This window comes from Streptomyces sp. NPDC007907 (assembly GCF_042959365.1).
Lineage (GTDB): Bacteria > Actinomycetota > Actinomycetes > Streptomycetales > Streptomycetaceae > Streptomyces > Streptomyces indiaensis.
In genome coordinates, this window is record NZ_JBIBKR010000001.1 from 574,357 (window position 1) to 1,027,557 (window position 453,201).

Genomic DNA, 453,201 nt, shown 5'->3' on the forward strand with positions numbered 1-453,201 from the left:
CGCCGCACGCGGAAGACCGCCGCCGCGGCCGAGACCGCCGTCGACACCGCCGAGGGCACGGAGGCCAAGCCGCGCCGCCGCACCCGCAAGGCCGCCGAGACCGCCCCGGCCGTAGCCGAGATCCCGGCCCAGACGGCCCAGGAGCCCGCCGAGGCCAAGCCGCGGCGGACGCGGAAGACCGCCGCTGCCGTCCCGGACACGGAGACGGAGACTGGGGCGGCCGAGGTCAAGCCGCGCCGCACGCGCAAGACGGCCGCCGCGGCCCCGGACGCGGAGGCCGCCGAGGCCAAGCCGCGCCGCACGCGGAAGACCGCCGCCGCGGCCGAGACCGCCGTCGACACCGCCGAGGGCACGGAGGCCAAGCCGCGCCGCCGCACCCGCAAGGCCGCGGAGCCGACGGAGATCCCCGCGCAGGCGGATCAGGAGCCGGTGGCCGCCAAGCCGCGCCGCACGCGCAAGGCCACGGCTGCGACGGCTGCCGCCGCCGAGGACACGGCGGAGGCGAAGCCCAGGGCGCGCCGCACCCGCAAGGCCACGGCCACCGCGGAGCCCACGGAGGCCTGACACACCCTCCACGACGGCCCGGCCCCCACGCGGGGAGCCGGGCCGTCGGCGTTTCGCCCGGACAGGAAGTCCGGCCGCCGGCATCTCACTCACGCTGAGGCCCATGCCGCCGACATCTCACCCGGACACCGAGCCCACACCCGCCAGGCCCCCGCCACCGCCACCGCCGGAAAGCACCAACCCCGCAAGGCTCGCCCCCACCTAGGAAGCCCGGCCGTCGGCGTTTCACCCGGACGCCGAGCCCGCCCCCACCCGTTACCCTCGCCCCGTGACCAGCCACCGCGCCTTCCCCCTGCCCCCGGGCGCCCGCGCCTACCCCCTGCGCACCGCTCGCGGTGAGTTCGCCGTCGTCGACTCGGTGCCGAAGCCCGGTGCCGAGGGCAAGGGGGTCGTCCTGATGCTGCCCGGGTTCACGGGGAGCAAGGAGGACTTCGGGCTGTTGCACGAGCCGCTCGCGGAGCGGGGGTACCGGGTCGTCGCCGTGGACGGGCGGGGACAGCACGAGTCGGCCGGGCCCCTGGACGACGAGACGGCCTACGCCCAGCGGGAACTGGCGCAAGACGTGCTCGCGCAGGCCGAAGCGCTGGGCGGGGCCGTGCACCTCGTGGGGCACTCGCTCGGCGGGCAGATCGCCCGTGCGGCCGTGCTGCTCGACCACTCCCCCTTCCTGTCGTTCACCCTGGTCTCGTCCGGCCCGGCGGAGATCTCCGTCTCCCAGCAGCAGCGCGTGAAGCTGCTGCGGGACGCGCTCACCATGCTGTCGATGACGGAGGTGTGGGAGGCCATCCAGGCGATGGGCCCACCGGAGGAAGTGGGTGGACCTGCCCGCGGCCTCGGTGACCAGGACCAGCTGCGCCGCCGCTGGCTGGGCCACAGCCCTGCCCAACTCCTCGCGACGGGGCGCCAGTTGTGCACGGAGCCGGACCGCGTGGACGAACTCGCCGCCGTGCCGCTGCCGTTCCACGTGTTGTCGGGCGAGCACGACGACACCTGGCCGGTGGCGATCCTCGACGACATGGCCCGGCGGCTGGACGCGCACCGCACGGTGGTCACGGGAGCCGAGCACTCCCCCAACGCCGACCAGCCTCTGCCGACGGCCCACGCCCTCGCGGACTTCTGGGACGGCCTCGGACGGAACCCGGGCCCAGCCGTTCCCGGGACGGCGTAGTACTTCGTGCGTCGGCACGGCCGGGTACTGCGCCCACCGGGACCGCCCAGTCCTGCGCCCGCACGACCGCCCAGCCCTCCGTCCGCCGGGACCGCCTAGTACTGCGTCCGCAAGTGCTCCCAGAAGCCGTCGCGCAGTGCCCGCCGCAGGTCCGCCTGGCCGCGCAGCGAGTACTGCAGGAGGCCCTCCGCCTCCACGAGCAGATCCTGGTCCACCGAGCCGGGCAGGTAGGGGTGTCCGGGCAGCAGCTCGACGAGCGAGTCCCGGCCGCGTGCCGCCAGCCACTTCGCCGCGATCTGCGCGCCCACGAACCGCACGTTCTCGCGGGTGGGCCGTTCCGTCGCCGTCTCGTGCGCGGAGGCCGTGCGGCGGGAGACGTACGGCTTGAAGAACTCGAGGTCGAGGGTCCGCTGGCTGTCGACCTCCCACAGCAGGGGCTCCGCCTGGTTGCGGCCGTCCGGCGCCTCGATGCCCCACAGATGGACCCGGGCGCCGTAACCCTGGGCCGCCTCGACGGCCGAGACCAGGTCCTCGTCGCCGCCGAGCAGGGCCGCGTCGCTGATCGCGCGGTGCCGGGCCAGGGACTCCAGGTCGGAGCGGATGAGTGAGTCGACGCCCTTCTGCTGGTTGTTGGCGTTGAGGTTGCCGAGCCGCACCTTGACGTCCGGCAGTTCCGCGATGGTCTGCTGTTCGGCCGTGTGGATGCGACGCCGGGCGCCGTCGTACCAGTAGACCCGCAACAGCCGGCTGTCCGCGAAGATCGTGCGGGCCCGGTCGATGAGCGCGTCGATCAGACCTTCGGCGTCCACGTCGAAGGCCCGGCGGTCCTCCGTGCCGGCGACGAGCCGACCGGCGGCCGCGTACAAGTACCCGGCATCGACGAAGATCGCGTGGGTCGAGGGAGTCTTCGCCACCTCGGCGAGCATGCGCTGGAGCAGCTCGTTCGTGTGGTCGATGCGGGCACTGAGGGCCGCGAGGTCGTCGTTCATCACCTCCATTGTCCTGGCGGTCACACTGCGAACACAACCAGTCCCGTTCGGTCCCGTAACCACACTCTTACGAGTCAGTAATTAGCCGTTCGAAAAATTTCTTTAGCGTAGGGAATGTTTCACCCACCCGTCCCCGTTGACTCATACGGAACACCGAGTAGTTCTCCTCAGGAGGATGACCAGACGAAGGGAGAAGCCCTTGCGCTTCGAAATCATGCGACTCGACGACATCAACGGCACGCCCGTGGACACGACCGTCGTGGACGCCGCCTCCGTCAACCGCATCGTCCAGCAGGCGGCCGCCATCGGTCAGCGCCTCTGGATTCGCCCGGCCGAGACCGCGGCCTCATAACGCGCGCAGCTCTCCCGTACACGGAGCCCCCGCCCGGCATCGGCCGTGCGGGGGCTCCGCTGTTGCGCACCTCCCAGGTCGGGGGCGTACTGGCTGAGGGGGCCAGCACGAGCCGGAACAGGACGGTGGAGCATGTCGGTGACGGACCGGTCGCACAAGGAACTGCATCACCAGGCCGCCGCCGAGGCCGCGCGGCGCTACGAGGACTCCGCCGCCGAGCGCGAGCGGGTCCAGGGCCGGATGGCGGCCGGTGTGCGGTTCCCGGACTCCCCGGACGCACTCGCCGTCCGCGCGGACCGCATCCTCGACCGGGGCGGTCTGTCGCCCTCGGCGGTGGTGGCGGACATCCACCGCGAGGCCATGGACCGGCCCGACGCCAACGAGCGGATCATCGACCTCTCCAACGAGCTCCAGGCCTGGAGCTTCCTGCCGCGCGGAGTCCGGGCGGGGGCCACGGTCGCCCGGATCACCCTGCGGCGCGGCGGCCGCGAACTGCCGCACGGCACCGGCTTCCTGGTCTCGCCGCGGCTGCTGATGACCAACCACCACGTCCTGCCCGACGAGAGCTTCGCCCGCAGCTGCTTCGCCGAGTTCAACGCCCAGGTCACGGCGGACAACGTGCCCGACACCGTCGTCCGGACGGAGCTCGACCCCGGGGCCTTCTTCGCGGCGGACCAGCGGCTCGACTTCGCCCTGGTGGCGCTCGCTGCCCCGCCTGACGGCCCCGCGCCGGGCGAGATCTTCGGCTGGAACCGGCTGAGCGTGCAGATCGGCAAGCTGGTGCTCGGCGAGAAGGTGAACATCATCGGCCATCCCTCGGGCCGCCTGAAGGAGATCGCGCTGCGCGACAACGCGGTGCTGGTCCGCCTCGACGACTTCGTGCACTACACGACCGACACCGAACCGGGGAACTCCGGCTCCCCCGTCTTCAACGACCAGTGGGAGGTCGTGGCGCTGCACCACAGCGGGGTGCCGAAGAAGGACGACCAGGGCCGCGTCCTGCGCAAGGACGGCCGGCCCTGGCAGCAGGGCGACGGCGACGACGCCATCGAGTGGGTCGCCAACGAGGGCGTCCGGATCAGCTCGATCCTCAAGCACCTGGCGGGCCTGGACCTCGACCAGGCACGGCGCGCCCTGCTGGCCGAGATGGGCCCGGACACCGGCCTGGACCAGGCCGTTCCCACCGCGCCGGCCCTCCCTTCCACGGCCCCCGGCGCACAGCAGCCTGCGGCGCCGGTGCCGGACCTCACGACCCGGTCGGTGCCCGCGACCGGGAGCGAGGCCACGGTCCGCAGACCCCAGGTGGGGCTCCGTGCCCGCAGTACGGCCTTCGGAGGCCGTCAGCACCTGGTCTTCCTGCACGGCAGGGACCAGCAGGAGAAGTACCCCGACGAACTCCGTCTGTCCTGGACGGCCGGCCTGAACCGCGGACTCACCCTCGCGTCCATGCCCACGCTCGACCCGGAGGACGTGTGGTTCCCGTTCTACGGCAGGAGACTGCACGACCTCGTCAGCGGCAGGGAGAGCGCGACCGAGTCCATCGGTCTGGACCGGCTGAGTGCCGCCGCTGCCGCCGAGGCGTTCGCCGTGGAGTCGCCCACCGGCTCCTACGAGCGGCTGCTCTACGAGGCGGCCGCCCGGGCCGGCATGCCCCAGAACGGGCCGGCGGCCACGGAGGGGTTCGGCGCGGGTGTGGTCGGGGCGCTGCACCGGCCGCTGAGCTGGCTGGCCGCCCGGTCCGACCTGGACGAGTGGACCATCGCCACGTTCCTGAGGGACGTCGACCTGTACCTCGGCGACAGCGCCGTGCGGCAGGCGGTGCTGGACGGCGTCATGGAGACGATGCCCACCAGCGGCGAGCTGGTGCTGGTCACGCACAGCCTGGGCACGGTCGTGGGCATGGACCTGCTGGAGCGGCTGCCCGAGGGTCTCGATCCCGTCCTGCTGGTCACCGCGGGCAGCCCGCTCGGCCTGGACGGCGTCAACGAGCGGCTCCTCACCCGGGGCCCGCACCAGCCGCCCAGGGTGCGTGACTGGGTGAACGTCTGGTGCCCCACTGACGCGGTGGCGATCGGCTGCCCCCTGGAGGACGAACGGTGGGGGAAGCTCACCCAGCCGCCCGTCCCCAACGGTCGCGACCGCGCGCACAAGATCGAGGAGTACCTCGGCCACCCCGAGGCGGCCCAGGAGATCGGCGGCGTCCTGAGGCCCTGACGGGGTTCGTCAGCTCCCCTGGATCACCTGCGTGACGCCGTTGATGATCTGCTGCACGGCGATCGCGGAGAGCATCATGCCGGCGAGGCGGGTCACCAGGACCACGCCGCCGTCCTTGATGATCCGGATGATCACCAGCGAGTAGCGCATGACCAGCCACAGCACGACGTGGATGGCGAGGATCGCCGCCCACACGGACACCTGCGCGGTGACGCTGTGGGCCTTCTGCACGGCGAGGATGACCGACACGATCGCCCCGGGCCCGGCCAGCAGCGGCATGCCCAGCGGTACGAGGGCGACGTTGACGTCCTTGGTCTGCTTGGGCTCGTCGGTCTTGCCGGTGAGCAGGTCCAGTGCGATCAGCAGGAGCAGCAGACCGCCCGCGATCATCAGCGCGGGCACGGACACGTGCAGATAGTTCAGGATCTGGTGGCCGAGGAGCCCGAACACGGTGATCACACCACCGGCGACGCAGACGGCCTGGAAGGCCATCCGCTTCTGCACCTTGCCGGGCCGGCCCGCGGTGAGGGCGAGGAAGATCGGTGTGATCCCGGGGGGATCCATGATGACGAAGAGGGTCAGGAACAGGGAGCCGAAGACGGCGAGGTCGAACATGAACGTGATGGCCTTGCGGTGTGGGTGGAGCGGCGGGGCACGGCGTATCGGCACCGCTGTGGGCAGGCGTTCCGCAGGCTCCCCGGGCGCTTGAGGCACGGGGGGCACGGAACGGGTGGGCACGGCGGACAGCGCCGAGTGCCTGAAGAAGACGTGGAGCGGAGAACCCTCAGACGGCCCCGCCGGCCCCGGGCACCGGGAACGCCCCGAAGGCCCGCCGCGTGATCTCGCCGTACACCTCGGGATCCGTCGTGTACTCGCCGAGCACGCAGGTCTTACGGCTGCCGTGGTAGTCCGAGGACCCGGTCACGAGCAGGCCGAGCTCCTTGGCCAGGCCCCGCAGCCGCGCGCGTGTGTCCGCGTCGTGGTCCATGTGGTCGACCTCGATGCCGTCCAGTCCGGCCGCGGCCATCTCGGCGATGGCGGCCTCCGGCACCGTGAGTCCCCGCTTGCTCGCCCCGGGGTGCGCGAACACCGCGACCCCGCCCGCGCCCTTGATCAGACGGATCGCCTCGAAGGGGTCGGTCTCGTGCTTCTCCACGAAGACCCGGCCGCCGTCGGCCAGCCAGTCCGGCGTGAAGGCGTCGTTCACGGTGGGCACGACACCCAGCTCGACCAGCGCGCTCGCCACGTGCGGGCGTCCGACGGACCCCTCACCGGCGATCCGCGCCACCTGCTCCCACGTGACGGGCACGCCCAGCTCCTGCAGCTTGGCGATCATGCCCCGGGCGCGCGGGACCCGGTCGTCCCGGACCAGCTCCCGCTCGGCGAGCAGGGCCGGCTCCTCGGCGTCGAAGAGGTAGGCCAGCATGTGCATGCTGATCCCGTCGATCCGGCAGGAGAGCTCGGCGCCGGTCACCAGCGTGAGGCCCTCGGGCAGCGCGGCGATCGCCTCGGCGTGCCCGCGGGTGGTGTCGTGATCGGTGAGCGCGATGACGTCGATCCCCGCGGCGGCGGCCGTCCGGACCAGTTGCGCGGGCGAGTCCGTGCCGTCGGAAGCGGTGGAGTGGGTGTGCAGGTCGATACGCACGACACGGACTCCAGACGCGACAGCAGGAACAGGACTGCACAAGGATAACCGGATTTTCAACGCCCGATGTCACACCTGAAACAGGCCGGCGCCCCCTACACCTGGGGCCCGAGGGGGCTCGGGGAACTGCGCGACCGGCCACGGCGAATCCGCAGCCGCCGCACCCGAACCGCCACCCCGGTAGGCATTACGGCTGAAGCAAGCGCGGCGACAACGCCCCGCACGGCACCAGCTCCACCTCGGCACCCGCCTCCCGCAGATCCGCCAGCACCAGTTCGTCGTACATCAGCAGCCCGGACTGCTCGGGCCAGACCACGGCCCACAGCCACATCCCGAGCGCCTCCCCCGCGAACACCGCACGGTCTCCCGGCGCACCCGCCACGTGCCACAGCGGTGTGGGGCGCCCGGCGGCCAGCACCTTGGCCTGCGGCGGCTTCTCGACGTTCATGTGCGGTCCCGGGTCGGGCCCGTCCATGCCCGCGTAGCGCGCCCCGAGCCCGACGCCGAGCTCCTCGGCCACCAGGATCAGCTCGCCCATCCCGCCGAGCGGCCCGGGTCCCGTGCAGGCCACGGCGGTCGCGCGGCCACCGGTTCGGTCGTCCCCCGCGCAGGCCACCCCGGTGAAGAGCCACCCCACCGGCAGCGGCCAGGGCATCCACAACGGCACCCGGGTGCGGTGCACCACGACGTTGAGGGCGTCGACGCTGGGCGGTATCACGGGCTGCACCGGATGAACGGTGCCGTGCACATCGCACTGCCACGAGTCGGAGAAGAGGCCGGGAGCCCTGACCCGGCCACCACACTTCGGGCAACTGGGTTCGCCCCTCATAGGGCCCCACGGTCCTACCCGCGCCCCGCCGCGTCAAGGACGATCACCCATCCGGACGGAACCCTTCACCGATGACATTAGATGTAGCTTGCATTAATTAGCATGGCTAACTTACTGTGTGCATATACCAACCATCTCGTCTCGGGAAAGGGAGCAAGCAATGGACTCCTTCGACGCCGGAGCGGGCGGCCTCCTGAAGCAGCCCAAGTCCGTGTGGGCGACCGCCGGGGCGTCGGTCGTCGCCTTCATGGGCATCGGGCTCGTCGACCCGATCCTGCCGTCCATCGCCCAGGGCCTCGACGCCACGGCCGGCCAGGTCTCCCTGCTCTTCACCTCGTACTTCCTCATCACCGCCGTCGCGATGCTGGTGACCGGCTTCGTCTCCAGCCGGATCGGCGGGAAGAAGACACTGCTGCTCGGCCTCGCGTTCGTCGTGGTGTTCGCCGGGCTCGCGGGCACCTCCGGATCCGTCGGCGAACTGGTGGGCTTCCGGGCCGGATGGGGCCTCGGCAACGCGCTGTTCGTCTCCACGGCCCTCGCGGTCGTCGTCGGCGCGGCGGCCGGCGGCAGCGCCGCGGCGATCCTGCTGTACGAGTCGGCCCTCGGCCTCGGCACGGCCTGCGGCCCGCTGCTGGGCGCCCTGCTCGGCGACGCCAGCTGGCGCTATCCCTTCTTCGGCACGGCGTTCCTGATGGCCGTCGGCTTCCTGTGCATCACGGTGTTCCTGAAGGAGCAGCCGAAGCCGGCCCGCAAGACCTCGCTGCTGGACCCGCTCAAGGCCCTCGGCCACGGTGGCCTCGCCTCCGCGGCGGTCTCGGCGTTCTTCTACAACTACACGTTCTTCACCGTGCTGGCCTTCACACCGTTCGTACTGAACATGAGCCCGTACCGGTCGGGTGCGGTGTTCTTCGCCTGGGGCGTGCTGCTCGCCGTCTTCTCGGTGATCGTCGCCCCCCGGCTCCAGAAGCGATTCGGTTCGCTGACGGTGCTCGGCGGTTCGCTGGTGCTGCTCGCGGCCGACGTGCTGGTGCTCGGCTACGGCTCGCACACCACCGCCGTCGTCTGCACGATCCTGTCCGGCGCCTTCATCGGCGTGAACAACACCGTCTACACCGAACTGGCCCTCGGCGTCTCCGACGCCCCCCGGCCGGTGGCCAGCGCGGGCTACAACTTCGTGCGCTGGTTCGCGGCGGCGGCCGCTCCGTACTTCGCGCCGAAGATCGAGGAGTGGACCGACCTCCATATCCCGTTCGTGGTCGCGGCGGTCACCGCGGTCCTGGGCGCGGCCGTGGTCGTCGTACGGCGCAGGGCCCTCACTCACCAGGCGGAGGAGCCGGAGCCGAAGCACGCGACCGAGGAGGGCGTCGCCGTGTTCGCCAACTGAGGCCGCGCGTCAGGAGTTTGGTGAGCTTCCTCACTCCAGCGGGACGGACTTCCGGGACGGGTCCCGGAGGTCCGTCCCCTGGTTCAGCCACCGCTCCTGCAACGCCTGCGCGCCGTGCACCCGCTTCCAGGCGGCCTCGTTCGGGGTCATCGGCAGCAGCGGCAGGAACCGTACGGGGTCGAGGGGCTCGTCCAGCTCCAGGTCCTCGACCAGACCGCCCGGCTCGGCGACCAGGACCGAGGTGAAGGGAGCGCCCGGCCACAGCGGCTCACCGACGTCGAGGGACGCGCCCGGCGCCACGACCAGGCCCTCCACCTGCGGAGACGCGGCGAGCACAGCGAGCGGCCGGAGTGCCTTGTCGGTGTCGGCGATCCCGGAACGGACCGAGAGGACCAGCTCGGCACGCGGGCCCTTGACCGGGTCGGCGACCACCGCCGTGGGGTCCGTCATGGGGTGCGCGGACATGCCGAGCGAGGCGTAGCGGACGATGTCGCCCTCCTGGAAGCGGAGCACCTCGATGCGGTCCGTGCCGAGGAAGGTGACCGCGGCGCGCGCGTCCGGTTCGCCCAGCGCCGTGCGCAACCGGGCTTCGACCAGAGGAAGAACATCTGCCATGCGGCGAGCATAGAACTCGCCAGGAGCGGGCAAAGCAGCACCTTGACAGTTGTGTCGGCTGCTACTCTTGCCCGGTGGTTCGGGGCAGCACGCAGAAGCGTCGCGATCAAGCCCCGACGCCGAAGGAACTCCCTTACGAGGGACCGGCCGGAGGAGGTGGGGCTGCAATGGATCGAAGTCGACCGTGCAGTAGCACCACGCTCTTCGCGCCGCCGATGTAGCTGCTTCTGTCTCTGGCTGCCACCTCTCGCACTCGCTTCACCGCGGAAGAGCGCTTCGTTTCGCTTTGCCTGATCTGCCTCAGTAGCTGAATCAGTGACGAAACCGGCCACCGCGACGATGCGGTGCTCCCCGCTTTGTGGACGTGCCAAACATCCGTGGTCACAACGTCCTCATTCCGGGTAGTTCCACCCGTCGCCGGCGCCGTTCGTCGCACGCCCGCGAAGGAGCCCGCCATGTCGATGATCCGCGACCTGCGCGCCGTTGTCCGTCCCTCCCGTGTGTCGCTGCGCAAGGAGAGCGGCACCTACGACGCCACCCGCAGCCCCGCGGCGGCCTCGGCCGTCGTCGACTGCGCCGTCTACCGGGACGGCCGCCGCATCGAGACCGAGACCGCCCTGACCCCGCACGAGGCGGTACGCCTGGTGCGCCGCGACGGGGGGTTCGTGTGGATCGGCCTGCACGAGCCGACGGAGGCCGAATTCTCCGGTATCGCCAGTGAGTTCGGGCTGCACCCGCTGGCCGTGGAGGACGCCGTCCAGGCCCACCAGCGCCCCAAGCTGGAGCGCTACGACGACTCCCTCTTCACGGTCTTCAAGACCATCCACTACGTCGAGCACGACCAGCTCGACGCCAACAGCGAGGTCGTCGAGTCCGGCGAGGTCATGTGCTTCACCGGACGGGACTTCTTCATCACCGTCCGGCACGGCGGGCAGGGCTCCCTGCGGGCTCTCAGGCACCGCCTCCAGGACGACCCCGAGCTGCTCGCCAAGGGCCCCTCGGCCGTGCTGCACGCCATCGCCGACCACGTCGTCGACGGGTACATCGCCGTCGCCGACGCGGTGCAGGACGACATCGACGAGGTCGAGACCGAGGTGTTCTCCCCCGGCCGCAAGGGCGCGCCGCGCGGTTCGGACGCCGGCCGGATCTACCAACTCAAGCGTGAGGTAATGGAGTTCAAGCGGGCCGTGTCGCCGCTGCTGCGGCCCATGCAGCTGCTGAGCGAGCGGCCGATGCGGCTGATCGACCCCGACATCCAGAAGTACTTCCGGGACGTCGCCGACCACCTGGCTCGCGTCCAGGAGCAGGTCCTCGGCTTCGACGAGCTCCTCAACTCCATCCTCCAGGCCAACCTCGCGCAGGCGTCCGTCGCCCAGAACGAGGACATGCGGAAGATCACCTCATGGGCGGCGATCATCGCCGTGCCGACGATGGTGTGCGGTGTGTACGGCATGAACTTCGACCACATGCCCGAACTGCACTGGCGCTACGGCTACCCGGTGATCCTCGGCTTCACGGTCGTCGTCTGCCTCGGCATCCACCGCGCCCTGAAGCGGAACGGATGGCTGTGAGCGGCCTGGTTAGGCTGGGCCCATGACAAGCGAGCTGCTCGACCAGGTCCTCGTCGAGGAAGCCACGAAGAAGTCCGGCCTCGTCTGGGTCCAGGGCCCCGACGGCCCGGCGCGTGCGCTGTGGCACGTGTGGCACGAGGGTGCCGCGTGCCTGGTCGGCGACGGGCCGGGCGAGCAGCCGCTGCCGGGGCTCACCGACGGCTCCGAGGCGACGGTGACGGTCCGCAGCAAGGACAAGGGCGGCCGGCTGGTCACCTGGACGGCGCGGGTCGCCGAGCTCGCGCCGGGCTCCGAGGCCTGGGACGCGGCGGTCGCCGAGCTCAAGGGCAAGCGGCTGAACGCGCCGGACGGCGAGGGCATCACCGACCGCTGGGCCCGCGAGTGCCGGGTGCTGCGCCTGGAACCGACCGGGACGACGGCGCCCCTGCCCGACGGCTCCCTCTCCGAGCCTCCCCTGCCGTCCCCGGCGCTCACCCGCCGGCCGGTCCCGGCGGGACTGCCCCGGCTGCTGCTGAAGAAGCGCAAACGGACCTGACGGACTACGAGGACGGCAGCTGCTTGCCGTAGTCCACGGTCTCGTTCCTCTCCGGCTCCCTGAGCGAGAAGTCCTCGCCCCAGCCGGAGAACGTGAGGGTGCCGGCCCCGCCGGCCCGCTCCAGGCGCAGCGGGTAGGGCTTGCCCTCCAGGGAGACTTCCAGGGTGCCGCCGGAGCCCTTGTCACCGGTGACGCGGATGGTGCGGACGCCCGCCTCCTCGTCGTGGCCGTCCGTCGCGAGCGTCCCGTGCAGGGTCAGCAGACCGTCGAGGAGGAGGCCCTTGTCCGTGAAACCGCTGAACTTCTTGTACGCGGGGTCGCCCTGCGGCACCTTCACGAACTTGCCGTCGAGCTTGGAGGCCGCCGCCGCGTCCGACTTGCCGCCCTCCTCCTGGCCGCTGCCGTGAGTCCAGAACTCGGCGTCCGCCTTGACGTAGAGCTGCTCACCGATGCGCAGCAGCTGGAAGGTCGCGCCCTTCGAGGTGACCGAACCGTCGCCGCCGTCGTCCTTGAGCCGCATGTCGAGTGCGTAGGTCCGCCCGCCGCTGACGACGTTGCCGTGCACCCGGACCGCCCCGGCGGACTCGGCGGCCGACCGGGTCTTGCCCTGGATCTTGGCGGCGGGGAGTCTGCCGACCCCGTTGGTGCCCTCGTTCGGATCCTCCGCGCAGCCGGTGAGCACCGTTCCCGTCACGAGCAGGGCGCACGCGGCGCTCGCGAGTGCGGCACTGCGGCCACGGCTCTGGCGAATCGGAGTCACAGGTGGGGCTGCCTCTCTGACGGGAGACCTGAACGGCGTACCGCAGGGTACCGGGGTCGTGCGGGCGGATCGGAGCCAGTCCGTCCAGACCGGCCGCCCACGCGTCACCGATCAGGACGGGCTAGCCTGAAGCCCACCCGAGCGGGCAATTCGGAAGACACAGGCACAAAGACAGTCACACGGACAGCCACGAACCACCCCGCACGAAAAGGAGCCGCGGCCATGGCAGCGGGCGCCCCCCGGATCTTCGTATCGCACCTCCAAGGTGTCGCCGTCTTCGACCCAGCCGGCGACCAGGTGGGGCGGGTGCGCGATCTGGTCGTCATGCTGCGGGTGGGGCAGCGACCGCCGAGGCTGCTCGGCCTCGTCGTCGAACTCGCCACCCGCCGCCGTATCTTCCTGCCGATGACCCGGGTCACGGCCATCCAGTCCGGCCAGATCATCACCACCGGTGTGCTCAACGTCCGGCGTTTCGAGCAGCGGCCCACCGAGCGGCTGGTCTTCGGGGAACTGCTGGACCGGCGCGTCACGCTCACCGAGACCGGCGAGGAGGTCACCGTCCTCGACCTGTCGGTGCATCAGCTGCCCGCCCGCCGGGAGTGGGAGATCGACCGGGTCTTCGTCCGCAAGGGCAGGAAGGGCGGTGCCTTCCGGCGGGCCAAGGGCGAGGCGCTGACCGTCGAGTGGACCGCCGTCACCGGGTTCTCCCTGGAGGAACAGGGTCAGGGCGCCGAGAACCTGCTCGCCACCTTCGAGCAGCTGCGCCCGGCCGACCTGGCGAACGTCCTGCACCACCTGTCCGCCAAGCGCCGCGCCGAGGTCGCCGCCGCCCTCGACGACGACCGGCTCGCCGATGTGCTGGAGGAGCTGCCGGAGGACGACCAGATCGAGATCCTCGGCAAGCTGAAGGAGGAGCGCGCCGCCGACGTCCTGGAGGCCATGGACCCCGACGACGCGGCCGACCTGCTGGGCGAGCTCCCGACGGACGAGCAGGAGCGGCTGCTGAGCCTGATGCAGCCCGGCGACGCGGCCGACATGCGCCGCCTGATGTCGTACGAGGACCGCACGGCGGGCGGTCTGATGACCACCGAGCCGATCGTGCTGCGCCCGGACGCCACCGTCGCCGACGCCCTGGCCCGGGTCCGCAACCGCGACCTCTCCCCCGCCCTCGCCGCGCAGGTCTACGTCTGCCGGCCCCCGGACGAGACGCCGACCGGCAAGTACCTGGGGACGGTCCACTTCCAGCGGCTGCTGCGCGAACCACCGCCGTCCCTGGTCAGCTCGATCGTGGACACCGACCTGCAGCCGCTCGACCCGGAGGCCGAGCTGCCGGCCATCGCCGGGTTCTTCGCCACGTACGACATGGTCGCGGCGCCCGTCGTCGACGAGGCCGGGTCGCTGCTGGGCGCGGTGACCGTGGACGACGTGCTCGACCACATGCTCCCGGAGGACTGGCGGGAGCAGGAGTTCCACCTGGACGAGGAGGTGGCGACCGATGGTTCCTGAGCGCGAGAGCCCGCGCGAGCGCACCCCGGCGGGCGCCACGGCCGCCTCCCGGCCCCGCACCACCCGCCTCGACCAGCCGCTGCCGCGCCGGCGCCGGTTCCTGCCCGAGTACGACCCGGAGGCCTTCGGGCGGCTGTCGGAGCGCATCGCGCGCTTCCTGGGCACGGGGCGGTTCATCGTCTGGATGACGGTCGTCATCATCCTGTGGGTGGTGTGGAACGTCTTCGCGCCGCACGACCTGCGCTTCGACCAGTACCCCTTCATCTTCCTGACCCTGATGCTGTCCCTCCAGGCCTCCTACGCCGCCCCCCTGATCCTGCTCGCGCAGAACCGGCAGGACGACCGGGACCGGGTCAACCTGGAGCAGGACCGCAAGCAGAACGAGCGGTCGATCGCCGACACCGAGTACCTGACGCGCGAGATCGCCGCTCTGCGCATCGGCCTGGGCGAGGTCGCCACCCGCGACTGGATCCGCTCGGAGCTGCAGGACATGGTCAAGGAGATGGAGGAACGGCAGAACGGCCACCGTCACGACCCCGTCGTATTCCCGGCGGAACGGTCAGCCGGACGTGACGCAGACGACCGCTGAGACGCTTTCCTACGCACCGGTACAGCGCCGTACCATCGTCCTTATGGCTACGGAAGACGCGGTGCGCGAGGCACTGGCGACGGTGAACGACCCCGAGATCCACAAGCCCATCACCGAACTCGGGATGGTCAAGTCGGTGGAGATCGGCGCGGACGGGGCGGTCGCGGTCACCGTGTACCTCACGGTCTCGGGCTGCCCGATGCGGGACACGATCACACAGCGCGTGACCGACGCGGTCTCCGCCGTCGAGGGCGTGACCCGTGTCGACGTCACGCTCGACGTGATGAGCGACGAGCAGCGCAAGGAGCTGGCGTCCGCACTGCGCGGCGGCCAGACCGAGCGCGAGGTCCCCTTCGCCAAGCCGGGCAGCCTGACCCGCGTCTACGCGGTCGCCTCCGGCAAGGGCGGCGTCGGCAAGTCCTCGGTGACGGTCAACCTGGCCGCGGCGATGGCGGCCGACGGCCTCAAGGTCGGTGTCGTCGACGCCGACATCTACGGCCACTCCGTGCCGCGCATGCTGGGCGCCGACGGCCGTCCCACCCAGGTCGAGAACATGATCATGCCGCCGTCGGCGAACGGCGTGAAGGTCATCTCCATCGGCATGTTCACGCCGGGCAACGCCCCGGTCGTCTGGCGCGGCCCCATGCTCCACCGCGCCCTGCAGCAGTTCCTGGCGGACGTGTACTGGGGTGACCTGGACGTCCTGCTCCTGGACCTGCCGCCCGGCACCGGCGACATCGCGATCTCCGTCGCCCAGCTGGTGCCGAACGCCGAGATCCTGGTCGTGACGACCCCGCAGCAGGCGGCGGCCGAGGTCGCCGAGCGGGCGGGCTCCATCGCCGTGCAGACCCACCAGAAGATCGTCGGCGTCGTCGAGAACATGTCCGGCCTGCCCTGCCCGCACTGCGACGAGATGGTCGACGTGTTCGGCACGGGCGGCGGCCAGCTGGTCGCCGACGGCCTGACCCGCACGACCGGCGCGAACGTCCCGGTCCTGGGCAGCATCCCGATCGACGTCCGCCTCCGCGAGGGCGGCGACGAGGGCAAGCCGGTCGTCCTCACGGACCCCGACTCCCCGGCGGGGTCGGCCCTGCGCGCGATCGCGGGCAAGCTGGGCGGCAGGCAGCGCGGCCTGTCGGGCCTGTCGCTGGGCATCACCCCGAAGAACAAGTTCTAGATCGAAACGCCCTTGGGGCAGCCCCCTCAGGGGCGCGGGGAACTGACGGGACAAGCCACGACGTACCCGCAGTCGCCCACGGGGCCGAGACACCACGGCGAAGGGGCGCCGAAACCGACCGGCGCCCCGGAGCTCACGCGTACGCGGCGATGTCCTTCACCACGGCGAAGCCGAGCCCATACGCGCTCATACCCCTGCCGTACGCCCCGACATGCACACCAGCCGACGTGGACCCGGCCAGCACCCACCCGAACTCGGACTCCCGGTAGTGGAACGCCGTCGGCACCCCGTCCACGGGAAGCGACAGCGTCGACCAGTCGGCCCCGTCGAGGTCGTCCGCCAGCACCCACGCCGTCTCGGTCTGCTGCTCCAGCCAGTCGTCCCGCAGCGCGTGGTCCATCTGCCCGGGCCAGGTGAAGGACAGCAGTCCGACGCCCGCGAGCCATGCCGCGGACGACACCGACGTGGCCTCCAGCAGCCCCGTACCGTCCGCCGTACGCCGTGAGGGGTTCGCGGCCACGGTCACGACGACCGCGAACTTCTCCTTGGATTCCAGATCGCCACCGGCGGCGTACTCGTTGCGCACCGAGGGCTCGTCCCCGTGTCCGATCGACCCGTGTTCGACGGCCCCGTCGGCCGTCGTGCCGACCTGCATCAGCCAGCGCGGCCCCGTGAAGGCCTCGTCGAGGCCGTACCAGGGGAAGGGCGCACGCAGGTAGCCGTCGACCGTACGCCGGGCGGAGGGGGTCTGTTGTCCACCCTCCGCGGCCGGCGTCTGCGCGACTGCCTGACTCGTCGTCTCCATGTGCCCGGACGCCTCCTCGCTCTAGTCGGACCGGAACGGCCCGCCCCCCTTCGGGCGTACTCGACACGGTCCGCACAACAACTGGGCAGCATAACCACACCGCTGCGAGCAGCAGGGAAACCGCCCGGCGCGTGGGCCGCACGGGCGCCCGGTTCAGGCCGTAGACAGCCCGACCGGAGTATGAAACGCGTCACGCGCCCAGGGGCGGCGCCCCTGAGCAGGTCGCTCAGGTGGCGTCCGCGTCGAAGGGCGGCCGGTCGTCCGGGGCGGACGGCTCGGGCTTCTTCGTCATGTCGATGCGGCCGCCGGAGGAACCGGCGGAGCCCGTGGACGAAGCCGAGGAGGGGTCGGCGTCACGGCTGTGGACGGCGTCGGTGACCTCGGCCATCTCCTTCTTCAGGTCGAAGCCGTTGCGGATCTCCTTGAGCCCCAGGTCCTCGTTGTCCAGCTGCTTGCGGATGAACGTCTTGGGGTTGAGGTCCTCGAACTCGAAGTCCTTGAACTCCGGGCCCAATTCCTGCCGGATGTCGTTCTTGGCGCTCTCCGAGAACTCACGGATCTTCCGGATGGTGCGCGTCACGTCCTGGATGACCTTGGGGAGCTTGTCCGGACCGAAGACGAGCACGGCAAGGACGATGAGCGTCACCAGCTCGAGTGGTCCTATGTCATTGAACACCTGAAGCTCCTTGCGATGTCCTCGGTCCTCGGTCCTCGGCCCTCGTGGTCGGTGCGGGTCTTGCCGTGGTCCGGGCCGGATCCACGGTACCCGGCGATCCAGTCCGACCGGTACTGTGCCGGGACCTCCGGGTGCGGGAGGTGGGAGCGCTTTCCCGATTGTTTGCCTTGTCGGTCCCTCGTGTACCTGTTGCGGCGAATCCGCGCGTCACGGACCTCATGTCTCAGCCACCGGAGGATCCGAGGACGAGCGAGACCTTCCGCTCCTTGCCACCCCGCTCGACGGTCAGCTCCAGCCGGTCGCCGGGGCGGTGCGCCCGGGTCTTGACGATCAGTTCCTCGCCGGAGTGCACCCGCAGGCCGTCGACCTCCGTGATGACGTCACCCGCCTTGATCCCGGCCTTGGCGCCCGGACCGCCGGCGGTGACCGGCGCGCCGCCCTCTCTGCCCTCGGCGGCGACGCGGGCACCGTCGCCCGTGTAGTCCATGTCGAGGGTGATGCCGATGACCGGGTGGGTCGCCTTCCCCGTGTTGATCAGCTCTTCGGCGACGCGTTTGCCCTGGTTGATCGGTATGGCGAAGCCGAGGCCTATCGAACCGGCCCGGCCGCTGTCCTGCCCGGAGCCGCCGCTCTCCGCCGAGCGGATGGCCGAGTTGATGCCGATGACCCGGGCCCGGGCGTCGAGCAGGGGCCCGCCGGAGTTGCCCGGGTTGATGGGCGCATCGGTCTGCAGCGCGTCGACGTACGACACATCGCTGCCGTCGCCCTTCTCACCGCCGGCCGTGATGGGCCGCTGCTTGGCGCTGATGATGCCGGAGGTGACGGTGCCGGCCAGGTCGAAGGGGGCGCCGATGGCCACGACCGGGTCGCCCACCTGCACGTTGTCCGAGTTGCCGAGGGGCAGCGGGGTGAGTCCGCTGACGCCCTTCACCTTCACGACGGCCAGGTCGTAGCCGCTGTCCCCGCCGATGACCTCGGCCTTGGCGGTCTGCCCTCCGTTGAAGGTCACGGTGATCTCGCCGCCCGAACCGGCGGGCTGCACGACGTGGTTGTTGGTGAGGATGTGTCCGCGGGTGTCGAGCACGAAGCCGGTCCCCGTGCCCTGCTCGTCGGCGCCGCTGACGTGCAGGGTGACCACGCTGGGCAGGGCCCGCCCGGCGATCCCGGCCACACTGTCCGCGTCCCGGGCGGTGGTCTCCTTCCCGGCCTGCGGCAGCTCGACGGTCCCGACGCCGCCGTTGCGCTCCAGGTACGTCCCGACGGCGCCGCCGATGCCCCCGGACACGACCGCGAGCAGTACGGCACCGAGCACGAGCGACTTCCTGCCCCGCCTGCGGCGCTGCTCCGTGCTGAGCACGGCGGCGCCGTTCTGCTGGAGGGGCCCTTGTCCCCCGGCGGCGGTGGGAGCCGCCCAGGGGTCGTAGCGCTGCCAGGGGTCGGCGGCCGGGGCGGGTGCCGGAACACCGGCGTAGGGCGGTGCGGCCGGGGCGGGGGCGGGGGTGCCGGTGGGTGTCTCGCCCGGCCCGTGAGCGGCCGTGGGGTGCGCGGCGGGGGCCGGGACCCCGGGCGCCGGGGTGGGCGGCGTGCCCTGGGCCGACGGCAGGGCCGGCTGCCCCGGCAGCGCCCCTGCCTGCGCCGGGGTCGCCGGGTGCTGGACGGGCGGCGCGGGCGCCCAGGGGCCGGGCTCGCCGTAGGGCGGGGTGCTGTACGGGTCGGGGTCGTGCAGCGGCTTGGGAGCTTCCTGCGATGCCGCGGCAGGTGAGGCGGCGGCGACAGGGACGTGCTGGTCCGGCTGCCGTGCGGCGGGGACCGGGGCAACGGCCTGGGCAGCGCCGTTGATCACGGCCTCATCCGCCTTCGCCGCACTGTGTGCCGGCGCGGTGGAGTCGCCCTCGGCCTCGGCCGGAACCGCCTCGGGACGCCTGAGCTCGTAGTCCCCGTCTTCGTCGGGCCGGGGCGCGGGGCGCGGCAGCTCGAAGTCCCCGTCGGCGCCGCCGCTACGGTCCGCCCGGGCCGACTCCGCCTTGCGCAGACCATCGACGCCCTGGCCCTCTTCGGCGGGGTTCTCCGTCGCGGCCAGGCTTTCTTTCACGCCCGAGCTTTCCGCCAGGTCCTGCCCTTCGGCCACAGCCTGGTCCTCTGTCCGGCCCCGGCTCCACGTCACGGCCTGGGCCTCCCTCACGCCCGAGCTCTCCGCCAAGCCCTGACCACCGGCCACGGCCCGGTCCTCTGCCACGCCCTGGTTCTCCGTCAGGCCCCGGCCCTCTCCCACGCGCGGGTCCGTTCCCTCCCGGTCCCCCGTCTGGTCCTGCGGTCGCGGACGGCTCCACCACTTCGCTTTCGTGGGCTTCCCCTCGTTCATGCTCTCCCCACAGCCGCGGCACGGCTCGTCGCGATGGCCGCAGTCCCTCGAACCGGCGCCCGGCCACACCTGGGCCGCGGGCGACAACCCCCGGATTCAATCAGGTTCGCGGGCCGGTGCGCAGAGGCCGGGTCAGTGAGCCGTACGCGGGGAGGCGGGCCAAGAGGGGGACGAGGTCGGGTCCGCGAGGGGCACGGCGAGCAGGGGAGCCGTGATCTCGGGGACCGCGGACCACGAGGTCAGAGCGGCCGGAGTGGCCGCCTCGAGCGGGCGTATCAACGGGGACATGACGGCGGCACCGGCGACCACCGGGGCGGTCAGCGCGTGCATCGCGTGGTGCCGGGCGGCGGACGGTACCCCGGGCAGCAGCGGGGCCGAGACCTCGGTCGGGGCGACCGGGGCGCGGCCGAGCAGGCTCTCGCCGTGCACCTGCCCGAGCAGCGGCGCCGTCCGGCGGCGCTGGGACTCGGGTGGCGTCACGGCGCCGGTGCCCTGGGTGCGCATGGGTGTCACGTTGCTCCCCGCGCCCTGGCCCCCGCGGGCCTCCGCATCGGTCGGGGTGCCGCCCGTGACGCCGCCCAGGGCGATCGCCGCCAGGGACACCGCACCGGCGGCCACGAACGCGAACCGCAGCCGCGAGGAGGACCGGTCGCCGTCGGGCCGGACGACGTCGTGGATGCGCAAGCCCCTCCCGGAGGCGAGGCCCCGGTGGCCGGACAGCGGGCCGCCGCCGGCCTCGGAGGGGAGGTTCCGGCTGACCGGGGGCGTGGGCAGGACGGGCAGGTGCGGCCGGGAGGGGGCGTACCCGAAGTCGAACCGCTCGCCGCGCTTCACTCCGAAGACCCCGGACGATCCGAACCGTCCCGACAGCCCTCCGGGCAGGCCTCCTCCGCCCGGCGGTGTGACATCACCGTCCGGGCCGCCGCCCGCGGGTAGTCCCTGCAGGCGGGCCAGGAAACTCTCGGAGGGGGGCGGCGGGGCCGCCTCCGCGAAGACGTTCTTCAGCCGGCGCTGGGCGTCCACCTCCGCCTTGCACTTCGGGCAGGTGGCCACGTGCGCCAGTACGCGCTCACGCGCGTCATGACCGAGCTCTCCGTCCACCAGGGCGGAGAGTCGGTCTCCCAGATGCTGCTCTGCGAGGTGACCCTCGGAGGCTTTCGGCCGAGATCCGCTCACGCGCTCGCGCCCCCTCCTCCCAGGGCGGGAACACGGGGCACGAAGGAGCGGCGCTCGGCTCGCGCCTGCGGGGAGCGATGCGCGAGGGCCTTGCGCAGCTGGGAGCGGCCGCGGTGGATCCGGGAGCGGACCGTGCCGAGCTTGACGCCGAGGGTCGCGGCGATCTCCTCGTAGGACAGTCCTTCGATGTCGCACAGGACGACCGCGGCGCGGAACTCGGGGGCGAGGGTGTCGAGGGCCTGCTGGACGTCCGCGTCGAAGTGCGCGTCGTTGAAGACCTGCTGCGGCGTGGGCTCCTTGCTCGGCAGACGCTCGGCCGCGTCCTCGCCGAGCGCGTCGAAGCGGATGCGCTGCTTGCGGCGGACCATGTCCAGGAAGAGGTTCGTGGTGATGCGGTGCAGCCAGCCCTCGAAGGTGCCCGGCGTGTAGGTCGACAGGGAGCGGAAGACGCGGACGAAGACCTCCTGAGTGAGGTCCTCCGCGTCGTGCTGGTTGCCGGTCAGACGGTAGGCGAGCCGGTAGACCCGGCCGCTGTGCGTGCTGACGATCTCCTCCCACGTGGGCGGAGTCCACGCCTGCCCGTCCGCGTCGGTGGTGAAGGTCGCGGTCTGGGCGAAGTCAGCGGCGTGACTGTGGTCAGCAGCGGTGTCGTTCACAGATGTCGGCCTGCCCGCCGGTCCGAAGAAGCGCCGGAGCACTCCTGCGCGATCCACAGGCGCAGCCGCACCTCCCCTGTCAGCTCTGGTGGTGTCCAGTGGAGCCCCTACCATAGCCACCTCGCCCGTTAGGACCGGATAAGCGGTTTTACGAGAATTTGATCTGTGCTGATACGCCTCGTACTGCTGCGTCGGCACTTGCTCGGCGTCCCGATCCACTGCCTGCCCCCCGTCACGACCCGCGCCACTTGCTCGTCCCTTTAAACGACCGGTCCCATCTGCGGGTTCCCGTGCCCAACGGATACAGTCACGCCCAGGCATTCACGGGGACAGGAGAGGGTCATTACCGGCAACCGGCAGACGAGCTGGGCGTTCGCCGACGCCTATGTCGCCGAGGACGAAACGCTGCAATGGGCCCGGGACCGGGCCCGCGAGGCAGGGTTGCGCTCGGTGACGCCCGGCACGGGCGCCGCGCTGCGGTTGCTGGCCGCGTCGGTCGACGCGAAGGCCGTCGCGGAGATCGGCACGGGCTGCGGGGTCTCCGGGATCCACCTCCTGCACGGTATGCGGCCGGACGGCGTCCTGACGACCGTGGACCCCGAGCCGGAGCACCAGCAGTTCGCCCGGCAGGCCTTCCGCGCCTCCGGCTTCGCCAGCAACCGGGCCCGCTTCATCCCGGGCCGGGCTCTGGATGTGCTGCCCCGCCTCGCGGACGCCGGTTACGACCTGGTCTTCTGTGACGGTGACCGCCTCGAGGTCATGGACTACCTCGCTGAATCGTTGCGTCTGCTGCGCACCGGCGGGCTGGTCGTCTTCGAGGGCGCCTTCGCCAACGGGCGGACGGTGGACTCCGGTCCCCAGCCCACGGAGGTGCTGCGGCTGCGGGAACTGCTGCGCGCGGTGCGCGAGAGCCAGGAGCTGGTGCCGTCCCTGCTGCCGGTGGGCGACGGGCTGCTGTGCGCGGTGAAGCGCTAGCCGGGTCGTCCGTCAGCGGAGCGACGGCCGGGCAGGCGCCGGTCAGCGGTGGGAAAACAGCCGCCCCGGCACCACAGGTGATGCCGGGGCAACTGAAAGGGTATGGTCGCTTGCGCGTCAGCCGACGACCTTCTTGAGGGCGTCGCCGAGCGCGTCGGCCTCGTCAGGGGTCAGCTCGACGACGAGCCGACCGCCGCCTTCGAGCGGAACGCGCATGACGATGCCCCGCCCCTCCTTGGTCACCTCGAGCGGGCCATCACCCGTTCGCGGCTTCATGGCCGCCATGCTCGTTCCCCTTCCTGAAACCCAGCTCATCGTCAAAGCCGACGGCCCCTGAGAAGGGCACACGTGCGGCCCTTGTGGCAGGACACGCGACACCGGCATCGAACACATTGCTTCCAGGCCATTATCCCGCATCCCAGGACCCGATGACCAACATCAGTCGGCATCGCTTGGGCAACGCACGCGAGCAAAACCACTCAATTCGGCGATGAGACTGCGATACTCCGCCACCGCACACACTTCCGCCGAAGCGATCCGGACGAGAATTGTTTGACGCAGGTCACACGTCCGGCCCGGTTCCTCGTCCGCGATCTCCGTCATGCTGTCCTGCAGACCCGGGGCGTACCGGCCGGTACGCCCCCGTTCCGCGACCCGGAGGGGAAACGCCATGGCCGACACCGTGCTCTACGAGGTGAGCGACGGACTCGCGACGATCACGCTGAACCGCCCGGAGGCGATGAACGCGCTGAACGTGGAGACCAAGGTCGCCCTGCGGGAGGCGGTCGAATCGGCGGCGGGCGACGACGCCGTGCGGGCGGTGCTGCTGACGGCCGCCGGGGACCGGGCGTTCTGCGTCGGGCAGGACCTGAAGGAGCACATCGGGCTGCTGGTCCAGGACCGGGAGACCGGCTCGGGGCAGACCATGAGCACCGTACGGGACCACTACAACCCGATCGTGCGGGCGCTGGCGGGGGCGGCGAAGCCGGTCGTCGCCGCGGTGAACGGCGTGGCGGCCGGGGCGGGCTTCGGCTTCGCGCTCGCCGCGGACTACCGGATCGTGGCGGACACGGCGGCGTTCAACACCTCGTTCGCCGGTGTGGCACTGACCGCCGACTCGGGGATCTCCTGGACGCTGCCGCGGGTGATCGGCCCGGGCCGCGCCACCGACCTGCTGCTCTTCCCGCGGAGCATCAGCGCGCAGGAGGCGTACGAGCTGGGCATCGCCAACCGGCTGGTGCCGGCCGGTGAGCTGCGCGCGGAGGCCGAGAAGGTGGCCCGGGCGCTGGCCGGCGGGCCGACGGTGGCGTACGCGGCGCTGAAGGAGTCCGTGGCGTACGGGCTCACGCACACGCTGGAGGAGGCCCTGGAGAAGGAGGACGAGCTCCAGACCCGGGCCGGCTCCTCCGAGGACCACGCCATCGCGGTGCAGGCTTTCGTCAACAAGGAGAAGCCGAAGTATCTGGGCCGCTGAGTCGGGGGCGCAAGCGCCGTCGGGGGCTGCGGGACCTGTGTGGTGGATCGCGCCCCGCGGCGGAGCCGCGGATCGACTCAGCTCCGCGCCGCTGAAGGGGCCCGCCTGGCCACGCAGGTTTCCAGGTGATCGTCGACCAGTCCGCACGCCTGCATCAGGGCGTACGCCGTGGTGGGGCCGACGAAGCGGAGGCCTCGCTTCTTCAGGGCCTTGGACAGGGCCGTCGACTCCGGGGTGACCGGTGGGACGTCGGACAGGGTCCTGGGGGCCGGGCGGCCGGCCGGGTCGGGGGCGTGGGACCAGATCAGTGCGTCCAGTTCGCCCGGGGACCATTCGGTCAGCGCACGCGCGTTGGCGAGGGTCGCGTCGATCTTGGCGCGGTTGCGGATGATGCCCGCGTCGGCCAGGAGGCGCTCGCGGTCCTCGTCGGTGAAGGCGGCCACCGCGGCGATCTTGAAGTCGGCGAAGGCGGCACGGAAGCCGGGGCGGCGACGCAGGATGGTGATCCACGACAGGCCGGACTGGAAGGCCTCCAGGCTGAGCCGCTCGAAGAGCGCGTCGTCGCCGTGGACGGGGCGGCCCCACTCCTCGTCGTGGTAGGCGACGTACTCGGGGGCGGACAGGGCCCAGGGGCAGCGCAGCGCGCCGTCCGGGCCGGCCAGGGCGGCGCCGTCGCTCACGGCCGGTCCTCCCGCCGCGGCTTGTCCATGGAGACGTGGTTCTCCCCGGTCGCCGCCGGGTGGACCGGCCCCTGGTCGGCGGCCGACCGGGCACCGGCCAGGGCGGACTCCAGGTCGGCGATGCGGGCGTCGCGCTCGGCGAGCTCGGCGCCCAGGCGGCTCAGGGCGTCGTCCACGTCGGCCATGCGGTAGCCGCGGGCGGCGAGCGGGAAGCGGAGTCCCTCGACGTCCGCGCGGTCGACCGGCCGGTCCGGGGGCAGCGGATCCCGCAGCCGCTCGGGGACCGCCTCGGGCAGCGGGGCGTTCTCGCCGCCGCCCACCACGGCGAGCGTCACCGCGGCGACCACGACGGCGAGCGCGACGACCAGGAACAGGAACATAACCATCGCGGGGCCCCCACGGCGGACGGATCGGACGCTGCGGACGTCCTCCGAGTCGGATGTTGTCAGGCTCCGATCGTGCCATGCGAGCGCGCCGGTTAGGGTCGCAGGCGGCGGAAGACGGGTCGTACCAGGAAAGGTCACAGGGGATGCTCAGGCTGGGCAAGCGGGAATTCGGAACACACGAGCCGGTGATCATGGCGATCGTGAACCGCACTCCGGACTCCTTCTACGACCAGGGCGCCACCTTCCGCGACGAGCCGGCCCTCGCGCGGGTGGAGCGGGCGGTGGCAGAAGGTGCCGCGATCATCGACATCGGCGGGGTCAAGGCCGGGCCGGGCGAGGAGGTCACGGCCGAGGAGGAGGCCCGGCGGACGGTCGGGTTCGTCGCGGAGGTACGGCGGCGGTTCCCGGACGTGATCATCAGCGTGGACACCTGGCGTGCCGAGGTCGGCGCGGCCGTGTGCGAGGCCGGCGCCGACCTGCTGAACGACGCGTGGGGCGGGGTCGATCCGGGGCTCGCGGAGGTCGCGGCCCGCTACCGGGTGGGGCTGGTGTGCACGCACGCGGGCGGCGCGGAGCCGCGGACGCGGCCGCACCGGATCGAGTACGACGACGTCATGGCGGACATCCTGGACGTGACGGTCGGGCTGGCCGAGCGGGCGCTCGCGCTGGGCGTGCCGCGGGAGTCGATCATGATTGACCCGGGGCACGACTTCGGGAAGAACACGCGGCACAGCCTGGAGGCGACGCGGCGGCTGGACGAGATGGCCGCCACCGGCTGGCCGGTGCTGGTGTCGCTGTCCAACAAGGACTTCGTCGGGGAGACGCTGGACCGGCCCGTGAAGGAGCGGGTCGTGGGGACGCTGGCCACGACGGCGGTGTCGGCGTGGCTGGGGGCGCAGGTGTACCGGGTGCACGAGGTGGCGGAGACGCGGCAGGTACTGGAGATGGTCTCGGCGATCGCGGGGCATGGGCGTCCTGCCGTCGCCCGGCGGGGGTTGGCTTAGCCCCGGGTACCAGGGGGCTCCGCCCCCTGGACCCCTGGACCCCCTGGTACCTGTGTCCATCCGCCGCCCGAATCGGTCGGACAGCAAGCCCGGCTCGCTCGCCTGACACGGTCGGACAGGAGGCCGGGCCGGAACAGACCCCTACCTGCCCGCCTCCTTCGACACCAGTGCCACCGCCTCGTCCACGTCGTCCGTCACGTGGAACAGCAGCAGGTCCTTCTCCGCCGCCTTGCCCTGGGCGATCACCGTGTCGCGGAGCCAGTCGACCAGGCCGCCCCAGTACTCGGTGCCGAAGAGGACGATCGGGAACCGGGTGACCTTCTGGGTCTGGACCAGCGTGAGGGCCTCGAAGAGTTCGTCGAGGGTGCCGAGGCCGCCGGGCAGGACCACGAAGCCCTGCGCGTACTTGACGAACATCATCTTCCGCACGAAGAAGTAGCGGAAGTTCAGGCCGATGTCGACGTACGGGTTCAGCCCCTGCTCGAACGGCAGTTCGATACCGAGGCCGACCGAGATGCCCTTCGCCTCCAGGGCGCCCTTGTTGGCCGCCTCCATCGCGCCCGGGCCGCCGCCGGTGATGACGGCGAACCCCGCGTCGACCAGGCCCTGTCCCAGCCGGACGCCCGCCTCGTACTCGGGCGAGTCCGCCGGGGTCCGGGCCGAGCCGAACACGCTGATCGCGGGCGGGAGTTCGGCGAGCGTGCCGAAGCCCTCGATGAATTCCGACTGGATGCGCAGCACCCGCCAGGGGTCGGTGTGGACCCAGTCGGAGGGGGCCCGCTCGTCCAGCAGCCGTTGGTCGGTGGTGCTGGCCTGCACCTGGTCCCGCCTCTGGAGGACCGGGCCCAGGCGCTTTTCCTCCGGCGGCTGCTTCTTCCCCTCGGGGTTGCCGGTCGCCATGTGCGCTCCCTCCGTCGTGCCTGTCTTTCCACCTCAGCGTAGATCTACGCGGGTTACGAACGAGGGACGTGAGCATGTCCGCGATGCAGCGGCGTAAACCCGTGGGGGGTCCGGCGGGCTCAGGCGGTCAGCCAGTTCCGCAGGCGCTCCTCGCCCGCGAGGATCTTGGTGACCTCCACGCGCTCGTCCCGCTTGTGCGCCAAGTGGGGGTTGCCGGGGCCGTAGTTGACGGCGGGGACGCCGAGCGCGGAGAAGCGGGAGACGTCCGTCCAGCCGTACTTCGGCATCGGGGTGCCGCCGACCGCCTCGATGAACGCCTTGGCCGCCGGGTGGGACAGTCCGGGCATCGCCGCGCCGCTGTGGTCGACGACCTCGAACTCCTCGACCCCGCAGTCCGCGAAGACCTCACGGACGTGTGCGACGGCCTCCTCGGGCGTGCGGTCGGGGGCGTAGCGGAAGTTGACGGTGACGACGCACTCGTCGGGGATCACGTTGCCGGCCACTCCCCCGCCGATCCCCACGGCGTTGAGGCCCTCGCGGTACTCCAGGCCGTCGATGACCGGCCGGCGGGGCTCGTAGGAGGCCAGGCGGGCGAGGATCGGGGCCGCGGCGTGGATCGCGTTGGAGCCCATCCAGCCGCGTGCCGAGTGGGCCCGTTCGCCCGTGGTCTTCAGCAGCACCCGCAGCGTGCCCTGGCAGCCGCCCTCGACCTGGCCGTCCGACGGCTCCAGCAGCACCGCGAAGTCGCCCTCCAGCCACTCGGGGTGCGCCTCGGAGACATGCTTGAGGCCGTTCAGCTCCGCGGCGACCTCCTCGTTGTCGTAGAAGACGAAGGTCAGGTCGCGGTTGGGCGCGGGGACCGTGGCCGCGATGCGCAGCTGCACGGCGACGCCGGACTTCATGTCGCAGGTGCCGCAGCCCCACAGGACGCCGTCCTCGTCGAGCCGGGAGGGGACGTTGTCCGCCACGGGGACGGTGTCGATGTGGCCGGCCAGGATCACCCGCTCCGAGCGGCCCAGGTTCGTGCGGGCCACGACGTTGTTGCCGTACCGGTCGACCGTCAGGTGGGGCAGCGCGCGCAGCGCGGTCTCGATCGCGTCCGCGAGGGGCTCCTCGGTGCCGCTCTCGGAGCGGAAGTCGACGAGCCGTGCGGTGAGCTGCGCGGCGTCCAGCGTGAGGTCAAGCGAGGTGTCGGCCATGCCGTCGACCCTAACGCGCCGGGCTGCGCCCTCACTCTTCCCACCCGGCTCATACCACTCCGTACTCTCCAGTACCTTGTACGGCGTGCCAGAGTCGTCCTCTCCCCAGCGTCGTGGCCGCCTCTTCCGATGCGGAGCCGCTCTCGTGGCCCTGCTCGCGGTCGCCGGTTACGTCGTCGTGCAGTACATCACCGGGGGCTCGGGCGGACCGGGCTGCAAGGTCGTCTCGGGCAAGGGCGACGGGGCGTCGTACGAGTTCACGCCCGAGCAGGCGGTGAACGCGGCGACGATCACCGCGGTCGGGACCGCGCGCGGGCTGCCCGAGCGGGCCGTGACCATCGCGCTGGCGACCGCGCTGCAGGAGTCGGCCCTGCGCAACATCAGGCACGGCGACCGGGACTCCCTCGGCCTGTTCCAGCAGAGGCCTTCGCAGGGCTGGGGAACGCCGAAGGAGATCATGGACCCGACGTACTCGGCCGGTGAGTTCTACGAGCACCTGGTCAAGGTGCCCGGCTACACCCGGCTGCCGCTCACCGTCGCCGCGCAGCGCGTGCAGCGCAGCGGCTTCCCGCAGGCCTACGCCAAGCACGAACCGGACGCCGCGCTGCTTGCCGCGGCCCTGACCGGGCAGTCGGCGGCCACGCTGACCTGTGAGGGCCGCCCGGCCGCGACCCGGGCCTCGGGCCCGGACGGGGTGCGTGCCGCGCTCGTGCGGGACTTCGGGCGCGATGTGCTGGAGCCGGCCGGGGCCGAGGTGAGCGGTGCGCCGACGGCCGCGCCCACGCCGTCCCCGAGCGCCGCGGGCGGGACCGGTGGGCGGACCGTGACACTGCCGGTGACCGCCGACACGGGGGCGACGGCCGGGCGGAGCGCCGACCGGCGGGGCTGGCAGCTGGCGCACTGGGCCGTGGCCAACGCCTCGGAGCTGCACATCGCGCGCGTCACCTACGCGGGACGCGAGTGGGTCGCAGGGAACACCGCCAGCCAGTGGCGGGACCCCGCCGCGAAGGGCACCGCGGGGTCGGAGCGGAACGCGGACGCCGTCCGCATCGTCACGATGGGCTAGGGCCTGTCGTTTGGATGATGGCGCAGGGCATCGGCAGCATCTGTGCCCCGCGTCTGCGTCATGATCCAAACGACAGGCCCTAGATCGCACAGGGGTGCGGGGACTCACCCGCGGGGATTACCCGCACGGCCCGGCCGCGACGGTGTGCGCAGGTTTTCACACCCTCACCCGGGAGGCCGGGAAATTCCTTGGCGGCACAGGGCGGGAAGGATTCGGCAGGCTTTCCGGCGAACGCCTCTTTGCCCGTTTTTATCCGCAGCCGATTATGCGACGCATTGCCAACTCTTTACGTTGCGGCGCCGCAACCTTCGCGGGCTTCGAGCGGTAGTCACTGCGTCCGAGCCGGGGAGCTCGACAGCCGGTCGATCAACTGCCAGCCCCGGTCGGACACTTCACAAAGCCCACTTTTCTCTCCCGTCGAAGGAGCACCATGTCCCTCCCCCTGACCCGCCGTATCGCCCGTGCCGCGCTGATCGTCGCTGCGGGAGCGGCTGCCGGGGTCGGTGCGGCCGGCTCCGCCAGCGCGGCCCCCGAGCTGCCCGCCAGCCCGAACCTCGGTGGCCTGACCGCCCTGGACGGGGCGAACGTCGGCAACACCGTCGACGGCGCGGCGCAGAAGGGCACCGAGTCCGCCGGCGAGACCGGCGGCAAGACCGTTGAGAAGGCGGTGCCGGACGCGGGCAAGACCAGCGGCAACACGGTCAAGAAGACCACGCCCGTCGCGCAGAAGGCGGCCGGTGACGCGGCCGGTTCCGCCGGTCGGCTCGTCGGCGACACGGCCCGTCCGGCCAAGGGCGGTCTGCCGACGAACTCCCTTCCCAAGGGCGGCGTGCCGTCCGCGGACTCGCTGCCGGTGAAGAGCCTGCCGGTCGGCTGACCCACCCGTGTCACAACGCCGAAGGGGTCCGGGGAGCTTCCCCGGACCCCTTCGGTGTGCTCGGCAGGGCTCAGGGAGCGCTCCTGGACCCCTTCGGCGTGCTCGGCGGCGCTCACAGACGCCGGACGGCCGCCGCCACCCTCTCGTCCGTCGCCGTCAGCGCCACGCGGACGAACTCCGCACCCGCCGGGCCGTAGAAGTCGCCGGGGGCCACGAGGATGCCGCGCTTGGCGAGGTGGTCGACCGTGTCCCAGCAGGACTCGCCCCTGGTGGCCCACAGGTAGAGGCTGGCCTCGCTGTGCTCGATGCGGAAGCCGTGGGTGACCAGGGCCTCGCGCAGCAGCTCACGGCGGGAGGTGTAGCGCTCGCGCTGGACGCGGACGTGGTCGTCGTCGCCGAGGGCCGCGATCACCGCCGCCTGCGTCGGGGCCGACGTCATCATGCCGCCGTGCTTGCGGATCTCCAGCAGCGGGCCGAGGACCGCCGGGTCACCGGCCAGGAAGGCCGCGCGGTAGCCCGCGAGGTTCGAGCGCTTGGAGAGGGAGTGCACGGAGACGATGCCGTCGTACGAGCCGCCGTTGACGTCCTGGTGCAGCACCGAGACCGGGTCGGCCTCCCAGCCCAGCTCCAGGTAGCACTCGTCGGAGACGAGCAGGACGCCGTGGGCGCGGGCCCAGGCGACGATCCGGGTCAGCTCCTCCTTGGAGAGGACCTTGCCGGTGGGGTTCGACGGGGAGTTCAGCCAGAGCAGCTTCAGACCCTCGGGGTCCAGCTCCGTCGGGTCGTCGTAGACCTCGTACGCGGCGCGGGCCAGCCGTGCGCCGACCTCGTACGTCGGGTAGGCCAGGCGCGGGTAGGCCACCCGGTCGCCGGGGCCGAGGCCCAGCTGGGTCGGGAGCCAGGCGACGAGTTCCTTGGAGCCGACGATCGGCAGCACGTGGTGGTGCGTGACGTCCCGGGCGCCGAGGCGGCGCTCCACCCAGCCGGTGATCGCGTCGCGCAGCTCGGGCGTGCCCCAGACGGTCGGGTAGCCCGGCGAGTCGGCGGCGGCCACCAGTGCCTTCTGGATCAGCTCGGGCACCGGGTCGACCGGGGTGCCGACGGACAGGTCGACGATGCCGTCCGGGTGGGCGGCTGCCGTGGCCTTGTACGGGGCCAGCTTGTCCCAGGGGAAGGTGGGCAAGCGGTCGGAGACTGCGGACACGGGTTCTGGCTCACTTTCTGGTACGTACGAGCCGGTGACGGCAAACGCCTCGGCCCCGTACGGCGATCAGCGGGTGATCGGGCCGTACGGGACCGAGGCGGCACGGAGTGCGGGCCGCTCTTACTGGTTCTGCGGCGGCAGCGCGGCGACGAAGGGGTGGTCGCGCTCGATCAGCCCCAGCTTGCTGGCGCCGCCCGGCGAGCCGAGCTCGTCGAAGAACTCGACGTTCGCCTTGTAGTAGTCCTTCCACTCCTCGGGAGTGTCGTCCTCGTAGAAGATCGCCTCAACCGGGCAGACCGGCTCACAGGCACCACAGTCGACGCATTCGTCCGGGTGGATGTACAAGGACCGCTGGCCCTCGTAGATGCAGTCGACCGGGCACTCCTCGATGCACGCCTTGTCCTTGACGTCGACACAAGGCTGCGCGATGACGTAGGTCACGCTGTCGTTCCTCCTCGATAGGGCGCTGGCGGGCCTCCTCAGGCTCCGCCGCCTGGCGCGCGGGAGCGCGGCGTCGTCGATGCCCGCCCCTAGTATCTCCGTTCCTGGGCATGATCCGAACAGGAGGGGTGAACTGACCTGTGGAAATCTCTGCCGCCGGGCGACTCGAGGTCCGTATCACCGCTGCTGACGTGGGCAAACGGGTCTCCGTGCGGAGCTTGATCGAACATGAGGCTCCGGGTGAGAAGTTCACCGACACGGTCGGTGTTCTCACATCATGGGACAACGGTGTGCTGCTCATCACACGCAAGAGCGGCGAGAGCGTCCGCATCGCGGAATCGGCGCTGGTCGCGGGCAAGACCGTGCCGCCCGCACCGGCGCGTCGCCGCGGTCCGGCCGCCTCCTACGAGGAGCTGGCCCGGGTCGCCGCGCGGGCCTGGCGGCCCGTGGAGAGCGAACGGCTCGGCGAGTGGGAGCTGCGGGCCGCGTCGGGATTCACCCGGCGGGCCAACTCGGTGCTGCCGCTGGGCGAGCCGGGCGTGCCGCTCGACGAGGCGCTCGCGGCCGTACGGCGCTGGTACGGCGAGCGCGGGCTGCCCGCCTACGTCCAGACCGCGACCGGGGCCGAGGGCACGCAGGAGCTGCTCTGCGCGGAGCTGGAGCGGCGGGGCTGGGTGCGGGAGGTGACGGCCGAGCTGTGGGTCGGGCCACTGGCGCCGGTCGCCGACCTGGGCGACCCGGACGAGGTCGTGCTGTCCCGGGAGGCCGGTGACGGGTGGCTGGCCCGGTACCAGCGCAAGGGCGTGAGCGAGGTGGCGCTGCGGGTGCTCGCGAGCGGGCCGTCGGTGTGGTTCGCGACCGTGCCCGGGGCGGCCGAGGGGGCGCCCCCGGCCGCCATCGGACGGTGCGTCGTGGACGGGCGGTGGGCCGGGTTCGCCGCCGTCGAGGTCGATCCGGCGCTGCGGCGGCGGGGTCTCGCGACGGCCGTGATGGCCGCGCTGGCCCGCCGGGCGCTCGACGAGGGCGCGTCGGCGGCGTGGCTCCAGGTCGAGGCCGACAACGCGGGAGCGCGGGCGCTGTACGCCGGGATGGGCTTCTCCGCGCACCACGCCTACCACCACTACCGGGCACCGGATGCCGACGGCACCGGAAACGGCCGGTAACCGATCGTCGTGAGAGGGCACGAGCCAGTCATGCGTCCCCCGTACCCCCCGTCCCCGGAACGCTCCGCCGAGCTGCGGCGGCGGTTCGCCGAGGAGGCCCGCTCCGAGCGGCCCGACCTGTCGACGCTGTGCCTGCTGGTGGGGGCGGAGGCGGACCGGGAGCTGGACGAGGCGGGCCTGGACGCCGCACAGGTCGAGCTGGACCGGCTGGCCGGGCTGCTGCCGTACCGGCCGGCCGGGCCGCGGGCGTGGGCGGTGGCCCTGCGGGAACTGCTCGGTGAGCGGATGGGGTTCCACGGCACCCCGGGCGACTACCAACGTCTGGAGTCGTCGCTGCTGCACGAGGTGCTGCGGCGGCGCAGGGGGCTGCCGATCCTGCTGTCCGTGGTGTGGATGGAGGTGGCCAGGCGGGCGGGGGCGCCGGTGTACGGGGTGGCCCTGCCGGGACACTTCGTGGTCGGGTTCGGGCCCGAGGAGGGGCAGGTGCTGGCGGATCCGTTCGACGGGGGGCGGGTGCTGAGCGGGGCCGATGCGGAGGTGCTGGTGGCCGGGGCCACGGGGGCGGGGATCGATCCGTCGATGCTGCGGCCGGCCGATCCGCTGGACGTGGTGCTGCGGATCCTGAACAACGTGCGGGCGTGGGCGGCGGCCCGGCCCGAGCGGTCGGACGTGGCGTTGTGGGCGGTGGAGCTGTCGCTGCTGCTGCCGTCCCATCCGGCGCGGTTGCGGTACGAGCGGGCGCGGTTGCTGGTGCAGCGGGGGGAGTTTCTCGGTGGGGCCTTGGAGTTGGAGGCCTATGCGGAGGTGGTCTCGGCGGTGGACGAAGGGGCCGCTGAGCGGGTGCGGGGGGAGGCTTTGGCGGCCAGGGCGAGGCTCAACTGACGCCTCCTCGCCGTAGGGGTTCCGTGGTCGTGCGTGTGCGGGTGCGTGGGGGCTGGTCGCGCAGTTCCCCGCGCCCTTTCGGGGCCGGTCTACAACCAGCCCTTCTCACGTGCCACGCGGACCGCCTCCGCGCGGTTTCGTACCGCCAGTTTCTGGATCGCCGTGGAGAGGTAGTTGCGGACCGTGCCCTGGGAGAGGTGCAGGGTCGCCGCCAGTTCCGCGTTCGTGGAGCCGTCGGAAGCCGCCCGGAGGACCTCGCGCTCGCGGTCCGTCAGCGGGTTGGCGCCCTCCGCGAGGGCCGCTGCCGCGAGGGTGGGGTCGATGACGCGTTCGCCGGTGAGGACCTTGCGGATCGCCTCCGCGAGCTGGGCCGCGGGGGCGTCCTTGACCAGGAAGGCGTCGGCGCCGGACTCCATCGCGCTGCGCAGGTAGCCGGGGCGGCCGAAGGTGGTGAGGATGACCAGCTTCACGACCGGGAGTTCGGCGTGCAGACGGGCCGCGGCCTCTATGCCCGTCGCGCCGGGCATCTCGATGTCCAGGAGGGCCACGTCCACGCCGTGGGCACGGGCCGCCTCCAGGACCTCGTCGCCGCGGGCCACCTGGGCGACGACCTCGATGTCCTCCTCCAGGCCGAGCAGGGCGGCCAGGGCCTCGCGGACCATCGACTGGTCCTCGGCGAGCAGGACCTTGATCGTGCGGCTCATGCGGGGGATCCTACGTCCGCCGGTCCGGCCGTGGGCACGCGGGCGACCAGGCGGAACCCGTACTTGAACGGGCCCGCCTCCAGGGTGCCGCCCGCCTTGGTGAGGCGTTCGGTCAGACCCGCGAGGCCGTTGCCGTCGCCGGTGCCCGTGCCGCCCGAGCCGTCGTCCTCGACGGTGAGTTCCAGCACCGGCCCGTCGAGGGTCTGACGGCGCACCAGCTCGACCGTGCAGCGGCGGGCGCCGCTGTGCCGTACGACGTTGGTGACGGCCTCGCGCAGCGCCCACGCCAGGGCGGACTCGCTCTCCTCGGGCACACCGTCGAAGCCCGGTTCGGCGGGCAGTTCGGCGGTGACGCCGGCCGCGGTCAGGGCGACCCGGGCACCGGCCAGTTCGGCGTTCAGGCGGGGGCGGCGGTAACCGGTGACGGCCTCCCGTACGTCGACCAGGGCCTGGCGGCTGACCTGCTCGATGTCGGCGACCTGCTGGGCCGCCTCGTCGGGACGGTCGGGCAGCATCCGCCCGGCCAGCTCGCTCTTCAGCGTGATCAGGGACAGGGAGTGGCCGAGCAGGTCGTGCAGGTCCCTGGCCAGGCGCAGGCGCTCCTCGTTGGCGGCGAGCTGGGCGACGGTGGCCCGGGCCTCGCGCAGGGCGATGGTGGTCCGGACGAGTTCGCGCACACCGGTCATCGCGAAACCGCCGAGCAGGGCGGGGATGAGCAGCCCCGCCAGGTAGGAGTGTCCGTCCGGTACGGCGAACGCCACGGCGGTCAGCACCGCGCAGGCGCCCGGGACCGTCCAGCGGGCCATGCGCAGCGGCAGGGCGGCGCCGGACGCGATCGACACGTACACGAACAGCACCATCCACTCGCGGCCCAGGGTGAGGGCGAGGAGCGTGGACTGGGCCGCCAGGACCCCGAGCGAGCCGAGCACCAGGCCGTTGCGCTCACCGCGGCCGGTGCGGAACACCAGCAGCATGTACCAGGTGACGAACGCGGCCAGGCCGAGCCAGCCGAGGATCCGCACACCGGTGCTGTGGCCGCCGTGCAGCAGGTCGCTGACGGGGGCGCTCAGGTAGACCAGCCAGATGCCGGTCCACAGCGACTTCACCACGCGCTGCCGGCGGTTGACCGGGCGCTGTCCGATACCGACGCCGACGTCGTTCACGCCTTCAGGGTGTCCTTCCGGTACAGCCAGGCCGCGCCACCCGCGAACAGGACGAACGACACCACCAGGACGGCGAGGTCCTGGACGTGCGGGGCCCGGCTCTGCTCGATGGCCTGCCCGAGGGCAGCGTACGCGTGCGTCGGCAGCCACTTCGCGACGGCCTGGAGCCAGTCCGGGAAGGTCGTCGTGGGCATCCACAGACCGCCGAGCATGGACAGGCCGAAGTAGGTGATCATCGTGATCGGCCGGACCGCGTCCCCGCTGGCGAGGTAGCCGAGGGCGACGCCGAGCGCGGCGAAGACGAGGCTGCCGGCCCAGATCGCGCCGGTGAGGGCCAGCCACTGCCAGGCGTCCAGGGTCACGCCCTTCACGGCGGCGGCGACGGCGAACACGATGACGATGGACGGCAGGCTGACGACGGCGGCGCTCGCGGTCTTGGCGAGGACGTAGCCGCGGCCGGGCAGCGTGGTCAGGCGCAGTTGACGTATCCAGCCGCCCTCGCGCTCCTTGGCGATGCGCTCGCTGTTGCCCATGAGGACGGCCGTGAGGGCGCCGAAGGACGCCATGGAGACCATCATGTAGGTCGGGAGGGTCAGGTCGCTGCCGGGGACCTTCGTGGTGCTGTCGGCGTTGCCCGCGATGATCAGGAACAGCACCGACGGGTAGATCACGGAGAAGAACAGGAACTTGCGGTTGCGCAGGGCGCGGGTGAGTTCCAGCTTGATCAGGCTGTTCACTTGGACTTCGCCTCCTCGGCGGTGGTGATGGCGACAAAGGCCTGCTCCAGGCCGAGTCCGGCGACTTCCAGGTTGCGGGGGAAGACACCGAGGCCGTACACGGCGTGGACGGTGGCGTCGGCGTCGGAGGACTGGATGCGCACGGTCCGGCCGGAGATGTCGATGCCGGTCAGGCAGGGCAGGGCGCGCAGGGCCGCCTCGTCGATGGTCCGCTCCAGGTCGAAGGAGATCCTGCGGGCGCCCGCCCTGCCCTTGATCTCGGCGGCCGTGCCTTCGGCGAGGAGCCGGCCGCGGTGCAGGACGAGGACCCGGTCGGCGACGGCGTCGGCCTCTTCCAGGTAGTGAGTGGCGAAGAGGACGGTCCGGCCCTGGTCGGCCTGCTCGCGCATGGTGGCCCAGAAGCCCTGACGGGTGGTGACGTCCATGCCGGTGGTGGGTTCGTCCAGGACGACGAGGTCACTGTCGCCTGCGGTGGCGAGGGCGAAGCGGACGCGCTGGGCCTGGCCGCCGGAGAGCTTGTCGACCTTGCGGCCGGCGATCTGTGTGATGCCCGCCCGGGACAGCACCTCGGAGGGCCGGTGGGCCTTCGGGTGCAGGTCGCAGGCGAGCCCTACCAGTTCGGCGACCGTGACCTCGCCCATGAGGCCGCCGCTTTGCAGCATGGCGCCCACCCGCCCGGCGACGATGGCCTCCCGGGGGCTGGTACCGAAGAGCCGGACCGTGCCGCTGTCAGGATTCTTCAGGCCGAGCAGGAGGTCGAGGGTGGTGGACTTGCCGGCGCCGTTGGGACCGAGCAGCGCCACCGTCTCCCCCGGCCTGAGGTCCAGGGTCAGTGCGTCCACCGCGCGGACGCTGCCGTATGCCTTGCTCACCTGGTCGAACGCGACCACCGAGGCTGTCGTTGTCATACGGACATCGTGGCTTCGGGAGTGCGGGCGGGGGCAGTGCCCGATGTCCGGACTGCCGCATGACAGGTGTCATGCCGACGGGATGACGACGAGAGCCCCCGTCCGCACCGGGCGGGGGCTCTCCTGCGACGGTCGGCCGGAGGTCAGTTCGGCTTGGTGTCGATGACTCCGACGCGCTCCGCGGGCGTCTTGCCCCGCAGGGCCTTGCGCAGGGCCGTCACGACGTCCTGTGGCGTGACGTCGCGCTTGCCGCTCGCGCCCTCGATCTGCACGCCGTCGAAGGTCGTGCCGTACGCCTCCTGAAGCGCCTTGAGGTTGTACGTGTCCACGAGCTTGCCGTCGACGGCCTTGAAGCTGAGGATCTTCGGCAGCGACAGCGCGCCGAACGGGATGCTGTGCGCCGGGTCGGTCTGCACGATGGCCTTGGCGGACATCGCGGGCTGTGCGAAGTCCTTCAGCACCCGGTCGACCTCGGCGTTCGAGACGGTCGGCTGCCGGGTCGTGGTCGGCAGGTTCACCACGCCGGAGGCGCCGGTCTCCACCTGGGTGCGGTACGCCTCCTCCACGACCGTCGTCGACTTGGCGAGGTCGACGCCCTTGCCGGTCTTGCCGTACACGGGGACGGCCTTGCCGCCCTTGAACTCGATCGTGCCGTCGGTCGACGCGCCGGAGGCGCCCGACGCCTCCTCCAGGGAGGCGTGCAGCTTCTCCTCGTCGACGGGCATGACCGGCGTGACGACGCGGTGGTTGCCGAACAGCGAGCCGATCACGGAGACCGGGTTGTAGTCGCTCTTCGCCGCCGCGTCGGCCGTGGCGTCCATGTCGAACTGCAGGCCCGCCTTGTCCGGGTCGAGGGCGACGGTCTTGCCGCCCACGGACAGCTTCAGCGGCGTGCCGACGCGGTCGTCGAAGGCCTCGTCGAGCTTCCTGACGGCGCCGTCACGGGTCGTGCCGCCGATGTCGACGCCGAGCACGGTGGTGCCCTTGGGCACGTCGGTGCGGTTCATCAGCAGACCGGCGCCGTAGACGGCGCCGGCGGCCACGACCGCGCCGACCGCGAGCAGCACGAGCTTGTTGCGGCCCTTCTTCTTCGGTGCCTTGGAGGAGCTCGCCGGGGGCGGGGAGACCGGCTCGGGCAGCTTCGGGGCGGCGTGCGGCACCGGGCCGTCGGCGGGTGCGCCCGGGCCGAACGGCGAGGCCGTGCCGGGCGTCACGACGGGCATGCCGCTGGTGACGGTGTGCCCGGAGACGTTGTCGTGCCGGGGTCCGTAGCCCTGGCCGTCCGGCGGTTCGGGGGCCGGCTTCTGCGGGGTGAGGACGGCGGTGTCGTCGCTCATGCCACCGGCGGGGCCGGCAGCCGCGGCGCCGGGAGCGGCCGGAGCGCCCGGGCCGCCGCCTATGGCTCCGGGACCGCCGGGGCCTCCCGCCCTGCCGGGGGTGTTGAAGGCGCCGGGGGCTCCGGGACCGCCCGGGGTGCCGGTGCGGCCGGGCTCGTCGAAGGCCTCGGGAGCGCCGGGCCTGCCCTGCTCGCCGAAGCCGCCGGGAGCACCGGGGGCACCGGGGGTGTTGAAGGCACCGGGTCCGCCCGGGCCGCCGGGCGTGCTGAAGGAGTCCCGCGCCCCGGGGCCGCCCTGCTCGGCGAAACCGCCCGGGCCGCCGGCCGGCGGCACCATCGGGCCCTCGCCGGTGACCGGTCCGCCGGTCGGGCCTGCCGGGCGCCGGGACCCGGGGCCACCGGACGTGCCGTTCGCGCCGAAGCCGTCGGACGGGCCCGGGCCGCCGGCCTGACCGCCGTAGCCGCTCTGGCTGTTCTGACCTGCCTGCCCGTTCTGCCCGTTCTGGCCGTCGCGGCCGTTGTCTGAGAAGTACGGCAGGTCGTCGCGGCGCGGTTCGGTGCCGCCCGGGGCGGGGCGTGAGGCGTTGCCCAGCGGGCCCGCCGCCAGGGCCTCGGTGACGTCGAAGGAGCCGGTGCCGCCGCCGTGCCCGGGCGCGACGGGGCCGCCGGTGGCGCCGCCCGGAAGCCCGGCACCGTTGGTGCCGCCGGACCGGGAACCGCCCGGCGCGCCCATGGAGCCGACCACGCCGCCGGGCCGGCCGGCGCCCGGCCGCGTCCCACCGGACGCACCGGCACCGGAGCCGGAACCCGGCGCCGCCGCACCGGGAGCACCCGCTCCGGGACGCGAACCGCCCGGCATTCCGGCACCGTTGGTGGAGCCGCTGCCCGGACCGCCCTTGCCGCCGCCCGACTTGCGGGGCGCGAACCAGTCGCTGGCCGGCTTGTCGTCGCCCTGCTGCGCGGGTTCGGCGGGAGGCTCGGCCGGTGCCGGGGACGGGGTGGTGCCCGGGGCCGTCGACGTCTCACCGCGCGTGTCGGTGTCGGCCGTGTTCTCCGTCTCCGCGACGGGCTTGCGCACCACCACGGGCGGAATGGGCCGCGACCCGGGGATGTTGATCCGGATCCGGGTCGTCAGCGTGGTCTCGGTCTTGCGTTCCTCCGGCCGTGTGGCGGAACGGCCCGCGTCCGCACCGGCGTCGGAGACCGCCGGGGTCCCGTACGGCGGCGTACCCGACGGGTAGGCGGCTCCGCCGCGCCCGTTGGGCCCGGAGGACGGAGTGTCAGTTTCACGACTCAAGGCAGGTTCTCCCGGTTGGCTCCGCCGCCCGTCACGACCTCACGATGGGGGTCCCCCCTGCACGAGCGAGTCGAGCGCTTGGGGGAGGCTCGGCGGCGCGCACCACCATACTGGCCACTTCTCGCCCGTATCCCGTGACCGCCTTGGAAACCCACACCGGACCCCCACGGCCACGTCCTGGCGAAGTGGTACGTCACTTGGCAAGTCGGGCGGGGGCTCCGTCCGGTTGCCGCCCCGGGGCGAGGGTGGCGCAGATCACAGCAACGGCGATGCCCCCGAGCAGGAAGAGATAGGAGCCGCTCCCCGCGGCGAAGAGGAAGTCGCCCTCGGGACGGCTGGCGGTCAGCAGGACGATGGCGAGCATCCAGCCGGCGGCGGCCGCGACGCCCCCGGCCCGGCCGCGGAGCACGAGTGAGCCGCCCAGGACGGCCCCGGCCTCTCCGGCCAGGGCGAGCAGCAGCCCGCCCGGGAACCACCCGGGCTGCACCAGGGCCCCGGCGACAGCGGCCACCGCGCCGAGCACGAAGAACCCGAGGCAGGCGCCGACCCGCCCGGCCGTGGGGGGCCGCATCGGCTGGGCCATCATCGGCGTCCGGTCGTTCATGAGGTTCCCCCGACGCCGGCGAACAGGTCCGTCTCCCGCTCGCCGGAGCCCGCCTCGCCGCGCACCAGCTCGTAGTACTCGGTGGTGAGGATCGGCTGGGCGAGTTCGTTGGAGAGCACGAAGTAGGGCCCGTCCACGGTGATCTGGGTGGCGTGCGCGCGCATCGCGGCGGCCTTCGCGGCGGCGTGCGCGGTGCCGTCGATCACGGTGGTGACGCGCTCCTCGGGCACGACACCCGGGACGTCGTCGATGTCGGCGACCTTGGTGAAGGACGTGTCGGACAAGTCCTCCCGGAGCCGGGCGAAGGACTCCTCCAGAACCGGTCGGGGGACCCGGTTCCAGTAGACCTTCGGGACCGGCACGCCGGCGTCGGCGGACAGCTGCACGGCGCGCATGACGACGCGGTGGGCCTGGATGTGGTCCGGGTGGCCGTAGCCGCCGTTCTCGTCGTAGGTGACGAGGACCTGGGGGCGCACCTCGCGGATCACCTCGACGAGGTGCGCGGCGGCCTCGTCGACGTCGGCCTGCCAGAAGCATCCGGGGTCGTCGTTGTCGGGCAGGCCCATCATCCCGGAGTCGCTGTAGCGTCCGGCGCCGCCGAGGAGGCGGAAGTCCCGGACGCCGAGCTCGGCCAGGGCGGCGGTGAGCTCACGGCGGCGGTGCTGGCCCAGGGCGGCGCCCGTCAGGTGCGCCAGCTCGGGCGGGATGACCTCGCCGCGCTCACCCAGCGTGCAGGTGACCAGCGTGACGTGGGCACCTTCGGCCGCGTACCTGGCCATGGTCGCGCCGTTGATGATCGACTCGTCGTCCGGGTGCGCGTGCACCAGCAGCAGACGCCGGTCGGGCAGTTCCGTCATGGGGCCAGCCTACGAGGTCCCGCCGGGGTCAGAACTTGATGCTGCCGATCATCCCCGCGATGTTCGTCGTCAGCTCGTTGATCGTGGGAGCGACGGTCGAGGAGGCGAGGTAGAAGCCGAGCAGCATGCAGACGATCGCATGCCCCGCCTTCAGTCCCGACTTCTTGACGAGCAGGAAGACGATGATCGCCAGCAGCACCACCGCCGAAATCGAGAGTGCCACGGCGGTTCACCTCCAAAGATCCACGAGGGCGCGGGGGGTCGGACTATGGGGGCATCAAATCCGTACAGCAGCCAGCAGGTTCATACCCACTATGCGTCATTGATCATAACTATCCCTCCGTGCGCATCGATCGGCGCACGGCCGCACAAGGGGGCGCATGGCCAATATGGTCAAGGCATGACGACCGAGCCTCACTCATTCCCCCGACGGCACGCCCGCACCCAGCGCTTCACGCTCGGCGCGCCGCGCTCGTTCACCGTGGCGCCCGACGGTTCCCGTGTCGTGTTCCTGCGCTCCGGCTCCGGTACGGACCGGGCGAATTCGCTCTGGGTCCTCGACACGGAGGAGGGCGCGGAGCGCGTGGCCGCCGACCCGCGCGCCCTGCTGGGGGGCGCTTCGGAGGACCTCTCACCCGAGGAACGGGCCCGGCGTGAGCGCAGCCGTGAGGGCGGGGCCGGCATCGTCGGGTACGCCACCGACACGGCCGTCGAGTTGGCCTCTTTCGCCTTGTCGGGACGGCTTTTCGCAGCGGAGCTGCGCGCGGGGACGGCACGTGAACTGCGCGTGCCGGGGCCTGTGCTCGACCCGCGCCCCTCGCCCGACGGGCGGCAGATCGCGTATGTCGCGCAGGGGGCCCTGCGGGTGGTGGGCGCGGAGGGTGAGGGCGACCGGGAGCTCGCCGAGCCGGAGTCGGAGAATGTCTCGTTCGGTCTGGCCGAGTTCATCGCGGCCGAGGAGATGGGGCGTTCGCGGGGCTTCTGGTGGGCTCCGGAGTCGGACCGGCTGCTCGTGGCGCGGGTGGACGACACGCCGGTGCGGCGCTGGTGGATCGCCGACCCCGCGCATCCGGAACGGGAGCCTCAGCGGGTGCCGTACCCGGCGGCGGGTACCGCCAACGCGGAGGTGCGGCTGTTCGTGATCGGCCTGGACGGGCTGCGTACGGAGGTCGCCTGGGACCGGGCGCGCTACCCTTATCTGGCACATGTGCACTGGTCAGCGGCGGGCGCGCCACTACTGCTCGTACAGGCGCGCGACCAGCGCAGCCAGCTGATCCTGGCGGTGGACCCCGACTCGGGCGCGACGCGGATGGTGCACGCCGACGAAGATCGAACTTGGCTGGATCTTTTCCCCGGGGTGCCGTGCTGGAGTCCCTCGGGTCAGCTGGTGCGGATCGCCGACGAGGGCGGGGCGCGGGTGCTGGCGGTCGGGGACCGGCCGCTGACGGGGGCGCAGCTGCACGTCCGGGCCCTGCTGGACGTCTCCGAGCACGACGTGCTGATCTCGGCGTCGGCGGGCGCGGAGGCCGCCGGTGAGGCCGAGACGGGCCAGGTGCACGTGTACCGGGTGAACGAGCTGGGCGTGGAGCGGGTGTCGCGGGAGCCGGGCGTGCACGCGGCGGTGCGGTCCGGGGAGGTGACGGTTCTGGTCTCGGCCGCACTGAACCGGCCAGGTTCGCTGGTGCAGGTCCTGCGCGACGGAAAACCGACCAGGACTGTCCCTTCGCACGCCGAAGATCCTGGTATGTCCCCCCGCGTGACGCTCACCGAGGGGGGCGCACGCCGCGTACCGTGCGCCGTGCTTATGCCTCGGGACTACGACGGCGACACTCCGCTGCCGGTCCTCATGGACCCGTACGGAGGTCCGCACGGCCAGCGGGTGGTCGCCGCGCACAACGCCCACCTCACGTCGCAGTGGTTCGCGGACCAGGGCTTCGCGGTCGTGGTCGCGGACGGCCGCGGCACCCCGGGACGCTCACCGGCCTGGGAGAAGGCGGTCCACCACGACTTCACGCTGTCGCTGGACGACCAGGTGGAGGCCCTGGAGGACCTCGCGAAGCGCTACCCCCTGGACCTGTCCAGGGTGGCGATCCGCGGCTGGTCCTACGGCGGCTGGCTGGCGGGCCTGGCGGTCCTGCGCCGCCCCGACGTCTTCCACGCGGGCATCGCGGGCGCGCCGGTGACGGACTGGAGCCTGTACGACACCCACTACACGGAGCGCTACCTGGGCACCCCGGCGGAGCACCCGGAGGCCTACGCGAAGAGCTCCCTGGTGACTCCCGACGGGCTGTCCTCCCCCGCCGAGCCGCACCGCCCGCTGATGATCGTGCACGGCCTCGCCGACGACAACGTCGTGGTCGCCCACGCCCTGCGCCTGTCCTCTGCCCTGCTGGCCGCCGGCCGCCCCCACGAGGTGCTGCCGCTGTCCGGCGTCACCCACATCACCCCGCAGGAACAGGTCGCCGAGAACCTGCTCCTCCTCCAGGTCGACTTCCTGAAGCGCTCCCTGGGCATCACGGCCGTCTGAACACGGCAACGGGCCGGGGCCACATGGCGCGCCCCGGCCCGTTTACGGCACCCGCACGGCCGTACGACGACCACCCTGACGCGTCCGTATATCGGAACCGGGTCGTCGAAGTTGCTTGCGTGTTAACGCAGTTGGCGGGGGTGCCGGCCGGCGCGGACAGCAGAATTTCCCGGCACCCCTCGGGGATGCCGGGAAATCAAGCGGTGGGGTCAGGCCGCGTGGACCACGTCCTTCTCCTCCGCGAAGTGGCAGGCGGACTCGTGGGCCGCCGGGGTGTCGACGCCCTGGAAGCGCTCAGGGATGGCCAGGAGGGGAACCTCCTGGGCGCACTTGTCCTGCGCCTTCCAGCAGCGGGTGCGGAAGCGGCAGCCCGAGGGCGGGTTGGCCGGGGACGGGACGTCGCCGGTGAGGATGATCCGCTCGCGGCCCTCGCGGGACTCCGGGTCGGGGACCGGGACGGCCGACAGCAGCGCCTGGGTGTAGGGGTGCGTCGGGTGGTCGTAGATCTCCGTGTCCGAGCCGATCTCGGCCATCTTGCCGAGGTACATCACACCCACGCGGTCCGAGATGTGCCGGACGATCGACAGGTCGTGCGCGATGAAGAGATACGAGAGGTTGAACTCGTTCTGCAGCTTCTCCATCAGGTTGATGACCTGCGCCTGGACGGACACGTCCAGCGCGGAGACCGGCTCGTCGCAGATGATGATCTCGGGGTTCAGGGCCAGGCCGCGGGCGATGCCGATGCGCTGGCGCTGACCGCCCGAGAACTGGTGCGGGTAGCGGTTGATGTACTCCGGGTTGAGGCCGACCACGTCCAGAAGGTCCTGGACCTTGCGCCGGCGGTCGCCCTTCGGCGCCACCTCGGGGTGGATCTCGAAGGTCTCCCCGATGATGTCGCCCACCGTCATACGGGGGTTGAGCGAGGTGTACGGGTCCTGGAACACCATCTGGATGTTCCGGCGGACCGCCTTCAGCGCGCGCCCGGACAGCTTGGTGATGTCCTGGCCCTTGTAGAAGATCTCGCCCGCGGTCGCCTTCTCCAGCATCATCAGCAGCTTGGCGACGGTGGACTTGCCGCAGCCGGACTCGCCCACGATGCCGAGCGTCTCGCCCTGGTAGAGGTCGAAGGAGACCCCGTCCACGGCCTTGACCGCCCCGATCTGACGCTTGAACAGGATGCCCTGGGTCAGCGGGAAGTGCTTGACCAGGTTGCGCACCTGAAGGATCGGCTCACCGCGCTCGACCGGCGCCTCGATGGCGGCCACGGCCTCCGCGTCGGTGGCGGCCTCCACCGTCTCGACCTCGGTGACGTTGGGGGTGGCGTCCATGGACTCGTCCGACTTGTCCAGCTCAGCCATGGATCGTCTCCTTCCAGAAGTGGCACGCGCTGCCGCGGCCGGGCAGCTCGCCGCCGTCCCACTCGGTGACCGGGTGCAGCGGCGGGACGTCCGTACGGCAGATGTCCTGCGCCTGCGGGCACCGCGGGTTGAAGGCGCAACCGGTCGGGATGCGCAGCAGGTTGGGCGGCAGACCCTTGATCGCGTAGAGGTCCTGGCCCTTCTGGTCCAGGCGCGGGATCGACTCCAGCAGGCCCTTGGTGTAGGGGTGCGCGGGCCGCTTGTACAGCTCGTGCACGGGCGCGGTCTCCACGATCCGGCCCGCGTACATCACCGCGATCTTGTCCGCGACGTCGGCGACCACGCCGAGGTCGTGGGTGATCAGGATCAGGCCCATGTTGTACTCGCGCTGCAGCTCCGCGAGCAGGTCCATCACCTGGGCCTGGACCGTCACGTCGAGGGCCGTGGTCGGCTCGTCGGCGATGATCAGGTCCGGTTCCAGGGCGAGCGCCATGGCGATCATGATGCGCTGGCGCATACCGCCGGAGAACTGGTGCGGATAGTCGCCGACGCGTTCCTTGGCGGCCGGGATCTTCACACGGTCCATCAGCTCGATGGCCTTGGCCCGGGCGTCCTTCTTGCTCAGGCCCTGGTGGACGCGGAACATCTCGCCGAGCTGGTAGCCGACGGACAGCACCGGGTTCAGCGCGGACAGCGCGTCCTGGAAGATCATGGCGATCTTCCGGCCGCGGATCTTGCGCCGGGCGTCGCCGGACATGGTGAGCATGTCCTCGCCGCGGTACAGGATCTGGCCCTGGGGGATGCGCCCGGGCGGCATGTCGAGAATGCCCATGATCGCCTGCGCGGTCACGGACTTGCCGGAGCCGGACTCACCGAGCACGGCGAGCGTCTCGCCGGAGTTCACGGTGTAGTTGACGCCGTTGACGGCCTTGGCCACACCGTCACGGGTGTGGAACTCGACGTGCAGGTCACGCACTTCGAGCAGGGGAACGTCGCCGTCGGCCGCGCCGCGCGGCTCGGGGACGTTCCGGGTCTTGTCGATGGTGGTCACGTACGCCCTCCTCAGCGCAGCTTCGGGTCGAGGGCGTCGCGCACCGCGTCGCCGAGCATGATGAACGCGAAGACGGTGAGGCTGAGCATGCCCGCCGGGAACAGCAGCGTGTGCGGGTTGTCCCGGATCACCTTGCTGCCTTCGGAGATGTCGATGCCCCACGAGATCGTCGGGTCGCTCAGGCCGAGGCCCAGGAACGACAGCGTCGCCTCCGCGGAGATGTAACCGCCGAGGGCGATGGTGGCCACGACGATGGTGGGCGCGACGGCGTTCGGCATCACGTGGCGGAACAGGATCCGCGGGGTGCCGGCGCCCAGCGCCCGGGCCGCCGTCACGTAGTCCGCCTGCTTCGCCGTGATGACGGAGCTGCGCATGACCCGCGCGATCGAGGTCCAGCCCAGGAAGGCCAGGGCCAGGATGACGACGTACACCTTGCGCTCGGTGAAGGCGTTCAGGACGACCATGGTGCCGAGCAGGAACGGCAGACCGAAGAAGATGTCGACGACCCGGGAGATCACCGAGTCGACCCAGCCGCCGAAGTAGCCCGCCAGCATGCCGAGCAGACCCCCGATCAGCGTGACGGCCGCGGTGACGCAGACGCCGACGAGGATCGAGGCACGGGTGCCGTGAATGACACGCGAGTAGATGGAGCGGCCCTGCTGGTCGTAGCCGAACCAGTCGGGCTGGAAGAAGTGACCCAGCTGCGGCTTGCCCAGGTAGTGGTGGACGAGGTCGCCGTCTCGCGGGTCGACGCTGGTGAACCAGCCGGGGAACGCGGCGATCACCAGCAGCAGGACCAGCAGCACCGAGGAGATCCAGAACATGGGCCGGTGCCGCAGGTCGTACCAGGCGTCGCCCCACAGGGAGCGGGGCTTCTCGCTCTGCTGCGCGCTCTGCTTGCCGGGGGCGTCGACGGCCGGAGGGGCCACGGCGTCCACGGTCGCGGCGTCGGTGGTCTGGGCCTTGGTCACGTCAGGCATACCGGATCCTCGGGTCCAGGACCGCGTACAGCAGGTCGATGAGCAGGTTGATCAGGAGGATGACGAGGACGAGGACCGTCACCACACCCGTGACCGTCGAGCCCTCGCTCGTCTGGATCGCCCTGTAGAGGAGGTTGCCGACACCCTGGATGTTGAAGATGCCCTCGGTGATGACAGCGCCGCCGATGAAGCCGCCGACGTCGGTGCCGACGAAGGTGACCACGGGGATCAGCGAGTTGCGCAGCAGGTGGACACCGATGATGCGGCGCCGGGGCAGGCCCTTGGCCAGCGCGGTGCGCATGTAGTCGGCCCGCAGGTTCTCGGCGAAGGTCGTCCGGGTCAGCCGCGCGACGTACGCCATGGAGAGCATGGCCAGGACGAACGCGGGCAGGAACAACTGCGAGTAGTCCGTGGAGTCCTGCACGTTGGGCGGCAGCCAGCCGAGTTCGTCGGCGAAGATGAACCGGGCGATGAAGCCCAGCACGAACACCGGGATGGAGATCACCGTCAGGGTGAAGACCAGTACGCCGGTGTCGGCGGCCTTACCGGCCCGCAGACCGGCCCACGCGCCCAGGCCGACACCGATGATGATCTCGATGGTGATGGCCAGCAGCGTCAGCCGCAGGGTCACCGGGAAGGCCTCGGCCATCAGCTCGGCGACCGGGCGTCCGGCGAGGTTGCTGCCGAAGTCTCCCTTGAGGAGATTCAGCATGTAGTGGAAGTACTGCTCGAGGACGGGCTTGTCGAAGCCGTACTCGCGCTTGATCTGCGCGATCTGTGCGGGATCGGGAGCCTTGTCCCCGTAGATGGCCCGGACCGGGTCGCCCGGAAGGATGTGGACCATCAGGAAGATCAACAGAGTTGTCCCGATGAAGATCGGGATCATCTGGAGCAGTCGCCTGGCGGCGTAGCGCCCCATCTTGCGCCTCCATGCCGTGAGGGGTCGGCGAGGCCTGCGCACTCATCAGCACCGCAGGTTGAGGGGTGAGGTGGAGGCCTGTGCCTACGGACCGGTGCCGCCGCTCCCCTTTCTCCGGGAGAGGCGGCACCGGTCTGCGGTCGTCTACTTACTTCTGCTTGACCTGGATCTGGTCGAAGATCGGGTCACCGTCCTGGCCGTACTTGATCTTGCCCAGGATCTTGGTGCTCTGACCGCTGTTGACCTTGTAGAACCAGAGCGGGATCGCCGGCATGTCCTTGGCGAGGAGCTGCTCCGCCTCCTGGTACTTGGCCACGGTCTCGTCGATCGAGCCGGCCTTGTCCGCCTCGGAGCTCAGCTTGTCGAACTCCTTGTTGGAGTAGCCGCTGGTGTTGCCGGCCGCCGTGGAGCCGTACAGGTCGCGCATGAAGTTCGAGTTGACCGGGTAGTCCAGCACCCAGCCACCGCGGTACATGGACTTGACCTGCTCCTTGTCACGGGCGTCGAGGTCGGCCTGGAAGGTCGGCTTCGGGTCGCCCGTGCACTCCACACCGGTGGACTTGCGGATCGAGTTGCAGACCGCGTCGACCCAGGGCTTGTGGTCCTGGTCGGCGTTGTACTGGATCTGAATCTTGTTGCCCGGGACGCCGCCACCCTCCTGGATGAGCTTCTTGGCCTTGGCCGGGTCGAACTTGACGATGTCGCCGAGCGCGCCCTGCTTGTAGCCGAGAACGCCCGGGGCCACGTAGGAGTCGGCCGGGGTACGCGTGCCCTGGAGGACGGTCTTGGTGATCGTCTGGCGGTCGATCGCCATGGACAGACCCTGGATGACCTTGGGGTCGATGTCCTTGAACTGCTTGGTGTAGAACGCCGGGACGATCGACTGGACGGCCGAGTACGGCTCGTCGATGGCACGGTCACCGAGGTCCGACTTGTAGTTCGTCAGCGCGGTGGTCGGGACCTGCTCGATCCAGTCCACGTTGTTCGAGCGCAGGTCCGAGTACGCGGCGTCGGCGGTCGTGTAGTTCTTGAAGTCGATACCGCCGTTCTTGGCGGCGTTCGGGCCCTTGTAGTCCGCGAACTTGCGGACCTTGATGAGCTTGTTGTGCTCCCAGGACACGAACTTGTACGGGCCGTTGCCGACCGGCTTCTGGCCGAAGCCCTTCGGGTCCTTGAAGAAGGCCTCGGGCAGCGGCGCCCACACGTCGTAGCCCAGCTTGTACGCGAAGTACGAGACCGGCTGCGTCAGCTTGATCGTGAAGGTGTTGTCGTCGACGACCTTCAGACCCGACATCTTGTCGCTCTTCGGGTCACCCTTCTCCGGGTGCACGTCCTCGAAGCCGACGATGTCGGCGAACCAGCTGGAGTTGGTCTGGTTGTTCTTGATGTTGGCGGACCAGTTCCAGGAGTCCACGTAGGACTTCGCGGTGACCGGCGTGCCGTCGTGGAACTTCCAGCCCTGCTTGAGCTTGACGGTCCACTCGGACGAGTCGTCGTTCGGCGTGACCGACTCGGCGTTGACGTACTCGAGCTTGCCGGTGCCGGGCTCGTAGTCGACCAGGCCGGCGAAGATCGTGCGCAGCACGCGGCTGCCCTGGCTCTCCTTGGCGTTGGCCGGCTGCAGCGGGTTCTGAGGCTCGCTCAGCTGCGCAGTGACGATGCCGTTCGGGTCGGCCTTCCCCTTGTTCATGTCGTCGCTGCCGCTGTCGTCGCCGCCGCCGCAGGCGGTGGCGGCCAGAGCGACGACTATCGCCCCCGCGACCCACTTGGCGCTCCTGGCACCGCGCATGGGTTCCTCCTATGAAGTCATTGGTTCACCGCGAAGGGAGCACACGACACATCACGGCCCCCGCCCGTCGCCGGTGCCGGAATTCGTCGAGTGCCCCCGCGCTCGTGAGTCGCGCCGCTGCCGGCTACTGACCCGTACATCCGAGCTCTACGCGCCTAACTATCTGCCAAACGCCAGGACCGAACCACACTCTCGAGGTCTCGGTTCGATCACAGCTCTCGCCTACATCTTCCAAAATCCGGACAAAGGGTTTGGTGAAAGATCCCTGCGAAACGGACTTGTTACACATCTATCGGTGTCGGCTGTCCGCATTCCGGACGCGAGAGTGAGATAAACCGCTTGCGGCATACCGTGGGATCCGTGCAGGGTTCCATCGGCGACTGTCGCGCGCTCAAGTGGCTTGTGCGGCAAGGCCGTTGTGCGATCCCCGAAGCCGGGGGCACCTGGCGCTTCCGGAGCAGGGTAGTGGGAGAAAACCGCCCCTGACGGCTGCCACGGGCAAGTCGAGGGTTTTCCCTACCCTTGCCTCCGCGTTCCCCGCCCTTCAGACGCTCACCCTCAAGACGACGACACCGGGCACCCCGCCTCGCGGGGTGCCCGGTGTCGTCGTCTTCAGCGGCAGGCGTCAGCCGTGCTTGGCGCGGCTCGCGGCGCGGGCGCGCTCGCGGGCGTCCAGGTTCACCTTGCGGATGCGCACGGCCTCCGGGGTGACCTCGACGCACTCGTCGTCCCGGCAGAACTCCAGGGACTGCTCCAGCGACAGCTTGCGCGGCGGGACGATCGACTCGGTCACGTCGGCCGTCGAGGACCGCATGTTGGTGAGCTTCTTCTCCTTGGTGATGTTGACGTCCATGTCGTCGGCGCGGGAGTTCTCGCCGACGATCATGCCCTCGTACACCTCGGTGCCCGGCTCGACGAACAGCACGCCGCGCTCCTGGAGGTTGGTCATCGCGAACGCGGTGACCGCACCGGCGCGGTCGGCGACCAGGGAGCCGTTGTTACGGGTCTGGAGGGTGCCGAACCAGGGCTCGAAGCCCTCGTGGATGGAGTGGCCGATGCCCGTACCACGGGTCTGGGTCAGGAACTCCGTACGGAAGCCGATGAGACCGCGGGAGGGCACGACGAACTCCATGCGGACCCAGCCGGAGCCGTGGTTGGACATGTTGTCCATGCGGCCCTTGCGGACGCCCATGAGCTGCGTGACGGCGCCCATGTGCTCCTCGGGCACGTCGATCGTCATGCGCTCGACGGGCTCGTAGGTCTTGCCGTCGACCTCCTTGGTGACGACCTGCGGCTTGCCGATGGTCAGCTCGAAGCCTTCCCGGCGCATCGTCTCGACCAGGATGGCCAGCGCCAGCTCACCGCGGCCCTGCACCTCCCAGGCGTCCGGCCGCTCGGTGTCGAGCACGCGGAGGCTGACGTTACCGATCAGCTCGCGGTCGAGGCGGTCCTTCACCTGGCGGGCGGTGACCTTGCGGTCCTTGACGGCCGCCTTGTTGTCGGCGCCCTTGCCGGTGGCGCCGCGGCCGACCAGCGGGGAGGTGTTGGTGCCGATGACCATGGAGATGGCGGGCTCGTCGACCGTGATCAGCGGCAGCGCGACCGGGTTCTCCGGGTCGGCCAGCGTCTCGCCGATCATGATGTCCGGGATACCGGCGACGGCGCAGATGTCACCGGGGCCGGCCTTCTCCGCGGGCTTGCGGGTGAGCGCCTCGGTCATCATCAGCTCGGAGATGCGGACGTTGCTGACGGAGCCGTCGCGCTTCATCCACGCGACCGTCTGGCCCTTGCGCAGCTCGCCCTGCTCGACGCGGAGCAGCGCGATACGGCCGAGGAAGTTGTCGGCGTCCAGGTTGGTGACGTGGGCCTGGAGCGGGGCGGCCTCGTCGTAGGTCGGGGCCGGGATGTGCTCCAGGATCGTGGAGAAGAACGGCTCCAGGCTGGTGGAGTCGGCCGGGACCGTGCCGTTGTCCGGCTTGGTCAGCGAGGCGATGCCGTCACGGCCGCAGGCGTAGACGATCGGGAACTCGATCTGCTCCTCGTCGGCGTCCAGGTCGAGGAAGAGGTCGTAGGTCTCGTTGACGACCTCGTCGATCCGGGCGTCCGGGCGGTCCGTCTTGTTGATGCAGAGGATGACGGGCAGCCGGGCCTGGAGCGCCTTGCGCAGCACGAAGCGGGTCTGCGGGAGCGGGCCCTCGGAGGCGTCCACGAGCAGGACGACGCCGTCGACCATCGACAGACCGCGCTCGACCTCACCGCCGAAGTCGGCGTGGCCGGGGGTGTCGATGATGTTGATGGTGATGACGTCCCCCCCGTCCTTCGGGTGGTACTTCACCGCCGTGTTCTTGGCCAGGATCGTGATGCCCTTCTCACGCTCCAGGTCGTTCGAGTCCATCATGCGGTCGTCGACCGAGTCGAGCTGGTGCGCGGCGAAGGCGCCGGCCTGCTTCAGCATGCCGTCGACGATGGTGGTCTTGCCGTGGTCGACGTGGGCGACGATGGCGACGTTGCGGATGTCGTGGCGCGTGGCCATAAAAGGCGTACTCCCGGAGTAGTGAATGCCCTGCGCGTACGTCGGTGGTGCGCGGGCCCTGCCGGGCTCAACATGCCACGGCCTCACCCCATGGTACGGGGCTACGGCGGCAGGGGTTAGCCGGGCTACGTCTGTGCAGGTCAGGCCGGTTCGCAGGAGCGCCGGGCCACCTCTCGGGCCAGAGGTGAGTCCGGCCGCACCCCGCAGTCGGTGAGGACGGCGAAGTCGACCGTCCAGTTGCGGGCGTGGCCGGAGACGGTCCGGCCGTCCGGGCAGCGGTAACGGAAGTCCGCCGCCACCTCCCGCACACCGGCGTACTGGACGTACTCGCCCGCCGCGCGGGGCGTGAGGCGGTCGGTACGGAGCTCCGGGGCCGGTTGCCGGACGTCGGTGAACGGCCAGGTCTCGCCGGCCTCCGCCAGGGTGCGCGCGTCGGAGTCGATCTCGCCGGCCTTCTTGCCGAGGGAGAAGAGGATCTCCGCGGGGGACGGGGCCGGCCCGTCGGCGCGTACCGAGGGGGCGGGGGTGTACACCCGCCGCATCGGGTTCTGCAGGGCGCCGCCGCCCTTGCCGAGCCGCTCGGGGTCGGAGACACCTGTCAGCCGGTCCCGCTCGGTGAGGTGGGACCAGGTGAAGGTGCCGTTCGCGCAGGCCGTCGCCACGGGCTCTTCGGTCTTCCGGCCCTGGTCGGCCCCGTTTCCGCCCGCGCTCCCCGTGCACGCCCCCAGCCCCGTCACCAGCACCCCGATGACCAGCCCGGCCGTGCCGGCCCGTCCCGCCGTGCCGCGCATGTGTCGGTCCCCGTCCCCCCGCGTACGGACGCCCGGCGTCCGCACCATGATCGTGTCGGGAATCATGGTGCGGACGCCGGGCGCGGAACGGCAAGGCGTTTGAGCGTTCCCAGAGCTACGGAGCGGTGGAGCCCTTCGCCGACGGGCCCGACGCCGGCTTCGCGCCCTTCTTCAGGAAGCCCATGTCCTCGTAGACCGGCGTGCCGAAGCCGAAGGCGCCGGTGTTGACGAGGTTCTTGCGGGCCGCCAGCAGCTGGGGGCGCTGGAAGAGGGGGATCGAGCCGGCCGCCGCCCAGATCCGGGAGTCGGCCTTGCGGATCAGGGAGCGGGACTCGCCCTCGTCGAGGGTGGCCACGGCCTCGTCGAAGAGCTGGTCGACCTGGTCGGTGCCGACGCGGGTGTAGTTCTGCTCGACGTTCAGCGAGCCGTCGGCGGCCGGGACGGGCTTGGCGTAGACGGGCCGGGCGTCGGTGGCGGGGAACGCCGTCGCGGGCCAGGAGTACAGGGCGAGGTCGTACTGGCCGGAGGCGATGTGGTCCTTGAAGTAGGACTCGTCGGAGACCTTGGAGATCTCGGTGGTGATGCCGACGCGCTCCAGCATGCGGGAGATGCGGTCGGCGACCGTGCGCAGCGTCTGGGAGCCGGGCCCGGAGGGGAGCACGAAGCGCAGCGTGAGGGCCTTGCCGTTCTTGGCGAGCGGAGCGGACTCCTGGTTCGCCGGGGCGGCGGTGCCCTTGGGGGCGTACGCCCCGGGGGCGCCGCCCTGGTGCCCGGGCACGTGCTGCCTGCCGTCCTGGGCGAGGTGCCCGGCCGGGTCGGGCCCGCGGCGCGCCTTGTCGTCCTGGCCGGTGTCGTCGGCCTTGCCACCCTCGGGGCCGGCCGCCTTCTCCTTGTCCTTCTCCTGCTCCTCGACCGGGCCGCCGCGCACCCACCCGGCGTCCGCGAGCAGCGCCTGGGCCTCCTCGGTGTCCTGGTCGCCGAGGGCGCCGCTGTTGTCGGCGTAGGCGGCCTGGCCGGACAGGGCGAGGTGGCTGCCGACGGGGACGGCGGGCAGGCCCAGGGGCTTGAGGACGACCCGGGCGATGTCCTTGCGGTCCAGGGCGCGGGCGACGGCCCGGCGGACGCGCTCGTCGGTGAGCGGGCCCTCGGCGCCGTTCAGGGCGAGCTGGGTGTAGGCGGGCTCCAGGGACTTGCGGACCTCGAACCCGCTGAGGGCCTGCTGCTGCCGGGCGTACGCGGCGGCCGCCCTGCCCGGCTTGGTGCGGGCGACGCTCTCCTCGTCGGCGGCCTCCTCGTCGGAGCCGTTGGCGCGGGCCGAGGACTCCAGGGAGTCCGCGGCGGACCGGTCGGCGCCGGGGCCCATCAGCGGGCTGCCGGAGCTCTGGGGGCGGGCGGCGACGGTGATGCGGCGGGCCGCGGTGGGGTCGATCTCGGCCAGGTCGAGGGTGCCCGCGGCGAGCTCGGCGGCCCGCTTGTCGCGCGGGACGGTGCGCAGCACGATCTCGGAGAGCTTGGCGGGTTCGCCCCACCAGCGCGGGTTGCGGGCGAGGGTGATCTCCTCGTCCTTGCGGTCGACCTTCTTCACCGTGAAGGGTCCGGCGGTGACCTTGAGCTTGTTGCGGGCCCCGTCGTTGAAGGAGTCCGGGGTGCCCATGACGTCCTTCGGGTACAGCGGGGAGAACAGCGAGCGCCAGTCGGCGTAGGGGCGGCTGAAGGTGACGCGGACCTCCAGGGCGTTGTCGCCGCGCTCGATCTTCTGGATGCGGTCGTAGCCGGCGTTGCGGGCGGTCCAGTAGGCGGTGTCCTTGCCGGACAGGGCGCGCCACTGGGCGGCGAAGTCGGCGGCGCCGATCTCCCGGCCGTCGCTCCACACGGCCTGCTGATTGAGCTTGTACAGGACGACCTGCTTGGGCTCGGTGTCGACGACCTTGGCGGACTCCAGGTAGTCGGGGTTGCGCTCCGGGCGGCCGGAGGCGTCCATGCGGAACATCGACGGCAGGACGGCCTGGGCGACGCGGGTGGTGGTGGCGTCGGCGTCCGACTGGAACGTGTTCAGCGTGTCGGGCACGGAGTCGGCGGCCCAGCGCAGGGTGCCCCCGTCGGTGATCCGGTCGCGCGGGGCGGGCTGGATGTCCTGCCCGGCGAGCGGCTTTCCGGACGGGTCGTCGGAGCCGCATCCGGCGAGCGCGGGCACCGCGAGCACGCCCGCGGTCAGGAAGGCGACCGAGCGCGTGACCGCGCGCGGGCCGACGCCGTGCTGGGACATCTGTGCTACCTCCGGGAAGCCGCGGGCGTTATGATCACTTTTGGCGGTATTTGGAGTTCATCTGATGTATGCGGCCACTGAAGAGGAAAGGGTTCGGCAACACAGGGCGACACGGCGGTCACGGGCGGGAAGCCACCCGTGCGGCGCAACGCACCGCACAGTGCACCCGCACGCCTCGGCCAATCGATGCACATCCCTTCACAGCACAAGGCGTGACGCGCAACACTCGCAGGCGCATGAACGTTGCCGCCTTGGGCCATGAAGGACCCGCGGAAGTGAGGGCAAGTCATGTCCGTTCACGACGAACTGATGTCAGTCCAGCGCAGTCTCGACGAGGTGTTCCGATCGCTGGGGCGGCTGGAGAAGCAGCTCGGCACCGGCGGTCTGGAGATGCGCCGCGTCCGTGCCGACGCCAATCACCTGCGCGAGAGCGTCGCCCTGCTGCGCGACGCCGCCGCGTCACCGGCCGCGCCGAAGCGCCCCGAGCTGGTCACCATCTCGGACACGCCGTACGACTCCGCCCTGTGGAGCGACTCGGACGACGAGGGGCTCGGCGCCCGGGACCGGCGCGCTCCCTGACCCGGGGAGGAGTCGAGCGCGACCGGCACCTCCCCCCGAACCCGACCGGAGTCGTCACGTGGCCACTGGTACGGAACCCCCTGCCACCGAACCCAGACGTGAGAGCGGCGGTGTGCGGGGCGCTGCGCGGGCCGCGATCGCCGCCCCGCACCTGCGCACCGACCGCTGGTGGCTGGCCCCGGCCGGCACCGCCGCGGGCCTGCTGGCCTTCATCGTCTACTCGACCTGGCGGGCCTTCGCCAACACCGACTACTACGCGGCGCCCTACGTCTCGCCCTTCTACTCGCCGTGCCTGGCGGAGAACTGCGAGCCGATGCGGTCCGGCCCGAACTGGGAGATCTTCGGGAGCTGGTGGGGCATCTCGCCCGCGATCATCATCCTGATCTTCCCGCTCGGCTTCCGCCTGACCTGCTACTACTACCGCAAGGCCTACTACCGGGGCTTCTGGGCGTCCCCGCCGGCCTGCGCGGTGGCCGAGCCGCACAGGAAGTACACCGGCGAGACCCGCTTCCCGCTGATCCTGCAGAACATCCACCGGTACTTCTTCTACGCCGCGCTCGTGGTCGCCGGGATCCTGACCTACGACACCGTGCTCGCCTTCCGCGACGAGACCTACGCCTGGGGCCACATGGGTCTGGGCACGCTGGTGTTCCTGGTCAACATCGTGCTGATCTGGGCGTACACGATCTCCTGTCACTCCTGCCGGCACATCGTCGGCGGCAAGCTCAAGCACTTCTCCAGGCACCCCGTGCGCTACCGGATGTGGCAGTGGGCGGGGAAGCTCAACGCCCGGCACATGCAGCTCGCCTGGGCGTCGCTGGTGAGCGTGGCGCTCGCCGACTTCTACGTCTACCTGGTCGCGTCGGGCGCCTTCGACGATCCGCGCTTCTTCTAGAGGGATGAGGCCTTCTGATGTCCGTGGTCGACCGGCAGGAGTGGGACGTCGTCGTGGTGGGCGCGGGCGGCGCGGGCCTGCGCGCCGCCATCGAGGCCCGGGAGCGCGGCGCCCGTACGGCCGTGATCTGCAAGTCGCTGTTCGGCAAGGCGCACACGGTGATGGCCGAGGGCGGCATCGCCGCGGCCATGGCCAACGTCAACAGCGGTGACAACTGGCAGGTGCACTTCCGCGACACCATGCGCGGCGGCAAGTTCCTCAACCAGTGGCGGATGGCCGAACTGCACGCTCAGGAGGCGCCGCAGCGGGTGTGGGAGCTGGAGACCTGGGGGGCGCTGTTCGACCGCACCAAGGACGGACGGATCGCGCAGCGCAACTTCGGCGGCCACGAGTACCCGCGGCTCGCCCACGTCGGCGACCGCACCGGCCTGGAGCTGATCCGCACCCTCCAGCAGAAGATCGTCTCCCTCCAGCAGGAGGACTTCCGTGAGACCGGCGACTACGAGTCCCGGCTGAAGGTCTTCCAGGAGTGCACGGTCACGCGCGTGCTGAAGGAGGAGGGCCGGGTCTGCGGGGTCTTCGCCTACGAGCGCGAGTCTGGCCGCTTCTTCGTGCTGGAGGCACCGGCCGTGGTCATCGCCACCGGCGGTATCGGCAAGTCCTTCAAGGTGACGTCGAACTCGTGGGAGTACACCGGCGACGGCCACGCCCTGGCCCTGCTCGCGGGCGCTCCCCTGCTGAACATGGAGTTCGTGCAGTTCCATCCGACCGGCATGGTCTGGCCGCCGTCGGTGAAGGGCATCCTCGTCACCGAGTCGGTGCGCGGCGACGGCGGGGTGCTGCGCAACTCCGACGGCAAGCGGTTCATGTTCGACTACATCCCCGACGTCTTCAAGGACAAGTACGCCGAGACGGAGGAGGAGGGCGACCGCTGGTACGACGACCCGGACCACAACCGGCGCCCGCCCGAGCTGCTCCCCCGTGACGAGGTCGCGCGGGCCATCAACGCCGAGGTGAAGGAGGGGCGCGGCTCCCCGCACGGGGGCGTGTTCCTCGACGTGTCGACGCGGATGCCCGCCGAGGTCATCAAGCGCCGGCTGCCGTCGATGTACCACCAGTTCAAGGAGCTGGCGGACGTCGACATCACGGCGGAGGCGATGGAGGTCGGGCCCACCTGCCACTACGTGATGGGCGGGGTCGCGGTCGAGTCGGACACGGCGGCCGCGCGCGGGGTGCCCGGGCTGTTCGCGGCCGGTGAGGTGGCCGGCGGCATGCACGGCTCCAACCGGCTCGGCGGCAACTCCCTGTCCGACCTGCTGGTCTTCGGCCGCCGGGCGGGCTGGCACGCGGCCGAGTACGCGGCGGGCCTGGCGGGGGCGCGGCCCGTCGTGGACGACGTCCAGATCGACTCGGCGGCCGCGGAGGCGCTGCGGCCCTTCTCGGCCGAGGCGGAGACCGAGGAGCCGGCGGGCGGCCCGCCGGAGAACCCCTACACCCTGCACCAGGAACTCCAGCAGACGATGAACGACCTGGTCGGCATCATCCGCCGCGCGCCGGAGATGGAGCAGGCCCTGGAGAAACTGGCGGAACTGCGGCTGCGGGCCCGCCGGGCCGGGGTCGAGGGGCACCGGCAGTTCAACCCCGGCTGGCACCTCGCCCTGGACCTCAGGAACATGCTGCTGGTGAGCGAGTGCGTGGCGCGGGCCGCGCTGGAGCGCACCGAGTCGCGTGGCGGGCACACGCGCGAGGACCACCCCGGGATGGACCGCGCGTGGCGGCGGATCAACCTGCTGTGCGCGCTCACCGACCCGACGGGCGGGCTGGCGGCGACGGACCCGGTCCGCGGCCAGATCGCCCTCACCCGCGAGACCACCGAACCCGTCCGTGCCGACCTGCTCGCCCTGTTCGACAAGGAGGAGCTGGTCAAGTACCTCTCCGAAGAGGAGCTCTACGAATGAGCGGCTATACGGCCCACTTCAAGGTGTGGCGCGGGGACGTGAACGGCGGCGGCCTGAAGGACTTCGAGGTCGAGGTCAACGACGGCGAGGTGGTGCTCGACATCATCCACCGCCTCCAGGCCACCCAGGCGCCCGACCTCGCCGTGCGCTGGAACTGCAAGGCCGGCAAGTGCGGTTCCTGCTCGGCGGAGATCAACGGGCGGCCGCGGCTGATGTGCATGACGCGCATGTCGGTGTTCGGCCGCGAGGAGACCATCACGGTGACGCCGCTGCGGGCGTTCCCGGTCGTCCGCGACCTGGTCACCGACGTCGGCTTCAACTACACAAAGGCGAGGGAGGTCCCGGCCTTCGTCCCCCCGGCCGGTGTCGCTCCCGGCGAGTACCGCATGATGCAGGAGGACGTGGACCGATCGCAGGAGTTCCGCAAGTGCATCGAGTGCTTCCTGTGCCAGGACACCTGCCATGTGGTGCGCGACCACGAGGAGAACAAGCAGGCGTTCGCCGGACCGCGGTTCCTCATGCGGGTGGCGGAGCTGGACATGCACCCGCTGGACGCGGCGGCGGAGGCGGGCCTGGACCGCAAGACCACCGCCCAGGACGAACACGGTCTGGGCTACTGCAACATCACCAAGTGCTGCACGGAGGTCTGCCCCGAGGGCATCAAGATCACGGACAATGCGCTGATCCCCCTGAAGGAACGGGCGGTGGACCGCAAGTACGACCCGCTGGTGTGGCTGGGCTCGAAGATCCGCAGACGCTCCTCAGCAGGCTGAGCACCCGCTGACCCAGTCCTCCTCGTACGCCCGCCAGTTCGCCTCGGTCGCCGTGTGGTCGATGTACAGCGCGACACCGAAGCGGGCCCGGTCCGCGTCCGTGCGCGACAGACCGAGGCGGACGCCCCGGACCGCCGCGGGCACCGTCTCGGCATGGCCCCAGTGGCTGACGTCGTTCTCCCAGTAGAAGGGCAGTCCCATCAGCAGGTCGGTGGAGCGCGGGGTGACCTCCAGGGCGAGGGAGGTCTGCTGGGCGACGTAGCCGCCGTAGGTGCCCTCCAGGGGCTGCGCGGTGTCGTACGACATGACTGCGATCTGGTCGACGCGGCGGGCGACCTGGCCGAAGAACTCCTGTGACCACCACTTGGGGTGGCCGGTGAGACCGCCACGCAGGGTGTGGAGACCGGGGAGCGGGTCGATCTGGTGGGCGGCGACGGAGAGCAGCGCGTCCCGGGAGCGGGTCTCGCGGTGCAGGACGTCGAGGAGGCGCAGGTAGTTCCGGTCGCCGGAGTGCAGGGGTTCCAGGTCGAGGTGGGCACCGTCGTAGCCGAGGTCCAGGATCCGGCGGGTGGAGCGCAGGACGGTGGCGCGCGTGGTCGGGTCCTCCAGGCGCATGCCCGCGTCGCTCTCGGTGGCCACGACGTCCCCGAGGAACGCCTGGACGCGGACGCCGGGGAGCTTGTCGTGCACGGCGCCGACGAACCAGCGCGCTCGGGGGTGCACCGACGCGGGGAGCGTGCCGTCGTGTTCCAGCGGGCCCGAGTGGACGTACAGGTCGCGGATGCCGGTGTCCCGCAGTCGGCGGGCCAGGGCGGTGACGTCGGCGTCCTTCTTGCGGCCGTCGACCCAGGCGTGGCCCAGCCAGAGGGCGTCACGGCCACGGCTGTGGGTGCCGTCGGCCGGATCGCCCGTGTAGTTGATCCTGAGGGCCGTCAGAACGCAGAGGAGCGGGAGCAGGAGGAGCAGCGGCAGTCCGACGGCCGTGCGTCGGATCCAGCGCCGGCGTCTCGCACGGCTGTCCCGGGCGGGCCCGGGCTCCCCTTGCGGCGGTGAGGAGTTCTCGCTGCCTTCGCCTGCCGTGCGGTCCATGCCGTCTCCCCCGGTGGTGCGGTGGATGTTGCCGGGGAGGACGATCAGCACCTCTGTTCGGTTGCGGGTCAGAACAGGCTCAGCAGCGCCTCCGCCGGATCCGTGAGGCTCGTGTCGCCGCCCGGCAGGGGCAGTTCGAACCAGACCGTCTTGCCCCGGGGGGTGCGGCGGGAGCCCCACGCCGCGCTGAGGAGGCCGACCAGCTGGAGGCCGCGGCCGCCCTCGTCGGTGTCGCGGGCCCGGCGGCGGCGGGGCTGGACCAGGCCCGAGTCCCAGACCTCGCAGACCAGGGTGCGGTCGAGCAGCAGACGCAGCCGGATCTCGCCCTCGCCGTAGCGCAGGGCGTTGGTGACCAGCTCGCTGACCAGGAGCTCCGTGGTGTCGACCAGGGGTTCCATGTCCCAGGCGAGCAGTTGGGCCCGCGCGTACTCGCGGGCCCGGCCCACGCTGCGCGGCTCGCGCGGCAGGGTCCAGTCGCCGACGGAGTCGTTGGGCAGCCCCTGTACACGTGCCATCAGCAGCGCGATGTCGTCCTCGCCGTGATGGGTGTCGAGGGTGTTGAGGACGTGGTCGCAGACGTCCTCCAGCGGCTGGGTGGGGTCGGAGAGGGCGCTGACGAAGGCCTGGAGGCCCTCGTCCAGGGGGTGGTCGCGGCTTTCGACCAGGCCGTCCGTGTAGAGCGCGAGCAGGGCGCCCTCGGGCAGTTCGACCTCGACCTCTTCGAAGGGCTCCCCGCCCACGCCGAGCGGCATGCCCGGCGGCACGTCCAGCATCAGCGCCGGTTCGCCCGGTTCGACCAGGACGGGCGGCAGGTGGCCGGCATTGGCGAAGGTGCAGCGCCGGGTGACGGAGTCGTAGACGGCGTAGACGCAGGTGGCGAGGTAGACCTCCGACAGGTCCGCCTCGCGGGGGCGGCGGGCCGCCCGGGTCGCCTGCTGGACTCCTCCGGGGGCGCCGAGGCCGCGGGCGATCTCGTCCAGCTGGGAGAGCACCTCGGCCGGTTCCAGGTCGAGCTGGGCCAGCGTACGGACCGCCGTGCGGAGTTCGCCCATGGCGACGGCGGCGCGCAGGCCGCGGCCCATCACGTCACCGACGACCAAGGCGGTGCGGTGCCCGGGCAGTTCGATGACGTCGAACCAGTCGCCGCCGACCTCGCTGGGCCGGCCGGTGTTGACGTTGCCGGGCAGATAGCGGCAGGCGATGTCGAGGCCGGAGGCCTCCGGGTCGCCGGGCGGGAGCAGGGATCGCTGGAGTATCAACGCCCGTTCGTGCTCACGGCGGTAGAGACGGGCGTTGTCGATGCAGACCGCGGCCCTGGCGGCCAGTTCCACGGCGAGGTCGCGGTCCCGGTCGCCGAACGGCTCGCTGCCCTTGGTCCGGGCGAACTGCACCAGCCCGACGACGGTGTCGTGGGCGACCATCGGCACGGCGAGCGTGGACTGCACGAGCCCGCCGTCCTCGCCGGGGACGGTCTGGGGCCGGGCGGTGCGCAGGGCGTCGGCACAGGGCGAGTTGAACGGGTAGTGGTGCACCGCGCCGACCGCGACGGGCACGCCGGTGCCGGCGAACGGCGCGTCGGAGACGGCACTGGCGAAAGCCACGCGGCGCAACTCGGCGCTGCCGTCGGCGAGCCCGGGCGGCGTCTCGTCACCGGCCAGCAGACCTTGGTAGAGGTCGACGGTGGCCAGGTCGCAGAAGCCGGGGACGACGACGTCGAGGAGCTGACGGGCCGTGGTCTCCAGGTCGAGGGAGTTGCCGATGCGGGCACCGGCTTCGTTCAGCAGGGCCAGATTGCGCCGGGCGGCGGCTGCCTCGCGTGCGGCGGCGCGACGGGCGGTGATGTCGATCCCGAGCCAGGCGATGCCGATGGGACGGCCCGAACCGCTGTGCACGCGGTAGAGGTTGACGGACCAGTGGCGACGCTCGTCGGATCCCGGCACGAAACCGGTGACGTGCATGTCGGTGATGGAACTGCCGGTCTCCAGCACCCGCCGCAGGGTGGCCGCGACGCGGTCGGCCTCGCCGCGCTGGAGGTAGTCGTGCACCCCCTTGCCGCGATGGTCGTCGACGTCACCTCCGAAGATCGACGCAAACCGCTGATTGACGCGGCGGACCCGCAGGTCGGGGTCGATCAGGAGGAATCCGAAGGGCGATTGACTGAAAATGGCCTGCGAGGCGGCGAGGTCGGTCTCGATGCTGCGCAGGGTACGCACGTCGACGACGATGCAGACGGCGGCCTTCTCGCCGTCCTCGGTGCGCGTCGGCATGACGTACACCTCGGCGAGCCCCTCGTGCCCGCGCTCCCCTTCGACGCCCTTCGGCATCCGGAAGGGCACCACGCCCGTCCACTCGCGGCCGTCGAGGATCTCGGCCATCTTGCGCATGCCACGCTCGCGATGGCGCGGGTCGATGAACGCCTCGATGGGGTCCATGCCCACGGCGCGGTCGGCGGGGATGCCGAAGAGGTGCTCGGCGCGCAGGCTCCACTGGTCCACCAGCCCGTCGGGGCCGATGGAGAAGGACGCGACCTTGATGTAGTCGTAGATGGAACCGGGGGGACTGCTCTGCCACATGGCGTCCCCGGATCGCACCCCGTCGGCGGCGAGCGCACCTCCCACCGCGGAGGCCAAGCCGTCGGCAGGCCTCGACCTCGCGCCCTCCGACGGGTCCTCGGACTCCGTGGCCTTCGCTGGTATCTCGCTCACGCGAACCGTCCCCTCCAGCTCACCGCGTCCGGCACCGGTCACCGGGGGCGGCTGCCCGCAGTATCCAGCACTACGGTGCCGCACAACACGGTGTTCACGATCACAGCACGGTCCCGATGGTTTTCGGTCCGGACCGTGACAACACTCCCAGTCTTCTAACCAGGGGGCACGGCGTCGAATCCCTCGCACCGGCAACCGCCACTGGCCTGAACCAACCGCTCTACAGCGGCGGGCTGTACGTACACCGGATTTTCACTCCGGCACCGCGAGTTCGAACCACACCGTCTTGCCCGTGACGCCGGGTCTGGTGCCCCAGCGGCGGGACGCGGACGCCACCAGGTACAGTCCGCGGCCGCTCTCGTCCTCCGGGCGTGCGGCGCGCTCGCGGGGCGGGTCCGGCAGCGGGTCGGACACCTCCACCAGGAGGACGCCGTCCAGTCCGGAGCGGCGTACCAGACGGACCCCGATGGGGCCCGTCGCATGCCGCAGGGCGTTGGTGACCAGCTCGCTGACCAGCAGGGCCGCGAGGTCCGCGAGGCTGTCGAGGCCCCAGTCCCGCAGTCGGCCGCGCACGGCCTGACGAGCGCTGCGCACGGCGCCCGGTTCGGCGGGAAAGGTCCAGTCGGCGCAGTCGTCCTCGGTGTCGATCACGCCGATCACTTCCCAGGCAGGAGCCTCACCCATGTCCGGTTTCATGGGGTTAATGGGCACATACCCGATATTCGGGTTGAAGTACCGTGCAGGGCTGCGCGCTGTGGCACGAAAGGCGTACGGGGCGTGCGCACGGCACTTTGATGAGCCGCACGCCCCCGGCGGGCTTCAGGCGCCGGGCTCGTCGGCCACACCGGGACGTGGGCCGCGGGAGGCCGGAGCACCGGCCGCTCCCAGATGGGCGAGGGCCTGCCGCACGGCCGGGACGTCCTGGTCGAGCCAGGGCACGTCCCAGATCTCGTCGGGGCCGAGCCAGCGCAGTTCGTCGTGGTCCTGGAGGGGCCGGGGAGCGGCCGATCCGGGTCGCAGCCGGGCGGTCCACACCTGCAGGACGTACGGCTTCCTCAGGGGCCACTCCCCCGGGACGCGGTCGCTCACCTCGGCGTCGACGCCGAGTTCCTCGCGCAGTTCCCGCGCGAGTGCCGCGTCGGCCGTCTCGCCGGGCTCGACCTTGCCACCGGGCAGCTCCCAGCGCCCGGCCAGCTCGACGGGCGCGCTGCGCCGGGCGGCAAGCAACCGCCCGTCCTCGACCAGTGCGGCCCCTACGACGATCCGCTCACTCATGCGGGGAGCCTACGGGAGGCCCGCCGGCCTCCGGGGCCCTGCCCAGGGCACCCCCGCAGGCGGTCAGTCGTGGGCCACGGCCGGCCCGCTCCGGCCGAGCCTCTCGACCCAGTACAGCTGCTTGTGACCGCGACCGTCGAGGCTCTCCGCGATCTTCTGGGCCTCGGCCCGGGTCGCGTACCGGCCCACGCGGTAGCGGTTGCCGTTGTCGTCCTCCCGTATCACGAGCCAGGGCAGAGCGACCGTGCTGTCGTTCATCGCGCCCCTCCACTTCCCGCCCGCGGCCTGTGCCGTACCCCACCCGCCAAGGAAACCGCAATACGCATATGCCCGAGCCTACGCCTAACCTTCACGGAGCGAATACGGGTTTTCACGAAGAGGTACGCAACCGGCCAGGACGCGGGGGCGCACGCCCGTGAACGCGCCATCCGGGCACACCGGGTCGGCCTGCCGGGGGCATACCGCATACACGAGCGGCGACCTGCGTGAACGACGGCCGGGCGGGGCCGCGCACCACCCCGGCCCGGGGCGCTCCGGACGGTGATCGTGTGAACGGGGCGCGCGGCGGGCGGATGGGAGCGACCGCTACTTGACCGGAAGGTGGTAGGCGACCCGGTACCGATCGGCCGGAATGACCACGTCGGCCGTCTCCACCGGCCGGCCGGAGGCGTAGAACGTGCGCTGGACGACCAGCACCACATGACCGGGGACGCCGCCCAGGACGAGCAGCTCCTCGGCGAGGCCGGGCCGGGCGCCGACCTCCTCCGTGACGTTGTCCACGATCACGTCGATGGCGCGCATCCGCTCGACGACGCCCATGCCGCCGACCGGCCCCTCCTCCGGCAGCATCACGGGCGTACGCCCCGTCACGGCGAGCGGCTCCCAGGACGTGGAGAGCATCATCGCCTCGCCGCCCTCGCGGTAGAGGTACTTCGTGCGCATGACCCGCTCGCCCGGCTCGATGCCCAGCCTGCCGGCGACCGCGACGCTCGCCTCGGACTGCTCGCTGCTGGACTCCCAGGTGCCGTGCCCCTCGCCGTCGGCCTGCTCCTGACGGAAGGGCGTGGCCCCGCCGGTCGGGCGGTAGCCGGAGCGGGAGATGCGCCGGGGCACGGGGCGCTCGCGCACATAGGTGCCCGAGCCGGAACGGCCCTCGACCAGGCCTTCCGCCATGAGCACCTTGCGGGCCTCCAGCGCGACCGTGTCCGAGACGCCGTACTCCTGGCGGATTCTGGCCTGGGAGGGGAGGCGGGTGTGCGGGGGCAGCCGACCGTCGACGATCTTCTTGCGGAGATCACCCGCGACACGCAGGTACGCCGGCTGCTCACCGAATGTCACTGGCCGCTCCCATCAGGTTGTACAGACAGCAACAGCGTGGCAACCGTAGGTTGTGCGGTGCAAGCAAAGGCCAGAGAATCACTCGATGTGATGACATGAGGGCCCTGGGGGCTTTACGCAGGCAGTTTCTCCCCGCTATGGCCGCCGTCACACCTGTGCCGCGGAGTCTTCCTTCCCGCCCTGCCCGGCAGCGGGCGGGGTCGTCGCCAGACCGAGGGCCTTGCGCGCCGTGACGGTCGCCGGCCCGTCCACCGCCCCGTAGCCCTTGTCGTAGTGCGCGTGGTACGTGTCCGCGTCGCCCGCGGTGCTCGCCTTCCGCCACTCCGTCCGGGCGTCCTCCAGGTCGGCCACCAGGTCGGCGACGGGGGTGCGGGCGCCGGCCCGCCAGGAGTGTCCGCGCAGCGCCTCGATCTGCTCGCCGAGCACGTCGTGGACCTGCGTGGCCCAGGCCCGGTGGGCGGCGAGGTCCTCCTCCGGGGTCCTCCCCGGCTCCTCGTAGAGGGCCGCGTCCAGGGCGTTGGCCGTCGACAGGAAGACGACCTGGTCGGTGTCGAACGTGGTCGGGTCGCCGCGCAGGGAGCCGGTCAGCCCGGCCCCTTCGTCGGTGTTGCCGAAGAGACAGGTGATCGCACGGTCGCCGTAGCGCCAGCTGTCCCGGGACGGCATCAGGTAGTACACGTCGACGTCCGCCGGCATCGCCCAGGTGTCCATCGCGTACTGGTCCTGGAGGGCGTAGCACTTCTCGTCGGCGAGGTCGGTGATCCTCGCATCGCCCGGGAAGGCGCCGCCGGGCAGCGCGACGACCGCGAAGACCTCGCCGTCGTGCCGGCCCCCGCAGGGCACCCGGTCGACGTCGTAGGTGTCACCTTCCAGTCCGCCGGGCGCGTCGAAGCAGTCGCCCTTGTCCAGCGACAGGCTCTCGTTGCCCCGGGCCCGGTCCTTGAGCCCCTCCCACGCCGTCGAGGCGGCTCCCGTGGACAGCACCGCCGCCCACAGCGCGATCCCGGCGGCCGACAGCACCGAACCGGCGATCGCCATGCCCCGCCCGCTCTGCCCGGACTGCCGGATCTGCCGCAGCGCGATCAGCCCCAGCACGAGTCCCGCGGCGGGCAGGAAGCAGAGCACGCCGAGAACCAGGGCGGCCACGGCGAGCGCGTTGACGGAGACCGGGGCGCCGTAGGGGCGGCCGGCGGGGCCGTACGGGCCGGGGCCGGGGGCTCCCTGGGCGTACGGGCCGGGGCCCGGGGCTCCCTGAGGCCAGGGGGCCGGGGGCGGGCCGTGGGGGTCCCGGGGCTGCTCGGTCCCAGGGGGCGGGGGTACGGACACGGCTACGGTGCTCCTGGCTGAGGCGGTGAGAGAGCGGCCGTCCGCGACCGACGTACGGCTGGGCGCATCGTAAGCGGCCCGGACCTCAGTCGTCGCGGGCGCCCGTGGCCCGTCGGCAGGCCTCGGCATACGCCCGCACCAGCGGCCGTCGCCCGTCCTGCCGTCTCCAGGCCAGGACGTACCGGCTGGGGGCGAGCCCGTGCACCGGGCGGGCCGTCACGCCGCCCAGGGTGAGCAGGGGGACGTTGCCCTCCGCCACGAGGCAGACGCCGAGGCCTGCGGCCAGCGCCTCGTACGTCTCCTCCGTACCGGCGATCTCGGCGCCGATGCGGGGCGGGCTGCCACCGCGTGCGTCGAGGGCGAGCCAGTAGTCCCGCAGCGGACCCGCGCTCTCCGGCAGGGCGAGGAACGGCTCGTCCAGGAGGTCGGCGATGTCGATCGCGGTGCGGGCGGCGAGCGGGTGCGTGTCCGGCAGGGCGACCATGAGCGGTTCCTCGGCGACGACCGTCCAGTCGTAGCGGTCCCGGCCCGGCAGGGGCAGCCAGACGAAGGCGAGGTCGGCGGTGCCGTCGGCGAGGCCCGCCGTGGGGTCCTCCCAGTTGATCTGCCGGAGCCGGACGGCGGCCTCCGGGTGCGCCGCCGTGAAGCGGGAACGGATCGCGGGCAGCAGGCCGCCGCGGACCGGGCTGGTGCTCATGCCGACGACCAGGGTGCTGCGGCGCGCCGCCCGGACGGCGTCCACCGCGGCGGCGCCCTCCTGCCACGTGTCCAGCACCCCGCGCGCGTGCGGCAGCAGCGCCGTACCGGCGTCGGTGAGCTCCACGCCGTGCCGGTCGCGCCGGAACAGCTCGGCCCCCAACTGCCGCTCCAGCGCCCGGATCTGCTTGCTCAGGGCGGGTTGGGAGACGTAGAGGCGCTCGGCGGCGCGGGTGAAGTGCAGTTCCTCGGCCACGGCCACGAAGTAGCGGAGGTCCCTCAGATGAACGTCCATGGTCATGCCCATCGGCTATCACCAAATGTCTTGGACGGGCCATCATCCCGGGCGAGAGGGTGACTGACGTAACGACACGAGACGGGGAGTGCGTCATGAACAAGGTGTGGCTGATCACGGGCGCGAGCAGCGGCTTCGGGCGGGCGATCGCCGAGGCGGCCCTCGCGGCGGGCGACGTGGTGGTGGGTGCGGCCCGGCGCCCCGAGGCGCTGGACGAACTGGTCGCCGCCCACCCCGACCGGGTGGAGGCGCTGCGCCTGGACGTCTCCGACACCGGCGCCGCCGAGCCCGCCGTACGGGACGTCGTCGCACGGCACGGGCGGATCGACGTGCTGGTCAACAACGCGGGCCGGACGCATGTCGGGGCGTTCGAGGAGACCACCGAGGAGGAGCTGCGGGCGCTGTTCGACGTGCACGTCTTCGGTCCGGCCGCCCTCACCCGGGCCGTGCTGCCCCACATGCGCGAGCGGCGGTCGGGCGCGATCGTGCAGATGAGCAGCATGGGCGGGCAGTTGTCGTTCGCCGGCTTCTCGGCGTACAGCGCCACGAAGTTCGCCCTGGAGGGCATGTCCGAGGGACTCGCGGACGAGGTCGCCGAGTTCGGCGTCAAGGTGCTCATCGTCGAGCCGGGCGCCTTCCGCACCGGCCTGTTCGAGACCGGGCGGGCCGGGACGAGTGCGGACAGCGGGGTGTACGGCAAGGTGAGCGAGACGCGTGGTGCCGTCGTCGGCGGTGACGGCACCCAGCCGGGCGATCCGGCCAAGGCCGCCGCCCTCATCCTGGCCGCCCTGGACGCCGAGCGCACGCCCCTGCGCCTGCCCCTGGGCGACGACGGGGTCGGCGCGGTGCTCGGCCATCTCGACCAGGTGCGGGACGAGGTCCTGACGTGGGAGAAGCGGGCCCGGGACACCGCGTTCGACGACTGACGGGCCGCCGGCACGCCGGAGCCGCCGGGGGTCAGCCCCGGGCGGGCCGGGACAGCCACTGGGCCACCGCTTCCGAGATCGGCTGCCCGGTCTCCAGCTCCACGAAGCCGAACTGGCCGCTCTGGTTGCACTCGAGAAACCACCAGAAGCCGTCCTCGTCCTCGGCGAAGTCGAAGGCCGCGTAGGCCAGTCCCGCCATGTCGACGTAGTCGTGCACGGACTTGCGGATGCGGTCGGGCACCTCGGCCGGCTCCCAGGTGTGCCCGGTGTCGCCGTAGCGGCCGTCCACCTGGTCGGGGTCGGCCTCCTTCCGCGCCGCGAACAGCCGGCCGCCGACGCAGGTCAGGCGGATGTCCGCGCGTTTGGGGATGTATCGCTGGAGCAGCGCGGGGCCGGCCGCGACGCCCGAGAAGTCCGAGTCGGGTCCGATCAGGGTGGTGGGCAGGGCCAGCGGGGGCTCGCCGGGCGGCGGTCCCGAGGCGGACTTGACCACCACTTCCCCGTACTCCTCGGCGAACTGCCGTGCCAGGCGCGGGACGGTGGTGACGACCGTCGGTGGCACGGCGAAGCCGGTGAGGTGGGCGGTTCTCAGCTGCCACGGTTTCAGCCGGGCCCGCTCGGCTTCGCGCGGGTGGTTCATCCAGCGCGCGGAGGCCGAGTAGAGCATGCCGAACAGGGCCTGGCGGGTCTCGGCGGTCAGCCAGGCGGAGGGCTCGTCCGCGTGCGCGGCGGGCTCGCCGGGCCTGCGCACCCACACGGACCGCAGGCCTCCCATGCTGACCACGTGCCCGTTTCGCCGACAGGAGCCCTTCGAAGTCACCGTGCGCGTAGCGGGCGGACAGCAAGGTGTTGACCGGCAGGTCCGCGGGGTCGAGGCGCATGACCGGCACCGCTGCGTCGTGCAGTCGGGTCACGACCATGTCGGCGGTGACGTCGTCCTTGGACGTGAGGATCAGTACGGTCATGCGCTCACGGGGTCAGTCGTCGAAGTGCGTCTTGGATCCGGCGGTGGACGCCGTCGTCCCGACCGCCAGGAGGAGTTCCGGGTCGCTGACCGCGGGGCGGCCGTCGGGAAGCACGTTCAGCTGGAGCGAGTCGTCGAAGCGGTAGGGCGGCACCGCCGTCGGATGGGACGCGGGCCGTATGTAGTTGAGGGTGAACGGTCGCACTCGAAGCCTCCGGGTTCGCGCGCCGCCCGTGTGCGGTGCCGCGCGCGTACCCCGCACAGGAGTCACTCATCACGCCTCATCCACATCACCGGCAACACTGCGTCCAATTTCTTCACTGCTTACACACCGAAAGTGGCGCCGGAATCGTCACTGGGGGCTTGCGGCCCCGGTGATTCGGCCCGGAGATCGGCACGGGGCGCCCGGGCGAGGGCACGTGACGGGGTCACCGGCCCGGACCGCCGCCCGGGCGGCCGCCCTTGGTGCTTCCCTTGCCCGCCCCGGTCCTGCTGCCGGCCGAGCCCGTCCCCGCGCCGGGGTCCGCGGCGACCTCACCGGCCCTGTCCGGCTCGCCGGGCCGGCCGGGCTCGGGCGTGGACCGGGCCGGCAGCCCGGCGCAGTACGCGTCGACCTCGTCCGCACCGCCCGCCGCCGCGACGAGCCGCTGCCAGGCGGTCGCGTCGAGCGCCGTTCCCCGGCCGTCGACCCGTTCGTAGGCGCGGCACTGGGCGTCGGTGTCCTGGGCGGAGGGCGGGCCGTCGTCCCGCCCGGGGCCGTCCGAGGGAGTGTGTGAGACCTGGCCGTCCGGCCGGGCGGGGGCGGGAGGCGAGGAGGGCGTCGTCCCGCCGGAGCCGTTCGCGGGCGAGCCGACGGAACCGATGGCGGCGACCGCGACGCCTCCCAGAGCGACGCTGGTGAAGACGGCGGCGATCGTGGTCTTCAAGGCCGGACAGTCGCAGGTCCTTGTTCACGACCAGGGTGTCGAGTCCCGCGCTCAGGGCGGGGTACGGAACGGATCGAGTGCCCCGCCCGGCGCCGCGGCCTTGCGGGCCCTGCGCTCAGCCGGAGTGCCGCCGCAGGAGGGCGAGTTCGGCGTTCATCTCGGCCAGGAAGCGGACGACCACCTCCAGTTCCTCGGGGCTGAAACGGCCCCGGGCGGCGTCGGTGCTCCGGGCCAGGGGCCGGAAGTAGTCGCGGGCCAGGCCGCGGGCCGCTTCGGCGTAGTGCAGGTGCACCACGCGGCGGTCGCCGGCGTCGCGGACCCGGCGGATGTGTCCGGCCCGCTCCAGCCGGTCGAGGCACGCGGTCACGGCGCCGGACGTGAGGTTGAGCTGCCCCCGCAGACGGCCCGGCGTCATGGGCTCGCCCGCCGCGTCCGGGTCGGAGTCGGCGTCGAGGATCGCGATCAGGGCCTGCATGTCGGTGAGATGCAGGCCCTGTTCCTGCGCGAACTCCTGGGCGATGCGGTTGAACTCGCTGTTCATCCGGCGCAGGAGAACGGCGAAGGACTGCAACCCGGTGGGGTCCTCCGCCGGAAGAGATGCCGTGGGTGCACCGGATCCGCTCATCCCCCCAGCCTAGTATCTCTCAATGATTGAGATACTTTATGAGTGAGTTACTTCCTGAGTGACTTCTTCCACGGTCACTTCCTCTACGGCTTGGGATGTGCATGAGTACCGCACCGCGTCGGGCCCGGCGGCTCGTACCGCTCGTTCTGCTGCTCGTTTGGCTGGGGGTGGGCGGGACGCTCGGTCCCTACGCCGGCAAGCTCGGCGAGGTGGCCACCGACGACCAGGCCGCCTTCCTGCCGCGGAGCGCCGAGTCCACCCGGGTCCTGGAGGCCCGGGCCGCCTTCGACCGGGCCGAGACCGTGCCGGCCGTCGTGGTCTGGACGGCGGACGGGCAGCGGTTCACCGCGCAGCGGCAGGCCGAGGCCGGACACGCCGTCGCCGCGCTCGCCGGGAAGCCCGGCGTCGTGGGCCGCCCCTCCCCCGCCCTGCTCTCCGACGACCGCGAGGCGATACAGGCCGTCGTCCCGCTGGAGCCCGACCTCGGCGACCGACTGCCCGCCGCCCTCGACACGGTGGGCGAGGCGGCCCGGGGCGTGCCCGGCACCACGGTGCGCATCGCCGGCCCCGCGGCCGTCCAGGCCGATCTGTCGGACGCGTTCGCGGGCATCGACGGACTGCTGCTGGGCGTGGCCCTCGGCGCCGTGCTGCTGATCCTGCTGCTGGTGTACCGGAGCGTCCTGCTGCCGTTCCTGATCATCCTGGGGTCGGTCTTCGCGCTGGGCCTCGCCTGTGCCGTGGTCTACGCGCTGGCCGACCGGGACGTGGTCCGGGTCGACGGCCAGGTGCAGGGCATCCTGTCGATCCTCGTGATCGGCGCCGCCACCGACTACGCCCTGCTGCTGGCCGCGCGCTTCCGGGAGGAACTCGCCCTGCGCGAGGACCGTTCGGCGGCTGCGGTGGCCGCCGTGCGCCGGTCGTCCGGGGCGATCACCGCCAGCGCCGCCACCGTGGCGCTCGGGCTGCTGGCCCTGCTCGCGAGCGACCTCACCAACAACCGTGCCCTCGGGCCGGTCGGCGCCGTCGGCATCGGCTGCGCCGTGCTCGTCACGCTCACCTTCCTGCCGGCCGCGCTGGCCCTGCTGGGCCGCACCGCCTACTGGCCGTCTCGGCCCAAGCACCCCGAGGAGTCCGCCGAGGGCAGCGGCCTGTGGCGGCGCGTCGCCCGGACGGTGGACGGCCGGCCCCGGCGGACCTGGGCTGTGACGGCGCTCGTCCTGGCCGTCTGCGCTGCTCTCTCGCCCTCCCTGTCCTCCCAGGGCGTGCCGCTCGACGAGATCTTCGTGAACGACACACCGTCGGTGACCGCGCAGGCCACGCTCGGCGCGCACTTCCCCGGCGGCTCCGGCAACCCCGCCGTCGTCATCGCCGACGCGGACCGCACCGCCGAGGTGACGGCCGCCGCGCGCGGCACCGAGGGCGTGGCCTCCGCCGGTGCCGTCTCCGCCTCCGGACGGCCCGGTGCGGGCGAGCCGCTCGTCGTCGACGGGCGGGTGCGCGTCGACGTCACCCTGAAGGCGGCGGCGGACAGCGACGCGGCCAAGGAGACCGTCGAGCGGCTGCGCGCGCGGGTGCACGCGGTGTCCGGGGCCGACGCGCTGGTCGGCGGGTACACGGCGCAGCAGTACGACACCCAGCGGACCGCCGCCCGGGACCGGACGGTCATCGTGCCGATCGTGCTGGCCGTCATCCTGCTGATCCTGATGCTGCTGCTGCGCTCACTGCTCGTGCCGGTGCTGCTGGTGGCGACCGTGGGGCTCAACTTCCTGGCGACGCTCGGGGTGTCGTCCCTGGTCTTCCAGCACCTGCTCGGCTTCAGCGGCACGGACGCCTCGGTACCGCTGTACGGCTTCGTGTTCCTGGTGGCGCTCGGCGTCGACTACAACATCTTCCTGATGTCCCGGGTCCGGGAGGAGGCACTGGCGCACGGCAACCGGCAGGGGGTGCTGCGCGGGCTGACCACCACCGGCGGCGTGATCACCTCGGCGGGTGTGGTGCTGGCCGCGACGTTCGCGGCGCTGACGGTGATCCCCCTGGCGTTCCTGGTGCAGATCGCGTTCATCGTCGCCTTCGGGGTGCTGCTCGACACGCTCGTGGTGCGCTCCCTGCTGGTGCCGGCGCTGGTGATCGACATCGGGCCGCGGGCGTGGTGGCCGAGCGTCCTGGCCCGCCGGGACGGCTGAACCGCCCGCCGGGCCCGTGACGGTGCATCCGCCGCGGCCGCCGGGCCGGAAGTGTTTCCTGTCAGGGCCGGTCGCGATCCGGCGGCACGGCGGCGGTACGGGACGCCGGGAGGCAGGGGTATGGCGACGGACGGGCGGCGGCTGCACTGTCTGGTCACCGGGGCGTCCGGGTACATCGGCGGGCGTCTGGTGCCGGAACTGCTGCAGGAGGGCCACCGCGTCCGGTGCCTGGCCCGCTCCCCCGGCAAGCTCCGCGACCACCCCTGGGCGGCGCACGCCGAGACGGTCCGGGGCGACGTCACGGACCCGGAGTCGGTCGCCGCCGCGATGCGCGGGGTCGACGTCGCCTACTACCTGGTGCACGCCCTCGGCTCCGGCTCCGGCTTCGAGGACACCGACCGCGCCGCCGCCCGGGTCTTCGCCGAGCAGGCCCGGGCCGCGGGCGTACGGCGGATCGTCTACCTCGGCGGGCTCACGCCGCGTGACGTCCCCGCGGAGTCGCTCTCCCCGCACCTGCGCTCCCGCGCCGAGGTCGGGGAGATCTTCCTCGACTGCCCCGTGCCCACGACGGTGCTGCGGGCCGCGGTCGTCATCGGCTCCGGCTCGGCGTCGTTCGAGATGTTGCGCTACCTCACCGAACGCCTGCCCGTGATGGTCACCCCGAGCTGGGTGCACACCCGCACCCAGCCCATCGGGGTGCGCGACGTGCTGCGCTACCTCGTCGGCTCGGCCACCATGCCGGACGACGTCGACCGGGCCTTCGACATCGGCGGTCCGGACGTCCTCACCTACCGGGACATGATGCTGCGCTACGCCGCCGTGGCCGGGCTGCCGCGGCGGTTCATCGTGCCGGTCCCGGTGCTCACCCCGCGGCTGTCCAGCCACTGGGTCGGCCTGGTCACCCCGGTGCCCGCCGGCCTCGCCCGGCCGCTGACCGAGTCGCTGCGGCACGAGGTCGTCTGCCGCGAGCACGACATCGCCCGGTACGTGCCGGACCTCCCCGGCCGGCCGCTGCCGTTCGACGAGGCGCTGACCCTGGCGCTGCGCAAGGTGCGCGAGGCGCAGGTCGCCACGCGCTGGTCCTCGGCCTCGGTGCCCGGAGCTCCCAGCGACCCGCTGCCCACCGACCCCGACTGGGCGGGCGGCAGCCTCTACCAGGACGAACGGCAGCGCCCGGTCGACGCCTCCCGGGCGGCTCTGTGGAAGGTCGTCGAGGGCATCGGCGGCGACAACGGCTGGTACTCCTCCCCGCTGGCCTGGGCGGTCCGGGGGTGGCTCGACCGGTTCGCGGGCGGGGTCGGGCTGCGCCGCGGACGGCGGGACACCGAGCGCCTGAGGGTCGGTGACTCGCTGGACTTCTGGCGGGTCGAGGAGCTGGAGCCGGGGCATCTGCTGCGGCTGCGCGCCGAGATGCGGCTGCCCGGCCTCGCCTGGCTGGAGATGTACGCCGAGACCGACGAGGCGGGCCGTACCCGTTACCGGCAGCGCGCCCTGTTCCATCCGCGCGGCCTGCTGGGCCACGCCTACTGGTGGAGCGTCGCCCCGTTCCACTCCGTCGTGTTCGGCGGCATGGCGCGCAACATCGCCCGGGCCGCGTCCGAGGGCACCGGCGGGCGCCGCAGGGCCTCGCGCATCCGGCGGGCCCGCGAGCGGCGAAGTGTCCGGCATCAACGAACGGCATCCGCACCACCGCACCAGGAGTGACACCATGACCGTCGCGGTCGTCCTGTTCACCTCGGACCTGCGTCTGCACGACCATCCGCCGCTGCACGCCGCGCTGCACGCGGCGGACGAGGTGGTCCCCCTGTTCGTGCGCGACCCGGCCGTGCACGCCGCCGGTTTCGACGTGCCGAACCGCGCCGCCTTCCTCGCGGACTGCCTGGCCGACCTCGACGCGTCGCTGCGCCGCCTCGGCGGACGGCTGGTCGTGCGCAGCGGGCCGGTCGCCCGCGAGGTCCGCGCGGTGGCCGCCGCGTGTGGCGCCACGGAGGTGCACATGGCCGCGGGGGTCACCGGCTTCGCCCACCGCCGGGAGGAGCGGCTGCGCAAGGAACTCGACGCCGACGGTGTCCGGCTGCGGGTGCACGAGGGCGTGGTCACCGCCCTTGCGCCCGGGGCCGTGACACCGGCCGGCTCGGACCACTTCGCCGTGTTCACCCCGTACATGCGCCGCTGGTCCAAGGAGCGGCTGCGCGACCCCCTGCCCGCGCCGCGTGCGGTGCGGGTCCCCGAAGCGGCCCGCGGCGAGGACCCGCCCGCACGGCCGGCGGGGCCGGACCTGTCCCCGGACCTCCCGCCCGGCGGGGAGTCCGCCGGGCGGGACCGGTTCGCGCGCTGGGCGGACGCGGACCTGTCCCGCTACGAGGACCGGCACGACGACCTGGCGGGTGACGCGACGTCACGCCTGTCGCCCTACCTGCACTTCGGGGCGCTCTCGCCGGTGGAGGTCGTCCGGCGGGCCCGCGAGAAGGGCGGGGCCGGGGCGCAGGCGTTCGTCCGCCAGGTGTGCTGGCGCGACTTCCACCACCAGGTCCTCGCGTCCCGGCCCGAGGTGTCCCTGCGGGACTACCGCTCGCGGGAGGACCGGTGGCGCGGCGAGGAGGAGGCCGCCGAGGACATCGCCGCGTGGCGGGAGGGCCGTACCGGCTACCCGGTGGTCGACGCGGGCATGCGCCAGCTGCGCCACGAGGGCTGGATGCACAACCGGGCCCGGCTGGTGGTGGCGAGTTTCCTGACCAAGACGCTGTACGTGGACTGGCGGATCGGCGCCCGGCACTTCCTGCGGTTCCTGGTGGACGGCGACCTCGTTAACAACCAGCTGAACTGGCAGTGGGTCGCCGGCACCGGCACCGACACCCGCCCGAACCGCGTCCTCAACCCCGTCCTGCAGGGCAAGCGCTACGACCCGGACGGCGGTTACGTCCGCCGCTGGGTGCCCGAGCTGGCGGACGTCCGCGGCTCCGCGGTGCACGAGCCGTGGCGGCTGCCGGAGCACCGGCGGGCCCGGCTGCGCTATCCGCAACCGCTCCTCGACCTCGGCGAGGGCCTGGCCCGTTTCCGGCAGGCCCGCGGCCGCGACTGACAGCCCGGAACCCGGCGCATCCGAAACACCGCTCCCAGCGGAAGCACTGATGTGCGGATGACCGGAAGCGAGAAGGGGTTGCGCATGCTTGGACCGCGGCCGACGGTGGCCGGACCGGCGGAGACGAACGACGCCCCGCTCACGGCTCCCGGAGCCACGCGTGCCATGGAGGCGGTCCTCGAGCGGGTGCTCGACGCGCGGCTGCGGCAGGCACGCGACACGGATGCGGTGTTCACCCATGAGATGGCCGAGCGCGTCGCCGCGTTCGTCCGGCGGGGCGGCAAGCGGCTGCGGACCGCGTTCGTGTGGTGCGGCTGGCGGGCCGCGGGCGGCTCCGGCGACACGGGCGCGGTCCTGCGCACCGGGGCCGCCCTCGAACTGCTCCAGGCCTGTGCGCTCATCCACGACGACGTGATGGACGGATCGCCGCTGCGCCGGGGCGGTCCCGCGATGCACGTGGACTTCGCCCGGGGGCACCGGGCCGGAGGGGCGGGCGGCTCCGCCGAGTCGTTCGGGACGTCGGCGGCCGTGCTCGCGGGCGATCTGGCGCTGGCATGGGCGGACGACCTGCTCACGGAGACGGCGCTCGCCTCGCCGTACGGCACCCGGCTGAACGACGAGTGGAGGGCCATGCGCACCGAGATGGTCGCCGGGCAGTACCGCGACCTGCGGGCGCAGGCGAGCGGCTCGTCGGGCGCGGAGGAGGCACTGACCATCGCCGTCCTGAAGAGCGCCCGCTACACGGTCGTGCGGCCCCTGACGCTGGGCGCGTCACTGGCCGGCGCCGACGCGCGGACCCTCGGCGCGCTGCGAGCGGCGGGCCGGTGCGCGGGGCTCGCCTTCCAGCTGCGCGACGACCTCCTCGGCGCGTTCGGGGACCCGGCGCTGACCGGCAAACCGGCCGACGAGGACCTGCGCTCCCGCAAGCTCACCCCTCTTCTCGCCGTCGCCGTCCGGCTCGCGCAGGCCGGTGGCGACGAGGACGCCGCCGCCGTGCTCGCCCCGGACGCGGACGCCCGGCCGGGGCACACCGTCGAGCGGATGCGGGCCGCGCTGGAGCGGACGGGCGCCCGGGCCGAGGTGGAGTCGAGGATCGCGGACCTGGCGGCCGCCGCCCTGCGGCACTTCGAGGCGGCCGGCGCCGCCCCCGCCGTCCGGCGGGAGTTCGCCGAGCTCGTCCGGCGCGCCGCCGGCGTCGCCGCGCAGCACGCGCAGGAGCTCGTATGAGGACCGTGACGGGTCCCACGGACCATGTCGTGGTGGTGGGCGCCGGCCTGTCCGGGCTGGCGTGCGCCCTGCACCTGCTGGGCGCCGGCCGCCGGGTGACGCTCGTCGAACGGGACGCCGGCCCGGGCGGGAGGGCCGGCCGGGTCGGGCTCGGCGACTACCTGGTGGACACCGGGCCGACCGTGCTGACCATGCCGCACCTGGCCGACGAGGCGTTCGCGGCCGTCGGCGAGAGCCTCTCCCGGCACGTCGAGCTGGTGGCCCTGCACCCCGCCTACCGGGCCGGTTTCGCCGACGGGTCCTCGCTCGACGTGCACACCGACGGCGACGCCATGGAAGCGGAGGTACGGCGCTTCGCCGGGCCCGCGGAGGCGGCGGGCTACCGCAGGCTGCGCGGCTGGCTGGAGCGGCTGTACCGGGCGCAGATGCGCCGGTTCATCGACACCAACTTCGACTCGCCGTTCCAGCTGGCACACCCGGACCTGGCCCGCCTCGCGGCGCTCGGCGGCTTCGGACGGCTGGACGCCCGGATCGGCCGTTTCCTCTCCGACGCCCGGCTGCGCCGCGTCTTCTCCTTCCAGGCCCTGTACGCCGGTGTGGCCCCGGCCCGGGCCCTCGCGGCGTACGCGGTGATCGCCTACATGGACACCGTGGCCGGGGTCTGGTTCCCCAAGGGCGGCATGCACGCGCTGCCCCGGGCGATGGCCGACGTGGCGGCCGCCGCCGGTGCCGAGGTGCGCTGGTCGGCGGAGGTGAGCACGCTGGAACGCTCGGCGGGCCGGGTGCGGGCCGTCCGTCTCGCCTCGGGCGAGCGCATCCCGTGCGACGCGGTGGTGCTGACCTGTGAACTGCCCGCCGCGCACCGTCTGCTGGGCCGGGCGCCCCGGCGTCCGGTACCGCTGCGGCACTCGCCGTCCGCGGTGATCCTGCACGCGGGCACCGACCGCACCTGGCCCCACCTCGCCCACCACACACTGTCCTTCGGCGCCGCGTGGGAGCGCACCTTCGACGAACTGACCCGGACGGGGACGCTGATGAGCGACCCGTCCCTGCTGATCACCCGCCCCACCGCGCACGACGCCTCGCTGGCGCCGCCCGGCCGCCACCTCCACTACGTCCTGGCGCCCTGCCCCAACACCGCCGTGGGCCCCTCCGCCGCCGCCTGGCGGGACCTGGGCCCCCGCTACCGCGACCGCCTGGTCACCGAGCTGGAGCGCCGCGGCCTGGACGGCTTCGCCGACAGCGTCGAGGAGGAACTGCTGGTGACCCCGCTGGACTGGACGGCCCAGGGCCACGCGGCGGGCAGTCCCTTCTCCGTCTCCCACACCTTCGCCCAGACCGGCCCCTTCCGGCCGCGCAACCTCGTGCGCGGCCTGGACAACGTGGTCCTGGCCGGCTGCGGGACCACACCCGGAGTCGGCGTACCGACCGTGCTCATCAGCGGGAAGCTCGCCGCCGCCCGCGTCACCGGAGGCTCCGCCACCGTGCCCCGGGCGGGCCGGTCTTCGTACCGCCGCCCGTCCACCCCGACCGGAGCAGGTGCCCATGACCCGTCGTGAACTGGACGCCGCCGGGATCACCGACCCCGGCCTGCGGGCCGACTACAGCCGGTGCCGGCAGCTCAACGCCCGCCACGGCCGCACCTACTTCCTGGCCACGCGCCTGCTGCCGCTGGAACGCCGTACGGCCGTGCACGCGCTGTACGGCTTCGCCCGCTGGGCCGACGACATCGTCGACGACCTGGACCGGCGGCTGACGCCCGACGAGCGGGACCTGCTGCTCAAGCGGCTGGAGGAGGACCTCGCCCTCGCGCTGCGCACCGGCGGCGGGGACGAACCGGTGGTCCGGGCCGTGGCCGACACCGCCGAGCGCTACGGCATCGACGTGGACCTGTTCGCCGACTTCCTCGCCTCGATGCGTGCCGACCTGACCGTCACGGACTACCCGACCTACGCCGACCTGCGGGCCTACATGCACGGCTCGGCCGCGGTGATCGGCCTGCAGATGCTGCCCGTGCTCGGCACGGTCGTCCCGCGCGAGGAGGCGGCACCGCACGCGGCGGCCCTCGGGGTGGCGTTCCAGCTGACCAACTTCCTGCGGGACGTGGGCGAGGACCTGGACCGGGGGCGCGTCTACCTGCCCGCGGATCTGCTCGCCGCCCACGGGGTGGACCGGCCGCTGCTGGAGTGGAGCCGGCGCAGCGGCCGGCGCGACCCGCGCATCCGGGCGGCACTGGTCGCGGCCGAGGCCCTGACCAGGGACGTGTACCGGGAGGCGGAACCGGGCATCGCGATGCTCGATCCGCGGGTGCGGCCCTGCATCAGGACCGCGTTCACGCTGTACGGCGGCATCCTCGACGCGATCGCGCGGCACGACTACACCGTGCTGCACCGCCGGGCCGTCGTACCCCGCCGGCGACGGGCCGCCACCGCCGCGGCCGGTGTCCTCAAGGTCGCCCGCGCACGGTGGCACGCGCCGCCCGCGGCGAACCGGGCCGCACCGCCACGCGAGGAACCCGAACGGCAGGAAACCGAAGGGTGGGGACCCGAACGGCAGGAACCCGGGCGGTGGGGACCCGGGCGGCGGGAACCCGGGCGGCGGGGTCCGGAGGGACGGGAACGGCGGGGACCCGAGCGGCAGAAACCCGGACCGCGGGGAACCGAGCCGCGGAAGCCGGAAGGACGGGAACGGAAGGGGCCGGACCATGGCTGACCGAGCGGACCGCGCGGGCTGGACCTCACCGCTGCGCCGGCGCCGCGGCCCCGCCTGGGCGGAGCAGACGCCGACCTGGCGCGACGCCCGTCCGGCGCTGATCGCCGACACCCTCAAGCGGGCCTGTGCCCGCCCGTCGGGCAACTGGTTCGTGGTGGGCGCCTCCCGGGACGTGCGCCCCGGCCGCCCCTGCGGCAGGACCGTCGGCGGCGTCGAAGTGGTGCTGTGGCGCTCGCCGGCCGGTGAACTCCGGGCGGGTCCCGGCGCCTGCCCGCACCTCGGTGCCCCGCTGCGCGACAGCCGGGTGGTGTGCGGCACGCTCGTGTGCCACTGGCACGGACTGGCCCTGGACGGCTCCGCGTTCGCCGGCTGGCGGCCGTACCCCGTCCACGACGACGGGGTGCTGGTGTGGGTGCGACTGGACACGGTCGGGGGTGAGGAGCCGTCGGAGCGGCCCGTGGTGCCGGCCCGGCCCGCACCGGGCAGCGGGGTGGACGCGGTGTTCACGGCCTTCGGGCGGTGCGAACCGCAGGACGTGGTCGCCAACCGGCTCGACCCGTGGCACGGATCCTGGTTCCACCCGTACTCCTTCGTCGATCTGACGGTGGTGCGGGAACCGCGGGGCGACCAGGCGGGCGACGAGGGCGACGCCTTCGTGGTCGACGTCTCCTTCCGGGTGGCGGGCCGTCTGGTGGTGCCCGTGCGGGCCGAGTTCACCGCGCCGGATCCGCGTACCGTCCTGATGCGCATCACCGACGGCGAGGGGGCCACGTCCGTGGTGGAGACCCATGCCACGCCCCTGACCGCCGCGGACGCGCGGCAGCCGCGGACCGCCGTGATCGAGGCAGTCGTCGCCGCTTCGGACCGGCGCGGTTTCGCCCTGGCCCGGGCCGCGGCGCCCGTGCTGCGCCCTCTGATGCGGCACACGGCCGGGCGGCTGTGGCGCGACGACCTCGCCTACGCCGAGAGGCGCTGGGAGTTGCGCAGCACCGGCCGCTTCCCGGGCTGACACGACCCCGCCGGACGGGCCTGCGCGGAGCGGCCCGGGCCCGTCCGGCGGCCCGACGTCAGCGGCCGGACGGGCACGGCGTCACGGCCGCCCGGGGTCACGAGGTCACGACGTCACCGGCGCACCGGGCGCTCCGCCAGCGCCCCGAGGGCCCGCAGCAGCCGGGAGCGGCCCGACCGTGGCACGGTCCACAGCACCTGGCCGCGCACGCCCCACTCGGCGAGCAGGGCGTTGGACGCCAGGAAGCCCGTGGTGGCGGCGCGTTCCATCAGGGCCACGGGCAGGTCGCAGCGCAGCCCGTCGCCGGCCAGCGTCAGCCACGGGAGCGGGGTGCGTACGGTGGGGCGCCGGTGGTGGGTGCCGACCGGGAAGAGCGGGCAGTCCGACCGCCACTCGTGCCGGGCGTCCACGACACGCGCCCGACCGGTCTCCGGGTACACCCGCCGCAACTGCCCGAGCAGCGCCTCCTGCACGCTCTCCCGGTCCGCGCCCGGGGTGACGGCGTAGGCGTGCAGTTCCACCACGGAACCGTCGTGCTTCGCGGCCCAGCGGGCGGCCTCGCCCTCGTAGCGTTCCAGGACGCTGATGTTGTCCAGGCCGTCGTAGCCGCTGGTGCCGAGGAAGCCCGGGCGGTCGGCGCGGACCGGCCGGTCCAGCCAGAGCCGTGAGACGAGGAACGGCGGGGCGGTGCGCAGGGCGGCGATGCCGTCGCGCCAGGCGGCGGTGCCGAGGCCGGGTGAGGCGGCGACGACCTGTCGCAGCCCGGCGGTGTCGAGCGCCAGCACCACGGCGTCGTGCCGGTCGCTGCCGGTGCCGGTGCCGGTGCGCACCTCTGCTCCCCCCTGGTCCACGGGCTCCACACCGTCTACGGGGGTGCCGGTGCGCAGGGTCACGCCGAGGCGCCGGAGGTAGTCGGCGAGCGGCTCCCACAGGGCCTGCGGGAAGGGCTCGTCGGGCACGTCGAAGAGCAGCCCCTCCGAGGAGCCGAGGAAGTAGATGTGGAACATCAGCATCAGCTCGGCGGCGGACAGTTCGTGCGGGTCGGCGAAGAAGCTGCGCGAGAACACCTCGAAGGCCAGGTGGTGCGCGGCCTCGGGGAAGCGGACGCGTTCCAGGAAGGCGGTCGCGCTGATCCCGTCGAAACGCGTGTACACCTCGGGCACGCGTACGTCCGTCAGCGGCAGCGCCGCCCGTGCGTCCAGGGCGGTGAGGTCGCGCCAGCCGAAGCTGGGGCTGAGGGCGACGAAGCCGAGGGCGCTCAGGGGCGGGGTGCGCGGGACGCGGGCGAAGCTGTCGGTGAGGCCGCCGCTGTGCCGCAGGGGGTAGTCGGGCAGCGGGGTGAGGCGGGCGAGGGCGGGGTCGGTGCGCCGCAGCAGCCCGCGCAGGTTGTAGTACTGGCGGAAGAAGGCGTGGAAGCCTCGGCTCATGGTCACCTCGGAGCCGTCGGCCAGCCGGGTGGGGTGCCCGGCCAGACGGCCGCCGAGTGCGTCCTCGCGTTCGTAGAGGGTGACCCGGGCGCCGCGTTCGGCCAGCCCGGTGGCCGCGGCCAGTCCTGCGATGCCGCCGCCGACCACGGCCACGGACGGCGCGTCCCCGGGCGTGAACCGGTCGCGGCCCGGCGCGGGCATGAGGACCTCGGCCTTGCGGTCCCGGCCGCGGCGGGCGGCGGGGCGGGGACTCGTCGGGTGGCTCATCGGCCGGCCTCCCCCGCCGCCGCGACGAACGTGTGCGTGATGCCGGTCTGCCAGCCGGCCAGGGGCAGGGCGCGCGCGCCGGTGAACCCGGCCCGGGTCAGCCGTCCGGTGAAGGCGGAGGCGGTGTCGAAGTCGAGGACGCTGTGCCACAGGTGCCGGTACAGGGCGCGGTCGCCGGTGAGGGTGCCCGCGGGGATGATCACGCCCTGGCATACGGCCGTCCACAGCGCCCGGTGCGCGGGCGAGCCGCCGAGGCTGTACTCGTGGACGGCGAGCCTCCCGCCCGGCCGCAGCAGTGCGCGCACCGTGCCGAGGACGGCGTCCGGGTCGGAGACGTTGCGGAACAGGTAGGCGGCGAAGACCGCGTCGAAGGGCCCTTCACCGGCCGCCGCGAGTTCCTCGGCGCTCAGGTGCAGGAAGCGCACGGTGTCGGGCCACGGCTTGGCCAGCGCCCGCCCCAGCATGCCCGAGGAGGCGTCCACCGCGGTGATCCGGGCCCGGGGCGCGGCCCGCAGCAGGGCCCGGGTGGAGGCGCCGGTGCCGCAGCCCAGGTCGAGCAGGTGCAGCCCCGCCCCGTCCCGCGGGAGCCGGAGCCGTCGGGCCGAGCGCAGCAGGTCGGCGCGGTAGCCCGGATTGAGGCCGGTGAGGCGGTCGTAGGTCTGGGACGCGTGGTCGAAGGCGTAGGCCAGCTCGCGGTCGCGCAGCAGGGTCATCGGGGGCTCTCTCAGGTTCCTGGGGCGGGGTGGGTACGGCGGGGCAGGAAGGGCACTTCGAGCGCGGTGCGCAGCATCGGGCCCACCGGGGTGCGCAGTCCGATGCCCCACTCCTCCCGGAGCGAGGTGGCGCCGTCGAGGAAGCGCAGCAGGCGGGGCGCGGGTGTGCGGCGGAAGAGGCCGGTGAAGAAGGCGGGGCCGTCGATCCGCCCGGTGTCCAGGGCCCGCAGCAGCACCGCGTCCATGGCGAGCGCCCGCCGGCCGTGGGGCGCGGGCACGGTGGCGCGCCCGTCCCGCAGGGCCGCGGCGACGGCCCGGCTGTGCCGCTGCACGGCCGCGAAGGTGTAGCCGGTGGCGGGGCGGGTGGCACCGCCCGCCGTGCCGATGCGGAAGACCGCCGGGCCGGTGCGCCGGGGGAAGCGGGCGTCGGTCATGGGGATGACGCCCTGCTCGGCCGACTCCACCGCGAACTCGCCCAGGCGCAGCACCTCGCGGGCGTAGTGGCCGAGCGCCGCCTCGTACGCCGCCGTCGTCAGCGGGCGCCGGGAGAACTCGGTGTACTCGACGAGTGCCCGGTCCGGGGCCAGCGGCAGGACGTAGCCGAAGGCGAGGCCGTGGCGCGGCTGGGGCACCCGGAAGTCCATGAGGTCGGCCACCACGGGGTCGAACCGGTCGGTGCCGGTGCGCACGAACCAGCCGCGGAAGTGCTGCAGCAGCTGGGTCCGGGCCGGTGGCAGGGCGCGCAGCGGCCGCGAGTCGAACACGTGGCGGGCGCGCAGGGTCAGGGTCCACCCGCCGGGTGCCGTGCAGCGGACCTCGGCGCCTGCCGGTACGTCGCGCACCGTGTCCGCCGTCGCGCGCAGCAGCCGCCCGCCGGGCGACCGCTCCAGTCGCGTGTGCACCAGCCGCTCGAACGCGGTGGAACGGACCATGCGGTAGCGGAAGGGCGCCGGATCGACGGTGAGGGGGCTGCCGTCGGGGCCGTGCACCCGCAGCAGGGGCCAGGTGGCGGTGACCGCTTCGCCGAACCCGGCATCGCCCTCGCTGTCGCCGTCGCCCTGGTCCCAGTAGCACCAGGTACGTTCCGCCGGGCGTACGGGGCCGTCGGGCGGCTCCACCACGGTGACGGTCGCGGCGTCGGCGTCGGTGTCGGTGTCGGTGTCGGTGTCGAGCAGCCGGTACGCGAGACTGAGGCCGGCAGCACCGCCCCCGAGGATCACCACGTCCGACGTGTCGACGGGCCCTGCGCTCACCGGGCCCACCACGCGCCGCTCATCTCCGCACCCCGCTCCGGCCGTCGTGCTGACTGGGACTGTTCGTTCAGTGTGGTCGTCTCGCCTGGTTAGGACCGTTCACCTGGTTCGGTCCGTTCGCGTGGTTCGGTCCGTCCGTTCACCGCTTCTCGCAGGAGGCGGGGTTCGGATGCAGCCGGCCGGGGCTAGCGCGACACGACCGACTCCAGCACCGCGACGGCCTCGGCCAGTCCCGTCGGGCGGGGCAGTCCGGGGACGGTCCGGCCGCTCCAGCCGGGCCCTATCGTCAGGACGACCGGCTTGCGGCGGGCGCCCCGCACCCCCCACTCCATCGCGGCCACGTGCTGGGCCAGCGGCCGGCTGGCGGTCGTACGGGACTGCGCCCACAGCCCCACCGCCGCGGGCCCCGTTCTGCGGACGGCCGTGACGAGGGACTCCACGGGCAGGGCACCGCCGAACATGCGCACCGGCAGGCCGCGTTCGGCCAAGGCCGCCGACAGCACCTCCAGGGGCAGCGTGTGGTTCTCCCCCGGCACACAGGCGAGCACGATGGTCGCGCCCGGGCGGTCGGCGGCCGTGGGCGGGGCACCTCGCCGCAGCGCGCCGGAGACGTGCCAGGACAGGAAGTGCTCGACCTCGACGTACTTCTCGCCGGAGCTCTCCCACTTGCGGCCGACCGCCTGGAGCGTCGGCATGATCACCTCCGTCCAGGCGGCGACCAGGCCGTGCTCGGCTATCGCGGTCTCCAGCAGGTCGTCCAGTGCGGAGGCGTCGAGGCGCAGAGCGGCACGGGCGATGCCTTTGCATTCCTGGCGCACGTCACCGAGGCGCAGCCCGCTGCCGGCCCGGCTGCGCGTGCGGGTACTGGCGGACGGCCGCGGTTGCGGTTGCGAGGCCTGTCCGGGGGCCGCAGACCTTGGCGCCACCGGGTCGCCGGTCGACCGGCCCGGGACCCCGTCAGGGGCCGCATCCGGGACCGCCCCCGGGACGGCATCCGACACCGCCCGCGAAGCCGCATCCGACACCGCCCCCGGGGCCCTTTCCGGGAGCGCCTCGCGGGGTGCTCGGTCGGCCCGGCCGCCCGGGCCCGTCGGCCGCGGCGCCAGGGCCGCGCCTCCAGCCGTGTCCGTCTGCCGCGCCGCCGGGGTCGCCCCTCCCGCCATGTGTGCCGTGTCCGCCGTGTCCGTCCGCCGCACTGCCCGCGTGGCCCCACCCGCGGGGTCCGCCCGCTGCGTCGTTTCGGCGAGCACCGCGCGTGCCGCCTCGGCGGGCGGTATCCCGGTCGCCGTCAGGGCGCACATCCGCTCCAGCCGCGCCACGTCCGACGGGGTCCACCGCCGATGCCGGCCGCCGGTGTGCGAGTCGGGTCCGAGGCCGTAGCGGCGATCCCACGTACGGACCGTGGTGGGCGCCACGCCCAGCCTCCTGGCCACCTCGCCGGTGGTCAGGCCGCCCCCCGGCGGCCCGCCCCCCGGCGGCCCGCCACCGGTCGGCACGTTCCCGAGCGGCGCGCCTTCGCGTCCGCCGCGTCGACTGTCCCGTTCGTGTGCACCCATACCTCCGACTGTACGACGCACAAACGACGCATGTTGAGGCGCGTCGTTTGTGCACCGAACACTGGCCTGGACCGCATGGTCGCGGCTCGCGGAGCGCGACCGGTGCGGTTCGGCAGACGGCCTTCCGTCCCCGCGCGACGCACTGCAGGAGGAACCAGGCCATGATCACGAACACGCGACTCACCGCCCCCGCCGTGCCCACGGAGGAAACGCGGTACGAGGAGGAGCTGGCCCGGGGCCTCGTCGCCGCCGACGAGGAGGCGTTCGCGGCGATCTACCGGCGCTGGGGCGCGCTCGTCCACACCATGGCCACCCGACTGCTCGGCGACACCTACGAGGCGGAGGACGTGACGCAGCAGGTGTTCCTCGGCGCCTGGAACGGCAGGGCCGGATTCCGCCCCGAGCGGGGCCCGCTCGGGGCCTGGCTGGTCGGCATCACGCGACGCAAGATCGTCGACGCGCTGGCGGCCCGCACCCGGCGCCTGACCCTCATCGACTCGGCCGCCCGCGACGCGGACACCACCGGGCCCGACGAGGCGGCACCGGACCGCGTCCTGGACCGGGTGCTGATGGTCGACGCCCTGGCACGGCTGCCGCGCCACCAACGGGAGGTGCTGTGCATGGCGTTCTACGAGGACCTGACCCAGGCTCAGATCGCGGAGCGGACCGGAATGCCCCTGGGGACCGTGAAGAGCCACGCCCGCCGCGGCCTGCACCGGCTCCGCATGGTGATCGAGCAGCCCCCGGGTCCCGGCACGGACCTGTAGCGACGCCGCCGCACGCGCATCCGCGGCGGCCCCGGCACCCGAAACAGGACCGAGACTCCGCACCGTACGGAGGCTTAGTTCGAAGGGATGATTCCCATGATCCACCGCACCCGCCTCGTCATCGCCGCCTCGGCCGGAGCCTGCGCCCTGGCCCTCGGCGTGTCCACGCCCGCCCTGGCCGAACAGCAGGACCAGGCCATGGTGTCCGTCTTCCACGGCATCCCCGGCATGACCGTGGACGTGTACGCCAACGGCGACGAACTGGTCGGCGACTTCAAGCCCGGCACGGTGACGGACCCGAAGTCCCTCGACGCAGGCACCTACGACATCCAGATCTTCGAAGCGGGCCAGAGCCCTGACGGAACTCCCGCCCTGCAGAAGAAGATCGAGGTGCCCGAGGGCGCGAACGCCACGGTCGCCGCCCATCTCTCCGCCGACGGCAAGCCGGAGTTGACGGCCTTCACCAACGACGTCTCCCAGGTGGAGGCCGGCAAGTCCCGCCTGACGGTCCGCCATGTCGCGGCAGCCCCGGCCGTGGACGTCCGGGCCGGCGGACAGCCCGTGTTCACCGATCTGACCAACCCGAAGGAGGACACCGCCGAGGTCGATGCGGGCACCCTGAACACCGACGTGGTGCTCGCCGGGACGGACACCGTGGCCATCGGCCCGGCCGATCTGAAGCTTGCCGAAGGCACGAGCAATGTCGTCTACGCCTGGGGCAGCGCCGACGACAAGAACCTGGCCCTGGCGACGCAGACCTTCAGCGGCATGGCGTCGTCGCCGCGCGGCGTTCCCGCGGGCGGCAGCGGAGCCGCGGTCGCGACGAACTCCGCCGACCTGGGCCCGGCCTGGGCCGCAGGGGCCGGAGCGGTCGCGGTGGCGAGCGTGCTGGTGGCCCGCCGGGTCGTCCGCCGACGTGGCTGACGGCACGCGACGGCTGACGGGACCGATGCTGGCGGCTGCCGCTCTGGCAGCCGTCCTCGGTTTTCCGGGCCGGCCGTCGCAGCCGGCCGAGCCTGCGCCCGACTTCACGACCGCGCCCTACGGGCGGACGGCCGGGGCGGCGGCGGAGGAGGCTCCGCCCCCGGCCCAGGCCCCGCCGCCCCGGCGCGTCCTGCTGCCCGACGTGGGCGTCGACGCCCGGGTGGCGCCGGTCGGCGTGACGGACCGGGGGGACCTGGCCGTCCCCGACGACCCGTCGGTGGCCGGCTGGTACCGCTACGGTCCGGCGCCGGGCAGCGTTGCGGGGTCGGCGGTGCTCGTGGGGCACGTGGACAGCGACACCGGGGCCATCGGCGAGTTCGCCGGGCTGTACCACGTACGGCGCGGGGACCACGTGGAGGTGCGGCGGGCCGGGGCGGACCCGGTGCGGTACCGCGTCCTCTCACGTGTCACCGTGCCCAAGGAAGAGTTGCCACCGTCGGCGTTCCGCCGCACCGGTGTCCCGGTCCTCACGCTCATCACGTGCGCGCCCCCGTTCGTCCCCGAACGCGGCGGCTACCTGTCCAACCTCGTCGTCACGGCGGAACCCGTCGAGTCCGGGAGGGCGCAGTGGCCCACGTAGAGCCCGCGCACCTGGTGGAACTGGCGCTGCGCAACGCCGTCCCGACCGAGGCCGACACCGAGGCCCTGCGTCACGTCGAACAGTGCGACCGCTGCCGCGACGAACTCCGCGTCCTGACCCGCCTGGTGACCGCGGCCCGCACCGCGAAGGCCCTGGACCTGCCCACCCCGCCCCCGGACCACGTCTGGCACGACATCACCCGCAAGGTCTCCCAGGAACCCACCCCACCCCAGGGGGACGACGAGGGACCCGACTCCCGCAGCGCTCCGGAAGGGTGAAGTCGGCACGCACCGTCCCTGGCCCTCTCGCGGTCGGATGCCGCCGGTTCCCGCAGGGATGTCATCGCCGGGTTCCGGCCGTGAGCTGCTGGTGTGGGCCGTGCACGTCGGGCATCGCACCACCGTCTACGACGCCTGACCACTCTGACGTCAGGCCAGAAACTCCGGCACCGATCCACACGGGATCGATGAAGGGGCCGGGCTCCCGCGAGCCCGGCCCCTTCTGACCTGCATTTTTGCCGCGTCATCGACGTGGTGTTATTTCATCCGCTCAGACGTTGAACCTGAACTCCACGACGTCCCCGTCCTGCATCACATAGTCCTTGCCCTCCATGCGCGCCTTGCCCTTCGCGCGGGCCTCCGCGACCGAGCCCGTCTCCACCAGGTCGTCGAAGGAGATGACCTCCGCCTTGATGAAGCCCTTCTGGAAGTCGGTGTGGATGACGCCGGCCGCCTCGGGGGCCGTGGCGCCCTTCTTGATCGTCCAGGCGCGGGATTCCTTGGGGCCTGCGGTCAGGTACGTCTGCAGCCCCAGAGTGCGGAAGCCGACGTGGGCCAGGGTCGCGAGGCCGGGCTCCTCCTGGCCGACGGACTGGAGGAGCTCCAGCGCCTCCTCCTCGTCGAGCTCGGCGAGGTCCGCCTCCAGCTTGGCGTTGAGGAAGATCGCCTCGGCCGGGGCGACCAGGGCCCGCTGCTCGTTCTTGAAGTCGTCGTCGGTCAGCTCGTCCTCGTCGACGTTGAAGACGTAGAGGAACGGCTTGGTGGTGAGCAGGTGCAGGTCGTGCAGGAGCTCCGCACGCTCGCTGCCCTGGACGAGACCGTGCGCGAAGAGCGTGTCGCCCTTCTCCAGGATCTCCTTCGCCTCCTCGACGGCCTTGACCTTCGGCGCGATGTCCTTCTTGATCCGCGACTCCTTCTGGAGGCGCGGCAGGACCTTCTCGATGGTCTGCAGGTCCGCGAGGATCAGCTCGGTGTTGATCGTCTCGATGTCGTCCTTGGGCGAGACCTTGCCGTCCACGTGCACGACGTTCTCGTCCTTGAAGGCACGGATGACCTGGCAGATCGCGTCGGACTCGCGGATGTTCGCGAGGAACTTGTTGCCGAGGCCCTCGCCCTCGGACGCGCCGCGCACGATGCCGGCGATGTCGACGAAGTCCACCGTGGCCGGGAGCACCCGCTGCGAGGAGAAGATCTCGGCCAGTTTGGTCAGGCGCGGGTCGGGGACGCCTACGACACCCACGTTCGGCTCGATGGTGGCGAACGGGTAGTTGGCCGCCAGCACGTCGTTCTTGGTCAGGGCGTTGAACAGGGTCGACTTGCCGACATTCGGCAGACCGACGATTCCGATCGTGAGCGACACGTTGCGACTTCCCGTGAGTGGAGGGCCAGGGGGCCGGGTTCCCGTGAGTGGAGGGCCAGGGGTCCGGCCGATCCACCAGTCTACGGCGTGTCCGGAACCGTCCCGGCGACGTATCGAACGCTTGGCCAAGCCTCGGCCAACGGCGTGTCTGTCGGCCTATTCGGCATATAGAACGACCTAAGTTGGTGCGGTGGAGCAATACAGGACGCGATCTCCCGAGTACGGACCGCGACGGGACCGGCCCAGGCCGCCCCGGCAACCCGTGCCGTCCCAGGCGGGGCGGGGGGCGGGGGGTGAGCCCGTGCGTGCGGCACGGCCACCCGGGCCGCGGCGCCGCCCGGCGCCGGTACGGCGGCCCGCGCCCGTGCCGTCGCCCGCCGCCGCGGGGCTGCCGAACCCCCGGCTGACCGGGCTGGGCAGCGGGCTGTTCTGCACGGCGGTGATGTTCCTGCTGGGCGCGCTGTGCGCCGCACTGTTCGGGGCGTCCCTGACGGCGTACGGCGTGCTGTTCCTGCCGGTGTGCGTGCTGACCGCCCTCTGGGTGCGCCCGGGGGACCTGATGACGGCACCCGTGGTGGTGCCCATCGCGTTCGCCGTGGGGCTGCTGCCGGTGGCCGACGACGAGGGCGGTACCGGCACCCTGATGGGCCTGGTGACGGCACTCGCCACGCAGGCCGGCTGGCTGTACGGCGGCACTCTCGTCACCGGGCTGATCGTGATCGCCCGGCGGATCCGGCTGGTGCACCGGCGGCGAGCCGCAGGGGCCCGGCCGCCGCACTGACACCTCGCGTGGGGCGGCCCTAGCGCGCGGCCGCCCGCATCGCCGCGCCCACGATGCCCGCGTTGTTCTGCAGCTGCGCCGGGACGATCTCCGCCTTGATGCCCTCGATGTAGGGCAGGAACTTGTGGGACTTGCGGCTGACACCGCCGCCGAGGATGAACAGCTCCGGCGAGAACAGCATCTCGACGTGGGCGAGGTACTTGCGCACGCGGTGCACCGCCCAGTGCTCCCACGTCATGTCGTGGTCCTCGCGCGCCTTGCTGGAGGCCCGCTTCTCCGCGTCGTGCCCGTCGAGCTCCAGGTGGCCCAGCTCGGTGTTGGGGACGAGGACGCCGTCGACGAAGACCGCGCTGCCGATGCCGGTGCCGAGGGTCAGCAGGATCACCGTGCCCCGGCGGTCGCGGCCGGCGCCGAAGTGCATCTCGGCGACGCCCGCCGCGTCCGCGTCGTTGACCACCGTCACCGGCAGCCCGCCCAGCCGCTCGCCGAGCAGCGCACGCGCGTCGGTGTCGATCCAGCTGTCGTCGACGTTGGCCGCCGTGCGGATCGTGGCTCCGTCGGTGACCACGCCCGGGAAGGTCACTCCGACCGGCCCCGTCCAGCCGAAGTGGTCGACGACCTGCTTGACGCCGTCGGCTACCGCCTCGGGCGTGGCCGGGTGGGGGGTGAGGACCTTGTGGCGCTCCTGCGCCAGGTCGCCCTTGTCCAGGTCCACCGGCGCACCCTTGATCCCGGATCCGCCGATGTCCACTCCGAAGATCTGCATGGCCCTACGTTACGACGAACGACTGACGGTCACAGGCCGGACGGCGGTGCTGCCCGGCCCGTCCCCGATCACTCCCCGGAATGTTCACCGGCCCCCGCACCGCCGCGCTGGGCGGCCAGGGCGGCGGCCTCCTCGCGCAGGTCGCGCCGCAGCTCCTTGGGCAGGGAGAACGTGATGGACTCCTCGGCCGCCTTGACGATCTCGACGTCCTCGAAGCCGCGCCGGGAGAGGAACTCCAGGACCTGCTCGACCAGGACCTCCGGGACGGAGGCGCCGGAGGTGACACCGACCGTGTTCACGCCCTCCAGCCAGGCCTCGTCGATCTCGTCGGCGAAGTCCACGAGGTAGGCCGCGCGGGCGCCCGCGATCTTGGCGACCTCGACGAGCCGCTTGGAGTTGGAGGAGTTGCGCGAGCCGACCACGATGACGAGGTCCGACTCGGCGCCCATCTGCTTCACGGCCAGCTGGCGGTTCTGCGTGGCGTAGCAGATGTCGTCGCTGGGCGGGGAGATGAGCTGCGGGAACTTGTCCTTCAGGGCGTCGACGGTCTCCATGGTCTCGTCGACGGACAGCGTGGTCTGGGAGAGCCAGACGACCTTGGAGGGGTCACGGACCTCGACCTTCGCCACATCGCCCGGTCCGTCGACGAGCTGGATGTGGTCGGGGGCCTCGCCGGAGGTGCCGATGACCTCCTCGTGGCCCTCGTGGCCGATCAGGAGGATGTCGTAGTCCTCGTTCGCGAAGCGGACGGCTTCCTTGTGGACCTTGGTGACGAGCGGGCAGGTGGCGTCGATGGTGGCGAGCTTGCCGCGCTCGGCCTCCTCGTGGACGACGGGGGCCACGCCGTGCGCGGAGAACATGACGATGTTCCCCGGGGGCACCTCCTCCGTCTGCTCGACGAAGATCGCGCCCTTCTTCTCCAGGGTCTGCACGACGTACTTGTTGTGGACGATCTCGTGCCGGACGTACACCGGAGCGCCGTACTGCTCCAGGGCTTTCTCGACGGCGATCACGGCGCGGTCCACACCCGCGCAGTAGCCACGGGGGGCGGCGAGCAGGACACGGCGGCCAGGCGAAGCAGACATGCGTCCCATCGTAAGGCCGCGTCCGGCGGGTCAAAGATCCCGTGGGTCCGCAGTCCCCGGGAAGGCTGACACGGCGTGAGGCGAGTGACCTACGGCGGGAGCGGCAGCACGCCGTCCGAGAACGGAACGGCGACCTCCGAGGCCGCGGGGCAGCGCGCGGCGGCGCAGTCTCGGCTTCCGTGCCCTGGTCGTATACGGGCTGCTGTTCGTCGCGCCGATGGCCCCGGTGGGCATGTTCGGCACGCTACCGCTGAACCTGGGGGGCGTGCGGGCCGCGGCCCCGGGTGGGCTTCCTGGTCCGGCGATGGAGGTCGTGGTCGTGGTCGTGCTCGTCGTGTCGGCGGTGCTCGGTGCCGGCCCGGGACGGCACCGAGCACTGAGCGGGGCCGGCTGTCGCCGCTGACGGGGGCGGCACGCAGGGGGCGTCGAGGCCGGTGTCGGCAGGGCTGCTGAGCGGCGTTGTCGGCGGTGCCCACTACCCTCGCGGGCATGGCTGTGAACACGACTCCGGAAGCCCCGCTGCCCGTCGGTGAGGTGTCGCGGCTGATCGGGGGCTGGATCGACCGGCTCGGCGCGGTCTGGGTCGAGGGGCAGATCACGCAGTTGTCGCGGCGGCCGGGCGCCGGTGTGGTGTTCCTGACCCTGCGGGACCCCTCGTACGACATCTCCGTCAGCGTCACCTGTTACCGGCAGGTGTTCGACGCCGTCGCCGACGTGGTGAGCGAGGGCGCCCGGGTCGTCGTCCTCGCGAAGCCCGAGTGGTACGCCCCGCGGGGCCAGCTGTCGCTGCGGGCCGCCGAGATACGGCCCGTCGGGGTCGGCGAACTGCTCGCGCGGCTGGAGCAGCTGAAGAAGGCCCTGGCGCGCGAGGGCCTGTTCGCGCCGGAGCGCAAGAAGCCGCTGCCGTTCCTGCCGCAGCTGATCGGACTGGTCTGCGGGCGGGCCTCGGCCGCCGAGCGGGACGTGCTGGAGAACGCCCGGCACCGCTGGCCCGCGGTGCGCTTCGAGGTGCGCAACGTCGCCGTGCAGGGCGTGCACGCCGTGCCGCAGGTCGTGCAGGCCGTCAAGGAGCTCGACGCGATCGACGACGTGGACGTGATCATCGTCGCGCGGGGTGGCGGCAGTGTGGAGGACCTGCTGCCGTTCTCCGACGAGCAGCTGATCCGCACGGTCGCGCAGTGCCGTACGCCGGTGGTGTCCGCCATCGGGCACGAACCGGACAACCCGCTGCTGGACCAGGTCGCCGACCTGCGCGCCTCCACGCCGACCGACGCCGCCAAGAAGGTCGTGCCGGACGTCGGCGAGGAGCTGGAGCGGGTGCGGCTGCTGCGGGACCGGGCGCGGCGGTGCGTGGCGGCGCTGGTGGAGCGTGAGGAGCGCGGGCTGGCGCACGCGCTGGCGCGGCCGTCGATAGAGGACCCGCACCGGATGATCGACGTGCGGGCCGGCCAGGTGGCGGATTTGCTCGACCGGGGCCGGCGGTGCCTGCGGCACCAGCTCGACCGGGCGGACTCGGAGCTGTCGCACACGCACGCGCGCGTCGTGGCCCTCTCCCCCGCCGCGACCCTGAAGCGCGGGTACGCCGTGCTGCAGAGGGCGGACGGGCACGCCGTCCGCGACCCGGGCGAGGTGACGCCCGGCGAGACCCTGCGGGCGCGGGTCTCCGAGGGTGAGTTCTCCGTACGAGTGGACACATAGGGTGGGTGGATGACCAGCGAGGTTGACGAGACACCGGGCACGAGCGAGGCGCTCGGGTACGAGCAGGCGCGGGACGAGCTGATCGAGGTCGTCCGGCGCCTGGAGGCGGGCGGGACGACGCTGGAGGAGTCCCTCGCGCTGTGGGAGCGCGGCGAGGAGCTGGCCAAGGTGTGCCGGCGCTGGCTGGACGGGGCCCGGGCGCGGCTGGACGCTGCGCTGGCGGAGGAGACCGCGGAGGGCGCGGCGGACGCGGACGGGCAGTAGCCGGGGCCGTTCGGTCCCGGCCGGGGTACGCGGCATGCGGCCGGGAGGGTGCACGACATCGGTCCGGCGTGATCCATCACACTGTCCTATTAGTTGAACGTTGAACTTCAGGCGAGTACGGTCGAAGACGTCAGCCGATCTTCCGGACCGACCGTCGCGAGAAAGTGCCTTCATGTCCCTCGTTCTTGACCCCGCCGCCCAGGACCTGCTGTTCCGCGAGGCCCGCTCCGCCAACACCTTCACCGACAAGCCGGTGACCGACGAGCAGGTGCAGGCGATCTACGACCTGGTCAAGTACGGCCCGACCGCCTTCAACCAGACCCCGCTGCGCATCACCCTGGTCCGCTCCCCCGAGGCCCGCGAGCGCCTGGTCGCCCACATGGCCGAGGGCAACCGGCCCAAGACCGCGACCGCCCCGCTGGTGGCGATCCTCTCCGCGGACAACGAGTTCCACGAGGAGCTGCCGCACCTGTTCCCGGCCGCGCCGCAGATCAAGGACGTCTTCTTCACCGAGCGCCCGATCCGCGAGAACGCCGCCGCGCTGAACGCCGCCCTCCAGGCCGCCTACTTCATCGTCGGCGTCCGCGCCGCCGGTCTCGCCGCCGGCCCGATGACCGGCTTCGACTTCGAGGGCGTCCGCAAGGAGTTCCTGGACGACGACCACACCCCGCTGATGATCGTCAACATCGGCCGCCCGGGCCCGGACGCCTTCCACCCGCGCTCCCCGCGCCTGGACTTCGACCAGGTCGTCACGACCGTCTGAGCCGCACCCGCGACGCACACGAGAAAGGCCCCCGGCGACAGAGCCGGGGACCTTCCTCATGCCCGTTCACTTCGTCTGCAGCGCCTCGGCCATCTTCGTCAGCTGCGCGAACGACGCGGTGCCCGTCACGACCGTCGTCGAGCCCTCGGTGTCCTCCAGGACCAGGGCGTCGTAACGGCCGCCCTCGTAGCGCGTCCAGGTCTTCCCGTCGATCTCCTGGGTCCTGTCCGTCTCGCGAGCGCCCTGTGTCGCCTCGTCCAGGAAGACGGGGCGCCGCTGAGTGGACTGCTCGACCGCCACGTACTCCCCCTCGGGATCGTGGAACCCGAGGTGCCAGGCGTCGAACTGGTCGCCCCGGAAACGGACGGAGGTGGCCTTCCACGCGTCGGACAGGCCCTCGGGCGCTGCCACGGGGTAGGAGGCGGCCCGGCGTGCCGTGAGCAGCTCGACCCGGTAGTCGACGGCCTTGACGTCGGGCGGGCTGTCGTCGTGCGGGATGAAGAGGTACACGAAGCCCGCCACCAGGATGATGACCCCCATGGAGAGGATCATGTCCCGCGCCGTCTTCTGCTTGCCGTTCTCGCGTGCCACGCCCCCTATCGTCGCAGGTCCCTGCCGCGCTCATCCGTGGGGGCCTCTGCTCATTTTGCGGACTCGGAGATATATTCGGGCGACACACCCTCATCCGGCCGTCGTCGTACAGAAAGGTGCGCTCCGATGACCGAGCATCATCATTTGCCCTCCGAACTCGATGTGCCCTCCGAGGCCCCCGACCGCAACCTCGCCCTGGAGCTCGTCCGGGTCACCGAGGCGGCGGCGATGGCCGCGGGCCGTTGGGTCGGGCGGGGTGACAAGAACGGCGCCGACGGTGCCGCGGTGCGTGCCATGCGGACCCTCGTCTCCACCGTCTCGATGAACGGCGTCGTCGTCATCGGCGAGGGCGAGAAGGACGAAGCCCCGATGCTGTTCAACGGGGAGCGCGTGGGCGACGGGACCGGGCCCGAGTGCGACATCGCGGTCGACCCGATCGACGGCACCACGCTGACCGCGAAGGGCATGACGAACGCGATCGCGGTGCTGGCCGCCGCCGAGCGCGGCTCCATGTTCGACCCGTCCGCCGTCTTCTACATGGACAAGCTCGTCACCGGACCGGAGGCGGCCGACTTCGTCGACATCAACGCCCCGGTCGCGGTGAACATCCGCCGGGTCGCCAAGGCGAAGCGGTCCGCGCCGGAGGACGTGACCGTGGTGATCCTGGACCGGCCGCGGCACGAGGGCATCATCAAGGAGATCCGGGACACCGGTGCGCGCATCAAGCTGATCTCCGACGGTGACGTGGCCGGCTCGATCCTGGCGCTGCGGGAGGGCACCGGGGTCGACCTGCTGCTCGGCATCGGTGGCACGCCCGAGGGCATCATCTCCGCCTGTGCGGTGAAGTGCCTGGGCGGCACGATCCAGGGCAAGCTGTGGCCCAAGGACGACGAGGAGCGGCAGCGGGCGCTCGACGCGGGGCACGACCTCGACCGCGTGCTGACGACGGAGGACCTCGTCACCGGCGAGAACGTGTTCTTCGTGGCGACCGGCATCACGGACGGCGAGCTGCTGCGGGGGGTTCGCTACCGGGCGGAGACCGCGACGACCGACTCGATCGTGATGCGGTCGCGCTCGGGCACGGTGCGCAGGATCGATTCGGAGCACCGGCTGAGCAAGCTGCGGGCGTACAGCGCGATCGACTTCGACAAGGGGAAGTAGCGCCGTGCGGAGACGGGGGCTGCGGATCGCCGGCCCGTGCAGGCCGGCTGTGGTTGATCGCGCAGTTCCCCTCGCCCCTTCGGGCGCGTCCTCCGCATCGACTGCGAGCAGCTGAGGAACCACTGAAAAGGGCGTCCCCGGTGCGGTGGGGACGCCCTTTCGTGCTGCTCGGCCGTCAGCCGGCCGCGGCTATCCGGTCCGCCGGGCGGGCCGCCTTCTTCAGCTCCATCTCGCGGCGGCGGCGCCGGGCCAGGACCACGCGGCGCTCCGCGGCGGTGAGTCCGCCCCAGACGCCGTAGGGTTCGGGCTGGAGCAGGGCGTGCTCGCGGCACTCGACCATCACCGGACACCGGGCGCAGACCCGCTTCGCCGCTTCCTCCCGGGACAGCCTCGCGGCGGTCGGTTCCTTGGAAGGGGCGAAGAACAGGCCGGCCTCGTCACGCCGGCACACCGCCTCGGTGTGCCACGGGGCGTCCTGATCCCTGTCTCGCGCTGGCACCCGCGGGGCCGGAACGGCAGCTACCTGCAGGGACGAATGCGGCGGTTGCAGCACGGTCTACTCCTGACGACGGCTTCGCGAGCGAGAGACGATGCAGCAAGGCCTACCCGCTGTGCGCGCGCCTATGCACTGAGTTCCGAACCGCCGACTTCGGGGGATTCGCGACTGTCAATGCCCGAGGTGTTTGCGCAAACTCCGGTCGACCTTGCGCTGCACCCGGTCCAGGATGTCCGCGACGACCTTGCCCCGCCTCGGCCGCGCCTCGACGCTGCCCAGCACGGCCCAGCCGTCCACGTAGACGATGGGGGCCTCCGGTTCCCCCGAGTCGAGCGTGGCCACCTCGAAGCTGCCGAGGACGCCGCCGCCCATGCCGCGCAGCGACACGTTCTCCGGGACGCGGATGTCGACGCTGCCGAAGACCGCGAACGACTTGACGACGACCTGCTGGTGGTCGAAGAGGGCCTCGCTGAGGTCTATCTCGACACTGCCGAAGATCGCGTAGGCGTGGATACGGCGGCCCGCGCGCCAGCGGCCCTTGCGGACGGCGCTGCTGAACACCGCGACCACGTTGTCGTCCGGGTCGATCGGGATGGCGCCGGCGGTGGGGCGCCGGGGGGCCGCGGGATGGACGGGGCCGGGGCCGCGGCGGTGGGCCGCGGGCAGGTCCCGTATGAAGACCTCCAGCTCGCCGACGGTCTTGGCGCGCAGCACGCCCTCGACGCGCTCGGCGTGCTCGTCCGCCGTGAGGCGGCCCTCCGCCAGGGCGTCGTGCAGGATGTCGGCGATGCGGTCGCGCTCGGCGTCGGAGGCGCGCAGCTCGGAGACGGCGGGCACGCCCTGCGGCCGGGCGTCCGGCTTCTGGAGGTCCTGCTTCTGAAGGTCCACGGCAGCAGCGTACCGAAACACGATAGATCGCGACACCCCCGCGTCACGGACGGGTGTCGCACCGACCGGTGTGACGAACTGAGCCTTACCTCACAAGCCCGCCGTCGGCGGCAGGTTCTACGCTGGTTGGCGCTCGCCAACGGAGGCGGGCCGCCGTCCGTCGAGTGAGGAATGGGCTGAGATGCCTGAGTTCGCGTACACCGATCTGCTCCCCCAGGGAGAGGACACCACGCCCTACCGGCTGGTGACCTCCGAGGGCGTCTCCACGGTCGAGGGGCCGGACGGGCGGACCTTCCTGAAGGTGGAGCCGGAGGCGCTGCGCAAGCTCGCCGAGGAGGCCGTCCACGACATCCAGCACTACCTGCGCCCGGCCCACCTCGCGCAGCTGCGCCGGATCATCGACGACCCGGAGGCCTCCGGCAACGACAAGTTCGTGGCGCTGGACCTGCTGAAGAACGCGAACATCGCGGCGGCGGGCGTGCTGCCGATGTGCCAGGACACCGGCACGGCGATCGTCATGGGCAAGCGCGGGCAGAACGTGCTCACGCAGGGCCGTGACGAGGAGGCCCTGAGCCGCGGCATCTACGACGCCTACCAGAACCTGAACCTGCGCTACTCGCAGATGGCTCCGCTCACCATGTGGGAGGAGAAGAACACCGGCTCCAACCTCCCCGCGCAGATCGAGCTGTACGCGGCCGACGGCGGCGCCTACAAGTTCCTGTTCATGGCCAAGGGCGGCGGCTCGGCCAACAAGTCGTTCCTGTACCAGGAGACGAAGGCCGTCCTGAACGAGTCCTCCATGATGAAGTTCCTGGAGGAGAAGATCCGCTCGCTGGGCACGGCGGCCTGCCCGCCGTACCACCTGGCGATCGTCGTCGGCGGCACGTCCGCCGAGTACGCGCTGAAGACGGCCAAGTACGCCTCCGCGCACTACCTGGACGAGATCCCCGCCGAGGGCTCCGAGCTGGGGCACGGCTTCCGGGACAAGGAGCTGGAGCAGAAGGTCTTCGAGCTGACGCAGAGGATCGGCATCGGCGCGCAGTTCGGCGGCAAGTACTTCTGCCACGACGTGCGCGTGGTGCGCCTGCCCCGGCACGGCGCGTCCTGCCCGGTGGCCATCGCGGTCTCCTGCTCCGCCGACCGCCAGGCCGTTGCGAAGATCACCGCCGAGGGCGTCTTCCTGGAGCAGCTGGAGACGGACCCGGCGCGCTTCCTGCCCGAGACGACCGACGAGCAGCTCGACGAGAGCGGCGACGTCGTGAAGATCGACCTCAACCAGCCGATGGAGACGATCCTCGCGGAGCTCACCAAGTACCCGGTGAAGACCCGCCTGTCGCTGACCGGCCCGCTGGTCGTGGCGCGCGACATCGCGCACGCCAAGATCAAGGAGCGGCTGGACGCGGGCGAGGAGATGCCGCAGTACCTGAAGGACCACCCGGTGTACTACGCCGGTCCCGCGAAGACCCCCGAGGGCTACGCGTCGGGCTCCTTCGGCCCGACCACGGCCGGCCGGATGGACTCCTACGTGGAGCAGTTCCAGGCGGCGGGCGGCTCCAAGGTGATGCTGGCCAAGGGCAACCGCAGCAAGCAGGTCACCGACGCGTGCGACGCCCACGGCGGCTTCTACCTCGGCTCCATCGGCGGCCCGGCCGCGCGCCTCGCCCAGGACTGCATCAAGAAGGTCGAGGTCGTCGAGTACGAGGAGCTCGGCATGGAGGCCGTCTGGAAGATCGAGGTCGAGGACTTCCCGGCGTTCATCGTCGTCGACGACAAGGGCAACGACTTCTTCCAGGACCCTGCCCCGGCGCCGACGTTCACTTCGATCCCGGTGCGCGGGCCTGGGCTGGCGTAGCGCCTGCGGCGCGGCGGGGACGGTTTCGCCCCCGCCGCCCCTGCCCGTCCCGTCCCCAGGGGCTCCGCCCCTTCGGCCCTGCCGCCGCCGGACGAACGAGTCGAACGACTCCCTCAAGGACCCGGCGCCCGTGCCGGCCTTCACCTCCATTCCGGTACAGGGGCCCGGACTCGCCTGACGGCGGCGGTGATGATCCGTCTCCACGGGGAACAGTGGTCGCGGCGCGGACGCTGTGACACGTGGAGGTGATCGTCGATGACCGACGAGCAGGACAGGACCGAGTACCGCACCGAGCACGACTCGATGGGCGAGGTGCGGGTGCCGGCGCACGCCAAGTGGCGGGCCCAGACCCAGCGGGCCGTGGAGAACTTCCCTGTCTCCGGGCAGCGCATCGAGCGCGCGCACATCGAGGCGCTGGCCCGGATCAAGGGCGCCGCGGCCAAGGTCAACGCCGAGCTGGGGGTCCTGGACAAGGACATCGCCCAGGCGATCCAGGAGGCGGCCGCGGAGGTCGCCGAGGGGACGTGGGACGAGCACTTCCCGGTCGACGTGTTCCAGACCGGGTCCGGCACCTCGTCCAACATGAACACCAACGAGGTCATCGCCACGCTGGCGAGCGAGCGGCTGGGCCGCGGCGTGCACCCCAACGACCACGTCAACGCCTCCCAGTCGTCCAACGACGTCTTCCCCTCCTCGATCCACATCGCCGCCACGGCCGCCGTGACGCGTGATCTGGTCCCCGCGCTGGAGCACCTCGCCGCCGCTCTGGAGCGCAAGGCCGAGGAGTTCGCCGACGTCGTGAAGTCCGGGCGGACCCACCTGATGGACGCCACGCCCGTGACGCTGGGCCAGGAGTTCGGCGGGTACGCGGCCCAGGTGCGGTACGGCATCGAGCGTCTGGAGGCCTCCCTCCCCCGGCTCGCCGAACTGCCTCTCGGCGGTACGGCGGTGGGGACCGGCATCAACACCCCGCCCGGCTTCTCCGCCGCCGTGATCGAGGAGGTCGCCCGGACGACGGGGCTGCCCCTCACCGAGGCCCGCAACCACTTCGAGGCACAGGGCGCCCGGGACGGCATCGTCGAGACCAGCGGGCAGCTGCGCACCATCGCGGTCGGGCTGACCAAGATCGCCAACGACCTGCGCTGGATGTCCTCCGGGCCGCGCACCGGCCTCGCCGAGATCGCCCTGCCCGACCTCCAGCCCGGTTCGTCGATCATGCCGGGCAAGGTGAATCCGGTCATCCCGGAGGCCGTGCTGATGGTCGCCGCACAGGTCGTGGGCAACGACGCCACCGTCGCCACCGCCGGCGCCGCCGGGAACTTCGAGCTCAACGTGATGCTGCCGGTCATCGCCAAGAACGTGCTGGAGTCGATCCGGCTCCTGGCGAACGCGACGAGGCTGCTCGCCGACCGGACCGTCGACGGCATCACCGCCGACCGCGAGCGCGCGCGGGAGTACGCCGAGTCCTCCCCTTCCGTCGTCACCCCGCTCAACAAGTACCTCGGCTACGAGGAGGCCGCGAAGGTCGCCAAGAAGGCCCTGGCCGAGCGGAAGACCATCCGTCAGGTCGTGCTGGAGGGCGGCTACGTGGAGCGCGGGGACCTGACCGCGGAGCAACTCGACGAGGCGCTCGATGTCCTGCGGATGACGCGCCCGTGACGCCGGGGCGCGTTAGTGTGCCCGGCGCGTGAACCATGACACGCGCCGCAGCGTCGTATGCCTACGGCACCTAATATCTGTTCATGGCAGACGGTGAAGCGATGAGACACGTGGAAACGGGTGGTGCGGCAGGCTTCTGGGCGCCCGGGAGCCGGATTCTGTGGCGGTACCGGGAGAACGGCGGCACGCAGGTGCACATCGCGCGTCCCGTCACCGTCGTCCGGGACGACGCGGACCTGCTCGCCGTGTGGCTGGCGCCCGGCACCGAGTGCGTGAAGCCCCTCCTCGCCGACGGCACGCCCGTGCACCTGGAACCGCTGGAGTCGCGCTACACCAAGCCGCGGACCGTCCAGCGGGACCGGTGGTTCGGCACGGGTGTGCTGAAGCTGGCCCGTCCCGGCGAGCCCTGGTCGGTGTGGCTGTTCTGGGAGCCGGGCTGGCAGTTCAAGAACTGGTACGTGAACCTGGAGGAGCCGCTGGTCCGGTGGGCCGGTGGCGTCGACTCCGTCGACCATTTCCTGGACATCTCCGTCCATCCCGACCGCAGTTGGCACTGGCGAGACGAGGACGAGTTCGCCCAGGCCCGGCGCGACGGGCTGATGGACGACCAACTGGCGGAAAAGGTACGGGCGGCGGGCCGGGACGCCGTGGAGGTGATCCGCGCCTGGGGGCCGCCGTTCTCGGAAGGCTGGCAGCACTGGCGCCCGGATCCGTCCTGGACGGTACCGTCACTGCCGGAGGACTGGGACCGCACTCCCGCGCATGTGTCCTCATGAGACCCTTGATGCGCCCCCGGGCAAGAAACGTAGGATCGTCCTCCGCAAGGGCGCGCGGCGGCAACTACCGAAGCACGCGCTGAGCTTGACCGATCGTCACCGAGGGGCGGCAGGACGTGAGCGAGGGGTACGAGGGCAACACCGGCAGGGCCTGCGCCGCAGGCTCCCGGGGCCGGCAGCAGGCCCCGGGGGGCCGCAGACGGTCCGCCGGTGGCACAGGAACAACCTCTGACCACGCGGAAATTCCGTTCCTGGGGCACGTATTCCGGGTATCGGAGTTTCGGCGGGACCAACTGCGCGCGCGGCGCGCAGCCCCGGACGGATGGATTCGACACGCGTGACGGAGCAGCCGACCTCCTTCGAACGCCCCCAGGCGGGCGTCGACCCCGCGGACCCCCGCGGGGCCTTCGTGCATACCCCGGCCCGCGCGCCCGGCGCCGGAGCCTTACCGGTACAGGGCCGCCCAGGCGGCGACGTCAGCGTTCCGGTCACGACGGCACACAGCACGCCGGGCACGTCGGAGCCGGGCACCTCCACGCCGTTCGGCAAGGGCAAGGACACCGTGAGCGACCCCGCCTCCGAGCACTCCCAGCCGGGTGCAGAGCAGACCGCCGAGCGCGAGACGCCCCGGCCGCGCCCCGCCCCCGAGAGCATCCCCGTGCAGCCGGCCGACGAACAGGACCGGCCGGGGGTGAACACCGACGGGCAGGAGCGGCGCAGCGGCCAGAACCTGCCGCCCGGCCGCCCCACGCCGATGCGGCGGGACGGCGACCGGCTCAGGTTCGTGGGCGCCGCCACCCGGCGGATCGCCCGCGGCATCGACCTCGACGAGATCGTCATGGGGCTGTGCCGGGCCACCGTGCCCACCTTCTCCGACGCGATCCTGGTCTATCTGCGCGACCCGCTGCCCGTCGGCGACGAGCGGCCCACCGGCCCGCTGGTGCTGCGCCTGCGCCGCACCGACCGGATACCGGCGGAGCGCGACACCGAGAACGGCTTCCTGCCGGCCGCGCAGCCCGAGCCCAACGAACTGGACGCGGTCGGCGCCGAGCTGTGCGAGGTACGGCCCGGCAGTGCCCTCGCCGAGGTGCTGCGCGGGGTGCGCCCGGTGTTCACCGACGCTCCCGCGGCCCGCGCCGCGCTGCCGGAACTGCTCGGCGAGGACGGCGAGTTCGCCGTGCCGGACGGGCAGCGCGCGATCCTCGCCCCGCTGCGCGGGCGGCGCCGGGTGATCGGTGCCGCCCTGTTCCTGCGCCGCCCCGAGCGCATCGCGTTCGACCCGGACGATCTGCTGGTGGCCGCCCAGCTCGCCACGCACAGCGCCCTCGGCATCGACAAGGCCGTGCTGTACGGCCGCGAGGCGTACATCGCGGACGAGCTGCAGCGCACCATGCTGCCCGAGACGCTGCCCCGCCCCACCGGCGTGCGGCTGGCCTCGCGCTACCTGCCGGCCGCGGAGACGGCCCGGGTGGGCGGCGACTGGTACGACGCGATCCCGCTGCCCGGCAGCAGGGTCGCGCTGGTCGTTGGTGACGTCATGGGCCACTCCATGACGTCGGCCGCCATCATGGGCCAGCTGCGCACCACCGCCCAGACCCTCGCCGGCCTCGACCTGCCGCCGCAGGAGGTCCTGCACCACCTCGACGAACAGGCCCAGCGCCTCGGCGTGGACCGCATGGCGACCTGCCTCTACGCCGTGTACGACCCGGTATCGCACCGCATCACCATCGCCAACGCCGGTCATCCGCCGCCCGTCCTGCTCCACCTGGGCGGCCGGGCCGAGGTGCTGCGCGTGCCCGCCGGTGCCCCCATCGGGGTCGGTGGCGTGGACTTCGAGGCGGTGGAGCTGGACGCGCCCGCCGGTGCGACCCTGCTCCTCTACACCGACGGCCTGGTCGAGTCCCGGCTGCGCGACGTGTGGACCGGCATCGAGCAGCTGCGGGAGAAGCTCGCCGCAGTCGCGCAGCTCACCGGGCCGGACCATCCGCCGCCCCTGGAAGCCCTGTGCGACGAGGTGCTCGACATGCTCGGCCCGGGCGACCGGGACGACGACATCGCGCTGCTCGCCGCCCGCTTCGACGGGATCGCGCCCAGCGACGTGGCGTACTGGTTCCTGGAGCCGGAGGACGCGGCGCCCGGCCGGGCCCGCCGGCTGGCCCGGCGCGCTCTGTCGCGCTGGGGCCTGGAGGAGCTCAGCGACTCCGTGGAGCTGCTCGTCAGCGAGGTCGTCACCAACGCCGTCCGGTACGCCTCGCGGCCGGTGACGCTGCGGCTGCTGCGCACGGACGTCCTGCGCTGTGAGGTGGGCGACGACGTGCCGCAGCTGCCGCGGCTGCGGCAGGCTCGCGCCACCGACGAGGGCGGGCGCGGGCTGTACCTGGTGAACCGGCTGGCCCGGCGCTGGGGTGCGACCCGGCTCAGCACGGGCAAGGTGGTCTGGTTCGAACTCAACCGCGGCTGAAGGGCCTCAGGGACGGACGAAGGGCGCCCGGTGTGCACCGGGCGCCCTTCGGCGTCTGCCGCCGGTCGTCCCTACTGGTCGTCGTCACCCGGTCGGAGCGGGTCGAACGGGTCGTCGCCATCGCCTGGCGGTGTCGTCTGCGGGGACGTGGGCGGGGAGGTGGACGGGGTCGTGGACGGGGAGGCCGGCGGGGACGACGACGGCTCCTCGGTCGTCGGCGGCGGGGACGACGACGGCTCCTCGGTCGTCGGCTCCTCGGTCGGCTCCTTCGTCGGCTCCTCGGTGGGGGTCGGCGTCCAGGTCGGCTGGACGGCCGCGCCCTGCTGGGTGTCGAGGTCGAACTCGGTGACGTCGCCCATCACGCCGAAGGTGTACGCCGCCCAGATCCGCGCCGGGAAGTCACCGCCGTTGAGCCGGGGCTTGCCGGCCGCCTTGTACATCGCGACCTGGGCGTGCGTCTTGGCGTCCTCGCCGAACAGGCCGACCGAGGTGACCAGCTTCGGGGTGTAGCCGGTGAACCAGGCCGACTTGTTGTTGTCGGAGGTGCCGGTCTTGCCCGCGACCTGCTGGCCGTCGCGCATCGGGTTGTTGCGCACGGACGCCTGGGCGGTGCCGTCGTCCACCACGCCGGTCAGCACCGAGGTGACCGAGTCGGCGGCCTGCCGGCTGATGACCTGGTCCCCGACCGGGTCGGGCATGGTGACGCTCTGGTTGAGGTGCTCCGCCGACTTCAGGACGGCCGGGGTGACCTTCTTGCCGTGGTTGTCGAGGGTCGCGTAGACACCGGCCATCTGCAGGGGGCTGGCGCCCATGCTGCCCAGGGTCTGCGCGGGCACGGCCGCCATGTTCTCGGTGTCCATGCCGAGCTTGCCGGCGACCTTCACCACCTCGGACATGCCGACGTCGACGCCCATCTGCGCGAAGACCGAGTTGACGGACTTGTTCATGGCCGTCTGGACGGAGATCGGGCCGTAGTTCCGGTCGTCCTCGTTCTCGGGGGCGAAGCCCACCTTGGTGCCGTCCTCCACGACCGGGCGCTTGCTGGTGCCGTCGTAGATCGTGTTGGCGGTGATCGGCTTGCCGTCCTGCGTCTTCGCCTGTTGCTCCAGGGCCGCGGCCAGGATGACCGGCTTGAAGGTGGAGGCGGGCTGGTAGTCGGCGCGGGTGGCGTTGTTGGTGTAGTGCTTGAAGTAGTCCTCGCCGCCGTACATCGCGACCACGGCGCCGGTCTTCGGGTTCACCGAGGCGGCACCGGCCTGGACGTCTCCGTCGACCTTGCGCTTGTCGGGGTCGAGCTTGCTGGTCAGCTGCTGCCGGACGGACTTCTCCAGCGCCGCCTGCTTCTTCTTGTCGATGTTGAGCGTGAGGGTCCAGCCGCCGGCGTTGACCAGCGCCTCGGCTTCCTTGGTGTCGTCGGCGGTGCCCTGGGCGACGAGCTGCCTCTCGAGCGCCGCGTTGGCGGCGTTGACCAGGTACCCCTTCTGGCCCTCCATGCCGGGGGCGGGCTTGGGCTCCTCCGGCACCGGGAACTTCATGCCGGCCCGCTCGGACGCGCTCAGCCAGCCCTCGTCGACCATGTTGTCGAGGACGTAGTTCCAGCGCGCCTTCACCAGCTTCTTGCCGTCCTTCGAGGCGACGGCCCAGTCGTACTGGCTGGGGGCCTGGAGGAGCGCGGCGAGGTAGGCGCCCTGCGCGACGTCGAGGTCCTCGGCGTCCTTGCGGTAGTAGGCCTGGGCGGCGGCCTGGATGCCGTAGGCGTTGCGGCCGTAGTAGCTGGTGTTGATGTAGCCGGCGAGGATGTAGTCCTTGGACTTCTCCCGGTCCAGCTTCAGCGAGATGACCATCTCCTTCAGCTTGCGCGAGACGGTCTGTTCCTGCGTCAGGTAGTAGTTCTTGACGTACTGCTGGGTGATCGTCGAACCGCCCTGCGCGCCGCGGCCGGACAGCGTGTTGACCAGGCCGCGGGCGGTGCCCTTGAAGTCGACGCCGGAGTCCTTGAAGAAGGTCTTGTTCTCGGCGGCGACGAAGCTCATCCGGACGCCCTTGGGGACCCGGGCCAGATCGACGTTCTCGCGGTTGACCTTGCCGTCGCGGGCCATGATCGAGCCGTCGCTGTACTTGTAGATGTTGCTCTGCCGCTTGGCGTCGGCGTTCCCCTCGGGGATGTCGATCACCATGTACAGCACGATGAAGGCGCCCATGCCCAGCAGGCACACGCCGAGGAAGGTGCCGAGGAGCTTCTTCCAGGTGAAGAGCCTGCGTATGCCGCTCTTCCCGGCCGCAGCCGACGAACGGTGGCTCTTGGGTGCCGCCCGGCGCCCACCGCGCTGTCGGGCGCGTCTTTCTTCCGCTCGTCCCATGAGTCCGATCTGCTCCGCTTCGTTCATGTGTGCTCACATGTCACACAGGTTCGCCGCTCAGGTCAGCTCAGAAAGCTAACACCGGGAGATAAGAGAGAGGGCAGCCGATCCGGACCTTTACGGACGTGACAATCAGCACCCATTCCCATCGGAACCGACGTTCGAGACACCCGCAGGGTTGCCAGGACGCGATAAAGTGATATCACTTAGCTAGACGGAAGCTAAGCAGGAGCGGCTTCCCAGGAGAAACGGGGGATCACCCATGTCCATGACGGAACCGCAGGTCACGGCCGACGTGCCCGAGATGCCGGCACCCCGGGTGCGGGAGTTCACGGCGCACAGCATCGGCGGCGGGCTCGCCCTGCTGCTGGGCCTGTTCGGACTGCTGGCCGGCGCCGGGCTGATCGCGGCCGCCACCTCGGTGCACGCGGCCGGCGCGCAGGCCGCGCTGATCATCGGCGGCATCCTGGTCGCGCTCGCGGCGTTCCTCGCCATGTGCGGGCTGAACATGGTGGCGCCGGGTGAGGCCCGGGTCGTCCAGCTCTTCGGCCGCTACCGCGGCACGATCCGGCAGGACGGCCTGCGCTGGGTGAACCCCTTCACCTCGCGCACGAAGATCTCCACCCGTGTCCGCAACCACGAGACCGCCGTCCTCAAGGTCAACGACGCCTACGGCAACCCGATCGAGCTCGCCGCGGTCGTGGTCTGGCGCGTCGAGGACACCGCCCAGGCCACCTTCGAGGTCGACGACTACATCGAGTTCGTCTCCACCCAGACCGAGGCGGCCGTGCGGCACATCGCCATCGAGTACCCCTACGACGCCCACGAGGAGGACGGCCTCTCGCTGCGCGGCAACGCCGAGGAGATCACCGAGAAGCTCGCGGTGGAGCTGCACGCGCGGGTGGAGGCGGCCGGGGTGCAGATCATCGAGTCCCGCTTCACGCACCTCGCCTACGCGCCCGAGATCGCCTCGGCGATGCTCCAGCGGCAGCAGGCCGGAGCGGTGGTCGCGGCGCGGCGGCAGATCGTGGACGGAGCGGTCGGCATGGTCGAGGCCGCCATCGCCCGGATCACCGAGCGGGACATCGTGGAGCTGGACTCCGAGCGGAAGGCGGCGATGGTCTCCAACCTCATGGTGGTGCTGTGCGGTGACCGGGCCGCGCAGCCCGTCCTCAACACCGGGTCCCTCTACCAGTGACGGTCCCTCCCGAGGGCCAGGGCCCGCAGCGCCGGCCGCAGCAGCAGCGCAAGCAGGTGCTGCTGCGGCTGGACCCGGCGGTGTACGAGGCGCTCGCGCGGTGGGCCGGGGACGAGCTCAGGTCGGCCAACGCGCAGATCGAGTTCCTGTTGCGCAAGGCGCTGGCGGAGGCCGGACGGCTGCCCCGCGAGACCGGACCACTGCCCCGGCGGGGCCGGCCACCCGGCAGCTCGGGCGGGGCGCCCGGCGGCTCAGGCGGAGCGCCCGGCGGCCCGGGTGGAGCGCCCGGCGGCCCGGGTGGGGCATCGAAGGCCTGAAGAACCCCGGGGGCCGTTGTCCGGCCGCGCCGGCGAGTGGCTGTTGCGGAACCGTGACAACGACCCCCCACCTGCGCTCCCGCACACCCCGCCATGGACTGCACACCCGGCGTATACATCGCGCGTATACACGCCGTGTACAGTCCCTCCCATGTCCATCGGTCACACTCTCCTGGGACTCCTGGAGTCCGGCCCGCGCCACGGTTACGACCTCAAGCGGGCCTTCGACGAGAAGTTCGGTCACGACCGGCCGCTCCACTACGGCCAGGTCTATTCGACGATGTCCCGCCTGCTGAAGAACGGGCTCGTCGAGGTCGACGGCATCGAGGCGGGCGGCGGTCCCGAGCGCAAGCGGTACGCCATCACCGAGGCCGGCATCACCGACGTGGCGCGCTGGCTCGCCACGCCCGAGAAGCCGGAGCCGTACCTCCAGTCGACCCTCTACACCAAGGTCGTCCTGGCCCTGCTCACCCACCGCGACGCCGGTGACATCCTCGACACCCAGCGCTCCGAGCACCTGCGCAGCATGCGGATCCTCACCGACCGCAAGCGCAGGGGCGATCTGGCCGACCAGCTCATCTGCGACCACGCGCTGTTCCACCTGGAGGCGGACCTGCGCTGGCTGGAGCTGACCGCGGCGCGTCTGGACAAGCTCCGTGAGGCGGTGACCCGATGACGATCCCCGCCGGTTCCCTCCTCGTCGCCCAGGACCTGCGCAAGGCCTACGGCCCGACGACCGCGCTCGACGGCGCCGAGTTCTCCATCCACCCCGGCGAGGTCGTCGCCGTGATGGGCCCGTCCGGGTCGGGCAAGTCGACGCTGCTGCACTGCCTTGCCGGGATCGTCACGCCCGACTCGGGCTCGATCACGTACGCCGGGCGCGAGGTGACCGCGATGAGCGACGCCGAGCGCAGTGCCCTGCGGCGCTCGGAGTTCGGGTTCGTGTTCCAGTTCGGGCAGCTCGTGCCGGAACTCACCTGCGTGGAGAACGTCGCCCTGCCGCTGCGGCTGAACGGCTCGTCCCGCAAGGAGGCCGAGCGGACCGCCCTGGCGTGGATGGAACGCCTGGAGGTCGACGACCTGCGCAAGAAGCGGCCCGGCGAGGTGTCCGGCGGTCAGGGGCAACGCGTCGCCGTGGCCCGCTCACTGGTGACGAACCCGCGGGTGGTCTTCGCCGACGAACCGACCGGCGCGCTCGACTCGTTCAACGGCGAGCGGGTGATGGAACTGCTCACGGACGCCGCCCGGTCCGCCAACGCGGCCGTGGTGCTCGTCACGCACGAGGCGCGGGTGGCCGCGTACTCCGACCGCGAGATCGTCGTACGGGACGGCAGGTCCCGTGACATGGAGCGCGTCGTATGAGCGTCAGGCAGTGGAGCCGGGACCTCGCCATGGGGGCCCGGTTCGCCCTCGCCGGCGGACGCGAGGGATGGACACGGTCGCTGCTCACGGCCGTCGGTGTCGGGCTCGGGGTGGCGCTGCTGCTGCTCACCACCGCCATCCCCAACGCGCTGGCGGAGCGCGACCGGCGCGAGGAGGCACGCAGCGATCACACGTTCGGCCAGCAGGAGATACCGAAGGCCGACGACACGCTGATCGTCGTGGACGCGGACACCACGTTCCGGGACACGGACGTACGCGGCCGGCTGCTGGAGGCGGAGGGTCCGCGGGCTCCGCTGCCGCCGGGGGTCGCCGAGTTCCCGGCGGCGGGCGAGATGGTCGTCTCCCCCGCGCTGAAAGAGCTGCTCGCCTCCGACGACGGCACGCTGCTGCGGGAGCGGCTGGACTACCGCGTCTCCGGCACCATCGGCGAGCAGGGACTGGTCGGCTCGCAGGAACTCGCCTACTTCGCGGGCGGCAAGGGGCTCGCGAAGGTGCTCGAAGGCCCCGCGAGCGGGGCCAGGATCGACCACTTCGGCAACGACGATCTGGGATCCTCCGACCCCTGGGACCCGGTGCTGCTCCTGCTGGTCCTGGTCGTCTTCGTGGTACTGCTGATGCCGGTCGCCGTGTTCATCGCAGCGGCCGTGCGGTTCGGCGGCGAGCGCCGTGACCGCAGGCTGGCGGCCCTGCGACTGGTCGGCTCCGACAGCCGGATGACCCGGCGGATCGCCGCCGGCGAGGCGCTCGCCGGCTCGGTGCTGGGGCTCGTCCTCGGCACCGGGTTCTTCCTCCTCGGACGCGAACTGGCGGCCTCCGCCCAGGTGTTCCACGTCAGCGTGTTCCCGAGCTATCTGAACCCCTCTCCGGTGCTGGCCGTCCTGGTCGCGCTGGCGGTGCCGGCGGCGGCGGTCCTGGTGACGATCCTCGCCCTGCGCGGGGTGGTCATCGAGCCCCTCGGCGTGGTGCGCACGGCCAAGCCCTCACGACGCCGGCTGTGGTGGCGCCTCCTGCTGCCGCTGGGCGGCATCGCTCTGCTCTACCCGATGATCGGGCAGGGCGACGACGGCGGGAACTTCAACCAGTACCTCGTCGTCGGCGGCGTGATGCTGCTGCTGGTCGGCGTCACGGCACTGCTCCCCTGGGTGGTGGAGACCGTCGTGGCCCGGCTCGGCTCGGGCGGGGTCGCCTGGCAACTGGCGGTTCGCAGACTCCAGTTGAGCAGTGGCGCGGCGGCCCGGATGGTCAACGGCATCGCGGTGGCGGTGGCCGGGGCGATCGCCCTGCAGATGCTGTTCGCCGGGGTGGACGGCACCTACACCAAGGCGTCGCAGTACGACGTCTCCCGGGCCCAGATGAGCGTGGACGTGCCGGACGGCGCCAACGCCTCGGCCATCATCGGGAAGTACCGCGACACCGAGGGCGTGCGCAAGATCACCGCCCTGTCCGACGCCTATCTGCACGACCGGCGCAGCGAGGACTCCTACGCCCAGATCACCGTGGCCGACTGCGCGTCGCTGCGCGAGGTGGCCACGCTCCCCTCCTGCCGTGACGGGGACGTCTTCGCGGCCAAGGGCTCGGAGTACGACAGCGAGGGCGACCACCTGGCCAGGCCCGGCACGGTCCTGTGGGCCGAACCGGAGGACGACGCCGCCCACTCGGGCGACCGGCCCGTCTCCTGGACCGTGCCGCAGGACATCCGCCCGGCCCAGTCCCGTGAGGACCCCACCGGGTACGAGCGCGGCGGCATCCTGGTCACGCCCGGCGCGCTGCCCGAGAAGCTGGCGGCGGTCACGTCCGCGCGGCTCTTCCTGAGCCTGGACCTCTCGGTGCCGGACGCCTACGACCACGTGCGCAACACGGCCGCGCGGCTCGACCCCGCGGTCCAGCCCATGACCTGGAGCAGCATCGAGAGCAACGACCGCTACGCCGCCATCCGCACGGGCCTGTCCGTCGGCTCCGCCTGCGTGCTGGCGCTGATCGGGGCGAGCCTGCTCGTCTCGCAGCTGGAGCAGCTGCGCGAACGCCGCAAGCTGCTGTCGGCCCTGGTCGCCTTCGGCACCAGGCGCCGCACCCTCGGCCTGTCGGTGCTGTGGCAGACGGCGATCCCCATCGGGCTGGGCCTGCTGCTCGCCGCGGCGGTGGGGGTGGCGCTGGGCGCGGTGCTGCTGCGGATGACCGACACCTCGGTCCGGGTGGACTGGCCGAGCGTGCTGTCGATGACGGGCATCGGCGCGGGCGTCGTCCTGGTGGTGACCCTGCTGAGCCTGCCACCGCTGCTGAAGCTGATGCGACCGGAGGGGCTGCGGACGGAGTAGGCCCGGTTCCCGCCGGGCCGCGGACCGAGCAGGACCGGTCCCGCACGGGCTGTCGGGCGCCCTGGCCGGGCCTCGTATCGACGGGGGCCCGGCCGGGCGCGAGCATCAGGCGCCGTGGCCGTCAGGCGTCCCGGTCCAGGACCCGTACCGGCAGCGGGCGCAGGGCCTCGCGCAGGGCCGCCGCGAGTTCCTCGTACTCCGCGCCGCGCGCGGCCCCCGCCCGCATCGCCAGTGCGATACGGCGGGTGGGGGCCGGGTCGGCGAAGTACCCGGTGAGGAGCTGGTTGCTGCGCGAGGTCTCGACCTTCACGGCGGTGCGCGGCAGCAGCGTCACACCGAGGCCGCCCGCGACCAGCTGCACCAGCGTGGACAGCCCGGCGGCGGTCGTGGTGACCGGCACGTCGTCGCGGCCGGCCTCCCGGCAGATGTCGAGGGCCTGGTCGCGCAGGCAGTGCCCCTCGTCCAGCAGCAGCAGGTTCAGCTCCCGCAGCGCGTCGCGCGGAATCCCCTCCCAGCCGCCGAGCCAGTGGTTGAGCGGCGTGACCAGCACGAAGTCCTCGTCGAACAAGGGCAGTTCGGTCACTCCCGGCACGCCCAGCGGTACCGCGAGCAGCAGCAGATCCAGGCGCCCGCTGGTGAGACCGTCGAGGAGGGTGGCGGTCTGCTCCTCGTGCACCTGGAGGTCGAGGTGCGGATACCGGTCGTGGACGAGCCGCAGCACCGTCGGCAGCAGATAGGGCGCGACCGTCGGAATGACCCCGAGGCGCAGCGCCCCGGTGAAGGGCGCCCGGACCGCCTCGGCCTCCTCCATGAGCGCGCCCATCTCCCCCAGAACCGCCTTGACCCGTACGGCGATCCGCTCACCCTCGGGCGAGAGCAGCACCTTGCGCGTCGTACGCTCGAGGAGCGTCACTCCGAGTGTCTCCTCCAAGGCCGACACGGCGCCCGAGAGGGCCGGCTGGCTCATGCCGATCGCCGCGGCCGCGTCCCGGAAATGAAGGTGCTCGGCCACCGCCGCGAAGGCACGGAGCTGGGCGAGACTGGGCTGCCGCCGCTTACTACCGACAGTCACTGATAACTACCTCCGATCAACCCGACCGAGTGTAGCTATTTCCGTAATCAATCGAGCCTGTGCCAACATCAACACAGTCCAACCCATGGGAAACGCCCGCGATCCGGGTGTTCCTTTCGCTGCAAGGAGAGCGTGTGCTCACTGTCGGTGACAAGTTCCCCGAGTTCGACCTGACCGCCTGTGTCTCGCTGGAGAAGGGCAAGGAATTCCAGCAGATCGACCACAAGACCTACGAGGGTCAGTGGAAGGTCATCTTCGCCTGGCCCAAGGACTTCACCTTCGTGTGCCCGACCGAGATCGCCGCTTTCGGCAAGCTGAACGAGGAGTTCGCGGACCGCGATGCGCAGGTCCTCGGCTTCTCCGGTGACTCCGAGTTCGTCCACCACGCCTGGCGCAAGGACCACGACGACCTGCGTGACCTGCCCTTCCCGATGATGGCCGACTCCAAGCACGAGCTGATGCGCGAGCTGGGCATCGAGGGCGAGGACGGCTTCGCCAAGCGCGCGGTGTTCATCGTGGACCAGAACAACGAGATCCAGTTCTCGATGGTGACCGCGGGTTCGGTCGGCCGTAACCCCAAGGAGGTCCTCCGGGTCCTGGACGCGCTCCAGACGGACGAGCTCTGCCCCTGCAACTGGTCCAAGGGCGACGAGACCCTCGACCCGGTCGCGCTGCTCGCCGGAGAGTGATCTGACATGTCCCTCGACGCACTGAAGTCCGCGATACCGGACTACGCCAAGGACCTGAAGCTGAACCTGGGCTCGGTCATCGGCAACTCCGACCTGCCGGCGCAGCAGCTGTGGGGCACGGTCCTGTCGACGGCGATCGCCTCGCGCTCCCCGATCGTGCTGCGCGAGCTGGAACCGGAGGCCAAGGCGAACCTGTCGCCGGAGGCCTACACGGCGGCCAAGGCCGCCGCCGCGGTGATGGCGATGAACAACGTCTTCTACCGCACGCGTCACCTGCTGTCGGACCACGAGTACGGCACCCTGCGCGCGGGTCTGCGGATGAACGTCATCGGCAACCCGGGCGTCGACAAGGTCGACTTCGAGCTGTGGTCCTTCGCGGTCTCCGCGATCAACGGCTGCGGCATGTGCCTCGACTCGCACGAGCAGGTGCTGCGCAAGGCGGGCCTGGAGCGCGACGTCATCCAGGAGGCGTTCAAGATCGCTTCCGTGATCCAGGCGGTCGGCGTCACGCTGGACGCCGAGGCGGTTCTGGCCGAGTAACCCCGGCCGTCCGCCCCGCATCACAGGGCCCCGCCCACCCGACCGGTGGCCGGGGCCCTGTGGTGTGTCCGGGGTTCCGCTACTGCGACGGCGTGTCAGGAGCGGGCTCCGCGCTGACCGCTGTGGCCCCGCGCGGCCGTACCGAGTGCCGCAGTGCCGACTTCTGCGAGTAGGACCGCAGGTAGCCGACGACCGTGTTCGTCACCGCCACCAGGGGCACGGCGACCACGGCGCCGCCGATCCCGGCCACCATCCCGCCCGCCGCGACCGACAGCACCACCGCCAGGGGATGCACCCGCACGGCCCGCCCGAGGATGAACGGCTGCAGGATGTGTCCCTCGATCTGCTGCACCGCCAGCACCACCACCAGCGTCATGACGGCCGTGAACACCCCCTGGGTGACCAGCGCGACGACCACCGCCAGCGCACCGGACACCACCGCGCCCACCAGCGGGATGAACGCGAACAGGAAGATGAACACCGCCAGCGGCACGGCCATCGGCACATCGAGGAAGTAGATCCCGAGCCCGATGAAGATGGCGTCGATCAGCGCGACGATGACCGTGCCCCGCACGTACGCCGTCAGCGTCCGCCATGCCGCGGGACCGGCCCCGGCCACTCCCGGCCGTGCCGCCGCCGGCACGAGCTTCAGCGTCCACTGCCAGATCCGCTTGCCGTCGTAGAGCAGGAACAGCGTGCAGAAGACGGACAGCAGGATCCCGGTCAGCGCCTCGACGACGACCGTGACGCCCTCCAGCCCGGCGGAGGTGATCTGGTCGGTGTTCGCCCCGACCGCCTCGCGCAGGTTGGTGGCGATCTCGTTGATCTGCTTGTCCGTGACGTGGAAGGGGCTGTTCAGCAGCCAGTTCCGCAACTCGTCGATGCCGTCCTGGATCTGGCCCGAGAGGTCGTCGATGTTCTCCATGACCTGCCAGGTCACGAACCAGCCGATGAGGCCCATGACGACGAAGCCGAGGACGGCCGTCAGCGCGGTGGCCGGCCCGAGCGGTACGCCGTGGCGCCGCAGTCGGGCCACCGTCGGCTGCAGCAGCGCCGTGATGAGCAGGGCGATGACGAACGAGAGCACCACGAGCTGGACGGCGCTGATGACCCGCATCAGCACCCACACGGTGCCCGCGAGGACGAGGAGCCGCCAGCCGGCCTCGGCCGCGACCCGCACCCCCCACGGAACGGCCAGCGCGGGATCGGGACGGGCGGCGACGTCGGGTGCGTAGTCCGGGGGCGGCGGGACCTGTTCGTCGGCGAACGTCCGTGACACGGGGTCGTCCTGCTCCCGTTCGGCCTCGGCGCGGCGTTCGTTGTACCGCTCGCTCATCTCGGTCAGCCCGGCACCGAGCCGGCCGAGCCACCCTGGCACTCGCGACATGATCCGTCCTCTTCCCCCGTCTTGCCACACCACTCCCCCGGGGAGCCGTCCGTCCGACCGTACATGCCGCGAGCCCCGCACCGGACGACGGTGCGGGGCTCGAGCGGAGGAACGGATCGGCCGGGGCCGGGCGGCTCAGTACCAGTGGTTGGCCTGCCAGAACGACCAGGCGTCACAGGGGCTGCCGTAGCGTTCGTTCATGTAGTTGAGGCCCCACTTGATCTGGGTGGCCGGATTGGTCCGCCAGTCGGCGCCGACGGACGACATCTTGGAGCCGGGCAGCGCCTGGAACATGCCGTACGCCCCGGAGGAGGGGTTGACGGCCTTGTAGTTCCAGTCGGACTCGTGGTCCACGATGTTGCTGAAGCACTGGAACTGGCCCGACGGCACCAGCTGCCGCGCCATCGCCTGGATCTGGGCGATGCTGTACGAGCTCGCGACGGGGAAGTCCGCGACGTCCTTGGAGCGGCTGGCGGCGGCCTTGGTCTCGGCGCGCTCCTTGGCCGCGGCCTCGGCGGCCTTCTTGGCGGCTTCCTGCTTTGCGATGGCCGTCTCGGCGGCGGCCTTGCGGGCGGCCTCCTCGGCGTCCTTCTTCGCGCTCGCGTCCGCCTGAATGGCCTGTGCGTCGGCCTGCTGCGTCAGTGACGCGGTCTGTACCTGGGCCTGCTGGCCCGCGGGGATGTCCGCGAGCAGCGTGGCGCCGGTTGCCGTCGCTTCCGCGTCGTTGTTCTGCGCGGTGCTGCCCGAGGCAACGCCGACGACGCTTCCGACAGCGGTGACCGCCGTGGCCGAAGCCACTGCGAATCCCCGGACCGAGATCCGGCTCACACGGTTTCCTTCCAGCATCGCCCGCTTCGGTGACCCTCGCGGACGCAATCGTGCCCCTGGCACTGGCCTCCCCAACTACGGGGTCACGGGAGGCGCGGGCCCGGTGGGCAACTCCCCCGGGGGGAGCGCCGCGTGTTGCTCGGGCGGCATACGACATCGCTATGCAGTTGGTGCTGTTGCTTTTGTGGTGCCGTACCGCTGGGGGTACAGCTGTGTCGTATGCGGGGCCTGACAGGAGTGAGACTCTGCCGTAACCCGACGGGGCAAGGCAATTCCGCGTTGCGTGTGAAAGCTCACATCCCGTTTGGCGCAGGAAATTCCACGGAACGGCCACACGCGAAGGCGCCGCCCGGCTAGGCTCTTGGCCTTTTCCGGACGGCGCCAACTATCGCATAACCGCTACTAATTACCGCGGTCGGTCAGATCTGCCCGTCTTCGAGCATTTCGGTCACAAGGGCGGCGATCTGGGACCTCTCGGACCGCGTCAGGGTCACGTGCGCGAAGAGCGGATGCCCCTTCAGCTTCTCGACGACGGCGACGACACCGTCGTACCGGCCGACCCTGAGATTGTCCCGCTGGGCCACGTCATGGGTGAGAACCACCCGTGAGTTGGCCCCGATCCGGGACAGAACGGTGAGAAGGACGTTCCTCTCCAGCGACTGGGCCTCGTCCACGATCACGAACGCGTCGTGCAGCGAGCGTCCGCGGATGTGGGTGAGCGGCAGGACCTCCAGCATCCCGCGCGCGGTGACCTCCTCGATGACCTCCCGGGACGTGACCGCCGACAGCGTGTCGAACACGGCCTGCGCCCAGGGGCTCATCTTCTCGGCCTCGGAACCCGGCAGATATCCCAGCTCCTGCCCGCCCACCGCGTACAGCGGTCGGAAGACCATCACCTTCTGGTGCTGACGGCGCTCCAGCACCGCCTCCAGACCGGCGCACAGCGCCAGCGCCGACTTGCCGGTGCCGGCCCGGCCGCCCATGGACACGATCCCGACGTCCGGGTCGAGCAGCAGGTCGAGCGCGATCCGCTGCTCGGCGCTGCGGCCCTTGATGCCGAACGCCTCCCGGTCTCCGCGCACGACGCGGACGGTGCCCTCGGGGGTGACCCGCCCGAGCGCCTTGCCGCGCTCCGACTGGATGGTCAGGCCCGTGTGCACCGGGAGTTCGGCGGCCTCGGGGACATGGACGTGCCCCTCCTCGAAGAGGATGTCCACCTGCTCGCCCGGCAGGGTCAGTTCGGACATTCCGGTCCAGCCGGAGGAGTCCGTGATGGCGAGTTCCGCGCGGTACTCCTCGGCGAGGAGTCCGACGGAGGACGCCTTGATCCTGAGCGGGAGGTCCTTCGACACGACGGTGACGTCGAGTCCCTCGGCCTGCAGGTTGCGGGCGACCGCGAGGATGCGGGAGTCGTTGTCCCCCAGGCGGTAGCCGCTGGGCAGCACGCTGGGGTCCGAGTGATTGAGCTCGACACGCACGGTCCCGCCCAGGTCCCCCGTGGGGATGGGGGCGTCGAGGCGACCGTGCCGCACCCGCAACTCGTCGAGCAGGCGGAGGGCCTGCCGGGCGAAGTAGCCGAGCTCGGGATGGTGCCGCTTGGCCTCCAGCTCCGTGACCACGACGATGGGGAGCACGACCTCGTGCTCGTCGAAGCGGTTCAGGGCGTTCGGGTCGGCCAGCAGGACGCTGGTGTCGAGAACATAGGTGCGCCGGTCGGGCTTGTGGCGCTTTGTGCTGGTCACCACGGAAGGACGTACCCCCTCGGATGAGGTCGGGGAGCGACGGTATGGAGCTGGACCGGTCGTCGGCCGCCCTGCGCGGGCCGAGAACCGGCCCTCCGCCTCTTCGTCCGTGCTGTGACCGCACGATCGGGCTGGTGCAAAGGGCCTCCCGGGCGGACGGCCCCGTGCCGTCCGCTGAGATCCGACACCCGTGGTTCGGGCGTCGACCTGACTGGGTTATGCCCTCGAACGAGCGTCGCCATGCCACGGCATATGACGGCGCGCCGGTGAACTCGGCATGACCGGGCCCCCTCGAACGGGTACCGGGAGGTGGTGTGACGTGGGACGTCCCGAATCCGGGCGCCCCGCGGCGGGTACGTCAGCCGCCGTAGCGCCGGTGGCGCGCCGCGTAGTCGCGCATGGCCCGCAGGAAGTCCACCTTGCGGAACGCCGGCCAGAACACGTCACAGAAGTAGTACTCCGAGTGGGCGGTCTGCCAGAGCATGAAACCGGACAGCCGCTGCTCGCCGCTGGTGCGGATGACGAGGTCGGGGTCGGGCTGGTCGCTGGTGTAGAGGTGACGTCCGATCATGTCGGTGTCGACGGCCTCCGCGAGGGCCTCCATCGAGGTGCCCTTGTCCTGGGCGTCGAGCAGCATCGACCGCACGGCGTCGGCGATCTCCTGGCGGCCGCCGTAGCCGATGGCGACGTTGACCACTATGCCGTCGACGTGCGCGGTGGTCTCCTCGGCTTCCTTGAGGATCGTCTGCAGGCCCGAGGGCAGCAGGTCGGGCGTGCCGACGTGGTGCACGCGCCAGCGGCCGTCGGCGGCCAGGGTGCGGACGACGTCCTCGATGATGCCGAGCAGGGGGACGAGTTCCTCGCGCGGGCGGTCGAAGTTGTCCGTGGACAGGAGCCAGAGGGTGACGACCTCGACGTCGGTCTCGGTGCACCAGCCGAGGAACTCCTCGATCTTCCCGGCACCGGCCCGGTGGCCGTCGACGGTGCTGGAACCGGCGGCCTTCGCCCAGCGCCGGTTGCCGTCCATGATGACGCCGATGTGCTTGGGCACCTGAGCGTGGTCCAGGTGACCTTCCACCCGGCGTGCGTACAGCCTGACCAGCAGGCCGCGCAGCTTGTCGCGCAGGTTCACGTGATTGTCAGCCCCTCCGTACGGATCGGACAGGCCGCGGCGTGCGGCCCGGTCGTGGCCGCGGGCGGTCCCTGCCCGTGTGGCAGTCCCCGGAGGCGAAGCCTACCCTCGCCGCGGCCCTGGGCGGCCAACGGGGGCGGAACAAACGGTTCCGGCCGGTGGTTCGAGCCGCCCGGCGGAGCATGAAAAACGGGCCGGTCCGTGGGGGGGAGACGGACCGGCCCGAGGGGGGGTTTCCACCATAACCCTTCGTGAGTGATGCTGCGCGCATCGGCGTGCCACAACTACTCTCCGGAGCCGTGCGGCGACGCGATGACGCGTGCGGAGCCCCTCGTCCAGAGCCCGCCTCTGGCCGAAACATGGCCCATACGCTGGGGAATCAGGCATCCGGGAGCCGGGAGCCGCAGAATTTGCCGCACCTTGGGGCCCGCTCGGGTGACTTGTCCCGACATCCCCCCGATGGGTGACGTGACTGTGAACGCCCGCTTGACCGGACTCGCCGCCGCGCGGGGGCCGCGACAGTCCGGCCCGTCGGCGCGCGGATGCTTTGCCGACCGATATCGCGGCCGCACGGCTCGATGCAGGACCCCCAGGCACCGCGCAGCCCCCTCCACTGCGCGGTACCGCCCGCGCAGCTTTGCTCACGCGAATTACCCTGCCCAGAATTTACGTGAGCGGCCGCTCAGAAGCGAGCCGGGAGCGATAACGATGTGAAAACCCCCGTCGGAAGATGCGGAAGTGCGGTGCGTGAAAGGAGCGACCAGCGAGCCTGGCGGGCGAGGCGGGCCTGCGGGGTCGTTTCCCCGGGGCCCTGGTGTCCCTGGGTCACCAGGGATCCGCCCTATAGGACCATTTCTGTCCTCATTGCGGCCTAGCCTCGCCTCATGACGACGACCCTGAAGATCACGTGGGACGCGGCGAGCGCACGCCGGGCGGAGCGGCAGTTCCTGGCCAGGCCGGCCGCGGTCGGCACGCCGGTCGCCGAGGTGGTCGGCGCGATGCTGGGCGCGCACGCGCAGGTGCTCTCCGCGGCGGAGCTGTCGGTCGGGATGCGGGCGGACGGGGTGACACGTGCGGACGTACGGGCCGCGCTCTGGGACGACGGGTCCCTGGTCAAGACGTACGGCCCACGCGGCACGGTCCACCTGCTCCCGGCCCGTGAACTGCCTCTCTTCTCGGCGGCGCTGACCGCGGTGCCCACCGGACCGAGCCCGTTCCCGCCCGGTGTACGGCTCACCGAGGAGCAGACCGACCAGGTCGTGGCGGCGATCGGTGAGGCGCTCGACGGCAGGTGCCTGACCGTCGACGAACTGTCCGAGGAGGTCGTCGCCCGCACGGGCCCCTGGGCCGGCGAGCGGGTGATGCCGGCGTTCCAGGACCTGTGGCCGCGCTGGCGCCAGGTGATGCACCGGGCCGGCTGGGCGGGCACGCTGTGCTTCGGCCCGAACCGCGGTCGCAGGGTGACGTATACGCGGCCGGTGCGGGGGGACGAGGGGGCGGCGGCTGGTGCGGGAACGGTCGCCGGGGCGGTTCCCGAGGTGGCGGCGGGGGGCCCGTCGGCTGCCTTCGTCCGACGGTATCTGTATGCGTACGGTCCGGCGACGGCGCAGCACTTCGCGCGTTGGCTGGCGGCGCCCACCGGCTGGGCGACGGCCCTGTTCGGCGAACTGGCCGCCGACGGCCTTGTCGAGGAGGTCGACTTCGAGGGGACACCGGCATGGGTGGCGGCGGGTGACACCGACTTCTCGTCCGACCCGGTGCGAGGTGTGCGGCTGCTCCCCTATTTCGACGCGTACGTCATCGCGGGGCAGCCCCGCGAGCGGCTGTTCCCCGGAAAGGCGTACCACCGCGCCCTCGGCGGCGGCCAGGCGGGCAACTACCCGGTGCTGCTCGTCGATGTGGTGGCCGGGGTGTGGCACCAACGGCGCCGGGGCCGTCGTACGACCGTCACGGTCGAGCCGCTCGTCCGGCTGACCGCGCGCCGGCACCGGGAACTGGGCGAGCAGGTGGAGCGGGTGGGCGAGGTGCTGGAGGCGACGCCCGAGCTGGTGGTGGGAGAGGTGACGGTGGGTCCCCACGCGTGATGCGTCGGCCGGGCTCGCACGGGTGCGTGTGTTGGCCGGGCTCGCACGGGTGCGTGTGTTGGCCGGGCTCGTAGGGGGTGCGTGCGTCGGGCGGGCTCGTCGAGGGTGCGTGCGTCGGGCGGGCTCGTCGAGGGTGCGGGTGTCAGCCGGGCTTGCGGGCGTCGAAGAGGTGGCGGGCGCTGTGGGCCACGAAGGGTCCCTCGGTCTGGATGCGCTCGTGCAGTTCCCGAAGCTGCGGCTCGTAGGCCTCGACGGTGAAGCCGGGGACCATCCAGACCACCTTGCGCAGGAAGTGGACGACGGCGCCGATGTCGTGGAACTCCATCCGCAGCCGCTCCGCCCGCAGCCCGACGACGTCCAGCCCCGCGGCCTCGGCGTCGGCGCGCTCCCGGTCGGGGTGACGGGCACCGCGCACCTCGTCGGGCTGGGGCCCGAGGAAGTACTCGACGAGTTCGAAGACGCTGCTCGGGCCGACGTGCTGGGCGAAGTACGTGCCGCCGGGCTGGAGAACGCGGGCGATCTCGTCCCACTGGGGGCGGACGGGATGGCGGCTGACGACCAGGTCGAAGGCACCGTCGGCGAAGGGCAGGGGGGCGTCCTCGGCGGCGGCGACGACCCCGACACCGCGCGGCCGGAGCAGGGCGGTGGCCTTGGCGACGTTGGGCGGCCAGCCTTCGGTGGCGAGGGTGAGGAGGGGCGGCTTCGGGGCGGGTGCTCCGGTGGTCAGGCGGGTGTCCGCCCCGGCCGCGTCGCCGGTGCCGGCCCTGATCGGCTCGCCGGTGTCCGCACCGGCGACCCTGGCGAGGGCGAAGTCCAGCACTTCTCCTCCCCCGGTCTGCACGTCCAGCACCGCACGCGCCCGGCCCAGTCGCTCGGCCATGGACACGGCGTACCCCCAGGAGGGGCGTGCCTCCGTCGCCCGCCCCTCGAACCAGGAGAAGTCCCAGCCTTCCGTGGGGACGGAGGACCCTTCGGCGAGGAGGTCTTCGTAGGTGGTGGGGCGCGAGGAGTGCGGGTGCGGTTCCCGGGGTGGTGCCATGGGGAGATGGTGGCATCGCACGGCCGGTGATGCCTGTTGTTTATGGGCGCTGTTGTTCATGGCCGCTGTTGTTCATGGGCCGACCCCGTCCGGCCCCTCACCGGCCCCTTACCGGATGTCAGGGGACGAGGGGACGCACGTCCTCGGCCGCGAACCGTACGAAACCCTCCGGGTCGGGTTCGTCCGCGGTCGGCTGCAGGACGACGCTGTCGGCGCCGGCCTCGACCAGTCGCGCGACGGCCTCGGCCACGGCCCCGGCGTCTCCGGCGACCCCGAGGTCCGGAACGGCCGCGAGCCCTTCGGCGTCGAGTTCCGCGCGCAGGCGGGCGTCGGCGTCGTGCCCGGTGGCAGTGAGCAGATAGACGATGAAGGGGTGGGGTCCGGCCGCACGCCCGGCCGCGGCGCGCCCCTCCTCCACGAGCCGCCGGGCGCGACGGACGCCCTCGGCGTTGGTGGCGGCGGTGAGGATCGTGCCGTCGGCGGCCTCTCCGCTGAGCCGCAGCGAGCGCGGCCCGGTGGCACCGGCCAGGACACCGGTGTTCGGGGTGGTCGGCGGCCAGTCGAGGGCGACGTCGTCGAGCCTGACGTAGCGGCCGTCGACGGTGACGCGTTCACCGCTCAACAGGGCCCGGAGTGCGAGGAGATGCTCCCGCAGCAGAGTGAGGGGCGACTCGACGCGGGCGCCGACCTGCCCCATCCAGTCCTGCACACCGTGTCCGACGCCGAGGAGCGGCCGCCCCGGGAACATCCGGTGCAGGGAGGCCGCTTCCATGGCGGTGATGGCGACGTTCCGCAAGGGCACGGGCAACAGCCCGACCCCCACCCGCACACGCTCGGTCCAGGCGAGAGCGGCCGCGGCGGTCGAGATCCCTCCCTCCATGAAACAGTCCTCCCACAGCCACAGCTCATCGAGCCCGGCCCCTTCCGCGACGTCACACACGGAACGGAGTCGCTCGGGGGCCAACTGAGGGCGGAAGACTGCGCCTAGAGGGGTCATGGGGGTTTCCTACCCGCGATCGAAAGCGCCGGGCAACACCTTTATGAGGCCGGGAATCCCCTGTACGGGGGCCACACGGCCCATGCGTCCGTGAACGGCGGAGCGGCCGCCCGCACGGGCGGCCGCTCGTCGGTCGAGGCCGTGGCCCGGCTCAGCGGTTGACGGCCTGGATCTCCTGTACGACCACGTCCTGGGTGGCGCCGAAGGAGCCGTCCGGGAGGGTGCCGCCTGCACCGCCGGTACCGGTCCAGGTGATCTCCCAGGTGACGGTGGCCTGAAGGGGGTACGTGCCGTCACCCGAGGAGCGGAGGTACGTCACGCCGCAGGGTGGCGTGCGGTTCGCCTTGCCGGTGGCGTAGGGCTCGCCGATACGGCCGTCGGCGATCTCGCAGACGCCGGAGGCCGGGTAGGTGACGGCGTCCTTCGTGCCCGGTTCGATGCGGAGCGACTTGGGTGTCGCGGTCGCTGTCGCGGTGATGCCGATCACGGGTACGGACGCGGTGACGGACACCGGCTTGAAGTCGGCGGCGTCCAGCCAGGCCCAGGTCGGGAGGTTGACCTTGGTCCGGGCGGCGGGGGCGAGCGTCACCTCGGTGCCGGGGACGCGGATCTCGGCGTAGGCGAGTTCGGCGAGCACCCTCGGGGTGACGGCGTTCTTGACGTCCGCGGGCGGGGGGTTGCCCTGGTCCACCCAGAAGATGGGTTCCTTGCAGGAGTCCCAGCCCGGGGGGAAGTCCTTGTTGACGAAGGAGTCCCAGAAGTAGCCCTTGCCGGTCTTGTCCTTGTTGAAGTCCTTGTAGGGGTGCCCGTTGACGTAGCGGTCCCGCTGCTCGGCATCCCACTCGTAGCCCGTCGAACCGGCCTCCCAGGTCGGCTCCAGGTACTTCTTCAGCTGGTCCGGGGTGTACTTCGGGGCGTACCAGCAGGGGGGCGGGGTCCAGGAGGTCGCCGCCCTGAGCGCGCCGGCGGCTTTCCCACTGCCGTTCTTCGAACGGTCGAAGACGACGCCCCCGACGGTGACGGAGACGGTGCCGTCTCCGCCGGCGTCGGCCTGCTGCTGAGTGCCCTGTGTGTCGCCGCCCAAGGTGTCGTCCGCGGTGGCCGCTCCTGGGAAGGCCAGGAGCAGCCAGCAGGCTCCGGCCAGGATCACTGCGGTGAGCTTCTTCAACGGTTGCCTCACGGCTGGCACTTGGGGCTCCCACTCTGCGAGACCATCTTCTGGATCACCCAGACGCCCTTGTCGTTCTTCTTGAGCGACGTGTGGTAGATGACGTAGCTCTTGGACGTGACCTCGGTCTTCCTGGCCTTGTCGGTCTTGAGGTCCTTCACGTAGGCCTTGCCCTGGTCCTCGCAGTAGCTGAGGGACGCCGAGCCGTCCTCGTCGACCGCCACCTGCGGAGCGTAGAAGCGGTACGCGCCCGTGATGGCCGCCTTGTGGTCGACATAGTTCTGGATGAACTTCTGCGTGCTGGCGGCTGCTTCGCCCTCGTAGTAGTAGAGGTACGGCTTGTCGAGCGCGTTCTGGTTGACGATCGCCAGGTCGACGGCCTTGATGGACTGCTCGCCGTCGGCGAGGACGGCGTCCTTGTCCTTGTCTCCGGTCTTGGGCCAGTCGAAGGTGTAGGAGAGGTCCGACGGCAGGTCGATCTTCGGGCGGCCGGTCGGGGCCGGCTCGTTCGGGGTGGTCGAGGGGGACGCCTTTTCCGTGGTCTCCGCTCCCGCGATCTTGTCGTTGTCCTTGCTCTTGGAGCTGTCATCGCTCCCGCACGCGGACAGCGTCAGGGCCGCAGCGGCGGTCAGCGTGAGCGCTGCGAGGAGGGTGGGGCGGCGGGTCACGGTCGGCTCCCGGGAGGTGACGAGGCTTCTCTTGAGCGAACCAAAGCTATACAGCGGGGTGCGGCCGCACCAGGGCGAAGGTTGTCAACTCCCGGGGTGTATGGGGAGGAATCGCCGGTTCGCCGTCACCTTTGCGCCGTAACGGTTACGTAACGCGCCACACGTGAGTGCCAACGGCGGTGCCACGACCGGCGTTTCAGTCAGGAACCAGCAAAGAGGCTGGGCCCGTAGGGGGTCCGTGGGCCCATGTGAGGGAGGGCCGGATCCCGATACGTTCGGGGCCGTGGAGCCACGGAGGGTGGCACGGCCGGAAGGGGTCCGATGGGGCGGCGTTGGCGGGACGGGCGTGGGGAGCTGGTCGTGCACGGGGGTGACGGGCAGCCGTCCGTCCGGGTCCCGCTGGAGGTCGCCACCTCCTACCGGGCGCGGACGAAAGGGCTGTTGGGGCGGGACACCCTCGACGGGGCGATCCTGCTCTCCCCCGCCAACAGCGTGCACACCTTCCGCATGCGCATGCCGATCGATGTGGCCTACCTCGACCGCGGTCTGCGCGTCCTCGCCGTCCGCACCATGCGCCCGGGACGGCTGGGCATGCCTCGACTCCGGGCCCGGCATGTGGTCGAGGCGATGGCCGGGGCGATGGACGAGTGGGGGATGCGGGCCGGGGGGCGGGTGGAGGTCGTCGTGGCGGCGGAGGACGGATAAGGGTTCCCGACGGGCCGCGAAGTGCTGACGTTGCTCGTCGGTGAGCGGGAGACCCGGTTCCTCCTGGACCCGACACCAGAGGTCCTCCAGCTCGTCCGGCCAGGCTTTCGTTCCCGGCGGGGCAGCGGCGATCGCGCCTCCTCAACGAGGAGCGCAGCTGCACGGTCCTCCTGAGCCCCCGCGTGCTCCTCGTCGTACGTCATGGGCCCCCTGATAGCGAGCCGCACTGTTACGGCTTCAGGCGTTACCCTGCGCCGCCTCGGTCAGCAGGCGCGTCGCTTCGGCCACTGCGACGTTCCGGTCGATGTAGCGCCTGGCAAGTTCCTGGGCCCATGGGGAGAAATGATCTTCTTGCCAGAGCCAGGAAAGAATCCCTTCCGCGGTCCAGGCACCGATGCGCGCGGCCCACCGGTTGCTGAACTCGTCAGGCCCGTCACCTTGCACGTCCAGCCCCAGCTGCTTGCACTCATACCAGCCCTCGGTCATGCGCTCTCGGGTGACGAGCCTGACATCAGGCATCAGATCTCGCAGAACCATACGGATCTCCAGCCAATCGGGGCGCTCATCCTCGTCCTCGTCCCAGTCTCCCTCCCACTCGGGAACGGGCTCCTGAAACGGCAGCCTCATGCTGGGCAGAAGTGCTTCGAGAACGGCGCGGGCTTGAGCGAAGCGCTCCTGCTTCGGTTCCTCCTCGATCTCCCAGCCGCCATGCCAGCCGAAGGTCACGTCTCGAACCACCTCTGGCAGCAACAGCTCCTCATCCTCGACAGGACGGCCGGCCATCGCCTGATACTTCGGCTCACGTAGACGCCTCAGCCACCAGCGGCCCCAGCGTCGATCGCCCTCGTTCACACGCGGGTCAGGCACCAGTCGTGCCAGCGCCTGCTCGCCGTACGGCACACCCAGTTGGAACAGGACGCTGATCGCGTCGTGCGCCGCAAGTTCGGCGCGCACACATGCCTCGGCAAGAACGGCTGCCTCAGCGGTGGCCGTCACTCGGCCGCGCTCGGCGGTTTCCTTCAGAGAAGACAGCAGACCACGAATGCGGGACGAGGCCGCCCCACGAGCACGGTGGGCGATGAAGAGCCGCCGCTGCCCATCGGTAAGCGGAAGGTCAGGCGCTGCCTCAGAACGCTCGTAGAGTTCGTGCAACTCTTCGGAGGTCCAGTAGCCCTCGGTGCTCGGCGGAGCGTCGGCCATCGCGGCCGCCAGCTCCCCGAGGATCTCGGCCGCCTGCTGATCGTCGGTCATGAGACCCCCAAGTACTGCATCGCTGTCTTCGGGTCCTTCATCTTGCCGGAGTGGATGGCCTCGTACTTCTCGGTATCGCTTTTGGCGTTCCAGGCGTCGTCCATCGCCTTCAGCTGCGCGGGGGACACGTCCTGGCCGGCGATGCGCGCTCCCACGCCGTGCTTGGCCATCTCCGACGCCGGCGTGCCGTCGGGGCGCGCACCACCTCAGCGATGGCACTGCGGTCCGCCGGAGCGTCACCGCACACCCGCACGTCGTCCGGCACACGCTCGACCGTCAGACACGCCTCCAGTGCTGAACGCGCCTGGGCGAGGCTGTGCGAAACGGGCACGGTCGCGCCCCAGCCGAAGTCGGTCTGCCAGGAATGAGGAAGACCCCGGAGCCAGGGCCTGCTCGCCACGCGGACGACCGAGCGAGACAAGCAGGCGCACCGCCGCCTCAACCGCCACGCCGGCCCGCACGAACGCGGCCGCGAGCAGCGCGGCGTCTTCAGCCTCCCCGTCGTTCAGCAATCCGGCGGTGGTTGCACGCTCGATGAAAGCGAAGGCGTCGTGCACCAGCGCCTGCCGCACCGAGGCGGCCCACTCCGCCGCCACCTTGTCGACCCACTGTTCGGTCGGTGACTGTGGCACCGTGGGAATCCCCATGTCGGCCCAGGCCCCGGCCGCCTCTGCCACCCGCTCCCGCGTGACCTGGGAAGGGGTCGGCATGATCCGGGTCAACCCGGCGTCCGCCTCGTCCAAGGTGTGATCGTCGCGGTCGTCGTAGAAGTCCCGTAGCTCCTCGTCCCGGTCGTACACACTCTGTCGTCGGTCCGGCAGACACACGCGCAGTACGTGCCGAGCCTGCTCACGTCTCTCCTCCACCGGGGCAAGTGCCTCCAGGACCTGAGACCTGCGGTAGGTCAGATCGTGCCAAGGCGGTGGCAGCTCGCGCATGGCGGCGGGCAGCAGGTAGGTGTCCAAGTCGCTCTCCGTCCGTGCCCCGGCGGCGTCGTCCGGGACATCAAGGCCGGCAAGGACGACCATCTGCCGGAGTTCTCACCGCGCGCCGGCCTCCGCCGCCTCGGTCAGCAGGCGCGTCGCTTCGGGCACGGCGACGTTCCGGTCGATGTAGCGCGTGGCGAGGTCCAGCGCCCAAGGGGCGAAGCAGTCCTCACGCCACAGCCAGTCGAGCATGCCCCGTGCCAGAAACGCGGCGATGCGGGCGGCCCACCGTTCGGCGAACGCCTCCGGATTCGTCTCCTCCACGTCGATGCCCAGCCGCCTGCACTCACTCCAGGCCCAGATCAGGCGCTCGCGCGTGACCGAGCGCGCATCCGGGACCAGAGGCTGGAGCACCATGTCGACTTCGAGCCACGCGGGCCGGTCCTCCGCGTCCTCCAGCCAGTCCCCGCCCCATGCGGGAGGTTCCTGCGAGGCCAACCGGTTGTCGGGCAGCAGCGCTTCGAGAACCGCGCGGGCCTGCGCGAGCCGTTCCGGAGTCGGCTCGTTCTCGATCTCCCAGCCACCCGCCCGGCCTGTCGTGAGATCACGTACCACCTCGGGCAGGAGCAGTTCCTCGCCGTCAACAGGGAGAGCCGCCCGCTTCTTGTACTGCGGTTCACGCAGCTTCGCGAGCCATTCGCGGGCCTCCCGACGGTCGCCTTCGTTCACCGACGCGTCCTGCACGAGGCGCGCCAGCGCCTGCTCGCCGTACGGCCGGCCGAGATCGCGCAGCAACCAGATGTGGTGGTGGCCTCCCACCCCGGCGTGCACGCACCGTTCGGCGAGCGCGGCGGCCTGGTGGGGGTCCAGGGGCTCACCTCGCTCCACGGCCTTCCGCAAAGAGCGCAGCGACCGTTGCACTCTGGACGAAGCCTCCCAACGAGCCCGCCTGGCCGCGAAGTGCTGCCGCTGCTCGTCGGTGAGCGGGAGACCGGGTTCATCCTGTGCCTGGTCCCAGAGGTCCTCCAGCTCGTCCGGCCAGGGGCCCGGTTTCGGCGGGAGAGCCGCGATCGCCGCGTCCAGCTCGTCGAGCAGCGCGGTCGTTCGGCCCCGGTGAGCCTCCGCGTACTCCTCGTCGTGCGTCATGAGACCCCCAGGTACTCCATCGCGGACTTCGGGTCCTTCATCTTGCCGGAGCGCAGCGCGTCGTACCTCTCAGCCTCGCTCTTGGCGTTCCAGGCGTCGTTCATCGCCCGGAGCTGCGCGGGAGTCACCTCCTGACCGGCGATGCGGGCGCCGACCCCGTTGTCGGCCATGCTGGAGGCCGGGGTTCCTCCGGGAGCGTCCTCACCCCGCTTCTTGGGCTTGAACCCGTCGAAGATCTTCTGCCACCCCTTGGTGGAAGCGATCTCGTAGTGGGCGACACGGCCGGGCGCCGCCTTCTGCCACTCGCCCAACCTCTCGACCTGGGCTGCGATGGAGCCCTTGGTCGTCGCGTTGCCCGTGTTCTTGACCTCCACGACATGCACCTTGCCGTCCTTGCCGCGGTAGGCCACGTCGGCGTCCGGGATGCCCGTGACATCGATCTCACCGCCCCGGCCGTCCGGACGTACCGGCGATTCGGCCTTGGCCCGCCGTTCCGTGCTGTCACCGATGTCCGAGTACACCGTGCTGCCGTCCGCCGCCTCGTTCTGCGCTACGCGCTTGGTGGCGTTCGCCTCAGCGAGGTTCTCGGCGAGCTGGTCCTTGGTCTTGGAGTTCAGCACCTTGGCGGCGAGCTTCTCCCTGCTGGTGTTGTGGATGTTCTTCTGGTTCACCAGCTCCGAGACGTCGGCGATGGCGTCTGCCGCCTCCTTCTTGCTGATGTCCTTGGAGTTCGGGTCGACGTCGTCCTTGGCCCGCTTGAGCAGGTTGTCGAGCTGGGCCTCCTGCAGGTTGACCTTCTGGTCTCCCGGAAGCTTCTTGTACGCCTTGATCTGCTCCCGCAGCAGGTCGGCCCGCGCGTCCAGGGCCTGCTGCTGGGCCTCGCGTGCGTCGTCGGCGTCGTCGCCCGTGCATTCCTTGCCACCTCCTGCGGCGACGACGATCAGGCCGCCCTGCGGGGCTGCCAGGACGCCCGTGCCGGTGCCCGCGGCGCCGCCGACACGCGCGCCACCGCCGTACGGGACGCGCCCGATCGCGATCGTGCAGCTGCCGTTCTGCTCGGCCTTCTTCTTGGCCTCGTCGGCGTGCTTCTGGGCCTCGTCCGCGGCCTTCTTCGCGCCGTCGAAGTCGCCCGCCCTGGCCGCCTTGCGCGCCTTCTCCGCCGCGTCGGCCGCCTTGTCGAGGGCTTCACCGACCTCGGCCAGCTTCTTGAACTTGGTGAACTTCGTGATGGTCTTCGGGCTGAAGATGCCGACGACGTTGACCACGGTGTTACCGATGGAGGCGCCGTAGTTGCCCTTCTCCCAGTTCTCCTTGTCGACGAGCGTGTCGACCGCCAGGTCGGACACGAAGTCCTCGGGCGAGTTGACCCAGCCCCATACGGAGGAGAGGTACTCCCCGTTGTCCCACTTCTCGCCCAGCTCGTCGGACTTGTCGCCCCACCAGTCCGTGGTGTAGCCCTTCAGGCCGTTCCAGGTGTCCTTGACCGAGCCGACCGGGTCGCTGACGACGTCCATGGTGTCGGCCAGGAAGCTCTTGGTGGGGGCCACGAAGAAGCCTCGGACATGGTCCATGAACGTCCTGTCGTGACGCTCCTGGTCATGTACGTCGGCCCAGAGGGACTTGTCCTCGAACGGGCCCGGAGCGAGCGGGATCGTGTCGTTCGGGCCCGCGCCGTCGTAGGTGATGAGCTGGGCCGACGCGGGGATGTCGCCGCTGCCCGTGTCACCGACGCCCGTGGCTGCGTTCGTGCCACCGGATTCCGTGCCGCCACTGGCTTCGGTTCCGCCGTCGGCTTCCGTGCCTTCCTGGCCGCCCGCGTCGCCCTCGGTTTCCGAGTCGCCTTGGGTGCCCGCATCGCCGTTCGTGCCCGTGCCGCCGTCTGCGCCCGCACCACCGTCCGCGTGGGCGCCGCCTTCCGGGTCCGCGCCGTTGCCGCCGTCGGCGCCGGTGTCCGCATCGCCCTGGTGGGCGGCGTCGTTGTCCCCGGCCGCGCCCGTCTCCGTACCGTCGCCCTGCGGAGCGGGGCAAGCCGTGCCCGTCACCGAGCAGATGGCCGACTGGATGCCGTCGGCGATGCGTCCGCCGAGGCCGCCCACCGACAGCGCGACGATGATCGCCGCGACCACCGCGATGAGCCCCGCGTACTCCACCGCGGTCTGGCCCTCGTCCCGGCGCCAGCGGATCATTCTTTCCAGGCTGAACGGCCGGCGCTCCTCCCTGTCCTCGGGAGCGCTCGCGAACCACTCACGCGACCGGGCCCGGCGCAACAGCACGATGACCGCCACCGGCAACGCCGCCTGCGTGATGCCCCGCAGATCGCCGTGCATCAGCGTGCCGATCGACAGCCACACGATCCACGCCTGTACGGCGATCAGTGCGCGGCTCGTCCACACCCCGCCCCGCCACAGGCGCCGGGCCAGGTAGACCCCGGCCACGCTGGGCAGCGAGTCGTACACCAGGATCCCGAAGATCTCCCCGGAGTAGTACGTCACCACCGACAGCACGGTGACCACGTAGACCGCCGTCAGCGCGAACTGCACCCACAGCAGTACCTGCGCCCAGCCCAGTTCCTTGGGCAGCGGCGAACGCCGGCCCCAGGACGGGATGTTCTGCGCACCCCACGTCCCGCTCGGCGGTATGGAGTTACCGGCACCGGACATGCGTGACCTCAGCTCGTTCAGCGGCGATTCAGGACGAACACCTGGGCGAGGCTAAGGAACATCGATCACTCACACATAGGCCCCTGGCCCCAACTCCGGGCCCATTCGCACCGCAGCGGAGGCAACCGCGGGAACGAGTGGGGCCCGTCCTCGCCGGTGGTGGCGAGGACGGGCCCCGGGTGGGTCGTTTGTGGTGGCTCAGCTCTCCGTGCGCGGGAAGGAAACCTCGACACGGCGGTTCTTCTTGCGGCCCGCCTCGGTGGAGTTGTCCGCGATCGGGTACTGCTCGCCGTAGCCGCGCGTTTCGTAGGTGATGCCCGAGTCCGCGAGTTCACCCTCCAGGACCCCCTGTACGGCTGACGCACGTCGGCGGGACAGGGCATCGCCGTGGGCCGACGAGCCCAGGTTGTCCGTGAAGCCGAAGACACGGATCTTCTTCGCGTTCTGCGCCTTGACCTCCTCGGCGATGTCCGCGATGCGCGCCTTCGCCTGAGCGCCGAGTTTCGCACTGTCCTTGCCGAACAGCACCTCGGCCTGCAGTGCGAACTTCACGTCCGAGTTCGTGTCTTCGCGGCGTTCGTCGCCACTCTCGTCCTCGACGACCGTCTTGATGTCGAGGACCTTGGCAGCGGCGAGGGTCGCACCCTCGACCAGCTTCAGGTCGGGGTCGTTCGCGTCGACTTTCACCGGTGCGGCGGCATTGGGCTGGGTGCCTGGCGGGTAACTTGGGCCATCGGCTGCGTTGGCGGATGCGGCGCCGAAGACGCTGGTGGCCACCATGAGGGAGGCTGCGGCGAGGACGATCGCCAGGTGTGGCGTCTTTGTTCGGGCGTCGTTCATGGTGGTCCGCCTCACCCGGAGATCTTGATGGTGGCTGCGGCGAACTGCGGCAACTGGAACGTCACCTCGGTCGTACTCTCGGGCGGCGTCGGGAACTGCATGAAGACAGGGATGGTCTCGCCGGCTTTCATGGACGGGAAGTTGGTCGTGGTGAGCGGGCGGCCGTCCGTGTCGCGCAGCACGTAGTACCGCTTCTTCCCCTTTGAGTCCACCAAGGTAGCGCCGCCCAAGGACCTGCCGTTTCTGATGATCTCGGTCTCGTTTCCGCTGAGTTGCGGCGGCACGTTGACCGTGCGACTGCCGTCGTTCTTCAAGTCGCCCCCGAGCGTGAGGAATCCGCCGGAATCCCGCTCGGCCGAGGTGAGACGCAGAAGCAGGCCGTCCGGCCCCTTCAGTTCGGCCAGCGGCTCCTCCGACTGGCCCTCTTGAGCACTCGGCTTCGATCCGCTGTCCTTGGAGGCGGACGCCGACGTGTCACCGCCCTTGTCGTCGCCGCTGCTGCAGCCGGCCACACCGAGGGCCAGGCTGACCGCAACTGCCGCTGCGACCATCCCCCTGCGGGCCGTCGTAGTGAACCGAATGCTCATGAGTTCCGCTTCCTTTGTTCGTCGTACCACGTCAGTCTGTGTCGGCCAGATGGACGTCGAAGAGATCCTCGGCACCGGGGAGATCCGAGAGGTGCTCCGGGTCAAGGTCCCAGTTCTTGTTGTCCCTGCAGTTGAGCTGCGGCAGGTCCCCGTTGTCCCCGTTGTCCTCGTCCGGGAGCTGGAACGTGCAGCGTGGCGTGATCACGGCCTTTGCCGTGGCCTTCGCGTACGTCGCCTCCGTACCGGGCACGATGCTGTCGCCGACGGGGTCGTTGGTCTCCACCTCTACCGTGTAGCCGAGTTCCGGATACCAGTGGGGAATGCAGTCACCCACGACGTGCGCGTCGTTCTCGTTGGCAAGTTGCTGTGCGCGCCAGCACGAGGGGTCGAGCCCCTCCACTTCTCCGCGGAAGATGTCCTTCCAGAGGCCCGGCTTGAGCACGTTCTCCAGCCATTTGCCCGCGAGCTGGTCCCGTCGGTCCTGCGCGGCCGCGAGAGCGGCGGCGTCCGCCGCCGTCTGCGCGCCGTTCCGTGTAGCCGCGGCCTGGCCGACCGCAAGGTACGCGAACGCGAGAAAGAGCAGGCCCGCCACCACCGTGATGTAGATGGGGAAGGCCTGCCCTGCGTCGCCGTACTTACGGGTTATCAGCCGCCGGTAACCTCGGTGATCTTGTCGGTGATTGCCTCGAAGATGGACTGACCGATGTCCGTCCCCGTGATCGCCAGCACGATCGCCACAACCACCGCGATGATTCCCAGGTACTCGACTGCGGTCTGCCCCTTGTCGTTGCGGGCGGCGCGGGCGTACAGGTACGAGACGGTGGTGTTGATCCAGTTGCTCATGTCGGTGTTCCCCTCCGGTACCGGCCGGCCGCCTGCCGACCGACGCGCAAGTCTCCTCGGCGTTGCTGGCGTTACCGACTTCCTCCGTGCCGGTCCCGCTTTCGACGCCAGAAACGTACGCCGCACCACCGGCCCGACCAGAGGGCCCCAGGGCCCAATTCCGGACCCAAAGCGGGTTCTGGGCCCTGCCGCCCACACCCTCGGCCCGTGAACCCAATCCCCTGTTCTCCTCTTCAGTCACGCTCGACACCCCCCAACCCCGTCCCCTTGGCGGGCACCACACCAAGCCACTTCGCGGCGGCCTCGGAGCGGCTGGTGCTGTGGAGCTTGGCGAAGATGCGGTTGATGTGGTTCTTGACGGTCTTCTCGCTGATGAAGCACGTGGCGGCGATCTGCTGGTTGTTCATGCCGGACGCGATGAGGTCCATGATCTCCGCCTCCCTCGTGCTCAGTTGGAACCGCGACCTGTCGACAGCGGCCGGGCGGCCACTCGTCCACTCAGACGAAGACTCTCCCACATGCGGTTGCACTTGCGAAAGGTTTTCTGGAGAAATGGGCGCCGACGAGGCGGTGGGAGGCTGGAAATGTGCTGCTGGTGCGGCATGTTGAGGCTGTGTATACGGATTTACGGAGGGGGAAATTCCGTATGCAGTCGCACTCGATGACTGTCCCAGGCCCTCCGGGAGGGACGCCGTCGGGGCCGGGGCCGGGTCCCTGCGGAGTTGGGCCAGCAGGGCACCCGCCGCTGTGGGCGTGAAGTGGGCCCGGCCCTCCTTGATGTCCCGTACGGCGTCGACCAGCTGGTCGGCCGTGAACTCACCGTGGACCAGGTAGCCGCCCGCTCCCCGGCGCAGGGCCTCCTGGACGATCTCCGACTCCCTGCTGTAGGTCAGCATCACCACCGGCGCGATCCGTACCAGGTAGGGCAGGGCCGAGATGCCGTCCACGCCGGGCATGCGGACGTCCAGGAGGACGACGTCCGGGCGGTGCTGCTGGGCGGCCTCGTAGGCCTCGCGGCCGTCGGTCGCCTCCGCCACGACCTCGATGTCGGCGCGGCCGGAGAGCAGTGCGGTGAGCCCCGCCCGCACCACGGGGTTGTCGTCCGCCACGACGACCCGGAGGCAGCGGGCCGGCCGGGGCTGTCGCGGGAGCGGCAGGTCGGCGAACGGGTGGGGCGGTGGCGGCTGCGGGGCGCCGGTGGAGTGGGGTGTCTGGTCCGGCATCGGGTGCCTCCTCTCAGATCGTGGGCTCATGCGGTCACGCGGCGGGAGTGGTCAGGGCGGCCAAAGGGAGTTCCAGGCGGACTTCCGTACCCCGGGAGTGGCCACCGCGGCCGATGCGGATGCGGGCGCCCACCGAGGCGGCGCGTTCGACCATGCCGACCAGGCCGAAGTGACCGGCCCGGCGCAGTTGTACGAGGGTGGTTCCAGGGGGGAGCCCACGGCCGTCGTCGTAGACGCTGATGCGGAGCAGGTCGCCGTGGACGCCCGCGCTGACGTCGACCCGGGTCGGGTGGGCGTGGCGGTGGGCGTTCTCCATGGCCTCCGAAGCGATGGTCAGGAGTTGGCGGGCCACGGCCGGGGGGATGGGGGGCACGGCGTGGGCACCGGTCGGGCGGTAGACCGCCGTCAGGCCGGTGCGGGTGCTGAAGTCCCGGGTACGGGCGGCCAGTTCCACCAGGACGTCCGTGGCCTGGGACGGGTCCGACTCCCGGCGCAGATCGGCCAGGAGCTCCCGGGATTCCGCGGCGGCCCGGCGGGCCGAACGGGCGACCAGTGCCGCCTGCTGTCTCACCACGGCCGGGTCCATCGGGTCGGAGTTTGCCGAGGTGGTCAGGCCGTCGGCGGCCAGGGCCACACCGTGCAGGGTCTTCGCGACCGAGTCGTGCATCTCGCGGGCCAGACGGGCCCGTTCGGCGCTGACCGCCTCCGTCACGGCGAGACGGGCCTGGACCGTGGTGAGGGCCTGGGTGGCGGCACCGAAGCGGAGCATCAGGTTGCGCAGGCTGGAGCCGACGGCACCGGCGATGACACACAGGCCGGGCAGCAGGGCGGACTCGATGATGCCCGGCGCCGGGTTCTCCTGTGCCGCGTGGATGAGCAGCAGGAGGAGGGCCTGGAGGGAGGCGAAGACGGCCGCGCCGCGCCAGCCGTAGACCAGACCGGCCAGGAGCGGGGTGCAGACGCTGACGTAGGCGAGGGTGCTGTCGGGGCCGGCGGCGATGAGGAGCAGAGCGCCGAAGAGGGTGTCGCCGACGAGGAGGGAGGGGTGGCGCAGGAGGAGGGGGCCGAAGCGTTCCCAGTCCCTGAAGAGGACGTAGGAGGTCATGAATGTGATGACCACGGCCGCGCCGACGAGGCGGGTGGGAAGGCCGTCGTTGGCGTTGACGAGGGCGGTGGGGGTCGCCAGGGCGATCATGGCCAGCCGGAAGCCGAAGACCTGGCGGCACATGGCCTGCAAGGCGTTGACCTGGATGTCGATCGCGGGGCCGGCGGTGCCGGTGTCTCCCTGGCCCTCGGCCTGGAATTGGTCGGCTCGACCGGCTCGGTTCCCGACGGCAGCGACCGGGCGGCCCTCGTCGTCGGCTGCGGGCGGCCTCTGCGGGGGCACAGCGGCCTCGGCGGACGGCTGAACGGCCCCAGGGCGTTCCGGCCCGACGTCGGCTTTCCGTGACCGACCGTCGGCCGAACCGTGGGCCGGGGCCCCCACCGGCCCCTGTGCGCCACCCCCGGCCATCGGCGTCGGGCTCTGCGACGGAGCCACCGCCGGGGACGGGGCCAAGTCCGCATCCACGCCACTCATCGCCGGCTTCCGTCGCCCGCCCCCCTTGATCCGCAGGGTCGGCTCACCTCCGACGAGGCCTCCGGCCGCCTCCCACCCCGGCGGCAGCGCAGGCGTCACCGACGTCACGGGTACGTCCGGCGCGCCGGTGCGGACGTGTGCGGGCAGGACCGTCCCCGCGGGGGGCGTCGTGATCTCCGGTGTCCGTTCGGCCCGGCGGCGGCGACGCCCCAGCAGGCCCGTGCGCTCCTCTGTCATCGACATGGCCGTCCCCCCTCCCCTACTTACCCGTCACCGAGCCGAAGTCCGTGCCCGAGCCGAGGATCAGGCCCGCGCCGAGCAGCAGCATCGTGGCCGGGACCATGAAGGTCGTGATCATCATCGTGGCCTTCGGGACGGCCCGGGCCGCCTTGCGGCGGGCGTTCTGTGCATCCGTACGGCGCATGTCCTTCGCGAGGGACACCAGAGTGTCGACGATCGGCGCGCCCAGTTCTTCGCCCTGCTGCAGCGCCGTCACGAACATCGCCACCTGCTCGGAGTCGTTGCGGCGGCGCAGTTCCGCGAAGGCCTGGCGGCGGCTCATGCCGAGGTCCATCTGGCGCAGGGTGATGCGCAGTTCGTCGGCCCAGGGGCCCTCGTAGCGGGAGGCGACCCGGTCCAGCGCCTGGCGGAAGCCGAGGCCCGCGCTGACCACGACCGCCAGGACGTCCAGGAAGTCCGGCAGGGTCCGTTCGATGACGTCCTTGCGGATGCGGATCGCCGACCAGATGCCGACCTCCGTCCAGAACGCGCCGAAGGCCAGCAGGAGCAGGGCGACCAGCAGCTGGCCCCGCATGAGGAAGACCAGGAAGCCGACGGTCCCGAGGCAGCCGTAGACCGCGCGGCGTGCCGCGTACCGGTCGATCGTCAGGCCGCCGGGGTTGCCCGCGAGGTCGATCTTGCGGCGGTACTTCGCCACCTGCTTGGGGCCCATCAGGCGCAGGACCGCGGGTGCGTAGCGCATGCCCAGGCGGTCGATGAGCGAGTCGACCGCGCCGGTGCGGGTGGAGCCGACCTCCAGGGCGAGGGCGAGGTCGCCGGGCAGTTTGGCCTCCGCGCGGTACATGCGGACACCGGCGAAAGCGCCCCAGACACTGAGGCCCATCAGCAGGGCGAGGAGCAGTCCCATGGTTGCCTCCTGACTCTCAGACGTCGATGCGGGACAGGCGGCGGATGAGGACGAAGCCGACGGCGTAGAGCGAGAAGGCGATGATGACCGCCGCCTGGCCGAAGGGGGAGCCGGTCATGCGGTCCAGGGCGCCGTCCTTCACCCCGTTCATCAGGAACAGGGAGCCGACCCCGAGGACCGGCACCGCGTACGACGTCATGTTGACCTGGGAGAGCTGTGTGCGGACCTCACGCCGGGTCTCCTTGCGTTCCTCCAGCGTCTCCGTCAGGTTGCGCAGGGCGCTGACGACCTGGCCGCCCGCCCGGTTGGACAGGACCAGCGTGGTGACGAGGACGACCAGTTCGCGGGAGGGGAGACGGTCCGCCAGCTCGCCCAGGGCGTCGTCCATCGAGGCGCCGACGGCCAGCTGGGCGGCGACCTTGCCCAGTTCCTCCCCGGCCGGGGCCTCCATCTCCTCGGCGGCCATGCCGATCGCCGTGCGCAGGGCGAGGCCCGCCTGGGTGGCGTTGGCGAGGATCCGGGCCATCTCGGGGAGCTGGTTGATGAACTTCTCGATGCGCTTCTGACGCTGCCAGTTGAGGAATTGGAAAGCCACCCACATGCCCAGCAGACCCGCCAGCGGTCCGAAGAACGGTGCCAGGGCCGCCTGGCCGATCAGCCACAGGCCCGCGACCGTGGCGAGCATGTAGACGAAGAACTCGCCGGGCGTGATGTCCAGGCCGGTCGCCGCCAGGCGCAGTTCGAGTTTCTTGCCTAGCCTGGTGCGCCGCAGTCGGCGGTCGATGCCGCGGAAGTTGCGGCGCCGGCCGCCCGCCGTGACCTGGCCGGTGGCGGACAGGCGGTCCACCAGGGCCTGCCGCTGCGCCTTGCCCATGGCGTAGGAGTGCAGGCCGGCGACCACGAGGACGCAGGTCAGCAGAGTGATGCCGGTGGTGAGCGTGATGAGCGGTTGCAGTTCCATCGGTCGGTCCTACCTGGCTTCTCGGGTGGCTAGCTGGTCCGCCGTCCGGGCGATGCCGAACGCCTGGGGCAGGGGCTGGCTCGCCATGTAGAGGCGGTCGGCGGTGCGGCGCGGCAGCGGGAAGTACTCGAAGACGCCGTGGATACGGCCGTCCGAGGTCATGGGCTGTGCGTGGAAGCGGGCGACCGTGACCAGTCGGTACGGGTCGCTGCCGTGGCTGTCCATCAGCGCGATCTCGGTGATGCGGCGGGCACCGTCCGCGAACCGGGTCAGCTGCACGATGACGTCGACCGCGCTGTTGATCTGGTCGTGCAGCGCCACGAAGGGGATCTCCACGTCCGACATGGACGCCAGGGTCTGCAGCCGCATCAGCGCGTCCTCGGCGTTGTTGGCGTGGACGGTGGCCAGTGAGCCGTCGTGGCCGGTGGACATCGCCTGGAGCATGTCGAGGGACTCGCCGCCACGGACCTCACCGACGACGATCCGGTCGGGGCGCATGCGCAGGGAGTTGCGGACGAGGTCGCGGATCGTCACCTGGCCCTTGCCCTCGACGTTGGGCGGGCGCGACTCCAGACGGATCACGTGCGGCTGCTGGAGCTGGAGTTCGGCGGAGTCCTCGATGGTGATGATGCGTTCGCCCTCGGGGATGAGCCCCGACAGGGCGTTCAGCAGGGTCGTCTTGCCGGTGCCCGTCGCGCCCGAGACGATGATGTTGAACTTCGCCTGCACCAGGCCCGCCAGCAGGTACAGCATGTGCTCGTCGAGCGAGCCGAGGCCGATCAGCTCCTGGAGGGTGAAGGAGCGCGGGAAGCGGCGGATGGTCAGGGTGGCGCCGGTCAGGGACAGCGGCGGGATGATGACGTTGACGCGCTCGCCGGAGGGCAGGCGGGCGTCGACCATCGGGTTCGATTCGTCGACCCGCCGGTTGACCGTCGAGACGATGCGCTCGATGGTCTGCATGAGCTGGTCGTTCGAGGCGAAGCGCAGCGGCAGTTGTTCGACCCGGCCGCCGCGCTCCACGAAGATCGCGTCCGGGCCGTTCACCATGATCTCCGTGATGGAGGCGTCCTCCAGGAGCGGCTCCAGGATGCCGAGGCCGAGTGCCTCGTCGACGACCCTGCGGATCAGCTGCGCGCGCTCGACCGTCGACAGGACCGGGCCCTCGCGGCTGATGATGTGTCCCAGCACCCGTTCCAGCCGTGCCCTGCGTTCGGCGGCGGCCAGCGAACTCATCTCCGCGAGGTCGATCTCCTCCAGGAGCTTGGCCCGGTAGGAGGCGACCATGTGGCCGTCCTCGCCCCGGTTGCCGTTCTCCTCGGGGGTGTTGATGCGTGCTCGCAGGCTCATGGGTGCGGTGCTCCTAGCTTTCGCTCAGTGGTCGCGCGGCATCGTGGCGGTCTTGACGGCCGGATCGAACTTCCAGCCCGGCACGAGGGACGGGATCTGCACGGTGGCCGTGACCGTGACCTCGTCCGCGCCGAACGACGGGGGGCAGCTCGTCCCGTCGGCCAGCCAACTGCTCACCGCCGCCCTGCAGTCCGCCTCGGTCGGCCCGCCCAGCGACGCGCTGCGCGCCCCCGTCCTGGCCGCCGTGCCGGCCTGCTGTGCCGTGTACGCGATGAGCCCCAGCTGTACCGCCGCCAGGGCGACGATCAGCAGGATCGGCAGGAAGCCGATGTACTCGATGGCGACCTGGCCGCGGTCGCGGCCCTTGCGGATACCGGTCATCTCGGTTTCGCCTCCTCGACAGCCCCGGCGTGGCCGTGGACCGTGAGCCCGAAGGACAGCGTGCCGGGGAAGAGGACCGGGACCTCCAGGCCCACCTCGGCCGTCACGTAGCCGGAGCCGTCGCAGGTCACCTCCGCCCCGGAGCGCCACGCGTCCGACAGATGCTTGAGCCCGGCAGCCTCGCACACGCCCTGCCGCACTCCCCGCTCCGCGGCCGTTCCCTGCCGTACGGCCTCGTCCGCGGCGTTCCCCGCGAGGACGAACGTGTAGCCCACGAGGACGGCCTGCCACAGCGCGATCAGCGTGACGATGATCGTCGGCGTCATCCCGAGGAACTCGATCGTCACCTGGCCCCTGTCCCGCTCCCTTAAGAGCGCCCTGCGCACCCGCTGCACCCTCATCCCTCCTTCCTCCGCCGGAATCCCCCCGCTCCCCGGCCCCCCTTCTGGGCGCCGTCCGCGGTCTTGACCAGGCCCAGCTCTCCCGCCAGGCCCCACAGTGCCTGCTTCACCGCGCTCTTGTTCTCCAGTTCGTGGATGCGGCCCGCGTCCACGACGCTCTGCAGTTCCTTGAAGTTGGCGGGGACCACGGTGGCCGCGACCTCCGTGCCGGTGATCTTCTGGATCAGGGGCGGCTGGATCTCCGTAGCGCGCGAGTGCCGGTTGACGACGACGGTCGTCTCCTCGGCCTTGCGGATCTGGAGCCGGTCCCACATCCGTACGGCCCGTTTCGCGCCCCGTACGGCGACCACGTCCGGCGTGGTGATCAGCAGGGCCCGGTCGGCCATCTCCACGGCGGCCGCTCCGGCGCCGCCGAGCTGGGCGCCGCAGTCGATGACGACGACCTCGTAGCGGGAGCGCAGGGCGCTGACGATCTGCCGGGCGGCGCGGTCGGTGACGTCCTCGCCGCGTTCCCCTTCGGCGGGGGCGAGCAGGAGGGCGACGCCGGTGTCGTGGCGGAAGACCGCGTCGGCGAGGACGCGCGGGGAGATGTCGTTGATCGCGGCGAGGTCGACGACCGAGCGGCGGAACTGGACGTCCAGGTAGGAGGCGATGTCGCCGGTCTGGAGGTCCATGTCGACCAGGGCGGTGCTGCGGCCGGAGGCCTGGGCGGCCAGGGCGAGCTGGATCGCGGTCAGGGTGGTGCCGGTGCCGCCCTTCGCGCCGCTGACCGTGACGACGGTGCCGCCGACGCCGGTGAACACGTCGCCGCCGGCGCCCAGGTGCCGCCGTACGCCGACGGACCACTGGGCGACCGCCTGGACGCGGCTGGCGAGTTCCTCGTAGCTCAGCGGCAGGGCGACCAGGCCGCGGGCGCCGTAGTCCATGGCGGCCTGGAAGAGGCCGGGGCTCGCGTCGGAGGTGACGAGGATGACGCCGACGGCCGGGAAGCGCAGGGCCACTTCGCGGATCAGTTCCAGCGCGGGGACGGGGCCGATCCGTTCGTGGACGATCACGACCTCGGGCAGCTCGTCGACCGACTCGGCGGCCAGCCGCGCGAGGGTGTCGACGAGCTGGGTGGAGTCGACCACGGGCGCGACGGGCTCGGCGTCCGGGAGCTGGCTGAGCAGTGTCGTGACGGACCGGACCGCGTCCGTGTCACCGACTGCCGGGAGGATCCTCGTGGGCATGGCAGCCTCTCACTTGTCCTTCGCGAGTTCGTACGTCCGGTCCCGCTCGGGGACGGTGGTGTCGCTGCCGGGCGCGACGAGGGCGAGCCGGACACGCTTGGCGAACGACTCGGCGTAGGTGATGCGCTGGGCGTCGAGCGCGGACAGTGCGAAGGTGATGGGGACGGCGTCGGTGGGCTGCTGGGTGCGGTTGCTCTCGTCGGGCTTGAGCGCGGTGAGTTCGCCGACGTCGAGGACCTTGGCGTTGGTGACGATGATCTTCGACTGGTCGGGGTCGCCCTCGCGGGCGCCCTCGAAGGTGGCGTAGACGTTGACCGAGGCGCCGGGTGTGATCTTGCCCGCCACGCCGGTCGCCGCGTCGATCATGATGGCGACCTCCTGCTGGCCGGGCTGGAGGGCCGGCTGGCGGACGATCATGTCGGACTGGAGCAGGGAGCCCGCGCGCAGCGTGGTCACGGCGATCTTGCCCTGTATTTCCCTCAGGTCGGTGACGGCGTTGTCGGACAGCCACCGTTCGGGCATCTCGATCTTCTCGAACTGGCCCGTGCTGAGGGTGGTGTAGGGCGGCACGTCGGACTTGAGCCGGTAGGCGGTGACCTCGGGGCCGACCTTCGACTTCACGTCACTGATGACGGAGAGCACGCCGGCGAAGGCGCCGAGGGCGCAGACGACCGACAGGAGCAGGAGAATCACGCCGCGGCGCTGACGGGAGTTCATGAACCGTACAACCTCGTTGGGGATATCGGTCGAGCGGGATCGGAACGGTGCGGATGAGCGGTGTCGGCGTCAGCCGACGGCCGTTCGGTTCTCGGGCTGCTGGTGGGGTGGGCTGTCGTGGGCGGGTGGCGTGGCCGAGCAGAACACGCAGCGGTCCCCGATGACGTCGATGCCGCACCAGTGGCAGCGGCTGCGCCGGACGGAGGTGACCAGCTGGTAGAGGACGGACAGGTCGGGCAGGTAGCTGCAGAACTCGATGAGCTTGCCGGTGCCCCACCAGCCGGGTGACTCGGCCGGGAGCGGGGTCTCGCGCAGCCCCTGCACCTTCCAGGAGGGGGCGAGGGTGCCCGTGACCCAGTCGGACTGGAGCTGCCCTTTGGCGATCAGCAGCCAGGTGCCGAACTCGGGGCCGGGCAGGGCCGCCTCGGGGGTGATCCTGACGAGCTGCGGCTCGGGGTGGGCGAGGACGCCGAACTGGCTGCCGGGCACCCAGGACTTGGCGTGCGACTTCAGTCCGACGGGGACGCGGTCGAGGCGGGCGACGGAGTTCAGCAGCGCGCCGGCGTGGATGTAGTGGACGAGCAGCCGGCCGGCCGAGGCGAGCACGCCGGGGCTGAGGTCGCAGGAGGCGAGCTGCCGTAACTGGCGGGCCAGGACGGCCAGTCCGAGGGGCGGCAGGTCCGGCCGGAACAGGGCGATGCGGTCGCTCTCCATGAGGGAGCGCAGGGTGTGCAGCCGTCGCTGCACCGCGGTGGGCGCGGCCGGTGAGCAGACCACGATGACGTGCCCGTGATGTTCCACCAGGGCCTGCATCTCGGCCAGCGCCTGCTCCAGGGGGCGTCGGTCGACGTCCCGGAGCACGACGGCGGGCAGGGTCCGGTCGTCCTGTGGCGGCAGCGCCATGTCGGCGCCGGTCACGGCAATGGCAGTTGGCACGCGCAGCTCCCCGTTTCCCCATGCCGGACGGAACGCCGGGTGTCACTCCGGCGCACCGTGTCGACTTCACTGCGTGACTACCTCAGCACTGTATCCACGCCTCTGTGACCGGAGAACAGCGTTTGTGTAGCTGGAGAGCAACTGTCGTTGCACAAGAGGCGTCAAAACGGGGCAGGTTGAGCATCTTGCCGGTCGCCGGGGCGAGCCAGGGGCGGTGCAGGCGGTGGGCCCAGCGGGCCCAGTGGTGACGGTGGGCCTTCGTTTGGGCCCTGAGGCCCACGCCTGACACAGCGTCGCGTACCTACGCTCACCGTCCGGAAAGCACACACGTCCGGAAAGCACACACGTCCGGAAAGCACACCCGGTCGGCTGGCACACCCGGCCGGAAGGCACGCGGCCGGTAGGCCCGCGGATCGGCGAGGAGGGGTGCCGTATGGCGGACGGGGGCGGCATACGGGCCTACGGGCGCAGACCGGTCTTCGACGACCGGGGGGCGACCGGCACCGAGTACCTCGGGATGGTCGTCGTCAGCGCGGCGATCGTCCTGGCCCTCTCGGCCACCGGTGTCGGCCAGTTGATCTACGACAGGATCGCCGCGCAGGTGTGCCGGGTCGCCGGCGGCGGCGACTGCGGGACGGCCGGGCCCGGGCCGGACAAGCCGCTCACCGACGCGGACTTCGAGCCGTCGCTGTGCCAGGTCTCCTCCGTCACCGACAAGGCGGGCTCCAAGGCGAAGATCCTCTTCTGGGAGATCGGCAAGGAGTACGGCTTCCAGGAGCAGCGTCTGAAGGCGAAGACGGACGTCAACGGGGACGGCAAGGTCGACGACAGCGACCAGCTGGTCTACCTGACCTTCACGGACGCGGCGTCGGTCGCCGCCAAGAAGGACTTCAAGCCGGGCATGAAAGTGGGCCGGTTCGGGGCGGACAAGGTGGAGCTGGGGCTCGGCATCAAGGTGACCAACGGCGACACCTGGGTGTTCCAGAGTCCCGAGGAGGCCCAGCGGTTCCGGGACGACGTGGAGAAGCTGCAGATGTACGAGATGCGGCGGACCATGCCCGGCGGCGCGGAGGCGAGTGTCGGCGACAGCATCCTCTACCTCTTCGGCAAGGGCCCCCTGAAGGACGAGGAGGACACGCAGAACCGCATCAAGGAGCACCTCGGCGACAACCGGAAGATCACCTACGGCAAGGTGGGCCTGGAGGCGTCGGCGTCCGCGGGCCTGAAGATCTCCGCGGGCGACGAGAAGAAGCTGAGCGCCGCGCTCGGCGGCACCTTCAAGTACGCGCCCGAGGTCACCTGGACCGACAACTCCTACAAGAACACCAAGTCGTACACCTACTCCTCGTCCATCGAGTACGGCTCCAAGGTGGGGTACGAGGCGGGCCCGCTCAGCGGTGAGTACACGGCGAACACGACGCAGACCGGCACCATCACCGTCACCTACGACAAGAAGACCGGAAAGCTGGTCCGTGTCGACATGACCCGCACGGTCGAGGAGGGCGGCCAGAAGGACGGCGCGAAGGCGGGCGGCGACAACGGCAAGAAGGACGGCGACAAGCGGGGCGGGAACGCCGGGGTGAAGGGCACCGACTCGCAGACCGGCATCGAGATCGTGACGAACACGCTCACCTTCGATCCCGGTCCGGCGGGCGACCGGGACCGGGCGGTCGCCGAGCGCTGGCTGGACAGCAACAACGAGCAGGTCGCGACGCCCTTCCAGTACATGTTCGCCGACCACGCCCCGACGTCCCGCCCGGGCGCCGACGACCCCTTCGGGCAGCTGATGTTCGACCAGGGCAAGTCGAGCCGGATGACGTACACCGGGGAGGTGAACGCGGCCGAGTACGGCTTCGAGTTGAATCTGGGGCTGAGCCTGGGCATGACGATCAGCACGGAGAAGAAGGCGGAGACCCTGGCCGACGCCCGGTTCCTCGGGGCGCCGCGCGGACAGGCCCGCTCCTATCTTCCCTACAGCTACTGTGCGAACTGACGAGACGGGAGCTCCTGCCGATGAAGACCCGCCGTGCCGGCCTGGCCGCCGCCCTGCTGACGACCGCCGTCGCCCTGACCGGCTGCGGGAGTTCCGACTCCGGCGCGGGCAGCGTGCCCGAGGGCTGGGGGACGCTGAAGACGAAGGGGGTCGACGTGTCGTATCCGCAGGGATACGAGGAGCAGAGCGCGGCCGAGCGGGGCGAGCACAATGCCGCGGCGGCGGTGCGGACGGAGAACGGGAAGAAGGTCTCAATCCTCACCGTGCAGCTCGGGTTCACCGAGGCGAACTCCGCCGAGCAGGCCGCGATCGCCGCCGAGGCGGGCATCCAGATGGGCGCCGACGTCAAGGGCCGGCAGGACGTGGAGCTGGCCGGCACGGACGAGGCCAAGCGGATCGACTTCTCCTTCAAGGCGACCGGCGACGACGGCGGACCGGCCGCGGGCACCCCGGTCGAGGGAGTGATCCTGGCCGGGCTGGACTCGCGCGACACGGCCTTCGCGATCCGGATCGACGCGCGGCAGGGGTCCCTGCCGGACGGGGACCTGGACCGGATCATCGACTCGGTCGAGGTGCACTAGCCGTGGCGGTGCCGGGCGCCGGATACGTCGTACTGGCCGCGCTGGTGGCGCTGTTCGGGGCGCTGGCGTGGCGGTACGCGCGGCGGCTGGTGACGGTGACGCGGGTGCTGCGGAGCGGTGTCCGGGCGGAGGGCGAGTGCGTGCGGGTGGAGACGGAGCCGTACCAGCGTTCCGACGCGCGGCGGCACTTCTTCGCCTTCCGCACCGCCGACGGCGTACGGGTCGAGTTCGAGGACCTGGCGGGCTGGTCGACGACCGAGGGCAGCCCGGTCAGCGTCACCTACGACCCCCGCGATCCCGCGGGCACCGCGACGGTGGCGGGCCGGGGCAGCTGGTCCCCGGTGCTCCAGTCGCTGGCCCTGGTCGCGGGCTGCGGCCTGGCCGCGGCGGGTTTCGCGATCCTGCTGTACGTCGAGATCACCGGGGGTCACCGATGACGTTCGTCCGCTGCTGGGCCGTCGGGATCGTGGTGCTCGTCCTCACCGAGTACGTCCAGATGACGCTGGTGTACGGGCCGCTGGTCGGCCCGGAGGGCGTCGGGTCGTTCGGGGCCGCGCTGGCGCTGGTGCATCTGCCGAACCTGGTGTGCGTCGTGCTGGCCACCTGGGCGGCGGCGCGGGTGCATCCGGAGCCGTGGCGCGAGGTGCCGGTGCGGCATCTGGCGGCGGCGTGCGCGGTGCCGGCGGCGGCGCAGGTGCTGCTGCTGTCCCTGCGGCCGGGGGTGCTGAACCTGGCGGGTGCGGCGTTCTGGATGTCCACGGGTGTGCTGCTGGCGGGATGCGCGGTGGGACTGCTCCTCGACAGGTTGGTCTGGACCTCTTGACAGCCCCTTTGGTCTGGACCATTTTCTTGTCATGTCCCCACACAGACGATCCCTGCGGTTCTGGTCGGGTGCCGTCACGGCTGCCCTGGCCCTCACTGTCACGACCGTCGGCCAGGCCAGCGCCGCCGACGTCAACAACGCCAGGAACGCCGGCTTCGAGTCGGGCCTGAGCGACTGGACCTGTTCGGCGGGCAGCGGCACCGCGGTCTCCTCCCCGGTGCACTCCGGGTCGGCCGCGCTGCAGGCGACCCCGTCGGGGCAGGACAACGCCCGGTGCGCCCAGACGGTCCGGGTGAAGCCCAACTCGACGTACACACTGGGCGCCTGGGTGCGGGGCGGGTACGCCTACCTGGGCGTGACGGGCACGGGCACGACGGACGTGTCCACCTGGACGCCCGACTCCTCGTTCTGGAAGCAGCTGTCGACCACCTTCACCACCGGCTCCTCGACCACCTCGGTGACGGTGTACACGCACGGCTGGTACGGGCAGGCGGCGTACTACGCCGACGACGTGTCGGTGTTCGGCCCCGACGGCGGCGGAGGCACCGACCCGGGTCCGACGATCCCGTCCGCGCCGGCCGGCCTGAACGTCTCCGGGACGTCGTCCTCGTCGGTGTCGCTGGCCTGGAACGCCGTCTCCGGCGCGACGGGTTACACCGTGTACCGCGACGGCACCAAGGCGACCGCGGTCTCCGGCACCTCGGCGACCGTGACCGGGCTCGCGGCCTCGACGTCGTACTCCTTCCAGGTCACGGCGACGAACGGGGCCGGTGAGTCGCCGAAGTCGGCCGCCGTCACGGGCACCACGACCAAGCCGAACGGCCCCGGCCCGGCGCTGCCCAGGCACGCCGTGACCGGCTACTGGCAGAACTTCGACAACGGGGCGACGGTCCAGAAGCTCTCCGACGTCCAAGCGCAGTACGACATCATCGCCGTCGCCTTCGCGGACGCGACCTCGACGCCGGGCGCGGTGACCTTCAACCTCGACTCGGCCGGTCTCGGCGGCTACACCGTCGACCAGTTCAAGGCCGACATCCGGGCCAAGCAGGCGGCCGGGAAGAAGGTCATCGTCTCGGTCGGCGGCGAGCGCGGCACGGTGGCGGTGAACGACGCCGCGTCGGCGACGAACTTCGCGAACAGCGTGTACTCCGTGATGCAGACGTACGGTTTCGACGGCGTCGACATCGATCTGGAGAACGGCCTCAACGCAACCTACATGACGCAGGCGCTGCGGGCGCTCTCGGCGAAGGCCGGCTCGTCGCTGATCATCACGATGGCGCCGCAGACCATCGACATGCAGTCGACGTCGAACTCCTACTTCCAGACGGCCCTGAACATCAAGGACATCCTCACGGTCGTCAACATGCAGTACTACAACAGCGGTTCCATGCTGGGCTGCGACGGCAAGGTCTACGGCCAGGGCTCGGTCGACTTCCTCACGGCCCTGGCCTGCATCCAGCTGGAGAACGGCCTCGCCCCGTCCCAGGTCGGGCTCGGCCTGCCCGCCTCGACCCGGGGGGCGGGAAGCGGCTACGTCTCACCGACCGTGGTGAACAACGCCCTGGACTGCCTGACCAAGGGCACGGGGTGCGGATCCTTCAAGCCGCCGCGGACGTACCCCGGCCTGCGCGGTGCGATGACCTGGTCGACCAACTGGGACGCCACCGCGGGCAACGCCTGGTCCAACGCGGTGGGGCCGCATGTGCACGGGCTGCCCTAGCGGCCCCTATCCCATCGGGCGGTAGTGGCCGAGGACCCAGGCCAGCTGCGGGAACCACTCCTGGAGCCGCGTCCTGGGCCTGGCCTCCACCACGCACTCGTAGAACCTGCCGTCCATGTGGACCACGGCCACCATCAGCGCCTTGCCGTCCGGGCTCGCCCGGTAGTGGACGCTGCGGATCTCCGGCCAGCGGAACTCGACCGTGAGGCCGGAGGTCTCGAAGGCCACGCCGGACGCGTCGACGACGACCGCGTTGCGCTTGTCGACGGCCAGGAAGTCCGGCCTGGCCGCCGCCTGCTGCGGCGGCGCCTGCTGCGGCGGCGCCTGGGCGTACGGAGGCTGGGCGTACGGAGGATGGGCGGGCGCGTACGGGGGCGGCGCCGGTGCGTACTGCGGCGGGGGCGGGCCGAAGCCGGGGCCGGGCGGCGGGGGCTGCTGGGTCATCGGGCCATTCTCCCGCCCTAGAAGAACTCCCCCCACGGCTGGTCCCAGATCTGCTTCACGCACAGGATCAGGAACAGCAGGCCGGCGACGACGAGCATGACGTTGCTGAGCGGGCCGTTGCGCCACTCCCGGGGCGTGCGGGCGGAGTTGAGGAGCCAGATCAGGGTGCCGGCGAGGAACGGCAGGAACGCCGCGCCGAGGACCCCGTAGATGATGACCAGGCGGAAGGGCTGGCCCTGGAAGAGCAAGATCATCGGCGGGAACGTCAGCCAGAGCAGGTAGGCGCGGAACGGCCAGGAGCGTTCGCGCGTCCCGGAGGCGACCTCCTCGCCCTTGGCCTGGCCCGCGCCCGACAACCGGGCCACGAAGTCGGCGAACATCAGGCTCACGCCGTGCCAGACGCCGATCAGCGAGGTGAAGGACGTGGCGAAGAAGCCGATCAGGAAGAACTTCGCCGTGGCAGAGCCGTACTCCTCCTCCAGGATGTCGCCCAGCTGGATCAGGCCCTTGTCGCCGCTCGCGATGGCGACGTTCGCCGAGTGGAGCAGCTCCGCGCCGACGAACAGCATGGCGATGACGAAGATGCCGGTGGTGGCGTAGGCGACGCGGTTGTCCAGCCGCATGACCTTCATCCAGCCCGTGTCGGTCCAGCCCTTGGCGTTGACCCAGTAGCCGTAGGCCGCGAGCGTGATCGTGCCGCCCACACCGCCGATCAGGCCCAGCGTGTTCAGGATCGAGTCCTTCTCGTCCGGCAGCACCGGCAGGAGACCGGCGAGGGCGTCGGGGATGTTCGGCGTGACCCGGATCGCCAGGTACACCGTCACCACGAACATGACGCCCACCAGGACCGTCATGACCTTCTCGAACACCGCGTACTTGTTGAACCAGACGAAGACCAGCCCGACCAGACCGCAGGCGATGCCCCACCACTTGAGGTCCATCACGTCCGGGAACAGCGCTTGCAGCGGCAGCGCGCTCGACGACATCGCCGCCGCGCCGTAGACGAAGCCCCAGACCACGACGTACACCGCGAAGAACCAGGTGGTCCAGCGGCCCAGGCTCGCCCAGCCGTCGAACAGGGTGCGGCCCGTGGACAGGTGCCAGCGGCCCGCCGCCTCGGCCAGGGAGATCTTCACCAGGCACCCGATGACGGCGGCCCACAGCAGGGTGTAGCCGAAGTTGCTGCCCGCGATCAGGGTGGCGACCAGGTCACCGGCGCCGACTCCGGTCGCCGCGACGACGATGCCCGGACCGATGTGCTTCCAACTCGCCTTGCGCACAGGGGGTTGCTGGGGAGCCTGGTCCGTGGTGCTTTCCGTGGTGTCCGCCATGCAGATCAAGAAACCGCAAGCAGCGCGGACGGACAAGAGGGCGTGAGCGCGCAACGGACCCAGGGGCGCGGGGCTGTGCCACGGTGCGGCTCCGCCGCGCGGGCGCGATCAATCACGACGGGCCCACAGCCCGCAGACGGACCCAGGCGGTCAGAAGGCACCGCCAGGGCCCACCCGGCGGAGCGTCACGGCTGTCGCCGACCACAGCCGTCCGCCCCGCACGTGCCGAGCTCGAACCACACGGTCTTGCCCGGCCCGTCCCGGTGGCAGCCCCAGCGCCGGGCCAGCGCGTCCACCAGGAACATCCCACGGCCGCTCTCCCCGGTGCCCGCGTCCAGCACCCGCGGTACCCGGCGTTCGGCGTCGGCGACCTCGCAGCGCAGGAGACCGTGCGCCGCGAACAGCGTGAGCCGGAAGCTGCTCCCGGCGTGCACCAGCGCGTTGGTGGCCAGTTCACCGACGAGCAGCTCGGCCACGTCCGCGACGTCACCGCGCTCGCCCAGCCCCCAGCTCTCCAACTGCCTGCGCACCTGCGCGCGGGCCTCGCGGACGGCGGAGGGCCGGGGGGCGTACTCGACCCTCAGGTGCCCCGCCCCCAGGGGTGGTTGCGGGAACGGGCCGTAGCGGGCGTCTGGGTCGGGGAAGTGCCGCCCGGAGAGTTGCAGCATGGGTCCAGGGTGGTCCCCGGGGGCGGTCCGGCGCAGGGGGAGGACTACCCGATCCCCTACCTGCTTGCGCAGGTGGGACGGCTATGCGTACTGGAGGCGGACCGTCGCTCCGTCGGCGTCGTCGCGGATGTCCACGTAGGCGCAGACCTGACGCGCGTACCACAGACCCGGGCCCGGTTCCGGGTCGGCGGCCGGCGGGACGAAGCCGGCGAGCGGGTCGTCGAGGCGGCGGGTCGAGCGCAGTTCGCAGACGCAGCCGGGGCCCTCGCCCCACAGCAGGACGTCGCCGCCGAGGGGTGCGAGGGCCGCGGCGCTCTCCGCTACGGCGCCGGCGAACAGCTCGGCGTCCGCCGCGGGCAGCCCCCGCCCCACGGCCCAGCTCTGCACGGCCGCGGTGTCCGGCTGCGGCAGGCGCAGCGCACCGTCCGGCGGCAACGGCAGCGGTACGGCGTCGAGTTCGGCCGCGAGCCGCAGCGGGTCCTCGTAGACCTCGGTGTCGGGGTGGGTGCGGCGGGCCGCGGCGACGACGGCAGGTCCGGCGGTGCGGGTGTCGTACGCGCACAGGGCGGTCGTGGACATGGGGGCGAAGAGGAGGTTGGCCAGGGCCTCATAGCGGATCCACTCGGTGGTCTCGCGGGCCGAGCGGCCGGCGCGGCCGCTCCAGACGGGTTCCATGACGAGGTGGAGCCGGCCGCCGGGGCCCGCGTGCGCCGCGAGGTAGGTGGCGGCTCGGGCGACGGCGTTGGCGGCGGAGCCGGTGTACCAGTCGGTGTGCGGGATGCAGGTGACGCCCTTCGCGCCGGGGCCGAGGGCGTCGCGCAGCAGGTCGAGGTGGTGCGGGGCGGCGATGGCCACCGGCGGTGGTTCGCCGGAGGCGCCGAGTCCCTCGCCGAGGAAGGGCAGGGCGGCGGCCAGGAACCCGTCGTCGGAGTCGAAGACGGCCATGCGGTGGTCGAACGGGCGGTGTTCTGCGGTGGTCACGTGGTCCCCTCGGGTGGGTGGATGCGTGCGGGGTTCGGGCAGCGCCGCGCCGTCACCCAGGCCGCGATCTGGCTGCGGTTGCTGAAGCCGAGCTTGCCGAGGATGCGTTCCACATGGCCTTCGGCGGTGCGGCGGGCGATCACCAGGCGGTCGGCGATCTGCTGGTTGGCGAGGCCTTCGGCGACGAGCTGGGCGACCTCGGTCTCACGGCGGGTCAGACGGACCGTGCCGTCGTCGTGCGGGGGCGGGGCGGCGGGTTCCGCGGGGTGCGGGCGGCCCGGCTCCTGCAGCTCCCGGCCGGCCAGTTCCGCGAGGGTCAGGGCCCTGCCCCGAAGATGGGCCCGCTCGAACGCCTCGGGGCCGAGGGCCCGGCCCGCCCGCTCCTCGGTGTCCCGGCGTACGGAGTTCAGGGTGTGGGAGCCCCAGCGACCGGTGTCGATGTCGGCCCAGACGCGGTCGGCGCCGCCGAGGAGGACGGCGGCCTGCTCGTGGGAGCCGCGGGCGGCGGCGATCGACGCGAGCAGGTCGAGGGTGAGGGCGATGCCGATGACGTCGTGGACGGCGAGTTTGAGCCGCAGGGCCTCGCGGGCGTGCCGTTCGGCCCGGGGCAGGTCGCCGCGCACGGTGTGGGCGAGGGCGAGGATGCGCAGCACGTAGGAGCGGACCCACTGTTCGCCGTGCCGTTCGCACAGCCTCAAAGCCTCCTCGCAGACCTCGACGGCCCGTTCGGCCTCGCCCAGGTAGGCCAGCGCGCAGGCGAGTTCGACCTGGTCGAGGCCGGCGAGGCTGAGGTGCCGGCCGGGCACGGGGCCGCGGGCGACGGTGGTCTCGAAGTGCCGCAGCGCTCCGGGCAGATCGTCGCCGAACAGCCGGATGACGCCGATGACGTACTCGGCGTGCGCGGCTTCCGCGTCGTCGCCGAGGGTGCGGGCGAGGGCGAGGGCCTCGGTGGCGTGGCGGTGGCCCCGGGGGAAGTCCCGGTTGGCGGCGGCCAGCAGCCCGGCGACCCACAGGCCGCGGGCCCGTTCCCGGGTCGGTCCGGGGGCGGCGGTCAGGGCCCGGTCCAGCCAGTACAGGCCCTCGCGGGAGGCGCCGCAGGCGTGCCAGTGGAACCAGAGCGTACCGGCGAGACGCAGTCCGGCGAGGGCCTCGCCGGGGGCGGAGAGGCTGTAGTCGAGGGCGGCGCGGAGGTTGTCCCGGTCGGCGCGCAGCCGGGCGACCGTCTCCGGCTGGCCGGGCCCGAACCAGTCGCGCTCGTACGTCTCGGCGCGCCGTGCCATCCAGTCGCGCTGCCGCCGCCGGGCGGCCTCCTCCTGCCCCGCGACCCGCCGTAACTGTTCCAGTCCGTACTGCCGCAGGGTGTCGAGCAGCCGGTAGCGCGCCCCGCCGGGCCCGGGCTCCCGGCAGAGCACGGACTTGTCCACGAGCCCGGCGACGGCTTCCAGCACGTCGTCCGTGCACAGCCCCGGGCCGGAGGAGACCAGGGCGACGGTCCCGGCGGGTGCTGCGGCGGGCCGGGGCTGTGCGGCCGAGGCGTCCACGGTCCCGGCGGGTGCTGTCGCGGACCGAGGAGGCGCGCCCGATGCCTCCACGGTCCCGGCAGGTGCTGTCGCGGGCCGGGGAAGTGCGGCCGGGGCGTCCCGGCGAGGGGCCGGCAGTACCGGGTGCGGACCTCGCCATCCGGTGTCCGTCACGGGCCTGGTGTCGCCCTCCGGGGGGACGTCCGCGCAGACCGCCTCCGCCGTCTCCAGGTCGAAGGTGCCCGCCAGGACCGACAACCGGGCCCACACCGTCTGCTCGGGCAGGGTGCACAGGTCGTGGCTCCACGCGACGGCCGCGCGCAGGGTCTGGTGCCGGGGCAGGGCCACGGGGCTGCCGGTGGTGAGGAAGCGGTAGCGGTCGTCCAGGCGGTCCAGGAGCTGGTCGACGTCGAGGACCCGCATGCGGACGGCGGCGAGTTCGATGGCCAGGGGCAGGCCGTCCAGGCGATGGCACAGCCGGGCGACGGAGGCGCGGTTGGCGGGGGTGAGGCGGAAGCCGGGCACGACGGCGGCGGCCCGGTCGGCGAAGAGGGTGAGGGCCGGGTAGCCCTCGGCGGCGGACAGGTCGCCGTCCGGGTCGGGCACCGGCAGCGGCCGTACCTCCAGCAGGTGCTCCTCGGTGAGGCCGAGCCGGTGGCGGCTGGTGGCGAGGATCCGGACGCCCTCGGTGCCGTGCAGCAGGGCCGCGGCGAGCCGGGCACACGCGTCCGTCAGGTGCTCGCAGTTGTCGACGACCAGCAGCAGCCGCCGGTCCCGCACCTGGTCGACGAGGGCGTCCAGGGGCGGCTGGGCGGAGCGGTCGTGGAGCCCGAGCGCGTCGGCGGCGGCGAGCGGGACGAGGGCCGGGTCGTGCAGTCCGGACAGGTGCACATAGCGCACGCCGTCGGGAAAGGCGCGCCGCACCCGGGCCGCGATGCGGGCGGCGAGCCGGGTCTTGCCGACGCCACCCGGCCCGGTCAGCGTCACCAGGCGGGCCCGGGCCAGCAGTTCACGGCCCTGGGTCAGTTCGCCACGCCGGTCGACGAAGCTGGTCGTCTCGGCCGGCAGGTGGTGGTCCTGTCGTGGCGCTGATCCGCCCATGATCAGCCAGTCCTCTGAACGGGTGTGAGTCCGGGGATCCGGACACTCCGGCTCCGTGTGCGCGGCCCCTCACTGTGTCGAAGTCGCGTACATATATGCACGCCGGGGCCACACCTGCGAGTGCACTTCGGCTGTGACACCTCGACCGCGACACCACACGCGTACACTGCGCGGCTGCTTTCAGTCTTGACCTGCTCATGCCATCAGCAGAACGATATGCGCCACCCGCACACGTACGTCGCACGGAACAACCCCACCTCCCACAAGGAGATTTCATGCGACTTCGCACACGAGGCGCCGGTGCCCGCACCGGCAGACGCACCGCCGCCCTCGCAGGGCTCCTCGCCCTCGCCCTCGCGGCCCCCCTGTCCGCGACCACGGACGACGCCGCCGCCGACAGCGCCCGCATGCCGGCCGCCTCGGCCGACGACGTCCGGCAGTACGAGATCCACCTGCGCTCGACGGCCGCGGACCGTACGGCACTTCAGCGCACCGGCGTGAGCGTGGACGAGGTCCACTCGCACGGCGTCGTGGTCTCCGGCCGTGCCGACCAGATCAGGAAGCTGCGCGCGCAGGGCTACGAGGTCTCCCCGCTCGGCGCGGTGCCCGACCGGTCCGCCGGCGAGGACGACGTCCGGCTCCTCGACTTCCCGTCGGCCGACTCGAAGTACCACAACTACGCGGAGATGACGAACGAGATCAACTCGATCGTCTCGGCCAACCCCTCCATCGCGAGCCAACGCGTGATCGGCACGTCCTACCAGGGCCGGAACATCGTCGCCATCAAGATCAGCGACAACGTCGGCACCGATGAGTCCGAGCCGGAGGTGCTGTTCACGCACCACCAGCACGCCCGCGAGCACCTGACCGTCGAGATGGCGCTCTACCTGCTGCGCGAGCTGACCTCCGACTACGGCTCCGACTCACGTGTGACCAGCATGGTGAACAACCGGGAGATCTGGATCGTCCCGGACCTCAACCCGGACGGCGGCGAGTACGACATCGCGACCGGCTCCTACCGCTCCTGGCGCAAGAACCGGCAGCCCAACTCCGGTTCGTCGTACGTCGGTACGGACCTGAACCGCAACTGGAACTACCGCTGGGGCTGCTGCGGCGGTTCCTCGGGCTCCACGTCGTCCGAGACGTACCGGGGCTCGGCGGCGGAGTCCGCGCCCGAGGTGAAGGTCGTCTCCGACTTCGTGCGCAGCCGGGTCGTCGGCGGCACGCAGCAGATCAAGGCGGGGGTCGACTTCCACACCTACAGCGAGCTGGTGCTGTGGCCGTTCGGCTACACGTACTCCGACACGACGACCGGGATGACCGCGGACGACAACGCGGCGTTCAAGGCGGTCGGGCGGAAGATGGCCGCGAGCAACGGGTACACGGCGGAGCAGTCCAGCGACCTGTACATCACGGACGGGTCGATCGACGACTACCTCTGGGGCACGCACAAGATCTTCGCGTACACCTTCGAGATGTACCCCCGGTCCGGTGGGGGTGGGTTCTACCCGCCCGACGAGGTGATCGAGCGGGAGACCTCCCGTAACCGCGATGCGGTCCTGCAGTTGCTGGAGAACGCCGACTGCATGTACAGGTCCATCGGGAAGGAAACTCAGTACTGCGGCTGAGGTGCGCGGTTCCTCGCGCCCCTTACTCGGCGTTCTCCTCGAAGTAGGCGTCGAGGACCGCGTCCAACTGTTCGTCCCACTCCTTGAAGTGGCTCCTGGCCGGCGCCTCGATCTCGATCGGGTACCAGCGCCGGTCAGGGGTGTGGACGGTGACGGTGTACCGCTTGCCGAAGCGGGCCGTCTCCGTCTCCACCGCGCCGATCTCGTCCCAGCGGAACTCGCACTCCTGGTCGTCCAGGGCCATGCGCACGCCTCTGTGGTCGGCGACCAGCCGGGCGCGGCGGTCGGACGCCTCGAAGACGGGGCCGTCGGCCGGGGCGTCCTTCTCCGGCTCGGAGGGGGACGCCTGCTCCGTCTCCTCCTGCTCGGAGGTTGCCTCCTCGGCCGTCTCGGCCTCGGCGACCCGAGGCTCCTTCTCCGGCTCGTCCTTTGCCCGTTCGGACACGGGTGAGGTGAGCCCGGGGATGAAGGCCGGGTCGAATCCGGCGCCTTCCAGGGGCTGGCTGCTCGAACCTATGCGCTGCTCCACAGCGCAGAAGTATGGTCGAGAAACCTGTGCGGCACACAGTCGGCCCCGGCATCGTTATCAGTTGCCTACACGAACAGGCTCAGTACCGCCGCCACCGCGAACCCCGCCACCGACAGCACGCTCTCCAGCACCGTCCAGGTCTTGAGGGTGTCCCGCTCGCTGATGCCGAAGTACTTCGCGACCATCCAGAAGCCCCCGTCGTTGACGTGCGAGGCGAAGATGGAGCCGGCCGAGATGGCCATGATGACCAGGGCGACGAAGGCCTGGGAGTGATCCCCCTCGGACAGGAGCGGGGCCACGATGCCCGCCGTCGTCACGATCGCCACCGTCGCCGAGCCCTGGGCCACTCGCAGGACGACGGAGATCAGGTACGACAGGACCAGCACCGGCAGGCCCACGTCGTGGAAGGTGTCCGAGAGGGCCTGGGCGACGCCGCTGGCCTTGAGGACCGCGCCGAAGATGCCGCCCGCGCCGACCACCAGCAGGATGTTGCCGACCGGCTTGAGGGACGCGGTGGACACCGTCTCCAGGGACTTGCGGGACCAGCCGCGGCGGATGCCGAGCAGGTAGTAGGCGAGGAACAGGGCGATCGTCAGCGCCACGAACGGGTTGCCGAAGAACTCGATCACCGAGCGCGGGGTCGAGGGGTCCAGGGCGATCGAGGAGAAGGTCGCCGCGAGGATGAGCACCAGCGGGGTGCCGATGATGCCGAGGACCGTGCCGAGGGACACCGGCTGCTCGCTGGGCGCGACGCCGGCGGCCCGCTGCTCGTCGACGACGGACTGCTTGGCCTCCTCGGCCGCCTCGACCATGTCCTGCGGCACGGGGACGAAGATGCGGCGGCCGATCCACGCCGCGTAGGCCCAGGCGGCCACCACGGCGGGCAGACCGCACACGATGCCCATGAGGATGACCCAGCCGAGGTCGACATGGAGGAGACCGGCCGCGGCGACCGGGCCGGGGTGCGGCGGCAGGAAGGCATGGGTGACCGACAGGCCCGCGAGCAGCGGCAGGCAGTAGAGCAGGATCGACTTGCCGGACCGTTTGGCGGCGGCGTAGACGATGGGCGCCAGGACGAAGATGCCGACGTCGAAGAAGACCGGGATGCCGAAGATCAGGCCCGTGAGGCCCATGGCGAGCGGGGCGCGTTTCTCGCCGAACAGGCCGAGCAGACGCCTCGCCAGTACCTCGGCGCCGCCGCTGACTTCGAGGATGGCGCCGAGCATGGTGCCCAGGCCGATGATGATGGCGACATGGCCGAGGATGCCGCCCATGCCGGACTCGATGGTGGAGACGGCGTCGGACTTCTGGACCGTGCCGAAGAGTTCGGTGACGGACAGGCCGGCGGCGAGGCCGACGGCTATGGAGACAGCCAGCAGGGCGACGAACGGCTGGAGTCTCATCTTGATGATGAGGAACAGCAGCAGCGCGATGCCCAGCGCCGCGGTGAGCAGGAGTCCGGCCGTGCCGTCGACGAGGAGGAGAAGTCCTCCCGTGTGGGGCGGGGTCTCGGCGGGGGCGGACGCGGCGAGCGAAGGGGACATTCGGGGGTCCTCTGCGTAAGTGCATGCGGTTTCTGGGTAGGGGGGAGCGCGGCGCGGCGCATCGGTGGCGCCGCGCCCGGGTGAGGCGGGGGTGGGGGTGGGTCAGCCGAGGACGGCCAGCGCGTCGATCTCGATCAGGAGGCCCGCGGGGAGACCGACGTAGACGGTCGTGCGCGCGGCGGGCGGCTGGGTGAGACCCTGCTCCTCGAAGTACGTGTTGTAGATGTCGTTCATCTCGGCGAAGTGGGCCACGTCCGTCAGGTAGACGCGGATCATCATCACGTCGTCCCAGGAGGCGCCGCCCTCCTCCAGGACGGCCTTGACGTTGGCCAGGGTCTGGAGGGTCTGCGCGCGCAGGGTGGGTCCGGCGGGGGTGGGGGCCTTGCCCTCCTCGGCGGGCAGGAAGCCGACCTGGCCGGCGACCTGGAGGATGTTGCCCTTCCTCACCCCGTGGGAGAACTTCGCCGGCGGGGTGGTGTGGGTCTTCGGGGTGAGTGCGATCTTGTCCGTCATACGGTGCCCTTCACTGGTGTCCTGCCGGAGTACTCGCCGCTGATGGCGTCCGCCGTACGGCGCACCAGCGGCAGGAGGGTGAGGAGTTCGTCGGCGGTGACGACGACGTTCGGCGCGGAGACCGACATCGCGGCGACGACCCGGCCGTCGGCGCCGCGGATGGGCGCCGCGACGCAGTTGATGGACTCCTCGTGGCCGCCGAGGTCGGTGGCCCAGCCCTGTTCGCGCACCTTCTCCAGCTCGCGCAGGAACGCGGTGGCGTTGGGGGTCGAACGGGGCGTGTAACTGGGGTAGTCGAGCTTCTCCGCGACCGCCCGCCGCTCGTGCTCGGGAAGGTCGGCCAGCAGCAGTTTGGCGACCGCGGCGACGGTGAGGGCGACGGGCTTGCCGATGCGGGAGTACATGCGCACCGGGTAGCGGCTCTCGACCTTGTCGATGTAGAGGACCTCGTTCTCCTCGTACACGGCGAGGTGCACGGTGTGTCCGCAGCTCTCGTTGAGGCGGATCAGGTGGGGGTGGGCGATCTCGCGGACGTCGAGGTTCTCCATGGCCTCCTGGGCGAGGGCGAAGAGCCGGGCGCCGAGGCGGTAGCGCTGGTCGGACTGGCGGTAGACGAGCCCGTGCTCGTGGAGGGTGCGCAGCAGGCGCAGGGCCGTGGACTTGTGCACGCCGAGGCGGTCGGCGACCTGCCCCAGGTCGGCGGGGCCCTCGGCGAGCAGCGGCAGGATGCTCAGCGCGCGGTCGACGGTCTGGCTCATGGCGTTCGTACCTCCTCGTCGGCCCGCTGTGTCTCCTCGGTCCAGCCCGGGCCGAGTCGCAGTCTCCCCCATGCCGCGTCGTCCAGGGCGGCGAGGCGGTCGGCGTGCTCCCGTGCGGGTGGTGTGGCGAGGTCACCGGGCACGGTGAGCGCCGCGGCGGCCATCAGGTGCCCGTGCCGCAGCCGGTCCCGCACGGGCAGCCCGCGCAGGGTGGCGGAGAGGAACCCGGCGGCGAAGGCGTCTCCGGCGCCGACGGCGACGACGACGTCGACCCGGGGTGCGGGGACGAAGGTGACCTCGCTGTCGTGGAAGACGGTGGCTCCGGCGGCACCCTGTTTGACGACCAGCACCTCGGGTTCGGGCAGGGCGGCGCGGACGGCTTCGGCGCTGTGCAGCCCCCAGGCCTCGTCCTGTCCGACGAACACGAGGTCCGCGCCCCGGGCGAGGTCGCGCAGGACCGTCGGGGCGTCGGTGTCGCGCCACAGTCCGGGGCGGTGGTTGACGTCGAAGGAGACGAGGGGGCGGCCGGGGCGGCGGGTGGTCAGCTCGCACATCAGGTCGAGGCAGGTTCCGGACAGCGCCGCGGTGATGCCGGACAGGTGCAGCACGCGCCCGGCGCGCACGGCCGCCGGGTCGGGGTCCGTGGCGCTCATCGCGGAGGCCGCGGAACCGGCCCGGTAGTAGGCCACTTCGTGGGCGTCGCCGGCCCGGTCCCCGGCGGTGCGGAAGTAGATGCCGGTGGGGCGGCCGGGGTCGCGCCGGACGTGGGCCACGTCGACCCCGTAGGCGCCGATCGTCTCGACCAGGTGATCGCCGAAGGCGTCGTCCCCCACCTTGCTGATCCACCGCGCGGAGTGCCCGGCGGCGGCCAGCACGCACGCCACGTTCGACTCCGCCCCGCCGATCCCCCGCTCGAAGGACGGCACGTCGGCGAGGCGTCCCGGCCGGGAGGGCAGGAACGTGACCATGGACTCGCCGAGCGCGACGACGTCCACGACGTCGGGGGCGTCACACGGTCCGGTGGGGGTCACGATGCTCGTAGCTCCTCTGCGAGGTCGGTGGGCGGCGGTTCCATTGACCGGGGGTGGCCGAGATGTTAGACAGCGTTCAGCGACATACGCAATGAAAGTTGCAGACACTGCAACGCCGCAGATCAGGGAGGCTTCATGACGGCCGACACCGCTCAGTCCCTCGCCCGGCTCGCCGCCGAGCGCGTCGACCACCGCTTCAAGGGCCTCCCGCCGGACGCCGACGGCCTGACCGTCGCCGAGCTGGCCGGTCAGCGCCGCAACCTGTTCACCGGCGGCTTCGCCACGCCCGTGCTCGCACTGTCCGCCGAACGCCTGGAGCACAACCTGAAGCTCATGGAGACCTACGCGGCACGCCACGGCCTGGCCTTCGCGCCGCACGGCAAGACCTCCATGGCGCCGCAGCTGTTCCAGCGGCAGATCGAGTACGGGGCGTGGGGCATCACCCTGGCCGTGCCGCACCAGGTGCGGGTGGCGCGGGCGTTCGGGACCCGGCGGGTGTTCCTCGCGAACGAGCTGGTCGACGGGGCGGCCCTGCGGTGGATCGCGGCCGAGCTGGACGCCGACCCGGACTTCGCACTGGTCTGTTACGTCGACTCGGTGCGCGGCGTCGAGCTGATGGACGCCGCGCTGCGGGACGCGGGCGCCACCCGCCCGGTGGACGTCGTCGTCGAGCTCGCCGCCGGTGAGGGCGCCCGCACCGGTGTCCGCACGGAGACCGAGTGCGCGGCGGTCGCGGACGCGGTGGCGGGCACGTGGACGCTGCGGCTGGTCGGCGTCGCGGGCTACGAGGGCGAGGTGCCGAAGGCCGACACCGAGCGGGTGACGGCCTGGCTGCGGCGGCTGGTCGCGCTCGCCGCCGACTTCGACAAGGCGGGCCGTTTCGCGGGCCTGGACGAGATCGTGGTCAGCGCGGGCGGCAGCGCCTGGTTCGACGCGGTCGCGGAGGTCTTCGCGGGGGTCCCCGAACTGTCCCTGCCGGTGCTGAAGTTGCTGCGCTCGGGCGCCTACGTCTCGCACGACGACGGCCACTACCGCAAGCTGACGCCGTTCAACCGGGTCCCCGAGGAGGGCGCCCTGGAGCCGGCGTTCCGGCTGTGGACGCAGGTGGTGTCGCGGCCGTCGGCCGAGCAGGCCTTCGTCAACGCGGGCAAGCGGGACGCGGCCTACGACCTCGATCTGCCCTTCGCCCAGGTGATCCGCCGGGACGGCGCCGAGCGCCCGGCCACCGGCGTCTCGGTGACGGCCCTGTCCGACCAGCACGCCTGGCTCACCACCACGCCGGAGGCGGACCTGGAGGTCGGCGACTGGGTGGGGCTCGGGCTGTCCCACCCGTGCACCTCGTTCGACAAGTGGCAACTGATCCCCGTCGCGGAGGCGGACGGCACGGTCGTCGACTACGTCCGCACGTTCTTCTAGGAGGCCGGGTGATGGAGGAGCTCGTCATCCGGGACGCCGACGTCGTCGACGGCTCCGGCGCGGACGCCTACCGGGCCGACGTCGTGGTCGACGGCGGCCGGATCGTCGGCATCGTCAAGGAGGCCGCGGCGGCCGGCTGCCAGCGGCCGAAGGCCCGCCGGGAGCTGGACGCCGAGGGCCTGGTCCTCTCCCCCGGCTTCGTCGACATGCACGCCCACAGCGACCTGGCGCTGCTGCGCGACCCCGACCACAGCGCCAAGGCCGCGCAGGGCGTCACCCTGGAAGTCATCGGCCAGGACGGGCTGTCGTACGCGCCGGTCGACGACCGCACGCTCGGCGAGGTGCGGCGGGCGATCGCCGGGTGGAACGGCCCCGGTGACGACATCGACTTCGACTGGCGCACGGTCGGTGAGTACCTGGACCGGCTGGACCGCGGGATCGCCGTGAACGCGGCCTACCTGATCCCGCAGGGCACGGTCCGGGCACTGGCCGTCGGCTGGGAGGACCGCGGGGCGAGCCCGGACGAGCTGGACCGGATGCGCCGGCTGGTCGCCGAGGGCATGGAGCAGGGCGCCGTCGGCATGTCCTCGGGGCTGACGTACACGCCGGGCATGTACGCGCCTGACGCCGAACTGACCGAGCTGTGCCGGGTGGTGGCGTCGTACGGCGGCTACTACTGCCCGCACCACCGCTCCTACGGGGCCGGGGCCCTCCAGGCGTACGAGGAGATGGTCGCACTGACCCGGGAGGCGGGCTGCTCCCTCCATCTCGCCCACGCCACCATGAACTTCGGCGTGAACAAGGGCCGGGCCCCGGAGCTGCTGGCCCTGCTGGACGAGGCGCTCGCGGCCGGGTCCGACATCAGCCTCGACACCTATCCGTACACCCCGGGCTGTACGACGCTGGCGGCCGTGCTGCCGAGCTGGGCGAGCGAAGGCGGTCCCGAGGCGACGCTGAAGCGGCTGGCGGACGAGGAGACGGCGGAGCGCATCCGCCACCACCTGGAGGTCACCGGCTCGGACGGCTGCCACGGCGTGCCCGTCGAGTGGGACACCATCGAGATCTCCGGCGTGAACGACCCGGCCCTGGCCGATGCCGTCGGCCGGACGGTCGCGGAGTCCGCGGCGCTGCGGGGCGAGGAGCCGTGGGTGACCGCGCGCGGGCTGCTGCTGGCCGACCGGCTGGCCCCGACGATCCTCCAGCACGTCGGGCACGAGGAGAACGTCCGGGCGATCATGCGCCACCGGGTGCACACCGGCGGCTCGGACGGCATCCTCCAGGGCGCGAAGCCGCACCCGCGCGCCTACGGCACGTTCCCGCACTATCTCGGGCACTACGTCAGGGTTTTGGGGGTGCTGTCGCTGGAGGAGTGCGTCGCGCACCTCACGTCCCGCCCGGCGGCGCGGCTCCGGCTGCCCGACCGGGGCCTGGTCCGCGAGGGGTACAAGGCCGACCTGGTGCTGTTCGACCCGGCGACGGTCGCGGCGGGCTCCACGTTCGCGGAGCCGCGCACGCTCCCGACGGGCATCCCGTACGTCCTGGTCGACGGCCGGTTCGTGATCGAGGACGGCCGGCGCACGGACGTACTGGCAGGCCGGGCGGTCCGCAGGACACCCCACGCATGACCGCCCGGCCGGCCTGCCCTACGGCTTGGGCAGGGTGCAGCCGCTCGCGCTCAGGTCGAGCTTGTTGTCGATCCCGAAGCAGGCCGGGATCCCGTAGGTCTCCTGGGCGTAGTTGATGCCCTTGCGGACGGTCACGGTGCCGTTCGCGTCGACCTCGCACGGGTTGTTCACCGTGCAGCGCTCACCGTCCTCGTTGCCGGTGTTGTTGATGGCGACGACCTTGTTGGTGGCCTGGTCGACGACGGGCGAGCCGGACGTGCCGCCGATGGTGTTGCAGGCGGAGGTGTAGCGGACCGAGTCCTTCCAGGTCCAGTCGCCCTCCTTCAGGCGGTACGCGAACCCGTCGATGGAACAGCTGTAGATCCGCTTCCAGTAGCCGGAGGGGATGCTGATGGCGGTGCCGGCCACCGGGTGACTGTCGTTCAGCGTCAGCGCGTTGATGTTGTACAAGCTCTTGATCTGCGCGTACGTGGTGGTGAGCTGGTACAGCGCGACGTCCGTGTCGGTCATCGTGCCGTAGGCCAGCTTGGCGGCGCGCAGGGTGGCGACGCGCGTGCCGGAGGCGTTGAGGAGGCCGAAGGTGCGGCTGGACGCCTTGTCGACGAGGACCTGGCCGGGGCCGGGGAAGCCGGACTCCAGGCAGTGTCCGTTGGTCATCACGAGCGCCGGGTCGTCGGCCTCGGAGTCCGGCATGCGGACGACGGAGCCGGAGCAGTTGCTGAGCGCGACGGTGCCGGCGAAGTTCACGGCCTTGGCCTGGGGGCCGCGGAGCCCGGACAGCGTCTGCTCCACGGAACCGACCACGCCCGACACGGCGGACGTGACCTGGCCCGTGTCCGCGACCTTGCCGACGCCCGTGGGGGCGGCCTCGGCAGCGGTCGCGGGAGCCGCGCCGGCCCCGGCTATCGCCAGGGCGCAGATCGCGGCGGCGAGAGGTTTTCTCATGGGGGGTCCCCTCTTGCGACGGAGGCGGCCGGAAATCCTCCGGCCGCCTGCACGATTGTCATGCACATTGTGATCGTCGCAAGGGGGTGGCACAAGAACCTGTTCTACAACCGGAACTTCGAGGTCCGGAACGACCCTACTCAACCGCCCTTACCGGTCGCTCACTTGGGGCCCTTGGTGCCGCCGGGACCGTGCCCGGGCTTCCCGTCCCACCTGCCGGGGTCCGAGGTCGTGGCGGTGGCGGTGGGGCCGGAGTCGGCGGGGGCAGTGGTCGTCGGGTCGTCGACCGGGGGACGTGTGCCGTCCGTGGCGGACGGCGACGCGGACGGGGCCGGGCTCTCCGCGGAGGCCTGACTCGGGGACGCGGCGCCGGACGGGCCGTCAGAGGTCCCCGGGTGGCCCGCGAGTGGGGCGTCGGGGCTCGCCGCCGGACCGCTGTCCGCGGTCGATGCCGTCGGGGAGTCCCCCGTGGCCGGATCCGTACGGCCGCTGTCGCCGCCCCGCGTCCCGCCAGAGGGCCCGCCGGAGGGCCCGCCGGAGAAGGAGAACCCGGCGATGAGCACCGCCGCGGACACGGCACCCACGGCACCGGCGGCCACCGCCAGGCGGCGCGACCGAGAGACGGGGGGCTTGCGCCGGGCCCGGCGCCCACCCCCGGCCCGGCCACCCGGCGCAGACACCGGCCCCGGCCCCCACCCCGGCACCACCGGCATCTCACGGGTCTCCCCCAGGCCGCCCGGGCGACCGGGATGCGAGGGGCCGCCGGTGCTTTCGGTGTCCCAGGTGCCGGCGGTGCCTTCGGTGCCCCTGGTGGCGCCGGTGGCGCCGGGATGCCCCGGGTTGCTCTGGGCGGCGCGGTCCGCACCGCCTTCGGTGGACGCCGGGCCCGCCGGGTCGTAGGCGTCCTGCCATCCGTGCGCCGCCGCCGGGTCCGCGTAGGCGTCGTACACCGGAGGGGCGACCCCCTGCGGCAGGTACACGTTCGGCGGACCCTGGGGGTCGCCGCCCGTCGCTCCGTCGGCGTCATCGAATGGCTTGGACATGGCGGCGAATTCTAGAGACCCAAGGGGCTGGTGGGACAGCGCATGGCGATATCGCCCCGAATCGTCGCGTCTCACGTGGCGGAAAACACGACCCGGGAGGCATTACCGGGCCGTAAGCTCCCAGACATGCAGGTGATCCAGTCGACCAAGCTCGCCAACGTCTGTTACGAGATCCGGGGCCCGGTGCTCGAGGAGGCGATGCGACTGGAAGCTGCCGGTCATCGGATCCTCAAGCTGAACACCGGCAACCCGGCCGCGTTCGGCTTCGAGTGCCCGCCTGAGATCCTTGAGGACATCCTCCGGAACGTGTCGTCGGCGCACGGCTACGGCGACGCCAAAGGCCTGCTGGCCGCGCGCCGGGCGGTCGTCATGCACAACCAGACCCTCGGCATCGAGACCGACGTCGAGCACGTCTTCATCGGCAACGGCGTCTCCGAGCTGATCGTGATGGCGATGCAGGGCCTGCTGGACGACGGCGACGAGGTGCTCGTGCCCGCGCCCGACTACCCGCTGTGGACCGCCGCCGTCTCCCTGTCCGGCGGCACCGCCGTGCACTACCGCTGCGACGAGCAGGCCGACTGGATGCCGGACCTCGCCGACATCGAGCGCAAGGTCACCGACCGCACCAAGGCGCTCGTGATCATCAACCCCAACAACCCGACCGGGGCCGTCTACGACGAGGCGATGGTCAAGGGCCTGACCGACATCGCCCGCCGGCACAACCTGCTCGTCTGCTCCGACGAGATCTACGACAAGATCCTCTACGACGGCGCCACGCACACCCCGACCGCCTCCGTCGCCCCGGACCTGCTCACCCTGACCTTCAACGGCATGTCGAAGGCCTACCGGGTCGCCGGCTACCGGGTCGGCTGGATGTCGATCTCCGGGCCGCGCGCCCACGCCGACTCCTACATCGAGGGCCTGACGATACTGGCGAACATGCGCCTGTGCGCGAACATGCCGGGGCAGCACGGAGTCGTCGCGGCGCTCAGCGGGCGGCAGACGATCAACGACCTGGTGCTGCCGGGCGGGCGGCTGCGCGAGCAGCGGGACACGGCGTACGAGCTGCTGACCCAGATTCCCGGCGTGACCTGCGTGAAGCCGAAGGGCGCGCTGTATCTCTTCCCGCGCCTGGACCCGAAGGTCTTCAAGATCAAGGACGACCGCCGGATGGTCCTGGACCTGCTCCGGCGCGAGAAGATCATGGTCGTCCAGGGCACGGGCTTCAACTGGCCGGAGCCGGACCACTTCCGGGTGGTGACCCTGCCGACGGTCGGTGACCTGACCGACGCGATGGGGCGGATCGGCCACTTCCTGGACGGCTACAGCCAGCCCTGACCGCGCGGCGAACGACCCGGACTGCCTGCTCACGCTTTGTGTGCAGGCAGTCCTGCTTTGTGAACGAATCAACTTTAGACGAAATCTAAGCTAGGATGGCTTCCTGTAAGAACTCAGGAGGCCCTCCCATGTACGAACCGATCCGCACCAAGTCGGTCCACAGCGCGGTGGACGGCCCCAACCCCGACTTCCCGCACCGTTCCCGTGAGGAGGAGCTGGACATCCAGCTCGCGGGCCACCTCGCCGCCCTGCTCGCCGTCACGGACGAGCTGCGCGCGGCACAGGCCTCGGCCGACCTGGACACGGCGGCGGAGCGGCTCGCGGAGCAGGTGGCCCGGCTGCGCGGGGGACGCACCCCGGTTCGTGCGCCGATGAGCGGCCGTCGCGAGGCCGGCGCCGCGGCCCTGCACCGGCGGGCGCACACCCTCGCGGGCCGCGCGCTGGTCGTCGCCGCCTCCCGCGCCGACACGGCGGCCGCGATCCTGGCCGCCGAGCGGATGGACGCCCACACGGCGGCTCTGGAGCCGCGCGAGCTCGCGTCCCGCTGAGCCCCCCGGGCTCCCCATACGGCCCCGGTCCGCGCGCACCCGCAGCGACGCGCGGACCGGGCGCCACCAACCCCTTGTGAGGGCCATCGGGTACCCGTACCCGGTGGCCCTCACGCCTGTCGTGAAACGCGCCGCGATCACCCGGTCACCCCGGGCGTCGGCCGCCCACGGCTGTCGGCCGCCCGGCTGCCGCCTTCGGCCGTCGGCCACCCGGCTCCCCCTTCGGCCGTCGGCCCACCGCGGCCGCGTACGGCTGGGACTACGCGCGGCCGGGGACGGCAGGTCACGTCGGATCAACCGGAGCGCCGCGCGCCGCGGGCGGTGACGACGTGACGGAAGATCACGCGGCCGTCGGCCTCCGCGTCAGGCGTCGCCTCAGGCGTCGCCTCGGCCCGCACGAGGACGCCTGTCTCCGGGTCGACGGTGAAACCGCACGTCAGGCTCTCATCAGGAGCCCAGGCGCTGAGCGGAAAGGTGCGCAGCGGCCGGACACCCGCCCGGACGGAGGTCACCGAGACGGCCGTGACGTGCGCCAGGTGGGACAGGATCCTGGCGGGCGCGAGCAGTTCGGCCGGCCGGGCCGCCAACGGGCTCGTCACATCCGGCGCGTAGTCCCACGGCGCCGTCGGCCGTCAGCCGGACGGGGGCGACCAGGGTCCTGGCCATCCGCGCCACCACCCGCCCCGCCGCGAGGCACGGCAGTTACCGCGAGACACCAGGGCGCACAAGACAGCTCGGACACACGTACGGATGTGGCTCATAACCGACCGCGGATCACATCTACGGGGAGACTCGTCGGATTTCGGTCAACGTGCTCACCGCAAGTGAGGACAGAACCGAGCATTCCGCCCCCATCGCGCGGCAGTTGCGGCGGTATGAGCCCGGCCGGACGAGAGAAGCGGCGGGACTCATTCCAGCCCGCATGCAACACGTGTTCGAGGGCACGCCGCGTCGATTTGTGCGCTTCCTATGAAAACTTGTGTGGCCCAGGTGACCACATGTGTCACCGGTTCTGACTGTCTGTCTGACTTCCGTGGGGGAAGCTGATGCATTCACGTGCGCAGAGCACGTCACTGTGGCGTGCCCGAAGAACACGCAGAACCGTTCTCCTGTCCGCGATCACGACCGCCGCTCTGGTGGTCTCGGCTGCACCGGGGCTGGCGGCGACGCCGAAGCCGGAGTTACCGGAGCCGGAGAGTCCGTGGACCCGGCCGACGAAGGTGGAGGCTCCCGCGACTCCGGCCGGATCGATCAAGGCACCGGAATCGCGGGCGGAGGCCGAACCGTCGGCCGAGGTCGCCGCTTGGCGGGCGGCACAGCAGGCCCGTACGGGCGGCAAGGCCGGCGCCCGGCGTGCGGCGCCCGCTGCCGGGGCCATACCGTTCGTTCCCGAGGGCCAGGGCGAGGTGCCCTGGCACCGGATCATCGACACACGCTTGAACGACGCACTCGTGGCGCGGGTGAACGTCTCCGACGGCAACCTGATGCTCGCCGCGACGGACTTCGACATCGCCGGTGTGGGCCAGAAGCTGCGGCTGACCCGGACGTACAACTCCCTTGAGGCGCCGTGGGGGAAGGTGTCGCAGCGCTGGTGGCAGGCCTACGAGCGCTACCTCCAGGCCGGCGACGGTGAGGTGGTCGTCTTCGACGCCACCGGCGACGCCCTGCGGTTCAGGGAGACGTCCACCGGCGGCTACACGACGCCGACCGGCTACTCCAAGGACCTGAGGAAGAACGCGGACGGCACCTACACCCTGACCGACCGCAAGTCGGGCACGAAGGACACCTTCGACGAGCACGGCACGCTGACCAAGGTCACGGACAAGAACGACGGCACGATCACCGTCGACCAGCACGACGAGGGCGGCGAGCACAAGGGCTTCAAACTCACCGAGACCCGCTCGGGTCGCTGGATCGACCTGGTGAAGACGAACGCCAGTCAGTGGCAGGCCAAGGACCACACAGGCCGCACGGCCGTGTTCGACCTGGACCCGACGGGCAACCTGGCCAAGGTCACCGACACCGACGGCAAGGCCACGGCTTACGCGTACGACTCCTCGCGCCGCCTGACCAAGGTGACCACCACCGAAGGCACCGTCACCCTGTTCACCTACGACGACCACAACCGCGTCACGTCCATGCAGCGCGCCACCGAGTCCTCCGGCGGCGGCCACACGGGTCCGACCTGGCGCTACGACTACACGGCCGCCACCCCTGCCGACGCGGGAACCACGACGGTCACCGACCCCGACGGCGACGAGACGCGGTACGCCCACAACGCGGACGGCGAGGTCACCAAGGTCACCGACCCGCTGAGCCACTCCCGCCATGCCAAGTACACCAATCACCTGGTGCAGACCGCGATCGACGCGATGGGCACGGGCGCGGACGGCACCGGCGGCAACACCACCACCTACGGCTGGGACGGCCGCAACAACGCCGTCTCCCAGAAGCTCCCGCTCGGGGCGACGGCGTCCGTGACGGCGTATCAGACGGTCGCCGGGACCGATCTGCCCAACGACTTCACCACCGCGGACGGCCGCAAGGACACCTTCAAGTACGACACCAACGGCAACACCATGTCGGTGACCACCTCGGGCACCGCCGGCGGCACCCGCGAGTACACGTACAACAAGGACACCCCGACCTGCGGCGGCTTCGAGGGCCAGCGCTGCACCGCCAAGGACGGCAACGGCAAGGTCACCTCGTTCGCGTACGACACCAAGGGCAACCTCAAGACCGTGACCCCGCCGGCGCCGCTGGGCAAGACGGACTACACGTACGACACGCTCGGCCGGGTGGAGACCGTCACCGACGGACGCGGCATCAAGACCGTCTACGTCTACGACAACCGCGACCGCGTGACGAAGGTGTCCTCCACCAACGCCACGGTCACCTACTCCTACGACGGCGACGGCAACGTCAGGACCCGCACGGACGCCTCCGGCAGCACAGGCTGGACCTACGACAAACTCAACCGCGAAAGCGTCCGCACCCTGCAGAACGGCGTCCAGACGGCGCTGGCCTACACCCCGGGCGGCGAGGTCGACTACTCCGTCGACCCGACCGGCAAGACCGACTACACCTGGGACAAGGCCGGCCGCCTGGACTACCTGATCGCCCCGGACGGCAAGAAGACCGACTTCGACTACAACAACAACGACAAGCGCACCAAGACCGTCTACCCCGGTGGTACGACGCAGTCGGTGACGATCGACGACAACGGCCGCCCCGAGGCCGTCAGGACCACCTCGGGCACGACCACGCTGATCGACCTGACCTACGGCTACAAGAACTCCGCGGGCAAGGACACGACGAAGATCCGCACCCGCACCGACAACCTCACCAAGTACAAGACCACCTACGACTACGACTCCCGGGACCGCCTGCGTTACGCCCAGGAAGCCGACTCCGCGGGTGCCCGCAAGGCGTCGTGGCTCTACTGCTGGGACAAGGCCGGCAACCTCACCAGCCAGGACGGCACGAAGAACGCCTGCCCCGGCGGCACTACTTACACCTACGACGACGCCTCCGAGCTGACCGGCAAGAACGGCTCCACCACCGGCTGGTCCTACGACAAGCTCGGCAACGAGACGGCGGGCGCGAGCGCCACCGCCCGCACGAACGAAACCTGGACGGACCACAGCCAGCTCTCCGCCATCACCGCAGGCGGCAAGAGCTACGACCTGGTCCACGCCGGCACGGACAACTCCGAGCGCACCAAGCTGGGTTCGACCTGGTTCCACCACACCGCGCTCGGCCTGGCCTCCACGACGACGAACGGCGTGGACACCGGATTCATCCGCGAACCGGCGGGCACCTTGAACTCCATGACGACTGGGGGGAAGTCCTACTACTACCTCACCGACGCCACGGGCAACGTCCTCGGCCTCGCCGACGACACGGGCAAGCGCACGCACACCTACGCCTACGGCCCCACGGGCCTGCCCCGCGGCACCACCACCGAGGCAGTCCCCCAGCCCCACCGCTACGCGGGCACATACCTGGACCCCACGGGCCTGTACAAGATGGGCCACCGCTACTACGACCCCACCCTCGCCCGCTTCACCCAGCCGGACCCGTCGGGGCAGGAGGCGAACCCCTACCTGTACGCCGCCGGCGACCCTGTCAACAGAAGTGATCCTGCTGGGCTGCTGTCACTGGACACTTTGGGGAATATGGGCAGCGGGCTCTCTGTCGCCGGCATCGTGTATGAAGGGCTCACTGGCGGCCCTGACGCTGCGGAGGCGGCAACAGCTGGCGTCATCGCGGACATCGGGATCACGGGTCTCTGTGAAGCGGGGGCCGCCGTTGTCGGAGGGCCGGCCGGAGCGGGAGCAGCGGTGCCCTATTGCGCTTCCATAGGAGCAGCCGCGGGAACCTACGTCGCGATGAATTACCAGAACAGTACGACTTGAGGGACAGCTGCCAGGATACGGCGCTCACCGTATCCTGGCAGCGTCAATCCAGCGGGAGGAAGCCAGAGTGAACCTCGCAAAAAATGAGAGAGAAAGCCGAAAAACAGCAGCGATTCTCGCCGGCATCGGCGTACTGGAGCTGGCTTGCGGGATCTCTCTGGGATTTCTTTCATTCCCTTCCTGGGGACTGACTGACAGTTCATTCACGCTAGGGAAGGCACTGAGCGCCCTGTTCACCTGCGGCGCCTTGGTCTGTTTTTTTGTGGCGACCAAAAGGAGTCGGAAATGACATACTCACCTGATCTAGCAGCCAGCAGTAAATACTCGCCCATCGAAAACGGGCAGGATGCACTTCTATTCATCATCAGCTTCGCCGCCATAATCATCGCGCTCTACATTCTCGTGAAGGTTCGACGCGGCAGGTGAGAAGTGCAGTCGCACGCGGCAAGGGATATGTCTGCCAAACGTTCAGGAGGCTTGCCCACGTCTTCCTAGCGAGGGAAGGTCATGACGCGCGAAAAGGCGACCACGGTTCTCGCCATCGCGCTTCTGGCGGGTCTGGCCTTCACGGTGTCAGCTTGGACAAGCTGCGGCGTTGCCCGCGTGCTGATCATCGAGGGTGTAGCCCTTTTGATCGTCAGCAGCTTGGTCTGGCTGGTGGGGCGACGCCGAACGTGGGGGAATACGGCGTGGCCTCGTTGAAGCCCGACTCGCCAGTCGCCCACAAACTCGAAGGGGCGTTGGGATGTGAGGGAGGGACGCGTCGATGGGCGATGCCATCAGGGCAGTGCGAATCTTCTCGGCGATAGCGTTGATCGGCGGAATATGTGCGTGCATTACTGGAACAGTCACTGGCGACACCGTGCCGATCGTGCTCGGAGTGATCGCAGCAGCATGCGGAATGATTCTGACGGTTCTCGCCTTCCTGGCCCATCGAAAGACCCGCTCCTGACAGGGTGCTGTGAAATTCGTTCGAGACAGCGGGGCGCGAGCACTACCGCCGGCACGAACGAGACGTGGACGGATTGCAGCCGACGCACCAAGCTGGGTTCGCGATTTGATTCCACGACACCGCGCTCGGCCTGGCGTTCACGACGACGAACGGCCCCTTATTCGCCATGTCTGAAGAGAGTGGGGTTCTTGAAGTGAATGAAAAGCGGAAGCTGAAGATCTTCGTCGTTGCCAGTGGCGTGGTGTCAGTCACCGCTCTTGTTCAAGGATTTCTCACTGACGGATCCGGGAAAGTAATACTCATTACGCTGGGCGCTCTGGGGATCGTCGGCATCGGAATGCTCACGTACGCCATGCAAGACCGAACGGGATGGAGACGGAATGGTTAAGGACCCTTGCCACCGCCTTGATCCTCGGAGGAGTTCTCGGTGTCATCGCCGTGCTGCTCAAGAGCCGTCGTAATCGTTAGAGGGGTGGCGGCACACTGCTTGGGCGGGGGAAAGGCCCGCCGCTCTGCTATGACGGAAGGGGACGTTGCACCATGAGCGACAGGATCAGGATGAGCATCTTCCTGTCCGTGGTCGCGGTCGTGACCGTGCTCGCCCTGCTACAGGGCCTCGCGGCGGAGGGAACACAGAGGGTCCTCCTCCTCACCCTGACCGCTCTGGGCGTGGCGTCGCTCCTCATGTGGACGATCGGGGTCCGCAGCAAGGCCAGGAGAAACAGCTGATGCCCATCAGCCAGGCCAAGAAACTGACGCTTTTCGTGGTGATCGGCGCCGCATTCGGACTGTTCTGCATCATCCTGGGCGCTAGCGAACAGAACCCTGTGCTCATGGGTGCCGGAGCACTTGCCGCTCTCGGCGGGCTGGCGTTGGCCTTCATGGCCATGACCCGCCGGAGACCTAAGAGATGAAGCCACCGACTCCGCTCTCGCGGAGCCGATGGAGTCACGCAGCAGGTGCCGACTTGAGGGACGTGACGAAGGACGTCCAGGCCGGGGCCGTGATCGTGAGGACCGGGCCGTGAGGGACCTTGGAGTCACGGACGGGGACGACGGCGGTGTGGGCGTCGCACACTTCGAGGCAGTCGCCGCCACTTCCGTTGCTGTAGGTGCTCTTGCGCCAGACGGCTGCGCTCAAGTCAATTGCGTTGCTTGCCATCTCCGCCATCCTCAGCCGCTTGCTCGATCAGGGCGAGGGACGCCTCGCGAGGTAGCGCGGCGGCCCTGAGCAGATCGTACGACCTTCGGTAATCCTTAACGAGGCCCGGATCGTCGATGGTGTCCCCGCTGTGCAGCGCCTCCGTGTAGACCAGCGGCGGCGCATCGGGGAACGTCATGATCTTGGCCGTGCCGAGCATGAAAGGGTGCGCTCCGCAGTTCCCGGGAAGGATCTGGGGAACGATCCGATGCCGCCGCGCCAACCCGGCGATGTGCTGCCACTGTTCGGCTGCCTGGTCGGGCGCAACGATCGGCTGACGGAGCAGGCTCTCGGAGAGGATGGCCCAGTACACCGGCGTCTTGTGGTTCTTCTCGAAGAGGCGAGCTCGTGCTAGTCGGGCGGTGACCTTCTCCTCTACCTCTTCGTCCGGAGCGAGTGGGTGCGTTGCCCGCACCACCGCCCGCGCGTACGCCTCCGTCTGCAACAACCCCGGCACCAGCGTCGGGCACCACTCCTCGATGGTCTCCGCGTGCTGCTCCGCCTCCAGCACCCGCTCGAAGTAGCTCGCGTGCCCCCGCCGTTTCGCCCGTCGCACGTCCTCGCAGCGCCGCCTGAAGAAGCCGTCCGTGCCGAGCACCCTGTCGACGTGCTCGGCGAGTTCCGCCGGCATCCGGCGCGTGCCCCGCTCGATCTCGCTGAGGTGGCTCGGGCCGTAGAAGCTGCCCTCGACGAGTTGCTGGAGGGTGAGGCCCGCCTCCTCCCGTTTCCAGCGCAACTCACTGCCGTAGAAGGTCGGGACGCCCGTCGAACCGTCGATGTCCTTGCGCTGACCCATCGTTCACCGTCCTAGGTGTGCCGTTACCGCCCGCTGCCGGATCCCGCAGCGCGAACGCGCAGTTCAGGAGCGGGATCCCGATGGGCTGTCACGCTACGGGCGTCGGCGTCAGATTGTGAGGAGTTCGTCACACAGCGCACTGGAAGGTGTGAACCCCATGCACAGCCCCGACGAGGCCGACGCCTGCGTCCAGGAGTTGCGAGTCGCGCTCGCCGCACACGGCATCACCCTGCCGTCCCTCGGACTCGATCTACCGGCTCTCGCCTCCCGGCCCGCGCGGCCGCTGATCACGCTCGGCGCCTGCAATCTCCTCACCGCGCAGGCCCTGGCCGCAGCTCTCCGGCAGGGTGCCGCGTGAGGCGGCCGGAGATGACGCTGGAGTTGCTCGCGGCCCCAGCCGGGGTGTCCGGCGTGCGGCGGGCGCTGCGCCCGTACGGGACCGACGTGCAGCTCTGCGCGAGCGAGCTCGTCACGAACGTGATCCGGCACGTCGGGGAGACCGTCCCCGTCACGGTGCGGGTGTGGCGCGAGGAAGGCGGGCGGATCCGGTTAGCGATCCCGACCCCCGGGCGTTGCCTGTCCTGGTCGCGGGCGCCGACACCGAAGCCGAGTCGGGCCGCGCACTGGCATTGCTGGACGCGCTGGCCGTGCGGTGGGGTGTGGAGCGGGAGGGGGGTCGCAAGACGGTGTGGTGCGAGCTGTTCACCGGAGCCGACGCCGGCAGTGATACCGGCACCCCGGGAACGCCCGAGCGCCCCGGTCGACGTAGGCCGTCGGCCGGGGCGCTCGGTCCTTCATCGGCACGTTCGTGAGCCCGCCTGGGGGCCGCGCCGAAGCGGGCGGGAGGGGGCCGGTCGTCGCTGGTTTCCGTCGGGGCGGACGGAGGACGCGGTGACCGGCCCCGGACCCCGCACGCCGTTGTACGGGTCCCGCCGGTCTGTTCCGCGGCCGGCCTTGACGATGTTGCTGGTCAGGGCACTGTCGGTTCGGGCCGGCCGCGGAGTCGGGGTGGGGGCTCAGCCCAGGCGCTGCACCAGCGCGCGGTACTGGTCCCACAGCTCCTTCGGCGTGTGGTCGCCGAAGGTGTTGAGGTGCTCGGGGACCAGGGCGGCCTCCTCGCGCCAGACCTCCTTGTCCACCGTGAGCAGGAACTCCAGGTCGGACTCGGCCAGCTCCAGGCCGTCGGTGTCGAGGGCCTCCTTGGTCGGCAGGATGCCGATCGGCGTCTCGACGCCTTCGGCCGTGCCGTCCAGGCGTTCCACGATCCACTTCAGGACGCGGCTGTTCTCACCGAAGCCGGGCCAGACGAACTTGCCCTCGTCGTTCTTGCGGAACCAGTTGACGTAGTAGATCTTCGGCAGCTTGGACTGGTCCTTGTCCTTGGCCACGTCGACCCAGTGGGCCATGTAGTCGCCCATGTTGTAGCCGCAGAACGGCAGCATCGCGAACGGGTCGCGGCGCAGCTCGCCGACCTTGCCCTCGGCGGCGGCGGTCTTCTCGGAGGCCACGTTGGCGCCGAGGAAGACGCCGTGGTTCCAGTCGAAGGACTCCGTCACCAGCGGCACGGCGGTGGCGCGGCGTCCGCCGAAGAGGATCGCCGAGATCGGCACGCCCTTGGGGTCCTCCCACTCCGGCGCGATGATCGGGCACTGCGAGGCCGGGACGGTGAAGCGGGCGTTGGGGTGCGCGGCCGGGACGCCGGACTCGGGCGTCCAGTCGTTGCCCTTCCAGTCCGTCAGGTGGGCCGGGGTCTCCTCCGTCATGCCCTCCCACCAGATGTCGTTGTCGTCGGTGAGGGCGACGTTGGTGAAGACGGAGTTGCCCCAGAGCGTCTTCATCGCGTTGGCGTTGGTGTGCTCGCCGGTGCCGGGGGCGACGCCGAAGAAGCCGGCCTCGGGGTTGATGGCGTAGAGGCGGCCGTCCTCGCCGAAGCGCATCCAGGCGATGTCGTCGCCGATGGTCTCGACCGTCCAGCCGGGGACGGTCGGCTCCAGCATGGCGAGGTTGGTCTTGCCGCAGGCGCTCGGGAAGGCCGCGGCGACGTACTTGGCCTCGCCGCGCGGCGGGGTCAGCTTCAGGACGAGCATGTGCTCGGCCAGCCAGCCCTCGTCCCGGGCCATGACGGAGGCGATGCGCAGGGCGTAGCACTTCTTGCCGAGCAGGGCGTTGCCGCCGTAGCCGGAGCCGTAGGACCAGATCTCGCGGTCCTCGGGGAAGTGCGAGATGTACTTGGTCTGGTTGCAGGGCCAGGGGACGTCCGCCTGGCCGGGCTCCAGGGGTGCGCCCAGGGTGTGCACGGCCTTGACGAAGAAGCCGTCGGAGCCGAGCTCGTCCAGGACGGCCTGGCCCATGCGGGTCATGGTGCGCATCGAGACGGCGACGTAGGCCGAGTCCGTGATCTCCACGCCGAGTGCGGACAGCGGCGAGCCGAGCGGGCCCATGCAGAAGGGCACGACGTACATGGTGCGGCCGCGCATCGAGCCGCGGAACAGGCCGCCCTGGCCCCCGGAGCCCTGGAAGATCTCCCGCATCTCGGCGGGGGCCTTCCAGTGGTTGGTCGGGCCCGCGTCCTCCTCCTTCTCGGAGCAGATGAACGTCCGGTCCTCGACGCGCGCGACGTCGGTGGGGTCGGAGGCGGCGTAGTAGGAGTGGGGGCGCTTGATCGGGTCGAGTTTGCGGAAGGTGCCCTTCTCCACGAGCTCCTCGCACAGTCGCTCGTACTCGGCCTCGGATCCGTCACACCAGACCACGTTGTCCGGCTGCGTCAGCTCGGCGATCTCGTTGACCCACGAGATCAGCCCCTGATGGGTGGTGGGGACGGGGGGAGCCGCGATGTCGCGCGCCACGATTGCTCCTAAATGAGGGATTTTTTGTGATGTGGAGGCCCCGTGGGGGCTGCGACCCGGATGCTTCTGGGTGGATCTTGGCGCTCATCCGGTGCCGACCGCACTCATTTGATCATCCGACGTACGCGCCCATCTGTCCAGAGGAGCGCACAGGTGAGCAACGTGAGGCTCGCCACGGTTTCCCGCGGCCGCTTTACGAACACGTTGCGTTCACCTGGGCGTCCGTTTGCGTGACCGCCGCGGGACCGCGGTGAGAGGATGGCCACTCTTCGCCTGCCAACTCGGCGGCACTGATACGTGACTTACGGTTCCGTAGCTACCATTCGCTCATGACTGCGTTCGTCCCCGACGCGCCCACGGACTCGGCGGCCGACGGCCACGGTCCGAAGGCGCTCTCCCTGCCGCACCCGGTGAAGCCGAAGCTGCGCGGCTGGCTGCACCTGGGCATGTTCCCCGCCGTGCTGATCGCGGGCCTGGTGCTGACCGCCCTCGCCGACTCCTCCAGAGGGCGCTTGGCCTGCGGAATCTACGTGCTGACGGCGTGCCTGCTGTTCGGCGTGAGCGCGCTGTACCACCGGGGTAACTGGAGTCCGCGCATGGACGGTGTCCTGCGCCGGCTGGACCACGCCAACATCTTCCTGATCATCGCGGGCACCTACACGCCGCTGACCATGCTGCTCCTGCCGGGCGCCAAGGGTCAGTGGCTGCTGTGGGGCATCTGGGCCGCCGCCGCGGCCGGCATCGTCTTCCGCGTCTTCTGGGTCGGCGCCCCGCGCTGGCTGTACACGCCCTGTTACATCGCGATGGGCTGGGCGGCCGTCTTCTACCTTCCCGACTTCATGCGGACCGGCGGGATCGCCGTCCTCGTCCTGGTCATCGTCGGCGGCCTGCTCTACAGCGTGGGCGGCGTGGTCTACGGGATCAAGCGGCCGAACCCGTCCCCGCGCTGGTTCGGCTTCCACGAGGTGTTCCACTTGCTCACGCTCGCGGCCTTCATCGCGCACTACGTGGGGATCTCACTGGTGGCGTACCAGCACGGGTAGAGCCCTCTCCCCCGTCGGGCCACGGCTTCCGGCCGTGGCCCTTCGCATGCCCGGCCCCCTGGGGATGGCCGACAATGGCCTCCATGACGGCTCCGAGCACCACCCCCGCGGACCGGCCCCGGCCGGGGCTCCGGGAGCGGAAGAAGATCAAGACGCGAGGGGCGATCCGCGCCGCGGCCTACGCGCTCATCGCGGAGCAGGGCTACGACGCCACGACGATCGAGCAGATCGCCGACCGCGCCGAGGTCTCGCCGTCGACCGTCTTCCGCTACTTCCCGGCCAAGGAGGACATCGTCGTCATCGACGAGTGGGACCCGGCGATGGCGGCGGAGCTGCGGGCCCGGCCGGCGGACGAGCCGTGGGCCGACAGCCTCCGGCACGTGCTGCGTGCGGCCCTCGACCGGAGCCTCGCCGAGGAGCCCGAGGTGACCCGTCTGCGGGCCCGGCTCGGGGCCGAGGTGCCCGCGGTGCGGGCCCGCATGCTGCGCAGCACCGCCGTCACCGGCCGGCTGCTCCGGGAGGCCCTGGCGGAGCGCTCCGGGCTCGATCCGGACGGTCTGGAGCTGCGGGTCTTCGCCACCGCCGTGCTGAGCGGGCTGACGGAGGTCTCCCCCTACTGGGCCGAGACCGGCCACCGCCACGACGGCCGGGATCTCGTCGACCGCGCCCTGGTCGTCCTGGGACACGGCCTGCCGACCGGAAATCCCTGAGGCCGGCGCCCTTGCGCCATGGCATCCTGACCGGGTGAACGGTCCCGAGATTCAGGTCGAGTTCGCCCCCGAGCTGCACGTCTTCGTGCCCCGGGCCCGGCAGACGGGCGCCGTGCGGGCCGCCACCGACGGCGTCTCCAGCCTGGGGCACGTCGTCGAGTCCCTCGGAGTGCCGCTGACCGAGGTCGGCGCGCTGGTCGTGGACGGCCGTGAGGTGCCGTTCGCGCACGTCCCGGCGGCCGGCGAGTCGGTGACGGTCCGGGTCGTCGCCCGCCCCCAGCAGGTCCCGGGCGCTCCCCTGCGCTTCCTCCTGGACGTGCACCTCGGCACCCTGGCCCGGCGGCTGCGCCTGCTGGGCGTGGACACGGCGTACGAGTCGACCGACATCGGCGACCCGGCGCTGGCGGCGCGTTCGGCGGCCGAGCAGCGGGTGATGCTGAGCCGTGACCGGGGGCTGCTGCGGCGCCGGGAGCTGTGGGCGGGGGCGTTCGTGTACAGCACGCGGCCCGAGGAGCAGCTGCGGGACGTGCTGGACCGGTTCCGGCCCGAATTGCTGCCCTGGACGCGGTGCACGGCCTGTAACGGGGTGCTGCGTGGGGCGACCAAGGATGAGGTCGCCGATCAGCTGAAGCACGGGACGCATGCGACGTACGACGTGTTCGCGCGGTGCACTGCGTGCGGCCGGGCGTATTGGCGGGGGGCGCATCACGAGCAGCTGGAGGCGATCGTCGAGCAGGCGGTCGCTTTCACAAGGAGCGCGGTTGAGGGTTGAGCGCCGTTGAGGGTTGAGCGCCGTGGGGAACCGCGCGGCCGTTGTGGCTGGTCGCGCAGTTCCCCGCGCCCCTTGAGGGCGCGCCCGTGAAGGGCGTTCCTAACGCCTCGCCACGTCTCCCTTGCCGCAGGCGATTCCGTCCCTGTTCCTGTCCAGGCCCAGGGGATCGTCCTTGCCGTTGATCTTCAGGCGGCCGTAGTCGTTGGTCTTGAGCCACTCGCAGCGTGCCGCCGTCGTCTTCTTCACCTCCGCCGGGAAGTCCGTCGGGACGCAGACGTTGATCGAGCCGTAGTGGCGGTCGCAGCCGGAGATCGTGGGGCTGACCTTCTGCGACGTCCGCTTCTTGCCGGGCTCGACCACCTTGCCCGTGGGCTCGTCCGCGAAGTCGTGGACGTGAGCGGAGGCGTCGGTCGCCTTGAGCGCCTGCGGGCCCTGGAGGTGAACCCACTTGGCCACCGAGGGCACGCCGTTCGCGTCGACCGCGAAGAGCATGTACCAGCCGGGCGGGGCCAGGTTGGGGTTGCTCGTCACGTTGAGGTCGACGTTGTTGCCGTCGACGGACAGCGGCAGGTCCACGAACCGCTGGTTCGGGTCGGAGGAGTGTGTGACGGCGGCCGGGCGGATCAGCTCGGCCTTGGCGATGGGCCGGTCGACCGTGATCCGCTGGGTGTCGCCGTAGTTCCACTCGGTGTCGATGACGGAGGTGATCGCGGGACGCGGGCCCTTGAACAGGTAGGGCGGGCTGTAGACCGACACGTCGTGGTTCCAGGTGCCGTTGCCCGGGTTGTCGCCGGTCGTCATCACCCGGCCGTCGGGGAGCAGGAACGCCGACGAGTGGTAGCCGCGCGCCTCGGGGTCGACGGCCACCGGGTCGAAGGTCTCCGACTCGGGGTCGAAGATCGACGTCTCGTAGACCGGGTCGGCGCGGTTGTGCAGCGCGCCGCCCGTCTCCAGCACCTTGCCGTCGGGCATGAGCACGGCGGAGACGTACATCTTGCCCTGGTTGCCGGTCTGCGGGACCGGGCCGTTGCCCAGGTCGACCGTGCCCTGCGGGATCGGCGGCCCGGCCACGTACGCGGGGTTCGGCTGCTTGAGGTCGATGATGTCGGTCAGGCGGTTCGCCTCCGGGTTGGAGTCGATGTTGCCGCCGCCGAGGGTGAGGACCTTCTGGTCCTGCGCGGGGGGCAGCAGCACGCTCGCCGACTGGTCGCGCTCGTCCTTGTTGCGCAGGCCCGGGACCTGGGTGGTGGTGTTGGCACCGTAGTCGTAGATCGCCGAGCCCGTGCCCGGGATGTTGTTGCCGAAGACGTGGCTGCCCGAGTAGAAGAGGCGGCCGTCCTGCATCAGGATCATCGACGGGTACAGGCCCCAGTAGGACCAGGTCTGGTTGACCTTCCACAGCGGCTGCCACTGCTGCTCGGCCTCGGAGAACAGCTCGGCGGTGACCGAGCCGGTGGAGTCCTCGCGCAGGCCGCCGAAGGAGATGACGTCGCCGTTGCCGAGGATCGTCGCCGACGGGTACCAGTGGCCGTCGTTCATGTCGTTGGTCTTGGCGTAGGTCTCGGTCTCCGGGTCGAAGACGTACGAGTCCTTGAAGCCCTCGTAGCCGTGCCCGCCCGGCACCGGGTACGCCTTGTTGCCGCTCATCACCAGCACGCGCCCGTCCTGGAGCTGCACGTGGCCGGCGCAGAACATGTCCTTCGGGGTGGGGATGACCTTGTAGGTGCCCTTCTGCGGGTCGTACACCGCCGAGGTGAAGGTGCCGGCCTCGAACATCGACTCGTCGTTGCCGGAGCCCGCGATCAGCAGCACCTTGCCGTTGTGCAGGACGACCGAGTGCATGGAGCGGACCGGGTTCTGCGTGGGCAGCACGGCCCACGTGCCGTTGGCGCACTGCTCGGCGGTGCCGGTGCACCGCGGCGGCAGGACCGGGTCGGGCACCTGGTCCATCGTGTAGTCGTCGGTGGTGGCGGAACCGGTGCCGTAGACGGAGACGCCCCAGGTGATGCGGTCGGTGCCGGCCGGGACCTCGGGCGTGCGGACGGTGGCCTCGGTCCAGTTCCCGGCCATGTCCAGCGTCTTGAGATCGGTCCAGTACTGCCAGCCGGCCGTCGTGTCGTGCCGGAACAGGGTGATCGCCGCGTCGGGGGTCGTCGTCTTGTACCAGAGGCCGAGGTCGTACTGCTTGCCCGGCGTCACCACCGGCGCGCAGGCGGCGGACTCGGTGATCAGCGCCTTGCGGTCGCCGTCCACCCGGCGGGTCAGCTCGACCTTCATCGCCTTGGAGCCGGAGTGCGCGTCGGCCGTGGTGGTGAAGGTGAAGTCGTTGTCGCCCCAGCCGGACTTCTCCCAGCAGTACGGCATGCCGTCGCCGCCCGCCGTCTCGAAGCCGGGGTTCTTGATGAGGTTGGCGGCGGAGGCGGACTGCGGTGCGGTCAGGAGCAGCCCCGAGGTGAGGGCTGCCACGGACAGGAGTGCGGTCGTTCTGCGACGAGGTTTCACACGGCTCTCCTTGCTGTACGGCCGTCGCGCGCGGGCTTCTCCCGGCCCCGGCGCGGCAGGTAGACCAGCGCTTCGGTCCCCGCGAAGCGCAGGACGAACGTCGTCACCAGCGCGAGCGCGGTGGCCGACAGCACGCCCAGGTGGAACTGGTGCACGAACAGGGCGATCAGCGGGATGCGCAGCACCAGATCGGCGTTGGCGAGCAGCGCGAACCGCCCGGCCCGGTCCCACCAGCGCCGGTGGCGGCGCCGCTCGCGGAACAGCAGGTGCTCGATGAGCAGGAAGTTCCAGGCGACGCCGAGCTGGTTGGCGAGGATCTCCGCCGGGACGTAGTGCATGCCGAGCGCGGTGAGCGCCCACAGGCCGACCAGGTTGGGCAGGAAGCCGGTCAGCCCGATCAGGCCGAACCCGATCATGCGCGCGACCGGCGAGGCGGTGCGCAGTCCGGCCAGGTGGCGCAGGAATCGCAGGCCCTCCTGCGCGGTCGACTTGGACTCGCCGGCGAACCGGTCCTGGAAGACGAAGGGCACCTCGGTGACCGTGCGCGGGCGGCTGCGGACGGCGAGTTCGAGGAGGATCTTGTAGCCGAGCGGCTGGAGCACCTCGGCCGTGACCGCGCTGCGGCGGATCGCGAAGAAACCGCTCATCGGGTCGCTGATGCCGTGCAGCCGGCGCGGGAACAGCGCCTTGGTCAGCCAGGTCGCCCCGCGCGAGACGGCGATGCGGTAGCTGCCCGCGAGTCCGGCCCGGCTGCCGCCCTTGATGTAGCGGGAGGCCACGACCAGCCCGGCGCCGGCCCGTTCGCCGGTGGCGACCAGGTCGGGCACGAGGGACGGCGGGTGCTGGCAGTCGCCGTCCATGACGACGATCCAGTCCGAGGTGGCCGCCTTCAGGCCCTCGACGACCGCGCCGCCGAGCCCGCCCACCGGCTCCTCGCGATGCAGCACGGTCACCGGGAAGGGGCAGTCCTGCGCGGCCTTCTCGATGACCTCGGGCGTGTCGTCGGTGGAGTCGTCCACGAAGACGACCTCGCAGGGCAGCCGGGCCGGGACGGCCTCGGTGATCTGATGCAGCAACTGCCGTACGTTCGCCGACTCGTTGAAGGTCGGTACGACGATGGTGACCGCGCCCGGCTCGGGGATCTCGCTGGGCTCGGTCTCGACGACCTCGGCGGGGACGGTGTGCTCCTGGCTCATCGCGTGCCTCCGGCGGGCGTCTTGATCTGGCGGATCTCGATGCGGTCCTCGCCGGTGCCGAAGGTGGCGACCGGCTCGGAGTGCTTCATGGCGGCCTTGACGTTGGGCAGATCGGCCGCGTCGCGCCGCACGGTCGGCGAGGCGACGACGTAGTCGAGGTCCTTCCAGCCGCGCGGCATCGTCTTCGTCACCGCCGGGTCGAGGTCGGCCTTGTAGAACCAGATGACGCCGAGGCCGGGCCGGTAGCCGTGGTGCACCAGGTCCAGCCAGAGCGCGTCGTCGACCAGTACCCGGGTGCGCTCCGGGTCCTCGACCTCCGTGGCCAGCCACGCCGACGCGGCCTTGTAGGGGGCGTTGGCGTCGGTGGTGACGGCCGTGCGGGCGCCGTCGTACCAGTGCGGGACGACGTAGGCGCCGGCGGCCAGGGCGAGGACGGCGGCGAGCGCGTACCGGCCCGTGCTGACGTACCGTTTCTCCGCTTCGGAACGCCAGCGGCTCAGCACGGCGTGGGCGACGGAGGCGGTGCCTCCGGCGAGGACCAGCGCGAGGAACGGCAGCGCCTGGATGACATACATCGCGGGCAGGTAGCCGTTGGGGCGCAGAGCCAGTGCGGCGAAGATCGCGACGGCCAGGGCGGGTCCGGCCAGGGCGCGGGCCGTGACCGACCAGCGCCAGGTGACGAGCAGCAGCAGGGCGCCCGCGAGGCCGCCGAGGGGCAGGATCCGGTCATAGTAGAGCCACGACTGGAGCACGCCCCAGGAGCCGGAGCCCTGGTCGAGGATGAAGCCCGAACCGGGTCTGGTCATCTGGTACTTGACGCCGTCCCAGAGGGACACGTGCCCGGCGCCCGGCAGCAACTCACCCTTGAGCAGGGCGAACAGCGGATACGAGAAGCCGATCAGGGCGCAGGCCGTGACGGCTCCGGTGATCGCGAACTTGCGGGTGTCCCGGTGGCTGTGGCGCCACATGGTGAGGAACAGGGCGGGCAGGACGACGAGCATCGTCTCCTTGGTGAGGACCGCCGTGGCGGCCGCGATGCCCGCGCCGAAGTGGTGCCAGAGGTGACGGCTCGGGGAGGCGGCCAGTGTGAAGGCCAGCAGCGTCCACATCACCGCGAGGTTGTCGAGGAAGATCTCCCGCTGGAGCACGATCGACAGCGGCGACAGCCCGAAGAACACCATGCCGAGCGCGGCCGCCCAGCGGGGCAGCGCCAGACGACGGCCCAGCACGAAGACCAGGACCGCGCTGATGCCGCTGATCACCAGCATCGCGGCGCGCATGGTGCCCACCGTCATCGACTCGGGGCTGATCAGCGCCGGGATCCAGGTCAGCAGGGCGATCTGGATCCAGCCGAGGGGCGGATGGTCGTACCAGTAGGTGTAGTGGGCGAGTCCGTCGCCCTGCTGGACCGACCAGGCCTGGGCGAGGTAGGTGCCCTCGTCGTCGCTGAGGGCCGGGTAGTCGGCGATGTTCCAGCCCTGCACGACGAGGATCGCCGCGAGGAGGACACCGCACAGGATCAGGTCGGGCCGGGAGGAGCGCAGCCGGCTCGGCGGCTCCACGCGGCGGTGCGCACCGGTTCGGGGCGCGGGCCCGCGCTGCGCGGGGACCTTCGCAGCGGTCACCGCGGGAAGGGTGGAGGTCACGCGGGAACGTCCTCTCGGGTCGCGTCCTGCCGGGTCACGGCGCTCTCGTCGAGGTGCGCGCCGACGTGGGTCGTCAGCTCCCAGTCGTTGCGGCCACGCTGCTCGCGCCAGACGGCCCGCACGGCCGCGCCGGCGAGGAGGACCTGGTAGAAGGGGCCGCCCACGATCAGCTTCAGGTAGTGCGCGAACCGGACGCGCAGCCCGTACTGCTTGCCGAAGTCGTGCAGTCCGACGATCTCGAAGACGAAGGTGACCAGGGCGGTCACGGCCGGCAGGAAGGTGATGAAGGCGATGCCGACGGACACGTCCAGGAACAGGGCGATCGCCACGTTGAGCGGGATGATCAGGCCGGTGAAGGCCTGCATGAACGGGGTCATCAGGGTGTAGCGGGCGAGCAGGCGCTGCCCCAGGGTGGGCAGTTGCTTCCAGTCCTTCTTCCGGTACACCTGGAGGAAGCCCTGGTTCCAGCGGGTGCGCTGCTTCAGCAGGGACACCAGCGAGCCCGGGGTCTCCTCGCGGGTCACCATGTCCGAGTCGTAGGCGACGACGACCTTCTTGCCGACGCTGGACAGGCGCACGCCCAGGTCGCAGTCCTCGGCGAGGCAGTTCGGGTCCCAGCCGCCGGCTTCCCGCAGGACGTCCGTGCGGACGAAGACGGTGTTGCCGCCGAGCGGAATGAAACCTTTCTGCGCGTGCAGGTGGAGCCGCGAGCGGAACCAGAAGAAGTACTCCAGGCAGTTGCGCAGGCTGTACCAGCTGGAGTGGAAGTTGATCAGCTGCACCCCGCCCTGGACGACGTCCGCGCCGGTGGTGAGGAAGGCGTGGTCGACGTGGGCGAGGAGCTCGGGGTGGACCTGGTCCTCCGCGTCGAAGACCCCGACGACGTCGCCGCGGCAGTGCGGCAGCGCCGTGTTCATCGCCTTCGGCTTGTTCTTCTTCTCGTGCGTGTCGACGACGACCCGGACCCGTGGGTCACGCGCGGCGGCCTGCTCGGCGACCGCGGTGGTCTCCGGGTCGTCGTGCCCGACGATCACGATGATCTCGAAGTCGGTGTGGCTCGACTCCAGCAGCCGCTGGATCGTGTGGTCCAGCACCGCCTGTTCGTGCCGGGCGGGCAGCAGCAGTGAGAAGGAGACGTGCTCGTCCCCGTCCGGGCTGCTGAACCGGGTGGAGGCGAGCACTTCCGGCGTACGCCAGGCGTGCATCTGCCACCACAGGGTGAACGCCGCCATCCAGAACAGGGCAAGCGAAACAGCAGCGATGAAGACAGACGTCAGCAAACAGATCCCCCCAGATCCCAGAACCCCCTGTCGTGACGGTGGGCCGGTGGGGCCTCGTCCGCCACGTCACTGTGCAGAGATTAGGGGGGAACTGTGAAGCCCGGGGGCTGTTCAGATAAAGACCATGTTTCCGTTGATACGTGACTTCAGCCACTCAAGACCGTACTCAGCCGGTCAGGCTCGGTCGTCGGGGCGTCGCATGTGAAGTTACGGCAGACGTACGCGGCCGGTTCACCGCCGACCAGCGGACGGTCCGCGAGCAGGGGAAACTCCTCGCTGCCCGGGACGCCCACGGCGACCACCGCACCGGGCGCGGTGCCCAGAAGTGCCGTGCGGTGCAGGGCCCTTGTGCCCTCGTCGTCCAGGGCCGGACCCACGATCGCCACCTCGCGCGGACCGTCCAGCACGGCCTCCGCCGCGGCCAGTCCCCAGCCGATGAACCGGGGCACCCGCGGTCCCAGTGCCTTCACCACGCCCAACGCCCGTTCCGCGGCGGTGCGGTGGGGCTCGGAGCCGGTGTGCGCGGCGTAGCTCAGCAGGGCGTTCGCGGCAGCCGTCCAGCCGGACGGGGCCGCGTTGTCGGTCGGGTCCTGCGGGCGGCGGATCAACTGCTCGGCGTCGGCCGCGGTGTCGTACAGCGCGCCCGACTCGGGGTCGGTGAAGCGGGCCAGGACGTGATCGAGGAGGAACCCGGCGAACTCCAGCCAGACGCCCTCCCCGGTGACGGACGCGAGCGCCAGGAAGCCCTCCGCCACATCCGCGTAGTCCTCCAGGACACCGGCGTTGGCACCGGCGTGGCCGTCCTTGCTGGTGCGGGTGAGCCGGGCCTGCTCGTCCAGGTGCAGCCGGACCAGGAGGTCGGCCGCGGCGACGGCGGCCTCGACCAGGTCGGGCCGGTCGAAGTAGGCGCCGGTCTCGGCGAGCGCGGCGATCGCGAGGCCGTTCCAGGCGGCGACGACCTTGTCGTCCCGGCCCGGCGCCGGCCGCCCGGACCGCTCGGCGAGCAGCCGCTCCCGGACCGAGGCGACCTTCTCGGCATCGAACACACCGTCCCGTACGGGTAGTTGCAGGACGGACGCGCCCTCCTCGAACGTGCCCTCCTCGGTCACGCCGAAGACCTGCGCCGCGAGCTCGGCGTCCTGCTCGCCGAGCACCTCGCGCAGCTGCTCGGGCGTCCACACGTAGTACGCGCCCTCGACGTGCCTGCCCGTGCCGTCGTCGCTGTCGGCGTCGAGCGCGGAGGCGAAAGCGCCCTCGTTCGTGCGCAGTTCGCGCACCATGAAGTCGGCGGTCTCCAGGGCGACCCGGCGGGCCAGCTCGGAGCCGGTGGAGCGCCAGAGGTGGGCGTAGACCCGGCACAGCAGGGCGTTGTCGTACAGCATCTTCTCGAAGTGCGGCACGACCCAGTCGCGGTCGACGGAGTAACGGGCGAAGCCGCCCCCGAGCTGGTCGTACATCCCGCCCCGGGCCATCCGCTCACAGGTGTCCTGCGCCATCTGCAGCGCGCCCTCGGCGCCGGTGCGGGCATGGTGGCGCAGCAGGAACTCCAGCACCATGGACGGCGGGAACTTCGGTGCCCCGCCGAATCCGCCGCGCTGCGGGTCGTACTCCCGGGTGAGCCCGAGCAGCGCCTGCGCGAGCTCCTCCTCGCCGGGGGTGCGCGCGTCGCCGTAGGAGATCTCCCGCCCGGCCAGATCCCGGACGATCTTCCCGGCGACCTCGGTCACCTCGTCCCGCCGCTCCTCCCACGCCTGGTGCACGCCCTGGAGCACCTGCCGGAACGAGGGCATGCCCTGCCGGGGGGCGGGCGGGAAGTACGTACCGAAGTAGAACGGCTCGGCGTCCGGGGTGAGGAAGACGGTCATGGGCCAGCCGCCCTGCCCGGTCGCCGCCTGCACGGCCTCCATGTAGACGGCGTCCACGTCGGGACGCTCCTCACGGTCGACCTTCACGCTCACGTAGTGCGCGTTGAGGTACTCGGCGGTCTCCTGGTCCTCGAAGGACTCGTGCGCCATCACGTGACACCAGTGACAGCTGCTGTATCCGACGCTGAGCAGAACCGGCACGTTCCGCTTCCGGGCCTCTTCGAAGGCCTCCTCCGACCAGGGCCACCAGTCGACGGGGTTGTCGGCGTGCTGAAGGAGGTAGGGGGACGTTTCGTGCGCCAGTCGGTTCGGCATGGTGTCCATCCTGCCGCAGTACCCGGCCCCGCACGCGTCAGGCGTCGCGCGGCGTCTGCCGCGGCCACTCTCTCTCCCCCGCGGGTGGCAGGATCCGCCCGGCAGTGATCCGGTACCGGGCCGGGAGCGCCGGATCGCAGGCCGGGTCCTGACGGCACCGGCCGCGCTCACAGCTGGTGTCCGCGGCGCTGCGGGAGCGTTCGACGGTGTCGCTCTCCGGAGAAGCCGCGGCCGAGGTGTTCGGCGGCTACCCCGAGGTTGCTCCTCAGCCTCCAGGGGCCGTAAGGACCGGATGATCACGGCCGTCGGCCTGGAGGTCAGGGTGCCGTTCTGCGACCACCGGCTGCCGGGGTGCGTCCGGAACGTGCCCTGGAGCATGAAGCGGGCCGACTGCCGGGAGAAGAGCCTGCTGCGGATGGCCGTGGCGGACCTGCTGCCCGAGGAGATCCTGATGCGACCCGAACCGGCCTCTCCCGCCCTGCACGACCCCGTCCACGACGCGGCGGTGATCAGCGGGATGTGGACCGTGCGCGGCGACCGCGCATCCCCGATGGCGGGGCTGCTCGACCACGGCAGGGTGGCGGAGTGGGGGGACGGTCAGGGGCCGGCCATGACGCACACCGGCACCGCGCGTCTGCTGACGCCTCTGCCGACGGCGGACGTCTGGATGCGGCAGCACGGACCGGCCCTGGCCTGAACCCGTGGAAGGCGACAGATCGCCCTGCGCACAAGGCTGACCGCAAATCCGGCGTATGTCATCATGCTGGCGCGACAGACCAGTCGCTCGTGCTCGTGGGACAGGGACGCACGAGGAACTGCGCTCCTCGACCAGGAGCGTACGGGGGAGCTACATCGACCTGGCGCACTCCATGCCGAGGTCGACGCCGGGGGGAGCAGGATGCTTCGTTTCAATGTTCTGGGGGGCCTCGAAGCTTGGTCGGACGGCACACGGCTGCACATCGGCGGAACGATTCACGAACGGGTCCTGCTGAGCCTGCTGCTGGAGCCGGGCCGGACCGTACCGGTCTCCTGGCTGGTGCAGGCGGCGTGGAACGACGACCCGCCCATGACCGCCACCCACCAGGTCCGCAAGGCCGTCGCCGATCTCCGCTCGCGCATCCCGGACGGCAGCACCGTCATCGTCACCGACGGACAGGGCTACCGGGCCGTCCTGGAGGGCGCCGAACTGGATCTCGCCGAGTTCGGCGACCGGACGGGTGAGGCGGACCGGGCCGTCGCGGAGGGCCGGCCCTCCGACGCCGTCGCCGCACTGCAGGGCGCCCTCGCGCTGTGGCGCGGCCGCATGTCGGGGCTGGGCAGCGACGCGCTGGAGGCGGCCGCGGCCCGGCTGGAGGAACGGCGGGTGACCGCGGCCGAGCAGGTCTTCGAGCTGTGCCTGCGCGCGGGGCACGCCGGCGGGCTCGTCGCCGACCTGCGGGACCTGGCCGCCCAGCATCCCTTCCGCGAGTCCCTGCACGCCCAGCTGATGCTGGCGCTGTACCGCAGTGGCCGCAAAGCGGAGGCGCTCGACGAGTACCGCAAGATGCGGGAACTGCTCGTGGAGGAGCTCGGCATCGACCCCGGCCCGCAGTTGAGCGGACTCTACGGGGCGATCCTGCGCGAGGCTCCCGAACTGAGCGTCCCCGGCGAGGCGGTGACGGACGTGAAGGAACCGGCCGCGGAGGTCGCGGACACACCCGGGCCCGCGTTCTCCCCGTGCACGCTGCCCTACGACCTGTCCGACTTCACCGGCCGCCAGGACGAACTGCGCACGCTCCTGGACTGCATGACCGCCGGTCAGGAGTCGCGGGGACACAGCCCGGTGGTGGCGATCGACGGGATGGGAGGCAGCGGCAAGACGTGCCTCGCCGTGCGGGCCGCCCACCGGGTGGCCGCCGCGTACCCCGACGGCCAGCTCCACATCGACCTGCGGGCGTTCACCCCCGGCGAGTCGCCCATGACTCCGGCCGCGGCGCTGGACAGTCTCCTCGGGGTGCTCGGGGTGCCCAGCGACCGCATCCCGGGCGACCTGGAGGGTCGCAGGGCCCTGTGGCGCTCACTGCTGGCCGGCCGCCGCATGCTGCTCGTCCTGGACAACGCCGTGGACACGAGCCAGGTGTATCCGCTGCTCCCGGGCTCCCCCGGGTGTCTGGTGCTGATCACCGGCCGGACGCGGCTGATGGATCTCGACGGCGCCAAGTGGATCTCCATCGGCCCCATGGCCCCCGAGAACGGGGCGCAGCTGATCGAGGAGGTCCTCGGGGCGTCCCGCGCCGGCGCGGAGCCGGAGGCCGTACAGGATCTCGTGCGGTGGTGCGGTGGGCTGCCGCTCGCCCTGCGCATCGCGGCCGCCCGGCTGCGCAACCGGCCCCGCTGGACGGTGCGTTACCTCGTGGAGCGCCTGTGCGACGAGACACGCCGGCTGCAGGAGCTGAGCGCCGGTGAGCGCAGCGTCGCCGCCACGCTCCAGCTGTCGTACCAGGCGATGGACGAGGAGCACCGCACCTCGCTGCGGCTGCTGGGCCTGTACGGCGACGCCGGCATCGACGTCTACACGGGTGCCGCCCTGCTGGCGACGGACGTCTACGGCGCCGAGCAGATCCTGGAGCGGTTGCTGGACGTGCATCTGCTGCAGCAGTCCCACATCGCGGTGTACCGGTTCCACGACCTGGTGCGGGACTTCGCCCGCAGCCTGAGTTCACCGGCCACCGCGCACGACGACGCGTCGGCCGTGGAGCGGCTGCTCGGCTACTACTGGAAGGCGACGGAGGCCGCCTGCGACGTGCTCTTCCCCGGGCGCACGCGGAGCCCCGCGGTCATCCCGCCGTACGCCGGCGAGGTCCCGGCGTTCACGACCGCGGAGGAGGCGGGCGACTGGTTCGGCCGGGAGCGGGCCAGCCTCGTCGCCGCGGTGGAGCTGGCCGACCGGCAGGGCCTGGACGCGTACACGGTGTGGCTCACCAGGAACGTCGTCTTCTGGCTCAACTCCGCGGGGCGCTTCGAGGAGTTCAAGCAGCTCAGCCGGCTGGCGGTGGCGACGGCACGGCGCAGCAGCGACCTCGCGGCGCTGGGGAGCAGCCTGTCCAGCCTGGGTGTCGCCTGCTGGCGGCTCGGTCATCTGGAGGAGGGGATCCGGTCGGCCGAGGAGGGGCGGGACGTCGCCGCCCGGCTGGGCGACCGGAGGACCGAGTCGCACAGCGAGTCCATGATCGGGCTGCTGCTGACGGTGCAGGGCCGGCATCCCGAGGCCCTGTCCCATCTGGAACGCGCCCTCGGGCTGGAACGCGAGCTGGGGCTCGCGCGGGCGGAGGCCGAGAGCCTGAGCAATCTGAGCACGCTGCTCATGCAGTGGGGCCGGTACGAGGAGGCCGCTGCGGCGGCGCGGCAGGCCCTGGAGATCCACCGTTCTCTCGACTACCGCGACAACCATGTGATGGCCCTGACGGATCTCGCCTTCGCGTACACGGGGCAGGGCAGGTACGAGGAGGCCGACGAGCAACTGCGGCTGGCCCGGGCGCGTTGCGACGCGTCCAGCCCGCCGGGGGACGTAGCGCTGACCCTGGCGTTGTCGGCGGAGGTCCTCGAGTGCCTCGGGCGGTCCGCCGAGGCGCCGCCCCTGGCCGAGGAGGCCCTGCGGTTCGCCGCGCTGAGCGGCAGTCCGACGCGTCAGGCGAAGGTCGAGAACCTGGTCGGCCGCCTGTACCGGCGGCGCGGGGAGTTCGAGCGGGCGATGGCCCTGCACGCCCACGCGCACGAACTGGCCGTCGCCATGCGGTACCGCACCGAGGAGGCACACGCGCTGTACGGCATGGCGGAAGCGGCGGCAGCCTTCGGCGATGCGAAGACTGCCGCCGGTCACACCGCTGAGGCGGAGGAGCTGCTCCGTTCGATGGACTCGGCGGAGCACGCCGCCTGGTGCCTCACGGGGTGACGACCGCCGGACCCTGGTGGTCGGCGACGACCTGGTGACCGTCCTGGCCCGTGCCGGCGCCGGGTGCGGCCACGCCGACGGCGCACAGGGCCAGGATCGTCGCCGCGACGAGGCCGGCGGTTTTCCTGAGAGTGACAAGCATGTGATCCCCCGTTGGATGTGGAACGGTTTCCGCACATCCAAGAGTGGCCGCACCCGTTCCCGGATCGATCCCCCCGCACTCCCCCTCGCGCACCCCGCTCGGGCCGCCGGGCCCCGGAGGGTCAGGAGGCGGCCGGGCGCGCGGCCGGAGCGCCCGCTTCTGCCGCGAACTCGATCAGCCGCGGGACGAGTTCGGGGTGGTCGCCGTGGGAGGCGTTCTGCAGCAGTTCGGCGGCGGCGGTCAGCCGGGCGATGCGTCCCGCGGGCGTGTCCAGCAGCTGTGCGAGCTCGGCGCGGACCCGGGCCGCGGTCCGCGGGACGAGCAGCGAGTAGGCGAGCAGCAGCGCGGCGTCGTAGCCCCGGGGCGCGGTTCCGTACGCCTCCCAGTCGAGGAGCACCGGCCCCCGGCGGGTCAGGTTGCTCCAGTGCAGATCGCCGTGGCAGCCCGTGAACTCCGCGTGGCGCGGCGCCGGAAGTCCCAGGAAGCGGGGGAAGGCGTCGTCGAGCCACTGGCGGCGCACCGTCCGGCGGCGGGTCGGTGCGGTCTGGACGAGGGTGAGGGAGTCCCTGAGCGAAGCCCACCAGCGGTCCGGCAGCTCCAGGTGGGTCCGCAGGACCGGGAAGGCGGAGCAGACCGGGCTGTCGAGGTGGGCGGCGAGCTCGGCGCGGTACAGGGTCCCGCCCGCGCGGCTCTCGTCGACGGCGTACAGGCGCGGCTGGGGGACGCCGGGGAGCGCGGTCCACGCCGCGTGCGTGCCCTCCCAGAGGTCGTCGGGGCGCCGCGCGGCGGGTGCCGAGTCGAGCCGCAGCCAGCAGTCCCCGTGCTCGCGGTGGTGGGCGCGCCTGCCGAGGGTCCGGCCGTTCCAGCCCCAGGAGGCGGGGCCGGTGACGGTGACGTCGAGCCGGCCGGCGGCACGGTGGTGGGCCGCCGTCATCCGTCGCTCGTCCGCGGGGCTGTCGGGTGGGGCGTACATGTCAATCACGTCCTGCGAGGAATCGGGGGTCCGCCCCCTTGGCCAGCACGGCCAGCACCTCGGCACCCGGGTCCTGGCCGGTGACGGCCTCCCGGAGGCGGGCGACCGGCCCGGGGACGGGGGACGCCTGGGCGCTGGCGATCCGCGGGCCCTGCGAGGTGAGGACCACATGGGTGCGGACCCGCCCGCTGTCCAGACCGCTGAGGTCGAGCAGGGCGCGCACGGTGGCCCGGGCCGCGGCCGCGGGCAGATCCGCCAGGTCGGCGGGATGGACGAGAGGGCCGTCGGCGAGGCCGGCGGCGGTCATGCCGAGGACGTGGTGCGCCCCGGCATGGGTGAAGGTGTCCACGATGAGGCGCGGTCCCTCCAGGAACTCCTCTATGACACAGGGCAGCGAGGGCCGGCCGGCCACCCACGCCTCCACGGCGCCGGGGTCCCGGATGATGTCGATGCCGCGTCCGGGGCCGGTCTTGACGACCGCCGGATGGCGCAGGCTCTCCAGCCAGACGCGTGCCGCGCCCATGGAGGCCACCACCACCGCGTTGACCACCGAGACACCGGCCTGGTTCAGGGTCCGCCGCATCGTGGCCGGGTCCTGGAGTGTGTGCAGGGAGGCGGCCCGCCCCGGGGACACCAGCACCAGGGCCTCCTCGACGGCGTGGTGGAGGGCCGGGCGGTCGCCGACGTAGAGGACGTGGCGGATGCCGTGGACGCGGGCCGTCTCGACGATGCGCGCCCGGAGCGCGTCCGGGTCCGCGCCGGGGCTCCGGAGCGACCATGTCTCAAAGCCCCGTGCCCTTGCCGCCGCGAGCAGGGAAGGCTCCGGTTCGATCAACAGGATCCGCCAGTCGTTCCGGCCCACTGGCCCTCCCCTCCGGGACGTCGCTGTCAGGACTCCGGGACCCGGGCCACCGCCGGCTCGGCCGCTGTCTCGGGCACCGGCCGCTTCCGCACGGTCTGCCACACGAGGGCGCAGGCGAGTCCGGCGGCGACCTCGATCAACGCGCACCACGCCAGGACGGACTTCGCCCCCACCGCGTCGGCGATGTAGGCGGCGACGACCGCGAGCGCGGCTCCCCCGGCCCCGCCGGCGAACTGCATGACGGAGAAGACGAACGGCCGGTGCGCCGAGGCCACGTGCTCCTGGACCGCTCCCTCGACCAGCACGATGCTCACCGAGCCCATCGCCCCGAGCAGCGTGAACAGCGCACACGCGAGGGGCACCGAGTCCGCCTGGGTGAAGGCGAAGAACACCAGGCCGTCGAAGACGATCATCCAGGACAGGGACGCGTCGGTGAACACGCGCGGGAAGCGCTGGGTCAGGACGGCTCCCACGATGCCGCCCAGGCCGCCGAGGCCGAGCAGCAGTCCGGTGAAACTGCCGTCGAGCCCGTAGGCCTGTTCCGCGAAGGGGAACATCAGCGGCGACTCCACTTCCAGGATGATGACCACGAGACAGTAGGTCGTCACCATCGACAGCACCTGCGGCATCCCGAACAGATGGCGCAGTGAGGCGGACGCGCTGACCGAGCCCTCTTCCTCCTCCACGTGCGGCGCCGAGGGAACGGCCTTCAGCGCGACCAGCAGCGGCAGGACGGCGACGCCGAGCGCCGCTCCGATCACCAGGCTCCAGGTCGGTCCCAGCATGGTCACCGCGACGCCTCCCAGCGGCGGCGCGACGATCACGAGGACGTTGCCGATCATCGTCCGCTGCGCGTTGTAGGGCGTGCGCTCGTGCTCGTGCAGCACATCCGCGTCGAAGGTGCGCTTGGCGCTGAGGACGGCCTGGTGGATCAGGCTGTTCAGGCCGGCGACCACCAGCAGGTTCATGGCCGTCATCGGCAGCAGGGCCGCTCCGGCGAAGAGCACGACACGGCCTACGGTGAAGTGGATCAGGGTCCGCCGTGCCGTGAGCCACGCGGTGAGCCGGCCGGCGGTCACCACCATGAGCAGTGCCGGCAGCAGGGTGGCGGCGCCGATCAGTCCGACGTCGGCGACCCGCCCGGTCAGCTGGTAGATGCCGGCCGTGAAGACGGTGTAGTACGCCAGTCCGGTGAGCCGGACGAAGGTGTCGGCAGCCAGCAGCTGCCTGAGTTCACGCCTCAACGGAAGGCACCTCGTAAGCCCAGCTGACGGACGCGCCGGCGGACATGTTGATGACGGAGGAACCGGACCCGCTTCGCAGGAAGCATCCGGACCACTTCCCGCCGTAGCGGTAGAGGCCGAGGACGCACTGCCGGGACACCAGCTCCGCCGAGCCCAGCGGCCGGACGTCGAACGAGGCGGGCTCGACGACCTCCTGGGCGATCCAGCTGCCCCGGTTGTCACCCGCGAGCCGCTCACGCAGCTCGGCCTCGCTCACCGTGCGGCCGTCGACGACTCCGGCGCCGCCGAAGTCCGCGGCCGACTTGAAGAACCAGCCGGACCTGCCGGCGATCAGCCCGTCGATGTTCTCCGCCGTGACGACATGCGTCCGCGGCACGAGGGCGTCGATCGCCTCGCACGTCGACTCCGGCAGCAGCGCCCGGTACTCGGGGTCGTGGAGCAGCCCCATCCACACCTTGCTTCCGATGACCTCGCCGGAGAAGTCACCGATCACGTGCCCGGCCCTGTCGAACACCCCGGCGACGAAGTCCACGTCGCCCAGCGCGTCGTCGGCCATGAACACCCGGTAGACGAGGGTCTGTGCGTCGATGCGTTCGGCGCCCGACTTCTCGGTCGCCAGGAACACCTCGATCCCGGCGGGGAGTTGGTGTGCCAGCGTCTCCCGCATCCACTCCAGGTCGAACTGGCCGTAGCCCTCCCACGTGCTCCAGTCCAGCAGGCAGACCTTGTTCAGGCGCTTCTCCCGGATGACCGGCACCAGCTGGCGCGCCAGCTGCTCGTACGGGGTGGGGGTCAGCGGCAGGCCTGCCGCCAGCTCCTCGTAGCGGCGGAACTCTCCCGTCTCCGGGCCACCGACGCTCGAGTCCAGGTTCAGCTCGCAGATACGGACCGAGCCGTCCGTGAGGGGGATGAGGTCGACGCGCATGACCGGGCAGTCGTAGCCCTCGGGGTCGTCGAGCACCGGCATCCACGGGACGAGCTCCGGGGGGACCCCGAACATCCGCAGCACGGCCGGCCTGTCCAGGACGGACAGCAGGTGGCGGAGGATCACCCCCTTGGCGCGCAGGATCTCCGGCACCCCCGAGCGCACCTCGTCGAGGCGGTAGCCGGTCAGCGGCACGGCGGCGCCGAGCGGCAGGAGTTTCTCGCCGTTCCCGTCCTTGTAGCGTTCGCAGAAGTCACGGATCCTGTCCGCGACCCACTCGCTTGCGGCCCCCGGGGTCATGACGTCGTCACGCACGTGGTCGTCCTCACTGAAGTCTGTGCCACCGGCCGGCCGGCCCCTCGCGGGGGACGGGCCGGACCGGTCGGCGGGATGGGCGGAAGGGTCAGCGCGTCGGTGCGGGCTGCGGCAGTTCGCCGCTGAGCACGGCCGAGTCGAGCAGGCGGCGGACCAGTTCACCGGTCATCGTCCAGCCGGGCTCCGGCCGGCCCAGCACGGCCCGGGTGTTGTCCCGGGCGAAGGGGTTGTCCGGCCGCCGGTCGCGCCCCGACGCTGACTCGCTGTCCTCGTCGAGCACTCCGAGCAGCGCGAACGCCGCGTTCTCGGGCTGCCCGGCGAGCTTCGCGAGCCACTCGCCGGGCGGGAGCACCTCCACGTCGAAGCCGCAGTCCCTGATCCAGCCGGCCATCAGGTCGGAGTTCACCACCGTTCCGTCGACGACGTGGAACACCCGTCCGAAGACATCGTCGCCCAAGGCGATGGAGCACAGGGCGGATACGGCGAACTCGGCGGTGAGCCAGGGCTCCGCGACCGCGCGCCGGGGCACGGCACCGAGCTGGGCCCCGCCGACGACGAGCATTCGCGCCAGGTCGTCCTCGGGCCAGCGCCCGCTGGCCGCCGACCCGACGACGCGTCCGATCCGCAGCACCGTCGCCGGGAGGCCGGCCTTCTGCGCACCGGCCACCAGCTGTTCGGCGACCCACTTGGACTGGGCGAAGCCGTAGTCCAGACCGTCCGGGTTCTGCACCGGGGCCTCGGGCCAGATGTGCTCCGCCGGGCCCGCCTTCCACGGCATGACCGAGACGGTGGAAGTGAAGTGGAGGGCCTTGACCTTGCCGAGGGCCGCGAAACGGATCGCCTCGCGCGTGGCGGACACGTTGGCGGCACGCAGCGCGGTGTAGGGCTGCGCCAGGTTCTCCGTCGTCCCGTGGTGGAAGACCACGTCGACGCGGTGCGCCAGCTCCTCCCACTGCCGTTCGCCCAGGCCGAAGCGGGGCAGCCGGAGATCACCGGCGAGGACCGACACGTCCTGCGGCCGCGACAGCCGGATACCGCACGTGTGCAGGGTCGCGGCCAGACGGGCCTTCGCGCGCCGCTCGTCGGCCTCGCCGATCAGGCAGGTCACCGTCGCCGACGTGCGCCGGAGCAGTTCGGCGAGGAGGTGGCCCCCGATGAAGTCACCGGCGCCCGTGAGCAGGATGTGCTCCGGTGCCCGCATCCGGGCCAGGTCGGCGCCGGTGGTGACCACCGGGTCGAGCGTCGACTCGGCGTCCGCGTGCAGCACGTGGCGCAGGGTGTCGTCGGTCGCCCGCGGCGCGGCGGTCCCGCGCTCCTCGATCGCCTTGGCGAGCCGTCCGGGGGTCGGATTCTCGAAGATCGCCGACATCGGCAGCTGCTCACCGTAGGCGGCGCGCAGCCGGCCCACGACCTTGATCGCGAGGATCGAGTGGCCGCCCAGCTCGAAGAAGTTGTCGTCCACGCCGATGGGCTCGATGTTCAGCACGTCCTGCCAGACGGTCACCACCCGGCGCTGCGTCTCGGTCGACGCCGCCACGTAGGCGGTGCGCAGCTCGGGTCGCTCGCCGCCGGGTTCGGGCAGGGCCCGGTGGTCGACCTTCCCGTTCGCGTTGAGCGGCAGCTCGTCGAGGACCACGTAGTGGGTCGGCACCAGGTGCGCCGGCAGCAGCTCCGCCATGTGGGCGCGCAGTGCGGTGGGGTCGGGCGCCCGCTCGGCGTCCTCCGCGGTCACGTAGGCGACGAGTCGCTGGTCGGCCGAGGAGGCACCCGCGGTCACCGCCGCGAGGGCCACCGTCGGGTCCTTCATGAGCGCGGCCTCGATCTCCTCCGGCTCGACCCGGAAGCCCCGCATGCTCAGCTGCCGGTCGGCCCGGCCCTGGAACTCGATCGCGCCGTCGGCCCGGAGCCGGCCCAGGTCGCCGGTCCGGTACATGCGGGGCGAGCCGGCGGTGAACGGGTCCGGCAGGAAGCGCTCGGCGGTGAGGTGGGGCTGGTTGCGGTAGCCGCGGGCGATGCCGGCGCCGCCGATGTAGATCTCGCCGACGGTGCCCTGCGGCACCGGGTCGCGCTGCTCGTCGAGCAGGTAGACGAAGGTGTTGCGGACCGGGAAGCCGATCGGCACCGACTCGTCCGCGGCGGCCGGGTCGACGTACCAGATCGTGGAGTCGTTGGTGGTCTCGGTCGGCCCGTAGTGGTTCTGCAGGGCGGTGTCCGGCAGCAGCTCGAAGAACCGCTTCACCATCTCGGGCCGCAGCACGTCGCCGCCGGAGACGACGACCCGCAGCGAGGCGAGGGCCTGCGCCGCGCCCGGGGCCTCCAGGATCTGCGCCAGCAGCAGCGGCACGGAGTCGAGCTGGGTGACCCGGTGGGTGCCGATGAGCTCCGCCAGCCGGAAGGGGTCCTTGCGTTCGTCGGCCGCCGCGATGACGAGGCGGGCTCCGCTGGTCAGCGGGGCGAAGATCTCGATCACGGACGAGTCGAAGCTGAACGAGTACTTCAGCAGGCCGACGTCCTGCGGGCCGTAGCCGCTGTGCTCGCGGATCACGTCCAGGGTGTTGGCGAGGTTCCCGTGGGTCACCTCGACGCCCTTGGGGTTGCCCGTGGTCCCCGAGGTGTAGATGACGTACGCCAGGTCGTCGGGTCCGGCCGCGCCGCGCAGCGGCGGTTGCGCCGCCCCGTCCGCCGCGGACCGGTCCGGCACCGCCGTCACGGGCACCGACAGCCCGGCGGCGCCGTCCGGCAGGTCCGCCTGGACGAGGATCGAGGTGATGCCGGAATCGGCCACGAGGAAGGCCAGCCGCTCGCGCGGGTAGCAGGGGTCGAGCGGTACGTAGGCCGCCCCCGTCTTCAGCACGGCGATGGTCGCGGCGACCATCTCGGGCCCGGGGTGGGCCATGATGCCGACCACGGCGGGCGCGCCCGCGCCGGCCCCGGTCAGGCCCCGGGCGATGAGCGACGCCCACGCGTCCAGTTCGCCGTAGCTCACCTGCTCCGCGCCGAATTCCAGGGCGACCGCGTCCGGGCGGTGCGCGGCGTGCTGTTCGAAGAGGGCGACGGCCGTGGTCTCGGAGGCAACGTCAAGGCTGTTCATGGTCACGCCTTCGCGGAGGGGTCGGCGGCAGCGCGCCCGACCAGTTCGGACAGGGTCTTGTCGGGTGCGTCGACGACGCGTCGGCAGAGCTCGACGAAGTCCTCCGCCATCGCCGCGACGGTCGGGCGGTCGAAGAGGTCGGTGGAGTAGATCCACTCCATCAGCACCTCGTCGGCCGGGTCGGAGCCGGGGACCGTCGCCAGCTGCTCGCCGCGCGGGATGACGATGACGTCGAGGTCGTGCTTGGCGCTGTAGTTCTGCAGATAGTGGATCTCCGCCGGGGTGTCGCCCAGGGACATCTGCGGCACCCGCGCGTCGTGGTAGGAGAAGGCGACCTGGTAGAGCGGGTTGTACGCCAGGTTGCGCTCGGGGTTGAGGTACTCGACCAGCTTCGAGAACGGGAAGTCCTGGTGGCGGTAGATCTCCAGGGCCGCCTCGGTGATCCGGCCGCGCAGTTCGCCGAACGTGGGGTCGCCCGACAGGTCCGCGCGCAGCAGACCGCCGTTGATCATCATGCCGATCAGCCGCTCGGTCGACTCGAACCGCCGGTTCGCCATGGAGATGGCGATGGTCATGTCGGTCTTGCCGGAGTACCGGTTCATCAGCATGGTGAAGATCGCCGTCATGACCATGTACCCGGTGGCGCCCGTGGCGGCGCCGAGCTGCCGGATGCTGCGGTAGAGGTCGGCCGGGACCGGCATGACCACGACGTCGCCGTGGTGGCTCTGCACCTGGGGGCGTGGGCGGTCCGTCGGCAGGGGCAGCAGTTCCTCGGCCCCGCGCAGCTTCTCCCGCCAGAACTCCCACTGACGTTCGGCTTCCTCGCCGTCAAGCCACTGCCGCTGCCACACCGCGTAGTCGGCGAACTGGACGGGCAGTTCCGGCAGCCGGGGCCGGCCGCCCTCGTCGAACGCCCGGTAGCACTCGCGCAGTTCCTGCATCAGGACGCCGAACGACCAGCCGTCGTGGATGAAGTGGTGCTCGACCAGCAACAGCATGTGGTGGTCGGCGGACAGGCGGAACAGCACCCAGCGGAACAGCGGCAGCCGGCCGACGTCGAAGGGCCGCGCCACAATGGACTGCATCCGGTCGAGCGCCAGGATCTCCCGGATCTCCTCCGGCTCGCCGCTGAGGTCCTCGACCTGGACGCTGACCGGGAAGGGTGGGTGGACGATCTGCTCCGGCATCCCGTCGGCGCCCTCGACGAAGGCGGTGCGCAGCAGCTCGTGGCGGCGGACGATCTCGGTGAGCGACTCCTCCAGCACCGCGACCGACACCGGCCCGTGCAGGTCGAGGTAGGCCTGCGTGGCGTAGGCGATGCTGTCCGGCACCAGTTTGCCCAGGAACCACACCTGCTCCTGCGGGAGCGAGAGCGGGATCGGGCCGGTGTGGTCGGCGCGGGTCGGTCCCTGCACCTTGGTGGCGGAGTCGGCGTTGGCCCGCAGCCAGCCCACCAGGCCGGCCACGGTCGGGTGCTCGAACACGACCGACACGGGGATGTCGGTCTGGAACTCCGCCCGCACCCGCGTGATGATCTTCGTCGCGAGCAGGGAGTGCGCGCCGAGCTCGAAGAAGTTGTCGTCGACGCCGACTTCGTCCAGGCCCAGGATCTGGGCCACCGTGGCGGCGACCTGCTGCTCCTCCCGGTCGCCCGGTGCCGCGTAGGGAACCGAGAGTTCGGGCCGGGTGGAGGGCGGGGCGGGCAGCGCGCGGTGGTCCACCTTGCCGCTGATCCCGAGCGGCAGCTCGTCCATGACGACGTAGACGTTGGGCCGCAGGTGCTCGGGCAGGGCGTCGCGGACGTGCTGCCGGAGCGCGGGCACCAGGATCTGCGCGTCGGCGGCCGGGGTGACGTAGGCGACCAGCAGGACGTCGTTGCCACTGCCGCGGGTGGTCACGGCCGCGGCCTGCACGGTCGGGTCGGCGCACAGGACGTCCTCGATCTCCCCGGGCTCCACCCGGAACCCGCGGACGGCCAGCTGCCGGTCGGCCCGGCCCTGGAACTCCAGCGCCCCGTCGGCGCGCAGACGCCCGAGGTCCCCGGTGCGGTAGAGGCGCCGGCCGTCCGGGTCGGTGACGAAGCGTTCCGCGGTCAGCTCGGGGCGCCGGTGGTAGCCGGCCGTGACGCCGGCGCCGCCGATGTAGATCTCGCCGATCTCCCCCTGGGCGAGGGGCGCGAGCCGGTCGTCCAGGACGTGCACGGAGGTGCCGGCGATCGGGAATCCGATCGGCACCGGACCGGCCGCGGTGTCGGTGGTGCAGGGCCAGACGGTGGTGATGACGGTCGCCTCGGTCGGGCCGTACTGGTTCTGCAGCTCACACCACGGCGCGAGGGTCAGGAACCGGTGGGCCAGACCGGGCGGCAGGACGTCCGCCCCGGAGATCGCCAGCCGCAGGGAGGCGCAGTCGGCGGAGAAGTCCGGCAGATCGACGACCTGGGCGAGCATGGCCGGCACCATGTCCCAGATCGTCACGCCGTGCCGCTTGACCGCGGCCACGAGCTTCGCCGCGTCCCGTCGTTCCTCGGCGGCCGCGACGACCAGCTTCGCTCCGAAGGCGAGCGGGGCGAGGATCTCCAGCACCGACGCGTCGAACGTGAAGGAGTGCGTGAAGACGGTGACGTCCCGGGCGGAGAGCTTGTAGCTCTCGCCGACGGCCTTCAGCAGGTTGACGACGTTGGCCTCGGTGACCCGTACGCCCTTGGGGCGGCCGGTCGAACCGGACGTGTAGATGACGTAGACGAGGTCGTCCGGGCCCCGGCGGACCGTCTCGACGTCCGGCGCGGACGCGGCGTCGGCTGAGCTGGCGACACCGACGACGGGCAGCCCCCGGCCGGACAGGCGTGCGGCCAGGCGCTCCTCGGCGAGCACCGCCGACATGCCCGAGTCCTCGACCAGGTAGTCCAGCCGCTGCTCCGGGTACTCGGGGTCGAGCGGCACATAGGCGGCGCCCGCCTTGAGGACGCCCAGGATCGCGGCGATCATCGCCGATCCGGGCTCGGCGTACACGCCGACCAGGTCCCCCGGACGCACTCCCCTGTCAGCCAGTTCGCGCGCCTGACGGCGGGCCAGGGCGTCGAGGTCGCGGTAGCTGAGCTCGCCCGTCGCGGACACGACGGCCGTGGCGTGCGGGGTCGCCGCCACGTGTGCTTCGAAGAAGTCGATGAACGACTCGATCACTGTTCGGCTCCTGATTCGGTTGCGAAAAAAGCCCGGCTGCCTCAGACGGCGAAGGCGGTCTCGACCACGCGTCCACTGCCGCGCCGGTCGGCGGCCGACGGCACCGGGTCGCTCACCAGGCACACCCGTTGCAGCCAGCGGTCGCGGCCGTCGAACCGCGCGGGGAACTCCGAACGCGCGTGGACGGCGCGCCGGTTGTTGACGATCAGCAGGTCGCCCGGCGACAGGCGGACCCAGCGCCGCACCTTGTTCACGGCGCTGCGGAGCGCTTCGAGCGCCTGCTGCGCGTGCGGCGTCTCCCCGACCATCAGGTCGAGGTCGAAGGTCATGTACGGGTCGTAGGGGTTGCCGTACAGCACGGGCAGCGTGGGCCCGTTGCCCTGCACCCCGTTGGCGCTGCCGAAGGAGAAGTCCACCCCGGTGCGGAACTGCGGCAGGAACAGCTCGCAGCGGTCCGCCAGACTCAGGTGGGGCAGCGCCATGCGGACGCTGGCCAGGATGGTCCGGGCGATGCCGTCGTGGTCGCTGCGCAGGCAGTGCAGCATGAGGAAGTCCGGCATGTGCGGGTGGAACGCCGTCTCCGTGTGGAAGTCCAGCAGGATCGCGGAACTCTCCGAGGAGAGGTTGGCCGCGTTGTGCGGCGTCGGGGCGACGTTCTGGAACAGCAGGCCGTGCTTCTCCTGGAGATAGGCGAGCGGGAAGCCCAGCGCGGACGCGAAGCCGGCCAGCCAGAGTTCGCTCAGCCACGTGGGCTTTTCCACCCTCCGGCCCGGGTCGGCGGGGGTCGCGGGCAGCTCCGCGTCCACCGGCAGCCCCCGCACCAGCAGCCCTTCGTAGTCGTTGGACCGGTGCCGGAAGGTGGTCACCGCTTCCCTGATCACCCGCGGCATCTCGTCGAAGCGCAGCTCCGCCTCGACCAGGAAGGCCGCCTGGTCCCGGTAGGGGTCGGGCAGCAGGCCCCCGCCGATCCGTTCCAGCAGGGACCGGTAGGGCCGTGCGTCGACCACGTGCGGACCCTCGACCTGCGCCAGGTCCTCCTCCGGGGGGAACGAGCGCACCGTGAAGCAGCGCTCGTGCGTGACCGTCTTCGCCAGCTCGGAGCCCGCCGGGGCGTACTGGCCGGTGAGCAGCCAGCTGAGCGTGTTCAGCAGGAACCTGGCGTTGTCCGCCCGTCCGAGGAAGGGCAGCGCGAAGAGCTCGCCGCCGCCCACGACGACGATCCGTCCGGCGCCCACCTCGCCCGCCGCGGCGAGGAGACGCCCGTCCCGGGCGGCGATGCCGGTGACGGCGGACCCGGTGAGGGTCAGGCTCCTGGCGCGGTGCAGGTACAGCTCCTCGACGCCCTCGGTCACCGGGTGGCCCGGCAGCGCCTCGGCGGAGACCGAGTAGGTCAGGAGGTGGCCGGCCGGCGGCTGCCGGCGGACGGATACGAAGCCGGGGTCCAGGACCAGCCCCGGTACCAGACCCGACAGTTCGCAGGGCACGGTGTCGACGGCGGAGCCGCCCAGCACCAACAGGCCGCGTCCGGCGGTGAGATGGCCGCGCAGCAGTTCCAGGTCCCGTGCCGTCAGCGGCGGTTCGTCCGCCGTGGGCAGCGTGAGCACCAGGAGGTCCGCCCCGTCCAGCGCGTCGGCCTCCCAGGCGGCGTCGATCGAACCGATCGTCACCTCACCGAGGTGCTCGCCGAGCACCTCGGTGAGGTCCGCGAGATGTCCCAGGTACTTCTCCTCCGGGGCGGCCGAGGCGTCCCCGCCGTCCGGCGCGATGTGCCACGCACCGGAGTGGTATCGATCCAGAACGATGTCCGGCATAGACAGCTCCCTCGTTGAACTGGACTCGCCCTCCCCACGGCAGGCGGTCATCCCCCCGTGAGGAGCTACGCGCTGCGCTACCGCCGGTCGCCGACGTGGCCGGACGTCGGGCGCGGCGCTCGGAGCTCGGTGGAGGTCCGGTGTGGTGTCGTGCGGTGTGTGCCTCGACCATCGTCGGGGGGCGGCTTCCCGTCCGATTCCCGCGGCGTTCCCGCCCCCGGTGAGCGGCTCGAGGTCACCGGACGCAAACGTTGATCGTCGCCCCCTCGCGCTCACGCCTCCCACCAAGGACACTCGTAGGCACAGGAGTTGCCGCCGGAGGGGGACCTTGACATGCGGGACAGTCATCGGGCGGAGGCCGAGCGGCTGTTGGGGCGGGCCGTGGAGGAGGAGGTGCGCCGCTCGGGCGGCCGCACCGATGGGAAGGTGCTGCTCGCGCGGGCGCGCGGAGCGCTCGACGTGATGGCACGCAGCGCGTCCGAGGAGTACGAGGCCTACACCCGCGCCCTGGACGAGGCGGCGGCCGGCCAGCTCACCTTCGGGCAGCGCTACGCCCGGGAGGGCGCCGGAACGCCGCTGCTGGTGGCCGGCGTGGCGGCGGTCGCGGCCGTCGTCGCCGACATGGCCCTGGGGACGGGGACCGGCACCGCGCTCGGGGCGGGTGTCACCGTGGGCGTCGTGGGGGCCGCGGCGACGGTGGTGAAGGTGGTCGGGTCGCATCTTCCGGCCGCGCACCACCGCGCCGGGGCCGTGAGCCAGCCGGGCGGGCCCGAGCAGTTGCGGCTGCAGTGGCTGACGGCGCTGGAGGTGCGGGGCATCCGGCCGTTCCTGGACCAGCAGCGGGTGCTCGCGGCCTCGACCGGACCGACGAAGACGGGACCGCGGCTGCGCGGCGCGGACAAGAGCGCGGCGGCGCGCGGGCGCAACGTACTGGAGCAGTCCTTCGGGCAGCTCCCGCAACCGGCCCGGCCCTTCGCCGGGCGGCGGGCCGAGCTGGCGCAGATCCGGCAGTGGGTGCAGGCGGCCCGCGCGAGCACCGAGACCCAGCCGACCGTGGTCGTGCTGCACGGCGAACCCGGCAGCGGCCGTACGACCCTCGCGGTGCACGCCACGCACGATCTGAGGGACTACTTCCGCGGCGCCTGTGTCGTCGACCTGCGCGCCGAGGGGCCGGGCGGTTCCCCGCTGTCCACCCGGGACGCCCTGCTCCATCTGCTGAACCGGCTCGGCGCGCCCCGCGAACAGCTGCTGTTCCGCGAGCGTTCCTCCCCCGACCAGCAGGTCAAGCGGCTGGGCGAGCTGTACCACCAGCATCTGACGGGCCTGCCCGTCACGGTCGTCCTCGACGACGCCTCGGACGCGGAGCAGATCCGTGCGCTGGTCCCGGAGCGGTCCGACAGCCTGGTGCTGGTGACCGCGCGGGGCCCGCTGGAGCTGGACGGCCTTCCCGCCCGGGTGCACCGGCTGGCGGTGGAGCCGCTGGACGCCGCCGGCGCGGAGGAACTGCTGGGCGCGGCCGCGCAGGACCGCTCCGGGCCGTACGACGCGGAGTCCGCCGACCGGGTCCGGGAGCTGTGCGGCGGGCTGCCGCTGGCGCTGCGCATCGCGGGCTCGTGCCTCGGCCCGCGCTCCCCGCGCACGCTGGCCACGGACCTCGACGCGTACGGCCCGGTCGAGCCGGTCGAACGCGCCCTGTGGCTGCGCTACACCGACCAGTCGGAGACCGTGCGGCGGTTGCTGCGCCGGCTGGCCCTGGCCGGGCGGGCCTCGCTGGGTGCCGCGGCGGCCGCCGCGCTGCTGGCCACCGACGAGGCGGAGGCGAAGCGCCATCTGGAGGTCCTGACCCGGGCCGGCCTGATCGACCACGTCCGGGGCGACCGCTACCGGCTGCACGACCTGGTCCGCTCCTTCGCCCAGGCCCGGCTGCTGGACGAGGAGGAGCCGGCCGAGCGCACGGCCGCGCAGGAGCGGCTGATCGTGAACTACGCCGAGCTGGCCGACTCGGTGCTGCGCATGGTCGACGGCAACATGTCGACGCGCACCAACCGCTTCAGCCCGTACGGCTTCACCTCCCTCGACGAGGCGCTGCGCTGGCTGGACGACGAGTCGAGCTTCATCACGGCGGCGCTGCGGCACGCCGAGGGCGTGAACCAGGCGGCGGTGCTGAACCTGCTGGGCGCCCTGTGCGACTACTGCCTGCTACGGGGCGACCTGTACCGGCTGGGCGAGATCAGCGAGCTGGCCCAGGCGGTGGACGAGGGCCTGCTGGTCCGCTCGGTGCAGTGGCGCACGGGCATCGCGGCACGGCAGCTGGGCGAGCTGGACAAGGCCCGCACCACCCTCGCCTCGGTGGTGGACCTCTACCGGGAGGCGCATCACGACGCCGGTGCGGCCCGCGCGCTGTGCTCCCTCGGCATCACCCTGCACCACCAGGGCAATCTGACGGAGGCGTCGGAGAAGCTCCGCGAGGCCCTGGCGCTGCAGGCGTCCGACGAGCTGGCCACGGACCGCGCCTGGACGATGCACGCCCTGGCGGCCGTCGAGCGGGACCGCGCGCGGGTGGGCGAGGCCCTGGACCTGCTGACCGAGTCACTCGTCCTGCACCGTGCGGGCGAGTCCGTGCACGGCCAGGCGTGGGCGCACTTCCAGCTCGGCCAGCTGGGGCTGCGCATGGGCGACGTCCCGCGGGCCGAGGCGGAGCTGCGGGCGGCCCTGGACCTGTACGGGCGCACCCGTGACGCCCGTGGTGAGGCCTGGGCGCTGACCCAGCTGGCGCGGGCGCTGCTGGTCGCGGGGGACGCGTCCCCGGCGGTGGAGGAGCTGCGCGGGGCGGCGGCACGCCACCGCGACAACGAGGACGCGCGCGGCGAGGCCTGGACGCTGTACTACCTGGGCCAGGCCCTGGAGGAGACGGGCGTTCTCGACCAGGCGGTCCGCGAGCTGGAACGCGCCCGCACGATGTTCTCCCGCATGCGGGACGTCTACGGACTGGCCTGCGCACGCCACCACTCGGCCCGCGTCACCCGGGACCAGCGGGCGGCCCAGACGGGCTCCCTGCGCAACTCCGGCTTCGCCCGCCAGCTGCTGGTCGACGCCCGGGCCGACTTCCAGCGCATCGGCGTCGCCCACGGGGAGGCGTGGACGTGCCTGGAGCTGGCGGTCGTGGACGCGGGCAACGCCCGCACCCAGCAGGCCCTGGCCCTGTGCGACGAGGCGGTGGAGCTGTTCACGTCCTACGGCGACCGCCGGGGCGAGGACTGGGCCCGCTTCCTGCGCTGCACCCTGCTTCCCTACGCGGCCCCGGGCGGCATCGAGGTGGGGACGGCGGTGGCGCAGGAGGAGCTGGCTCAGCTGTCCCGCACGGGCCACGGACTGCGCGACGCCAAACTCGACGACTATCTCGACGCGTACCGGCTGCTGCTGGAGCGCGGCGTGACCCTGGAGGCGGGCTGGCAGGCCTGGCGACTCGGCATGGTCCCGAACCGGCACGCGCGCGAGGTGATGGGAGTGCCGGTGGCGTCGGAGTGACCCGTCGGGGTGCTGTGCAGCACACGGGCCGCAGCCGTCGGCGGCGTGTGGTGCCGGACCGCCGACGGGTGCGGTTCCCGTCGAGGAGTCGAGGAGGTGCGTCGCCCCTCGGGGGCGTCAGCCCTGCTTCTTGCCGGTCCCGCCGGAGGTCTCCGCTTCCGGGGTCGCCGCGGACGGTTCCGTCGCGGACGGTTCCCGCTGCTCGGCCTCGGGGTCGGGGACCTGGGTGAAGTCGACCCGGTTCATGTGCCGGCTCATGGACTTCATCAGGGCCCACACCGCCAGGGCCATCGCCGCGAAGACGATGAAGCCGAGGACTCCGGGGGTGACCTTGTCCTCGTCGACCTCCTTGGCGAAGGAGACGAGGTGCGTCATTGCCAGGCTTGCGCTTGCGCTCATGTCAGGCATTGTCGCGGATGCCCGCAAAGAGGTCGTCCTCGGGGAGGGAGGTATCGACGAGGGCCTTCGCCAGCTCGTACTCCTCCGTCGGCCAGACCTCCTTCTGGATCTCCATGGGCACCTTGAACCAGCCCCCGTCCGGGTCGATCTGCGTGGCGTGGGCGATCAGCGCCTTGTCGCGGATCTCGTAGAACTCGGCACACGGGATGTGCGTGGTGAGCGTGCGCTGCTTCATGCCGAACTCTTCCCAGCGCTTGAGCCAGTCCCCGTAGGGGGACTCCAGGCCGCGGTCGAGCATCGCCTGGTGCAGGGCCTCGGTGCGCGGGCGGTTGAAGCCCTGGTTGTAGTAGAGCTTCTGCGGCTGGTAGGCGCGGCCGTACTCGGCCTCCGGGTACTTCTCGGTGTCCGCGGCCGACTCGAACGCCACCATGGAGATCTTGTGGGTCATGATGTGGTCGGGGTGCGGGTAGCCGCCGTTCTCGTCGTAGGTGGTGATCACCTGCGGACGGAACGCGCGGATCTTGCGCACCAGCTCACCGGCCGCGTGGTCCACGTCCTCCAGGGCGAAGCAGCCCTCCGGCAGCGGCGGCAGCGGGTCGCCCTCGGGCAGCCCGGAGTCGACGAAGCCGAGCCACTCCTGCTTGACGCCCAGGATCTCCCGGGCCTCGTCCATCTCCTTCTTGCGCACCTCGTGGATGTGCTCCTCGATGTACGCGTCGCCCTGGAGCTTCGGATTGAGGATGGAGCCGCGTTCCCCGCCCGTGCAGGTCACGACCAGCACGTCCACCCCCTCGGACACGTACTTCGCCATGGTCGCGGCGCCCTTGCTCGACTCGTCGTCGGGGTGGGCGTGAACGGCCATCAGTCGCAACTGGTCAGTCAAGACTCAATCCTCAGTAAGTCGGCGCCCTGTGTGCGTCGGCGCAATCAGCGGCTTCTATAGTGACCGAATCGGGGGGCGAATAATTCCGGGGCCCGGCCCCGGAGCCCCTTCCGGGACCTTCGTCCCGGCCCTGCCAGGAGGACGATCATGAGTACGGCGAGCACGCGACCGCCCGAGGGCCGTTACGGCCGTTCCTCGGACGAGCGCGCCGACCGCACGCTCAAGGTCGTGGGCGCCTTCCTCGCGGTGGCACTGCTGGGGCTCGTGGGCTGGTTCGGCTACCACTACGTGGCCCAGAACGAGATCAGCGCCGAGGTGATCAGCTTCGAGCCGGGTGAGAAGTCCGTCCGGGTGCATCTGGAGGTCCGCAAGGACGCCGGCACCGACGGCTACTGCACCGTGCGCTCGCAGGCCGAGAACGGGGCCGAGGTGGGCCGGGCCGACTTCCGCTTCGACGGGGACGGGACCCGCATCGACAAGGTCGTCACCCTCCGTACGACCTCCCCGGGCACCACCGCCGAGCTGCTCGGCTGCCACACCGGCTGAGACTGCTCGACGTCACCTGGAATACACAGAGTCTGACCTGCATTGACGTGATTGTCGTCGCATATGTCCTCCCCCTCGGGCCCCTGAATTGTTAGGCTCGTGGTTTCGCCCTTCCGTGAAGGAACATTCTTCTGGGTAGGGCGATGCTTTGTATTCCCAGTACCTACGAGGAGCACCTGTGACCCAGACCAGCGAGAACGTCACCTGGCTGACCCAGGAGGCGTACAACAAGCTCAAGGCTGAGCTTGAGTACCTTACTGGTCCCGCGCGGGCGGAGATCTCCGCGAAGATCGCCGCGGCGCGCGAGGAGGGCGACCTGCGTGAGAACGGCGGGTACCACGCGGCCAAGGAGGAGCAGGGCAAGCAGGAGCTCCGCGTGCGCCAGCTCACCCAGCTCCTGGAGAGCGCCAAGGTCGGTGAGGCGCCCGCGGCGGACGGTGCGGTGGCGCCGGGCATGGTCGTCACGATCGCGTTCGACGGGGACGAGGACGACACGCTGACGTTCCTGCTCGCTTCCCGGGAGTACGCGAGCTCGGACATCGAGACCTACTCGCCGCAGTCCCCGCTGGGCAGCGGCGTGATCGGCCACAAGGTCGGCGAGGACGCCGAGTACGAGCTGCCGAACGGCAAGAAGGCCCTGGTGAAGATCCTCAAGGCCGAGCCGTACGAGGGCTGACCGGCCCCGCCCCGTCTTCGGAAGTGCCCCCGGCGCCGCAGCGGCGCCGGGGCCTTGTCATGCCGTCGCCGAGCGGTACTTGCGCACGGCCAGGGTCCGGAAGATCACCAGGATCAGGATCGAGTAGATCAGCGAGGCCCACACCGGGTGCTGCATGGGCCAGGCGTCCGACGGGGACTGGCCCGGGTTGGCGAACAGCACACGGCAGGCCTGGACCGTGGCGCTGAAGGGGTTCCACTCCGCGATGTGGCGCAACCACGGGGTCATGTGGCTGGTGTCGACGAAGGCGTTGGAGATGAACGTGACCGGGAAGAGCCAGATGAGGCCGCTGGAGGTGGCCGCCTCGGGGGTCTTCACCGACATACCGATCAGGGCGCCGATCCAGGTGAACGCGTAGCCGAGCAGGAGCAGCAGGCCGAAGGCCGCGAGGACCTTGGCGGCGTTGGTGCTGCCGTCCGATCCGACTCGCCAGCCGACGAGCAGGGCGACCACGGCGAGGACGACCAGGGTGAGGGCCGTCTGCACGGAGTCGGCGAGGGTACGGCCGGTGAGCACCGCGCCGCGTGCCATCGGCAGGGAGCGGAAGCGGTCGATGAGGCCCTTGTGCATGTCGTCGGCGATGCCGGCGCCGGAGCTGGCGGTGGCGAACGTGACGGTCTGCGCAAAGATGCCCGCCATCAGGAAGTTCTTGTAGTCGGCGGCACTGGTGCTGTTGCCGATCTGCATGGAGCCGCCGAAGACGTAGGTGAACAGCACCACGAACATGATCGGCTGGATCAGCCCGTAGATGATCATCTCGGGGATCCGGGACATGCGGATCAGGTTGCGCTTGGCGACGACCATCGAGTCCCGGATCGACTGGCTGACCGGGTTCGTTGCCGGTGCGACCCGCACGGTGTCGGTGACGGCGCTCACTGGGCGGCCTCCTTGTCGTTCTCCTGGTCCTTGGCCTCGGCCACGTGTCCCGTCAGGGAGAGGAAGACGTCGTCGAGGGTCGGCCGGCGCAGGCCGATGTCATCGATCTCGATGCCCCGGGTGTCCAGCTCGCGGATGACCTCGGCGAGGAGCTTGGCACCGCCGGTCACCGGGGCGGTGAGCTTGCGCATGTGGTCCTCGACGGTGGTCTCGCCCTTGCCGAAGCCGGCCAGGACCTCGGCGGCGGCCTGGATGTGCTCGCGCTGGTGCACCACGACCTCGACGCGCTCGCCGCCGGTGCGGGCCTTGAGCTGGTCGGAGGTGCCCTTGGCGATGACCTTGCCGTGGTCGACCACCGCGATGTCGTGGGCCAGGTGGTCGGCCTCCTCCAGGTACTGCGTGGTGAGCAGCAGGGTGGTGCCGCCGGAGACCAGTTGCTTGATGACCTCCCACAGCTGCTGGCGGTTGCGGGGGTCGAGGCCGGTCGTCGGCTCGTCCATGAACATCACGGGCGGCGAGACGACCAGGGCCGCCGCGAGGTCGAGCCGGCGGCGCATGCCGCCCGAGTAGGTCTTGGTGGGGCGGTCGGCGGCGTCCGTGAGATGGAACTGCTCCAGCAGTTCGGCCGCGCGCTCCTTCGCCGCCTTCGCCCGCATCTGGTAGAGCCGGCCGACCATCTGGAGGTTCTCCCGGCCGGTGAGGTATTCGTCGACGGCCGCGAACTGGCCGGACAGGCCGATGGAGCGGCGGACCGCGTCCGGCTGTTTGAGCACGTCGATGCCCGCGACGACCGCGCGCCCGCTGTCGGGCCGCAGCAGGGTGGTCAGGCAGCGGACGGTGGTGGTCTTGCCCGCGCCGTTCGGCCCGAGCAGGCCGAGGACCGTGCCTTCGGGCACGTCGAGGTCGACGCCGTCCAAGGCCCTGACGTCACCGAAGGTCTTGACCAGACCCTCGGCGTAGATGGCGCCTGGCATATGAGTCTCCACGTCTTCGGGGATGACCGGACGGATGTCCGGCGAAGCTTCTGCGCACCAACACACCATAACGCGATGTATCGCGTCTCACAATGAGTTTTTCCGCGTTGCTCTCCGTGAGACGAAAGGATCTTGACCGCGTCCGGGCGGGCTCCTGCGGGTCGGCGGCCCGCTCAGCCGATGACCGTGTAGCCCGCCTCGCGCAGCGCCTGCCCCACCTCGACGCAGTGCGCCGGGCCCTTCGTCTCCAGGTGCAGCTCGACCTCCGCCTCCGTGAGCCCGAGCCGTGGGTCGGTCCGCACGTGACTCACATCGAGGACGTTAGCGTCGACCACTGACAACACGCCCAGAAGAGTGGCAAGGGCACCGGGCCGGTCCGTCAGCCGCAGCCGGACCGCCAGGTAGCGGCCCTGCGCGGCCATGCCGTGCCGCAGCACCCGCTCCATCAGCACCGGATCGACGTTGCCGCCGGACAGCACCGCGACGACCGGGCCCTCGAAGGCCCCTGCATCGCTCAGCAGCGCCGCGACGGGGCTCGCCCCGGCCGGCTCGACGACCAGCTTGGCGCGCTCCAGGCACAGCAGCAGCGCGGCCGACAGCTCGTCCTCGCTGACCGTGCGCACCTCGTCGACCAGTTCGTCGATGATCCTGAACGGCACGTCGCCCGGCCGCCCGACCTTGATGCCGTCGGCCATGGTCGCCGGGTTCTCCACCGACACCGGCCGGCCCGCCGCCAGCGAGGGCGGGTAGGCCGCCGCGCCCGCCGCCTGCACGCCCACGACCCGCACCTCGGGCCGCAGCGCCTTCACCGCCACCGCGATACCGGCGGCCAGCCCGCCCCCGCCGATGCCGACCAGGACCGTGCGCACCTCGGGGCACTGCTCCAGGATCTCCAGGCCCACCGTGCCCTGGCCCGCGATGATGTCGGGGTGGTCGAAGGGGTGGATGAACACGGCGCCCGTCTCGGCCGCGTACTCCTGCGCGGCGGCCAGTGTCTCGTCGACCACCTGGCCGTGCAGGCGGACCTCCGCCCCGTAGTCACGGGTGGCGCTCACCTTGGGCAGCGGGGCGCCCTTCGGCATGAACACCGTCGAGCGCACGCCCAGCAGGGACGAGGCGAGGGCGACGCCCTGCGCGTGGTTGCCGGCGCTCGCGGCGACGACACCGGCGGCACGCTCCTCCGGCAGCAGACCCGCGATCCGGACGTACGCGCCGCGCAGCTTGAACGAGCCCGTCCGCTGGAGGTTCTCGCACTTGAGGTGCACCGGCGCGCCGACCATCTGGGACAGGTGCCTGCTGCCCTCCATCGCGGTCACCCGCGCCACACCCGACAGCATCTTCTGCGCGCCGCGCACGTCGTCGAGGGTGACGGTCCGAAAGGAGTCAGCCGTGCTGTAGCTCATGACTCCAGCATCGCAGTTCACAGGCGGGAACGACCGTTGTGACCAACCTCCGAGACCCGCTTTGCGCAGCGCCGGTACGGCCTGCCTTCCGGCCGCGTACCCTGTCCCCCAATCTGCCAGCCCTCCACGAAGTGAGCCCCCGGCCATGCCCACAACACCTGAAATGTCGATGGACATGACGACAGTCGGTGACACCGGTCTCCTCGACACGCTGCAGCACGAGGTGGCGCTGTTCGCCCGCCGTGCCGAACAGACCCGGCTCGGCGGGGTCGGACAGGTGCGCAACTCCATGGACCGCGCCGCCTATCTGCTGCTCAACCGTCTCGACAAAGAAGGCCCGATGGGCGTCAAGGCACTCGCCGCGAGCATGGGGATCGACTCCTCGACGGTCACCCGGCAGGTGGCTCCGCTCGTCGACACCGGTCTGGTGAAGCGCACCTCTCACCCCGAGGACGGGCGCGCGGTGGTGCTGCAACTGTCCCCGCGCGGCCAGGCCCGCCTGGAGGAAGTGCGTTCCTCCCGGCGCCAGTTGATGGCCGAACTGACGCACGACTGGGAGCCGGAGGAGCGCGAGGCGTTCTGCGACCTCCTCACGCGCTTCAACACGGCACTGTCCGCCCGGATGAGCGCACAGGGCGTACCGGGGCCGGAGGCCCAGCCGACGTCCTGAACACCCCGCGGCCCGGATCCCGACCGTGTCCCGAACTCCCTGCGCCACGGTCCGGACCGCGCCCTGAACAGCCGGCCCCCGCTTCCGACCGCGCTGTGAACGCCCCGCGAGCCGGCTCCCGATCACGCCCTGATCACCCCGCGAGCCGGCTCCCGACCGCCCCCTGAACATCCCGCGGCACGGTCCGGATCGCGTATCCGGACACACTGCGGCACGGCTCTACACGGCGCCCTGAACCCCCCGCACCCGGCTCCCGGCCGCGCCCCGAAGCCGCTGCGGTCCGGCTCCCGGCCTCCTCGCGCACGACGACCCGCGTGGCACGCGCGCGTGGTGCCCGCCGAGCCGTGCGCGGCTCTTGACCGCGGGGCCGTCACTGGCCTGATATGAGACCGGGCCCCCGTCGCGCGCGGCCGGGGCCCGTATCCTCAGGGTCGCCGTCAGGCGGGAGGCGCGGTGCTGGAGCGGCATGCGTCCCGGGCAACCCGTCGCGCCCGGGAGTTCGAGGCGTTCGTCGCGGGCGCGGCCGGGCGGCTGCTGCACGCCGCCACGCTGCTCACCGCCGAGTCCCCCGACGACAACCCCCGCGCGCGGCGTCTGCTGACACTGTCGCTGGCCCACACGTACGCGTGCTGGGACCGGCTGCACGGCGAGGATCCCTACGACCACGCCCGCCGGCAACTGGCCACCCGCTTCGCGCGCGGCGCCTGGCACCACGGCGTTCTCGGCCGCTCCCGGCCCCACCCCGCGAGCCCCCTGGCGCCGCTCACCCCGCAGGAGCGGCTCGTCATGGTGCTCAGGCTGTACGAGGGTGTCGCCGAGGAGCAGACGGCGGCCCTGCTCGGGTTGTCCCCGGAGCGCGTCCGGGCGATCTCGCACCGGGCGACGTCGGCCCTGCTGCACCGCTCGCGGGGCCCTGCGCCCGCGGTGACGGCCGCGAAGGCGACGCCGTGAGCCCGGCGGGCGACGGGGACGACCGGAGGCCGGCATGAGCGGGAACGACCGCGACGCGGCCGTACGGCGGCTCCTTCAGGGCCCGGCGCGGCTGGTGCCGCCCGAGATCCACACGGAGGCGGTGCGCCGCGGCGGCCGCATGCTGCGGCGCAGGACGCTCGCCCGCCGCATCATGTGGCTGCTGCTGTGCGCGGCGGCCGTGGCGTTCACGGTGTGGGCGTTGACAGCCCGCCCGTGGGTGGAGCCGCCGTCCGACACGACTCCACCCCTCACCGGGTGGTGACCCCGCGAGGGGCCGGTCCCGCCCGGCCCGGTGTCCGCTAGCCGAGTGCCTGCTGAAGGTCCTCCAGCAGGTCCTCCGCGTTCTCGATGCCGACGGACAGCCGCACCAGGTCGCCGGGAACCTCCAGGGCCGAGCCGGCCACGGAGGCGTGCGTCATGCGGCCGGGGTGCTCGATCAGCGACTCGACGCCGCCCAGGGACTCGCCCAGCGTGAAGATCTTCGCGCGGTTGCAGACCTCGACGGCCGCCTCCTCGCCACCCTCGACGCGGAAGGACACCATGCCGCCGAACGACTTCATCTGCTTGGCGGCGACCTCGTGACCGGGGTGCTCGGGCAGGCCCGGGTACAGCACGCTCGTCACGCGCGCGTGCCGGGTGAGCATGTCGGCGACCTTGGTCGCGTTCTCGCTGTGCCGGTCCATACGGACGGAGAGGGTCTTGGTGCCGCGCAGCACCAGCCACGAGTCGAAGGGCCCGGCGACCGCGCCCATCGCGTTCTGGTGGAAGGCCAGTTCCTCGCCCAGGGCCGCGTCACCGGTGATCAGGGCGCCGCCGACGACGTCGGAGTGACCGCCCATGTACTTGGTCAGCGAGTGCACGACGACGTCCGCGCCCAGCGACAGCGGCTGCTGGAGGTAGGGCGTGGCGAAGGTGTTGTCGACGACGAGGCGGGCGCCGGCGTCCCGGGCGACCTGCGCGACGGCGGCGATGTCGGTGATGCCGAGCAGCGGGTTGGAGGGCGTCTCCACCCAGACGACCTTGGTCTTCGGCGTGATGGCGGCCCGCACGGCGGCCGGGTCGCTGGTGTCGGCGACCGACCACTCGACGCCCCAGCGGGCGACGACCTTGGCGAACAGGCGGAACGTCCCGCCGTACGCGTCGTTCGGGATGACCACGTGGTCGCCGGGGCTGAGCAGCGTACGCAGCAGGCAGTCCTCGGCCGCCAGCCCGGACGCGAACGCGAGACCGCGACGGCCGCCCTCCAGGGCGGCGAGGTTCTCCTCCAGCGCGGTCCTGGTGGGATTGGCGCTGCGGCTGTACTCATAGCCGCCGCGCAGCCCGCCGACGCCGTCCTGCTTGTAGGTCGAGACCTGGTAGATCGGCGGGACGACCGCGCCCGTCAGGGGGTCGGCGGTGTTGCCCGCGTGAATCGCGAGCGTCTCGAAGTGCTGACTGATGTGCCTGTCGCTCATGGGCACCGAGGGTAATGCGCCGAAGCGCAGCGCGCCGGGGGACGGGGGCGACGCGGAGTTTTCCACAGGTTCCGGGAGCAGGTTGGCCAATTGTCGGCGCGGTCTGGTTCGCTTGATGCATGGAGATTCTCTGGGTCCTGATCGCGCTGGTCATGCTGGGCTTCGTGCTGCTCCCCTTCCTGCGGCGCAAGCGCGGCGGTGCGATAGGGCTGGTCTCGCCCGACCACCCGGACGCCGCGGACCCGGCGAACTACGGCTTCGCCCTGGAGGAGGAGCTCGACATCCGCATGCCCGGCCCGGACCAGGACCTGCTGGACGTCCTGGACGTGGTGCAGCGTACGCAGGACCACCGCGCGGCGCAGCAGCTCCTGGCGGGCACCGAGACGGAGGGCGAGCGGCGCTGGCAGCGCGTGCAGGCCTTCGCGGGCGCGGCGTCGCTGGAGCTGTCGCGGCGGCCGGGCGGGGTGAGCGAGGCGCCGGGCGGGCAGTGGCTGCGCGTGTGGCGGGCCGAGGCCCCCAAGGACGCGGGCGGTGCCGCGGTGCACGCCGAGTTCCTGGTGCAGCAGGCGTGGCGCACGGCGACCCCCGGGACGGACGAATTCCGGATCATCATGGAAGAGGCGAGGACGGCGTGCGGCGAGGCGGCGCTGCTCGCCCCCGGTGACCCGGTCCCGTACATCGTCGAGCTGTCGGTGGCCCGCGGCCTCGGCTACTCCCAGAAGGACTTCGAGCAGCTCTGGCTGAAGATCCTGGACCGCGCCCCTGCCCACATGGGGGCGCACCTGGCGGCGCTGCACTACTGGTGCGAGAAGTGGCACGGTTCGCGTGCGGAGGCGTACGCGTTCGCCGAGGCCGCGGCGGCCCGGGCGCCCCGGGGTTCCCTCCTGTCGGCGATGCCGCTCTTCGCGGTGTTCGAGCACCTCCCCGAGGTGACCCTCGTCGCGAGCTTCTGGCAGAGCGAGGTCGTCACGAAGGCGGTCCACGGCGCGCTGCACGCGGTGCACTCGGCCCGCCCCGACGACCCGATGCTCGCCCATGTCCGGCACATGCTGGTGTTCTTCCTGGTCCGCGGCGAGCGCTGGTCGGAGGCCATGAACCAGCTGGTGCACGTCGACGGCCATGTGGGCGCCCTGCCCTGGACCCTCTCCGCGGATCCGGCGGCGGAGTTCGCGGTGTACCGGGCCCTGGCGGTAGCGGGCTACGAGGCGAACGGCGGCAGCCCGGCGAGCCTGCCGCACTGAGCCGGTGAGCCTGCCGCGCTGAGCGCCGCCCGGGTCGGCTCCGGCCGGAATTCCGGGCGCCACCGGCACGTTGACGGGTGCGTCGCCCACGTCGAGCGAGGCGTCGCCCCGATTGGAGCCCGCATGTTCCTGTACAGCCGTACGCCCCAGCTGCCGACTCCCGAGCAGGCGCTGCGCGGCCGCCCCGAGCCGGTGTTCACGGTCCCCGACCGCCACACCGTCCTGGGCAACCCGCTGCTCGGCCCCTACCCCGAGGGCCTGGAGACGGCCGACTTCGGCCTCGGCTGCTTCTGGGGCGCCGAGCGCACGTTCTGGCGGCTCCCGGCCGGTGTCTGGACCACCCTCGTCGGCTACCAGGGGGGCCACACCGAGAACCCCACGTACGAGGAGGTCTGTTCGGGCCTGACCGGCCACACCGAGGTGGTACGCGTGGTGTTCGACCCGGAGCAGATCTCGTACGAGCGGCTGCTGAAGACGTTCTGGGAGTCGCACGACCCCACGCAGGGCTTCCGCCAGGGCAACGACGTGGGCACGCAGTACCGCTCAGCGATCTACACGCACACCCCCGAGCAGGAGGCCACCGCCAAGTCCTCCCGCGAGGCGTACCAAAAGGTCCTCACGTCCTCCGGCCACGGCGCCATCACCACGGAGATCGTCACGGTGGAGGGCCGCCCCTTCTACCCGGCGGAGGGCTACCACCAGCAGTACCTGGACAAGAACCCCGGCGGCTACTGCGGCATCGGCGGCACGGGCGTGTCCTGCCCGGTCGGCGTGGGGAGGACCGGTGGCTGAGCCTGAGAGCTTCGGCGGGGGCTGGATCTTCAAGGAGGGTCTGCGGCCGTTCTGCGAGACCATCGCGGAGTTCTCGGGTTACGAGTTCGACGACTTGGACTGGCAGGCCGTCGGCAACGCCCTGCTCCACACTGACGTCGACGAGCCCGACGGCTGGTACGACTACCCGCTCTCGGGCCGGGTGCCGCTGACACTGCTGGTCGCGGACGACCCCGGCTCGTCCGTGGTCTTCGTGCGGGTGACGGGGAACCCGGACGACCGCATGCGGGCACAGATCGAAGCGGCCGTGCACATCTTCAGCATGTACACCGTGCGCTGACGGCCCGCTTCCGTGACACGGGACTCTGCGGGCGCGCGCTCTGCCCGTAGGGTGCCTGCGTGACTGCGCCTCTGAGTTCCGACAGATCCCGTGCCGCGCTGCGGATATCCGCGCGGGTTTCCGCCGAGTTGCTGCTGGTGTTCGCCGTCTCGGCCGTGGCGTTGTGGCTGCTGGGCCGGATGTGGTCGGTGGTGTGGCCGCTCGTCATCGGGCTGCTGCTGACCACGCTGACCTGGCCCGCGGCCCGGCTGCTGCGCCGGCGCGGATGGCCGCCCGCGCTGGCCGCGTCGGTCGTGACCGTGCTGTTCCTGCTGGTCGCCGCCGGTGTGGTGGCGCTGATCGCGGTGCCGGTGGCTTCCCAGTCCGGGGAGCTGACCGACGGGGTCGTCAAGGGGATCCAGCAGCTGCGCGAGTGGGCGGCCGGGCCGCCGCTGAACATCGGGGACGCGCAGATCAACCAGGCCTTCGACAGCGCGGTCTCCCGCGCCCAGGAGGGCGTCGGCAGCATGGTGGGCGCGGTCGTCACCGGGGTGAGCACCGTGGTGAACGGGATCGTCACCGCCGTCCTCGCGCTCTTCCTGATGTTCTTCTTCCTCAAGGACGGCCCGCGGTTCCTGCCGTGGCTGTCCCGCCAGCTGCCCGGCCGACTGGCCACCGACGTGCCGACGGTGTGCGCACGCGGCTGGGACACCCTGGGCGCCTTCGTACGGTCCCAGGCGGCCGTGGGTCTGCTCGACGCCGTCCTGATCGGGATCGGCCTGTGGGTCCTGGGCGTGCCGCTGGTGCTGCCGCTGGCGGTGCTGACCTTCGTCTCGGCGTTCGTGCCGATCATCGGCGCCCTGTTCGCCGGGTTCGTCGCGGTGCTCATCGCGCTCGTCTCCAACGGTGTGACGGACGCGCTGATCGTGCTGGTCATCATCGTCGTGGTGCAGCAACTGGAGGGCAACGTCTTCCAACCTATGCTGCAGAGCCGCGGGCTGGGCCTGCACGCGGCCGTCGTCCTGCTGGCGGTGACCCTGGGCGGCAACCTGGCCGGCATCGTCGGCAGCCTGCTCGCCGTGCCCGTGGCCGCGCTGATCGCGGTGGTGTGGAACTACGTGCGCGAGCAGCTCGTCGATCCGGAAGCCGAAGCGGACACGGAGGAGCCGGACCCCGGAGCCGCCGTCCCGTCGTAGGGGGCCATGGCCCACACCGGCGGCCCGAGCCGACACAGCGGTAGCCGGCGGCCGGGCGCGCGCGAATGGCCCCGCCCAGGTCGCGGGGCCGCCCCCCGCTTGCGAATCTGCAGGCGAGAGGAGTGCCGCCTCATGATTCCTGCCGCCGCGTCACCCGTACGTCTGGAAGCGTCCGTCGACCCCCGCCTGTCCCGGTGGATGTGGCTGGTGAAGTGGCTGCTCGCCATCCCGCACTACATCGTGCTGTTCTTCCTGTGGATCGCGTTCGTCGTCGTGACGGTGATCGCCTTCTTCGCCATCCTGTTCACCGCCCGCTACCCGCGCGCCCTCTTCGACTTCAGCGTCGGAGTGCTGCGCTGGAACTGGCGGGTCGGCTATTACGCCCACACCGTGCTCGGCACCGACCGGTACCCGCCGTTCACCCTCGCCGACGTGCCCGACTACCCGGCGCGCTTCGACGTCGTCTACCCCGAGCGCCTGTCCCGGGGGCTGGTGCTGGTCAAGTGGTGGCTGCTGGCGATCCCGCAGTACATCGTCGTCGGGATGATCGTCGGGGGCGGCTGGGGCGACAGCGACGACTGGCGGGGCGCCGGGCTGCTGCCCTTCCTCTCCCTGGTCGCCGTGGTCATCCTGCTCTTCACCGCCCGCTACCCGCGGCACCTCTTCGACTTCCTGACCGGCCTCGCCCGCTGGACGGCCCGGGTGGCGGCCTACGCCGCGCTGCTGACGGACGCCTACCCGCCGTTCCGGCTCGACCAGGGCGGGCAGGAGCCCTCAGCGGCGTCAGCGCCCCCGGCCGACCCCCTGGCCAAGGCCTGAGCCCGCGAAGGCGAAATCCGCAGCGGAAGGATTTCCTCCCGCCCTACGCTCCCTCGCATGGTTCTCAGACGAGCGTTACAGCTGATCATGGTCATCGCCCTGGCCCTCGCGGGGGCGGTCCAGGGCGGAGCGGTCACGGCACGGGCGGAGGACAACGGGACGGCGACCGGGCGGCGCCTGCTGTTCTACAACCACGCCTACGGTGTGCTCGACCGGGTGACCGCCGACGCGATCGAGACATCCGCCTACCTGCGGGACTTCGCCGACTTCCAGGTCCGCACCACGACGGGCGCGGGTGGGCAGACCTGGACCGGCCGCTATCTGCGGGGACGCGAGACGTACCTCGAACTGTTCGGGGTGGGCGATGTGCCCGGCAAGGACGGCACCCTCGGTGCCGCCGGTCTGGGCGTGTCCACCGAGCGCGCCGGTGACCTGCCCGTGGTGACCGAGCGGCTGCGGAAGGCCGGGATCACCGACCCGGTCGAGTTCCGGCAGACCCGCGACTTCGGCGACGGCGTCCCCGTGCCCTGGTTCGACGCCGTCTTCACCACCGGCGAGTACGACCTCTTCGGCGCCTGGGGGATGGAGTACCGGCCGGAGTACTTCGCCGACCCCCGCAGCCGGACCGAGCCCGCCTCCCACCCCGGTGACGTGGGCCGGGAGCGCTACCTGCCCGACACCTACCGCGACCGCCGGATGCGGGACGTGACCGGGATCCGGATCGCGGTGACCGCCCGGGATCTCGCGGCCACGGTACCCCTGCTGAAGGCCGGCGGCTTCACGGTCCGGTCCCTGCCGGGCGGCGGCGTCGTCGCCGAGGACGGCGCCACCACCCTCCGTTTCGACGCCGTGCCCCTGGACCAGGTGGGCCTCAAGCAGGTCGAGATGTCGCTGAACCGGCCGGTGCCGTACCGGCACGTGGAGCGGATCGGCCACTCGGCCCTCGTGGTCGGACCGGGGGCGCGCGCGGTGTGGACCTTCGAGGAGCAGGACCGGCCCGGGCAGACCGGACAAGGCACCTAGCCCAACCGCTCGATGAGCAACTCCTCCCAGGCCCGCTTCCCCGCCTCTTCCCCCGCCGGGGCCAGGTTCTCCCCCGCCGGGTACGCCCGCCCCGCCTTCCCGGGGATGCGCACCGGCAGCGTGGGGCGGCGCCTGTTGCGCAGGCGGAGGTAGGGGCCGGCCAGGTCGTACAGGTGCGGCCCGGCCAGATCGGGGACAGGCCGGCGGGCGCGCCGAGTGTCGGTTCCGCGAGGCGGGCCACGGCGCGACCGTGTGACGAGCCGGGGTGCGGGCGGTTCAGCCGCCGCTTCCGTAGGGCCTCGTGATGATCTCCAGGCGGTGGCCGTCGGGGTCGTCGAAGTAGGCCCCGCGGCCGCCGTCGTTGTGGTTGATCTCCCTCGGGCGGCTGTGGAAGGGGTCCGCCCAGTAGGTCAGTCCCGCTTCCCGGATACGGCCGAAGATCTCGTCGAACTCTTCCTCCGAGACGAGGAAGGCGTAGTGCTGCGGCGTGATGGCGCCGGGGCTGTCCATGAAGTCGAGCGTCACGCCGTTGGGGATCTCGACCGGCAGGAACGGACCGTAGGGGGGACTCACGTCGAGCCCCAGGAGGTCGGCGAGGAACCGGGCCGACGCGCGTTTGTCGCGGGCGACGACGATGGTGTGGTTCAGCTGCACGGTCATGGCGGGCCTCCCCTGACGTATCCGGCGAACCCCTGTGGTGCACTCCCTCACGGGTACCCCGGGCGCGGTCGCCCGTGCATCACGAAACCCCCGGCCGTACCTCACGAAAACCCCGAGGGCCCCGGCACGCGGCCGGGGCCCTCGGGGTTGCTGCCAAGGAAGCGAGGTCAGATCGTCGCGGTGTCGATCACGAACCGGTAGCGGACGTCGCTGGACTGGACCCGCTCGTACGCCTCGTTGATCTGGTCGGCGCGGATCAGCTCGATCTCGGCGCCGAGGCCGTGCTCGGCGCAGAAGTCCAGCATCTCCTGGGTCTCCGCGATGCCGCCGATCATGGAGCCGGCGAGGGTCTTGCCGCCGCCGATCACCGAGAAGAGGTTGAGGGAGATCGGCTCCTCGGGGGCGCCGACGTTGGCCAGGGTGCCCTCGGTCTTCAGCAGCGACAGGTAGGCGTTGAAGTCCAGCGGGGCGGACACCGTGGACACGATCAGGTCGAACGTGCCGGCGAGCTCCTCGAAGGTCTTCGGGTCGCTGGTGGCGTAGTAGTGGTCCGCGCCCAGCCGCAGGCCGTCCTCCTGCTTGCGCAGGGACTGCGACAGCACGGTCACCTCGGCGCCGAGCGCGTGGGCGATCTTGACGCCCATGTGGCCGAGGCCGCCCAGGCCGACGATCGCGATCTTCTTGCCGGGGCCGGCACCGAAGCGCCGCAGCGGGGAGTAGAGGGTGATGCCGGCGCACAGCAGCGGGGCCGCGACGTCGAGCGAGAGGCCGTCGGGAATGCGGACGACGAAGTTCTCGTCGACGACGACGTTCTGCGCGTAGCCGCCGTAGGTGGGCTCGCCGTCCTTGCCGATGCCGTTGTACGTCGGGACGTTGCCCCGCACGCAGTACTGCTCCCGGCCGGCCTTGCAGTTCTCGCACTCGCGGCAGGAGTCGACCATGCAGCCGACGCCCACACGGTCACCGACGGCGAACTTCGTGACGCCGGGGCCGACCGCGGAGACGACACCGGCTATCTCGTGGCCGGGGACCATCGGGAAGATCGCCTCGCCCCAGCCCTCCTGGGCCTGGTGGATGTCGGAGTGGCAGATACCGGCGAACTTGATGTCGATCAGGACGTCATGCTCGCCGACCTCGCGGCGTTCGATGGTCGTGCGCTCCAGCGGAGCCTTCGGGGCGGGAGCGGCGTACGCAGCAGCAGTGGTCATGCCGGGGTTCTCCTAGCGGGGGTCGTGTGCCCGGCCACCTTCTGGATCTTCTGACCGGGCGCGAGATTCAGCGTGCCCGTTCGGGAAGGACTCACCCAGACCACGGTTTTGCGTACGCACACGGTGCGTACCACTGGCGGGGTCAGGCTCGTGTGCGTACGACCGTGAATACTGGGCGGCATGGACGCACTGCCCGAACCCGCACAGACGGCCGGTGGCGGCCTGGACCGGCGTGCCGAGCTCAGTGAGTTCCTGCGCACCCGGCGGGCCCGGCTGAAGCCCGAGGACGTGGGGCTGCCCGACTTCGGGCGGCGGCGCGTGCCCGGGCTGCGCCGCGAGGAGCTGGCGCAGCTGGCCGGGGTGTCCGTGGCGTACTACACACGGCTGGAGCAGGGCAACGGCCGCAACGTCTCGGCGGAGGTGCTGGACGCGATCGCGCGCGCCCTGCGGCTGAGCGACGCCGAGCACGCGCATCTGACGCACCTGGCGAAGCCGAAGCAGCACAAGAAGAAGCCGGTGGCGCGCAGCCAGCAGGTGCGGCCGGCGCTGCGGCATCTGCTGGACTCGATCGACAGCGTCCCGGCGTACGTCGTCGGGCGCCGCTCCAGCATCCTGGCGTGGAACCGGATGGCCGCGGCCCTCTTCGGCGACTGGGCGGACCTGCCGGCCCAGGAGCGGAACTGGGCGCGGATGGTGTTCCTGCGCCCCGAGTACCGCGAGCTGTTCGTCGAGTGGGACCAGAAGGCGGCCGACATCGTCGGCTATCTGCGCATGGACGCGGGCTGCCACCCGGACGACCCGCAGCTGTCCTCCCTGGTGGGCGAGCTGTCGGTGAAGAGCGAGGAGTTCCGCCGCCTCTGGGCGGCCCATGACGTCAAGGAGAAGAGCTACGGCGTCAAGCGGATGCGCCACCCCCTGGTCGGCGACCTGACCCTCTCCTTCGAGACGTTCCGCCTGGTCGACGACGCCGAGCAGTCCCTGATCACGTACCACGCGGAGCCGGGCACCCCCTCGGCGGAGGCCCTGCGCCTCCTGGCGAGCTGGGGCACAGACGCGACCCGCTCGGGGACCAGGGCTTCGACACCGACGGATTGACGCGGCGGGCCCGCCGGAAGGCGAGGCTTCCGGCGGGCCCGTCAACGCGTTGGCGTTACCGCTTACTTGCCGTAGTACGCGTTGTAGATCGAGATCGTCGACTTGTTGCCCTTCTTGTCGGCGATCTTGGCGTGGAAGGAGATGCCCTTCCCCTTCGCCGGGTTCTTGACGCTGACCTTGCCGTCCTTGACGGTGAGCTTCTTCCAGGTCTTGCCGTAGTCGTACGACACGTACACCGACAGCGACTTCAGGTTGCTGCCCTTGGCCGCGCCCTCGACGGTGACCGGGACCTTGACGGTCTTGTCGGCCGGGGCCTTGCTGCCCAGGTCCGTGGTCGCCAGGAAGCGGGCCGTGGAGGCGGGCAGCTTCGTGATGCCGCTGGTCTTCTTCGAGCGGAACGTCCAGCTCGCGTCCACGCGGGTGGAGGCCGCGGCGACCTTGACGCTGCGCTTGACCGACGTCGTCAGCTTGTACTCGGCGTCGGCGGCCGGGACCTTGAACGGCTTCTCGCCGAACAGCGGGTCGTCGTTGCTGCCGACCTTGGTGCCGTTGCGGTAGAGGGTCGTGTCGACCGCGGAGAACTCCGAGTAGCCCACGTTGCCCTTGCCGTCGGCGAACAGCGGCAGGGAACCGTAGATCTGGTTGCCCTCACGGACGACGCCGAAGTCGCCGCTCAGACGCGGTCCGAAGACAGCCGTGTTGACGGTCTTGGAGTAGCTCTTGCCGGCCGCGAACTTCTGCGTGCCCAGCGCGTAGGCGGCCTCGTCGACGGGGAACCCGTCCGCGTCCACACCGCCGGACTGCGCGAACTCCAGCTGCCACTGCACGCCGCCCTGGGCGGACAGGTGCAGGGTCCGGGTGCCGGGCAGGGTCTGCAGGATGCCGATCGAGGAGGCGCTGCTGCTCCACGGCATCCAGCCCACCGCGTTGATCGCGCCCTTCTTGCCGCCCGCCGAGGCGCCGAGGCCGGCCTTCACTGTGGCGAGTTCGCTCGCCTTGTAGTGCTTGGTGAAGCCGGTGGCGACCTGCTTGACCGGGCCGCCGGCGATGACGTCGTACTCCTCCTTGCCGCCCTTGGTCCAGTGGCCGTCCCACTGCTGGGTCAGCGAACCGTCGGTGATCTGCGGGCCGACGTGGGCGCTGTGGAAGTTGGCGTAGGAGTCCAGCCACCACCCGAAGCCGTAGCTGCTGTCACCGCTCTCCACCGTGTAGTCGGCCGAGGCGAACTCCGACTTGGCGCCGGTGGCCGGGACGGTGATGTCCACCGGCTTGGCCTTGCGGGCGTCCAGCGTGATCGCCGTGTTCTTGGTGAGGTTCAGCTTGGGCTGGGCGAGCCAGTCGACGCCCTCGTACTTCTCCGGGTCGTCGCCCACGTAGATGTTCGTGTTGAGGACGTAGGTGCCCTTGGGGACGCGGGCGGTGACGGTGCCGTCCTCGTCGTACGGCGCGGCCGCCTTGCCCTTGCCCAGGCCCGCGATGCCGGTGAGATCGGCGCTGTAGTTCTTCGCGGCCTTGCCGTCCCGGTCGAGGAACTTCAGCGTCACGTCGTACGACTCGACCTCACGCTGCACCGCGGCGGCCGTGCGGACGGTCTGGCCGCCGCCCGTCGCCGTCACGTACGCCGAGTACGCGCCGTCAACCGTGCCGCCCAGCTTGGTGTTGACGGTGAACGGCACGGAGGCCTTGCCGCCGGCCGGGACCGTCACCGAGGTGGCGCCGAGCTTGAAGAAGCCGGCCGGGACGGCCTGGCCCTTGGGGTTGGTGGCCGTCGACGCCAGCTTCAGCGTGACGTCCTTCGTACCGAGGTTGCGGTACGTCAGCTCCTTGGTGACCGGCTTGTCGTCGGTGTGCGGCCACTGCTGCACCCCGAAGCTCACCGAGACCGGCTCGGCGATCACGGACTGCTTGATGGCCTTGTCGACCTGGATCCGGCCCGAACCCTGCTCGAACGGGGTGTACTTGCCGCCCTTGGTGGAGCCGGTGAGGGCGCCCTTGAGCTCGGTGTACTTCCAGTCCGGGTGCTGCTGCTTGAGGATCGCCGCCGCGCCCGCGACATGCGGGGTCGCCATCGACGTACCGGAGATCGTCATGTAGCCGGCCGGCTTCTCGCCGACCTCCTGGGCTATCTGGTTGCCCGGGGCGGAGGCCGCGGTGATGTCGACGCCGGGCGCGGTCACGTCGGGCTTGAGGGCGCCGTCCATGCCGGGGCCGCGGCTGGAGAAGTCGGCGAGCTTGTCCTTGTCGTCGACGGCACCGACGGTGAGGGCCGCGGCGGCGCTGCCCGGGGAGCCGATGGTCTGCTCGCCGAAGTCGCCCTCGTTGCCGGCCGCGATGGCGAACAGGACGCCCTTCTCGTCGGACAGCTTGTTCACCGCCGCTTCCAGCGGGTCGATGGCGGGGGTGTCACCGCCGCCCAGGCTCAGGTTGATGACGTCGGCGCCCTGCGCGGCCGCCCACTCCATGCCGGCGAGGATCTCGGAGTCGCTGCCGAAGCCGCCGTCGTCGAGGACCTTGCCGTTGAGGATCTTCGCGCCGGGCGCGACACCCTTGTACGTGCCGCCGGACTTCTTGCCGGTGCCGGCCGCGATGGAGGCGACGTGCGTGCCGTGGCCGACCTTGTCGGAGGCGTCGGGCGAGGTGGTGAAGTTCTTGGCGCCGACCACCTGCCCCTTGAGGTCGTCGTGGGTGGCGTCGACACCGGTGTCCAGGACGGCGATCTTGGTGCCCTTGCCGTCGAAGCCGGCCGCCCACGCCTTGGGGGCGCCGATCTGCGGGACGGACTTGTCGAGGCTGGCCTTGCGGACGCCGTCGAGCCAGACGTGCGCGATCCCGGCGGCGGTCTTCTCGCCGTCGGTGACCGCGTCCCAGAGCTCGGGCGCGTCCTGCTGCGGCGTCTGCACCGCGTCCGCGTTGACGGACTTCAGCGCGTGGCGCAGGGTGCCGGCCTCGCGGACGTCGGCCTTGGTGGCCGCGGCGCTGCCCCGGTAGCCGACGATGACCTTCAGGCCCTTCTTCTGGGCCTTGCGGGTCGCGGACTTGTTCAGCTCGGTGACATCGAAGAGCCGCTGGTCGAGCTTGCCCGTGGCGACCAGGCGGGCCGCGTCGGCCGGGATGACGAGGGTGTGACCGTCGACCTTGCGGACCTGGGCGGGTACGTTCTCGCGGCCCTTGGCGTGCTCCAGGCCGATGACACGGCCCTTGGCGTCCAGGACGACCCGGTCTCCGGTGATCAGTGTGATGCGGTGCTTGGCGGTCAGGGATGCCGGCTTGGCGGACGCCGCCGCCTGCTCGCCGTTGGCCGACGCCGGGCTGGTCATGCCCGCCGCCAGGGCTACGGCCGCCGCTGTGGCGACCGTGGCCGCGCACGCCCTTTTCACTTGTCTGCGCAAGTTTCCCCCTTGCAGAAGAACCGGGCGAATTCCCCGTTCACCCGGCCGGGGGTGGTCTCGTACGCATGCACGTACAACCCCCGGAATACGCAGTATGCCGACGGGTGATCAGGTGCTCAATAGACGAGAGGACGGTATGAAATCCGTCGGCCGACTGTTACACGGCCGTCGGAACTCCGTTACAGGGCCGCGTGGTTGCGCAGGCGCGTTCTCCTTGACCGAGATTCGGCCGTTGCGGATCGTCGCCAGGCGGGGCGTCTTGCGCGCTGCAGCCGGGTCGCGGGTGAACCTCACGACGGCGATGCCGAGTTCCTCCCCATGCGTTCGAGTACGCCCGTGATCTCCTCGCGTGAGAACAGCGGAAAAGGCCGCCGCCCACCCCTCGTGCGGGATGGGCGGCGGCCTTTTGTCCGGTGAAGCCTGGTGCGTGGATCCGGCGGACCGTCAGACCGCGGAACCGGCCTTCCAGTCGGCCCAGCTCATGTTCCAGCCGTTGAGGCCGTTGTCCGGGGCGACGGTCTTGTCGCCGGTGTTCTGGACGACCACCACATCACCGAGCATCGAGTTCTTGAAGAACCACGCGCCCGGGGTGCTCGGGTCGTTGGCGCCCTTGGCGTCCCGCAGGCCGACGCAGCCGTGGCTGGTGTTCACGCTGCCGAAGATGGACTTCGCGCCCCAGTAGTTGCCGTGGATGAACGTGCCGGAGCTGGAGAGGCGGATGGCGTGCGGCACGTCCTTGATGTCGTACTCGCCCTTGCCGTCGTCGTCCGTGAAGCCCACGGTCGCGCCGTTCATGCGCGTCTCCTTGAACTTCTCGGACATCACCATGATGCCCTCGTAGGTCTTGTTCTCGGGCGAGCCGGCGGAGATCGGGATCGTGCGGACGGTCTTGCCGTCCTGCGTGATCTTCATCTGCTTGGTCTTCGCGTCGACGTACGAGACCTGGTTACGGCCGATCTTGAAGGTGACCGTCTTCTGCTGGACGCCGAAGACGCCCTTGGCTCCCTCGACGCCGTCGAGCGCGAGCTTCAGCGTGACGGTGGAGCCTTCCTTCCAGTAGTCCTCGGGCCGGCAGTCCATGCGGTTGGCGTTGAACCAGTGGCAGGCGACCTCCTGGCCGCTGGTCGTGCTGACCTTGATGCCCTTCTGGACCGCGGCCTTGTTGGTGATCGCCTTGTCGAAGTTGATCGAGACCGGCATGCCTACGCCGACGGTGGTGCCGTCGTCCGGCGTGAAGTTGCCGATGAAGCTGTTGGCCGGGGAGACCGTGGTGAACGAGGCGTTCTCGTGGGCCACGCGGCCGTCGGAGTCCTTCGCCTCGGCCGCCAGCTTGTAGGTGGTGGACCGCTCCAGCTGGGCAGTCGGCTTCCAGCTGGTCTTGTCCGCGGATATCTGGCCGCTCACCTCGGTGCCCTCGGACGTCGTCATCTTGACGTCCGTGAGCGTGCCCTTGCTCACGGTGACGGCGGCGGAGTTGTTGATGGAGGCGTTGTCGGAGCCGTCCTCGGGCGTGATCTTGATCTGGGCCTCGGAGGTCTTCTTCGCCGCGGCCTCGTCGACCTTCGACTGGGAGCTGTCGCCGCCGCCACCGGAGGCGTCGTCGTCACCACCGGAACAGGCCGAGAGCACCAGAACCCCGCCGAGCAGTGCGGACGCGACCGTCAGGCCCTTGCGCCGCTTACCGACCGTCATCACACGCTTCTCCATCGTTGCGATTTCCCCAAAACTCCGAGTGTCCCCGCCACCACTGAGTGCCCCCGCCGGGACTCGTGAGTCCTCATCCGGAACGTTCAACGCTACGGCCGGTTCGCCCGGTTCCCCAGTTCGCGTGGGTGTGGGGATCAACACGTCCGTGACGGACGGTGCGGTCGTTACGGGGCGCGGTCGTTGCGGGTGTGGCCGGTGCGCCGCTTGAGACGCGAAAACCCCGGGCGGCGGTTGCCTCCCGGGGTCACGAGTTTCCGGACTGCTCAGCCGCAGCTGTCCTCGTCATCATCCTCGTCGAGGTCCCAGTCCGGCGAATCGGGGTCGTAGTCGATTCGCTCACTGCTCCAGGAGGCCTGCTGGAGCTCCACCCCGGGGACCTGGCTGACCAGGTCGAACGGGTCCACGAGGTACGCGAGGGCCTCCGCGGTGTCCTCCGTCACAGCGCTCTCGGCGCGGGCCCGCTCCGCCGTCGGCAGCTCCGACTCGTCGGCGATCCGGCGCAGCGCGGACTTGGTGACCGCGTCCGCGTCGTCGACCTCCAGAACAAGTTCCACCCGAAGCCGTACAAAACGTGATGTCTCAGGAGTGCTCATGGCCGGAGCGTACGTCGAGGCCCTCCCGTGACTTTCCCGTGACCCGCGACTTTCACTAACATCGCCCCACACGGCCAATTCGCCAGCATCACAAGGGGATCGATATTCCGTGTCATCCGCTCGCCGTCCGTTGCTGACCGCCACCGCCGCGGCGTCCCTGCTGGGCGCCCTGTGGTTCGTCCCGTCCGCGAACGCGACGTCGGACTCCCCGGTGAGAGACGCGGTCTCGACGAGCCCGTCGCCGCAGGTCACGGAGCAGGCGCGGATCGCGGCCACGACCGCGGACGCCTCGGTCACCGACACCCGCCTCGCCGACACGGGCAGCTTCGACAGCACGCCGTACGTGATCGGCGGGACCTTCTGCCTGACGCTCGGCGCCGGGTTCGTCGTGTACTCGGTGCGCCGGGAACGGCTCGGTTTCTGACGGCGCTTGACGCGGGGCCGGCCGGACGGCAGGCCCCGCCCCCTGCTGACGACCGGGCCCCACCGCCCGGTCGACGACAGGGCCGGCCCATCGCCCTACTGCAGCGGCCCGGTGACCTTCTCGACCGCGGCCAGCAGCCGCCCGTCGCGCACGAACGCGTCCGCCGCCGCGAGGTCGGGCGCGAGGAACCGGTCCGGTCCCGCGCCTTCGACGCCCGCCTCCCGGGCGGCGTCGATGACCGCCCGCGTCGCGGGAGCCGGGGTCAGCCCCTCACGCAACTCCACGGCGCGCGCGGCGGCGTAGAGCTCGATGGCGATCACACGGGTGAGGTTGTCGACCGCCGTGCGCAGCTTGCGCGCCGCCGACCAGCCCATCGAGACGTGGTCCTCCTGCATGGCGGAGGACGGGATCGAGTCGGCGGACGCCGGTACGGCGAGCCGCTTCAGCTCGCTCACCAGAGCGGCCTGCGTGTACTGAGCGATCATCAGGCCCGAGTCCACACCGGCGTCGTCGGCGAGGAAGGGCGGCAGGCCGTGGCTGCGGTTCTTGTCGAGCAGCCGGTCGGTGCGCCGCTCCGCGATCGAGCCGAGGTCGGCGGCGGCGATGGCCAGGAAGTCCAGGACGTAGGCGACGGGCGCCCCGTGGAAGTTGCCGTTGGACTCCACCCGGCCGTCGGGCAGTACGACGGGGTTGTCCACGGCCGAGGCCAGCTCGCGGTCGGCGACCAGACGGGCGTGGGCCATGGTGTCCCGCCCGGCACCGGCGACCTGCGGGGCGCAGCGCACCGAGTAGGCGTCCTGGACGCGCGGGGCGTCGTCCTGGTGGTGCCCGGTCAGGCCCGAGCCCTTCAGCACGGCCAGCATGTTGGCGGCGCTGGCGGCCTGGCCCGGGTGCGGCCGGATGGCGTGCAGCTCGGGGGCGAGGACCTTGTCGGTGCCGAGCAGGGCCTCCAGGGACAGGGCGGCGGTGACGTCGGCGGACCGGTAGAGCGTCTCCAGGTCGGCCAGGGCCATCACCAGCATGCCGAGCATGCCGTCGGTGCCGTTGAGGAGGGCCAGGCCCTCCTTCTCGCGCAGCTCGACCGGCTGGATGCCGTGCGCGGCGAGCAGTTCCGCGGCCGGGCGCACGACGCCGTCGGGGCCCTCGGCGTCGCCCTCGCCCATGAGCGCGAGCGCGCAGTGGGACAGCGGCGCGAGGTCGCCGGAGCAGCCGAGGGAGCCGTACTCGTGCACGACCGGGGTGATCCCGGCGTTGAGGAGGTCGGCCATGGTCTGCGCGACCTCGGGCCGTACGCCGGTGTGCCCGGAGCAGACGGTCTTCAGCCGCAGGAACATCAGCGCGCGGACGACCTCCCGCTCGACGGCCGGGCCCATCCCGGCGGCGTGCGAGCGGACGATGTTGCGCTGCAGCTGGGCGCGCAGCTCGGGGCTGATGTGCCGGGTCGCCAGGGCGCCGAAGCCGGTGCTCACGCCGTACACGGGGTCCGGCTTGGCCGCCAGCGCGTCCACGATCTCGCGGGCCGCGGCGAGGGCGGCCACGGCCTCCTCGGAGAGCTCGACGCGGGCGCCACCGCGCGCCACGGCGAGCACGTCGGACGCGGTCACCCCGGACGTCCCCACCACCACAGTGTGCATATCCATATTCAGGAGCGTACGCAGTGAATTCGATGATGTCACCACTGGGGACGGCGTTCGCCCCTTACCGAATACGTCACACCGCCGGCGGGTGAGGGGACCGTGACACCTGGACGGGTTCAGGGTGCGTGCCGGCCCCGGAACCGCCGGCGCTCGCCGCCCTCCTCCGTGGACGGTTCGTCCGCGAGCCGTACGACGGGATCGTCCGGCCCGGCCCGGCCCGCCACCACCGGCCTGTCCGCCCGCTCCGCCTTGGCCCGGTACTGGGCGGCGTCGGCGAGCCGGAACAGCCGCCGGGCCGAGCGCACCGGCCCGATCGGGTCCTCGGTGGACGCAACCCCGCAGGCCACTCCGTCCCCGAGGTCCAACTCGGCCGCTCTGCGGCACAGTTCGCCCGCCGCCTTCACGACCTGGTCGGCGGGCGGCCCGACCGCGAGCAGACAGAACTCGTCCCCGCCGAGCCGCGCGGCCAGCGCCCCCGGCAGCATGGCCCCGCAGAGCGACAGCACCGACCCGAACCGCTCCAGGAGCCGGTCGCCGGCGGCGTGCCCATGGGTGTCGTTGACCCGCTTGAGTCCGTTCAGGTCGCAGACGACGAGGCTGACCACGGCGTCATCCCGTCGGTGCCGCTCGATCGCCTGCTCCAGGCGTACGTCCACGGCACGGCGGTTGGCCAGCCCCGTGAGGGAGTCGGTGAAGGCTAGCCGCCGGGCCTCCTCCAGGCGCTCCGTCTGGGCGAGGCCGGCGGCCACGACGGAGGCCAGGACGGTCGCGAAGTCGGCGTCGTCCCGGTCGAAGACGGCCTCACCGGCCGGCCGGGCGACATACAGCTCGCCCCACGCCCGGCCATGCAGCACGATGGGCGCGACCACACAGCAGCCACGGCCTCGGCGCCGCAGGGCGGCGACCCGCTGGTGGCAGTAGCCGGGCTGCCCGGCGGCGGGCCCCTCGGCGGTCTCCACCCACGCGTCGGGCTCCCCGCCGCCGGCCCACTGCTCGTGCAGGAACTCGGTGATCTCCGCGAACTGGTGCACCGGGTAGGCCTCGTCCTCCGGGAACTCCTCCTCCCCCTCGGCGAGCTCCCCGACGTTCACCAGGACCCGCAGCCACCCCAGCTCGCGCTCCCACACCGACAGCGCGGCGAAACTCCCACCCAGCGCCCGGCACGCTCCGGCGGCCGCGGCGCGCCACGCCTCACGCGACCCGTGTGCGGCCGCCATCCCCTGAGCCAACGCGACGACGGCCGCGAGCCGTCTGTCCTCACCCATCACTCCAGGCTAGGGAGTTTCCAGCCAGACTGACCTGTTTACGACGCGAACGGGGACGACCGTTATCGCAAGGCTCGGCTCCGTCATGCCGGGCCACCGCGTACGCAACCGTGCCCGTGCCCACGCCGCCGCTCCGGGGCCGCGCCGCCACCTCGGGGCCGGAGCCACCGCTTCGAAGCCGGAGCCGCCCCTTCGAGGCCGGAGCCACCGCTTCGAGGCCGGAGCCACCGCTTCGAGGCCGGAGCCACCGCTTCGGGGTCGTAGCCGCCGCTTCGAGGCCGGAGCCACCGCATCGCCGGGCCACGGCTTCGAGACCGGAGCCACCGCTTCGGGGCGGTGGCCGCCTCTTCGAGACCGGAGCCGCCCCTTCGAGGCCGGAGCCACCGCTTCGAAGCCGGAGCCGCCGCTTCGAAGCCGGAGCCACCGCATCGCCGGGCCACGGCTTCGAGACCGGAGCCACCGCTTCGGGGTCGTGGCCGCCTCTTCGAGGCCGGAGCCACCGCATCGAGAGCGGAGCCGCCTACTCCCCCGGCCACTGCGGCGTACGCCGCTGGTTCACTCCCCCGGCCACTGCGGGGTGCGCCGCTCGTTGAAGGCCGCGACGCCTTCCGCCCGGTCGCCCGAGAACGCCGTGGTCCGCCACGCCGCGTCCTCGACCTCCAGCCCGGCCCGCAGGTCCAGCCCCTGCCCGAGCCGCAGCGCCCGCTTGGCCGCCCGCAGCCCGACCGGCGAGTTCCCGGCGATGCGCGTCGCCAGCGCCAGCGCCTCCTCCCGGTCCCGCCCCTCCTCGACCAGCCGGTCGACCAGCCCCAGCTCGGCCGCCTCCCCGGCCTCCACCCGCCGCGCGGAGAAGATCAGCTCGGCCGCCCGGGCCGCCCCGACGCGCCGCGGCAGCAGCTGCGTACCCCCGCCTCCGGGGATCACCCCGACGGACACCTCCGGCAGGCCCACCACGGCCGTGCGGTCCGCCACGATCACGTCGCACGCCAGCGCCAGCTCGAACCCGCCGCCGAGCGCGAACCCGTGCACCGCCGCCACCGTCGGCACCGGCAGCTCCAGCACACCGGTGTACGCCGCCCTCGTCACCGGCCGCTGCCGCCGCAGATCCGCGTCACTGAACGAGTTGCGCTCCTTCAGGTCGGCCCCGACGCAGAAGGCCCGCTCGTGCGTCGAGGTCAGGACGACCGCCCGTACGTCCCGGTCCTCGCCGAGGGCCGTGCACGCCCCGGTGAGGGACCGCGCCATCTCCGTGGACACCGCGTTCATGGCCTTGGGCCGGTCGAGGACGAGCTCCGCGACGTGCCCCTGCTCATGCCGCCGCACCAGCACGAACTCCCCGAACCGTTCCTCACTCATGACACCCTCCGGTTAACGCGGGTTAACAAGGTCGACGCTTCGATCATCGCAGCCGCGCTTCGCCCGCGAAAGGGCGGACGCACCCGGGTCCGCACCACCCCCGCCCACCCGTTCGAGTGACATCACCCCAACTCCGACCCAACCGCCCATGGGAGCGCATAGCGTGCGTCCCTCACGGCGCACAGGGGGAGCACACGCATCGACACGCATCGAGGAGGGACGCCTCGGGGAGGGACCGCCATGACGACGAACACGCCGGCAAAGCCACGAGGGACCACCGGGCCCACCCCGGCACAGCCCCGACGCAAGCCGGCGCCCTGCCAGGACTCCACGGCGTCGCCCCGACGAGACCCCGCGCCCCACAAAGGCGCCACGGCACAGCCCCGGCCCGAACCCGCACCCCACCAGGGCAGTACCGCATCACCCCGACGTGAGCCCACATCACGCCAGGACTCGACGGCACCGCACCGACGCGAGCCGTCCGCGCCTCGGGCCTCGGCGCCGGGCGTGACCGGGCCGTTCGCGCCGCGCGGCCGGGGCCGGCACCGTAAGCCCCGCCCCCGCAAGGTCCTGCTCGCCACCGGCGGCCTCGCCCTCGCCGCCGGCGCTCTGAGTCTCCTGCGCCTGACCTCCGGCCCGGGCGCCGGGGCCGGCCCGCTCGAAGCGGGGCCCCGCCCGGACCCGGCCTCCACCGCCACCGACGGCGCCACCCGGACCGCCGCCACCTTCGCGGCCGTCCCCGTCGCGAGTCCCTCGTCCCGCACGCCCCTGGGAGGCCCGACCCCGTCACCGGTCACTGAGGGCGCCCGGCCGTCGCCGTCCACGACGGCCGACGCCCCGGCGACGGCCACCACCGCCGCCCCTGGCGCCCCCGCGGCCACGACCATCCCCGACGCGCCGAACGCCCAGACCCCGGCCCCGTCGCCCACGGCCTCGCACATCGGCGACGCCCCACGCCCGGCCACCACTCCCCCCGCACCGCCACGCCGGACCACACCGGCCCCGGCGCCCGCACCACCCGAGAAGGAGAAGCCACCGCACGACCCGCACGACCCGGGTCTGTGCGTGCCCATCGTCGGGCTGTGCGTGGACACGCCGGTCGGCCGCCCCTGACACGCGGCGGCACAGCGCTATGGCAAGGGGACCCGGCGGGCGGCTACGGCGTCCCGTCGCGCCGCGTGAGCAGCCACGGCTCCACCACGCCCAGTCCACGCACCGGCCGCTGCCACATCGGTTGCAGCCCGAACCGGTACGCCGGGGGCTCCTCGCCCTCCTTCTCCGCCGCCGCGGCCTCCTCGGCCGCCTCCGCCTCCGAGGCCGGGGCGTCCTGCGTGCGGATCAGCTCCTCGGCGAAGGCGGTGTCGACCAGCACGGCGTCCTTCGGCGCTATCGACGTCAGCCGGGAGGCCAGGTTCACGGTCGTACCGAACACATCACCCATACGGGTGGTCACCGTGCCGAACGCCATGCCGACGCGCAGCTCCGGCATCGTCTCGTCGTGCGCCATCGTCTCGATCAGCCGCAGGGCGATCTCGGCGGCCGTGCCCGCGTCGTCCGCGGCGTAGAGCACCTCGTCGCCGAGGGTCTTGATCAGCCGACCGCCGTTGGCCGCCACCAGGTCGGCGGCCGTGGTCTCGAAGGCCTCGACCAGCTCGCCGAGCTCCTCCTCCTCCATGCGCCGGGTCAGCCGCGTGAACCCGACCAGGTCGGCGAAGCCCACGGCCAGCCGCCGGTCGACCATCTCCTCGTCGTCGGCCGCCTGCACGACCCGTCCGGCCGAGGCGGCGAGCTGCCGGCGCCAGACGTAGACGAGGAACTCCTGAAGCTCGGGCAGGAGCAGCTCGACGATCGGGTACGTCACCTCGGTGCGGGTCATGCCCGGCTCGGGCGGCTCGGTCAGCCCCTCCAGGAAGGAGTCGATCTGCCACTCGGCGAGCCGCGCGGTGGTCTGCCCCGTGGACCGGGCCACCTGGACGGCCATGGCCTCGCTCAGCAGCCCCGCCTCCACCAGACCGGCCAGGCGTCGCAGCGCGAGGACGTCGGCCTCCGTGAGGGCCTTGGCCTGGCCTATGTCGGCGAAGCCCATGGCACGCCAGAAGCGGGAGGCCAGTTCCATGGAGACACCGGCGCTGCGGGCCGCCTGAAACGGGGTGTAGCGGCGCTCGGCGCCCAGGATGAGCCCTTCGAGGCGCAGGGCGAGCGGATCCTCGCCGGAGTCGGCGCCCTGCGCGTCCTCGCCGGAACCCGAGTCGTCGACGGTCACGCGTGTTGCCCTTCCGATCTGTCACGGTCATGTATCGACCGGCCTCAACTCTACGGCAGGTGTGCGCCAGCTCACTCCGTTAGGTTCAGCCGACGGGGGTGAGGCTCCCGGGGTGGCACAGGAACCCGGCGTCGGAGCCCCTGGACCCCCGATCGGCCTGAACGGCCTCGTCCTCAACCGCCGGACGGGCTGGTGAGTCCGAAGCCGCCGATTCACGCCCAAGCTGCGGGCATGCGTGCCGCCAGGGGCGATGGGGCTCCCTGCTCCAGCGAAGCCGAAAGCTCGGGGGAGGGTGGGCGCAGCGGCGGCACCCCGCTCCGCCGGGTCACGGTGCCACCCGGCCTCGGCTCACGCCGGCCGCAGATGCACGATGTCCCCGGCCCCGACCGGCTCCTGCACGCCCGCCTCCGTCGCCAGCACCAACCGCCCGTCCCCGTCCACCGCGACGGCCTCCCCCACGATCGCCCGGTCCCCCGGCAACTCCGCCCGCACCTCCCGGCCGAGCGTCGCGCACCCCGCCGCATATGCCTCGTGCAACCCACACGCCCCGGCGTCGCCCCCGGCCGCACGCCACCTGCCGTACCAGTCCTCCAGGGAGCGCAGCATCCCCCGCAGCAGTGGATCCCGGTCCGTGCTCACCGCCCCGGCCAGTGCCAGCGATCCGGCCGTCGGTACGGGCAGCTCGTCCTCCCGCAGGGAGACATTGACGCCGACCCCGATGACGACCCCTCCGTCACCGGCCCGCTCGGCCAGGATCCCGCCGGCCTTGCGCTCGTTGCGGCCCACCGTGACCAGCAGGTCGTTCGGCCACTTCAGGGACGTGTCGACGCCCGCCGCCCGGGACAGGCCCGTCGCCACCGCGACCCCCGTGAGCAGCGGCAGCCAGCCCCACCGCGCCACCGGCACCTCGCCGGGCGTGAGCAGGACGGAGAAGAAGAGGCCGGAGCGGGACGGTGCCGTCCACTGGCGGTCGAGGCGGCCGCGGCCCGCCGTCTGCTCCTCGGCGACCAGCACCGCGCCCTCGGTCACCTCGCCCTCGGCCGCCCGGGCCACCAGATCGGAGTTCGTGGAGCCGGTGCGCTGCACCACGTCCACCTCCGACCACAGCCCTCCCGGCCGCACCAGACCCCGGCGCAGGGCAGTGATGTTGAGGGGCGGACGGTCCAGGTCCGACCATCGGCTTCCGTTGGGCTCTGATGCATCTCGCGGCGTCATGCAAGCCACCCTAGGTGTGGTAAACGCCGCACTGCCGATGTGGAGGCACCCCACTAGTCTACGGATGAGTAACCGTCCCCCCTTTTGAGCAGGCAGGGAGCCGCATCCCGATGTCCGAGCCGGAAGAGCAGCAGCAGCCCGACATTCACACGACCGCGGGCAAGCTCGCGGATCTGAAGCGACGCATCGAGGAAGCGACACACGCCGGCTCCGCTCGTGCCGTCGAAAAGCAGCACGCCAAGGGCAAACTGACGGCCCGTGAGCGGATCGATCTCCTCCTCGACGAGGGCTCCTTCGTCGAACTCGACGAGTTCGCCCGGCACCGCTCCACGAACTTCGGCCTCGACAAGAACCGCCCGTACGGCGACGGCGTCGTCACCGGGTACGGCACCGTCGACGGCCGCCCGGTCGCCGTGTTCTCCCAGGACTTCACCGTCTTCGGCGGAGCGCTGGGCGAGGTCTACGGCCAGAAGATCGTCAAGGTCATGGACTTCGCGCTGAAGACCGGCTGCCCGGTCATCGGCATCAACGACTCCGGCGGCGCCAGGATCCAGGAGGGCGTCGCCTCGCTCGGCGCCTACGGCGAGATCTTCCGCCGCAACACCCACGCCTCGGGCGTCATCCCGCAGATCAGCCTGGTCGTCGGGCCGTGCGCGGGCGGCGCGGTCTACTCCCCGGCCATCACCGACTTCACGGTCATGGTCGACCAGACCTCGCACATGTTCATCACCGGCCCCGACGTCATCAAGACCGTCACCGGCGAGGACGTCGGCTTCGAGGAGCTGGGCGGCGCCCGGACCCACAACGCGACCTCCGGCGTCGCCCACCACATGGCGGGCGACGAGAAGGACGCCATCGAGTACATCAAGCAGCTGCTGTCCTACCTGCCGTCCAACAACCTCTCCGAGGCGCCGGTCTTCCCCGAGGAGGCCGATCTGGAGGTCGGCGACGAGGACCGCGAGCTGGACGTGATCGTCCCGGACAGCGCGAACCAGCCGTACGACATGCACACGGTGATCGAGCACGTCCTGGACGACGCCGAGTTCTTCGAGACGCAGCCGCTGTACGCGCCGAACATCGTCACCGGCTTCGGCAGGGTCGAGGGCCACCCGGTCGGCATCATCGCCAACCAGCCGACGCAGCTCGCCGGGTGCCTGGACATCAAGGCCAGCGAGAAGGCCGCCCGCTTCGTGCGCACCTGCGACGCCTTCAACGTCCCGGTGATCACGTTCGTCGACGTGCCGGGCTTCCTGCCCGGCGTCGACCAGGAGCACGACGGCATCATCCGCCGCGGCGCCAAGCTGATCTACGCCTACGCCGAGGCGACCGTCCCGCTGATCACGATCATCACCCGCAAGGCCTTCGGCGGCGCCTACGACGTCATGGGCTCCAAGCACCTCGGTGCCGACCTCAACCTCGCCTGGCCCACCGCCCAGATCGCGGTGATGGGCGCCCAGGGCGCGGTCAACATCCTGCACCGCCGCACGCTCGCCGAGGCCGAGGCGAACGGCGAGGACCTGGAGGCGGTCCGGGCCCGGCTGATCCAGGAGTACGAGGACGCCCTCCTCAACCCCTACGTCGCGGCCGAGCGCGGCTACATCGACGCCGTGATCATGCCGTCCGAGACCCGTCGGCATGTCGTGCGGGGTCTGCGTCAACTGCGTACGAAGCGGGAATCCCTGCCTCCGAAGAAGCACGGCAACATCCCCCTCTAGCCCGCAGCGAGCCCAGGAGGCCCACATGACGATCAAGGTCGTACGGGGCAACCCGACCCCGGAGGAGCTGGCCGCCGCCCTGGCGGTGGTCAGGGCCCGCGCCGCGGCGGCGGCAGCCGTCCCGCCCGGCGCGCCGGCCCCCCGCGATTCCTGGTCCGACCCGTCCCGCATCGCCGCCCACCGCCTGCCCCAGCCGGGGCCGTCGGCCTGGGGCCGCACCTACTGGCCGGCCTAGAGCTCCCGTCCCGAAGGCGCGGGGAACCGCGCAGGGTGGAACGAGTCGCGGGGAACCGCGCACGGTGGAACGACGCGGGGCGCCGATTTGAGTACCGCTACTCAGGCGCCCCGCCCTGCCAGGCCGCACGCTGGTGGCATGCTGTGGTCCGACCCCGAGAACGAACCGCCCGAAGAACTGCGTGACATGCAGGACATGCTGCGGCGGCTGAGCGTTCTCCTGGCCTTGGCCATGGTGCTGGTGATGATCGTGATCGGCGTGAGGTGAGACGCGCCGGGCGACGCCGATACGCTGAACGCATGACAGATCAGCCGCGCCGCCGACTCGTCCTCGCCTCCCAGTCCCCCGCCCGGCTCGGACTGCTCCGTCAGGCCGGGCTCACCCCCGAGGTGGTCGTGAGCGGCGTCGACGAGGACGCCGTCACCGCTCCCACCCCCGCCGAACTGGCGCTGGCCCTGGCCGAGGCGAAGGCCTCCGTCGTGGCGGCCCGGCCGGACGTCAAGGGCGCGCTCGTGATCGGCTGCGACTCGGTACTCGACCTGGACGGCCAGGCCCTCGGCAAGCCCGCGGACGCCGAGGAGGCCACCTCCCGCTGGAAGTCGATGCGCGGCCGCGCCGGCACCCTCCAGACCGGCCACTGCGTCTACGACACGCTCACCAGCCGGTACGTCTCCGCCGTCGCGTCCACGGTCGTGCACTTCGGCGACCCCTCCGACGAGGAGATCGCCGCCTACGTGGCCTCCGGCGAACCCCTCTACGTCGCCGGGGCGTTCACCCTGGACGGCCGTTCCGCCCCGTTCATCGACGGCATCGACGGCGACCACGGCAACGTCATCGGCCTCAGTCTCCCTCTCCTGCGGCGGCTGCTGGCCGACCTGGGCGTCGGCATCACGGAGCTGTGGGCGCCGGCGGAGCGCTGACCGGCGGCCCGTCGCCGCTCTTCCCGGGCACGGCGTCGGCGGGTTCCCCCGGACGGTCGTACGTCATCAGCAGCAGCACGATCAGGGCGAGCACCAGCACCATGAACAGGAACGCCGGCCAGCCGACGAGCCCCCAGGTGAACGCGCCCAGCACGCCGTGCACGACCGCCGCGCTGATCAGCAGCACGCGTCCGAAGCCCGCCGGCGGCCGGTCCCGCAGCGCCACCAGCAGGGCGACCAGGCCGCACAGGGCGAAGTAGAGGCCGAAGGCGATCCCGCCGATCTTCGACGAGACCGACATCATGTGCGGGTCCAGGCCGGCCAGTGACATGTCCTGCCGGTCGACGACGACCCCCAGGAACCAGTTGAGCGCCGCGACGCCGAACGCCTCGGCGAACAGCAACACCGCCACGACCCACGCCACCGGCCTGCGTATCACCGGGCCCACCCTCTTCCCTCACGAAGACACCGTGAACGCTACTAACCGGTAAACCGGGGGACAAGGGTCCGGCAGCGGGCAAAGAATCATTGGGCCATTCGTAGGGACTCGACAAAGAAACCGAGTGGCCCGCAGCACGTGATGACAGAGACCTTGACCACAGGGGACGGCTAGGGTTTCCCGAAGGAGTACTGCGTACCGCGGTGCGACAAGGGATTTCGCGGGTCGAGCTAGCCACGCATCACGCTCCGTGTGGGCAAGCTCACCACTGTGGACGGGTCGAAGTGTCGTGTCGGCTGTCCCTAAACTCGGCTTGTTTCAAGGAGGGAGCCTCAATCGTGCGCAAGGTGCTCATCGCCAACCGTGGCGAAATCGCTGTCCGCGTGGCCCGGGCCTGCCGGGATGCCGGTATCGCGAGCGTGGCCGTATACGCCGACCCGGACCGGGACGCTCTGCATGTCCGCGCCGCGGATGAGGCGTTCGCCCTGGGCGGTGACACGCCGGGCACCAGCTACCTCGACATCGAGAAGGTGCTGGGCGCCGCCCGTGAGTCGGGCGCGGACGCGATCCACCCCGGCTACGGCTTCCTCTCCGAGAACGCGGAGTTCGCGCAGGCGGTCCTGGACGCGGGCCTGATCTGGATCGGCCCGCCGCCGCAGGCGATCCGCGACCTCGGCGACAAGGTCGCCGCCCGGCACATCGCGCAGCGCGCGGGTGCCCCGCTGGTGGCCGGCACGCCCGACCCGGTGTCCGGTGCCGACGAGGTCGTCGCGTTCGCCGAGCAGCACGGCCTGCCGATCGCGATCAAGGCCGCCTTCGGTGGTGGCGGTCGCGGTCTGAAGGTCGCCCGCACCCTCGAAGAGGTGCCGGAGCTGTACGACTCGGCGGTCCGTGAGGCCGTCGCCGCCTTCGGCCGGGGCGAGTGCTTCGTCGAGCGTTACCTGGACAAGCCGCGACACGTGGAGACCCAGTGCCTGGCCGACCAGCACGGCAACGTGGTCGTCGTCTCCACCCGTGACTGCTCGTTGCAGCGCCGCCACCAGAAGCTGGTGGAGGAGGCCCCGGCGCCGTTCCTGTCCGACGCGCAGCGGGAGGAGCTGTACTCCGCCTCCAAGGCGATCCTCAAGGAGGCCGGCTACGTCGGCGCCGGCACGGTCGAGTTCCTCGTGGGCCTCGACGGCACGATCTCCTTCCTCGAGGTCAACACCCGCCTCCAGGTGGAGCACCCGGTCACCGAGGAGGTCGCCGGCATCGACCTGGTGCGTGAGATGTTCCGCATCGCCGACGGCGAGGAGCTGGGCTACGGCGACCCGGAGCTGCGCGGGCACTCCTTCGAGTTCCGTATCAACGGCGAGGACCCGGGCCGCAACTTCCTCCCGGCTCCCGGCACGGTCACGTCGTTCGCGCCGCCGTCCGGCCCGGGTGTCCGTCTGGACGCGGGCGTGGAGTCCGGCTCGGTCATCGGCCCGGCCTGGGACTCCCTGCTGGCCAAGCTGATCGTCACCGGCCGCACCCGCAAGGAGGCGCTGCAGCGTGCCGCCCGTGCGCTGGAGGAGTTCCAGGTCGAGGGCATGGCGACGGCGATCCCGTTCCACCGTGCGGTGGTGAAGGACCCGGCGTTCGCGCCGGAGCTCACGGACTCGTCCGACCCGTTCACGGTGCACACCCGGTGGATCGAGACGGAGTTCGTCAACGAGATCAAGCCGTTCGCCGCGCCGGCGGACGGTGCGGACGCGGATGAGGAGCCGGGCCGCGAGACGGTCGTCGTCGAGGTCGGCGGCAAGCGCCTCGAGGTCTCCCTGCCGTCGTCGCTGGGCATGTCCCTGGCCCGTACGGGTCTCGCGGCGGGCGCCAAGCCGAAGCGCCGCGCGGCGAAGAAGTCGGGCCCGGTGGCGTCCGGTGACACCCTCGCCTCTCCGATGCAGGGCACCATCGTCAAGGTCGCCGTCGAGGAGGGCCAGGAGGTCAAGGAGGGCGACCTGGTCGTCGTCCTGGAGGCCATGAAGATGGAACAGCCCCTGAACGCGCACCGCTCGGGCACGATCAAGGGCCTGAGCGCGGAGATCGGCGCGTCGGTGACGTCGGGCGCGGCCATCTGCGAGATCAAGGACTGACGCCCCCACTCCTGGCGCGGCGCCCACCCCACGACGGGGTGGACGCCGCGCCTCGGTGTGTCCCGCCCACCCCGCGGGGGTTGGGTCGGGGTGCAGCAGTGGGTGTCCGGCCTACCCCTCGGGGCGTGAGGCGAAGTGCAGCAGCAGGTGTCCGGCCTACCCCTCGGGGGTGGGTCGGGGCCGCGCCGGGGGTGTCCGTCCTCGGAACGGCGCGATCGACTTGCGTGCCGACTGACTGTCCGTCGACGCGCCAACCGCTGCGGGCGGACACCCCCCGACACGTCCCCTTGCGTCCGAGCGCGGGTGCGGGAGCATCGTGGCTCGCCCCTGGCTGCGGGCCTGCGCGCCGCCAAGGACGGCACGGGTGGGCGTGGGGGTCCCCCCTGCTCGAGCGAAGCCGAGAGCTTGGGGGAGGCACCCCGCTACGCCGGGTTGGGGGTCCACCCCGCCCCCGCGACAACGCCGGGTGCCGGAAAGGAAACCCGCGCCTCAGCCCACCGTCGGCGTCAGCGCCTCCGCAGATCCGCCACCCTCGCCCGCTCCGCCCCCGCCCCCTGCTCCCCCAGCATCGAGGCAGAAGCAGACCGCAACTGCCCCCCGGCCCCCGGCACCTGCCGTCGAGGCCCGGGCACCGGCACATCCCGGCGCTGCTGACGCGCCGGGACGGAATCACCCCCCGGGCCCCCCGCACCCGACCCGGCGGAACCCCCCTGCCCCCCGGCCACGGCGATCTGCACGCCCTGGTCGGCCAGCGCCTGGAGTTCCGTGGCCGCGCGGTCGTCATGGGCGGGCGGCTCGTCCGTGACCAGGCGCGTGATGAGATCCGTCGGCACGGTCTGGAACATGGTGTCGGTGCCGAGCTTCGTGTGGTCGGCGAGCACCACCACCTCCGCCGCGGCCTGCACCAACGCCCGGTCGACGGACGCCGACAGCATGTTGGACGTGGACAGCCCGCGTTCGGCGGTCAGCCCCGCCCCGGACAGGAACGCGCGCGACACCCGCAGCCCGTGCAGGGACTGCTCCGCACCGCTCCCGACCAGCGCGTAGTTCGAACCGCGGAGCGTACCGCCGGTCATCACGACCTCGACCCGGTTGGCATGGGCCAACGCCTGGGCGACGAGGAGGGAGTTGGTGACGACGGTGAGGCCGGGCACCCGGGCGAGCCGGCGGGCCAGCTCCTGGGTCGTCGTACCCGCCCCGACCACGATCGCCTCGCCCTCTTCCACGAAGTTCGCGGCGAGGTCGGCGATGGCGGTCTTCTCGGCGGTCGCGAGATGAGACTTCTGCGGAAAGCCGGACTCCCGCGTGAAACCGCCCGGCAGTACCGCACCGCCGTGCCGGCGGTCGAGGAGTCCTTCTGCCTCCAGCGCGCGCACGTCCCGCCGTACGGTCACTTCGGAGGTCTGGACGACGCGGGCGAGCTCACGGAGCGACACGGCCCCGTTCGCTCGCACCATTTCGAGGATCAATTGGCGACGTTCTGCAGCGAACACGAAACTGACAGTAACGCCAGCGACCGTCTGCTTTCAGCAGTTTGCGCTGAATAGCAGAAGATGTTCGCACCAGGTAGCGGGAAGTGGTATAGGGCCTAGTCCCGCCGCCTATGCCGTACGAATGGTCGAACACTCCCCGTGACCAGGGAGGAGTCGAATCCGGCCTCAGCCCTCGGCCGTCCCCTTGCGGGTGTGCAACTGCCGTGCCACCTCGGCGATCGAGCCCGACAGGGAGGGATAGACGGTGAAGGCCTTCGCGATCTGTTCGACGGTCAGATTGTTGTCGACCGCGATCGAGATGGGGTGGATCAGTTCCGAGGCGCGCGGCGACACGACGACACCGCCGACCACGATCCCGGTGCCCGGACGGCAGAAGATCTTGACGAAGCCGTCGCGGATGCCCTGCATCTTCGCGCGCGGGTTGCGCAGCAGCGGCAGCTTCACGACCCGCGCGTCGATCTTCCCGGCGTCGACGTCGGCCTGGGTGTAGCCGACGGTCGCGATCTCCGGGTCGGTGAAGACGTTCGAGGAGACGGTCTTCAGGTTCAGCGGGGCCACCGCGTCGCCCAGGAAGTGGTACATGGCGATACGGCCCTGCATGGCAGCGACGGACGCAAGGGCGAACACACCGGTCACGTCACCGGCCGCGTACACGCCGGGAGCGGTCGTACGGGACACCTTGTCGGTCCAGATGTGACCGGACTCGCGCAGCCTGACACCGGCCTCCTCCAGCCCCATCCCGGCACTGTTGGGCACGGCGCCGACGGCCATGAGGCAGTGCGAGCCGGTGATGACGCGCCCGTCGGAGAGCGTCACCTCGACCCGGTCCCCCACCCGCTTGGCGGACTGCGCGCGGGAGCGCCCCATGACGTTCATGCCGCGCCGCCGGAAGACGTCCTCCAGCACGGCGGCCGCGTCCGGGTCCTCACCGGGCAGCACCCGGTCGCGCGAGGACACGAGCGTCACCCGGGACCCGAGCGCCTGGTAGGCACCGGCGAACTCGGCGCCGGTCACACCGGATCCGACCACGATCAGTTCCTCGGGGAGCTCGTCGAGGTCGTACACCTGGGTCCAGTTCAGGATCCGCTCGCCGTCCGGCTGCGCGTCGGGCAGCTCACGGGGATGTCCGCCGGTCGCGATGAGCACGGCGTCCGCCGTCAGGGTCTCCTCGCTGCCGTCGGCGGCGCGCACCACCACCTTGCGCGACCCGTCGAGCGCCTGCATGCCCTCCAGCCGCCCGCGTCCGCGCATGACACGCGCCCCGGCACGCGTCACGGAGGCCGCGATGTCGTGCGACTGGGCGAGCGCGAGCCGCTTCACACGCCGGTTGACCTTGCCCAGGTCGACGCCCACCACCCGGGCGGACTGCTCCAGGGGAGGGGTGTCGTCGGCGACGATGATGCCCAGCTCCTCGTACGAGGAGTCGAAGGTGGTCATCACCTCGGCCGTGGCGATCAAGGTCTTCGACGGCACGCAGTCGGTGAGCACCGACGCCCCGCCCAGACCGTCGGAGTCGACGACGGTCACCTCCGCGCCGAGTTGAGCGGCCACCAGCGCCGCTTCGTATCCGCCGGGTCCGCCACCGATGATCACGATCCGAGTCACGTACTCCATTGTCCCGCACGCAACAAGGTGACACCGCCCCGGGGCCCACCCGTGCGCCTGTCGTTACACGAGTGACGCCGGACCACCTGCCGTACCCTTCCCCCATGTCGCTCTACGCCGCGTACGCCGGCAACCTCGACGCGCGGCTGATGTCCCGCCGCGCCCCGCACTCGCCGCTGCGCGCCACCGGCTGGCTGAACGGATGGCGACTGACCTTCGGCGGCGAGCACATGGGCTGGGAGGGCGCCCTGCCGACGATCGTGGAGGACCCGCTCTCCCAGGTCTTCGTCTCCCTCTACGACATCGCCCCCATGGACGAGGAGTCGCTCGACCGCTGGGAGGGCGTGGGCCTCGACATCTACCGCCGTACGCGCGTACGGGTCCACACCCTGGACGGTGAGGACTCCGCCTGGGCCTTCGCCCTGAACGCCTACGAGGGCGGCCTGCCCTCCGCCCGCTACCTGGGCGAGATCGCCGACGCGGCCGAGTCGGCCGGCGCCCCCCACGACTACGTGATGGAGCTCCGCAAGCGCCCCTGCTGACGGCAGCCCGCCGGAGGCCTCTCGTCGGAAACGACAAGACAACGATCGCCACCCCGTGAGCTCTGCCATCTACGCGCGTAGGCTTTCACCGGCTACCCTCGTCGGCGTGAACGCATCTCTTCTTCCGGACGACATCCAGCGCGACCCGCACGCGGCCGCCGACGCCGCCGCGGCCCGCCTGCGCGAACTGACGGGCGCCGAGACCCACGACGTCGCCCTCGTGATGGGCTCCGGCTGGGCTCCGGCCGTGGACGCCCTGGGCGCCCCCGAGGCCGAGTTCCAGGTCACCGAGCTGCCCGGTTTCCCGCCGCCGGCGGTGGAGGGCCACGGAGGCAAGATCCGCTCGTACCGGATCGGCAACAAGCGCGCCCTGGTCTTCCTGGGCCGTACGCACTTCTACGAGGGCCGCGGGGTGGCCGCGGTCGCCCACGGCGTCCGCACCGCGGTCTCGGCCGGCTGCAAGACGGTCGTCCTCACCAACGGCTGCGGCGGCCTGCGCGAGGGCATGCGCCCCGGCCAGCCGGTCCTCATCAGCGACCACATCAACCTCACCGCCACCTCCCCCATCATCGGCGCGAACTTCGTCGATCTCACCGACCTGTACTCCCCGCGCCTGCGGGCCCTGTGCAAGGAGGTCGACCCCACGCTGGAGGAGGGTGTCTACGCCCAGTTCCCCGGCCCGCACTACGAGACTCCGGCCGAGATCCGCATGGCCCGGGTCATCGGCGCGGACCTGGTGGGCATGTCGACGGTCCTGGAGGCGATCGCCGCCCGCGAGGCCGGCGCGGAGGTCCTGGGCATCTCCCTCGTCACCAACCTCGCCGCAGGCATGACGGGCGAGCCCCTGAACCACGAGGAAGTCCTCCAGGCGGGCCGCGACAGCGCCACCCGCATGGGCTCCCTGCTGGCTCAGGTCCTGGGCCGCCTCTGAGGGACTTCTGCAGGTCGTACGGCGGCTGCGGGCCCGTAGTGGCTGGTCGCGCAGTTCCCCGCGCCCCTAGAGGGCTGCAGTCGCCGCGCGAGAAACAACCGCGGCCGCCCATGGCGAGAATGGGACATGGCGGCGACGAGGCGCACCCGCGTACGGCGAGAAGGGGACGTGTCGGGGGGTGTCCGCCCGCAGCGGTTGGCGCGTCAACGGGGGGTTGGTCGGTACGCAACCCCCTCGCGCCGTTCCGAGGACGGACACCCCCCGACGCGGCCCCGACCCACACCCGGCGAACAGGCGAAGACGCGCACCCCCACCACGCCGCAGCCAGACCACACTGCAGCCAGACCACACTGCACCGCACCGCACGTCACCACACCGGAGAGGCTGACCCCACACCGTGCACGAAACACTCATCGCACAGGCCCAGGCGTGGCTCACCGAGGACCCCGACCCGGACACCCGCACGGAACTCGCCCGCCTCATCGAGGCCAAGGACGAGACCGAACTCGCCGCCCGCTTCAGCGGCACCCTCCAGTTCGGCACCGCCGGCCTCCGCGGCGAACTCGGCGCCGGCCCCATGCGCATGAACCGCTCGGTCGTCATCCGCGCCGCCGCCGGCCTCGCCGCGTACCTCAAGAAGCAGGGCCACGACAACGGCCTCGTGGTCATCGGTTACGACGCCCGTCACAAGTCCCACGACTTCGCCCAGGACACCGCCGCCGTCATGATCGGCGCGGGCCTGCGCGCGGCCGTCCTCCCCCGCCCCCTCCCGACCCCCGTGCTCGCCTTCGCGATAAGGCACCTCGGCGCGGTCGCCGGCGTAGAGGTCACGGCCAGCCACAACCCGCCCCGCGACAACGGCTACAAGGTGTACCTCGGCGACGGCTCGCAGATCGTCCCCCCGGCGGACATCGACATCGCGGCGGAGATCGCCGCCGTCCCGTCCCTCACCACGGTCCCGCGCCCCACCGAGGGCTGGGACATCCTCGACGACAGCGTCCTCGACGCCTACCTCGCCCGCACGGACGCCGTCCTGGCCGAGGGTTCCCCCCGCACCGCCCGCACCGTGTACACGGCGATGCACGGCGTCGGCAAGGACGTCCTGCTGGCCGCCTTCGCCCGCGCCGGCTTCCCGGAGCCGGTCCTCGTCGCGGAGCAGGCCGAACCCGACCCGGAGTTCCCGACCGTCGCGTTCCCCAACCCGGAGGAGCCCGGCGCGATGGACCTGGCTTTCGCGACCGCACGCGCCGGCGAGACCGCCCCGGACCTGATCATCGCCAACGACCCGGACGCGGACCGCTGCGCCGTCGCCGTACAGGACGGCGCCGACTGGCGCATGCTGCGCGGTGACGAGGTCGGCGCGCTGCTCGCCGCGCACCTGGTCCGCCGCGGAGCGACCGGCACCTTCGCGGAGTCGATCGTCTCCTCGTCCCTCCTCGGCCGGATCGCCGAGAAGGCGGGCCTCCCCCATGTCGAGACCCTCACGGGCTTCAAGTGGATCGCCCGCGCCGAGGGCCTGCGCTTCGGCTACGAGGAGGCCCTCGGCTACTGCGTGGACCCCGACGGCGTGCGCGACAAGGACGGCATCACGGCCGCGCTGCTGATCACGGAGCTGGCCTCCGGGCTGAAGGAGGAGGGCCGGACTCTCCTGGACCTGCTGGACGACCTGGCGGTGGAGCACGGCCTGCACGCGACGGACCAGCTCTCGGTGCGCGTCGAGGACCTGTCCCTCATCGCCGCGGCGATGCGGCGCCTGCGCGAACAGCCTCCGACGGAACTGGCCGGCCTGCCGATCACCCGTACGGAGGACCTCACGCAGGGCACGGCCGAACTGCCGCCCACGGACGGTCTGCGGTACACCCTCGACGGCGCTCGCGTGATCGTCCGCCCGAGCGGTACGGAGCCGAAGCTGAAGTGCTACCTGGAGGTCGTGGTCCCGGTCGGGTCGCACGACGGCCTCCCGGCGGCCCGGGCGAAGGCGACGGCCCTACTGGAGTCGATCAAGCACGACCTGTCGGCGGCGGCGGGCATCTGAAGCCGGCGAACCCGCACCACCACGGCCACCGCCGATGACCTAGACCCCCTTCCGGGCGGCCTCCCGCCGCTGCCGCTTGCCGAGGGGCGCACGGGAGAGGTCCTCGGCGGTGGAGCGGAGGTTCTTGTAGCCGTACCCGCGTTGCTCCAGCCAGGCCCGGGCCGACGCCTCGGCCCGCTCGGCGGCCTCCAGGATGTCCTCCTCGGCCTCCCCGGAGTCCAGGAAGCGGAAGGTGAAGGCGGGCCGCACGGCCACGTCGTAGGTGAGGCTCCCCTCGGGAGTGAAGGCCGCGCGCAGCACGTCGTGCTCCGCGGCCCGCTCCAGCAGCTCGGCCCGCTGCCCGGCGCTCAGTCCGTCGAAGACGCCTCGCACGGTGACACGGAAGGTACGGGTACTCATGCCCCGAACCTAAGCTGGGGCATGCCCGGGCTCCACCGGTTTTCACGGCACCGAACCGGTTTCCAGGCACGGGCCGCACTGCACGGGCACGGGCCTGGCAGCAAGCGCGGGTGGACGAGAAGCGCACGGGCAGGCCGACGAGCTCACAGCCGGAGCTACCGGTACACCGTGCGGAGCCCGGAACGCCTCGGCCCTCGGCCACCGGGATCAAGCGCACACCCGGACCTGCCCGTACACCGGGCGGAGCCCGGAGCGACTCAGCCCACCGCCACCAGGATCAGCAGCAGCACGGCCCCGGCCACCGCCGGCGCCAGCACCTCGTAGGCCCATCGCACGGTGACCTCGCCCTGTGCCGACTCCGCCCGGTGCCGCGCCTCGTGCAGCCCGCGCAGCTCGTCCATGATCCGGTCGGTCTCCGCCCGCACGGGCCCCTCGGAGACGGAGTCCCCGCCGAGGCCGCCGCCCAGGCCGGCCCGCATCCCGAGCGCACTGCCGCGGCCCTCGTCCCGGCCCATCTCCCGCCGGGCCTGCGCCGTCGCCCGCATCTCGCGCCGCGCGGCCTTCTTGCGGGCCCGCAGCGACACGGGCACGGCCCACAGCTGGTACTTCGCACCGGACTCGGTGAGGACCTCGTTGGAGTAGGAGGAGCGCAGCGAGGCGACCTGCCCCCAGGGCACGACGACGAGCCGGAAGGGGTTGCGGATCCGCAGCCGGTCGTCGCCCGCGTACACGGCGGGCCGCAGGGTGAAGGCGAGGACCAGCGGTACGGCGAGGAGCAGCACGGCCAGCGCGAGCCACGGCGTGCGTCCCTCACCGGAGAGCACCGCGTCGATGCCGAGCCACCCGGCGATGGCGAGCAGCAGCACGCCGCCGGCGATGGCCGGGACCGACCGGTACACCCGGTCCTTGGACTCGGGCTCCGAGGGCTGCGGTGCCGGTGACTGGGGTTCGGGGCTGGTCATGTCTCGATTCTGCCGGACCCTTCCTCCGGCCCCTCATCCGCCCGAGGGGTAGCGGCGGATCCGCTTCGGAAGGACCGGGGGCTGTACAGCCGCTACGCGCGTAGATATGCTCGTCTGGTGACCATGCCCAGTTCTGCACTCACCGCAGCTCACCCCCTCAAGGACGTCGCCGCGTCCGACAGCTCGCTGCGCCGCTTCCTCCACGGGCTCCCCGGCGTCGACGCGGTCGGACTCGAGGCCCGTGCTGCCTCCCTCGGCACCCGTTCGATCAAGACGACCGCGAAGGCGTACGCCATCGACCTCGCCATCTCGATGGTCGACCTGACGACGCTGGAAGGCGCGGACACCCCGGGCAAGGTCCGGGCGCTCGGCGCGAAGGCGGTCAAGCCCGACCCGACCGACCGTACGACGCCCGCCACGGCCGCGGTCTGCGTCTACCCCGACATGGTGGCCGTGGCCAAGGAGGCCGTCGCCGGCTCCGGCGTCAAGGTCGCCTCGGTGGCCACGGCGTTCCCGGCCGGACGCGCCGCGCTCGACGTCAAGCTGGCCGACGTGCGTGACGCCGTCGCCGCCGGTGCGGACGAGATCGACATGGTCATCGACCGCGGGGCGTTCCTCGCGGGTCGATACTTGAAGGTGTACGACGAGATCACCGCCGTGAAGGAGGCCTGCGGCACCTCGGCGCGCCTGAAGGTCATCTTCGAGACCGGCGAGCTCTCGACGTACGACAACATCCGCCGCGCGAGCTGGCTCGGCATGCTGGCCGGCGCGGACTTCATCAAGACCTCCACCGGAAAGGTCGCGGTCAACGCGACCCCGGCGAACACGCTGCTCATGCTGGAGGCGGTGCGCGACTTCCGGGCGCAGACCGGCATCCAGATCGGCGTGAAGCCGGCCGGCGGCATCCGCACCTCCAAGGACGCCGTCAAGTTCCTCGTGCTGGTCAACGAGACCGCAGGCGAGGACTGGCTGGACAACCACTGGTTCCGCTTCGGCGCCTCCTCGCTGCTGAACGACCTGCTGATGCAGCGGCAGAAGCTGGCCACCGGCCGCTACTCCGGTCCCGACTACGTGACGGTGGACTGATCACCATGGCTTCCGTATTCGAATACGCCCCGGCTCCCGAGTCGCGCGCGATCGCCGACATCGCCCCCTCGTACGGCCTGTTCATCGACGGCGAGTTCGTCGAGGCGGCGGACGGCAAGGTCTTCAAGACCCTCTCCCCGTCGACCGAGGAGGTCCTCTCCGAGATCGCCCAGGCCGGTTCGGAGGACGTCGACCGCGCGGTGAAGGCCGCGCGCCGGGCGTTCGAGAAGTGGTCGGCGCTGCCGGGCGCGGAGCGCGCGAAGTACCTGTTCCGCATCGCGCGGATCATCCAGGAGCGTTCGCGCGAGCTCGCCGTCCTCGAAACCCTCGACAACGGCAAGCCGATCAAGGAGACCCGCGACGCGGACCTCCCCCTGGTCGCCGCGCACTTCTTCTACTACGCGGGCTGGGCCGACAAGCTCGACCACGCCGGCTTCGGTGCGAACCCGAGGCCGCTGGGTGTGGCGGGTCAGGTCATCCCCTGGAACTTCCCCCTCCTGATGCTGGCGTGGAAGATCGCCCCCGCGCTCGCGACGGGCAACACGGTCGTGCTGAAGCCGGCCGAGACGACCCCCCTGTCCGCGCTGTTCTTCGCGGACATCTGCCGTCAGGCGGGCCTGCCCAAGGGCGTCGTCAACATCCTCCCGGGCTACGGCGACGCGGGCGCGGCGCTGGTCGCCCACCCGGACGTGAACAAGGTGGCCTTCACCGGCTCCACGGCCGTCGGCAAGGAGATCGCCCGCACGGTCGCCGGGACCAGGAAGAAGGTCACGCTCGAACTGGGCGGCAAGGGCGCGAACATCGTCTTCGACGACGCCCCCGTCGACCAGGCGGTCGAGGGCATCGTCAACGGAATCTTCTTCAACCAGGGCCAGGTCTGCTGCGCGGGCTCCCGTCTGCTGGTGCAGGAGTCGATCCAGGAGGAGCTCCTGGAGTCCCTGAAGCGCCGCCTGTCCACGCTGCGCCTCGGTGACCCGCTGGACAAGAACACGGACATCGGCGCGATCAACTCCGAGGAGCAGCTCACCCGCATCACCTCGCTCGTCGAGCTGGGCGAGGCGGAGGGCGCCGAGCGCTGGTCGCCGGCCTGTGAGCTGCCGGAGAGCGGCTACTGGTTCGCCCCGACGCTGTTCACGAACGTCACCCAGGCGCACCGGATCGCGCGGGACGAGATCTTCGGGCCGGTGCTGTCGGTGCTGACGTTCCGCACGCCGGACGAGGCGGTCGCCAAGGCCAACAACACGCCGTACGGCCTGTCCGCCGGCATCTGGACGGAGAAGGGCTCGCGCATCCTGGCGGTCGCGAACAAGCTCCGCGCGGGTGTCGTCTGGTCCAACACGTTCAACAAGTTCGACCCGACGTCGCCGTTCGGCGGTTACAAGGAGTCGGGCTTCGGCCGCGAGGGCGGCCGCCACGGCCTGGAGGCGTACCTCGATGTCTGAGAAGAACGACAAGACCGAGCGCGCCGAGCGGCTCTCCGTCTTCAAGACCTACAAGCTGTACGTCGGCGGGAAGTTCCCGCGTTCCGAGAGCGGCCGGGTGTACGAGGTGACGGACTCGAAGGGCAAGTGGCTGGCGAACGCACCGCTGTCCTCCCGCAAGGACGCCCGGGACGCGGTCGTCGCGGCGCGCAAGGCGTTCGGCGGCTGGTCGGGGACGACGGCGTACAACCGGGGCCAGGTCCTGTACCGCGTCGCCGAGATGCTGGAGGGCCGCCGCGACCAGTTCACCCGTGAGGTGGCCGACGCGGAGGGTCTGTCGAAGTCCAAGGCGGCCGCGGTCGTGGACGCCACGATCGACCGCTGGGTCTGGTACGCGGGCTGGACCGACAAAATCGCCCAGGTGGTCGGCGGCGGCAACCCGGTCGCGGGCCCGTTCTTCAACCTGTCGTCCCCCGAACCGACCGGCGTGGTCGCCGTCCTGGCGCCGCAGGAGTCGTCGTTCCTGGGCCTGGTGTCCGTACTCGCCCCGGTGATCGCGACGGGCAACACGGCGATCGTGGTGGCGAGCGAGAACTCCCCGCTCCCCGCCCTGTCCCTGGCCGAGGTCCTGGCCACCTCGGACGTCCCGGGCGGCGTGGTCAACGTCCTGTCGGGCCGCACGGCGGAGATCGCGACCCCGCTGGCGTCCCACCAGGACGTCAACGCGATCGACCTCGCGGGTGCCGACGAGGTGCTGGCGAAGGAGCTGGAGATCGCCGCGGCCGACAATCTCAAGCGCGTACTGCGTCCACAGCCTGTGGATTACGCGGAGACGCCCGGGATCGACCGTCTGACGGCGTTCCTGGAGACCAAGACGGTCTGGCACCCCACGGGGTCCCTGGGCGCGTCGGGTTCCGCGTACTAGCCGTACCGGCCACCCGCACAGCCGAAGCCCCGGCCCGCCTCCGTCCAGGAGGGCCGGGGCTTCTCCGTACCCGCGCCCACTGCTGCTGCGCCAGCAGCCCGGCCGCCTGTCCCACCACCGGGATGCACGCGATCGAACGGGCCTGCGCGACGGGCCCGTCAGCGCCTGGGACGTCATCGGCTCGAAGTCGCCGAGCTGGGGGGACCTTGCCCCGAGGGAGGTGGGCGGGTGTTCATCACGCCCAGGACCGAGGTCGTGTCCGCCGCGGCCGACGCCGTACCCGCCCCCAGCGCCACGCCCGCGGTCGGGAGGACGGCCGGAGTCGTGTCTGGCCATGTGTGTCACCTTCCGATGCACTGGGTGACCGGAACGGGACCGACGGTAGTTGAGGTGTGACGCGCGCATCAAAGCCGGCCCGCGGGGTCGTAGGGCCCCCGGTTGATGCCTCACACTGGTGTCCCGTGAGTTCTCCTCTGCCCATACCGACGCGAGTCGTGCTGCTCTGCGGCCCTTCCGGCTCCGGCAAGTCCCTCCTCGCGGCCCGCTCCGGCCTTCCGGTGCTGCGGCTCGACGACTTCTACAAGGAGGGTGACGACCCGACGCTGCCCCTGGTGGCGGAGAGCTCCGACATCGACTGGGACCACCCGGACTCGTGGGACGCTGACGCGGCGGTCGCCGCCATCGTCGAGCTGTGCGGCACGGGCCGTACCGACGTCCCCGTCTACGACCTCTCGCTCAGCGCCCGTACGGGTGCCGACACGGTCGACATCGGACGGACCCCGCTGTTCATCGCGGAGGGCATCTTCGCCGCGGAGATCGTCACGCGCTGCCGCGAACTCGGCGTGCTCGCCGACGCGCTGTGCCTGAGCCGGGGCCCGGTGCGGACGTTCCGCCGCCGCTTCCTGCGGGACCTCAGGGAGGGCCGCAAGTCGGTGCCGTCCCTGCTGCGCCGCGGCTGGCGCCTGATGCGGCAGGAGCGCACGATCGTCGCCCGCCAGACGGCGCTGGGCGCGTACGCCTGCGACCGCGACGAGGCGATGGGCCGGCTGGCGGCAGCGGCGGCCGGCCGATGCGCGAGCCTGCGCACGGCGGCCTGACCGGTCAGGGCGGCACCTCGAGGCACAAAGAAAGCGGGACTGGACGGACCCCCCGGCCCTCCAGTCCCGCTTCCGTACTCCCCCGTTGTCCTCCCCCGAGTCCCACTCTCCCGCCATGACGCCCCCCAGCGTCCCCGCGGTTCCCCCGTGGGCCCCCTTGTGGTGCTCCCCCCCAGCCTTCAGGCGACGAGCTCGCCGAAGGCGTCCTCCTCGTCACGGCCGAAGCTGAGGACCTCGTCCTCGCGCAGCCGGCGGAGCGACCGCCAGATGCTGGACTTCACCGTGCCGACACTGATGTCGAGGATCTCCGCGATCTCCGGGTCCGTGCGGCCCTCGTAGTAGCGCAGGACCAGCATGGTGCGCTGGAGTTCGGGCAGCCGGGCCAGCGCCTGCCACAGGACCGCGCGCAGCTCGGTGCCGCGCATCGCGTCCGTGTCGCCGGGCGTCTCCGGCAGTTCCTCGGTCGGGTACTCGTTGAGCTTGCGGCGCCGCCAGGCGCTGATGTGCAGGTTGGTCATGGTGCGGCGGAGGTATCCGCCGACAGCGGCCTTGTCGCTGATCCGGTCCCATGCCCGGTAGGTCGAGAACAGCGCGCTCTGCAGCAGGTCCTCGGCCTCGAAGCGATCGCCGGTCAGGTGGTAGGCGGTTGCGTACAGGGAGGCGCGGCGCTCCTGGACGTAGGCGGTGAACTCCGCCTCCGTCAGCGAGCGACGCTCCCCCGAGCCCTCCCCGTACGCGGCTCCCCCGTGAGCCGCCCCCGTCCCCTTGTTCTCCCCCGTGTGTGCGTCGACCACCGTCATGAACCCGGTGTGCTGACGCCCGGTACCGTGAGCGCACCCCCGCGTGCTCACGACACCGGACCTCTCGGAACCCCGGTGCACGTCGTGCAGACGCGTGACAACTGCGCTGGTGCTGATGCCGTGCAGCGTGTTCATCTCGCGCCCCCCGTCGTGGACTTCCGATGTGCGACCCGCCGGTTGGGCGGGCTTCCTTGCCTGTGCCGAAAAGCTTGCCGCGGCACTTTCATGGCCGTGTCCGCCGACTGTCACAGACCTGTCACAGGGGTCGGCCACCGTTCGTCCACAGGCCGTCCACACACGTCGGCGGTACCCGCCCGCACCGAGTGGGACCCACCGGTCGAACCCCGGCCCCTCCATGGGCCAGAATGAGCGCGTGCCTTCCCTGTTGCTGATCGAGGACGACGACGCCATCCGGACGGCCCTGGAGCTCTCACTGACGCGCCAGGGCCACCGCGTGGCGACCGCTGCCAGCGGTGAGGACGGTCTGAAGCTGCTCCGCGAGCAGCGGCCGGATCTGATCGTGCTGGACGTGATGCTGCCCGGCATCGACGGGTTCGAGGTGTGCCGGCGCATCCGGCGCACGGACCAGTTGCCGATCATCCTGCTGACCGCGCGCAGCGACGACATCGACGTGGTGGTCGGGCTGGAGTCCGGCGCCGACGACTATGTCGTCAAGCCGGTGCAGGGGCGGGTGCTCGACGCCCGGATCCGGGCCGTGCTGCGGCGCGGCGAGCGGGAGTCGAACGACGCGGCGAGTTTCGGCAGCCTCGTCATCGACCGCTCGGCGATGACCGTGACGAAGAACGGCGAGGACCTCCAGCTCACGCCGACCGAGCTGCGGTTGCTGCTGGAGCTGAGCCGGCGGCCGGGCCAGGCCCTGTCCCGGCAGCAGCTGCTGCGCCTGGTGTGGGAGCACGACTACCTGGGCGACTCGCGTCTCGTGGACGCCTGTGTCCAGCGGCTGCGTGCCAAGGTCGAGGACGTGCCGTCGTCCCCGACGCTGATCCGTACCGTGCGGGGTGTCGGCTACCGGCTGGACGCGCCTCAGTGACACAGGCACACCAAGGGGGGGCCCGCGGCTGGACCGGGGCGCGCAAGGGAGTTCTGTCGCCGCTGCGCTTCACCAGCCTGCGGCTGCGGCTGGTCGTCGTGTTCGGTCTCGTGGCCCTGACGGCCGCCGTGTCGGCGTCGGCCATCGCGTACTGGCTCAACCGCGAGGCGGTGCTCACCCGCACGCAGGACGCCGTCCTGCGCGACTTCGAGCAGGAGATGCAGAACCGGGCGGGCGCGCTGCCCGAGCGTCCGACGCAGGACGAGCTGCAGCACACCGCGGGCCAGATGGCGGGCAGCGACCAGCGTTTCAGCGTGCTGCTGGTCGGCCGCGACGCCGAGGGCAGGACCGTCTACGGCAGCTCCGGCGGGCTGAACGGCTTCTCGCTGCGTGACGTGCCGAAGTCGCTGCGCACGGCGGTGAACAGGACGCAGCAGGTCGACGACGCCAACAAGTACCCCTACCACCTGTACTGGCAGCGGATAGTCGACCACGACACCCCGTACCTGGTGGCCGGGACGCGGGTGATCGGCGGCGGCCCGACCGGTTACATGATCAAGTCGCTGGAGCCGGAGGCCAAGGATCTCAACTCGCTGGCCTGGTCGCTGGGCATCGCCACGGGGCTCGCGCTGATCGGCTCGGCGCTGCTGGCGCAGGCCGCGGCGACGACCGTGCTGAAGCCGGTGCAGCGGCTCGGGACGGCCGCGCGGCGGCTCGGCGAGGGCAAGCTGGACACCCGGCTCAGGGTGTCCGGGACCGATGAACTCGCCGATCTGTCGCGCACGTTCAACAACGCGGCGGAGGCGCTGGAGAAGCGGGTCGCCGAGATGGCCGCGCGGGACGAGGCGTCCCGGCGGTTCGTGGCGGACATGAGCCATGAGCTGCGGACGCCGCTCACCGCGATCACCGCCGTGACGGAGGTGCTGGAGGAGGAGCTGGAGGCGGAGACCGGGAGCATGGACCCGATGATCGAGCCCGCCGTCCGGCTGGTCGTCAGCGAGACGCGGCGGCTGAACGACCTGGTGGAGAACCTCATGGAGGTCACCCGCTTCGACGCGGGCACCGCCCGGCTGGTCCTGGACGACGTCGACATCGCCGACCAGATCACCGCCTGCATCGACGCCCGCGCCTGGCTGGACGCGGTCGAGCTGGACGCCGAGCGCGGTCTGCACGCCCGCCTGGATCCGCGGCGCCTGGACGTCATCCTGGCCAACCTCATCGGCAACGCGCTCAAGCACGGCGGCTCCCCGGTACGGGTGTCCGTGCGGGAGGCGGACGACTCGATCGTCATCGAGGTGCAGGACCACGGGCCCGGCATCCCGGAGGACGTCCTGCCGCACGTGTTCGACCGCTTCTACAAGGCCAGCGCCTCGCGACCGCGGTCCGAGGGCAGCGGCCTGGGGCTGTCCATCGCGCTGGAGAACGCCCACATCCACGGGGGCGAGATCACCGCGGCGAACACGCCCTCGGGTGCGGTGTTCACCCTGCGGCTGCCGCGCGGCACATCGCCCGCGGAGGAGCAGCCCGCCGAGGACGAGCTGGAGCCCGGGAGCGGTGGCGACCGGCCTCGGGACGAGGACGCGAAGGGGAACGCATGAGGACCGCGCGTGGGGCGGCCGTGTCCCGGCTGCTCGCCGTTCCGGCGCTCGCCGTACTGCTGGCCGGCTGCGGGATCCGGGCCACGGAGGTGCCGACGAACTTCGGGCCCGCGCCCTCGCGGGTGCAGTGCTCCCTGTCCGAGCCGGACGTCTCCGCCCAAGCCGCCCGGGGGTTGCCGGTACAGGTGTTCCTGCTGTGCGGGTCCTCGCTGGTGACGGTCGACCGGACCGTGCGGGTCCCGGAGGGCGCGGCGGACTCCGAGCGGCGCCTGCTCGTCGCGCAGGGCCTGCTGGACCAGCTCGCCGCACCGCCGTCGACCGCCGAGAAGGAAGCCGGTTACAGCACGGACGTCCGCGGCGGCATCACGGTCGGCAAGCCGCGTCCCGGCGACCCGGACGACACGCTGCGGCTGAGCACGGCTCCGTCCGGCCTCACCTCGTACGCCCTCGCGCAGATCGTCTGCACCTTCTCCGACTCGGCGGCGGCCGAGGGCGACGGCTCGGTGGTCCTGGGCGGCCCCGGCGCCGAGAGCCCGCGCCGCTACGAGTGCACCGACGAGGTACGGGCCCGCCCGGGCAGCACGGAACCACCGTCGAAGGACGTGGCCGGGGAGTGACCCACCCGGGGCTGTGACGCGCGCCCGCGGCCGGGAAGTGGTGCGGCCGGGGCTGGGACACACGCCCGCGGCCCGGGAATGTCCGGCCGGGGCTGGGACGCACGCTCGTGCCCGGGGAGTGTCCGGCCGGGGCTGTGGCGTATGCCTCATGGGGTCTGCGGGGTCCATCCCGGAACCGAAGGCGCCGGAGGCGGCGTCTTGGGGGGCGTGCAGCGTCAAGGCTCCATCGGCGGCAGCGCCGCGTCCCGCATCCGTGTGACAGGAGGTGTCCTCCTCGTCGCACACCTGGCGTTCGTCGCCTGGCTCACGCTGCGACCGCTGGACGTGCCCTGGGTGATGCCGGCGAATCTCAGGCCGTTCGCGGGCATCCGGGCCGATCTCGCCCTGGGCTGGCCCGAGGCGGCCCGCCGGATCGGGGAGGGGCTGGCCCTGCTCGCGCCGCTGGGTGTGCTGCTGCCGCTGACCGGCGGCAGACTGGACGTCTCACCGCTGGCGTCCCTGCTGCGCACCGTCGCGGCCGCCGCCCTGCTCTCCTGGGGCATCGAACTGCTGCAGACCGGCGTGCCCGGTCAGGTCGTCGACGTCGACTCGCTGTTCCTGAACACCCTGGGCGTGGCCCTCGCGCATCTCGCGCTGGTCCCGGCGGGCCGCTCCTGGCTGCGCCGCCGCACCACCGCCCGGCCTCCGCGCACGCCCCTGCTCCCGGAGGAGCCGGCTCAGGGTCGGACCCCGACGATTCCCAGGGTCGGGATCGCCCCGTGGAGCGACGCTCTACCCCCTTCGTCTCCCTAGCGTGGAGTGCAGATGGGGTACTCGGACGAGAGGCCTCACACACCCTCACGAAGGAGCCGCACATGTCCCGCCTCGCCCGCCCCACCCACGGCCGCATGATCGGCGGAGTGTGCGCCGCACTGGCTCGGCGCTTCGGCACCTCGGCCACCACGATGCGGGTGATCTTCCTGGTCTCGTGTCTGCTGCCCGGCCCGCAGTTCCTGCTGTACATCGCGCTGTGGATCCTGCTGCCCGCGGAGGGCAAGACACACGGCAAGGCACAGACCGCCTGGTAACGCCCATACGCGAGAACGCCGTTGGGGCGCATCCCGTGCGGGGTGCGCCCCATCGGCATGTGCGTCCGCGGGGGCGGGAGGTCAGCCGACCGGCACGCCGTTCACCGGCAGGCCGTGCGTGGGCAGTCCCTGCACCGGGAGCCCGCCCAGCAGCTGGGCGTCCGGGCCCGTCGGGCCGTTGGCGAGGGCCTGTTCGGCGACCGGCTGGGCGGCGGCGAGACCGGCACCGGCCGCCGTCTGCCCCTGACCCAGCACCTCACCCGAGCCCGGCAGCGACGGGGAGAGCTGCTCCGCCGGGAGCGCCGCGGTGACGGGCTCCAGCGACGGGGCGGTGTCCGGGACGGCTGCGTGGGCGGCGCCCGCACCGGAGGCGGCGAAGGCCGCACCGAGAGCGGCGACACCGAGGGACTTGGCAGCAGACTGCTTCATGAAATACGTCCTCGTAACGGGATGACGGAATGGGTGAGCGGTCCGACGACCGTAAACACCCGGCACCCTCGGCCGCAAACATCGGAATACGGACGGATGGCGAGAACCGTCGGCGTCCACCGCGTTCCGATTACCCCCGATTCAGTCGCCCGAAGGAACAGAACCGCTGGTGGAGGCGGTTTGACGGAACAGCCATTCGGATTTCAGCTCGGCATATCCGGGCTTGATGACCTCATTGATCATGGCCAGTCGTTCATCGAATGGAATGAACGCTGATTTCATCGCATTGACAGAGAACCACTGCATGTCGTCGAGCGTGTATCCGAATGCCTCGACGAGGTGCTCGAATTCTCGGCTCATGCTGGTGTGCGACATCAGGCGGTTGTCCGTGTTGACCGTGGCCCGGAAGTGCAGCCGGCGCAGCAGTCCGATGGGGTGCTCGGCGTACGAGGACGCGGCCCCGGTCTGGAGGTTGGAGCTCGGGCACAGCTCCAGCGGGATGCGCTTGTCCCGGACGTAGGAGGCGAGCCGCCCGAGTTCGACCCGGCCGTCCTCGTGGACCTGGATGTCGTCGATGATCCGCACGCCGTGACCGAGCCGGTCGGCGCCGCACCACTGGAGGGCCTGCCAGATGGAGGGCAGCCCGAAGGCCTCCCCGGCGTGGATGGTGAAGTGGTTGTTCTCGCGCTTGAGGTACTCGAAGGCGTCCAGGTGCCGGGTGGGCGGGTAGCCGGCCTCGGCGCCGGCGATGTCGAAGCCGACGACGCCCAGGTCCCGGTAGCGGTTGGCGAGCTCGGCGATCTCCAGGGCGCGGGCCGCGTGCCGCATGGCGGTGAGCAGCGCGCCCACGCGGATGCGCCGGCCGTTCTCCCGGGCGCGCCGCTCCCCTTCCCGGAAACCCTCGTTGACGGCCTCGACGACCTCTTCGAGAGCGAGGCCGCCCTCCAGGTGCTGCTCGGGGGCGTAGCGCACCTCGGCGTAGACGACGCCGTCCGCGGCCAGGTCCTCGGCGCACTCGGCGGCGACCCGGACCAGGGCGTCGCGGGTCTGCATGACGCCGACGGTGTGGGAGAAGGTCTCCAAGTACCGTTCCAGGGAACCGGAGTCGGCGGCCTCGCGGAACCAGACGCCGAGCTTCTCGGGGTCGGTGTCCGGGAGCTGGGTGTAACCGTTCTCGCGGGCGAGGGCGACGATCGTGCCGGGGCGCAGACCGCCGTCGAGGTGGTCGTGCAGCAGAACCTTGGGCGCCCGGCGGATCTGGTCCGGTGTCGGGGTGTTCGCAATGGTCTGGCTCGTCATTTCCGCACTCTAACTCCTACGCGCGTAGAGGGCGCGTTGCCGGATGCTGTGCGTTTTCGTCGATACGCAACGGTGACCCCGGCGACGGGTCGCGTACACCCGTGCTTCTGACACTGTTCTGTCATGGCACACCAAGCGACGCCGGTTCGCAGGGCACGGCTGGGCAGGGCACTCGGTCCGGAACCGACGGCGGTGAGCGGCGTGGTGCTGCTGCTCCCCGGCGGCGACGAGGTCTCCGGCCGCAGACCGTCGCCCCTGCTGGCGACCGCCTCGGTGCGCGCCGTCGGACGCCGGCTGGCCCGCGCGGGCCGGGCCGAGGGCCTCGTCGCGCACGTCGTGCACTACCGCTGCCGCGGCTGGAACGGCAGCGAGGCCAATCTCGCGCAGGACGCGACATGGGCGGCCGACGAGGTCGTACGGCGGTACGGGGACGTCCCGGTCTGCCTGGTCGGTGTCGGGATGGGGGGCCGGGCCGGGCTGCGAGCGGGTGGTCACGACGCCGTCAACTCCGTGCTGGCGCTAGCCCCTTGGCTGCCGGAGGAGGACGTCGCGGCGCCACCCGAACCGGTGAAGCAGTTGGTCGGGCGCCAGGTGCTGATCGTGCACGGCACGAATGACGGGCGGACGGATCCGGAGCTGTCGTTCCGGCTGGCGGCGCGGGCCAAGAAGGCGAACCGGGACGTGTGCCGCTTCGAAGTGCACGCGGACGGACACGGGTTGCACCAGTACCGGGACGAAGTGCTGGCGCTGGCCGAGGACTTCGTGATGGGGGCGTTGTTCGGGCGGGCGGTGTCGCGGCCGGTGCGGGATGCGTTTGCCGCGCCGCCGCCGTTGGGGTTGCGGATGCCGCTCGCTGCGGGGTTCAGCCCTTCGAGGCGGTAGGGCCGTGTGAGGTGCCCGTGGATTTCGGGGTGCGGGATTGTGGTGGTTGCTCGCGCAGTTCCCCGCGCCCCTTTCAGGTGGGCAAGAGGCTGCCTCTTCTTGAGAGAAGGAATTTCTTGAAAGCCGCCACCGGGGGTGTGTCCGGGTGGCCTTCCAGCCAGGCCACGCCGATCTCGCGGACGGCTCTCGGCGCCGTGACCGTCAGTTCCACGACGCCCGGGCGGGAGACGGCCGGTGGGGGCAGGAGGGCCACTCCGAGGCCCGCCGCCACCAGGCCCCTCAGCGTTTCCGCCTCCTCCCCCTCGAAGGCGATGCGGGGTTTGAAGCCGGCCTCCTTGCAGAGGTCGTCGGTGATGCGGCGCAGGCCGTAGCCGGGTTCCAGGGTGACGAAGGTTTCGTCTGCGGCCTCGGCGAGGCGGATACGGCGGCGGCCTGCGAGCGAGTGGTCGGCGGGGACGACCAGGCGCAGCTTCTGCTCGTCCAGGCGGCGGGCCACCAGGTCGGGGGCGTCCGGTACCGGGGACGTCAGGCACAGGTCGAGTTCGCCGGCGCGCAGGCGTTCCAGCATGGCCTCGCCGTAGTTCTGGACGAGGCTGAAGCGGACGCGCGGGTGGTCGGCGCGGAAGGCGTGCAGGAGGCCCGGGACGGTCTCGGCGCCCATGGTGTGCAGGAAGCCGAAGGCGACCTTGCCGGTGGTGGGGTCGGCGTCGGCGCGCACCTCCTCGGCGGCACGCTCCACCTCGGCCAGGGCACGTTCGACGGAGGCGAGGAAGGTGCGGCCGGCCGGGGTGAGGGAGACCGTGCGGCCGTGCCGGGCGAACAGGTCGACGCCCAGATCCTGCTCCAGGCGGGCCATGGAGCGGGAGAGGGTCGACTGGGGGACGTTCATCTCCTGGGCGGCGCGCGTGACGTGCTCGGTGCGGGCGACGCCCGCGAAGTACGCCAGGCGCGGCGCCAGCAGCTTCGACATCTCAGCCATGTCTTCTGTGTCACTGCTGGGTGACAGCCGGGGCTGTGAGCTCGGTTGATGCGCCATGGGAACGATTATGACCGTTCCATGCATTGGACGGATGAGTGCGGCCGTCCGTAGGTTCGAGGCATGTCTCCCGCCAGTACCGGGGCGTCCACCGTCGTGGGCGCCGATGCCTCCGTTCCCACCGCCGACTCACGTGTGTCCCCGGGCGGCCCCGGCTACCGCCGGATGAGCTTCGCCCTCTTCCTCGCGGGTGTCGCGACCTTCGCGCTGCTGTACTCCACCCAGGCCCTGCTCCCGCTGATCTCCGGCGAGTTCGGGGTGGCGGCGGGCGACGCGAGCTGGACGGTGGCCGCCGCGACGGGCGGGCTGGCGCTGTTCGTGCTGCCGATGAGCGCCCTGTCGGAGCGCTTCGGACGCCGTGCGGTCATGACCGCGTCGCTGGCCGTGGCCGTCACGCTCGGACTGCTGGTGCCCCTGGCCCCCTCCCTCGGTGTGCTGATCGCGCTGCGGGCGCTGCAGGGCGCCGCCCTGGCCGGACTGCCGGCGTCGGCGACCGCGTACCTCGCGGAGGAGGTCAGCCCCAAGGCGCTGATCACCGCGATCGGCCTGTTCGTCGCGGGCAACAGCGTGGGCGGGATGAGCGGCCGGGTCATCACCGGCTGGGTCGCGCAGGAGTGGGGCTGGCGGGTCGCCGTCGGGGTCATCGGGGTGATCGCCGTGGCGTGCGCGGTGGCCTTCCGGCTGCTGCTCCCCGCCCCGAGGCACTTCAAGGCCGGCTCGCTGCGGCCGCACGTCCTGGCCCGGACGGTCCGCGACCACCTGTCCAACCCGCTGCTGTGCCGGCTGTACGCGATCGGCGCGCTGTTCATGACGGTGTTCGGCGGCGTGTACACGGTCATCGGCTACCGGCTGACCGAGGCCCCGTTCTCGCTGCCGCAGGGCATCATCGGCTCGATCTTCCTGGTGTATCTGGTGGGCACGGTGTCGGCGTCGACCGCGGGCCGGCTGGTCGGCCGGCTGGGCCGCCGGGGCGCGCTGTACGCGGGCGGCGGTACTACGGCGGCGGGCCTGCTGCTGTCCCTGGCGGGCTCCCTCCCTCTGGTCCTGCTGGGCCTGGTCCTGATCACGGCGGGCTTCTTCGCGGGCCACGCGGTCGCCTCCTCGGCGGTCAGCAAGACGGCCACACACGGCCGCGCCCAGGCCTCGGCGCTGTACCAGTCGGCGTACTACATCGGCTCCAGCGCGGGCAGCACGGTCGGCGCGGTCGCCTTCCACGCGGCCGGCTGGGCCGGGACGGTCGGGGTCGGACTGCTGGCCGTCCTGGGCGTCGTGACGATCACCGTCTTCGGAACCCGGGCGGCCCGCCTGCATCGCCGCCACCTGGCCGCCGCCTGAGCGTCGACGACGATCCCCCTGCCGGGGTCGGTCGTCAGTGGGTGTGGACACCTTCCGCACCGGCTGTCACCGGACCGGGCAGGGGGACTTCCGCATGCGCTGACGAGGGGCGACCCGCGGGGGCTGCCGCGAGTGCCGGAGCGCGCCGGCGCCCGGTCATGCCGGTGGAGGAGTTCCCGTGAAGGGCGCCGGGGGACGGTCGCGGGCCTTCCGGGCCACACGCCCCGACCTGCTCCTTCGTGCGCTCGGGGGGCCGTTGTCAGTGGGCTGCGGTAGCTTCCGAAGTGCTGGGGCGCGACGGCGCGTGAACAGAACGTCCACAGGGGTGGGTGGAGATGGCGAACGGCACGGCGACACCGGCGGACCTGGACACCAGGCTGGAGGCGCACCGCACGGAACTGACGGGGTACTGCTACCGGATGCTCGGCTCCTCCTTCGAGGCCGAGGACGCGGTGCAGGACACGATGGTCCGCGCCTGGCGCAGCTACGACAAGTTCGAGGGCCGCTCCAGCCTGCGCTCCTGGCTCTACCGCATCGCGACCAACGTGTGCCTGGACATGCTGAACGCGGGCAACAAGCGCGCCCGGCCCATGGATCTGACCGAGTCCACCCCGCTCGCCCGGGCCGCCCTCTCCCCCCGGCCGGACAACACCTGGCTGGAGCCCATGCCGGACGCCCGTGTGCTGCCCACGACCGGCGACCCGGCGGAGGCCGCCGTCGCCAAGGAGTCCGTGCGGCTCGCCTTCATGGCCGCCCTGCAGAAGCTCCCGGCCAAACAGCGCGCGGTGCTGATCCTGCGCGAGGTCCTGGCCTGGAAGGCCAGTGAGGTCGCCGAGCTGCTGGACACCTCGGTGGCGTCGGTGAACAGCGCCCTCCAGCGGGCCCGCGCCACCCTGGCCGAGCGGCAGGAGCCGGGCGCCGACGCGGCCGTCTCCGACCCGCTGGACGAGGACCAGAAGAAGCTGCTCGACCGCTACGTCGCGGCCTTCGAGGGCTACGACATGACGGCGCTGACGGCCCTGCTGCACGAGGACGCGGTCATGACGATGCCGCCGTTCGACCTGTGGCTGACCGGTACGCGGGACATCACCGGCTTCATGACCACCCTCGGCGCGCCCTGCGCCGGCTCCCGGCTGGTGCCGGTCCAGGTCAACGGCCTGCCGGGGTTCGCCCAGTACAAGCCGGACCCGGAGCGCGGCGGCTTCGTGCCGTGGGCGGTGCAGGTGCTGGAGATCTCAGACGGCCGGATCACCGGGTTCCACTGCTTCCTCGACACCCAGCGCTGGTTCCCGCTCTTCGGCCTCCCCCTCCACCTCGAAGCGGAGTCCGACCAGGTCGAGCAGGACGCGTAGGGCCGGGTCGGGGGCGCGCAGCCGTATCCGTCCCCCGGCGCGGCGGGCGGCCAGCTGGAGTTTCGCCAGCAGCTCGACGGCGGCGAGGCCCGGCGGCCCCAGTCCCCCGACGTCGCACACCACGACCCGGGCACCGCTGCCGTGCAGCAGTGCGCGCACGTCGTCGCTGAGCCCCCTCACCTCGTCCCGGGTGACGGGGCCGGGCAGTACGAGCACGGGCGGTGTCATGGCGTCCACGATCGGTAGACCGGGCGGGTCGCGGTAACTCATCGCGAAGCGAGTCATCGCGACGTGAGCCACCACCACGTGACTCGTCGCGATGTTCCGTCCTCCCGGGGCGCGGTCACGGCCGGTCGGCGCCGTGAGGATCACATTGACCCGCGCAGTGCCTTCCCCGGAGGGTTGGGTGTATGCCCCAACCACCCGCTCCCGCCGCGCTGCCCGATGCCTTTCTCGCCGGTGAGGGGGCGCCGTGCAGGGGGTGTTGAGCGGGTTCGCGGTCATCGCCGTCGTCATCGGGATCGGCTATCTGATCGGGCGCCGGGGGTATCTGGGGGACGGCGGCCGGGAGGTCCTCACCAAGCTCGCCTTCCACGTGGCGTCCCCGGCGCTGCTCTTCACGACGCTCGCGCAGGCCGACCTGTCGGTGATCTTCTCCGAGCGGCTGCTGGTCACGGCGATGAGCACGGCAGCGGCGGCGGGTGTCTTCGTGGCGGTGGGCGCGGTGCGCGGGTGGGGCGTGGGCCGGACCACGATCGGCGCGCTGTGCTCCAGTTACGTCAACTCCGGAAACCTGGGCATTCCGATCGCCGTGTACGTGCTGGGCGACGCCTCCCTGGTCGCGCCGGTGCTGCTGTTCCAGCTGGTCGGTGTGACGCCGGTGGCACTGACGGTCCTGGACCTGGCGAGCGGCGGGGAGAAGCGGCCCCTGTGGCAGCGGCTGCTGACGCCGTTGCGCAATCCGATAGCCCTGGGCTCGCTGGCCGGGGTGGCGGTCTCGGCGTCGGGCCTCACGGTGCCGGGCCCTCTGATGGCCCCCCTGACCCTGATCGGCAACATGTCGGTCCCGGCGGTCCTGCTGGCCTTCGGCATCTCCCTGCGCGGCAGCACGCTCCCGCTGCGCGGCACGGAACGGGCCCCGGTGCTCCTCGCCGTGGCCCTGAAGTCCGTGTTCCAGCCCCTGGTCGCCTGGGCGCTGGCGGCGGGTGTCTTCGGCCTGCGCGGTGCCCTGCTGCTCGACGTGGTGGTGACGTCCGCGCTGCCGGCGGCGCAGAACCTCTTCACGTACGCGAGCAGCTACCGGGTGGGCGAGGTGCTGGCGCGGGAGGCGATCCTGCTGTCGACGGTGCTGGCGGTGCCGGTGCTGGTGGTCGTGGCAGCGGTGCTGGGGTGACTCAGTTCTCCGGGAACTCGCCGGTGTCGATGACGAGGTCGAAAGGAGCCGGCAGCTTGATCGACTCGCCGAACTTCGCGGTGCTCAGAGGGCGGTAGACATCGCCCTTGGGCTCGCCGTAGAGCGTCACGGTGGGGCCGTCGGCGGCCCAGCGGTCTACGAGGAGATAGAGCGGAATACCGGCAGTGGCGTAGGCAGCAGGCTTGCTGACGCGGTCGTGGCGAGCGTTGGACTTGGACGTGACCTCGACGACGAGTTCGGCGAGAGCGGCCGGGATGTGGGTGTCCGTGTCAGCGTCCTCCCATACGGGGGCCACCACGAGATCCGGGATGAGCATGCCGAGACGTGACGGCACGGCGAGCGCCAGCGTCTGGAAAATTTCCCAGTCCTCGGGGATCACGGAGTAGAGGCGACGCTGGATGCGGGCCGCGATCACGTTGTGGCGGTAAGCGGGAGCAGGTGACACGGTGATGATCCCCTCGATGATCTCCACCTTGCTGCCCTCGGGCCATTCCATCTCCTCCCAGAACCGGACGAGATCGTCCCAGCTCTGCTCGGGGTCCTGGCTCACGGTGAGTGCGCTCATGGCGGTCTCCTATCGGTGCGTCACCGATCCCAGCATGCCGAACGGGACCGGCGAGGGTCCACCGATCCCGTTCACCCGTACGAGGAAACCCCAGGTCAGGCGATTCGTTCCAGCACCACCGGCGACGCCGTGAAAGCCGTCCCGGGCGCTGCGACGTCGTAGGAGCCCTCGATGGACTGGAGGGCGTACTCGAAGCGCTCGGGGGTGTCGGTGTGGAGGGTCAGCAGGGGCTGGCCCTCGGTCACCGTGTCGCCCGGCTTGGCGTGCATCTCGACGCCGGCGCCCGCCTGCACCGGGTCCTCCTTGCGCGCACGGCCCGCGCCGAGACGCCAGGCCGCGACGCCGATGTCGTAGGCGTCGAGACGGGTCAGGACGCCGGAGGCCGGGGCCTTGATCACGTGCTGCTCACGGGCCACCGGCAACGTCGCGTCCGGGTCGCCGCCCTGGGCCGCGATCATCCGGCGCCACACGTCCATCGCCGAGCCGTCGGCCAGGGCCTTCGCCGGGTCGGCGTCCTTGATGCCGGCCGCGTCGAGCATCTCGCGGGCGAGCGCGATCGTCAGCTCGACGACGTCCGCCGGGCCGCCGCCCGCCAGGACCTCGACCGACTCGCGGACCTCCAGGGCGTTGCCGGCCGTCAGACCCAGCGGGGTGGACATGTCCGTCAGCAGCGCGACCGTCTTCACGCCGTGGTCCGTGCCCAGCCCGACCATCGTGGAGGCCAGTTCGCGGGCGTCCTCGATGGTCTTCATGAAGGCGCCGGTGCCGACCTTCACGTCCAGGACCAGCGAACCGGTGCCCTCGGCGATCTTTTTGGACATGATCGAGGAGGCGATCAGCGGGATCGCCTCGACCGTGCCGGTGACGTCCCGCAGGGCGTAGAGCTTCTTGTCGGCGGGGGCCAGGCCGTCGCCGGCCGCGCAGATGACGGCGCCGGTGGTGTCGAGGACGTTCAGCATCTCCTCGTTGGACAGCAGCGCGCGCCAGCCGGGGATCGACTCCAGCTTGTCCAGGGTGCCGCCGGTGTGGCCGAGGCCACGGCCGGACAGCTGCGGGACGGCCGCGCCGCAGGCCGCCACCAGGGGCGCCAGGGGCAGCGTGATCTTGTCGCCGACACCGCCCGTGGAGTGCTTGTCGGCGGTCGGGCGGGACAGGGACGAGAAGTCCATGCGCTCACCGGAGGCGATCATCGCGGCGGTCCAGCGGGCGATCTCGCGGCGGTTCATGCCGTTCAGCAGGATCGCCATGGCGAGAGCGGACATCTGCTCGTCGGCGACCTCCCCGCGGGTGTACGCGTCGATGACCCAGTCGATCTGCGCGTCGCTGAGCTCACCGCGGTCCCGCTTGGTGCGGATGACGGAGATGACGTCCATGGCCATGGCTTGGCTTCCTTCCGAGGTTTCCAGAAGCCGTACGGCCCCTCTGAGCCGGTCGCGTGAGCAACTCAGAGGGGCCGAACGGAAGTTACTTGCTGAGGTGCTCCGGGCCGAAGGCCTGGGGCAGCATCTCCGAGAGCGGCAGGATCCCCGCCGGGGTCTCCAGCAGGAGGTCCGGGCCGCCGAACTCGTGGAGCAGCTGGCGGCAGCGGCCGCACGGGACGAGCGTGTCGCCGTTGCGGTCGACGCAGGTGAAGTGCGTCAGCCGGCCGCCCCCGGTGTTGTGCAGCTCCGACACCAGACCGCACTCGGCGCACAGGCCGAGCCCGTACGAGGCGTTCTCGACGTTGCACCCGGAGATGATCCGGCCGTCGTCGACCCGGGCCGCCACGCCGACCGGGTAGCCGGAGTAAGGGGCGTACGCCCGGGACATGGCGTCCCGGGCCGCCGCGCGCAGCTGCTCCCAGTCGACGGCGGTACCGGCGTCGGTCACTTGCCCTGCCCCTTCCGGTACGGCAGTCCGTCGGCCTTCGGCATCCTCAGCCGCTGGGCGGACATGGCGAGGACCACCAGGGTGATGACGTACGGCGTGGCGGAGACGACCTGGTTCGGGACCTCGTCGGTGCTGGCGTACCAGGCGAACACCAGGGCGGCGACGACCGCGGTGATCATCGACGGGGCGTACTTCTTGCGGACCACCAGGAAGATCGCCCCGATGATCAGCAGCAGCGCGCCGAGCAGCAGCAGGGCGTGCACGTTGGCGGAGCCGCCGCGCAGGTTGAGGCTGTCGGTGTAGCCGAACAGGCCCGCGCCGAGGGCGAGGCCGCCCGGCATCCAGTTGCCGAAGATCATCGCCGCGAGGCCGATGAAGCCGCGTCCGCTGACCTGGCCCTCCAGGTAGAAGGGGTTGGCCACGATGGACAGGAAGACACCGCCGAGACCGGCCAGGCCGCCGGAGATGACGACGGCGATGTACTTGTACTTGTAGACGTTGACGCCGAGGGACTCGGCGGCCACCGGGTTCTCACCGCAGGAGCGCAGCCGCAGGCCGAAGGCGGTGCGCCACAGGATCCACCAGGTGGCGGGGATCAGTGCGATGGCGATCAGGGTCAGCCAGGACACGTTGGTGACCAGGCCGCCGAGCAGGCCCGCGATGTCGGAGACGAAGAACCAGCCCTGGTTGTTCAGGTCGCGCAGCGCGTCGGACAGTCCCGGCACGGTGAAGTGGCCGAGGGAGTCGACCGCCGGGGACTGCTTGGCGGAGCCGCCGGTGTGGCCCTCGAAGGCGAGGGGCGCGAGGTAGCGGGTGGCGCCGAGGGCGAGGATGTTGATGGCCACACCGGAGACGATGTGGTTGACGTTGAAGGTGACGGTCACGAAGGCGTGCAGCAGACCGCCGATCGCGCCGCCGAGGATGCCGACCAGGACACCGGTCCACGGGCCCCACTGGAAGCCGGCCCAGGCGCCGAACCAGGTGCCGAGGATCATCATGCCCTCGAGGCCGATGTTGACCACGCCCGCGCGCTCGGCCCACAGGCCGCCCAGACCGGCGAGGCCGATCGGCACGGCGAGCTGGAGCGCGGTGGACATCTGGCTGACGTTGGTGATGCCGTCGGCGCCGGTGATGAGGCGGACGATCGAGGTGAGCGCCAGGCCTCCGGCGATGATCAGCAGCAGGACGGGCCACGACAGGCGGCGGCCGGTCGGTGCCGCGGGCTGCAGCGTGGGCTGGTTGACGTCGGTCGCGGTGGTCATCGGCCAGCCACCTCCTTCGTGTTCTGAGCGCCGAGGACGTGTCCGGCGGCGAGTTCGGCGCCGACACGACGCTGCTGGCGGCGCAGACCCCATTCGCGGACGGCCTCGTAGGAGACGACGACCGAGAGCACGATCAGGCCCTGCATGATGACCGCGATCTCCTTGTCGTAGCCGTGGAAGTCCAGCTCGGGCGAGGCCTTGTCGAGCCAGGCCCACAGCAGGGCGGCGAAGGCGATGCCGACCGGGCTGTTGCGGCCGAGCAGGGCGATGCCGATGCCGAGGAAACCGATGCCGGTGGGGAAGTTGAGGCTGTAGGTGTGGGTGTCGCCGAGCAGGATCGGCAGGCCGGCCAGGCCCGCGATGGCGCCGGAGATCAGCATGGCGCTGAGCACCATGCGCTTGGGGTCGACGCCGCTGGCCGCGGCGGCGGTCTGCGAGGCACCGGAGGCGCGCAGGTCGAAGCCGAAGCGGGTGCGGTTGAGGACGATCCAGTAGCCGATGCCGAGCAGGACGGCCAGCAGCACCAGGCCGTAGATCTCACCGGCGTCGCCCAGGCTGATCCCGGGGATCCAGCCGGACTCGTACATCTCGCCGGTGGTGTTGTTGTTGCCGACCTTGACGCCGAAGACGTTCGGCAGCCACAGGTAGGCGATCACGGAGGTGGCGATCGCGTTGAGCATGATCGTGGCGACGACCTCGCTGACGCCGCGGGTGACCTTCAGGACGCCCGCGATGCCCGCCCAGAAGGCGCCGGTGAGGACCGCCGTCAGGAGCAGCAGCGGGACCTGCAGGGCGGCCGGCAGGTTCACATGGGCGCCGACGACGGCGGCCATCATGGCGCCGAGCTGGTACTGGCCGTCGACGCCGATGTTGAACAGGTTCATCCGGAAGCCGATGGCCACCGCGAGGGCCGCGATGTAGTACATCGAGGCCTGGTTGATGATCAGGACCTGGATGTCGGAGAAGCTCAGCTGCTCGAACATCAGGGCGAACGGCTCGAAGGGGCTCTTGCCCGAGGCGAGCAGCACGATCGCGCTCAGGACGAAGGCCACGGCCAGCGCGATGACCGGTCCGGCCACCGCCAGGAGCAGGCGCTCCTTGTCGAACTTCTTCATCAGCGGGCCTCGTCTTCCGGAGACTCGGGGGCGTCGGCCTTCGAGATCTCGGGGGTGTCGTCGTGCGCGAGGTGCCCGGTGGCGGCACCGGTCATGGCCGAGCCGAGCTCCTCGGGGGTGATGGTGGCCGGGTCGGCGTCCGCGACCAGCTTGCCGTTGTAGATCACGCGCAGCGTGTCGGACAGGCCGATCAGCTCGTCCAGGTCGGCGGAGATCAGCAGCACGGCCAGGCCCTCGCGGCGCGCCTCGCGGATGTGGTCCCAGATGGCGGCCTGGGCGCCGACGTCCACGCCCCGGGTGGGGTGCGCGGCGATGAGGAAGCGCGGCTTGTGGCTCATCTCGCGGCCGACGATCAGCTTCTGCTGGTTGCCGCCGGACAGGGAGGCCGCGGTGACGTCGATGCCGGGGGTGCGGACGTCGTACTCCGTCACGATCCGGCGGGTGTCCTCCTGGGCCGCCTTCGGGTCCAGCCAGACGCCCTTGGCGAGGGGCTTCTCGGTGACGTGACCGAGGATGCGGTTCTCCCAGAGGGGTGCCTCCAGGAGGAGACCGTGGCGGTGCCGGTCCTCGGGGATGTAGCCGATGCCCTGCTCGCGGCGCCGGCGGGTGGGCCAGGCGGTGATCTCCTCGTCGGCGAGCCGGATCGTGCCGCTGTCGGCGGACCGGAGGCCGATGAGCGCGTCGACCAGTTCGGTCTGGCCGTTGCCCTCGACACCGGCGATGCCGAGGACCTCGCCCGCGTGGATGGTGAAGCTGATGTCGTCGAGGAGCGCCTTGCCGCCGGGGGCCGCCAGGCGGAGCTTCTCGACGCCGATGACCGGGCGGTCGGTGACCGTGGACTCGGCCGTCTCGGGCGTGGGCAGCTCGCTGCCGACCATCATCTCGGCGAGCTGACGGGGCGTCGTCTCGGACGGGACGGCGGTGCCGACGGTGGTGCCGCGGCGGATGACGGTGATCTCGTCGGCGACGGAGAGGACCTCGCCGAGCTTGTGCGAGATGAAGATGACCGACAGGCCCTCGGACTTCAGTTCGCGCAGGTTGGCGAAGAGGGCGTCGACCTCCTGCGGGACGAGGACCGCGGTCGGCTCGTCGAGGATGAGGGTGGTCGCGCCGCGGTAGAGGACCTTGAGGATCTCCACACGCTGGCGGGCGGCGACACCGAGCTCCTCGACCATCAGGTCGGGCTCGACACCGAGGCCGTAGCGTTCGGAGAGCTCCTTGATCTTGCGGCGGGCCTTGGCGCCGATGCCGTAGAGCTGCTCGCTGCCGAGCGCCACGTTCTCCAAGACCGTGAGGTTGTCGGCGAGCATGAAGTGCTGGTGGACCATGCCGATGCCGCGGGCGATGGCGTCGGCCGGCGACGAGAAGCCGACCTGCTGCCCGTCGACGGCGATGGTGCCCTCGTCCGGCTTCTGCATGCCGTAGAGGATCTTCATCAGTGTCGACTTGCCGGCGCCGTTCTCGCCGACGAGGGCGTGCACGGTGCCCTTGCGGACGCTGAGGTGGATGTCGTGGTTGGCCACGACTCCGGGGAAACGCTTGGTGATCCCGGCGAGTTCGACGGCGGTCACCGATTCGTTGACCGCCGCTCCGGCCGGAGGGCTGCTGGACGCGTTGATGGCGCACTCTCCTGGGGACGGGGGCCGTCTACGCGCGTAGCGCCCCTAGGGCATACAAAGGGGCCTACGCCCCGCGGCAACGGGGCACGGGGAGCGGCTCCCCGTACCCCGTCGAGCGGACGTGACCCCGGGGGTCACCGCCTGCTTCGAGGCAGTCGCTCGTCAGCTGCTCTTGACCTTGATCTCGCCGCTGATGATCTTCTCCTTGGCCGTCTTCAGGGCTGCCTGAAGGTCGGCGTCGTCCGCGAACTTCGGGTTGGAGTTCGACAGGCTCACCTCGCCGGTCTTCAGATCGCCACGAACGATACCGGTCTCGGGCTTTCCGTCCTCGACCGACTTCGCCAGGTTGTACACCGCCTTGGCGACGTCCTTCATCGCCGAGGTCAGGATGGAGTCCTTGTACTTGGCAAGGGCTTCCTGCTGGTACTGGTCGGAGTCCACACCGATGGCCCACACCTTCTCGGCGGCGGCGGCCTCGATGACGCCCTGACCGGACAGGCCGGCGGCCGCGTAGACGACGTCGGCCTTCTTCTCGATCTGACCCTCGGCAGCCGTCTTGCCCTTGTCGGGGCTGGCGAAACCGCCCTCCTCGGCCGTCTGGGTGAGGTACTGCGAGAGCACCTTGACCTTCGGGTCGGTGTCCTTGACGCCCTGCGCGAAGCCCGCCTGGAACTTGTGGATCAGCGGGATGTCCACACCGCCGACGAAGCCGACGACCTTGGTCTTGCTGGTCTTGGCGGCGGCGACACCGGCCAGGTACGAGGCCTGCTCCTCGTTGAAGACCAGGTCGGCCACGTTCTCGGTGTTGATCGTGGCGTCGTCGACGATGCCGAACGTGGTCTTCGGGAACTTCTCCGCGGCGCCCTTCACGGCGGCGGCGTAGGCGTAACCGACACCGACGACGGGGTTGTAGCCCTGCTTGGCCAGCGAGACCAGGCGCTGCTCCTTGTCGGCGTCCGTCTCGCCCTCGGTGGGCTCCACGTCGGCCGTCTGGTACCCGAACTCCTTCTTCGCCTGCTCCAGGCCCGCGAACGCGGCGTCGTTGAAGGACTGGTCGCCCTTGCCGCCGACGTCGTAGGCGATGGCGAGACCCTTGTCGCCCTTCGAGTCCGACGACCCGGCGGAGGTCGAGGTGCCGCCGCAGGCGGAGAGCGCGAGGGCCAGGGAGGCGGTCGCTGCGCCTGCGACCGTGATCCGGGAAATCCGGCGCATGTGTGGGTGCTCCTGTCGTACAACCGAGGTGCACAGCGCCGGACGGTTCAGCTTCAGCGCTGGCTTCGCCGCAGATTAACGCGCGTAGACCTGCCTGAAAACCCCTTCTGTCCACCTTGTTATGCGCCCGTGGCCAAGCCATCACCGGTCCTTGGCCGGGCCGTTGCCGACCGCGAACGGGGCGTGGCGCTGGGTGATCCGGTTCCCCGGGAGGGGGCCGGGAAACGCGGAGCGGGCGGACACCCAGGGGGTGCCCGCCCGCTCCGGCCGGTCAGACCGGCCGGCTCACTCGGTGTTGACCTTGATCTTGCCGTCGATGATCTCCTGCTTGGCCTTGTTCACGGCGTCCTGGAGACCCGCGATCTTCGCGTACTCCGGGTTGGACTCCGACAGGCCCACGCCGTTGACCTCCAGGTCGAACGTCTGGGTGCCGCTCAGCGGCTTGCCGTCGTGGACCGACTTGGACAGCGTGTAGACCGCGCCGCCGACGTCCTTGAGCGCGGAGGTGAGGATGTAGTTCTTGTACGGCGCCAGGGCGGCCTGCTTGTACTGGTCGGAGTCGACGCCGATCGCCCAGACCTTGGCCTTGGCGGCGGCCTCGATGACGCCCTGACCGGACAGACCGGCGGCCGCGTAGAGCACGTCGGCCTTCTTCTCGATCTGGCCCTCCGCGGCGGCCTTGCCCTTGTCGGGGCTGGAGAAGCCGCCCTCTTCGGCCGTCTGCGTCAGGTACTGGGACAGGACCTTCACCTTGGAGTTGGTGTCCTGCACGCCCTGCTTGTAGCCGGCCTCGAACTTGTGGATCAGCGGCACGTCGACACCGCCGACGAAGCCGACGACGTCGGTCTTCGTGGCCTTGGCGGCAGCGACACCGGCGAGGTAGGAGGCCTGCTCCTCGGCGAACACGAGGGAGGCGACGTTCTTGCCCTCGACGACCGAGTCCACGATGCCGAAGGTGGTCTTCGGGTACTTGGCGGCGACGGCCTTCATCGCCGGGCCGTAGGCGAACCCGACGCCGATGACCGGGTTGTAGCCCTGCTTGGCCAGCGACGCCAGGCGCTGCTCCTTGTCGGCGTCCGTCTCGCCCTCGGTGGGCTCGATGTCGGCCGTCTTGTAGCCGAACTCGTCCTTGGCCTTCGTCAGGCCGGCGTAGGCGGCGTCGTTGAAGGACTGGTCGCCCTTGCCGCCGACGTCGTACGCGATGGCGAGGCCCTTGTCGTTGCTGTCGCTGTCGCCGCTGTCACTGCTGGTGCCGCCGCAAGCCGTGGCGACGAGCCCGAGCGACGCGACCCCCACCGCGACACGGGTCAGTTTGGAAATCCGACGCATCTGAAGTTCCCCATTCTCCAAAGCCCCGCGATGGGTGCTCGGTTCGGCGCACATTAACGCGCGTAGACACTCCTGGGAACGGTTCGCCGCGGGGCCGTTATCCATTCGTGCCGATGGCCGGTTACGCCCTTGTGAACCACGGGAGGGAACGGGGTCGAAAGGTGTAGTCGGGAACACGGCGCGTGCCTACCTCGTGACGCGCACCAGGCTGCCGTGAGGCTGCGCCGCTCGCAACCGGAGGGTCTGTCGGGGTGAGCGGGGTGGGGGCGCGGGGCTGTCGATCCCTGTGCGGCCCTGTGCGGCGCCGTCGTGGCCGGTCGCGCAGTTCCCCGCGCCCCTGCGAACGCGTGCGGCGCCGTCGTGGGATGTGCGCAGTTCGCCGCGCCCCCATGCGTCCGTGCGGCGCCGTCGTGGCCGGTCGCGCAGTTCCCCGCGCCCCCATGCGTCGGTGCGGCGCCGTCGTGGCCGGTCGCGCAGTTCCCCGCGCCCCTGCGAACGCGTGCGGCGCCGTCGTGGGATGTGCGCAGTTCCCCGCGCCCCCAAAAGGGGGCGTGTCAGCGGAGGCCGTTGACCAGAGCTGCTGCCGTGAAGAGTTCTACTCCGACCGTGATGGCCGACTCGTCGACGTCGAAGTCGCCCTGGTGGAGGTCGCGGATGTGGCGTTCGCCGGGGGTGCGGACGCCCAGGCGGGCCATGGCGCCGGGGACGCGCTCCAGGTACCAGGAGAAGTCCTCGCCGCCGAGGCTCTGCTCGGTGCCCTCGACGGACTCGACCCCGCGGCGGGCGATCATCGCCTCGCGCAGCAGCTCGGTGACGCCGGGCTCGTTGACGACGGGCGGGACGCCGCGGACGTAGTTGATCTCGGACTTGGCCCGGTGCAGGTTGGCGATCTCGTCGATGGCCGCGACGACGACGTCGGGAGCCTGCCGCCACGCCTCCAGGTCGAGGCAGCGCACGGTGCCGGAGAGCTCGGCGTGCTGCGGGATCACGTTCGGCGCGTGACCCGACTCGACGCGGCCCCAGGTGATGGCGAGCCCGCTGCGGCTGTCGAAGCGCCGGCTGACCAGCGCCGGTACGTCGGTGACGACACGCGCTGCGGCGGTGACCAGGTCGGTCGTGAGGTGGGGGCGGGCGGTGTGGCCGCCCGGTCCGTCGAGGCCGATCTCCAGCCGGTCGCAGGCGGAGGTGATGGGCCCCTCCCGCAGACCGATCCTGCCCGCGTCCACCCGGGGGTCGCAGTGCACGGCGATGATCGCGCCGACGCCCTCCAGTGCCCCGCACTTGATGGCGTCGGCGGCACCGCCGGGCAGCACCTCCTCGGCGGGCTGGAAGATCAGCCGGACGGGGCGGGGCAGCGCACCCTGGCGGTGCAGCTCGGCGAGGACGAGTCCGGCGCCGAGCACGACGGTGGTGTGCACGTCGTGACCGCAGGCGTGCGCGCGGTCGGGCACGGTCGAGCGGTACGGGCACTCCGCCTTGGTGTCCGGGATGGGCAGGCCGTCGATGTCGGCCCGCATCGCGAGCATGCTGGGACCGCCGTCCCACTGCTCGCCCTCCACACCGATGTCACAGACGAGTCCCGTCCCCACGGCGAGGACGCGCGGCTTGAGGCCGGCCCGCTCGAGCCGCTCCTTGATCGCGGCGGTCGTGCGGAACTCCTGGTTGCCGAGCTCCGGGTGCATGTGGAGGTCGCGCCGGAACGCGATGAGCTCGGCCCGCAGAGCGTCGGGCAGTGCACCGGGAAGGACTGCTCCGCCGGGAAGATCGACCTCGGACTCCAGTGACATCAGTGGCTTCACCCTCTGAAGGGTAGGGCGCCGGGGCGGTCGGCTGACCCTGGATCAACAAAAGTTCAACCCTATAGGGGAAGAAAATATGACCGCCTGACGCATAGCTATCAAGTGAGGTGGGTAAACTTGCCCGCCTTTTGGGGTCTGGCAGGCCTCCACCCCCCGGAGTGTGACTTCGACCACATCGACGTCGGAACTCCGGTATCCATCCTCTCCACGGATACCACGCCCTGCGCGGCGAACACGGGCGTGTTCATCTGCCGGACGTCCGCCCCCGCTAGTGTGCGCCCCGTGCGCGCCCCTGAGTTCCTGGAGTCCACGCGAGCCTCGTACGACGCCATCGCCGAGGCCTACGCCGCCGAGCACCCCGACAGCCTGGCCGGGAGACCGCTGGAGCGGGCGCTGCTGTCGGCCTTCGTGGAGCTGGCCGAAGTGCCGGGGGTGCCCGGGCGGCCGCCGGTGGCGGACCTCGGCAGCGGGCCGGGGCACGTCACGGCGCGGTTGCGCGACGCGGGGCTGCCGGTGTTCGGGGTCGACGCCTCGCCCCGCATGGTGGCCCTGGCCCGCAGGGCGCATCCGGAGCTGCGCTTTCACGTCGGGTCGATGACGGCCCTGGACCTGCCGGACGAGACGCTCGGCGGCATCGTCGCGCTGTACTCGATCATCCACGTGCCGGACGATCACCTGCCGTCCGTGTTCGCCGAGTTCCACCGCGTCCTGCTGCCGGGGGCGCCGGTGCTGCTCGGTTTCCAGTCCGGGGCGCAGGACGGGCACCGGCGCCTGACCGAGCGCTTCGGGCAGGAGATCTCGCTCGACTGCTACTGGCGCACCCCGGACACCGTCATCGGGCACCTCACCGGGGCCGGCTTGGCCCTGCACGCCCGCGTGCTGCGCGAGCCGGAGGCCGGGGAGGAACTGCCCCGCGCGTTCCTGCTGGCGCGCAGGCCCGCTCCGGTACCAGGGGAGGAGTGAGCAGAACCCCTCACGACGCCGCCGGACCGACCAGCCCGGCGGACGGCTGTGTGGCGGTGAAGGGGGCCCGGGCGGACGGGCCGGTGGGAGGCTGCGTCGCCGGGGCAGGTTCCGGGGCGGATTCGGCGGACGGCTGTGTGGCCGTGAAGGGGGCCGGGGCTGTCGGGTCGGGTGGGCTTGCCTGTTCCGGGAGCACCGGCGGGTCCGTCGGTGACAGCCGGTGGACGTCCCGGGCCGTTCCGGTGACCCCGGACAGGAAGCCCTGGGCACGCGGGGAGGCGTGCTCGGTCAGCCAGGCGGGGTCGATGTCGCAGACGGCCACGCGTACCCCCGTGCCGGACAGGGCGAGCGGGAGGGTGTGGACGACCGTGGAGGGGAAGCTCAGGATCGTCCGGCCGATGGGGCCGCGGCGGGCGATCAGTTCGAGGGGGAGTTCGGGGCGGACGATCTCCAGGCCCGTCTCGACCGCGAGGCGGTGGAGCTTGTCCGTGCTCTCGCGGCGGTGGGCGAAGTAGCGGGTGGCGCCGTGCGCCGTGGCCAGGGCGTGCACGGCCTCCAGATAGCGGCCGTCGTCCACGACGCCCGTCTCCACCAGGGACGTGCCGACCAGGTCGGCGCCCTTGGTGATCCGGGGCGGGCCGAAGCGGGCCCGGGTCCAGGCGAAGGTGTGGGCGCTGACGGTGACGCCTGCCGGGGTCTCCTCCATCGGCATGGAGGAGAAGATCTCGATGCGGCGGCGGTCGCCGGGGGTCAGCAGGCGGCGGGCCGAGGCGGACACCGGCGCGAAGACCACGTCCCGGGGGCCGGGGCGGCCGCCCTTGCGGTGCCAGCGCACCAGCCGTTCACCGCGGGCCAGCTGCCCGACGAACTCCATCGTCGCCGTGCCGTCGTCGACGACGACCAGGTCACGGGCGCGGGTGATCGTCAGCAGCAGCTGGACGTAGCGGGAGAAGGGGTCCCCCAGCACGACCCGGCGCGCCCTGCGGAGCAGGCCGGTCAGACCGCCGATGGTCTGGAAGGGCGCCAGCGGGCCGCCCCTGGCCTCCTCCCAGCGGACCTCGTGCCCCTCGTCGCGGGCCAGGTCGGACATCCGCCGCAGCTGGCCGCGCGTCATCGGGTCGACGGGCGACAGCACCACGAGGGTGAGCCCCACGCCGGGCGCATGCGCGTGCGCCCACTCCAGCACGTTCAGCAGCTGTACCGGGCTCTCGACGAAGGCGAGAGTGTGGGGGCCGGTGTTCCCGGCGCGGGGGCTCATCGACGTACGACCGTCCCGTCGTCAGGGGGTTGTGGGGGTGGGGCGTTCAGACGCCGACCGGCTCGCCCGCGGCCGTGGCGATCTCCGCCTCGGCGACCACGCCGGCCACGCGGCGCAGCTTCTTCATCGGGCCGAGCTCGGACTCGTAGACCTTCTTGACGCCGTCGCCGAGGGAGGCCTCGATGGTGCGGATGTCGCGGACGAGGCGGGACAGACCCTGCGGCTCGACGGAGGCGGCCTGGTCCGAGCCCCACATGGCGCGGTCGAGGGTGATGTGGCGCTCGACGAAGGTGGCGCCGAGGGCGACCGCGGCGAGCGTGGTCTGCAGGCCGGTCTCGTGGCCGGAGTAGCCGATCGGGACGTTGGGGTACTCGGCCTGAAGGGTGTTGATGACGCGCAGGTTGAGCTCCTCGGCCTTCGCCGGGTAGGTCGAGGTGGCGTGGCAGAGCAGGATGTTGTCGCTGCCCAGGACCTCGACGGCGTGGCGGATCTGCTTCGGCGTCGACATGCCGGTGGAGAGGATGATCGTGCGGCCGGTGGCGCGCAGCGCGCGCAGCAGCTCGTCGTCGGTGAGGGAGGCGGAGGCGACCTTGTGGGCGGGGACGTCGAACTTCTCCAGGAAGGCGACGGCCTCGGTGTCCCACGGGGAGGCGAACCAGTCGATGCCCTTCTTCTTGCAGTAGGCGTCGATCTGGCCGTACTCCTCCTCGCCGAACTCCACGCGGTGGCGGTAGTCGATGTAGGTCATCCGGCCCCAGGGGGTGTCGCGCTCGATGTCCCACTGGTCGCGCGGGGTGCAGATCTCCGGGGTGCGCTTCTGGAACTTGACCGCGTCGCAGCCGGCCTCGGCGGCGGCGTCGATGAGCTTGAAGGCGTTCTCGATGTCGCCGTTGTGGTTGATGCCGATCTCGCCGGTGACGTAGACGGGGCGGCCGGGGCCGGCCTCGCGGGTGCCGAAGGTGCGGATGCGGGAGTTGTTGCTCATGGCGTTGCGTTCCTTACTTGGTGAGGGAATCGAGAGAGGGGCCGAGGATCCAGCTGGCGATCTCCCGGATCGCGCCGTCACCGCCGGGGACGGTGGTGACCGCGCGTGCGGCGCCGCGCACGACGTCGTGGGCGCTCGCGACCGCCACGGGCCAGCCCACGAGGGCGAAGCACGGGAGGTCATTGACGTCGTTGCCGACGTAGAGCACGCGCTCCGGCGCGATGCCCTGCTCCTCGCACCACTGCTTGAGGGCGAGGTCCTTGCGGTCGATGCCGTGCAGCACCGGGAGCTTGAGCTTCCGGGCCCGGGCGGCGACCACAGGGTTCTGTTCCGTGGACAGGATCAGCATCTTCAGGCCGCTTCTGCGCAGCGCTGCGATGCCGAGTCCGTCCCCGCGGTGCACGGAGACGAACTCCCGTCCGTCGGAGTCGACCAGCACCCGGTCGTCGGTCTGGGTGCCGTCGAAGTCGAGGACGACCGCGTCGACGTCGTCGGCGGTCGGGAGGGCACCGGGGCGGTCCGCGTCGAAGAGCGGCGCGAGGGCCCGGGCGCGGGCGAGGTCGTGCGGGTCGTCGATCTCCAGCACGCGCGCGGGGTCCGTGCGGACCAGTTCGGTGCGTCCGAAGAAGCGGTGCCGGTGCTTGCGGAAGCCGGTCGCCTCCATGGCGTAGGCGGCGCCGGTCTCCAGCAGGTCCTGGGGACGGTCCTGGCGGCGGGGCCGGAAGGACTTGTCGTGGTTGACGCCGTAGCCGCCGCCGACGGCGGCGCCGGACTCGGCGGCGGAGCCCGCCGCGATCTCGTCCTCCGCGTCCCGCCAGACGAATCCGTGGAAGGGCGCCACGGTCACCGCGCTGTCGGCGCCGTTCTCGGCGATCGCGCCCGCCACCCCGTCGATGTCCTCGCGGACGATGAAGGGGCTGGTGCACTGCACGAGCAGGACCACGTCCACCGGCGCCCCGTGCAGGGCCTCGTGGGCGTCCATGGCGTGCAGCACGGCGGCCTCGGAGGTGGCGGTGTCGCCGGCGATGGCGGCGGGCCGCAGCACGACCTCGGCGCCGGCCTCGCGGGCGGCGGCCGCGATGGCCTGGTCGTCGGTGGAGACGACGACGTCCGTGACGAGCCGCGTGGCGCGGCACTCGCGCACCGCCCGGGCCACCAGCGGGACGCCGCCGACGGGCAGGAGGTTCTTCGCGGGCACGCCCTTGGAGCCGCCGCGCGCGGGGATCACCGCGAGCACGCGGCGCACCGAGGCGCCTTGGCCCGCTTCCGGGTGGGACATGGGGTCTACTCCTTGGGCAGGGGTCTCGGGGCGGCTCACAGCTCCCCCATCCGCCGGATGACGGGCGCCACGCGCTGCACGCCGTGCCGGTAGGCGCCGCGCGCCGCCCGGCGCACGATCTGCCGGACCGGTCCGGGGTCCTTGTCGGCGGCGGGCGCGCCGGGCAGCGGGGTGCCGTCCGGGCCGAGGTGGTGGCGGGCGAGGATGCCGGGCAGGTAGCCGGGCGCGGTGACGGGGGTGTAGTACGGGGTCAGCGGGGGCAGGCCGCCGGGCCGGTCGAGCAGCCCGGCGATGCGCTTTCGGGCCGCGTCGAAGGCGGAGTCGTAGGAGCCGTCGGCGGCGACGCCCTGCCGGGACACCCACTCCTCGTCCGGCACGGGCCGGTGCCCTGCGTCGAGCTGTTCCCAGGAGGCGAGGCAGCCGGAGCCCACGAAGTGGTGGTTGCCGAGCGATTCGCGGATGCCGAGGTCGGTCAGCACGACGGTCGGGATGCGGCGGTGCAGCGACTCCAGTGCGGCGGTGGAGCTGACGGTCACCAGCAGGTCGGTCCGGTCGAGGACCTCGCCCATGTTCCCGTACACCAGGCGGAAGTTGGCGGGCGGATCGAGGCGCTGCACCAGCTTCTGGTACGGCAACTCCTCGATGTGGGTGGTGTGTTCGCCCGGCCTGGAGCGCAGCTTCAGCAACACCTCGCGCTCGGGGTGCCTGCGGGCGTGCTGGACCAGCCGGTTCAGCAGGTACGTACGGTCCTTGCGGCTGTCCGGGACGGACGGCTGGGCGGCGAAGACGACCGTGTAGGGCCTGCGCCCCTGCTGCGCGGTGGGGTCGTGTTCACCGTCGTACGGCGCACCGCCGAGGAACGGCAGGGCGACCTCCGTCACCGCGGAGGCGTCGGCGCCCACGCCCTCGTAGACGGCCCGGAAGCGGTCCGCGTCCTGGCGGGAGTTGGCGAGGACCAGGTCCGCGCCGTGCCGCAGCAGCAGGCCGTCGGCGAGCTTCTCGTAGACGACCCCGACGTAGCCGGTGACGACGACGGGCCGCCGCGTGCGGTGCTCCCAGACACGTGCCAGGCCGTGCAGCATCGCCTGCACACCGCCGCCCACCAGGGAGAGGACCACGACGTCGTAGGACCCCTCGGCCATGGCGCGCAGGAACTCCACGGCGGTGACCTCGCGCAGCGAGTCGGCGCGCACGCCCACTTCCCTCAGCTGGCGCGGGGTGGGCGTGGCCCGCCCGCGCAGCAGGAAGCCGTCGAGGAGGGGGCCGGCTTGCGCGGCGTCGCGCGATGCGGCTTCCATGGACGGTTCCGGGGCGATGCGGTCCGCGGTCAGCGCACCCCATTTCCAGCGGGTGTCGGAGTCCGCGAGGACGGCGATTCGCGGGCGCTTCGGTGTACTTACTGGCACGTCGAAGACGCTAGGAAGCGAATCCTAGGTATGGCGGAACCGCGACTCAACGAAAAGTTAACAACAGCCCACTGAGAGCCGAACTGGCCTGCTGGAAGGCGGGAAGTACACGGGGTGCACCGTTCTGACACATCGAGTTCACCCGGTGTACCTTCATCGTCAATTTCTGCTGCCGGGCGGGCTCCTAACGTTTTGCGGGTGCCTAAGCTTTCCGTGATCGCGCCGTTCTACAACGTGCAGCAATATGCCCCGGACACCCTCAGAAGCCTTCGGTTGAACGCCGACCGGGATTTCGAGTTCATCCTGGTCGACGACCATTCGAAGGACGAAACTCCGGCCATTCTCGAACGAGCGGCCGAGGAGCTGGCGGATGTCGCCCAGGTGCGGTACATCCGCCACGAACAGAACGGCGGGCTCGCCACCGCCCGCAACACCGGCCTGGACGCGGCGCAGGGCGAGTACCTGACGTTCCTGGACGGCGACGACTGGCTGGCCCCCGGCTACCTCGCCGAACTGGTGTCCGCGATGGACGACTTGGGGTGCGACTTCGTGCGCACCGACCATGTCCAGGCCACCGCGCGCGCCCGTTCCGTGCACCGGGTCCCGGTCGGGCGGCGCTGGGAGGCGTTCGACCCGCGGGAGGCGATCCTGCCCGCCCACCGCTCCACCTCCGTGGACTACGCCTACGCGTGGGCCGGCGCGTACCACCGCCGGCTCGTCGACAAGGGCGTGCTCCACTTCACCCACGGGCTGCGCACGGCCGAGGACCGGCCGTGGATCTGGAAGCTGCACCGTGAGGCGGAGTCGTTCGCCGTGGTGAGCTTGCTGGGCGTGTTCTACCGGCGCGGGGTGGCCTCGTCGCTGACGCAGATCGGCGACGTCCGGCAGCTCGACTTCATCCGGGCCTTCGACCAGGTGATCGAGGAGACGGCCGCGGACCGCGACGCCGACCGGCTGCTGCCCAAGGCGGTGCGCACCTACTGCGCGATCATCGCCCACCACCTCTCCCACGAGGACAGGTTCGAACCGGCCGTGGCCAGGCGGCTGCGGTCGATGAGCGCGGCGGCCATCAAGCGCATGCCGCAGGACGCACTCGCCGACGCACTGGAGGCCATGGACATGGACCGCTCGTCCAAGCTGCGGCGGCTGCGGCGCCGGGTGACCACGACGGGAGCGGCCGCCTGATGCCCGGGACCACTCAGATCTTCTGCGCCTCGACGCTGTACGGCGTCGCCACCCTGGCGGCCGCGATCGACTCCGACCTCTTCGAGGAACCGGACCGCCGGGTGCTGCTGGTGTTCAACAACTCCGCGACACCGGAGACCACTCCGGCCCTCGACGAGATGCCGGGGTTCGCGCCGCTGCGCGAGGACTTCGACGAGGTGCTGTCCTGGAACGAGGCCATCCGCCCCTTCCACCCGGGGGCCTGGACACCGCGCGCCGACGACATCCCGCTCTTCGAGCGCTATCTGCGGCTGCTGTGGGGGCTCGGCGACGACCGGGTGAGCCTGGTCCTGGAGTCCATCCAGGTGGCGCCCGCCCTGACGGTGGCCCAGCTGTTCACCGACGCGCCCGTCGACGTCTACGCCGACGGGCTGATGAGCTACGGCCCCACCCGCAACAAGCTCGACCCGCTGGTCGGCACCCGGGTGCGACGGCTGCTGCACCTGGATCTGGTGCCGGGGCTCACGCCGATGCTGCTCACCGAGTTCGGCGTGCCGGCGCACCTGGTGCCGACGCCCGCGTTCCTGAAGGTGCTCGGCGAGGTCACCGAGACGGTGCCCGAACTGCCGCAGCTGCCCGGCGACTCGGCGCTGCTGCTCGGCCAGTACCTCTCGGCGCTGAACATCCTCTCCCCCGAGGAGGAGGAGGACCTGCACGTGCGGATGATGCGGGGCGCCGTCGCCCGCGGCCACCGCACGGTCGTCTTCAAGCCCCACCCCACCGCCCCCGCCCGCTACAGCCGGGCCCTGGAGACGGAGGCCGGGAAGCTCGGAGTGGACCTCACGGTCCTGGACACGCCCGTGCTCGCCGAGGTGCTGTTCGACCGGGCCCGGCCCGCGTTGGTCGTCGGCTGCTTCTCGACGGCCCTGTTCACCGCCTCCGCCTTCTACGACCTGCCGGTCGCGCGCATCGGAACGGAGCTGCTGCTGGAGCGGCTGACGCCGTACCAGAACAGCAACCGGGTCCCGACCGCCCTGGCGGACGCGCTGCTGCCCGGCCTGGAGAGGGGCGAAGACGGTGACGTCCTGCCGGCCGCACGGCTGTCCGCGCTCGTCACGGCCCTCGGGTTCACCATGCAGCCGCAGATCTACCCGGATCTGCGCCCACAGGCCGAGCAGTTCCTCGCCCGGCACCTCGGGCCGCGCACCCGGCGCTACTTCAAGAAGCGCCGCCTCACCGCGCTCGGGCTGCCCGGGGGCATTCCGCAGCGGCTGGCGTTCCTGCCGCGCAACTCCACGGCACGCCGGGTGGTCCGCAGGGCCCGGGCCCTGCGCAAGGCGGTGCGCCGCTGAGCCGGTCGCGCCCGGCGACCCGGCCCGCCCCGGCGACATGCAGATGAACCCATGGGGACCGGCAGGCGAAGCCTGTCGCCGTCGAACGCAATTCCGTCAACTCTCGTCCTAGGGTGACAGGCGCGTCCGCCCACAGGCGGCTCAGGCAAAGGACACACGAGCCACACAGAGGTTTCCAGCGTGACCGAGACGGTCGTCAGCACCCGCAAGCCACAGCCCGGCGTCGCCGTGCTGGTCGAACCACCGGGCGCCACGACCGTCCCCCGGCGCGCCGGGGAATCCGCCGGCCGGCTGCGCGCTCTGGACGGGCTGCGGCTGGTGGCCGCGCTGATGGTGGCGCTGTACCACTACGGCGGGCGCGGCGGTGAGGTCGCCCGGGCCTGGGGGACCTCGCCCCGGGACCAGTTCCCCACCCTGCACTCGCTGTTCGCCTACGGCTGCCTCGGCGTCCAGGTGTTCTTCGTGATCAGCGGGTTCGTGATCTGCATGAGCGGCTGGGGCCGCCCCCTGCAGTCGTTCTTCGCCTCCCGGGCCTCCCGGTTGCTGCCCGCCTACTGGGCGGCGGTGCTGCTGGTGACCGGTGTCTTCGCGCTGCCGGTGGTCGCCTACCAGGCCGTGTCGCCGAGCGACGCGCTGGTGAACCTGACGATGCTGCAGATGCCGCTGGGCGTCGACCGTGTGCTCGGCGTGTGCTGGACCCTGTGGGCGGAGGTCCGCTTCTACGCCCTGTTCGCCCTGTGCGTGGTGCTGCCCGGGGCGAACCGGCGCCGGGTGATCATGTTCTGCGCGGGCTGGATGCTGGCGGCGGTGATCGCGGAGAACGCGGACATGCCGCTGCTCGACATCGTCCTGATGCCCGAGTACGCGCCCTTCTTCATCGGCGGTGTCGGCCTCTACCTCGTGCACCGCGACCGGCGGGACGTCCACGGCTGGGGCATCGTGGCCGTCAGCTGGCTGACAGGCCAGCACTACGCGGTGCAGTCGCTGTGGCACGCCCCGGACCCGGAGGCCTTCTCCTACCGCTCGTCGTTCGGGATCATCGCCGTCGTCACCCTGGGGTTCGTGGCGGTCGCCGCTATCGCGCTGGGCCTGCTGGGCCGGGTGAACTGGCGGTGGCTGACGGTCGCGGGCGCGCTGACGTACCCCTTCTACCTGGTCCACGAGCATCTCGGCTGGGTGGTGATCCAGGCCCTGCACCGCGGTCTGGGGGTGGCCTCAGGGGTGACCTTCGCGCTGACGGTGGCGTCAATGCTGCTGCTGGCGTGGCTGCTGCACAAGTATGTGGAGAAGCCGCTGACGCCCCGGTTGCGGACGGCCCTGTCGAAGACCCGCTGACCCTGTTCACGGGGCGTTCAACCGGCCGTCGATCGGGGCAATGCTCGGAGAGAAGGCTCGTCTCATGACCCACGCACAAGTGACCGACAAGCACCCCGGCGAACTCGCCGACGTACCGGGCTGGTTCCCGGCCCTGGACCAGACGCTGTTCACCTGGTTCCTCGAGCAGCAGACGAAGGCCGGCATAAAGGGTGACCTGCTGGAACTCGGCGTCTACATGGGCAAGAGCGCGATCCTCCTCGGCCACCACCTCCAGGACGGCGAGCGGTTCACGGTCTGCGACCTGTTCGAGGGTGACGCCCCCGACGACGCCAACCAGGCGGAGTCGGCCCAGTCGTACGCCTCGCTCACCCAGCAGGCGTTCGAGCGGAACTACCTCTCCTTCCACGACGTCCTGCCGACGGTGATCACCGGCCCCAGTTCCCTGGTGGACGAGAAGGTCTCCCCGGACTCCTGCCGCTTCATCCACATCGACGCCTCGCACCTGTACGAGCACGTGTACGGCGACATCGGCGCGGCCCACGACATCCTGCTGCCCGAGGGCGTCGTGGTGCTGGACGACTTCCGGTCCGAGCACACCCCGGGTGTCTCGGTCGCCGCCTGGGAGGCGGTCCTCAACCGCGGCCTGCGCCCGATCTGCCTCAGCACGCAGAAGATGTACGCGACCTGGGGCGATCCCGAGCCGCTCCAGGAGGAACTGCTCGCCATGCTACGGCTGCGCACGGACGTCGGGCTGAGCGTGCAGGAGGCGGCCGGGCACCGGCTGATCCGGACCCGTTCCCGGGGCATGAAGCCGCCGCCCTTCCCGCTCTCGCGGCACTACGAGGAGCCCGCGCCCGCGCCGGCCCCCGCTCCCGAGGCCGCGTCGAGTGCGGCGCGCCCGGCCCGGCCCGCCCCGTCCGCGGCCCGCAGGCTCGCCAAGGACCTGCTGCCGCCGCTGGTCACCCGGGCCGTACGGCGGGCCCGCGCGAAACGGTCCTGACGCGCCGGACCGCGTCATGAGACCCCGTAGCGCACCCCGATCCCCCCGATCACGAGGGCGAGTCCCTCCTCGAAGTGCCGGTCGTAGTCCTCGAAGATCTCCGCGCCCGCCTGGGCCGACAAGGGAAAGTCGGCCATCAGGCGGGCGCGTTCGTCCATGTCGTAGCCCTCGCGGCGCTCGCCCGGCAGCGGCTGCACGCCCTGCTCCTCGGTGACGAAGCCCAGCGTGTACAGGTACGCCGTGGTGAGCGCGCGGGCCGCCTGGGCGAGGGTGAACCCGGCGGCCGTGAACAGGCGCAGGTTGTCCTCCATCTGCCCGGCGTGCTCGATGCCGGTGAAGCGCGAGCCGCTGAACACCTTCGCGCCGTCCCGGTAGCCGAGCAGCGCCGCGCGCAGGCCCCGGTTGGCCTTGAGCAGCCGGTCCTGCCAGGTGTCGGCCGGGTCGAGGGCGGCCCCGGCGACCATCCGGCGGTACATCTCCGTCGCCATCTCGTCGAGCAGCGCCTGTTTGTCCTTGAAGTGCCAGTAGAGGGCGGGCGCCTTCACGTCCAGCTCCCGGGCGATGGCCCGCAGCGTCAGGCCGTCCAGGCCGGTCTCGTTCAGCAGCCGCAGCGCGGTGTCCGCGACCCGGCGGCGGTCCAGGGGCTCGCGTCGGTCCGTACTCACGCTTGACAACTTAACACCGTTAAGGCGACCCTCGGAAACGAAGCTACTTAACAGCATTAAGGGGAGGCTGGCGTGATGGACACGGACGTGCTGGTGGTGGGCGCGGGCCCGACGGGCCTGGCGCTCGGCATCGACCTCGCCCGGCGGGGCGTGACGGCGCTGGTCGTCGAGCGGGCCGGGGCCCTGTTCCCCGGCTCACGCGGCAAGGGCATCCAGCCGCGCACGATGGAGGTCTTCGACGACCTGGGAGTGCTCGACGCGATCCGCGCGGCGGGCGGCCCCTACCCGGTGGGGCGGATCTGGCAGGACGGCAGGCCGGCGGGCGAGCACCGGATGTTCGACGCCACCGAACCGAGCGAGGACGCGCCGTACACCGAGCCGTGGATGGTGCCGCAGTGGCGCACGCAGCAGATCCTGCGGGCGCGACTGGAGGAACTCGGCGGAGGAGTCGCCTTCGGCCGGGAGGTCGTCGGGCTGACGCAGGACGGGGAGGGGGTGCGCGCGGAGTGCGCCTCGGGCGAGGCCGTCACCGCCCGGTATGCCGTGGCGGCGGACGGCGGCCGCTCCACCGTGCGCGGACTGCTGGGCATCGGCATGGCGGGCGAGACCGTCGACCCGCACCCGACGCTGGTCGCGGACGTCCGGATCACCGGCCTGGACCGGGACAACTGGCACGTCTTCCCGCCCGGCGCGGGCGACGGCTTCCTGGCGATCTGCCCACTGGCCGGCACCGAGGACTTCCAGCTGGTGGCCCAGTTCCCGGAGGACACGGCACCGGACCTCTCCCTGGAGGGCGTCCGCAAGGTCGTCGCCGCACGGTCCCACCTCGCGCCCGAGTCGGTGACGGAGCTGCGGTGGGCCTCGGACTTCCGCCCCCGGGCGGCACTCGCGGACCGCTTCCGCTCGGGGGGGGTCTTCCTCGCCGGTGACGCGGCGCACGTCCACTCCCCCGCCGGCGGCCAGGGCCTGAACACCAGCGTCCAGGACGCCTACAACCTGGGCTGGAAGCTGGGTGCGGTGCTGTGCGACGGCGCGGACGCGGCCCTGCTCGACTCCTACGAACAGGAGCGCCGGCCCATAGCCGCCGAGATGCTCGGGCTGTCCACCCGGGTGCACCGCGGCGAGACCCGGCGCGGCGAGGCGACCGGCCAACTCGGCATCGGCTACCGGCGGTCACCGCTCACCCGCGAGACCCGGACCGACCCCGGCCCGGTGCGGGCGGGTGACCGCGCACCCGACGGGTCCGTGGCCGGCGTCCGGCTCTTCGCCGCGTTCCGCGGCCCGCACTGGACCCTGCTGGCCCTCGGGGACGCACAGGCTCCGGACCTCGGCCCGCGGATCCCGGTCGTACGGGGCCCCGCACCCGGGCCGTACGGGCCCGGTCTGTTCCTCGTCCGCCCCGACGGCCACGTCGGCTGGGCCGGGGACACGGCGGCCGGACTCGCCGACCACCTGGCCCGCTTCGGCCAGGGCTAGGGCCTGCCCCGCGTCTGCGTCATGATCCGAACGACAGGTCCTGGCAGCGCCCTACGAGCTCGCCAGGGACAGCTTCACCGCGAACCCGAGGAACAGCGCGCCCGCCGCCGAGGTCGCCCCCGCCGACAGGCGCCTGCGGCGGCGGAAGGCGGCGGCCAGCCGGGTGCCGCCGAAGATCAGCGCGCTGAGGTAGAGCACGCTGGCGAGCTGGGCGAGGGAGCCCAGAACGACGAAGGACAGGGCCGGATAGGCGTACCCCGGGTCCACGAACTGCACGAAGAAGGCGACGAAGAAGAGGATCGCCTTGGGGTTGAACAGACTGACCACGAAGGCACGGCGGAAGGGCCGCTCCCCGGCGGGCGCGGGCGCCTCGTCACCGGCGGACCCGCTCGCGCGCGTCCGCCACATGCCCCACGCGGCCCGCAGCATGCCGACGGCCAGCCAGGTCAGGTATCCGGCCCCCGCGTACTTGACGACCGCGAACAGCACAGGGTTCGCCTGGAGCAGCGAGGCGACGCCCGCGGCGGACAGCGTCATCAGCACCGCGTCCCCGCACCAGACCCCGGCCGAGGCGGTGTACCCGGCGCGCACACCACGGCGGGCGGCCACGGACAGCACGTACAGCGAGTTGGGACCGGGCAGCAGGACGATCAGGACGAGGCCCACCAGGTAGGTGGGCAGATCGACGACACCGAACATGCGCATGAGTCTCGCACGCGGGTCCGGCCTCCCCGCCCGGGGCCTCGGTCAGAAGGCGTCGGTCGGGACGTACGCGCCCCACACCTCGCGCAGGGCGTCGCACACCTCGCCGACGGTGGCCTTCGCCCTGAGGGCGTCCTTCATCGGGTAGAGGACGTTGTCGTCGCCCCCGGCGGCCTTCTTCAGCGCGGCCAGGGCCGCGTCGACGGCCGGCTGGTCCCGCCCCGCCCGCAGCTCCGCCAGCCGCCGGGCCTGCCGCGCCTCGATGGCCGGGTCGACGCGCAGCGGCTCGTAGGGTTCCTCCTCGTCGAGCTGGAAGCGGTTGACGCCGACCACGACCCGCTCGCCGGAGTCGGTCTCCTGGGCGATGCGGTAGGCGTTGCGCTCGATCTCGTTCTTCTGGAAGCCGCGTTCGATGGCGTCGACGGCACCGCCCAGCTCCTCGACCCTGGCCATCAGCTCCATGGCGGCGGCTTCGACGTCGTCGGTCATCCTCTCGACGACGTAGGACCCGGCGAAGGGGTCGACGGTGGCGGTCACGTCCGTTTCGTGGGCGAGGACCTGCTGGGTGCGCAGGGCGAGGCGGGCGGACTTGTCGGTGGGCAGGGCGATGGCCTCGTCGAAGGAGTTGGTGTGCAGCGACTGCGTCCCGCCCAGCACCGCGGCCAGCCCCTGCACGGCGACCCGGACCAGGTTGACCTCGGGCTGCTGGGCCGTCAGCTGCACCCCGGCCGTCTGGGTGTGGAAGCGCAGCATCAGCGACTTGGGGTCGCGCGCGCCGAACTCCTCGCGCATGACCCGGGCCCAGATCCGGCGCGCGGCACGGAACTTGGCGACCTCCTCCAGGAGCGTGGTGCGGGCCACGAAGAAGAACGACAGGCGGGGGGCGAAGTCGTCGACGTCCATGCCGGCCGCGACCGCGGTGCGCACGTACTCGATGCCGTCGGCCAGGGTGAAGGCGATCTCCTGCACGGGCGAGGCACCCGCCTCGGCCATGTGGTAACCGGAGATCGAGATGGTGTTCCACCTCGGGATCTCGGCCCGGCAGTACTGGAAGATGTCCGCGGTCAGCCGCAGGGACGGCTTGGGCGGGAAGATGTAGGTGCCCCGGGCGATGTACTCCTTCAGCACGTCGTTCTGGATCGTGCCCGTCAGCCGGTCCGCCGGGATGCCCTGCTCCTCGGCCACCAGCTGGTACAGGAGCAGCAGCAGGGCCGCCGGGGCGTTGATCGTCATCGACGTCGAGACCTGGTCCAGCGGGATCCCGCCGAACAGCACCCGCATGTCCTCGATCGAGTCGACGGCCACCCCGACCTTGCCGACCTCGCCGTGGGCGATCGGCGCGTCGGAGTCGTGGCCCATCTGGGTGGGCAGGTCGAAGGCGACCGACAGCCCGGTCGTGCCGTGGGCGATCAGCTGCCGGTAGCGGGCGTTGGACTCCGCGGCCGTGCCGAAACCGGCGTACTGGCGCATGGTCCAGGGGCGGCCCGTGTACATCGACGGGTACACGCCCCGGGTGTACGGGTACGCCCCCGGCTCCCCCAGCTTCTCCGCCGGATCCCAGCCCTGAAGGTCCTGCGGCCCGTAGAGCGGCTCGATGGGCAGTCCGGACTCCGACTCACGCGCCATGGTGGGTTGCCTCCCGCAGAGCAGTGACCTCGCTCACCACCATGCCCCCTGGTTCGGCGCGGGTCACGCCCGGGGAACATCTCAGGTGACATCCGGGGTGCCGGTGAGACGAGCGGGGGGCCGTGTGCGTACTACGGGCATGGGGAGAGCGTTCGTGGCGGGACTCGCCGTGCTGGCCGCGCTGGCCGGCTGCACGGTGCAGACCCCCGACGGCGAGGGCAAGCGCCGCTTGCCGGTGCACATCGAGCTGCCCGACGACACCCCGTCCCCGGGCCGCACACCCGCCGGTGGCGGCGACGGGCCGCGCTCCGCGCCGCCGTCCGGCGACAGCAAGCCGCGTTCCGCCCCCATCCCGTCCCGTGTGCTGTGGTCGCGCGGCGACACCGGCCGGGACGTCCGGGAGCTCCAGGCCCGGCTGCGCCAGGTCGCCTGGCTCTTCGAGGGACCGACCGGGACGTACGACGAACCGACGCAGCGGGCGGTCGGCGGCTTCCAGGGCAAGCGCGGGCTGCCGCGCACCGGGCAGACCGACACCGTCACCTGGCAGCGGCTGCTGGGCATGACACGCGAGCCGGGCCGCTGGGACCTGTATCTGATGGGCGGGCAGCCGGCCGACCCGCCGGACGCGCGCTGCCGCAGCGGCCGGGTGCTGTGCATCGACAAGACCAGCAGGACACTGCGCTGGATGATCGACGGGCGGACGGTGTCGACGATGGCGGTCCGCTTCGGCTCGCAGGGCACGCCGACCCGGGAGGGCGTCTTCTCCGTCTACTGGAAGTCACGCGACCACGTCTCGACGCTCTACGACTCGCCCATGCCCTACGCGATGTTCTTCAGCGGCGGCCAGGCCGTGCACTACTCGGCGGACTTCGCCGCCCGGGGCTACGCGGGCGGCTCGCACGGCTGCGTCAACGTCCGGGACGAGGCGGCGATCGCGGAGCTGTTCGCGCAGGTCCGCAACGGCGACAAGGTCGTCGTGTCCTGGTGACGGAGCGGGGAGGAAGTTGGGGCGCGGGCGGGACCGGGGGAACGTGTCCCGCCCGCGCTCAGGTGCACGAGCCGTAGGTACGGGGGGAACCCCGGCTCTGTGCGACGGCCGATGACCAGTCGGCTCACTCATTACTGCGCCGGGGCGGCCGAAAACGTCACACCCTCGGCCCGACGATTTTCACGGAGTGCGAAACCACAGGTCGCAGCGGTGCGAGCGAGGTCCGGAACCGGCCACGGTCCGCGCCGTCCCCGTGCCCGTCCTGGTCCCCGTCCCGCTGCGCGGCCCGCTTCTCGGCCTTCCGCTCGGCCTTCCGCTCGGCCTTTTCCTGCTGTGCCTCACGGCCGCGGTCCTGCTTCCGCTCGTGCTTCCGGTCCCGGTCGCGGTCCTGCCGGTGGTCCCGGTCCGCGCCCTTTCCCTGGTGACGCCCCTGGTCGCCGGAGGACAGGACGCCCTTGCAGTACTTCCACACCCGCAGGCCGCCCGCCGCGTCCAGCAGGGCGCGTCTGCGGTCGGGATCCGGCCGCCGCCCGTCGCGCAGGTCCCGGCAGGCGGAGACGATCTCGTCACGGTCGCCGGGGCGCGCCTTCGGGCCGTCCGGCTGCGCGGCGGCGTCGTCGCGCCGCTCGTCCCGGTCCCGGCCGGGAGCGTCGTCCGGGGTGGAGCCGCCCTGGGCGGCGTCGCTCGGCGACGGCGACACCAGCGGGCGTTCCGGATGCGTCACGGAGGCCGAGACGGAGGCGCCCGGGTGGGGCTCGTCCTCGCCGAAGGGTGCCTTCAGCGCTCCGGTTCCGGCCGCGAGGGCGACCCCGCCGACCATGCCGACGGCCAGCGCCGCGGCCAGGGCGAGACGTACGGGACGGGCCCAGCGCGGCGGCCGGACCGTGACGGTGCCGCGGTCGCCGGGAGTGCCGATACGGACCAGCCCGGCGTCGGCGACCTCGGCCGCGTCCCGTCCGGCGGCGTCCGCACGGGCCGCGGCCGCGTCGGCGCGCTCTGCCCGTGCCTTGCGGAAAGCGGCCACCGCGGCCGCCTCGCCGGGGAGTTCATCACTGGTCAGCGGGGGTGTGGCGGACAGCGCGCCCAGGGTCCTGGCAAGGTGTTCGGCTTGGTCCCGGCCGGCGCCTTCGACAGCTCCGAGTGGCTCTCCGCTCAGCAAACGCTCCGCCGTTTCGCGGTCCAGCCACCTGTACTGCTCGTCGGCCATCACACATCCTTCTGCGTCCGCGCGACGCTGTGCGTCACACGTGCGGACGTCACCGCGCCACCGCGCGGTTCTCTCTGGGGCGGCAGGGCGTCGAGCACCCCGGCGGATTCCGGATCGGCCTGCGGGTCGTCGCCGAGCAGTTCGGCGAGTCGCTTCAGACCCCGGTGCGCCGCCGTACGGACCGCACCGGGGCGCTTGCCGAGCGTCTCGGCGGCGGTCTTCGCGTCGAGCCCCACCACCACGCGCAGCACGACCGCTTCGGCCTGGTCCTGCGGCAGCCGGGATATCAGGGAGAACGCGCCGTCGGTGGCCAGCGCCTCGATGGCCTCGCCCGCGGTGTCCGACTCGGCGGCCCGGCCGGTCAGCTCGGTCTCGTCACCGCCGATCGCGGGCCGGCGCCCGCGCATGCGTATGTGATCCAGCGCACGGTTGCGGGCGATCCGGGCGGCCCAGCCGCGGAACCGGTCCGCGTCGCCGGTGAACCGCTCCATGTCGCGGGCTATCTGGAGCCACGCCTCGGACGTCACGTCCTCGGCGTCGGGATCGCCGACCAGCGTCCGTACGTACCCGAGCAGCCGCGGGTGCACGGTGCGGTACACGGTCCGGAACGCGTCCTCGTCCCCGTCCTGTGCCGCACGCACCGCGGCGGTCAGCTCCGCGTCGTCCCCCAGCACCGCGCGCCCTTCTGCGCCTGAACCGGCGCCGCTCTCGCGGACCGGGTTGTCGCTGTCGTGGTTGCCCAATTGGTGGTTGCGGTATCAAGACCGCAGGTGGTTGCGGTGGTCGTACCGCCTTCGCCTTGGCGCGAATGGCACGTTACGACCTGAAACCACTCCCCGTCCATGTCCGTCCAGGATGCAACTAAGCCGTGACGCGGTGGGGTGTGACAGAAAACGCACACGGGGCGCTGTAGGGAGTACGGGCCGCCGCGCGGCCCGTGCCGCGCGACGGCCGGGGCCTCTCCTGTGGGGGGTGGCGGCCTCGGCCGTTGCCAAGGCGGGGACCGGAGGGTGCGCACAGTGGCCCGGCGGTGACGGTCGGCGCTCGCGAAATCCCTTACGGCTGACGATCGTTGGACTGGGAGCGCTTGTCCTCGCCGCGGTTCTTCCCCGCGCCGGTCTCCGCGCTCCTGCCCGAGTCGTCGCCCGACTCCTTGCCCCCGCCCGGGTCCGTGGTGGGCGTGCCGTCGTGCTGCGCGGGATCGCCGTTCCCGGAGTCACGGCCGTTGTCCTTCGAGTCGTCCAGCCGCTCCGCGCAGTACGCCGTGACGTTGCTCTCACCGCCCGCGGCGGCCACCAGACGCTGCCAGGCCGTCGCCTCCATCGCCTTGCCGTGCTGCCGGGCTCCTTCATAGGCGCGGCAGTGGGCTTCGGTGTCCCGGGCGGGAGCCGGGCGTTCCGGGTGCGCCGGGGCCGAGCGGGTGCCCGGGCCGGGGTCGGGGCTGTGGCTGCCGGGGGCAGGCTGTCCCGCCGGGTCGCGTGGGGCGCTGCTCGGGGCGGGCCGGTGCTCGGGCGTGTCCTCGGTGCCCTCCTCCGGCGATCCCGCCACGCCGATCGCCGCCATGGCGACGCCGCCGAGCGTGAGGCTGGCGAGCAGCACGGAGAGCGTCGTCCGCAGGGACCGCCCCGGGTACCGCCGCTCGCGGGCCCGCCAGTCGTCCCGGCCGCGGGTGCGCGTGCGCGCGGCCCCGGCGTCCCGGGCGGCCCGGAAGGCGGCGACGGCCCGCTGCTCGGCCCCGGCATCGACACCGTCCCGGACGAGGGAGGCGACGATCAGCGCCTCCACGTCGGAGTCGAGGAGGGCATGACGGGAACCACGGCTGGAAAGCCCGCCGTCGTTCGGCCGTTCACCCATGTCCGTTTCCGTCCCTGCTCGATCCGATCGATTCTTCTTGCGAACCGGCGCGGGCCGGTCCGCCGGGCCCCAGTACGTCCCGCCGGTCCGCCCTGTTCAGAGCGCCCGGCCCACGCCGCCCCTGTGGACCCGTTCCGCGAAACCATCGATTCCGCTACGTCGACTCACCCAGCGTCCGGGGAGCCTCATCCGTCACACTCTCCGCGCCCAGCTGCCGGGCGAGGCGCTTCAGGCCCCGGTGGGCGGCCGTGCGAACCGCGCCCGGCCGCTTGCCCAGGACCCGTGCGGCAGCCGGGCCGTCGAGGCCGACCACGACCCGCAGCAGCACGGCCTCGGCCTGGTCCCGCGGCAGCCCCCGGACCAGCTCCAGGGCGTGCTCGGTGGAGATGGCCTCCAGCGCCAGGTCGTACGTGTTCTGCGGTCCGGGCAGTTCCAGGACGTCCTGCTCCAGCGCGGACGAACGGGGCCGTACCCGCTGCCGGCGCAGGTGGTCCAGCGCCCGGTGCCGGGCGATGGTCGCCGTCCAGCCGCGGAAGCCGGCCCCGTCGCCCCGGAACCTTCCGAGGTCCCGGGCGATCTCCAGCCAGGCGTCGGACGCCACGTCCTCCGCGTCGTCCCCGACCAGGCCGCGCAGATAGCCGAGCAGTCCGGGCTGCACGAGCCGGTAGGCGACCGCGAAGGCCGCCTCGTCGCCCTGCTGGGCCCGCGCGACGGCCGCACCCAGTTCCCCGTCGTACGCCTGCCCGCGCCGGGGTGCCGCTCCCTGACCCAAGTACCGTCCTCGTCCGTGCCGCCTGCGCGCCCTGCCACGGTGATCAGCGCCGGTCCGCGCGGAAGTGTCACAGCGCGTCAGACGCCGGGGTCCGAAGTCCCTTCGAGGCGAGCAGCCCTGACGACCGTTCGGCGCGACGCGGCCTGGCCCTTCGAGTCCTCCGGCCCGACGACCGTCCGGGGCATCCGGCCGACGGCCCCGCTGGGCCTCCCGGCACGAGGACCGTTCGGGTCATCCCGGCCCGCCGTCCTCGGGACGCCGGCGCCGTGGACGTTTCGGCCAAGTGACGGACCGGGGACCTCTGCCGGCGATGCCACCGCCCACGAAAGGCGAGCGCCGTATGACATCCCGCCTCCTGCGCACCGCCGTCGCCACCGCCCTGGCCCTCGGTGCCCTCGGCCTCACCCAGCCCGCCCGGGCCACCCCCTCGGACGGTGTGCACACCCTCGGGGTGCCGGACGACGATCCCCACGACAGGTCCCTCGCCCCGCGCACCACCGAGCCGTTCAGTCTGATCGGCATCACCTGGGACGACCCGCACGCGACCCTGGACGGCACCGCCCAGGTCCGCACCCGCTCCCGGGAGAGCGGCGCGTGGACCGCCTGGCGCCCCCTGGAGGCCGACGGCCGTGCGCCCGAGACCGGCCCCGACCGCGACCGGACCGGCGTGCGCGGCAGCACCCAGCCGCTGTGGACGGGGCCCTCGGACGGCGTCCAGGTGCGGGTGACGGGCTCACGCCTGCCTGAGGGGCTCCGCGTCGAACTGGTCGATCCCGAGGCCGGGCCGGCCGCTGTGCACACCGCGGCCGTCGGGCCGAGCGTCGTCCGCCCGGCCGCCGGTCCGCGGTCGGCCGAGCGTCCCGTCATGGTCTCGCGCTCCGCCTGGGGGGCCAACGAGTCCCTGGTGAAGGACCCGCCCACCTACACGGGCAACACCAAGGCGATGTTCGTCCACCACACGGCGGGCACCAACAGTTACGCCTGCTCCGAGTCGGCGTCGATCGTGCGCGGCGTGTTCCTCTACCACGTGCAGAGCAACGGCTGGAACGACATCGGCTACCACTTCCTCGTCGACAAGTGCGGCACGGTCTTCGAGGGACGTGCGGGCGGCGTCGACAAGCCCGTCCTCGGCGCGCACACCTACGGGTTCAACACCGCCACCAGCAGCGTCTCGGTGCTCGGCGACTACTCCACGGCGGCCACCAACGCGGCGGTGCGCCAGTCGGTCGCCAAGGTCGCCGCGTGGAAGCTCGGCCTCTACGGCATCGACCCGACCGGGACGGTCGTGCTGACCTCGGGTGCCGACAACGGCAAGTACAAGCTGGGCCAGCGGGTGACGTTCCACCGTGTCTCCGGCCACCGCGACGGCTACCCGACCGAGTGCCCCGGGCAGCACCTCTACGACGACCTGCCCGCGATCCGCGCCCTGGCCGCGAACGCCACCACGACGGCCGCACTCGCCACCGAGCCGCCCTGGCCCGGGGCCGAGGGCCTGGAAGAGGACCGCGACGAGGGCGAAGAGAACCTCCCGGCGCGGTGACGCTAACGCCGGGGCGCGGTGCTCATCGCGTCCCGGCACAGCAGCCGCAGTGAGCCATGGCCGCCGTAGCAGCGGCGGGCCTCGTCGAGGGGGTCCCACAGGCGCCCGTCGGGGGTGCGGATCCAGTGGTCGCCGCCGGTCGCCCACCACTCGGCGCCGGTCTGACGCGCCATCACCTCACCGGCGTACGCGCCGAAGCCGCGCAGCACCTGCTGCACGGCGGCGTCGGGCGCCCCCTCCCGCCGTATCCCCTCGATCATCCGGTCGACGCTCCACAGGCTCTGCGCCGAGTAGTCGAGGTGCAGCCGGGCTCCCTCGCGCATCGTCGCCACCGTGTCCGCCGCCCATCGCAGCGGCTTCGCAGCCGCCGATGGCCTGGTCTCCGCTTGAGTCGTCACACCCGGGAAAGCGCTGGGGCGAAGCGTTTCGTCACCCGGAACCGGCGACTTCTTCGAAGCGGCGCAGGACCACCCCACCTCGCCCAAGGGACAGTCACAGGACTCTCCCAGGAACGGGGTTTAGGCCGGTCAGGGCACCCGGGGCCGCTTCCGTCAGCCTTGTTGCCGGCTCCGGCGGGAGACCACCGCGCGCAGGACCCGACGTCCCTCGACCGACACCTCCAGGGCCCGGCGCAGCCCGGCCGGACCGTGTCCGGCGAGGACCTCCAGGACGGTGACCTGGCGGCGCAGTTCGGCGGCGACGAGGGGCGACATGCCGTCCGTGCGCCCTTCGCGGCGGGAGTCGACGGACGCGGCGTCGTCCTCGGCGGTGTCGAGGAGCCGGTGGATCTGGAGGGAGGCCACGGAGCAGGCGTCGGCCCACACCCGGACCGCGGCGGCGGACCGCTCGGCGGGGGCGGCCTCGAGCATCCGGTGGGCGAGCGCGGCCGCCTCGTCCCCGGCGCCGGCCGCGTCCAGCTTGCCGCGCGCCTGCTCCAGCCGCTCGCCCCACTCCTCGGCACCGGCGCCGTCGCTGAGACTCGCCCACACCGGCCTGAGGATCTCGTCGTCGCCGCCCAGCAGGGGCACGCACCGATCCAAACAAGCCAGCCCGCTCGCGGCCAGCCCGCGCTCGTCGGCCTGTGCGATCAACTCCACCAGGCTCATCCACGTCTCCCTCCGCGGGCCTTCTCCGAGGCCCGGCCAGGCCGCTGCCAGCCGTCACCCCTCACGGAACCCGCACCTCCCCTTACTGCGTGCGACGGCCCCGGAGTGTCACAGGGGCACCACACCCAGCCTGTCGAGGAAGCGGAACAAGAGGTTTTCGGCCAGGGGATCAGGGTCTGAAGTCAGTACGTCCACCAGCGCGTCGGCGTTCACCTCGCGCCCGGCCTCCGCGGCCCAGCGCACCGCCCGCTCGGCGGCGTCACCGGGCTCCAGGAAGTAGTCCTCCAGCGCGAGCCCCTCCCGGCCCGACCCCAGGTACCCGGCCATCGCGGAGCGCGCGAGGCAGGTCGTCCACGCCCCGCTCTCCGGGGCCGCGGCCTCCAGCACCACGCACGCGCTGTTCATGACGTACCCGAAGAGCGCGGGTGCCCCGGTCTCCCGGGCGAGGGCGTTCATGTTCCCGATGTCGCCCTCGCTGCTCGGGAACTCCCACACCTGCCATCCGCCCGGCGCCGAGGCGCGCTGCGTGACGGCGTCCCCGGCCCCCGCCAGCGCGTCCAGCTCCGGCAGCGGACGCTCCCCGCGGCCCACGACGAAATATCCCCAGTAGCCCATGTCCCGGTTCCCCCCGGCATATTCGATGCTGCTCGCGAGAAGACCACCACAGTCGTACGGGAGTTCGCAGGCGTATGGCCCAATTCGTGCCGGTCAGCCGAGCCTGTCCGCCAGCGCCCGGAACTGCGCCCAGGTCAGCTCGGGCTCGCCCGGGTCCCACAGCTTCTGGACGGTCGCCCGCAGCGGCATCCGGACCCCGGCCGCGACCTGGCCCTGCGTCTGGGAGTTCGCCAGGTCGCACCAGACGGCGAGGTTCCCGCCGAGGATCTGGCCGTCGTAACGCGCCGGCACGGCCGCGGTGCCGCGCAGCACCCGTGGCGTCCACTGCTCGTAGATCCGCTGCCCCGTCGGGTAGACGAAGGTCTGCGGCTCGCCGAGCACGTAGTACAGGAACTCGTCGTTGTAGTTGATCACGTTGCGGCCGGCCTGGAGGTACTCCAGGGGCTCCCGGGCGCCGATCTCCTTGCCGGTCCAGTAGGCGACCTGGATGTCCTTGTCGGGCTCGACGGACGTGCCGCGGAAGAAGCCGTCGTTCCACGCGCGCGGGGTGCGGTCGTGCTTGCGGACGGTGGCGGCCCGGTCGTTCAGCCATCCGGTGGTGAGGTCGGCGACCGTGGCGCCGGAGCCGTATTTCTCCTGCGCGGCCGCGGCCAGCTGCGGGAACGACGCCTCCGGGTCGGAGCGGACCAGCGCCTGGTACTCGTCGGCCCCGAGGTGCCAGGGCTTGCCGGGGAAGAGGTCCGCGTACTCGTTCAGCAGCTCGTCGACGATCTCGGCGCTCTCGGGTTTGGAGATGTCGATGGCGCCCTGCACCGCCGAGCCCTGCGCGGTGCGCAGCTGCAGGTCGGGGTGGGCACGCAGGACCGCGCCCAGGTGCCCGGGCGAGTCGATCTCGGGCACGACGGTGATGTGCCGGCTCTCCGCGAGGTCGATGATCTTCCGTACCTGCGCCTTGGTCAGATGCGGCTGGGACACGATCTCCGGTTGCGTGTCGGACTCGATCCGGAATCCCTGGTCGTCGGAGAAGTGCAGCCCCAGCTGGTTGAACTTCAGGTCGCCCAGCTCCCGGACGCGGTCCTCGATCCAGTCGGCCGTGAAGTACTTCCGGGCGATGTCCAGCATGAACCCGCGCTGCGGCTTGGCCGGCTCGTCCTTCACGACGCCCTCGGGGGCCGTGCCGCCGTCGTGGGTCTCCTGCTTGAGCGTGCGGGTGCCGTAGAAGACCCCCGCGTCGGTGGGCCCGTCGATCTCCACCCGCCCGTCGCGCACGGTCATCACGTACGACTCGGGGTTCGCCCCCTTGTCGCCGTTCAGTGTCAGCCGCAGGTCCCCGGCCTTCTTGTCGCCCTTCTCGCCCGCGTACGTCATCCCGAGCTCGTCGGCGACCAGCTTCCCCTCGTCGGCCAGCGCGGGGTCGTCCACGACCACCCGGCTGCCCTTCTCGGGCTGCCAGCCCGGGCCGCGCGCCGGCTCGTGGTCGCGCACGGCGGGGATGGTGCGGGGCGCCTCGGACAGGGGGTAGGAGCGGGTCGGGCTGGGGGTGGGGGCCGCTTCCGGCGCCCCGTCCGGGGGCGCCGCCGCGCTGGCCCCCTGCGAGGATCTGGCCTCCGAGCCGGTGGACCCGTCGTCGCCGCCCGAGGCCGCCCAGAGCCCGAGACTCACCCCGGCCGCGACGACGACCAGGGCTACCGCCATCGCCACGACCAGCACCTGCCGCTGTTTCCCCTGCTTCGCCGAAGTCCGGCGCCTGTGCTGACTCACCCAGCCAACCTAAGACCCGGGGCCGCATGGCGCGCGTCCACCACGCGCGTCGAAACCCTCCCTCCCGAGTGAAATTCAGGCATCCCTCGGACACGTCATGGTCGTACTCGATAGCGTGGCGTCACATCTCTCACGACTTGCCCTGCTGATACACGTGACGCCCACGAGGACCCACGCTGCCCGCGCACCGTCTCCCCGATCTCCCCGGTCGACGCGCCATACCGGTGGAGCACCTCAACGCCGCCTCCGAGGAGGACCTGGAGCAGGTCCTCCTCTCCTGCCTGCGCAGCCTCCGCTGGGCCCGGCGCGTCGCGGAGCACCGTCCCTACCCGGACCTGGACTCCCTGCTGGCCGCGGCGGACGAGGCGGCCTACGACCTCGGCTGGCCCGACCTCACCGAAGCACTGGCGGCCGAGCCGCTTCCCACGCTCCCGCCCGACATGTACTCCGCCGCCCACACCGCCCTGAGCGCGGCGCACGCCGCCTACGAGGCCCGCTTCGGACACGTGTTCGTCATCTGCCTGGACGGCGTGTCCCCCTCCGAGGCCCTGGACCGGCTCCTGGAGGCCGTCCGGTCACGATTGACGAACGATCCCGAAGAGGAGCGCGTGGTCGCGGCGGACGAACTCCGGCGGCTCGCGAGGGAACGGCTGCTGCACGCCCTCAGGGGCGCGGGACCCCAATCGACAAGCGGCTGGCGCCGCGCGGGCGCGATCAACCACTGACGGCCCGCACCCGGCAGCCCCGGAGGCACCCCTCGCCTCCCTGGCCGCACTAGCCCACCAGTACCCCTTTGCGTGCCAGTTTGATCACACCCCGGGACCCCGGCTCAGCCCAGCGGCAGCGCCTCGCTACGATGCTGGGGGCCGGTGGACCGTACCCGGCCGGGCCCGACCGACACACCAAGCCGGCGCGGCCCCAATCCCCGCTCCCGGAGGAAACTTCCGTGCCGGCTGGAACGCTGTACCGCGGCCGGGAAGGAATGTGGTCCTGGGTGGCTCACCGAGTCACCGGCGTCCTCATCTTCTTCTTCCTGTTCGTTCATGTGCTGGACACCGCCCTCGTCCGCGTGTCCCCTGAGGCCTACGACAACGTCGTGGCCACGTACAAGACGCCGATCGTCGCGCTGCTGGAGTACGGCCTCGTCGCCGCCATCCTCTTCCACGCGCTCAACGGCCTGCGCGTCATCGCCGTCGACTTCTGGATCAAGGGCGCCCGGTACCAGAAGCAGATGCTCTGGACCGTCGTAGCCCTCTGGGTCGTGCTGATGCTCGGGGCGATCTACCCCGTTCTCGGCCACGCCGCTCGTGAACTCTTCGGGAGCTGACGCCAATGTCCACGACTGAGAAGTCCGCCGCCGGCGTCGGCCCCGTCGAGGGCGGCGCCGTCTACACCGTCGACAACCCGGCGCCGCTCATCGAGGCCCCGCGCCAGCGCACCAAGAAGACCCCGAAGAGCACCCGGGGCAACTTCGAGCTGGCCGCCTGGCTCTTCATGCGTCTGTCCGGCGTCGTGCTGGTCGTCCTCGTCCTCGGCCACCTGCTGATCCAGCTCGTGCTGGACGGCGGCGTCTCCAAGATCGGCTTCGCCTTCGTGGCCGGCCGCTGGGCGTCCCCGTTCTGGCAGGTCTGGGACCTGCTGATGCTGTGGCTCGCCATGCTGCACGGCGCCAACGGCCTGCGCACGGTCATCAACGACTACGCGGAGCGCGCGAACACCCGGCTGTGGCTCAAGGGCCTGCTCTACACCGCCACGGTGTTCACCATCCTGCTGGGCACGCTGGTGATCTTCACCTTCGACCCGAACATCCGCTAGGCACGGGGCTGCGAGAATCATGAAGATCCACAAGTACGACACCGTCATCGTCGGCGCCGGTGGCGCGGGCATGCGCGCGGCCATCGAGTCCACGAAGCGCAGCCGCACCGCCGTGCTGACCAAGCTGTACCCCACCCGCTCCCACACGGGCGCCGCGCAGGGCGGCATGGCCGCCGCGCTCGCCAACGTGGAGGAGGACAACTGGGAGTGGCACACCTTCGACACGGTCAAGGGCGGTGACTACCTGGTCGACCAGGACGCCGCCGAGATCCTGGCGAAGGAGGCCATCGACTCGGTCCTCGACCTGGAGAAGATGGGCCTGCCGTTCAACCGGACGCCCAACGGCACGATCGACCAGCGCCGCTTCGGCGGTCACAGCCGGAACCACGGCGAGGCCCCGGTCCGCCGCTCCTGCTACGCGGCCGACCGCACCGGCCACATGATCCTCCAGACGCTGTACCAGAACTGCGTCAAGGAGGGCGTGGAGTTCTTCAACGAGTTCTACGTCCTGGACCAGCTGATCACCGAGGTCGACGGCGTCAAGAAGTCGGCCGGTGTCGTCGCCTACGAGCTGGCGACCGGCGAGATCCACGTCTTCCAGGCGAAGTCCGTGGTCTACGCGTCCGGCGGCTGCGGCAAGTTCTTCAAGGTGACGTCCAACGCCCACACGCTCACCGGTGACGGCCAGGCGGCCGTCTACCGCCGCGGGCTGCCGCTGGAGGACATGGAGTTCTTCCAGTTCCACCCGACCGGCATCTGGCGCATGGGCATCCTGCTGACGGAGGGCGCCCGCGGTGAGGGCGGCATCCTCCGCAACAAGGACGGCGAGCGCTTCATGGAGAAGTACGCGCCGGTCATGAAGGACCTCGCGTCCCGTGACGTCGTGTCCCGCTCCATCTACACGGAGATCCGTGAGGGCCGCGGCTGCGGTCCCGAGGGCGACCACGTCTACCTCGACCTCACGCACCTCCCGCCGGAGCAGCTGGACGCCAAGCTCCCGGACATCACGGAGTTCGCGCGCACCTACCTCGGCATCGAGCCCTACACGGACCCGATCCCGATCCAGCCGACGGCCCACTACGCCATGGGCGGCATCCCGACGAACGTCGAGGGTGAGGTCCTGGCGGACAACACCACGGTCGTTCCCGGCCTGTACGCCGCGGGTGAGGTCGCCTGCGTCTCCGTGCACGGCGCCAACCGTCTCGGCACGAACTCGCTGCTGGACATCAACGTCTTCGGCAAGCGCGCGGGCATCGCCGCCGCGGAGTACGCGCAGAAGGCGGAGTTCGTCGAGCTGCCGGAGAACCCGGCGGAGCTCGTGATCGAGCAGGTGGAGCGGCTGCGCGACGCCACCGGCAACGAGCGGGTGGCGGAGCTGCGGCGCGAGCTGCAGGAGACCATGGACGCCAACGTCATGGTGTTCCGCACCGAGCAGACCATCAAGACGGCGGTCGAGAAGATCGCGGAGCTGCGCGAGCGCTACAAGAACGTCTCGATCCAGGACAAGGGCAAGCGGTTCAACACGGACCTGCTGGAGGCCATCGAGCTGGGCAACCTGCTCGACCTCGCCGAGGTCATGGCGGTCTCCGCGCTCGCCCGCAAGGAGTCCCGCGGCGGTCACTACCGCGAGGACTACCCGAACCGCGACGACGTCAACTTCATGCGGCACACCATGGCGTACCGCGAGGTCGGCGCCGACGGCTCCGAAACCGTCCGTCTCGACTACAAGCCGGTCGTCCAGACCCGCTACCAGCCGATGGAGCGTAAGTACTGATGGCTACCCCCGTTCTGGACAAGGAAGACGCGGCCGGCAAGCCCGAGCCCGGTTTCGCCGACTCCCCCTACATCACGGTCACCTTCCGCATCCGCCGGTTCAACCCGGAGGTCGCGGCCGAGGCCGTCTGGGAAGACTTCCAGCTGGAGATCGACCCCAAGGAGCGTGTCCTCGACGGTCTCCACAAGATCAAGTGGGACCTCGACGGCACCCTCACGTTCCGCCGCTCCTGCGCGCACGGCATCTGCGGCTCGGACGCGATGCGGATCAACGGCAAGAACCGTCTTGCCTGCAAGACGCTGATCAAGGACATCAACCCCGAGAAGCCGATCACGGTGGAGCCCATCAAGGGCCTCACGGTGCTGAAGGACCTCGTGGTCGACATGGAGCCGTTCTTCCAGGCGTACCGCGACGTCATGCCCTTCCTCATCACGAAGGACACGAACGAGCCGACGCGTGAGCGTTTCCAGACGGCCGAGGACCGTGAGCGCTTCGACGACACGACGAAGTGCATCCTCTGCGCGGCCTGCACCACCTCGTGCCCGGTCTTCTGGAACGACGGCCAGTACTTCGGTCCGGCCGCCATCGTCAACGCGCACCGCTTCATCTTCGACTCGCGTGACGAGGCGGGCGAGCAGCGCCTGGAGATCCTCAACGACCGCGACGGTGTGTGGCGCTGCCGCACGACCTTCAACTGCACGGACGCGTGCCCGCGCGGTATCGAGGTCACGAAGGCGATCGCCGAGGTGAAGCGTGCGCTGATCACGCGCCGCTACTGAGCCTCGCAGGTTGCTGAGGAGGGCCCCGTTTCCGCTGGAGACGGGGCCCTCTGGCATATGCCACACCATCGGGTGAACACGCTTGGAACGGACCCGTGGGCCGGGCCCGGCCTACGATGATGCTCTCGACACCAGTTCCCAGGAGGCACCTGATGTCCGCAGCTTCCGTCGAGCAGCCCTTCCACGACGAAGAGCCGGTCACCCTGACGACCATCGCCGACGAGATCATGGAGCGCCATCCGGGCTACCGCGTCGAGATCATCGGAGGCCATCTCCTCGTGACCCCGTCCCCTGACGGCGCCCATGCTCGCGCGCTGACCAAGCTCATGCGTCCCTTCATGGCAGCCGACCTGGATGGAGGCGAAACCGAGGTCCTTCAGGGCGTCGGTCTTTGGCTGCCCATGGAGGCGGAGGACTACGCCATCCCCGATCTTGCGATCGTGGACGCCGACTTCGAGGACCATCACGTCGAGAACAACGCCTACGAAGCGGTGTGCTTCCGCATGGTGCTGGAGGTCACCTCCAGCAATTGGAAGAACGACCTGAAGACGAAGGTGGCCGCCTACGCCGAGGCGAAAGTCCCGGTCTACGTCATCGTGGACCGCAAGCACCAACGCCTCCACGTCCTGACCGACCCGGCGGGAAGCGGCTACGAGAACCACCGCCCGCACGCCCCCGGCGAGCTCGTCACCCTCCCCGACTCCATCGGCGCGAAGGTGACCCTCGACGTGGCCGAGATCCTCAAGGCCGGGCAGGCGAGGACGAGCGACTGAGTCTCACAACTGGCTCAGGATCGAAGGGTCTGTGATCTTCGTGTCCGCCGCCAGCAGCATCGCCTTGCTGAGGATGACCGCCAGCATGCGGTCGCCCTCGTAGGGGAGGTAGCCCGTTGCCGGGGTCGTCGGGGTGGACTTCGGGACGATGCAGACGTACTGGTCGTTCGGGGTGCGGAGGATGTTGCCCGAGCCCAGGTGGATCTTGTACGTGTGGCGGTCGCCCTTGACGTGGAGGAAGCGGCCCTCCAGCGTGCAGCGCTCGGCTATCGCCAGGCGCGGGACCAGGCGCTCCAGCAGGAGCCTGCGGGTCTCGGCGCTCGCGTTCAGCTCGCCGAAGCCGTACGACGTCCAGTACTCCTGGAAGCGGCCGCCGGGGCCGCCGTCCTGCCAGGTCGGGTCGTTGCCGACGCTGGCCACGCCGACGAACAGGTCCACGTCGCGCAGGACTTCGGAGAGGACCAGGGGCGGGATGTCCTCCAGCGGCACCGGGGCGACGGGGTCCTGGCCGGGGGCGAGCCACATGGTGTACGCGCCGCCGTAGCAGTGTGCCGAGTTCTGCGGGGCGTCGAGCGGGTAGAAGCGGACCTGGTCGGTGCGCAGGCGCAGATAGCTGCCGGAGTCGGTGGTGTCGACGCCGTACTCCTCGCCGTCGCCCTCGATCCAGTACTCGGCGCGCAGGCCCCATCGGGGCAGCTCACGGGTCGCGGGCGGAGCCGAGTCGTCGACGCACAGGCGCAGCTTGTTGTGCCAGCCGCGCAGCGCGGCCAGGGAGTGGAACTGGTGCTGGCGCACGATGTGGGCCGCGAAGCGGTTGGAGTACGTGCGGGTGGCCCGCTCGGCGTCCGTGAGCAGGTAGACCTCGCGGTGGGCCTGCTTGAACGGCTGGGTGACGCCGTGCCGCTCCAGCCAGTCGCGCCAGGCGACGATCTGCGCGGGTTCGTGGCCGACCGGGTGCCACAGTTCGACCCGGTCGCCCCCCGTCAGGGGTTCGTCGGCCAGCGTGCGCAGCTCACCGTCCGCGTAGCCGGCCGTCGTGCCGTCGATCGTCCACAGCAGGCGGCGGGCCAGGGTGCCGACCAACGGGTGGTCGAGGTACCGCTCGCGCCACACGGCGTACGGCCAGCTGCGGCGGGCCAGGAACTGGCGGTCCAGGCGCTCGGTCTGCGCCGAGAGCATTTTGTCGATGTCCTTGACCGCCGTCTTGAGGTCCTTCAGTTCGTCCGGGTGGTCGCGCTTCACGGCCACCGGCACCGTCCTGACCGGCTTGCCCGCGGCGTTGCGCCAGCTCAGCACGGCGCGCGGGCCGCGGACTTCGAGGAGTGCCGTCGTCTCGCCCAGGCGGTGTTCGGCGTGGCCGACGTCCGTCAGGCCGTACGCCGGTACCGCCAGTTCCTCGATCTCCTCGCGGGCGAGGCCGAGGGCGGTGGCGCGCGCCTCCAGGGCGGTGTCGAGGAGCTTGGCGGTGTTCTTGTACGTCACCCGGGTGGCCAGCCGGGCGAGTTCGGCGAGGGCCGCTTCGGAGTCGATGCGGGCCAGCGCGACGACGCCGGCGTTGGCGACCTTGGGGTTGCGCGGGCCGAGGCCCGCGACCTTCTTCAGTGACGTCTCGACCAGGGCGCCCAGGGCCCGGGCCGTGCCGGGGTGGGGCGGCAGCAGGGAGAGGAGCCAGGCCAGGCCGCGCAGGGCCGTCGCGTTGTACGGGTCGTAGGCGTTGTCGACGTCCGGCTCCCACGCCCGGCGTTCCAGCGGGAGGGTGCGCGGGCGGCCGACGAGGGCGAGCCAGGACAGGACCGTCTCGCGGACGCGGTCGGTGCCGAGGGCGTCCAGGAGGGCACGGGCCCCCTTGTCCCACTTGGCCGTGGGCCTGGAGGCGGTGGCGGTGAGGGCGTGGGCCAGCAGGGCCTGCCAGTCGGGGCCGGTGGCGTCGCTCAGGGCCTGTTCCGCCCAGGCCTCGCCGACGTTGAGGACGGGGTCGGTGAGCTGCCGGGCCAGCGCGACGAGGTCGGCCGCGCGGTAGGCGTCCAGGGCCGCGCGGCGGACGACGGCCACGACGGGGGCCGGGAGGGGGCGGCCGGCGGCCAGTTCGGCCCGGCACAGGACCTCGAAGCGGGCCGCGTACCAGAAGGAGTGTTGGCGGGCGAGGTCGTCCAGGGCCTTGCGGCGCTCGGCGGCCAGCGGATCGTCGGCGAGCCGCTCCGCGCCGTCGAGGCCCTCGGCGACCAGGGCGCCCAGGGCGAGATGGCGGCAGCGGGCCTCGGTGTCGTCACCGGCCTGGTGGAAACGGTCGGCCAAGGCGTGCAGCAGCGCGCGGCGGTGCTCGGCCGGCAGGGACCGGAGCTGGTCCAGCACCCTCTCCCAGCCCGCGCCCCAGGCGCCCCGGCTGGAGTCCATGACGCGCAGCGCCTCGTCGGCGACCCCGCCGATGTCGCCGTCGGCGATCCTGTCGCGCAGCCGGTCCGCGTGCGACCGGGGCGTGCGGAAGGAGCTCATCAGCCACCTACCAGGGGACGAGCTTCAGGAACGTGACCTCGGTGCCGAGGGCGAGGTCGATCTCCTCGTCCGGGTCGGTGACCTGACGGTCCCCCACCAGCACCAGGAAGCCGTTCCCCGCGAAGGCCCGCTCGGCCAGGGCCGTCTGCCTCTCGGGGTCGATCCGGCGGGGCGTGCGCACCGCGTAGCCGTTGAGCACGCGCTCGGTGTCCTCGGGCTGCACGAGTCCCTGGAAGACCTCCGGCGTACGGGCGTTGTACTCGGCGACCTCCTGGAACACCCGGCGCCGGATCAGTTCCCGTACGGTCAGCCGTTCTTCGGCGATCTCCAGCCCCCAGGCCGTCCGTCGCTCCCCCGCCGTCGTCTCGTCGACGAACGTCACGATTCCCATGCGGACGACAGTACGAGGCACCACTGACAATCCCACCGAGCCCTTGTGTTGAACATGTTCAAAAGTAGGTCTAGAGTCATCCCCGACAGCGTTTTGAACGTGTTCAAGAAGGGTGGGGCAATGGACCGCACGGTCATCGCCTACGTCATCTACCTGCTGGTCAGCATCGGCCTGACCGTCTGGGTGGCCCGCACGCTCAGCCGGAACGGCAAGGTCTTCCTCGCCGACGTGCTGCACGGCAACGAGAAGCTCGCCGACGCCGTCAACCACCTCCTGGTGGTCGGCTTCTACCTCGTCAACCTCGGGTTCGTCGCGCTGTACCTGAGTGGCGACGGGACCATCACCGACGCACGCGGCATCTTCGAGGCCCTGTCGACGAAGCTCGGCGTGGTGCTGCTGGTCCTCGGCGTGATGCACCTCGCCAACGTCTACGTGCTCAACCGGATCCGGCGCCGGGGCGCCATGGAACGGGAGCAGGTGCCGCCGGTGCCGCCGCAGGGCTGGGTCGCCCCGCAGCCGCAGGCCTGAGCGGAGACCCACGTGAACGCCACCGGCACCAGCACCAGCACCAGCACCAGCACGACCGGAACGCGCGCCACCGGCACACACGCGGCCACCCCGGTCCGCCGGCTCACCGTCCTCTACGACGCCGAGTGCTCCCTGTGTGCGTTCCTGCGCGACTGGCTCCTGCGGCAGCCGAAGCTGGTGCCGCTGGAGCTGGTCCCGGCCGCCTCCGAGGAGGCCAGGCGGCGCTTCCCCGGCCTCGACCACGGCGCCACCCTCGACGAGATCACCGTCGTCGGCGACGCCGGGCAGGTCTACCGGGGCCCCGCCGCCTGGGTGGTCACCCTGTGGGCGCTGCGCGAGCACCGGCCGCTCGCCCACCGGCTGAGCACCCCGGCCGGCGCCCGGCTCGCCAAGGGCGCGGTGCTCGCCGCCGCCAAGTGGCGTGGCGCGCAGTGGCACCGGGGACAGCGCGGCGGGGCGCAGTGGGGCGGCCGGGTCTACCGGCGGGCGGACGGCTGGTCGTACGACCCGGACGGTGGCTGGAGCTACACCGCGCCGGGCTGCGCCGACGGCACCTGCGCCCCGCGGTGGCCGGACCCGCGCTGACGTTAGGCTCTCTTCCCGTGTCCGCGAAGAACGACGGCCCCGACGACGGCGCCCTCCCCACCAAGTCCGAGCAGACCCGCGCCCTGATCCTGGAGACGGCCATGAGGCTGTTCCAGGAGCGCGGCTACGACAAGACCACGATGCGGGCCATCGCCAAGGAGGCCGGGGTCTCCGTCGGCAACGCGTACTACTACTTCGCGGGCAAGGAGCACCTGATCCAGGGCTTCTACGACCGGATCGCCGCCGAGCACCAGGTGGCGGTCCGGGAGATCCTGGACCGGGAGCGCGACCTGGAGCCCCGCCTCGCGGGGGTGCTGCGGGCCTGGCTCGACATCGCCGCGCCGTACCACGAGTTCGCGGTGCAGTTCTTCAAGAACGCCGCCGACCCGGACAGCCCGCTCAGCCCGTTCTCCCCCGAGTCGGAGCACGCGCGGGAGGAGGCCATCAGCGTCCACCGGGAGGTGCTCGCCGGGGCCACGAAGACCAAGGTCCCCGAGGAGCTGCGGGACATCCTGCCCGAGTTGATGTGGCTGTCCCAGATGGGGCTCGTCCTGTACTGGATCTTCGACCGCACCGAGGGGCGCGAGCGCAGCTACCGGCTGGCCGAGCGCGGTGCCCGGCTCACCGCGCGGGGTGTCGCCCTGGCCCGCTTCCGGGTGCTGCGGCCGCTCGTGCGCGAGGTGCACGAGCTGTTCACGGAGTTCCTGCCGGGGATGACGAACGCCATCCCCGATCCGGCGGCCCGGCGGCGCACCGAGTCCTGAGGGGGCGGGCCCTCAGAGCGCGGTGAGGCTCCGCAGACGGAACACGCCCGTGCCGTCCGACGGGTACTGCCCGCCGCCGACCTCCGAAAGCACTGACTAATGGGCCGTTCGGTCCGGTTTCACGGCGTTCTCACCGGGTTGCGGCGGTCAGGCCTGTTTCGATGCGAGCTCGATGACGGTGATGTCCGAGGGTGCGCCGACGCGGGTGGGCGGGCCCCAGGCGCCGGCGCCGCGGGAGACGTAGAGCTGGGTGTCGCCGTAGCGGTCCAGTCCCGCGAGGGTGGGGTTGGCGCCGGAGGCGATGAGGTTGCCGGGCCAGAGCTGGCCGCCGTGGGTGTGACCGGAGAGCTGGAGGTCGACGCCGTGCTCGACGGCCTCGTGGATCTGGACGGGCTGGTGGGCGAGCAGCACGCACGCGCGTGCGGTGTCCCGGTCGCCGAGCGCCTTCACGAAGTCGGGGCCCTGTCCCTCGTTCTCGCCCGCGACGTCGTTAACCCCGGCCAGGTCGAAGTACGGCATCTCCCGGCGGGCGTTCTCCAGGGGGTCGATGCCCAGGCGGCGGACCTCCTCCACCCACTGCTCGGCGCCGGAGAAGTACTCGTGGTTGCCGGTGACGAAGTAGGACCCGTGACGCGCCCTCAGCCGGGCGAGTGGGGCCGCCGCGGGACCGAGGTCCTTCACGCTGCCGTCGACCAGGTCGCCGACGACCGCGATCAGGTCGGGCTGGGTGCCGTTGATCGTGTCGACGACCTTCTGCGCGAAGCCACGTCCCAGGACCGGGCCGAGGTGCACGTCGCTGACGACGGCGATCCGGTACCCGTGCGCGGCGCGCGGCAGCTTGGCCAGCGGCACGGTGACCCGCTTGACCTTCGGCCCGCGCAGCACATCGTACGTCCCGTACCCCACGGTCCCGACGGCGGCTGCCGCCGCGGCCCCGGCGACGATCCGGGAGACGAACAGACGGCGGGAGGGGCCGACGGGGGTGGCGGTGCCGGTCGGGTCCGGGGTGGCAGGGGGTTCCGGAGCGCCCTCGGGGGGCGTGTCCGCACCGGGGCCGAGGGTGGTGCGGGGCTCCGCGGAGCCCTCGGGTGGCGTGTCCGCGCCGGGGCCGTTCGGCGGGTGGGTGGCGGTCGCGTGGGCCGTCGCGGGACCGGTCGCCCCGCCCGTGCCGCCCGTCCGCGAGGCGGTCGCGGTCTCGCGGGTCGCGCCGGTGCCGACGTCGTTCCCCTGTGAACCCTCGCTCGGGACCTGGTCCGTCCGTCTCGCCCGGTGGTCCAGGAACCGGCGCAGGAGCGGCCGGACGATCTCGCCGGCCACCACCGCCAGCAGCAGGTACATCGACAGGGCCAGCCACAGGAAGCCCGGCCAGGCGAGGGTCTGCTGGAGCCCGAAGGGGGCCCCGGAGCGTTCGGCGACCAGGGCTCCGATCGCCAGCAGCCAGCCACCGGCGATCAGCACCGCACCCGCGCGCCGGACGAGGCCCGGGCCGCTCGTCGTGTCGCGGAACAGGCGGCGCCACATGAACCAGTTGGCCGTCACGACGACGGCCAGGACCAGTACGGCGACGAGTACGAAAACGATGACCACGGTGTCGAGTCTCCCGATCGCCGCTATGACGTCCGGCGCAGTGCGCGCAGACCACGCAACCCGATGGCCCCGATGACCGTCCCCAATACGAAGGAGACGACGGCGAGCAGCAGGTGCACCCAGAAGTAGGCCGTGGGACGGCCGTCGTCGAAGGCGAGCCCGCTGCCGTCCTTGACCAGGTTCTTGACGAAAGTGATCCAGATGACCCAGCTCCACACCCCGAAGGCGAGCAGGAACCAGGAGACGGGGCGGCTGAGCTTCATGCACCCAGTATCGCCAGGACCTGTCCGGTTCCGTTCGCGGGGTGGAGCCGGGGGCGGGACTTCCCCCCGTACGGCATGTACGTTTCCGACCGTGCCCGCTCCGAAGCAGACCGTCAGGCGATCCCTGCTGGTCACCTCCGCCGTCCTGTCGTCCCTCGCCCTGGCCGCACCCGCCGCCGTCGCCGCCCCGAAGCCCTCGGGCAGCCCGTCGGCGAGCCCCTCGGCCACGCCCCCGGCGTCGATGTCGACCGTGGGCGGTGCCCGGCTCGGCAGGCCCGGTACGCAGGTGAACCTGGCGAGCGGCGTGCCGGTGCTGCCGAAGGACGTGACCGCCCGCTCCTGGATCGTCGCCGACGCCGAGTCCGGGGACGTCCTGGCCGCGCACAACGCGCACTGGCGCCTCGCCCCTGCCAGCACGCTGAAGATGCTGTTCGCGGACACGCTGCTGCCGAAGTTCCCGGGGGACACCCGGCACAAGGTCGTCCCCGCCGACCTGGCCGGGATCGGCTCGGGCTCCAGCATGGTCGGCATAAAGGAGGAGGAGACGTACACGGTCCACGACCTGTGGCTGGGCGTCTTCCTGCGCTCCGGGAACGACGCCGTGCACGTGCTGTCCGCCATGAACAAGGGCGTCGACAACACCGTCGAGGAGATGAACGAGCACGCCGAGGAGCTACAGGCGCTCGACACGCACGTCGTCAGCCCGGACGGCTACGACGCCGAGGGGCAGGTCTCCTCCGCGTACGACCTGACGCTGTTCGCCCGGTCCGGGATGCAGAAGAAGGACTTCCGCGAGTACGCCTCGACGGTGCGGGCCAAGTTCCCCGGGGAGACCAAGAAGGGCAAGAAGGGCAAGAAGGTCCGCGAGTCCTTCGAGATCCAGAACACCAACCGGCTGCTGGCCGGCGACTCGGACGTGCCCGTCTACCAGGGCATCGCGGGCGTCAAGAACGGCAACACCACCAACGCCGGCGCCACCTTCACCGGTGTCGCCGAGCGCGGCGGCAAGGTGCTGCTGGTGACGGTGATGAACCCGGAGAAGCCCGAGCACAACGAGGTCTACAAGGAGACGGCCCGGCTGTTCGACTGGGGCTTCAAGGCGGCCGGGAAGGTGCAGCCGGTGGGTGAGCTGGTGCCGCCCAAGGGTGCCGCGCAGGCCAAGCCCGGGGCGAACCCCTCCGGCGAGGCGGGCGGCTCCGGGGACGGCGGCAGCGGCACGGGCGGGACCGGTTCGAAACCGGCGGCGAGCGCCCCGGCCGCGGACGGCTCCAGCGGCATAGGGACCGCGCTCGGCATCACGGGCGGGCTGCTGGTGCTGCTCGCGGGCGCCGCGTTCCTGGTCAACCGCCGATGGCCGCTGCCGGATCTGGTGCGCCGCCGGCCCCGTCCGTGAACTCCGGGACTTCGTCCGCCTTGCTCTGCGTCGCCGTCCAGGCGGCGCAGAACAGCACCAGCTTCGAGGTGAAGTTGATCCACAGCAGCAGCGCGACGGGCACGCCGAACGCGCCGTACATGCTCTTCGCCGCCACGCCCTGCAGATAGCCGCTGAGCAGCAGCTTCAGCAGTTCGAAGCCGATCGCGCCGGTCAGTGCCGCCACGAACAGGCGGTGGCGCGTCGGCTCGACGCCGGGCAGCAGCGTCAGGACGTAGAGCAGCAGCAGGAAGTTCGCGAGCACAGCGATCAGGAACGCGGCGATGTGCAGCAGGACCCCGCCCCAGCCGCCCTCGTCGATGCCGGCTTCCCTGGTGATCCAGCCGACCATCGCGGAGGCGACGGCGGACGCGGCGATGGTGACGAGGAGCGCGCCGCCGAGGCCGATGAGGACGCCCGCGTCCTTGCCGTAGCGCACGGCGGGGTTCTCCTCCTCGTCGGGCAGCTCCCACACCGCCCGCAGGCACTCGCGCATCGACCCGGCCCAGCTGACGCCGGTGAAGAACAGCAGGCCGCCCGCGATGAGCCCGATGGTGCCGGCGTTGTCGACCAGGCCGGCGATGTCGAGCTGGTCGGAGATGCCGGGGACCTGCTGGGCGAGCTTGTCCTGAAGTGTGTGCTCCTGCTCCGTGCTGAGGGTGGCGGCGGCGATGGTGGCGGACACCGTCAGCAGCGGGAACAGCGCGACGAAACTGGTGAAGGTCATCGCGGCGGCCAGCCGCGTCCACTTCACGCGGTCGAGCCGCTCGTACGACCGCCACGCGTGGGTGATCATCAGCCGTTCCGCCCACGGCCCGATCACCGGGAGTCTTTTCAGCCAGTCCATGATCCGACTCTGCCCTCCGCCCGGAACACCCATGTACGGGTACCCCAGAACCGCAGGACTGTGGCCAGCGCCATACCGACGACCGTGCCGGAGACGGTGTCGGCGCGCTGCGAGGTGAGGCCGAGGCCGTAGTGGCTGACGGCCAGGCAGAGCAGCTGGACGGCGGCTCCGGCGAGGTTCACCGCGAAGAACGCGGCGTACGCCCGCAGGCCGGGTGTGCGGGCGGTGCGGTAGGTGCCGAGGGCGTTGCCCGCGTAGGCGACCGTGCAGGCGGCGAGGAAGGACAGGGACTTGGCGGTGATCGGGTCGAGTCCGGCGGGGCCGCGCAGCGCGGTGAACAGGGCGAGGTCGACGGCGTAGGCGAGGAGCCCGACGGCGGCGAAGCCGAGCAGTTCCCGGCGACCGGGGGTGCCGGGACCGCGCCACGCGCGCGACCCGCGGCCGGGGATGGCGGGGCGTCGCCATGCCCGCCACCGGCGGCCGGGGATGCCGGGGGCTCGCCACGCCGGCCACCGGCGGCCGGGGATGCCGGGGGCTCGCCATGCCCGCCACCGGCGGCCGGGGATGCCGGGGGCTCGCCACGCGCGCGACCGGCGGCCGGGGGTGGCGGAGCCTCGTCGCGCGTGTGTGGTCACCAATTCGCCACGGCCAGGCCGTACATCGCCATCCAGACCACGCCGATGAGGGCGAGGGCGCGGTCGTGCAGGACGACGTCCTCGGGTTCGCCGGCCGTGCCGCGGTCGGCGAAGACGGCATATCTGAGGATCGCCAGGATGAAGGCCACCATGGACAGTTGGCGCCAGGGCAGCACGCTGGTGTGCGGGACGCCGCCCTCCTCCATGGCCCACAGGCAGTAGCCGAGGACGGCGACACCGGCCGCGAGCTGCCAGACGAAGCGCAGGTAGCCGGTGGTGTACTCGGTGAGCAACGCCCGTGTGGCGCCCGCCTTTCCGGCCATCTGGACGGCTTCCGAGTAGCGCTTGGCCGACACCATGAACAGCGCGCCGAAGCCGGTGGTGATCAGGAACCAGCGGGACAGCGGGATGCCGAGGGCGAGTCCGCCGACCATGGCCCGCATCAGGAAGCCGGTGGTGACGACCGCGAGGTCGACGACGAGGACGTGCTTGAGGCTGATGCAGTAGGCCAGTTGCATCGCGAGGTAGGCGGTCAGCAGGGCCGCGACGGCCGGGCCGCACAGCCAGGCCGCGGCGGCGGGCGCGAGGAGGCCGAGGCAGCCGCCGACGGCGTAGGCGACGGGTACGGGGACCTGCCCGGCGGCGACCGGGCGGTGCCGTTTGACGGGGTGGGCGCGGTCGGCGTCGGCGTCGCGGGCGTCGTTGACGAGGTAGACGGCGGCGGCGCACGCCGTGAAGAGGAGGAAGACCAGGGCCAGTTGGATCAGGGCGTGACGGGAGAAGAGCTCGCCGGCGGCGGTCGGGGCGGCGACCACGAGGACGTTCTTGACCCACTGCTTCGGGCGCGCGGTCCTGAGGAGCCCGGCCAGGAGACCACCCTTGTGAGGTGGTGCGGGCCGCTCCTCGTGGGTGCGCTGCCGCAGGACGGCCGTCTCAGGCATGGTGGACCCCCTCCCGCATCCAGCGTGCGCCGAGCCGGGCCGTGAGGGCGCCGAGGGCCGCCCCGGCGGCGATGTCCGTGGGGAAGTGGACGCCGGTCACCAGCCGTGAGACGCACACCAGGCCGGCGAGCGGCGGCACCGCGTGGGCACCCAGGGCGCCGAAGGCGACGGCGGCGGCCGCGGCGGAGGTGGCGTGGGAGCTGGGGAAGGAGTGCCGGCCGGCGGTGCGCACCAGGGGCTCGACGTGCGCGGGGCGCGGCCGGCGCACGACCCGTTTCAGCCCCATGCTGACCAGGTGCGCCCCGGCGGTGAGGGCCGTGCCGCGCAGCCAGGCGCCGCGTCGTCCGCCGTCGACGGTGGCTCCGGCGAGCCCCGCCGCCAGCCACAGCGCCGCGTGTTCCCCCGCCCAGGACAGGGCACGGGCGGCGCCGGCGACGCGCGGGTCGGTGCCGCACTCCCTGAGCGCCGAAACGATCCGGTGGTCCATGTCGTGCAGGTCGTCGAGGTCGTCCATGTGGACTCACTGTTCACGCCCATCAGGCCTGAACTCCGGCAATATTGAGCGACATCCCATTAATCACCCATTTCGGGGAGGGATGCCATGTTCACGAACTGATCGGTCATAGTGGGGCGATACGGTCACGCACATGTCTGCCGACACCGATTCCGACCCGGACGTCATGGGCCTGGACCACACCACCGTCACGGGCTGGGGCCGCACCGCACCCACCGCCGCCTGGCTGATCCGTCCGCGGACGTACGAGGAGGCCGCGGCGGCCGTCCGGGACTGCGGGGCGCGCGGCGGGATCCCCCGGGGCCTGGGGCGGGCGTACGGGGACGCGGCGCAGAACGCGGGCGGCTCCGTGCTCGACATGACGGCTCTGGACCGGGTGCACGCGATCGACGCCGACGGCGGCACCGTGCTGTGCGACGCGGGGGTCTCCCTTCACCGGCTGATGGAGGTGCTGCTGCCGCTCGGCTGGTTCGTGCCGGTCACCCCCGGCACCCGCTACGTCACCGTCGGCGGGGCGATCGGCGCCGACATCCACGGCAAGAACCACCACGTCTCGGGCTCCTTCGCGCGGCACGTCCTCGCGCTCGAACTGCTCACCGCCGACGGTGAGATCCGCACGGTGATCCCCGGCACGCCGCTGTTCGACGCCACGGCCGGCGGCATGGGTCTGACCGGCGTGATCCTCACCGCGACGATCCGGCTCCAGCCGGTCGAGACGTCCCTGATGTCCGTCGACACCGAGCGGGCGTCGGACCTCGACGACCTGATGGCCCGGCTGGCGGCCACCGACCACCGCTACCGCTACTCGGTCGCCTGGGTCGACCTGCTGGCCCGGGGCGCCGCCACCGGGCGCGCGGTCCTCACCCGCGGCGACCACGCGCCCCTGGACGCGCTCCCCGCCCGCCTGCGCCGGGACCCGCTGGCCTTCCGCACTCCCCGCCTCCCGGCGACCCCGGCGATCCTCCCCGAGGGCCTGCTCAACCGGACGACCGTGGGTCTGTTCAACGAGCTCTGGTACCGCAAGGCCCCGCGCGCCCGGACCGGCCAGCTCCAGCGGATCTCCGGCTTCTTCCACCCCTTGGACGGCGTGCCCCACTGGAACCGGGTCTACGGCCGCGGCGGCTTCGTCCAGTACCAGTTCGTCGTCGGCTACGGCCGGGAGGACGCGCTGCGCCGGATCGTGCGCCGCATCTCCGAACGCCGCTGCCCGTCCTTCCTGGCCGTCCTCAAGCGGTTCGGGGAGTCCGACCCGGGCTGGCTGTCCTTCCCCGTGCCGGGCTGGACGCTGGCGCTGGACATCCCGGCGGGCCTGCCCGGCCTCGGCGCGTTCCTCGACGAGCTGGACGAGGAGGTCGCCGCCGCCGGGGGCCGCGTCTACCTCGCGAAGGACGCCCGGCTGCGTCCCGAGCTGCTCGCGGCCATGTACCCGCGTCTCGACGACTTCCGCGAGCTGCGCGCCCGGCTGGACCCGAGCGGGGTGTTCGTGTCCGACCTGGCCCGCCGTCTCAGTCTCTGAGCCCTCCCCTAGGAGCTGTCATGAAGGACGCCTTCGGCCTCCCCCAGTCCCTGCTCGTCCTCGGCGGTACGTCGGAGATCGCGCTGGCGACCGCCCGCCGGCTGATCGCCCGCCGCACCCGCACGGTCTGGCTGGCGGGCCGCCCCTCCCCCGCCCTGGAGGAGGCCGCCGGCCAGCTGCGCGGGCTCGGGGCCGACGTGCACACCGTGGCCTTCGACGCGCTCGACCCGGCCTCCCACGAGGCCGTGCTCGGCAAGGTCTTCGCCGAGGGCGACGTCGACATGGTGCTGCTCGCCTTCGGGCTGCTGGGCGACCAGGCCCGTGACGAGCGGGAACCGGAGGCGGCGGTGCGGGTCGCGCAGACCAACTACACCGGCGCGGTCTCCGCGGGCCTGGTGTGCGCCCGCTCGCTGCAGTCCCAGGGGCACGGCTCGCTGGTCGTGATGTCGTCCGTGGCGGGCGAGCGGGCCCGCCGGGCGAACTTCATCTACGGCTCCAGCAAGGCCGGCCTCGACGCCTTCGCGCAGGGTCTGGGGGACGCGCTGCACGGCACGGGGGTGCACGTCATGGTCGTACGCCCCGGATTCGTGCGGACGCGGATGACCGCCGGGCTGCCCGAGGCGCCGCTGGCGACCACGCCGGAGGCGGTCGCGACGGCCGTGGAGCTGGGGCTGCGGCGCCGCACGGAGACGGTGTGGGTACCGGGGACGCTGCGCGTGGTGATGGCGGCCCTGCGGCACCTGCCACGCGGGGTGTTCCGACGCCTGCCGGTCTGAGCGGCGGGGGCCGCCGCGGCTGACGGTGTGAGAGGCGGGAGGCCTCCGCGGCTGCCGGTGTGAATGGCGGAGGGCCTCCGCGGCTGCCGATATGACCGGCGATGTATTCCGGTGGCTGCCGGTGTGAGCCGACGGGGTATTCCGGTGGCTGCCGGTGTGAGCCGACGAGGTATTCCGGTGGCTGCCGGTGTGAGCCGACGAGGTATTCCGGCGGCTGCCGGTGTGAGCCGACGAGGTATTCCGGTGGCTGCCGGTGTGAGCCGACGGGGTATTCCGGCGGCTGCCGGTGTGAGCCGGCGAGGTGTTCTGGTTGTCGGTCTGACCGGTGAGGTGCTGCGGCAGCTGTCGGTCTGAACGGCGCGGTGTTCCGGCGGCTGTCGGCTCGACCGGCCGGGGGCTCAGCGGGTGGGGACCGAGCCGCGTTCCGCCCGTCCGGCCTGCGGGGGGACCACCGAGCCGCCGAAGGGGAACTCGCGGAGCTTGCGCCATACGCCGTCGGCACCCTGCTCGTAGAGGGCGAAGCCGGTGCAGGGCCACTCGGCCTCGTACCCGGCGAGCTCCTCGAAGGCGCGGTCCATGGCCGCCTCGTCGATGCCGTGCGCCACGGTGACGTGCGGGTGGTACGGGAACTGCAGTTCGCGTGCGGCCGGCCCGGCGGGGTCGCGGACCTGCTGCTGGAGTTGCGTGCAGGCCTCCGCGCCCGCGACGACGCGGACGTACACCACCGGCGACAGGGGCCGGAAGGTACCCGTGCCGGACAGCCGCATGGGGAACGCGCGGCCGGCCGCGGCGACCTCAGCCAGGTGCGCCTCGACCGCCGGCAGGGAGGCCTCGTCGACCTCCGTCGGCGGCAGCAGGGTGACATGCGTGGGGATGCCGTGAGCAGCGGCGTCGCCGAAGCCCGCGCGCAGCTGCTGGAGCTCGCTGCCGTAAGGCTCCGGGACCGCGATCGAAACGCCGATCGTTACGGTCCCCACGTCGTCTCCTGTCGTGTCAGTGTGGCCGCTGATACGACCACCCGGTTATCGACTGTAAGGCCACGGCCGGGTTACGGGCAGGCGCAACCGGAGTGATGTACAGCGCTGTTCGGTGGTACGGCTGTGCGCGGGGGGCCGGTTCAGTGCTTGGCGGGCAGGAAGCCGACCTTGTCGTACGCCTCGGCGAGGGTCTCCGCGGCGACCGCGCGGGCCTTCTCGGCGCCCTTGGCGAGGATCGAGTCGAGCGTCTCGGGGTCGTCCAGGTACTGCTGGGTGCGCTCCCGGAACGGCGTCACGAAGTCGATCATGACCTCGGCGAGGTCCGTCTTGAGCGCGCCGTACATCTTGCCGGTGTACTTCTCCTCCAGCTCTCCGATGCTCTCGCCGGTGAGGGTCGAGTAGATCGTCAGGAGGTTGCTGACGCCCGGCTTGTTCTCGGCGTCGTAGCGGATCACCGTGTCCGTGTCGGTGACGGCGCTCTTGACCTTCTTGGCCGTGGCCTTGGGCTCGTCGAGAAGGTTGATGAGGCCCTTCGGCGTGGACGCCGACTTGCTCATCTTGATCGACGGGTCCTGGAGGTCGTAGATCTTCGCCGTCTCCTTGAGGATGTACGGCTTGGGGAGCGTGAAGGTCTCGCCGAAGCGGCCGTTGAAGCGCGCGGCGAGGTCACGAGTGAGCTCGATGTGCTGGCGCTGGTCCTCGCCGACCGGGACCTCGTTGGCCTGGTAGAGCAGGATGTCCGCGACCTGGAGGATCGGGTACGTGAACAGGCCGACCGAGGCGCGCTCGGCGCCCTGCTTGGCGGACTTGTCCTTGAACTGCGTCATCCGGCCGGCCTCGCCGAAGCCGGTGAGACAGTTCATGATCCAGGCGAGCTGGGCGTGCTCGGGGACGTGGCTCTGCACGAAGAGCGTGCAGCGGTCCGGGTCGAGGCCCGCCGCGAGGAGCTGGGCCGCGGCCAGGCGCGTGTTCGCGCGCAGGTCCGCCGGGTCCTGCGGGATGGTGATCGCGTGCAGGTCGACGACCATGTAGAACGCGTCGTGAGTCTCCTGCAGGGCCACCCACTGGCGGACGGCGCCGAGGTAGTTGCCGAGGTGGAACGAGCCGGCGGTGGGCTGGATCCCGGAGAGCACGCGAGGTCGGTCAGAGGCCATGCTCACCATTCTCTCAGGTCCCGGAGGCCGATCCGGAACCGGCCGGAAACAGACGGGCTCCCGTGCGGCTCCGGCGGTGTGACCAGGGGGGAGGCACGCGGAGGTCTTCCTGGCGGTGCCCGGGCGGGGCGGACCTGGAGGGGTCCGATGCGGGCACGAGGCGGGGCGGGAGGGCGCGGCTGGACGGGGCACGGCTGCTCGGGGCCGTGGCGGGCGGGCCTCTCGCGGACCCGGCCGCGGCCTCGGACCTCGACGGTCCGGCGCGGGTTGAGGTGCGCTGGGGCGCGGCGGCAGGGGCACCGGGGCTCGCGGCCGGTGCCGGCGGCACGCTGCTGATACGCCGCGCGGCGGCCCGGCGGGAAGCCGGACCGCCGCGGGAGGAACCGCGTCAGGTGCTGATCGACCTGGACGAGTGAGAGGCCGCGGGCGCCGCCCCCGTCCCGGACGGGTGATGGGCCGCAGGTGTCAGCCGAGGTCGATCTCCGGGTACAGCGGGAAGCCGGACACGAGGTCGGTGGCGCGCTGGGAGATCTCGTCCGCCACCTTCGCGTCGAGGACGTGGGACGCCTTGGAGGGGGCGCCCGACTTGGTCGTGCCCGGCTCCGCGGTGGTGAGGACGCGGTCGATGAGGCCGGCCACCTCGTCCATCTCCGCCGTGCCGAGACCACGGGTGGTCAGGGCGGGGGTGCCGATGCGGATGCCGGAGGTGTACCAGGCGCCGTTCGGATCGGCGGGGATGGCGTTGCGGTTGGTGACGATGCCCGAGTCCAGCAGGGCGGCCTCGGCCTGGCGGCCGGTGAGGCCGTAGGAGGTGGCGACGTCGATCAGGTTCAGGTGGTTGTCCGTGCCGCCCGTCACCAGGGTCGCGCCGCGGCGCATCAGGCCCTCGGCGAGCGCGCGGGAGTTGTCGACGATGCGCTGGGCGTAGTCGCGGAAGGACTCCTGGCGGGCCTCGGCGAGGGCCACGGCCTTGGCGGCCATGACGTGCGGGAGGGGGCCGCCGAGGACCATCGGGCAGCCGCGGTCGACCTGGTCCTTCAGCGAGTCGTCGCACAGCACCATGCCGCCGCGGGGGCCGCGCAGCGACTTGTGGGTGGTCGTGGTGACGATCTGGGCGTGCGGGACCGGGTCGAAGTCGCCGGTGAGGACCTTGCCCGCGACCAGGCCGGCGAAGTGCGCCATGTCGACCATGAGCGTCGCGCCGACCTCGTCGGCGATCTCCCGCATGATCCGGAAGTTCACCAGACGGGGGTACGCGGAGTAGCCCGCGACGATGATCAGCGGCTTGAACTCGCGGGCGGAGGTGCGCAGCGCCTCGTAGTCGATGAGGCCCGTGGCCGGGTCCGTGCCGTAGGAGCGCTGGTCGAACATCTTGCCGGAGATGTTCGGGCGGAAGCCGTGGGTGAGGTGGCCGCCGGCGTCCAGGGACATGCCGAGCATGCGCTGGTTGCCGAAGGCGCGGCGCAGTTCGGCCCAGTCGGCCTCGGAGAGGTCGTTGACCTGGCGGGCGCCGGCCTTCTCCAGGGCGGGGACCTCGACGCGCTGGGCGAGGACCGACCAGAAGGCGACGAGGTTGGCGTCGATGCCGGAGTGCGGCTGGACGTAGGCGTGGCGGGCGCCGAAGAGCTCCTTGGCGTGCTCGGCGGCGAGGGACTCGACGGTGTCGACGTTGCGGCAGCCGGCGTAGAAGCGGCGGCCGATGGTGCCCTCGGCGTACTTGTCACTGAACCAGTTGCCCATGGTCAGGAGCGTGGCCGGGGAGGCGTAGTTCTCGGAGGCGATCAGCTTGAGCATCTCGCGCTGGTCGGCGACCTCCTGGCCGATGGCGTCCGCCACGCGGGGTTCCACGGCGCGGATCACGTCGAGGGCGGCGCGGTAGGCGGTGGAAGCGGGGGAAAGGTGCTCGGCTGACATGTGTGGACCTCCGGACGTTGCGTTCAGCGTTCACGGTACGGCCCAGGCGCACGGCTCTGTCTGCTCGGGCCGCTCCCCGATGGTTCATCCCATCCCAGCGCGCCAGTCACGGCCCTCGGTCAGCCTACCGGGTTGCTCTTCCTTGCCGAGTGCGGGTCGTACGTGGCTTGTCGCGCCCACGCGGCGGTAGCCGAACATCGATACAGCCCCGTGCCCCTTTCGGGGCGTCCCCCTCCCGCGCCGACTAAAGGATCACGTGGGGCAGGAATCTCGCGTACTCGTCCGTTATCAGGCCCGAGGACTCCCGGATGCCCAGGCCCGCCGACTCGTCCCCCACCACCCAGGCGCCCAGGACGACGCGATTGCCGTCGAAGTCGGGGAGGGGGGCGAGCTGCTGGTAGCAGCAGGGCTCGTCGCGGACGGTCGGGGTGGATCCGGGCTCGTGGATCGTGACGCCCGCGCCCTCCCGGCCGAGGAGTGGCTTGGCCACCCAGCCCGTGGCGGACAGGTCCCTCGGACCGTCCAGGTACGCCGGGAGGAGGTTCGGGTGGTCCGGATACAGCTCCCAGAGGATCGCGAGCAGCGCCTTGTTGCTGAGGAGCATCTTCCAGGCCGGCTCGATCCACAGGGTGGAGCCCGTACCGCCGCCGTTGTCCAGGGTGTCCAGGACGTGGTCCGCGAAGCGGTCGGTGGTGAGCCATTCCCACGGGTAGAGCTTGAAGATGCTGCGGATGAAGCGCAGGCGGTTGTCGACGAAGCGGCCCGAGAGACGGTCCCAGCCGATCTCCTCCATGGCGATCCAGTCGGTCGCCAGGCCCGCCTGCTCGGCGGTCTCCTTGAGGTAGGCGACCGTCATCATGTCCTCGCCGAGCTCGTCGGCGGAGGAGTACGCGAAGTACAGGGGGCTGCCGGGCGGCAGGAGGACGGCCTGCTTCTGCCACGCGTCGATGAGGCGCTCGTGGAGGGAGTTCCACTGGTCGGCGCCGGGGAAGCGGTCCTCCATCCAGAACCACTGGGGGGACGCGGCCTCGACCAGCGAGGTGGGGGTGTCCGCGTTGTACTCCAGCAGCTTGGCCGGGCCGGTGCCGTCGTAGCGGAGGTCGAAGCGGCCGTAGACGGAGGGGAGTTCGGCTCGGCGCTGCCAGGCCTCGGCGACCGTGCGGGCCACGCGGGGGTCGGTGATGCCGAGGTCGGCGAAGCGGTCCTCGGTGACGATGTGGCCGGCCGCCGCCAGGCACATGCGGTGCAGGTCCTCGACGACCTCTTCCAGCGCCTCGACCTCCTCCAGGGAGAAGACGTAGTAGGCACTCTCGTCCCAGTAGGGGCGCAGGGAGTCGTCGGGGTAGCGGGTCAGGGGGTAGATCAGGCCCTGTTCCTCGACGGTCTGCTGCCAGCCGGGGCGGGGCTCGGCGGTTCTGCGTTCCATCTGCCGTACCCGCCCGTCAGCCGCCGCCGCTGCCCGAGCCGGAGCAGCCGAAGCCGCCCCGGTCGACGGCCTCGCTGCGGCTGAAGGTGCCGTGGTCGGCGTAGCCGCCGCTGACGTCGGAGTCGTAGTACCAGTCGGCGTCGGAGACCCTGGTCTTGCCGGTCTTCTTGCGGCCCTTGCCCGAGGAGGACGTGCCGGACGAGCAGTTCTTGTCGGCGACGATCTTGTAGCCGTTGATGTAGTCGTAGCTGTCCCGGTCCACACAGCGGCGGTCCGGGTCGGAGCCGCAGGCGGACAGGGCCGCCGCGAGGACGCCCATGCCGCCCAGCACCACCGTGCTCGAACGCAGCCGTCGCCGTGTTTCAGCCATGTGCGTGTCTCCCCGTGTCTCCCCGTCCGTGCACTGACAGACGGTCAGCCTAGAGAGGGGCGCGGACGGGCGCGCATGGCCCCCCGGCCGCGACCGCTCCCCTACTGTCGTTTTGTGATCTTTGGAATGGTGTGCGCCCTTGGTGCGGCGGTCTGCTTCGGTACGGCGACGGTGTTGCAGGCGATCGCCGCGCGGTCGGCGGCGGCGAGCGGGCCCGGCGGGGACGTGGCACTGCTGTGGCGGGCGCTGCGGCAGTGGCGGTATCTGGCCGGTCTCGCGCTGGACGGGCTCGGGTTCGTGCTGCAGATCCTGGCGCTGCGGTCGGTGCCGATCTACGCGGTGGGGGCGGCGCTGGCCGCGAGTCTCGCGGTGACGGCGGTGGTCGCGGCGCGGCTGCTCACGGTGCGGCTGAGCCGCGTCGAGTGGGCGGCGGTGGCGGTGGTGTGCGCCGGGCTAGCGCTGCTGGGGCTGGCGTCGGGGGCGGAGGGCGACGAGCCCGGGCCGGGCTGGCTGCCGTGGGCGATGCTCGGTGCGGCGGCCGGGGTGCTGCTGCTCGGGGTGTTCGGCGGGCGGCTGCCGGAGCGGGGGCGGGCGTTGACGCTCGGGCTGGGGGCGGGGCTGGGGTTCGGGGTGGTGGAGGTGTCGGTGCGGCTGATCGACGGGTTCTCGCCCGGTGAGCTGTTCCCGAACCCGGCGACGTACGCGCTGCTGCTCGGCGGCGGGGCGGCGTTCCTGCTGCTGACCACGGCGCTGCAACGCGGGTCGGTGACCACGGCGACGGCCGGACTGGTGCTCGGGGAGACCGTGGCGCCCGCGCTGATCGGGGTGGTGTGGCTCGGGGACCGTACGCGGCCGGGGCTGGGGTGGCTGGCGATCGCCGGATTCGCGGTGGCGGTGGCGGGAGCGCTGGCATTGTCGCGGTTCGGGGAGGCGCCGGTGGAGACGGAGGCGAGCGCTGCCGCACGGCCGTGAGGGCAGTCGCTCTTCCGCCTGCCGAAAAGCCCGCACTTCGGGGGCGGATCCCGCGAACGGCCGGAGCATCTGCGATCATCCCGGCAGTACCGCGCAGAGTCCGTCCAGCGCTGCCGACCAGGCGTGGTCCGGCGGGGTGCCGTAGCCGACGACCAGGGCGTCGACGGGTTCGGCCCGCGCGCCGGGGTGGGTGTAGCGGGCGAGTCCGTGCAGCGCGAGACCCCGCCAGTGCGCCGCCTGCACCACCGACTGCTCGGTGCCCGGCGGCAGCCGCAGCAGGACGTGCAGACCGGCCGCGATGCCGCTGACGCGGGCTTCGGGGGCCCGGGCCGTGACGGCGGCGACCAGGGCGTCCCGGCGGCGCCGGTAGCGCAGACGGGTCGCCCGGACGTGCCGGTCGTAGGCACCGGACGTGAGGAACTCGGCCAGGGTCAGCTGATCCGGCGCACCGCACAGGTCGACGCCGCCCTTGGCCGCCGCGACCTCCTCCGCGAGGCCCGGCGGCAGCACCATCCAGGCCAGCCGCAGCCCGGGCGCGAGCGATTTGCTCGCCGTGCCGAGGTAGACCACCCGGTCGGGGTCCAGGCCCTGGAGCGCGCCGATAGGCTGCCGGTCGTAGCGGAACTCGCCGTCGTAGTCGTCCTCCAGCACCAGACCGCCGGTGTGCCGCGCCCAGTCCACGACGGCCCTGCGGCGGTCGCGGTGCAGGGGCACGCCCATGGGGAACTGGTGGGCGGGGGTGAGGAGGACCGCGTCGGCTCCGGACAGCCCGGCCGGGTCGGTGCCGAGCCGGTCGAACGGCAGCGGGTCGGTGCTCAGACCGGAGCCGGACAGAATCCTGGTGTGCACGTCGAGGCCGTAGGACTCCACCGCGACGGTTCGCGCCCCGCGCGCCCGCAGGACTTCGGCGAGCAGCTTCAGGCCGTGTGCGAACCCGGCGCACACCACGATCCGGCCGGGGTCGGCGCGAACGCCCCGGGCCCGGGAGAGGTACCCGGCGAGCGCGGCCCGCAGCTCCGGACGCCCGTAGGGGTCGCCGTAGTCGAGGGCCTGGTACGGGGCGGCGGTGAGGGCGCGGCGGGCGGCCTTCAGCCATTGCGCGCGCGGGAAGGACGCGAGGTCGGGGCTGCCGGGGCGCAGGTCGTAGGCCGGGCGGCCGGGCGCGCGGGGGTGGGGCGCGGCGCCGGTGGGCGGGACGACCCGCCGCTCGGCGACCCGGGTGCCCGAGCCCTGCCGGGCGGTGAGCCAGCCCTCGGCGACCAGATCGGCGTAGGCGTCGGCGACGGTGTTCCGGGCGATGCCGAGGTCGGCGGAGAGGGCCCGGGAGGACGGCAGCCGGGTGCCGGGGGTCAGCCGGCCCGAGCGCACGGCCTCGCGCAGGGCGTCGGTCAGCCCCCGTCGCAGGCCCGGCCCGGTCGGCTCCACGTGCAGGTCGAGCCCCAGAGTGGCCCATGATTCCGCCATGGAAATGGACCATACTCCTGGGCTGCTTCCTCCCTAGGGTCGAGGGCATGACGACGCACACCGACGAGACGACGGCCCCGGAAAGCACGGAGTACGCCCCCGAGCGGCCCGCCCGCCTGGAGTGGGCCGAGCACGCGCCCGAGGTCTACAAGGCGATGATCCGGCTGGAGACGGCCGCCCGTAAGGGCCTCGACCCCGCGCTGTACGAGCTGGTGAAGATCCGGGCCTCCCAGATCAACCGCTGCGCGTTCTGCCTCGACATGCACACCAAGGACGCCCTCGCGGCGGGCGAGAGCGTCGAGCGGATCGTGCAGCTCAGCGCCTGGGACGAGTCGCGGCACTTCTACACCGCGAAGGAGATCGCGGCGCTGGAGCTGACCGAGGCGGTGACGGTCCTGACGGACGGTTTCGTGCCGGACGAGGTCTACGACAACGCCGCGAAGCACTTCGAGGAGGCCGAGCTGGCGCAGGTCATCGCCGCGATCACGGTGATCAACGCCTGGAACCGGTTCGGGGTGACCTGCCGCATGGCGCCGGGGCACTACGAGCCGGGCCAGTACAAGTGACGGCCGGGAGGACCCAGCGATGACCAAGGCCGAGGTGTTCCGCGCCCTGCACCACCACCGGCTGCCCGGGGATCCGCTCGTGCTGCCCGGGCCGTGGGACGCGGCCAGTGCGCGGGTGTTCGCCGACGCGGGCTTCCCGGCGCTCGCCACACCCAGCGCCGGGGTCGCCGCCTCCCTCGGGTACGAGGACGGGCAGGTCCCGGCCGACGAGATGTTCGCGTCGGTCGCCCGGATCGTCCGGGCCGTCGACCTGCCCGTGTCGGCGGACGTGGAGGGCGGTTACGGACTCGCCCCGAAGGACCTCGTGGAGCGGCTGCTGGAGGTGGGGGCGGTCGGGTGCAATCTGGAGGACTCCGAGGGCGGCGTGCTCAAGGACCCCCGCGCCCACGCCGACTGGCTGGCCGAGGTGCGGGAGGCGGCCGGTGACCGGCTGTTCGTCAACGCCCGCATCGACACCTTCGCCCGCGGGGTGGACGATCCCGGTGCGGCCATCGAGCGGGCGGCGCTGTATGTCGCCGCGGGAGCCGACTGTGTGTACCCGATCGGGGCCCCGCCGGAGGTGCTGCCGCTGCTGCGGGCCGGAATCCGGGGGCCGATCAACGTGGGGGCCCCGGCCGACGGTGGCCCCTCACCCGCCGAACTCGGCGCGCGAGGGGCCACCCGGATCACCTTCGGACCGGGACTCCAGCGGCGGGCCGCCCGGGCCCTGCGGGAGATCGCCGACCTGCTGGCGCGGTGAACGTCAGGACAGCCACTTCCTCCACGTGGACTCGTGGCTGTCCACCCACTTCTTCGCCGCGTCCTCCGGCGTCATCTTCTTGTCGGCGATCATCAGGGAGACCTCGTTCTGGTCCTCGGTCGTCCACGTGAACTTCTTCAGGAAGGCCGCCGCCTTGCCGCCCTTCTTCGCGAAGTCCGCGTTGAGGTACTTCTGCAGCGGGGTGTGCGGATAGGCGCAGGCGACCTTCTCCGGGTCGGCGTCGCAGCCCTCCTTGTACGGCGGCAGCTTCACCTCGGTCATCGGGACCTTCTTGAAGAGCCACTGCGGGGAGTACCAGTAGGTGAGGAAGGGCTTCTTCTCCTTGGCGAACTGCTTCATCTGCGTGATCTGCGCCGCCTCGGACCCGGCGAACACCACCTGGTAGTCCAGCTTCAGATTCTTCACCAGCGCCTTGTCGTTGGTGACGTAGGACGGCGAACCGTCCATCAGCTGGCCCTTGTTGCCGCTCTCCGGAGTGCGGAAGAGGTCGGCGTACTTGTTGAGGTTCTTCCAGTTGGTGATGTCCGGGTGCTGCTTGGCGAGGTACGTCGGGACGAACCAGCCGATGTGGCCGGTGACGCCGAGTCCGCCGCCGGCCGCGATCGTCTTCTTGTCCTTGACGTACCGCTGTTCCTGCTCGGGGTGGCCCCAGTCCTCCAGGAGCGCGTCGACGCGGCCCTGGCTGAGGGCGTCCCAGGCGGGCACCTCGTCGACCTGGACGGTGTCGACGCGGTAGCCCAGCTCGTGCTCCAGGATGTACTGGGCGACGGCCACGTTGGACTGGGCCCCCACCCAGGACTGCACGGACAGGGTCACGGTCTTGGCGCCCTGTGCGTTGGCGAAGGGCGAGGCCTGCTTGGTCATGTCGGCCGCGCCGCAGCCGGTGAGCAGGGCCAGGGAGCTCGCCGCGGCGATCACGGCAGTCTTGCGGATTCGCATGTCACGCTCCCTTCTTCGCGCGGCGTTCGGTGGGCTGGGTCACCCGGTCGAGCATCAGGCCGAGGCAGACGATCGCGGCACCGGCCACCAGACCGGTCGCCAGGTCGCCCTGGGCGAGGCCGAAGACGACGTCGTAGCCGAGGGCACCACCGCCGACCAGGCCGCCTATGACGACGACGGCGAGGACCAGCACGAGGCCCTGGTTGACGGCGAGCAGCAGCGCGGGACGGGCCAGCGGGAGCTGGACCTGCCGCAGTTGCTGCCAGCTGGTGGCGCCGAGGGAGCCGGAAGCCTCCATCACGGACGGGTCGACCTGGCGCAGGCCCTGGGTGGTGATGCGGACGACCGCGGGGAGGGCGTAGACGATGGCGGCCGCGACGGCCGGGGCGCGGCCGACGCCGAACAGGGCGACGACCGGGATCAGGTACACGAACTGCGGCATCGTCTGGAAGACGTCGAGGACCGGGCGCAGCGCCCGCTCCAGCCGGTCGCTGCGGGCCGCGGCGATGCCGACGGCGAAGCCGACGACCAGGGTCACGGCGACGGCCGCCAGGACCTGGGAGAGGGTGTCCAGGGACGGCTTCCAGACGCCGAGGACGCCGATCGCGGCCATGGCGAGGACGGCGGTGAGCGCGGTGCGCCAGGTGCCGATGACCCAGGCCAGGGCGGCGATGATCAGCAGCACCGCCCACCAGGGCAGCGCCTGGAGGCCGTCGCGCACCGGGTCGAGGACCCAGGTGGTGAAGTGGCCCGCCCAGTCGGCGGTGCCGCCGACGACGGGGACGCCCGAGTACAGGTGCGCGGTCATCCAGTCGACGGCGCGGTTGACCGGCTCGGCGATGCCGACGACCCAGGAGTCGGGCCAGTCGAGGCGGCCCGCGAGCCGCCCGGCGACCGCCACGGCGACGACGCCGGCCAGCGCGAAGAGCCAGCCGCGGCCGCTGTGCGGCTCGGGTTCGGCGCCGAGCTTCTCCCCCGCCGCGCCGGTGACGCGGTCCAGGACGACGGCCAGCAGCACGATCGGGATGCCGGCGGCGAGCGCGGCACCGACGTCGACCGAGGCCAGGGCCTGGTAGACGCGGTCACCGAGACCGCCCGCGCCGATGACGGCCGCGATGACGGCCATGGACAGCGCCATCATGATCGTCTGGTTGAGCCCGAGGAGGAGTTCCTTGCGGGCCAGCGGGATCCGGGCGGTCAGCAGGCGCTGGCGCGCGGTGGAGCCGAGCGACTCGACGGCCTCCAGCACCTCCTTGTCGGCACCGCGCAGCCCGAGCGAGGTCAGGCGGGCCATGGGCGGAGCGGCGTAGATGACGGTGGCCAGGACGGCCGCCGGGACGCCGATGCCGAAGACCAGGACGACCGGCAGCAGATAGGCGAAGGCGGGCAGCACCTGCATGGTGTCCAGGACCGGGCGCAGCATGCGGTCCATCCGGTCGGACAGCCCGGCGGCAAGCCCGAGCAGCGCGCCGACGACGACCGACGCGAGGACCGCGACGACCATCAGGGCGAGCGTCTGCATGGTGGGCACCCACATGCCGAGCAGGCCGCAGGCGAGGAACGCGGCGGCCGTTCCGAGTGCCAGCTTCACGCCCGCCACGCGCCAGGCGACCAGCGCGCCGATGGCCGTGACGCCCGCCCAGCCGACGGCCAGGAGCGTGAGGTAGACGGCCCGTACGGCGATGACGACGACGTTGCTGACGTGGCCGAAGAAGTAGAGGAACAGCGGGTGGCTGTCGCGGTTGTCGATGATCCAGTCGCTGGCCTTGGCGAGCGGCTCGGAGAAGTCGACGGTCAGCGCGCTCGGCCAGGTGCCGCTCGCCCAGCGGGCGTTGGCGAGGGGCACGAGGATCGCGGCGGCGAGGGCGAGCAGGAACAGCTTCTGGACCGCACGGTTCTTCAGCAGCCCGGGCAGGCCGAGGCGCGGCGGGTTCGCGGTGACGGTGGCCATCACACCGCCTCCTTGGGCTGCTCCGTCCCGGGCGGAGCGGGCTGCTCCGTCCCGGCGACGACACCGAGGAGCGTGTCGGAGTCGACCACGCCCACGCACCGGCCCTTGTCCACGACCCGGGCCGGAGCGCCGGCGCGGGCGACCGCCTCGATGGCCTCGGACACCGTGGCGTCGGGGCGCACCGCCGGTCCGCTGCCGTCCTGGCCGGCCGAGGGGCGGCGCATGGCCGTGCGCACGGTGAGGACCTGCTCGCGCGGGACGTCCCGGACGAACTCGCGGACGTAGTCGTCGGCGGGCGAGCCGACGATCTCCTCGGGCGTGCCGAGCTGCACGACCCGGCCGTCGCGCATCAGGGCGATGCGGTCGCCCAGCTTGAGGGCTTCCTGGAGGTCGTGGGTGATGAAGACCATCGTGCGGCCCTCCTCGCGGTGCAGCCGGACGACCTCGTCCTGCATGTCGCGCCGGATCAGCGGGTCGAGCGCGCTGAACGGCTCGTCGAAGAGCAGGACTTCGGGGTCGGCGGCGAGCGCGCGGGCGAGGCCGACGCGCTGCTGCTGGCCGCCGGACAGCTGGGTGGGGCGGCGGTGCTCCATGCCCTCGAGGCCGACCTTGGCGACGACTTCGGCGGCCCGCTCGCGCCGCTCGGCCTTGCCCATGCCCTGGATCTCCAGGCCGTAGGCGACGTTGTCGAGGACCGTGCGGTGCGGCAGCAGGCCGAAGTGCTGGAAGACCATGGCGGCACGGTGGCGGCGCAGTTCGCGCAGCCGGGAGCGGTCCATGGCGCGGACGTCCTCGCCGTCGATGGCGATGGTGCCGGCGGTCGGCTCGATCAGCCGGGTCAGACAGCGCACCAGCGTGGACTTGCCGGAGCCGGACAGGCCCATGACGACGAAAACCTCGCCCTTGCGCACGTCGAAGGTGACGTCGCGGACGGCGGCCGTGCAGCCGGTGCGGGAGCGCAGCTCGACGGGGTCGAGGGCGGTGAGCTCGGGGTCGCCGGGAACGCGGTCGGCCTTGGGGCCGAACACCTTCCACAGGCCCTCCACCGAGAAGACGGGTGCGGTGTCCATGATCTGCTCCGTGGGGGGTTCGAGGGTCGCGGTCATCGGGAACCACCACCGATCAGCTCGGCGGCCTTCTCACCGACCATGAGCACTCCGATCATCGGGTTGACGGTGGTCATCGTGGGGAACACGGAGGCGTCCGCGATGCGGATGCCCTCCAGGCCGCGGATGCGCAGCTCCGGGTCGACGACGGCCTGCCGGTCGTCGGCGGCGCCCATCTTGCAGGTGCCGGCCGGGTGGTAGACGGTGTGCGCGACCTTGCGGGCGTACTCGCTGAGCTCCTCGTCGCCGGTGACGTCCGGGCCGGGGGCCACCTCGCGCTTGAGCCAGCCGGCGAGCGGCTGGGTCTTGGCTATCTCGCGGGCGATCCTGATGCCGTCGACGAGGGTCCTGCCGTCGTAGTCGTCCTCGTCGGTGAAGTAGCGGAAGTCCAGCGCGGGCTTGACCTCGGGGTCGGCGCTGGTCAGGTACAGCCGGCCGCGGCTCTTCGGCTTGGGGATGTTCGGGGTCATGGAGACGCCGAACTCCGGCCGCTGGTAGCCCAGTCGCTCCGGGTTGTCCGTGAAGGGGATCTGGTAGAAGTGGAACATCAGGTCCGGGTACGGCTGTTCGGGGTCGCGGCGCACGAACAGGCCCGCGTCGGAGTCCATCGCGGAGTTCTCGGGGATGGGGCCGTTGGTCTCCCAGACGATGACCGACTCGGGGTGGTCGAGCAGGTTCTCGCCGACGCCCGGCAGGTCGTGGGTGACGGGGATGCCGAGCTTCTCCAGGTCGGCCTTGGGGCCGATGCCGGAGTGCATCAGCAGCCGGGGCGAGTCGACGGCACCGGCGCACAGCAGCACCTCGTTGCGGGCCTTGACGAGAATCTCCTCGCCGTCCTTGGTGCGCACGTGCACGCCCTCGGCGCGGTCGCCGTCGAGCTGGAGCTTGTACGCCCAGGTCTCCAGCAGGATCGTCAGGTTGGGCCGCTCGTCCATGATGGGGTGCAGGTACGCCACCGACGCCGAGGAGCGCTTGTTGTTCTCGGGGTGGTAGGCGAGGTCGAAGAAGCCGACGCCCTCGGTGAACGGCTTCTTGTTGAAACCCTCCACGCGCGGCACGCCCAGCGCCTCCTGCGCCGCGTCGACGAAGTCCCGGGCGATGGCGTTCCGGTCCTTCTCGTCGACCGGGACGATGTTGTTGAGCAGCCGGGCGAAGTACGCCTCCATCTGCACCGCGCCCCAGCCCTTGGCGCCGGCCGCCTCCCACTCGTCCCAGTCGGCGGGCAGCGGCTTGAAGGCGATCAGGGTGTTGTGCGAGGAACAGCCGCCCAGGACGCGGGCCCGGCTGTGCCGGATATGCGAGTTTCCGCGTGGCTGTTCGGTGGTGGGGTAGTCGTAGTCGAGTTCGCCGCCGAGCAGACCCATCCAGCGGCGCAGGGTCAGTACGTCGTCACGGCCGACGTCGCTGGGGCCGCCCTCGATGACGGCGACGGTGACGTCCGGGTTCTCGGTCAGGCGGGAGGCAATGACGGAACCAGCGGTTCCGCCGCCTATCACGACATAGTCGTACTCATGGGTGTGGGACATGGCGTACTTGCTCCAGTGGGGATGAAGTGAACGGGCTCGGGGGACGGGGACGTCAGCCCGGGGTGTGGGGGTCAGCCCGGGATGGGGGGTCGGCAGCCCCGCGGGGGACGGGAATCAGCCCGCGAACCAGCGCACCGGCTTCGGAGCGAGGTTCTGGTAGACGTGCTTGGTCTCTCGGTACTCGGCGAGTCCGGCCGGGCCGAGTTCCCGGCCCACTCCGCTCTTGCCGAAGCCGCCCCACTCCGCCTGCGGCAGGTAGGGGTGGAAGTCGTTGATCCAGATGGTGCCGTGGCGCAGCCGGCCGGCGACACGCCGGGCGCGGCCCGGGTCGGCGGTCCAGACGCCGCCCGCCAGTCCGTACTCGGTGTCGTTGGCGAGGGCGACGGCCTCGTCCTCGGTGCGGAAGGTCTCGACGGTGAGGACCGGCCCGAAGACCTCCTCCCGCACGACGCGCATCTCGCGGTGGCAGTGATCGAGGACGGTGGGCTCGTAGAAGTAACCGTTCTCGGGGCGCTGCGGGGACGGCTCGGGGCGCTTGCCGCCGGAGCGCAGCACCGCGCCCTCCTTGAGGGCGGACTCGACGTACATCTCGACCTTGGCGCGCTGCTGCTCGGAGACGAGCGGGCCGCACTCGACGCCGTCCTCGGTGCCGCGGCCGAGACGGATCTTCTCGGCGCGGCGGGCGAGTTCGGTGACGAAGCGGTCCCGGACGGACTCCTCGATGATGAGGCGGGCACCGGCCGAGCAGACCTGGCCGCTGTGGATGAAGGCGGCGTTGAGGGCCTGGTCGACGGCGGTGTCGAAGCCCTCCTCGGTGGCGCAGGCGTCGGCGAAGACGACGTTGGGGTTCTTGCCGCCGAGTTCGAGGGCGACCTTCTTGACGGTCGGGGCGGCGGCCTGAGCGACCTTGGTGCCGCTGACCAGGCCGCCGGTGAAGGAGACCAGGTCGACGTCGGGGTGCTCGGACAGGCGCGCGCCGACCGAATGCCCCGGGCCGGTGACGATGTTGGCGACACCCTCGGGCAGTCCGGCCTCGACGAGCAGGTCGATGAGCGCGATCGTCGTCATCGGGGTGATCTCGCTCGGCTTGATGACGAAGGTGTTGCCGGCGGCGAGGGCGGGGGCGATCTTCCAGCTGGCCTGCAGCAGCGGGTAGTTCCAGGGCGTGATCATCGCGCAGACGCCGATGGGCTCGTGCACGACGACGCTGTGGATGTCGGCCGCACCGGCGTCCACGACCCGGCCGGGGGCCTCACCGGCGACCAGGTCGGCGAAGTAGCGGAAGGCGTCGGCGACACAGTCGATGTCGACGCGGCCCTCCTCGACGGTCTTGCCCGCGTCCTGGGCCTCCAGCCGGCCGAGCTCCTCACGGTCCCGGACCAGGAGATCGGCGACCCGGCGCAGCAGCGCGGCCCGCTCGGGGACGGGGGTGTGCGGCCACGGGCCTTCGTCGAAGGCGCGCCGGGCCGCGGCGATCGCCAGATCGGTGTCCTTCTCGTCGCCTTCCGCGACGACGGCGAAGGGCAGCCCGTCCGCGGGGTCGAGGATCTCGCGGGTGCCCCCGGAGGTGGCCGCCCGCCATTCTCCTCCCGCATGGATGGTTTGACGCGCCTGAAGTTCGGTACTTTCCGCCATGATCGCTCTTCGCCTTCCGTTCCTGATCAGCGCCCCTGTGTCACAGTCGTGTCACTAAGAGACCGAGTTCGCCTGCCCGACTCCCGCAATTGCATGCGCACCCGTGGCTGAAAGTGCGCTGCGTCACTGAAAATGCGGACAAACAAGGGCAAATTACTCAACATTCACATGGCGCGAGCACGACCGGACAGCCCGGCCTCCGGAGCGTGACCTGACAGTCACGGCACGGCCGGCCGACCCGGCGGTTCACTCCGCGCGCGACCGGCCGACGAGGGTCTCCCGCACCGCGGCCCGCAGCCAGGCGTGCGCGGGATCGACGTCGTGACGCGGGTGCCAGGCGAGACCGACCTGGAGCGGCGGGAGCGGCAGCGGCACCTCGAAGGTGGCCACGCCGAGGGCCCGCGCCATGGGGACGCTCCAGTAACTGATCAGCCCCGTCAGGTCGGTGGCACGCACGACGAAGAGGGAGGCGGGGAAGGTTCCCACCGAGCCCCCCACCCGCCGGGTCAGACCGAGTCCGGCGAGGGCCTCGTCCACCGGACCGCGCAGCCTGCCCCGCCGGGAGACGACGAGGTGATCGACCTCACCGGCGAACCGCTCGGGCGTCACCTCACCCTCCAGCAGCGGATGTCCGTCCCGTACGACACCCATCATCCGGTCCTCGTACAGCGGTTCCACGCGCACCTCGGGCGCCACCGTGTCGATCACGCCGACCTCCAGATCGGCGGTGCCCTCCCGCAGCAACGGCGCGTCCACATGGCTCTCGGCGAGGAAGCGCAACCGGATGCCGGGTGCGTCACGGGCGGCCCGCGCGAACAGGTCGGAACCACAGGCGGCGGCCACGGCGTCGTGGCACAGCACCGTGAACGTCCGGGTCACCGTGCGCAGGTCGGTGTCGGCGGGAGGCGCGAAGAGGGCCCGGGCCCGCTCGACCACGGCACTCACCTCGGCCCGCACGGCGAGCGCCCGCGGGGTCGGCACCATCCGCCGCCCGGCCCGCACCAGCACCGGATCCCCGAGCGCCTTGCGGATTCGGCCCAGGGTGCGGCTCATCGCCGGTTCGGACAGATGAAGCCGCCGCGCCGCCCCGCCGACGCTCTGCTCCTCCAGCAGCACGTCCAGCGCGACCAGCAGATTCAGATCCAGACCGTTGGATTGCGTCACACGCATCGACCCCTTGCAAAGGTTGCACTGGAGTACAGGTATCTCCCGAGCCTACGGTCGGAAGTGCGATCCCCACCCACCGAGCTCCCGGGAGGAGCCTTGCCCTCGCACGCCCTGAAACGGCCGACCCTGCTCGCCCTGTGCGCCTGCGCCCTGGTCGCACAGAGCATGGTCGCGGCCGTCAACCTGCTCATCCCGCAGCTGAGCGCCTCGTCCCTGCACCCCTCTACCGGCGAGATCCTCTGGACGGTCGACGCCTACGTCATCGTCTTCGCGGGACTCCTCATCCCGGCCGGAGCCCTCGGCGACCGGTACGGCCGCAAGGGCGCCCTGCTCGCCGGGCTCACGCTGTTCGCGGCCGGGGCCGCCCTCAGCGCCCTCGCCCGGGACCCCGCACTGCTGATCGCCGGGCGCGGCGTCTGCGGGGCCGGGGCCGCGCTGATCACGCCTGCGACGATGTCGATCCTGGTGCACCTCGCCGGGCCGGAAGGACGCGCCCGTGCCATGGCCTCCTGGACCCTGGCGCTCGGCCTGGGCGGGCTGGCCGGGAACCTGGGCGGCGGCCTCGCCGGCCAGTACGCGTCCTGGCGGGTCCTGTTCGCGGCCATCGTGCCGCTGGCCGCGCTGCTCGTCGTCGCGGTCGCCGTCACCACCCCGCGCACGGACCGCTCCCCGCACAGCAACCTGGCCCCGGCCGGGACACTGCTCCTCACCGGCGGACTGGTCGCCGTCCTCTTCGGCATCATCGAGGGTCCGGCGTACGGCTGGACCTCGCCCCGGATCCCGCTCGCGTTCGCGGCGGGCGCCCTGCTCGTCGCCCTGTTCACGCTCGTGTCCCTGCGTTCGCGGGCCCCGCTGTTCGACCCGCGCGCCTTCACCTCGCCCCGTCTGCGCGCGACGACCCTCGGCATGGCGACCGGCTTCTTCGGCCTGTTCTCCCTCTTCTACGTCAACTCGCAGTACCTGCAAGGCGTCAAGGGCTACGGCCCCGCCCGCACCGGCGTCGCGATCGTGCCGCTCATCGTCGGCATGGCCCTGGTGCCCAGGCTGGCGGCCCGCTGGTCTGCCCACCCCCGCCCCGTCATCGGCGGCGGCCTCGCCCTCATCGGCACCGGCCTGCTGGGCGTCTCCACGGCCGGAGCGGGAACGCCCTACCCGCTCTACGCCTGCTGGCTGCTGGTCATCTCGGCCGGCACCGGGCTGTGCATGCCGGCGCTGACCCTGGGAGTGGTCACGTCCCTGCCGCCCCACCAGGCGGGCCTCGGCTCGGGCCTCGGCACCTCCGCCCGGGAGACCGGTGCGGCCCTCGGCGTCGCCGTCACCGGCACGGTCCTGGCCTCCCACGGCGATCTGCACAGCGGCATGGCACCGTCGCTGCGCGTGGTGGGCCTGCTGGTCCTGGCGGCCACGGTGGCGGTGACGGTGGGACACGGCGGGGCCGGCGAGGGCTCCGACCCCGCGAAGCCCGCAGGCCCCGCACCGGAAGCGACCGGTACGGGGCCTGCGAACGAACGCGCAGAGAAGGCTCTGGGCCGTGGCGTCAGATGAGGCCGAGACCGCGGACCGCCTCGCGCTCCTCCTCGAGCTCCTTGACGGAGGCGTCGATGCGGGCGCGGGAGAACTCGTTGATCTCCAGGCCCTGGACGATCTCGTACTGACCGTCCTTGGTGGTGACGGGGAAGGAGGAGATGAGGCCCTCCGGCACGCCGTACGAACCGTCGGACGGGATGCCCATCGAGACCCAGTCGCCCTCGGCGGTGCCGTTGACCCAGCTGTAGACGTGGTCGATGGCGGCGTTCGCGGCGGAGGCGGCCGACGAGGCGCCACGGGCCTCGATGATGGCGGCGCCGCGCTTGGCGACGGTCGGGATGAAGTCCTCGGCCAGCCACTTCTCGTCGTTGACGACCTCGGCGGCGTTCTTGCCGGCGACCGTGGCGTGGAAGATGTCGGGGTACTGGGTGGCGGAGTGGTTGCCCCAGATCGTCAGGCGCTTGATGTCGGCGACCGTCGAACCCGTCTTCTTCGCGAGCTGCGTCAGCGCGCGGTTGTGGTCGAGGCGGGTCATCGCGGTGAACCGCTCGGCCGGTACGTCCGGCGCGGCGGCCTGGGCGATGAGGGCGTTGGTGTTGGCCGGGTTGCCGACGACCAGCACCTTGATGTCGTCCGCGGCGTGGTCGTTGATGGCCTTGCCCTGCGGCTTGAAGATGCCGCCGTTGGCCTCCAGCAGGTCACCGCGCTCCATGCCCTTGGTGCGGGGGCGGGCGCCGACGAGCAGGCCGACGTTGGCGCCGTCGAAGGCGACGTTCGGGTCGTCGGTGATGTCGATGCCCTGGAGGAGCGGGAACGCGCAGTCGTCCAGCTCCATGGCCGTGCCCTCGGCCGCCTTCAGCGCCGGCGTGATCTCCAGGAGGCGCAGCTTCACCGGCACGTCCGCGCCGAGCAGCTGACCGGAGGCGATGCGGAAGAGCAGGGCGTAACCGATCTGGCCGGCCGCGCCGGTGACGGTGACGTTCACGGGAGTGCGGGTCATGGCGTTCTCCGTATGACAGCTGGCGGTGGGGCGGGGTCCCTGCCCCGGACGTTTGATCGATCTCTTGGCGTCAAGAGATCCGACCAGCGGTCAGGCTATCGCGCATCCGGGATCCCGTACGTCCGGGTCGGTGTGGCCCGGCCCACAACCCCGTCAGCCCGCACACGCGTACGTGCCCCACGCGAGAGGCGGCCGCCCGTCCGGGAGAGGAGGACGAAGGCGGCCGCCTGGGGGATACCGACCGTGCCGGACTCCCGTGGGGGTACCGTTCGCCTGCCCACGATTCCGACGGGCATTCCTCCCCTCCGAAATTTCCGGCCGAATCCGGCCGGACCGCGAGGCCACACGGATCTTCCCGGCCGGCCACGGGCGGACCGCTGGGCCGCAGGGGTTTTCCCGCCGGGCACAGGCGGACCGCACGGCCGCACAGGTTTTCCCGCCGGGCGCGGGCGGACCACAAGGCCACACGAGTTCTCCCCCCGCCGGGCACAGGCGGACCGCAAGGCCGCACGGGCCCTCCCCGCCGGGCACAGGCGGACCGCACGGTCGCACGGATCTTCCCGGCCGGCCCGGTCCCGGGGCGGGCCGGGCCGCACGGTCAGTGCGTCGTCAGTCGGTGCACCCCTTCTGGCCGGCCGTCAGCGTGGCGCAGGCCTTGGCGTCCCCGGCGCTCTTCACGGCCACCATCGGGGTGTAGGCGATGGCGTCCCCGGCCTCGGTGATGCTGCCGGTCTGCTTCGCCTTGCCCGAGCTGATCTGCACCTCGTCGCCCTGGGCCGCCTGGGTGATGCGCCCCCACGCCGCCTTGCAGGTCTCGCTGTAGCGGACCTCGACCGTGGCCGTGCCGACGGTCGCCGTCTGCGCGGTGGTCACCAGGTCACCGCTGCACCCCATGGCCTCCGCGTCCTTGCCGGTGCAGCTGTCACCGCTGCACTTCACGCCGGGCGGCAGCTTCGGGTCGCTGCTGACGGTCGGCTTGGGCGACGCGTTGCCGCCCTTGGCCTCGTCGTCGCCACCGCCGCCCATGAGGTAGAAGGCACCGGCGATCACCACGAGCACACCCACGACCCCCGCGAGGAACGTCATGGTCCGCTTCTTGCCCGCGGCGGCGGAGGCGGAGGCCCCCCGGCGGTTCCTCCCGGGACCACCGGACCCGGCGGCGCCACCGGCCCCTCCGGCCCGGGACGGGACGGCGTCCTGCGGTTCGCCGTACGAGCCCGCTCCGGCACCGCCGCTCCGGCCGGGGCCGGGCGATCCCGCGGAGGTCCCGGAAGCCGAGCCGGGCCGGGCCCCCCTGCCCGCACCCGCGCCGGCGGAGCGCCCGCCCGACGGCGACGGGCCCTGGTAACCCGCCAGGCCCCACGAGTTGACCTCGGGCTCGGCGGCCCGGCCGCTCTCCTCCCGCAGTCCGGAGCCGGTGGAGTCCTGGACCTCGGGGGCCGTCGGCTGGGGCGGCACGGTCGGCGCCACACCGGCCGGTCCCGCGATGCCCGGCGTGACCGTGGTGCCGCCGCTCCGGCGGGCGGGCTTGGCGCTGCCCGCGGAGGCGGTTCTGCCCTCGCTCCCCGTGGCCGCCTTGCCACCCGCCGCGGGGTCGCTGAAGTCCTGACCGCCGAACTCCCCGAGCGCCGCGCGCGCCTGGGATATCCGGATGGCCTCCATCGTCATGTCGTGACGCATCTCCGAGCGGCTCCAGGCACGCTCGGCGAGCTCCCACATCGTGGTCAGGTGCACCGGGTTGGTGCCGGTGACTTCGGCCAGGGCCACGATCGCGCCCTTGGGGGCGAGCAGCCGGCCGTTCAGATAACGCTCCCACGACGTCTTGCTGTAGCCCGTGCGGTCCGCGACCGACGCGATGCTCAGACCACCGCGGTCCACGAGCCTGCGCAGCTGGCTGGTGAACTCCCTGATCTGCGGATCGAGCTCATCCGGCAAGGCCTTCCAACGAGGCATTGCTCCCCCTCTTCCCCCCGAAACGTGCTGATATTTCTCGCGCTGTTCGCCCCGCGCGTGGTGGCCTTGGCCGAGTCCCCGTTCTGGATACCCACAGGGATGCGCCCAGTCAGGATCTCAGTTCCCTGACGAGGGGCGCACAGAAGCATGATGACCGCGCGCGATACACCCTGGACCGTCCCGATTGTCCATGCCAACCCCGCCGTCGCACCACGTTGTGTGGTAACGGAAGCCAGACGTACCGGAACCGTCACCTCCGTGCCACAGCGCACTGACAGCCGTTGAACAGGCAGTTCGCCGTGCAGGAGGGTGGTGTGTGACGGCGGTCCGTCCTTCCTCGGGGGAGAGGACGGGCCGCCGTCCCGTCATTCGTTGGTGACCGTGAAATGCAGGGTGTCCTTCAGGAACGGGATCTGCAGCCACGGATTCGGCTGGGCCATCAGCGCCAGCAGAACGATCACGGTGCCCAGCAGGCCGCAGGTGACGATGTCCGTGAACCGGGAGCGGACGGCGAGCATGCCGACGTCCGGCAGCAGCCAGCGCATCGCCCCGCCGCCCAGCAGGGCGACGCCGATCAGCAGCGTCCCCAGCCGGAACTGACCGAAGGCGGTCACCAGCAGTCCCAGTCCGGTCAGTCCCAGCACGGCGAGCACCGGCCACTGCCGGGCCGGCGCGGGGGCGTCCCCGGGTGCGGCCCGGCCACCGCCCTCGGGCCGCGCGGTGTCCTTGGTGAACAGCGGGAAGCGCCGGGTGACCCGCCGCGGCCGCCCCTCGGCGTCGGGGGCGCTGACGGGGTCCCGGACGGTGATGTCCTCCGGCGACTCGGGCCCGTCGAGGGACCCGTGCCCGTCGAGGGGCTCGGGCCCGGTGGGGTCCTCGTGTCCGCCGTCGGCCTGCCGCCCGCTGGGGGCCTGGTGCTCAGCCGGCACTGCGCTCCGCCGCCTCGACCACGTTGACGAGCAGCTGGGCACGGGTCATCGGGCCGACTCCGCCGGGGTTCGGGGAGATCCAGCCGGCGACCTCGGCGACGTCGGGGTGGACGTCGCCCACGATCTTGCCCTCGGCGCTGCGCGAGACACCGACGTCGAGGACGGCCGCGCCGGGCTTCACGTCCTCGGCACGGATCAGATGGGCGGAGCCGGCGGCGGCCACGATGATGTCCGCGCGCTTCAGGTGCGCCGACAGGTCACGGGTGCCGGTGTGGCACTGCGTCACGGTCGCGTTCTCGCTGCGGCGGGTGAGCAGCAGCGGCATCGGCCGGCCGATGGTCACACCGCGTCCGACGACCACGACCTCGGCGCCCTTGATCTCCACGCCGAAGCGGCGGAGCAGCGTGAGCACGCCGTTCGGGGTGCAGGGCAGCGGGGCGGGCTCGTTGAGGACGAGACGCCCGAGGTTCATCGGGTGCAGACCGTCCGCGTCCTTGTCCGGGTCCATCAGTTCGAGGATGCGGTTCTCGTCGATGCCCTTGGGGAGCGGCAGTTGCACGATGTAGCCGGTGCAGGCGGGGTCCTCGTTCAGCTCGCGGACGGACGCCTCGATCTCCTCCTGGGTCGCCGTGGCGGGCAGTTCGCGCTGGATGGAGGCGATGCCCACCTGCGCGCAGTCGCGGTGCTTGCCGGCGACGTACTTCTGGCTGCCGGGGTCGTCCCCGACCAGGATCGTGCCGAGGCCGGGCGTGACGCCCTTCTCCTTCAGCGCCGCCACGCGGGCGGTCAGATCGGACTTGATCGCGGCTGCGGTGGCCTTGCCATCGAGAATCTGGGCGGTCATGACCCCATCCTCGCGGATGACCCCGCCGCGGTTCCAATCCGCCCGCAATCCGGGCACCGGGGGCTCCCCCGCCCCGTATCCGACCATGATCGGCGATGTTGCACTTGCACAACACATCGGGAATGCGGCTGGACAAGCCGGTCAGTGGCGCAGAACGATGACATGACAAGTGCCGCGGGCAGCTCAACGGGGGGACGGTCGCAATACTGAAGGTTTTCCTCCGTGCGGATGTCACGCGTCGTCCCCGCACAAGGACCAACGGAGGAAAGCCCCCATGAGCTACGGCGACCCGAACAACCCCTACGGCGCTCCCCAGGGGCAGCCGCAGCAGCCGGGCTACGGTTACCCGCAGGACCAGGGGCAGGCTCCCGGTTACGGCTACCCGCAGGCCCCTCCGGTCTCCCCCTACGGCGGCCCCGCCGCGCCGACCACGATGCCCGGCTCGGTGAGCGCGGCCCGCGTGATGCTGTGGGTCATCGTCGGTCTGCAGGTCATCGGTGTGGCCCTCTTCGCCTTCGGCGCCGCGGCCCTGAACGCCGCGAAGGACGACGAGTCCCTCAAGGACAACACCGCCTTCCAGGACCTCGTCGGCGACTCGACCGGCCTGATCTGGGGCTACGTGGTGTTCGGCCTGGCCTGGCTGGTGTTCGCGGCCGTCCTGGCGACGAAGTTCAAGAACGGCGGCAACGGCGCCCGGGTCACCATCCTGGTCTTCGCCATCATCACGGCGGTCCTCGGCATCTACCCGTTCGTCATCGTCGGTCTGGTGCACACCATCCTGGCCGTCCTGGTCGCGGTGTTCGTCGGCAACGCGGCCGGCAAGGCCTGGTTCAACCGCCCCCGCTACTGAACGGACCCGGTCGGCAGGACCGGTTCACGCCATTCACGTCCAAGGGCCGTGTCTCACCCGTACGAGGGGGGCACGGCCCTGGTGCGTCGCCCTAGTCTGACGGTGGTAGCTGTTCAGGCACGGGGAGAGCACCTTGTACAGCATCGTCGTCGCACCTCCGCCGACCACGGAGGACGAGCGAAACCCCACCCCCCTCCACCTCACGCCCGGTGAACGTCTCGCCCACGGCGGGCCCGCGCACCGCGCCGACGGCCTGTGGCCAGGCCACTCCCGCCCGGCGACCGGGGAGACACACGGGGCCGACGACCGGCTCCCGGCCGTCGCCACCGGCCGCGCCCCGCGCGTCCCCGGCCGCCCCGACCCGGCCGGGCCGGCCCGGTGACCGAGGCGTACGCCGTCCCCGTGCCCAAGGGCTACCGGGTCGGCGTCTGGGAGGTGCGCGAGCCCATCGCGACGGGCGCCTTCGGCAGCGTGTACGCGGCCCGGCGCGTCGGCGACGGCACCGGACTGCCGCCCACGGCCGCGCTGAAGTTCCTGCCGACCGGCACGGCCACGCCCCGCCGGCTGACCCACCTGCGCGAACTGATCGAGCGGGAGGTCGAGCTGTACCGGCGGCTGAGGCATCCGCGGCTGGTGCGGATGTACCAGACGCTGACGGTCGACGACCCGGGCCGTCCGGATCTGGACGGCGCCACCGTCCTCGTCCTGGAGCGGGCCGAGGGCTCCCTGTCGGCCCTGCTCGCCGCCTCGCCCCGGCCGGCCGCCGGACCCGAGCTGCTCCGGCAGATCGCCGAGGGCCTCGCCCAGCTGCACGGCGCCGGCTGGGTGCACGGCGACCTGAAGCCGGCCAACGTGCTGCTGATGGCGGACGGTTCGGTCCGCCTCGCCGACTTCAACATGGCCGCCGAACTGGAGGGCACGCACGCCTACACCCCGGCCTTCTCCACGCCCGACTACACCCCGCCGGAACTCCTGTGGACCGAGATCGGCGAGCGCGGCCACCGTATCCGCCCCTCCGCCGACGTCTGGGCCTTCGGGGTCCTCGCCCACCTCGTGCTCACCGGCGCCTTCCCACTGCCCGGCGCCACCCCGGCCGCCCGCCGGGACGCGGCGGCGGCGTACGCCCGCGGCGCCGACGAGCTGCGGCTGTCGCCGGAACTGCCCGACGGCTGGCGGGAGATCGTGCGCGCCTGCCTGACCCGGACGCATCAGCAGCGCATCGGCGGCGCAGCACTGCTGCGCCGTGTGACCTGCGCTGCGGGCCCGGGCGGGCACACCTTCCGCCTGCCCCGCCCGCGCCCCGGCCGCCGCCTGCGCCGCTGGTCCGTCGCGGCCGTCCTGGCCGGGGCGGTCGCGGCCGTGACCGCCCTCGCGTACGGAACCGGTGTCTGGCCCGGTGCCGGGGGCGGCGGCAGCGGCAGCGGCTCGGGCACGACCGCGAACGTCTCGGCGGCCGCGTACGGCGCCTCGGAACTGCGCACCGACCGGGGTGTTCCGCCCGCCTACCGGCTGCTGATCGTGGAGACGGCGCACGACTGCGACCAGGAAGAGGTCAGCCCGGTCCTGATCGCCGCCATGCTGAAAGTGGAGAGCGACTTCGACCCGGACCTCTCGGACCCCGACAACAACGAGTACGGCATCGCCCGCTGGACCCCGCGCGTCCTGCGCTGGTGGATGAACGAGGACGGCACGCCCGGCGAGACGGTCCCCGAGCCGCCCTTCCCGCCCGCCGAGTCCATCCCGGCGATGGGCCGCTACCTGTGCTGGATCGCCCCGCGTCTGCATGAGGACCTGCCGGGCGACCGGCGCGTCCTGATCGCCGCCGCGTACCGCACGTCGTACCGGACGGTGAACGCGACGGGTGGCGTCCCGCCGGACGTGCACGCCTACGCCGACCGCATCGCGCACTTCCTGGAGCGGTACACGCCCGAGAGCCGGAAGTGAGCGCACGGGGGTGGCTGACGTGTCGTCGGCACGCCGGTGGAGGGCCTCCGGGAGGGCGACCGCTGAGTCGTGCGGGGCGGGCCGGTTCGTCGCCGGCCCGCCCCGGCACCGTCAGTGGAAGAAGTGCCGCGTGCCGGTGAAGTACATCGTCACGCCGGCCTTCTGCGCGGCCTCGACGACCAGCTCGTCGCGGACCGAACCACCGGGCTGCACCACGGCCTTCACTCCGGCGGCGGTGAGGATCTCAAGGCCGTCCGGGAAGGGGAAGAACGCGTCCGACGCGGCGTACGCGCCCGCGGCACGCTCGGCCCCGGCCCGCTCGACGGCCAGCTTCGCGGAGTCGACGCGGTTGACCTGGCCCATGCCGACACCCACCGAGGCACCGTCCTTGGCGAGCAGGATCGCGTTGGACTTCACCGCGCGGCAGGCCTTCCAGGCGAACGCCAGCTCGGCCAGCTCGGCCTCGCTCAGCGCCTCACCGGTCGCCAGCGTCCAGTGGGCCGGGTCGTCGCCGTCGGCCTGGAGGCGGTCGGTGACCTGGAGCAGCGCGCCGCCGTCGATCGGCTTGACCTCGACGGGGGCGGTGGGCCCGTCCGCGCAGCGCAGTACGCGGATGTTCTTCTTCTTGGTGAGGGCCTCCAGGGCGCCGTCCTCGTAGCCGGGCGCGACGATGACCTCGGTGAAGATCTCCGCGACCTGCTCCGCCATCTCCTTGCTGACCGGTCGGTTGACGGCGATCACGCCGCCGAACGCCGACAGCGGGTCGCAGGCGTGCGCCTTGCGGTGCGCCTCGGCGACGTCCGCGCCGATCGCGATACCGCAGGGATTGGCGTGCTTGATGATCGCGACGCAGGGCTCGGTGTGGTCGTACGCGGCACGGCGGGCGGCGTCCGTGTCCGTGTAGTTGTTGTACGACATCTCCTTGCCGTGCAGCTGCTCGGCCTGGGCGAGGCCTCCGGTGCCGGAGACGTAGAGCGCGGCCGGCTGGTGCGGGTTCTCGCCGTAGCGCAGGGTGTGCTCGCGCTCCCAGGTGGCGCCGAGGAAGTCGGGGAACTGCGACTCGTCGACCGGCGCGTAGGAGGAGGCGAACCAGGAGGCGACGGCGACGTCGTAGGCGGCCGTGTGCTGGAAGGCCTCGGCGGCGAGCCGCTTGCGGGTGGCGAGGTCGAAGCCGCCGCTCCGGACGGCCTCGAGCACGTCGGCGTAGCGGGCCGGGCTGGTGACGACCGCGACCGAGGGGTGGTTCTTGGCGGCGGCGCGGACCATCGAGGGGCCGCCGATGTCGATCTGCTCGACGCACTCGTCGGGAGAGGCGCCGGAGGCGACGGTCTCGCGGAACGGGTAGAGGTTGACGACGACCAGGTCGAACGGCGCGACGCCCAGCTCTGCCAGCTGCTCGCGGTGGCTGTCCAGGCGCAGGTCGGCGAGGATGCCGGCGTGCACGCGCGGGTGCAGCGTCTTCACACGGCCGTCCAGGCACTCGGGGAAGCCGGTGAGCTCCTCGACCTTGGTGACGGGGACGCCGGCAGCGGCGATCTTCGCAGCGGTGGAGCCCGTGGAGACGAGCTCGACCCCGGCCTTGTGGAGCCCGCGGGCGAGGTCCTCGAGTCCGGTCTTGTCGTAGACGCTGACGAGCGCCCGGCGAAGGGGCCGCTTGTTGCTCTCGGCGGTCACTGGATAACTACCTTTCGTCCCTCAATGCGATAGCCGTTGCGGGCGAGGCGCCCCACGACCTCGACGAGCAGCCTTCGCTCGACTTCCTTGATGCGCTCGTGCAGAGCGCCTTCGTCGTCCTCGTCCCGGATCTCCACCACGCCCTGCGCGATGATCGGCCCGGTGTCGACCCCGTCGTCGACGAAGTGGACGGTGCAGCCGGTGACCTTGGCGCCGTACGCGAGCGCGTCCCGCACACCGTGGGCTCCCGGGAAACTGGGCAGGAGCGCGGGGTGCGTGTTGACGAACCGCCCGCCGAACCGCGCGAGGAACTCCTTGCCGACGATCTTCATGAACCCGGCGGAGACGACGAGGTCCGGCTCGTGCGCGGCGACGGCCTCGGCGAGGGCGGCGTCCCACTCCTCGCGGCTGCCGTGGTCCTTGACCTTGCACACGAAGGTCGGCAGCCCCGCGCGCTCGGCCCGCGCCAGCCCCTCGATGCCCTCGCGGTCCGCGCCGACGGCCACGACCTCGGCCCCGTACTCCTGCGCACCGACGGCGGCGATCCCGTCGAGCAGCGCCTGCAGGTTGGTGCCGGATCCGGAGACCAGCACGACGAGGCGCTTGGCGCGCGGGGCCACGGGCTTGGCGGCCACGGTGGGGGCCTTTCTCGGGGGAGCGTCTGTCCAGGGTGGCCGGCACCCGACGTCTTGTGCGTTCATACGAATGCTTTGCGTCCCCGGATACGGGGAAGCCTACGAACCGGCCGACCGTCAGCAACGATACCGGCACACCGGACGGCCCCCACGGGACGGGGGCAGGGCCGGAAGGTAGCGTCTGGGCGGAGCCGGTTCGGGAACGACGTCCGGACGTGGTGCGTTCAGGAGGTGACGGACCCGGGTCCGACGCCGTTCCGTTCCGTCCACCCATTCCTCCTCACCAACGGGAAGACGCTCACTTGATGCCGGACCGCAGCCTGCGACTCCTCACGTTCCCCCAGCTGTCGATGCAGGGAGGGGAGCGCGGCGCCGTGCTGCTGCGGGAGCGCCCCGGCTCTCCGCCCGACGCGCCCTCGAGCAGCGACGGCGAGGACCGCAAGGGCCGCGGCTCCCAGGAGGACAACCCTTTCGCCCCGCCGCCCGAGGGCACGCCGGACCGGCCCTGGCAGCCGCGGCGCCCGTCGGGTGAGGACTCCCAGGGTCCGCGTGACTCCCAGGACGGCGGCGGGCGTGACCGCTCGCCCTGGGGCAGCCAGTGGAGCGACCAGCAGCCCGGCCGTTCCTCCGGCGGTTTCGGTGAGCGTCCCCGCAGCGGGCCCGAGGGCCAGGGCGGCGGCCCCCAGGGGGGTGGCGGCCCCGCGATGCGCTGGGACCCCACGGATCCCGCGCAGCGCCGGGCGCGCTATGCCCTGCTGTCGGGCATGTGGGCCTTCTTCTTCTCCCTCTTCAGCTGGCCGTACGTGGCGCTGCTGCTCGGCGCGCTGGCCCTCTACTGGGCCATCAGCTCCCTGCGCGCAGGGCCCCGCAGGACGGACCCGGACTCCCCCGCCCCCGAGCAGCAGCAGGGCGGCGGCCGCCCCCAGACGACGGCGGCGGTGACCGGCCTGGTCACGGCGTCCCTGGCGATCGCCCTGGTCGCGGCGACCTTCACGGCGCAGCTGGTCTACCGCGACTACTACACGTGCACCAACGACGCCCTCACCAACGAGGCGAAGCAGTCCTGCTCCAAGCTGCTGCCGGAGGAACTGCGAGGGCTGCTGGGCACGGAGGGCTGAGGCTTCGGGGGCTGTTGGGCGCGGAGCGCTGGAGCTCAGGGGGCTGTTGGGCGCGGAGCGCTGGAGCTCAGGGGGCTGTTGGGCGCGGAGCGTTGGGGCTTAGGGGGCTGTGGCGCGGAGCGTTGGGGCTTAGGGGGCTGTGGCGCGGGGGCTGAGGCTTCGGGGGCTGTTGCGCGGGGGCTGAGGCTTCGGGGCGGGCTCGCGCGCTTCAGGGGTCAGGGGCTCTCTCGCGTTTCAGGGGCTCTCTGGCGCTTCAGGGGCTTTCCGGCGCGGTGGCCGGTCGGCCGGGTTCGGGTTCGGGTCCGCGTCCGGGTTCGGGTGCGGGTTCGGGTCGAAGGGCAGGAAGTCGTAGAGGCCGAAGTCCGACTCCGGATCCCACTGCCCGCCTGGGCCGCGGTCCCGGTCCGGGGCCCACTCCTGGTCTCGCCTCCGGCTCCTGCCCGGGCCCCACTTCCGGTTTCGCCTCCCGTCCCGGTCCGAGTCCCACTCCTGGTCCTGCCTCGGGCTTCCGTCCCGGAACGGGTCCCGCTCCTGGTTCCGGTCGGTGCTCCACGCGGCTCCGTCGTCCTCGACCTCGACCTCTCGGGGAGCTCCGGAATCCGTGCGGTCCCGGAGGCCTTCGGAGTCCGCGCCGCCGGGGTCGCCGGCCCCTCCGCTCCCCCCGGCCACCCCCGCGATCCCGGCGACCCCGGTGCGCGTGAACCAACCGCGGCCGGTCCGCCCGATCCAGCCCTGTCCTCGAGGGCCCGGGGCGTCTTCCTTCCGCTGTTCGCCGATCCTCGGCTCCTCCGCCCGGGGCGTCCGCCGCCGCCAGGCGCGCACTGCCAGCGCCGTCAGGATCGCCGGCAGGCCTGCCCAGGCCAGCGTCGCGGCGCCGACCTGCCACCACACCGGGCCGAAGCGGGACAGCACGGCAGCGCCGAGCGGGCCGCCCGACAGCGCGGCCAGCCCCGCGAACACGACCGCGCACAGGAGCGACGCCAGGGCGGCGGCGCGGACCGTGCGGCCGGCCGGCCAGGTCGCGGCCCCGCCGCCCCCCGGCCCCGTCCCGCCGCGCTCCGTGGAGGCCGCCCCCTTGACCACCGTCCAGCCCACCATCACCCCGGCGGCCAACGGCACCACCCCGGCCGCCCAGTGCATCGGCGTCCCCTGCCCCGCGTCCGGCACCGCCGCCAGCAGCGGGAACGGCGGCAGCAACGGGGCCGGCGCCGAGGACAACGGGTTCACCGCATGGCCCGCACCGAGGGCGAAGCCCGGTCCGAGGGCGTAGGCGGCGCCCCACACCGCCGCGTTCGGGACCAGGGCCACACACAGCAGCAGCACGGTGAACCGCCCCGACCACCCCTCGGTCAGCCCGAGCCACGCCGCCCGGGCCGTCCCACCGTGCCCCACCAGCGACACCGCCAGCAGCAGCGCCCCGCCCCCGAGGAGCACCGTCGTCCCCGCCGCCGCGGCCCGGGCGGCGACGCCCGGGCGCCCGTCCGGGCCGAGCACCAAGGGGCGTACTCCCTTGGGCAGCACGCCCAGCAGCCGCCGTAGCGGCCGGCCCGGACGGCCGTACGCCGACCACACGCCCGCCCCCGCCGCCACGACCGCGATCACGGGAACGCACAGCCCGGTCCACACCCACGACGGCCGCAGCACACCGCCCGAGGCATAGAGGGCGGCGGGCGCGGCGACGGCGAGGTATCCGACGACGAGTCCCGTCCACGCGGTGCGGGCGGGGACAAGGAACGGGCTCGCGGCCGTCCCGGTGTCCTCCTCGCCGCCGTCGTCGTCCCGGTCCCCGCCGCCCTCCGTGGCGTCCCGCGCCGCCCGGTGCAGCAGCCACACCGGAAGCGCGAGCAGCAGCAGCGGCGGCACACCCAGGGGGGCAGGGACGCCGGAGAGCGTGTCGGTGCGGACCAACTCGGCACCGTGGGCCAGCAGCCACAGCGCCGCCGCCACATGCATGGCCCCGCCGGGCCCGCTGTCCGGGTAGGGCGAGCTGATCCACAGCAGCGTCACGAGCACGGCGAACGACGCGAGTCCGAGGCCCGCCGCGAACGCACCCGCCAGGAAGCAACCGGCCAGGCCGGGCGAACGGTCGCGCATCCGGGTGAGCAGGGGTGACGGCGAACGTCGGCGAGCGGTCATCTCGATCACGACGGCCATGCTCCCAACGACACGCGCTTTACCGGCGTAACAGGCGAACTTTCGCTGTGTCGCTAAAAATATGTTTATGTACTTTTTCGGACGGAGGCGTGCCCTGTGACGCAGAGCCCTGCCCGCCCGCTCCCCGCCCCCAAGGAACGCCGACGCCTGCGCGAGGCCGCCTCGCTGACGCGGGCTCAGCTTGCCTCCCGAGTGGGCGTCACCAGCGAGACCGTGCGCGGGTGGGAGACCGGCCGTTCGACGCCGCGCGGCCGCAAGGGTGAGAAGTACGTGAAACTGCTTCACTCGCTGGGCGACGAGGCGGAGATGACGTCACCTCAGGAGACTGCCGCCGACTCCGACGACGACCCGGAGCCGCCACCCCCGACGGCACCCGAGACGGCGTCCGCACCTCGGTCCGCCCGGGCTCGGCGCAAAGCCGCCGCGGCCACCGACCGGAAACGGCCCGCCGCGAAGGACCGGGGACGGGGCCCCGTCACCGTGCCCGCCCGGAGCCACACCCCCGTCCCGCACGGACACCGCCTCATCCTCACCGAGCGCCCGCGCACGACGACGCCGCTCCGGCCCGACGACGCCGTCGCCGCGCTGACCCCCGATCAGGCCTTCGACGCGCTCTACGCCTTCTGCGCCCCCGCGCTGGTCCGGCAGACCTATCTGCTGACCGGCCGCCGCGAACTGGCCCGGGAGTCGGTGGAGCGGGCCTTCCAGAACGCCTGGCAACGCTGGCCCGAGGTGGCCCGCGACCGCGACCCGGCAGGCTGGGTGCGCGCGATGGCGTACGAGTGCGCGCTCTCCCCCTGGCACCGGCTCCGACCGCGCTACCGGCATCCCGAGCCGCCGCCGTCCGACGCGTTCGACCGGGCGCTGCTGGACGCCCTGCTGCAGCTCCCGCCGACCTGCCGCCGCACACTCGTGCTCTACGACGGCGTCGGGCTCGGCCTGCCGGAGACGGCGGCGGAGACGGAGGCGAGCACCCGCGCGGCCGTGAACCGGCTGGCGCACGCGCGCGAGGCGCTGGCGGAGCGGCTGCCGGAGCTCGCGGACCCGGAGACGCTGCACTGGCGGCTGGTCGAACTGGCCTCCACCGGCCGACTGCGGGCCGCCAAACCGCCGGCCGTGCGCCGGCGCGGGGAACGCCGGGCCCGCTTCTGGACCCGGGCCGCCATCGCCTTCACGGTGGCCCTGATCGGCACGACGGCCCTCACCGTCCGCACGGCCCCCACGCATTACGAGCCACCGGTACCGCCGGGAGAGACGGTGCAGGGCGTACCGCCGCCGGTCGCGCCCGGACCGCTGTCGGAGAAGGAGCGGAAGCTGCGCGTCAAGCTGCGCGAGGAGCAGCAGAGGGGACCGGACAGACTGCTGCCGCAGGCGCGGTGACCGGCTGCGGGTGAGCCCGGGGGCCGCCCGGACCGCCAGACGACGATGCCCCGCCCCCTGGGTACAAGGAACCGGCGAACGACGATGGGCCCGCCCCCGTTTCATGGAGGCGGGCCCATCGATGAGCTCCGAGACTCAGCCCCACGGCTGATTCAGCGCTACGGCTGGTTCAGCCCTGCGGCTGATTCAGCGAGACGGCTGGTTCAGCCCTGCGGCTGATTCAGCGAGACGGCTGGTTCAGCCCGCGAGGATCGCGCGCGCCAGCTTGGCCGTCTCGGTCGGGGTCTTGCCGACCTTGACTCCGGCGGCCTCGAGGGCCTCCTTCTTCGCGGCGGCCGTGCCGGAGGAGCCGGAGACGATGGCGCCGGCGTGGCCCATGGTCTTGCCCTCCGGCGCGGTGAAGCCCGCGACATAGCCGACGACCGGCTTCGTCACGTTCTCCTTGATGTACGCCGCGGCCCGCTCCTCGGCGTCGCCGCCGATCTCACCGATCATGACGATCAGGTCGGTGTCGGGGTCGGCCTCGAACGCGGCGAGCGCGTCGATGTGCGTGGTGCCGATGACCGGGTCGCCACCGATGCCGACGGCGGAGGAGAAGCCGATGTCACGCAGCTCGTACATCATCTGGTACGTCAGCGTGCCCGACTTCGAGACCAGGCCGATGCGGCCCGGCTTGGTGATGTCGCCCGGGATGATGCCGGCGTTGGACTGGCCCGGGGTGATGAGGCCGGGGCAGTTCGGGCCGATGATCCGGGTCTTGTTGCCCTTGGACACGGCGTAGGCGTAGAACGCGGCCGAGTCGTGGACGGCGATGCCCTCGGTGATGACGACCGCGAGCGGGATCTCGGCGTCGATGGCCTCGACGACGGCGGCCTTGGCGAAGGCCGGCGGCACGAAGAGGACGGATACGTTCGCGCCCGTCTTCTCGATCGCCTCGGCGACCGTGCCGAAGACCGGGATGTCGTTGCCGTCGATGTCGACCGACGTGCCCGCCTTGCGGGGGTTCACGCCACCGACGATGTTCGTGCCGTCGGCCAGCATGAGCTTGGTGTGCTTCATGCCCGTGGCACCGGTCATGCCCTGGACGATGACCTTGCTGTCCTTGTTGAGGAAGATAGCCATGGCTGTGTGTCCTCGTCCCTTACTTCGCAGCCGCGAGCTCGGCGGCCTTGTCGGCCGCGCCGTCCATGGTGTCCACGCGCTGGACCAGCGGGTGGTTGGCGTCGGAGAGGATCTTGCGACCCAGCTCGGCGTTGTTGCCGTCCAGACGGACGACGAGCGGCTTGTTGACTTCCTCGCCCCTGTCCTTGAGCAGCTGCAGCGCCTGGACGATGCCGTTGGCGACCTCGTCACAGGCGGTGATGCCACCGAAGACGTTGACGAAGACGGACTTGACGTCCGGGTCGCCGAGGATGATCTCCAGGCCGTTCGCCATGACGGCGGCGGAGGCGCCGCCACCGATGTCGAGGAAGTTGGCCGGCTTCACGCCGCCGTGCGCCTCACCGGCGTATGCGACGACGTCCAGGGTGCTCATGACGAGACCCGCGCCGTTGCCGATGATGCCGACCTCACCGTCGAGCTTGACGTAGTTGAGGTTCTTCTCCTTGGCGGCGGCCTCGAGCGGGTTGGCCGCCTCCTTGTCCTGGAGGGCCTCGTGCTCCGGCTGACGGAACTCGGCGTTCTCGTCCAGGGAGACCTTGCCGTCCAGGGCGATGACGTCACCGGAGGCGACCTTCGCCAGCGGGTTGACCTCGACCAGGAGGGCGTCCTCCTTGATGAAGGTGTCCCACAGCTTGACCAGGACGTTCACGACCTTGTCGGCGACCTCGGCCGGGAACTTGGCGGCCGCGACGATCTCGCGGGCCTTGGCCTCGGTCACGCCCTCGTTGGCGTCGATCGGCGTCTTGGCGACGGCCTCCGGACGGGTGGCCGCCACCTCCTCGATCTCCATGCCGCCCTCGACGGACGCGATGGAGAGGAAGGTGCGGTTGGCACGGTCCAGGAGGAAGGAGACGTAGTACTCCTCCACGATCTCCGGGGCCGTCTCGGCGATCATCACCTTGTGGACCGTGTGGCCCTTGATGTCCATGCCGAGGATGTTGGTCGCGTGCTCGACCGCCTCGTCGGCGGTGCCGGCGAGCTTCACGCCGCCCGCCTTGCCACGGCCGCCGACCTTCACCTGGGCCTTGACGACGGACTTGCCACCGAGGCGCTCGGTGGCTGCGCGGGCCGCCTCAGGCGTGTCGATGACTTCACCGGCCAGCACCGGTACATCGTGCTTGGCGAAGAGGTCCCTCGCCTGGTACTCGAACAGGTCCACGCGCTTCCGTCCCTATCAGTGATCTCGCGGTTCGTTGTCTGCGTGGGCGTGCCGCGAGGGCAACGTGACGTCCGCTGTCTGTCACAAGGGAGGCGCACACGGTGTCCGAGCGCGCGGCATGTCCGTCTCGCAGGTTATCGCTGCTTCCGGGAGGCCTCTAAATCGAGGGTCACACCTGAGCGGTGATACCTGTCACATGATGCCGTCCTCTCTGGCACGGCGTGCCGGACGTGAGGCGCGGGTGACAGGTGGTGAGGGGCCTCACCGGGCTGGGGCTGGCCCGGTGAGGCCCGCCGGACACCCCCGGACGAGCACGAAGGCCCTGTTCAGGGCCCCGGCTCCCCGGGGGCGCGGGCCGGGTGTCCCCACCCCTATGGGGACCCCCGGCCCTCCCACGAGGTTTCGGCCGCGGACCGCCGACGGCTTTCGACCGTCCGGGCGTGACGCCTCGTGAAGCAGGGGGTGGGAGGGCGTGCCGTGGCACCCCGGGGGCGGCCGAGGGACCGACGCTGCGCCCCCTGTGGACGGGCTCACGGGCGGCTCAGCCTCGGCGTGGCCGGTCCGCGCTAAGCGGGGAAGAGCGAAATGTCCCGGTGGGCGTCCCCGGCTCCGGCCACGTCCGTAGGGGCCTCGACACCGGACACGAGCCTGAGCGGCGCCAGAAGGCTCATAGCGACCGCGTGTGCGTCACCGTGCCGCGACGAGCCACCGTCCCCGACGACCCGGTTGCCGAGCACACCGTCGGGATGCCCGCCGGGCGGGTGCTCGGCCGGGGCAGGTGCGGTGCGGGCGGGCGGGTCGGGGTGGCGGGGGTGACTGTGGTCGCGCGGGTGGCTGAAGTGGCTGCTGAGGCTGAGGCGTCCCGTGTGGCTGGTGTGAGTGGCGTGGCTGGTGCGGTGGTCCGGGTCTCTGAGGTGGTGGTCCGTGTGTCTGAGGTGGTGCGCGGGGGTGTCGCCGGCGCCCACCGAGCTTGCTGTGGTGGGGGGTGGCTCATGGCCGTGGGTCATCGGGTTCACCGTCGGCACCGCGTCCGCCGTCGGCACCGCGTCCGCCGTCTGCACCGTCGTCGGGTCCGTCTGCGGGGCGGAAGGATCCAGGGCGGGGAGCTGGCGGGTTCGGAGTTCCAGGTGCGGCAGCCACCCGGGGAGCTGCGGCTGCTGCGACGGCTGTGGCCCCGGTTGCGACTCCGACTCCGACGGCAACGGTGGGGGCACATGGCCGTGAACACGAATGTCGACCTGCACGGCCCGGCCTCCCGGCAGTGCCGCCCCCACGCCGCTCTCGGCGTGCGCACGTTCGCCCCAGATCAGTCCGACCGCCAGCAACCCGCCGACCAGCAGGGTCAGTTGCACGGCACGCCGTCCGGCCGCTGTGCGCGGCAGGCGCAACGCGGCATCAGACAGGGCTGCTGACCAGGTCAAGAGGGGGAAGCTTCCTCCCGTGCGACGGAAGCGGCACCGCCCGGCCGGCACACGCGCGGTCAGGCAGGCGCCGATCCTCGCACGGGAGTGCTCAGTTCGCGCAAGCCCTTGCTACCCATGGAGCGTCATGTCCGTCACCGATGGGTCGTCATGTCCGTTGTGCTGCCACGCGTCGGACGACGATGCATCGACAAGTCGTCATCTGCCCTCCTGACCAGCCCCCTCAGGCCGCGTCCGGTATCGGCAGCGGCCGCTTCTCGATCGCCGCCGCCATCACCTCCGGGAACAGATCGGGCGTGCACGCGAACGCCGGTGCTCCCAGCGCCGCGAGCGCGGCGGCGTGTTCCCGGTCGTACGCGGGTGCCCCCTCGTCCGAAAGCGCCAGCAGCGTCACGAACTGCACGCCCGATGCCTTCATCGCGGAGACCCGTTTGAGCATCTCGTCGCGGATGCCGCCTTCATAGAGGTCGCTGATCAGCACGACGACCGTCTCGGCGGGCCGGCTGATCTGCGACTGGCAGTACGCGAGCGCCCGGTTGATGTCCGTGCCACCGCCCAGCTGTGTGCCGAACAGCACGTCGACCGGGTCGTCCAGTTGGTCCGTGAGGTCGACGACCGCCGTGTCGAAGACGACGAGTCGCGTGGAGATCGTCCGCATCGAGGCGAGGACCGCTCCGAACACCGATGCGTACACCACTGATGCGGCCATGGATCCCGACTGGTCGATACAGAGGATGACCTCCTTCTTCGTGGACCGGGTAGCACGCCCGAATCCGATGAGCCGCTCCGGCACGATCGTCCGGTGCTCGGGCAGGTAATGCTTGAGGTTGGCCGCGATGGTGCGGTTCCAGTCGATGTCGTGGTGGCGGGGCCGGTTGATCCGGGCGCTGCGGTCGAGCGCACCGGTGAGCGTGGCCCGGGTGCGGGTGGCGAGCCGCTTCTCCAGGTCCTCGACGACCTTGCGCACGACGGCCCGGGCTGTCTCCTTCGTCGTCTCCGGCATCGCCTTGTTGAGTGACAGCAGGGTGCCGACGAGGTGCACGTCGGCCTCCACCGCCTCCAGCATCTCCGGCTCCAGCAGCAGCGTGGCGAGCCCGAGCCGGTCGATGGCGTCGCGCTGCATGACCTGCACGACGGACGAGGGGAAGTAGGTCCGGATGTCCCCGAGCCAGCGCGCCACGGACGGCGCCGACGCCCCGAGCCCCGCCGAACGCTCCCGGCCCCCCGGTGCTGTGCCGTCCTTCCTGCCGTAGAGCGCGGTGAGCGCTCCGTCCATCGCGGCGTCCCGGCCCGACAGCGCGCAGCCGGTTCCGTCCGCGGAGTCCCCTCCGAGCACGAGCCGCCAGCGCCGCAGCCGCTCCTGCGCCGGGTCCGTTGCCTCAGCCGTCATCCCCGTCCCCCCTTGCGAGGCCGTTCCCACAGCGGGATCACCGGCACGGTCGTCGCGGGCCGTACGTCCACCCGGAGCCCGCCCGTCGCGGAGTCCCCCGCCGCCGGCGTAGCCGTCCGCTCCCTCACTGCCACGGTCGTCATCCCGTCACCCCCGCCAGGTCGTTGTTCGTGTTCTCGTCCACGTCGTCAAGCCCCAGCAGCAGCCGCACGACCGGCAGCACGGCGTCCGCGCGTGCCGTGTCGAGGTCGGCCGCGAAGCCGGGTATCCCCGCGCCGGCGGCGCTCGCGCCACTCCCGGCCCCCGGCCCGCGCCGGACCAGTTCGCCGAGGGTCCGGCGCACCCCCGGTTCGTACGCCGAGAACGTCCGCCGCAGCAGGGGCAGTACGTCTGTGAAGGCCTCGGCCGGCACCCCGGTCAGCCACGCGTCGACCAGGGCGAGCAGCCGCTCGTCGTGCACCAGGAGCATCCCGCCGCCGGAGCCCCCTCCGACGAAGCCCTCGATCCAGGCGGCCGCGTCCGCCGGAGGAGTGCCCGGTGACAGGACGAGTCCCATCAGCACGGCAGCCTCGTCCTGGGCCAGTTCCCCGTCGTCGAGCAGGAGGCGCACGGCCCGCCCACGGATCACCCCGGGCACGGTGTCTCGCCCGGACAGCACGCGAAGCACCGACTGCCAGCGGCTTCTCAGCCGGCCGTGTCCGGTGGCGGGGGCGTCGCCCAGGAGACCGACGGCTCCGTGCACCGCGTCCACATGGCGCCGCATCTCCTCCGCGGCGTCCGCGTCGAGCGCGGCGCAGGCCGGGGGAAGGCCGACGAAGACCCGCTCGGCCAGTCCCGCGGCGACCTCCGCCAGGGCACCGGTGTGCGTGCCGCGCACGTCGCCGTAGCGCAGGGAGCGGACCAGGGCCGGGAGCGCCTGGGCGAGGTGGCCGACGTCGGTGTCGAGGGCCGCCCGGTCGGCGAGGACCCGCATCACCGTCGGCAGCGCGTCGGGCAGTTCGGCCAGCAGGCAGCGCTCGGCGAGCGCGGTGACGTCGGCGAGGGCCTCCGCGGTGACGGCGTCCGCCTCGGCCTTCGCGGTCGCGGCGGACAGGACGGTCGTCCCCCACACCCCGGCTTCGGCGACTCGCACGGACAGCTCGGGTTCCCAGCGCAGCCGCCAGGTCTCCCGGAACGTGCCGGTGCTGCCGCGTGAGGCGGCCGGTTCGCCCCAGGCGATGCCGAGCAGCCGCAGCCGGTGCAGCAGTCTGCTGCGGGCGGCGTCGTTGTCCTTGCGCAGGTCGAGCTCCAGCTCCCGCTCCAGCGCCTCCGGCTTCAGCCGCAGCCGGCGTTGCAGCGCGGTCAGGTCCCGTTGCAGGGGCACCGCCGGCGCCGACGGGGGCACCTCGCCCAAGACGTCCCCCACGACCAGCCGGTCCCGCACCAGCGCCAGCGGCACGTCCGAGCCCTCGCACATCACCGCCCGCACCGCGTCGGTCGTCTCGCTCAGGCCGGGCAGCGGACGGCCGCGCATCGCTGCGAGCGTCTCGGCCAGCCGCACCGCCTCGATGACGTGCGCGGAGGAGACGATCCGGTCCTCTTCTCGCAGCAGCCCCGCCACCTTGGTGAGCCACCGCTCCACCGGCCGGTCCGGGGCGCTGAACAGGTGCCCGTACCAGCCCGGGGAGTCGATGCCCGCCCCGTACCCGCTCGTCCGGGACAGCCGGCGGTGCGTCCACGGCACCCAGGTCATGTCCGTCTTGACCCGGGGCAGCCCTTTCAGCAGCGCCTTGTCGGCGGCGACGGTGGTCTTCTGCCGCAGCGCGGGCACGTGCCACGCTCCGCAGACGACGGCGACGCCGTCCTCGAACTCCCGCTGCGCGGCCCGCACCTGGAGCCTCATGTACGCCTCCCGCACCAGGTCGCGGTCGTGCCCCCCGCTGCCATAGGCCTCCCGCAGCGCACCCATGGCCTCCTCGAGCGCGGTGAACGGCGCGAGCGCGTCGCCCTCCCCCGCGCCCCGGTGCTCCACGACGTCCTCCCACCACCGCTCCGGGTCGTCGTAGCCGGCGGCTTCGGCGAGTACTCCCAGGGGATCGATCCGCAGGTCCGCGGGATCGGCTGCGTCAGCGGTGTCGGGCGAGTCGGCGGGGTCGGCTGAGTCGGCGGGCTCGGCGCCGGTGTCGTCCGCTGCCGCCTCCTGGGCGTCGAGCGGTCGTTCGCCCTCCGTCGCCGCCTCGTCCTCCTGCCGTCCCCAGGCCAGCGTGTGTGTGGCCGGCAGGTCGATGAAGCGGGCCGGGACGTCGTGCTCCAGGGCCCAGCGCAGGGCGACCCACTCCGGGGAGAACGCGGCCAGCGGCCAGAACGCCGAGCGGCCGGGCTCGTCCACGGCATGGGCGAGCAGGGCGACCGGCGGCCGCATCTCTTCGTCGGCGGCGAGCGGGATCAGCGCGTCGGCCTCGGGCGGGCCTTCGATCAGCACGACCCCCGGCCGGACCTCCTCCAGAGCCGCCCGCACCGCCCGCGCGGACCCCGGCCCGTGATGCCGCACCCCGAGCAGCACCGGACCCGACCCGGCGCGCCGGCCCACGGCCTTCTCCCCAACGGTCACTTCACGCCCCCTGCCGTCCCGCTCGTCCGCGGCCCTTGCCTCACCGGTCACCTCATCCCCCTCCCGTCCCGCACGCCCCGTCTCCCCCCGTTCCGGACCGACCGACGACCGCCGTACCGACCGACGACCGACGGCCCGGGCACCGGGCTCCCGGGCCGGCATCCCTCACCCGCTCACCTCGCGGCAGGCCCGGTAGAAGTCCTTCCAGCCGTCGCGCTCGCGGACCACCGTCTCCAGGTACTCCTGCCAGATGACCCGGTCCGCGGCCGGGTCGCGGACCACCGCGCCGAGGATGCCCGCGGCGACGTCGCCCGGGCGCAGCACGCCGTCGCCGAAGTGGGCCGCCAGAGCGAGTCCGTTGGTGACGACCGAGATCGCCTCGGCCGTGGACAGCGTGCCGCTGGGCGACTTCAGCTTCGTCCTGCCGTCGGCCGTGACACCGGCGCGCAACTCGCGGAAGACCGTGACGACCCGGCGGATCTCGGCGAGCCCGTCGGGCGCGGCCGGCAGGTCGAGGGAGCGGCCGATCTGGTCGACGCGCCGCGAGACGATGTCGACCTCCGCCTCGGCGCTCTCCGGCAGCGGCAGCACCACCGTGTTGAACCGGCGGCGCAGGGCGCTGGACAGGTCGTTCACCCCGCGGTCGCGGTCGTTGGCCGTGGCGATGAGGTTGAAGCCGCGGACCGCCTGCACCTCCTGGCCCAGCTCAGGTATGGGCAGCGTCTTCTCCGACAGGATCGTGATGAGCGTGTCCTGCACGTCGGCGGGGATGCGCGTCAGCTCCTCGACGCGGGCCGTCATGCCTTCCGCCATGGCCCGCATGACCGGGCTGGGCACGAGGGCGTCGCGGCTCGGGCCGTGGGCGAGCAGCTGCGCGTAGTTCCAGCCGTAGCGGATGGCCTCCTCCGGGGTGCCGGCGGTGCCCTGCACCAGCAGCGTGGAGTCGCCGCTGACGGCCGCGGCCAGGTGCTCGGACACCCAGGTCTTCGCCGTGCCCGGCACACCGAGCAACAGCAGGGCCCGGTCGGTGGCGAGCGTGGTGACGGCGACCTCGACGATGCGGCGCGGGCCCACGTACTTGGGACTGATCACCGTGCCGTCCGGCAGCGTGCCGCCGAGCAGGTACGTCGCGACGGCCCACGGCGACAGCTTCCAGCGGGCCGGGCGCGGGCGGTCGTCCTGCGCGGCCAGCGCGACGAGTTCATGGGCGAAGGCGTCCTCGGCGTGCGGTCGCAACGCCTGGGTCGATACCGTCTCCCCCGCTTCGACGGACGTCGGCTCCACGGACACGGTCATGGCAAAGTCCCCCTCCAGCTCGGCCGGTTCGGATCTGGCACCAACCTTGCACCACACCACTGACAATCCGTCACGACCTGCGGAAACGCCGTGCCGGAGCCTCTCGCGGACCCGATTGTCAGTGGCGGGATCTACCTTCGATGACATGACTCAGCAGGGGGTGCGCTGGACGGCGGACCAGGTGCTGGCACTGGCACCTGACGCCGCATCACGCAAAGCGGGAAGCAAACTCGGCGCGGCCGGGCCGTGGTCCGAGGCGGGGTGTTCCGACGAGGGGACGGTGTGGGGGCTGTGCAAGGGCAGCGGAAGCAAGCCGTATCAGACGGTCGTCGACCTCGCGGACGCCGCGGGCCCGGCCTACAAGTGCACTTGCCCGAGCCGCAAGTTCCCGTGCAAGCACGCGCTCGGGCTTTTGTTGCTCTGGGCCGCCGACGACACGGCGGTGCCGCCGGGGCAGGCCCCGGAATGGGCCGGGGAGTGGATAACGGGGCGGCGCGGGCGCACCGCGGCGAAGGAGGCCGGCGAGCGTTCCGGCGCAACGTCGGGGTCCGCTGATCCGGAGGCCGCGCGGCGCCGGGCGGAGCGCCGGGCCGAGCGGGTCACGGCGGGTGCGGTGGAGCTGGAGCAGCGTCTGGCCGATCTGTTGCGCGGCGGCCTGGCGACCGCGGAGCAGTCGGGGTACGGGCTGTGGGAGGAGACGGCGGCCCGCATGGTCGACGCCCAGGCCCAGGGCCTGGCGGGCCGGGTGCGGGAACTGGGGGCGATACCGTCCACGGGCCCGGGCTGGCCGGTGCGGCTGCTGGAGGAGTGCGCGCTGCTGCATCTCCTCGGGCAGGGCTGGCTGCGCCGCGAGCGGCTCCCGGACGGCCTTGCCGCCACGGTCCACTCGCGCATGGGCCTGCCGGCCTCTGCCGACGGTCCGCCGCTGCGCGACCGCTGGCTGGTCCTCGCCCAATACGACACGACGGACCCGCGCCTGACGACCCGGCGGATCTGGCTGCACGGCACCGACTCGCAGCGCACCGTGCTGCTCCTCTCCTACGGCGCCGCGGGTCGTGCCCCGGAGCTGGCGCTGCCGGTGGGACTGGCCCTGGACGCCGAGGTGTGCGCGTACCCGGGCGCCGGGCAGGCGCGGGTGTCCCTGGGTGAACAGTTCGCCCCGCCCGCACCCGCGCAGATACGTCCCCCGGGGATGACGACGTCCCGGGCCGCGGCCCGTTACGGCGACGCCCTGCGCGACGACCCGTGGCTGGAGTCCGTTCCGGTGACGCTGGACCGGGTCGTTCCGGTACCGGACGGCGACTCCTGGCAGCTCGCGGACGCAGACGAAGACACGGCGTTGCCGCTCAGTCCCGGGGCGCGCTCCCGGCCGGGCCTGTGGCGGCTCGTCGCCCTGTCGGGCGGGGCACCGGTCAGGGTCTTCGGCGAATGCGGCCACCAGGGCTTCACCCCGCTGACGGCCTGGCCGGAGGGCCCGGGTGACGCGGTCGCGCTGTGCTGATCCGGTGACGGCGGCTCAACCCACGGCCCTCCACCCGATCCGCCCATCCAAGACAGCCCCCTCTGCCCATACCGGAACGGTCCCCGCCGCCCATCCCCGGACAGCCCCCTCGGCCTATCCCGAGACCGTCCGCCTCACCCTTCCCACCAACTCACGCATCTTTCAGGCATCACGGGACAACCGGTATGGACGAGCCTTCAACCACCGGGCGCCCCGCGGAAAGGAAGCTCATGACCAGGACCTCCACTCCTGTGGACGCGCCCGGCGCGGACGCGTGGGAGGGGCTCGTCACCACCGCGCTGCTCGGCACGGCCCGGCGCACCCCGCCCGGTGTCGCGCCGGGCCCGGGCGCACCCGCGGCCCTGCTGGACGCGGCGGCCGTGGAAACCGTGCGACGGCGGGCCGGTCTGCGCCCCGCGCGGGCCGCCGAGCGGCCGCAGCCGGCTCCGCGGGACACGCGTCCGCCGTTGCCGTCGGCGGCCGCGCGCAGACTCGCGATGCTGCTGGCCGACCGCCCCGGCCCCTCCGGCGGCGGCCGGCGGGGCACCGCACCCGACCTCACGGAACTGCTGCCGCAGTGGCTCGCGGCGGCCAACGCCCGCGGTTTCGCGCCGCCTCCCCATCTGCTTCCGGCGTTGCTGGACGCGGCCCGGGGGCGTACCGACCTGCGTCCGGCCGCCCTGGAGTTCGCGGGGCCCCGGGCCCTGTGGCTGGCACGGCTCAACCCGGACTGGCGGTTCGCCCTGCGCGCGACCCCGGGCGGGAGCGCCGCGCTGCCGCAGCCCGAGGACGACGACAGGGTGCAGCGGCTGTGGCAGGAGGGCCTGTTCGCCGAACGCGTTGCCCTGCTGTCCGCCTTGCGCTCCCGCGAGCCGGCCGCCGCGCGCGACCTGCTCGCGACGACATGGTCGACTGAGCGGGCCGAGGACCGGCTGATGTTCCTCGACTCGCTGCGTGCGGGCCTGGGCCCGGACGACGAGCCGTTCCTGGAACAAGCCCTGGCCGACCGCAGCCGCAACGTCCGGGCGACGGCGGCGGAACTGCTGTCGGCCCTGCCGGGTTCGGCGCTCGCCGCGCGGATGGCTGCCAGGGCGGCGGCCTGTGTGGCCATCGACCACCTGCGGACGGCCCGGCCTCGAAGGCCCGGCACCGGGGACGAGGTCCTCGGCGAGACGGCGGGGACCACATCGGCCACGGAAGCCACCGCAGCCATGGAAACCACGGCAGCGGAGGCCAAGGGATCCACGGGAGCCACAGGAGCCACAGAAAGCACAGGCGCCCCCACGACCGTGGGGGCCACGGCAGCCGGGAAGGCCACCCCGACGATCGCCGTCGAGGCGCCGCACGAGTGCGATCCGGGCATGGAACGCGATGGCGTCGTGGCGAAGGCCCCCGCGGGGCGCGGTGAACGCTCCTGGTGGCTGGGCCAGTTGGTGGAGGCGGCACCGCTCGGGACCTGGTCGCGGCGGCTGGGCGGTCGCACGCCCCAGGAGATCGTGGCGCTGCCGGTGGCGGACGACTGGCAGGGCGAACTGCACGCGGCATGGTGCCGGGCGGCGGTGCGTCAACGGGACGCCGAGTGGTCGCGTGCGCTGCTCGGCGACCCGTCGGCGCCGGAGGCGGGCGGTCCGGGAGCCGTGTCCCTCGCCGAGCGCGCCAAGCTGCTCGGCACGCTGGGCACCGCCGAACGGGCCGAATGGGTGGCCGGTTTCATCGGCACGCACGGCCTGTCCGAGGCCTTCCAGTTGCTCGGGGTGTGCGCGGTGCCCTGGGCGGGGCCGCTCGGCCGGGCGGTGGTGGACGCGCTCAACATCGCTCGGGACGCGGGGAGTTATCCATGGAGTTTCAGCGGAGTGATGGGGCTGGCGGAGCGTTGCCTGGACCCGTCCGAGGCCTCCCGGCTCGATGCCCTGCTGGCCGTACCCGACGAGCCGGAGAACGCGTCCCCGGGAGCCGGCGGCTACTGGGCGGAGGCCTTCCAGCGCCTGGTCACGACCCTGCGTCTGCGCGCGGCGATGGCCGAGGAGCTGGGGGCGGTCTGACGCAGGCCGGCGCCCGCGACGCCGGACACGACGGCGATCCGGCCGACGGCCCCGACAGCACACCGGCCGAGTACCGCCAGACGGCACCCGCCGCCGGGCCCCACCGGAGGCCCGGCGAAGCGCCACACCAGGAGCCCGGAGAAACGCACCACCCGGAGCCCGGCGAAGCGCACCACCCAAGGCCCGGCAAAGCGCCACACCCGGAGCCCAATGAAAGGCACCACCCAAATCCCGGCGAAGCGCATCACCCAAAACCCGGCGATGCGGACCGCCCGGAGCCCGGCCAAGGCCGCCACAAGGACCCCGGCGGCAGGCACCCGGCATCAGATCTAAGTCCCCGCGACCGGCAACGCCCCCTGTGCCGGAGCGCCGCAGGCCTACGCCTGCGCGGGCTGGCGTGCGTTCGTCCGGACCCAGTCCACGATGGACGCCGTCGTCGCGCCGGGGGTGAAGATCTCCGCGACGCCCTTCTCCTTGAGCAGGGGGATGTCCGCCTCGGGAATGATCCCGCCACCGAAGACCAGGATGTCCTCCGCGTCCCGCTCCCGCAGCAGGTCGATCACCGCCGCGAAGAGCGTGTTGTGCGCCCCGGAGAGGATGGACAGCCCGATCGCGTCGGCGTCCTCCTGGATCGCCGTGTCGACGATCTGCTCGGGAGTCTGGTGGAGGCCCGTGTAGATGACCTCCATGCCGGCGTCGCGCAGGGCCCGCGCGATCACCTTGGCCCCGCGATCGTGGCCGTCGAGCCCCGGCTTGGCCACCACCACGCGGATCGGACCGGCTGCCACACCCATCACTGCCTCCATGAAGCGACTACATCCATCCGTACCGACAAGTACCGCACACATCGGGCAAGCCGTACACGCCGCACCGCACGGACACCCCGCCCCGAACCGGCCGGGCAAGTGAACGAACGTTATCTCCAGGATCCCGTAACCGGCAGTTTCGCGGTGGATACCGAGGGGGAAATCACACGTTGGGACAAGCGCAAGGGGAGCCGCATCGGGACTGCCGTACCGCCGCACCACCCACACACCGCGGCGGCAGGGCACCTCGGCGAAGGCGAACAGGGCACACAGGGCACGCACCGCACGTACCGCACGCACAGCGCACCGGGCACGCACCGCACGCAGGGCAGACACGGCGCACGGGCGGGGAGCCTCGTCACCCCACAGATCGGGGACCCCCGTCGCACCACCGGCGTCACACACGCCACACGCCACGCTCTACCCCAGCAGCTCGGGCGACTGATGCGGCTCACGCGGCTCACGCCGCTCTCGCGGTCGACGCCGCCCGTCTTCGCAGCTGCTTCCCACGAGGGCACACGGGGGGCGGAGCCGTCCTGTCGTGTACCGACAGGAGGTCGGCCATGAAGGTCACCAGGGCTGCTCTGCCCTTTCTTCCGCTCTGCGAGCGCCTGCTGCCGGGCCGGCTCGCGGGACTCTCCATGGCCCTGCTGAAGGCCACCGCCCTGGAGATCGCGATCCTGGCCGGGCATCTCCTGCTCTACCCGTCCGGCATCACCCAGGAGCGGCGCATCCCCGCCCCGGCACTGCCCGCGGACGGCGCCGCCCAACTGCCCACGCAGGCCAAGCCGCCGGTCCTCCTGCTGCACGGCTTCATCGACAACCGCTCGGTCTTCGTCCTGCTGCGCCGCAGCCTCGCGCAGCACGGCAGGCAGCGGATCGAATCCCTCAACTACTCACCGCTGACCCGCGACATACGCGCCGCCGCCGAACTGCTCGGACGGCGCGTCGAAGAACTCTGCGAGCGCACGGGGGCCGAGCAGATCGACATCGTCGGGCACAGCCTGGGCGGCCTGATAGCGCGTTACTACGTGCAGTGCCTCGGCGGTGACCGGCACGTGCGGACCCTTGTCACGCTCGGCACGCCGCATTCGGGGACCCGAGTGGTGCCCTTCGCCGACGCGCACCCCATCGTGCGCCAGATGCGCCCCGGCTCACCGGTGCTCGAGGAGCTCGCGGCGCCCGCCCCTGACTGCCGTACGCACTTCGTCAGCTTCTGGAGCGATCTCGACCATGTGATGGATCCGCTGGAGACGGCCCGTATCGACCATCCCGACCTGATGGCGGAGAACGTGCGCGTGACCGGCATCGGTCATCTCGCCCTGCCCGTGCACCCCGCCGTCGCCAACGGCGTACGGCAGGTCCTCGACACGGCCCTCCCGGGTGAACCGTCCACCGAACACACCGACGGTCTGACAGTCGCCTGAGACTCGTCATACAGCGGACACTCAGCGAAACAGCAGCGATCAACCTCGAACAAACTTCGAACACAGGGCCAAACCCGTGCCCGCCGTCCGCCAAAACACGGCCGAATGCCCGTTTCCTGCGCGCGCGAAACCTGCCGAAGATTGTCGTGCCCGCGTACCGCCGGGTACAGTCGCCGCACTGCTCTGGCAGCCCCTGTTGTCGAGGCGAAAGAGAAGTTGGTGAACGACCGTCACCCGTCGGGGACCATGACCCCGGCTCCGGCTTCCGACGCCGCCTCCGCGCACTACGCGTCGTACAACACCCAGGAAGCCCAGTACGGCGACTTCACCACGTACGGCGACTACGCCGCCACCGGATTTGACGCCTCGGGTACCCACGGCGCCGGTTTCGAAGCCACCGGGCACACCACCGCGAGTTTCGCCCACGACCCCCTCTTCGGCGACATGACGGGTGCCGGCCACGACTCGGGGACGTACGACACCGGCCACTGGCCCACCGGAACGCACGAGAACGCGCACTACGACGCGTACGCGGCCCAGCACCACGCCGCCTACGACACCGGTGTGTACGACACGACCTCCTGGTCGGCCGAGCAGCAGCCGATGTCGGCCATCCCGTCCCAGAGCCCGTCCCCCGACGCCACCGGACAGTGGGAAGCCGGCGCCTGGCTCCAGCCCGACCAGTCCGGCAACCCGGCCGACCACACCCAGCAGTGGGACTGGGGCACGCAGACCTTCGACACCGGCGCCTACGACGCGACCCAGTGGAACTCCGACGGCACCCCCGCACCGGCCCCCGACGCGTACGAGCGCCCTGCCGACACCTTCGACCAGCACGGGACGACGGCCTTCGACCAGCTGGAGACCGCGACCTTCGACCAGGTCACCTACGACGAATCCGCCGAGGCCGGCTACCACGGCCCCGACGCGGACGGCGACAAGCCGGGCTCCACCGGTGAACTGCCCGTCGTCGCCCCGCTCCTGGACGGCCAGGAGGACGTCGCCCCGGCCCCGTCCTCGCGGGCGGCCGCGCGCGCCGGCTCCCGCTCCCGCCGCCGTACCCCTCCCAAGCGCTCGGCGCTGATGACCATCGCGGTGCCCTCGGCGTGTGTGATGGGTGTCGCCGGGATCGCCGCCGCCTCCGTCGGCAGCTTCGGCGACGACAGTGCCGCGGAGGCCCGGACGACCGCGGCGGACGCGCAGCCGGTCAAACCGGCCGCCGCCAACAACAAGCTGGACACCCAGCTGCAGAGCCTCTCCGCCGGTGCCGACGACTTCGCCGACCGGGCCAGCCGCACGCAGGAACGCATCGACCTCAAGGCGCAGCAGGCGGCCGAGCGGAAGCGGGCGGCGGAGGAGGCGGCCCGCAAGGAGCGGCTGCGCCCCAAGTTCGCTCTGCCGGTCGCCCGGCACGGACTCAGCGCCTACTACGGCCAGTCCGGCATCAACTGGATGTCCCTGCACACCGGCATCGACTTCCCCGTCTCGTACGGCACGACCGTGATGGCCGCGACCGACGGCACCGTGCGCACGCAGTGGAACAGCGCGTACGGCAACATGCTGATCCTCACCGCGAAGGACGGCACGGAGACGTGGTACTGCCACCTCTCCACGTACACGGTCCCCTCGGGTACGACGGTGAAGGCCGGGGATCCGATCGCGCGCTCCGGCAACTCCGGCAACTCCACCGGCCCGCACCTGCACTTCGAGGTGCGCCCGGGCGGCGGCTCGGCGATCGACCCGCTGCCGTGGCTGCGCAGCCACGGCATCGACCCGTCGTAACGTCCCGGCAGCCGCGGCTCCCACCCGCACCCGGTCACGTCCCGGCAGCCGCGGCCCGACCGCACCTAGTAACGCCCCGGCTCCCGCCCGCGTCGAGCGCGCGGGAGCCCAGCGGTTCACCTCACGGCGCTACAGCTTCTCCACCGGCGCGTACCGCAGCAGCAGGCGCTTCGGTTTGGTGTCGCCGAAGTCGATCGTCGCCTCGGCGTTGCCGCCCGTGCCCTTGACCGCGACGACGGTCCCGAGTCCGAACTGGTCGTGGGTGACCCGGTCCCCGACCGCCAGTGACACCACCGGCTTCTCGGAGGTGCGGCGCGTGGCGAAACCGGAGGCGCCCGAAGCCGACGAGCGCGAGCGGGACGACGACAGCGAGGCCGCCACCGCCGAGACCGGCCCGGAGGACGCGGGCGCGGTCGCTCCCGTCCGCTTCCACTCCACGTGGGCCGGGGGGATCTCCTCCAGGAACCGCGAGGGCGGGTTGTACGAGGGCTGGCCCCACGCGCTGCGCAGGGTGGACCGCGTCAGATACAGCCGCTCCCGCGCGCGCGTGATGCCGACGTAGGCCAGGCGCCGCTCCTCCTCCAGCTCCTTGGTCTGGCCGAGGGCGCGCATGTGCGGGAAGACGCCGTCCTCCATGCCGGTCAGGAAGACGACCGGGAACTCCAGGCCCTTGGCGGTGTGCAGGGTCATCAGGGTGATGACGCCGTCGCCGTCCTCCTCGTCGGGAATCTGGTCGGAGTCGGCGACCAGCGCGACCTGTTCGAGGAAGTCGGACAGGGAGGCCTGCTCGTCCTCGCCGCGCTCCTGTTCGAACTCCATGGCGACGGCGGCGAGTTCCTGGAGGTTCTCGATCCGGGTCTCGTCCTGCGGGTCGGTGGAGGCCTGGAGCTCGGCGAGGTAGCCGGTGCGTTCCAGGACGGCCTCCAGCACCGTGGCCGGCCCGGCGCCGGACTCGACGACGGTGCGCAGGTCCTCCATCAGCGTGTTGAACCGCTTGACGGCGTTGGTGGAGCGCGCGGCCATGCCGTAGGCCTCGTCGACGCGCTTGAGCGCCTGCGGGAAGCTGATCTTCTCCCGCTGGGACAGGGCGTCGATCATCGCCTCGGCGCGGTCGCCGATGCCCCGCTTGGGGACGTTGAGGATCCGGCGCAGCGGCACCGAGTCCTCGGGGTTGGACAGCACGCGCAGGTAGGCCAGGACGTCCCGGACCTCCTTGCGCTCGTAGAAGCGGACGCCGCCGACGACCTTGTAGGGCAGGCCGACGCGGATGAAGACCTCTTCGAAGACACGGGACTGGGCGTTGGTGCGGTAGAAGACGGCGACGTCGCCGGCCTTGGCCTCGCCGGCGTCCGTGAGGCGGTCTATCTCGTCGGCGACGAACTGCGCCTCGTCGTGCTCGGTGTCGGCGACGTAGCCGGTGATCCGGGCGCCGCTGCCCGCGTTGGTCCACAGGTTCTTGGGGCGGCGGGACTCGTTGCGCTCGATGACGGCGTTGGCGGCGCTGAGGATGGTCTGCGTGGAGCGGTAGTTCTGCTCCAGCAGGATGGTCGTCGCGTCCGGGTAGTCCTCCTCGAACTGGAGGATGTTGCGGATCGTCGCGCCGCGGAAGGCGTAGATCGACTGGTCGGCGTCGCCCACCACGCACAGCTCGGCGGGCGGGATCTCGGCCTCGGGCGGCACGTCGACCGGGTGCTCGGAGGTGCCGACCAGCTCGCGGACCAGGGCGTACTGCGCGTGGTTGGTGTCCTGGTACTCGTCGACCAGGACGTGCCGGAAGCGGCGGCGGTAGTGCTCGGCGACGTCCGGGAAGGCGCGCAGCAGGTTGACCGTCGTCATGATCAGGTCGTCGAAGTCGAGGGCGTTCGCCTCGCGCAGCCGCGACTGGTACATGGCGTAGGCCTGGGCGAGGGTCTTCTCGAAGCCGTCGGTGGCCTGGGCGGCGAAGTCCTCCTCGTCGATCAGCTCGTTCTTCAGGTTGCTGATCTTGGCGCTGAAGGACTTCGGCGGGAAGCGCTTGGGGTCGAGGTCCAGGTCGCGGCAGACCAGGGCCATCAGACGCTTGGAGTCGGCGGCGTCGTAGATCGAGAAGGAGGAGGTGAAGCCGAGCTTCTTGCTCTCCCGGCGCAGGATGCGCACGCACGCGCTGTGGAAGGTCATGACCCACATGGCGTTGGCGCGCGGGCCGACGAGCTGCTCGACACGCTCCTTCATCTCACCGGCGGCCTTGTTGGTGAAGGTGATCGCGAGGATCTGGCCCGGGTGCACGTCCCGCTCGGCGAGCAGGTGGGCGATGCGGTGCGTGAGCACACGGGTCTTGCCGGAGCCGGCGCCGGCCACGATGAGCAGCGGGGAGCCGGAGTGGACGACGGCGGCGCGCTGGTTGTCGTTCAGCCCCTCCAGGAGGGCGGCGGCGTCCACCACGGGGCGGGGGGCTCCGTCCCGGTAGTAGGCGTCCCGGTCCGGGGGCGCGTCGAACTTCCCGCCGAACAGATCGTCCGGGATCGGCTCCGGAACGTGATCGTCCTCGGGCGGCGGCGGGGGTTCGTCGGCCGGGCCCCGCTGGGCCTGGAGGTTCGCCAGGAAGTGGTCGTCAAAGAGGCTGCTCATCGCTCTCCGAGTCTAGGGCGCCCCACTGACAGCCCGCCGCCGCCCTGAGAACATCGCCGCGCACCCGGTGTCCCGCCGACCGCACGGAGGCGCGTTGTCGCCCTCCATGACGGCATGATCACGCCCTGCTATTGCCACTACATACGCGGATCTTTGACCACGAATCCCCCTTGATCGCTCACTCTCGGCAACGCCCGGGGATAAGGTCACGAAAATGTATCGGGCATATCACCCATCAACCTTCACAGGGGCCACACCAGTTGGCTACCGTGCGACCAGGCCGCACGACCCCCACCGGCGAACGTCGCCGGGCCGCGCGGCCTCCGCCGAGTCCGGTGTGCCGCAGTGGCAGCCGGAGCCGGGGACCCAACCGTGAACCTGGGGTGAATCGGCCCGACTCCCTGAGCGGAGAGGCCGTAGGGCAAACCTTCCGAACCACCCGCCCGAACCCGACAGCTAACCCGGTAGGCGGAACGTGGAAGGAGTCGCCTCCCTTGGCGTCGCACCGCAAGTCGCGTCCTACGGGTACGCGCGTGGCAGGCATACGGACCCCCGCCCTCGCAACGGCGGCCCTCACCTCCGTGGCCCTGCTCTCCCAGTCGGCCAACGCCGCCCCCGCGGCCGACGACAAGCCCAGCCTGGAGGAAGTCGAGAAGAAGGTCGACGACCTGTACCGCCAGGCCGAGTCGGCGACCGACAAGTACAACGCGGCCAAGGAGAAGACCGCGAAGCAGCGCAAGCGCGTCGACACCCTCCTCGACGACGTCGCCCAGCGCACCCAGAAGCTCAACGAGGCGCGCGAGGAGCTCGGCTCCTTCGCCTCCGCCCAGTACCGCACCGGCGCCGCCGCCCCGGACACGGCGACGTTCCTGCTGGCGGACACCCCGCAGGACTACTTCGACCAGACCCAGCTGATGGACCGGATGACGGGCCGCCAGAAGGTCGCGGTCGACGACTACGTCACCCAGCAGTCCGAGACGATGAAGAAGCGCCAGGAGGCCACCGAGAGCCTCGAGACGCTCACCGAGTCGCAGGGCGACCTGAAGACCGCCAAGGCCACCGTCCAGCGCAAGCTCGCCGACGCGCGCGAGCTGATGTCGAAGCTGACCGCCGAGGAGAAGGCCCGGCTCGCGGCGATCGAGAAGGAGAAGCGGGAGGAGGCCGCCCGCAAGGCCGACGAGCTGGCTCGGCAGCAGGCCGCGCGTCAGCAGGCGCAGGAGGAGGCCGCCCGGCAGCAGGACAGCGGGACGGCCTCGTCGGGCTCCACGGGATCGACGGGCTCCGGCTCGTCCTCCTCGACGGCCCCGGCCGACTCCTCGTACGCCACCAAGGCCGACAAGGCGCTGGCCTTCGCCCGCGCCCAGATCGGCAAGCCGTACGTGTGGGGCGCCGTCGGGCCCGGCTCCTACGACTGCTCGGGCCTGACCCAGGCCGCCTGGAAGGCCGCGGGCGTCACCCTGCCGCGCACGACCTACGACCAGGTGAACGCCGGAACCACGGTTCCGCTCTCCCAGGCCCAGCCGGGTGACCTGGTCTTCTTCTACGACGACGTCACCCACGTCGGGATCTACATCGGGAACGGCATGATGATCCACGCGCCGAAGCCCGGCACGTACGTGCGCGAGGAGTCGATCTACTACGACGGCGAGTCGGCGATCCACAGTGTGGTCCGCCCGGCCTGAGTGGTCTCCTGAGGGCCTCTTCGGATCTGTCGGATTCCCGGCTGCCTGTCGTCAGCTTGTCGTCCGCGACGGACAGCCGGGCATCGCTCCGCGGAGTGACCGGCGTGAACACAGGGCTCCCTTCCGGCCACCTCGGTTCCGGTAGTGCCCAGCGTCGACAATGACCTCGCCGCTTCCATCAGAAGCGGTGACGAATACCCGGCCCATGAGAACTCTGAGAACTCGACCGGACGGTTTCCTCGCATTTCGAGGGGCGCGCGCGTGCCCCTCCCGTAACGCGCGCGCCGCTCTCTAGCATCAGCGCTATGTCCGGTCCCTCCCCGTTCGCCACCTGGTGGTCGACATATGCGCTGGCGACCGGCACCGTGTCGGTCGGCCTGGACTCGGCGGGGTACGCCGTCCCCGCCCGCGTCACCCTCGCCCTGGCCTGCGCGGCCTGGCTGGCCGCGGCCGCGGCCCTGGCCCAGCGGGCGCGCGGCGAGTGGCGGACGGAGACCCCGGCCGCGCTCACCATGGTGGCGGCGACCGCCGTCCTGGGCACCGGCTTCTCCGCGGCCGGACAGCAGACCCTGGCGGCGGCGCTACTGGCGCTCGCCATGATGCTCTGGGCGGTACTGCTCAGCGTGGAGGCCCAGGGACGCCGCGGAACGGTGTTCCTGCGCTGCGTGGCCACCGAGGGGCTCGCCGTGCTCGGCGCGACACTCGCAGCGGCCGACGCGGCGGCCTGGCTCGCCCACGCGGCCCTCGTGCTGTTCTGGCTGGGGCTCGCCCTCTACGGCCTCGCCCTGTTCCGCTTCCAGCCCCGGCAGGTGGAGGAGGGGCGCGGGGACCACTGGCTGGCGGCCGGTGCCCTCGCCATGTCGGCACTGGCCGGGGCGCGGCTCGTCGCCGCCGACAGCCCGCGCCTGTACCTGTGGAACGAGGAGAACGCCGACGTCCTGCGCACGACGACGGTCACGCTGCTCGTGCTCGCGCTGATCGCCTGCGTCGCCCTGCTGCTCGCCGAGCTCTTCTGGCCCCGGCACCTCTACGACGTACGGCGCTGGGCGACCGTGTTCGCCGCGGTCGTGACGGCCGCGGCCACCCTCGCGGTCGCCGCCGCCCTCGACGTCCCCTGGCTCGACGCCGCCGGGGAGGTGCTGCTGTGGGTCGCGGTGTCCGCCTGGCTCGGGTGCACCGCCTGGGCCCTCGACTCCGCCCGGCGCTCCCTGATCAGGTCCAGAGCACGGCGATGAAGATGTTCGCCGTGGTCAGCAGACCCACCAGGCCGAAGAGGCCCTTGTCGACCTTCTCGTCGTCCCGCTTCACGTAGACCAGGCCGAGAATCACGATCAGCAGGGCCAGCTTCACGCCGATCTTTATGTTGTTCACCGTCTGGTCGTCGGCCTGGTTGAGGCCGACCAGGATCACACCGGTGACCAGCATCGTGAACGCGCCGTGCAGCATCGCGGGGGTGAAGCGGGCGGTACCCTCGCCCATCGCCTTCATCTGAGTGAGGAAGCCGCCCAGGAGCGAGGCGATGCCGATGATGTGGAGGCCGACGAAGAGGTGGATGAGTACGTCCATGAGGCCGGAGCCTAATCAGGGGCTCCGGGGCCGCCCGACACCGGCCCATGGGTGCATAAATGCACCCCATAGCAGTCGATCACGGTCACTCGCCGACGAATCGACGCATCGGTCATCACGCTGAGTGAAGTAGACGGCGCGCGAGCCGGCCCACGGTCGCATATGGTCACCGTCGGTCCTCTCGGGACACTTCCGCACACCCGCCACCACGCCGCCACGGTGACGCTTAGCGTCCCCACCAGGTGCCCGGCTCCCCACCGCCGCCCGGGCCAGGGGCGGCAGTCGGACACCACCGCCGAAATGGTCCGGCGGCGGTCCGCTCCCCCCTGTGCGGGTCGTCGCCGGACGCGCAGGCCGCCCGTCCGCTCCCCGCCGGCGGCCGCACCCGCCGGCGGTCGAGGAAAGGACGTGGCCTCCAGTTGGCAGCGCACCGCAAGCCCCGACAGCGCGCATTGGGTGGCGGCAAGGCCCGTACGGCCGCCACGATCGCCCTCGCGGGCGCGGCGACGGCGACGGGCTTCGACGGGACCGGACACGCCGAGCCGCAGCTCACCCCCGGCCAGGTCAAGGCCGAGGTGGACCGGCTGTACCAGGAGGCGGAGGTCGCCACCGAGAAGTACAACGGCGCGAAGGAGAAGGCCACGGCGGCCGGGCAGCGGCTGAAGGACCTCCAGGACCGGGCGGCGCGCAAGGCGGAGCGGCTCAACTCCGCCCGGGACGCCCTGGGTTCGGTCGCAGCAGCGCAGTACCGCGCCGGCGGTCTCGACCCCGCGGTGCAGCTCGCCCTCTCCGACGATCCCGACCGGTACCTCGAGAACGCCGAGTTTGTCGAGCGGGCCGGCACCCGGCAGAACACCGCCGTGGCGCGGGTGCGCCGGCAGCTCCGGGAGATCGAGCAGCTGCGCGGGGCCGCCCACATCGAGCTGACGTCCCTGAAGTCGCGGCAGGGTGAGCTGAAGCGGCACCAGAAGACGATCACCGGCAAGCTGGGCTCGGCACGGCGGCTGCTGTCCCGCCTCGACCCGCAGGAACGTTCCCGGCCGGGCGTCTCCCAGGACCGGGCCTCGCGGTCGGCGGGTGGCAGGGACACCCTCGCGGCCCCCGGCTTCGCCTCCTCGCAGGCGCCCAACCCCCGCGCGGCGGCGGCCGTCTCCTACGCGCACCAGAAGCTCGGCAGCCCCTACGTCTGGGGCGCCACCGGCCCGAACGCCTTCGACTGCTCAGGGCTCGTCCAGGCCGCGTACCGCGCGGCGGGCGTCTCCCTCCCCCGCACGACGTACTCCCAGATCGCCGCCGGCCGCCGCGTCGACCGCTCCGAACTCCTCCCCGGCGACCTGGTCTTCTTCTACGCCGGCATCAGCCACGTCGGCATCTACGTGGGCAACGGCCGGATGATCCACGCCCCTAACCCGTCGGCACCGGTGCGCGTCGCGCCGCTGGACGAGATGCCGTTCGCGGGAGCGACGCGGGTGGTGTGAGCGGTGACGCGGGTGGGACGGGCGGTCCGGCCGGGCGCCGGGTCCCGCCCCGGGTCACACCAGGCGCCGCGCCGTCGCCCAGCGGGTCAGCTCGTGACGGTTGGAGAGCTGGAGCTTGCGCAGCACCGCCGAGACATGCGACTCGACCGTCTTGACGGAGATGTACAGCTGCTTGGCGATCTCCTTGTAGGCGTAACCCCGCGCGATGAGCCGCAGCACCTCGCGCTCGCGCTGGGTCAGGCGGTCCAGGTCCTCGTCGACCGGCGGCGCGTCCGTGGAGGCGAAGGCGTCCAGGACGAACCCGGCCAGCCGGGGGGAGAAGACCGCGTCGCCCTCCTGGACGCGGAAGATGGAGTCCACGAGGTCCGTGCCGGTGATCGTCTTGGTGACGTAGCCACGGGCACCGCCGCGGATCACGCCGATCACGTCCTCCGCGGCGTCCGACACGGACAGTGCGAGGAAGCGCACCGGCTGCTCGGTGTCCGCCATCAACGGGGCGCAGCGGCGCAGCACTTCGACGCCGCCCCCGCCCGGCAGGTGGACGTCGAGGAGGACCACCTCGGGACGGGTCGCGGTGATGACCGTGACGGCCTGGTCGACGTCGGCGGCCTCGCCGACGACCTCGACGCCGGTCTGCACGGTCTGCCCGATCTCGGCCTGGACCCCCGTACGGAACATGCGGTGGTCGTCCACGAGGACCACGCGGACATGACGCCCCGGGCCGCCGCTCTGCTCCGCGGGCCCCGCCGTCTCCGCCGATCCCGCCGTACCGTTCGCCTCGGTCGGGTCGCTCATGACGTCTTCTCCGCCCTCTCCATCTCCAGCTCGACCTCCGTGCCGCCGCCCGGCACCGCGCGCAGCCGCGCCGTGCCGCCGTTGCGCTCCATACGGCCGATGATCGATTCTCTGACACCCATCCGGTCGGCGGGTATCGCATCGAGGTCGAAGCCGGGGCCGCGGTCCCGGACGGACACGAAGACCGTCTTCCCCTCGACCTCGGCGAAGACCTGCACGGCGCCGCCCTCGCCACCGTACTTGGCAGCGTTCACCATTGCTTCCCGCGCGGCCTGCATCTGTGCGGCGATCCCGTCGTCCAGGGGGCAGTCGCCCACGACGACGACCTCGATGGGCACACCGTGCTTGTCCTCCACCTCGGCGGCGTTGCGCCGGACGGCGTCGGCGAGGGTGGTGGGTTCGTCGGCCTCGTCCTTGCCGGTGCCCTCGGGCTTGTAGAGCCAGGTGCGCAGGTCGCGTTCCTGGGCGCGGGCCAGGCGGCGGACCTCGTTGGCGTTGTCCGCGTTGCGCTGTATCAGGGTGAGGGTGTGCAGCACCGAGTCGTGCACATGGGCGGCGACCTCCGCGCGCTCCTGGGCGCGGATGCGCATCAGGCGCTCCTCGGAGAGGTCCTGCGTCATGCGCACCAGGTACGGCCCGGCGAGCAGCGTGATGCCGACGAGGACGGCGAGGGCCGCTTGGAGGACGGAACCGAGGTGTGCCGCGGAGCCCTGGAGGACGAAGATGCCGGAGACGCCGGCCGTCACCAGCAGCACGCCGCCCACCGAGCGCATCAGCGTGACCGTGCGCCGGCGGCGGCCGACCTCGGCCCAGCGGGCCCGCCGGGCGTTGTCCGCCTGCCGCCAGACCAGGGCGACGCCCGCGCCGACGAGGACGGCGGGCCAGAGGTAGGCCCGGGCGCCCCCGCTGAGGTTCACATTTCCCACGAAGACCATGGCCACCACGACCATGAGGAGCAGGGCGACGATCTGGCCCCGGTCCGGTCTGCGCGCGACGCGTCTGCGGCGGCCGTCGGGCGATGTCTCCTCGGTCATCGGCGACGGCGGTCGCTGGGCCTCGACACCCCCGACGCCGAGTGGGACGAAGAACCAGAACGCGGCGTACAGCAGCGCACCGAGGCCGTCGGCCATGAACAGGCCGACGAAGACGAGCCGTACCCAGATCACGGGCAGCCCGAGATGCCCGGCGAGGCCCCGCGCCACACCCCCGAGCCAGCGTCCGTCACTGCTGCGGTAGAGCTTGCGCGGCGGCCGCGGTTCGGCGAGTGGCGCTGCTGCGGCTTCCGACATGCCATTGATGGTCACACGTGCGGGAGTCCGGAGCATCAGGGTCGGCCCCTGAGGCTCCCCTGATCTCCGTCGGCCCCCCCCTCGAACGCTTCCCGAGCCGCTTCTCAGGGCCGATATCAGGGTCCGGCCAGGGTCGTTCCGACTCCCGCCGCGGCGCCGCGCCCGTCACCATGGACCCATGACCGATCACGAGCACGCCGCGACGGGTCCGGGACCCGGCTCCGGCCCGCGCCCCGAGGGTGCCGGGCCGGAGGATGCCGCGCCCGCCGCGGGTCCCGCGCCCGGGCGCGCGGGCGCGGGAGAACAGGGAGGAGCACCCGGTACGGCCGCCCCCGGCGAGGAGGCCGTCCCGCCCGGGCCGCCGCACGCGTTCCGCCGCGACCGCCGCCACAAGACGCTGGCCGGCGTCTGCGCCGGGCTCGGGCGGCAGTGCGACATGGATCCGGTGATCTTCCGCATCACCCTCGCCGTGCTCTCCGCCACCGGCGGCATCGGCCTCCTCTTCTACGGCTTCGCCTGGCTCTTCGTCCCCTACGACGACGAGGAGGAGAACGAGGTCCGCAAGCTGCTCACCGGCCGCGTCGACGGCCAGGCCCTGGTGGCCGTGCTGTTCGCGCTGGTCGGCTGCGGGGTGTTCCTGACGATGTTGCACAACGGCGGGGTGCTGACCTTCGCCGTCGTCCTCTCCCTGGTCCTCGCGGGCGCCGGTTACTGGTCACGCCAGCGCGGCGCCCCCAGCCCCGACCCGCTGGCCGCCCAGGCCGCCGCCGACGCGCCGCCGGAGCCCCAGGCGCCGCCGGTGTTCCTCACCTCCCCGTCCTGGTGGCGCGACCCGATCGTCAAGGACGGCACCCACATCGGCGGCACGGGCTATCTGTGGGGCCCGCGCGACACCCGCGACCTGGACGTCGCCGCGGCCGTCAACATCGGCCTCGGCACCCGCCCCGGCACCGGCGAGGACATACCCGCCCGTCACCCCCGGCCGCCCCGGCCGCGCGGCCCCCGCTGGATCGGCGGCTGGGTCTTCCTGCTGGCGCTGCTCGCCGGCGCTCTGGGCACGAGCCTCACGTGGGACGGGCACCCGCTCGGCACCAGCCTGCAGACGGGCCTGTCCTGGGCGCTCGCCGTGCTGGGCCTGGGCATAGCCGTCAGCGCCCTCCTGGGCCGGACCGGCGCGGGATCGATCTTCCTGGCGATCATCACGGCGGGCCTGATGGTCGGCGCGGCGGCCCTGCCGAGGGCGATCGACACGCACTGGGCGCGCACCACCTGGCAGCCCGCCACGGTGGCGGACGTACGGCAGCAGTACGAGTTGGGCACCGGCGTCGGCACCCTGGACCTGAGCAGGCTGGACGTGTCCGGGAAGCAGACGGTCACGACACGGGCGGAGATCGGCATGGGCAAGGTCAGGGTGCTGGTGCCCGACGACGTGATCGTGCGGCTGGACGTCGAGGTCGGCGTCGGCGATCTCCAGCTGCCGGGCGACGACCCGAAGGACGTGGACGTGCAGCCGGGACGGCACAAGCGGATCACCCTCTCCCCCGCCGGGGGCGTCGAGAAGTCCGGAACCATCGACCTGGACCTCCAGGTCGGCGTAGGACAGGCGGAGGTCAGCCGTGCTGCGTCATGAACTCCAGCCCGGGAAGCTGGTCGCCGGCACCGTCCTCGTGGTGGCGGGCGTCCTCTACGCGGGTGACGCGGGCGGTGCCTGGGACATCCCGTGGTTCGTCGCGATCCCCCTCGTCACGGGCGGGCTGTGCCTGGCGGGCGCGGTGGCGCTCCTGACGGGCGTGGTGCGCCGACGCCGCCGGGACGGCGGTACGGGCGCGGACATGGGCTGACGTGGGCCGGCCGGTGCGGCCTGCGTCGGCCCGCCGCCGGTACGGCCTCCGCTACCGGTACGCGCCGCTTCGCTGCCGTCGTCGCGACCGCAGCGCGGCGTCGAGGGACAGCAGGGGCGCGCCGGCGAGGATCAGGGGGGTCCAGGCCATGAGGTAGGCGAGGTCGTTGCCGTAGTAGTACGGGTCGGAGGCCCAGCTCACGGTCAGCCACAGGCTGAGGGAGATCAGCGCGCCGCCGAGTGCGGCAAGACGGGCGAGCAGGCCGAGCAGGGTGCCGATGCCGACGGCGAGCTCGCCGAAGGCGATGGCGTAGCCGAACCCGACGGGGCTCTTGAGGGAGAGGTCGACCAGGGCGGGAATGGCGGAGGAGTCGCGTACGGCGCGCATCATGTCGCCGATCGACCCGGCACCGGAGTCCTTCATGAAGGCGCTGTCGGTGAGCTTGTCCAGGCCGGCGTAGATGAAGGTGACGCCGAGGAAGATGCGCAGCGGCAGCAGGGCGTAGCGGGTGGCGTTGTCGCGCCAGCCTCCCCCCTGGCCGAAGTGGGGGGTGTGCGTGTCCGTTCGCATACCGTGAGTCATCGCTGCTAGCCGCCTCTCGCCCGCCGGTGCCGAGCCCCCTCAACAGACGATACGTACGCCGCCCGGACCGCGCTCAATCCTGAGCGAACGGCTCGGGCCGGCCTTCCGGCGACGCGGGGTGCCGCGGTGTGGTGCCCAACGGGGTGGTCACCGCGGGGGATGGTCTCCAGGGCGGCCGTGCGGGGTGCTGCGGCGTGGTGCCCCACGGGGTGGTCCACGCAGTGGCTTCCGGGCCGCCGCCCTCACTCCGTCACATCGACCGCGTACCGATTCGTCTCGGCCCCTGCGGCGGTGACGACCTGCACCTCCACCCTGCCGGGTTCCACGTCGGCCGGTACCGGCACGGTCAGCAGCGTGTCCGTGGGGTTGCGGAACCCCCCGGGCACCGGCACCAGCGGCACGTGGACGTGCACCGCGCCGACGCGCACGACCATCCGGGCCAGCCGGTCGGCGCCCTGCGCCCCCGGCGGCACGAAGCCCGCACCGCGGATCTCGATGTCGTCGCCGGTGCGGATCGGCCCGTCCAGGTCGCCCGCCTCCCGGGCCCGCACCACGGAGAGGATGACCGGCCGGCCGCCCTCGGCGTACTTGCCCGCCAGATACGTGGCGCCCGACACCAGCACCACCACCGCCAGTCCCCAGGGCAGATCCGGCAGCTGCTCCGGGTGCCGGGCCAGCCGTACCGCCGCGAAGACCAGGGCGACAGCGCTGACGACGACGTACTGGATGTCGGCGAAGGTGCCGCGCCCCGCGTCATCGGTCAGGAGGTCGGCGGCCCGTGGCCGGTGGGCGCGTACCTTCTGCAGCCGCTGGCCCAGCACCCGCAGTCCGACCACCCGCCGCACGAGCACGGCGATCCCGCACAGCGCGGCGAGCACGGTCACGATGCCGGCGCCCCGGGCGAGGTCCAGGCCGGAGATCAGCGCGTCCCGCTCCCGGTGTCCGGAGGCGGCGGCCAGTCGCCCCGCCAGGACGAGCACCGAGTACGCCACGAACAGCACCCAGGCCGCGGCGACCGTACGGGACGTGGACAGCCGGTTGTCCTCACCGATCACGGGTGCCAGCACCCCGCCCCTCGCCCGGTGGAACCAGGACGCGACGGTCAGCGCCAGGGCCGTGACCAGCGCCGCGGCCAGTCCGGCCGTACGCGCCGCCGTCCACCCGGCGCCGACCGCGGTGAGGGCCTGACCCAGCAGCAACAGCACCACGGCCGCCCAGACGACGGCCGCGGTGCGCCGCCACAGACCCGTCAGCCAGGCCTGCCCCTCCGCCCGCCCTCGCTCGGCGACCTGCTCGGCGGACTGCGCCAGTTCCTCGGAGACCCACTGGCGGGAGGCGGAGGCGGAGTGGGCCACCGCGGCCGGCAGTCCGCGCCCGGCGGCGAACTCGTCCCGGCGGCGCAGGAACGCGGCGACGGCCCGCCGGTGCCCCTCACGCGCCCCGTGCGGGCAGTCCCCGCAGGCGCACCCGCCCTCGTGATCACCCCCCGGTCCGCCCGGGTGCACTCCGGCGTACCCGCCGTGTCCACCGGTGGGCACACCGGCGTAGCCGCCCGCGTACCCCTCGGCACGGACACCCGCACGCGCGGCCGCGTACCCGCCCGGGTCCGCGCCGCTCTGCCCCGTCTCCCGCACCGCCACGCCCGACGCCCGCCTTCCCGCGACCCAACCGCCACCGGCCTTCCGGACCCCGGAAACACCGCTGTGCAACTCCCGTGCGACGACAGCGAATTGTGCCTTACATCACCCCGTCCGCGTCCGTCCGGTCTGGTCAACACGGGTGAACTCCAGTGCGCCCTGTTGACCCGGCTGGGAGAATTCCCCTATGGCCGAGATCATCCAGCGGGACGGGACCTGGGCCTTCGACGGCGACACGATCCGGATCACGCCCGGCCTGAACCGCTCCGTGCCGCTGTTCCGGCGGACGTGGGGAGAGATCGACGTGCCGCTCGCGGCGGTGGCCGGGATCGTCCTGGAGTCCGAACGCAGGCGCGGGCGGCTGAGGTTGCGGCTGCGGCAGGGCGCCGATCCCCTGCTCCAGGCGACGGGCGGGCGACTGCCGGACGCGGCCGATCCCTACCGGCTGGCCGTGGCCGCCGACCGGACGGGGGTCGCCGAGTACGTCATCGAGGAGATCCGCCGTGCGCTGCTCCTCGACCGGATCCCGCGGGAACCGGCGCGGACCTATCTGCTGCCCGGCCCGCCGGTCCCGGTCTCGGTGCGCACCTCGGACGGGACGGTCTCCTTCGACGGCACCCGGATCCGCATCGACTGGGCGGAAACCTCAGAGCGGGTCAAACGCGCCACCGGCCCGCGGATCATCGACATCGGCGACCTCGTCCGGGTCGAGTGGCTGCCGAACACCGGCCGCGTGGACGGTTCCCTGCGCTTCGTGACCCGCGAGACCGTGTCCTCGGCACTGCCGCCCGAGAAGGACCCGTACGCGCTGGACCTGTGGGGCAACGCCCGCCGGGACCTGCTCACCGCACTGGTCGCCGCGGCGGTCACCGCCCGGCTGCCGCACCCGTCGGCACGCACCGCGACGGGGAGCGACGGGATCGAGGCGCCCTGCGTGCCGCCGCCCGCCTCCGACCACCACGACGTGCTCCTGCGCCGGCTGCGCGAACTGGGGCGCCTGCACCGCGAGGGCGTCCTCACGGACGAGGAGTTCACGAGGACGAAGACGGCGATCCTGCGGGGCTTCTGACGACACGCATCCCACCCCGCGGCCCCCGGCCCCACTACCCGGCCCGGCGGCCTAGTCGAGCAGCCCCGGCTCGCTCCGGCTGACGTCCTCCCACATCGGCTGGTAGTTGATCCACGCGACCAGGTCGCCGCCCAGCTGCTCCCGGGTCGCCACCGCCATCCGGTGCTCGATCCGGACCGGCCGCCCCGCCGCCTGCGCGGTCAGCTGCACCTGGCAGGAGCGCTCCATCGACACGAACCACCAGGCCGCCGCGTCCACCGAGTCGCCGACGGTCAGCAGCCCGTGGTTGCGCAGCACGAGCGCCTTGCGGGAGCCCAGCACCTCCGCGATGCGCCGCCCCTCCTCGGCGTCGACGGAGACACCGGTGTACGTGTCGTAGAGGGCGTGGTCCTCGTAGAAGGCGCAGCTCTCCTGGGTGATCGGCTCGAGCAGTTCGCCGAGGGCCGCGAGCGCCCTGCCGTGCACCGAGTGGCAGTGGGCGACGGCGACCACGTCCGGCCGGGCGGCGTGGACCTGGGCGTGCACGGTGAAGGCGGCCTGGTTGACGTGGTAGCCGCCCTCGACGACCTGGCCGTCCTGGTTGGCGAGCACGAGGTCGCTCACGGTGACGTGCCGGAAGGGCATCCCGAACGGGTTGACCCAGAAGCAGTCGGTGAATTCCGGGTCCCGGGCGGTGATGTGGCCGGAGACGCCGTCCTCGTAACCGAGCCGCCCGAAGATCCTCAGGGCGCCGGCGAGCCGTTCCTTGCGGTGCCGGCGCTCGTCCTCGACCGACTCGTGCATCGGCGGCATGGCGAAGCGCAGCCGGTCGGTGGGCAGCGGCAGGGGCGGCGTGGGCCCGTGCATAGGTCCTCCAGCACTGATTCTGCGTACGGGCGGAAGTTACCGTCCGTGAGGCCGGGAAGAACAGGAGCGGTTCGTGAAGATGCCACGTGCGCCCCTGCGAGCACCCTGTGCCCATACGAGTGCCCCTTGGCTCCCGCGCCCCACGAACAGCCGACAGAAGATGTCGTAATTCGGCGCGACACTCATCTCATGACAGCGAACTGGACGGCTTTCGCCGCAGCCGAACCGGATCTGGCCGGCACCGTGGAGAAGCGCTTCGGTGCCTTCACGCACCACATCCTCGCCACCCTCCGTAAGGACGGTTCGCCCCGCACCAGCGGCCTGGAAGTGCGGTTCCTCAACGGCGAACTGTGGCTCGGCATGATGCCCGACTCGCTCAAGGCCCTCGACCTGCGCCGCGACCCGCGCTTCGCGCTCCAGGCGAACCCCGGCGCGGGCACGGGCATGGGCGGCGGCGACGTCCGGATCAGTGGCCGGGCGATCGAGGTCGACGACCTGGAGACCAAGGCCGGATACGTCGAAGAGGTGGAACCGCCGGAGCCGTTCCACCTCTTCCGCACCGAGCTGACGGAGGTCGTACGGACCTACGTCGAGGACGACACGTACCTCGTCGTCCAGGTCTGGACGCCCGGCGCTCCGCTGCGCACGATCAAGCGCACATAGGCCCGGGGGTCACTCCCACTCGATGGTGCCCGGCGGCTTCGAGGTCACGTCGAGGACCACCCGGTTGACGTCCTTGACCTCGTTGGTGATGCGCGTGGAGATCCGGGCGAGGACGTCGTACGGCAGGCGCGACCAGTCGGCCGTCATGGCGTCCTCGGACGAGACGGGGCGCAGCACGATGGGGTGGCCGTAGGTGCGGCCGTCGCCCTGGACGCCGACGCTGCGCACGTCGGCGAGCAGGACCACCGGGCACTGCCAGATGTCGCGGTCGAGGCCGGCCGCCGTGAGCTCCTCGCGGGCGATGGCATCGGCCTCGCGCAGCAGGTCCAGGCGCTCCTTGGTGACCTCGCCGACGATGCGGATGCCGAGGCCGGGGCCGGGGAACGGCTGGCGCTGGACGATCTCCTCCGGCAGGCCGAGCTCCTGGCCGACCATGCGGACCTCGTCCTTGAACAGCTTGCGCAGCGGCTCGATCAGCTGGAACTCGAGGTCCTCGGGCAGCCCGCCCACGTTGTGGTGGGACTTGATGTTGGCGGTGCCGGTGCCGCCGCCGGACTCGACGACGTCCGGGTAGAGCGTGCCCTGGACCAGGAATTCCACGGCCGGGCCCTGGTCGGCGATGATCTCGGCCTGGGCCTGCTCGAAGACGCGGATGAACTCGCGGCCGATGATCTTCCGCTTCTCCTCGGGGTCGGAGACCCCGGCGAGTGCCTTGAGGAACCGCTCCTCGGCGTCCACGACCTTCAGCTGCACGCCGGTCGCGGCCACGAAGTCCTTCTCGACCTGCTCGGTCTCACCCTTGCGCATGAGGCCGTGGTCGACGTACACGCAGGTCAGCTGGGAGCCGATGGCCTTCTGCACGAGGGCCGCGGCGACCGCGGAGTCCACACCGCCGGACAGGCCGCAGATGGCGCGCCGGTCACCGACCTGCTCGCGGATGGCGGCGACCTGCTCCTCGATGACGTTGCCGGTCGTCCAGTTCGGCGTGAGCCCCGCGCCCCGGTAGAGGAAGTGCTCCAGCACCTGCTGCCCGTGCGTGGAGTGCATCACCTCGGGGTGGTACTGGACGCCGTAGAGCTTCTTCTCGTCGTTCTCGAAGGCAGCGACCGGCACGACGTCGGTCGAGGCCGTGACGGAGAAGCCCTCGGGGGCGGCGGAGCAGGCGTCGCCGTGCGACATCCAGACGGGCTGCTCGGCGGGGGTGCCCTCGAAGAGCGTGGAGGACACCTTGGAGACGTGCAGGTCGGTGCGGCCGTACTCGCGGGCGCCGGTGTTGTCGACGGTGCCGCCGAGGGTGCTCGCCATCAGCTGGAAGCCGTAGCACATGCCGAAGACGGGGACGCCGGCCTCGAAGATCTCGCGGTCCAGGCTGGGCGCGCCCTCCGCGTAGACCGACGAGGGACCGCCGGAGAGGATGATCGCCGCGGGGTTCTTGGCGAGCATCTCCTGGACCGGCATGGTGCTCGGCACGATCTCGCTGTAGACCCGCGCCTCGCGGACGCGACGGGCGATGAGCTGGGCGTACTGCGCGCCGAAGTCGACGACCAGGACGGTGTCGGCGGCGTTGGCAGCGGGAGTCGCTGATGACACGGGGTGCCTTCCGGCGGTGGGGCGGGGGTCTTGTGCCACCCGATTCTACCGGGGGGCCGCCGGGCTCCTGCCGTGAGCCGGACGACCGCCCCGTCTCAGGATGCGAACCGGCTTGGACGGCCCCGGGCCGGGGTGCATACTTGCCCCCATGTTCCAGCAGCAGACGTTCGTCTTTACCTATGGCATCCGGCCCGCCGGACGCCATGGTCGTGCTGCTTGAGCAACTGACGAGCGACTTCCCAGGCGCCCCGGGCCGACAAGGCCCGGGGCGTCTGTCGTCGTCCGGGCCGTGTCACCCCGGGGCGGCCCCGACGACGAGGAGCCCCCCATGACCGCCATCGACACGACCGCCGTCGACGTGACCGGCGCCCGCACCCCCGAGGCCGCCGACGTGATCACCGGCGCACGCGAGCGGATCGACGCGCTCGACGACCGGATCATCGGCCTGATCCAGGAGCGGGTGGCCGTCTCCGCCGTCATCCAGGAGGCGCGGATCGCCTCCGGCGGGCGGCGCGTGAACCTTTCCCGCGAGATGGACGTCCTCGGCCACTACAGGGAGGCGCTGGGCAAGCCGGGAACCGCGCTCGCGATGACCCTGCTGGAGCTGTGCCGCGGCAAGATCTGAAGCCGCGCGATCAGAAGCGAACAGATCGAAGCCTCGGGATCCGGAGCCTCGAGACCCGGAGCCTCAGGGCCCGGGTCCCTGTTCCCGGGACAGACGTACGCATCGCTCTCACCCGTACGGCGCGTGACCGGCGCGGCACCGCGTCGTTGGTCCCGGTGTCCGTGCCAGCCAGGGGCGGGCCCGAAAGAACCACGCGTGGCTCACTGGGGCGATGAGACGCACGGATCGTGCCGTGCGTCGTGGGACCTCGCTCCAGGGACGTGACCGGACGGCAGGGGACAGCAGCCCGGTCACCAAGAGAACGGTCGGCTCCGGGGACGCCCGGGGCCGACCGGCGGACCTTGCATAAATGCACGAGTCTGGGTCAAACGGTTGCGGGCGCCGCGTTCATCCAGCACGATGCGTACACAGTCCAAGTCCCCCAGCGGCCACCCGCATTGCCGTACTGCCAGAGGTACAGACCAGCGGCGCAACCCCCCGGCGCCGCTTCCAGGCACCGGCGCTGCCCTGACGTCGGTGCTGACGAGAAGAAGGGCCCCGCGGCTCCACCCGCGGGGTCCTTCGCTCTGCCTGGTGCCGGTCACCGTCCGCTCAAGTGCGGGTGACCCTCCCGCAGGCGCCGCCGTCGTCGTGGTCGATGTCCCTGCTCCGGTCGTACGGGTCCGTCGGCGGGCCGCTCGGGTCGGGGCCCTCGGACGGGCTCGACGAGAATCCCGGATGCAGGTACCCGTCGTGGACGTCACAAGCGGAGTTGCCTATCTCCTGGTCGTACTCGACCAGCAGCACCCGGCCCGGTGTGACCTTGTACCGGGCGGGGTCGGCGAGTTCGATGTCGAGGACCCTGCGCACGATGGTGCGGGTGACCTCGGGAGGGCCGTCCGCCCGCACGACGGGGTAGACGAAGGTGTAGTCGGCGCGCACCGCGACACCACCCTGCGTTCCCTTCTTGAACGTCATGCGCCCGCGGGTCTTGATCACGTCGCCGACCGGACGCACCTCGTCGGGGTCGAAGCGGCTGAACAGGGTCACCGGGTCGTGCTCCCTGCTGGGTGAACGCAGCCCGGTGTCGAGGTCGTCGAGGAGCCCGGGCTGCTTGGGGTCCAGCACGGAGAGCGCGGCAGCGGGGCGCGCCCCGCGTACGGCCTTCCGGTCGAGGTTGGCGCCCACCAGCAGCTTCTTCGTCAGCTTCAGCGCCTCTTCCACCCGGCCGGCGGAGACCGCGCCGACGGCCTTCGCCTCCGGCAGGACGATGCCGGCCTCGCCGTCGGCCCAGCGCAGGGCCGGGGAGCCGGCGAACGGCCGGTCCAGGGTGGGGGTTTCCGGGTCCGACGCACCCGGCGCGGCGCTGGGCGCCGCCGTCTCGTCGGGCAGCGGTGAGGCCTCGGCCGCCTGCGGACCCCCGGTGCCGAAGGGGTCGCCGGGCAGCGACGACGGCTTCAGGGCGATCAGCACCACGGCCGCCGCGACGGTCACACCGAGCGCCGCCCACAGCTTGCGGCGCCGGGCGGCGCGGCCGTTCGTGCCCTGCCACTCCGGCCCGGTACGCCACCCGGGTGGCTGCTCGCCCCGGGCGTCCTGTTCGCGTAGCCGCTCGGTCACCATGCGGGCCCGCGCGGACGGCTCCTTCGGGGCGGAGGATCGGATGTCCCGCTCGGTGTCGCGGATGAACTGCTCCCAGACGTCGTCGGGGAGCCCGGAGGCCGACGACGAATCGTCGGACGGTTTCTCAGACACGAACCCAAGATCTAAGCGTGTGGCAAGGGCCTTCACAAGAAGGTCTTGGGTGTGACCCAACGCACATAAGAATTCTGTGAATGCCAGCACAACCATTCACAGGTGTCGCGGATCAAACCTGCCGAACCAAGGGCCACTCCCGCGCCCCACACGCGGAGGCCTCCCCCAACGTTCGTGCCGCATCCCGCGGTACGCCGGACTCTCCGAGGTCTTCATGAAGCTTCGCCGCGCCATGGCAGCAGCGGCCGCAACGGCGGTCATAGCCCCGGTGGCACTGCTCGCGGCACCGGCCGCGTACGCGACCGAAGAAACCACGCCTACGCCGAGCGCGTCCGTGAGCGAGTCCGCTCCGGAGACGTCGGCCTCGCCTTCCGCTTCCGAGTCCACGCCCGCCGAGACCACCACCACGCCGGCCCCGAGCACGTCCGCGAGCGAGTCCGCTCCCGAGACGTCCAGCTCGCCGAGCGCGTCCGCGAGCGAGTCCTCCCCCGCCCCCAGCGCCTCCGAGCCGGAGGAGTCGGAGTCCCCCGACCCCGAGCCCTCGGTGTGCGAGGACACCAAGGTCGACGTCAGCATCACCGGCCTGCCGGGCAAGATCGCCGCGGGCAGCGGCTGGCACAAGTTCTCGCTGAACGTGCTGAACAACAGCGACTCCACCCTGAACGACCTCGACTTCTTCGCCGGGGCCTCCCCCGACAAGAACGGCGAGGAGCTGTTCACCAGCAAGCAGGTCCAGCTCCAGGCCTGGGACCCGCAGGACAAGACCTGGGTCGACCTCAACGAGGGCGGCTACGCGGTCGGTTACGTCGGCTACACCGACGAGCTGAAGCCCGACTACGAGGTCGACATCCCGCTGCGCCTCAACGTGAGCAAGTCCGCCCCGGTCGGCGCCGGCTTCTCGCTCGGCGCGACGATCTACGGCGACGACGACGACCAGTGCACCGGCTTCGGTGACGTGTCGTACAAGTTCCAGATTGTCTCCGCCGGTACGGACACCGACGGCACCAAGCCGCAGGAAGGCGGCAAGGCGCCCGTCACCGACGAGAAGCCGAGCGGTGACACGCCGGAGGTCACCGGCAGCCTCGCCGAGACCGGCTCCAGCTCCGCCCTGCCGATGATCAGCCTGGTCGGCGGTGCCGCGGTCGTGGCCGGTGCCGGTGCGATCTTCGTCGTCCGTCGCCGCAAGGCCGGCGCACAGGCGTAAGCCACAGCGGCCGACAGGCCGCACCAGCAGAAGAGGGACCTGCGCTCGGAGGGGGGTGCAGGTCCCTCTTCCGTGTCGTCCTCCTGGTGGGGACCCCGGTTACTTCTTCGGTGGTACGGCCGGCATGCCGAGGAACGGCAGCCGCAGCGCACCGAACGCCTCCGCCGGGACCGCCGGGGACTTCGGCTCGACCGGCTGGAGCCGCACGTAGGCCGTGCCCTGCTCGGGACGCTGGTCGGGCTCGCCCTTGTTGGGCCAGTACGACATCGCCCGTTCGGCCTGGGCGGTGATGGTGAGGGACGGGTTGACGCCCAGGTTGGCGGAGACCGCGGCGCCGTCGACGACCGAGATGCCCGGGTGGCCGTAGAGGCGGTGGTACGGGTCGATCACGCCGGAGTCGCGGGAGTCGCCGATGGGGCAGCCGCCGAGGAAGTGGGCGGTGAGCGGGGTGCCCATCAGTTCGCCGACGTTGGAGCCGGCGAAACCGTTGATCTCGGCGGCCAGCGCCGAGGCGCCCTTCGTCGCGGCCTTGATCTGCTTGGGGTTGGGGGCGCCGTGGCCTTGCCGGGCGGTGAGCAGGCCGCGGCCGACGCCCGACGGCTTCAGGTACGTCGTCAGGGAGTTGTCCACCGACTGCATCACCAGGCCGATGATGGTCCGCTCCGACCAGCGGCGGTTGGACAGCGAACGCAGCACCAGCAAGGGGTGTCTCGCCGCGTTGGCGAGGAAGCCCAGGACCCGCGAGGCGCCCGAGTCCGTCCCCGCGTACGGGACCTGGAGGATGGACAGGCCGCCCATCGCGTTGGAGCCCTTGCCGTAGCGGACCGGTTCGATGTGGGTGTCGGCGTCGGGGTGGATGGAGGACGTGATGGCCACGCCCCGCGTGAAGTCGGCCTTCGGCGCGCCGTGCGCCTTGCGGTAGCGCCGGTCGTCGGTCTGGGCGCCGACCAGGGCCTCGGAGTTGGTGCGGGTCAGCTCGCCCAGCCGGTCCGAGAGGTGGGGCAGTTGGCCGCCCGCCTTCATGCGGTGCAGCAGGGTCTGGGTGCCGTAGGTGCCGGCGGCGAGGACGACCTTGCGGGCGGTGTAGGTGCGGCCCTTCGCCTTGCGGCCGCGGTCCGTCGGCAGGGTGGCGATCGCATAGCCGCCGCGCGAGTCGTCGGTGACCGAGAGCACCGTCGTCATGGGGTGGACCACCGCGCCGGCCTTCTCGGCGAGGTGCAGGTAGTTCTCGTTGAGGGTGTTCTTCGCGCCGTGCCGGCAGCCGGTCATGCACTCGCCGCACTCGGCGCAGGCCCTGCGGGACGGGCCCGCGCCGCCGAAGTACGGGTCGGGCACCTCCTGGCCCGGCTTCGCCTTCGCCGTCCCGTCGGCGTCCTCGCCGTCGCCGAAGAAGACACCGACCGGAGCGAGGTGGAAGGTGTCGCCGCAGCCCATCTTCTCCGCCGCCGCCTTCAGGTGGACGTCGGACGGTGTCATGGTCGGGTTGAGGCGGACGCCCAGCATCCGGCGGGCCTGGTCGTAGTACGGCGCGAGTTCGTCCTGCCAGTCGGTGATGTCACGCCACTGGGGGTCCTCGAAGAACGGCGTCGGCGGGACGTAGAGGGTGTTGGCGTAGTTGAGGGAGCCGCCGCCCACGCCCGCGCCCGCCAGGACCATGACGTTGCCCAGCAGATGGATGCGCTGGATGCCGTACATGCCGAGCTTCGGCGCCCACAGGTAGTTCTTCAGGTCCCAGGAGTTCTTGGGGAGGGTCTCGCGGGTGAAGCGCCGGCCGGCCTCCAGGACGCCTACGCGGTAGCCCTTCTCGGTGAGGCGCAGGGCGGTCACCGAGCCGCCGAAGCCGGAACCCACGACGATGACGTCGTAGTCGTAAGCGTCCTGAGGCACGTGCCGTCTCTCCTTCGAGTGTGCAGTGCGGGTGGCTCAGCGGAACCCGAACGCCTTCATCAGGCGCAGGCTCCTGCTCATGAACTGGGCGTACTTCTCGTCGTCCATGCCCAGGGACGGGGCCATCGGGATGACCCGCTGGTGGGCGACCGTCTGCGCCTCGGTGTACTTGAGGATGCCCTCGGAACCGTGGCGGCGGCCGAGGCCGGAGTCCTTCATGCCGCCCATGGGGGACTGGACGCTGCCGTAGGCGGGGGCGTAGCCCTCGTTGATGTTGACCGTCCCGGTGCGCAGGCGGGCGGCGACCTCCTGGCCGCGGCGGCCGTTCTTCGTCCACACCGAGGAGTTCAGGCCGTACGCCGTGGCGTTGGCGCGCTCGATCGCCTCGTCCTCGTCCTTGAAGCGGTAGACCGAGACGACCGGGCCGAAGGTCTCCTCGCCGCAGACGGACATGTCCGTGACGACCCCGTCGAGGATCGTGGGCTCGAAGAAGTACGGGCCGATGTCGGGGCGTGCCACACCGCCCGCGACGACCTTCGCGCCCTTGGCCACGGCGTCCTCCACGTGCCGCGTGACCGTCTCGAGCTGCCGCTCGCCGACCAAGGAGCCCATGTCGGCGCCGTACGCCAGGGACGTGCCGAGGCGCATCGCCTTCGTCCGGGCGGCGAAGCGCTCCAGGAAGGCGTCCGCGATCGACTCGTGGACGAACAGCCGCTCGATGGATATGCACAGCTGGCCGGCGGAGGAGAAGCAGGCGCGGACGGCTCCGGCCGCCGCCTTCTCGATGTCGGCGTCCTCCAGGACCAGCATGGCGTTCTTGCCGCCGAGTTCGAGGGAGACGCCGACCAGCCGGGCGGCCGCGCCCTGGGCGACCTCGCGGCCGGTGCGGGTGGAGCCGGTGAAGGAGACGTAGTCGGCGTGCCGGACGACCTCGGGGCCGACGACCGGACCTTCTCCGAGGACGACCTGGAAGACGTCGGCGGGCAGGCCGGCCTCGATGAGCAGGTCGCGGGCCCACAGGGCGGTCAGGCAGGTCTCCGTGTCCGGCTTCATGACGACCGCGTTGCCCGCGACGAACGCCGGGAGCGCGTCGCCCACGGACAGTTCCAGCGGGTAGTTCCAGGGGGCGATCTGGCCCACGACCCCGCGCGGGTGGCGCAGTTCGGTGACCTTGGTGAGGGCCGGCATGGCGCCGGCGTGCCGCTTGGGCCGCAGGTAGGCGGGGGCCTTGCGGCCGTAGTGCCGGGCGGCGACCGCGACGGCCTGGACCTCCTCGTGGCCGTGCAGGCGGGCCTTGCCGGTCTCCAGCTGGATCAGGTCGAGCACCTCGGCCTGTCGCTCCAGCACCAGGTCGTGGAAGCGGAGCAGGACGGCGGCGCGCTGCCGTACGGGGGTCTGCGCCCACACGGCCTGGGCGGCGCGGGCCAGTTCGAAGGCCTGCGCCACGTCCTCGGGCGTCGACTCGGGGAGGTCGGCCAGCTTCTCACCGGTGAACGGCGTGTGGTTGGCGGTCCGGCCCGAACCGACCACACCCTTGGTGAGCTGGGCGACCAGCTCGGGCGTGACCACGTCCGCGGCGGTGCGGACGCCCTCCGGGGCGGGGGCGTGAGGGTTCCTACCCGTCTGTGCCGTACCGGTCTGTACCGTGCCGGTCTCTGCCGTCTTCTCGGCGGCCTGCGCGTCCGTCATGAGCCGCAGGGTATGCCGCGAAGGAGGCTTTGGGTACCCGTCGGTAATACGGCTTCACCGACCGCACACACGACGCCAGTGACTGCTGGCAACAAACGCGCTGATCAGGACGTTGTGCGGTGACGGGTGTGTGATTCAGCCTTTTACGATCGTGAGCCGCTCCCGGGCTCCCTCGAACACCGAGGTGCCCTCTTCCTCCTCCGGCGTGCCCCTGGGCATGTCGACGCGGAGTTCGTACATGCGGTCGTCCTCGGTGCGGACGACTGCCCGCAGGAGCCGCCGGGGCACACCGCCCCGCTGGTACGCGGTGTCGGCGAAAGCCGCTTCGTGGCCCTGGACGCCGGTGCGGGCGTACCGGGTCTCTCCCCCGGCGTCGTGTGCCCTGGCCTGTTCCATCGGCGCGGCCGGGGCCTTGTCCCAGCTGAGGATGCGGACTTGGATCGTGCCGGCTTCGGTGTCGCCGTAGCGCGCGGTGCGGGGCTGGTCGGTCGCGCTGCCGGTACGGCCGAGGGGCCGGTAGTGGCCGGGGAGATGGAGGACGACCCCCATGTCCGGCTCGGGACGCGGGGTCCAGGCGTCGGCTGCGCCGGCCGCGTCGGTGACCTGCCCGGCGCTCTCGGCGCTGCTGGGTTCGGCGAGTTGGGTGACGGCGCCCATGCCTCCGGCGAGCAGGGCGGACAGGAGGGCGAGGGGGCCGGGGCGGAGGATGCTCTGACGCTTGGCGGGGAGGGGGTCGGGGTGGTTGTGCTCGGTCGGAGGGGGGTCCTGTTGCGCGAGGGCACCGGTGAGCACGGGAGCGGGCAGGGCGTCGGGGACGGCATCAGGCTGTGCGGCCGGGGCGGCGGACACCGGGTCGGTTGGTGATGCGGCCCGGTCGGCGGAGCTCCCCGGGTGTTCGGCCGCCCGTAGGTCCTCGACCCGCAAGGGCCCCGCCACCGCCTCGAGTTCCTTCGCGACCTCGTCCGCGTCCGGCCTTCGGTCCGGGTCCGGGACCAGCAGCCGGGCTATCAGTGGTCCGAGGGGCCCGGCCCGCGTCGGTTCGGGCGGCTCGGCGGCGAGGACCGCGGCGAGCGTGGCCTCCGGTGTGGTCCGCAGGAACGGCGACGAGCCTTCGACGGCCGCGTGCAGCAGGGCGCCCAGGGACCACAGGTCGGAGGCGGGCCCGGCGGTTCGGCCGAAGATCCGCTCGGGGGCCACGAACTCCGGTGCCGCAGCGGACTCTGACGGAGCAGCAGGCCCGGATGGGGCGACGGGCTCCGACGGGACGACGGGCTCCGAAGGGACGGCGGGCTCCGACGGCACTGCGGCGGACTCTGGGCGGCCCCCTGGGGGCTCGGCCGGGTCGGCTGCGGACTCCCCGTTCACCGTGAGCGGGTCGTCCCCCTGCACCTGGGCGATGCCGAAGTCGGTGACGACGACGCGCCCGTGCGGACCGATCAGCACGTTGGCGGGTTTCACGTCGCGGTGCACGATGCCGACGGAGTGCGCGGCGCGCAGGGCACCGAGGACGGCGAGTGCGATCCGCGCGGCTTCGGGCACGGCGACCGGGCCCCGGCGGAGCCTCTCCCGCAGGGACTCGCCGGGCACCAACTCCATGACGATCCAAGGGAGTCCGTCCAGTGCCTCGGCCGCGTCGAGCTCGTCGGGGCCTATGGGGCCCGGTCGTTCGTCCCGCTGCTCCGCCTCGACGACCACGTCGTGGATGGTGACGGCGGCGGGATGGTCGACGCGGGCCGCGGCACGGGCCTCGCGGTGCAGCCGGTGAGCCGCCCGTCGGTGGCTCTCGGTGTCCGGGTCGCCCGGCAACCGGGGCTGTCTGACGGCGACCTCACGCCGCGCGTGTTCGTCGAGGGCCCGCCAGACGGTGCCCGTGCCGCCGGCACCGATGCGTTCGACCAGCCGGTAGCGCCCACCGACCAGCCGGCCCAGCGCGGCGTCCGTCCCGCCCCCGTCGTTGCTCATGCCCCATCAGTACCCCGACGGGCGGCACATTGTCGACGCGGGCCGTTTTCAACGGCGTTGGGCCGCCGGGATCAGGTCCCGTCGATGTCCAGGTTCGCGATCGCCGTGCTCGCCACCTCGCGTCCGCGGGCGGTGAAGTCGCTCTTGTCCGGGTAGCTGACGGTGAGCTTGTACATGTCTCCGCCGGGGGTCCGGTAGTAGAAGATCTGGACCTCCCGGGGGCGAGGGTTCTCGCTGTCGTCGGTCGTGAACGGGACGGTGTTCCAGGCGGCCTTCCTGTCCCGGTAGGTGGTGTCCCGGGGATCCGACTTCTTCGGCCCCTCGTCCATGTCGAGCTCGTAGCTGCCGCTCTCCTTGAACCGGGTGTCGTCGTCGTACATCTCGGCGGCCGCGGAGCCCGCGATGGTGCCGCCGGTGTCCTCGGCCTTCTTCTCCAGGGACAGGGCGATCCAGATACTGCCGCTCCAGTCGGTGTACCTGACCCAGTGGGTCTGGTCGGACTTCCGGTCGGGCACGGTCCGCTGGTACGCGGCGGGGACGGCGAGCGACGCGGCGAAGTCCTTCTCCTGCTTGACCTCCCAACCCCCGGGCAGCGGCCCGGCGAACGGATCCGCGATCACCAGGTACGCCGTCACCGCCGCCGCGACGACCGCTGCGCCCAGTCCGATCCAGGCCGTGCGACCGAACCGGAGACGCCGGCCGCCGGTGCCCTGGCCCGGGATCCGCGCGACCTGGGTGGGCTGCGCAGCGGGCGGGTGCGCGGCCGCCTCCAGCAGGGCCCGCACTCGTGCGGCGTCCGGGCGGCGGGCCGGGTCCTTGTCCAGCAGGCCGCGGATGGCCTCGGCGAGCGGACCCTGGGCGGAGGCGGGGGGCGCGGGCGTGGCGTTGAGGACGGACTGGAGCGTGGCGGGGGTGTTGCTGCGGCGGAACGGCGAGACGCCCTCGGTCGCCGCGTACAGCACCACCCCGAGGGACCACAGGTCGCTCGCCGGGCCGGGGCGCTGCCCCAGCACGCGCTCGGGCGCGATGTACTCGGGTGAGCCGACGAAGCCCCCGGTGTCGGTCAGGCTGGTCTCGCCCTCGATCTGGGCGATACCGAAGTCGGTGAGGACGACCCGGTCGTAGCGGCCGAGCAGCACATTGTCCGGCTTGACGTCGCGGTGCAGGATGCCCGCCGCGTGGGCGGCCTCCAGCGCGCCGAGCACCTCCAGGCCGATCCGGGCGGCCTCGCGCGCGGACAGCGTTCCCTCCTGGAGCGCGTCGCCCAGCGAGCGGCCCCGCACCAGCTCCATCACGATCCAGGGCTGGTCGTCCACGACCGCGACGTCGTGGACGTTCACGACGGCCGGGTGGTCGAGCCGGGCCGCGGCCCGTGCCTCGCGGCGCATCCGCTCGAAGGCGTTGGCGCGTTCGCGTTCGGGAAGGTGGTCCGGGACGCGGGGCTCCTTGACGGCGACCTCCCGGCCGACCGTCTCGTCCTCGGCCCGCCACACCGTGCCCATGCCGCCGTGCCCGAGTTTGGCCAGCAGCCGGTAGCGCCCGGCGATGAGCCGCCCGGCACCGGGGCCCTCGGGCGCCTGGGCCGACCCGGGCGGCACGGCCCGGGTGGGCGACGGGGGCGACACGGCGTAGGGATTGCCCGGCACCGGCCCCTGCCGGTTCGGTGGTTGCAGGACAAAACTCGTCGGCTCGTCGGCCCCGGACCGGGCTCCCCCGCTGTTGCTCATGGGCTCATCCATACCGCGCCAACCGCCCGCGGATCCACAAAGGACGCGAGCCGGTCACAGACCCGTGACGTCGATGTACGGCTCTTCTCCGCCTATGTGACGGTACGGCAGGCCGCCAAGAGCCGGGTACCGGACGCATGCGCCGGTCACGGGCCGGGCGAGGCGTCCTCGCGACGCGCGCGCCGGTCACCGGCCTGACGCCGACCCGCTCGGCGAAGCCTGCCGGGTCGGCGGGGTCTTCGGTGTCGTCGATGCGGAACTCCTCGGGGTGGGGCCGCCGTCCCCCTTGCCGCCGTCCCTGAGCAGCGCCGCCGCGGACACCCCGGCTCCGGCCATCGCCACGACCAGCAGCGCCGCGATGAGGGCGCGCCGCGCGGGCTGCCCGAGGAAGGGTTCCTCCGGCCGGTGCGCACCGCGCGCGTCCACCTGCGGCGGGGGCGGTTGCCGCAGGGCGGGCACCGACGGCCGTCGGCGCGACACGGCACCCACCGTGGGCGCGTAGGCGGGCGGCGGCATCGGCGGCGTACGGCCCGTGTCGCGGTAGGCCCGGAGCATGCGCTCCGCCCGGTCCGCGTCCAGCCGCCGGTCCGGATCACGCTCCAGCAGGCCGCGTACGACGGGCAGGAGAGGCCCGGCCTGTGCGGGCGGCTGGATGTCACCCACGACGACCGCGTGCAGGACGCCGCCCAGCGAGTCGCGGTGGAACGGCGACTCGCCGCTGAGGGCCGCGCACAGCAGCGCGCCCAGTGACCACAGGTCGGACTCAGGCCCGGTTCTGACCCCGGACATCCGCTCGGGCGCGGTGTACTCCGGCGAGCCGACGAACGCTCCGTTCTCGGTGAGCGTGGGGGTGCCCGCGACCTGGGCGATGCCGAAGTCGGTGAGGACGACCCGGTCGGTGCCGGTCTCCAGCAGCACGTTGTCCGGCTTGAGGTCGCGGTGCAGCACCCCGGCCCGGTGCGCGGCGCCCAGTGCGCCGAGCAGGGCGATGCCGATGCGGGCCGCTTCGGCGGCGTCGACCGGCCCTTGGTGGGCGAGCCGGTCGGCGAGCGAGCCGCCCTGGACCAACTCCATGACGATGTAGGGGCGTTCGCCGTCGTCGACGACGTCGTGGACGACGATGATGTGCGGGTGACTCAGCTGGGCGACGGCCCGGGCCTCGCGCAGGGTGCGGTCCCGCTGCCGGCGGGCCTGCGCCGCGGAGAGCGTCTCGTCGTAGGGGAGTTCCTTGACGGCCACGCTCCGGCCGAGGAGCTGGTCGGTCGCCCGCCAGACCACTCCCATTCCGCCACGACCGAGCCTCTCCTCCAAGCGGTAACGCCCCGCGACCACACGGAAGTTCGCTCCCTCGGTCCCCATGAGCCCCATCATGCCGCAGACGGCGTCAACGACCACGAAATCCGGTCGCCCGCCCGGCACAGCCCGGGTGACGCGCCGCTCAGCAGTGCTTCAGGCTGATGTGATCCGGGAGCAGGTCACCGTGGACCCGGCGGAAGAAGGGCGCGCGCCGGCTAACCGATCTGCCGCGGCTGTTGCCAGCCCTGGAGTACCCATTTGAACTGCTTGCTCGTCTTCGCCCAGTCCTTCTCCGGCGAGGAGATGTAGATCGCGTACTCGACGCCGTCCCGCGAGAAGTACGTCTCCTCCATGGCGTGGCGCGGCCCGGCGACGTAGGGCGGGTCCTTGGCCAGCGCCGTCCAGGTGTACTCCCACAGCGAGCCCTTGCGGTCCCGGTAGGTGTTCTCCTCCATGGTCACCCGCTTGTAGTCGACCAGCCGCTGGACCTGCTGCTCCAGATCCTCCTGGTGGGACCTGGCGTCGGCGAAGTCGGGCGAGGTGTCGATGGCGATGCGGACGAAGTGCAGGCCGCCGTCCGGCGAGTAGTCGATCTGCTGGAGCTCGCCCCGCGGGCCGAAGGGCTTTCGCTTCCAGCCCTTGGGCAGGTAGAGGCTGAACCCGACGGGGTCCTCGTAGCGGACCCAGCTGTCCGGAACCGATCCTCCGGCCGCCTGCGTGCTGGTGGACGTCGTGGAGCCGGAGCCGTCACCCTGCGACGTCCCGTTCCCCTGCTGGAGCACGACGGCCGTGCCCCCGCCGATGATGGCCGCGAGCGCGACCACCAGGGCGAGGGTGCGCAGCCGGCGGCGCCGACCGGAGCCGCTCCGCTGCGGGCCCGTCGCGCCCTGTCCGGCCCCGGTGGGACCGTACGGCTGGGTGCCGGCCGCGGACGTTCCGCCGGCCGCGGTGCCGGCCGGCGGCGGGAGCGGTGTCCCGGTGTGCGAACCCGAGTTGCCGCCGAACGGGCCGGAGCCGGTCGTACCGGTGCCGGTGCCGGTGCCGGTACGACCGGCTGGGCCCGGTCCGGTTCCCGTTCCGCTGTGCTGGTCCCGGTACGGCGTCGTCCCCCCGTACTGCTGCGTCGGCACGTACGCCTGCGCCCCGTTGGGCCGTCGGCCCTCCGCCGCCTCGGCGAGCATGTGCTCGGCCTCGGACGCGTCGGGCCGGGCGGCCGGGTCCTTGCGCAGCAGGGCGGTGATGACGGGTTCGAGCGGCCCGGCGTGCCGGAGCTCGGCGGCCTCCTCCTCGACCACGGCCTGCATGGTGGTCAGCGGGGTGGTGCGGCGGAACGGCGACCGGCCCTCCACCGCCGTGTAGAGCGTCGCGCCGAGCGCCCACAGGTCGGAGGACGGGCCCGGGTCGTGGCCCCGCACGCGCTCGGGCGCCAGGTAGTCGACCGAGCCGACGACCTCTCCGGTGCGTGTGATGGTCGTGTCGCCCTCGATCTGCGCGATGCCGAAGTCCGTGAGCAGCACGCGCCCGTCACTGCCGAGCAGGACGTTGCCGGGCTTGATGTCGCGGTGCAGGACACCGGCGGTGTGCGCGGCGCGCAGGGCCCGCAGCACCCACAGGCCGATGCGTGCCGCCTCGCGCGGCTCGACGCGCCCCTCCTCCTTGACCGCGTCGGCCAGGGAACGGCCCTCGACCAGCTCCATCACGATCCACGGGCGGCCGTCGTGCTCCAGTACGTCGTGCACGGTGACGACCGCGGAGTGGTTGATCCGCGCGGCCGCCCTGGCCTCTGCCCGGGTGCGCGCCAGCAGGATCGCCTGCTCGCTCTCGGATACGTAGAGGGCGGCGGTCAACTCCTTGATGGCGACCGACCGGTGCAGCACCTCGTCATGCGCACGCCAGACCCGGCCCATACCGCCACTGCCGATGGATTCGGACAGCCGGTAGCGGCCCGCGACGAGCAGGCCCTGCATCTGATTCACGTTGCCCCGCAATGGTCTTGACAGGGTCAGCGTAAGGACCCGCCCTCACCCAGGGAACAAGCGGGGTACCACGGTGACCGCACTGTGACGGTTGTCGCCTGCCGGGACGTGAGGCAACCAGAGTGTGAACTGCGGCGTACAGGCGGCGCGCCGGTCGGCTCACTTGGTCGTCCTGTACGTCGCCGCCGCCTGCTCGTACAGCCGGGTCACCTCGTCCCGGTCCGACTCCGGGCCGCGCACCTGGACCACGTGGTAGCGCCCCTCGACCAGCATCGCCAGGTTGCGGACGTACAGCTCGCCCCCGTCACCGCCGGTCCAGGTGAACTGCCCCTCCGCCATGGTCCGTCCGCCCACCTCGATCGTCTTCAGACCGGTGGAGGTGGCCCAGCTGGAGTCACGGTACGGCTGGAGCTCGCGCTCCCTCTCCCGCTGGTAGGCCATCGGATCACGGCCGTACTCCGAGGCGCTGTCCCGCCCCGCGACGACGATGAGCTCGAAGTCGCCCTTGGCGTAGACGACCTGGCCGCCGCCGCGCGTGGTGCGGTCCCAGCCCTTGGCGACGGCGACCTGGAAGCCCGCCGCGTCCTTGCGCAGGGTGAAACCGTCGGCGACGTCGGGGCCGGTGGTCTGGGTCTCGGTGGTGCCGGCCGACGACGACGGGTCCTTCTCCGGCTCGGGTGAGGTCTGCTCGGGCCGTGGCTCGCTGCTGGCGTCCGGCTCGGGCGCCCGGCTCACCTCGCCCGCGGCGCCCGTACGGTCCGCCCCGCCCGTGCCCTCGTCGTCCGACTTGGGCATGAAGAGCATCGCGTAGGCGATCGCCGCGGCCATCGCGAGCAGCACCAGCACCAGCAGGGTGCGGCCGAGGCGGCGCGGCGAATCCGACTCCTTCTTGGCCCGCTTGTGCCGCCCGTGGTGCGCGGGCAGCCCCGCCTTCCGCCGGCGCACCAGCTCACCCCGGCGCCGTACGACGGGCAGCCGGCTGGCGTCCACGGGCGGCGCCGGGACGACGTGCACCCCGGCCTCCGGCTCGGGTGCCGAGCGCACCAGCGAGCGCAGCCAGCCGCGCACTTCCTCGAAGTCGAGCCGCTCGGTGGGGTCCTGACGCAGCAACGACTCCACGACCGGCCGCAGCGGACCGCACTCCTCGGCGTAGGCGGGCGGTTCCGCGCACACCATCTGCACCAGCTCGGCCGTCGACTCCTCCGGGTAGGGCGCGTGCCCCTGGACGGCCCTGAAGAGCAGCGCGCCGAGCGCCCACAGGTCGGTGGCGGGACCGATGGGCGCCGCCAACTGCCAGTTCTCGTGGACGGGTCCGGCCTGCTCCGGCGCCCAGCGCTCGGTCACCGGCCCGACGACGGCCATCCGCGTCTGCCGCGCCCGCTCGGCGGCCAGCGCCGTGGCCGGGCCGCGCCGGGGCGCGGGGGTGTCCGCGACCAGGTCGTCCCACCGGGTGGGATCGCCCTGGGGCGCGCTGTCCGGGGTGGGCGGGAGCACGGCCCGCTCCCCGCCCCGCGGCGCCGGTGCGCCGCCGGCCGGGCCGCGGGGGGTGGCGCCGTGCCAAGTGGTCGACCGCGGGCCGCCGCCCACCCCGTAGGGGTCCGCGATCCGCCCGGGTGGTACGGCCCCGGGGGCCGTGCCCTGTCCGGGGATGTACGGCGACCGCGCCGGTCCGTCGCCGTAGGGCGTGACGCCGCCGTCCGGTGCGGGGCGGGCTCCGGGCAAGGCCGCCCGCCCGCTCTGCACCTCCTGCACCCGTGCGGCTGCCCGGGCGCCCGCGCGGTAGGCCGCGATGGCCCCGGCCCGCGCCGCCCGCGGGTCCCGGCCGCCCTCCGCCGGCCCGCGCGCCGGCACGACACGGCCACCGCCCGTGCTCTCGGTCCCTGCCGAGGGCAGTCCTCCGGCCTCCCGGGCCTCTATGGCAGCGCGCCGCGCGGCCTCGGGGTCACTCGTGCCACCGGTCGGCCCGGGGGCTCCCGGCGCGCCGACGCCGTGGACCGGCGAGACGCTTTCCGGTCCCGGCCCGGGCTCCTCGAACGCCGCTTCAGGAACGGGGTCGTAGCCGCACAGGGCCTCCTCCGCCGCACCCACCGCCAGACCGGTCAGCATCACCCGGCCGTCGTCGCAGACGAGCACCGTCCGCGCGGTGATGTTCCGGTGGACCCAGCCGTGCGCGTGCAGAACCCGCAGGGCCATCAGGACGTCGGAGGCCACCTCGGCCGCCCGGTAGGGCGTCAGCGGCTTCTCGGCGAGCAGTGCCGCCAGCGGGCGCGCGGCCACCAGTTCGCTGACGATCCACAGGGAACCGCCCTCGGCGAACACGTCGAAGACCTGGTCGAGCCGGGGGTGGTCGGGAAGGGCCGCAGCGGCCTGCGCCGCCTCCACCGCGCGTCGCACCACCGGGTCCGCGGGCCGCCGGACGCCTCCCCGCGCGCCGCCGGGCCGCCGCCCTCCGCCGTCACGTGCCGTGAAACCGTCGGGCAGCCCCTCCGCGTCGAGCACCTCGGCCTCGACCACCTCGGGCAACGGGACCTGCCGGACCAGGACTTCCTGTCCGCTGTAGGTGTCGAAGGCCCGGGTCTCGGTGAGTTCGTACTCGTCGGAGGGCGGCAGCGGCAGGCGGTAGCGGTCGGCCAGCACCCGACCCGCGTAGTCGTCCACGTTGCCTCCCCCGGCAGCCCGGTCGGTCACATCCGTTCGCCCCACGGTCCGTTTCGGCTGCGCACGGTCCGCAAACATTCACGATACGTGCCGCAGGCAACCCGCATGCGGGGATGCGAGATCTCCCTCCCCAAACCCTGGGGGCCTCATGCTCAGGACTTGGGTTCGAAGGTCTTCGTGAGGGTCCGCCACGTCTCCTTGCGTACCGCGTCGTCCCACGTGGACGCCTTCGCCGTGTACATCAGCGCGTACCCCTGCCGATCGTCGACCACGAAACCCCGGTCGATCGTCCGGTACTTGGTACCGCCGTCGGTGTAGGTGAACTCCCAGTCGGCCGTGTTCCAGTCGCGGTAGTCCACCCGCTCGATGCGGATCTTCTTGTACTGGGCGCGCACCATGAAGCGTTCCTGGTTCTTCCAGTCCGCCACGGGGTCGCCCTTGGGCGTGGACGTCCAGGCGATGAGCAGCTTCTGCCCGTCTGGCCCGGTGAAGCGGTCGCCCGCCGCTCCCGTGGACTGGTACTTCCAGCCCTTCGGCAGACCGATCGAGTACCCCTGGTCGCCCTGGTGGGTCGACTCCGCAGCGCTCTCCTTGCCGCCGGAGTCACCCTCGTCCGAGGAACCGCCCGGTGCGCCGTCCGTGGACGGCCCGGAAGGTGCCGGCTGCTTGCCCGCGTCGCCCGGGCGCGCGGTGTCGCTCTTGTCGCCCTTGGTGTCGGCGCTGCTCGACGCCGAGGCGACGGTCTTCCCGCCGCGCTCGCCGGAGGCGCCCTTCGAGCCCTTGTCGTCCCCGCTGAGCGCGATGGCGAGCACCGTGCCGATCACGGCGAGCACCACGACCACCGCGATGATCATCAGGGTGCGCCGGGGCACCACGTCGGTGAGCGGCGCCCGGGGCACCGGGCGCGGCGGCAGGTCCGGCGGCGGCACCACGGGCCATCCGGAACTGCGGCCCCCGGAGGCCGTCTTCGTCTCCGGCGCAGCGCGCTCGCCTGCGCGGGCTGACACCCCCGGACCCGACTGCGCCACGGACGCGCCCGTGGCCCCGGCCCGGCCCGCGCCACCGCCCGAAGCGGAGGAAGCGGTGCCCGCCGATCCGGCGCCCGCCTCGTCGGCGTCGGTCCCGGCGGATGCGGACCGGGCCGAAGCGGAGTCGGCGGACGCGGACGTGGCGGCAGCGGCCGTCGATCCGGCGGCGGCGGATCCCGCCGCCTTGCGCACGGACCGCAGCGCGCCGCGCAACCGCTCCCCGGCCTCCTCGCCGCGCTTGCCCGCCGAACCGCCCTTACGCGAGGACCTGTCCGGCTGCGCGGGCAACGGCACGACCTTCGTCGCGTCCATCGGCTCGGACTCGGGCTTCTCGGGCGCATGCAGCACCGAGTTCAGCATCGCCCGGGCGCCCGCGACGTCGAGCCGCTGCGCGGGGTCCTTGGTGAGCAGCCCGTGGATGACGTCCCTGAGCGGGCCCGCGTTCTTCGGCTCCTCCAGCGGCTCGGTCATCACGGCCGTGAGAGTCGCTATGGCCGACCCCTTGTCGTACGGCGGCGCGCCCTCCACCGCCGCGTACAGCAACCCTCCGAGCGACCACAGGTCGGCCGCCGGACCCGGCTTGTGCCCGCGCGCCCGCTCCGGGGAGATGTAGGAGGGCGCGCCGACGAGCATGCCCGTCGAGGTGATGGACGGGTCACCCTCGACCTGGGCGATGCCGAAGTCGGTGAGCACGACCCGGCCGTCCTCGGCGATCAGCACGTTCGACGGCTTCACGTCACGGTGCAGGATGCCCTCGCGGTGGGCCGAGCGCAGCACGTCGAGGACCGCGAGCCCGACCTCCGCCGCACGCTTCGGCTCCAGGAGGCCGTCCTCCCGGATGACCTCGGCGAGCGACTTGCCCTCGACGAGCTCCATCACGATCCAGGGCCGGTCGTCCTCCTGGACCACGTCGAAGACCGTCACGGCGCTGTTGTTGCGGATCCGCGCGATGGCCTTGGCCTCGCGCAGCGTCCGCGTGATCAGCCGCCGCTTCTCCTCCTCGTCGATGTTCGACGGGAAGCGCAGCTCCTTCACGGCGACCGTCCGGCCGAGGGTCTCGTCCTCGGCCCGCCACACCGTGCCCATGCCGCCCCGGCCGAGCACCTTGCCCAGCCGGTAGCGCCCCGCGAGGAGACGCTCCCTGTTGTCCTGACGAGTGTCCTGACGAGATGTGCCCGCCCGCTCCGCCTCCGACATGCGTCCCCTCATACAACCCGCCCTGACAGAGCCTCCATTGTCTCTCACCCGACAAGTGCCCGGCGCCCAGGGGCCCCCTCCCGGGCAGCCGCGGCCACACCCTCCCGGAACCCGGGTGCGACACGCCCGGCGCCGCCTTGCATGATGGGCCCTGACCAGGGAGGAGCCCGTATGCCGCCGATCCGGACATTGCTGGCCCTGCCGGTGGCCGCCGCCCTGTTCGGCCTGCCGCCGGCCGACTCGTCGGCTCTGTCGATGCCGCCCACGGACGCGGTGCTGCCCCTGCTGGTGACGCAGGGCGGAGCCCCGGCCGCCGCCCTGCTGGCCCGGGAGGGAGCCACCACCCGCTACGCCGCGGCCGGGCCGGGCATGGCCCGCTCGGACCACTTCCGCGCCGGCAGCCTCACGAAGACCTTCCTCGCGACGGTCATACTGCAACTGGCCGCCGAGCACCGGCTGTCCCTGACCGACACGGTCGAGCAGCACCTGCCCGGCCTGGTGCGGGGCGCCGGCAACGACGGCCGCGCGCTGACCCTGCGCTCCCTGCTCACCCACACCAGCGGCCTGCACGACTTCACCACGGACACCGACGGGGCCGCGCCCGTCACACCCCGTCAGGCGTTGAACCTGGCTCTCACCCACCCTCCGGCCGAACGCGGCCGCTTCTCCTACTCGAACACCAACTACGTGCTGCTCGGTCTGGTCGTGCAGCAGGTGACCGGCCACCCGTACGCCACCGAGGCCGAACGGCGCATCCTCACCCCCCTGCGTCTGACGGGCACCTCCTTCCCCGGCTCGCGCTCCACGCTGCCCTCCCCCCACGGCCGGGCCTACACGGCCGACGGGACCGACGTCACCGAACTCGACCCGCGAGTGGCCGGAGCCGCAGGCGAGTTGGTGACCACGCTCGCCGACCTCGACCGCTTCTACGGGGCCCTGCTCGGCGGCCGACTGCTGCCCCCGCACTGGCTGCGCGAGATGCTCGACACCCGTGCCGCACACGGCGCGTACGGCATGGGGCTGTTCCCCGAGAAACTTCCGTGCGGCATGACGGTGTGGGGGCACAACGGGCACATATCCGGCAGCTACGTGCGCACCGCAGCCACCGTCGACGGCCGGCGAGTCCTCACCTTCCGCGTGAACACGGACGCGATAGCCGACCCCGGCCTCGAACCCGCGGTGCTCACGGCCGAGTTCTGCCCCCGCACCTCGTAGAACGACCCGCCCCCGAACGAAGATCCCATCTCCCGCCACTCGTTCGAGTGACATCCGCAGGAACTTTGCCGTCGGTCTGCAACGGCACGGTCTGGGACGACACGATGCGCAGGCTCTGCAACGGCACGATCTACAACGGCACGATGTCCGGCGCCCCAAGCCGCGCCGCGTCCGCCGTCAGGTCGTCGGGCTGCCGCTGCGACTCCCGCTCGGCCTCCACCCGCTTCTGGTAGTGCTCGACCTCGCGCTCGATCTGGTCCTTGTCCCAGCCGAGCACCGGCGCCATCAGCTCGGCGGCGTCCCGCGCGCTGCGCGTGCCCCGGTCGAAGGTCTCGATCGAGATGCGTGTCCGCCGGGTCAGCACGTCGTCCAGGTGCCGCGCCCCCTCGTGGGAGGCCGCGTACACGATCTCGGCACGCAGATAGTCGTCGGCCGCGACCAGGGGCTCACCCAGCGACGGGTCGTCGGCGATGAGCTGGAGCAGTTCCTCGGTCATCGTGCCGTAGCGGTTCAGCAGGTGCTCGACCCGCACCACGTGGAGCCCGGTCCGGGCGGCGATCCGCGCCCGCGCGTTCCACAACGCCCGATACCCCTCGGCACCCAGCAGCGGCACGTCCTCGGTGACGCACTCGGCGACGCGCATGTCGAGCCCGTGCACCGCCTCGTCCACCGCGTCCTTGGCCATGACCCGGTACGTCGTGTACTTCCCGCCCGCCACGACGACCAGCCCGGGCACCGGGTGCGCCACGGTGTGCTCACGGGACAGCTTGCTGGTCGCGTCCGACTCGCCCGCGAGCAGCGGCCGCAGGCCCGCGTACACGCCCTCGACGTCGTCCCTGCTGAGGGGTACCGCCAGCACCGAGTTCACATGGTCCAGCAGGTAGTCGATGTCCGCGCTGGACGCCGCCGGGTGGGCCTTGTCGAGGTCCCAGTCGGTGTCCGTGGTGCCGAGGATCCAGTGCCGGCCCCAGGGGATGACGAACAGCACGGACTTCTCCGTGCGCAGGATCAGCCCGGTCGTGGAGTGGATCCGGTCGCGCGGCACGACCAGATGGATGCCCTTGGACGCCCGGACGTGGAACTGACCGCGCTCCCCGACCATCGCCTGGGTGTCGTCCGTCCACACGCCGGTGGCGTTGACGACCTGCTTGGCGCGGATCTCGTACTCGCCGCCCCCTTCGACGTCCTGCACCTTCGCGCCGACGACCCGCTCGCCCTCGCGCAGGAAGCCCGTCACCCGCGCGCGGTTCGCGGCCTTGGCGCCGTACGCCACGGCCGTGCGCACGAGGTTCGTCACGTACCGGGCGTCGTCCATCTGGGCGTCGTAGTACTGCAGCGCCCCGACCAGCGCGTCCTTCTTCAAGCAGGGGGCCACGCGCAGGGCGTGAGAGCGCGTCAGGTGGCGATGCAGCGGGAGTCCGCGGCCGTGCCCCTTGGCCATGGACATCGCGTCGTACATGGCGACGCCCGCGCCGGCGTACAGCCGCTCCCAGCCCTTGTGCTGCAAGGGGTACAGGAACGGCACCGGCTTCACCAGGTGCGGGGCGAGCCGCTCCAGCAGCAGTCCGCGTTCCTTCAGGGCCTCGCGGACGAGCGCGAAGTCGAGCATCTCCAGATAGCGCAGGCCGCCGTGGATGAGCTTGCTGGACCGGCTGGAGGTGCCGGACGCCCAGTCACGCGCCTCGACCAGACCTGTGGACAGGCCCCGGGTCACCGCATCGAGCGCGGTGCCCGCACCCACCACGCCCGCACCCACCACCAGGACGTCCAGCTCGCGCTCGGCCATGGATGCGAGTGACTCGACGCGCTGCGCCGGTCCGAGTATCGCTGTCCTCACCGCTGCCTCCCGCTCGTCGGTCGCGCCGGCCGCACCCGTCGGGTGCGACCCCGTCCGTATCCCCCTGCCCAGATTCTGACCGGGTTGCCCGACTTCAGCCACCACGGGCCCGCAGCCTGTGGACAACGCTCACGGAACACTCACCGAAACTCGGCCGGGCAATCCCACATATCGGTCATATTTACTCCTAGTCTGACATTGCGCTCGCCCGTCCTGTCCACAGGGCTTGCGCCTCTGTCCCACTTCGGTTATCGGGAAGGACGGCCACGCCATGCCCGCAGATCTCGCCGTCATCGGACTCGGCCCGTACGGCCTGCCCCTGGCCCAGGCCGCCGTCGTCGCCGGCATCCCCACGCTCGGCTACCGGACCGGCCCCGAGGCGGGCTCGCTCAGTCCCGCCGAACTGCGCCGGATGCTCTCGGGGGGCTTCCGGCCGACCACCGACCCCGCCGAGCTCGGCCGGGTGCGCACCGCGGTCCTCTGCACGCCGACTCCGCCCGGAGCGGACGGCGGGCTCGACCTGAACCAGCTGGAAGCGGCCGCCCGCACCCTCGCGGGGCACCTGCGCCCGCACACCACGGTGATCCTGGAGTCACCGGTGTACCCGGGGACGACGGAGGGAATCCTGCGGCCGCTCCTCGAAGAGGGCTCCGGACTGCGGGCGGGTCGCGACTTCCACCTCGCCTACTCGCCCAGCCGTGTCGCACCGGGCAACCGCGACGTCACGCCGGCCACCACGCCCAAGGTCATCGGAGGCCTCACCCCGGCCTGCACCGAGTCGGCCGCCGCGTTCTACGGGCGGCTGACCGACAAGGTGGTCCGCGCGCGTGGCCTGCGCGAGGCGGAGACCGTGCAGCTGCTGGAGACCAACTACCGGCACGTGAACATCGCCCTCGTGAACGAGATGGCCGTCCTCTGCAACGACCTGGGCGTCGACCTCTGGGACGTCGTCCGCTGCGCGGAGACCAAGCCGTACGGCTTCCAGGCCTTCCGCCCGGGCCCCGGCGTCGGCGGCCACTCCGTCCCCCAGGACCTGACCGCCGGCGGCGGCCGCGGGCTGCGCATGGTGGAACTGGCCCGGGAGGTCAACAACCGCATGCCGGGCTACGTCGTCCAGCGCGCCGCCACGCTCCTCAACGAACACGGCAAGTCGGCCCGGGGCGCCCGCGTGCTCCTCCTCGGCGTCACCTACAAGCCCGACCTCGCCGACCTCCAGGGCACCCCGGCCCGCGAGATCGCCCTGCGCCTGCGGGAACTGGGCGCGGCGGTCAGCTACCACGACCCCTACGTCCCGTCCTGGAGCGTCCACGACCACCCGGTCCCCCGCGCGGACTCCCTCTACGAGGCCGCGGCCGACGCGGACCTGACCATCCTCCTCCAGCAGCACCGCACGTACGACCTCCAGGGCCTGTCGGTGAAGGCCCAGCTCCTGCTGGACACACGCGGGGCAGCGCCCACGGGGGCGGCGCATCGGTTGTGAAAGGGGGCGCGCGGGGTGCGTGAGCCCAGGCGACTGGTGGCACGAGGCACGAGGCGCGGGTACCTTACGAACACAGGCGGAGCCCACCGCAGCGGTCACTGCGGCAGGCTCCTGGATGGATCACGGAGTGTCCGCCCCTATTCCTCTTGGGGGCGGACACTCACCATCCGAAAATCCGCAAGATCCACCTCCTCCGGCACTGCACCGTCCGAAGACGGAGTCGGTCCCAGCGGGTGGGCTTGCGGTGACGTCCCATGGGCGCCCCCTTCCACGACGCCGCCCATTGACCCGGTAGGTGGCTCGTCGGAATTCGGGCCGGGCCCCGAGGGCGGGGTCCGGACCGTGTCCTTGGAAGGAGGCACCCAGAAGAACAGGGGCGCCGATCACGGACACTAGCCCCTCGAAACAGCCCTCCCCGGGTCAGAACGGCCCGAAGGCACCCGTGCGCCCCCCCATGGGCAACACGCGCCCCGTCGCACCCGTGTGGTCATGCAAAAGGGCCCGGTCACTCCCCGAGTGACCAGGCCCTTCTCAACCGGGACGGACTACCGCCGGTGCTGTGAGTCCGCCACCGTCACCTCGACGCGCTGGAACTCCTTGAGCTCGCTGTAGCCGGTCGTGGACATGGCGCGGCGCAGGGCGCCGAAGAGGTTCATCGAGCCGTCGGGGGTGTGGGACGGGCCCGTGAGGATCTCCTCCAGGGTGCCGACCGTGCCGAGGGCGACCTTCTTGCCGCGCGGCAGCTCCTCGTTCACCGCCTCCATGCCCCAGTGGTGGCCCTTGCCCGGCGCGTCGGTGGCCCGGGCCAGCGGGGAGCCCATCATCACCGAGTCCGCGCCGCAGGCGATCGCCTTGGGCAGGTCGCCGGACCAGCCGACACCGCCGTCGGCGATCACGTGCACGTACCGGCCGCCTGACTCGTCCATGTAGTCGCGGCGCGCCGCGGCCACGTCGGCGACCGCCGTCGCCATGGGGACCTGGATGCCGAGCACGTTGCGCGTGGTGTGCGCCGCGCCCCCGCCGAAGCCGACGAGGACACCCGCCGCACCGGTGCGCATCAGGTGCAGGGCCGCCGTGTACGTGGCGCAGCCGCCGACGATCACCGGCACGTCCAGCTCGTAGATGAACTGCTTCAGGTTCAGCGGCTCGTGCGCGCCGGAGACGTGCTCCGCGGAGACCGTCGTGCCGCGGATGACGAAGATGTCCACACCCGCGTCCACGACCGCCTTGGAGAACTGGGCGGTGCGCTGCGGGGAGAGCGCGGCGGCGGTGACGACGCCGGAGTCGCGCACCTCCTTGATGCGCTGCCCGATCAGCTCCTCCTTGATGGGAGCCGCGTAGATCTCCTGCAGACGGCGGGTCGCGGTCTCCGCGTCGAGACCGGTGATCTCGTCGAGCAGCGGCTGCGGGTCCTCGTAGCGCGTCCACAGGCCCTCGAGGTTCAGCACGCCGAGGCCGCCCAGCTCGCCGATGCGGATCGCGGTGGCCGGGGAGACGACCGAGTCCATGGGGGCGGCCAGGAACGGCAGCTCGAAGCGGTAGGCGTCGATCTGCCAGGCGATCGAGACCTCCTTCGGGTCCCGGGTACGGCGGCTGGGGACGACGGCGATGTCGTCGAAGGCGTACGCCCGGCGGCCGCGCTTGCCGCGCCCGATCTCGATCTCAGTCACGTCTGTGGCCTTTCCCTGATGCGTTGCAGCGTCTTCCAGTATCGCCGACGGGCACGACGAGGGCGGCCCCGGATGCTCCGGAGCCGCCCTCGGAAGGCCGGGCCGCTACTTGCGGCTGTAGTTCGGCGCCTCGACCGTCATCTGGATGTCGTGCGGGTGGCTCTCCTTGAGGCCCGCGGAGGTGATCCGGACGAAGCGGCCCTTGGTCTCCATCTCCTCGATGGAGGCGGCGCCCACGTAGCCCATCGTCTGGCGCAGACCGCCGACGAGCTGGTGCAGCACGTTGGCCAGCGGACCGCGGTAGGGCACCTGGCCCTCGATGCCCTCGGGCACGAGCTTGTCGTCGGAGCCGACCTCGGCCTGGAAGTAGCGGTCCTTGGAGTACGACTTGGCCTGGCCGCGGGACTGCATCGCGCCGAGCGAGCCCATGCCGCGGTACGACTTGAACTGCTTGCCGTTGATGAACTGCAGCTCGCCGGGGGACTCCTCACAGCCGGCGAGGAGGCTGCCCAGCATGACGGTGTCGGCACCGGCGGCCAGGGCCTTGCCGATGTCGCCGGAGTACTGCAGGCCGCCGTCGCCGATCAGCGGGATGCCGGCCGGACGGGCCGCGAGGGACGCCTCGTAGATGGCGGTGACCTGCGGGACGCCGATGCCGGCGACCACGCGGGTGGTACAGATCGAGCCGGGGCCCACACCCACCTTGATGCCGTCGACGCCGGCGTCGATCAGCGCCTGGGCGCCGTCGCGCGTGGCGACGTTGCCGCCGATCACGTCGACGCCCACGCTCGACTTGATCTTCGCCATCCAGCTGAGGGCGTTGCTGTTGTGGCCGTGGGAGGTGTCGACGACCAGGAAGTCCACACCGGCACCGGCGAGCGCCTGGGCGCGCTCCAGGGCCTCGGGGCTGGCGCCCACGGCCGCGCCGACGAGCAGCCGGCCCTCGGCGTCCTTCGCCGCGTTGGGGTACTGCTCGGCCTTGACGAAGTCCTTGACCGTGATGAGGCCCTTGAGGACACCCGCGTCGTCGACCAGCGGAAGCTTCTCGATCTTGTGGCGGCGCAGCAGCTCCATGGCGTCCGCGCCGGAGATGCCGACCTTGCCGGTGACCAGCGGCATCGGGGTCATGACCTCGCGCACCTGACGCGTGCGGTCCGACTCGAAGGCCATGTCGCGGTTGGTGACGATGCCGAGCAGCTTCTTGTTGCCGTCGGTGACGGGGACGCCGCTGATGCGGAACTTGGCGCACAGGGCGTCGGCCTCGGCGAGCGTGGCGTCGGGGTGCACCGTGATCGGGTCGGTGACCATGCCGGACTCGGAGCGCTTGACCAGGTCGACCTGGTTCACCTGGTCCTCGATGGACAGGTTGCGGTGCAGCACGCCGACGCCGCCCTGGCGGGCCATCGCGATCGCCATGCGGGACTCGGTCACCTTGTCCATCGCCGCGGAGAGCAGCGGGATGTTGACCCGGACGTTGCGGGAGATGCGGGACGAGGTGTCGACCGCGTTGGGGAGCACCTCGGATGCACCCGGCAGCAGCAGCACGTCGTCGTAGGTCAGCCCGAGTGTCGCGAATTTACCGGGCACTCCGTCGACGTTGGCAGTCATGACACCTTCCCCAAATGGCCTTGATCGGTGCGGATGTCCATGCTAACGGGAAGCGGGGCTGTCCCATTCCACGGTTCCGGCCCGCACGGGGCTTCGTATGTTCGTACGGAAGCGGCGCACCGCCTGTTCAACGAAGGGCCGCTGAGGGCCTACTGCTCGGCCAGCGCCCGCAGTCGGCTCAGCGCCCTGTGCTGGGCAACCCGGACCGCACCGGGTGACATTCCCAACATCTGACCGGTCTCCTCGGCCGTGAGTCCCACCGCGATGCGCAGCAGCAGCAGCTCCCGCTGGTTCTCGGGGAGGTTGGCGAGGAGTTTCTTGGCCCATTCCGCGTCGCTGCTGAGCAGGGCGCGCTCCTCCGGACCGAGGGAGTCGTCCGGACGCTCGGGCATCTCGTCGGAGGGGACGGCCGTCGAGCCGGGGTGGCGCATCGCCGCGCGCTGCAGGTCGGCGACCTTGTGGGCGGCGATGGCGAAGACGAACGCCTCGAAGGGGCGGCCGGTGTCCCGGTAGCGGGGCAGCGCGAGGAGCACCGCCACGCAGACCTCCTGGGCGAGGTCCTCCACGAAGTGCCGCGCGTCGCCCGGCAGACGGGACAGACGGGTACGGCAGTAGCGCAGGGCCAGGGGGTGGACATGGGCGAGCAGGTCGTGCGTGGCCTGCTCGTCCCCGTCGACGGCGCGGTGGACGAGCGCACCGATCGCGCCCTGGGCATGGGCCGCCTCGTCGTCGCGCATCGGTCCATGGTGCCTTGCGGCCGCCGGGTCCGCGGCACCGCGCCCGTTGTTGTGCACTGAAGCGTTATGAGCAGGTGCGCCGGCACTCATTCCCTGCGCCCTCCCCTTCCGCTCGACCGACTCGTCCCCGAGGAACTCCACACCCTCAAGGATGCGGCATCCGCGGCGAAACGAGCAGCGGGCACCCTGCGGGCTCCGGGCCCACCCGCGCCCACCTGGTTTTCCTCGCCCGCGGCACGACCGCTGGGACCTGTCGTTCGGATCATGCCGGGGGCATGGGTCCTCGCTCGCACCCCGCCGGGCTGTCGACCTCGCCCGGGCGGGCCCGGATCCCCGGCGCCGGCGTCGGCCGCCGGCGTCGACGCGTGCGGGTACGGCTCCCGCGGGGGCATCCCTGTGCCCCCGCTCTTCCGCCGAGGCCGGAGCCCCCGCCTCGGAACCGGCCCGGTCCGGGGGACGGGCATGATCCGAGGGACAGGCGTGATCCGAACAACAGGTCCTAGCGCACCAGACCCCACCGGAAGCCGAGCGCCACCGCGTGGGCCCGGTCCGAGGCGCCGAGCTTCTTGAACAGACGCCGGGCGTGCGTCTTGACGGTGTCCTCGGACAGGAACAGCTCGCGGCCGATCTCGGCGTTCGAGCGGCCGTGGCTCATGCCTTCGAGGACCTGGATCTCACGCGCGGTGAGCGTGGGCGCCGCGCCCATCTCCGCCGAGCGCAGCCGCCGCGGGGCGAGCCGCCAGGTCGGGTCGGCCAGGGCCTGGGTCACCGTCGCGCGCAGTTCCGCGCGGGAGGCGTCCTTGTGCAGATAGCCACGGGCACCGGCGGCGACCGCGAGGGCCACGCCGTCCAGGTCCTCGGCGACGGTGAGCATGATGATGCGCGCACCGGGGTCGGCCGACAGCAGCCGGCGGACCGTCTCGACGCCGCCCAGTCCGGGCATGCGTACGTCCATCAGAATCAGGTCCGAGCGGTCGGCCCCCCAGCGGCGGAGGACTTCCTCGCCGTTGGCCGCCGTCGTCACGCGCTCTACGCCGGGCACGGTCGCCACCGCACGACGGAGCGCCTCTCGGGCAAGCGGGGAGTCGTCGCAGACGAGGACGGATGTCATGACCGCCCTCCGCAGCTGATGCGCGTCACCTTGAGCCTCCAGGCTGGTACGAAATCGTCACCTGTGCGGTCGACCGTCTCGGACGCGGGCCCGAGCACTTGTTCCTTCAACCGCCTCGCACTCTCAACGACGGTCACTCGAAAGAGTTACGGGGGCGGCTGCCCTCTTCGGCACTCTACGTGAGGGGGCGGACACGGTGGAGACACGCACAGCGGACCCGCGAACTTTCATCACAAGCTATGCCCCATTCAGACCCATTTCTTCCGCTTTGCCAGTGTCTGGAGCTAGATTCGCAATGAGTCATATTTTCATCTCCTTAGATCGTAGTTGTACGGTCGTAGACACCGGATCCGCCCATAACGGCAACAAGGGGTCACGTAATGGCAGATTTCTCCCGCCTTCCCGGACCGAACGCGGACCTGTGGGACTGGCAGCTGCTGGCTGCCTGTCGCGGGGTGGACAGCTCGCTCTTCTTCCACCCGGAGGGTGAGCGCGGTGCGGCGAGGAGCGCTCGTGAGAACTCGGCCAAAGAGGTCTGCATGAGGTGCCCGGTACGCGCAGAGTGCGCTGCTCACGCCCTGGCGGTGCGTGAGCCGTACGGCGTGTGGGGCGGGCTGACCGAGGACGAGCGCGAAGAGCTCATGGGGCGGGCGCGCAACCGGCTGGTGTCGGCGTCGGCATCGGGCGGACACACCGCCTCGAACAACTGAAGGAACGTTTCTGCGAAGGCACGCGCACGCGTGCCGTTGGTTTTTGACGCGGGTGGCCGCTACGGGCGGCGGGCGGCCCGGGCCAGCTGGTCGAGTGTTGCCGCCACGGCCGGGACCTGTGCGAGGTCGGGCAGGGTGAGCGCGACGATCTCCCGCCGCACCGCCGGCTCGAGCCGCACGGCGCGCACGCCCCGGGGCCGGACCGACTCGACGGCCAGCTGGGGCAGCACGGCCACGCCCAGGCCGGCGCCGACGAGGCCGACGACCGCCGGGTAGTCGTCGGTAGCGAAGTCGATGCGCGGGGTGAAGCCGGCCGCCGCGCACACCTCGACCAGCTGTCCGCGGCAGCGTGGGCAGCCGGCGATCCACGGCTCCTCGGTGAGCTCGCCGATCGCGACGGACTCCGCGCCCGCGAGCCGGTGGCGCTCCGGCACGAGCGCGACGAGCCGGTCCGACAGCAGCGGCCGTACGACGAGGTCGTCCCACTCCTCCGCGCCGGCCGCCCCCTCGTAGCGGAACGCGAGCGCCACGTCGCAGTCACCCTCGCGCAGCAGGCCGACGGACGCGGGCGGTTCGGCCTCCTCCAGGAAGACCCGGGTGCCGGGGTGCGCCTCGCGCAGTGCGGCTAGGGCCGCGGGGACGAGGGTGGAGCTGCCGCTGGGGAAGGAGACGAGGCGGACCCGGCCCGCGCGCAGCCCGGCGATGGCGGCGACCTCCTCCTCCGCGGCCGTGAGCCCGGAGAGGATCCCGGCGGCGTGCCGCACCAGGGCCTCACCGGCCTGGGTCAGGCGCATCTCGCGTCCGGTGCGGATCAGCAGCGGTGTGCCGACGGAGGTCTCCAGGGCCTTCATCTGCTGGCTGACGGCGGGCTGGGTGCAGCCCAGCTCGCGGCCCGCCGCGGAGAAGGATCCGGTGGTCGCGACGGCGCGCAGGACACGGAGATGACGAGCTTCGATCACCCTTCGAGGATAGCGAGGATAAGTCACTCTTTGATGTCGCCGCCGATATCGCGTCGACGCTTTGGGGAACGGTCGCCTACCGTGCGGGCATGAAGCTTCTGTCAGTGAATCTGGGCCACGCCGTGGCCGTGCCCTGGACGGACCACCCGGAGGGCGTGACCGGGATCGACAAGCGGCCGGTGGACGGTCCGGTACGGGTGTCCGCGCCCGGTCCCAAGGGCGTCGGCGGGAGCGGACTGGCCGGGGACACGGTGTGCTCGCTGAAACACCACGGCGGCGACGACCAGGCGGTGTACGCCATGGCCCGTGAGGACCTGGACGAGTGGGAGCGCGAGCTGGGCCGGACGCTGTCCGACGGCGCGTTCGGCGAGAACCTCACGACCCGCGGCCTGGACGTGTCCGGTGCCCTGATCGGCGAGCGCTGGCGGATCGGGCCCGAGGTGGTGCTGGAGGTCACCTCCGGGCGGATCCCGTGCCGTACCTTCCAGGGCCACATGGGCGAGAAGGGCTGGGTGAAGCGGTTCACGCAGCGCGGGGCGCCGGGGGCGTATCTGCGGGTGATCGTGCCCGGGGAGGTCCGCGCGGGCGATGCCGTCGAGATCGTGCACCGGCCGGGCCACGAGGTGACCGTGGCCCTCCAGTTCCGTGCGGTGACGACCGAGCGGACGCTGCTGCCTCGGGTCCTGGCGGCGGGCGCGGCCCTGCACCCGGAGGTGCTGCGGACGGCCCGGGAGTACGAGGACAAGTACGGAGCCTGACGGCCGCTCACCACGCCCGTCTCCACGGACCCTTCACCACGGACGGCCCCCCGGGGAAGCGGATGCACGCGGTCCGGGTCACTACCCTTCTGCCATGACAACGGCTCTGATTACGGGATCGACGGCAGGCATCGGGGCCGCGTTCGCGCGGCGACTGGCGGCGGACGGGCACAACCTGGTGCTGGTGGCCCGCGACACCAAGCGGCTTCGGGAACAGGCGACCGAGCTGCACGACCGGCACGGCATCGAGGCGGAGGTGCTGACGGCCGACCTGGCGGAGGACGAGGGCATCGAGGCGGTGGCCGGACGCCTCGGCGACCGCAAGAACCCCGTCGACCTGCTGGTCAACAACGCCGGGTTCGGCAACAAGGGCCGCTATCTGGACGTCTCCATGGCCGATGAGCTGCGGATGCTGAAGGTGCACTGCGAGGCGGTGCTGCGGCTGACGTCGGCGGCGACCTCGGCGATGCGCGAGCGCGGCCGCGGCGGCGTCGTCAACGTCGCGTCGGTGGCCGCCTTCGTCCCCCGGGGCACCTACGGCGCCTCCAAGGCCTGGGTCGTGCAGTTCACGCAGGGCGCGGCCCGCGACCTGGCCGGCAGCGGCGTACGGCTGATGGCGCTCTGCCCGGGGTTCGTGCGCACCGAGTTCCACGAGCGGGCCGGGATGGGCACCGACAACATCCCGGGCTGGATGTGGCTCGACGCGGACAAGCTGGTGGCGGCGGCGCTGCACGACCTGGCGCGCGGTAAGACGCTGTCCGTCCCGGACCCGCGCTACAAGGTGCTGCTGGGGGCGGCGAAGCTGGTGCCGCGGGGGATGCTCGGGGCTGTTTCCTCCAGGACCGGGCGGAAGTACGGGCCGCAGTAGCCGCACGCGGCCCGGCCGGGTCCGGTCGGCTGCTCCCCTCCGCGTCGGCCCTCGTGCACCGGGAGGCACCGGGGCCGTCCCCTTGGGACAATGAAGCTGTTTCAGCCGGACTCAGGGGGGCCGGAGGCGAGATCATGACCTTCGTACAGCTCATCGAATGCAGGACCAGCCGGCTCGACGAGATGAACCGGCTGATGGACCGGTGGGTCGAACAGACCAAGGGGAAGCGGACCGCGTCGCACAGTGTGGTGGCCAAGGACAGGGCCGACGCCTCGCACATCGTGGAGATCGTGGAGTTCCCGTCGTACGAGGAGGCGATGCGCAACTCCGGGCTGCCGGAGACCGACCGGATCTTCCAGGACATGGTGGCGCTGTGCGAGGAGACGCCGACCTTCACGGACCTGGACGTGGTGCGGGACGAGCAGCTGTACGCGGCGACCGCGCGCAGGTTCTTCGAGCTCGCGCCGGGCCAGGGGGACGCGCCGCCGTTCAACGACGTGTTCGTCGAGGACTACCACGACCACGATCCCGGCAATGTGCAGGACGTCATCGGGCTGGACGCGCTCCGGCGCGAGGTGGAGGTGTGGCGGGGCGGGTTCGACTTCTCGTTCACCATCGAGGACCAGATGGCGCAGGGCGACCGGGTGTGCACCCGGTGGACCTTCCACGGGCGGCACACCGGCGAGTTCCTCGGGATCCCGCCGACCGGTCAGGAGGTCACCATGACCGGGACGACCGTCCACCGCTGCACTCCGGACGGAAAGATCGCCGAGGGCTGGTGGCAGTACGACCGCCTGGGGCTGATGCAGCAGCTCGGGGTGCTCGAACCGCTGGAGCTGTGACGCCGGGGGGTTCCTCCGGTCGCCCGGCTGGCGCGCCGATGGGGCACGCGCGGGGTGGTGCGGGTGCATACGTTCCGGACATGCCTTCCCACTCCTGCGCGTGCCACGAACCGGGGCAGACGGCCACGGGTGAATCGCCCACCACGCTCAAGGCTTCCGACGTGAAGATCAACGTCACGGAGTTCGGCCGCGGTAAGTCCTGGTGAGCCGTCGGCCCAGGACGAAGGTGCTCGGGACGCGGGAGCCGCTGGACGGCTAGTCGCCGCCCCCGCCGCCGCCGTCGCCACCGCCGCCGTCCCCGCCACCGCCCCCGTCCCCGCCGTCCCCGCCGTCACTGCCCCAGCCGTCGCCGCCGCCGGGTTCGTTGTCGTCGCGGTCCGTGCCGAGGTTGCTGAACCAGGGGCGCTCCCAGAGGTCGTCACCCGTGTCCCGGCGGGGGGTCACCGCGCGGAACCTCGCCAGGCCCGTGGTGTCGCCGAGGCCGAAGGACACCGCGACCGCGTGGGCCATCACGGCGTCCAGGGGGTCGGGGCTCTCGTGGTGGACGTCGGCCAGCGGCAGCAGCACCGTGCCGGGCGGGGGGCCGGGCCGTCGGGAGGGGCGGGTCAGGAGGGCGACGCGCCGGCCGTCGCGCAGGAGCCAGGAGCTCTCGGAGTTCTCGCGGCCCAGTGTCCAGTGCCGGTCGGGCAGGCGGAGTTCGACCCTGCTCTTGGACTTGCGCAGCCTCTTGCGCAGGTCGAGCCGCACGGCGGCCTCACCCACGGTCATGACCAGACCGCCCGTCCGGTCGCCGGTGTCGGGGCGGTAACCGTACGGCGCCCGCAGCCGCACGGCGGGGGCGTGTGGGCCCCAGACGTCCACCCGGACCAGGCGCCGGTCCACGGCGACGGCGATCCGGCCGACGGGGCCCGGTGCGTAGCGCCGGGCGATCCACAGCGGCACGCCCTCCACCTGCGCCCGTGCGGCGAGGGCGGCCACGTGCTCGGGCCCACCGCACTTGCGCACGGCGAGGTCGCCGAGCGCATGAGCGAAGTCGGCGGCCCGGCGCACCTTCAGGGGTGTCGTGGTGCCGGTCGCACGGGTGACCGGGACGACGCCCGGGCCCTGGGGCAGTGACTCCACGGGGCGTTCGGTGCCGCCACCGCCGAGCCAGCGTCCGCGCTGATACGCCTCGGCCATGGCGGCGACGTTCAGCTCGTCCAGCGGTGTGGTCCGGCCGCCTCTGCGCAGCCGGTCCTCGGTGAGTTCCGCGGTACGCGCCAGCGGGTTGCGGGACCGTTCCTGATAGAGCACCTGGCTCATCGCCACCCCCTTCTGTTCCGGTGTCCAGGACACCGCCGACCGCCGCCGCGGTTCCGGGGCCGGTGGAGGCGAACGGTGAGGGCCCGGCACCCCGTTTCCGGGATGCCGGGCCCTCACTCAGGCTCTGGCGACTTGGTCGTCAGTGGGCGTGGCCGTGGCCGTGGCCCGCGGCGGCCGGCTCCTCCTCTTCCTTCTTCTCGACGACCAGGGTCTCGGTCGTGAGGAGGAGGGAGGCGATGGAGGCGGCGTTCTCCAGGGCCGAACGGGTGACCTTGACCGGGTCGATGACGCCGGCCTTCACCAGGTCGCCGTACTCGCCGGTGGCGGCGTTGAAGCCCTGGCCCTTGTCGAGCTCGGCGACCTTCGAGGTGATGACGTAGCCCTCGAGGCCGGCGTTCTCGGCGATCCAGCGCAGCGGCTCGACGGCGGCGCGGCGGACGACCGCGACACCCGTGGCCTCGTCGCCGGTCTTGCCGAGGTTGCCCTCGAGGACCTTGACGGCGTGGACCAGCGCGGAGCCACCACCGGAGACGATGCCCTCCTCGACCGCGGCGCGGGTCGCGGAGATGGCGTCCTCCAGACGGTGCTTGCGCTCCTTGAGCTCGACCTCGGTGGCGGCACCCACGCGGATGACGCACACGCCGCCGGCCAGCTTCGCGAGGCGCTCCTGGAGCTTCTCGCGGTCCCAGTCGGAGTCGGTGGTCTCGATCTCGGCCTTGATCTGGGCAACGCGGCCGTGCACGTCGTCCTTCTTGCCGGCGCCGTCGACGATGGTGGTGTCGTCCTTGGTGACGGTGACGCGGCGGGCGGAGCCGAGGACGTCCAGGCCGACCTGGTCGAGCTTGAGGCCGACCTCCTCGGAGACGACCGTGGCGCCGGTGAGGACGGCCATGTCCTGCAGCATCGCCTTGCGGCGGTCGCCGAAGCCGGGGGCCTTCACCGCGACGGCGTTGAAGGTGCCACGGATCTTGTTCACGACGAGGGTCGACAGGGCCTCGCCCTCGACGTCCTCGGCGATGATCAGCAGCGGCTTGGAGGCGTTGGCCTGGATGACCTTCTCCAGCAGCGGCAGCAGGTCCGCGATGGCGGAGATCTTGCCCTGCGTGATGAGGATGTACGGGTCGTCCAGGACGGCTTCCATGCGCTCCTGGTCCGTCACGAAGTACGGCGACAGGTAGCCCTTGTCGAAGGCCATGCCCTCGGTGAAGTCCAGCTCCAGACCGAAGGTGTTGGACTCCTCGACGGTGATGACACCGTCCTTGCCGACCTTGTCCATGGCCTCGGCGATGAGCTCGCCGACCTGCTGGTCCTGGGCGGACAGCGCGGCGACGGCGGCGATGTCGGACTTCTCGTCGATCGGGCGGGCCGTGGCGAGCAGGTCCTCGGACACAGCGGCGACGGCGGCGTCGATGCCCTTCTTCAGGGCGGCCGGGGAGGCACCGGCGGCGACGTTCTTCAGGCCCTCGCGCACGAGCGCCTGGGCGAGCACGGTCGCGGTGGTCGTACCGTCACCCGCGATGTCGTTGGTCTTGGTCGCCACCTCCTTGACCAGCTGGGCACCGAGGTTCTCGTACGGGTCCTCGACCTCGACCTCACGGGCGATGGTCACACCGTCGTTGGTGATGGTGGGAGCGCCGAACTTCTTGTCGATGACGACGTTGCGGCCCTTGGGGCCGATCGTCACCTTGACCGTGTCGGCAAGCTTGTTGACGCCGCGCTCGAGGGCGCGACGGGCGTCCTCGTCGAACTTCAGGATCTTCGCCATGGGAGCGTGAGCCCTCTTCCGGAATCTGGGATATACGGCACTGCGCCCCGGGCGCCCGGCTTATTGGCGATCGCGGGGGCCAGGGGCGCAGTTCAAAGCAAGGTGCTTGGGGTGAATTACTTCTCGACGATCGCGAGCACGTCGCGGGCCGAGAGGACGAGGTACTCCTCGCCGTTGTACTTCACCTCGGTGCCGCCGTACTTGCTGTAGAGCACGACGTCGCCGACGGAGACGTCGAGCGGAAGACGGTTGCCGTCCTCGAAGCGGCCCGGGCCCACGGCCAGGACGACGCCCTCCTGGGGCTTCTCCTTGGCGGTGTCCGGGATGACCAGGCCAGAGGCGGTGGTCTGCTCGGCGTCGAGCGGCTGGACCACGATGCGGTCCTCGAGCGGCTTGATGGCAACCTTGGAGCTGGTGGTCGTCACGATCCGACCTCCCCCTTCGGAGATCTCACGGGGTTAACTGTCTGAGGTGGCGACCAGGTGGATCCGTCGTCGCGGGTGCCGGACCTGCCCGTCGCTGTGTTGGCACTCTCCTAGGGGGAGTGCCAGAGCCGAGACTATGACTGCGATTAGCACTCGGTCAAGCGGACTGCTAATTGCCGACGGCGCGTCGGACAGATGCCCTCTCCAGGTGGTCCTCCAGCCGCCCCACCCGCAGCCCCCGTTCCCCGATCTCCCGCAGCAGACGCCCGGTCCGTTCCGTGAGGGTCGGGGACCCGGTCTCGCCGGACGGCACCGAGACGATGTCACCGGCCCGCAGACCGCGCGCGCCCCGGGTGTACGTCAGTTCGCCGTCGGCACCCAGGGACGCGCGCCACAGGACGACCGCGGTGATGCCGCAGTCGGCGGCGGCGCGCAGGGTCGTGGTGTCGTAGGTGCCGTAGGGCGGACGGAAGAGCCGGGGGGTGACCCCGAAGCGGGAGCGGAGTTTGTGCTGCTGGCCGCAGATCTCGGCGCGCTGCCCGGCGTAGGGCAGGCCGCGCAGGGCGGCGTGGTCGAGGGTGTGGTTCTGCAGGGACGCGCCGACCGCGCGCAGCCGGGCGAAGTGGCCGTAGCCGGGCCCCACGACGCTGTCGGTGAGGAACATGCTGACCGGGAGCCGCCGTTCGCGGACGAGGCCGATGAAGCGGGGGTCGCGTTCGGCACCGTCGTCGTAGGTGAGGAAGACGACGGGCTCGCGGGTGGGGACGTGGTCCACGACGGGCGGCAGCCCGCGGGTGTCGCCCACCGCGCGGGGCGGGTCCTGCGCCCGGCCGTCGGCGGCGCCGGGCCGCTCCCCCGCGCCCCCGGCGCAGCCGGTCAGCAGGGCCGCGCAGAGCACGGCGGCGGCCGTCCGCCTCACAGGTAGTCCTCCAGCCGCGCGACCGTGTAGCCCTGGGCCGTGACCTTGTTCAGGAAACGGCGGACCATGTCGGCCATCGTGCCCTTCCACTGGTCGCGCCCGCGGAAGTGCGTGAGGACGATGTCGCCCGGGCGCAGCCTGCGGCCCCCGTCGCGGTACTCCCAGTGGTCGGCGAAGACCTCCTCGTTCCACAGGGGCACGTACGCGATGCCGCAGTCCTTGGCGGCGCGCAGGGTCGACCGGTCGTAGCTGCCGTAGGGCGGGCGGAAGAGTGTGGGGCGTGCGCCGAAGCGCCTCTCCATGTAGCGCTGCATGCCGCAGATCTCGCGCTTCTGCGCCTGGTACGACATGCCTCGCAGGTTGGGGTGGTACAGCGTGTGGTTGTGCAGCGCCACGCCCCCGGACTGCATCCTCCGGAAGTAGCCGGGGTCGTCCTTGACCAGGTAGCCGCTGAGGAAGGCGCTGTACGGCACGTCGAGGTCGCTCATCATCCGCAGGAACGCGGGGTCCTTCTCGGCCCCGTCGTCGATGGTGAGGAAGACGACCTTGTCGCTGGTGGGGATCCTCGTGAAGACGGGCGGCAGGCCCAGCTCCCGGTGGCCTTCCACCTCGAAGCCCTTGCGGGTGGTGATCCTCGGCTTGGTCGCGGGGGCGGGCGGTGCGGCCGACGGGGCCCTGCGCAGGTCCCAGCGGCGTGCGGCGGCGACCCGGGCGGCGTGCGCGGCGCGCAGTCTGGTGGCGTAGGAGTCGAGCGCGCGGGCCGGGGGCGCGTCGAGGGGCTGCTGGCCGCCGGCCGGGGTGACCTGGTCGCCTCCGTCCTGCGTGCAGCCGGAGGCGATGGCGGCGAGGACGAGCACGGCGAGGGCGATCCGTGCGCCGGCGGGCGCCCGCCCAGATGCCCGGCTTTTATCGTTTTGTACGACTGCTCGCATGATGCCGGATCCTCGCAGCCCCCTCCCGGCGATCCCGCCCGACACCGCGACCGACGCCCGACCATCCACCGACTGGCCCACACACCGACCGGGCACCGGGAGCGGGCCCCCTGCGCATGGGCAGCGCCCGACCGGTCCCCACCCTCTTCCGCCGTGGCCGACAATGATCCGGTGAACGACCTCGACCTCCTCCTCACCCCCGAAGGCAGCGCCCTCCTCGACGAGGTGCGGGACACCGACCCGGCGCGGGAGCTGGCCGTCGCGACCCGGCTGCGCCGCGAGCATCCCGCCGAGCTGGTGTCGGCGGCGCTCGGCCAGGCACGGCTGCGGCAGCGGGCGGTGGCGAAGTTCGGGGCGGAGGACGCGGGCCGGATGTTCTTCACGCCGAACGGGGTCGAGCAGTCGACGCGGGCGAGCGTGGCGGCCTACCGGGCCCGGCGGATGGCCGCGTCGGGCATCACCTCGGTCGCCGACCTGTGCTGCGGCATCGGCGGTGACGCGATCGCGCTGGCCCGTGCCGGAATCCGGGTCCTGGCCGTCGACCGGGACCCGCAGACGGCCGCCGCGGCCCGGGCCAACGCCGAGGCGCTGGGCCTGGCCGGCCTGGTCGAGGTGCGCGAGGCGGACGTCACGGAGGTGGACACGGCCGGATTCGACGCCGTGTTCGTCGACCCCGCCCGGCGCGGCGGCCGGGGCCGGATCTTCGACCCCGAGGCGTACTCGCCGCCCCTGTCCTGGGCGGTCTCCGCCGCCCGCCGGGCGCCCCACGCCGCGCTGAAGATCGCCCCCGGCGTCCCGCACGAGGCGGTCCCCGAGGACGCCGAGGCCGAGTGGATCTCCGACGGCGGAGACGTCAAGGAGGCCGTGCTGTGGTTCGGCACGGAGCCGGGGGCGGTCCGGGCGACCCTCCTGCCCGGCCCCCGCAGCCTGCTCTCCCGCGGCCTGCCCGACCCGGACGTGCGCCCGCCCGGCCGCTACCTCTACGAGCCCGACGGCGCGGTCATCCGGGCCCACCTGGTCGCCGAGGTGGCCGACCAGGTCGACGGCGGCCTGCTCGACGCGACCATCGCGTACGTCACGGCCGACGCCCTGCGCCCGACCCCGTACGCCACGGCCTACGAGATCACCGATCACCTGCCCTTCAACGTCAAGAAACTGAAGGCCCTCCTGCGGGAGCGGCAGGTCGGCACGCTGACCGTGAAGAAGCGCGGGTCGGCGGTCGAGCCGGAGGAGCTCCGCAGGAAGGTCAAGCCGCAGGGCCCGCACGCGGCGACGGTGTTCCTGACCCGGGTCGCGGGAGCCCCGGCGATGCTCATCGGGCACCCCGCCTGACCTTCAGGACGGTTCGGCCGCCCTCCGCAGCAGCAGGTCCCGTTCCCGCTCGTTGCGGGTGAGCGACGCCGCCCGTTCGAACTCCGCCCGGGCCTCCTCCGTACGGCCGAGACGAGCCAGGAGGTCGCCGCGGACGCTGGGCAGCAGGTGGTAGCCGCGCAGGGCGGGATCACCGGCCAGGGCGTCGACGAGGGCGAGGGCCGGTGCCGGGCCCTCCGACATCGAGACCGCCACCGCGCGGTTCAGCTCCACGACCGGCGAGGGGGAACGGGCGGCCAGGAGGCCGTAGAGGGTGGCGATGCGGGCCCAGTCGGTCTCCTCGTAGGTGTACGCGTGCGCGTGGCAGGCGGCGATGGCCGCTTGCAGGGTGTACGGGCCCAGGGCGCCGGAAGAGGTGGCCTCGGCCCGGCCCAGCGCGGCGAAGCCGCGGGCGATGAGCATGCGGTTCCAGCGGGAGCGGTTCTGGTCCTTCAGCAGGACCGGCTCACCGGAGGGGCCGGTCCGGGCCGCCGTCCGGGAGGCCTGGAGCTCCAGCAGCGCGGTGAGGCCGTGCACCTCGGGCTCCTTCGGCATCAGGGCCGAGAGCACCCGGGCCAGGCGCAGGGCGTCCTCGCACAGGGACGGGCGCAGCCAGTCGTCGCCCGCCGTGGCGGCGTACCCCTCGTTGAAGATGAGGTAGATGACGTCGAGGACCGAACCCAGCCGGGCGTCGCGGTCGGGGCCGTGGGGCACCTCGAAGGCGACGTTCTTCGTCGCGAGGGTGCGTTTGGCACGGACGACGCGCTGGGCGATCGTCGGCTCGGGGACGAGGAAGGCGCGGGCGATCTCGGCCGTGGTCAGACCGCCCAGCAGGCGCAGGGTGAGGGCGGCGCGGGCCTCGGCGGACAGGACCGGGTGGCAGGCGGTGAAGACCAGGCGCAGCAGGTCGTCGTCGATGCCGTCGGGGTCGGCGGGCTCCTCCGGGGGCGACACGGCCGACAGGTCCCGGCCGATCTCCGCCAGCTTGCGGGCGTAGTTCTCCCGGCGCCGGACCAGGTCGACGGCGCGGTGGCGGACGGTGGCCATGAGCCAGGCGCCCGGGTTGTCGGGCACCCCGTCCCGAGGCCACTGCTCCAGCGCGGCGACCAGTGCGTCCTGCGCGATTTCCTCGGCGATTCCGACGTCCCGGACGACGCGGGCGACCCCGGCGATGATCCGCGGCGACTCCATACGGAAGACGGTCTCGATGGCCCGGGCGGCACGATCGGCGCGCGGCACGGACGACTGGACCGACTCGGGCAGCGGAACCTCGGCCGGTTCGGAGGCCGGTTCGGACACCGACTCGGGCCGCGGGGCCCTGGCCGGTTCGGACGCCGGGGTGGGCCGCGAGGCCCTGGCCGGTTCGGACACCGACTCGGGCCGCGAGGCCCTGGCCGGTTCGGAGGCCGGGGTGGGCTGCGGGGTCACAGCCCACCATCAGACACCCCTCGTGCCGCCGGACCAAGCGGAAGCGGCCGCTCGGGCCGGTCAGTCCTCGGCGATCTGCCGGACCTCGGCGGTGATCGTCCAGTAGTCCTCGTGGAGCGACAGGAACCGCTTGGTCCACTCGATCGCCTCGGCCTTGTCCTTGCACTGGCTGATCGAGTAGCCGCCGATGACCTCCTTGGACTCGGTGAACGGCCCGTCGGTGACGGACAGCCGTCCGCCCTCCCAGGTCACCCGGCTGCCGTCCGACGTCGGTGTCAGCCCGGCCGTGTCGAGCATGACCCCGGCCTTGGTGATCTCCTCCAGCAGCTCGCCCATCCGCTCCATGAGCTCGGGGCTCGGCCCCTCGGCGGGGGCGTTCTTCTCGTCGATGCGGATCAGGGTGAGAAAGCGCGGCATGGTGACTCCTCGGGATCTTCGAACAGCGGGGCTCCTCCCCGCTCTCACCCTTGCGTCGATCGGGGGGCCGCCGGATCGACACGCGCGCCGGATTTTCTGCGAACTTTTCCTCCGGGGCGCGTTGTCCCAGGTCAGCGCAGCGACTCCCACAGCTTCCGGGCCTGCGGCTCCTGGGCCACCACCCGGTTGGGATCCGACGGCGCCCGCACCACCGGCATCATCACCGTCCGCACCCCGCTCGCCGAGAGTCCCTTCAGGCTCTGCCCGAGACGGGTCAGTTCGGCGAGGGAGTCCAGGCCGGTGTCGGCGGTGAGGCCGGCGGTGACCGTGTCGGCGACGCGGTACAGCTCGGCCGGGTCCGTGAGCAGGTCCTGGGCGGCGATCTGCTCCAGCAGGGCCTTCACCAGCTGCTGCTGGAGGCCTATACGGCCCAGGTCGCTGCCGTCGCCTACGCCGTGCCGGGTGCGGGCGAACGCGAGGGCCTGGGTGCCGTCCAGGTGGTGGGTGCCCGCCTTCAGCCGCAGGTGGCTGTCCTCGTCGGTGATGTCCTCCTCCGTGGTGACGGTGACACCGCCGAGCGCGTCGACCAGCCGGGCGAAACCCGAGAAGTCGATTTCGAGGTAGTGGTCCATGCGGACGTTCGTCATCGCCTCGACCGTCTTCACCGCGCAGACCGGCCCGCCCACCTCGTAGGCGCTGTTGAACATCGCGAGGCGGGCGACGCGCGTCGAGCCGCCGGAGGGGCGCGGGCAGGACGGGCGGGTGACCAGGGTGTCGCGCGGGATGCTCACCACCGTCGCGGTGGTCCGCCCCGCGTCCAGGTGGACGACCATCGCCGTGTCGGAACGGGCGCCCGAGCTGTCGCCGCCGCCGAGCCTGCGGTTCTCCTTGCCCCTGCGCGAATCCGAGCCGAGCACCAGGATGTTTAGGGCCTCGCGCGGCGGCGCCGATGCCGAGGGCGCGGGTGTGGTCACCGGCTTCGGCGGCCGGTCGTCGCCCAGTGCGCCGTCGATGTCGACGCCGGTGATGTTGTCGCTGAGATGCCAGTAGGCCCAGCCGGCCGCTCCGGCGCCCAGCACCAGCGTCCCCGCCAGGATGAGGCCGGCCGCTTTCAGCGCTCGCGATCGGCCCGCTTCGGAGCCCTCGTCCCCGTGGTGTCCCGTCACGGGCAGGAACATAAGTCCGAATTATGACGGGCAGGGATCTCAGGGCGTCTTTCTTCGGAAATTCTCAGCTTTCAGGGTGCGAGCGGGTCGAAAGTTTCGTTAGTGCAGCCGATTGACTTCGGTTCGGTGCGGGGTGTCCCGAAACACCCGTCGACGCGGCCCCTACCGCTCCGCGGGCCCCGCCGTGCTGCTGCGCACCACCAGGCTCGTCGCCAGCTCCACCCGGGTCGCCGCCGGAGTCCCCCCGTCACGCCCGAGGTCGAGCACCAGTTTGGCCGCCGCCTCGGCCATCTCGGTCAGCGGCTGCCGCACGGTCGTCAGCGGCGGCCCGACCAGGGGCGCCACCGGCAGATCGTCGAACCCGACCACGCTCAGGTCCTCGGGGACGCGCAGCCCCAGCTCGCGCGCGGCCTCGTACAGCCCGAGCGCCTGGAGGTCGTTCCCGGCGAAGACCGCGGTCGGCCGGTCAGGGCGGCGCAGCATGTCCAGGCCGAGCCGGTAACCGGCCTCGTGGTGGAAGTCGCCGCTCGCGATCAGGGCGGGGTCCACGGGCAGCCCGGCCGTCTCCAGCGCGGCCCGGTAGCCGTCGATCCGGGCCCTGCTGCACATCATCTGCGAGGGCCCACTGATCGCACCGATCCTGCGGTGCCCCAGCTCGACCAGGTGCCGGGTGGCGGCGAGCCCGCCCTGCCAGTTGGTCGCGCCGATCGACGGCACGTCGGCGCCCGGGTCTCCGGCCGGGTCCATCACCACGAACGGGATGGAGCGGCTGGTCAGCAGCGCCCGCTGCGACTCGTCGAGCCCGGACAGGACCAGGATCACGCCGTGCGGCCGGCGCGCGGCGACCTGGTCGGCCCAGGTCCGCCCGGGGGTGAGCCGCCCCGCGCTCTCGGACAGCACGACGCTGAGCCCGGCGTCCCGGGCCACGTTCTCCACGCCCCGGATGACCTCCATCGCCCAGGCGCTCTCCAGCTCGTGGAAGACGAGGTCGATCAGGGGCGAGCGGGTGGCCTCGGCGCGGCGGCGCCGGTAGCCGTGCGCGCGCAGCAGATCCTCCACGCGGGACCGGGTGGCCGGGGCGACGTCGGCCCGGCCGTTGAGGACCTTCGAAACAGTCGGCGCGGAGACGCCCGCCTCACGGGCGATCTCGGCGAGCGTCGCGGTCTGCGCGGTGCGCCCCTCTGTCCGGGTCTGTGTCCGGCTTTCAACGGGCTCCGGGGATGTCATGGCGGCGATCGTAACCCTCCCGGCCCCCTTGACGAAGTCCTCGCACCACCATAGGTTCCCGGAACATTCGAAGTTTGCTACGAAACATTCGCCGATTCGTTCGTGAGAGGGCCGTCCGTACACCCGACAGGAGCTTCATGACCACCGCGCCCTGGCGTGACCCCGCGTTGCCCGCAGCCGCCCGCGTCGACGACCTGCTCTCCCGGATGACCCTGGAGGAGAAGACCGCCCAGCTGTACGGCGTGTGGGTGGGCGCCGCGACGGACGGCGAAGGGGTCGCCCCGCACCAGCACGACATGACCGCCGACTACGACTGGGACGAGCTGATCGCCCACGGCCTGGGACAGCTCACGCGCTCCTTCGGCACCGCCCCCGTGGCCCCGGCGCTCGGCGCGCAGGCCCTGGCGCGCGCCCAGCGCCGTATCGCCGCGGCGGGGCGGTACGGCATCCCGGCGATCGCGCACGAGGAGTGTCTGGCCGGCTTCACCGCCTGGCAGGCCACGGCCTACCCGGTCCCGCTGGCCTGGGGCGCGACCTGGGATCCGCCGCTGGTCGAGGAGATGGCCCGCCGCATCGGCGACGACCTGCGCTCGGCCGGTGTCCACCAGGGCCTCGCCCCCGTGCTGGACGTCGTACGCGATCCGCGCTGGGGCCGCGTGGAGGAGACGATCGGCGAGGACCCGTACCTGGTCGGCACGGTCGGCACCGCGTACGTGCGGGGCCTGGAGTCGGCCGGGGTCGTCGCGACGCTCAAGCACTTCGCCGGGTACGCCTCCTCGGCCGGTGCCCGCAATCTCGCCCCGGTACGGGCCGGTGTCCGCGAGTTCGCCGACGTCACCCTGCCGCCCTTCGAGATGGCCCTGCGCGAGGGCGGCGCCCGTTCGGTCATGGCCGCCTACACCGAGACGGACGGCGTCCCGGCCTCCGCGGACCCCGGACTGCTGTCCCATCTCCTGCGCGAGGAGTGGGGCTTCACCGGCACCGTCGTCGCCGACTACTTCGGCATCGGCTTCCTCCAGAGTCTCCACCGGGTCGCCGCCACCCCCGCCGAGGCGGCCCACGCGGCCCTCGCCGCCGGCATCGACGTCGAACTGCCCACCCTCAAGTGCTACGGCCGGCCGCTGCTGGAGGCGGTCCGCTCCGGCGGGATCCCCGAGGAGCTGGTGGACCGCGCGGCCCGCCGCGTGCTGCTCCAGAAGTGTGAACTGGGCCTGCTGGACGAGGACTGGACCCCGGAGCCGGCCTCCCGGATCGACCTCGACTCGACGGGCAACCGCATCCTCGCGCGCCGCATGGCCGAGGAGTCGGTGGTCCTGCTCGACAACCCCGACGGCCTGCTCCCGCTGGCCCCAGACACCCGCATCGCGGTGGTCGGTCCCCGGGCGGCCGACGCCCTGGCCATGCTGGGCTGCTACTCGTTCCCCTCCCACGTCCTCACCCACCACCCGGGGGTGCCGGCCGGTATCGAGATCCCGACCGTCCTGGAGGCCCTGCGCACCGAACTCCCCGACGCCAAGGTGACGTTCGCGCAGGGCTGCGACGTGACGGACCCGGACACCGGAGGCTTCGAGGAGGCGATCGCCCGCACCGCCGAGGCGGACGTGTGCGTGGCGGTGCTGGGCGACCGGGCGGGGCTGTTCGGGCGCGGCACCTCGGGCGAAGGCTGTGACGCGACGGACCTCGGCCTGCCGGGCGTCCAGGGGGAGCTGCTGGACGCGCTGGTCGCCACGGGCGTCCCCGTGGTGCTGGTGCTGCTGACCGGCCGCCCCTACGCCCTGGGCCGCTGGCACGGCCGCCTGGGTGCGGTCGTCCAGGCGTTCTTCCCGGGCGAGGAGGGCGGCCCGGCGGTGGCGGGCGTCCTCTCGGGCCGTGTGAACCCCTCGGGCCGTCTTCCCGTCAGCGTCCCGCGGGTGCCCGGCGGGCAGCCCTGGACCTACCTGCAACCGCCCCTGGGCCTGGCGGGCGAGGTCAGCAACCTCGACCCGACCCCGCTGTACGCCTTCGGCCACGGCGGCTCGTACACGTCGTTCACCTGGGAGGACGGCACCCCCGCCGACCCGGCCGGGATCGACACGGACGGCTCCCACGACGTCTCGGTGACCGTCCGCAACACCGGCGACCGCGCGGGCGCCGAGGTCGTGCAGCTGTACCTGCACGACCCGGTGGCCTCGGTGACCCGCCCCGACGTCCGTCTGATCGGCTACCGGCGGCTGGAACTGTCCCCGGGCGAGGCGGCCCGGGTCACGTTCCGCTTCCACACGGACCTGTCGGCCTTCACCGACCGCTCGGGCCGCAGAATCGTCGAACCGGGCACCCTGGAACTACGCCTGGCGGCATCCAGCACGGACGTACGCCACACGACCCGCCTGAACCTCACCGGGCCCGTGAGGGTGCTGGGACGTGACCGGCGGCTGCGGTGCGAGACGGAGGTGTCCCGGGAGACCGGCTGACCGGCCCGGTCAGCCGAGCCCCACCGACTCGAACCGCCAGCGGTGCACCGCCCGGGTGGTCAGCTCGGGGGCGGGCTCGGGGAGTTCGGGGAGGTCGGCGTCGTAGGGGGCGTCCCACCAGGTGAGGACGAGGACGCGGTCCTGGGGTGCCCGGAAGGTTTCCCGGCGCAGCGGTTCGCGGGGGAGGCCTTGGGCGCGGGCCCAGGCCAGCAACTCCTCGCCCCGGCCCTCGGCCGCCCGGGCCTCCCACATCAACGCGACCGTCACGAGTAGAGGTTCTCCTTGCTGACCTCGTGCACATGGTCGTGGTCGTGCCCGGGCACGTGCGGCTCGGTCACCGGCAGGGACGAGTCCGCCGACAGGTCCCAGGCCGACGCCGCCCGGTTCCGGGCGACCATCTCGGCGCCCAGGGCGGCGACCATCGCGCCGTTGTCCGTGCACAGCTTGGGCCGCGGCACGCGCAGCCGGATGCCGGCGGCCTCGCAGCGCTCCTGGGCGAGGACGCGCAGCCGGGAGTTCGCGGCCACACCGCCGCCGATCATCAGATGGTCGACGCCCTCGTCCTTGCAGGCCCGGACGGCCTTGCGGGTCAACACGTCCACGACCGCCTCCTGGAAGGACGCCGCCACGTCCCGCACCGGCACCTCCTCCCCCGCCGCCCGCTTGGCCTCGATCCAGCGCGCCACGGCGGTCTTCAGCCCCGAGAAGGAGAAGTCGTAGGCCGGGTCGCGCGGGCCGGTCAAACCCCGCGGGAAGGCGATCGCGTTCGGGTCGCCCTCCTTCGCGTACCGGTCGATGACCGGCCCGCCGGGGAAGCCCAGGTTCAGCACCCGGGCGATCTTGTCGAAGGCCTCGCCGGCCGCGTCGTCGATGGTGGCGCCCATCGGGCGGACGTCGGAGGTGATGTCCGAGGACAGCAGCAGCGAGGAGTGCCCGCCGGAGACCAGCAGGGCCATGGTCGGCTCGGGCAGCGCGCCGTGCTCCAGCTGGTCCACGCAGATGTGCGAGGCGAGGTGGTTGACGCCGTAGAGCGGCTTGCCGAGCGCGTACGCGTAGGCCTTCGCCGCGGAGACGCCGACCAGCAGGGCACCGGCGAGACCGGGACCGGCGGTGACGGCGATGCCGTCGAGGTCGCGGGCGGTGACGCCCGCCTCCTTCAGGGCGCGGTCGATGGTGGGGACCATCGCCTCCAGATGGGCGCGGCTCGCGACCTCCGGGACGACACCGCCGAAGCGGGCGTGCTCGTCGACGCTGGAGGCGACGGCGTCGGCCAGCAGGGTGGTGCCCCGGACGATGCCGACGCCGGTCTCGTCGCAGGAGGTCTCGATTCCCAGTACGAGGGGTTCGTCAGCCATTGATCTCGGTTCCTTGTACGGAGTTCTCGGGGGCGGTCAGGCGCATCACCAGGGCGTCCACGTTGCCCGGCTGGTAGTAGCCGCGCCGGACACCGATGGGTTCAAAGCCGAAGCGCTCGTACAGCTTCTGTGCGCGGACGTTGTCGACCCGGCACTCCAGCATCACCTCGGCGCACTCGAAGGTGGTGGCCGCCCGCAGCAGTTCGGCCAGCAGCCGGCCGCCGAGGCCGGTCCCCCACAGGTCGCGGGAGACGGCGATGGTCTGCACGTCTGCCTGCTCGCCGGTGGCGACCAGACCCGCGTACCCGACGATCCGGGAGCCGGACTCGGCGACCACGTACCGCCGGTTGGCCTCGGGCCCGCGCGCATGGGCGAGCTCGGACCAGAACATGCCCCGGGACCAGGCGTCCTCGGGGAACAGCTCCCGTTCCAGTTCCAGTACGGAGTCGATGTCCCACCAGCGCATCTCGCGCAGCGTGCACGTCACGGCTTCGGTCACTTGGGGGTGACCACCTTGTAGTTCTTGGGGACCTGGGCGTCGGGGCGGCGCAGGTACAGCGGCCGGGGCGCGGGCAGTTCCTCGCCGGCGGCCAGCTTCTCCGCGGCCAGCCGGGCCAGGGCGGCGGCGGACACGTGCTCCGGCTCGTGCGCCTTGGGGAAGGTGTCGGGGTACAGCAGCGCGCCCGCGCCGACCGCGGGCAGCCCCTCGACCCGCTCGGCGATGTCGGCGGGCCGGTCCACGGCCGGGTCGGTGACCCGGGTACGGGAGTCGGCGTAGCGGGCCCAGTACACCTCCTTGCGGCGCGCGTCGGTGGCGACGACGAACGGAACCTGGAGGTCGGCGGCGTAGGCGAGGCCGTCCAGGGTGCACACACCGTGCACGGGGACGCCGAGGGCGAGTCCGAAGGTGTCGGCGGTCATCAGGCCGACGCGCAGCCCGGTGTACGGTCCCGGGCCGATCCCGGCGACGATCCCGGTGACGGCGTCGAGCCGCAGACGGGCCTCGGCGAGCACCCGGTCGATCGCCGGCAGCAGCAGTTCCCCGTGCCGCCGTGCGTCGACCTGACTCGACGAGGCGATGACGTCGCGTCCGTCGTGCAGGGCGACGGTGACGGCGGGCGTGGCGGTATCCAGAGCGAGCAAGAGCACGCAAACAGCCTACGGCTCCCGGAGGCCCGGCACCGTCGCACCTGTCGGGCCGTCACCTGCTGCTACCGTCACCTTCCGTCACGACAGGGACGTACGACGTGAGGTGGACGCGGTGACAGCCAGCAGCTCGGGAATCGTGGCCGGGCTCACCGCCGCGGCCCTCGCGACGGTCGGCTACCTCACCCACGAGGCCGCCGATGCCCTCCCGGCCGGTCTGGGCAGGGCGGCGCACGCGAGTGCCGCCCCGGCCCCCGGCACGTCGAAGGCGCCCCGGGTCAAGCAGGACCCGACCGCGCTGCCCGCCGACTCGGGGAAGGGCGCCCGGGTCGTGTACTCGCTGCGCCGCGACCGGGTGTGGCTGGTCGCCGGGGACCAGGCGGTCAGCCGTACGTTCACGGTCGAGCCGAGCGCGGTGGACCCGGCCCCGGGCACCTACTCGGTGACGTCCCGGTCGAACGCGGTGACCGGCTCCGACGGCGTCCCGGTCGAGCACGTGGTGCGCTTCGCCAGTGTGGACGGCGTGGTCGTCGGCTTCAGCGCGGCCGTGAACGAGTCGGCCGCCCCCAGCCGGAAGGCCCGCACGGGCGGTATCCGCGAGTCCCGGGCGGACGGCGACGCGATGTGGACGTTCGCGACGATCGGCCGCGCGGTCGTGGTGGTCCGCTAGCCCCGCGTCTGCGTCATGATCCAAACGACAGGCCCTGGGCGCTCCACGAGGGGGCGGAGGATCCTCAGGCCGCTTCGCGGTGCGCCGAGGCCCGCCCGGCGCGTTCCGGCTCGGGTGCGCGCGGCGGTGTGCAGAGCAGCGCCGCCGCCTCACCGGCCGCCAGCAGGTCGCGCATGGACACCCCGGCGACCGCGCATGGCTGCGGCTGCCCCTTGCTCTCTGTAGCCGACATGGACGCCTCCCGAAGGGCCGGGGCACACGTGGTTAGGTAGACCTAACCACTGACTGGATACCATGTGACCACGCACAAGACGCCGGACGCAACATCTTGCCGACGTCTTGTCGGAACGTTCATCAAAAGACCGCACACCGGGACGGCCCGGGAGGGCGTCAGGCGGCGAGCACGCTCAGGTCCGCCTCGGCCCAGCGTTCGCCCACACCGGTGAGCGTCATCTGCCGGACCTCGTCGGTCGTGTCGCCCACCGCCCGGTGGATCACGACCTGGAGCCGGTCCTCGGTCAGCTCCTCGACCTTGCCCTCGCCCCACTCCACGACAACGACGGAGTCGGGCAGCGAGACGTCGAGGTCGAGGTCCTCCATCTCGTCGAGCCCGCCGGAGAGCCGGTAGGCGTCGACGTGGACCAGCGGCGGCCCGTCGCCCAGCGCGGGGTGCACCCGGGCGATCACGAACGTCGGCGAGGTGACGGCCCCGCGCACCCCGAGCCCTTCGCCCAGGCCGCGGGTCAGCGTCGTCTTGCCCGCGCCGAGCTCCCCGCTGAGCATCACCAGGTCACCGGCGCGCAGGAGTTTCGCGAGCCGGCGGCCCAGCTCCCGCATCTGCTCGGGGGACGTGACGACGATCTGGACGGAGCCGGGCTCAGCCGGGCTGTGCGGTGCTGGTGCTTCCATAGCCCTTCACGGTAGCCCCTGCGGGCACGGCACCCGTGCGGGTGAGCAGGTCGGCGAGGCGGTCGGTGACCACTTCCGGGTGTTCCAGCATCACCAGGTGTCCCGCATCCGGCACCAGCACCAGCTCGGCGTCCGGCAGCAGATCGGCGATGGCCTCGCTGTGCTCACTCGGCGTGACCAGGTCCTGCACCCCGGCCAGTACGAGAACCGGCAGGTCCGCGAAGTGGGCGAGCGCCTCGGTCTTGTCGTGGTCGTTGAACGCCGGGTAGTACTCGGCGACCACGTCGATCGGGGTGCTCTCGATCATCCGCTCGGCGAACCGGGCGATCGCCGGGTCGACGTCCCGGGAGGCGAAGGAGTACCGCTTGATGATCCCGGCGAACAGGTCCGCGGTCGCCCGGCGCCCCTTCTCCACCAGCTCGGCCCGCTGCCCCAGCGCCTTCAGCACCCCGGGCAGCACCCGCCGCACCGCGTTGACCCCGGCGACGGGCAGGCCGTAGTTGACCTCGCCGAGCCGGCCCGACGACGTCCCCACGAAGGCGACCCCGACGACCCGCTCGCGGATCAGCTCCGGGAACTGGTCGGCCAGCGCCATCACCGTCATGCCGCCCATGGAGTGCCCCACGAGCACCAGCGGCCCCTCGGGCGCCGCCGCGTCGATGACGGCCTTCAGGTCCCGGCCCAGCTGCTCGATCGTGATCGGCTCGTCGTCCCGCGTCTGGGCGACGCCCCGCCCGGACCGGCCGTGGCTGCGCTGGTCCCAGTGCACGGTCCGTACGACGCCCCGCAGGGCCGCCCGCTGGAAGTGCCAGGAATCCTGGCTGAGGCAGTAGCCGTGGCTGAAGACGACGGTGACGGGAGCGGGTGATTTACGGCCGAACAGCCGGCGGCGGCGCGGGCCGATGGCGGCGGGGGCGGCCTCCTCGTCGAGGTCGTCGACCTCGTAGTAGAGCTCCGTGCCGTCGTCGGCGGACGCCTTGCCGGGCATGCCCCGCAGGGAGCCGTAGGGCCCCGCCGAGTCCAGGGCGAGCCGGGCCTTCTGGCGCATGCCGCGGCCGACCGTCATCCGCTCCAGGGCGACACCGGCGGCCGCGCCCGCGGCCACCACGCCTATCGCCACGCCGGCGATGCCGGTCGCCCGGCGCCAGCCCCCCGCCGCCCCCGCGGCGGAGGCCGCGACGGCCGCGGAGGCGACGTCCGCGACGACCTCCGCACTGCTCTCGCTCACGTACCGCTCCTCTTCGCCGGGGTGCCGATCGGGTGACTCGCCGGGTCGGGTGATGCCGATGTTGCCGTGGTGACTGTCGTTTCTCGCGTGACCGGTTCTCTGTGCGAGTTACCCGTCCCGTTCCTCATTCACATAGACGCGAGGAACGCGCGTTCCGATCCGGGTCACGATTTCGTAGGCGATGGTTCCGGCCGCCTGAGCCCAGTCCTCCGCGGTGGGCTCGCCCCGGTCCCCCGGCCCGAAGAGGACCGCCTCGGTCCCCGCCGCCGGCTCGTCGCCCCCCAGATCGACCACGAACTGGTCCATGGCGACCCGCCCGGCGATCGTGCGCCACTTGCCCTCGACCAGGACCGGGCCGGCGGAGGAGGCGTGCCGTGGGATGCCGTCCGCGTAGCCCAGCGGGACCAGGCCGAGGGTCGTCGGGCCGGGGGTCACGTACCGGTGGCCGTAGCTGACGCCGTGCCCGCCCGGCACGTGTTTGACCAGGGCCAGCGAGGCGGACAGGGTCATCACCGGCCGCAGCCCGAAGTCGGCCGGGGTGCCGAGCTCGGGGCTGGGCGAGATGCCGTAGGTGGCGATGCCGGTGCGGACCAGGTCGAAGTGGCTCTCGGGGAGCGTGAGGGTGGCCGGGGAGTTGGCGATGTGCCGGACCTCGGGACGCACGCCCCGCTCCTCGGCGTACGCGACCATGTCCCGGAACACGGCGAGCTGGGCCGTGATGGAGGGGTGGCCGGGTTCGTCGGCGCAGGCGAAGTGCGACCACAGTCCCGTGACGCGCAGCAGCCCCTCGGCCTCGGCCCGCAGCGCCGCGGAGACGAGCGCGGCCCAGTCGTCCCCGGGCTGGCACCCGTTGCGTCCGAGGCCGGTGTCGGCCTTCAGCTGCACCCTGGCCGGACGGTCGGCTCCCCTGGCCGCGTCGACGACCTCCGCCAGGGCCCACATGCCGCTGACGGACACGTCGAGCTCGGCGTCGATCGCCTCGCGCCAGGGTCCTCCGGGCGTCCACAGCCAGCACATGATGCGGCCCGGCAGCCCGGCGGCCCGCAGGGCGAGGGCCTCCTCGGGCGTGGCCGTGCCCAGCCAGGTCGCTCCCGCGGCGACGGCCGCGCGGGCGCACGGCACAGCCCCGTGGCCGTACGCCTCGGACTTCACCACGGCCATCACGGCCGCGCCCGGCGCGTGGGCACGCAGGGCCCGCACATTGGCCCGCAGCGCTGCCAGATCGATCTCGGCCCGGGCCCGCAGGGGCGCGGTCGGGGCTGTTCTCTCGCTCATCGCGCCCAGTGTCTCAGAGCCCTCCGACGGCGGGCCGCCTACGTACCTCTGTGCGTCGCCGGGAGTTCGAGGCCGGGGGGTCGAACGGACGGTGGTGGGGAGGGCGGTACGGGGGGGAACGGGCGGGGGCGTGGGCGACTCGCCGCGGACCGTCGAGCGGAGGGCGGCACCGGGAGTACGGCAGGGCGTAGGCGACGCGCCGCGGGCCATCGAGCGGACGGCGGTACCGGGAGCACGACGGGGCCGTGGGCGACGCGCCGCGGACCGCCAAGCAGACGGCGGTACCCGGGGGCACGGCGGGGCCGTCGGCGACTCGCCACGGGCCGTCGAGCGGACGGCGGTGCGGAGGTGCGTGCGGGGACGTGTCACGCGGCACGGTCGGTCGGTCCCGTGCCGCCATCCGTGCGTGCGGGGACGTGTCACGCGGCACGGTCGGTCGGTCGCGTGCCGCCGTCGGAGTGGTTCTGCCGGTGTTCAGGTCCGCCCGGTCGACGGCCCCATCGGTCCCCGGCGCCCCGGCTCACCCCAGGACATTGCGCCAGGCGCCCGGGATCGCCTCGGCCACGTCGTGCGCCCCCACGGGCGCCCCGTCCGCCGCCAGCCGCCCGGCCAGCCCGTGCAGATACGCCCCCGCACTCCCCGCGTCCACCGCGGACAGCCCCGCCGCCAGCAAGGACCCGCACAGCCCCGACAGCACGTCCCCGCTCCCGGCCGTGGCCAGCCACCCCGTCCCGGTCGGGTTCACCCGTACCGCCCCGCCCCCCGAGTCGGCCACCAGCGTCGTGGACCCCTTCAGCAGCACGGTCGCCCCGTAGCGCCGCGCCAGCTCCCGGGCCGCGGACAGCCGGCCGCCCTCGACCTCGGCCCGTTCCACGCCCAGCAGCGCCGCCGCCTCCCCCGCGTGGGGTGTCATCAGCGTCGGCGCCCGACGCCCCCGGACGATCTCCGCGTCCGCCAGCCGCAGCCCGTCGGCGTCGATCAGCACCGGCACGTCCGCCGCCAGCACCTCCGCCACCGTCACGGCGTCGTCCCCGGCCCCCGGCCCGACGACCCACGCCTGCACCCGCCCGGCGTGCTTCGGCCCCCTGTCCGACACGAGCGTCTCGGGAAACCGCGCGATGACGGCGTCCCCGGCCGGCCCGACGTACCGCACGGCCCCGGCACCGCCCCGCAGCGCCCCGGCGACGGCCAGCACGGCGGCCCCCGGGTAGCGCGCGGACCCGGCGGCGATCCCGACCACGCCCCGCCGGTACTTGTCGCTCTCCGCCCCCGGCACCGGCAGCGACCGGGCCACATCCGCGTGCTGCAACGCCTCCAGCTCCGGCTCGGCCGGCAGCTCCAGCCCGATGTCGACCAGGCGCACCGACCCCGCGTACTCCCGGGCGGGGTCGATCAGGAGTCCCGGTTTGTGCGTGCCGAAGGTGACGGTCAGGTCGGCCCGCACGGCGTCCCCGTGCACCTCCCCCGTGTCGGCGTCGACACCGCTCGGCAGGTCGACGGCGACCACGGCACCCCGCGACCGCGCGGCGGCGGCCGCCAACGGCACCGCGTCCGGCCGCAGCCCGCCCTTCCCGCCGATCCCGACGATCCCGTCGACGACGAGGTCCGCGCCCTCGACCAGCGCCTCGCCCTCACCGGCTCCCGCGACCCGCCCTCCGGCCCGCCGCAACGCGGTGAGCCCCGCGGTGTGCGCCCGGTCCGGTGCGAGCAGCACCGCCGTGACCCCGGCCCCCCGGCGGGCCAGCCGGGCCCCGGCGTACAGGGCGTCACCGCCGTTGTCGCCACTGCCGACCAGCAGCACGACCCTCCTGCCGTACACCCGCCCCAGCAAGTCGGCGCAGGCCGCGGCGAGCCCGGCGGCGGCGCGTTGCATCAGCGCCCCCTCCGGCAGCCGCGCCATCAGCTCCCGCTCGGCGTTCCGGACCGTCTCCACGCTGTACGCAGTACGCATGCGGTCGAGTTTCCCGCAGGACCGCCGGACCACTCCTCCTCACACGCACCTCGCGCATCTCCCGCGCACACCGCGACCGGCCCCTCCGGGACACCCCGACGCACCCACCGTGACCGAGGAGACCGTCCTCGACGGGCGCACCCTGACCGACGAGATCGTCCCCCGCCATGCCGACCGTGGCCGACGCCACCGTCCCCGACGCACCCACCGTGACCGACGAGACCGTCCCCGACACGCGCACCCGGGCCGACGAGATCGTCCCCCGGACATGCCCGCCCTGACCGACGAGATCGTCCCCCGCGCCGCCCGCTGTTCCTTCGCCCCCGCCCGAGCGGTACCATCGAGCTACATTTTGAACTTGTTCAAAAAGGGGGATCGACGAGACATGACCAGCTCGACAGCACCCAGGGACAACGACAGTCCCGCCACCGCCCTGGGCCCCACGGCCCTGGTTCTCGGCGCCTTCTCGGCCGTGGGCACCTGGGCGTTCCTGTTCCCGTGGACGGTCCTGGCCGGAGCGCTCGCGGTGACGTTCGGGGCGATGGGCATCCACTACGCCCGCCAGGGCACCGGCCGGATGTGGACCGCCGCCGCCGGCACGACCCTGGGCGCGATCGGTTTCATCGGCACCGCCACGCTGATCTGGGGCCTCTACTAGCCGGGGCCTCACCCGGGGGTGGGCGTCACCCCTCGGCGATGACCACCGCCGAGGCGACGCCCGCGTCGTGACTCAGCGACACGTGCCAGCTCCGCACACCGAGTTCGGCGGCCCGGGCCGCCACCGTCCCGGTCACCCGCAGCCAGGGCCGCCCGCTGTCCTCGACGCACACCTCGGCGTCGGTCCAGAGCAGCCCGGGCGGCGCACCGAGCGCCTTGGCCAACGCCTCCTTGGCTGCGAACCGCGCGGCCAGCGAGGCGACTCCCCGCCGCCCCCCGCCGGGCAGCAGCAACTCCCGTTCCAGGAACAGCCGCTTGGCCAGCGCGGGCGTACGCTCCAGTGAAGCCGCGAACCGTTCGATCTCGGCAACGTCGATGCCGACCCCGATGATGCTCATGGGCAGCACCCTACGGTGACGGGCCGCATCCGGCCCGAACAGTACCCGGAGCACTTCCCGGACGACCCCGTGATCTTCAACTCCCTGCCCTCCCTATAGAGTTCGCGCCGACCGCGATGAGCAAACGGCATCGCACCAAACGGGAGGACACCGATCATGAAGTTCGCGTCGCTGGGAACCGCGGCCAGTGCCCTGGCTCTCTTCGCCACGGCCCTCACCGGCACCGTCGCCGCCGCGGGCACCGCTGCCGCGGCCCCGCCGAAGGACTGCAGCAAGGCGATCGTCAACGTCAAGGCCAAGGAGACCGTCAACGTCCGCAGCGCACCGAAGACGTCCGCCACGGCCCTCGGCATCTGGGGCAAGGGCAAGAAGGGCGGCATCTGCAACGACGGCAAGTCCTTCAAGGGCGGCTCGTACACGGCCTGCGGCAAGACGAGCAACCAGTGGTACTACGGCGGCGACAAGGTGAACGGCTGGGTCCCGAAGACCTGCATCAACTGGTAGTCGCCGGGCGGGCGGCAGGGGCGGGCGGCGACAAGCCGCCCGCCCCCGGTGCTCACTCCACCGTCACCGACTTCGCCAGGTTCCGCGGCTGGTCCACCTCGTTGCCGCGGGCCGTCGCCAGCTCACAGGCGAACACCTGCAGCGGCACCGTCGCCACGAGCGGCTGCAGCAGCGTCGGGGTGGCCGGCACCCGGACCAGGTGGTCCGCGTACGGCACGACCGCCTCGTCGCCCTCCTCCGCGATCACGATCGTCCGCGCACCGCGCGCCCGGATCTCCTGGATGTTGGACACGATCTTGTCGTGCAGCACCGACCGTCCGCGCGGCGAGGGCACCACCACGACCACCGGCACGTCCTCCTCGATCAGCGCGATCGGCCCGTGCTTCAGCTCCCCGGCCGCGAACCCCTCCGCGTGCATGTAGGCGAGTTCCTTGAGCTTCAGCGCGCCTTCCAGCGCCACGGGATACCCCACGTGCCGCCCGAGGAAGAGCACCGTCTTCTTGGTGGCCAGCGTCCGCGCCAGCTCCCGCACCGGCTCCATCGTGCCCAGCACCTCGTCCACCGCACCGGAGATGGAGGACAGGTCGCGGATCACCGCCCGGATCTCGTCGCCCCACTTCGTGCCGCGCACCTGCCCCAGGTACAGGGCGA

403 protein-coding genes, 4 pseudogenes and 2 riboswitches (1 of these 409 only partly in view) are annotated in these 453,201 nt (G+C 71.8%); of the genes and pseudogenes, 165 read left to right on the plus strand and 242 right to left on the minus strand.

Going from position 1 to position 453,201, the window contains the following annotated elements:
- Both ACFZDI_RS02630 and ACFZDI_RS02635 read left to right on the plus strand, forming a co-directional pair.
- A pseudogene (locus ACFZDI_RS02630) lies at positions 1-564 on the plus strand (DEAD/DEAH box helicase); the annotation flags it as partial.
- Positions 565-832: 268 nt separating this feature from the next.
- Positions 833-1,732 (plus strand): alpha/beta fold hydrolase, encoded by a 900-nt coding sequence (locus ACFZDI_RS02635; protein ID WP_391247259.1) that lies wholly within the window; start codon positions 833-835, stop codon positions 1,730-1,732.
- A 95-nt stretch (positions 1,733-1,827) separates the two neighbouring features.
- Here ACFZDI_RS02635 and ACFZDI_RS02640 read toward each other — a convergent pair whose 3' ends face one another.
- Positions 1,828-2,721: an NYN domain-containing protein gene (locus ACFZDI_RS02640; protein ID WP_391247261.1), complete on the minus strand. Its 894-nt coding sequence runs from the start codon at positions 2,719-2,721 to the stop codon at positions 1,828-1,830.
- Between the two features lie 199 nt (positions 2,722-2,920).
- Between ACFZDI_RS02640 and ACFZDI_RS02645 the strand changes: the two genes are divergently transcribed.
- A complete protein-coding gene (locus ACFZDI_RS02645; RefSeq protein WP_234850140.1) occupies positions 2,921-3,073 on the plus strand; it encodes a hypothetical protein in 153 nt (50 codons plus the stop codon).
- Positions 3,074-3,205: 132 nt separating this feature from the next.
- Positions 3,206-5,287 (plus strand): trypsin-like peptidase domain-containing protein, encoded by a 2,082-nt coding sequence (locus ACFZDI_RS02650; RefSeq protein ID WP_391247263.1) that lies wholly within the window; start codon positions 3,206-3,208, stop codon positions 5,285-5,287.
- A 9-nt stretch (positions 5,288-5,296) separates the two neighbouring features.
- Here the strand turns inward: ACFZDI_RS02650 and ACFZDI_RS02655 are convergent, their stop codons facing one another.
- The 3 genes from ACFZDI_RS02655 to ACFZDI_RS02665 all read right to left on the minus strand — a co-directional run bounded on the left by ACFZDI_RS02655 (position 5,297) and on the right by ACFZDI_RS02665 (position 7,761).
- Positions 5,297-5,902 carry a MarC family protein gene (locus tag ACFZDI_RS02655; protein WP_234850138.1) on the minus strand — a complete coding sequence of 202 codons (606 nt, stop codon included), beginning with the start codon at positions 5,900-5,902 and terminating at the stop codon, positions 5,297-5,299.
- Between the two features lie 169 nt (positions 5,903-6,071).
- Positions 6,072-6,932 carry a PHP domain-containing protein gene (locus ACFZDI_RS02660; RefSeq protein ID WP_391247265.1) on the minus strand — a complete coding sequence of 287 codons (861 nt, stop codon included), beginning with the start codon at positions 6,930-6,932 and terminating at the stop codon, positions 6,072-6,074.
- A 187-nt stretch (positions 6,933-7,119) separates the two neighbouring features.
- The gene (locus ACFZDI_RS02665) at positions 7,120-7,761 is read right to left on the minus strand and encodes a DUF6758 family protein (RefSeq protein ID WP_234850136.1); all 642 of its coding nucleotides are present in this window, start codon (positions 7,759-7,761) and stop codon (positions 7,120-7,122) included.
- 160 nt (positions 7,762-7,921) lie between these two features.
- Here ACFZDI_RS02665 and ACFZDI_RS02670 point away from each other — a divergent pair, with 160 nt between their 5' ends.
- Entirely contained in the window at positions 7,922-9,145 is a 1,224-nt protein-coding gene (locus ACFZDI_RS02670) for an MFS transporter (protein WP_391247268.1), read from the plus strand.
- 30 nt (positions 9,146-9,175) lie between these two features.
- Here ACFZDI_RS02670 and ACFZDI_RS02675 read toward each other — a convergent pair whose 3' ends face one another.
- Positions 9,176-9,760 (minus strand): suppressor of fused domain protein, encoded by a 585-nt coding sequence (locus tag ACFZDI_RS02675; protein ID WP_234850134.1) that lies wholly within the window; start codon positions 9,758-9,760, stop codon positions 9,176-9,178.
- Between the two features lie 455 nt (positions 9,761-10,215).
- Here ACFZDI_RS02675 and ACFZDI_RS02680 point away from each other — a divergent pair, with 455 nt between their 5' ends.
- Both ACFZDI_RS02680 and ACFZDI_RS02685 read left to right on the plus strand, forming a co-directional pair.
- Positions 10,216-11,331, plus strand: a complete 1,116-nt coding sequence (locus tag ACFZDI_RS02680; protein ID WP_391247270.1) for a CorA family divalent cation transporter — start codon at positions 10,216-10,218, stop codon at positions 11,329-11,331.
- A 22-nt stretch (positions 11,332-11,353) separates the two neighbouring features.
- The gene (locus ACFZDI_RS02685) at positions 11,354-11,866 is read left to right on the plus strand and encodes a hypothetical protein (protein WP_391247272.1); all 513 of its coding nucleotides are present in this window, start codon (positions 11,354-11,356) and stop codon (positions 11,864-11,866) included.
- Between the two features lie 4 nt (positions 11,867-11,870).
- On the opposite strand, the gene ACFZDI_RS02690 is transcribed toward ACFZDI_RS02685, so the two are convergent.
- Positions 11,871-12,626, minus strand: a complete 756-nt coding sequence (locus tag ACFZDI_RS02690) for a hypothetical protein (RefSeq protein WP_391247274.1) — start codon at positions 12,624-12,626, stop codon at positions 11,871-11,873.
- Between the two features lie 222 nt (positions 12,627-12,848).
- Here ACFZDI_RS02690 and ACFZDI_RS02695 point away from each other — a divergent pair, with 222 nt between their 5' ends.
- Genes ACFZDI_RS02695 through ACFZDI_RS02705 form a run of 3 tightly spaced genes read left to right on the plus strand, consistent with a single transcriptional unit; the run spans position 12,849 to position 15,898 of the window.
- The gene (locus tag ACFZDI_RS02695) at positions 12,849-14,132 is read left to right on the plus strand and encodes a magnesium transporter MgtE N-terminal domain-containing protein (RefSeq protein ID WP_234850130.1); all 1,284 of its coding nucleotides are present in this window, start codon (positions 12,849-12,851) and stop codon (positions 14,130-14,132) included.
- Positions 14,122-14,721: a DUF1003 domain-containing protein gene (locus ACFZDI_RS02700; protein ID WP_234850129.1), complete on the plus strand. Its 600-nt coding sequence runs from the start codon at positions 14,122-14,124 to the stop codon at positions 14,719-14,721. Before ACFZDI_RS02695 ends, ACFZDI_RS02700 begins: the two co-directional genes overlap by 11 nt.
- 43 nt (positions 14,722-14,764) lie before the next feature.
- On the plus strand, positions 14,765-15,898 hold the full coding sequence (locus ACFZDI_RS02705; protein ID WP_234850128.1) for an Mrp/NBP35 family ATP-binding protein: 1,134 nt from the start codon (positions 14,765-14,767) through the stop codon (positions 15,896-15,898).
- 133 nt (positions 15,899-16,031) lie between these two features.
- Here ACFZDI_RS02705 and ACFZDI_RS02710 read toward each other — a convergent pair whose 3' ends face one another.
- From ACFZDI_RS02710 to sigE, 5 genes are all read right to left on the minus strand, one after another.
- Positions 16,032-16,703, minus strand: a complete 672-nt coding sequence (locus ACFZDI_RS02710) for a hypothetical protein (RefSeq protein WP_391247278.1) — start codon at positions 16,701-16,703, stop codon at positions 16,032-16,034.
- A gap of 226 nt (positions 16,704-16,929) precedes the next feature.
- Positions 16,930-17,379 carry a sec-independent translocase gene (locus ACFZDI_RS02715; RefSeq protein ID WP_234850126.1) on the minus strand — a complete coding sequence of 150 codons (450 nt, stop codon included), beginning with the start codon at positions 17,377-17,379 and terminating at the stop codon, positions 16,930-16,932.
- Positions 17,380-17,602: 223 nt separating this feature from the next.
- The gene (locus tag ACFZDI_RS02720; RefSeq protein ID WP_391247280.1) at positions 17,603-19,741 is read right to left on the minus strand and encodes a trypsin-like peptidase domain-containing protein; all 2,139 of its coding nucleotides are present in this window, start codon (positions 19,739-19,741) and stop codon (positions 17,603-17,605) included.
- 132 nt (positions 19,742-19,873) lie between these two features.
- A complete protein-coding gene (locus ACFZDI_RS02725; RefSeq protein WP_391247282.1) occupies positions 19,874-20,917 on the minus strand; it encodes a zf-HC2 domain-containing protein in 1,044 nt (347 codons plus the stop codon).
- Complete coding sequence (gene sigE, locus ACFZDI_RS02730; RefSeq protein ID WP_234846136.1) at positions 20,914-21,687, minus strand: RNA polymerase sigma factor SigE; 774 nt, start codon at positions 21,685-21,687, stop codon at positions 20,914-20,916. Before sigE ends, ACFZDI_RS02725 begins: the two co-directional genes overlap by 4 nt.
- A 162-nt stretch (positions 21,688-21,849) precedes the next feature.
- On the opposite strand from sigE, the gene ACFZDI_RS02735 reads away from it, so the two are divergent.
- Positions 21,850-22,548, plus strand: coding sequence for an O-methyltransferase (locus tag ACFZDI_RS02735; protein WP_276616026.1), 699 nt, complete (start codon positions 21,850-21,852; stop codon positions 22,546-22,548).
- A gap of 117 nt (positions 22,549-22,665) precedes the next feature.
- Here the strand turns inward: ACFZDI_RS02735 and ACFZDI_RS02740 are convergent, their stop codons facing one another.
- Both ACFZDI_RS02740 and ACFZDI_RS02745 read right to left on the minus strand, forming a co-directional pair.
- Positions 22,666-22,833, minus strand: coding sequence for a DUF3117 domain-containing protein (locus tag ACFZDI_RS02740; RefSeq protein WP_003966491.1), 168 nt, complete (start codon positions 22,831-22,833; stop codon positions 22,666-22,668).
- 153 nt (positions 22,834-22,986) lie between these two features.
- Entirely contained in the window at positions 22,987-23,151 is a 165-nt protein-coding gene (locus tag ACFZDI_RS02745) for a hypothetical protein (RefSeq protein WP_391247284.1), read from the minus strand.
- A 67-nt stretch (positions 23,152-23,218) separates the two neighbouring features.
- Between ACFZDI_RS02745 and ACFZDI_RS02750 the strand changes: the two genes are divergently transcribed.
- Complete coding sequence (locus tag ACFZDI_RS02750; protein ID WP_361119928.1) at positions 23,219-24,022, plus strand: enoyl-CoA hydratase-related protein; 804 nt, start codon at positions 23,219-23,221, stop codon at positions 24,020-24,022.
- A gap of 77 nt (positions 24,023-24,099) precedes the next feature.
- Here the strand turns inward: ACFZDI_RS02750 and ACFZDI_RS02755 are convergent, their stop codons facing one another.
- Both ACFZDI_RS02755 and ACFZDI_RS02760 read right to left on the minus strand, forming a co-directional pair.
- The gene (locus ACFZDI_RS02755) at positions 24,100-24,702 is read right to left on the minus strand and encodes a DNA-3-methyladenine glycosylase I (protein WP_308287394.1); all 603 of its coding nucleotides are present in this window, start codon (positions 24,700-24,702) and stop codon (positions 24,100-24,102) included.
- On the minus strand, positions 24,699-25,088 hold the full coding sequence (locus ACFZDI_RS02760) for a DivIVA domain-containing protein (protein ID WP_391247287.1): 390 nt from the start codon (positions 25,086-25,088) through the stop codon (positions 24,699-24,701). The genes ACFZDI_RS02755 and ACFZDI_RS02760 overlap by 4 nt, the downstream gene beginning before the upstream one ends.
- Positions 25,089-25,231: 143 nt before the next feature.
- Between ACFZDI_RS02760 and folP the strand changes: the two genes are divergently transcribed.
- Positions 25,232-26,092 carry a dihydropteroate synthase gene (folP, locus tag ACFZDI_RS02765; protein WP_234846141.1) on the plus strand — a complete coding sequence of 287 codons (861 nt, stop codon included), beginning with the start codon at positions 25,232-25,234 and terminating at the stop codon, positions 26,090-26,092.
- A gap of 141 nt (positions 26,093-26,233) precedes the next feature.
- On the opposite strand, the gene ACFZDI_RS02770 is transcribed toward folP, so the two are convergent.
- A complete protein-coding gene (locus tag ACFZDI_RS02770) occupies positions 26,234-26,992 on the minus strand; it encodes a TIGR00730 family Rossman fold protein (RefSeq protein WP_234846142.1) in 759 nt (252 codons plus the stop codon).
- Positions 26,993-27,111: 119 nt separating this feature from the next.
- Complete coding sequence (gene dapE, locus ACFZDI_RS02775) at positions 27,112-28,191, minus strand: succinyl-diaminopimelate desuccinylase (RefSeq protein WP_234846143.1); 1,080 nt, start codon at positions 28,189-28,191, stop codon at positions 27,112-27,114.
- Between the two features lie 145 nt (positions 28,192-28,336).
- Here dapE and ACFZDI_RS02780 point away from each other — a divergent pair, with 145 nt between their 5' ends.
- Entirely contained in the window at positions 28,337-29,257 is a 921-nt protein-coding gene (locus tag ACFZDI_RS02780; RefSeq protein WP_234846144.1) for a heavy metal transporter, read from the plus strand.
- Between the two features lie 430 nt (positions 29,258-29,687).
- On the plus strand, positions 29,688-30,134 hold the full coding sequence (locus tag ACFZDI_RS02785; protein ID WP_391247290.1) for an ATP-binding protein: 447 nt from the start codon (positions 29,688-29,690) through the stop codon (positions 30,132-30,134).
- Positions 30,135-30,246: 112 nt separating this feature from the next.
- Here ACFZDI_RS02785 and ACFZDI_RS02790 read toward each other — a convergent pair whose 3' ends face one another.
- Together ACFZDI_RS02790 and fdxA are read right to left on the minus strand one after the other, a co-directional pair.
- Positions 30,247-31,338 (minus strand): bifunctional succinyldiaminopimelate transaminase/glutamate-prephenate aminotransferase, encoded by a 1,092-nt coding sequence (locus tag ACFZDI_RS02790; RefSeq protein WP_391247292.1) that lies wholly within the window; start codon positions 31,336-31,338, stop codon positions 30,247-30,249.
- Positions 31,339-31,458: 120 nt separating this feature from the next.
- On the minus strand, positions 31,459-31,779 hold the full coding sequence (gene fdxA / locus ACFZDI_RS02795) for a ferredoxin (protein WP_003973842.1): 321 nt from the start codon (positions 31,777-31,779) through the stop codon (positions 31,459-31,461).
- A 140-nt stretch (positions 31,780-31,919) separates the two neighbouring features.
- Between fdxA and ACFZDI_RS02800 the strand changes: the two genes are divergently transcribed.
- Together ACFZDI_RS02800 and ACFZDI_RS02805 are read left to right on the plus strand one after the other, a co-directional pair.
- Positions 31,920-32,942, plus strand: coding sequence for a GNAT family N-acetyltransferase (locus tag ACFZDI_RS02800; RefSeq protein WP_234846148.1), 1,023 nt, complete (start codon positions 31,920-31,922; stop codon positions 32,940-32,942).
- A gap of 30 nt (positions 32,943-32,972) precedes the next feature.
- A complete protein-coding gene (locus tag ACFZDI_RS02805; RefSeq protein WP_234846149.1) occupies positions 32,973-33,824 on the plus strand; it encodes a transglutaminase-like domain-containing protein in 852 nt (283 codons plus the stop codon).
- A gap of 89 nt (positions 33,825-33,913) precedes the next feature.
- Here ACFZDI_RS02805 and ACFZDI_RS02810 read toward each other — a convergent pair whose 3' ends face one another.
- The 8 genes from ACFZDI_RS02810 to ACFZDI_RS02845 form a co-directional block, all read right to left on the minus strand.
- Complete coding sequence (locus ACFZDI_RS02810; RefSeq protein WP_391247295.1) at positions 33,914-34,528, minus strand: response regulator; 615 nt, start codon at positions 34,526-34,528, stop codon at positions 33,914-33,916.
- Positions 34,525-35,691, minus strand: coding sequence for a histidine kinase (locus tag ACFZDI_RS02815; protein WP_391247297.1), 1,167 nt, complete (start codon positions 35,689-35,691; stop codon positions 34,525-34,527). Before ACFZDI_RS02815 ends, ACFZDI_RS02810 begins: the two co-directional genes overlap by 4 nt.
- Positions 35,688-36,428 (minus strand): ABC transporter permease, encoded by a 741-nt coding sequence (locus ACFZDI_RS02820; protein WP_391247299.1) that lies wholly within the window; start codon positions 36,426-36,428, stop codon positions 35,688-35,690. The genes ACFZDI_RS02815 and ACFZDI_RS02820 overlap by 4 nt, the downstream gene beginning before the upstream one ends.
- Positions 36,425-37,336, minus strand: coding sequence for an ATP-binding cassette domain-containing protein (locus ACFZDI_RS02825; RefSeq protein ID WP_391247301.1), 912 nt, complete (start codon positions 37,334-37,336; stop codon positions 36,425-36,427). The genes ACFZDI_RS02820 and ACFZDI_RS02825 overlap by 4 nt, the downstream gene beginning before the upstream one ends.
- Before the next feature lie 143 nt (positions 37,337-37,479).
- Positions 37,480-39,969: a hypothetical protein gene (locus ACFZDI_RS02830; protein WP_234846155.1), complete on the minus strand. Its 2,490-nt coding sequence runs from the start codon at positions 39,967-39,969 to the stop codon at positions 37,480-37,482.
- Between the two features lie 193 nt (positions 39,970-40,162).
- Complete coding sequence (locus ACFZDI_RS02835; RefSeq protein ID WP_234846156.1) at positions 40,163-40,573, minus strand: DUF6113 family protein; 411 nt, start codon at positions 40,571-40,573, stop codon at positions 40,163-40,165.
- A complete protein-coding gene (gene mshB, locus ACFZDI_RS02840) occupies positions 40,570-41,430 on the minus strand; it encodes an N-acetyl-1-D-myo-inositol-2-amino-2-deoxy-alpha-D-glucopyranoside deacetylase (RefSeq protein ID WP_391247304.1) in 861 nt (286 codons plus the stop codon). Before mshB ends, ACFZDI_RS02835 begins: the two co-directional genes overlap by 4 nt.
- A 28-nt stretch (positions 41,431-41,458) precedes the next feature.
- Entirely contained in the window at positions 41,459-41,653 is a 195-nt protein-coding gene (locus ACFZDI_RS02845; protein ID WP_031103282.1) for a hypothetical protein, read from the minus strand.
- Between the two features lie 177 nt (positions 41,654-41,830).
- Between ACFZDI_RS02845 and ACFZDI_RS02850 the strand changes: the two genes are divergently transcribed.
- Entirely contained in the window at positions 41,831-43,957 is a 2,127-nt protein-coding gene (locus ACFZDI_RS02850) for a prolyl oligopeptidase family serine peptidase (protein ID WP_391247307.1), read from the plus strand.
- Positions 43,958-44,166: 209 nt separating this feature from the next.
- Here ACFZDI_RS02850 and ACFZDI_RS02855 read toward each other — a convergent pair whose 3' ends face one another.
- The 8 genes from ACFZDI_RS02855 to ACFZDI_RS02890 form a co-directional block, all read right to left on the minus strand.
- Positions 44,167-45,315 (minus strand): dipeptide ABC transporter ATP-binding protein, encoded by a 1,149-nt coding sequence (locus tag ACFZDI_RS02855; protein ID WP_391247309.1) that lies wholly within the window; start codon positions 45,313-45,315, stop codon positions 44,167-44,169.
- Entirely contained in the window at positions 45,308-46,366 is a 1,059-nt protein-coding gene (locus tag ACFZDI_RS02860) for an oligopeptide/dipeptide ABC transporter ATP-binding protein (RefSeq protein ID WP_391247311.1), read from the minus strand. The genes ACFZDI_RS02855 and ACFZDI_RS02860 overlap by 8 nt, the downstream gene beginning before the upstream one ends.
- Positions 46,367-46,377: 11 nt before the next feature.
- Positions 46,378-47,346, minus strand: a complete 969-nt coding sequence (locus ACFZDI_RS02865; protein ID WP_234846163.1) for an ABC transporter permease — start codon at positions 47,344-47,346, stop codon at positions 46,378-46,380.
- Entirely contained in the window at positions 47,339-48,265 is a 927-nt protein-coding gene (locus tag ACFZDI_RS02870) for an ABC transporter permease (RefSeq protein ID WP_234846165.1), read from the minus strand. The genes ACFZDI_RS02865 and ACFZDI_RS02870 overlap by 8 nt, the downstream gene beginning before the upstream one ends.
- Before the next feature lie 148 nt (positions 48,266-48,413).
- Entirely contained in the window at positions 48,414-50,054 is a 1,641-nt protein-coding gene (locus tag ACFZDI_RS02875) for an ABC transporter substrate-binding protein (protein WP_234846166.1), read from the minus strand.
- A gap of 625 nt (positions 50,055-50,679) precedes the next feature.
- Positions 50,680-52,587, minus strand: coding sequence for a translational GTPase TypA (gene typA, locus ACFZDI_RS02880; RefSeq protein WP_234846167.1), 1,908 nt, complete (start codon positions 52,585-52,587; stop codon positions 50,680-50,682).
- Positions 52,588-52,727: 140 nt separating this feature from the next.
- Positions 52,728-53,378, minus strand: a complete 651-nt coding sequence (locus ACFZDI_RS02885; protein ID WP_391247315.1) for a hypothetical protein — start codon at positions 53,376-53,378, stop codon at positions 52,728-52,730.
- 115 nt (positions 53,379-53,493) lie between these two features.
- Positions 53,494-55,644 (minus strand): ABC transporter family substrate-binding protein, encoded by a 2,151-nt coding sequence (locus ACFZDI_RS02890; protein WP_234846169.1) that lies wholly within the window; start codon positions 55,642-55,644, stop codon positions 53,494-53,496.
- Between the two features lie 288 nt (positions 55,645-55,932).
- On the opposite strand from ACFZDI_RS02890, the gene ACFZDI_RS02895 reads away from it, so the two are divergent.
- The 4 genes from ACFZDI_RS02895 to ACFZDI_RS02910 are packed head-to-tail and all read left to right on the plus strand — an operon-like array spanning position 55,933 to position 59,849.
- The gene (locus tag ACFZDI_RS02895) at positions 55,933-56,223 is read left to right on the plus strand and encodes a hypothetical protein (RefSeq protein ID WP_234846170.1); all 291 of its coding nucleotides are present in this window, start codon (positions 55,933-55,935) and stop codon (positions 56,221-56,223) included.
- A 58-nt stretch (positions 56,224-56,281) separates the two neighbouring features.
- Positions 56,282-57,118, plus strand: a complete 837-nt coding sequence (locus ACFZDI_RS02900; RefSeq protein WP_391247318.1) for a hypothetical protein — start codon at positions 56,282-56,284, stop codon at positions 57,116-57,118.
- A gap of 17 nt (positions 57,119-57,135) precedes the next feature.
- Entirely contained in the window at positions 57,136-59,076 is a 1,941-nt protein-coding gene (locus tag ACFZDI_RS02905; protein ID WP_234846172.1) for a fumarate reductase/succinate dehydrogenase flavoprotein subunit, read from the plus strand.
- The gene (locus ACFZDI_RS02910; RefSeq protein WP_391247320.1) at positions 59,073-59,849 is read left to right on the plus strand and encodes a succinate dehydrogenase/fumarate reductase iron-sulfur subunit; all 777 of its coding nucleotides are present in this window, start codon (positions 59,073-59,075) and stop codon (positions 59,847-59,849) included. The genes ACFZDI_RS02905 and ACFZDI_RS02910 overlap by 4 nt, the downstream gene beginning before the upstream one ends.
- Here the strand turns inward: ACFZDI_RS02910 and ACFZDI_RS02915 are convergent.
- The 8 genes from ACFZDI_RS02915 to ACFZDI_RS02950 form a co-directional block, all read right to left on the minus strand.
- Entirely contained in the window at positions 59,838-60,938 is a 1,101-nt protein-coding gene (locus ACFZDI_RS02915) for a hypothetical protein (RefSeq protein WP_372486576.1), read from the minus strand. The two genes, ACFZDI_RS02910 and ACFZDI_RS02915, sit on opposite strands and share 12 nt — an antisense overlap.
- A gap of 68 nt (positions 60,939-61,006) precedes the next feature.
- Positions 61,007-63,643: a SpoIIE family protein phosphatase gene (locus ACFZDI_RS02920; RefSeq protein WP_234846177.1), complete on the minus strand. Its 2,637-nt coding sequence runs from the start codon at positions 63,641-63,643 to the stop codon at positions 61,007-61,009.
- A 252-nt stretch (positions 63,644-63,895) separates the two neighbouring features.
- Complete coding sequence (locus tag ACFZDI_RS02925; RefSeq protein WP_234846179.1) at positions 63,896-64,327, minus strand: ATP-binding protein; 432 nt, start codon at positions 64,325-64,327, stop codon at positions 63,896-63,898.
- 135 nt (positions 64,328-64,462) lie between these two features.
- Positions 64,463-64,918, minus strand: coding sequence for a (deoxy)nucleoside triphosphate pyrophosphohydrolase (locus ACFZDI_RS02930; RefSeq protein WP_234846181.1), 456 nt, complete (start codon positions 64,916-64,918; stop codon positions 64,463-64,465).
- Positions 64,919-64,981: 63 nt separating this feature from the next.
- Entirely contained in the window at positions 64,982-65,176 is a 195-nt protein-coding gene (locus ACFZDI_RS02935) for an SPOR domain-containing protein (protein WP_391247323.1), read from the minus strand.
- Positions 65,177-65,503: 327 nt separating this feature from the next.
- On the minus strand, positions 65,504-66,256 hold the full coding sequence (locus ACFZDI_RS02940; RefSeq protein WP_234846183.1) for a GntR family transcriptional regulator: 753 nt from the start codon (positions 66,254-66,256) through the stop codon (positions 65,504-65,506).
- Between the two features lie 147 nt (positions 66,257-66,403).
- Positions 66,404-67,582, minus strand: a complete 1,179-nt coding sequence (locus ACFZDI_RS02945; RefSeq protein WP_391247325.1) for a DUF4190 domain-containing protein — start codon at positions 67,580-67,582, stop codon at positions 66,404-66,406.
- Positions 67,583-67,667: 85 nt separating this feature from the next.
- Complete coding sequence (locus ACFZDI_RS02950) at positions 67,668-68,585, minus strand: LysR family transcriptional regulator (protein WP_234849873.1); 918 nt, start codon at positions 68,583-68,585, stop codon at positions 67,668-67,670.
- Positions 68,586-68,668: 83 nt separating this feature from the next.
- On the opposite strand from ACFZDI_RS02950, the gene ACFZDI_RS02955 reads away from it, so the two are divergent.
- The gene (locus tag ACFZDI_RS02955; RefSeq protein ID WP_234849872.1) at positions 68,669-69,499 is read left to right on the plus strand and encodes an oxidoreductase; all 831 of its coding nucleotides are present in this window, start codon (positions 68,669-68,671) and stop codon (positions 69,497-69,499) included.
- Positions 69,500-69,530: 31 nt separating this feature from the next.
- Here ACFZDI_RS02955 and tgmB read toward each other — a convergent pair.
- The 4 genes and pseudogenes from tgmB to ACFZDI_RS02975 form a co-directional block, all read right to left on the minus strand.
- Positions 69,531-70,464 (minus strand): annotated as a pseudogene (gene tgmB, locus ACFZDI_RS02960) (ATP-grasp ribosomal peptide maturase).
- A 12-nt stretch (positions 70,465-70,476) separates the two neighbouring features.
- Positions 70,477-70,668 (minus strand): putative ATP-grasp-modified RiPP, encoded by a 192-nt coding sequence (gene tgmA / locus ACFZDI_RS02965; RefSeq protein ID WP_234849870.1) that lies wholly within the window; start codon positions 70,666-70,668, stop codon positions 70,477-70,479.
- Between the two features lie 223 nt (positions 70,669-70,891).
- Positions 70,892-71,389 carry a hypothetical protein gene (locus tag ACFZDI_RS02970; RefSeq protein ID WP_391247329.1) on the minus strand — a complete coding sequence of 166 codons (498 nt, stop codon included), beginning with the start codon at positions 71,387-71,389 and terminating at the stop codon, positions 70,892-70,894.
- A 115-nt stretch (positions 71,390-71,504) separates the two neighbouring features.
- A complete protein-coding gene (locus ACFZDI_RS02975; RefSeq protein ID WP_391247331.1) occupies positions 71,505-72,014 on the minus strand; it encodes a MarR family transcriptional regulator in 510 nt (169 codons plus the stop codon).
- A gap of 101 nt (positions 72,015-72,115) precedes the next feature.
- On the opposite strand from ACFZDI_RS02975, the gene ACFZDI_RS02980 reads away from it, so the two are divergent.
- The 7 genes and pseudogenes from ACFZDI_RS02980 (at position 72,116) to ACFZDI_RS03010 (ending at position 82,227) form a co-directional block, all read left to right on the plus strand.
- Positions 72,116-74,197: an MMPL family transporter gene (locus ACFZDI_RS02980; RefSeq protein WP_391247333.1), complete on the plus strand. Its 2,082-nt coding sequence runs from the start codon at positions 72,116-72,118 to the stop codon at positions 74,195-74,197.
- Between the two features lie 120 nt (positions 74,198-74,317).
- Entirely contained in the window at positions 74,318-75,901 is a 1,584-nt protein-coding gene (locus ACFZDI_RS02985; RefSeq protein WP_391247335.1) for an SDR family NAD(P)-dependent oxidoreductase, read from the plus strand.
- A gap of 4 nt (positions 75,902-75,905) precedes the next feature.
- Complete coding sequence (locus ACFZDI_RS02990) at positions 75,906-77,279, plus strand: FAD-binding domain-containing protein (protein WP_391247337.1); 1,374 nt, start codon at positions 75,906-75,908, stop codon at positions 77,277-77,279.
- Positions 77,280-77,363: 84 nt separating this feature from the next.
- The gene (locus ACFZDI_RS02995) at positions 77,364-78,506 is read left to right on the plus strand and encodes a polyprenyl synthetase family protein (protein WP_391247339.1); all 1,143 of its coding nucleotides are present in this window, start codon (positions 77,364-77,366) and stop codon (positions 78,504-78,506) included.
- The gene (gene crtI, locus ACFZDI_RS03000) at positions 78,503-80,065 is read left to right on the plus strand and encodes a phytoene desaturase family protein (RefSeq protein ID WP_391247341.1); all 1,563 of its coding nucleotides are present in this window, start codon (positions 78,503-78,505) and stop codon (positions 80,063-80,065) included. Before ACFZDI_RS02995 ends, crtI begins: the two co-directional genes overlap by 4 nt.
- A pseudogene (locus tag ACFZDI_RS03005) lies at positions 80,052-81,008 on the plus strand (phytoene/squalene synthase family protein); the annotation flags it as partial. The gene crtI and the pseudogene ACFZDI_RS03005, both read left to right, overlap by 14 nt.
- A gap of 202 nt (positions 81,009-81,210) precedes the next feature.
- On the plus strand, positions 81,211-82,227 hold the full coding sequence (locus ACFZDI_RS03010) for a DUF5914 domain-containing protein (protein ID WP_391247343.1): 1,017 nt from the start codon (positions 81,211-81,213) through the stop codon (positions 82,225-82,227).
- A 113-nt stretch (positions 82,228-82,340) separates the two neighbouring features.
- On the opposite strand, the gene ACFZDI_RS03015 is transcribed toward ACFZDI_RS03010, so the two are convergent.
- The 4 genes from ACFZDI_RS03015 to ACFZDI_RS03030 form a co-directional block, all read right to left on the minus strand.
- Positions 82,341-83,921: an FAD-dependent oxidoreductase gene (locus ACFZDI_RS03015; RefSeq protein ID WP_391247345.1), complete on the minus strand. Its 1,581-nt coding sequence runs from the start codon at positions 83,919-83,921 to the stop codon at positions 82,341-82,343.
- Positions 83,918-84,634 carry a class I SAM-dependent methyltransferase gene (locus tag ACFZDI_RS03020; protein WP_234849859.1) on the minus strand — a complete coding sequence of 239 codons (717 nt, stop codon included), beginning with the start codon at positions 84,632-84,634 and terminating at the stop codon, positions 83,918-83,920. Before ACFZDI_RS03020 ends, ACFZDI_RS03015 begins: the two co-directional genes overlap by 4 nt.
- Before the next feature lie 11 nt (positions 84,635-84,645).
- Positions 84,646-85,887, minus strand: a complete 1,242-nt coding sequence (locus ACFZDI_RS03025; RefSeq protein ID WP_391247346.1) for a lycopene cyclase family protein — start codon at positions 85,885-85,887, stop codon at positions 84,646-84,648.
- A gap of 185 nt (positions 85,888-86,072) precedes the next feature.
- A complete protein-coding gene (locus ACFZDI_RS03030) occupies positions 86,073-87,335 on the minus strand; it encodes a MerR family transcriptional regulator (RefSeq protein ID WP_391248009.1) in 1,263 nt (420 codons plus the stop codon).
- Positions 87,336-87,604: 269 nt separating this feature from the next.
- Between ACFZDI_RS03030 and ACFZDI_RS03035 the strand changes: the two genes are divergently transcribed.
- The 4 genes from ACFZDI_RS03035 (at position 87,605) to ACFZDI_RS03050 (ending at position 90,052) form a co-directional block, all read left to right on the plus strand.
- Positions 87,605-88,210: an RNA polymerase sigma factor gene (locus ACFZDI_RS03035; RefSeq protein ID WP_234846725.1), complete on the plus strand. Its 606-nt coding sequence runs from the start codon at positions 87,605-87,607 to the stop codon at positions 88,208-88,210.
- A 96-nt stretch (positions 88,211-88,306) separates the two neighbouring features.
- A complete protein-coding gene (locus ACFZDI_RS03040) occupies positions 88,307-89,134 on the plus strand; it encodes a DUF4397 domain-containing protein (RefSeq protein WP_391247348.1) in 828 nt (275 codons plus the stop codon).
- The gene (locus ACFZDI_RS03045) at positions 89,127-89,774 is read left to right on the plus strand and encodes a sortase domain-bontaining protein (protein WP_391247350.1); all 648 of its coding nucleotides are present in this window, start codon (positions 89,127-89,129) and stop codon (positions 89,772-89,774) included. The genes ACFZDI_RS03040 and ACFZDI_RS03045 overlap by 8 nt, the downstream gene beginning before the upstream one ends.
- Positions 89,762-90,052, plus strand: a complete 291-nt coding sequence (locus ACFZDI_RS03050; RefSeq protein WP_391247352.1) for a hypothetical protein — start codon at positions 89,762-89,764, stop codon at positions 90,050-90,052. The genes ACFZDI_RS03045 and ACFZDI_RS03050 overlap by 13 nt, the downstream gene beginning before the upstream one ends.
- A 271-nt stretch (positions 90,053-90,323) precedes the next feature.
- Here the strand turns inward: ACFZDI_RS03050 and ychF are convergent, their stop codons facing one another.
- A complete protein-coding gene (ychF, locus tag ACFZDI_RS03055; protein WP_361119811.1) occupies positions 90,324-91,412 on the minus strand; it encodes a redox-regulated ATPase YchF in 1,089 nt (362 codons plus the stop codon).
- A 190-nt stretch (positions 91,413-91,602) separates the two neighbouring features.
- Here ychF and ACFZDI_RS03060 point away from each other — a divergent pair, with 190 nt between their 5' ends.
- On the plus strand, positions 91,603-92,193 hold the full coding sequence (locus ACFZDI_RS03060) for a DUF6542 domain-containing protein (RefSeq protein ID WP_391247354.1): 591 nt from the start codon (positions 91,603-91,605) through the stop codon (positions 92,191-92,193).
- A gap of 19 nt (positions 92,194-92,212) precedes the next feature.
- On the opposite strand, the gene ppgK is transcribed toward ACFZDI_RS03060, so the two are convergent.
- Positions 92,213-92,959: a polyphosphate--glucose phosphotransferase gene (ppgK, locus tag ACFZDI_RS03065; RefSeq protein ID WP_391247356.1), complete on the minus strand. Its 747-nt coding sequence runs from the start codon at positions 92,957-92,959 to the stop codon at positions 92,213-92,215.
- 68 nt (positions 92,960-93,027) lie between these two features.
- Positions 93,028-94,053 (minus strand): 4-hydroxy-3-methylbut-2-enyl diphosphate reductase, encoded by a 1,026-nt coding sequence (locus tag ACFZDI_RS03070; RefSeq protein ID WP_391247358.1) that lies wholly within the window; start codon positions 94,051-94,053, stop codon positions 93,028-93,030.
- 480 nt (positions 94,054-94,533) lie between these two features.
- Between ACFZDI_RS03070 and xseA the strand changes: the two genes are divergently transcribed.
- From xseA to ACFZDI_RS03085, 3 genes are all read left to right on the plus strand, one after another.
- Complete coding sequence (xseA, locus tag ACFZDI_RS03075; RefSeq protein ID WP_234846717.1) at positions 94,534-95,742, plus strand: exodeoxyribonuclease VII large subunit; 1,209 nt, start codon at positions 94,534-94,536, stop codon at positions 95,740-95,742.
- Between the two features lie 9 nt (positions 95,743-95,751).
- A complete protein-coding gene (locus ACFZDI_RS03080; RefSeq protein ID WP_234846716.1) occupies positions 95,752-96,006 on the plus strand; it encodes an exodeoxyribonuclease VII small subunit in 255 nt (84 codons plus the stop codon).
- A gap of 172 nt (positions 96,007-96,178) precedes the next feature.
- Positions 96,179-96,769: a malonic semialdehyde reductase gene (locus ACFZDI_RS03085; RefSeq protein WP_391247361.1), complete on the plus strand. Its 591-nt coding sequence runs from the start codon at positions 96,179-96,181 to the stop codon at positions 96,767-96,769.
- Positions 96,770-96,835: 66 nt separating this feature from the next.
- Here the strand turns inward: ACFZDI_RS03085 and ACFZDI_RS03090 are convergent, their stop codons facing one another.
- The gene (locus ACFZDI_RS03090) at positions 96,836-97,360 is read right to left on the minus strand and encodes a DUF4245 domain-containing protein (protein ID WP_234846714.1); all 525 of its coding nucleotides are present in this window, start codon (positions 97,358-97,360) and stop codon (positions 96,836-96,838) included.
- 126 nt (positions 97,361-97,486) lie between these two features.
- Between ACFZDI_RS03090 and glpX the strand changes: the two genes are divergently transcribed.
- On the plus strand, positions 97,487-98,521 hold the full coding sequence (gene glpX, locus ACFZDI_RS03095; RefSeq protein ID WP_234846713.1) for a class II fructose-bisphosphatase: 1,035 nt from the start codon (positions 97,487-97,489) through the stop codon (positions 98,519-98,521).
- 175 nt (positions 98,522-98,696) lie between these two features.
- Here glpX and ACFZDI_RS03100 read toward each other — a convergent pair whose 3' ends face one another.
- A complete protein-coding gene (locus tag ACFZDI_RS03100) occupies positions 98,697-99,074 on the minus strand; it encodes a WhiB family transcriptional regulator (RefSeq protein WP_234846712.1) in 378 nt (125 codons plus the stop codon).
- Positions 99,075-99,188: 114 nt separating this feature from the next.
- Complete coding sequence (locus tag ACFZDI_RS03105) at positions 99,189-99,905, minus strand: DUF1707 domain-containing protein (RefSeq protein WP_391247364.1); 717 nt, start codon at positions 99,903-99,905, stop codon at positions 99,189-99,191.
- Between the two features lie 181 nt (positions 99,906-100,086).
- On the opposite strand from ACFZDI_RS03105, the gene ACFZDI_RS03110 reads away from it, so the two are divergent.
- The 4 genes from ACFZDI_RS03110 (at position 100,087) to ACFZDI_RS03125 (ending at position 106,653) form a co-directional block, all read left to right on the plus strand.
- Entirely contained in the window at positions 100,087-101,757 is a 1,671-nt protein-coding gene (locus ACFZDI_RS03110) for a fumarate hydratase (protein ID WP_234846711.1), read from the plus strand.
- A gap of 255 nt (positions 101,758-102,012) precedes the next feature.
- The gene (locus tag ACFZDI_RS03115) at positions 102,013-103,416 is read left to right on the plus strand and encodes an aspartate ammonia-lyase (RefSeq protein ID WP_391247366.1); all 1,404 of its coding nucleotides are present in this window, start codon (positions 102,013-102,015) and stop codon (positions 103,414-103,416) included.
- Between the two features lie 83 nt (positions 103,417-103,499).
- The gene (locus ACFZDI_RS03120; RefSeq protein WP_391247368.1) at positions 103,500-104,192 is read left to right on the plus strand and encodes a DUF402 domain-containing protein; all 693 of its coding nucleotides are present in this window, start codon (positions 103,500-103,502) and stop codon (positions 104,190-104,192) included.
- A 322-nt stretch (positions 104,193-104,514) separates the two neighbouring features.
- Entirely contained in the window at positions 104,515-106,653 is a 2,139-nt protein-coding gene (locus tag ACFZDI_RS03125; protein ID WP_391247370.1) for a SpoIIE family protein phosphatase, read from the plus strand.
- 71 nt (positions 106,654-106,724) lie between these two features.
- On the opposite strand, the gene ACFZDI_RS03130 is transcribed toward ACFZDI_RS03125, so the two are convergent.
- Positions 106,725-109,013 (minus strand): transglycosylase domain-containing protein, encoded by a 2,289-nt coding sequence (locus tag ACFZDI_RS03130; protein ID WP_391248011.1) that lies wholly within the window; start codon positions 109,011-109,013, stop codon positions 106,725-106,727.
- A gap of 262 nt (positions 109,014-109,275) precedes the next feature.
- On the opposite strand from ACFZDI_RS03130, the gene ACFZDI_RS03135 reads away from it, so the two are divergent.
- From ACFZDI_RS03135 to ACFZDI_RS03155, 5 genes are all read left to right on the plus strand, one after another.
- The gene (locus ACFZDI_RS03135) at positions 109,276-110,211 is read left to right on the plus strand and encodes an SPFH domain-containing protein (protein WP_234846707.1); all 936 of its coding nucleotides are present in this window, start codon (positions 109,276-109,278) and stop codon (positions 110,209-110,211) included.
- Positions 110,208-110,528, plus strand: coding sequence for a hypothetical protein (locus ACFZDI_RS03140; RefSeq protein ID WP_391247371.1), 321 nt, complete (start codon positions 110,208-110,210; stop codon positions 110,526-110,528). Before ACFZDI_RS03135 ends, ACFZDI_RS03140 begins: the two co-directional genes overlap by 4 nt.
- A 151-nt stretch (positions 110,529-110,679) precedes the next feature.
- Entirely contained in the window at positions 110,680-111,204 is a 525-nt protein-coding gene (locus tag ACFZDI_RS03145) for a helix-turn-helix transcriptional regulator (protein ID WP_391247373.1), read from the plus strand.
- The gene (locus tag ACFZDI_RS03150) at positions 111,201-111,890 is read left to right on the plus strand and encodes an ATP-binding cassette domain-containing protein (protein ID WP_391247375.1); all 690 of its coding nucleotides are present in this window, start codon (positions 111,201-111,203) and stop codon (positions 111,888-111,890) included. The genes ACFZDI_RS03145 and ACFZDI_RS03150 overlap by 4 nt, the downstream gene beginning before the upstream one ends.
- Positions 111,887-114,226 carry an FtsX-like permease family protein gene (locus ACFZDI_RS03155; RefSeq protein ID WP_391247377.1) on the plus strand — a complete coding sequence of 780 codons (2,340 nt, stop codon included), beginning with the start codon at positions 111,887-111,889 and terminating at the stop codon, positions 114,224-114,226. The genes ACFZDI_RS03150 and ACFZDI_RS03155 overlap by 4 nt, the downstream gene beginning before the upstream one ends.
- Before the next feature lie 121 nt (positions 114,227-114,347).
- Here ACFZDI_RS03155 and ACFZDI_RS03160 read toward each other — a convergent pair whose 3' ends face one another.
- Complete coding sequence (locus ACFZDI_RS03160) at positions 114,348-115,298, minus strand: LysR substrate-binding domain-containing protein (protein WP_234846703.1); 951 nt, start codon at positions 115,296-115,298, stop codon at positions 114,348-114,350.
- A 134-nt stretch (positions 115,299-115,432) separates the two neighbouring features.
- Between ACFZDI_RS03160 and ACFZDI_RS03165 the strand changes: the two genes are divergently transcribed.
- Together ACFZDI_RS03165 and ACFZDI_RS03170 are read left to right on the plus strand one after the other, a co-directional pair.
- Entirely contained in the window at positions 115,433-115,987 is a 555-nt protein-coding gene (locus tag ACFZDI_RS03165; protein ID WP_391247379.1) for a redoxin domain-containing protein, read from the plus strand.
- Positions 115,988-115,993: 6 nt separating this feature from the next.
- Complete coding sequence (locus ACFZDI_RS03170) at positions 115,994-116,527, plus strand: alkyl hydroperoxide reductase (protein ID WP_385650926.1); 534 nt, start codon at positions 115,994-115,996, stop codon at positions 116,525-116,527.
- Between the two features lie 79 nt (positions 116,528-116,606).
- On the opposite strand, the gene ACFZDI_RS03175 is transcribed toward ACFZDI_RS03170, so the two are convergent.
- The 4 genes from ACFZDI_RS03175 to ACFZDI_RS03190 all read right to left on the minus strand — a co-directional run bounded on the left by ACFZDI_RS03175 (position 116,607) and on the right by ACFZDI_RS03190 (position 121,616).
- Complete coding sequence (locus ACFZDI_RS03175) at positions 116,607-117,914, minus strand: AI-2E family transporter (protein WP_234846700.1); 1,308 nt, start codon at positions 117,912-117,914, stop codon at positions 116,607-116,609.
- A gap of 135 nt (positions 117,915-118,049) precedes the next feature.
- The gene (locus ACFZDI_RS03180) at positions 118,050-118,760 is read right to left on the minus strand and encodes a transglycosylase SLT domain-containing protein (protein ID WP_234846699.1); all 711 of its coding nucleotides are present in this window, start codon (positions 118,758-118,760) and stop codon (positions 118,050-118,052) included.
- 401 nt (positions 118,761-119,161) lie between these two features.
- Positions 119,162-120,487: a PhoH family protein gene (locus ACFZDI_RS03185; protein ID WP_234846698.1), complete on the minus strand. Its 1,326-nt coding sequence runs from the start codon at positions 120,485-120,487 to the stop codon at positions 119,162-119,164.
- Between the two features lie 355 nt (positions 120,488-120,842).
- The gene (locus ACFZDI_RS03190; protein ID WP_234846697.1) at positions 120,843-121,616 is read right to left on the minus strand and encodes an isoprenyl transferase; all 774 of its coding nucleotides are present in this window, start codon (positions 121,614-121,616) and stop codon (positions 120,843-120,845) included.
- An 884-nt stretch (positions 121,617-122,500) separates the two neighbouring features.
- On the opposite strand from ACFZDI_RS03190, the gene ACFZDI_RS03195 reads away from it, so the two are divergent.
- Positions 122,501-123,700 carry a DNA glycosylase AlkZ-like family protein gene (locus tag ACFZDI_RS03195; RefSeq protein WP_391247380.1) on the plus strand — a complete coding sequence of 400 codons (1,200 nt, stop codon included), beginning with the start codon at positions 122,501-122,503 and terminating at the stop codon, positions 123,698-123,700.
- Positions 123,701-123,842: 142 nt separating this feature from the next.
- On the opposite strand, the gene ACFZDI_RS03200 is transcribed toward ACFZDI_RS03195, so the two are convergent.
- The 4 genes from ACFZDI_RS03200 to ACFZDI_RS03215 all read right to left on the minus strand — a co-directional run bounded on the left by ACFZDI_RS03200 (position 123,843) and on the right by ACFZDI_RS03215 (position 127,572).
- Complete coding sequence (locus tag ACFZDI_RS03200) at positions 123,843-124,739, minus strand: methyltransferase domain-containing protein (protein ID WP_391247382.1); 897 nt, start codon at positions 124,737-124,739, stop codon at positions 123,843-123,845.
- 118 nt (positions 124,740-124,857) lie between these two features.
- On the minus strand, positions 124,858-125,736 hold the full coding sequence (locus ACFZDI_RS03205; protein WP_391247384.1) for an LLM class flavin-dependent oxidoreductase: 879 nt from the start codon (positions 125,734-125,736) through the stop codon (positions 124,858-124,860).
- Between the two features lie 151 nt (positions 125,737-125,887).
- Positions 125,888-126,820: a hypothetical protein gene (locus ACFZDI_RS03210; protein ID WP_391248013.1), complete on the minus strand. Its 933-nt coding sequence runs from the start codon at positions 126,818-126,820 to the stop codon at positions 125,888-125,890.
- A 92-nt stretch (positions 126,821-126,912) separates the two neighbouring features.
- Positions 126,913-127,572, minus strand: coding sequence for a hypothetical protein (locus ACFZDI_RS03215; protein WP_391247385.1), 660 nt, complete (start codon positions 127,570-127,572; stop codon positions 126,913-126,915).
- Positions 127,573-127,893: 321 nt separating this feature from the next.
- On the opposite strand from ACFZDI_RS03215, the gene ACFZDI_RS03220 reads away from it, so the two are divergent.
- Positions 127,894-128,277, plus strand: a complete 384-nt coding sequence (locus ACFZDI_RS03220; protein ID WP_391247386.1) for a DUF192 domain-containing protein — start codon at positions 127,894-127,896, stop codon at positions 128,275-128,277.
- Positions 128,278-128,514: 237 nt separating this feature from the next.
- Here the strand turns inward: ACFZDI_RS03220 and ACFZDI_RS03225 are convergent, their stop codons facing one another.
- The 19 genes from ACFZDI_RS03225 to ACFZDI_RS03315 all read right to left on the minus strand — a co-directional run bounded on the left by ACFZDI_RS03225 (position 128,515) and on the right by ACFZDI_RS03315 (position 146,418).
- Positions 128,515-129,528, minus strand: a complete 1,014-nt coding sequence (locus ACFZDI_RS03225; protein ID WP_391247387.1) for a hypothetical protein — start codon at positions 129,526-129,528, stop codon at positions 128,515-128,517.
- Entirely contained in the window at positions 129,525-129,698 is a 174-nt protein-coding gene (locus tag ACFZDI_RS03230) for a hypothetical protein (protein WP_391247388.1), read from the minus strand. Before ACFZDI_RS03230 ends, ACFZDI_RS03225 begins: the two co-directional genes overlap by 4 nt.
- A gap of 66 nt (positions 129,699-129,764) precedes the next feature.
- Positions 129,765-130,493, minus strand: a complete 729-nt coding sequence (locus tag ACFZDI_RS03235) for a hypothetical protein (RefSeq protein ID WP_391247389.1) — start codon at positions 130,491-130,493, stop codon at positions 129,765-129,767.
- A gap of 75 nt (positions 130,494-130,568) precedes the next feature.
- Positions 130,569-131,600, minus strand: a complete 1,032-nt coding sequence (locus ACFZDI_RS03240) for a hypothetical protein (RefSeq protein ID WP_391247390.1) — start codon at positions 131,598-131,600, stop codon at positions 130,569-130,571.
- Positions 131,597-134,260 (minus strand): hypothetical protein, encoded by a 2,664-nt coding sequence (locus tag ACFZDI_RS03245; protein WP_391247391.1) that lies wholly within the window; start codon positions 134,258-134,260, stop codon positions 131,597-131,599. Before ACFZDI_RS03245 ends, ACFZDI_RS03240 begins: the two co-directional genes overlap by 4 nt.
- A 198-nt stretch (positions 134,261-134,458) precedes the next feature.
- Entirely contained in the window at positions 134,459-135,100 is a 642-nt protein-coding gene (locus ACFZDI_RS03250) for an OmpA family protein (RefSeq protein ID WP_391247392.1), read from the minus strand.
- A gap of 11 nt (positions 135,101-135,111) precedes the next feature.
- Positions 135,112-135,687: a hypothetical protein gene (locus ACFZDI_RS03255; RefSeq protein WP_362235191.1), complete on the minus strand. Its 576-nt coding sequence runs from the start codon at positions 135,685-135,687 to the stop codon at positions 135,112-135,114.
- A gap of 31 nt (positions 135,688-135,718) precedes the next feature.
- Positions 135,719-136,336 (minus strand): pilus assembly protein TadG-related protein, encoded by a 618-nt coding sequence (locus ACFZDI_RS03260; RefSeq protein ID WP_391248015.1) that lies wholly within the window; start codon positions 136,334-136,336, stop codon positions 135,719-135,721.
- Positions 136,333-136,530 (minus strand): Flp family type IVb pilin, encoded by a 198-nt coding sequence (locus ACFZDI_RS03265; protein WP_391247393.1) that lies wholly within the window; start codon positions 136,528-136,530, stop codon positions 136,333-136,335. Before ACFZDI_RS03265 ends, ACFZDI_RS03260 begins: the two co-directional genes overlap by 4 nt.
- A 233-nt stretch (positions 136,531-136,763) precedes the next feature.
- Positions 136,764-137,753: a response regulator gene (locus ACFZDI_RS03270; RefSeq protein ID WP_391247395.1), complete on the minus strand. Its 990-nt coding sequence runs from the start codon at positions 137,751-137,753 to the stop codon at positions 136,764-136,766.
- A gap of 34 nt (positions 137,754-137,787) precedes the next feature.
- Complete coding sequence (locus tag ACFZDI_RS03275) at positions 137,788-139,266, minus strand: histidine kinase (RefSeq protein WP_391248018.1); 1,479 nt, start codon at positions 139,264-139,266, stop codon at positions 137,788-137,790.
- A gap of 325 nt (positions 139,267-139,591) precedes the next feature.
- Complete coding sequence (locus tag ACFZDI_RS03280; protein WP_234846683.1) at positions 139,592-140,479, minus strand: DUF5936 domain-containing protein; 888 nt, start codon at positions 140,477-140,479, stop codon at positions 139,592-139,594.
- Between the two features lie 16 nt (positions 140,480-140,495).
- The gene (locus tag ACFZDI_RS03285; protein ID WP_234846682.1) at positions 140,496-141,440 is read right to left on the minus strand and encodes a type II secretion system F family protein; all 945 of its coding nucleotides are present in this window, start codon (positions 141,438-141,440) and stop codon (positions 140,496-140,498) included.
- 9 nt (positions 141,441-141,449) lie between these two features.
- Positions 141,450-142,787: a CpaF family protein gene (locus tag ACFZDI_RS03290; protein WP_234846681.1), complete on the minus strand. Its 1,338-nt coding sequence runs from the start codon at positions 142,785-142,787 to the stop codon at positions 141,450-141,452.
- A 24-nt stretch (positions 142,788-142,811) separates the two neighbouring features.
- On the minus strand, positions 142,812-143,168 hold the full coding sequence (locus ACFZDI_RS03295) for a TadE/TadG family type IV pilus assembly protein (protein WP_234846680.1): 357 nt from the start codon (positions 143,166-143,168) through the stop codon (positions 142,812-142,814).
- Positions 143,165-143,569, minus strand: a complete 405-nt coding sequence (locus ACFZDI_RS03300; protein WP_234846679.1) for a pilus assembly protein — start codon at positions 143,567-143,569, stop codon at positions 143,165-143,167. Before ACFZDI_RS03300 ends, ACFZDI_RS03295 begins: the two co-directional genes overlap by 4 nt.
- Positions 143,566-144,798, minus strand: a complete 1,233-nt coding sequence (locus ACFZDI_RS03305; protein ID WP_234846678.1) for an AAA family ATPase — start codon at positions 144,796-144,798, stop codon at positions 143,566-143,568. The genes ACFZDI_RS03300 and ACFZDI_RS03305 overlap by 4 nt, the downstream gene beginning before the upstream one ends.
- A 9-nt stretch (positions 144,799-144,807) precedes the next feature.
- The gene (gene cpaB, locus ACFZDI_RS03310) at positions 144,808-145,515 is read right to left on the minus strand and encodes a Flp pilus assembly protein CpaB (RefSeq protein WP_391247398.1); all 708 of its coding nucleotides are present in this window, start codon (positions 145,513-145,515) and stop codon (positions 144,808-144,810) included.
- Positions 145,516-145,584: 69 nt separating this feature from the next.
- Complete coding sequence (locus tag ACFZDI_RS03315) at positions 145,585-146,418, minus strand: hypothetical protein (protein WP_234846726.1); 834 nt, start codon at positions 146,416-146,418, stop codon at positions 145,585-145,587.
- A gap of 466 nt (positions 146,419-146,884) precedes the next feature.
- Here ACFZDI_RS03315 and ACFZDI_RS03320 point away from each other — a divergent pair, with 466 nt between their 5' ends.
- From ACFZDI_RS03320 to ACFZDI_RS03340, 5 genes are read left to right on the plus strand one after another with little or no spacing between them, the layout of a single operon-like run.
- Positions 146,885-148,444, plus strand: a complete 1,560-nt coding sequence (locus tag ACFZDI_RS03320) for a hypothetical protein (RefSeq protein ID WP_234846676.1) — start codon at positions 146,885-146,887, stop codon at positions 148,442-148,444.
- A gap of 20 nt (positions 148,445-148,464) precedes the next feature.
- A complete protein-coding gene (locus ACFZDI_RS03325; protein WP_391247400.1) occupies positions 148,465-149,025 on the plus strand; it encodes a hypothetical protein in 561 nt (186 codons plus the stop codon).
- A 2-nt stretch (positions 149,026-149,027) separates the two neighbouring features.
- Positions 149,028-149,462, plus strand: a complete 435-nt coding sequence (locus tag ACFZDI_RS03330) for a DUF3592 domain-containing protein (protein ID WP_391247401.1) — start codon at positions 149,028-149,030, stop codon at positions 149,460-149,462.
- Positions 149,459-149,848, plus strand: coding sequence for a hypothetical protein (locus ACFZDI_RS03335; RefSeq protein WP_391247403.1), 390 nt, complete (start codon positions 149,459-149,461; stop codon positions 149,846-149,848). Before ACFZDI_RS03330 ends, ACFZDI_RS03335 begins: the two co-directional genes overlap by 4 nt.
- 31 nt (positions 149,849-149,879) lie before the next feature.
- On the plus strand, positions 149,880-151,568 hold the full coding sequence (locus ACFZDI_RS03340) for a glycosyl hydrolase family 18 protein (protein WP_391247405.1): 1,689 nt from the start codon (positions 149,880-149,882) through the stop codon (positions 151,566-151,568).
- A 6-nt stretch (positions 151,569-151,574) separates the two neighbouring features.
- On the opposite strand, the gene ACFZDI_RS03345 is transcribed toward ACFZDI_RS03340, so the two are convergent.
- The 5 genes from ACFZDI_RS03345 to ACFZDI_RS03365 all read right to left on the minus strand — a co-directional run bounded on the left by ACFZDI_RS03345 (position 151,575) and on the right by ACFZDI_RS03365 (position 157,613).
- A complete protein-coding gene (locus ACFZDI_RS03345) occupies positions 151,575-152,012 on the minus strand; it encodes a hypothetical protein (RefSeq protein ID WP_391247406.1) in 438 nt (145 codons plus the stop codon).
- Between the two features lie 17 nt (positions 152,013-152,029).
- Positions 152,030-153,343 (minus strand): Nramp family divalent metal transporter, encoded by a 1,314-nt coding sequence (locus ACFZDI_RS03350; protein WP_391247408.1) that lies wholly within the window; start codon positions 153,341-153,343, stop codon positions 152,030-152,032.
- 185 nt (positions 153,344-153,528) lie between these two features.
- Positions 153,529-154,011 carry an ATP-binding protein gene (locus tag ACFZDI_RS03355; protein WP_234850675.1) on the minus strand — a complete coding sequence of 161 codons (483 nt, stop codon included), beginning with the start codon at positions 154,009-154,011 and terminating at the stop codon, positions 153,529-153,531.
- An 81-nt stretch (positions 154,012-154,092) separates the two neighbouring features.
- Positions 154,093-154,992: an anti-sigma factor RsbA family regulatory protein gene (locus ACFZDI_RS03360; protein ID WP_391247411.1), complete on the minus strand. Its 900-nt coding sequence runs from the start codon at positions 154,990-154,992 to the stop codon at positions 154,093-154,095.
- Entirely contained in the window at positions 154,989-157,613 is a 2,625-nt protein-coding gene (locus tag ACFZDI_RS03365) for a LuxR C-terminal-related transcriptional regulator (RefSeq protein ID WP_391247413.1), read from the minus strand. Before ACFZDI_RS03365 ends, ACFZDI_RS03360 begins: the two co-directional genes overlap by 4 nt.
- A gap of 275 nt (positions 157,614-157,888) precedes the next feature.
- Here ACFZDI_RS03365 and ACFZDI_RS03370 point away from each other — a divergent pair, with 275 nt between their 5' ends.
- Complete coding sequence (locus tag ACFZDI_RS03370) at positions 157,889-159,241, plus strand: M14 family zinc carboxypeptidase (protein ID WP_391247415.1); 1,353 nt, start codon at positions 157,889-157,891, stop codon at positions 159,239-159,241.
- Between the two features lie 22 nt (positions 159,242-159,263).
- Here the strand turns inward: ACFZDI_RS03370 and ACFZDI_RS03375 are convergent, their stop codons facing one another.
- The 5 genes from ACFZDI_RS03375 to ACFZDI_RS03395 form a co-directional block, all read right to left on the minus strand.
- Positions 159,264-159,770, minus strand: a complete 507-nt coding sequence (locus ACFZDI_RS03375; protein ID WP_391247417.1) for a hypothetical protein — start codon at positions 159,768-159,770, stop codon at positions 159,264-159,266.
- 65 nt (positions 159,771-159,835) lie between these two features.
- Positions 159,836-161,314, minus strand: coding sequence for a gluconate:H+ symporter (locus ACFZDI_RS03380; RefSeq protein WP_391247419.1), 1,479 nt, complete (start codon positions 161,312-161,314; stop codon positions 159,836-159,838).
- A 102-nt stretch (positions 161,315-161,416) separates the two neighbouring features.
- Positions 161,417-161,827, minus strand: coding sequence for a RidA family protein (locus ACFZDI_RS03385; RefSeq protein ID WP_344368630.1), 411 nt, complete (start codon positions 161,825-161,827; stop codon positions 161,417-161,419).
- Positions 161,824-162,585 (minus strand): IclR family transcriptional regulator, encoded by a 762-nt coding sequence (locus tag ACFZDI_RS03390; RefSeq protein ID WP_234845511.1) that lies wholly within the window; start codon positions 162,583-162,585, stop codon positions 161,824-161,826. Before ACFZDI_RS03390 ends, ACFZDI_RS03385 begins: the two co-directional genes overlap by 4 nt.
- Complete coding sequence (locus ACFZDI_RS03395; protein WP_391247422.1) at positions 162,582-163,616, minus strand: PfkB family carbohydrate kinase; 1,035 nt, start codon at positions 163,614-163,616, stop codon at positions 162,582-162,584. Before ACFZDI_RS03395 ends, ACFZDI_RS03390 begins: the two co-directional genes overlap by 4 nt.
- 135 nt (positions 163,617-163,751) lie before the next feature.
- On the opposite strand from ACFZDI_RS03395, the gene ACFZDI_RS03400 reads away from it, so the two are divergent.
- Together ACFZDI_RS03400 and ACFZDI_RS03405 are read left to right on the plus strand one after the other, a co-directional pair.
- On the plus strand, positions 163,752-165,032 hold the full coding sequence (locus ACFZDI_RS03400; protein WP_391247424.1) for an alanine racemase: 1,281 nt from the start codon (positions 163,752-163,754) through the stop codon (positions 165,030-165,032).
- A gap of 11 nt (positions 165,033-165,043) precedes the next feature.
- Positions 165,044-166,657, plus strand: coding sequence for an amidohydrolase family protein (locus ACFZDI_RS03405; protein WP_391247426.1), 1,614 nt, complete (start codon positions 165,044-165,046; stop codon positions 166,655-166,657).
- 18 nt (positions 166,658-166,675) lie between these two features.
- Here the strand turns inward: ACFZDI_RS03405 and ACFZDI_RS03410 are convergent, their stop codons facing one another.
- Complete coding sequence (locus ACFZDI_RS03410) at positions 166,676-167,602, minus strand: trypsin-like peptidase domain-containing protein (RefSeq protein WP_391247428.1); 927 nt, start codon at positions 167,600-167,602, stop codon at positions 166,676-166,678.
- Positions 167,603-167,763: 161 nt separating this feature from the next.
- Entirely contained in the window at positions 167,764-168,645 is an 882-nt protein-coding gene (locus tag ACFZDI_RS03415) for a hypothetical protein (RefSeq protein WP_391247430.1), read from the minus strand.
- A 126-nt stretch (positions 168,646-168,771) separates the two neighbouring features.
- Between ACFZDI_RS03415 and ACFZDI_RS03420 the strand changes: the two genes are divergently transcribed.
- On the plus strand, positions 168,772-169,983 hold the full coding sequence (locus ACFZDI_RS03420; protein WP_234845505.1) for a pyridoxal phosphate-dependent aminotransferase: 1,212 nt from the start codon (positions 168,772-168,774) through the stop codon (positions 169,981-169,983).
- Positions 169,984-170,111: 128 nt separating this feature from the next.
- On the plus strand, positions 170,112-170,531 hold the full coding sequence (locus ACFZDI_RS03425) for a hypothetical protein (protein ID WP_234845504.1): 420 nt from the start codon (positions 170,112-170,114) through the stop codon (positions 170,529-170,531).
- A gap of 293 nt (positions 170,532-170,824) precedes the next feature.
- Here the strand turns inward: ACFZDI_RS03425 and ACFZDI_RS03430 are convergent, their stop codons facing one another.
- A complete protein-coding gene (locus ACFZDI_RS03430) occupies positions 170,825-171,130 on the minus strand; it encodes a hypothetical protein (protein ID WP_391247433.1) in 306 nt (101 codons plus the stop codon).
- A gap of 447 nt (positions 171,131-171,577) precedes the next feature.
- On the opposite strand from ACFZDI_RS03430, the gene ACFZDI_RS03435 reads away from it, so the two are divergent.
- The 5 genes from ACFZDI_RS03435 to ACFZDI_RS03455 all read left to right on the plus strand — a co-directional run bounded on the left by ACFZDI_RS03435 (position 171,578) and on the right by ACFZDI_RS03455 (position 176,815).
- The gene (locus ACFZDI_RS03435) at positions 171,578-174,949 is read left to right on the plus strand and encodes an RHS repeat-associated core domain-containing protein (RefSeq protein ID WP_391247434.1); all 3,372 of its coding nucleotides are present in this window, start codon (positions 171,578-171,580) and stop codon (positions 174,947-174,949) included.
- A 67-nt stretch (positions 174,950-175,016) separates the two neighbouring features.
- Positions 175,017-175,238 (plus strand): hypothetical protein, encoded by a 222-nt coding sequence (locus tag ACFZDI_RS03440; RefSeq protein ID WP_391247436.1) that lies wholly within the window; start codon positions 175,017-175,019, stop codon positions 175,236-175,238.
- Positions 175,239-175,715: 477 nt separating this feature from the next.
- Positions 175,716-175,901, plus strand: coding sequence for a hypothetical protein (locus ACFZDI_RS03445; RefSeq protein WP_391247438.1), 186 nt, complete (start codon positions 175,716-175,718; stop codon positions 175,899-175,901).
- A gap of 540 nt (positions 175,902-176,441) precedes the next feature.
- Positions 176,442-176,630, plus strand: a complete 189-nt coding sequence (locus tag ACFZDI_RS03450) for a hypothetical protein (protein ID WP_234845501.1) — start codon at positions 176,442-176,444, stop codon at positions 176,628-176,630.
- Positions 176,630-176,815, plus strand: coding sequence for a hypothetical protein (locus ACFZDI_RS03455; RefSeq protein ID WP_391247440.1), 186 nt, complete (start codon positions 176,630-176,632; stop codon positions 176,813-176,815). The genes ACFZDI_RS03450 and ACFZDI_RS03455 overlap by 1 nt, the downstream gene beginning before the upstream one ends.
- A gap of 34 nt (positions 176,816-176,849) precedes the next feature.
- On the opposite strand, the gene ACFZDI_RS03460 is transcribed toward ACFZDI_RS03455, so the two are convergent.
- On the minus strand, positions 176,850-177,041 hold the full coding sequence (locus ACFZDI_RS03460; RefSeq protein WP_372486537.1) for a DUF397 domain-containing protein: 192 nt from the start codon (positions 177,039-177,041) through the stop codon (positions 176,850-176,852).
- 1 nt (position 177,042) lies between these two features.
- Entirely contained in the window at positions 177,043-177,897 is an 855-nt protein-coding gene (locus ACFZDI_RS03465; protein ID WP_234845498.1) for a helix-turn-helix transcriptional regulator, read from the minus strand.
- 157 nt (positions 177,898-178,054) lie between these two features.
- Between ACFZDI_RS03465 and ACFZDI_RS03470 the strand changes: the two genes are divergently transcribed.
- Positions 178,055-178,255: a hypothetical protein gene (locus ACFZDI_RS03470; RefSeq protein WP_234845497.1), complete on the plus strand. Its 201-nt coding sequence runs from the start codon at positions 178,055-178,057 to the stop codon at positions 178,253-178,255.
- A 658-nt stretch (positions 178,256-178,913) separates the two neighbouring features.
- Here the strand turns inward: ACFZDI_RS03470 and ACFZDI_RS03475 are convergent.
- Complete coding sequence (locus ACFZDI_RS03475) at positions 178,914-180,743, minus strand: phosphoenolpyruvate carboxykinase (GTP) (protein WP_234845495.1); 1,830 nt, start codon at positions 180,741-180,743, stop codon at positions 178,914-178,916.
- Between the two features lie 329 nt (positions 180,744-181,072).
- Here ACFZDI_RS03475 and ACFZDI_RS03480 point away from each other — a divergent pair, with 329 nt between their 5' ends.
- From ACFZDI_RS03480 to ACFZDI_RS03490, 3 genes are all read left to right on the plus strand, one after another.
- Positions 181,073-181,786: a hemolysin III family protein gene (locus ACFZDI_RS03480; protein WP_234845494.1), complete on the plus strand. Its 714-nt coding sequence runs from the start codon at positions 181,073-181,075 to the stop codon at positions 181,784-181,786.
- Positions 181,787-181,860: 74 nt separating this feature from the next.
- Positions 181,861-182,496, plus strand: coding sequence for a TetR family transcriptional regulator (locus ACFZDI_RS03485; RefSeq protein WP_391247443.1), 636 nt, complete (start codon positions 181,861-181,863; stop codon positions 182,494-182,496).
- Positions 182,497-182,530: 34 nt separating this feature from the next.
- On the plus strand, positions 182,531-183,268 hold the full coding sequence (locus tag ACFZDI_RS03490) for a Mut7-C RNAse domain-containing protein (RefSeq protein WP_391247445.1): 738 nt from the start codon (positions 182,531-182,533) through the stop codon (positions 183,266-183,268).
- A gap of 99 nt (positions 183,269-183,367) precedes the next feature.
- On the opposite strand, the gene ACFZDI_RS03495 is transcribed toward ACFZDI_RS03490, so the two are convergent.
- The 5 genes from ACFZDI_RS03495 to ACFZDI_RS03515 form a co-directional block, all read right to left on the minus strand.
- Entirely contained in the window at positions 183,368-185,770 is a 2,403-nt protein-coding gene (locus tag ACFZDI_RS03495; RefSeq protein WP_234845491.1) for a galactose oxidase-like domain-containing protein, read from the minus strand.
- Positions 185,767-186,966 (minus strand): glycosyltransferase, encoded by a 1,200-nt coding sequence (locus ACFZDI_RS03500; protein ID WP_391247447.1) that lies wholly within the window; start codon positions 186,964-186,966, stop codon positions 185,767-185,769. The genes ACFZDI_RS03495 and ACFZDI_RS03500 overlap by 4 nt, the downstream gene beginning before the upstream one ends.
- A complete protein-coding gene (locus tag ACFZDI_RS03505; protein ID WP_391247449.1) occupies positions 186,963-188,612 on the minus strand; it encodes a phospholipid carrier-dependent glycosyltransferase in 1,650 nt (549 codons plus the stop codon). Before ACFZDI_RS03505 ends, ACFZDI_RS03500 begins: the two co-directional genes overlap by 4 nt.
- Positions 188,609-189,892, minus strand: coding sequence for a glycosyltransferase (locus ACFZDI_RS03510; RefSeq protein ID WP_234845488.1), 1,284 nt, complete (start codon positions 189,890-189,892; stop codon positions 188,609-188,611). The genes ACFZDI_RS03505 and ACFZDI_RS03510 overlap by 4 nt, the downstream gene beginning before the upstream one ends.
- A 146-nt stretch (positions 189,893-190,038) precedes the next feature.
- Positions 190,039-192,072: a DUF255 domain-containing protein gene (locus tag ACFZDI_RS03515; protein ID WP_391247452.1), complete on the minus strand. Its 2,034-nt coding sequence runs from the start codon at positions 192,070-192,072 to the stop codon at positions 190,039-190,041.
- A 176-nt stretch (positions 192,073-192,248) separates the two neighbouring features.
- Between ACFZDI_RS03515 and ACFZDI_RS03520 the strand changes: the two genes are divergently transcribed.
- The 3 genes from ACFZDI_RS03520 to ACFZDI_RS03530 all read left to right on the plus strand — a co-directional run bounded on the left by ACFZDI_RS03520 (position 192,249) and on the right by ACFZDI_RS03530 (position 196,003).
- Positions 192,249-192,368 carry an asparagine synthase-related protein gene (locus tag ACFZDI_RS03520; protein WP_391247454.1) on the plus strand — a complete coding sequence of 40 codons (120 nt, stop codon included), beginning with the start codon at positions 192,249-192,251 and terminating at the stop codon, positions 192,366-192,368.
- Positions 192,365-192,769 carry an asparagine synthase-related protein gene (locus ACFZDI_RS03525; RefSeq protein ID WP_391247455.1) on the plus strand — a complete coding sequence of 135 codons (405 nt, stop codon included), beginning with the start codon at positions 192,365-192,367 and terminating at the stop codon, positions 192,767-192,769. The genes ACFZDI_RS03520 and ACFZDI_RS03525 overlap by 4 nt, the downstream gene beginning before the upstream one ends.
- Before the next feature lie 201 nt (positions 192,770-192,970).
- Entirely contained in the window at positions 192,971-196,003 is a 3,033-nt protein-coding gene (locus tag ACFZDI_RS03530) for a BTAD domain-containing putative transcriptional regulator (RefSeq protein ID WP_391247457.1), read from the plus strand.
- On the opposite strand, the gene ACFZDI_RS03535 is transcribed toward ACFZDI_RS03530, so the two are convergent.
- The 8 genes from ACFZDI_RS03535 to ACFZDI_RS03570 form a co-directional block, all read right to left on the minus strand.
- The gene (locus tag ACFZDI_RS03535; RefSeq protein ID WP_391247459.1) at positions 195,993-196,145 is read right to left on the minus strand and encodes a hypothetical protein; all 153 of its coding nucleotides are present in this window, start codon (positions 196,143-196,145) and stop codon (positions 195,993-195,995) included. The genes ACFZDI_RS03530 and ACFZDI_RS03535 overlap by 11 nt on opposite strands.
- A 121-nt stretch (positions 196,146-196,266) precedes the next feature.
- On the minus strand, positions 196,267-197,118 hold the full coding sequence (locus ACFZDI_RS03540; protein ID WP_391247461.1) for a hypothetical protein: 852 nt from the start codon (positions 197,116-197,118) through the stop codon (positions 196,267-196,269).
- A 1-nt stretch (position 197,119) separates the two neighbouring features.
- The gene (locus ACFZDI_RS03545) at positions 197,120-197,980 is read right to left on the minus strand and encodes a hypothetical protein (protein WP_234845484.1); all 861 of its coding nucleotides are present in this window, start codon (positions 197,978-197,980) and stop codon (positions 197,120-197,122) included.
- Between the two features lie 26 nt (positions 197,981-198,006).
- Positions 198,007-199,224 carry an MFS transporter gene (locus tag ACFZDI_RS03550; RefSeq protein WP_391247463.1) on the minus strand — a complete coding sequence of 406 codons (1,218 nt, stop codon included), beginning with the start codon at positions 199,222-199,224 and terminating at the stop codon, positions 198,007-198,009.
- Positions 199,214-200,464 carry a hypothetical protein gene (locus tag ACFZDI_RS03555; RefSeq protein WP_391247465.1) on the minus strand — a complete coding sequence of 417 codons (1,251 nt, stop codon included), beginning with the start codon at positions 200,462-200,464 and terminating at the stop codon, positions 199,214-199,216. Before ACFZDI_RS03555 ends, ACFZDI_RS03550 begins: the two co-directional genes overlap by 11 nt.
- An 88-nt stretch (positions 200,465-200,552) precedes the next feature.
- Positions 200,553-203,555 carry an amino acid adenylation domain-containing protein gene (locus ACFZDI_RS03560; RefSeq protein ID WP_391247466.1) on the minus strand — a complete coding sequence of 1,001 codons (3,003 nt, stop codon included), beginning with the start codon at positions 203,553-203,555 and terminating at the stop codon, positions 200,553-200,555.
- A 2-nt stretch (positions 203,556-203,557) separates the two neighbouring features.
- Positions 203,558-206,734 (minus strand): amino acid adenylation domain-containing protein, encoded by a 3,177-nt coding sequence (locus tag ACFZDI_RS03565; protein WP_391247468.1) that lies wholly within the window; start codon positions 206,732-206,734, stop codon positions 203,558-203,560.
- Between the two features lie 41 nt (positions 206,735-206,775).
- Positions 206,776-208,545, minus strand: a complete 1,770-nt coding sequence (locus ACFZDI_RS03570; protein ID WP_391247469.1) for a TauD/TfdA family dioxygenase — start codon at positions 208,543-208,545, stop codon at positions 206,776-206,778.
- A gap of 333 nt (positions 208,546-208,878) precedes the next feature.
- Here ACFZDI_RS03570 and ACFZDI_RS03575 point away from each other — a divergent pair, with 333 nt between their 5' ends.
- Positions 208,879-212,073, plus strand: coding sequence for a tetratricopeptide repeat protein (locus ACFZDI_RS03575; RefSeq protein WP_391247471.1), 3,195 nt, complete (start codon positions 208,879-208,881; stop codon positions 212,071-212,073).
- A gap of 117 nt (positions 212,074-212,190) precedes the next feature.
- On the opposite strand, the gene ACFZDI_RS03580 is transcribed toward ACFZDI_RS03575, so the two are convergent.
- Together ACFZDI_RS03580 and mca are read right to left on the minus strand one after the other, a co-directional pair.
- Complete coding sequence (locus tag ACFZDI_RS03580) at positions 212,191-212,481, minus strand: hypothetical protein (protein WP_391247473.1); 291 nt, start codon at positions 212,479-212,481, stop codon at positions 212,191-212,193.
- On the minus strand, positions 212,474-213,334 hold the full coding sequence (gene mca / locus ACFZDI_RS03585; protein ID WP_391248020.1) for a mycothiol conjugate amidase Mca: 861 nt from the start codon (positions 213,332-213,334) through the stop codon (positions 212,474-212,476). The genes ACFZDI_RS03580 and mca overlap by 8 nt, the downstream gene beginning before the upstream one ends.
- Before the next feature lie 168 nt (positions 213,335-213,502).
- Here mca and ACFZDI_RS03590 point away from each other — a divergent pair, with 168 nt between their 5' ends.
- Entirely contained in the window at positions 213,503-213,901 is a 399-nt protein-coding gene (locus ACFZDI_RS03590; RefSeq protein ID WP_391247474.1) for a DUF4307 domain-containing protein, read from the plus strand.
- A gap of 178 nt (positions 213,902-214,079) precedes the next feature.
- Positions 214,080-214,577, plus strand: a complete 498-nt coding sequence (gene greA / locus ACFZDI_RS03595; RefSeq protein WP_234845475.1) for a transcription elongation factor GreA — start codon at positions 214,080-214,082, stop codon at positions 214,575-214,577.
- 57 nt (positions 214,578-214,634) lie between these two features.
- Here the strand turns inward: greA and ACFZDI_RS03600 are convergent, their stop codons facing one another.
- From ACFZDI_RS03600 to ilvA, 3 genes are all read right to left on the minus strand, one after another.
- Positions 214,635-215,492, minus strand: a complete 858-nt coding sequence (locus ACFZDI_RS03600) for an ABC transporter permease (RefSeq protein WP_234845474.1) — start codon at positions 215,490-215,492, stop codon at positions 214,635-214,637.
- Positions 215,489-216,466: an ATP-binding cassette domain-containing protein gene (locus tag ACFZDI_RS03605; RefSeq protein WP_234845473.1), complete on the minus strand. Its 978-nt coding sequence runs from the start codon at positions 216,464-216,466 to the stop codon at positions 215,489-215,491. The genes ACFZDI_RS03600 and ACFZDI_RS03605 overlap by 4 nt, the downstream gene beginning before the upstream one ends.
- Before the next feature lie 173 nt (positions 216,467-216,639).
- Complete coding sequence (gene ilvA / locus ACFZDI_RS03610; RefSeq protein WP_234845472.1) at positions 216,640-217,869, minus strand: threonine ammonia-lyase; 1,230 nt, start codon at positions 217,867-217,869, stop codon at positions 216,640-216,642.
- A gap of 163 nt (positions 217,870-218,032) precedes the next feature.
- Between ilvA and ACFZDI_RS03615 the strand changes: the two genes are divergently transcribed.
- From ACFZDI_RS03615 to ACFZDI_RS03625, 3 genes are all read left to right on the plus strand, one after another.
- Complete coding sequence (locus tag ACFZDI_RS03615; RefSeq protein ID WP_391247478.1) at positions 218,033-218,539, plus strand: MarR family transcriptional regulator; 507 nt, start codon at positions 218,033-218,035, stop codon at positions 218,537-218,539.
- Between the two features lie 453 nt (positions 218,540-218,992).
- A complete protein-coding gene (locus ACFZDI_RS03620; RefSeq protein ID WP_391247480.1) occupies positions 218,993-219,490 on the plus strand; it encodes a sigma factor-like helix-turn-helix DNA-binding protein in 498 nt (165 codons plus the stop codon).
- A gap of 34 nt (positions 219,491-219,524) precedes the next feature.
- Positions 219,525-219,773: a hypothetical protein gene (locus ACFZDI_RS03625; RefSeq protein WP_391247482.1), complete on the plus strand. Its 249-nt coding sequence runs from the start codon at positions 219,525-219,527 to the stop codon at positions 219,771-219,773.
- A gap of 37 nt (positions 219,774-219,810) precedes the next feature.
- Here the strand turns inward: ACFZDI_RS03625 and ACFZDI_RS03630 are convergent, their stop codons facing one another.
- A complete protein-coding gene (locus ACFZDI_RS03630; RefSeq protein WP_361109004.1) occupies positions 219,811-220,965 on the minus strand; it encodes a cystathionine gamma-synthase in 1,155 nt (384 codons plus the stop codon).
- A gap of 119 nt (positions 220,966-221,084) precedes the next feature.
- Between ACFZDI_RS03630 and ACFZDI_RS03635 the strand changes: the two genes are divergently transcribed.
- From ACFZDI_RS03635 to ACFZDI_RS03660, 6 genes are all read left to right on the plus strand, one after another.
- Positions 221,085-222,206: a hypothetical protein gene (locus tag ACFZDI_RS03635; protein ID WP_234845468.1), complete on the plus strand. Its 1,122-nt coding sequence runs from the start codon at positions 221,085-221,087 to the stop codon at positions 222,204-222,206.
- 123 nt (positions 222,207-222,329) lie between these two features.
- A complete protein-coding gene (msrA, locus tag ACFZDI_RS03640) occupies positions 222,330-222,998 on the plus strand; it encodes a peptide-methionine (S)-S-oxide reductase MsrA (RefSeq protein WP_391247485.1) in 669 nt (222 codons plus the stop codon).
- A complete protein-coding gene (locus ACFZDI_RS03645; protein WP_391247486.1) occupies positions 222,991-223,317 on the plus strand; it encodes a hypothetical protein in 327 nt (108 codons plus the stop codon). Before msrA ends, ACFZDI_RS03645 begins: the two co-directional genes overlap by 8 nt.
- A 59-nt stretch (positions 223,318-223,376) precedes the next feature.
- Complete coding sequence (locus ACFZDI_RS03650) at positions 223,377-224,492, plus strand: AI-2E family transporter (protein WP_234845465.1); 1,116 nt, start codon at positions 223,377-223,379, stop codon at positions 224,490-224,492.
- 132 nt (positions 224,493-224,624) lie between these two features.
- Positions 224,625-225,311: a DUF4389 domain-containing protein gene (locus ACFZDI_RS03655; protein ID WP_391247489.1), complete on the plus strand. Its 687-nt coding sequence runs from the start codon at positions 224,625-224,627 to the stop codon at positions 225,309-225,311.
- A gap of 81 nt (positions 225,312-225,392) precedes the next feature.
- Positions 225,393-226,334: a DUF5829 family protein gene (locus ACFZDI_RS03660; RefSeq protein WP_391248022.1), complete on the plus strand. Its 942-nt coding sequence runs from the start codon at positions 225,393-225,395 to the stop codon at positions 226,332-226,334.
- 276 nt (positions 226,335-226,610) lie between these two features.
- Here ACFZDI_RS03660 and ACFZDI_RS03665 read toward each other — a convergent pair whose 3' ends face one another.
- Both ACFZDI_RS03665 and ACFZDI_RS03670 read right to left on the minus strand, forming a co-directional pair.
- Positions 226,611-226,994 carry a VOC family protein gene (locus tag ACFZDI_RS03665; RefSeq protein ID WP_391247491.1) on the minus strand — a complete coding sequence of 128 codons (384 nt, stop codon included), beginning with the start codon at positions 226,992-226,994 and terminating at the stop codon, positions 226,611-226,613.
- A gap of 167 nt (positions 226,995-227,161) precedes the next feature.
- Positions 227,162-228,202, minus strand: coding sequence for an alcohol dehydrogenase catalytic domain-containing protein (locus ACFZDI_RS03670; protein WP_391247493.1), 1,041 nt, complete (start codon positions 228,200-228,202; stop codon positions 227,162-227,164).
- A gap of 180 nt (positions 228,203-228,382) precedes the next feature.
- On the opposite strand from ACFZDI_RS03670, the gene ACFZDI_RS03675 reads away from it, so the two are divergent.
- Positions 228,383-229,297 carry a helix-turn-helix domain-containing protein gene (locus tag ACFZDI_RS03675; protein ID WP_391247495.1) on the plus strand — a complete coding sequence of 305 codons (915 nt, stop codon included), beginning with the start codon at positions 228,383-228,385 and terminating at the stop codon, positions 229,295-229,297.
- A gap of 62 nt (positions 229,298-229,359) precedes the next feature.
- Here the strand turns inward: ACFZDI_RS03675 and ACFZDI_RS03680 are convergent, their stop codons facing one another.
- From ACFZDI_RS03680 to ACFZDI_RS03690, 3 genes are all read right to left on the minus strand, one after another.
- Entirely contained in the window at positions 229,360-232,614 is a 3,255-nt protein-coding gene (locus ACFZDI_RS03680; protein ID WP_391248024.1) for a S8 family serine peptidase, read from the minus strand.
- 516 nt (positions 232,615-233,130) lie between these two features.
- Complete coding sequence (locus tag ACFZDI_RS03685) at positions 233,131-234,378, minus strand: Ig-like domain-containing protein (RefSeq protein ID WP_234845457.1); 1,248 nt, start codon at positions 234,376-234,378, stop codon at positions 233,131-233,133.
- 278 nt (positions 234,379-234,656) lie between these two features.
- Positions 234,657-234,986, minus strand: coding sequence for a hypothetical protein (locus ACFZDI_RS03690; protein WP_391247497.1), 330 nt, complete (start codon positions 234,984-234,986; stop codon positions 234,657-234,659).
- Between the two features lie 109 nt (positions 234,987-235,095).
- On the opposite strand from ACFZDI_RS03690, the gene ACFZDI_RS03695 reads away from it, so the two are divergent.
- Positions 235,096-235,410, plus strand: a complete 315-nt coding sequence (locus tag ACFZDI_RS03695) for a hypothetical protein (protein ID WP_361109033.1) — start codon at positions 235,096-235,098, stop codon at positions 235,408-235,410.
- A 95-nt stretch (positions 235,411-235,505) separates the two neighbouring features.
- Here the strand turns inward: ACFZDI_RS03695 and hutH are convergent, their stop codons facing one another.
- The 3 genes from hutH to ACFZDI_RS03710 all read right to left on the minus strand — a co-directional run bounded on the left by hutH (position 235,506) and on the right by ACFZDI_RS03710 (position 239,668).
- Entirely contained in the window at positions 235,506-237,044 is a 1,539-nt protein-coding gene (hutH, locus tag ACFZDI_RS03700) for a histidine ammonia-lyase (protein WP_234845512.1), read from the minus strand.
- Positions 237,045-237,163: 119 nt separating this feature from the next.
- Positions 237,164-238,312, minus strand: coding sequence for a sensor domain-containing diguanylate cyclase (locus ACFZDI_RS03705; protein WP_234845454.1), 1,149 nt, complete (start codon positions 238,310-238,312; stop codon positions 237,164-237,166).
- 555 nt (positions 238,313-238,867) lie between these two features.
- Positions 238,868-239,668 carry an enoyl-CoA hydratase-related protein gene (locus ACFZDI_RS03710; RefSeq protein ID WP_361109038.1) on the minus strand — a complete coding sequence of 267 codons (801 nt, stop codon included), beginning with the start codon at positions 239,666-239,668 and terminating at the stop codon, positions 238,868-238,870.
- A gap of 507 nt (positions 239,669-240,175) precedes the next feature.
- On the opposite strand from ACFZDI_RS03710, the gene ACFZDI_RS03715 reads away from it, so the two are divergent.
- Complete coding sequence (locus ACFZDI_RS03715; protein WP_391247501.1) at positions 240,176-240,781, plus strand: hypothetical protein; 606 nt, start codon at positions 240,176-240,178, stop codon at positions 240,779-240,781.
- Positions 240,782-240,824: 43 nt separating this feature from the next.
- Here ACFZDI_RS03715 and ACFZDI_RS03720 read toward each other — a convergent pair whose 3' ends face one another.
- On the minus strand, positions 240,825-241,931 hold the full coding sequence (locus tag ACFZDI_RS03720) for an adenylate/guanylate cyclase domain-containing protein (protein ID WP_234845452.1): 1,107 nt from the start codon (positions 241,929-241,931) through the stop codon (positions 240,825-240,827).
- A 348-nt stretch (positions 241,932-242,279) separates the two neighbouring features.
- A complete protein-coding gene (locus ACFZDI_RS03725) occupies positions 242,280-243,146 on the minus strand; it encodes a biotin--[acetyl-CoA-carboxylase] ligase (protein WP_391247503.1) in 867 nt (288 codons plus the stop codon).
- A 110-nt stretch (positions 243,147-243,256) separates the two neighbouring features.
- Between ACFZDI_RS03725 and ACFZDI_RS03730 the strand changes: the two genes are divergently transcribed.
- The 4 genes from ACFZDI_RS03730 (at position 243,257) to ACFZDI_RS03745 (ending at position 246,016) form a co-directional block, all read left to right on the plus strand.
- Positions 243,257-244,861: an acyl-CoA carboxylase subunit beta gene (locus ACFZDI_RS03730; protein WP_234845450.1), complete on the plus strand. Its 1,605-nt coding sequence runs from the start codon at positions 243,257-243,259 to the stop codon at positions 244,859-244,861.
- Between the two features lie 25 nt (positions 244,862-244,886).
- On the plus strand, positions 244,887-245,096 hold the full coding sequence (locus ACFZDI_RS03735; protein WP_234845449.1) for an acyl-CoA carboxylase epsilon subunit: 210 nt from the start codon (positions 244,887-244,889) through the stop codon (positions 245,094-245,096).
- Between the two features lie 138 nt (positions 245,097-245,234).
- Positions 245,235-245,363 carry a morphogenic membrane protein MmpB gene (gene mmpB / locus ACFZDI_RS03740; protein ID WP_086025112.1) on the plus strand — a complete coding sequence of 43 codons (129 nt, stop codon included), beginning with the start codon at positions 245,235-245,237 and terminating at the stop codon, positions 245,361-245,363.
- Between the two features lie 32 nt (positions 245,364-245,395).
- Positions 245,396-246,016: a Maf family nucleotide pyrophosphatase gene (locus ACFZDI_RS03745; RefSeq protein ID WP_391247506.1), complete on the plus strand. Its 621-nt coding sequence runs from the start codon at positions 245,396-245,398 to the stop codon at positions 246,014-246,016.
- Here the strand turns inward: ACFZDI_RS03745 and ACFZDI_RS03750 are convergent.
- Positions 245,985-246,455, minus strand: coding sequence for a hypothetical protein (locus ACFZDI_RS03750; RefSeq protein WP_391247508.1), 471 nt, complete (start codon positions 246,453-246,455; stop codon positions 245,985-245,987). The two genes, ACFZDI_RS03745 and ACFZDI_RS03750, sit on opposite strands and share 32 nt — an antisense overlap.
- A 338-nt stretch (positions 246,456-246,793) precedes the next feature.
- Between ACFZDI_RS03750 and ACFZDI_RS03755 the strand changes: the two genes are divergently transcribed.
- Positions 246,794-248,569, plus strand: coding sequence for a biotin carboxylase N-terminal domain-containing protein (locus tag ACFZDI_RS03755; protein ID WP_234845446.1), 1,776 nt, complete (start codon positions 246,794-246,796; stop codon positions 248,567-248,569).
- 506 nt (positions 248,570-249,075) lie between these two features.
- Here the strand turns inward: ACFZDI_RS03755 and ACFZDI_RS03760 are convergent.
- Together ACFZDI_RS03760 and ACFZDI_RS03765 are read right to left on the minus strand one after the other, a co-directional pair.
- Positions 249,076-250,062, minus strand: a complete 987-nt coding sequence (locus ACFZDI_RS03760) for a DeoR/GlpR family DNA-binding transcription regulator (RefSeq protein ID WP_344367751.1) — start codon at positions 250,060-250,062, stop codon at positions 249,076-249,078.
- Between the two features lie 165 nt (positions 250,063-250,227).
- Positions 250,228-251,682, minus strand: a pseudogene (locus ACFZDI_RS03765) (NAD(P)H-quinone dehydrogenase); the annotation flags it as partial.
- 89 nt (positions 251,683-251,771) lie between these two features.
- On the opposite strand from ACFZDI_RS03765, the gene ACFZDI_RS03770 reads away from it, so the two are divergent.
- The 3 genes from ACFZDI_RS03770 (at position 251,772) to ACFZDI_RS03780 (ending at position 255,175) form a co-directional block, all read left to right on the plus strand.
- Positions 251,772-252,209 carry a gamma-glutamylcyclotransferase gene (locus tag ACFZDI_RS03770; protein WP_104777700.1) on the plus strand — a complete coding sequence of 146 codons (438 nt, stop codon included), beginning with the start codon at positions 251,772-251,774 and terminating at the stop codon, positions 252,207-252,209.
- Between the two features lie 106 nt (positions 252,210-252,315).
- A complete protein-coding gene (locus tag ACFZDI_RS03775) occupies positions 252,316-253,140 on the plus strand; it encodes a purine-nucleoside phosphorylase (RefSeq protein WP_391247510.1) in 825 nt (274 codons plus the stop codon).
- A gap of 397 nt (positions 253,141-253,537) precedes the next feature.
- Positions 253,538-255,175, plus strand: a complete 1,638-nt coding sequence (locus ACFZDI_RS03780) for a phospho-sugar mutase (protein WP_391247511.1) — start codon at positions 253,538-253,540, stop codon at positions 255,173-255,175.
- Positions 255,176-255,214: 39 nt separating this feature from the next.
- On the opposite strand, the gene ACFZDI_RS03785 is transcribed toward ACFZDI_RS03780, so the two are convergent.
- Positions 255,215-255,574 (minus strand): DUF6204 family protein, encoded by a 360-nt coding sequence (locus ACFZDI_RS03785; protein WP_361109059.1) that lies wholly within the window; start codon positions 255,572-255,574, stop codon positions 255,215-255,217.
- Positions 255,575-255,831: 257 nt separating this feature from the next.
- Positions 255,832-256,536, minus strand: a complete 705-nt coding sequence (locus tag ACFZDI_RS03790) for a PH domain-containing protein (RefSeq protein WP_234850791.1) — start codon at positions 256,534-256,536, stop codon at positions 255,832-255,834.
- Between the two features lie 123 nt (positions 256,537-256,659).
- Here ACFZDI_RS03790 and deoC point away from each other — a divergent pair, with 123 nt between their 5' ends.
- The 4 genes from deoC (at position 256,660) to ACFZDI_RS03810 (ending at position 261,065) form a co-directional block, all read left to right on the plus strand.
- Entirely contained in the window at positions 256,660-257,622 is a 963-nt protein-coding gene (gene deoC / locus ACFZDI_RS03795) for a deoxyribose-phosphate aldolase (protein WP_234850795.1), read from the plus strand.
- Positions 257,623-257,627: 5 nt separating this feature from the next.
- Positions 257,628-259,064, plus strand: a complete 1,437-nt coding sequence (locus tag ACFZDI_RS03800; RefSeq protein ID WP_391247515.1) for an aldehyde dehydrogenase family protein — start codon at positions 257,628-257,630, stop codon at positions 259,062-259,064.
- Positions 259,057-259,968 (plus strand): aldehyde dehydrogenase family protein, encoded by a 912-nt coding sequence (locus ACFZDI_RS03805; RefSeq protein ID WP_391247517.1) that lies wholly within the window; start codon positions 259,057-259,059, stop codon positions 259,966-259,968. Before ACFZDI_RS03800 ends, ACFZDI_RS03805 begins: the two co-directional genes overlap by 8 nt.
- Positions 259,969-260,360: 392 nt before the next feature.
- Entirely contained in the window at positions 260,361-261,065 is a 705-nt protein-coding gene (locus tag ACFZDI_RS03810) for a uridine kinase (protein WP_391247519.1), read from the plus strand.
- Between the two features lie 179 nt (positions 261,066-261,244).
- On the opposite strand, the gene ACFZDI_RS03815 is transcribed toward ACFZDI_RS03810, so the two are convergent.
- Entirely contained in the window at positions 261,245-262,000 is a 756-nt protein-coding gene (locus ACFZDI_RS03815; RefSeq protein WP_344367756.1) for a SigE family RNA polymerase sigma factor, read from the minus strand.
- Between the two features lie 238 nt (positions 262,001-262,238).
- Between ACFZDI_RS03815 and afsQ1 the strand changes: the two genes are divergently transcribed.
- The 5 genes from afsQ1 (at position 262,239) to ACFZDI_RS03840 (ending at position 266,198) form a co-directional block, all read left to right on the plus strand.
- Positions 262,239-262,916 (plus strand): two-component system response regulator AfsQ1, encoded by a 678-nt coding sequence (gene afsQ1, locus ACFZDI_RS03820; RefSeq protein WP_053675520.1) that lies wholly within the window; start codon positions 262,239-262,241, stop codon positions 262,914-262,916.
- Positions 262,913-264,514 carry an ATP-binding protein gene (locus ACFZDI_RS03825; RefSeq protein WP_391247521.1) on the plus strand — a complete coding sequence of 534 codons (1,602 nt, stop codon included), beginning with the start codon at positions 262,913-262,915 and terminating at the stop codon, positions 264,512-264,514. The genes afsQ1 and ACFZDI_RS03825 overlap by 4 nt, the downstream gene beginning before the upstream one ends.
- Complete coding sequence (locus ACFZDI_RS03830) at positions 264,511-265,131, plus strand: hypothetical protein (RefSeq protein WP_234847037.1); 621 nt, start codon at positions 264,511-264,513, stop codon at positions 265,129-265,131. Before ACFZDI_RS03825 ends, ACFZDI_RS03830 begins: the two co-directional genes overlap by 4 nt.
- Before the next feature lie 207 nt (positions 265,132-265,338).
- The gene (locus ACFZDI_RS03835; RefSeq protein ID WP_234847036.1) at positions 265,339-265,923 is read left to right on the plus strand and encodes a VanZ family protein; all 585 of its coding nucleotides are present in this window, start codon (positions 265,339-265,341) and stop codon (positions 265,921-265,923) included.
- Between the two features lie 62 nt (positions 265,924-265,985).
- On the plus strand, positions 265,986-266,198 hold the full coding sequence (locus tag ACFZDI_RS03840) for a PspC domain-containing protein (RefSeq protein ID WP_234847035.1): 213 nt from the start codon (positions 265,986-265,988) through the stop codon (positions 266,196-266,198).
- Between the two features lie 81 nt (positions 266,199-266,279).
- On the opposite strand, the gene ACFZDI_RS03845 is transcribed toward ACFZDI_RS03840, so the two are convergent.
- Together ACFZDI_RS03845 and ACFZDI_RS03850 are read right to left on the minus strand one after the other, a co-directional pair.
- Positions 266,280-266,627: an ATP-binding protein gene (locus ACFZDI_RS03845; RefSeq protein ID WP_391247524.1), complete on the minus strand. Its 348-nt coding sequence runs from the start codon at positions 266,625-266,627 to the stop codon at positions 266,280-266,282.
- Positions 266,628-266,768: 141 nt separating this feature from the next.
- The gene (locus ACFZDI_RS03850; RefSeq protein WP_391247526.1) at positions 266,769-267,926 is read right to left on the minus strand and encodes an adenosine deaminase; all 1,158 of its coding nucleotides are present in this window, start codon (positions 267,924-267,926) and stop codon (positions 266,769-266,771) included.
- Positions 267,927-268,049: 123 nt separating this feature from the next.
- On the opposite strand from ACFZDI_RS03850, the gene ACFZDI_RS03855 reads away from it, so the two are divergent.
- Positions 268,050-268,808 carry an alpha/beta hydrolase gene (locus tag ACFZDI_RS03855; protein WP_234847032.1) on the plus strand — a complete coding sequence of 253 codons (759 nt, stop codon included), beginning with the start codon at positions 268,050-268,052 and terminating at the stop codon, positions 268,806-268,808.
- Positions 268,809-268,881: 73 nt separating this feature from the next.
- On the opposite strand, the gene ACFZDI_RS03860 is transcribed toward ACFZDI_RS03855, so the two are convergent.
- Positions 268,882-269,844 (minus strand): LysR substrate-binding domain-containing protein, encoded by a 963-nt coding sequence (locus ACFZDI_RS03860; protein ID WP_391247528.1) that lies wholly within the window; start codon positions 269,842-269,844, stop codon positions 268,882-268,884.
- A 63-nt stretch (positions 269,845-269,907) separates the two neighbouring features.
- Here ACFZDI_RS03860 and ACFZDI_RS03865 point away from each other — a divergent pair, with 63 nt between their 5' ends.
- Positions 269,908-271,179 carry an MFS transporter gene (locus ACFZDI_RS03865; protein ID WP_391247530.1) on the plus strand — a complete coding sequence of 424 codons (1,272 nt, stop codon included), beginning with the start codon at positions 269,908-269,910 and terminating at the stop codon, positions 271,177-271,179.
- 335 nt (positions 271,180-271,514) lie between these two features.
- A complete protein-coding gene (locus tag ACFZDI_RS03870; protein WP_234847029.1) occupies positions 271,515-272,531 on the plus strand; it encodes a sigma-70 family RNA polymerase sigma factor in 1,017 nt (338 codons plus the stop codon).
- Here ACFZDI_RS03870 and ACFZDI_RS03875 read toward each other — a convergent pair.
- Complete coding sequence (locus ACFZDI_RS03875) at positions 272,415-272,801, minus strand: STAS domain-containing protein (RefSeq protein ID WP_391248027.1); 387 nt, start codon at positions 272,799-272,801, stop codon at positions 272,415-272,417. The two genes, ACFZDI_RS03870 and ACFZDI_RS03875, sit on opposite strands and share 117 nt — an antisense overlap.
- A 202-nt stretch (positions 272,802-273,003) precedes the next feature.
- On the opposite strand from ACFZDI_RS03875, the gene ACFZDI_RS03880 reads away from it, so the two are divergent.
- Positions 273,004-273,924: an AEC family transporter gene (locus ACFZDI_RS03880; RefSeq protein WP_391247532.1), complete on the plus strand. Its 921-nt coding sequence runs from the start codon at positions 273,004-273,006 to the stop codon at positions 273,922-273,924.
- Position 273,925: 1 nt separating this feature from the next.
- Here the strand turns inward: ACFZDI_RS03880 and ACFZDI_RS03885 are convergent, their stop codons facing one another.
- The 9 genes from ACFZDI_RS03885 to ACFZDI_RS03925 all read right to left on the minus strand — a co-directional run bounded on the left by ACFZDI_RS03885 (position 273,926) and on the right by ACFZDI_RS03925 (position 284,703).
- Positions 273,926-274,510, minus strand: a complete 585-nt coding sequence (locus ACFZDI_RS03885; RefSeq protein WP_234847026.1) for a Uma2 family endonuclease — start codon at positions 274,508-274,510, stop codon at positions 273,926-273,928.
- Between the two features lie 95 nt (positions 274,511-274,605).
- Complete coding sequence (locus ACFZDI_RS03890) at positions 274,606-275,889, minus strand: thymidine phosphorylase (protein ID WP_234847025.1); 1,284 nt, start codon at positions 275,887-275,889, stop codon at positions 274,606-274,608.
- Positions 275,890-275,974: 85 nt separating this feature from the next.
- A complete protein-coding gene (locus ACFZDI_RS03895; RefSeq protein ID WP_308287407.1) occupies positions 275,975-276,379 on the minus strand; it encodes a cytidine deaminase in 405 nt (134 codons plus the stop codon).
- Complete coding sequence (locus ACFZDI_RS03900) at positions 276,376-277,641, minus strand: ABC transporter permease (protein WP_361109106.1); 1,266 nt, start codon at positions 277,639-277,641, stop codon at positions 276,376-276,378. The genes ACFZDI_RS03895 and ACFZDI_RS03900 overlap by 4 nt, the downstream gene beginning before the upstream one ends.
- Positions 277,638-278,756 carry an ABC transporter permease gene (locus ACFZDI_RS03905; protein WP_234847023.1) on the minus strand — a complete coding sequence of 373 codons (1,119 nt, stop codon included), beginning with the start codon at positions 278,754-278,756 and terminating at the stop codon, positions 277,638-277,640. Before ACFZDI_RS03905 ends, ACFZDI_RS03900 begins: the two co-directional genes overlap by 4 nt.
- Positions 278,756-280,327, minus strand: a complete 1,572-nt coding sequence (locus tag ACFZDI_RS03910) for an ATP-binding cassette domain-containing protein (RefSeq protein ID WP_391247536.1) — start codon at positions 280,325-280,327, stop codon at positions 278,756-278,758. The genes ACFZDI_RS03905 and ACFZDI_RS03910 overlap by 1 nt, the downstream gene beginning before the upstream one ends.
- Positions 280,328-280,537: 210 nt before the next feature.
- A complete protein-coding gene (locus tag ACFZDI_RS03915) occupies positions 280,538-281,587 on the minus strand; it encodes a BMP family protein (RefSeq protein ID WP_234847021.1) in 1,050 nt (349 codons plus the stop codon).
- Between the two features lie 285 nt (positions 281,588-281,872).
- A complete protein-coding gene (locus ACFZDI_RS03920) occupies positions 281,873-282,916 on the minus strand; it encodes a BMP family protein (RefSeq protein ID WP_234847020.1) in 1,044 nt (347 codons plus the stop codon).
- A 554-nt stretch (positions 282,917-283,470) separates the two neighbouring features.
- The gene (locus ACFZDI_RS03925) at positions 283,471-284,703 is read right to left on the minus strand and encodes a M20 family metallopeptidase (protein ID WP_234847044.1); all 1,233 of its coding nucleotides are present in this window, start codon (positions 284,701-284,703) and stop codon (positions 283,471-283,473) included.
- A 285-nt stretch (positions 284,704-284,988) separates the two neighbouring features.
- Between ACFZDI_RS03925 and ACFZDI_RS03930 the strand changes: the two genes are divergently transcribed.
- Positions 284,989-285,678, plus strand: a complete 690-nt coding sequence (locus ACFZDI_RS03930; protein ID WP_391247539.1) for a methyltransferase domain-containing protein — start codon at positions 284,989-284,991, stop codon at positions 285,676-285,678.
- Between the two features lie 10 nt (positions 285,679-285,688).
- Here ACFZDI_RS03930 and ACFZDI_RS03935 read toward each other — a convergent pair whose 3' ends face one another.
- Genes ACFZDI_RS03935 through ACFZDI_RS03950 form a run of 4 tightly spaced genes read right to left on the minus strand, consistent with a single transcriptional unit; the run spans position 285,689 to position 290,606 of the window.
- A complete protein-coding gene (locus ACFZDI_RS03935; RefSeq protein ID WP_391247541.1) occupies positions 285,689-286,936 on the minus strand; it encodes a hypothetical protein in 1,248 nt (415 codons plus the stop codon).
- A gap of 46 nt (positions 286,937-286,982) precedes the next feature.
- A complete protein-coding gene (locus ACFZDI_RS03940) occupies positions 286,983-287,921 on the minus strand; it encodes an N-acetylneuraminate synthase family protein (RefSeq protein WP_361109121.1) in 939 nt (312 codons plus the stop codon).
- A gap of 13 nt (positions 287,922-287,934) precedes the next feature.
- Complete coding sequence (locus ACFZDI_RS03945; protein WP_391247543.1) at positions 287,935-289,200, minus strand: cytidylyltransferase domain-containing protein; 1,266 nt, start codon at positions 289,198-289,200, stop codon at positions 287,935-287,937.
- Positions 289,201-289,235: 35 nt separating this feature from the next.
- On the minus strand, positions 289,236-290,606 hold the full coding sequence (locus ACFZDI_RS03950) for a DUF6716 putative glycosyltransferase (RefSeq protein WP_391247545.1): 1,371 nt from the start codon (positions 290,604-290,606) through the stop codon (positions 289,236-289,238).
- Between the two features lie 198 nt (positions 290,607-290,804).
- Here ACFZDI_RS03950 and ACFZDI_RS03955 point away from each other — a divergent pair, with 198 nt between their 5' ends.
- From ACFZDI_RS03955 to ACFZDI_RS03970, 4 genes are all read left to right on the plus strand, one after another.
- Positions 290,805-291,791, plus strand: coding sequence for a glycosyltransferase (locus ACFZDI_RS03955; RefSeq protein ID WP_391247547.1), 987 nt, complete (start codon positions 290,805-290,807; stop codon positions 291,789-291,791).
- Entirely contained in the window at positions 291,791-293,122 is a 1,332-nt protein-coding gene (locus ACFZDI_RS03960) for a polysialyltransferase family glycosyltransferase (RefSeq protein WP_391247549.1), read from the plus strand. Before ACFZDI_RS03955 ends, ACFZDI_RS03960 begins: the two co-directional genes overlap by 1 nt.
- Before the next feature lie 180 nt (positions 293,123-293,302).
- The gene (locus ACFZDI_RS03965; RefSeq protein WP_391247551.1) at positions 293,303-294,457 is read left to right on the plus strand and encodes an acyltransferase family protein; all 1,155 of its coding nucleotides are present in this window, start codon (positions 293,303-293,305) and stop codon (positions 294,455-294,457) included.
- A 64-nt stretch (positions 294,458-294,521) separates the two neighbouring features.
- Positions 294,522-295,439 (plus strand): class I SAM-dependent methyltransferase, encoded by a 918-nt coding sequence (locus ACFZDI_RS03970; protein ID WP_391247553.1) that lies wholly within the window; start codon positions 294,522-294,524, stop codon positions 295,437-295,439.
- Between the two features lie 14 nt (positions 295,440-295,453).
- Here ACFZDI_RS03970 and ACFZDI_RS03975 read toward each other — a convergent pair whose 3' ends face one another.
- Positions 295,454-296,104, minus strand: a complete 651-nt coding sequence (locus tag ACFZDI_RS03975) for a TetR/AcrR family transcriptional regulator C-terminal domain-containing protein (RefSeq protein ID WP_234847011.1) — start codon at positions 296,102-296,104, stop codon at positions 295,454-295,456.
- 75 nt (positions 296,105-296,179) lie between these two features.
- Here ACFZDI_RS03975 and ACFZDI_RS03980 point away from each other — a divergent pair, with 75 nt between their 5' ends.
- Positions 296,180-297,580: an FAD-dependent monooxygenase gene (locus tag ACFZDI_RS03980; protein ID WP_391248030.1), complete on the plus strand. Its 1,401-nt coding sequence runs from the start codon at positions 296,180-296,182 to the stop codon at positions 297,578-297,580.
- Positions 297,581-297,631: 51 nt separating this feature from the next.
- On the opposite strand, the gene leuE is transcribed toward ACFZDI_RS03980, so the two are convergent.
- Together leuE and ACFZDI_RS03990 are read right to left on the minus strand one after the other, a co-directional pair.
- Complete coding sequence (gene leuE / locus ACFZDI_RS03985) at positions 297,632-298,279, minus strand: leucine efflux protein LeuE (protein ID WP_234847010.1); 648 nt, start codon at positions 298,277-298,279, stop codon at positions 297,632-297,634.
- Positions 298,280-298,327: 48 nt separating this feature from the next.
- Positions 298,328-299,908: a methylmalonyl-CoA mutase family protein gene (locus tag ACFZDI_RS03990; protein WP_391247556.1), complete on the minus strand. Its 1,581-nt coding sequence runs from the start codon at positions 299,906-299,908 to the stop codon at positions 298,328-298,330.
- Between the two features lie 139 nt (positions 299,909-300,047).
- Between ACFZDI_RS03990 and ACFZDI_RS03995 the strand changes: the two genes are divergently transcribed.
- Positions 300,048-300,896: a L,D-transpeptidase family protein gene (locus tag ACFZDI_RS03995; RefSeq protein ID WP_391247557.1), complete on the plus strand. Its 849-nt coding sequence runs from the start codon at positions 300,048-300,050 to the stop codon at positions 300,894-300,896.
- A 157-nt stretch (positions 300,897-301,053) separates the two neighbouring features.
- Here ACFZDI_RS03995 and ACFZDI_RS04000 read toward each other — a convergent pair whose 3' ends face one another.
- The 4 genes from ACFZDI_RS04000 to ACFZDI_RS04015 all read right to left on the minus strand — a co-directional run bounded on the left by ACFZDI_RS04000 (position 301,054) and on the right by ACFZDI_RS04015 (position 304,729).
- Positions 301,054-302,103, minus strand: coding sequence for a hypothetical protein (locus ACFZDI_RS04000; protein ID WP_391247559.1), 1,050 nt, complete (start codon positions 302,101-302,103; stop codon positions 301,054-301,056).
- Entirely contained in the window at positions 302,103-302,777 is a 675-nt protein-coding gene (locus ACFZDI_RS04005) for an RNA polymerase sigma factor (RefSeq protein WP_234847041.1), read from the minus strand. The genes ACFZDI_RS04000 and ACFZDI_RS04005 overlap by 1 nt, the downstream gene beginning before the upstream one ends.
- A gap of 382 nt (positions 302,778-303,159) precedes the next feature.
- On the minus strand, positions 303,160-303,957 hold the full coding sequence (locus ACFZDI_RS04010; protein ID WP_391247560.1) for a hypothetical protein: 798 nt from the start codon (positions 303,955-303,957) through the stop codon (positions 303,160-303,162).
- A 154-nt stretch (positions 303,958-304,111) separates the two neighbouring features.
- Entirely contained in the window at positions 304,112-304,729 is a 618-nt protein-coding gene (locus ACFZDI_RS04015) for an RNA polymerase sigma factor (protein ID WP_234847005.1), read from the minus strand.
- Between the two features lie 340 nt (positions 304,730-305,069).
- On the opposite strand from ACFZDI_RS04015, the gene ACFZDI_RS04020 reads away from it, so the two are divergent.
- Entirely contained in the window at positions 305,070-306,269 is a 1,200-nt protein-coding gene (locus ACFZDI_RS04020; RefSeq protein ID WP_391247563.1) for an N-acetylmuramoyl-L-alanine amidase, read from the plus strand.
- A gap of 2 nt (positions 306,270-306,271) precedes the next feature.
- On the opposite strand, the gene ACFZDI_RS04025 is transcribed toward ACFZDI_RS04020, so the two are convergent.
- The 4 genes from ACFZDI_RS04025 to ACFZDI_RS04040 all read right to left on the minus strand — a co-directional run bounded on the left by ACFZDI_RS04025 (position 306,272) and on the right by ACFZDI_RS04040 (position 309,751).
- Positions 306,272-306,667, minus strand: a complete 396-nt coding sequence (locus ACFZDI_RS04025; protein WP_234847003.1) for a hypothetical protein — start codon at positions 306,665-306,667, stop codon at positions 306,272-306,274.
- 153 nt (positions 306,668-306,820) lie between these two features.
- Entirely contained in the window at positions 306,821-307,375 is a 555-nt protein-coding gene (locus tag ACFZDI_RS04030) for a hypothetical protein (protein ID WP_234847002.1), read from the minus strand.
- Between the two features lie 108 nt (positions 307,376-307,483).
- On the minus strand, positions 307,484-307,990 hold the full coding sequence (locus tag ACFZDI_RS04035) for a hypothetical protein (protein ID WP_391247565.1): 507 nt from the start codon (positions 307,988-307,990) through the stop codon (positions 307,484-307,486).
- Positions 307,991-308,083: 93 nt separating this feature from the next.
- Positions 308,084-309,751 carry a family 20 glycosylhydrolase gene (locus ACFZDI_RS04040; RefSeq protein ID WP_391247568.1) on the minus strand — a complete coding sequence of 556 codons (1,668 nt, stop codon included), beginning with the start codon at positions 309,749-309,751 and terminating at the stop codon, positions 308,084-308,086.
- Positions 309,752-309,975: 224 nt separating this feature from the next.
- On the opposite strand from ACFZDI_RS04040, the gene ACFZDI_RS04045 reads away from it, so the two are divergent.
- The 6 genes from ACFZDI_RS04045 (at position 309,976) to ACFZDI_RS04070 (ending at position 314,892) form a co-directional block, all read left to right on the plus strand.
- A complete protein-coding gene (locus tag ACFZDI_RS04045) occupies positions 309,976-310,476 on the plus strand; it encodes a 2-oxo-4-hydroxy-4-carboxy-5-ureidoimidazoline decarboxylase (RefSeq protein WP_234847000.1) in 501 nt (166 codons plus the stop codon).
- Between the two features lie 221 nt (positions 310,477-310,697).
- The gene (gene sdhC, locus ACFZDI_RS04050; RefSeq protein ID WP_010047075.1) at positions 310,698-311,078 is read left to right on the plus strand and encodes a succinate dehydrogenase, cytochrome b556 subunit; all 381 of its coding nucleotides are present in this window, start codon (positions 310,698-310,700) and stop codon (positions 311,076-311,078) included.
- Between the two features lie 5 nt (positions 311,079-311,083).
- Positions 311,084-311,566 (plus strand): succinate dehydrogenase hydrophobic membrane anchor subunit, encoded by a 483-nt coding sequence (locus ACFZDI_RS04055; RefSeq protein ID WP_234846999.1) that lies wholly within the window; start codon positions 311,084-311,086, stop codon positions 311,564-311,566.
- A gap of 19 nt (positions 311,567-311,585) precedes the next feature.
- Positions 311,586-313,340, plus strand: a complete 1,755-nt coding sequence (gene sdhA, locus ACFZDI_RS04060; protein WP_234846998.1) for a succinate dehydrogenase flavoprotein subunit — start codon at positions 311,586-311,588, stop codon at positions 313,338-313,340.
- Entirely contained in the window at positions 313,340-314,119 is a 780-nt protein-coding gene (locus ACFZDI_RS04065) for a succinate dehydrogenase iron-sulfur subunit (protein ID WP_234846997.1), read from the plus strand. Before sdhA ends, ACFZDI_RS04065 begins: the two co-directional genes overlap by 1 nt.
- A 152-nt stretch (positions 314,120-314,271) precedes the next feature.
- Positions 314,272-314,892, plus strand: a complete 621-nt coding sequence (locus ACFZDI_RS04070; protein ID WP_391247572.1) for a Uma2 family endonuclease — start codon at positions 314,272-314,274, stop codon at positions 314,890-314,892.
- Between the two features lie 3 nt (positions 314,893-314,895).
- On the opposite strand, the gene ACFZDI_RS04075 is transcribed toward ACFZDI_RS04070, so the two are convergent.
- Both ACFZDI_RS04075 and ACFZDI_RS04080 read right to left on the minus strand, forming a co-directional pair.
- Positions 314,896-317,385, minus strand: coding sequence for a DUF4132 domain-containing protein (locus tag ACFZDI_RS04075; RefSeq protein ID WP_391247574.1), 2,490 nt, complete (start codon positions 317,383-317,385; stop codon positions 314,896-314,898).
- A 7-nt stretch (positions 317,386-317,392) separates the two neighbouring features.
- On the minus strand, positions 317,393-317,776 hold the full coding sequence (locus ACFZDI_RS04080; protein ID WP_391247576.1) for a hypothetical protein: 384 nt from the start codon (positions 317,774-317,776) through the stop codon (positions 317,393-317,395).
- Positions 317,777-317,896: 120 nt separating this feature from the next.
- On the opposite strand from ACFZDI_RS04080, the gene ACFZDI_RS04085 reads away from it, so the two are divergent.
- From ACFZDI_RS04085 to ACFZDI_RS04095, 3 genes are read left to right on the plus strand one after another with little or no spacing between them, the layout of a single operon-like run.
- Entirely contained in the window at positions 317,897-318,304 is a 408-nt protein-coding gene (locus tag ACFZDI_RS04085) for a hypothetical protein (protein ID WP_234846993.1), read from the plus strand.
- 12 nt (positions 318,305-318,316) lie between these two features.
- Entirely contained in the window at positions 318,317-318,889 is a 573-nt protein-coding gene (locus tag ACFZDI_RS04090; protein WP_308287406.1) for a DCC1-like thiol-disulfide oxidoreductase family protein, read from the plus strand.
- 17 nt (positions 318,890-318,906) lie between these two features.
- The gene (locus tag ACFZDI_RS04095) at positions 318,907-319,653 is read left to right on the plus strand and encodes a TetR family transcriptional regulator (protein ID WP_361109191.1); all 747 of its coding nucleotides are present in this window, start codon (positions 318,907-318,909) and stop codon (positions 319,651-319,653) included.
- A 147-nt stretch (positions 319,654-319,800) separates the two neighbouring features.
- Here ACFZDI_RS04095 and ACFZDI_RS04100 read toward each other — a convergent pair whose 3' ends face one another.
- Together ACFZDI_RS04100 and ACFZDI_RS04105 are read right to left on the minus strand one after the other, a co-directional pair.
- Positions 319,801-321,240: a metallophosphoesterase gene (locus ACFZDI_RS04100; RefSeq protein ID WP_391247578.1), complete on the minus strand. Its 1,440-nt coding sequence runs from the start codon at positions 321,238-321,240 to the stop codon at positions 319,801-319,803.
- Positions 321,241-321,263: 23 nt separating this feature from the next.
- Complete coding sequence (locus ACFZDI_RS04105) at positions 321,264-321,503, minus strand: SCO4848 family membrane protein (protein WP_003992504.1); 240 nt, start codon at positions 321,501-321,503, stop codon at positions 321,264-321,266.
- Positions 321,504-321,594: 91 nt separating this feature from the next.
- Here ACFZDI_RS04105 and ACFZDI_RS04110 point away from each other — a divergent pair, with 91 nt between their 5' ends.
- A complete protein-coding gene (locus tag ACFZDI_RS04110; RefSeq protein ID WP_391247580.1) occupies positions 321,595-322,896 on the plus strand; it encodes a D-alanyl-D-alanine carboxypeptidase family protein in 1,302 nt (433 codons plus the stop codon).
- Here ACFZDI_RS04110 and ACFZDI_RS04115 read toward each other — a convergent pair.
- The 4 genes from ACFZDI_RS04115 to ACFZDI_RS04130 form a co-directional block, all read right to left on the minus strand.
- Positions 322,844-323,761 (minus strand): YihY/virulence factor BrkB family protein, encoded by a 918-nt coding sequence (locus ACFZDI_RS04115; protein WP_234850400.1) that lies wholly within the window; start codon positions 323,759-323,761, stop codon positions 322,844-322,846. The genes ACFZDI_RS04110 and ACFZDI_RS04115 overlap by 53 nt on opposite strands.
- Positions 323,749-324,210, minus strand: coding sequence for a GtrA family protein (locus tag ACFZDI_RS04120; protein WP_391248033.1), 462 nt, complete (start codon positions 324,208-324,210; stop codon positions 323,749-323,751). Before ACFZDI_RS04120 ends, ACFZDI_RS04115 begins: the two co-directional genes overlap by 13 nt.
- Before the next feature lie 182 nt (positions 324,211-324,392).
- Positions 324,393-325,337: a decaprenyl-phosphate phosphoribosyltransferase gene (locus tag ACFZDI_RS04125; protein ID WP_391247582.1), complete on the minus strand. Its 945-nt coding sequence runs from the start codon at positions 325,335-325,337 to the stop codon at positions 324,393-324,395.
- Complete coding sequence (locus ACFZDI_RS04130) at positions 325,330-325,851, minus strand: phosphatase PAP2 family protein (protein ID WP_391247584.1); 522 nt, start codon at positions 325,849-325,851, stop codon at positions 325,330-325,332. The genes ACFZDI_RS04125 and ACFZDI_RS04130 overlap by 8 nt, the downstream gene beginning before the upstream one ends.
- A 133-nt stretch (positions 325,852-325,984) precedes the next feature.
- On the opposite strand from ACFZDI_RS04130, the gene ACFZDI_RS04135 reads away from it, so the two are divergent.
- Positions 325,985-327,367 (plus strand): FAD-binding oxidoreductase, encoded by a 1,383-nt coding sequence (locus tag ACFZDI_RS04135; RefSeq protein ID WP_234850397.1) that lies wholly within the window; start codon positions 325,985-325,987, stop codon positions 327,365-327,367.
- A 20-nt stretch (positions 327,368-327,387) separates the two neighbouring features.
- Entirely contained in the window at positions 327,388-328,143 is a 756-nt protein-coding gene (locus tag ACFZDI_RS04140) for a decaprenylphospho-beta-D-erythro-pentofuranosid-2-ulose 2-reductase (RefSeq protein ID WP_142160355.1), read from the plus strand.
- A 398-nt stretch (positions 328,144-328,541) separates the two neighbouring features.
- Here the strand turns inward: ACFZDI_RS04140 and ACFZDI_RS04145 are convergent, their stop codons facing one another.
- Positions 328,542-329,120 carry a 2'-5' RNA ligase family protein gene (locus ACFZDI_RS04145; RefSeq protein WP_234850396.1) on the minus strand — a complete coding sequence of 193 codons (579 nt, stop codon included), beginning with the start codon at positions 329,118-329,120 and terminating at the stop codon, positions 328,542-328,544.
- Positions 329,121-329,260: 140 nt separating this feature from the next.
- Positions 329,261-330,274 (minus strand): tryptophan--tRNA ligase, encoded by a 1,014-nt coding sequence (gene trpS / locus ACFZDI_RS04150; RefSeq protein WP_391247587.1) that lies wholly within the window; start codon positions 330,272-330,274, stop codon positions 329,261-329,263.
- A gap of 206 nt (positions 330,275-330,480) precedes the next feature.
- On the opposite strand from trpS, the gene ACFZDI_RS04155 reads away from it, so the two are divergent.
- Positions 330,481-330,690 carry a hypothetical protein gene (locus tag ACFZDI_RS04155; RefSeq protein WP_391247590.1) on the plus strand — a complete coding sequence of 70 codons (210 nt, stop codon included), beginning with the start codon at positions 330,481-330,483 and terminating at the stop codon, positions 330,688-330,690.
- A gap of 49 nt (positions 330,691-330,739) precedes the next feature.
- Here ACFZDI_RS04155 and ACFZDI_RS04160 read toward each other — a convergent pair whose 3' ends face one another.
- From ACFZDI_RS04160 to ACFZDI_RS04170, 3 genes are all read right to left on the minus strand, one after another.
- Complete coding sequence (locus ACFZDI_RS04160; RefSeq protein WP_234850394.1) at positions 330,740-332,188, minus strand: glycine hydroxymethyltransferase; 1,449 nt, start codon at positions 332,186-332,188, stop codon at positions 330,740-330,742.
- Between the two features lie 33 nt (positions 332,189-332,221).
- Positions 332,222-332,308, minus strand: a riboswitch (ZMP/ZTP riboswitch).
- 124 nt (positions 332,309-332,432) lie between these two features.
- Positions 332,433-333,614, minus strand: coding sequence for a glutathionylspermidine synthase family protein (locus ACFZDI_RS04165; RefSeq protein ID WP_391247591.1), 1,182 nt, complete (start codon positions 333,612-333,614; stop codon positions 332,433-332,435).
- 16 nt (positions 333,615-333,630) lie between these two features.
- Positions 333,631-333,984, minus strand: a complete 354-nt coding sequence (locus ACFZDI_RS04170; RefSeq protein WP_234850392.1) for a hypothetical protein — start codon at positions 333,982-333,984, stop codon at positions 333,631-333,633.
- Between the two features lie 126 nt (positions 333,985-334,110).
- Here ACFZDI_RS04170 and ACFZDI_RS04175 point away from each other — a divergent pair, with 126 nt between their 5' ends.
- Positions 334,111-334,956, plus strand: coding sequence for a hypothetical protein (locus ACFZDI_RS04175; RefSeq protein ID WP_344369839.1), 846 nt, complete (start codon positions 334,111-334,113; stop codon positions 334,954-334,956).
- A 75-nt stretch (positions 334,957-335,031) separates the two neighbouring features.
- Here ACFZDI_RS04175 and ACFZDI_RS04180 read toward each other — a convergent pair whose 3' ends face one another.
- The gene (locus ACFZDI_RS04180) at positions 335,032-336,420 is read right to left on the minus strand and encodes an aminotransferase class I/II-fold pyridoxal phosphate-dependent enzyme (protein ID WP_391247594.1); all 1,389 of its coding nucleotides are present in this window, start codon (positions 336,418-336,420) and stop codon (positions 335,032-335,034) included.
- Positions 336,421-336,467: 47 nt separating this feature from the next.
- Between ACFZDI_RS04180 and ACFZDI_RS04185 the strand changes: the two genes are divergently transcribed.
- Both ACFZDI_RS04185 and ACFZDI_RS04190 read left to right on the plus strand, forming a co-directional pair.
- Complete coding sequence (locus ACFZDI_RS04185) at positions 336,468-336,986, plus strand: carboxymuconolactone decarboxylase family protein (RefSeq protein WP_234850707.1); 519 nt, start codon at positions 336,468-336,470, stop codon at positions 336,984-336,986.
- A gap of 19 nt (positions 336,987-337,005) precedes the next feature.
- Positions 337,006-337,725 carry an isocitrate lyase/phosphoenolpyruvate mutase family protein gene (locus ACFZDI_RS04190; RefSeq protein WP_391247595.1) on the plus strand — a complete coding sequence of 240 codons (720 nt, stop codon included), beginning with the start codon at positions 337,006-337,008 and terminating at the stop codon, positions 337,723-337,725.
- A 3-nt stretch (positions 337,726-337,728) separates the two neighbouring features.
- Here the strand turns inward: ACFZDI_RS04190 and ACFZDI_RS04195 are convergent, their stop codons facing one another.
- The 6 genes from ACFZDI_RS04195 to ACFZDI_RS04220 all read right to left on the minus strand — a co-directional run bounded on the left by ACFZDI_RS04195 (position 337,729) and on the right by ACFZDI_RS04220 (position 346,073).
- Positions 337,729-338,685 (minus strand): glycine betaine ABC transporter substrate-binding protein, encoded by a 957-nt coding sequence (locus tag ACFZDI_RS04195; RefSeq protein WP_391247597.1) that lies wholly within the window; start codon positions 338,683-338,685, stop codon positions 337,729-337,731.
- Between the two features lies 1 nt (position 338,686).
- Positions 338,687-340,636, minus strand: coding sequence for an ABC transporter permease subunit (locus tag ACFZDI_RS04200; RefSeq protein ID WP_391247599.1), 1,950 nt, complete (start codon positions 340,634-340,636; stop codon positions 338,687-338,689).
- Positions 340,636-341,742: a betaine/proline/choline family ABC transporter ATP-binding protein gene (locus ACFZDI_RS04205; protein WP_391247602.1), complete on the minus strand. Its 1,107-nt coding sequence runs from the start codon at positions 341,740-341,742 to the stop codon at positions 340,636-340,638. The genes ACFZDI_RS04200 and ACFZDI_RS04205 overlap by 1 nt, the downstream gene beginning before the upstream one ends.
- Positions 341,739-343,268 carry a GMC oxidoreductase gene (locus ACFZDI_RS04210; RefSeq protein WP_391247604.1) on the minus strand — a complete coding sequence of 510 codons (1,530 nt, stop codon included), beginning with the start codon at positions 343,266-343,268 and terminating at the stop codon, positions 341,739-341,741. Before ACFZDI_RS04210 ends, ACFZDI_RS04205 begins: the two co-directional genes overlap by 4 nt.
- A gap of 114 nt (positions 343,269-343,382) precedes the next feature.
- The gene (locus tag ACFZDI_RS04215) at positions 343,383-344,903 is read right to left on the minus strand and encodes an aldehyde dehydrogenase family protein (RefSeq protein ID WP_391247606.1); all 1,521 of its coding nucleotides are present in this window, start codon (positions 344,901-344,903) and stop codon (positions 343,383-343,385) included.
- Between the two features lie 246 nt (positions 344,904-345,149).
- Positions 345,150-346,073: a LysR substrate-binding domain-containing protein gene (locus tag ACFZDI_RS04220; RefSeq protein WP_391247608.1), complete on the minus strand. Its 924-nt coding sequence runs from the start codon at positions 346,071-346,073 to the stop codon at positions 345,150-345,152.
- A 93-nt stretch (positions 346,074-346,166) separates the two neighbouring features.
- On the opposite strand from ACFZDI_RS04220, the gene ACFZDI_RS04225 reads away from it, so the two are divergent.
- A complete protein-coding gene (locus tag ACFZDI_RS04225) occupies positions 346,167-347,615 on the plus strand; it encodes an MFS transporter (RefSeq protein ID WP_391247610.1) in 1,449 nt (482 codons plus the stop codon).
- Here ACFZDI_RS04225 and ACFZDI_RS04230 read toward each other — a convergent pair.
- The 4 genes from ACFZDI_RS04230 to ACFZDI_RS04245 all read right to left on the minus strand — a co-directional run bounded on the left by ACFZDI_RS04230 (position 347,608) and on the right by ACFZDI_RS04245 (position 352,323).
- Positions 347,608-348,597, minus strand: coding sequence for a malate dehydrogenase (locus ACFZDI_RS04230; protein WP_234850229.1), 990 nt, complete (start codon positions 348,595-348,597; stop codon positions 347,608-347,610). The two genes, ACFZDI_RS04225 and ACFZDI_RS04230, sit on opposite strands and share 8 nt — an antisense overlap.
- A 609-nt stretch (positions 348,598-349,206) precedes the next feature.
- Positions 349,207-350,550 (minus strand): DUF2690 domain-containing protein, encoded by a 1,344-nt coding sequence (locus ACFZDI_RS04235; RefSeq protein ID WP_391247613.1) that lies wholly within the window; start codon positions 350,548-350,550, stop codon positions 349,207-349,209.
- A gap of 365 nt (positions 350,551-350,915) precedes the next feature.
- On the minus strand, positions 350,916-351,359 hold the full coding sequence (locus ACFZDI_RS04240; RefSeq protein ID WP_391248036.1) for a DUF3017 domain-containing protein: 444 nt from the start codon (positions 351,357-351,359) through the stop codon (positions 350,916-350,918).
- A gap of 109 nt (positions 351,360-351,468) precedes the next feature.
- Positions 351,469-352,323 carry a bifunctional methylenetetrahydrofolate dehydrogenase/methenyltetrahydrofolate cyclohydrolase gene (locus ACFZDI_RS04245; protein ID WP_391247614.1) on the minus strand — a complete coding sequence of 285 codons (855 nt, stop codon included), beginning with the start codon at positions 352,321-352,323 and terminating at the stop codon, positions 351,469-351,471.
- Between the two features lie 274 nt (positions 352,324-352,597).
- On the opposite strand from ACFZDI_RS04245, the gene ACFZDI_RS04250 reads away from it, so the two are divergent.
- The 3 genes from ACFZDI_RS04250 (at position 352,598) to ACFZDI_RS04260 (ending at position 355,117) form a co-directional block, all read left to right on the plus strand.
- Positions 352,598-353,173 (plus strand): hypothetical protein, encoded by a 576-nt coding sequence (locus ACFZDI_RS04250; protein WP_234850226.1) that lies wholly within the window; start codon positions 352,598-352,600, stop codon positions 353,171-353,173.
- Between the two features lie 133 nt (positions 353,174-353,306).
- Positions 353,307-353,555 (plus strand): hypothetical protein, encoded by a 249-nt coding sequence (locus ACFZDI_RS04255; RefSeq protein WP_391247616.1) that lies wholly within the window; start codon positions 353,307-353,309, stop codon positions 353,553-353,555.
- Positions 353,552-355,117 (plus strand): protein kinase, encoded by a 1,566-nt coding sequence (locus ACFZDI_RS04260; protein WP_391247618.1) that lies wholly within the window; start codon positions 353,552-353,554, stop codon positions 355,115-355,117. The genes ACFZDI_RS04255 and ACFZDI_RS04260 overlap by 4 nt, the downstream gene beginning before the upstream one ends.
- Before the next feature lie 111 nt (positions 355,118-355,228).
- On the opposite strand, the gene purH is transcribed toward ACFZDI_RS04260, so the two are convergent.
- Positions 355,229-356,791, minus strand: a complete 1,563-nt coding sequence (gene purH / locus ACFZDI_RS04265; RefSeq protein ID WP_391247620.1) for a bifunctional phosphoribosylaminoimidazolecarboxamide formyltransferase/IMP cyclohydrolase — start codon at positions 356,789-356,791, stop codon at positions 355,229-355,231.
- On the minus strand, positions 356,788-357,426 hold the full coding sequence (gene purN, locus ACFZDI_RS04270; RefSeq protein WP_234850222.1) for a phosphoribosylglycinamide formyltransferase: 639 nt from the start codon (positions 357,424-357,426) through the stop codon (positions 356,788-356,790). The genes purH and purN overlap by 4 nt, the downstream gene beginning before the upstream one ends.
- 305 nt (positions 357,427-357,731) lie before the next feature.
- On the opposite strand from purN, the gene ACFZDI_RS04275 reads away from it, so the two are divergent.
- Positions 357,732-358,544, plus strand: a complete 813-nt coding sequence (locus tag ACFZDI_RS04275; RefSeq protein WP_391247622.1) for a hypothetical protein — start codon at positions 357,732-357,734, stop codon at positions 358,542-358,544.
- Between the two features lie 234 nt (positions 358,545-358,778).
- Here the strand turns inward: ACFZDI_RS04275 and ACFZDI_RS04280 are convergent, their stop codons facing one another.
- On the minus strand, positions 358,779-360,698 hold the full coding sequence (locus tag ACFZDI_RS04280) for a DUF6350 family protein (protein WP_391247624.1): 1,920 nt from the start codon (positions 360,696-360,698) through the stop codon (positions 358,779-358,781).
- A gap of 96 nt (positions 360,699-360,794) precedes the next feature.
- On the opposite strand from ACFZDI_RS04280, the gene ACFZDI_RS04285 reads away from it, so the two are divergent.
- Positions 360,795-362,078, plus strand: a complete 1,284-nt coding sequence (locus ACFZDI_RS04285) for a sigma factor-like helix-turn-helix DNA-binding protein (RefSeq protein ID WP_391247626.1) — start codon at positions 360,795-360,797, stop codon at positions 362,076-362,078.
- A 237-nt stretch (positions 362,079-362,315) separates the two neighbouring features.
- Here the strand turns inward: ACFZDI_RS04285 and sucD are convergent, their stop codons facing one another.
- From sucD to ACFZDI_RS04315, 6 genes are all read right to left on the minus strand, one after another.
- On the minus strand, positions 362,316-363,200 hold the full coding sequence (gene sucD, locus ACFZDI_RS04290) for a succinate--CoA ligase subunit alpha (protein WP_234848742.1): 885 nt from the start codon (positions 363,198-363,200) through the stop codon (positions 362,316-362,318).
- Positions 363,201-363,219: 19 nt separating this feature from the next.
- Positions 363,220-364,398, minus strand: coding sequence for an ADP-forming succinate--CoA ligase subunit beta (sucC, locus tag ACFZDI_RS04295; protein ID WP_391247628.1), 1,179 nt, complete (start codon positions 364,396-364,398; stop codon positions 363,220-363,222).
- 566 nt (positions 364,399-364,964) lie between these two features.
- On the minus strand, positions 364,965-365,819 hold the full coding sequence (locus ACFZDI_RS04300; RefSeq protein ID WP_391247630.1) for a hypothetical protein: 855 nt from the start codon (positions 365,817-365,819) through the stop codon (positions 364,965-364,967).
- 223 nt (positions 365,820-366,042) lie between these two features.
- Positions 366,043-367,209: a VWA domain-containing protein gene (locus ACFZDI_RS04305; protein WP_391247631.1), complete on the minus strand. Its 1,167-nt coding sequence runs from the start codon at positions 367,207-367,209 to the stop codon at positions 366,043-366,045.
- Between the two features lie 139 nt (positions 367,210-367,348).
- On the minus strand, positions 367,349-369,850 hold the full coding sequence (locus tag ACFZDI_RS04310; protein WP_391247633.1) for a DUF5682 family protein: 2,502 nt from the start codon (positions 369,848-369,850) through the stop codon (positions 367,349-367,351).
- Positions 369,851-369,964: 114 nt separating this feature from the next.
- Positions 369,965-371,095 (minus strand): AAA family ATPase, encoded by a 1,131-nt coding sequence (locus ACFZDI_RS04315; RefSeq protein ID WP_391247635.1) that lies wholly within the window; start codon positions 371,093-371,095, stop codon positions 369,965-369,967.
- A 145-nt stretch (positions 371,096-371,240) separates the two neighbouring features.
- Here ACFZDI_RS04315 and ACFZDI_RS04320 point away from each other — a divergent pair, with 145 nt between their 5' ends.
- Together ACFZDI_RS04320 and ACFZDI_RS04325 are read left to right on the plus strand one after the other, a co-directional pair.
- Positions 371,241-372,596, plus strand: a complete 1,356-nt coding sequence (locus tag ACFZDI_RS04320; protein ID WP_391247637.1) for an SWIM zinc finger family protein — start codon at positions 371,241-371,243, stop codon at positions 372,594-372,596.
- Positions 372,597-372,826: 230 nt separating this feature from the next.
- A complete protein-coding gene (locus ACFZDI_RS04325) occupies positions 372,827-374,638 on the plus strand; it encodes a DUF5691 domain-containing protein (RefSeq protein ID WP_391247638.1) in 1,812 nt (603 codons plus the stop codon).
- Positions 374,639-375,015: 377 nt separating this feature from the next.
- Here ACFZDI_RS04325 and ACFZDI_RS04330 read toward each other — a convergent pair whose 3' ends face one another.
- A complete protein-coding gene (locus ACFZDI_RS04330) occupies positions 375,016-375,432 on the minus strand; it encodes a cobalamin B12-binding domain-containing protein (RefSeq protein WP_234848750.1) in 417 nt (138 codons plus the stop codon).
- 575 nt (positions 375,433-376,007) lie between these two features.
- Here ACFZDI_RS04330 and ACFZDI_RS04335 point away from each other — a divergent pair.
- Positions 376,008-376,871, plus strand: a complete 864-nt coding sequence (locus ACFZDI_RS04335; RefSeq protein ID WP_361109299.1) for an alpha/beta fold hydrolase — start codon at positions 376,008-376,010, stop codon at positions 376,869-376,871.
- Positions 376,872-376,976: 105 nt separating this feature from the next.
- Entirely contained in the window at positions 376,977-378,653 is a 1,677-nt protein-coding gene (locus ACFZDI_RS04340) for a peptidoglycan DD-metalloendopeptidase family protein (RefSeq protein WP_391247641.1), read from the plus strand.
- A 129-nt stretch (positions 378,654-378,782) separates the two neighbouring features.
- On the opposite strand, the gene pcrA is transcribed toward ACFZDI_RS04340, so the two are convergent.
- Positions 378,783-381,260 carry a DNA helicase PcrA gene (gene pcrA, locus ACFZDI_RS04345; RefSeq protein WP_234848753.1) on the minus strand — a complete coding sequence of 826 codons (2,478 nt, stop codon included), beginning with the start codon at positions 381,258-381,260 and terminating at the stop codon, positions 378,783-378,785.
- Between the two features lie 314 nt (positions 381,261-381,574).
- A riboswitch (cyclic di-AMP (ydaO/yuaA leader) is annotated at positions 381,575-381,747 on the plus strand.
- A gap of 7 nt (positions 381,748-381,754) precedes the next feature.
- Here pcrA and ACFZDI_RS04350 point away from each other — a divergent pair.
- Complete coding sequence (locus ACFZDI_RS04350) at positions 381,755-382,942, plus strand: NlpC/P60 family protein (RefSeq protein ID WP_391247643.1); 1,188 nt, start codon at positions 381,755-381,757, stop codon at positions 382,940-382,942.
- Positions 382,943-383,247: 305 nt separating this feature from the next.
- On the plus strand, positions 383,248-384,177 hold the full coding sequence (locus ACFZDI_RS04355; protein ID WP_391247645.1) for a hypothetical protein: 930 nt from the start codon (positions 383,248-383,250) through the stop codon (positions 384,175-384,177).
- Here ACFZDI_RS04355 and ACFZDI_RS04360 read toward each other — a convergent pair.
- On the minus strand, positions 384,155-384,508 hold the full coding sequence (locus ACFZDI_RS04360; protein ID WP_234848756.1) for a hypothetical protein: 354 nt from the start codon (positions 384,506-384,508) through the stop codon (positions 384,155-384,157). The two genes, ACFZDI_RS04355 and ACFZDI_RS04360, sit on opposite strands and share 23 nt — an antisense overlap.
- A gap of 419 nt (positions 384,509-384,927) precedes the next feature.
- Between ACFZDI_RS04360 and ACFZDI_RS04365 the strand changes: the two genes are divergently transcribed.
- Positions 384,928-385,986: an NlpC/P60 family protein gene (locus tag ACFZDI_RS04365; protein WP_391247647.1), complete on the plus strand. Its 1,059-nt coding sequence runs from the start codon at positions 384,928-384,930 to the stop codon at positions 385,984-385,986.
- Between the two features lie 54 nt (positions 385,987-386,040).
- On the opposite strand, the gene ACFZDI_RS04370 is transcribed toward ACFZDI_RS04365, so the two are convergent.
- The gene (locus ACFZDI_RS04370) at positions 386,041-386,781 is read right to left on the minus strand and encodes a response regulator transcription factor (protein WP_234848758.1); all 741 of its coding nucleotides are present in this window, start codon (positions 386,779-386,781) and stop codon (positions 386,041-386,043) included.
- Positions 386,778-388,070 carry an ATP-binding protein gene (locus ACFZDI_RS04375; protein ID WP_234848759.1) on the minus strand — a complete coding sequence of 431 codons (1,293 nt, stop codon included), beginning with the start codon at positions 388,068-388,070 and terminating at the stop codon, positions 386,778-386,780. Before ACFZDI_RS04375 ends, ACFZDI_RS04370 begins: the two co-directional genes overlap by 4 nt.
- A gap of 178 nt (positions 388,071-388,248) precedes the next feature.
- Here ACFZDI_RS04375 and ACFZDI_RS04380 point away from each other — a divergent pair, with 178 nt between their 5' ends.
- Together ACFZDI_RS04380 and ACFZDI_RS04385 are read left to right on the plus strand one after the other, a co-directional pair.
- Positions 388,249-389,700 (plus strand): PspC domain-containing protein, encoded by a 1,452-nt coding sequence (locus ACFZDI_RS04380; protein ID WP_391247650.1) that lies wholly within the window; start codon positions 388,249-388,251, stop codon positions 389,698-389,700.
- The gene (locus ACFZDI_RS04385) at positions 389,687-389,911 is read left to right on the plus strand and encodes a hypothetical protein (protein ID WP_234848761.1); all 225 of its coding nucleotides are present in this window, start codon (positions 389,687-389,689) and stop codon (positions 389,909-389,911) included. Before ACFZDI_RS04380 ends, ACFZDI_RS04385 begins: the two co-directional genes overlap by 14 nt.
- A 51-nt stretch (positions 389,912-389,962) precedes the next feature.
- Here the strand turns inward: ACFZDI_RS04385 and ACFZDI_RS04390 are convergent, their stop codons facing one another.
- Both ACFZDI_RS04390 and ACFZDI_RS04395 read right to left on the minus strand, forming a co-directional pair.
- A complete protein-coding gene (locus ACFZDI_RS04390) occupies positions 389,963-390,493 on the minus strand; it encodes a DoxX family membrane protein (RefSeq protein ID WP_391247653.1) in 531 nt (176 codons plus the stop codon).
- A 242-nt stretch (positions 390,494-390,735) separates the two neighbouring features.
- The gene (locus ACFZDI_RS04395; RefSeq protein WP_391248038.1) at positions 390,736-392,031 is read right to left on the minus strand and encodes a hypothetical protein; all 1,296 of its coding nucleotides are present in this window, start codon (positions 392,029-392,031) and stop codon (positions 390,736-390,738) included.
- Between the two features lie 286 nt (positions 392,032-392,317).
- Here ACFZDI_RS04395 and ACFZDI_RS04400 point away from each other — a divergent pair, with 286 nt between their 5' ends.
- Positions 392,318-393,199, plus strand: coding sequence for a DUF4429 domain-containing protein (locus ACFZDI_RS04400; RefSeq protein ID WP_234848764.1), 882 nt, complete (start codon positions 392,318-392,320; stop codon positions 393,197-393,199).
- 51 nt (positions 393,200-393,250) lie between these two features.
- Here ACFZDI_RS04400 and ACFZDI_RS04405 read toward each other — a convergent pair whose 3' ends face one another.
- Positions 393,251-394,045 carry a class II aldolase/adducin family protein gene (locus tag ACFZDI_RS04405; protein ID WP_234850600.1) on the minus strand — a complete coding sequence of 265 codons (795 nt, stop codon included), beginning with the start codon at positions 394,043-394,045 and terminating at the stop codon, positions 393,251-393,253.
- A gap of 189 nt (positions 394,046-394,234) precedes the next feature.
- On the opposite strand from ACFZDI_RS04405, the gene ACFZDI_RS04410 reads away from it, so the two are divergent.
- Positions 394,235-394,708 carry a pyridoxamine 5'-phosphate oxidase family protein gene (locus ACFZDI_RS04410; protein ID WP_234850599.1) on the plus strand — a complete coding sequence of 158 codons (474 nt, stop codon included), beginning with the start codon at positions 394,235-394,237 and terminating at the stop codon, positions 394,706-394,708.
- A gap of 9 nt (positions 394,709-394,717) precedes the next feature.
- On the opposite strand, the gene guaA is transcribed toward ACFZDI_RS04410, so the two are convergent.
- Positions 394,718-396,298 (minus strand): glutamine-hydrolyzing GMP synthase, encoded by a 1,581-nt coding sequence (gene guaA / locus ACFZDI_RS04415; protein ID WP_234850598.1) that lies wholly within the window; start codon positions 396,296-396,298, stop codon positions 394,718-394,720.
- A gap of 328 nt (positions 396,299-396,626) precedes the next feature.
- Here guaA and ACFZDI_RS04420 point away from each other — a divergent pair, with 328 nt between their 5' ends.
- Positions 396,627-396,923 carry a chorismate mutase gene (locus ACFZDI_RS04420; protein WP_234850597.1) on the plus strand — a complete coding sequence of 99 codons (297 nt, stop codon included), beginning with the start codon at positions 396,627-396,629 and terminating at the stop codon, positions 396,921-396,923.
- 591 nt (positions 396,924-397,514) lie between these two features.
- Here ACFZDI_RS04420 and ACFZDI_RS04425 read toward each other — a convergent pair.
- Positions 397,515-398,657 carry a hypothetical protein gene (locus ACFZDI_RS04425; protein WP_391247656.1) on the minus strand — a complete coding sequence of 381 codons (1,143 nt, stop codon included), beginning with the start codon at positions 398,655-398,657 and terminating at the stop codon, positions 397,515-397,517.
- A gap of 214 nt (positions 398,658-398,871) precedes the next feature.
- Here ACFZDI_RS04425 and ACFZDI_RS04430 point away from each other — a divergent pair, with 214 nt between their 5' ends.
- The gene (locus tag ACFZDI_RS04430) at positions 398,872-399,861 is read left to right on the plus strand and encodes an LAETG motif-containing sortase-dependent surface protein (protein WP_361109342.1); all 990 of its coding nucleotides are present in this window, start codon (positions 398,872-398,874) and stop codon (positions 399,859-399,861) included.
- 99 nt (positions 399,862-399,960) lie between these two features.
- Here ACFZDI_RS04430 and ACFZDI_RS04435 read toward each other — a convergent pair whose 3' ends face one another.
- The 8 genes from ACFZDI_RS04435 to ACFZDI_RS04470 form a co-directional block, all read right to left on the minus strand.
- Entirely contained in the window at positions 399,961-401,748 is a 1,788-nt protein-coding gene (locus ACFZDI_RS04435) for a GMC family oxidoreductase N-terminal domain-containing protein (protein ID WP_234850594.1), read from the minus strand.
- Positions 401,749-401,784: 36 nt separating this feature from the next.
- A complete protein-coding gene (locus ACFZDI_RS04440; protein ID WP_391247658.1) occupies positions 401,785-403,437 on the minus strand; it encodes a succinic semialdehyde dehydrogenase in 1,653 nt (550 codons plus the stop codon).
- A gap of 135 nt (positions 403,438-403,572) precedes the next feature.
- On the minus strand, positions 403,573-405,399 hold the full coding sequence (locus ACFZDI_RS04445) for a protein kinase (RefSeq protein WP_391247660.1): 1,827 nt from the start codon (positions 405,397-405,399) through the stop codon (positions 403,573-403,575).
- 71 nt (positions 405,400-405,470) lie between these two features.
- Positions 405,471-407,126 (minus strand): serine/threonine-protein kinase, encoded by a 1,656-nt coding sequence (locus ACFZDI_RS04450; RefSeq protein WP_361109351.1) that lies wholly within the window; start codon positions 407,124-407,126, stop codon positions 405,471-405,473.
- A gap of 186 nt (positions 407,127-407,312) precedes the next feature.
- Entirely contained in the window at positions 407,313-408,485 is a 1,173-nt protein-coding gene (locus tag ACFZDI_RS04455) for a protein kinase (RefSeq protein WP_391247663.1), read from the minus strand.
- A 152-nt stretch (positions 408,486-408,637) separates the two neighbouring features.
- Positions 408,638-410,389 (minus strand): protein kinase, encoded by a 1,752-nt coding sequence (locus ACFZDI_RS04460; RefSeq protein ID WP_391248040.1) that lies wholly within the window; start codon positions 410,387-410,389, stop codon positions 408,638-408,640.
- A 168-nt stretch (positions 410,390-410,557) separates the two neighbouring features.
- Entirely contained in the window at positions 410,558-413,056 is a 2,499-nt protein-coding gene (locus tag ACFZDI_RS04465) for a protein kinase (protein WP_391247665.1), read from the minus strand.
- A 152-nt stretch (positions 413,057-413,208) separates the two neighbouring features.
- Entirely contained in the window at positions 413,209-415,281 is a 2,073-nt protein-coding gene (locus ACFZDI_RS04470; RefSeq protein WP_391247667.1) for a protein kinase, read from the minus strand.
- A gap of 171 nt (positions 415,282-415,452) precedes the next feature.
- On the opposite strand from ACFZDI_RS04470, the gene ACFZDI_RS04475 reads away from it, so the two are divergent.
- Entirely contained in the window at positions 415,453-416,496 is a 1,044-nt protein-coding gene (locus tag ACFZDI_RS04475; RefSeq protein ID WP_391247669.1) for a serine hydrolase, read from the plus strand.
- 130 nt (positions 416,497-416,626) lie between these two features.
- Here ACFZDI_RS04475 and ACFZDI_RS04480 read toward each other — a convergent pair whose 3' ends face one another.
- The gene (locus tag ACFZDI_RS04480) at positions 416,627-418,333 is read right to left on the minus strand and encodes a glycerol-3-phosphate dehydrogenase/oxidase (RefSeq protein ID WP_234848307.1); all 1,707 of its coding nucleotides are present in this window, start codon (positions 418,331-418,333) and stop codon (positions 416,627-416,629) included.
- A 271-nt stretch (positions 418,334-418,604) separates the two neighbouring features.
- Between ACFZDI_RS04480 and ACFZDI_RS04485 the strand changes: the two genes are divergently transcribed.
- Complete coding sequence (locus tag ACFZDI_RS04485) at positions 418,605-419,813, plus strand: nucleotide sugar dehydrogenase (protein WP_391247671.1); 1,209 nt, start codon at positions 418,605-418,607, stop codon at positions 419,811-419,813.
- Between the two features lie 545 nt (positions 419,814-420,358).
- Here the strand turns inward: ACFZDI_RS04485 and ACFZDI_RS04490 are convergent.
- From ACFZDI_RS04490 to ACFZDI_RS04505, 4 genes are all read right to left on the minus strand, one after another.
- On the minus strand, positions 420,359-421,483 hold the full coding sequence (locus ACFZDI_RS04490; RefSeq protein ID WP_234848305.1) for a GuaB3 family IMP dehydrogenase-related protein: 1,125 nt from the start codon (positions 421,481-421,483) through the stop codon (positions 420,359-420,361).
- Positions 421,484-421,588: 105 nt separating this feature from the next.
- Positions 421,589-423,091, minus strand: a complete 1,503-nt coding sequence (guaB, locus tag ACFZDI_RS04495) for an IMP dehydrogenase (protein WP_234848304.1) — start codon at positions 423,089-423,091, stop codon at positions 421,589-421,591.
- Between the two features lie 149 nt (positions 423,092-423,240).
- Complete coding sequence (locus ACFZDI_RS04500; RefSeq protein WP_033311556.1) at positions 423,241-423,828, minus strand: sigma-70 family RNA polymerase sigma factor; 588 nt, start codon at positions 423,826-423,828, stop codon at positions 423,241-423,243.
- A 499-nt stretch (positions 423,829-424,327) separates the two neighbouring features.
- A complete protein-coding gene (locus ACFZDI_RS04505; protein WP_003948568.1) occupies positions 424,328-424,939 on the minus strand; it encodes a response regulator transcription factor in 612 nt (203 codons plus the stop codon).
- A 380-nt stretch (positions 424,940-425,319) separates the two neighbouring features.
- Here ACFZDI_RS04505 and ACFZDI_RS04510 point away from each other — a divergent pair, with 380 nt between their 5' ends.
- Positions 425,320-425,649 (plus strand): WhiB family transcriptional regulator, encoded by a 330-nt coding sequence (locus ACFZDI_RS04510; RefSeq protein ID WP_004927066.1) that lies wholly within the window; start codon positions 425,320-425,322, stop codon positions 425,647-425,649.
- A 59-nt stretch (positions 425,650-425,708) separates the two neighbouring features.
- Here ACFZDI_RS04510 and ACFZDI_RS04515 read toward each other — a convergent pair whose 3' ends face one another.
- Positions 425,709-426,608: a LysR family transcriptional regulator gene (locus tag ACFZDI_RS04515; RefSeq protein WP_234848303.1), complete on the minus strand. Its 900-nt coding sequence runs from the start codon at positions 426,606-426,608 to the stop codon at positions 425,709-425,711.
- Between the two features lie 89 nt (positions 426,609-426,697).
- On the opposite strand from ACFZDI_RS04515, the gene ACFZDI_RS04520 reads away from it, so the two are divergent.
- From ACFZDI_RS04520 to ACFZDI_RS04535, 4 genes are all read left to right on the plus strand, one after another.
- A complete protein-coding gene (locus tag ACFZDI_RS04520; RefSeq protein ID WP_391247678.1) occupies positions 426,698-427,366 on the plus strand; it encodes an MOSC domain-containing protein in 669 nt (222 codons plus the stop codon).
- A 94-nt stretch (positions 427,367-427,460) separates the two neighbouring features.
- A complete protein-coding gene (locus ACFZDI_RS04525) occupies positions 427,461-428,234 on the plus strand; it encodes an SDR family oxidoreductase (RefSeq protein ID WP_234848301.1) in 774 nt (257 codons plus the stop codon).
- A gap of 134 nt (positions 428,235-428,368) precedes the next feature.
- Positions 428,369-429,076 (plus strand): ester cyclase, encoded by a 708-nt coding sequence (locus tag ACFZDI_RS04530; RefSeq protein WP_234848300.1) that lies wholly within the window; start codon positions 428,369-428,371, stop codon positions 429,074-429,076.
- 80 nt (positions 429,077-429,156) lie between these two features.
- Positions 429,157-429,282: a hypothetical protein gene (locus tag ACFZDI_RS04535; protein WP_391247681.1), complete on the plus strand. Its 126-nt coding sequence runs from the start codon at positions 429,157-429,159 to the stop codon at positions 429,280-429,282.
- Between the two features lie 49 nt (positions 429,283-429,331).
- Here the strand turns inward: ACFZDI_RS04535 and ACFZDI_RS04540 are convergent, their stop codons facing one another.
- From ACFZDI_RS04540 to ACFZDI_RS04560, 5 genes are all read right to left on the minus strand, one after another.
- Positions 429,332-430,378 carry a hypothetical protein gene (locus ACFZDI_RS04540; protein WP_391247683.1) on the minus strand — a complete coding sequence of 349 codons (1,047 nt, stop codon included), beginning with the start codon at positions 430,376-430,378 and terminating at the stop codon, positions 429,332-429,334.
- Between the two features lie 139 nt (positions 430,379-430,517).
- On the minus strand, positions 430,518-432,143 hold the full coding sequence (groL, locus tag ACFZDI_RS04545; RefSeq protein ID WP_234848298.1) for a chaperonin GroEL: 1,626 nt from the start codon (positions 432,141-432,143) through the stop codon (positions 430,518-430,520).
- Between the two features lie 116 nt (positions 432,144-432,259).
- The gene (gene groES, locus ACFZDI_RS04550) at positions 432,260-432,568 is read right to left on the minus strand and encodes a co-chaperone GroES (protein ID WP_003974211.1); all 309 of its coding nucleotides are present in this window, start codon (positions 432,566-432,568) and stop codon (positions 432,260-432,262) included.
- Positions 432,569-432,737: 169 nt separating this feature from the next.
- Positions 432,738-433,487, minus strand: a complete 750-nt coding sequence (locus ACFZDI_RS04555) for a polysaccharide deacetylase family protein (protein ID WP_391247686.1) — start codon at positions 433,485-433,487, stop codon at positions 432,738-432,740.
- The gene (locus tag ACFZDI_RS04560; RefSeq protein ID WP_391247688.1) at positions 433,484-434,419 is read right to left on the minus strand and encodes a polysaccharide deacetylase family protein; all 936 of its coding nucleotides are present in this window, start codon (positions 434,417-434,419) and stop codon (positions 433,484-433,486) included. Before ACFZDI_RS04560 ends, ACFZDI_RS04555 begins: the two co-directional genes overlap by 4 nt.
- 171 nt (positions 434,420-434,590) lie before the next feature.
- On the opposite strand from ACFZDI_RS04560, the gene ACFZDI_RS04565 reads away from it, so the two are divergent.
- Entirely contained in the window at positions 434,591-435,751 is a 1,161-nt protein-coding gene (locus tag ACFZDI_RS04565) for a class I SAM-dependent methyltransferase (RefSeq protein ID WP_234848295.1), read from the plus strand.
- Positions 435,752-435,754: 3 nt separating this feature from the next.
- Here ACFZDI_RS04565 and ACFZDI_RS04570 read toward each other — a convergent pair whose 3' ends face one another.
- From ACFZDI_RS04570 to ACFZDI_RS04585, 4 genes are all read right to left on the minus strand, one after another.
- Positions 435,755-436,960: a DUF6596 domain-containing protein gene (locus ACFZDI_RS04570; RefSeq protein WP_391248042.1), complete on the minus strand. Its 1,206-nt coding sequence runs from the start codon at positions 436,958-436,960 to the stop codon at positions 435,755-435,757.
- Between the two features lie 297 nt (positions 436,961-437,257).
- Entirely contained in the window at positions 437,258-437,614 is a 357-nt protein-coding gene (locus ACFZDI_RS04575) for a YciI family protein (protein ID WP_391247690.1), read from the minus strand.
- Between the two features lie 131 nt (positions 437,615-437,745).
- Entirely contained in the window at positions 437,746-438,792 is a 1,047-nt protein-coding gene (locus tag ACFZDI_RS04580) for an LCP family protein (RefSeq protein WP_391247691.1), read from the minus strand.
- A 150-nt stretch (positions 438,793-438,942) separates the two neighbouring features.
- Positions 438,943-440,007 carry a substrate-binding domain-containing protein gene (locus tag ACFZDI_RS04585; RefSeq protein ID WP_391247693.1) on the minus strand — a complete coding sequence of 355 codons (1,065 nt, stop codon included), beginning with the start codon at positions 440,005-440,007 and terminating at the stop codon, positions 438,943-438,945.
- 137 nt (positions 440,008-440,144) lie between these two features.
- Between ACFZDI_RS04585 and ACFZDI_RS04590 the strand changes: the two genes are divergently transcribed.
- Positions 440,145-442,457, plus strand: coding sequence for a glycoside hydrolase family 3 N-terminal domain-containing protein (locus ACFZDI_RS04590; RefSeq protein WP_391247696.1), 2,313 nt, complete (start codon positions 440,145-440,147; stop codon positions 442,455-442,457).
- A gap of 9 nt (positions 442,458-442,466) precedes the next feature.
- Here the strand turns inward: ACFZDI_RS04590 and ACFZDI_RS04595 are convergent, their stop codons facing one another.
- The 4 genes from ACFZDI_RS04595 to tsaB are packed head-to-tail and all read right to left on the minus strand — an operon-like array spanning position 442,467 to position 444,961.
- Positions 442,467-442,724, minus strand: a complete 258-nt coding sequence (locus ACFZDI_RS04595; RefSeq protein WP_344369234.1) for a hypothetical protein — start codon at positions 442,722-442,724, stop codon at positions 442,467-442,469.
- Positions 442,721-443,812 (minus strand): tRNA (adenosine(37)-N6)-threonylcarbamoyltransferase complex transferase subunit TsaD, encoded by a 1,092-nt coding sequence (gene tsaD, locus ACFZDI_RS04600; protein ID WP_234850815.1) that lies wholly within the window; start codon positions 443,810-443,812, stop codon positions 442,721-442,723. Before tsaD ends, ACFZDI_RS04595 begins: the two co-directional genes overlap by 4 nt.
- Positions 443,805-444,278, minus strand: coding sequence for a ribosomal protein S18-alanine N-acetyltransferase (gene rimI, locus ACFZDI_RS04605; RefSeq protein ID WP_234850817.1), 474 nt, complete (start codon positions 444,276-444,278; stop codon positions 443,805-443,807). Before rimI ends, tsaD begins: the two co-directional genes overlap by 8 nt.
- 29 nt (positions 444,279-444,307) lie before the next feature.
- Complete coding sequence (gene tsaB / locus ACFZDI_RS04610) at positions 444,308-444,961, minus strand: tRNA (adenosine(37)-N6)-threonylcarbamoyltransferase complex dimerization subunit type 1 TsaB (protein WP_391247699.1); 654 nt, start codon at positions 444,959-444,961, stop codon at positions 444,308-444,310.
- Between the two features lie 112 nt (positions 444,962-445,073).
- On the opposite strand from tsaB, the gene ACFZDI_RS04615 reads away from it, so the two are divergent.
- Positions 445,074-445,628, plus strand: coding sequence for a hypothetical protein (locus ACFZDI_RS04615; RefSeq protein WP_391247701.1), 555 nt, complete (start codon positions 445,074-445,076; stop codon positions 445,626-445,628).
- Between the two features lie 64 nt (positions 445,629-445,692).
- Here ACFZDI_RS04615 and ACFZDI_RS04620 read toward each other — a convergent pair whose 3' ends face one another.
- The 5 genes from ACFZDI_RS04620 to ACFZDI_RS04640 form a co-directional block, all read right to left on the minus strand.
- A complete protein-coding gene (locus ACFZDI_RS04620; RefSeq protein WP_234850812.1) occupies positions 445,693-445,860 on the minus strand; it encodes a hypothetical protein in 168 nt (55 codons plus the stop codon).
- Between the two features lie 158 nt (positions 445,861-446,018).
- Positions 446,019-446,537, minus strand: a complete 519-nt coding sequence (gene tsaE / locus ACFZDI_RS04625) for a tRNA (adenosine(37)-N6)-threonylcarbamoyltransferase complex ATPase subunit type 1 TsaE (protein WP_234850811.1) — start codon at positions 446,535-446,537, stop codon at positions 446,019-446,021.
- Positions 446,506-447,765 (minus strand): alpha/beta fold hydrolase, encoded by a 1,260-nt coding sequence (locus ACFZDI_RS04630; RefSeq protein ID WP_234850810.1) that lies wholly within the window; start codon positions 447,763-447,765, stop codon positions 446,506-446,508. The genes tsaE and ACFZDI_RS04630 overlap by 32 nt, the downstream gene beginning before the upstream one ends.
- A 108-nt stretch (positions 447,766-447,873) precedes the next feature.
- On the minus strand, positions 447,874-449,040 hold the full coding sequence (alr, locus tag ACFZDI_RS04635; RefSeq protein WP_391247704.1) for an alanine racemase: 1,167 nt from the start codon (positions 449,038-449,040) through the stop codon (positions 447,874-447,876).
- A gap of 520 nt (positions 449,041-449,560) precedes the next feature.
- Positions 449,561-450,991 carry an NAD(P)H-hydrate dehydratase gene (locus ACFZDI_RS04640; RefSeq protein ID WP_391247706.1) on the minus strand — a complete coding sequence of 477 codons (1,431 nt, stop codon included), beginning with the start codon at positions 450,989-450,991 and terminating at the stop codon, positions 449,561-449,563.
- Between the two features lie 385 nt (positions 450,992-451,376).
- On the opposite strand from ACFZDI_RS04640, the gene ACFZDI_RS04645 reads away from it, so the two are divergent.
- Entirely contained in the window at positions 451,377-451,649 is a 273-nt protein-coding gene (locus ACFZDI_RS04645; protein WP_391247708.1) for a hypothetical protein, read from the plus strand.
- Between the two features lie 25 nt (positions 451,650-451,674).
- Here ACFZDI_RS04645 and ACFZDI_RS04650 read toward each other — a convergent pair whose 3' ends face one another.
- On the minus strand, positions 451,675-452,046 hold the full coding sequence (locus ACFZDI_RS04650; RefSeq protein ID WP_234848886.1) for a holo-ACP synthase: 372 nt from the start codon (positions 452,044-452,046) through the stop codon (positions 451,675-451,677).
- Positions 452,047-452,202: 156 nt separating this feature from the next.
- On the opposite strand from ACFZDI_RS04650, the gene ACFZDI_RS04655 reads away from it, so the two are divergent.
- The gene (locus ACFZDI_RS04655; RefSeq protein WP_234848885.1) at positions 452,203-452,550 is read left to right on the plus strand and encodes a hypothetical protein; all 348 of its coding nucleotides are present in this window, start codon (positions 452,203-452,205) and stop codon (positions 452,548-452,550) included.
- Between the two features lie 52 nt (positions 452,551-452,602).
- Here the strand turns inward: ACFZDI_RS04655 and glmS are convergent, their stop codons facing one another.
- Positions 452,603-453,201: the final stretch of a glutamine--fructose-6-phosphate transaminase (isomerizing) gene (gene glmS / locus ACFZDI_RS04660; RefSeq protein ID WP_391247711.1), read on the minus strand. It continues 1,249 nt past the right edge of the window; the window shows 599 of its 1,848 coding nt (coding positions 1,250-1,848); its start codon lies beyond the right edge, outside the window; its stop codon occupies positions 452,603-452,605.

Excerpts from the sequence above, each read along its gene's own strand:
- ACFZDI_RS02640 (WP_391247261.1), bottom strand. The coding sequence starts at position 2,721 with ATGAACGACGACCTCGCGGCCCTCAGTGCCCGCATCGACCACACGAAC.
- ACFZDI_RS02650 (WP_391247263.1), top strand. The coding sequence starts at position 3,206 with ATGTCGGTGACGGACCGGTCGCACAAGGAACTGCATCACCAGGCCGCC.
- ACFZDI_RS02655 (WP_234850138.1), bottom strand. The coding sequence starts at position 5,902 with ATGTTCGACCTCGCCGTCTTCGGCTCCCTGTTCCTGACCCTCTTCGTC.
- ACFZDI_RS02665 (WP_234850136.1), bottom strand. The coding sequence starts at position 7,761 with ATGAGGGGCGAACCCAGTTGCCCGAAGTGTGGTGGCCGGGTCAGGGCT.
- ACFZDI_RS02670 (WP_391247268.1), top strand. The coding sequence starts at position 7,922 with ATGGACTCCTTCGACGCCGGAGCGGGCGGCCTCCTGAAGCAGCCCAAG.
- ACFZDI_RS02675 (WP_234850134.1), bottom strand. The coding sequence starts at position 9,760 with ATGGCAGATGTTCTTCCTCTGGTCGAAGCCCGGTTGCGCACGGCGCTG.
- ACFZDI_RS02680 (WP_391247270.1), top strand. The coding sequence starts at position 10,216 with ATGTCGATGATCCGCGACCTGCGCGCCGTTGTCCGTCCCTCCCGTGTG.
- ACFZDI_RS02685 (WP_391247272.1), top strand. The coding sequence starts at position 11,354 with ATGACAAGCGAGCTGCTCGACCAGGTCCTCGTCGAGGAAGCCACGAAG.
- ACFZDI_RS02695 (WP_234850130.1), top strand. The coding sequence starts at position 12,849 with ATGGCAGCGGGCGCCCCCCGGATCTTCGTATCGCACCTCCAAGGTGTC.
- ACFZDI_RS02700 (WP_234850129.1), top strand. The coding sequence starts at position 14,122 with ATGGTTCCTGAGCGCGAGAGCCCGCGCGAGCGCACCCCGGCGGGCGCC.
- ACFZDI_RS02705 (WP_234850128.1), top strand. The coding sequence starts at position 14,765 with ATGGCTACGGAAGACGCGGTGCGCGAGGCACTGGCGACGGTGAACGAC.
- ACFZDI_RS02710 (WP_391247278.1), bottom strand. The coding sequence starts at position 16,703 with ATGGAGACGACGAGTCAGGCAGTCGCGCAGACGCCGGCCGCGGAGGGT.
- ACFZDI_RS02720 (WP_391247280.1), bottom strand. The coding sequence starts at position 19,741 with ATGAACGAGGGGAAGCCCACGAAAGCGAAGTGGTGGAGCCGTCCGCGA.
- sigE (WP_234846136.1), bottom strand. The coding sequence starts at position 21,687 with ATGGTAGGGGCTCCACTGGACACCACCAGAGCTGACAGGGGAGGTGCG.
- ACFZDI_RS02740 (WP_003966491.1), bottom strand. The coding sequence starts at position 22,833 with ATGGCGGCCATGAAGCCGCGAACGGGTGATGGCCCGCTCGAGGTGACC.
- ACFZDI_RS02745 (WP_391247284.1), bottom strand. The coding sequence starts at position 23,151 with ATGACGGAGATCGCGGACGAGGAACCGGGCCGGACGTGTGACCTGCGT.
- ACFZDI_RS02750 (WP_361119928.1), top strand. The coding sequence starts at position 23,219 with ATGGCCGACACCGTGCTCTACGAGGTGAGCGACGGACTCGCGACGATC.
- ACFZDI_RS02760 (WP_391247287.1), bottom strand. The coding sequence starts at position 25,088 with ATGGTTATGTTCCTGTTCCTGGTCGTCGCGCTCGCCGTCGTGGTCGCC.
- folP (WP_234846141.1), top strand. The coding sequence starts at position 25,232 with ATGCTCAGGCTGGGCAAGCGGGAATTCGGAACACACGAGCCGGTGATC.
- ACFZDI_RS02770 (WP_234846142.1), bottom strand. The coding sequence starts at position 26,992 with ATGGCGACCGGCAACCCCGAGGGGAAGAAGCAGCCGCCGGAGGAAAAG.
- dapE (WP_234846143.1), bottom strand. The coding sequence starts at position 28,191 with ATGGCCGACACCTCGCTTGACCTCACGCTGGACGCCGCGCAGCTCACC.
- ACFZDI_RS02785 (WP_391247290.1), top strand. The coding sequence starts at position 29,688 with ATGTCCCTCCCCCTGACCCGCCGTATCGCCCGTGCCGCGCTGATCGTC.
- ACFZDI_RS02805 (WP_234846149.1), top strand. The coding sequence starts at position 32,973 with ATGCGTCCCCCGTACCCCCCGTCCCCGGAACGCTCCGCCGAGCTGCGG.
- ACFZDI_RS02810 (WP_391247295.1), bottom strand. The coding sequence starts at position 34,528 with ATGAGCCGCACGATCAAGGTCCTGCTCGCCGAGGACCAGTCGATGGTC.
- ACFZDI_RS02825 (WP_391247301.1), bottom strand. The coding sequence starts at position 37,336 with ATGACAACGACAGCCTCGGTGGTCGCGTTCGACCAGGTGAGCAAGGCA.
- ACFZDI_RS02835 (WP_234846156.1), bottom strand. The coding sequence starts at position 40,573 with ATGAACGACCGGACGCCGATGATGGCCCAGCCGATGCGGCCCCCCACG.
- mshB (WP_391247304.1), bottom strand. The coding sequence starts at position 41,430 with ATGACGGAACTGCCCGACCGGCGTCTGCTGCTGGTGCACGCGCACCCG.
- ACFZDI_RS02850 (WP_391247307.1), top strand. The coding sequence starts at position 41,831 with ATGACGACCGAGCCTCACTCATTCCCCCGACGGCACGCCCGCACCCAG.
- ACFZDI_RS02855 (WP_391247309.1), bottom strand. The coding sequence starts at position 45,315 with ATGGCTGAGCTGGACAAGTCGGACGAGTCCATGGACGCCACCCCCAAC.
- ACFZDI_RS02865 (WP_234846163.1), bottom strand. The coding sequence starts at position 47,346 with ATGCCTGACGTGACCAAGGCCCAGACCACCGACGCCGCGACCGTGGAC.
- ACFZDI_RS02870 (WP_234846165.1), bottom strand. The coding sequence starts at position 48,265 with ATGGGGCGCTACGCCGCCAGGCGACTGCTCCAGATGATCCCGATCTTC.
- ACFZDI_RS02875 (WP_234846166.1), bottom strand. The coding sequence starts at position 50,054 with ATGCGCGGTGCCAGGAGCGCCAAGTGGGTCGCGGGGGCGATAGTCGTC.
- typA (WP_234846167.1), bottom strand. The coding sequence starts at position 52,587 with ATGGCCACGCGCCACGACATCCGCAACGTCGCCATCGTCGCCCACGTC.
- ACFZDI_RS02885 (WP_391247315.1), bottom strand. The coding sequence starts at position 53,378 with ATGCGCGGCACGGCGGGACGGGCCGGCACGGCCGGGCTGGTCATCGGG.
- ACFZDI_RS02890 (WP_234846169.1), bottom strand. The coding sequence starts at position 55,644 with ATGTCCCAGCACGGCGTCGGCCCGCGCGCGGTCACGCGCTCGGTCGCC.
- ACFZDI_RS02895 (WP_234846170.1), top strand. The coding sequence starts at position 55,933 with ATGTCCGTTCACGACGAACTGATGTCAGTCCAGCGCAGTCTCGACGAG.
- ACFZDI_RS02905 (WP_234846172.1), top strand. The coding sequence starts at position 57,136 with ATGTCCGTGGTCGACCGGCAGGAGTGGGACGTCGTCGTGGTGGGCGCG.
- ACFZDI_RS02910 (WP_391247320.1), top strand. The coding sequence starts at position 59,073 with ATGAGCGGCTATACGGCCCACTTCAAGGTGTGGCGCGGGGACGTGAAC.
- ACFZDI_RS02915 (WP_372486576.1), bottom strand. The coding sequence starts at position 60,938 with ATGGACCGCACGGCAGGCGAAGGCAGCGAGAACTCCTCACCGCCGCAA.
- ACFZDI_RS02925 (WP_234846179.1), bottom strand. The coding sequence starts at position 64,327 with ATGGGTGAGGCTCCTGCCTGGGAAGTGATCGGCGTGATCGACACCGAG.
- ACFZDI_RS02930 (WP_234846181.1), bottom strand. The coding sequence starts at position 64,918 with ATGAGTGAGCGGATCGTCGTAGGGGCCGCACTGGTCGAGGACGGGCGG.
- ACFZDI_RS02935 (WP_391247323.1), bottom strand. The coding sequence starts at position 65,176 with ATGAACGACAGCACGGTCGCTCTGCCCTGGCTCGTGATACGGGAGGAC.
- ACFZDI_RS02950 (WP_234849873.1), bottom strand. The coding sequence starts at position 68,585 with ATGGGCATGACCATGGACGTTCATCTGAGGGACCTCCGCTACTTCGTG.
- ACFZDI_RS02955 (WP_234849872.1), top strand. The coding sequence starts at position 68,669 with ATGAACAAGGTGTGGCTGATCACGGGCGCGAGCAGCGGCTTCGGGCGG.
- ACFZDI_RS02975 (WP_391247331.1), bottom strand. The coding sequence starts at position 72,014 with ATGAGCGGATCCGGTGCACCCACGGCATCTCTTCCGGCGGAGGACCCC.
- ACFZDI_RS02980 (WP_391247333.1), top strand. The coding sequence starts at position 72,116 with ATGAGTACCGCACCGCGTCGGGCCCGGCGGCTCGTACCGCTCGTTCTG.
- ACFZDI_RS02985 (WP_391247335.1), top strand. The coding sequence starts at position 74,318 with ATGGCGACGGACGGGCGGCGGCTGCACTGTCTGGTCACCGGGGCGTCC.
- ACFZDI_RS02990 (WP_391247337.1), top strand. The coding sequence starts at position 75,906 with ATGACCGTCGCGGTCGTCCTGTTCACCTCGGACCTGCGTCTGCACGAC.
- ACFZDI_RS02995 (WP_391247339.1), top strand. The coding sequence starts at position 77,364 with ATGCTTGGACCGCGGCCGACGGTGGCCGGACCGGCGGAGACGAACGAC.
- crtI (WP_391247341.1), top strand. The coding sequence starts at position 78,503 with ATGAGGACCGTGACGGGTCCCACGGACCATGTCGTGGTGGTGGGCGCC.
- ACFZDI_RS03010 (WP_391247343.1), top strand. The coding sequence starts at position 81,211 with ATGGCTGACCGAGCGGACCGCGCGGGCTGGACCTCACCGCTGCGCCGG.
- ACFZDI_RS03015 (WP_391247345.1), bottom strand. The coding sequence starts at position 83,921 with ATGAGCCACCCGACGAGTCCCCGCCCCGCCGCCCGCCGCGGCCGGGAC.
- ACFZDI_RS03020 (WP_234849859.1), bottom strand. The coding sequence starts at position 84,634 with ATGACCCTGCTGCGCGACCGCGAGCTGGCCTACGCCTTCGACCACGCG.
- ACFZDI_RS03035 (WP_234846725.1), top strand. The coding sequence starts at position 87,605 with ATGATCACGAACACGCGACTCACCGCCCCCGCCGTGCCCACGGAGGAA.
- ACFZDI_RS03040 (WP_391247348.1), top strand. The coding sequence starts at position 88,307 with ATGATCCACCGCACCCGCCTCGTCATCGCCGCCTCGGCCGGAGCCTGC.
- ppgK (WP_391247356.1), bottom strand. The coding sequence starts at position 92,959 with ATGCAGATCTTCGGAGTGGACATCGGCGGATCCGGGATCAAGGGTGCG.
- ACFZDI_RS03070 (WP_391247358.1), bottom strand. The coding sequence starts at position 94,053 with ATGGGACGCATGTCTGCTTCGCCTGGCCGCCGTGTCCTGCTCGCCGCC.
- xseA (WP_234846717.1), top strand. The coding sequence starts at position 94,534 with ATGGCTGTGAACACGACTCCGGAAGCCCCGCTGCCCGTCGGTGAGGTG.
- ACFZDI_RS03080 (WP_234846716.1), top strand. The coding sequence starts at position 95,752 with ATGACCAGCGAGGTTGACGAGACACCGGGCACGAGCGAGGCGCTCGGG.
- ACFZDI_RS03085 (WP_391247361.1), top strand. The coding sequence starts at position 96,179 with ATGTCCCTCGTTCTTGACCCCGCCGCCCAGGACCTGCTGTTCCGCGAG.
- glpX (WP_234846713.1), top strand. The coding sequence starts at position 97,487 with ATGACCGAGCATCATCATTTGCCCTCCGAACTCGATGTGCCCTCCGAG.
- ACFZDI_RS03110 (WP_234846711.1), top strand. The coding sequence starts at position 100,087 with ATGCCTGAGTTCGCGTACACCGATCTGCTCCCCCAGGGAGAGGACACC.
- ACFZDI_RS03115 (WP_391247366.1), top strand. The coding sequence starts at position 102,013 with ATGACCGACGAGCAGGACAGGACCGAGTACCGCACCGAGCACGACTCG.
- ACFZDI_RS03120 (WP_391247368.1), top strand. The coding sequence starts at position 103,500 with ATGGCAGACGGTGAAGCGATGAGACACGTGGAAACGGGTGGTGCGGCA.
- ACFZDI_RS03125 (WP_391247370.1), top strand. The coding sequence starts at position 104,515 with ATGGATTCGACACGCGTGACGGAGCAGCCGACCTCCTTCGAACGCCCC.
- ACFZDI_RS03130 (WP_391248011.1), bottom strand. The coding sequence starts at position 109,013 with ATGGGACGAGCGGAAGAAAGACGCGCCCGACAGCGCGGTGGGCGCCGG.
- ACFZDI_RS03135 (WP_234846707.1), top strand. The coding sequence starts at position 109,276 with ATGTCCATGACGGAACCGCAGGTCACGGCCGACGTGCCCGAGATGCCG.
- ACFZDI_RS03145 (WP_391247373.1), top strand. The coding sequence starts at position 110,680 with ATGTCCATCGGTCACACTCTCCTGGGACTCCTGGAGTCCGGCCCGCGC.
- ACFZDI_RS03150 (WP_391247375.1), top strand. The coding sequence starts at position 111,201 with ATGACGATCCCCGCCGGTTCCCTCCTCGTCGCCCAGGACCTGCGCAAG.
- ACFZDI_RS03155 (WP_391247377.1), top strand. The coding sequence starts at position 111,887 with ATGAGCGTCAGGCAGTGGAGCCGGGACCTCGCCATGGGGGCCCGGTTC.
- ACFZDI_RS03170 (WP_385650926.1), top strand. The coding sequence starts at position 115,994 with ATGTCCCTCGACGCACTGAAGTCCGCGATACCGGACTACGCCAAGGAC.
- ACFZDI_RS03175 (WP_234846700.1), bottom strand. The coding sequence starts at position 117,914 with ATGTCGCGAGTGCCAGGGTGGCTCGGCCGGCTCGGTGCCGGGCTGACC.
- ACFZDI_RS03180 (WP_234846699.1), bottom strand. The coding sequence starts at position 118,760 with ATGCTGGAAGGAAACCGTGTGAGCCGGATCTCGGTCCGGGGATTCGCA.
- ACFZDI_RS03195 (WP_391247380.1), top strand. The coding sequence starts at position 122,501 with ATGACGACGACCCTGAAGATCACGTGGGACGCGGCGAGCGCACGCCGG.
- ACFZDI_RS03200 (WP_391247382.1), bottom strand. The coding sequence starts at position 124,739 with ATGGCACCACCCCGGGAACCGCACCCGCACTCCTCGCGCCCCACCACC.
- ACFZDI_RS03205 (WP_391247384.1), bottom strand. The coding sequence starts at position 125,736 with ATGACCCCTCTAGGCGCAGTCTTCCGCCCTCAGTTGGCCCCCGAGCGA.
- ACFZDI_RS03220 (WP_391247386.1), top strand. The coding sequence starts at position 127,894 with ATGGGGCGGCGTTGGCGGGACGGGCGTGGGGAGCTGGTCGTGCACGGG.
- ACFZDI_RS03225 (WP_391247387.1), bottom strand. The coding sequence starts at position 129,528 with ATGACCGACGATCAGCAGGCGGCCGAGATCCTCGGGGAGCTGGCGGCC.
- ACFZDI_RS03230 (WP_391247388.1), bottom strand. The coding sequence starts at position 129,698 with ATGGCCAAGCACGGCGTGGGAGCGCGCATCGCCGGCCAGGACGTGTCC.
- ACFZDI_RS03240 (WP_391247390.1), bottom strand. The coding sequence starts at position 131,600 with ATGACGCACGACGAGGAGTACGCGGAGGCTCACCGGGGCCGAACGACC.
- ACFZDI_RS03245 (WP_391247391.1), bottom strand. The coding sequence starts at position 134,260 with ATGTCCGGTGCCGGTAACTCCATACCGCCGAGCGGGACGTGGGGTGCG.
- ACFZDI_RS03250 (WP_391247392.1), bottom strand. The coding sequence starts at position 135,100 with ATGAACGACGCCCGAACAAAGACGCCACACCTGGCGATCGTCCTCGCC.
- ACFZDI_RS03255 (WP_362235191.1), bottom strand. The coding sequence starts at position 135,687 with ATGAGCATTCGGTTCACTACGACGGCCCGCAGGGGGATGGTCGCAGCG.
- ACFZDI_RS03265 (WP_391247393.1), bottom strand. The coding sequence starts at position 136,530 with ATGAGCAACTGGATCAACACCACCGTCTCGTACCTGTACGCCCGCGCC.
- ACFZDI_RS03270 (WP_391247395.1), bottom strand. The coding sequence starts at position 137,753 with ATGCCGGACCAGACACCCCACTCCACCGGCGCCCCGCAGCCGCCACCG.
- ACFZDI_RS03275 (WP_391248018.1), bottom strand. The coding sequence starts at position 139,266 with ATGGCCGGGGGTGGCGCACAGGGGCCGGTGGGGGCCCCGGCCCACGGT.
- ACFZDI_RS03280 (WP_234846683.1), bottom strand. The coding sequence starts at position 140,479 with ATGGGACTGCTCCTCGCCCTGCTGATGGGCCTCAGTGTCTGGGGCGCT.
- ACFZDI_RS03285 (WP_234846682.1), bottom strand. The coding sequence starts at position 141,440 with ATGGAACTGCAACCGCTCATCACGCTCACCACCGGCATCACTCTGCTG.
- ACFZDI_RS03290 (WP_234846681.1), bottom strand. The coding sequence starts at position 142,787 with ATGAGCCTGCGAGCACGCATCAACACCCCCGAGGAGAACGGCAACCGG.
- ACFZDI_RS03295 (WP_234846680.1), bottom strand. The coding sequence starts at position 143,168 with ATGACCGGTATCCGCAAGGGCCGCGACCGCGGCCAGGTCGCCATCGAG.
- ACFZDI_RS03300 (WP_234846679.1), bottom strand. The coding sequence starts at position 143,569 with ATGAGGGTGCAGCGGGTGCGCAGGGCGCTCTTAAGGGAGCGGGACAGG.
- ACFZDI_RS03305 (WP_234846678.1), bottom strand. The coding sequence starts at position 144,798 with ATGCCCACGAGGATCCTCCCGGCAGTCGGTGACACGGACGCGGTCCGG.
- cpaB (WP_391247398.1), bottom strand. The coding sequence starts at position 145,515 with ATGAACTCCCGTCAGCGCCGCGGCGTGATTCTCCTGCTCCTGTCGGTC.
- ACFZDI_RS03315 (WP_234846726.1), bottom strand. The coding sequence starts at position 146,418 with ATGGCGCTGCCGCCACAGGACGACCGGACCCTGCCCGCCGTCGTGCTC.
- ACFZDI_RS03320 (WP_234846676.1), top strand. The coding sequence starts at position 146,885 with ATGGCGGACGGGGGCGGCATACGGGCCTACGGGCGCAGACCGGTCTTC.
- ACFZDI_RS03325 (WP_391247400.1), top strand. The coding sequence starts at position 148,465 with ATGAAGACCCGCCGTGCCGGCCTGGCCGCCGCCCTGCTGACGACCGCC.
- ACFZDI_RS03335 (WP_391247403.1), top strand. The coding sequence starts at position 149,459 with ATGACGTTCGTCCGCTGCTGGGCCGTCGGGATCGTGGTGCTCGTCCTC.
- ACFZDI_RS03340 (WP_391247405.1), top strand. The coding sequence starts at position 149,880 with ATGTCCCCACACAGACGATCCCTGCGGTTCTGGTCGGGTGCCGTCACG.
- ACFZDI_RS03345 (WP_391247406.1), bottom strand. The coding sequence starts at position 152,012 with ATGACCCAGCAGCCCCCGCCGCCCGGCCCCGGCTTCGGCCCGCCCCCG.
- ACFZDI_RS03350 (WP_391247408.1), bottom strand. The coding sequence starts at position 153,343 with ATGGCGGACACCACGGAAAGCACCACGGACCAGGCTCCCCAGCAACCC.
- ACFZDI_RS03355 (WP_234850675.1), bottom strand. The coding sequence starts at position 154,011 with ATGCTGCAACTCTCCGGGCGGCACTTCCCCGACCCAGACGCCCGCTAC.
- ACFZDI_RS03365 (WP_391247413.1), bottom strand. The coding sequence starts at position 157,613 with ATGGGCGGATCAGCGCCACGACAGGACCACCACCTGCCGGCCGAGACG.
- ACFZDI_RS03370 (WP_391247415.1), top strand. The coding sequence starts at position 157,889 with ATGCGACTTCGCACACGAGGCGCCGGTGCCCGCACCGGCAGACGCACC.
- ACFZDI_RS03380 (WP_391247419.1), bottom strand. The coding sequence starts at position 161,314 with ATGTCCCCTTCGCTCGCCGCGTCCGCCCCCGCCGAGACCCCGCCCCAC.
- ACFZDI_RS03385 (WP_344368630.1), bottom strand. The coding sequence starts at position 161,827 with ATGACGGACAAGATCGCACTCACCCCGAAGACCCACACCACCCCGCCG.
- ACFZDI_RS03390 (WP_234845511.1), bottom strand. The coding sequence starts at position 162,585 with ATGAGCCAGACCGTCGACCGCGCGCTGAGCATCCTGCCGCTGCTCGCC.
- ACFZDI_RS03400 (WP_391247424.1), top strand. The coding sequence starts at position 163,752 with ATGACGGCCGACACCGCTCAGTCCCTCGCCCGGCTCGCCGCCGAGCGC.
- ACFZDI_RS03405 (WP_391247426.1), top strand. The coding sequence starts at position 165,044 with ATGGAGGAGCTCGTCATCCGGGACGCCGACGTCGTCGACGGCTCCGGC.
- ACFZDI_RS03410 (WP_391247428.1), bottom strand. The coding sequence starts at position 167,602 with ATGAGAAAACCTCTCGCCGCCGCGATCTGCGCCCTGGCGATAGCCGGG.
- ACFZDI_RS03415 (WP_391247430.1), bottom strand. The coding sequence starts at position 168,645 with ATGTCCAAGCCATTCGATGACGCCGACGGAGCGACGGGCGGCGACCCC.
- ACFZDI_RS03420 (WP_234845505.1), top strand. The coding sequence starts at position 168,772 with ATGCAGGTGATCCAGTCGACCAAGCTCGCCAACGTCTGTTACGAGATC.
- ACFZDI_RS03425 (WP_234845504.1), top strand. The coding sequence starts at position 170,112 with ATGTACGAACCGATCCGCACCAAGTCGGTCCACAGCGCGGTGGACGGC.
- ACFZDI_RS03435 (WP_391247434.1), top strand. The coding sequence starts at position 171,578 with ATGCATTCACGTGCGCAGAGCACGTCACTGTGGCGTGCCCGAAGAACA.
- ACFZDI_RS03445 (WP_391247438.1), top strand. The coding sequence starts at position 175,716 with ATGGGCGATGCCATCAGGGCAGTGCGAATCTTCTCGGCGATAGCGTTG.
- ACFZDI_RS03450 (WP_234845501.1), top strand. The coding sequence starts at position 176,442 with ATGAGCGACAGGATCAGGATGAGCATCTTCCTGTCCGTGGTCGCGGTC.
- ACFZDI_RS03455 (WP_391247440.1), top strand. The coding sequence starts at position 176,630 with ATGCCCATCAGCCAGGCCAAGAAACTGACGCTTTTCGTGGTGATCGGC.
- ACFZDI_RS03465 (WP_234845498.1), bottom strand. The coding sequence starts at position 177,897 with ATGGGTCAGCGCAAGGACATCGACGGTTCGACGGGCGTCCCGACCTTC.
- ACFZDI_RS03470 (WP_234845497.1), top strand. The coding sequence starts at position 178,055 with ATGCACAGCCCCGACGAGGCCGACGCCTGCGTCCAGGAGTTGCGAGTC.
- ACFZDI_RS03480 (WP_234845494.1), top strand. The coding sequence starts at position 181,073 with ATGACTGCGTTCGTCCCCGACGCGCCCACGGACTCGGCGGCCGACGGC.
- ACFZDI_RS03485 (WP_391247443.1), top strand. The coding sequence starts at position 181,861 with ATGGCCTCCATGACGGCTCCGAGCACCACCCCCGCGGACCGGCCCCGG.
- ACFZDI_RS03500 (WP_391247447.1), bottom strand. The coding sequence starts at position 186,966 with ATGAGCCAGGAGCACACCGTCCCCGCCGAGGTCGTCGAGACCGAGCCC.
- ACFZDI_RS03515 (WP_391247452.1), bottom strand. The coding sequence starts at position 192,072 with ATGCCGAACCGACTGGCGCACGAAACGTCCCCCTACCTCCTTCAGCAC.
- ACFZDI_RS03525 (WP_391247455.1), top strand. The coding sequence starts at position 192,365 with ATGATCACGGCCGTCGGCCTGGAGGTCAGGGTGCCGTTCTGCGACCAC.
- ACFZDI_RS03530 (WP_391247457.1), top strand. The coding sequence starts at position 192,971 with ATGCTTCGTTTCAATGTTCTGGGGGGCCTCGAAGCTTGGTCGGACGGC.
- ACFZDI_RS03535 (WP_391247459.1), bottom strand. The coding sequence starts at position 196,145 with ATGCTTGTCACTCTCAGGAAAACCGCCGGCCTCGTCGCGGCGACGATC.
- ACFZDI_RS03540 (WP_391247461.1), bottom strand. The coding sequence starts at position 197,118 with ATGTACGCCCCACCCGACAGCCCCGCGGACGAGCGACGGATGACGGCG.
- ACFZDI_RS03560 (WP_391247466.1), bottom strand. The coding sequence starts at position 203,555 with ATGAACAGCCTTGACGTTGCCTCCGAGACCACGGCCGTCGCCCTCTTC.
- ACFZDI_RS03570 (WP_391247469.1), bottom strand. The coding sequence starts at position 208,545 with ATGCCGGACATCGTTCTGGATCGATACCACTCCGGTGCGTGGCACATC.
- ACFZDI_RS03575 (WP_391247471.1), top strand. The coding sequence starts at position 208,879 with ATGCGGGACAGTCATCGGGCGGAGGCCGAGCGGCTGTTGGGGCGGGCC.
- ACFZDI_RS03580 (WP_391247473.1), bottom strand. The coding sequence starts at position 212,481 with ATGCCTGACATGAGCGCAAGCGCAAGCCTGGCAATGACGCACCTCGTC.
- mca (WP_391248020.1), bottom strand. The coding sequence starts at position 213,334 with ATGGCCGTTCACGCCCACCCCGACGACGAGTCGAGCAAGGGCGCCGCG.
- ACFZDI_RS03590 (WP_391247474.1), top strand. The coding sequence starts at position 213,503 with ATGAGTACGGCGAGCACGCGACCGCCCGAGGGCCGTTACGGCCGTTCC.
- ACFZDI_RS03605 (WP_234845473.1), bottom strand. The coding sequence starts at position 216,466 with ATGCCAGGCGCCATCTACGCCGAGGGTCTGGTCAAGACCTTCGGTGAC.
- ilvA (WP_234845472.1), bottom strand. The coding sequence starts at position 217,869 with ATGAGCTACAGCACGGCTGACTCCTTTCGGACCGTCACCCTCGACGAC.
- ACFZDI_RS03615 (WP_391247478.1), top strand. The coding sequence starts at position 218,033 with ATGTCGATGGACATGACGACAGTCGGTGACACCGGTCTCCTCGACACG.
- ACFZDI_RS03625 (WP_391247482.1), top strand. The coding sequence starts at position 219,525 with ATGAGCGGGAACGACCGCGACGCGGCCGTACGGCGGCTCCTTCAGGGC.
- ACFZDI_RS03630 (WP_361109004.1), bottom strand. The coding sequence starts at position 220,965 with ATGAGCGACAGGCACATCAGTCAGCACTTCGAGACGCTCGCGATTCAC.
- ACFZDI_RS03635 (WP_234845468.1), top strand. The coding sequence starts at position 221,085 with ATGGAGATTCTCTGGGTCCTGATCGCGCTGGTCATGCTGGGCTTCGTG.
- msrA (WP_391247485.1), top strand. The coding sequence starts at position 222,330 with ATGTTCCTGTACAGCCGTACGCCCCAGCTGCCGACTCCCGAGCAGGCG.
- ACFZDI_RS03655 (WP_391247489.1), top strand. The coding sequence starts at position 224,625 with ATGATTCCTGCCGCCGCGTCACCCGTACGTCTGGAAGCGTCCGTCGAC.
- ACFZDI_RS03665 (WP_391247491.1), bottom strand. The coding sequence starts at position 226,994 with ATGACCGTGCAGCTGAACCACACCATCGTCGTCGCCCGCGACAAACGC.
- ACFZDI_RS03670 (WP_391247493.1), bottom strand. The coding sequence starts at position 228,202 with ATGACCACTGCTGCTGCGTACGCCGCTCCCGCCCCGAAGGCTCCGCTG.
- ACFZDI_RS03675 (WP_391247495.1), top strand. The coding sequence starts at position 228,383 with ATGGACGCACTGCCCGAACCCGCACAGACGGCCGGTGGCGGCCTGGAC.
- ACFZDI_RS03680 (WP_391248024.1), bottom strand. The coding sequence starts at position 232,614 with ATGACCAGCCCGGCGTCGGCCAACGGCGAGCAGGCGGCGGCGTCCGCC.
- ACFZDI_RS03685 (WP_234845457.1), bottom strand. The coding sequence starts at position 234,378 with ATGACGGTCGGTAAGCGGCGCAAGGGCCTGACGGTCGCGTCCGCACTG.
- ACFZDI_RS03690 (WP_391247497.1), bottom strand. The coding sequence starts at position 234,986 with ATGAGCACTCCTGAGACATCACGTTTTGTACGGCTTCGGGTGGAACTT.
- hutH (WP_234845512.1), bottom strand. The coding sequence starts at position 237,044 with ATGCACACTGTGGTGGTGGGGACGTCCGGGGTGACCGCGTCCGACGTG.
- ACFZDI_RS03705 (WP_234845454.1), bottom strand. The coding sequence starts at position 238,312 with ATGGGTGAGGACAGACGGCTCGCGGCCGTCGTCGCGTTGGCTCAGGGG.
- ACFZDI_RS03710 (WP_361109038.1), bottom strand. The coding sequence starts at position 239,668 with ATGAGTGAGGAACGGTTCGGGGAGTTCGTGCTGGTGCGGCGGCATGAG.
- ACFZDI_RS03725 (WP_391247503.1), bottom strand. The coding sequence starts at position 243,146 with ATGACGCCGCGAGATGCATCAGAGCCCAACGGAAGCCGATGGTCGGAC.
- ACFZDI_RS03730 (WP_234845450.1), top strand. The coding sequence starts at position 243,257 with ATGTCCGAGCCGGAAGAGCAGCAGCAGCCCGACATTCACACGACCGCG.
- ACFZDI_RS03735 (WP_234845449.1), top strand. The coding sequence starts at position 244,887 with ATGACGATCAAGGTCGTACGGGGCAACCCGACCCCGGAGGAGCTGGCC.
- mmpB (WP_086025112.1), top strand. The coding sequence starts at position 245,235 with ATGCTGTGGTCCGACCCCGAGAACGAACCGCCCGAAGAACTGCGTGAC.
- ACFZDI_RS03745 (WP_391247506.1), top strand. The coding sequence starts at position 245,396 with ATGACAGATCAGCCGCGCCGCCGACTCGTCCTCGCCTCCCAGTCCCCC.
- ACFZDI_RS03770 (WP_104777700.1), top strand. The coding sequence starts at position 251,772 with ATGTCGCTCTACGCCGCGTACGCCGGCAACCTCGACGCGCGGCTGATG.
- ACFZDI_RS03785 (WP_361109059.1), bottom strand. The coding sequence starts at position 255,574 with ATGAGTACCCGTACCTTCCGTGTCACCGTGCGAGGCGTCTTCGACGGA.
- ACFZDI_RS03790 (WP_234850791.1), bottom strand. The coding sequence starts at position 256,536 with ATGACCAGCCCCGAACCCCAGTCACCGGCACCGCAGCCCTCGGAGCCC.
- deoC (WP_234850795.1), top strand. The coding sequence starts at position 256,660 with ATGCCCAGTTCTGCACTCACCGCAGCTCACCCCCTCAAGGACGTCGCC.
- ACFZDI_RS03800 (WP_391247515.1), top strand. The coding sequence starts at position 257,628 with ATGGCTTCCGTATTCGAATACGCCCCGGCTCCCGAGTCGCGCGCGATC.
- ACFZDI_RS03805 (WP_391247517.1), top strand. The coding sequence starts at position 259,057 with ATGTCTGAGAAGAACGACAAGACCGAGCGCGCCGAGCGGCTCTCCGTC.
- ACFZDI_RS03815 (WP_344367756.1), bottom strand. The coding sequence starts at position 262,000 with ATGAACACGCTGCACGGCATCAGCACCAGCGCAGTTGTCACGCGTCTG.
- ACFZDI_RS03830 (WP_234847037.1), top strand. The coding sequence starts at position 264,511 with ATGAGGACCGCGCGTGGGGCGGCCGTGTCCCGGCTGCTCGCCGTTCCG.
- ACFZDI_RS03840 (WP_234847035.1), top strand. The coding sequence starts at position 265,986 with ATGTCCCGCCTCGCCCGCCCCACCCACGGCCGCATGATCGGCGGAGTG.
- ACFZDI_RS03845 (WP_391247524.1), bottom strand. The coding sequence starts at position 266,627 with ATGAAGCAGTCTGCTGCCAAGTCCCTCGGTGTCGCCGCTCTCGGTGCG.
- ACFZDI_RS03850 (WP_391247526.1), bottom strand. The coding sequence starts at position 267,926 with ATGACGAGCCAGACCATTGCGAACACCCCGACACCGGACCAGATCCGC.
- ACFZDI_RS03855 (WP_234847032.1), top strand. The coding sequence starts at position 268,050 with ATGGCACACCAAGCGACGCCGGTTCGCAGGGCACGGCTGGGCAGGGCA.
- ACFZDI_RS03860 (WP_391247528.1), bottom strand. The coding sequence starts at position 269,844 with ATGGCGCATCAACCGAGCTCACAGCCCCGGCTGTCACCCAGCAGTGAC.
- ACFZDI_RS03865 (WP_391247530.1), top strand. The coding sequence starts at position 269,908 with ATGTCTCCCGCCAGTACCGGGGCGTCCACCGTCGTGGGCGCCGATGCC.
- ACFZDI_RS03870 (WP_234847029.1), top strand. The coding sequence starts at position 271,515 with ATGGCGAACGGCACGGCGACACCGGCGGACCTGGACACCAGGCTGGAG.
- ACFZDI_RS03875 (WP_391248027.1), bottom strand. The coding sequence starts at position 272,801 with ATGAGTTACCGCGACCCGCCCGGTCTACCGATCGTGGACGCCATGACA.
- ACFZDI_RS03885 (WP_234847026.1), bottom strand. The coding sequence starts at position 274,510 with ATGAGCGCACTCACCGTGAGCCAGGACCCCGAGCAGAGCTGGGACGAT.
- ACFZDI_RS03890 (WP_234847025.1), bottom strand. The coding sequence starts at position 275,889 with ATGGCCATGGACGTCATCTCCGTCATCCGCACCAAGCGGGACCGCGGT.
- ACFZDI_RS03900 (WP_361109106.1), bottom strand. The coding sequence starts at position 277,641 with ATGACCACCGCGACCGACGTCAACCAGCCCACGCTGCAGCCCGCGGCA.
- ACFZDI_RS03905 (WP_234847023.1), bottom strand. The coding sequence starts at position 278,756 with ATGAAGAAGTTCGACAAGGAGCGCCTGCTCCTGGCGGTGGCCGGACCG.
- ACFZDI_RS03915 (WP_234847021.1), bottom strand. The coding sequence starts at position 281,587 with ATGCGCCGGATTTCCCGGATCACGGTCGCAGGCGCAGCGACCGCCTCC.
- ACFZDI_RS03920 (WP_234847020.1), bottom strand. The coding sequence starts at position 282,916 with ATGCGTCGGATTTCCAAACTGACCCGTGTCGCGGTGGGGGTCGCGTCG.
- ACFZDI_RS03925 (WP_234847044.1), bottom strand. The coding sequence starts at position 284,703 with ATGTCACTGGAGTCCGAGGTCGATCTTCCCGGCGGAGCAGTCCTTCCC.
- ACFZDI_RS03935 (WP_391247541.1), bottom strand. The coding sequence starts at position 286,936 with ATGAGCCCCCGCGCCGGGAACACCGGCCCCCACACTCTCGCCTTCGTC.
- ACFZDI_RS03940 (WP_361109121.1), bottom strand. The coding sequence starts at position 287,921 with ATGAGCAACAACTCCCGCATCCGCACCTTCGGCACCCGCGAGGCCGGC.
- ACFZDI_RS03945 (WP_391247543.1), bottom strand. The coding sequence starts at position 289,200 with ATGTCCCACCCGGAAGCGGGCCAAGGCGCCTCGGTGCGCCGCGTGCTC.
- ACFZDI_RS03960 (WP_391247549.1), top strand. The coding sequence starts at position 291,791 with ATGCCCGGGACCACTCAGATCTTCTGCGCCTCGACGCTGTACGGCGTC.
- ACFZDI_RS03970 (WP_391247553.1), top strand. The coding sequence starts at position 294,522 with ATGACCCACGCACAAGTGACCGACAAGCACCCCGGCGAACTCGCCGAC.
- ACFZDI_RS03980 (WP_391248030.1), top strand. The coding sequence starts at position 296,180 with ATGGACACGGACGTGCTGGTGGTGGGCGCGGGCCCGACGGGCCTGGCG.
- leuE (WP_234847010.1), bottom strand. The coding sequence starts at position 298,279 with ATGTTCGGTGTCGTCGATCTGCCCACCTACCTGGTGGGCCTCGTCCTG.
- ACFZDI_RS03990 (WP_391247556.1), bottom strand. The coding sequence starts at position 299,908 with ATGGCGCGTGAGTCGGAGTCCGGACTGCCCATCGAGCCGCTCTACGGG.
- ACFZDI_RS03995 (WP_391247557.1), top strand. The coding sequence starts at position 300,048 with ATGGGGAGAGCGTTCGTGGCGGGACTCGCCGTGCTGGCCGCGCTGGCC.
- ACFZDI_RS04000 (WP_391247559.1), bottom strand. The coding sequence starts at position 302,103 with ATGGCCGACGAGCAGTACAGGTGGCTGGACCGCGAAACGGCGGAGCGT.
- ACFZDI_RS04010 (WP_391247560.1), bottom strand. The coding sequence starts at position 303,957 with ATGGGTGAACGGCCGAACGACGGCGGGCTTTCCAGCCGTGGTTCCCGT.
- ACFZDI_RS04020 (WP_391247563.1), top strand. The coding sequence starts at position 305,070 with ATGACATCCCGCCTCCTGCGCACCGCCGTCGCCACCGCCCTGGCCCTC.
- ACFZDI_RS04030 (WP_234847002.1), bottom strand. The coding sequence starts at position 307,375 with ATGAGCCTGGTGGAGTTGATCGCACAGGCCGACGAGCGCGGGCTGGCC.
- ACFZDI_RS04035 (WP_391247565.1), bottom strand. The coding sequence starts at position 307,990 with ATGGGCTACTGGGGATATTTCGTCGTGGGCCGCGGGGAGCGTCCGCTG.
- ACFZDI_RS04055 (WP_234846999.1), top strand. The coding sequence starts at position 311,084 with ATGTCCACGACTGAGAAGTCCGCCGCCGGCGTCGGCCCCGTCGAGGGC.
- sdhA (WP_234846998.1), top strand. The coding sequence starts at position 311,586 with ATGAAGATCCACAAGTACGACACCGTCATCGTCGGCGCCGGTGGCGCG.
- ACFZDI_RS04065 (WP_234846997.1), top strand. The coding sequence starts at position 313,340 with ATGGCTACCCCCGTTCTGGACAAGGAAGACGCGGCCGGCAAGCCCGAG.
- ACFZDI_RS04070 (WP_391247572.1), top strand. The coding sequence starts at position 314,272 with ATGTCCGCAGCTTCCGTCGAGCAGCCCTTCCACGACGAAGAGCCGGTC.
- ACFZDI_RS04075 (WP_391247574.1), bottom strand. The coding sequence starts at position 317,385 with ATGAGCTCCTTCCGCACGCCCCGGTCGCACGCGGACCGGCTGCGCGAC.
- ACFZDI_RS04080 (WP_391247576.1), bottom strand. The coding sequence starts at position 317,776 with ATGGGAATCGTGACGTTCGTCGACGAGACGACGGCGGGGGAGCGACGG.
- ACFZDI_RS04085 (WP_234846993.1), top strand. The coding sequence starts at position 317,897 with ATGGACCGCACGGTCATCGCCTACGTCATCTACCTGCTGGTCAGCATC.
- ACFZDI_RS04105 (WP_003992504.1), bottom strand. The coding sequence starts at position 321,503 with ATGAAGCTCAGCCGCCCCGTCTCCTGGTTCCTGCTCGCCTTCGGGGTG.
- ACFZDI_RS04115 (WP_234850400.1), bottom strand. The coding sequence starts at position 323,761 with ATGGACTGGCTGAAAAGACTCCCGGTGATCGGGCCGTGGGCGGAACGG.
- ACFZDI_RS04125 (WP_391247582.1), bottom strand. The coding sequence starts at position 325,337 with ATGCCTGAGACGGCCGTCCTGCGGCAGCGCACCCACGAGGAGCGGCCC.
- ACFZDI_RS04130 (WP_391247584.1), bottom strand. The coding sequence starts at position 325,851 with ATGGACGACCTCGACGACCTGCACGACATGGACCACCGGATCGTTTCG.
- ACFZDI_RS04135 (WP_234850397.1), top strand. The coding sequence starts at position 325,985 with ATGTCTGCCGACACCGATTCCGACCCGGACGTCATGGGCCTGGACCAC.
- ACFZDI_RS04140 (WP_142160355.1), top strand. The coding sequence starts at position 327,388 with ATGAAGGACGCCTTCGGCCTCCCCCAGTCCCTGCTCGTCCTCGGCGGT.
- trpS (WP_391247587.1), bottom strand. The coding sequence starts at position 330,274 with ATGGCCTCTGACCGACCTCGCGTGCTCTCCGGGATCCAGCCCACCGCC.
- ACFZDI_RS04160 (WP_234850394.1), bottom strand. The coding sequence starts at position 332,188 with ATGTCAGCCGAGCACCTTTCCCCCGCTTCCACCGCCTACCGCGCCGCC.
- ACFZDI_RS04165 (WP_391247591.1), bottom strand. The coding sequence starts at position 333,614 with ATGGAACGCAGAACCGCCGAGCCCCGCCCCGGCTGGCAGCAGACCGTC.
- ACFZDI_RS04170 (WP_234850392.1), bottom strand. The coding sequence starts at position 333,984 with ATGGCTGAAACACGGCGACGGCTGCGTTCGAGCACGGTGGTGCTGGGC.
- ACFZDI_RS04175 (WP_344369839.1), top strand. The coding sequence starts at position 334,111 with ATGGTGTGCGCCCTTGGTGCGGCGGTCTGCTTCGGTACGGCGACGGTG.
- ACFZDI_RS04180 (WP_391247594.1), bottom strand. The coding sequence starts at position 336,420 with ATGGCGGAATCATGGGCCACTCTGGGGCTCGACCTGCACGTGGAGCCG.
- ACFZDI_RS04185 (WP_234850707.1), top strand. The coding sequence starts at position 336,468 with ATGACGACGCACACCGACGAGACGACGGCCCCGGAAAGCACGGAGTAC.
- ACFZDI_RS04190 (WP_391247595.1), top strand. The coding sequence starts at position 337,006 with ATGACCAAGGCCGAGGTGTTCCGCGCCCTGCACCACCACCGGCTGCCC.
- ACFZDI_RS04195 (WP_391247597.1), bottom strand. The coding sequence starts at position 338,685 with ATGCGAATCCGCAAGACTGCCGTGATCGCCGCGGCGAGCTCCCTGGCC.
- ACFZDI_RS04200 (WP_391247599.1), bottom strand. The coding sequence starts at position 340,636 with ATGGCCACCGTCACCGCGAACCCGCCGCGCCTCGGCCTGCCCGGGCTG.
- ACFZDI_RS04205 (WP_391247602.1), bottom strand. The coding sequence starts at position 341,742 with ATGACCGCGACCCTCGAACCCCCCACGGAGCAGATCATGGACACCGCA.
- ACFZDI_RS04210 (WP_391247604.1), bottom strand. The coding sequence starts at position 343,268 with ATGTCCCACACCCATGAGTACGACTATGTCGTGATAGGCGGCGGAACC.
- ACFZDI_RS04215 (WP_391247606.1), bottom strand. The coding sequence starts at position 344,903 with ATGGCGGAAAGTACCGAACTTCAGGCGCGTCAAACCATCCATGCGGGA.
- ACFZDI_RS04220 (WP_391247608.1), bottom strand. The coding sequence starts at position 346,073 with ATGCGTGTGACGCAATCCAACGGTCTGGATCTGAATCTGCTGGTCGCG.
- ACFZDI_RS04230 (WP_234850229.1), bottom strand. The coding sequence starts at position 348,597 with ATGACCCGCACTCCCGTGAACGTCACCGTCACCGGCGCGGCCGGCCAG.
- ACFZDI_RS04235 (WP_391247613.1), bottom strand. The coding sequence starts at position 350,550 with ATGCCTCGTTGGAAGGCCTTGCCGGATGAGCTCGATCCGCAGATCAGG.
- ACFZDI_RS04245 (WP_391247614.1), bottom strand. The coding sequence starts at position 352,323 with ATGACCGCCCAGATTCTCGATGGCAAGGCCACCGCAGCCGCGATCAAG.
- ACFZDI_RS04250 (WP_234850226.1), top strand. The coding sequence starts at position 352,598 with ATGAGCTACGGCGACCCGAACAACCCCTACGGCGCTCCCCAGGGGCAG.
- ACFZDI_RS04275 (WP_391247622.1), top strand. The coding sequence starts at position 357,732 with ATGCCGGACCGCAGCCTGCGACTCCTCACGTTCCCCCAGCTGTCGATG.
- ACFZDI_RS04280 (WP_391247624.1), bottom strand. The coding sequence starts at position 360,698 with ATGGCCGTCGTGATCGAGATGACCGCTCGCCGACGTTCGCCGTCACCC.
- sucD (WP_234848742.1), bottom strand. The coding sequence starts at position 363,200 with ATGGCTATCTTCCTCAACAAGGACAGCAAGGTCATCGTCCAGGGCATG.
- ACFZDI_RS04305 (WP_391247631.1), bottom strand. The coding sequence starts at position 367,209 with ATGACGGCTGAGGCAACGGACCCGGCGCAGGAGCGGCTGCGGCGCTGG.
- ACFZDI_RS04315 (WP_391247635.1), bottom strand. The coding sequence starts at position 371,095 with ATGACCGTGTCCGTGGAGCCGACGTCCGTCGAAGCGGGGGAGACGGTA.
- ACFZDI_RS04320 (WP_391247637.1), top strand. The coding sequence starts at position 371,241 with ATGACTCAGCAGGGGGTGCGCTGGACGGCGGACCAGGTGCTGGCACTG.
- ACFZDI_RS04325 (WP_391247638.1), top strand. The coding sequence starts at position 372,827 with ATGACCAGGACCTCCACTCCTGTGGACGCGCCCGGCGCGGACGCGTGG.
- ACFZDI_RS04330 (WP_234848750.1), bottom strand. The coding sequence starts at position 375,432 with ATGGGTGTGGCAGCCGGTCCGATCCGCGTGGTGGTGGCCAAGCCGGGG.
- ACFZDI_RS04335 (WP_361109299.1), top strand. The coding sequence starts at position 376,008 with ATGAAGGTCACCAGGGCTGCTCTGCCCTTTCTTCCGCTCTGCGAGCGC.
- ACFZDI_RS04340 (WP_391247641.1), top strand. The coding sequence starts at position 376,977 with ATGCCCGTTTCCTGCGCGCGCGAAACCTGCCGAAGATTGTCGTGCCCG.
- pcrA (WP_234848753.1), bottom strand. The coding sequence starts at position 381,260 with ATGAGCAGCCTCTTTGACGACCACTTCCTGGCGAACCTCCAGGCCCAG.
- ACFZDI_RS04355 (WP_391247645.1), top strand. The coding sequence starts at position 383,248 with ATGTCCGGTCCCTCCCCGTTCGCCACCTGGTGGTCGACATATGCGCTG.
- ACFZDI_RS04360 (WP_234848756.1), bottom strand. The coding sequence starts at position 384,508 with ATGGACGTACTCATCCACCTCTTCGTCGGCCTCCACATCATCGGCATC.
- ACFZDI_RS04370 (WP_234848758.1), bottom strand. The coding sequence starts at position 386,781 with ATGAGCGACCCGACCGAGGCGAACGGTACGGCGGGATCGGCGGAGACG.
- ACFZDI_RS04375 (WP_234848759.1), bottom strand. The coding sequence starts at position 388,070 with ATGTCGGAAGCCGCAGCAGCGCCACTCGCCGAACCGCGGCCGCCGCGC.
- ACFZDI_RS04380 (WP_391247650.1), top strand. The coding sequence starts at position 388,249 with ATGACCGATCACGAGCACGCCGCGACGGGTCCGGGACCCGGCTCCGGC.
- ACFZDI_RS04390 (WP_391247653.1), bottom strand. The coding sequence starts at position 390,493 with ATGACTCACGGTATGCGAACGGACACGCACACCCCCCACTTCGGCCAG.
- ACFZDI_RS04400 (WP_234848764.1), top strand. The coding sequence starts at position 392,318 with ATGGCCGAGATCATCCAGCGGGACGGGACCTGGGCCTTCGACGGCGAC.
- ACFZDI_RS04405 (WP_234850600.1), bottom strand. The coding sequence starts at position 394,045 with ATGCACGGGCCCACGCCGCCCCTGCCGCTGCCCACCGACCGGCTGCGC.
- ACFZDI_RS04410 (WP_234850599.1), top strand. The coding sequence starts at position 394,235 with ATGACAGCGAACTGGACGGCTTTCGCCGCAGCCGAACCGGATCTGGCC.
- ACFZDI_RS04420 (WP_234850597.1), top strand. The coding sequence starts at position 396,627 with ATGACCGCCATCGACACGACCGCCGTCGACGTGACCGGCGCCCGCACC.
- ACFZDI_RS04430 (WP_361109342.1), top strand. The coding sequence starts at position 398,872 with ATGAAGCTTCGCCGCGCCATGGCAGCAGCGGCCGCAACGGCGGTCATA.
- ACFZDI_RS04440 (WP_391247658.1), bottom strand. The coding sequence starts at position 403,437 with ATGACGGACGCGCAGGCCGCCGAGAAGACGGCAGAGACCGGCACGGTA.
- ACFZDI_RS04445 (WP_391247660.1), bottom strand. The coding sequence starts at position 405,399 with ATGAGCAACGACGGGGGCGGGACGGACGCCGCGCTGGGCCGGCTGGTC.
- ACFZDI_RS04450 (WP_361109351.1), bottom strand. The coding sequence starts at position 407,126 with ATGAGCAACAGCGGGGGAGCCCGGTCCGGGGCCGACGAGCCGACGAGT.
- ACFZDI_RS04455 (WP_391247663.1), bottom strand. The coding sequence starts at position 408,485 with ATGGGGACCGAGGGAGCGAACTTCCGTGTGGTCGCGGGGCGTTACCGC.
- ACFZDI_RS04460 (WP_391248040.1), bottom strand. The coding sequence starts at position 410,389 with ATGCAGGGCCTGCTCGTCGCGGGCCGCTACCGGCTGTCCGAATCCATC.
- ACFZDI_RS04470 (WP_391247667.1), bottom strand. The coding sequence starts at position 415,281 with ATGTCGGAGGCGGAGCGGGCGGGCACATCTCGTCAGGACACTCGTCAG.
- ACFZDI_RS04475 (WP_391247669.1), top strand. The coding sequence starts at position 415,453 with ATGCCGCCGATCCGGACATTGCTGGCCCTGCCGGTGGCCGCCGCCCTG.
- ACFZDI_RS04485 (WP_391247671.1), top strand. The coding sequence starts at position 418,605 with ATGCCCGCAGATCTCGCCGTCATCGGACTCGGCCCGTACGGCCTGCCC.
- guaB (WP_234848304.1), bottom strand. The coding sequence starts at position 423,091 with ATGACTGCCAACGTCGACGGAGTGCCCGGTAAATTCGCGACACTCGGG.
- ACFZDI_RS04500 (WP_033311556.1), bottom strand. The coding sequence starts at position 423,828 with ATGCGCGACGACGAGGCGGCCCATGCCCAGGGCGCGATCGGTGCGCTC.
- ACFZDI_RS04505 (WP_003948568.1), bottom strand. The coding sequence starts at position 424,939 with ATGACATCCGTCCTCGTCTGCGACGACTCCCCGCTTGCCCGAGAGGCG.
- ACFZDI_RS04510 (WP_004927066.1), top strand. The coding sequence starts at position 425,320 with ATGGCAGATTTCTCCCGCCTTCCCGGACCGAACGCGGACCTGTGGGAC.
- ACFZDI_RS04520 (WP_391247678.1), top strand. The coding sequence starts at position 426,698 with ATGAAGCTTCTGTCAGTGAATCTGGGCCACGCCGTGGCCGTGCCCTGG.
- ACFZDI_RS04525 (WP_234848301.1), top strand. The coding sequence starts at position 427,461 with ATGACAACGGCTCTGATTACGGGATCGACGGCAGGCATCGGGGCCGCG.
- ACFZDI_RS04530 (WP_234848300.1), top strand. The coding sequence starts at position 428,369 with ATGACCTTCGTACAGCTCATCGAATGCAGGACCAGCCGGCTCGACGAG.
- ACFZDI_RS04535 (WP_391247681.1), top strand. The coding sequence starts at position 429,157 with ATGCCTTCCCACTCCTGCGCGTGCCACGAACCGGGGCAGACGGCCACG.
- ACFZDI_RS04540 (WP_391247683.1), bottom strand. The coding sequence starts at position 430,378 with ATGAGCCAGGTGCTCTATCAGGAACGGTCCCGCAACCCGCTGGCGCGT.
- groL (WP_234848298.1), bottom strand. The coding sequence starts at position 432,143 with ATGGCGAAGATCCTGAAGTTCGACGAGGACGCCCGTCGCGCCCTCGAG.
- ACFZDI_RS04560 (WP_391247688.1), bottom strand. The coding sequence starts at position 434,419 with ATGCGAGCAGTCGTACAAAACGATAAAAGCCGGGCATCTGGGCGGGCG.
- ACFZDI_RS04570 (WP_391248042.1), bottom strand. The coding sequence starts at position 436,960 with ATGGAGTCGCCGCGGATCATCGCCGGGGTCGCCCGCGTCGTCCGGGAC.
- ACFZDI_RS04575 (WP_391247690.1), bottom strand. The coding sequence starts at position 437,614 with ATGCCGCGCTTTCTCACCCTGATCCGCATCGACGAGAAGAACGCCCCC.
- ACFZDI_RS04580 (WP_391247691.1), bottom strand. The coding sequence starts at position 438,792 with ATGTTCCTGCCCGTGACGGGACACCACGGGGACGAGGGCTCCGAAGCG.
- ACFZDI_RS04585 (WP_391247693.1), bottom strand. The coding sequence starts at position 440,007 with ATGACATCCCCGGAGCCCGTTGAAAGCCGGACACAGACCCGGACAGAG.
- ACFZDI_RS04590 (WP_391247696.1), top strand. The coding sequence starts at position 440,145 with ATGACCACCGCGCCCTGGCGTGACCCCGCGTTGCCCGCAGCCGCCCGC.
- tsaD (WP_234850815.1), bottom strand. The coding sequence starts at position 443,812 with ATGGCTGACGAACCCCTCGTACTGGGAATCGAGACCTCCTGCGACGAG.
- rimI (WP_234850817.1), bottom strand. The coding sequence starts at position 444,278 with ATGCGCTGGTGGGACATCGACTCCGTACTGGAACTGGAACGGGAGCTG.
- ACFZDI_RS04620 (WP_234850812.1), bottom strand. The coding sequence starts at position 445,860 with ATGTCGGCTACAGAGAGCAAGGGGCAGCCGCAGCCATGCGCGGTCGCC.
- tsaE (WP_234850811.1), bottom strand. The coding sequence starts at position 446,537 with ATGGAAGCACCAGCACCGCACAGCCCGGCTGAGCCCGGCTCCGTCCAG.
- alr (WP_391247704.1), bottom strand. The coding sequence starts at position 449,040 with ATGAGCGAGAGAACAGCCCCGACCGCGCCCCTGCGGGCCCGGGCCGAG.
- ACFZDI_RS04640 (WP_391247706.1), bottom strand. The coding sequence starts at position 450,991 with ATGCGTACTGCGTACAGCGTGGAGACGGTCCGGAACGCCGAGCGGGAG.
- ACFZDI_RS04645 (WP_391247708.1), top strand. The coding sequence starts at position 451,377 with ATGACCAGCTCGACAGCACCCAGGGACAACGACAGTCCCGCCACCGCC.
- ACFZDI_RS04650 (WP_234848886.1), bottom strand. The coding sequence starts at position 452,046 with ATGAGCATCATCGGGGTCGGCATCGACGTTGCCGAGATCGAACGGTTC.
- ACFZDI_RS04655 (WP_234848885.1), top strand. The coding sequence starts at position 452,203 with ATGAAGTTCGCGTCGCTGGGAACCGCGGCCAGTGCCCTGGCTCTCTTC.